Below are 446,065 nucleotides of genomic sequence, written 5' to 3'. Positions count from 1 at the left end.
GTCCGGCAGGAAGATGATGACGGAGGTATCGAACATGCCGGCCAGGCGTTGGGTGGCGACGGTCACGATCTGCTCGGTCGACAGCGCGGCCGACAGGGCGCGCGACAGTTCGGCCTGCTGCATCGAGCGGTGCTCGCGCGTGGTGGCGGTGACCGCCTCGAACTTGAGACGGGCGGCGAGCTGGCCAATCACCAGGGCGACGATCAGCATCAGGGCGAAGGTGAAGAAGTACTGGGTGTCGTTGACGGTGAAGGTCAGGCGCGGCGGCACGAAGAAGAAGTCGAAGGCGGCGACCGCCAGGCAGGCGGCCAGCGCGCCGGGACCACGGCCGAACTTCAGGGCGACCCCCAGCACCGCGAGCAGGAACACCATCACCACGTTGGCCAGGTCGAACACCGACAGCAGCAGACCGGCCAGCACGGTGGTGAGCGCGCAGGCCGCCACCGCCCACACGTAGCCGGCCCATTGCAGGGGCAGGCGGCGCGAGGGGGGCGGCGGCGCGGGGGGCGCGGCGAGCCCCACCACCACCAGTTCCAGCTCGTGTTCGTGCGCGGCCAGACGGTCCAGCAGGGAGGGGTGGAGCAGGCGCTGCCAGGCATTGCGTCGCGCCCGCCCGAGCAGCAGCTTGCCGGCGTTGCGGTTGACCGCGAAGCGCAGGATGGCCTCGGCCGCGTCCGCCGCCGACAGGGTGCACACCTCGGCACCCAGCGAGGCGGCGAGCTTGAGGGCACGCTGACACGGCTCGCGCAGCTCGGCGCTGGCGCCCGCCATGTCCGGTGTTTCCACCGCCAGCGCGATCCACTCCGCCTGCAGGTGCGAGGCCATGCGCGCGGCATGGCGCACCAGGGTGTCGCTGCCGGGGCCGGGACCGACGCACACGATCAGCCGGTTGCGCGTCTGCCACACGTGCTGGATCGCGCGCTCGGCGCGCCAGGCGCGCATCTGCGCATCGACGCGATCGGCGGTGCGGCGCAGGGCCAGCTCGCGCAGGGCGATCAGGTTGCCGGTGCGGAAGAAGTTGTCGGCGGCGCGTGCGGCGGCTTCGCCGAGATAGACCTTGCCGGCCTTGAGGCGCGCCTGCAGCTCTTCGGGCGGCAGGTCGATCAGCGCCACTTCGTCGGCCTGCTCGAACACGCGGTCCGGCACCGTCTCGGCGACGCGGATGCCGGTGATGCCGCCCACCACGTCGTTGAGGCTCTCCAGGTGCTGCACGTTGAGCGCGGTCCACACCTCGATGCCGGCCGCCAGCAATTCCTCCACGTCCTGCCAGCGCTTGCGGTGGCGACTGCCCTCGACGTTGGTGTGGGCCAGCTCATCGACGACGATCAGCGCGGGGCGGCGCGCCAACGCCGCGTCGAGATCGAATTCCGTCAGCGTGCGGCCGCGATAGGCGATCTCGCGCCGCGCCAGTTGGGGCAGGCCGTCGAGCAGTTCGGCAGTGTCCTCGCGGCCGTGCGTCTCGACCACGCCGATCAGCACGTCGTTGCCCTCCTGCAGGCGCTGGCGGGCGGCGCTGAGCATGGCGTAGGTCTTGCCGACGCCGGCGCAGGCGCCGAAGAAGATCTTCAGGCGGCCACGGGCGGCACGTGCTTCCTCGCGTTCCAGCGCGGCGAGCAGGCGGTCGGGGTCGGGGCGCGTGTCCGGGTCCATGCGGGTTCAGCTAGACAGGCGGCGCTGCCAGAAGGCCCGCCAGTACTGGCGCAGGCGGGCCGCGGGGCGGAGCGGTGGGCGCAGGCTGCTGCGCTGCTCCACCAGGCGCTGCAGCACCACCCACAGCAGCCAGGCCAGCAGGGCCATGCCCAGCAGCACGCCGCCGTAGGACAGGCGCCAGTCGAGGCCGCTGGTCCACGCACTGAACTCGGACATGCCACCGATGCTGGCGAGCAGGTTCAGCGGCAGGAAGATCACGCTGATCAGGGTCAGCTTCTTGAGCAGGGTGTTGACGTTGTTGTTGATGATGGTGCCGCGGGCGTCCATGAGGCCCGACAGCACGCTGCTGTAGATGCCCGCCTGGCGTGCGCACTGCTGGGTGTCGAGGCTGATGTCGTGCAGCGCCTCCACCTGCTCGGGCGACAGGCCGAGGCGCTGGCAGGCACTGCGCAGCTTGCTCAGCACGGCCATGTTGCCCTCGATGCCGTCGACGTAATAGATCAGGCTTTCGGACAGGGCCAGCATCTGCAGGTAGTAGCGGTTTTCCATCGAGCCGCTGAGCTTGTTGCCCAGTTCGCTGGTGAGCTGCTTGATGACGCGCAGGTGCCCCAGGTAGTGATGCACCGTGTGCAGTTGCAGGCGCAGCAGCAGGTCGCGCACATCGACCATGGCGCGGAACTCGCGCTCGTCGAAGGGCAGGTGGGCGTCGCCGGTGACCATGACCAGGGTGTCGCCGCGCAGGAAGACCGCGGCCGAAGCGACCTCGAAGCGCAGTTGCTCGGTCACCGAGACGTTGCAGGGGCGTTTCCAGATCAGGGTGGTGATGTCGTGGCTGATCTCCAGGCGCGGCACTTCGTCCGGGTCGAGCGCGGCGTTCAGGTCGTAGGCGTCGAGGCCGAGGAAGGCCATCAGCTCCTCGCGCTCGATGGCGCTGGGCGCGGCATAGACGCGCACCGGGGCAGTCGCGGCGGTGCAGGCCCGCAGTTCGCCCTCCACGAAGTCATAGCTCGCTTTCACCCTCGCCCTCGCTGACAGTCAGGAACGTCGGCAGTGTGCCCCAGAACGCGCCGCCGGAGTGGCCCTGGCCGGGCGGCACCGGCGGCGCGACGCTCAGCGTGTGGCATCCAGCGCCAGGTTGACCGCCAGCACGTTGACGCGCGCTTCGCCCAGCAGGCCCAGGCTGGGGGCCTCGGTGTGCGCCGCGATCAGCTCTTGCACGCGGGCCAGCGGCAGGCCGCGTGCGTCGGCGATGCGTTGCGCCTGCCACTGCGCGGCGGCGGGCGAGATGTGCGGGTCCAGGCCGGAGGCCGAGGCGGTGACCAGGTCCTGCGGCACCGCGCCGGTCTGCCCCGGGTGGGCGGCGCGCAAGGCCTCGATGCGGCCCTTCACCGCCTCACTCAGTGCCGGGTTCAGCGGGCCCAGGTTGGAGCCGCTGGAGGCCAGCGCGTTGTAGGGCATCGGTCCGGTGGCGGAGGGGCGGCCCCACAGGTATTTCGCGTCGCTGAAGGGCTGGCCGATCAGGCTGGAGCCGACCGGCTGGCCTTCGCGCAGGACCAGGCTGCCGTTGGCCTGGTGCGGGAACAGACCTTGCGCGAGGCCGCTGAGCAGCAGCGGGTAGGCGATGCCGGTCAGCAGGGTGAGGAACAGGAAGACCTGCAGGGCCGGACGCAGCTCGGCGAGCAGGGTGCGCCAGGTGGAGGTGGGTTGAATGGCGGTGTTCATCAGGCAACTCCCATTGATGTCAGAAGCATGTCGATCAGCTTGATGCAGGGGAAGGGCAGCAGCACGCCACCCAGGCCGTAGATCAGCAGGTTACGGCGCAGCAGGATGGCGGCGCCGAGCGGGCGGTAGCGCACGCCGCGCAGGGCCAGCGGGATCAGCACCACGATGATCAGGGCATTGAAGATCACCGCCGACAGGATGGCCGAGATGGGGCTGCCCAACTGCATCAGGTTCAGCGCGCCGAGCTGCGGATAAGTCGCCACGAACACTGCCGGCAGGATGGCAAAATACTTGGCCACGTCGTTGGCGACCGAGAAGGTGGTCAGCGCGCCGCGCGTCATCAGCATCTGCTTGCCGGTCTCGACGATCTCGATCAGCTTGGTCGGGTTGGAATCGAGGTCGACCATGTTGCCGGCCTCCTTGGCGGCCTGCGTGCCGGAGTTCATCGCCACCGCGACGTTGGCCTGGGCCAGCGCCGGGGCGTCGTTGGTGCCGTCGCCGGTCATCGCGACCAGATGGCCGCGGGCCTGGTAGTCGCGGATCAGCTTGAGCTTGTCCTCGGGTCGTGCCTCGGCGAGGTAGTCGTCGACGCCGGCCTCGGCCGCGATGGCGGCTGCGGTGAGCTTGTTGTCGCCGGTGATCATGACGGTCTTGATGCCCATGCGGCGCAGCGCGGCGAAGCGCTCGCGGATGCCACCCTTGACGATGTCCTTGAGCTCGACCACGCCCACGACTTCGATGCCATCGGCGACGACCAGCGGGGTGCTACCGCGCTTGGCGACATCTTCCACGGCGCGCGCCACTGCGTCGGGGAAGCGCCCGCCCTGTTCTTCCACCCATGCGCGCACCGACTCCGCGGCGCCCTTGCGGATGTGGCGCTTGCCGTGTTGCTGGGCATCGCTGCCCGTGATGTCCACGCCGCTCATGCGCGTCTGGGCCGTGAAGGGCACGAAGACGGCGTCATTCAACTCGCGGCCGCGCAGGTTGAACTTGTCCTTCGCCAGTACCACGATGCTGCGTCCCTCGGGGGTCTCGTCGGCCAGCGAAGCCAGTTGCGCCGCATCGGCCAGCGTGCGTTCGGTGAGGCCCGGTGCCGGGATGAAGGCGCTGGCCTGGCGGTTGCCCAGGGTGATGGTGCCGGTCTTGTCGAGCAGCAGCACGTCCACGTCGCCGGCGGCCTCCACCGCGCGTCCCGAGGTGGCGATGACATTGGCCTGCATCATGCGGCTCATGCCGGCCACGCCGATGGCCGACAGCAGGCCGGCGATGGTGGTGGGGATCAGGCACACCAGCAGGGCCACCAGCGCGGTGAGGGCAATCGGTGCCCCCTGGCCGGTCGCTGCAACGCTGTAGAGCGAGAAGGGCAGCAGGCTCACGCAGGCGAACAGGAAGACCAGGGTCATCGCCACCAGCAGGATGGTCAGGGCGATCTCGTTGGGCGTGCGGCCGCGCTTGGCGGATTCCACCATGGCGATCATGCGGTCGAGGAAGGCGTCCCCCGGATTGCTACCGATGCGGATCACCAGCCAGTCCGATAGCACGCGGGTACCGCCCGTCACCGAGCAGAAATCGCCGCCCGCCTCGCGGATCACCGGCGCCGACTCGCCGGTGATGGCGGACTCATCCACCGAGGCCACGCCCTCGATCACCTCGCCGTCGCCGGGGATGGTGTCGCCGGCAATCGCCAGCACCACGTCGCCGGCGCGCAGCTCGTTCGACTCGCGCGGCAGCCATTGCGCGCCATGCTTCGGTTCCTTCAGAACCTTGGCCCAGGTGCTGCGGCGCAGGCCGCGCAGGGCTTCCGCCTGGGCCTTGCCGCGCCCTTCGGCCAGCGCCTCGGCGAAGTTGGCGAACAGCACGGTGAACCACAGCCACAGGCTGACGGCCCACACGAAGCCGGCCGAGCCTTCGCTGGCGGGCACTTTGCCGAGGGTGACGCCGATCGCCAGCAGCAGGGTCAGCAGGCTGCCCAGCCACACGACGAACATCACCGGGTTACGCCACTGCGCACGCGGCGACAGCTTGCGCAGGGATTCGACCAGGGCCGGCTTGACCAGCCTGGGGTCGAACAGTGGCAGTATGTTTGGATTGCTCATGTCATATACCTTTCGATTCAGCCATCTGACTCGTCATTCCCGCGCAAGCGGGAATCCACTTTCCCAGCGATCGGCACGTAGAAGTGGATCCCCGCGTTCGCGGGGATGACGATGAGTGAGTCAGGTGTTCATGTCGCGCTCAGTGGAACAGTTGCAGGTGCTCGACGATCGGGCCGAGCGCCAGGGCAGGCAGGTAGGTCAGGGCACCGACCAGCAGCACGGTGCCGACCAGCAGCACGACGAACAGCGGGCCGTGCGTGGGGAAGGTGCCGGCCGATTCGATCAGGCGCGGCTTGGCCGCCAAGTGGCCGGCGATGGCCAGTACCGGCACGATCACGGTGAAGCGGCCGAACCACATGGCCAGACCCAGCATGCTGTTGAAGAAGGGGGTGTTGGCCGACAGCCCGGCGAAGGCCGAACCGTTGTTGTTGGCCGCCGAGGAGAAGGCGTACAGCACTTCCGAGAAGCCGTGCGCAGCCGGATTCGCCATGCTCGCGACGGCCGCCGGCGTGACCACGGCGATCGCCGTGCCGCCGAGGATCAGCAGCGGGGTGGCGAGGATGGCGAGGGACACCATCTTCATCTCATACGACTCGATCTTCTTGCCCAGGTACTCCGGCGTGCGGCCGATCATCAGGCCGGCCAGGAACACCGCTTCGATAGCGAACAGCAGCATGCCGTAGAGACCCGCGCCGACGCCGCCGAACACCACTTCGCCGAGCTGGATCAGCCACATCGGAACCAGTCCACCCAGCGGCATGAAGCTGTCATGCATGGCGTTGACCGCGCCACAGGAGGCGGCCGTGGTGATGACCGCGAACAGCGCCGATTGCAGGCTGCCGAAGCGAACTTCCTTGCCTTCCAGGTTGCCACCCGCGCCTTCCATGCCCAGCGCGGTCAGCAGCGGGTTGGCCTGGCCTTCGGCCCATACCGTCACCGCCACCATGGCGAGGAAGATCACCGTCATCGCGGCCAGCACCGCCACGCCCTGGCGGATATCGCCCACCATGTGACCGAAGGCGAAGCACAGCGCGGCTGGGATCAGGAAGATGGCGAGCATCTGTACCAGATTGGAGAGCGGCGTCGGGTTCTCATAGGGATGCGCCGAATTGGCGTTGAAGAAGCCGCCACCGTTGGTGCCCAGCATCTTGATCGCCTCCTGCGAGGCGACCGGCCCCATGGGCAGGGATTGCGTGGTGGCGCTGAGCGTCTCGGTCACGACCTGACCGTTGGCATCCACCAGTGGCTTGCCGTCTTCGCCCAGCTTCGGCTGGCTGTACTCCACCGGCTGCAGCAGCGTGACTTCCTGCGGGGCGGCGAAGTTCTGCACCACGCCCTGGCTGACCAGGAACAGCGCAATCACGGTCGACAGCGGCAGCAGTACGCCCAGCGTGGCGCGCGTGAGGTCCACCCAGGCGTGACCGATGCCGGCCACCGAGCGGCGTGCGAAGCCACGGATCAGCGCCACTGCCACGGCGATGCCGGTGGCGGCGGAGAGGAAGTTCTGCACCGCCAGGCCCAGCATCTGGGTCAGATGGCTCATCGTCGCTTCACCGCTGTAGCCCTGCCAGTTGGTGTTGGTGACGAAGCTCACCGCGGTGTTGAAAGCCGAGCCCGGCTCCACTGCTGCCATGCCTGCCGGGTTGAGCGGCAGCACGGCCTGCAGGCGCTGCAAGGCGTACAGGAAGACGAGGCCGATGATGTTGAACACCAGCAGCGCGACGGCGTAGCGCCACCACGGCATGTCGGCGTCCGGGCGCACGCCCAGCAGGCGATAGAGCCGGCCTGCAGCGGCGGCCAGGCGTGGCCGGCGCAGTGCGAGGCTGCCATCGAACAGCGCGGCAAGGTAACGCCCCAGCGGCCAGGCCATGGCGAACAGGATCAGCAGGTAGAGACCCACCTGCAGGATGGCGGAGTGGTTCACGACATGTCCTCCGCGTTGAACAGCGCACTCAGGAGGTAAGCGAAGACAAGCACGGCGACGAGCGCCGCGCCCCAGTAGAGCAGGCTCATTTGCGGGCCTCCAGGCGGCGACAGCCGGCCACGAGCAGGACGGCGCTGACGATCAGCATCGCCAGCAGCGTCAGGACCAGGGTTTCGGACATGGTGAGTTCTCCAGCAGGGGAGAGCGGACGTGCTCTCCTGCTTCGAACTCTAGGAGGGGGGCCGTAAAGTCGACGTCAAGACGCCGGGGGTCGGCGTAAGGATTGCGTAAAGACGCGCATCAGGTGCGCCGGCCCTCACTTGGGCCGGCGGCGGTCAGGGGGCTTACTTGGCGTGCGAGCGGATCCACGCGATGAGGTTGTCGATCTCCGCCTTGTTCTTGGTCTTGAGCGCCTTGTGCTCTTCCTCGGTGCCGTCCTCAAACTTGACCTTGGGGCTGGTGGTGAGCTGCTCCAGTATCTTGGCGTCGGCATCGGCCTTGCCCTTGTACTTGGTCGCGATCTCCTGGAAGGACTTGGCCTCCTTCTTCTTGTCGATGGCGTGGCACTTGAGGCAGCCCTCTTTCTTGGCCAGGGCTTCGGCGGCGGCCGCGTCGGCGGCGTGGCCGGGCGCGCTGGCGAGCAGGCCGGTGAGGCCCAGGAGGGAGGTGATGAGGCGCAGGGGCGTGGTGGGCTTGGACATGGCGTTCTCCGGGGTGGGGACTGGAAAGCTCAGTGTTCGTGCCAGCCGGTGATCATGGTTTTGTAGAGGCTGCTCACGCGCAGGCCCATGCTACCGAGGTAGATGTGGGCGATGGCGAAGAGCAGGATCACGACGGCCGACAGGTAGTGCAGCAGGGCGACCGGGAGCAGGCCGTCGAGGCCGAACAGCTTGTCTGGCGCGAGCTGCGGATAGAGGTAGACGAGGCCGCTGAGAATGACCAGCGGCATCACGATGTACATGATCAGCCAGTAGATCAGCGCCTGCAGCGCGTTGAAGTTGACCTCGCGCGTGACCGGGAAGGGCTCCGGCTCGCCCTTGAACACGCCCCAGCAGTAGTAGCGCGTCTGCGCCCAGCAGCGCGCCAGGATGCCGGGTGGCTTGGGTACGTACTGCCACCAGTTGCCGCTCACCGCGTTGGCGATCACGAAGAAGGTATAGAGGCAGGCGAGCAGCACGCCGGCCACGTTGTGGATGCGCACCGCCAGCGAGAACTCGATCAGCGCGCCTTCGGGGCGGGCGAAGTGCAGGCTCAGGCCGGTGGCCCCCAGGGTCAGGATCAGCAGGGCATTGCTCCAGTGCCACAGGCGGATCCACAGCGGCAGCAGGTAGATGCGCTCACTCATGGCGATTCCTCCGTCGCAGGCGCCAGGCCACGAAGCGCAGCAGGCCGTGCCCCAGCACGCCGAGCAGGGTCAGTGCGCCGAGCACGATCAGGATGTTGTCCAGCACCACGTTGCGCGTCGCGCCGACCACGTAGGACTTGCCGAGGATCACGCTGTTGAGGAAGCCGAAGCGGTTCTGCTCCTCGCTGGCGAGATGGCGGTACAGGCGCAGGTTCAAGGCGCTGTCGGCCGAGTGGCAGGTGGTGCATTTGCGTTCCGCCTTGTCCTTGTCGAGGATCTCGTGCGACAGCATGTCCTGGCTGAGCGGCGTATGGCACTCGACGCAGCGCACCGCCTGCCAGTGCAGACGCGTATTGGGCAGCCAGGCATGGATCTCGTCGATCAGTGGGCGTGTCTTCTTCTCCGGGGCGAAACGGGCGAAGGTCTGGTCGGAGTCGTGGCAGCCCAGGCATACCCGGTTGTCCTGCGCCACGATCTTGCCGGGATCGCCCAGCTTGGCGGCCACGCGCATCAGGTGCGGGTCGTGGCAGGTGGTGCAGGTGAAGGTGTCGGCCATGTTCTTGGCATGCACCGATTTGTCGAACTGGGCCTGGATCAGGTCGGCCTTGCGCGCATGGCAGTCGCTGCAGGTGCTGGTCATGTCGCGCGCGTCGGCGGCGTGCGGGTGCTCGTCGTAGCCCTCGTTGTGGCACTTGGTGCAGGCCAGCCGGCCGTGGTCCGAGGCCAGGAAGCTGGCGCGCTCGCGCACCGTCTCGCGCAGCTTCTTGAGGTCCAGGCCCTCCACCGGCGGATGCTTGACGCCTTCTTCCGAATGGCAGGCGAAGCACTTCTCGTTGGCGAGCCGCGCCTTCTCGATGGCTTCCGGGCTGGGGCCGGTCTGCGCGTTCGCCGCACTGGCCAGCACGGCCAAGGCCCCGGCGGTGATCAGGTGCAACAGGCGGGTCATCGTCGGGGCGGGCATGAATCGTGGCGCGGGCTCACTGGAACTTGTAGATGTAGCGCAGGCCAATGAAGGTGGAGATCTGCTTGTCCTTGGCCGTCACCGTGGTGCCGTCCACCACCCCGGTATAGCCCGCGCCAGTACAGCCGGTACAGGCCTGGGTGCCGGAGTAGTAGGAGAAGGGCGCGCCGTTGGCCAGTTCCCAGGTCCAGTCGTCGGTGTGCCAGCGCTCGAACACGAGGTCGAAGCGCAGGTCGGACGACTTGCTCATGGCATAGGTGGTGTCGAACTTGAAGCGCAGCAGGTTGGTGTTGATGTCAGCCAGCGGCCCGCCCGTGTTGTTGGGATAAGTGTTGCCGGCGCCACTCAGCGCGAAGTCCTGCGCGTAGGAAGTGCCGGTGCGATACCAGTCGATGCCCAGGCTGCCGCTGATGCGCGGGGTGACCTGCGCGCGCAGCGACATGCCCACCGAGTCGCCGGCGTCGCGCGTCTGACTGTCGATGACGGCGTTGGCCGAGCCCGTGCTGGCCTGTCGGAAGCTCGTCTGGCGGGTCTTGTTGATGTCGCGTGCATACCAGGCGGCGAGCACCCAGTCTTCGCTGAACGCATAGCTGGCGTCCAGCGCATAGACCTGGGCTGTGCCGTCCCTGGGGCCGTAGGGGCGGCCGTTGTCCGGGTAGGTGTCACGCGCATGGTCGAAGCGGAACTGCAGCGCCAGGTGCTCCATCGCCTCCCAGTCGAATTGCAGGCGCCACTTGTCGCGGTTGCGGTCGGCCACGTGGATCGGATTGACCTGATTCGAGTACGGGTTGGTGCCGTCGGCCGCCGTGAGGCCACCACCGCCGCGCTTGCTGTGGAAGTAGGCCACGCTGCCGTTGAGGCTCTCGCCCATCGAGCGGCGCACCTGGGCGCGGTAGGTCAGCTCGTCCATCTGCTGCCGGTAGGGAACATAGACCGTGCCAGCGGTGGGGGCCGAGCGGTTCTGCGCCGAGTAATCGACGCCACCGGTGAGGTTGAAGTGCTGCGGCAGGCGGTAGGTTGCCTCCAGCTTGCCGGAGTTGGTGGTGTAGGACTGCGGCGTGTTGTAGACCGTCGCCACGCGCGTGGTGTTGTTGCCGACGAAGCCGGCCAGCGGTGTGCGGTCGTCCAGGTCGTAGTAGCGCAGGTTGGCCACCACGTTGAGCTTGGGCAGGGGGCGTGAGCTGAGGCCCAGTTGCAGCAGGGTGGTGCGCACCTCGCCGTCCAGCTTGGCCGGGGCGCCCACGAAGGGCGCGTTGGCGCCGGTGAGGGTGGAGGAGGGCAGGTTCTCGTCCTGCCTGGCCAGTGTGTAGGCGGCCTTGAAGGTGCCGCGGGTGTTCTGGTTGAAGCTGTAGCCACCATCGGTGAAGAGCTGGTGGGCGGTGTTGCTGAGCGGCTGCGATAGCGGCGTGACCGCGTTGAAGCTCGCGTTGGTGCCGCCCGTGACGCCGAACAGGCGCTGCAGGACCTGCGGGTTGTTGTTGTCGTAACGGCTGCCCGAGTAGCCGCCGGCGACCTGGAAACGCTCGCCGCTGTAGTCGAGGATCGCGTCGAGCTGCTGGGTGGTGCTGTCGATCGGCTCCACCGAGAACAGCGCGGCGCTGCCCCAGCCGGTCTGGCGGGTGCCGGTCTTCTCTTCATTCTTGAAGTCCAGCTTCAGGTTCAGGCCCGGCATCAGGTTGGTGTGGCCGCCCAGGCGGAACATCTCGCGTACCGTGCCCAGTTCCACCTCCTGCAGCGGCGCGGCGCCCAGATTGGTGCCGGTCACCAGGTTGGTACTGCCGATGCCTTGCAGCCGTGTGTTGATGGTGTAGGGGTTGTCGCGCGGCGTCTTGCTGTATTCGAAGAAGGCGCCAAAGCGCCCCTGGCGCAGGTACTCGCCGCGCAGCTCGCGGGTGTCGAGCCCGATGTTGGTACCGGTGAAGTTGAGCCAGGTGCCGGTTTCGTCGTCGCGCGTGCGGATGTCGGCATCGAGCAGGCCGTAGAAGCCCTTGTCGCCCATGCCGTCGTAGATGCCTTGTTGCGGCCGCCCGGCCGACCAGTTGCCGCCGCCCACGGAGACCCAGCTTTCCGGTTTGGTGAGCGCGGCGACCTCGGCGTCTTCGGCACTGGCCGTACCCAGCGCGGTCAGCAGCGCGGCGGAGAGCGCCGTGCGGCGCAAGGGGCGATGATGTCTGCGATCCACGGTGTCATCCCTCCTCTCAGCGACGGAAGCGGCCGGAAGTGGCGCTGTTCACGGTGCTGTTGCCGCCGTGGATGTTGGTGTGGCAGTTCAGGCAACCGCGCGCCACCGTGCCCAGCAGGGCGGTGGAGTTGCTCGGCGCGTTGGGTAGGCTGGCCGCCTGACCCGGGTGACTGTCATGCGAGTGGCACTCCTGGCACAGGAAGGGTACGCGCGCCTTGAGCAGGCCGGCGGTGGTCGTGCCGTGCGGCTGGTGGCAGATGCCGCAGTCTTCGGTCACCGGTTGGTGGTTGTGCACGAAGGGGCCGCGCTTCTCCATGTGGCAGGTGAAACAGGTGTCGTTGGTGCTCGCCTTGACCAGTTGCTTGGGGTTGTCGCCATGCACGTTGTGGCAGGAGGAGCAGCTCATCTTGCCTTCCACGATGGGGTGGTGCGAGGGCTTGCTGACCTGGCTGCGCTGCTCCTTGTGACAGGTGAAGCAGACCTCGGCCTGTGTCTGGCGCTCACGCACCTTGTCCTGCTTGGCGTGCACGCGGTGGCAGGAGGCGCAGCCCACGTCCTGCGCGCTGTGCGCGCTCATATGCCAGCCGATGCGGTTGCCCCCCTTGTGGCAGCCGAGGCAGGACTGGTCGCGCGTCTCGACCGGGGTGTTGGTCTTCTGGCTGAACCAGATGTCGGGCTTGGGCGGGTCTCCGCTGCCGCGATAGCGCCGGTGGGCGTCGCTCTCGCCATGGCACTGGGTGCAGTTCGGGGTACGGGCATCGGCGCGGGTGCCGTGGCGGGTCTTGCCTATTGCCAGCACCGAGGGGTGGCGATCCAGCATGGTCGGCTTGGCGTCATCCGCCTCGTCGTGGCAGCCGGTGCATTTCTCGTCGTCATTGAGCACCAGCCCGGCCGGCTTGGCGTCGGCCGCCATGGCCTGGGCCATGCCCAGCGCGAGGCCCGCGATCATCAGGTACCGCCCAAGAACACGCCATGCCTGCTGCATTCCGGTCTCCCTGCCGTTGGCTGGGCGAACCGCCACTTAGTCGGAGCGGTGTCGTCCTGGCTGCGCGTCCGCATCTTGTTGTGATTCACCGGCGGGCGCGTGGCGAGCCGGCGCTACGTTGCGCCGGCCCGTGCTTTTGATACTAGGAAGGCAATAACCGGAGCGCAAGGAGGGTCAAAGCTCTGGCTGGTTTGCCAGGCATCCTCTTGTCATTGTGAGGAGGTGTTTGCCGGGCGGTGCGGGCTTGCCGGCGATCCTTGCCGGCAAGCGCTGCCGGAGCGGGGTGAGGCGGGCGCCGTGCCTGGCCGGCGGGCGGGTATGGTTTTTGCCATCCAAGGCCATACCACTGCGGAGGATCGGGTCATGAAACTCAATGCACTCACCATGCGGGACCTCGAAGCGAGCACTGTTTCCGGGCGGGCTGTGGCGGGCGCGCCGTCGTTCCAGGCCGAGCTGGCGCGTGCGCAACAGGGTATGCGGGGCACTGCGGCGTCGGAAGAGCGCGTGAGCAAGGCCGAGGCGGCCCACACGCCCTCGGTCTATGAACAGGTCCTGGCTGAGTTTCGCGAGACCATCCGTAAATCGCCCATCGAGCGTCTGCGGGAACAGATACTGAAGGAGATGGGGCTCACCGAGGAATCATTGGCGAGCTTGCCGGGGGAAGAGCGCGAGGCGGTCGAAGCCGCCATCGCGCAGGAGATCAAGGAGCGTTTGCAGGCACAGAACGGCCTGCCGCATCAGGTGCCGGCCGGCATGCAGCCGGCGTCGTCGATGTGGGTGGCGCTCAGTGGTAGTAGCGGCGACGGAACTGCCACACCAGATACAGCACGATGATGGTGATCACCGCCAGCAGGCTCCACTGCGGCAGGTAGAGCCCGAGGATCAGGGGCTGGTTCTCGGCGCAATCCGAGCCGCCGAGCAGGCCGGAGCGGAAGAACTTTTCGTAGGCGCCGATCTTCCAGTAATAACCCAGACCGGCGCCGCAAGTGCCGTCGGCGGCTGCCGGGTTGATCAGCAGGTAGCTCTGACGGGCCGAGCTGGCCAGGGCGGACAGCAGGCCCAGCGCACCCAGGCGCTGGGTAACCACGGCGCCACGCGGCCAGGCCGCGGCGAGCAGGAAACCGGTGCCGGCGAACAGGAAGGACAGGCGCTGGTACCAGCACATCGCGCAGACCTCCATGTCGAACAGCCAGCCGAGCAGGACGGCGCTGCCGACTGCGCCGTAGCACAGCAGGCCGAAGGCCAGCAGGGCAAGACGCGGCCGCTGGCAGAAGAACGAGAACAGTCTGGAAATCATGGTGTGGAGGATAGGTATGTTCGGAGAGTAGTCCGGGCTGCAGGCGCATTCTGCTACGACTCGCGCGGCCTGTGGCGTCGGCTGCGGCTTGGAGCGGCAGCGAGGTGTGAGGTTCCGCGCGCTTGGCGTGGAAATGCGCCGGGTATCAGGTCGCGCGGACGCGTGCTTCCGGTCGCGGCCTGCCCGCCCGGCGTGCCGGGATGGCGGCTGAATGGCGACGAGCTTCTGCATGGCAGGCTGGGCCGACGACTGGCGCGTGCCGACGCGTGAGCAAAGGCAACACTGCGCACATCGAAGCGCATGCCTCTGGAGAACGTGATGTCGCCCCGCCACCCGCTTTCACTTATTGCCCTCCTTTCCTTGAGCCTCGTCGCCTGTGGTGGCGGTGGCGATACCTCCGGAAGCCCCACGCCAGCGGGCGCATCGTCGGGGGCGACGCCGGGCAGCGGCAGTTCGTCGAGCTCATCGTCCAGCTCTTCCACCTCATCCTCCTCCTCTTCCGGCTCGTCGTCCGGTGGGGCGGGCGCGTCGTCATCCAGTTCATCCGGCTCGTCGAGTTCGTCGGGCTCCTCCAGCTCTTCCTCCTCGGGCGGTACCGCGGGGTGCGACTCTCTGGCGCAGCGCCTGCGGACCACCAGCCTCAGCGTGAGCGGCAACGCGGCGGTGAATGATGAATACACGCCGGCCATCATCGCGCCACGCAGTGATGGGAGCAGCGTGCTGGCCTGGACCGACAGCAGTGCGAAGAGCATCCGTCTCGCCACGCTGGATGCCAGCGACAAGCTGACGGCGGGCTGGCCGGACCTGGGCGGGCTGGAGGTGCATGCCGCCCTGGCCACCGGCAACACGCTGGCGCTGGCCGTGGTGGCGGATGACCCCGACATCTATTCCGCGAAGTACTGCAAGGGGGCCAGCACACCCAACAACAACGTCTGCGGCAAGATGGACCTGGTGCGTCTGGATGCCAATGGCAACCCCCTGACGCGGACCACGCTGACCAAGAAAGGCAATGTGGATAGCGCAGGCGCCCAGTTCATCTGGTGGTATGGCCATACCGCCAGACTCGCTACCGATGGCAGCCGCATCGGCGTGTACTACCGCTCGGCGATGTCCACCGAACGCCCCAACGTGGCCGGTGAGGTCGACATCCACGCGGGCGACACCTTCAAGTTCGTCGATGCCGCCAATGGCAGTCTTCTCTCCGGTGGCTGGGACTGGGGCTGCAGCCACAGTTGGTCGGTGCGTGTGGCTTACAACGGCACGCGCTGGGGCGCGGCCTGCCATGGTGATGCCTACCCGAATGCGATGCGACTGGCACGGCTGGCCTCACCCACCGGCGCGGTAAGCACGCTGCAGTGGCTGGACGGCAGCGATCCGGCGCAGCGCGCGCTGGGCGGCCTGGTGCCCACTTTGGGTGGGTTCTGGATGAGCTACATCCAGTCCAGTGGCGGCAGCCTCAACCTGCAACTGGCACGCCTGCCCGATACCGGCAGCGCCTTCACACAACAGATCGCCATCACACAAGCCACTGGCCTGGATAGCGGTTATCCCTTCCGTCCCCATCTGGCGGCTTACGGCAGCAACAAGCTGCTGCTGGGCTGGAAGTCGGGTGGCAAACTCAGCCTGGCGGTGGCGGACGCGAGCACCGGTGCCGTGCTGGAAGGACCGGTGGCGACCAATCTTGCCATCGACAACTTCCAGGACATGAGCACCACCCCGGCGGGGGATGTGGTGTGGGCCTACAGTCGGGGCGGTACGCGCATCGACGTCAACCGCGTGGCAGCCTGTCGGCTGTAAGGCCGCACCGCGCCGATCGCCCTGACGTGGGATGATCGGCGCGGTGCGGACGAGGGCGGCTCAGTGCTTGTGCTCGTGGGCCTGAGTGCTCGGCGCGGCGACAGCGCCCATGGCTTCGACCTTGACGTCGACGGTCACTTCACCGGCCTTCTCGAACTTGAGCTTGAGCGGGAACTGCTCGCCTTCCTTCAGCGGGGCCTTGAGACCGATGAACATGACGTGCAGGCCGCCCGGCTTGAGTTCGACCGTCTTGCCGGCGGGCAGCTCGATGCCCTTGCCGAGCTTGCGCATCTGCATGACGTTTCCTTCCATGCTCATGCTGTGCAGTTCGACGGACTGCGCCACCTCGGCGCTGGCCGAGACCAGGCGGTCGGCCTCGCCGCCGTTCTCCAGCTTCAGGAAACCGCCGGCCGCCGGCGCGCCCGGTGCGGTCGCACGCGACCAGGGGTGGCCGATCTTGATCTTGCCGAGGGTGTAGTCGTGAGCCTGGGCACTGGTGGCGATCACGCACAGCGCAAGACTGGTCAGCAGGCGGGAAATGAAATGGGTGGGCATTTTGAGCTCCTGTTGGTTGATCAATGGTGAGAGTGTTGGGGGGCGGCGGGCTGGATATCCAGCGCGGCGGGCGGGAAGGCAGGGCGAGGCTGGCCTTCGACGGGCACTTCGGCCCAGTCGTTCTGGCCCTTCTCACAGTGCTGCAGCACGCGGATCCAGCGCTTGCCCGGGGTGGCGGGCAGGCTGCCGCGCAGTACGAACTCGTCGTACTCGCCGTCGAGCAGGCGGCCGCCACGCCAGCTCACGCTGGCGACGCGCTCGGTGATCGACTTGCCGTGCGATTCGTACGGCTGAGCCAGCTTCTCGGTCTTCACCTCCAGTTGCCAGCCCGCCTTGGGCATCGGTTTGAAACCGACGAAACCCTCCGGCAGGAAGACGGTGAGGGCGGTGGTGGGCGAGCCCGCGCAACCGTGGCCGACGCGGAGGACCGCCTTGTAGGTGCTGCCGGCGGTGGCGCTCTGTTGTTCCAGCGTGACGTGGGCCTGGACGGCCGTGGTGGACAGGACGGCCAGCGCCATCCCGCTCAGGATCTGTTTCATGTCTGTGCGCTCTGTTCATCGTCGCCCTCGCATGGCGGACATGCGACGGCAGGCCGCGCCTATTCAGCTTGCGGCGCGGTGTGGCTTATGGACGGACGATCAGAGGGCGCGCGGCGGCGCGCGGGAGGAGAAGTGGATGCCGCTGGGGGTGCCTTGCGGGTCGGCGATGCCGATGGCCGTCAGGACATGACGCAGGGTCTCGGCGGGGGTGAACCCGAGCGACGGCACTTCGGCCAGCGCGTAGTGGGCACCGGCCAGGCACAACGGGCACTTGACCGGCTGCATGACCGGCGGATCGCCGATCTCGCCCTCGCCGGCCGGGATGAAGATCAGCCGGTTGTTGCCGTCCGGCGAGCACAGCGTCGTCATCACGCCGGCCGGCGCCTGCGCCGCATGGGCGTAGGGCAGCAGGGCATGCAGCAGGACCGCGAGGATCGCGATCCAGGTGACGAAGGGGCGCTGGGTGTGGCGTGTCATGGCAGGGGCGTGCCGGGGGTGCCGCGCATTATGCAGCAGAACCGGGTGCGTCGCGTCGTCGCTCTTCAGACGCGGCCGAGCGCACGCGCCGCGGCAGCTGCGGCGGCCGTGCGTGTTTCCACGCCCAGCTTCTCGAAGATGTGTTCCAGGTGCTTGTTCACCGTGCGCGGGCTCATGCCGAGGATTTCGGCGATGTCCCGGTTGGTCTTGCCGCGGGCGACCCACAGCAGGACCTCGCTCTCGCGTGCGGTGAGCTGCGGGGGGCTCCACCCGGGCGTACTGCTGCTCACCTGGCTGAGGGCGAACACGGTGACGGGCTGCGCCGCATCGGTGGCGCGGCGCGCCTGCAGTGCGCCGCCAGCGAGGCGGATCTGCGCCGGTTCTGGGCTGCTGTCATGCGTGACCAGTGCTTGCAGGTCGGGGGGGAGGGGGTGGTTCTCCAGCAGTGCGAGGGACGGGGCCAGTGTCGCGACCAGCCTACGCACGGCCTCATTGCGCCACAGAAGAATGCCTTTGTCATCAATCGCAAGCATGGCGGTGCCAGTGGCATTGACCGCCTCGCGCGTGGCGCGCACCAGGCGCGCGGTGCGGGTGTGCGCCTGCAGGCGGGCGACCACCTCGGGCGGCGAAACGGGCTTGGTGACGTAGTCGTTGCCGCCCACCTCGAAGCCGCGCACGATGTGCTCGGTCTCGCCCAGTCCCGTCATGAAGATGACAGGTACATCCTCGCTGATATCGCGGATGCGGCGGCAGGTCTCGAAGCCATCCAGCCCGGGCATCATCACGTCGAGCAGGATGGCGCCTGGAAGATGCCCGTCGAGATGGGCCAGTGCCTGCTCGCCCGACTCCGCCGCATGGATGTGCAAGCCCGCATGGCCCAGCTCAGAGGCCAGCAGGTTCAGGGCGTCGCTGTTGTCGTCGACGAGCAGCACGTCGCAGGGGGTATCAGGTGAGCACATCGTCTTGTAAGTCCTGGCTGAGGCGGTGGGTCAGGGCATCGTCGTCACGTCCGATCAAGGGCAGGCAACGGTTGATCCAGGGGAGCAGGTCGGGGCTGTCCTCTGCCAACTCGTCCAGCCGTGCGCGCAAGGCGCGCGGGTAGCCGCCGGCGGCCAGGGCCAGCAGCTCGCGTAACACGTCCGGACCGGGCGGGATGATGCGCGCGGTGGGTGGCCGGTCGGCGTAGTGCCATTCGAGGCCCAGCGCCTGGCGTACCTGTTCCAGCAAGTCGTGTTCGGTGACCGGCTTGGCGACGAAGCCGTTGCAGCCGCTGTGGCCGCGTCGCTGTTCGGTGTTCTCATGCGCGTTGGCCGACACCATCACGATGGCCAGGTCCGTGTGGCCGCCGGCGCGTAACTGCTGGCAGACCTTCCAGCCGGTGGTGTCGCGCAGGCTGATGTCCAGCAGTACCAGGTCCGGCGCTTGCCTGGCGACCTGGGCGAGGCAGGCCTCGCCGCTGGCGGCTTCGTCGATCTCGAAGCCGAGCGGTTGCAGCATGGCACGCAGCACGCCGCGGTGCGCCGCCTCGTCATCCACGATCAGGATGCGCTGGCGTGGTCCGAGGTAGCCCGCCACCGGTGCGCTGAGCGCGCTGGTGGGCACGTCGGCCAGGGTCGGCAGGTAGAGGCGCACGACGAAGCGGCTGCCTTCGCCGCGCCGGCTGTGGATCTGGATGTCGCCGCCCATGAGGTCGACCAGCATGCGGGTGATGGTGAGCCCGAGGCCGGTGCCCTCGGCACCGACGCGTCCGGGGCCGCGCTCGAAGGGCTGGAAGATGCGCTCGTGGTCTTCCGCGTCGATGCCCACGCCAGTGTCGATCACCTCGATGTGGGCGATCTCGCGGCGGTAGCGCACGCGCAGACAGACCTGCCCGCGCTCGGTGAACTTGATTGCGTTGCCCAGCAGGTTGATCAGGATCTGGCGCAGCCGCTTGGGGTCGGCATGCACATGGCGTGGCAGGTGACCGCTGACCTCGTAGTGGAATGACAGCCCGGTCGCTTCGGCGAGGGGGCGGAACATGCGCACGATCTCGGTGAAGAAGTCTTCGAGATGCAGTGCTTCCTGTTCCAGGCGCAGTTTGCCGGCCTCGATACGCGACAGTTCCAGCAGCCCGTCGACCAGGCTGGCCAGGTGCTCGCCGCTGCGGTGGATGGTGCCGACCGCGTCGCGCAGGCTGCCGCTCAGTGACTGCTGGCGCAGCAGGACCTGCGAGTAGCCCAGGATGCTGTTGAGCGGTGCGCGCATCTCATGGCTCATGCCGGTCACGAAACGGCTCTTGGCGAGGTTGGCGCTCTCGGCCAGCTCTTTGGCCTTCTGCAGCTCGGCGTCGGTCTGCCGGTGGGCGTCGATCTCGCGCTGCAGGAGCTGGTTCTGCCGGTCCGACTCCTGCTGTGCCACGACCCGGCTCTCGCTCGCCAGCACCAGCCACCAGGCCGCCACGGCCGTGAGCAGCAGCAAGCCGGCGAAGACCTTCCAGAACAGGGCGGCCAGATCGGGCGAGACCGGGCCCCCGGCATGTAGCAGTTCCTGCGCGTAGAGCAGCCATAGCATGGCGCCGAACACGCACACCATGCCGGTGAGCACCATGGCGTACTGGCCGACGCGGCGCGCCATGGAGAGCGAGATACGATGGGGCAGCATGCCGGCCAGCAGGTCGGCGAGCTGCTCGTGAGCGCGCGCGCCGGTCTTGCAGCGGTCGCCACAGCGTGCGTCCAGGGTGCAGCACAGCGAGCAGATCGCCCCGCCGTAGGCCGGGCAGTGCGCCATGTCCTCCGCCTCGAACTTGTTGCGGCAGATCGCGCAGCGCATGACGCGATGACGCGGGCCGAAGTCCACCGGCGTGCGTGCGATGGTGTAGCGCAGGCGTGTGGCCCAGGCAATGGCGGGGGCCGCCAGCAAGGAGACGAGCAGTGCGATGCCCGCCGAGGCGGGGCGCAAGGCTTCGCCGAACAGTCCGCCATAGGTCGCCACCGACAGCAGGGATGCCAGCAGCATGGCACCGAAGCCGGATGGATTGATGTCGTAGAGATAGGCGCGACGGAACTCGATCTGCCTGGGCGATAGACCCAGTGGCTTGCTGATCACCAGATCGGCCACCACCGCGCCGACCCAGGCCACGGCCAGGTGCGCGTACAGCCCCAGCACCTGCTCGATGGCCTCGAACACGCCCATCACCATCAGCAGGATGGCGATCAGCACGTTGAAGGCCAGCCACACCACGCGCCCAGGGTGGCTGTGGGTGAGCCGGGCGAAGAAGTTGGACCAGGCGAGCGAGCCGGCATAGGCGTTGGTGATGTTGATCTTCACCTGCGACACGATCACGAACAGGCCGGTCAGGAAGATCGCCCAGGCGTTGTTGCCCACCACCTCGCGGAAGCCGGCGAGGTACATCTGCGTCGGCTCCAGCGCGCGCGACAGCGGCAGTTCGTACTGCAGGACCAGGAAGGCCAGGAAGGCGCCGCCCACCATCTTGAGCCCGCCCAGCACGATCCAGCCCGGGCCGGCGACGATCACCGCCAGCCACCAGCGCGCCTTGCGACCCGGTTCGGGCTCTGGCATGAAACGCAGGAAGTCGACCTGCTCGCCGATCTGCGCGATCAGCGAGGCGGCTACCGTGGCCGCTGCGCCAAAGGCGGCCCAGGAGAACTCGTCGCCGCCACTGGCATGGCCATTGAGCGAGGCGAAGGCGACGAAGGCCTGCGGGTCTTTGATCGCCACCGCGATGAAGGGCAGCGCCAGCAACAGCAACCACAAGGGCTGCGTCCACAACTGCAGGCGCGAGATGAGGGTGATGCCATGGGTGACCAGCGGGATCACGATCAGCGCGGAGAGCAGGTAGCCCAGCGAGCGCGGCATGTCGAACCACAGCTCGAAGGCCTGCGCCATGATGGCCGCCTCCAGCGCGAAGAAGATGAAGGTGAAGCTGGCGTAGATCAGCGAGGTGATGGTCGAGCCGAGATAGCCGAAGCCCGCGCCGCGTGCCAGCAGGTCCATGTCCAGCCCGTGGCGAGCGGCGCGGTAGGCGATCGGCAGCCCGGTCAGGAAGATGACCACGCACACCACGGCGATGGCCCACATCGCGTTGGTGAAGCCGTAGGAGAGGGTGATCGCTGCACCAATGGCTTCCAGCGCGAGGAAGGACACTGCACCAAAAGCGGTATTGGCGACGCGGAACGGGCTCCACTTGCGGAAGCTGCGTGGCGTGAAGCGCAACGCGTAGTCCTCCAGCGTCTCGTCCGACACCCAGCGGTTGTAGTCGCGCCGCACCTTGATGATGCGCTGGACGGGCTGTGTCCGTGCAACGGCCTGATCCATCCGAACCTCTGCTCTGTGATCCCCTCGGCAACGCCAAACGCACGCAAGCGGCATGCCGGCTTGCGTGCAGTGTGTGGCAGGGATTCTGCGCAGCGGGCGGCGTACCCGCAGTACGTCAAACAACGTATTCCGGCTACGCAGGCCGGCCACCCAAGATGACTCCAACAACGCAGCCGGCGGCGCCGTGCCGAGGCGGGCGTTGCACGACACCCGCGTTCACCTGGAGAGACCATCATGAGTGACCACGACCAGAACGATCCCGCCATCGATCCGGTATCCCTGCATCGCCGCCGCCTGCTGCAAGGCCTGGGCGCCCTGCCCCTGATGGGCCTGCCCAGCCTGAGCTTCGGCGCCACCCTGCCGACCGCGCAGGTCAACACCACCAAGCTGGCAGTGACCGACACCGAGGTCGTCGTCGGCCAGTTGCACTCGGCCACCGGCACTATGGCGATCTCCGAGACCGGCTCGATCCAGGCCGAGCAGCTCGCCATCGACCAGATCAACGCGATGGGTGGCGTGCTGGGCCGCAAGATCCGCGTGATCAAGGAAGACGGCGCCTCCGACTGGCCCACTTTCGCCGAGAAGTCGAAGAAGCTGCTGATCAACGACCGCGTTGCGGCGGTGTTCGGCTGCTGGACTTCCGCCTCGCGCAAGGCGGTGCTGCCGGTGTTCGAGAAAGAGAACGGGATGCTCTACTACCCCACCTTCTACGAGGGCCTGGAGCAGTCCAAGAACGTCATCTACACCGGCCAGGAGGCGACCCAGCAGATCCTGTGGGGCCTCGACTGGGCCAACAAGGAGAAGAAAGCCAAGAGCTTCTTCCTCATCGGTTCCGACTACATCTGGCCGCGCACCTCCAACAAGATCGCGCGCAAGCACATCGAGAACGTGCTCAAGGGCAAGGTGGTGGGCGAGGAGTACTACCCGCTGGGCCACACCAACTTCAACTCGCTGATCAACAAGATCAAGGTCGCCAAGCCGGACTGCATCTATGCCGTCGTCGTGGGCGGCTCCAACGTGTCCTTCTACAAGCAGCTCAAGGCGGCCGGCATCACGGCGGACAAGCAGTTCCTGCTGACCATTTCGGTCACCGAGGACGAGCTGCTGGGCATCGGCGGCGAGAACTGCAACGGCTTCTACGCCTGCATGAAGTATTTCCAGTCGCTGGACAATCCCAACAACAAGAAATTCGTCGAGGCCTTCAAGGCCAAGTACGGACCCAAGGCGGTGATCGGTGACGTGACGCAGGCCGCCTACCTCGGCCCCTGGCTGTGGAAGGCCACGGTCGAGAAGGCGGGCAGCTTCGACATCGACAAGGTCGCCGCCGCTTCGCCGGGCATCGAGTTCAAGGAAGCGCCCGAGGGCTACGTGAAGATCCACGCCAACCACCACCTGTGGAGCAAGGCGCGCATCGGCCAGATGACCGCCGACGGCCAGTTCAAGATGATCGCGGAGTCGCCCAACCTGATCGAGCCCAACCCCTTCCCCAAGGGCTACCAATAGTTCGCTTGTCCGTGAGTCGGACCGCGCGGCGGGTGTGCGACGTTTGCCGCCGCGCGGACTTTTTCCCCTTCAGGACAGGAGGTCCGTCATGTCGCTCACCGATATGCTCAACATCGGGCTGATGCAGGGCTTTGCCGGCCTCAGCCTGTTCGCCGTGCTGCTGCTCATGGGGCTGGGGCTGGCGATCATCTTCGGCCAGATGGGCGTGATCAACATGGCCCACGGCGAGTTCATGGCCATCGGGGCCTACACGGTCTACCTCTTCTCGTGGACCACCGAGAACTACCTGCCCAAGTTCGCGCAGGGCTACTTCCTGGTCGCCATCCTGGCGGCATTCGCCATCGCCTTCCTTGCCGGCTGGCTGGTGGAATGGGGGCTGATCCGCCACCTTTACAAACGTCCGCTGGATACCCTGCTGGCCACCTGGGGCCTGTCGCTGGGTCTGCAGCAGGTGTTCCGCTCCTCCTTCGGTCCGAAGGAAGTGAGCCCCACCCTGCCGGACTGGCTGATGGGCTCCTGGGCACCCAAGGAAGGGTTGGACATCCCGATCAACGGGCTCTTCGTGCTGGGCCTCACGACACTGGTCACCTGCAGCGTGCTGCTTGCCCTGTACAGGTCGCGCTGGGGCCTGCGGGTCCGTGCCACGGTGGCCAATCGTGTCATGGCCAATGCCACCGGCATCAACACGAAGAAGACGGACCGCCTCACCTTCGCCATCGGCTGCGGCATCGCGGGGGTGGCCGGGGCCGCCTTCACCACCATTGGGTCCACCGGGCCTACCAGCGGCTCGCTGTACATCGTGGATGCCTTCCTGGTGGTCACCTTCGGTGGTGCGGCCAGCCTGCTCGGCACCGTGGCCTCGGCCTTTGGCATCGCCCAGATGCAGTCGATCAGCGAGTTCTTCATGACCGGCTCGATGGCCAAGGTGCTCACCCTGCTGATGATCGTGAGCATTCTGATGATCCGGCCGCAGGGGCTGTTTGCCTCCAAGGTCCGCCGCTGACACCCCGAACGCCCCCGGAGAAGCAAACATGAATGCAATCAAGAACTGGATCGACCAACGCGGACTCGGCAGCCTGCTGCTGCTCGCTCTCGTCCTGCTGGTGGTGATGCCTGTCACCCTGGACCTGTTCCGCCTCAACCTCGTCGGCAAGTACCTGACCTATGGCTTCGTCGCCATCGGCCTGGTGATGCTGTGGGGATACGGCGGCGTGCTGAGCCTGGGACAGGGCGTGTTCTTCGGCCTCGGCGGCTATGCCATGGCCATGTTCCTGAAGCTGGAGGCGTCCGACCCGGAAAGCACCAAGATCCAGTCGACGCCGGGCATCCCCGACTTCATGGACTGGAACCAGCTCACCGCGCTGCCCGTCTGGTGGCAGCCCTTCCACAGCTTCAGCTTCACGCTGCTGGCGGTGATCCTGGTGCCCACGCTGCTCGCCTTCATCATCAGCTACGCCATGTTCAAGCGGCGCGTGGGCGGGGTGTACTTCGCCATCATCACGCAGGCGGTGGCGCTGATCCTGTCGGTGCTGATCATCGGCCAGCAGGGCTACACCGGGGGCGTCAACGGCATCACCGACCTCAAGACCCTGATGGGTTGGGACATCCGCACGGACAGTGCCAAGTACATCCTGTACTTCCTCAATGCCGGCCTGCTGCTGGCCTGCATCTGGGGCTGCATGTGGGTGCAGAAGAGCAAGCTCGGCACCCTGCTGCTGGCGATGCGCGACAAGGAAGACCGGGTGCGCTTCTCCGGCTATGACGTGTCGATGTTCAAGGTATTCGCCTTCTGCCTCGGCGCGGCGCTGTCGGCCATCGGTGGGGCGATGTTCACGCTGCAGGTCGGCTTCATGTCGCCCAGCTTCGTCGGCATCGTGCCCTCGATCGAAATGGTCATCTTTGCCGCAGTGGGCGGGCGCATGAGCCTGGTGGGCGCGGTCTACGGCACTTTGCTGGTGAACTTCGGCAAGACCTACTTCTCCGAGAGTTTCCCCGACCTCTGGCTGTTCCTGATGGCGGGCCTGTTCATCGGCGTGGTGATGGCCTTCCCCAACGGCCTGGCCGGCCTCTACGAGAGCCATGTGAAGCCCTGGCTGGCACGGCGCCGGCAGGCCCGTACGCGCAAGCCCGATCTGCCCGGCAATGCCACGCCCGGCGAGTCGCACGGCCCGCTCGCCAGCGCCGATGCGGCCAAGCCTGAAGGCGGACTGCTCCGCCGCGCGGTCGCGCCCGCCAGCCCCAAGTTGCCGGGCAGCGTGCAGGGCCAGTCCGCCTGATCGCCCCATCCAGAACGGGAGAACACGATGAGCAATACCGATTTCGTACTGGCGGTCGAAGACTTGACGGTGTCATTCGACGGTTTCAAGGCCATCGACGCACTGACGCTGTACGTCGACCGTGGCGAGCTGCGCGTGATCATCGGCCCGAACGGTGCCGGCAAGACCACGCTGCTCGACCTGATCTGCGGCAAGACCAAGGCCAGCGGCGGCAGCATCAAGTTCAAGAACGAGGAGATGACGCGCCTGCCCGAGCACAAGATCGTGCGCAGCGGCATCGGGCGCAAGTTCCAGACGCCCTCGATCTACGAGAACCTCAGTGTGTTCCAGAACCTGGAGGTCTCCTTCCCGCGCGGCCGCAGCGTGTTCGGTGCGCTGGGCTTCAAGTGCACCGACGAGGTGCGCGGCCGGGTCGAGGCCGTGGCCGAGGAGATCGGCCTGGCCGACATGCTGCAGACCGAGGCGGGCCTGCTCTCGCACGGCCAGAAGCAGTGGCTGGAGATCGGCATGCTGCTGATGCAGGAGCCGGAGCTGCTGATGCTGGACGAACCCATCGCCGGCATGAGCGTGCGCGAGCGCGAGCTGACTGCCGAGCTGCTCAAGCGCATCTGCCAGAACCGCTCGATGATCGTGATCGAACACGACATGGAGTTCGTGAAGCAGATCGCCCACAAGGTCACCGTGATGCACCAGGGAAAGATCCTCGCCGAGGGCTCGATGGAGAAGGTGCAGAGCGATCCCAAGGTCATCGACGTGTATCTGGGGCACTAGGCCTCGCTGCCCTCGCCCGCAGGCGGGAGAGGGGCTGGGGGAGCACGCCTCCCCGTCCAACCGGAGAGAAGCAATGCTGAACGTATCCGACCTGTTCGTGAGCTATGGCCAGAGCGAGGCACTGCACGGTGTCTCCTTCGCCGCCAACAAGAACGAGACCGTGGCCATCATGGGCCGCAACGGCATGGGCAAGACCACGCTGTTCAAGTCGCTGATGGGGGTGCTGCCGACCAAGGCGGGCAAGATCGAAGTGGCAGGGCAGGACGTGACGCGCGACGAGAGCTTCCGTCGCGTGGCCAAGGGTATTGCCTACGTGCCGCAGGGTCGCATGATCTTCCCCACCCTCACGGTGGAAGAGAACATCCAGACCGGCCTGGAGAACGCCCGCGTCAAGAAGGTGCCGGATGAGATCTACGCGCTCTTCCCGGTGCTGTGGGAGATGCGCCGCCGCAAGGGCGGCAACCTCTCGGGCGGACAGCAGCAACAGCTCGCCATCGCGCGCGCGCTGGTCACCGACCCCAAGGTGCTGCTGCTCGACGAGCCCACCGAGGGCATCCAGCCCTCGATCATCAAAGACATCGCGAAGGCGCTCAACGAGATCCGCAAACTGCGCGAGATCACCATCGTCGTCTCCGAGCAGGTGCTGTCCTTCGCCATGGACGTGGCTGACCGCCTGTTCGTCATCGAAGGCGGTCGCCTCGTGCATGAGAGTCCGCGCGCGTCTACCGACGTCGCGCGCATCAAGCAGTTCCTGTCGGTCTAGAGCCGACGCAATCCATCAGACAAACCTGCAAGCAAGGAGAGGTGTGCCATGCCTGAAACGCTCATCAAGGTCGACCTTCAACAATCCCCGTACGACAATGAACTGGTGCACAACCGCTGGCACCCGGACATCCCGATGGCATGCTGGGTCAATCCGGGTGACGACTTCGTGCTGGAGACCTACGACTGGACCGGCGGTTACATCAAGAACAACGACAGCGCGGACGACGTGCGCGATGTTGATCTGACCACGGTGCACTTCCTGTCCGGCCCCGTCGGGGTGAAGGGTGCCGAGCCGGGCGATCTGCTGGTGGTCGAGCTGCTCGACATCGGCGCCAAGCAGGACAGCCTGTGGGGCTTCAACGGCTTCTTCTCGAAGAAGAATGGTGGCGGCTTCCTGACCGAACACTTCCCGCTGGCGCAAAAGTCGATCTGGGATTTCGAGGGCATGTTCACCAAGAGCCGCCACGTGCCCGGCGTCCGCTATGCCGGCCTGATCCACCCCGGCCTGATCGGCTGCCTGCCCGACCAGAAGATGCTGGACACGTGGAACGAACGCGAGGTCGACTTCATCGCCACCAATCCGACACGTGTGCCGCCGCTGGCCAATGCGCCCTTCGCCAAGACGGCGCATGCCGGCAAGGCCACGGGCGACGTGCAGGCGAAGATCGCGGCCGAGGGCGCACGCACCGTGCCGCCGCGCGAACATGGCGGCAACTGCGACATCAAGGATCTGTCGCGCGGCTCGAAGATCTTCTTCCCGGTCTATGTGGATGGCGCCGGCCTGTCGGTGGGCGACCTGCACTTCTCGCAGGGTGATGGCGAGATCACCTTCTGCGGCGCCATCGAAATGGCCGGCTGGGTACACATGAAGGTGTCGCTGATCAAGGGCGGCATGGCCAAGTACGGCATCAAGAACCCGATCTTCAAGCCCAGCCCGATCACGCCCAAGTATGACGACTACCTGATCTTCGAAGGCATCTCGGTCGACGAGCAGGGCAAGCAGCACTACCTGGATGTGCACGTGGCCTATCGTCAGGCCTGCCTGAACGCCATCGAATACCTGACCAAGTTCGGCTACTCCAAGGCGCAGGCTTACTCGATCCTCGGTACGGCGCCGGTTCAGGGTCATATCAGCGGCGTGGTGGATATTCCGAATGCCTGCGCCACGCTGTGGCTGCCGACCGACATCTTCGAGTTCGACGTGAATCCGACGGCAGCCGGGCCGGTGAAGCATCTCGATGGCTCGATCCAGATGCCGATCTCGCCGGACCTGTAGCCCCACGCGCCCAGTCCGTCCTCTCCTCCCCTCTCCCGCCTGTGGGAGAGGGTGGCGCACCGCGCCGGGAGAGGGCACACGCCCCACCACACCGCCAGGAGCCTCCCATGCCTCTCTACGATTTTGAATGCCCCCACTGTGGCAGCTTCGAAGTCATGCGCAGCATCGCGCGTCGTGATGAACCGGCGCATTGCCCGGACTGCGGCACCCAGGCCTCGCGACTGGTCAGCCTGCCCTCCTATGCGCTGATGGACAGCGGTGTCCGCCAGGCCCACGCAACCAACGAACGCGCCCGGCACGAACCCAAGCTGGCCTCGCAGCATGTGCACGGCCCCAACTGTGGCTGCGGCAAACCCAGCAAGAGCACGGTCAAGGCTGCGGATGGCAGCAAGACCTTCCCTACCAAGCGCCCGTGGATGATCAGTCACTGAGCCTGCAGCACCGCATTGCGGGAAGTGCGGCTATGCGCTGATAACCGACATCGCAAGAATCGGGTGGCGCCGGTTCAGGCAGGGCGAGACAATGCAATCCCGTTTGCATCTGTGCCCGCCCCGGCCGCGCCATGTCCCGTAGCAATCTCTCTCAGCTCATCCTGCTCGCCGCCATTTGGGGCGCCTCCTTCCTGTTCATGCGCATCGGCGTGCCGGTGTTCGGTCCGGGCAAGCTGATCGTGCTGCGCGTGGGCCTGGCCGCGCTGTTCCTGCTTGGCGTGGCACTGTGGTTCAAGCGCGGGCTGGCGCTGCGCGGCAATGTGCGGCATTACTTCTTCATGGGCGTGTTCAACTCGGGCCTGCCCTTCCTGCTCTACGCCTACGCGGCGCAGACGCTCAATGCGTCCCTGCTGTCCATCATCAATGCCGCCACGCCGATCTTCGGCGCACTCGTTGCCGCGCTGTGGCTGCGCACGCCGCTCAAGCCGATGGCCATGCTGGGTCTCGCGCTCGGTTTCGCAGGTGTGCTGCTGATCGTGGGCGGCAATGCCGGCGTGCATGGCGAGCAGGGCTGGGTCGCTACCCTGGCCGCGCTGTGTGCGCCGCTGTGCTACGCCCTGGCCACCAGCTATGCGAAGAAGTACGCCAGCGGCATCAGCGCTTTTGCACAAGCTCACGGCAGCATGTGGACGGCCGCGCTGACCGTGCTGCCGCTGGCCCTGCTGATCCCCGCGCGCGCCACGCCGGCCACGGGCGACTGGCTGGCCGTGCTCGCGCTGGCCGTGCTGTGCACCGGCTGGGCCTACCTGATCTATTTCAAGCTGGTGGCCGAGATCGGCCCGGCACGCACGCTCACCGTCACCTTCCTGATCCCGGTGTTCGGCGTGTTGTGGGGTCACCTGTTCCTGGCCGAACCCATCACGCTCAGCATGCTGCTCGGTGGCGCCATCGTGCTGTTCGGCACCGCGCTGGCCAACGGCCTGATCGGATCACGCCAGTCATGAACGACCAGTACGCCACGGTGGCCGCAGCGATCCGTTATCTGCAGGCGCACCGCCAGCAGCAGCCGGAGCTGGACGAACTCGCGGCGCATCTGGGGCTCAGCCCCTTCCATCTTCAGCGGGTGTTCGCCGACTGGGCCGGCGTGTCGCCCAAGCGTTTCCTGCAATACCTGACCAAGCAGCACGCACGCGCACTGCTGCGCGCTAATGCCGACGTGCTGAGCGCGGCGCTGGACAGTGGCCTGTCCGGCAGTGGCCGGCTACACGACCTGATGGTGAATTGCGAGGCGCTGTCGCCCGGCGAAGTGCGCGCCCAGGGTGGCGGGGTGAAGATTCATTACGGCTGCGCCGATTCGGCTTTCGGCCGCTTCATCGTAGGCAACACCGAACGCGGCATCTGCCATCTGGCCTTCCATGCGGATGACATGGACGATACGGCGGCCGTGGCCCTGCTGCGCGCCGAATGGCCAGCCGCAAACCTGCAGCACGACCCTCGCGTCGCAGAAAAGATCGCACCGCAACTTGCCCTGCTCGCCAGTGGCCGCAGCCCGCTACGCCTGCTGCTGCGCGGCACCAACTTCCAGCTCAAGGTCTGGGAGGCGCTGCTGCGCGTACCCGCCGGCAGCGTGGTGTGTTACGCCGACCTCGCCCGCGCCATCGGCCAACCCAAGGCTGCCCGCGCCGTCGGCTCGGCAGTCGCCGCCAACCGCATCGCGCTGCTGATCCCCTGTCATCGGGTGATCCGCGAGAGTGGCGAGAGCGGTGAGTACCGCTGGCAGGCTGAGCGCAAGCTGGCTTTGATCGGCCATGAGCAGGCTCAAGCCTTGCCGTGAAACGAAAAAGCCCCCGCCATCCCTGGCGAGGGCTTCCGGCTACGCCGCGCCTGCGATCAGGCGGCCTGGCGCTCCAGCAGTTGCGGGCTGGCATCACCACCGATCAGGATCTTGCGCGGCTTCTGCGCCTCGGGCACTTCGCGCACCAGCTCGATGTTGAGCAGACCATTCTCCAGCGACGCGGCGACCACCTTCACATGGTCGGCGAGCTGGAAGCGTTGTTCGAAGTCGCGCGCCGCGATGCCACGATGCAGCCAGGTGCGCGGCTCAGTCTCGTTCGCCTTGCGCCCGGTCACCTTGAGGGTGTCCTTCTCGAACTCGATGTCCAGTTCCTCGCGAGTGAAACCGGCCACCGCCATGCTGATGCGGTACTTGTCTTCGGCGACGAGTTCGATGTTGTACGGTGGGTAGCTCGGCTGATCGTTACGCAGTGCGGCTTCGGCCAGTTGGGCCAGGCGATCGAAACCGATGGCGGAGCGATAGAGCGGAGTGAAGTCGAAAGTACGCATGGTCTGTATCCTCATGAAAGCAAGCGATAAGAAAAGGGGCAGGCCTCACATTCGAGCACCTGCCCCCCGTATCTGGGATCGCTGCTGCACGCTTTCAAGTCCTTGAAATCATGCGCCTTCGTCCCTATCTAGTTTTGCTCAATCGCGATCATGGCCGCGCTCGCGCGGGTAGTCGCGACGATGGTCGTCGTGGTCGTGACGCGCATGTCCGTGGTGTGGTGGTGGCGCCCGATGTGTGTGATGCGGCACGTAGACGTCGCGGTACCAGTTGTCCTGCACGAAGTAGACGGGACGTCCGCAGTAGCCATAGTGCCCACAGTGGCGACGCCAGTCGCGCGCATGATGCGGCGGGACGTGCAGATAGACCGGTTCGTAGACAACGCGCGGTGGCGGGCGGTGGATGATCACCGGCTCGGCATACACCACGCGCGGCGGCGGATAGTCACCGATGTCGATGCGGCCGTAGAAGCCGGGTTGTCCGACGCTGATGGATACGCCGACGTCAGCCGCGATGGCCGGCGCCGCAAGGCACAGCGAAAGGACGAACAGGGCTGGTCTCATATTGGGCATTGCTCCTCGTGATGCGATGCTGCGAACAACGCAGCGCGTGCGCACCTGGAGGACAGCAACCCAAAGTGACCGACGAAGGGCGTCGGTCAGGGTGGAGGCAACACCCAGGCCAGTGCCAGCGGCAGCACGACTACCGCGAACAGGTTGCCGATCAGCACGATGGCTGCGACGCGGCCGGGCTCCTGCCGATAGCGTTCGGCCATGATGAAGTTCATGACGGCCGAGGGCATCGCACCGAACAGGATCATCAACGCCGACCAGGTGTGATCCAGCCCCAGCAGGTGCGCCACGACCCAGCCGCTGAGCATGCCGATTACTGGGCGCGCGAGGCCACCCAGCACGCCGTCACGCCAGCCGCCGAACTCCATGTCGGCCAGGCGTACGCCCAGAGCCAGGATGTTGAGCGGGATGGCGATTTGCCCCAGCATGCTGAAGGCCGTCACCGCAGGCGGCCATACTGGCAGTTGCAAGATGGACACGAGCAGGCCGGCCAGCATCGCGAACACGATGGGTACGCGCCACAGGCCGCCCAGTCGCACCTGACGGTCAAGCATCAGCGTGCCGATCGAGAAGTGCAGCACGCTGGAGATCATGAACAGCACGATGGCCGCCGGCAGCACCGCTTCGCCAAACGCCAGCACGCTGATCGACAAGCCCAGGTTGCCGGAGTTGCCGAAGCTCATCGGTGGCACCCAAGTCTGCGGTGCCTGGCGCAGCGCACGTGCCAGAGCCCATGCCATTGCCATGCAGGCTATGGTGGCGAGCAGCATGCCCAGTACCAGCGGCCAGTAGCGCACGATGTGAAAGTCTTTGCCGGCCAGTGCGCCGAACACCAGGGCGGGGGTGAACACATCCATGGTCAGGCGGTTCAGGGCGCCGAAATCCGGCCGAGAGCGCCGCGCGACCCACCAACCCAATGCGGTCAGGAAGAAGACCGGGAAAACGACTTCCAGAATGCGGATCAGCATGCCTCAGTGCAGCGTCAGGGCCAGGGCCAGCGGCAGGAACAGCACCGACAGCAGGTTGCCGAGCAGCACGATGGAGGCCACCTTGTGCGGCTCCTGGTGATAGCGCTCGGCGAAGATGTAGTTCAGCACGGCCGGCGGCATCGCGCCGTAGAGGATAAGCAGTGCAGCATCAAGCCCGCTGAGACCGAACGCCCATACCGCCAGCCAGGACAAAAGCATACCTAATGCCGGGCGGGCGATGCCACCGATCAGGCCGATGCGCCAGGCCGAGAAGTCCACGTCGGTCAGGCGCACGCCCAACGAGAACAGCATCAGCGGGATGGCGATGTCGCCCAGCATGCGGATGCCGATGTGCAGCGGCTGCCACAGTTGCCAGCCCATCAGGGAAAACAGGATGCCGGCGAGGCAGGCCAGCACCGTCGGTACGCGCCAGATCTGGGCCACCTGCAGTTTGTGGTCGAGCAACCAGGCGCCGAAGGAGAAGTGCACTAGCGATGAGACCATGAACAGCACGATGGCGACCTGCAGCGATTCCTGGCCGAAAGCTAGTAATGCCACCGGGATGCCGAGGTTGGCCGAGTTGCCGAACATCATCGGCGGCACCAGGGTACGCGCTTCACTGCGCGTGGCGCGTGCCAGCGCCCAGCCGAGCAGACCGATCGCCACGGTGACGGCCAGCATGGCCCAGGCCGCTGGCAGGTGCGCGCCAACCTGGTACTCCTTGCCGGACAGGGCGCCGAACACCAAGGCGGGCATGAAGACGTCCATGGTCAGCCGGTTGGCATGCGACATGTCCGGCCGCGCACGGCGCGCGACAAACCATCCGACCGCCGTGATGGCGAAGACCGGGAACAACACAGAGATGATCCGTTCCAGCACGGCGGGATGATCCGGAGGAGTGAGACTGACATTCTAGTCAGTGCAGTCCGCGTGACGCGAACTTGTCGGACAAGCCCGGGATTCGTCAGCCCTCGCTGCGGGCGAGGTGGGCGTGAAATTGGTCGAGGGCGCGATGATAGGCCATGTCGAATACCTCCTCGCTCTCGATGAAGTAGTCGAAGTAACCGCGCGAGCCGACGTACTGGAAGGGTTCCACCTGGATCGGGCTGCAGTCCTCGCCGCGCAGTTTGCCCTCGCGTAGCAGCCGGTTGATCAGGGTGATGCGCGCGACCTGCATGCTGTAGGAGCTGTTCATGCCGATCTCGGTCTCCATGTCGCGCTGCTCGAAGTAGTTGGTCGGCATGTCGCCGATCCAGCGCGAGTTCTGCGGCCGCACCACCCACAGCACCTCGGGCCGGGCGGCCGGCGCGAGGTCGCACAATTCGTTGAGGATGAACTGCCGGTGGTAGGCGCCATCGACCAGATTGAGGCCGAAGTAGGTGCGCTCGTAGCCATAGCTGTAAAGATGCAGCGCCGCCTCCACCCCTTCGGCGGTGATTGGCAGATAGCGCAGGGTGGGGGTCTGGGTGTCCCAGTCGACCGCGAGGTGTTCGCAGGCCGCCGGGTTGATGAACAGGATTTCCTGTCCGCTGGGCGGGCAGAAGGCGTTGAGCAAGACCGGGATGTCCGCCGCAGCCAGGGTTTGCGCGATCCACTCGAAGAAGTCAGGCGAGCGTGTCGGGACCCAGGTTTGTGCGGGCAGCAGCAGATCGGCCCATTGCTTGGGAGCCGCGAGAGGCGACAGACCGGCCCAGCGCTCCCAGTACTCCGACGTCGCCGGACGGAACACGCCGGGCAGGCCCTTGGCCAGCATCCATTGGTTGGAGAAGGGCAGGGCACCGTCGGGCGCCTTGGGCATCTGCGCCAGATGCTCGCGCAGGGTTTCACGCAATTCGTGGCCGGCCAGATAGTGGGCCGCCCACACGATCATCCCCGAGGTGCAACTGATCGCACTGGGGCGGATGTCCAGTTGGCGGGCCGCCGCCAGGAAGCCGGCACCGAAGGCGTTGCCACCGGCCAGCCCGCCGAGGGCGAAGGCCGCCTTGCCCTTGCCGCTCGTCTTGCGCGCGCCCCGCAGAGACTCCAGATAAGCCGGAATACCCATTGCTGCCACCTCATGCTGCATGATGCTGCGATGCAATATATCGGCATCTGGGGTTTACCTTTACATACTTGGCGCCAAAGGGTCAAGCCGAGATGATGAGCGATGCTGCAGTGCAAAAAAGTGTGTCGCAGGCATGACAAGGGCAAGTCAAAAGCAAGCGGCCCCCATCTGTCGATGGAGGCCGCTGGATTGTCCACTCACGCCCTCACTGCCTAAGCGAGGGGCCGTGAACAAGGGTTGGCAGTAATCGGTGCAGATCGAACAATGTCCGTTGTCATCCGCACCACGGCGGCCGATGCCGCCGATGCACTTTCCCGTTACCGGGGTGGCGCTTGCCACGTTTTCATTGTGGCAGGCGCAGGCCCGAGTTCAAGGTCGGAATCGGGTCGTCGCGGCAAACCTCACAAAATGTAGCGCGCCAGATCCTCGCTGCCCGCCAGCACGGCCAGGCGTTCGTCTACGTAGGCGGCATCCACGCTGACTTGGCTCAGTCCCGGCTGTCCGGCGGTAAAGGCCACCTGCTCCAGCAGCTTCTCCATCACGGTGTAGAGACGGCGCGCCCCGATGTTCTCGGTCTTTTCGTTGACCTGGAAGGCGATTTCCGCGAGACGGCGGATGCCATCCGGCTGGAAGTGCACGGTCACCCCATCGGTTGCCAGCAGGGCTTCGTACTGGCGTGTGAGGCAGGCATCGGTGCTGGTCAGGATGCGCTCGAAGTCCTGCACCGAGAGCGACTCCAGTTCCACGCGGATGGGGAAGCGCCCCTGCAACTCCGGAATCAGGTCGCTGGGTTTGGACAGGTGGAAGGCGCCGCTGGCGATGAACAGGATGTGGTCGGTCTTGATCATGCCGAACTTGGTCGACACCGTCGTGCCCTCGACCAGCGGCAGCAGGTCGCGCTGCACGCCCTGGCGCGACACATCGGCTCCGCCCACTTCCGATCTTGTCGCTATCTTGTCTATTTCGTCCAGGAATACGATGCCGTTCTGCTCCACGGCGGCGACAGCCTGGGCTTTCACTTCCTCGTCATTGACGAGCCTGCCTGCCTCCTCGTCGGCGAGCAGCTTCAGCGCTTCCGCAATGCGCAGCTTGCGGGTGTGGCGGCGGCCTTGGTGCAGGTTCTGGAACATGCCCTGCAACTGGCTCGACAGCTCTTCCATGCCGGGCGGCGCGAAAATTTCCATCGAAGAGGGCGATTGAGACACTTCGATCTCGATCTCCTTGTCATCGAGTTCGCCCTCACGCAGCTTCTTGCGGAATTTCTGGCGCGTCCCGTTATCGTCCGTCGTCGCGGGCGTCGGCTCGAAGCCGACCGGGCGGGCTGCAGGCAGCAACACGTCCAGCACGCGTTCCTCGGCAGCGTCCTGCGCGCGGTCGCGTACGCGGCGCATCGCGACCTGGCGGCCTTCCTTGATCGCGATGTCGACCAGATCGCGGATGATCGTATCCACATCTCGCCCCACATAGCCCACTTCGGTGAACTTGGTGGCTTCGATCTTGATGAAGGGCGCGTTGGCCAGGCGCGCCAGGCGACGCGCAATCTCGGTCTTGCCGACACCGGTCGGGCCGATCATCAGGATGTTCTTGGGGGTGATCTCGTGACGCAGCGGCTCGGCCACCTGGGCGCGTCGCCAGCGGTTGCGCAGGGCTACGGCCACGGCGCGCTTGGCGCGGTCCTGGCCGACGATGTGCTTGTCCAGTTCCGAGACGATCTCGGGCGGAGTCATGTTCATGCGATTGATCCTTACTGCGGGCGAGGCGCTCAGTCCAGCGTCTCGATGGTGTGCGAGTGGTTGGTGTAGATGCACAGGTCGCCGGCGATGCCGAGCGCCCTCTTGACGATGTCGGCCGGCGCCAGCTCGGTGTTCTCCAGCAGCGCACGCGCGGCGGCCTGGGCATAGGCGCCACCACTGCCGATGGCGACGATGCCCTGTTCGGGCTCCAGCACGTCGCCGTTGCCGGTGATGATCAGCGAGTGTTCGCGGTCCGCCACGGCCAGCATCGCCTCCAGGCGGCGCAGCATGCGGTCGGTGCGCCAGTCCTTGGCCAGCTCGACGGCGCTGCGCAGCAGGTTGCCCTGGTGCTTCTCCAGCTTGGACTCGAAGCGTTCGAACAGTGTGAATGCGTCTGCCGTACCCCCCGCGAAGCCAGCCAGGATATTGCCCTGATACAACCGGCGCACCTTCCGCGCCGAGGCCTTGACCACGATATTGCCCAGCGTAACCTGCCCATCCCCGCCCAGCGCCACGCTGTTGCCGCGCCGCACCGACAGGATGGTGGTGCCGTGATATTGCTCCATGAGGACTCCTCGAAAGTACTCAGCAGAACATGCGGCCGGAGCAGGAAAAGACAAGGCCCGAGATTCGGCCGAAGGGGAAATTGCCGTGGCAAGTGTAGCGAGCGGCGTGAGCTTGTGACGAGGAGTGGAAGCGTACGGACGTACGCTGAGCACCGGAACCGCAAGATCAGGTCGAGCAGTAGCTTGACGCGGATACTTGTCGAGATCGGGCCGCGCAGCAGCCCAACGCGTCAACTTTTGCGGCGCTCGATCTGAGCGATCTGATCGATGCCCATGACCTTCAGCAGGGCCTCGACCAGCGCGTTCGGGCCATGGATCACTGCCAGCTTGCCCTGGGCCTGGAACTGCGCCACCAGGTTGAACAGCGAACCGGCCGCGACGAACTCCATACGACGCAGCTTGTGGGCGTCGATGTCGACGATCTGGCGCTGCGAGGCATAGGCGGCCAGCTTGCGGAATTCTTCAGGCTGGCTGCCCGCGACGACCCCGTCGAAGACGAAGCGATCGGTCGGCGGCATCAGGCTGGGCTTGCTCTCGGTCAGCCCGGCGGTATCGGTGAGGTTCACCGGTTCGGGAGGTTCCCAGGAAGGCGGCGATTCCTCGAAGGTGATCGCGAAGTCCACCGCGACCTGCTCGAAGCGGTCCTGGTCGCCCATGTGCTGCAGCAACTCCAGGGCCAGGGCCCAGCATGGACGGTTTTCCTTCTCGCCCACCTTGAGGCGGGCTTCCAGCAGGCCGTAGGCATGCGCGCCGCCCACCAGGGCCAGCTTCACCTTGCTCTTCTTGAGGCCGGCGAAGGTGTCGGCCAGCAGGGTCACGCCTTCTTCGTCGATGCCGCGCAGGCGCGAGAAGTCGACGCGCAGCTTGCCCGTCTTGGCGCCGATGCGTACCAGTTGCTCGAACTGGGTACGGGCGCCGCCGGAGAGGTTGCCCGACAGATTGACGGCCGGCGCGGCCTCGCGTTTTTCGGTGGTCGCCACCGCCTCGTCCTGGTCCCACATCGGCGGCGAGATCTCGAACTGGCGGGCAAACACTTCGGAGCGGGCGTCGAAGGCGGCCTTATCGCCCATCAGGCGCAGCAGATCCAGCAGCATGCGCCACAGGAAGTCGCCGGCCTTGCCGTCAGCACTGTCGATGGTGGCTTCCAGGATGGCGCGCGCACCGTCGTCGCTGGCGTTCGCATACAGGATCGCGGCCTCCTCGACGGCCGCGTTGTCTTCGTGCTGGGCTTCGGAAACCTGGATCTTGCCGGCCGCCGCCGCCAGGCCACGACCCACGTCTCCCAGTTGGGTGAAGCCCAGGGTGGTGGTCATGTCGCTCTTGTCGCCCTTGTCCGGGCGCGCGGCATCCCCGGCATTGGCGCCGTTGCCTTGCTTCTTCCCGAAAAAGGACATGACCATAAAGCTTGCCTGTCGGCTGGGGGTAGGGATGAAAACTCCGGGCGCTTGTCGCGCTGGCTGACCGGCATCCTCCGGTCAGCCTGGGCGGATGCTCAGTCCGCGTACATCTTCTGCATGCGTTCGCGGCGTGCCTGTGCTTCGACCGACAGCGTCGCCGTGGGGCGGGCCAGCAGGCGCGCCAGGCCGATCGGTTCGCCGGTCTCCTCACAGTAGCCGTAGGACTCATCGGCGATGCGCTGCAGCGCCTGGTCGATCTTCTTGAGCAGCTTGCGTTCGCGGTCGCGCGTGCGCAGTTCGAGCGCATGCTCCTCTTCCACTGTGGCCCGGTCGGCCGGATCGGCCACCGCTTCCTGTTCGCGCATGTGCTCGACGGTCTCATCAACCTTGCGCTGCAATTCATCTCGCATGGACAGCAGGCGTTCGCGGAAGAAAGCGAGCTGCGCCGCGTTCATGTACTCCGATTCGGGCATCGCCAGCAGCTTGGCTTCGGTCAGCGCCATGGGCATTCCTCATCAGTGACGTTTACGACAGAGGCCGGCATTCTGCCGCAGTCTGTGGCGCTTGGACAGTGCCAGGCGCCCATACGTCGGCAAGCCTCTGTGGCCTTCTTGAAGCTTATCGGCGCCATCCGGCGCCCGGTTGAGCTTCCGTACGGGGAAGCCCCGATAAGCCGGGCGCCCCGCGTTACAATCCACACATGTCAGACAGCCTTCCCGACACGATAGCGCATCGCTGGCCGGTCCGCGTGTATTACGAGGATACCGATGCGGCAGGTGTCGTGTATTACGCCAACTACCTGCGCTTCTGCGAGCGCGCCCGCACCGAATGGCTGCGCAGCCTGGGCCTGGACCAGCGTGAGCTGATGGCGCGCGAGCGCATCGCGTTCGTGGTGACCCGCGTCGAGGCCGATTACCTGCGCGGTGCGGAACTCGATGACGAGCTGACTGTCTTGTCTCGCATAAAAAGCACGGGACGTGCCAGCATAATCTTCGAACAGCAGATCCTGCGTGAAGAAATTGTCATGTTGTCGGCCGTCGTCACGGTCGCCTGCGTTGACTGGTCTGTCCGCCGCCCGACGCGCCTGCCCGAATGTCTCCGCACTCAACTGAAAGTCGCTTCCTGAAAGCCTTTGCATGAACATCACCGAAGACCTGTCAATCATCAGTCTCATCGCCAACGCGAGCCTTGTGGTCAAGTTCATCATGGCCTTGCTGGTGGGCGTCTCCCTCATGTCCTGGTACTGGATCTTCCGCAAGGGGTTCGCCATCCGCGATGCCCGCAGCAAGACCGCGGAGTTCGAGCACCTTTTCTGGAGCGGCGGCGATCTGGCCAACCTGCACCGCCTGGCGGCACAGAATCGCGAGACGTCCGGGCCGCTGGCGCGCATCTTCGAAGCCGGCTATCGCGAATTCTCCAAGCTGCGCGTGCAGCCCAACCTGGAAGCCTCCGACATGATTGACGGTGCGCGACGCGCCATGCGCGCCACCTACCAGCGTGAGATCGACGATCTGGAGGCCCATCTGGCCTTTCTCGCCTCGGTGGGCTCGGTCAGCCCGTATGTGGGTCTGTTCGGCACGGTGTGGGGAATCATGAACGCGTTCCGCGGTCTATCGAACGTCAGCTCGGCCACTCTCGCGCACGTCGCCCCGGGTATCGCCGAGGCCCTGGTGGCCACCGCCATTGGCCTGTTTGCCGCCATTCCGGCCGTCGTGGCCTACAACCGTTATGCGCACGACATTGATCGCCTGTCGATCCGCTACGAGAGCTTCATGGAAGAGTTCTCCAACATCCTGCAGCGCCAGTTGAGATAAGCCATGCGTCAACGCCGCCTCATGAACCAGATCAACGTCGTGCCCTACATCGACGTGATGCTGGTGTTGCTGGTCATCTTCATGGTCACCGCGCCGATGATTCCCAGCGGTACGGTGGATCTGCCCAGCGTGGCCAAGACCTCGCAGTCCAAGACTGATCCGCTGGAAGTCATCGTGCGTTCGGGCGACGGCCTGGCCTTCCGTGACCGCAGCAAAGGGGGCGATCCGCAGAGCGTCAGCAAAGACGATCTGGTGGCGCGCATCAAGGCCGCGCAGGAACGTAATCCCGAGCAGGCGGTGGTGATCGCCGCCGACAAGAACGTGCGTTACGACTCCGTCATGCAGGTCATGGACCTGCTGCAACGCAATCAGGTCGCCCGCGTGGGCCTGTTGGTCCAGCCGGCGGCGAAGTGAGGTTGTGGTGAATCCGGCGCTTCCCCCGCCTGAGTCAGGTAAATGGCTGTCCGCCGGGCTGGCTCTGGCCATGCACCTGCTGCTGGCGCTCGTGTTGTTCTATGGCGTGCAATGGCAGCGACGTGCGCCAGCGCCGGTGATGGTGGATCTGGTTGGCAGCCTGCCGCCGATGGCTGCGCCGCAGCCGCGTGAAGAGCCGAGCCCCCAGCCCAGGCCTGAGCCTCGGATCGAGCCGCCCAAGCCGGAGGAAAAGCCCCCGGTGAAGCCGGATATCGCGCTCAAGGAGCCCAAGCCCGAGAAGAAACCGCCGCCCAAGGTTGAGCCGAAACCTGAGCCGAAGCCACTAGAGAAGCCGCCGCAGGCCGCCTCCGCCCCGGCGGCCAAGGCGCCGCCGTCGGACCGCATGAGCCAGTTGCTCAATCAGGCCTCCGCCGATGCGCGCATGGAGGCATTGGCCAAGGCCGATGCGGCGCGTGCCGCGACCCAGGGTGGTGGCGGATCGCCCAATGCGGTGCGCGCCTGGGAGGCGCAGATCCAGAACGCGATCCGCGCCAACATCGTGCGCCCAGGTGGCGTGAGCGGGCGTCCCAAGCCAGAGTTCGCGATCCAGTTGCTGCCCTCGGGCGAGATACTGGAGCCGATCCGGCTGGTCACCAGCTCCGGCGTGCAAGCCGTGGACGAAGCGGTGGAGCGGGCCATCCGCAAGACGGCACGCCTGCCGCTGCCGGCTGATCCGCGCGTCTTCCAACGCCAGTTGCGGCTCGTCTTCGACCCCTACGATCCGGCGTATTGAACCAATCCGCCGAAAACCGATCCAGATCATCCCTTTGCTGGAATCTCCAACATATAATTGCCCGCCATGCATTTTCGACGCTTCCTGCTCCTGTGTGCCGCCCTGGCCACACTTCTGCCCGCGACCGTCCCGGCGCAGTTGACCATCGAGATTGCCGGTTCCGGCAGCAATCTCATTCCCGTCGCCATCGCCTCCTTCGAAGGCGAGTCGGTGCTGGAGCGTTCGCTGACTGACATCGTGCGCGCCGATCTCGAACGCAGCGGTCTGTTCCGCCGCATCGAGACCGGGCCGCTGCCGATCTCCGACAAGGCCAGCGTGGACTTCGCCAACTGGCGCACGCGCGGTGCCGACGCCCTGCTCACCGGCAGCGTCACGCGCAACCCCAATGGCCGTATCGAGGCAGCCTTCCGCCTGTGGGACGTGGCCAAACAGGCCAGCCTGGCGGGTTTCGTGTTCTCCTTCCCGCCTAGCGACTACCGCGCCGCCGCGCATCGCATCGCCGATGAAGTGTATGAGCGCCTGACCGGCGAGAAGGGGGTGTTCTTCACCCGCATCGCCTATGTCGAGAAGACCGGCTCGCAGTACGCCCTGGTCATCGCCGACTCCGATGGGCTGAACCGCATTACCACCGTGCGCTCCAACGAACCCCTGATCTCGCCGACCTGGTCGCCGGACGGTTCGCGCATCGCCTATGTCGGCTTCCAGCTCAAGAAGCCGGTGCTGTACATCCTGCATCTGGCGACTGGCCGGGTGCAGGTGCTGGCCAACTACCGCGGCTCCAATTCGGCGCCGGCCTGGGCACCCGACGGCAACCAGCTTGCCATCGTGCTGACCAAGGACGGCTTGTCGCAGATCTACCTCATCAATGCGGATGGCAGCGGTCTGCGCCGCCTGACCGAATCCTCTACCAGCATCAACACCGAGCCGGTGTTCTCGCCTGACGGCCAGTACATCTACTTCACATCGGACCGTGGCAGCAGCCCGCAGACCTATCGCATCCCGGCGCAGGGCGGCGAGGCGCAACGTGTCACGTTCAGCGGGTCCTACAATGTGAGCCCGCATATCTCGCCCAACGGCAAGATGCTCAGTTATGTGACGCGCGGCGATCTCGGATTCCAGGTCGCCGTGATGGATCTTGCCACCCAGCAGACCCAGGTGCTGACCGACACGGCACTCGACGAATCCCCGCATTTCGCGCCGAACGGGCGCTATATTCTTTACGCAACGGAAGTAGGCGGCCGGGGCGTATTGTCGGTAGTATCCACCGACGGCAGGACGAAGTACCGCCTTTCCCAGCCGGCCAGCGACGTGCGCGAACCGGCCTGGGGACCGTATCTCAAATAAAAGTCTCAAACGCTCAGGAGCTCACCATGAAACTTGCACTGCCTCTCGCCGCCCTGTCTCTCGCTCTGCTGTCTGCCTGCAGCACCACGCCGACCCAGGAGGCCGCTCCGGCTGCTCCGGCCGCCGCTGCGCCGGCCGCTGCCGCCGCCAAGCCGGCCCCTGCGCCCGCGCCCAAGGCTGATCCCTTCGCCGGTCTGAAGGACCCCAAGAACATCCTGTCCAAGCGCAGCGTGTACTTCGACTATGACAAGTACGAAGTGAAGCTGGACGACATCTCGGTGGTGGAAGCCCATGCCAAGCTGCTGAAGGCCCAGAAGGCTGACGCTCGCGCCAAGGTCCTGATCCAGGGCAACACCGACGAGCGTGGCTCGCGTGAGTACAACCTGGCCCTGGGTCAGAAGCGTGCCGACGCGGTCAAGCAAGTCATGACCACGCTGGGTGCCGGTGCCGACCAGATCGAGACCGTCAGCCTGGGTGAAGAAAAGCCGAAGGCTGCGGGCAAGGACGAAGACTCCTACGCTCAAAACCGTCGTGCCGACATCCTGTACAAGGGCGAATACTGATCGCCTGCTGGTCGCGCTGACCAGTCAGTAAGCACCTGACGCAAGGGGCGGGCCGTCCGGTCCGCCCCGGCGTGGGTTCTCCCGAAGAGAGTCCCCCATGAAGTCTTCCCGCCTGTTCGCTCCTCTCCTGTTGCTTTCTCTCGTCGCGCCGGCCCATGCCGCACTGTTTGACGATGAGGAGGCCCGTCGCCGCATCGAAGCATTGCGCAACGATGTGGATGTGCGCCTCAAGGAGTTCGATGCCAAGGTTGAGTCGCTGCCGCGCAACCTGGTGCTGACCAACGAGAAGATCGAGCAGTTGCGCGTGGAGCTGGCAAAGCTGCGTGGCCAGGTCGAAGTGCTGGTCAACGACATGGAGCAGACGCAGAAACGCCAGAAGGATTTTTACGTCGACCTCGACAATCGCCTGCGCAAGCTGGAGGGCGAGGGCCAGAAGGCGGTCGAGGCCGCGCCGCCGGTGGATGCCGCGGCCGAGGCCCGCGAGTACGAGGCGGCGATCAACGCGCTGCGTGCCAACCGCCCGATTGATGCGGCTTTCGGCTTCCGCAGCTTCATCAAGGCGCATCCGAAGAGCAGTTTTTTGCCCGGTGCCCATTTCTGGGCCGGCATGGCACACCTGAAGGCGCGTGACCCCGCCACGGCCAAGGATTTCTTCACCAAGATGTTCACCGACTGGCCGACCGATCCGATGGCGCCGGATGCCATGCTGGGGCTGGCCGATGCGCAGGAGGCCCTGAAGGAAGTGAAGGGCGCGCGCAGCACGCTGGAACAACTGGTCGCCACCTATCCCACCAGCGAAGCCGCCAAGAGCGCCAAGCCGCGACTCGGCAAGAAGTGAGTACCGCTGTTGCCGCGCAGGACCGGCGCCTGCGCATCACCGAAGTCTTCTTTTCCGTGCAGGGTGAGTCTAGCCGTGTGGGCCTGCCCACCGTGTTCGTGCGCCTGACCGGTTGCCCCCTGCGCTGCTCCTGGTGCGACACCACCTATTCCTTCACTGGCGGCGAGTGGCGTGATTTCGACGCCCTGCTGGTCGAGATCGCCGGCCATGGCACGCCTTACGTCTGTGTCACCGGTGGCGAGCCGCTGGCACAGAAGGCCTGCCTCGCGTTCTTGCGCGAGCTGTGCGAGGCCGGCTACTCGGTGTCGCTGGAGACCAGCGGTGCGCTGGACGTATCGGACGTCGACCCGCGCGTGTCGAAGATCATGGACCTGAAGGCGCCCGGCTCGGCCGAGGTGGCGCGCAACCTGTGGTCCAACCTCGCGCACCTGACACCGCATGACGAGCTGAAGCTGGTGCTGGCCGACGAGGCCGACTACCAGTGGGCACGCGAACAATTGCAGGCGCATCGCCTGGCCGAGCGCTGCCCGGTGCTGTTTTCCCCGGTACAGGGCAGCCTTGCGCCGCAGGTGCTGGCCGAATGGATCCTGCGCGACCGCCTGCCGGTGCGCATGCAGGTGCAACTGCACAAAGTCATCTGGGGCAATCGCCCCGGGGTGTAGGCCGAATACGCCTCATCCGTCGCCCGCCCGTGCAGGCGCGCGATAATTCCGCATCTTCTCGCAAGGAATGAACATGACCCAGCCGCGTGCCGTCGTCCTGCTCTCGGGCGGCCTCGATTCCGCTACTTGTCTTGCCATCGCCCGCGACCAGGGTTTCGAGACCTATGCCTTGTCCGTTGCATATGGTCAGCGCCACGCAGCCGAGCTGGCTGCGGCGGAGCGAGTCGCGCGAGCTCTGGGCGCGCGCGAGCATCGCCTGGCGCATGTCGACCTTGGCCAGTTCGGTGGCTCGGCGCTGACCGATGCGAACCTGGCCGTGCCCACCGACGGGCTGCAGTCCGGCATTCCGATCACCTATGTCCCGGCGCGCAATACCGTGATGCTGTCGCTGGCCCTGGGCTGGGCCGAGGTCCTGCAGGCCAATGCCATCTTCGTCGGCGTCAACGCGGTGGATTACTCGGGCTACCCGGATTGCCGGCCCGAGTTTGTCGAGGCCTTCGAGCGCATGGCGAACCTCGCCACTAAGACCGGCGTGGAAGGCTTGAAGCTCAGCATCCATGCCCCGCTGATCCAGCTCTCCAAGGCGCAGATCGTGCAACGCGGGACGGCGCTGGGCGTGGACTACGCGATGACGGTGTCCTGCTACCAGGCAGACGACGCCGGCCGCGCCTGCGGCCAGTGCGACGCCTGTCGCCTGCGCCGGGCCGGCTTCGAGGCTGCCGGCCTGGCCGATCCGACGCGTTACGTGTGAGCGAGCCGGCGCAGCACGCCGGCCACGCCCAGCGCAGCCAACAGGCTCAACAGGCCCAGGCTGCCCCCGCCGCCCCCGCTGGAGGAACTGGTGGAGCTGCTGCTCCCGCCAGAAGAAGAGCTGCTGCTCGCCGCGCTCTGCTGGTCGGCCCACACGGTAATGGCCTGCAGGGTGCTGTCGCTGCGGCCGTTGCTGTCGGTGACCGTCAGCGTCAGATAGACCGTGCCGGTGGACTGCAGCGCCAGGCTGGCCGTGGGGGCACTGGCATTGGACAGGGTGGCGTTGACGCCTGATACCGACCATTGGTAAGTGCTGATGCTGGCGCCGCCGACTGCGCTTGAGGCGCTGCCGCTGAGGCTCAGTGTGAAGCCCACCGCGTTGGTGCCACTGTAGCTCAGGCTGGCCACCGGCCGCAGCGCCTGGGTGACCGCCCCAGGTGCGTCCAGCAGGCCGGCGCCGCAGGTAGTGGTGGTGCAATTGCATTGGCCGCCCGCATTGGTCGCCGGGCAGGTGGGCAGACCCGTTTCCGTGGGGAAGGCCCGCGCCGAGGTTTTGATGCGCTCGATCAGCTTGGCCGGCGTCAGCGCTGGATTGACGGCCAGCATCAAGGCGGCCACGCCAGCGGCTTGCGGCGCGGCGAAGCTGGTGCCGAGGGGCACATTCGGGTAGATGTTGGTCGTATAACCGTTGGCGGCCGGTACCGTGGTGCCAAGGTTGACGGCCGAGGTGATGGGGTAGATGCATGGCTGGCCATCCGCGACGACGACGCAGTTGCCGGCCGGCGCGGCGATGTCGGCCTCGGGGCCGAAGCTGCTGTAACCGACCTTGGTGCCGGTATGCCGCACACCGGCCACGGCCAGCACGCCAGGGCAGTTGGCGGGCTGGTCGACCGCATTGGGTTCGTTGCCGGCGGCGGCGACGATCAGCGCGCCTGTCGCAATGACCTCGGTGATGGCGCTCTGGTAGGTGGCGGAGCAAGTGTCGTCGCCGCCCAGGCTCATATTGATGACCCGGGCCGGGTTCGGGTTGTCAGGCGCGCCCGGTACGTTGAGGCCGACGGCCCAGCGCATTGCCGCGGCGATGTCGGAAATGTATCCACCCTCCACGCCAAGAGCGCGCAGCGGCAGGATGCGGCTGGCCCAGGCGACACCCGCGATGCCGGCAGCATTGTTGGTGTTGGCGGCGATCAAGCTGGACACGCGGGTGCCATGCCAAGAACTGGGCTCCAGCACCTGTTGGTTCTGGTTGTTTGTGTAGTAGTACCAATCGCCGGGGTCCGATGGGTCGGCGTCGCGCCCATCGCCATCGTTGGCGGTGGCGCAGGAAGTGGCCGTGTCGCAGCTCACGAAGTCGTAGCCCGGCAGCAGCTTGCCGCCAGCGAGTTCCTCATGGTCGCCGCGCACCCCGGTGTCGATCACTGCCACCACCACGCTGGCCACGCCGGTGGTCTGATCCCACGCGCTCTGGGCATTGATCGCGGCCGGCTGTGTGCCTTGCAGGTACCACTGGTCCGGGGTGAACTTCGGGTCATTGGGCAGCGCGCGGATGCGCATCTTCTGGTCCACCTCGACCGACGCGACATTGGGAAGCGCCGCCAGCCGCTGTGCCAGCTCGGCCGAGCTGAGACCGGCGGCAGTCACCACCTGCGTGTCCTCGGCGATATGGGCACGACCGACCAGGCCGAGGCCAGCGCCGCGCGAGAGTACCTGCATGCGGTCCGAGGCGCTGGCGATGCGCGCCTGGGCGGTGTCGGCCTTGAAGCGCACGATCACGCGCCCTTCGAGGCTGCTGCTGGAAACGGTTTGGGTATGGGCTGCCAGCGCGGGCAAGGCGCAGGCGGCGGCAAGGGCGCTGCGCAGGAACAGACGGTGCATCAAGGAAGCTTCTCCTGGCGATCGGGTGATACGGTGACCTGCTGGTCGAACTCGGCGTGGGCCACGCCAGCGTGGCGTGACAGGCGCGCCAGCGCGTCCGCGCATTGTGGATCGGCTGTGTTGCAGTGGAGCAGGTAGGCCGCCGAACGGGTCGAGATGGCATTGCCATATTCGACGCGCGCGCCGCTGGCCTGGGCCAGCTCGGCCAGGGTGCGGGCAGCCGCCAGTTGGCGCGCCTGGCTGAATTCGACGATCACCCGGCGCGGCGGGCCCTCGCGGGCGGGCGCCGGCTGGCTGCAGGCGGCCAAGACCAGCGTTGAGGCGAGAAGCGGCAGGATCTGGAGGGCGCGAGGCATGCCGGGGTGTAAGGCAGACGGTGCTTCGATCTTAGCAGTCCCGTTCGGGTGAACAAGGGCGGACAGCCAGGTTTTGCAGTGCTTTACCTGTCATTGGGGCAGCGGACGCGGCACAATGGCGGCCCTCTCGCTTTTGCCCTGTCCGCCGCCATGTCCGCACACCAGACCGACGACGCTTCGCCCGCCGAGCCGACCCCGGCCCCCCGCCTGTCGCGCCAGCCCATCCGCAGCTTCGTGCTGCGCCAGGGGCGCATGTCCGACGGGCAGAAACGGGCCATTGACGAGCTGCTGCCACGCTATGGCATCCCCTATGTGGCGGGCGCGCTGGACTATGCCGCCTGTTTCGGCCGTCGTGCTCCGGTGGTGCTGGAGATCGGCTGCGGCATGGGCATCACCACGGCACAGATCGCGGCGGCGCGGCCCGATACCGACTTCATCGGCATCGAGGTGCACGGGCCCGGCGTGGGCAATCTGTGCAAGCTGATCGAGGAGCAGGGGCTGAGCAATCTGCGCGTGATGCAGCACGACGCCACCGAGGTGGTGCGCGACATGATCGCACCCGACTCGCTGGCCGGTATCCACGTCTATTTCCCCGATCCCTGGCCCAAGAAGCGGCATCACAAGCGGCGCATCCTGCAGCCGGCCTTCGTTGCACAACTGGCCAGCCGCCTGGCACCCGGCGGCTACCTGCATTGCGCCACCGACTGGGAGGACTACGCCCAGCACATGTTGGAAGTGCTGAGTGCCGAGCCGCTGCTGGAGAACACGGCGGCCGACTACGCGCCGCGTCCGGCCTGGCGGCCCGAGACCAAGTTTGAGGCGCGCGGGCTGCGCCTGGGGCATGGCGTGTGGGACTTGCTGTTCCGTCGGAAGTAAGGCGCGGCTCAGCGACGTGGGCGATTCGCCAGCAGCACGCCGCCGATCACCATCAAGCCACCCGCCACGCCCGATAGGGCCAGCGATTCCCCCAGCAACAGCACGCTCAGCAGCACGCCGAACACTGGCACGAGGTTGGTGAATTGGGTGGCGCGGGCGGCGCCGATGACGCCCACCGCGCGGTTGTACCAGACGAAGGCCAGGGTGGTGCCGAACAGGCCGAGATAAGCCAGCGCAGCCCACTGCCCGGGCGAAGGCCAGCGCACCAAGCCGGCCGCCAGTTCGCCAAGGGCGGGCAGGGCCAGCAGCAGTGCCCCCCAGGCCGCCGCGCCCAAGGTCATCGTCAGTGCTGGCACACCCTGCAGGAAATAGCGGATCACCAGGGTGTAGGCCACCCAGGCCACCACGGCACCGAAGAAATACAGTTCGCCCAGCCCCAGCGCGCCGTGCAGCAGGCTTGCCGGCTCGCCATGCGAGACGATCAACAACACGCCGACGAAAGACAGGGCCACCCCGCCGGCAAGCCGGGCCGACCAGCGTCCGCGTTCGATCACTTGCACGGCGATCAAGGTGAGGATCGGACTGGCCGCCACCATCAGGGACACGCGACTCGCCGGGATCAGGCCCAGGCTGGCGAAGAAGCCGGCGTTGTAGGCGAAGATGCCGGTCGCGCCCAGCGCGAAGATGGCCAGGTGCTGGCGCCGGGTCAGCGTGATCCGGGTGGTGGGGCCGGACAGGCGCTGGAACACCAGCAGGCCCAGCAGGGCGAACAGGAAGCGCAGGGTGGCCGCGCTGAAATGCGGCATGTCCTGCGCCAGGTAACGTCCCGCGATGAAGGTGCCGCCCCAGAAGGCGGTGGTCAGCACCAGGCGCAGATAGATACCGCCGAGCGCCGGCGCAGGAGAAGCAGATGTCATGCGCCGATCATAGCGGCAGGCCGCGCGGCTTGCGCTGCGCGTGCGCAAAAAGGCGGTCGTACAGGGCGTTGGGCAGCAGCCCAAGCAGGCGTGCCACCACACCCATCTGCCACGGGATCGTGGCCTGCGAGCAGCCCGCCGCGATGCTGCGTGCAAAGCGGCGTGCGGCCTCGTCGGCCGGCAGGATGAAGGGCATCGGGTAGGGATTGACGGAAGTCATCGGGGTGGCGATGTAGCCGGGGCGGATGTCGACCACGCGCACGCCGCTGCCGCGCAACTCCACCCGCAAGCTCTCCAGGTAACGGCTCGCCGCCGCCTTGGAGGCGCTGTAGGCACCGGCACCCGGCAGGCCACGTACGCCGGCTACCGAGGAGATGCCGACTAGGGTGCCCTTGCCACGGACCCGCATGGCCTGCACGAAGGGCTGGAAGGTTCGCACCATGCCCAGCACATTGGTCTGCAGCACGGCTTCAAAGGCGGCCAGGTCATCCAGCTCCTCGGTCAGCGTGCCGACGGAAATGCCGGCATTGGCGATCACGATATCGGGGGCGCCGAAGCGGGTGAGGAAATGCTGGGCGGCTGCCTGCAGCGCGGGGGCATCGGTCACGCTGGCGGGCAGGGCCAAGTGTCGCGCCGCGCCGCCCGGCAGCGTGGCGATCAGCGCCGCCAGCGATTCGCCGCGGCGCGCGACCAAGCCCAGCTCTGCGCCCTGGTCCGCGTAGTGGCGAGCCAGGGCGGCGCCGATGCCACTGGAGGCACCGGTCAGGAAGACGCGCGTGGGCGCGCCGCTCACTTCTTGGCCTTGGCCTTGTCCTTGCGGACCTGTGCGATCAGCGCATCCGTGTTGCGCAGCAAGGCCGGGAAGCCTTCGTTGCCGCCAGCGAAATAACGGCCGTCGATGGCCAAGGCTGGTACGCCGGCCACCTTGAAGGCCTCCGACTGCTGTTCGGCACGCTTGGCCTGCGACTCCACGCCGAAGGACTTCCAGGTGTTGTTGAACTTAGCCACGTCCACACCCTGCTTGGCTAGCCACTCGTTGCGCTTGGCCTCGTCGTGCAGCGCGACGCGCTGGTTGTGGATGGCCTCGAACACCGCCGGGTCGAGCTTGTCGGCCAGGCCCAGCGCGGCCAGCGTGAGGTACAGGCGGCCCAGGGCGGCCCACTGCGGGCGGCCGAAGCTCACCGGCACGCGGCGGAATACCACGTCGGCGGGCAGAGTCTTGCGCCAGTTGGTCAGCAGCGGATCAAACTCATGGCAGTGCGGGCAGCCATAGGAGAAGAACTCCAGCACCTCGATCTGGCCATTCACGCCACCGGGTTGTGGCGGCGAGACCAGGGTGAAATCACGTCCGGCCTCAAGCGCGGCGAGCGAGGCGAGCGGTGTACCGGCGAGTGCGAGGCCGGCGGCGAGGTACTTGAGGCTGGTGCGACGATCCATTGAAAGTCTCCGGAAATCAGTTATTCGGGGCCGCTGCCTGCGGCTTGTTGCGAACGACGGTGGATTCGATGCCCTCCTGCGCCAGGCGGGCGCGGGTCGCGTCGGCTTCTTGCTGGGAGGCGAAAGGGCCTGCGCGCACACGGTGAAAGACACCCTTGCCAGCAATATCGACCTTCTGTACGCCGGCCTCGATACCCATCAAGGACAGGCGGGCCTTGAGGTTGTCGGCGTCAGCGGGGTCCTGGAAGGCGCCGGCCTGCAGATAGACCTTGTTGGCGGCCGGCGGTTCCGCAGGTGCGGGTTGGGGTGCGGGCGCCGAATCGCCACCGGGCAGGATCTGATAGAACTCGTACTGCTGCTGTGGCTTGTCCAGCGGCTTGTCGCCGGGTTTGCCGGGCAAGGCCACCGGGGCGCTGGCGCTGGGCGCCGAGCTGGCGGGTGCCGGCGTACCTTCGCCCTTGACGAAGGGTTTGGGGCCGAAATTGATGTACAGCGCCACACCGACGGCGATGACCACGCCGATCAGCAAGCCCAGCATGACGCCAGCCAGCGTGCTGCCGCCTTGCCGGGCATGGCCGGCCGAAGTCCCACGCATGGAGATTCCTCGCTCAATAAAAGTGCGCGCCAGTATAACCGCGGGCGTGACTGCCGTTGTGGCGTGGCCGACGGGGCGCGTGGAGCAGCGGGAGCAAAGGGGCGCGGCCTTTGAGGGAGGGCCGCGTGGTGCCGTAGCCGGACCCGGCACGGGAGGCGCTGCGCGGGCGCGCAGCGCCGTGGGGCTTACATGGTCGGGCCGATCAGCCCGATGCGCAGCAACTCTTCTTCCTTCGCGCGATCCAGTTCGCGGCGCGACAGGATCAGGGTCTGTGGCCCGTGCTCGCCATGCGAGGCGTTGCGTACCTCTTCCAGCAGGCCCGCCGACTCGAGCCCTGCGTCATCGACGTAAGGCACGTGCTCGACAGGGGGCTTGCGGGAAGCCTGTCCGAAGTTGAGATTTCTGCCCATGATTCACCTCCGTGTGTTCCGGTCAGGCGAAGCAATCGCCCGTCCTGATTTCAGGATATGGCGTGGATCGGGGTACAGGCATTGGGGTTTTCCACGTTCGGAATAACGTGGTTGATTTTGCAAGTTTATGATTTTTATTGATAAATCTCGCCGTGTATTCTCGCGAGTGCAAGATGGCTGTGTGCTGCAACAAAAACACAACTCGAAATGATGCGATTGTCGCGCCGTGTTCAGGCGTTCCCGGAAAGGGCGCCGGGGAGGGGACTCCCCGGCCGGGATGGAACACCTTCGCGGCGGCAGCCGCGCTGACAAATCATCAGCGGGACCCGATCTGGGCAAGCAGGAACTGGTTGCTGTCCACATCCAGCGCGTGGTTCATGTCGGCGCTGGCGGTGAAGGTTTCCACCGACACGCCGGTCATCGCGGACAGGTAGCAGGCACGTTCCAGGTCGGAGGTGCTGAGGTAGGCGCGACGGCTGGCACCAAAGTCGAACAGATCAAAGGACGGGGTCATGATGGCCTCTCAATATTCAGGTTCAGGGGATCGTTTTGCGTCTAGGCGCACTTGAATCCTATTGAACCGATTGAATGCAGGCCAATTGCAGTGTTTGATGAGGCCATAAATGCTGCTACGCACAACACAAGAAATGTGCGCATTCAATGTCCGGCGAGGGTTGTGTCGCAGCCTGTTTATTTTTATTAATCAGCCGCTTACGACATGATTTTGGCGTATTGGCGAGGCAGGTTGCATAGGGAAGGTGGCTCGTGCTGGCCGAGGGGGCGCTAATTAGAATGTTTTTATCGCCAGATAAACCGGCAATTAAAACGCTCTTGTTTCAATCCCTTAGTGTCAATCCCTGACCGGCTGGATGCCAGCCAGCTTGCTGTCGCGGATGGCCAGGCGCAGCAGGTCGATCACCCGGGTGCGCGGATAGGTGACCCGCCAGGCCAGGGCGACGCGGCGGTAGGGTTCGGGGGTGGCGAAGCGCCGTACCTTGACCAGGTCCTGGCTGGTGGCCAGGGGGTCCGCGGCGGTGCTGGGCAGCACGGTGACGCCCAGGCCGGTGGCGACCATGTGGCGGATGGTTTCGAGCGAGCTGCCTTCCAGGGTCTTTTGAAGGCCGGTGCCATGGGCGCAGCGCGGGCAGGCCTCCAGCACCTGGTCGCGGAAGCAGTTGCCGGCGCCCAGCAGCAGCAGGGGTTCTTCCTGCAGACGCTCGGCGGTGATGGGGCGCTCGTCCTTGTTCCAGGCATGGGCGGCGGGCAGCAGCACGCGGAAAGGCTCGTCGTAGATGGCTTGGGTCACGATGCCCGGCTCATTGAAGGGCAGGGCCAGGATGGCCACGTCGATCTCGCCCTTCTTGAGCGAGTCGGCCAGTCGCGCGGTGTAGTTTTCCTGGATCATCAGCGGCATGCGCGGCGCGCGCTCGGTGATGATGGGAATCAGGGCCGGCAGCAGGTAAGGGGCGATGGTGTAGATCACGCCCAGGCGCAGCGGACCGGAGAAGGGGTCCTTGCCGGCCTCGGCGATGTCGCGGATCTGCGAGGCCTCGCGCAGCACGCGTTCGGCCTGCTCGACGATCAGGCGGCCGATCTCGGTGACCTTGACGTCGGCGGCGCTGCGCTCGAACAGCATCACGCCCAGTTGTTCTTCCAGCTTCTTGACGGCCACCGATAGCGTGGGCTGGCTGACATGGCACTTCTCGGCGGCATGCCCGAAGTGGCGTTCCTGCGCCAGGGCAACGATGTATCGCAGATCGGTGAGAGTCATGGCGGGCATCCTGTCGGCAGGATTCTGGAGCAATTGATTGTATGGCGCTATCGACAAGCATGTTTGATTTAGGTCGAATTGATGTTTCATGCCACACGGTGGCGTATGGCGTGGCCCTCTTGAAGCGTCGGCAGCCGGCCGCACATTGTTGTAAGTGATTGTTAGGTCGTGGAACAGCGCCGGGCAGGCGATGGTCTGTGCCTACACCGATTTCGCCCTATCTCAGCCAGTTTGCTGGCGTAACCCAACCTGGAGGTCATTTATGTTCGGGTCTCTCGCAAGAACGGCCCTGGTCGCCAGCGTGGCGGCTGTTGCATTCACCGGCTGCCTCAAGGAAAGCGGCATGGCCGAGTCCCATGCCGCGTCGGCGCCGCTGGCGCAGGCACCGGCGGTGGCGCCTGCCCCCGCGCCGGCTGCGACGGGCGCGGCCCTGCGTGCCGGGCTGCCGGATTTCAGCGCGCTGGTCGAGCAGGTCGGCCCGGCCGTGGTGAACATCGCCGTCACCAGCGTGGAGAAGGTGCAGTTCAACGAGAACGATCCCTTCTATGAGTTCTTCCGCCGCTTCGGCATGCCGGGCGTGCCCGGCGGCGCGCCGGGGCGCAGCCAGGAGCGCATTCAGCAGGGCGTGGGCAGCGGCTTCATCGTGAGTCCCGATGGCTACGTGCTGACCAATGCGCACGTGGTGAAGGACGCCAAGGATGTGACCGTGCGCCTGACCGACAAGCGGGAGTTCAAGGCCAAGGTCATCGGTACCGACACACGTACCGACGTGGCGCTGATCAAGATCGACGCCAACAACCTGCCGACGCTGCGCATCGGCGACGCCGAGCGCGCCAAGGTGGGCGAATGGGTGGTCGCGGTGGGCTCGCCCTTCGGCTTCGACAGCACGGTGACGGCCGGCATCATCTCGGCCAAGGCGCGTCGTCTGCCGGACGAGACCTTCGTGCCCTTCATCCAGACCGATGTGGCGATCAATCCCGGCAACTCGGGCGGCCCGCTGTTCAACCTGAATGGCGAGGTGATCGGCATCAACTCGCAGATCTACTCGCGCTCCGGCGGCTTCATGGGCATCTCCTTCGCCATCCCGATCGACGTGGCGATGAAGGTCAAGGACCAGTTGCAGAAGTTCGGCAAGGTCTCGCGCGGCAAGCTGGGTGTGGTGATCCAGGGCATGGACAAGGACCTGGCGCAGAGCTTCGGCCTCGACAAGCCGGCCGGCGCGCTGGTCAGCTCGGTCGAGCCGGGCGGCCCGGCAGACAAGGCCGGTCTGCAGCCGGGTGACGTGATCCAGCAGGTGGATGGAAGCAAGGTCGACGAGTCGGGCGATCTGCCGCGCATCATCGGCGAGCGTCGCCCTGGCGAGACGGTCAAGCTGCGCATCTGGCGCGACAAGGCGGCCAAGGACGTCAGCGTGAAGCTGGGTGAGCAGGCCAGTGAGCGGGCCGAGGCCGGTAGTGCCGAGCCCGAGGGCAAGGCCGCCGGCAAGCTGGGTCTGGTGGCGCGTCCGCTGAGCCCGCAGGAGGCACGCCGTGCGGGCGTGTCCACCGGCCTGGTGGTGGAAGAGGTCAGCGGCGTGGCCGCACGTGCCGGCCTGCAGCCGGGCGACCTGATCCTGGCCATCAACAACCAGCGCATCACCTCGGTCGAGCAATTCCGCAGTCAGGTCGAGGCAGCCGGCAATCGCGTACCGCTGCTGGTGCAACGTGGCGACCAGCGCCAGTTCATCGTGTTGCGGGTGAATTGACCTGGCGGGTGCGACGGAACTTTTCCGCCGCGCCCGTATCGAAGCATGCGTGTGACATCTCTCTCTCCTTAGCGCAAGCAAAGGGCCGCATATGCGGCCCTCTTTTTTTGCCCATGCCGGGGAGAGACGCGGCCTCAGCGCAACAGCTTCTCCACTGCCGAGGTGTAGCCGTCCAGCAACTCTGTGCCGCCTGCCACGCTCATCTCCAGGTCACTCAGGATGCCGTCCGACAGACCGTAGATCCAGCCATGCACGCGCACTTCCTGGCCGCGCTCCCAGGCGTCCTGCAGTACCGTGGTCTCGCACACGTTGAGCACCTGCTCCACCACGTTCAACTCGCACAGCTTGTTGCCGCGCGCGGCCGCGTCGTCAATGCCGGCGAGGGTCCGCCGATAGCGGTCGCGCACGTCCTTCACATGGCGCAGCCAGTTGTCCGCGAGGCCTACGCGTACGTCATTGAGCGCGGCGTTGACGCCGCCGCAACCATAGTGGCCAACGACCAGGATGTCGCGCACCTTCAGCACATCGACGGCGTACTGCAGCACCGACAGGCAGTTCAGGTCGGTATGCACGACCACGTTGGCCACGTTGCGATGCACGAACACCTCGCCCGGCGCGAGTCCCAGGATCTCGTTGGCGGGCACGCGGCTGTCGGCGCAGCCGATCCACATGTACTGCGGCACCTGCTGCGCGGCGAGGCGCTGGAAGAAATCCGGGTCGGTGGCGCGTACGCCCTCGGACCAGGCGCGGTTGCGCTCCAGCAGGGTGGTGAGGGGCTGATTCATAAGGGAAAACCTCTAGATCGACGACGCCGCGATTCTACCCGAGGCCACTGGCAGCGCTTGTATGCTTCGCCACACTCCGCTTCCAAGGGGGCATTCCATGGCTTACCTGCTGGCTCTTGACCAGGGCACCACCAGTTCGCGCGCCATCGTGTTCGACGCAGCCGGCAACAGCCTGGCCCAGGCGCAGCGCGAACTGGCGCAGCATTACCCGCAGCCCGGCTGGGTCGAGCACGATCCCGAAGAGATCTGGCGCAGCCAGCTCGACACCGCGCGCGAAGCCCTGGCCCGGGCCGGCATCGCGGCGGGCGACCTGGCCGCGCTGGGCCTCGCCAACCAGCGCGAAACCACGCTGCTGTGGGAGCGCAGCAGTGGTCGCCCGCTGCACCGCGCGATCGTGTGGCAGGACCGGCGCACGGCCGAGCTGTGCGCGCAGCTGCGCGCCGATGGCTTGGAGCCCTTGTTCCGCCAGCGCACCGGCCTGTTGTTGGACCCTTATTTCTCGGGCACCAAGCTGCGCTGGCTGCTCGACCATGTGGAGGGCGCGCGTGCCCGTGCCGAGGCCGGCGAGCTGGCCTTCGGCACGGTGGATAGCTGGCTGGTGTGGCAGCTCACCGGCGGCGCGCTGCACGTCACCGACCCCAGCAATGCGGCGCGCACGCTGCTGTTCGACATCCATCGCGGCGAGTGGGACGACGAGTTGCTGCAGGTGCTGGGCATCCCGCGCGCGGTGCTGCCGCGGGTCGTGCCGTCCAGCGGCATCCTGGGCCTGGCGCGGGCCGACTGGCTGGGCGCCGAGGTGCCTATCGGCGGGCTGGCCGGCGATCAGCAGGCGGCGCTGTTCGGCCAGGCTTGTCATCGCCCCGGTCTGGCCAAGAACACCTACGGCACAGGCTGCTTCGCCCTCGTGCACACCGGCAGTTCCGCCTGTGCCAGCGCGCACGGCCTGCTCACCACGCCGGCCGCACAACTGGCGGGGGCCCCGGCCTATGCCCTGGAAGGCTCGGTCTTCGTGGCCGGCGCCCTGGTGCAGTGGCTGCGCGATGGCCTCAGCCTCATCCGCCAGGCTGCCGACATCGAGGCACTCGCAGCGAGCGTGCCAGACAGCGGTGGCGTGCACGTCGTGCCGGCCTTCACCGGGCTGGGCGCGCCGTACTGGAATGCCGAGGCGCGCGGCGCCATCCTAGGCCTGACGCGCGGCAGCCATGCCGCGCACATTGCACGCGCAGCGCTGGAGGCGATTGCCTTGCAGACAGCCGAACTGTTCGTCGCGATGCAGTCCGACAGCGCCCAGGCGCTGAGCGAGTTGCGCGTGGATGGCGGCGCCTCGACCAACGACCTGCTGATGCAGATGCAGGCCGATCTGCTGGGGGTGCCGGTGGTGCGCCCGCGCGTCAGCGAGACCACCGCGCTGGGTGCGGCCTGTCTGGCGGGGCTGGCAGCAGGCGTATGGCCGGACCTGGCGACGCTGGGCGCGATCTGGCAGCGTGCCAGGGTGTTCGAACCGCAGATGGGGCGTGACGAGGCGCAGGCACGCCTGGCCACCTGGCGGCGCGCAGTGCAGCGCGTGCTGTAGACGTGACAAAGGCGGCCGCGGCCGCCTTTTTTTACACCATGGGCGCGGCTTACTTGGCCGGCGCCGCCGGCTCCTTGAAGCTGGCGCCGGCCTGGTTGGCCAGGAAGACCACGGCGCGGGCAAGCTCGATGTCCTGCGCGTCGGACGCGCCACCCTTGGGCGGCATCGCGCCCTTGCCATTGACGACCGACTTCAGCAGCGCGTCGTAGCCGGTCGCGATGCGCGCGCCCCAGGCGCCCTTGTCACCGGTCTTGGGGGCACCGGCGGCGCCCGTGTTGTGACAGGCCCCACATACGGCCTGCACCACCTGTTCGCCGCTGCGCGGCTCGGCGCTGCCGGCCGGTGCGGCGCCGGCCAGCTCGATCTTGGCCACCGGCTGGATCAGGCGGGCGGTTTCCTCTTCCGGCACCGGGTCCTTCTTGCTGCAGGCCGCGAGCAGGCTGGCGGCGAGGAGGGCTGCGATCGGCAGGGCAATGGTGCGGGCGGGCTTGGCCATGGAATCCTCGTTGAACTCTTGGGGGGCGTTGGGAAGCGGCGATTATAGCCAGAGGCAAGGCTTCCGCGCGACCCGCGCCATGGACGCTGCTGCTGCCATGCAGTAACATGGCGGCCTTCCTGCGCCGGCCTTCGCCCGGCGCCCACCGCGCACCCGTAGCTCAATGGATAGAGTACTGCCCTCCGAAGGCAGGGGTTGCTGGTTCGATCCCAGCCGGGTGCGCCATCTGCGTCATTCCCCTCGTGTGCAAGCCGCTGCCGGTAGACTGCGCCCATGGCGCTCAACCTGATCTGGCTGTCCTTCTTCGTCGTGGCTTTCGTGGCCTGCCTCATCCAGTGGCTGGTGCTGGGTGACCCGACGGTGTTCGGCAAGGTGGTGCAGGAGAGCTTCACGTCGGCGAAGACGGCTTTCGAGATCGGACTGGGCCTGACCGGGGTGCTCACGTTCTGGCTCGGCATCATGAAGCTGGGCGAGAAGGCGGGGGCGGTCGACTGGCTGGCACGCCTGGTGGCGCCGCTGTTCCGCCGCCTGTTCCCGGAGGTGCCGGCGGGGCATCCGGCGGCCGGCGCGATGCTGATGAACATCAGCGCCAACATGCTGGGCCTGGATAACGCGGCGACGCCGATGGGCCTCAAGGCGATGCAGGAACTGCAGGCGCTGAATCCCGACAAAGCGCGTGCCTCGGACGCGCAGGTCCTGTTCATCACGCTGAATGCCAGCGGGCTCACGCTGATCCCCGTCAGCATCATGACTTACCGCGCGCAGCTCGGCGCGGCCAACCCGGCCGATGTGTTTCTGCCCATCCTGCTCGCTACCTTCTGCAGCACGCTGGCGGGACTGCTCGCGGTGAGCTGCTTCCAGCGCGTCAATCTGCGCCACCCGGTCGTCATTGCCTGGCTGGCCGGGCTCAGCACCGCCGTGCTGGGCACGCTGTGGTTCTTCGCGCGCCTGAGTGCCGAGCAGATGGGCCTTGCAAGTGCGCTGGTCAGTGGCCTGGTGCTGCTGGGTCTGGTGGTCACTTTCATGTTGTGGGCCACCTGGCGTCGGCTGCCGGCTTTCGAGGTTTTCATCGAAGGCGCCAAGGAGGGTTTTGGTACCGCGGTGATGGTGGTGCCCTACCTGGTAGCCATCCTGGTCGGCATCGCGGTATTCCGCGCCAGTGGCGCGATGGACTTGCTGATGCAGGGCGTGGCGGCAGGGCTCAGTGCGCTGGGTCTGGCGACCGACGTGGTGCCGGCCCTGCCGACTGCGTTGATGAAGCCGCTGTCGGGCAGCGGGGCACGCGCCATGATGATCGACGCCATGCAGACCCTGGGGCCCGACAGTTTTGCCGGGCGGCTCGCCTGCATGTTCCAGGGCGCGGCCGACACGACCTTCTACATCATCGCCGTCTACTTCGGTTCGGTGGCGGTGCGCAATACGCGCCACACACTGGTGTGTTGCCTGCTCGCCGATCTCGCGGGCGTGCTGGCGGCGATCTTCATCGCATACCTATTTTTCCCTCCACCGTAGCCGCGGTGGCGTCGAGCGCGGCCGACACCGCCTCGATGAAGACGCGCGTGCCGCTGGGCAGCAGGCGGCGTCCTGGGGTGACAGCCCAGACCGTCATCGGTGGCAGGCTCCAGTCCGGCAGCACCGCGACCAGGGCGCCGCTCTGGATCATCTGGCAGGCGTAGGTGCGCGACAGGGCGACGATGCCCTGGCCCTCGGTGGCGAGCTGGCGCAGCAGTTCCACCGAGTTGGCGCCCAGCGGGCCGGGCGGCAGGCCTTCCCAGCGCTCCTCACCGCGTGTCAGCACCCATGGCAGGGCGGTGCCGGCCGAGCCGATCAGGTGCAGCGCGCGGTAGTTCATGAGGTCTGCCGGGTGCAGCGGCGGGCCGCGATGGGCCAGGTAGTCTGGGCTGGCGAACAGGCTGTTGCTGAGCGTGGCCATGCGGCGCGCGACCAGGGTGGCGTCGTCCGGCAACTGGTTGGCGATGCGGATCGCCAGGTCGTAGTTCTCCGCCACCAGGTCGACGCGGCGCGGCGACATGTCGATCTCCAGCCGCAGGTCCGGGTAGCGCTGCATGAACTCACGCAGCATCGGGCTCAGCGCCAGCTCGGCCAGGCCGGCCGGCATCGACACGCGCAACCGGCCGCGCGGCGTGCTCTGGCGGAACTCGGCGAAGGCCGCTGCGGCTTCGCATTCCTCGGCCAAGCGACGGGCATGTTCCAGCAGGCCCTGGCCGAAGTCGGTCAGTGACAGTTTGCGCGTGCTGCGCGCGAACAGGCGCTCGCCCAATTGCGTCTCCAGCTCGGCGATACGGCGCGACACGGTGGACTTGGGCAGCTCGCTGCGCTCGGCGGCACGCGAAAAACTGCCCAGTTCGGCCACGCGGGCGAAGAGGGCGAGGCTGTTGGCATCGAGGTCCATGGCGGGGCTCCGGATTTCAAGTGGGAATATTGTTCCACAGGCGAAACAATGATGTGCGCCCATTTGGCTTCTGGTGCGAAGCCGGCACAACTAGAGTGTCATCACTGCTTCCCCACCCGACACGGAGAACCCACATGAACATCCTTCAAGTCAATGCCAGCGCCCGCAGCGAAGGCTCCATCTCGACCCAGCTCGCCAACGACATCGTCAGCCGCCTGCTCGACGCGCACCCCGATGCGACGCATACGCTGCGCGACCTGGCCCGCCACCCGCTGCCGGTGATCGACGAGGCCGCCCTGGGCGCCCTGTTCACCGCCGAATCCGAGCGCAGCGACGCGCAAGCAGCGATCGTGGCGCAGCACGATGCGGCCATTGCCGAGATCCAGGCTGCCGACGTGGTGGTGATCGGCGCACCGATGTACAACTTCGGCGTGACCGTGCAACTGAAGTCGTGGATCGACGCCATCGCCCGTGCCCGCGTGACTTTCCGCTATACCGAGAATGGTCCCGAAGGCCTGTTGAAGGGCAAGAAGGTGTACGTGGCGTTGTCGCGCGGCGGCCTCTTCAAGGGCAGCCCGAATGACACCCAGGTGCCCTATCTGCGCGCCGTGCTGGGCTTCCTGGGCCTGACCGACGTGGAGTTCATCTACGCCGAGGGGCTGGGCATGGGCGAAGAAGCTGTCGCCAAGGCGGTTGCCCAGGCCAAGCAGGACATCGAGGCGCTGGCCGTCTGAGCCAGCCGCCCTGGACCGGTCGCGGGCACGCAAGCCCGCGACCTGTTTTCCGACAGAAAGGAACATGACATGAGTACGCCCATCCTCCGCGACCCCGCCATCGTGACGCGTTCGCGCACCGTGGAGCGCCTGGTGCAAGGGCGTGCCACTTCCGACGGCGCCGGCGTCAAGCTGACCCGCGTGCTGACGCAGAACCTGCAGCGCCGGCTCGACCCCTTCCTGATGCTCGATGCCTTCCGCAACGAGAATCCGGACGATTACATCGGTGGCTTCCCCGACCACCCGCATCGTGGCTTCGAAACCATGACCTACATGCTGGCCGGCCGCATGCGCCATCACGACAGCGCCGGCAACAGCGGCTTGCTCGGGCCGGGCGGAGTGCAGTGGATGACCGCGGGCAGCGGCCTGATCCACTCCGAATTGCCGGAGCAGGAGGAAGGCCTGATGGAAGGCTTCCAGTTGTGGATCAACCTGCCGGCCAAGAACAAGATGATCGCGCCGAGCTACAGCGATATCCCGAGCGAGCGCGTCCCCGAATTCGCGCTGGCCGACGGCACCACGGTGCGTGTGCTGGTGGGCGAGAGCCATGGCGTGCTGGGCGCGGTGCAGCGCCCCGACACCGAACCGGTGTACCTGGACGTGCATGTGCCGGCTGGGCGCCGCGTGGCGATTCCGCTGCCTCCCGGGCACAACGCCTTCACCTACACCTATCGCGGCGAGGTGAATGTCGCCGGCACGCCGGTGCCGGATCGGCACATGGCCGTACTGCACAACAACGCCGATGCCGATGGCATCGTGGTGGAAGCGGCCATCGACGCGCGCTTGATCGTGGTCGCCGGCAAGCCGCTCGACGAACCGATTGCGCAGTACGGTCCCTTCGTGATGAATAGCGAACGCGACATCATGCAGACCCTGCAGGACTATCGCGACGGCAAGTTCGAAGCGGCCGTGGTGCAGGCCTTGTAGCGATCGCTCCGGGTGCGTCCTCCGCAAAGGACGCATTCGTACAAGCGGCATACACGAGGAGGCGTATCATCCCCTTCCGATCTTCCATACAAGAAAGAAGGAGACATCGTGCGCCATCACGCATCCTTGGCCATCCTGGTCGCAGCCCTGCTGGCGGCCTGCGCCAGCCAACCCGCTGTCCAGCCCCTGCCCAAGGCGCAGCCGGGCAAGACCTACCAAGCCATTCCGCTCGACCTGTTCTCGGATGGCATCAAGCACTGGCAGGACCGCCACGGCAAGGACTACCCGCGCTATCGGCCCGACCAGGTCGTAGAGATCGCCAACAATGTGTTGCTGTACCAGCGCGACAACGGTGGCTGGATCGAGAACCGTGATCCGGCGCGCATCCTCGGCGAGGCCGACGTGGCTGCGGCGCAGACTGAGAAGGCGACGGCCAAGGGCAGCTTCGACAACCGCAACGTCTACTCGCAGGTCGAGTACCTGTTCGCCGCCTACGACCAGACCGGCGAGCAGGTCTACCGCGAGGCCGCGCTGAAGGGCCTGCGCTACACGCTCACCATGCAGCACAAGAAGTGCGGCGGCTGGCCGCATACGGTGCCGGGCGACCAGCCTTATCACCCCTACATCACGATGGCCGACGAGGTGACCTCGGGCGTGCTGCGCATGCTGCGCAAGGTGGAGCAGGCGGACGCCCCCTTCAAGAGCGTGGATGCGGCCGACCGCGCCGCCGCCGCCGAGGCGCGCAAGAAGGGCGACGCCTGCGTGCTGGCCCTGCAGATCCGGCAGGGTGGCAAGCTTGCTGGCTGGGCCGGCCAGTACGATCCGGACTCCCTGCAACCCGCGCAGGGCCGCAGCTTCGAGCTGCCCGCCATGGTGTCGCAGGAGTCGGTGGAGATGGCGCGCTACCTCATGGGCATCCCGAATCCTTCGCCCGAGGTGATCGCCGCCATCGAGGGCGTGATGGACTGGTTCGAGCGCTCGAAGCTGGTGGGCTGGAAGATCGAGACGATCAAGCTCGATCAGCCGGTGAAGTACGAGTTCCACACCGCCACCACCGATCGCCGCCTGGTGCAGGACGCGAGCGCGCCGCCGCTGTGGGGCCGCTTCTACGATGTGAAGGACAACAGCATCGTGCTGGCCAACCGCGATGGCATCCGCGTCAAGGACTACAGCCAGATCCACCACGAGCGGCGCACCGGTTACGCCTGGTACGGCGTGTGGCCCAACAAGGTGCTGTACGAGGAGTACCCGGCGTGGAAGAAGCGCATGGGGCGTTGAGGCAAACGCGGGCAAGCACTCCGCAAGGGGCGACCGAGAGGTCGCCCTTTTTGTTAAACATCATGTCATTGGCAAGTCGGCGGTCGCACATGGCGGGTTTGTACAAGAGACGGGGGCGCCCCTTTCCCATACTCGCGGCTCGACTCACCGTCGTACAAGGAGCTGTAATGCGACACCTGGTCTTACCTTTCTTGCTGTCCCCGCTGTTCATCCTGGGCTGTGCCAATCAGCCTGCCACGCAGGCCGCCAAGCCGGCTGCCTACACGGCGATCCCGCTGGACGGTTTCGACGACGCCATCAACCACTGGCGCAACCGGCACGGTGCTAATTACGCGAAGTACACGCCAGAACAGATCGTGCAGATCGCCGATAACGTGCTGCTGTACCAGCGCGTCAGCGGGGCCTGGATCGAGAACCGTGACCCAACGCGCATCCTCAACGCCGAGGAGATCGCACAGGTCACGAAGGAGAAATCCGATCCCAAGGGCAGCTTCGACAACCGCAACGTCTACTCGCAGGTCGAGTATCTGTTCGCGGTCTATGACCAGACACAGGACGCGCGCTACCGCGCCGCTGCCATGAAGGGCTACGACTACACGCTGTCGATGCAGCACAAGAAGTGTGGTGGCTGGCCGCATACGGTGCCGGGCAGCGAGCCCTACCACCCCTACATTACGATGGCCGACGAGGTGACCTCGGGCGTGCTGCGCATGCTGCGCAAGATGGAGAACGGCACCCCGCCCTTCGCTTCGCTGAGCGCGGCTGACCGCGCTCGCGCCAAGGCCGCGCGCGAAAAGGGCGACGCCTGCGTGCTGCAGTTGCAGATCGTGCAGAACGGCCAGCCGCTGGGGTGGGCCGGCCAATACCATCCGGATACGCTGCAGCCCGCACAGGGCCGCACTTTCGAGTTGCCTTCGATGATCGTGTGGGAGTCGGTTGAGGTGTCGCGCTACCTGATGAGCATCCCGAATCCATCGCCGGAGGTGATCCGCTCCATCGACGGCGTGATGGCGTGGTTTGAACGGTCCAAGCTCACCGGCTGGAAGGTCGAGACCTTCCCTATCGCGCAGCCGATCAAGTACGAGTACCACACCGCCACGACGGATCGTCGCCTGGTGCAGGACCCGAGTGCGCCGCCGCTATGGGGCCGCTTCTACGACCTCAAGGACAACAGCATCGTGCTGGCCAACCGTGACGGCAAGCGGGCGGCGACCTACGCCGATGTGCACCATGAGCGGCGCACTGGCTACCACTGGTATGGCACCTGGGCCAATGATGTGCTGTACAAGGAATACCCGGCGTGGAAGAAGCGTATGGGGCGCTCCTGAATCACGCCTCCTGAAATGAAAAACGGGCAGCCCAGGCTGCCCGTTTTTCTCTGCGGTGTTCAGCGTGATCAGCTACGCAGCGTCATGATGTTGAACATCAGGCTGGACGCGTCCTGGTTCTTCAGCACCGGGTCGTACACCGACTTCATGCGCGACACGAAACCGGTAGAGTTCTTCAGCTCGTAGAACTTCACGCCTTCCTTCTCTAGCTTGGCCTTCAGTGCGACGCGCTTGGTTTCCCAGGTTTCACGCTGGAACTTGGCCGACTCGCGGGCTGCGCTCACGAACATCTGGCGTTCGGCCGGCGACAGCTTGGCCCACAGCTGGGCGGACACGGCCAGCGCCTCGGGTTGCACCGAGTGATTGCTGAAGAAGTAGTGCTTGGCCTGCTTGTAATGGCCTTCCAGCTCGTAGGAGATGATGTCGTTCTCGGCCGCGTCGATGGCGCCGCTCTCCAGCGCGCCGACCACTTGCTCGTAGGGCAGGGGCACGGCTTCCGCGCTGAGCGCCGACACCATGCTCTTGACGTAGCCGTTGACCGCTGCGACACGCACCTTCATGCCCTGGAAGTCGCTGGGGAAACGCGCCGGCTTGGTCTTGGTGTAGAAGTTACGCGCGCCGCCGTCGTACCAGGCCAGCACGATCACGCCCTTGGCGGCGAGGCTCTTCTCGATGCCCTTGCCGATCTCGCCGTCCAGGGTCTGCAGCATGTGCGCCGAGTCGCGGAACATGAAGGGCAGGGACAACACCTCGACCTCCGGCACGGCCTGCATCAGCGAGGCGTTGGACAGCACGGCCACGTCCAGCTCGCCCTTCTTGTAAGCCTCGAAGCCGGCCTTCTGCGAATTGATCTTGTCCGCGCCCAGTACCGTGCCACCATCGAACTTGCCGTTGCTGGCGGTCTTGACCTGGTTGAAGAAGAGCTTCAGACCCTGGTGGTTGGGATAGGCGTCGGACTGGCGTACCCAGCCCTTCAGCTCGGCCGCATGGGCGGACCCGAGGCCCAGGGTGAGGGCGAGGAGAATGTGGAACAGCTTGTTCATGGTCGGACTCCGGAATGTCGTGGGATGCGCGACCAGGTGAAGCAGGCAAATTGCGCTTCACGGCCGCCGGTGGAACGAATGCTGCCATGGAGGCCTAGGGTTAACCCTATATGCCTTGCTAATGAGTCCATCAATGCACTGGATGGAGCCGTGAAGACCCCTTGGCTGTCGCGGTTTATGGCGAAGTCATGCCTGCAGGGCTGAAAGCCCGTCGACACAAAGCTTTGCAATCCTCCTGCGGTAAAGCGTTTTATGCGGATGTCGTGGTGGGCGTAAGGGGAGCGAGTCTGGGGGGCGACTGGATGCAGTTTGGCCTTGACCCTGCCATCATGGAAGGGTTCACGCTGCAGTCATCGATTGTTCCTGGAGCCGCCAACATGATTGCCGCCCTGTATACCCACACCACTCGCCCCTTGCACCTGCCAGTCACGGGCATGACCTGCGCCTCCTGCTCCAGCCGCCTGGAGCGCATGCTGCGCACCGTGCCCGGGGTGCGGGCGGCGAGCGTCAGTCTCGCCACCGAGCGCGCCAGCCTGAGCCTTGCACCAGAGGCTTCGGTGGCTGCCGTGGTGCAAGCGGTGGAGCGGGCCGGTTTCGCGGTGCCGGTCAGCGAGTGGGATCTCGCCATCGGCGGCATGACCTGCGCCAGTTGCGTGGCGCGCGTCGAGCGCGCGCTGGCGGCCGTGCCGGGCGTGCAGTCGGTGGCGGTGAACCTGGCCACCGAGAAAGCACACATCACGAGCGTGGTGGACGACCTGCCTGCGCTGATCCTCGCCGTGCAGAAGACCGGCTTCGAGGCGAGCGAGATCCTGCCCGACGCGGCGGCGCCGGTTGAGCCGCGCGTGTCGCGTGAGCAAGCCATGCTGATCTTCGCCGGCGTGCTCACTTTGCCGTTGGTGCTGCCCATGTTGGGCGAGCTGTGGGGCAGTGGCTGGATGCTGCCGGCCTGGTTGCAACTCCTGCTTGCCACGCCGGTGCAGTTCCTTGCCGGCGCGCGTTTCTACCGCGCTGGCTGGAAGGCTGTGCGTGCCGGCAGCGGCAACATGGACCTGTTGGTCGCGCTCGGGACCAGCGCTGCCTACGGTCTCTCCGTGTGGCAGATGGGGGCAGGCCACGCCCATCATCTCTATTTCGAAGCCTCGGCCGCCGTCATCACCCTGGTGCTGTTGGGCAAATGGCTGGAGTCGCGCGCCAAGCGCCAGACTGCCGCTGCGATTCGCGCGCTGCAGGCGCTGCGGCCGGCTACCGCCAGCGTGCTGCGCGACGGACAGGAAATCGAGATCGCCATCAGCAGTGTGCGCGTGGATGAGCTGGTGCGCATCCGCCCGGGCGAACACATTCCGGTGGACGGACGCATCGTCGAGGGGGCAAGCCAGGTCGATGAGTCGCTGATCACCGGCGAAAGCCTGCCGGTGGCGCGCGGCGTGGATGACGCAGTCATCGGTGGCGCGGTCAATGGCGAGGGCTTGCTGACCGTGCGGGTCACCGCGGTCGGCGCGCAATCACAACTGGCGCGCATCATCGCCATGGTCGAGCACGCGCAGGCGGCCAAGGCGCCGATCCAGCGCCTCGTCGACCGCGTGGCCGCCGTGTTCGTGCCGGTGGTGCTGGGCATCGCGTTGCTCACGCTGTTGGGCTGGGGTTTCGCTGTGGGCGACTGGTCCCAGGCCATCATCCACGCGGTGGCCGTGCTGGTGATCGCCTGTCCCTGTGCGCTGGGCCTGGCCACCCCTACCGCCATCATGGCCGGCACCGGGGTTGCCGCCCGCCAGGGCATCCTGATCCGCGACGCGGAGGCGCTGGAAGTGGCGCACGGCCTGCGTGCCGTGGCCTTCGACAAGACCGGCACGCTGACGCGTGGCAAGCCGGAGCTGGCGGCCATCGTAGCGGCCGGCCCGGCGGGCGACACGCGCGCGCTGCTGGCGCTGAGTGCTGCGATCCAGGCCGGCAGCGAGCATCCGCTGGCCACCGCCGTGGTCGCCGCCGCGCAGGCGCAGCAACTGGCGCTGCCCGAGGTCAGTGATACCCGCGCCGAAGCCGGGCGCGGCATCCGCGCGCACGTCGATGGGCGCGAGATCGTGATTGGCAGCGCACGCTGGATGGATGAGTTGGGCGTCGCGCTGAACGAGTTGCAGCCGCATGCTGATGCGCATCGCGACGCGGGCCGCACCGTGTCGTGGATCGCCGAGACCACGCCGGTGCCGCGTCTGCTGGGCCTGCTGGCCTTCGGTGATGTCATACGGCCCGAGGCGGCCGAGGCCATCGCCGGCCTGCATGCGCTGGGCATCCATACCGTCATGCTGACCGGCGACCACGCCGCCAGCGCGCGTGGCATCGCACGGACGGTGGGCATCGACACGGTGGAGGCCGAGGTCCTGCCCGGTGACAAGGCCGCGCACATCGAGGCGCTGCGTCGTGCGCATGGCGCGGTGGCAATGGTCGGCGATGGCATCAACGACGCGCCGGCGCTGGCTGCCGCCGACGTGGGCATCGCCATGGGGAGTGGCAGCGACGTGGCCATGCACACCGCCGGCATCACCCTGATGCGCAGCGATCCACGCCTGGTGGCGGATGCCATCGACATTTCTCGTCGCACCTGGACGAAGATTCGCCAGAACCTGTTCTGGGCCTTCATCTACAACGTGATCGGCATCCCTTTGGCGGCGGCCGGCTACCTGAGCCCGGTCATCGCCGGCGCGGCGATGGCCTTGTCCAGTGTCAGCGTGGTGAGCAACGCGCTGTTGCTACGGCGCTGGAAAGGAAAGGCCAGATAGGGCGGAACGCGCAGCGGTTCCGCCACGCGCCCTGCGGACCGCGGATTGCCGCCCAGCGGGCGGCTGGCGGAACCTCCTGCGGAGTTCCGCCCTACTATCATTGCTGCCATGTCACAGATTGCCCCTGACCTTCCCGGCTGGATCAGTATCCCCGCTCATTGCCTGCAGGAGGCCGGCGTGCTGCGTCTGCGCGAATCGCCGGACGCGGACCGCCGCCGTCTCGCGCACCAGCTCGCCGACGGCATCTACCCGCGGCCCTACATCCTCGACGATGGCAGGACGCGGCGTCTCTACTTCAACGCCAAGCTGATCCAGAGCGAGATGGAGATCGCGCGGCCCGACGTGCTGAGCGCTGTCTACACCCAGCGCATGATGGGTTTCCTGCTGTTCAACGCGCTGCCCAAGCATGTGCTGATCGTCGGCCTGGGCGGCGGCTCGTTGGCCAAGTACTGCTATCGCCAGCTTGGCCGCACGCGCATCACGGCACTGGAGCTTGATGCCTTTGTCATCGCCAGCCGAGACTGGTTCTGCATCCCGCCCGACGATGCGCGCCTGCGCGTGCTGCAGGCTGACGCAGCCGACTATTTCGCGCAGCCAGGCGAGGGTGCGGACGCCATCCTGCTCGACGCCTACGATGAAGACGGCCTCGCGCCGCAACTGTGCAGCGAGACCTTCTACGCCAATCTGCGCGGGCACCTCAAGCCGAATGGCGTGCTGGTGGCCAACATCTCGGGGCACGGCCCAACGGCCGAGACACACCTGGCGCTGATCGCCGAGGTGTTCCACGCGCGCTGCGTGGTGCTGGAAGTCATGAGCGAAGGCAACCGAATCGTCTATGCCTTCAACAATCCGGCCCATCCGCCGGCCTGGGGCACGCTGGTGCGCGGCGCCAAACAGCTCGACGAGCGCTTGGATCTCGACTTCGCCGGCATGTTGCGCGATATGGAGCGCAGCGCGCAGCGGCAGAAGCGCCGGGGGCGCCGGTGAACTACGCCGTCATGCCTGCGAAGGCAGACATCCAGTGTCTTTCGGCCCGTGTGCGGGCATTGCACGATATTCAAAGTCTCTGGATTCCCGCCTTCGCGGGAATGACGGGACAAACCGGGTGCGCACACCGCGCGACCTTGATTTGAAAGGAGCCTGCCAATGCAGCATCTGCAATCCGTAGAGCACCATGAAGCCCTCCAGGCGGGCCTCGTCGACATCGGCGCTGCGGCGGCGGCCAGCGGCGTGTCGGTCAAGATGGTGCGGCATTACGAGTCCCTTGGCCTACTGGGCGAGGTGCCGCGTACGGCGGCCAACTATCGCGTCTATGCGCCGGCCCACATCCATACGCTGCGGTTCATCCGACGCGCGCGCAACCTGGGTTTCTCGATGCAGGAGATTGCCGAGCTGCTGGCGCTGTGGCAGGACCGCAGCCGTTCCAGTGCGGCCGTGAAACGCATCGCGGCGGAGCATGTGCATGCCTTGCAGGAAAAGATTACTCAGTTGCAAGGCATGGTCGATACGCTGCAACACCTGACGCACTGCTGCGCGGGCGACAGCCGGCCCGACTGCCCGATCCTAGACGACCTGGCGGGCGAGGAGGCGATGCCGTGAGCTGGCGCCTGCGCTTGCGTCTATGGCGGCAGGCTTTCGCGCGCTGGTGCGCAGCCAACCGCAGGGCGCATGCCCGCGACCAGCGCACGGCGTGTTGCGCCCACCCGGAGCGGCTGTTGGCGCGCCGCCGCCGCTGACGCCATGCGCCCCGTGCTCAGGGGGTGGGCGACAGGAAGGCGATCAGCTTGCCCATGTTGGCGACATAGTGTGCGGTGCTGATGCCCAGGGGCCGTTCGCGCGGCACATAGGGCGCGATGGCGGGCGGATCGGCCGGGTCGTAGGGCGAGGTGTCGTGAATGTCGCCGACATGCTTGCTCATGCAGGCCTTGCCAGCGTAGGGCGTCGTCGGGCCGGCACCACGGAACGGGTTGGTCACCGCATTGAGCGGGCTCAGCCAATGGTTCTTGCTGCCCAGGTCCACCACCAGGGCCGCTGCTGCCGCTTCGTCGATCACCGGTGTGGGCATCGTCGCGCCGGCGAACAAGTCGCCGAAGTCGACCTCGCGAATCGAGAAGTACCGGGGGAGCGGCAGCGCGCCCGCGTGCCGTAGCGGAGAGGCGGCAACGCGTTCGCGCAGTTCGGTCTCGCTCATTCCCATCAGGCTGTCATAAGTGCGTTGCAGGCGCTCGATGTCGATGCGGCGTCCGGCCGAGTAGTGGCTCAGTGTGTCGCGATGATCATGGTCGACGTAGTAGGCACCATTGCGGATGTTGGAGCCGTAGCGGTGCACGAAGCGCGGCCTGTTCGTGCCCAGCTCGACGAAGGTGGGATGGGTGCGGCCCCTCAGCAAGGGGTTCTCCGCAACCATCTGCGGGCTGAGCGTGCAGCTCTTGAGCCAGGCGATCGCTTCCGGCACGCGGGCGAGGTATTTGCGGTCGCCGGTCAGGCGGAAGTAGTTGAACAACTGCTCAACGTTGGTCTGTGTGGTGTGGGTGGCGAGCGCACGCGGCTCGTAGCTGCGCGCGGCGGCCGGGGCGCCGGCGGGGCGCCCGTCGCGAGCCTGGGCCAGATGCTGCAGTCCCCAGCCGGCTTGTGGCGCGGGCTGCTGCATCACGCGCATGCATTCCATGGCGGCGTGCACGTTGTCGATCAGGCGCGTCTCGCCCAGGCTGGCGATGCACATCAGCAGGAACTTGATGTTCTCGCCCGCGACATCGTCATTGAAAGTCACCATGCTGGTGTAGTCGCCGTCCTCCATGCCGGCGCTGGCGCCCGGGGGCAGCCCCGGGGGTGTTGCCATGCGGCTCACCGCGCCGGCATGGGCCGGGTAGCGCTGCGGCCAGCCGCCGCGCGCGATGCCGCTCTTGAACTGCGCGCCGACCACGAAGTCGATGGCCTTGTTGAGCGGCGCCAGGAAGCGCGGGTCGCGCTTCTCCAGGTACATGCGCAGCAGGAACTGGGAGGACACGGCCGTGCCGGCGTCGTCGAATGTGGCATTGCCGTAGTAGTGCTGGAACTCTTCCAGTCGCCAGCCGTTGGCGCCGATCGTCTCGTACCAGTGCCGGAGTGAGTCCTCGCCGGCGAAGTCGTGGATGTAGTTCCAGCCCCCGCTGGGATGCTGCGCCTCGATCAGCGCGAGCCCGCTGCGTTCGGCCGCGCGATAGAACTGCTCGTCGCCGGTGGCGTGGTAGGCGTCGAGGAAGGCGTGCGCCACCGTCGGCGTGCCGGGCGGCTGGATCCAGCACATGCTGCGCTTGGCTTCCATCTCGCCCCAGGTGAGGCTCAGGTCTGGCAGGTAGGCCCACACGTAGCCGCCACGGAAGGAGACCTGCTCGTCCATGTGGGCGGCGGCGCGCTTCATGGCGTCCAGCACGCTGGCACGCAGGGTCTGCGGAGCCGCGGGGGCGTTCGCCTGGGCGGCTTGCTGGGCCTGGCCGGGGAGGGCCGCGAGGGCGGCCGGCGACAGGAGGGAGAGCATGAAGGTCCGACGTTGCATGTGTCTTGCCTCGTATGGGTGAAGACCGTCGGGGTACTGCAGATGTTGTTGTTATCGCTGCGGGCCACGATAGCACTGGCCTCCTGCTTCAGGAAGGCCGGCCGGGCAAGATGCGCATTCCAATCAAGTGGCCGCGATCAGGGCTCGCCGCGCAGCGAGTCGTCCCGCAAGGAGTCATCCAACTGCACGCGCAGGAAGGCCAGCGCGTCGCGCAGCATGCCCGGCGTGATGGTGTGGCCGGCCGGGTATTCCTTGGCACCGAGCTTGACGCAGCGCTCGGCGAAGAAGCCGACGGCCGTCGCCGATTCGAGCAGCGGTACGACATCGTCATCGGTGCCGTGCTGGATGAACAGGCTCATGTTGCGCATCGCTTCGCGTGAGGTGGCGAGCGGCAGCAGGCTGGGCAGCAGGCGGCCGGCAATCGACACCGCCGCGCGCAGGTGTTGCGGGGCGCTGAAGGCCATGGCCAGCGCCATCGCGCCGCCCTGGCTGAAGCCGAACAGATAGGTCTGACGCGGATCGGTGCTCAGTGCCATGTGCGCATCGTTGATCGCCTGGGTCAGGAATACGCGGCTGGCTTCCACTTCGTCCACGTCGAAGATCGAGTTGCCTTGCGCGTCCTCGGTGCGTTCGTACCAGCGGTAGTAACCCGGCGCCATCTCGTGCGGTGCGCGGATGCTGAGGATCATGAAGCGCGCATCGAAATGCGGGGCCAGGGCGAACAGGTCGTCTTCGTTGGCGCCCTTGCCGTGCAGCAGCACGAGCAGCGGCGGCTTGTGCGTGACCGGCAGGGTCGGGCGGCGGAGCTGATAATGGAAATTCATTGGGGGCGTGAGGAGCAAGGGGCGTCACATCCTCGCACGGATTCGCGCGCCCTGGCGGTGGCCTGCCCTCAGGTCAACAACTGCACGCCCCACAGCGTCAGCATGCCGGCCGCGATGGTAGCCAGCACATTGCGGGACAGCAGCGCGACGAGGATCGCGGCCAGTGCCGCCCACAGGCGCGGATTGTCCGCGTTGATGGCCAGTTCGCCGCTGCGCATGAGCACCTCCGGCGCGATCAGCGCCGCCAGCACGGCCGGCGGCACGTAGCGCAGCAGGGCCTGGAAGCGCGGTCCGCTGGGCAGCCAGCGCCCGCCCGCGATGAAGGACAGGCGGATCAGGAAAGTGACCAGGCCGCAGGCGGCCATGCTCAGCAGCAGGGTCGTGGTGCTCATGCGGCCTCCCGCTTGTCGAAGCGGCGCAGCAGCACACCGGCACCCATGCCACAGGCGGCGGCAAGCAGGATCCACAGCTTGTGCGGCAGGCCGAAGGCCAACAAGGCCACACCGGCAGCGACCAGGGCGCCCAGCAGTTCGCTGCGGCGCTGGATGGACAGTACCAGCAAGGCGATGAAGGTCAGGGCGATCGAGAAATCCAGGCCCCAGCCGGTCGGGATGGCCGCGCCCAGCACTACCCCGCCCAGCGTGGAGAGCTGCCAGCCCGCCCACAGCGTGAATCCGGTGCCGAACAGGAACCAGTGGCGCTGCGGCGTCGCCGGGCCGTCGCGGAAGCGCGGCATGGCCGCCACGAAGGCCTCGTCGGTCAGCAGATAGGCCAGCAGCAGCTTCCAGCGCCAGGGCAGGGCCTTGAGGTAGCCCGCGATGGTCGCGCTGTAAAGCGCATGGCGCAGGTTCACCACGCCTACCGTGGTGGTGATCACGGCTGGCGGCGTGGTTGCGCCCCACAGTTGCGCGAACACCACCTGCGAGGAGCCGCCGAAGATCAGCGAGGAACTGAGTACCACGGCCCAGCCTGGCAGGCCGGCTGCCAGGCCCAGCACCCCGAAGATGAGTCCGAAGGGGATGACCCCCAGCAGCAAGGGCGCTTCGGCGCGTGCGCCGGCGAGGAATTCGGCCCGGGCGTCGGGGCCGGTGGTCAAGGTCGTCATGAATAAGAGGTCAGGCGGAGCAGCGCAGCATTCTGCCGGGAGCGGGAAGCAGGATTATCTGGTTTTGTGGATAGTCCGGATGCCAGTTTGCAGTTGTTGTAAGTCAAGGTCGCTGATCCTGCTTGAATTAGTCTGACAGCCCGCGCGCGCTTGTACGCGCCTCCTCCTGGTTCCCCGGCCCGCCTCCGGGCTGTTTCGATGCCCCTGCCGCTCCTGTCCCCCGATATCGCGCTTGCCATGGTGGCCCAGGCGACCTGCGGCATTCTGCTGTGCGACCGGCAGCAAGTGGTCTATGCCAACGCCGCGGCCTGCGAACTCCTGGGTTTGACGACCCACCCCGACGGTGCGCCGCTGGCCCTGGATAGCATCATGACCGTGGGCTCGTTGCAGCATTTCGAGGCGCAGCGCCAGCGCGTGCAGGCTGGCGAGGCACGCGCACTGTCCGCCTGTTTGGTGGCAGTCCACGCCGAAGGCTGCGTCGTCGAACTGGATGCGCAACTGAGCTGCGTAGACGTGGGCGGGGTGGCGCACCTGATGGTCGTGCTGCGCAGCGTGGCCAACCAGGCCGGGGCGAGCCAGGCGCTGAACCGGCTTGCCTTCCACGACAGCCTCACCGGCCTGCCCAACCGCGCGCTGTTCCTCGACCGCCTCAATCAGGCGCTGCGCTGGAGCAAGCGCCACCGCAGCACCTTCGCACTGCTGTGCGTGGATCTCGACGGTTTCAAGGACATCAACGACAGCTTCGGCCACGACCTGGGCGACGCCACGCTGCGCGAAGTCGCCGACCTGCTGCGCAACATTGTGCGCGAGACTGACACCGTGGCCCGCCTCGGCGGCGACGAGTTCGCCCTCATCCTGCACGAGGTCGATGGCTGCAACACTGGCCTGGTGGTGGCCGAACACATCCACCAGGCGCTCAGCGGCGGCCTGCGCGTGGGTGATGCACGGCTGGCGCTGGGCGCCAGCATCGGCATCGCGGCTTGGCCCGAGCACGGCAGCGACATGCATGCCCTGATGGTGGCCGCCGATGCCGCCATGTACGACGCCAAGCGGCAACGCAAGGGCACCTCGCGCTACACGCGCGAGATCGCCAGCGTGTCCTCGGGCCTGTCGCCCCTGATGCTGAACTGGACGCGTGACCTCGAATGCGGCGTGGCCGCCATCGACGCCGAGCACCGCGGCCTGCTCGACGGCATCAACCGTATGGTCGCCGCCTTCTCGTCGGCGGAAGACATCGCCACCATCCAGGCCTTGCTGGACCATTTCATCCAACTCGCCGGCACGCATTTCCGCAACGAGGAGGCCAGCATGCATGTGCTGGCCAAAGAGGCGCGCGAACACCACCTGCGCGACCACCATGACGCTCTTTCCGAGCTCAAGCGTCTGTACGCCGCGATCGAGGTCTCGGGCGTGTCGCAGACCCTGCAGTTCGTGACCGACTGGCTGCACGACCACATCCGCCACAACGACCGCCAACTGTGCAACGCCTTGCTGCAGGCAGGGGTGGCCTGAAGCGGGCTTGGCAAAGCTGGTAGGTCAGACTAAAATCCATGCCTCACGCGTGGGGGGGTAGCTCAGCTGGGAGAGCGTCGCGTTCGCAATGCGAAGGTCGGGAGTTCGATCCTCCTCCTCTCCACCACCCGTTTCCAAACCCAAGCCTGCGCGCTTGGGTTTTTTGTTTTCAGCGCCAGTCGCGTGTGCTGGCGGCACGGCCAGGCAATAATTCCTGTGACAAGTCACTGTTTCGCCTAGGATTTATTGCTGCAAGCCCTTATTGTTCGTCCTTTGTCGCAAGTCCGAGTCTTTCCATGCCCAGCATTGCCACCACTTTTCCCGAACGCTTCGACGTCATCGTCGTCGGCGGCGGTCATGCCGGCACCGAAGCGGCGCTGGCGGCGGCGCGTACCGGCGTGAAGACACTGCTGCTCACCCACAACATCGAGACCCTGGGGCAGATGAGCTGTAACCCCTCGATCGGCGGCATCGGCAAGGGGCACCTGGTCAAGGAAGTGGATGCACTGGGTGGCGCCATGGCGGAGGCCACCGATGAAGGCGGCATCCAGTTCCGTACGCTGAACTCCAGCAAGGGCCCCGCGGTGCGTGCGACGCGCGCGCAGGCGGACCGCATTCTGTACAAGGCGGCAATCCGTCGTCGTCTGGAGAACCAGCCGAACCTGACGCTGTTCCAGCAGGCGGTCGACGACATCCTTCTCGAAGGCGAGCGCGTGGCGGGCGTGGTCACGCAGACCGGCATCTGCTTCCGCGGCCAGACCGTGGTGCTGACGGCCGGCACCTTCCTCAATGGCCTGGTGCACATCGGCCTGCAGAACCACTCGGCCGGCCGCGCGGGTGACCCCCCGGCGATCACGCTGTCGCAGCGTCTGCGCGAGATGAACCTCCCGGTCGGTCGTCTCAAAACCGGCACGCCGCCGCGAATAGACGGAAAAACGATTGACTTCTCGGTGATGCAGGAGCAGCCCGGCGACGATCCCGAGCCGGTGTTCAGCTTCCTCGGCTCGCGCGACCAGCATCCGAAGCAACTGCCCTGCTGGATCACCCATACCAACACCCGGACGCACGACATCATCCGCGCCAACCTCGACCGCTCGCCGATGTACTGCGGCGTCATCGAAGGCGTGGGCCCGCGCTACTGCCCGTCGATCGAAGACAAGATCCACCGCTTCGCCGACAAGGACAGCCACAACATCTTCCTCGAACCGGAAGGGCTGACCACGCACGAGTTCTACCCGAACGGCATTTCGACCTCGTTGCCCTTTGATGTACAGCTGGCCATCGTGCATTCGATCCGCGGCATGGAGAACGCGCACATCCTGCGCCCCGGCTACGCCATCGAGTACGACTACTTCGACCCGCGCAACCTGAAGAGCTCGCTGGAGACCAAGACCATCGCCGGCCTGTTCTTTGCCGGGCAGATCAACGGCACCACCGGCTATGAAGAAGCCGCCGCGCAAGGCCTGCTGGCCGGCGCGAATGCCGCGCTTCAGGCACAGGGCAAGGACGCCTGGTGTCCGCGCCGCGACGAGGCCTATCTGGGCGTGCTGGTCGACGACCTCATCACGCGTGGTGTGTCCGAGCCCTATCGCATGTTCACCTCGCGTGCCGAATACCGTCTGCAGCTGCGCGAGGACAATGCTGATCTGCGCCTGACCGAGCATGGCCGTCGCCTGGGTCTGGTCGACGACCGCCGCTGGGACGCCTTCTGCCGCAAGCGGGACGCCATCGAGCGCGAGGTTGAGCGCCTCAAGACCGTGTGGGCGCGCCCGCAACAGCTCACGGGTGAGGAGATGCAGCGCGTCTTCGGCCAGACGCTGGAGCGCGAATACAACTACTTCAACCTGCTGCGCCGGCCCAACGTGGGCTATGCCGATCTCATGTCGCTGACCGGTGCGCCGGAAGATGCGCTGAGCGATCCCCAGGTCGTCGAACAGGTCGAGATCTCGTCCAAGTACCAGGGCTACATCGACCGCCAGCAGGACGAAGTGGCGCGCGCCGCCACGCAGGAGAACACCCGCCTGCCGGCCGACTTCGACTACACCGAGATCCGTGGCCTGTCGAAGGAAGTGCAGCAGAAGCTCAACCTGCACAAACCCGAAACCATCGGCCAGGCCTCGCGCATCCAGGGCCTGACGCCGGCCGCCATCGGCATTCTGTTGATCTGGTTGAAGCGGCGTGAGCTGCTGGCCAAGGCAGACAACCAGGCGGCATGAGCACGCCCTTCAGCCTGCGGCTGATGCGGGTGGGGGATCATCCGCGCCTGCTCGCGCTGATGCAGGCCACGCCGGGCGTGGTCGTGCGCGATGCGGATGGGCTTGAGGCCACGACACGTTACCTCGTGCGTAATCCCGGCCTGAGCTTCGTGGCCGAGGTGGCCGGTGAAATCGTGGGCTGTCTGATGGCCGGCCATGATGGCCGCCGCGGCTACCTGCAACATCTGCTGGTGCTACCCGCGCAGCGCGGCCGGGGCATTGCGCGTGCGCTGGTCGAGGCCTGTCTCGCGGCGCTGGCGCGCGAAGGCATCGCCAAGTCGCACTGCGACGTGCTGGTGACGAATGCCGATGCGCAAGCCTTCTGGGCCCACCTGGGCTGGCAGGCACGTACCGACATCCAGCGTTTCTCGGTCGTCTTCGCCGGGGGAGAGAACGCATGAGCTACACGGTCTACGGCGACATCCAGTCCGGCAACTGTTTCAAGATCCGCCTCGTGCTGGACCAGTTGAGCCTGGCCTACCGCTGGCAGCACGTCGACATCCTGAAGCAGGAAACCCACACGCCAGACTTCCTGCGCAAGAACCCCAACGGCAAGATCCCGGTGCTGGAACTGCCGGACGGGACGTGTCTGTTCGAGTCCGGCGCGATCCTGCATTACTTGGCTGAAGGCTCGCCGCTGCTGCCCACGGATCGCCTGCTGCGCGCGCAGGTGCTGCAGTGGATGTTCTTCGAGCAGTACAGTCACGAGCCCTTTATCGCTACTGCGCGCTACATCGTGCGCTACCTCGGTCGTCCGCCCGAAAAAGCGCAGGCTTTGCAGGACAGGATGCCGGGTGGGTATCGCGCGCTGGACGTGATGGAGCAGCACTTGGTCACGCGCGCCTTCTTCGTCGGCGAGACCTATTCCATCGCGGATATCGCGCTGTACGCCTACACCCACGTGGCGCACCAGGGCGACTTCGATCTCGCGCCCTACCCGGCGATCCAGGCCTGGCTGTCGCGGGTGGCGGCGCAGCCGGGCTATCGCGGCATGGATGAAGCGGGCTGAGCCGGTAAAATGCCGCTCCTTGCCGACCGTGAGCCTGGAAACCGATCTTGAACGCCGCCCAACGCCTCGACACCCATCTTGCTGCCCTGGGCCTCGCCCTGGATGCGGAGACGCGCGCGCGCCTGCTGGCCTATGTCGGGCTCATCCTCAAGTGGAACAAGGTCTACAACTTGACGGCCATCCGCGACGAGGCGCAGGCCATCGACCTGCACATTGCGGATTCGCTGACCCTGTTGCCCCATGTGACCGTGGATCGTCTGGCCGACATCGGCGCCGGTGCCGGGCTGCCCGGCATCGTGCTGGCGATCTGCCGGCCTGAGCTGGAGGTGCATCTGGTCGATACGGTCGACAAGAAGTGCGTGTTCATGCGTCAGGCTGCCGGCTCATTGGGGCTGAAGAACGTGACCGTGCACCATGCGCGGGTCGAGAAACTGGACCTGCCGCCGTTCCCGGCGATCAGCTCGCGGGCCTTCGCCGAACTTGCCGATTTCGTGAACTGGACCGGGCATCTGCTGGCTGACGGGGGTCACTGGCTGGCCATGAAAGGCGTGTATCCTTCCGACGAGATCGCGCGGCTGCCCGCCGGGGTAAGGGTGGCCGAATCCATCCCGCTGGCTGTGCCGGGGCTGGACGCCGAGCGACATCTGATCATTCTCCAGAAAACTGACGCCTAGAGGCTGAGATGGCCCGCATATTCGCCGTTGCCAACCAGAAAGGTGGGGTTGGCAAGACCACCACCACCGTCAATCTCGCTGCCGCGCTGGCCGCCCACGGCCAACGCGTGCTGCTCGTCGACCTCGACCCGCAGGGCAATGCCACCATGGGCTCGGGGGTGGACAAGCGCACCGTGCCCTCCACCGTCTACCAGGTGCTGGTGGGGCTGAAGCCGCTGAAGGAGTCGCGTGCGCGTGCCGAGGAGGCCGGCTACGACGTGCTGGCCGCCAATCGCGAGCTGGCCGGGGCCGAGGTGGAACTGGTCGAGATCGAGAACCGCGAGAAGCGCCTCAAGGACGAACTGGCCACGGTGGATGCCGAGTACGACTTCGTGCTGATCGACTGCCCACCCTCGCTGTCGATGCTCACGCTCAACGGTCTGTGCTCGGCGCATGGTGTGATCATCCCGATGCAGTGCGAATACTTCGCGCTGGAAGGCTTGTCCGACCTGGTGAACACCATCAAGCAGGTGCACGCCAAGCTCAACCGCGACCTCAAGATCATCGGCCTGCTGCGGGTCATGTTCGACACCCGCAGCACGCTGAGCCAGCAGGTCTCGGCGCAGCTCGAACAGCACTTCGGCGACAAGGTGTTCAAGGCGGTCATCCCGCGTAACGTGCGCCTCGCCGAGGCGCCCAGCCACGGCTTGCCCGGCGTGGTGTTCGACAAGGCCGCCAAGGGCTCCCAGGCTTACCTGCAATTCGCCGCCGAGATGATCGAGCGGATCAAGACGATTTAAGCACCATGAACCCACCCAAGATCAAGAAAGGCCTCGGTCGTGGCCTCGAAGCCCTGCTGGGCGGCGACACCCTGCCGTCGGACAACGCCGGCAACCTGACGACGCTGCCGGTCGGTGAGCTGCAGCCCGGCAAGTACCAGCCGCGTACGCGCATGGATGCCGGTTCGCTGGAGGAACTGGCGGCCTCGATCAAGGCGCAGGGCCTGATGCAGCCGATCACGGTGCGGCCCATCGGTGGCGGACGCCACGAGATCATCGCGGGCGAGCGCCGCTGGCGCGCGGCGCAGATCGCCGAGCTGACCGAGGTGCCGGTGATCATCCGGGAGATTCCGGACGAAGCTGCGCTGGCCATGTCGCTGATCGAGAACATCCAGCGCGAGGATCTGAATCCACTGGAAGAGGCGCTGGGCATCCAGCGCCTGATTGACGAATTCGGCATGACGCACCAGCAGGCGGCCGATGCGCTGGGCCGCTCGCGCCCGGCCACCTCCAACCTGCTGCGCCTGCTGCAACTGCAGGATTCGGTGCGCGAGATGCTGATGGTCGGCGACATCGAGATGGGTCATGCCCGTGCCTTGCTGGCGCTGGCGCCGGCCGAGCAGATCCTGGTGGCCAACCAGGTGGTCGCCAAGCGCCTGTCTGTGCGCGACACTGAAAAGCTGGTCAACAGCCGCCTGAACCCCAAGGATGCAAAGACGGCCAAGCGTGCCGAGGCCAGCACCGACCTGCTGCGCCTGGAAGAAGACCTGTCCGACAAGCTCGGCGCGACCGTGAAGATCAAGGCCAACAAGAAGGGGGCCGGCGCCATCACCATCGACTTCGCCAGCCTCGACCAGCTCGACGGCCTGCTTGCCCGCCTCAAGTAGGGCGGAACGCGCAGCGGTTCCGCCGCATGACGCCTGAGCTCTTCAACCTCCTCGCCACTCTGCCCACGCCCGGCGAGGAGGAACACTTCCAGATCCTGTTCGAATCGCCGGCGCTGCGCATTGAGCGCATCGTCTCCGACGGGCATTCAAGTCCGCTCGACTTCTGGTACGACCAGCCGCATGACGAATGGGTCATGCTGGTGCAGGGTGGAGCCGTGCTGGGTTTCGAGGACGGCGAACAGACCCTGGCACCGGGCGACAGCCTGTTGATCCCGGCGCATTGCCGTCACCGCGTGGCAGGCACGGCGCCACGCACCGTGTGGCTGACCGTGCATGTCCTGTCGTCTACAGGAAAGGCTTGAGCGTTTCCCAACTCAGCTTGATCAGCAAGGTCACGGCGAGCAGCAGGAATAGGCGGCGAATCCACTGGTTGCCGCCCCTCATCGCCAGGTGTGAGCCGAGGATCGAGCCGCAGATCGCGGCGATGCCCAGCGGCACCGCAAGGCGGTAATCCACCAGGCCAGCGGGAATCAGGAACACCAGCGTGGCGGCATTGGTCCCGGTGTTCACCACCTTGGCGCAGGCGGTGGCGCGCAGGAAGTCGAAGTGGAAGAAGCGCACGAACAGGAACAGCAGGAAGCTCCCCGTTCCCGGCCCGATGAAACCGTCATAGAAGCCCAGGGCCATGCCCAGCGCGGCGCCCTTGTAGAGATCGGCGCGCGTCGGTTGGCGGCTGGTGTCCTGGGCGCCGAACTGCGGCTTGAACCAGGTGTAGATCAGCATGATCGTGATGACCACGATGATCACCGGGCGCATCCACTGCGTGGGCATCAGCTCCAGCATGCGCACGCCGGTGTAGGAGCCGGCGAAAGCAGTCAGCGCGGTAGGCAGGATCAGACGCCAGGGCAGATCCATCTTGGCCGCGTACTGGCGCACCGACATCATGTGCCCCATGACCGAGGAGAACTTGTCCACGCCCATGATCTGCGCCGGCGAGAAGCTGGTCAGCGTGCTGTACAGCGCGGGGATGCCGATGAGGCCGCCGCCGCCGACCGCCGCGTTGATCGCGCCAGCGATGAAGGAGATCGGGAGAAGGACCAGCAGTTCGTGGGACATGCGACTTGTACGATGAAAGAGGCTTTGTTGTCAGACGTTTACGGCTTCGTCTGAACGGTTTGTCAAGCTACCATACGAGCACGCCTCGCGGCATGCGTCGAGGCGGAATCGCCACCAGGTTTCATCTTTTCACGCTTGCATCGCGGGCGCGGCCCTTGGCATACTCGCCGCATGTCTTCGCTCGCCATCCTGTTCTCCGGTCGCCTCCTGTCCCTGCGCCGACGCCGCCTTGCATTGGCCGCGCCGTCGTGTCACGGGTGATCGAAACCGCAGCGAATTTGACTGAAGGATTCCGAGTACCAAGGCCGCGGCAAACCCGTGGCCTTTTTGTTTTTTCCCGCCGTTTTCATTACCGCAACACCTCGCTTCCAGGAGCCCTGCAATGAACAACCCGCTTGCCGACAGCCAATCGCTGATGTGGATCACCCCTCGGCCCGAACTCGTCTTCGCCTCCGGCGAAGGTTCGTGGCTGACCGACCACAATGGCAAGCGATACCTGGACTTCGTGCAGGGCTGGGCAGTGAACTGCCTGGGCCACTGCCCGCCGCAGATCAGCCGCGCGCTGGCCGAGCAGTCGGCCAAGCTGCTGAACCCCAGCCCGGCCTTCTACAACGCACCGGCGATGAAGCTCGCGCGCATGCTGACGGACCACTCCGATTTCGATCGCGTGTTCTTCGCCAACTCCGGCGCCGAAGCCAACGAGGGCGCCATCAAGCTCGCGCGCAAATGGGGCAAGAAGAACAAGAACGGCGCCTACGAGATCATCACCATGGTCAACAGCTTCCATGGCCGCACGCTGGCCACCATGTCGGCCTCCGGCAAGCCGGGTTGGGACACGATCTACGCCCCGCAGGTGCCGGGCTTCCCCAAGGCCACGATCAACGATCTCGACTCGGTCGCCGCCCTGATCACCGACAAGACGGTGGCGGTGATGTTGGAGCCGGTGCAGGGCGAGGGTGGCGTGATCCCGGCCAGCGTGGAATTCATGCAGGGCCTGCGCAAGCTGACGCAGGACAAGGGCATCCTGCTGATCGTCGACGAGGTGCAGACCGGCTATGGCCGCACCGGCAAGCTCTTCGGCTACCAGCATAGCGGCGTCAAGCCGGACATCATGACCTTGGGCAAGGGCATCGGTGGCGGCGTGCCGTTGTCAGCGCTGCTGGCGCGCGAAGAGATCTGCGTGTTCGAAGCCGGCGACCAGGGCGGCACCTACAACGGCAATCCGCTGATGACGGCGGTCGGTATCGCGGTGCTGGAGACCTTGCTGGCCGAGGGCTTCATGGCCGAGGTGGCGGCCAAGGGCGAGTACCTGTCGCACAAGCTGCTGGCGCTGTCGGAAGAGTTCAAGCTCGGCGGCGAGCGCGGTGTGGGCATGCTGCGCGCGCTGGTGCTGGCGGACGAGCGCGGTCCGGCCATCGTCGATGCCGGTCGCGACCTGAACCCGGTGGGTGTGCTGCTCAACTCGCCGCGCCCCAACCTGCTGCGCTTCATGCCCGCGCTGACCACCACGCGTGAAGAGATCGACCAGATGATCGAGATGCTCAAGGGTCTGCTGCGCAAGTAAGCCTGGTTTGCCAGAGAGACGAGGGGGCCGCTTGCGGCCCCCTCGTCGTTTCAATCAGCGCATCACGCCGATGATCACGCTGCCGGCGATACCCCACAGCACCAGTCCGGTCGCGCGCTCGATGCGACCGGCATGGCGCAGCAGGCGCTGCGTGAGCCAGGGCTGACGGCACAGCGCGGCGACGCCGAGGTCCCACAGCAGCACCACGCCGAACATCCAGGCGCCATAGAAGGCCTGCAGTGCGGGCGGGGGCGAGGACTTGCCGAGCAGGGCGTACAGGCTGGCGTAGAACAGCGAATTCTTCGGGTTCAGGATGCCGCACAGGAAGCCGGTCAGCAGGGCGCGCCCGCGGGCGGCGGGCAGGGCCGCTGGTGCCTCCGCGTCAGGTGGTGTCGCCTGGCCACTGTGCCGCAGGCACAACCAGCCGAGCCAGGCCAGATACAGTGCGCCGGCGACACTGATCCAGCGGAACAGGTCGGCGTTCTGTTGCAAGAGCCCGACACCGGTGATGGCGAGCAGGATGTAGGCGCCATTGGCCAGGGCGATGCCCAGGCAGACCGCGGCGGCGAGGCGGAAACCGCGTAGCAGTGCGCTACGCAGGATCAGGAAGAAATCCGGCCCGGGGCTCAGCAGGGCAAGGAAGTGGGCCAGGGCGACGAGGGCGAACTGGGCGGGATCGAAGGGCATGCGCGGCTCCGTGAAGCTGGGAGCGCAGCATCCCGCGGGTGGTGGCGGCCTGTATTGAACAAAAGTGCGCCGCGCCCTCGTTCAGCGGCGGCCCAGGTACTCCAGCGGCGTGGCCGCCACGCGTTGCTTGAAGACGCGCTGGAAATGGCTCTGGTCGGCGAAGCCGAGCCGCAGGGCCACCTCGGCCAGCGGCAGGCCGGCCCGCAGCAAGGGCTTGGCGTGGTGGACGCGGCGATCGAGCTGCCAGGCGTGCGGCGTCATGCCCATGGCATCGCGGAAGGCGCGCAGCAGATGGGCCCGGCTGAGCCCGGCGACTTGCGCGATGGTGGCCAGCGGGAGTGTTTCGTGACAGTGCGCATCCAGCAGTTCGAGCGCACGTTTCAAGGCTGTGCCCTGCAGGCGTGGCCAGGCGGATGGGGAGGGCGGCGGCTGCGCGTGGTCCGCGACATGCAGCAGGCTGTCGATCAGCCTCGCCTCGGCGCCGGCCACATCCTCGCCTCGGCGCAAGGCGTCATCGGCCTCGCGCAGCCGCAGGAAGCAATCGGCCGCATCCGTCACCCACGGTGCCGCTAGGGCATTGTCCGCGCGTCCGCTTTCGGCCAGCACCGTCCTCACCCAGGTGGGGTCAAGGTAGAGCATGCGGTAGGACCAGTGCCCGTCAGGCAGCGGATTGCAGGCATGCACCATGCCCGCCGGGATGCTGATGACATGACCTCGGTGGAGCGCCTGGCTGCGGCCTTCCAGACGGGAGACGCTGTGGCCGCCGTCGATCAGGCCCAGCGACAGCGCATCGTGAGTGTGATCGGCGTAGCAGGCCTGGCTGTCACGCGCGCGGCGGCTCTCGACGAAGGGCAAGGCCGGGTGGCGCCAGAAGTCGGGGCGGGCGTGAGGGAGGGAGTGGGCGGCAGGGTGACGCATGAATCCCGTTATCATCCGCCCATGTCCGAGCAGAATCCACCCTCCGGCTGGGCCGCGCGCCTCGCCAACCCCTACCTGCTGCTGACCCTGACCGTATTGTTCTGGTCCGGCAACTGGGTCGTCGGGCGCGGCTTCCGTGGCGATGTGCCGCCGGTGGCGCTGGCCTTCTGGCGCTGGGTCATCGCGTTTGCCTGCGTGCTGCCCTTCGCCTGGCCGCATCGCGCGCAATGTCTGCCGGCGCTGCGCGCGCACTGGCGCATCCTCGTGCTGCTCGGGCTGCTGGGCATCACCGGCTACAACACCCTGGCCTACCTCGGGCTGCAGTTCACCACGGCCACCAACGGGGTGCTGCTCAATTCCTTCATCCCTATTGTGATCATCGGCCTGTCGGTGGCCTTCTTCGGCAAGCGCCTGACGGGGCATGAGCTGCTGGGCGTGGGCGTGTCGCTGGCCGGCGTCGTGGTGATCGTGGCGCATGGCGAACTGGCGCGGCTGGCGGCGCTGAGCTTCAACCCGGGCGACCTGTGGATCATGGTGTCGGTGTTCGTGTGGGCCGGGTACACGGTGTTGCTGCGTTTCCGCCCGGCGGGCCTGCATCCCATGGCCCTGCTGTTGCTGCTCACCGGCATCGGCATCCTGGGTCTGACGCCCTTCTATGTCTGGGAGCTGGCGCAAGGGCGGGTCATCCACGCCAGCCCGGCGGCCCTGGCGGGCATTGCCTACACCGGCATCTTCCCGGCCTTCCTCGGCTACGTGTTCTGGAACCGTGCGGTGGCGCAGGTCGGCGGCGCGGTCTCGGGCCTGTTCATCCACCTGATGCCGGTGGCTACCCCCTTGCTGTCGGCGCTGTTCCTGGGCGAGGCGCCGCAGGCCTATCACTTCCTGGGCATGGCCTTGATCATTGGCGGCATCTTTACCGCCTCGCGCAGCGCGGGCTGAGGCGACACCAGGTTTTACGTTTGCACGGGCATGTCCTGACTCGATTCTGCTGCGCCCCTGCCGCTATCCAAGGCAAAACAAGCCAGGGGGCGCCGGGACATGCGGGAGTTTCATCGGCTCAAGCCAGAGCAGATTCAGCTCGGCGAAGCCTTGCGCTGGGACGTTTTCGATCGTGCCGGCAACCTGCTGCTGCGCAAAGGTTACGTGGTACGCGACCCGGACCAGGCGGAGGAGTTGCTGGAGCGCGGCATGTATGTCGACGCGGCCGAGTTCCGTGCCAGCCAGGAAGGGCGTCCGCCGCCTTACGACCCGTTCTACATCATGGAGTCGGTGCAGGCGCACCTGGCCTACCTGCTTGAAGCCTTGCCGCAGGACGGCAGCCTGCAACAGGACATGACGACGCAGGCGCGTGCTGTGATGCTGCTCGCTGCGCGCAGCCCCGACATGGCGCTGGCCGCGATGCAACTGGTCGAGCAGCGCAACTACCCGATCGCGCACAGCTTCTTCACCGCCGTGCTGGCCGATATGGTGGCGCGTCGTGCCGGCTGGGACGAAGCGCGGCGCCTGAGTCTCGTGTGCGCCGGGCTGAGCATGAACGTAGGCATGCTCAAGCTGCAACTGGCCCTGCGCAACCAGCGTGATCCCTTGAGCCAGGTGCAGCGCAAGACCATCGACGAGCATCCGATGGCGGGCGCCAAGCTGCTGATCGGTTGCGGCGTGCAGGATGACGAATGGCTGCGCGCGGTACTGGAGCATCACGAGAAGCCGGACGGCTCGGGTTACCCGCGCAAGGTGAAGAACCCCAGCGAGGTGGCGCTGCTGCTGCATGCCTGCGATGTGTTCACGGCCAAGCTGAGCCCGCGCACCTACCGCCGCCCGGTGGCCGGCAGCGAGGCCACGCGCCAGGTCTTTGTGGGCATGAACGGCGACAAGGGCAATCCCTTTGGCGCATTGCTGGTCAAGGAGGTCGGCATCTATCCGCCGGGCACCATCGTCAAGCTCGCCAACGGTGAGATCGGTACCGTGTTCAAGCGTGGCGCCAGTGCCAAGACCCCCGTGGTCATGAGCCTCATCAATGCCAAGGGGCAGCCCTGCGTGGAGCCGATCCGGCGCAGCACGGACGACCCGCAGTGGCAGATCGTGAGCGTGATCGCGCAGGACAAGGCCCTGGTAGGCCTGAACTTCGAGCGCCTGTGGCGCCACGACGAGCGTCCGTGAGGGGCGCCGGCTAGACTGAGAACAGCGCGCCCCGCGCGAGGAAGGAAAGGCGGACCTCATGCGCGAGTTCCATAAACTGCAAGCGAGCCAGATCGCCCTCGGCGAAGCCCTGAGGTGGGATGTGTTCGATCGCGGCGGCACGCTGCTGCTGCGCAAGGGCTATGTGGTGGCGCTGGACGACCAGGTGGAGCAACTGGTCGAGCGCGGCATGTACGTCGATTCCATCGAGTACCAGGCCTCACTGGAAGGCCGCGAGCCGCCCTACGATCCCTTCCACATCATCGCCTCGGTGCAGGCCAACCTCGCCCTGCTGCTCGACGAGTTGCCGGTCGATGGCAGCCTGGAGGGGCTGCTGGGCGAGCAGGCCGAGCGTATCTCCTGGCTCGCCGAGCGCAGCCCCGACACCGCGCTGGCCGCCATGCAGTTGAGCGAGCAACGCAACTACCCGGCGGCGCATGCCTTCTTTACTGCGGTGATGGCCGACATCATTGCCCAGCAGGCAGGGTGGGACGAGGACCGTCGCTTCAGCCTGCTGTGCGCAGCGCTGAGCATGAACGTGGGCATGCACGAGTTGCAGCAGCAATTGCGCAACCACCGTGGTGGCATGAGCCCCGAGCAACGCAGCCTCATTGATGATCATCCTGTCGCGGGTGCGCGCATGTTGATGGAATGCGGAGTGACGGACCGTGAATGGCTGCGCGCGGTGCTGGAGCACCATGAACGCAGCGACGGTACCGGCTACCCGCGCAAGGTGTCGGCACTGGGCGAACTGTCGCAACTGATCCAGGTCTGCGACATGTTCACCGCCATGCTCGCCCCGCGTGGCTACCGCCCGCAGCTCAACGGCAGCGAGGCGGCGCGCCAGGTCTTCGTGGCCAGCGGCGGGGGCAAGAGCAACCCCTTCGGTGCGCTGCTGGTCAAGGAGACGGGTCTCTACCCACCGGGCACCCAGGTCAAGCTCGCCAATGGCGATGTGGGCGTCGTCTTCCAGCGTGGCGCGGGCGCCAAGACGCCGATCGCGATGACGCTCATCAACGCCAAGGGCCTGCGCTGCGCCGACCCGATCCGGCGCGATACGGCCGACCCGGCCTACCAGATCGTGGGCGTGATCCCGGCCGAGAAGTCCATGGTCAGCGTGCAACTGGAGAAGATCTGGCGCTATCGTGCCTGAGGCGATTCAGCGCGCGGCGGTGACCGCGATCTCCACCCGCCAGCCCGGCCGGGCGAGGCCGGCGACCTTCACGCAGGCGCGCGCCGGCGCTGTGCCGGGCGGCAGCCAGGCGTCCCACACCGCGTTCATCGCGGCGTAGTCATTCATGTCCGTGAGGTAGATCGTGGCCATCAGAAGGCGCGCCTTGCTGCTACCCGCACGCGCCAGCGTGGCCTCCAGCAGCGCCAGCAGGCTGGTGGTCTGGTGGGTGATGTCGCCGTCCTCGCTGGCGGGGACTTCGACCGCGAAGACCTGGCCGTTGTGGATGACCGCGTCGCTGTAGCGCGCGCTCACGCCCAGGCGCTGGATGTCGTCGTGCAGGCTGTCGTTCATGGCAGGGCCCGGTCGAGTTGGCGCAGGAAGCGTTCGCCGTCCTGGAAGCCGATCACCCGCAGGGCGCGCTGCTCGGCTCCCTGGGGCGTGAAGAAGAGGATGCCGGGCGGGCCATAGAGCCCGAAGCGGCGCAGCAGCTCGCGGTCTTCCGGCGTGTTGGCGGTCACGTCGGCCTGCAGCAGGGTGAAGCGCTGCAGGCGTGCGACGACGGCCGGATCGCGGAAGGTGCTGTGTTCCATCTCGCGGCAGGAGACACACCAGTCGGCATAGAAGTCGAGGATCACCGGCTTGCTGCTGGCTGCGATGCGCGCGTCCAGCTCGGCGCTGCTGCGGATGCGCTCGAAGCGCGCCGGCTCGCCCGCCACCGCGCCGGTGAAGGGGGCCAGCGGGCGCAGCGGGTCATGGCCGCCGGCCAGCCCGCCGGCCAGCACGGCTGCGCCGGCGAGCAGGCACAGCACGCCCAGCGCCTTGCCCAGGCGTTGATGACGGTGGGCGCGCGGCGGCAGCGCATCGAGCGCGCGCAGCATCACCCCGCTGGCCACCAGCAGTGCGGCCCAGGCCAGCATGCCGGCGAGCGGCGGCAGCACCGGCGCCACCAGCCAGATCGCGGTACCTAGCAGAATCACCCCGAAGCTGCGCTTGACGCCCTCCATCCACGGGCCCGGCTTGGGCAGCCAGTGGCGCGAGGCCACCCCCACCAGCAGCACCGGCACGCCCATGCCCAGCGCCATGCTGAACAGGGCCAGTCCGCCGATCGCCGCATCGCCGCTCTGCGCGATGTAGAGCAGCGCACCGGCCAGCGGTGCTGCCATGCAGGGGCCCACGATCAGCGCCGACAGCGCACCCATCAGGGCCAGGCGCCACAGCGAACCGCCGGGGCGGGTGACCAGGGTAGACAGGCGCGACTGCAGCGCGCTGGGCAGTTGCAACTCGAAGGCGCCGAACATGGCCAGGGCCAGGATCACGAAGACCAGGGCGAAGGCGCCCAGCACCCACACGTTCTGCAGCGCGGTCGACAACAGCGTGCCGGACAGGCCGGCGCCCACGCCCGCCGCAGTGTAGGTGACGGCCATGCCCATGACATAGGCGGTGCACAGGGCCGCGGCGCGGCCGCGCGAGATGCCTTCGCCATGCCCGACGATGATGCCGGAGAGGATGGGCAGCATCGGCAGCACGCAGGGCGTGAAGCTCATCAGCAGGCCCAGGCCGAGGAAGGACAGGGCGATCCAGGCGAGGTTGCCGTCGCGCAGCAGGCCGGCGAACTGGCTGCCGTCGCTGGCGTTGTCCTCGGCGCGCCCGGCGTCCTCGGCCGGGCGATCCATCTGCGGGCTCGCGTCCTGGCCCGGCGTGCTGCTGGCCGGGCGCTTGCCCAGCAGGCCGGCGAGCAGTCCGCCGCCGCCGGTGGTGTCGCCCACCGTGGCGCCGACGGCGACACTCAGCACCTGCTCGTCGGGCGGGTAGCACACCCCCAGGTCGGCACAGCCCTGCGAGCTGACGGCCAGGCTCAGCGCATCGGCCGGCGCGGCGCTGAGTGGCAGATGGATCTCGATCTCGTCGCGGAAGACGGTCTGCTTGCCGAAGAACGCATCCTCATGCGCTTCGCCAGTCGGGAAGGCGGGCTGGCCCAGGCTGACGCCAGGCGTGTCGCTGCGGAAGGCGAACTTGGCCTGGTACAGGTAGTAGCCCGGCGCGATGCGGTAGCGCACCACCAGGGTCTGTGCGTCGGGGCGGCTGAGGGAGAGGCGGAAGGCCTCGCGCGGCGGCAGGGGCTCGTTGGCCAGCGTGGGCAGGGGGGCGAGCAGGCTGCACAGCAGGAGCAGCGGCGCCAGCATTTGGCGCAGCCAGGGCAGGTTGAGTGTCGATGGCATGCAGTTGGAGGCACCCGACAGGCGCCAGTTCAATCCTTGTTGTTGACTTCCTGTTCGACCCAGCCGAGGTAGGCGGGCAGGCCATGGCTGACCGGCAGCGCGATGATCTCCGGCACTTCGTACGGGTGCAGGCTGCGGATTGCCTCTTCCAGCATGCCGTAGCGCGCGGCGGTGGTCTTGATCAGCAGGGGCACCTCGGTGGCGTCTTCCACGCCGCCCTCCCAGCCGTAGATCGACTGGCAGGGGGCGAGGATGTTGACACAGGCGGCGAGCCGATGTTCCACCACCTGGCGTGCGAGCTTGCGCGCCACCTCCAGGTCGGGGGTGTTGGTGAGGACCAGCAGGACGGTTTCAGGGCGCATCGGGGCTCTCCACGGATGACTGCCCGCATTGTGCCGGCGCGGCGCCGCGCCGGACAAGCCGCGCCCACGTCGTGGGGCGGCGGTCAGGGTGCGTCGGGCGCGTGGCGCGGCAGGTTCAGGGTGAAGCAGGTGCCCTGGCCCGGCTCGGAGCTGACCTGGATGCGCCCGCCCAGCAGCTTGGTGACGATGCCATACACGATGTTGAGGCCCAGGCCGGAGCCGCCATGGCCCAGGCGGGTGGTGAAGAAGGGGTCGAAGATGTGGCCGATGTGCTCGGGGGGGATGCCACGCCCATCGTCGTGCACGCTGATCTCGACCTGCTCTCCCGCCTGCGGGCGCACCGTCACCCGTACGCAGCCGGGCTGGTCTTCGCTGAGGCCATGGAAGAAGGCATTCTGGATCAGGTTGGTGAGCACCTGGCCGAGCGGGCCGGGGTAGCTGTCGAGCGCGATCTCCTCGCCCAACTCCAGCTCCAGTTGCCAGCGTGGGTTGCGCAGGCTGGGGCGCAGGGTGTCGCAGACGTCGCGCACCAGTTCGTTGAGACCACAGGGGCGGCGTCGTTCCGAGGTCTGGTCGATGGCCACCTGCTTGAAGCTGCGGATCAGTTCGCGCGCGCGCCACAGCGAATTTTCGAGCAGGCTGCCGGCCTGGCCGGTGTCATCGAGGAATTCCTCCAGCGTCGAGCGGCGCAGGCGATCGGCCTGCACCTCGGCGCGCAGGCCACGCAGCTTGTCGTTGAGGGTGGAGGTGATCAGCACTGCGTTGCCGATCGGCGTGTTCAACTCGTGTGCCACGCCGGCCACCAGTGAGCCCAGCGAGGCCAGCTTCTCGGCATGCACCAGTTCCTCCTGCGCGCGCTGCAGGGTGGCGACCGTCTCCGACAGGCGCTGGCTGCGCTCCTGCACGTGCACCTCCATGCGCGCGTTGAGCTCGCGCAGCTCGGCTTCGATGCGCAGGCGCTCGGTGATGTCGACGAAGGCCGCGATGATGCAGGGGCGGTTGTCATACTCGACGAGCTGGGCGTCGATCAGGTAGGAGCGGATCTCGCCGCTGCGCATGCGGAAGCGCGCCTGGAAGTCGGGCAGGTGCTTCTGGCGGGCCAGTGCCTCGACCCAGTGCGCGCGTTCGGCTTCGCTGATCCATACGCCCAGGGCGGTGGAGGTCTGGCCCAGGGCCTCGCTGCGCGAGTAGCCAGTGGCCTTCTCCCAGGCTGGGTTGACGTCGTAGTAGCTGCCATCCTCCAGCAGGGTCACGCTGATCGCGACCGGGTTCAGCGTAAACAGCGTGGAGAATTTCAGTTGCGAACGCTGCAACTCGCTGACCTGTTGTGCCAGCCGGGCGTTGAGGCGGCGGACCTCGGCCTCGGCGCGCAGGCGCTCGGTGAGGTCGACATTGGCGCTCAGCAGGCACTCCTGGCCAGCATGCTGGATCGTCAGCGCGCTGATCATCATGTCGTGCAGGCCACCTGCGGCGTCGCGCAGGCGGACCATGCTGCTGACGACCGCGCCGTGTCCGGCTGCAATAGTATCGGCCCAGGCCTGGCGCGCGACGGGGTCCGGCCACAAGCCAATCTCCACCCCGGTGAGGCCGATCACCTGATCGCGCTGCAGGCGGAAAGTCTGCAACCACGCATCGTTAACCGTCAGGTGGCGGCCCTCGCTCTGGGTCGCGATGGCAAGCGGCACCGGCACGAGCTGGAACATGCGGGCGAACATGTCATGTGATTGCTGCAGCTCGGCCAGCTTGTCGGCCAGAGCTGCATTGGCCTGGCGCGTGCGCTCCACCTGGCCCAGCAGGGCGCGCCCGATCAGCAGGGCGGCGCTGGTGCTGAGCGGAATGGCGAACAGGTAGGCCATCAGGAAGCCGGTCGGCGTGCTGCGCGTCACGGGCGCGGCATACAGTTGCTGGTGCAGGGTCGCCAGCACGCACAGCCAGAGCAGGCTTAGTGCGGCCATCACGATGACCTGGCGGCGCGGCAGGACGAAGCAGCCCACCACCAGCAGCGCGGGGATCACGACCCCGGCGGCGGAGTGCACGCCGGCGGCCCAGCTGCACTGGATCAGCACGCTCAGCAGCAGGCCCCACAGCACCACGGTCACCGCGCGCTGCTGATGGTGTCGCAGGTAATACAGGCCCAGCGCGCTGTAGCACAGTTCGCAGAAGAACAAGGGGGTGCGCCACAGGAAGGCCGGGTTGCCGCTGAGGAAGGCGGCCAGCATGGTCAGGGTGAGTGCCAGCGCGATCGTGAACAGCAGCGTGATGCGCACCAGGCCTTGCCCGCGGTCGTCGAGCAACCAGGCAATCGGGTCCTGCGGCGACGTGGCGGTTGGCTGGGTCATTCCCGGACGGCGAAGGCTATGTCTTTAGTGTTATCGGCGCCGGCCGGTGCCGGCTGAAGCGCAGCGCTCGGGTTCAGCGCAGCAGGCGTCGGCGCATCAGGGCGCGGGCGAGCACCAGGCCGGCGGCGGCATAGCCCAGCAACACGCCCACGTGCAGCAGAAAGCCGGGCACCGGGCCGCCCAGCAGCGTGGGGCGCAGCAACTCGACCGCATGCACCAGCGGCAGCCAGGCGGTGGCCTGGCGCACGATCTCGGGCAATTGTTCGGTGGGGAAGAACACGCCGCCGAGCATGGCCATGGGGCTCACGAACAGGGTGAAGTAGTACATGAAGAAGTCGTAGCCGGGCGCCAGTGCGGTGGCGATCATGGCCAGGCAGGCGAAAGCGAAGCCGATCAGCAGGATCAACGGGATCGCCAGCAGCGCCTGCGGCAGGCTGGTCAGGCCGAAGGCGGTGATCACCAGCACGATGGCGGTGCCCGAGAAACAGGACTTGGTGGCGGCCCAGGCCAGCTCGCCCAGCATCACGTCGTCCAGCGACACCGGTGCATTCATGATCGCCTCCCAGGTCTTCTGCTGGTGCATGCGCGCGAAGCCAGAGTACAGCGTCTCGAAGGTGGCGCCGTTCATGGTCGAGAAGGCCACCGTGCCGGTGGCAAGGAAGGCCACGTAGGGCACGCCGGCAACCTCACCCAGCAAGGCGCCCAGACCCAGGCCCAGGCCGGCGAGGTAGATCAGCGGATCGGCCAGGTTGCCCAGCAGCGAGGGCACGGCCAGGCGGCTCCACACCTTGAGGTTGCGTCGCCACACGGCGAGCGCGCGGCGCGGGGCGAGGTCAAAGGGGACGAACCATTCCATGGCGGCGCTCAGGCAGGGCGAAGCTGCCATGATGACGCAGCCGGCGGCGCAGTCAATCGAGGGCACTCCGGATCAGGCGCCAGGCGATGCTGACCGGGCGGGGCAGCAGGATGTCCGCACTGTCCGCGCGCAGGGCCTGTTTCGACACCCAGCGCGCCTCCTCGATCTCGTCCGGTTGCAGCACGATCTCGCCGCCCGCGTAGTCGGCGTGGAAGGCCAGCATCAGCGAGTGCGGGAAGGGCCAGCTCTGGCTGCTGAACCAGCGCAGGTTCGTCACCCGCAGGCCGACCTCTTCCATGACTTCGCGGTGCACGCAGTCCTCGGCGCTCTCGCCGGCATCCACGAAGCCAGCCAGCGCGCTGAAAACGCCGGACTTGAAGTGAGGCGAGCGCGCCAGCAGCACTTCATCGCCGCGGTGGATCAGCACCATGATGGCCGGCGACAGGCGCGGGAAGCTCAGCAGACCGCAGGCCGGGCAGCGTCGCGCCGGTTCGTGCGCCTGCATCTCGGTGGGGCTGCCGCAGGCGCCGCAGAAGCGGTGCTGGCGGTCCCAGGTGTGGAGCAGCTTGGCGCGGGTCGCGAGTCGATAGAGCGGCTCCGGCAGGGTGTCGTGCGCCAGGCGCAGGCTGAGGGCTGACAGGTCTTCCGGCAGCGGCGTGCCGGCTGGCCATTGACGGGTGAGGCAGGCCTGCCCCTCCCATTCCGCGATGTGCAGGGTCGTGGTCCCGGGTAGGCCCGCCAGGGCCGTTGCGGGTGGCAGCTTGCCGGCTTGGTCCACGATCAGGTCTTCGTCGATGAAGCCGAGGCACAGGCCAGTGGCGTCGAGGGCGGCGGGAGCGAACAGCAGTTTCATGCGGACATCCAGGTGTGGAGCGCGGCCACGATTTCGTCGACCACCGGCGCCCAGTCGCCGGGCGTGGTCTGGCGGAAGTGACGCAGGGTCGGGTACCAGGGGTTGGCGCCATCCTGCAGGCGCCAGCGCCAGTCGGCGGCGACGGGCAGCAGCACCCAGGTCGGACGGCCCAGCGCACCGGCCAGATGCGCGACGGCGGTATCCACGGTGATGATCAGATCGAGCGTGTGCATGACGGCGGCCGTTTCGCCGAAGTCCGTCAGCAGATCGAGCAGCGGCACCATGCCACGCTGGCATTGGGCGGCCAGTTCCTGCATGCCCGGTTCTCCGAGTTGCAGCGAGACGGCCAGCGAGGCGGGGCGGCGGGCCAGCAGGTCGAGCAACTGAGCGATGGGCAGCGAGCGCAGGATGTTGATGGCATTGCCGGCGCTGCCGGCCCACGCGAAACCGATACGGCGCTTGCCGCCGGCCCAGGCGTCGAGCTGGCCGGCCCAGTGCGCGATGCGTGCCGGATCGGCCTGCAGGTAGGGCAGGGCGGGGGGCGGCGGTACGCCGGCGCTGCCCAACAAAAGCGGGAGCGACAGCAGCGGCGTCCACAGGTCGTAGTCGGTCGCGTGGGGTTCCTGCGTGACGACACGGTTGACGCCGGGGGCGCCTGCGGCCAGCGTGGCCAGCGTGCTCGGCGCCCACAGGACGACTTCGCCGGCGCCGTGCGTCTTCAGCTCGGCGGCATAGCGGATGAACTGGATCAGGTCGCCGAAGCCCTGTTCGCGCACCAGCAGCAGGCGGCGCCCGGCCAGCGGCTCGCCGCGCCATTGGCGCTCGCCCGGCAGGGTGAAGCGCACCTGGTCGTGGGCCACGAGGCGCGGGTCGTAGCGGGTTTCATACAGTGGCCAGGCCTCGGCGAAACGCCCCTGGCCAAGCAGTGCGAGCGCCAGGTTGGCCTCGCTGCGCGGCTCGCCGGGGGCGAGGCGCAAGGCCTCGCGGTAGCAGGCCTCGGCGGCCTCGGGCCGGCCCAGCCACAGCTCCGCGTTGCCGCGGTATTGCCAGGCCATCACGGCGCCAGGCTCGGCGGCGCACCAGGCGCGGGCGGTGGCCAGTGCCTCGTCGATGCGCGCGCTGCCGAACAGCGCATTCAACTGGGTGGAATACTGGGTGGCACTCATGCGCCAAGGATACGGCATGCCGCCCTGGCGCGTGCTGCTGCGCGGCGCGTCACCCCGGTTCGGTGACCGCGCTTTCCTGATTGGCGGGCGTCGCCGCGCGTGCCGGTGCCGTGTCGTGACTCTCGCGGAGCGGCTGCGTCTTCTTGTCCGCCTTCTTCTCGGCGGGTTTGTGCTCCACCAGCCCCAGCCTGTGCTGCAACCAGTCGAACGAGAGATACAGCGACGGCGTGATGTACAGCGTGATGAGCTGCGACAGGATCAGGCCGCCGACGATGGCCACCCCCATCGGTTGACGCAGTTCGGCGCCCGCGCCCAGGCCCAGCGCGATCGGCAGCGCCCCCATGATGGCCGCCAGGGTGGTCATCATGATCGGGCGGAAGCGCAGGCGGGCGGCGGCCTGGATCGCCGCGTGCGGCGCTAGGTGTTCCTTGCGCTGCGCCTCCAGGGCGAAGTCGATCATCATGATCGCGTTCTTCTTCACGATGCCGATCAGCAGCAGGATGCCCACCATCGCAATGAAGGTCAGCTCCAGCCCCACGATCTGCAGCGACAGCAGCGCCCCCACGGCGGCCGAGGGAATGCCGGCGAGGATGGTGATCGGGTGCACCCAACTCTCGTACAGCACGCCCAGCACCACATAGATGACCGCGATGGCGAGCAGGATCAGCCACAACTGGCTGGTCTGCGACTCCTGGTACACCGCGGCGTCGCCGATGAACTCGCCGAACACGTTGGAGGGCATGTCGAGTCCGCTGCGGATGCGCCGCACCTCCTCGATGGCCTGCGACAGGGTCACGCCCGGCGCGAGGTTGAAGGACAGGGTGACCGCACCGGCCTGCCCCTGGTGATTGACCGAGTTGTTGACGGCGGCGCGCTCGATGCGCGCGAAGGCGGTGACCGGCACCAACTGGCCGTTCTTGGAGCGCACGCGCAGGAACTCCAGGCCGCTCTCGTCGGCGCGGTACGCGTCGGCCCATTGCAGGATCACCGGGAAGTTGTCCTGCGCTGCGTAGATGGTGGCCACCTGGCGTTCGCCGAAGGAGGCGTTGAGCACGTTGCGCAGACTCTGCATGTCCACGCCCAGGGCCAGGGCCTGGTCGCGGTCGATGATCAGCTTGGCCTGCACCGCGCGCCGCTCGGCGTTGGAGTTGATGTCCTTGAGCAGGGGTGACTCGCGCAGAGCGCGCTGCATGCGCTCGGCCTGCTGCGCGGCCAGATCGTAGTCGACAGATTGCAGCGAATATTGGTAGCGCGCATTCGCATTGACCCCGCCGATACGCAGGTTCTGGATTGCCGAGAAGGAAATCTGCCCACCAGCGATGTCGCCGGTGTCGCGGCGCAGACTTTCCAGCACCTGCTTCATGTCGCCACGCTCACCCTTGGGCTTGAGTGTGATGAAGATGAAGCCGCGGTTGCCGGTGCTGTTCATGTTGGCAACCACGTCCTGCACGGCCGGGTTGCGCCGGATGCGATCCTCGTACTTCAGCACCAGCTCGCGCGTGGCCTGCCAGGACATGTCCTGTGCCGGCGTCACCGGCGCGCGCACCTGGCTGATGTCTTCGTCGGGGAAGAAGCCCTTGGGCATGGCCAGGTACAGCCACACGGTCCCGACACAGGTGGCCAGGGCCAGCAGCAACATCAGGGCACGGCGGTGAAGGGTCCACGCGAGGCTGTGGGTGTAGATGTTCAGCACGGCGTCGAAGCCGCGTTCGAACAAGGCGCCCAGGAAACCCGGTTTGTGCTGGGCGTGATGTGGATCGTGCTTGATGAAACGGGCCGACAGCATCGGGATGATGGTCAGCGCAGCTACGGCGGAGACGGCGATGGACAGCGAGACGACAACGGCGAACTCGTGGAACATCAGACCGATGACACCCGGCATGAAGAAGATCGGGATGAACACCGCGATCAGCGAGACCGAGATCGAGATCACCGTGAAGCCCACTTCGCGCACGCCGCGTACCGCGGCGGGAAAGGGTTTCACCCCTGCTTCGATATGCCGGACGATGTTCTCCAGCACCACGATGGCATCGTCCACCACCAGGCCGATGGCGATGGTCAGCCCCATCAGCGAGATGTTGTTGAGGCTGTAGCCGGCCCACAGCATGATGCCGAAGGTGCCCAGCAGCGAGGCCGGCAGCGACACCGAGGGAATCAGCGTGGCGGACAGCCGGCGCAGGAACATCAGGATCACCAGCAGCACCAGGCCCACGGTCAGCAGCATGGTGAGGTTCACATCATGGATCGACTCGCGGATCGACAGCGAACGGTCGTTGAGGATGTTGATGTCGACCGAGGCCGGCAGTTGCGCCTTGAGCCTGGGGATGGCCGCGCGCACCGCGTCGACCACCGCCACCGTGTTGGCATTGGGCTGGCGCAGCACCTGCAGGTTGATGCCGCGCTTGCCGTTGACCCAGCTCGCGCTCTTGATGTTCTCCACGCTGTCGATGACTTCGGCCACTTCATTCAGGCGCACCGGCTGGCCGTTCTTGATCGCCACGATGAGGCGGGCAAAGTCCGCCGCGTCGTTGAGCTGGTCGTTGGCGGTGATCATCAGGGTCTGGCGCTGGCCTTCCAGCGTGCCCATCGGCGTGTTGGCGTTGGCCGCGCCGAGTGCGGTGGACAGCTCGCCGATCGAGATGTCGCGTGCCGCCAGCTTGGCCGGGTCGACCGTGATGCGAACGGCATAGCGCTTCTGGCCGTTGATGGTGACCTGGGCTACGCCGTCCAGTGTCGACAGCGTGGGCGAGATCAGGTTGTCGGCGTAGTCGTTGAGCTGGTCCAGCGACAGCGAGGGCGAGTCCAGCGTGATGAACAGGATCGGGTCGTCCGCCGGGTTGACCTTGCGGTAGCTCGGTGGATTCGTCATGTCTTCCGGCAGTTGGCGCTGCGCGCGCATGATGGCTGCCTGCACGTCCACCGAGGCGGCGTCGATGTCGCGCGAGGGCAGGAACTCCAGCGTCAGGTTGGTGCTGCCCTGGGTGGATGACGAAGTCATCATCTTGAGGCCGGAGATCGTCGAGAACTGACGTTCCAGCACGGTGGCCACCGAGGAGGCCATGGTCTCGGGGCTGGCCCCGGCCAGGTTGGCGCTGACCTGGATGATGGGCTGATTGAAGGACGGCAGCGCGGAGATGGGGAGTTTGAACCAGGCAGCGACGCCGCCGATCATCACGGCCAGCCACAACAAGGTGGTGGCGACCGGGCGGTGGATGCTCAGTTCGGCGATCTTCATTGCGCGGCCGCCTGGGTCTTCTTGTCCTGGGCGCCGCCGTCGCGCTTGCGTCCGCCCGCCGGTTTGTCGGCGGCCTCCGCCACCTTGGCCCCAGGGCGCAGGTTCTGGCCGCCTTCCAGCACCACCTTGAGCCCGGGCTCGATGCCCTTGAGCACCGCCTTCTGGTCGACGATGCGCAGCAGCTCGACCGGCCGGGCCTCGACCGTGGCATCGTCCTTCACGATGTAGACCAGACGGCCGTCAGGACCGTTGATGACGGCTTGCGCCGGCAGCACCGTCGCCTTGTCGATGACGCCTGCCGCGACTTTGACCGTGACGTACTGACCCGGCCACACCAGGCGCGCGCTGTTGTCCATGCGCGCCTTGAGCAGGATGGTGCCGGAGTTGCGGTCCACGCTGCTGTCGATGAAGCTCACTTCGCCCTGGATCTCGCGCTGCTCGTCGAGTGTGGCGGTCACTTTCACCGGGCCCTTGCGCTGCGCCGCCAGCAGCGCCTGCAGATTGTTCTCGGGCAGCGTGAAGGTCACCCCGATCGGGTGCATGCGGGTGATGCGCACCAGCGCAGTCTGCGTCGAGCTGGCGTTGACCAGGGCGCCAGGGCGCACATCCACACGCCCGGCGCGACCGTCGAAGGGCGCCGAAATGCGGCTGTAGGACAGGCTTACCTTGGCCTGGTCCAGTGCCGCCTTGGCCTGCACCAACTGCGCCTCGGCCACTTCCACCTTGTTCTTCTGGGTATCCAGCGCGGAGGAGGAGACGAAGCTCTGGTTGGAAAGCTCCTGGGTGCGATTCAGGTCGCGCCGCGCCACCGACAGGGCGGCTTCCGCGCCGGCTACCGCGGCGGCGGCCTTTTCCACGTTGGCCACGTCTTCGCGGTCGTCCAGCGTGAACAGCAGTTGCCCGCGGCGCACTTCGCTGCCTTCGCGCACCAGCACCTCGCGGATCGTGCCGTTCTTCTGTGGCCGCAGGTCCACCTCGTCCAGCGACAGCACGCTGCCCTGGGCCTCTAGCATCAGCGGCACCGTCTCGCTGCGGGTTTGCGTGGTGGTGACGTTCTGTGGCCGCCCGCTGCGGGTGTCACCGGTCCGGGGTGCAGCCGGGGCAGTTCCCTCCGCCTTGTTCGTGAGAGGCAGCGTGTCTTCTTGGGGTTTGCAGGCAAGCAAAGCAAACCCTGCACACAGCAGGGCCGCGAGGGGGCGGTAGTGCATGTATCCCGCGAGGGCGTTGTCCGCGCTCGCGCCTTGGCCAGGGAGGTTTGAACGGCAGTTGGATGCCGGGCCCGCATCATGGTTCATCGCTTTACCGCTGCCAAGCGCAAAATTGTTCTCAGTTGCAAACACATGCGCGAATCGGCGAACAGGTTTGCTCACGGGCATTGCGATTGATACTGTATATTTACTCAGTCATCGACGGCCGGGATAAAACAAATCGGCTGTTGCACTGCGCAAGGCACGGCGCTCCGGATGCTTTCCGTTGCAAGCTCTGTGCCATAATTCCCACGACCATTTTGCGAGGTTTTTCATGGACGACAACAAGGCCAAGGCGCTTGCTGCAGCGCTTTCGCAGATCGAGAAACAGTTCGGCAAGGGCTCCATCATGCGGATGGGCGACGGCAAGCTGGAGGAGAACATCCAGGCCGTATCGACCGGCTCCCTGGGGCTGGATATCGCGCTGGGCATCGGCGGCCTGCCGCGCGGCCGCGTCGTCGAGATCTACGGACCGGAGTCCTCCGGCAAGACCACGCTGACCCTGCAAGTCATCGCCGAGATGCAGAAGATCGGGGGCACGGCCGCTTTTATCGACGCTGAGCATGCACTGGACGTGAGCTACGCCGGCAAGCTGGGCGTCAAGGTCGAGGATCTGCTGATCTCCCAGCCGGACACCGGCGAGCAGGCGCTGGAGATCGCCGACATGCTGGTGCGCTCCGGCGGCGTCGACATCCTGGTGATCGACTCGGTTGCCGCACTGACGCCCAAGGCCGAAATCGAAGGCGAGATGGGCGACCAGTTGCCCGGCCTGCAGGCCCGCCTGATGAGCCAGGCGCTGCGCAAGCTCACCGCCAACATCAAGCGCACCAATACGCTGGTCATCTTCATCAACCAGATCCGCATGAAGATCGGCGTGATGTTCGGCAATCCCGAAACCACGACGGGCGGCAACGCGCTGAAGTTCTACGCCTCGGTGCGCCTGGACATCCGCCGCACTGGCACGATCAAGAAGGGCGAGGAAGTCATTGGCTCCGAGACCAAGGTCAAGGTCGTCAAGAACAAGGTCGCGCCGCCGTTCAAGGAAGCCCACTTCGACATCCTCTACGGCGAAGGCATTTCGCGCGAAGGTGAGATCGTCGACATGGGCGTCGATCACAAGTTCGTCGACAAGTCGGGGGCCTGGTATGCCTACCAGGGTGAGAAGATCGGCCAGGGCAAGGACAATGCGCGCGAATTCCTGCGCGAACACCCCGAGACTGCGCGCGAGATCGAGAACAAGATTCGCGAAGCCGTGGGTGTGGCCGCCATGGGAGTCGTGGCGGCCGAATAAGCCGTGATGAAGAAAGCGCCGGCCGCTTCGCTCAAATCGCAGGCCCTGCGAATGCTTGCCACGCGCGAGCATTCGCAGCATGAGCTGCGACGCAAGCTCAAGGCGAAGGCGGCGGAAGGCGAGGATGTGGAGGCGGTCGTGCAGCGCATGGTGGAAACCGGGCTGCAGTCGGATGAGCGTTTTGCCGAGAGCTTCGTGCGTGCGCGTGGCGAGCGTTTCGGCAGCGGACGCATCCGGCGCGAGCTGGCCGAGCGTGGCGTCAGCGCCGAGCTGGCCGGCGAGGCGCTGGCCGGTCTGGCAGGAGATGAATTGAGTCGTGCGCGTGGCGTGTGGGCGAAAAAGTTCACGCAGGCGCCGCAGGACGCGAAAGAATGGGCGAAGCAGGCACGCTTCCTGCAGTCGCGTGGTTTTTCGTCGGAAGTGATACGCAGGATTTTGAAAGAACCGTTCGATGAGTCTGCTTAGGGTGTCCGGCCTGCGCAAACGCTACAAAGCGCGCACGGTGGTCAAGGATGTGTCGTTCCAGGTCGGCAGCGGCGAGGTGGTCGGCCTGCTGGGGCCCAATGGCGCCGGCAAGACCACCTGCTTCTACATGATCGTCGGCCTGGTCCGCGCCGATGGCGGCAGCGTGCAACTGGACGCCACCGAGCTTGGGCACCTGCCGATCCACAAGCGTGCGCGCATGGGCTTGTCCTACCTGCCGCAAGAGAACTCGGTGTTCCGCAAGCTCACCGTGGCGGAGAACATCCTGGCCGTGCTGGAGCTGCAGAAGCTGCCCAAGGCGGTGATGCAGGAGCGCCTGGACGAGCTGCTCGATGAGCTGAACATCGGCCACCTGCGCGACACCCAGGCGATTGCGCTGTCGGGCGGCGAGCGTCGCCGCTGCGAGATCGCCCGTGCGCTCGCCACCCAACCCAAGCTGATCCTGCTCGATGAGCCCTTTGCCGGCGTCGACCCGATTGCCGTGCTGGAAATCCAGAAGATCATCAACTTCCTCAAACAGCGCGGTATCGGCGTGCTGATCACCGATCACAACGTGCGCGAGACGCTCGGCATCTGCGACCATGCCTTCATCATCAATGCCGGTGAGGTGCTGGCCGGTGGCAAGCCGAACGAGATTGTGCACAATGACCAGGTACGCCAGATCTACCTGGGCGAACATTTCCGTCTCTGAGCGCGCCTGGCTGCAACCCTGTCCATGAAGCCTTCCCTCCAGCTCCGCCTCTCGCAACAACTCGCGCTGACCCCTCAGCTGCAACAGTCCATCAAGCTGTTGCAGCTCTCCACGCTGGAGCTGAACCAGGAAATCGAGCGCATGCTGCTCGACAACCCGATGCTGGAGCGTGATGGGGCGGAGGATGAGGCGGGCGAAGTCGTGGCCGCCCCCGAGGTGACGACGACGGCGGAAGCCACCGAGGCGGACTACGCCTCGGCCGAACGCAAGGCCAACGGGGAGGAGGATTTTGAGCCGCCCTCCACGGTCGAGATGCCGGACACCATCAACGAGGCCTACGACTCGGCCTCCGACGACGACCTGGGCGAAGCCGCCGAATGGCGCAGCGAGGCCGGCAGCGGGCGTGGCAACGATGACGACGACGAGTCGGATTTCCAGGAATTCCAGGCCGCCACCACCAGCCTGCATGATCACCTCAGTGCGCAAGTCTCCCTGATGCCCTTGTCGGACCGTGATCGCGCCCTGGTGCGCTTCATGGTCGAAGCACTGGAGGACGATGGCTACCTGCAGCAGAGCTTCGAAGACCTGCTGCCCCTCATTCCCGAGGAGTGGGAGGTGGAGGTGGAAGAGCTGGGGATCGCCCTGCATCACGTGCAGAACCTGGACCCGGCCGGTGTCGGCGCGCGCAACCTGCAGGAATGTCTGACCCTTCAGCTACGCAATCTACCCGTCACGCCCAGCCGCGAGCTGGCGCTGGGCATCGTCGATGGACTCCTTGAGCAACTGGCCGCGCGCGACTTTCAGAAGATCAAGCGCCGCCTGGGCTGCAGCGACGACGCGCTGCGTGCCGCCCAGGAGCTCATCTGCAGTCTCAATCCGCGCCCAGGGGCCCAGTTCGCGGCGCTCGATGCACGCTACATCGTGCCCGACGTGATCGTGAAGAAGTATCGCGGCAACTGGACGGCCAGCCTCAATCCGGAGGCGATGCCGAAGCTCAGGATTCACCGTGTCTATGCCGATATACTCCATAACAACCGTGGTGCCAGTGCTTCGCTGTCCGCGCAGTTGCAGGAGGCGAAGTGGCTGATCAAGAACGTGCAGCAGCGTTTCGACACGATTCTGCGGGTCTCGCAAGCCATCGTCGATCGCCAACGCCAGTTCTTCGACTACGGTGAAGTCGCCATGCGACCACTGACCCTGAGGGAAATCGCGGAAGAACTCGAACTGCACGAATCCACCGTCTCACGCGTGACCACGCAGAAGTACATGGCGACGGCACGCGGCATTTTTGAACTGAAGTACTTCTTCGGCAGTCACGTATCCACCGATACAGGCGGTGCCTGCTCAGCCACGGCGATTCGCGCGCTGATTCGCCAGATGGTGGGCGGGGAGGATCCAAGGAAACCCTTGTCCGACGCCCGTATTGCCGAAGTGTTGGGCCAGCAGGGTATCGTGGTGGCGCGACGGACGATCGCCAAGTACCGTGAGTCGCTGAATATCCCGCCGGTCAGTCAGCGCAAGTCGATCTAACCAGAGGAGTACGGTATGAACCTCAACATCACGGGCCATCATGTCGAAGTGACCGCCGCCTTGCGCGAATACGTCACCAGCAAGCTCGATCGCGTGATCCGCCACTTCGATCACGTCACGGCGACGCATGTCATCCTCTCGGTGGAAAAGCTTCGGCAGAAGGCCGAAGTGACCCTGCATGTGCGGGGCAAGGACATCCATGTCGAATGCGACAATGACGACCTCTACGCGGCTATCGACGCCATGGTGGACAAGCTCGACCGCCAAGTCCTCAAGCACAAGGAAAAGACTGCTGACCATGGCCACGCCGGCATCAAGCAACAGGCGATCGGCTCGTAACACACTGCACACGGCGGTGCTGCACTCGGACATATAATCCTGTCGAACTGCAGCCGGATCTGCCGCCCCGAGGGCGGCAGATCCGCGCCGGCGAATTTCCAGTCGTGGCGGGCGCAGTCGGCCCGATGCCTACCCCAGCATGAACCTGATCTCTCGCATCCTGCCCTCCGCCAACATCCTGGTTGCCTGCACTGCTGGCGACAAGGCGGGTGTATTCCAGCAGGCCGGCGCCTTGTTCGAGGCCAGCCACAGCCTGTCGCGCAAGGTCGTGTTCGACGCCCTCATGCAACGCGAGAAGCTGGGCTCCACCGGGCTGGGCCAGGGCATCGCGATCCCGCACGGCCGCATCAAGGGGCTCAAGGAGGCCGTGGGGGCCTTCGTCCAACTGGCGCTGCCGATCGAATTCGACGCGCCGGACAATAAACCGGTCGATCTCGTGTTCATCATGTTGGTGCCGGAACAGGCCAACGAAAGCCATCTGCAGCTCTTGTCCGAACTGGCGCAGATGTTCAGTGACCGTGCGTTCCGCGAGAGTCTGGCAGACGCGCAGGATGTGGCGACGGTCGCCACTCTCTTCGCCGGATGGGATCCCCATGCGACGCACGAGCATCGCCCAGCTGTTTGAGGCCAACCGGACGGCCCTGCGCCTGCGCCACATCGCAGGCCGGCTCGACAGCTATCTCACCGTCACCGACAACAAGGTGTGGCCGGCTGACCTGGTGGGCCACCTCAACCTGATCCACCCCAATCGCCTGCAAGTCATGGGCGAGGCGGAGTTCGCGTGGGCACGCCGCCAGGCGCGTGACAAGCTGGAGCATCACCTGCTGGGCATCCTTGCGTCATCGCCGCCGGGCGTGATCGTGGCCGACGATTGCGAAGTGCCCGACATCATCCGGCGCAACTGTGAGGACGTGGGCGTGCCCTTGCTGGCCTCGCCACTGGAATCCGCCCGCGTCATCGACGTGCTGCGCGCCTACCTGTCGCGCAAGCTGGCGGAGCGCGTTTCCCTGCATGGCGTGTTCATGGACGTGCTGGGCGTCGGGGTGCTGATCACCGGTGATTCCGGTGCCGGCAAGTCCGAATTAGCGCTGGAACTGATCTCGCGTGGCCATGGCCTGGTGGCAGACGACGTGGTGGAGATCTCGCGCGTCGCTTCCGGCGTGCTGGAGGGGCGCTGCCCCGAAATGCTCAAGGACTTTCTTGAGGTGCGCGGGCTGGGCATTCTCAACATCCGCACTATCTTTGGCGAGACGGCCTGTCGCCGCAAGATGAAGCTCAAGCTGATCGTCCACCTGCAGCGGCGCGGTGCGCGCGACGACGAGCCCTTGCGCCTGCCGCTGGACGACGAGGACCAGGACATCCTGGGCGTGCCGGTGCGCCGCACGGTGCTGCCGGTGGCGGCCGGGCGCAACCTGGCGGTGCTGCTGGAGGCTGCGGTGCGCAACACCATCCTGCAGTTGCGCGGCATCGACTCCACGCAGGAGTTTGTGGAGCGGCAGCGCCTGGCCCTGGATCAGGAAGACCCCTTCGAACACTGAGGACCAGGCACAGCGACAAACAACGAAGCCGCGGAGTACGCGGCTTTGTTGTTTGTCGTCTGAAGTATCGCTTCTCTTACTTGTTCCCGATGTCGAACAGTGCGGCCTCGACGCCGATCTCTTGTGGTGAGTAACCGAAGCCGATGCGCCCGCGTTCGGGCAGCTGACATTCGCTGCGCTTGAGGATCACCTCCAGCCCATGATCGTCGACCAGGTAGGTGCCATTGGTGCTGGTGTCGATCAGCATGTAGGTGCCATTGCGGAACTCGATGCGGGCATGGTGACGCGACGCACGCCGGTCGGCGATGACCAGGTCGTTGCCTTCCTCGCGCCCGGCCAGCATGACCGGGTGGGTCTGCGACACGATGTAACTGGCGCTCTGGTGGCGCAGCATCAGGCGGGTACGCGGGGCGCTGGAGATCGGCGCGACGGAGGGCGGGCCGGCATCGGCCGCGACAACCACATCGCTGAAGTTGGTCTGCGAGCGGCTGAAGAAGGGCGTGTTGTGCTGGCTGGCACGCATGCCCGACACATCTTCGCGTAGCTCATACACGGCCTTGCTGTCCACTGACAGTGCCTGCTGTGTCGTGATCTGGTTGCGGATCGCTTCCGACAGTTGCTCGGCGGCCTCGCTGCTGATCAGGATCTGGTCGCGCCCGGCTGCGGCCAGCAACTGGCCGGCGTAGCCCGTGGTGCTGTCGGCGTCGGTCGGGCCGGCATGCACGCCGATGCGCAGGGCCAGCGAGATGCCGGATACCGGGGGCAACTGGCTGACGCGTTCGCGCATGTCGTTGGCGGCCAGCACGGCGTTGTCGCAACGCGAGAAGCCGACCACCAGGCGCTGGCCTTCGGTGACCAGGGTGTGGCCGGCATAGGCTTCGACCGCGCGTGCGGCGCGTGCGCGGCCACGCTCGATGGCGCGTTCCGCCTCGCGTACGCCCAGCTTCTGGGTTAAGGCCTCGGCGCCGGTCAGTTCGGCGACCAGCACGCAGGTGGCGGCCGGGGGACTCATGGTGTTCAAAGCGGCTCCGACTCAATCAGTACATTGTCTTTATCCCGGCTCATCCAGTGCACCGCGGCGGCCGGTTCGGGTGAAGCACATACCTCTGCTTCATCGAACACAATGTCCCCTTCCTTTAGGGTGGCCTCGCGGGTCAGCCCCTTGTAGTCGAACAGATTGCCATCCGCGAGGTGGCTGGGCACTACGTTCTGAAGGGCAGTGAAGATCGAGCGCAGGCGCTCCGGGTGCGTTGCATCCCACGTCTGCAGCATGGCCTTGATCTGTTTGCGCTGGGCATTCTCCTGCGAGCCGCACAGATTGCAGGGGATGATCGGGTAGGCCATGGCACGCGCGAACTTTTCCAGATCCTTCTCGGCGCAATAAGCCAGCGGGCGGATCACCATGTGCTGGCCGTCGTCGCTGAGCAGCTTCGGGGGCATGCCCTTGAGCTTGCCGCCGAAGAACATGTTCAGGAACATGGTTTCGATGATGTCTTCGCGGTGGTGGCCCAGGGCGATCTTGGTGGCGCCCAGCTCACGCGCGCAGCGGTAGATGATGCCGCGACGCAGGCGCGAGCACAGCGAGCAGGTTGTCTTGCCCTCGGGAATCTTCTCCTTGACGATGGAGTAGGTGTCCTGGGTCTCGATATGGAAGTCGACGCCGATGGATTCGAAGTAGCGTGGCAGCACGTCTTCCGGGAAACCCGGCTGGCGCTGGTCGAGATTCATCGCGATGAGCTTGAAGTCGATCGGCGCGCGGCGCTTCAGTTCGAGCAACAGGCTCAACAGGGAGTAGGAGTCCTTGCCGCCGGAACAGCACACCATGACCACGTCGCCATCCTCGATCATGGAATAGTCGACGATGGCCTGGCCGACCATGCGCAGGAGGTGTTTCTGCAGGCGCTGGGCGTGGCCCGAGAGTTCGGGGCGGGAGAGGCGGGTCGTGTCCACGAGGTGTATGTCCGGTGCGAAGCTGGCGATAGGATTATAGGGCTTGATGCGGCGCACAATCGTGCCCGCCGTCACGCCTGCAAGGTGGCACCTGCAGGGACTCTACGCCGCAGGCGGGCAGCCGCCGCCCGCCAACCGACGCATGGAGTCTCCGCCGCCAGTGGGCGGCGCATGATGCCGTGGATCCGTACGAGTGAGCGTAGAAATCTGTGACGGGTCAGCGCTCGGCCAGGGCCGGCAGTTGCTTGAGCTGCTGGTGCAGGGCGATGCCGTACTTCTCCGACAGACCCAGGCGCAGGCGCAGCGGGAAGCCATCCTCCTTGCGCACCCACAGCTCGAAGCTGCCGCCGTCGGTACTGGGCCGGCGCGTCCAGTGGGTGGCCGCGATCTTGCGCCCGCCGACTTCCACCTGGTCGTCGCGCGGATCCATGACCAGCAGGCGGGTGGACAGTCCGTCGGTGGCGGCGATCGTGACGCTGCCACGCGCGGGCGGTTGGCGGAAGAACACGTAGGCCAGCGAGGCCGCATCGGCTAGGCGATACTGCAATTGCTCGACCTTGCGTTGCTCCTTGCCGCGCCAATAGGTGGCAGTGCGTGCCCGGTAGTCGATCTGGACCGTGACAGGCTCCTTGCTGCCGCGCTTTTCGATGAAACGGCTGGAAGCCGGATAGCCACCGCCGAAGCGACCTTCGCTGCTGCGGCTCAGGCTGGCGCTGGGGACGAGTGTGCGCAGGGCAGTGGAGGCGTTGCCCTGCGCGGTGATCTTGTAGCGCTCGCCGTCGATCGACACTTCGTCCGTGAGCTTGCCGGCTTCTACACTGCCACCAAGCATCGACAGGCTGCCCCTCAGGGCTTTGGTCGTGAGGGAGGCCTGTGCCGGCTCCTGCTTGCTCGTGGTGACCGACAGGCTGTATTCGGCGGTGAAGCGGAGCGCGGCAGCTGAATTGCCGGCTGCGACTGCGCAAGCCGTGGCGCAAACCAAGGCATGCAGACGTAGACGACTGATCATGGCGTGTCGCCGCGGCGTCCCAGGGCGATACCCAGTTGCTTGAGCTTGCGATAGAGGTGGGTGCGTTCGAGGCCGGTCTTGTCGGCCAGGCGCGTGATGTTGCCGTCCTCGAGCTGCAGGTGGTGCTCGAAGTAGATGCGTTCAAAGGTTTCGCGCGCCTCGCGCAGCGGCAGATCCAGTGGCAGGGCGTCGGCCAGATGGTTGCTCTGGCGGGTGAGGGCGGTCACTGCGTCGGCGTCGATTTCCTCATCGAGGGCACTCAGCGCCAGCGAACGGATGGTGGCCTTCAGCTCGGCGATGCCGCCCTGCCAAGTGGTGTTGCGCAGGGCGTTGAGGGCGCCGGTGCTGAGGCTGCGCGGCGGGATGTCACCGCTGTCGGCCAGGTGCAGCACGATCTGTGTGGCCAGCTCCGGGATGTCGTCGCGGATGTCGTTGAGCGAAGGCGGCACCAGTGCGACCTCGAACAGGCGGCGCAGCACGCTGGCGTCCCAGCCCTCGGCCAGCAACTGGTCGGGTAGCACGTCGCAGGCGCACACCAGATGCAGATCGTAGCGTTCGAGGCGCTCCAGGGCGAAGGCCAGATTCTTTTGCTGGGGGCGGGTCAGCGCGCGCAGGTTGTCGGCGTACAGGATGCCGCCCCGTGCAGTCTCCAGCGATTGCAGTTCGAGCGGCACGGTCATGGCACCGAGGTCCAGCCAATGCCCTTCGGCGCGTTGCAGGCTGCGCGCGCACAGTTCGGCGATGGACCCGCGGTTGACGCGCAGCAGCAGGGTACGGCTGCGGCTCATGATCTGGTCGAGGCGCTTCTTGAGGTCGCGCAGCGCGGGTGAGCGGGTGAAGGTGGCGAGCGTGAGGTGGGCGCGGCTCTTGGGTTGCTGCTTGGAGAGGCCGCGCTTGACCGTGGCGAGCAGCTTCTGCAGGGCGATCGGTTTTTCCAGGAAGTCGAGCGCGCCGAAGCGGATGGCTTCCACCGCAGTGTCGATGGTGCCATGGCCGGACATCATGATCACCGGCATGCTCAGCTGGCCGTTGGCGGCCCATTCCTTGAGCAGGGTGACGCCGTCGGTGTCGGGCATCCAGATGTCGAGCAGGACGAGGTCGGGCCGTGCCGCCTGGCGCGCCGCGCGGGCGCTCGCTGCGTTCTCGGCGAGCTGCACGGTGTGGCCCTCGTCGCTGAGGATTTCCGACAACAGCTCGCGAATACCCATTTCGTCGTCAACAACCAGGATCTTCGCCATGGCCGCGAGACTAGCAGACTGTTGGAAAAATGCTAAGGATGTTGCGCCGGATACACATCATCCAGCGTGGGTGATCGCCGGTGGCAGGCGCAGGCGGATCTCGGCGCCGCCGCCAGCGAGGTTGGCGAGGAGGATCTCCCCGCGGTGTTCTTCCACGATCTTCTTCACGATGGCGAGTCCGAGGCCCGAGCCGCGCGTCTTGGTGGTGACATAGGGCTCGAAGGCGCGGTTGAGCATGCCAGGGGGGAAGCCCGGGCCGTTGTCGCGCACTGCCAGTTCGATGCGGCGGCCGTCATGGTGGGTGGTGAGGCTGATATGGGCCGGATCCTGCTCGGCAACCGCGTCCTGCGCGTTCTGCAGCAGGTTATGGATGACCTGGCGCAACTGGCTGGAATCGGCCAGCACCGGCGGCAGGCCCGCGCCCAACTCGGCGTTGATGGTGGCGCGACTGCTCTCGTACAGCACCAGCACTTCGCGGATCAGGGCATTGAGATCGACCGGGCTGAGCGTGGGCGGTGGCAGGCGGGCGTAGTCGCGGAAACTGTTGACCAGGGTCTTCATCGCCTCGACCTGGTTGACGATGGTGTGGATCGAGCGCGACAGCATGGCGCGCTCGCTCTCACCGAGTTGGCTGGCGAGCTTGTGTTCGAGGCGCTCGGCGGCGAGCTGGATCGGTGTCAGCGGGTTCTTGATCTCGTGCGCCAGGCGTCGCGCGACCTCGGCCCAGGCTGCGTTGCGCTGCGCCGAGATGAGCGCCGAGATGTCGTCGAACACCACCACGTAGCCGCCGCCGCCCTGCTCCGGCAGGCGCGCGCCGTGGAGCAGCAGGGTCTGCACGCTGTCGTCCGGGTGGTGGATCTCGATCTGCTCGTGCCAGTCGCCCTCATGCTGCTCAAAGCCGCGCAGTACGGCGTCGCGGAAGACCGTGTGGGCAGGCCATTCGGCCAGGGTGGTCTGCTCGTAGCCCTTGAGTTCGTCGCGCAGGCCGGTCATCGCGCCGCGGTTGGCCGCGCGCAGGTGGCCGTCGGCCGAGAAGGCCAGCACGCCGGCCGACAGATTGGTCAGCACGCCTTCCAGATAGGTCCGTGCCGCATCCACCGCCGCGCGGCTGCGCTCGGCCTGGGCCCGCGCTTCCTGCAACTGGTGGGTCATGCGGTTGAAGCTCTGCGTCAGCACGCCCAGCTCGTCGCGTGCGGGCAGCGCCTGGCGTGGGGTGAAGTCCCCCGCGGCCACGGCCTGGGTGCCCTCGGCCAGGATCAGCAGCGGTGCGGTCAGCGAGCGGGCGAGCAGGAAAGCGAAGGCCATGGCGGCGAACATCGCCAGCAGCAAGGCCAGGGTCAGGGTGACGATGGTGATCCGCTTGAGCCCCTGACGCGCCAGCAGCAGCTCCTGATAGGTGCTGTGCAGCTCCTGAATGGCTTCGGCACTGCGTGCCAGTTCGTCCGGCACCAGTGAGGTCACTTGCAGCAGCAGGGGGTCGGCGCTCAACTGGCGTGTCGGCAGTGGCACCACCACACGCATTACCAGGCGGTTTGCACCATCGCTTTCCACCGCCTTGCTGCCACGCGCCTGGCGGGCTTGGCGCAACTGGCCCGAGGAGGGCACGTCGGGCATCAGGCCGTGGCTCATCTCACCACTGGAGAGCAACACACGGCCCGTGACCGAGAGCAGGGTGATCGAATCCGCCGAGAGCTGCTCGCGGGCCCGTGAGAGTGCGCGCAGGCTGGGCAGTTCGCCGCCCTCGCTGAGCTCCAGCGCCACGTTGTGGCTGCGCTCGGCAAGTTGGTCGAGCAGGGTGTCGAGCGCGGCGCGGCCAAGGCTGAGACCTTCCTGCAGCGCGCTATCGACGCGGTCGTTGTGCCAGGGTTCGATGGACCGCACGGCGAACTGGACCGACACCAGGTAGATGATGCTGCCCGGCACGATGGCCAGGATCAGGAACACGCCCATCAGCTTGAGCTTGAGGCGGGAGCCGAACTGGCGCTGGCGGTACTCGCGCCACAGGCTGCGCAACTGGATTGCGACCAGCACCAGCAGGGCCAGCGCGATGGCGCCGTTGAGCCCCATCAGCAGGCGGTAGTTCTGGGCGAACAAGGTGTTCTGGGTGCCCGCCGAGGCGAGCAGGAACAGCAGGATGGCGCCGAAAGCCGAGATGATCAGGATCAGGCGGCGCATGGCGACAGCCTCAATCGGCGGCGGCGAGGAAGGTCCACTTCACCCAGCCGGTGTTGATGTCGAAGTCGCGGTTGCCGATGCTGGCGACCTGGAAGGGTTTGGGGAGCTGGGCGACGTCCAGTCGCATGCGCAGTGCTGCGCCATAGGATTCACCACGGCGCAGGCGGGCGAGGTCGCTGACCGTCCAGTTGCGCACCGAGAAGATGGCAGCCAGGGCATCTTCGTAGTTGGGGAAGCTGCGGTGCAGGGAGCCCACCGTCACCCGGTACTGGCGTGTCAGGGCGTGGAAGGACAGGCGCATGTCCAGGCTGCGCTGCACCATCACTTCATCCGTCCAATACCAGCGTGGGCGCGTCAGCACGAACTCGATGACGAAGGGGATGCTGACGCCGGCCTCGATCAGGTCTTCCAGGCGCTGGTTGCCCTTCAGGCGGGCACTGGCGTTGACCAGGTACTGGCTGTCGGTCGCGACGATCTCGAAGTACTGCAGCTCGATTGCGCTCTCCTCGGCTCGCGCCGGCGTCTGCCAGCCCAGCCACAGCAGGCAGCACAGGGCGAGCAGGCGGCGCCAGTCAGGCAGGCCGCTTGCGAAGGAGCGCGAAGTAGAAGCCGTCATGCTCGGCATTGGGGAAGAGCTGCTGTTCGAGCTGGCCGTCGGGCAAGGGAAGGCGCTCGCATTCAGCGTGGGCGGCGACAAAGCGCGCGATCTGCAAGCTGTTTTCCTCGGCAAAGACCGAACAAGTGAGATAAAGCATTTTCCCGCCCGGCGCCAGTAGTGGCCATAGGCGGTCCAGGATTTCGCGCTGGGTGCTTGCGAAACTTGCAACATCGCCAGCCTGGCGCAGCCACTTGATGTCCGGGTGGCGGCGCGCGACACCCGATGCCGAACAGGGTACATCGGCCAGGATGCGGTCGAAGGGGCGGTCGTCCCACCATCCGGCCGGCTGGCGGCAATCGGCCGCGCGCACTTCGGCGTGCAGGCCCAGGCGGGCGAGCTGGCCCTCGACGCGGGCGGCACGCTGCGGGTCCAGATCCAGCGCAAGCAGATCCAGGCGTGCGCATTCCAACATATGGGTGGTCTTGCCGCCGGGCGCCGCGCAGGCATCCAGCACGCGCTGGCCGTCCTGCAGATCGAGGAGTGCTGCCGCTTGTTGTGCCCCCCAGTCCTGCACCGACAGCAGGCCTTCGGCGTAGCCAGGCAGGCTGGCGACGGACACCGGCTTTTCCAATTGAAGAGCTGTTGGCCCCAGTGCGTGCGTGGCGATGCCGGCGGCGGTCAGCGCTGCCTGGGCCTGGGCCAGCGAGCTGCGGCGCGGGTTGATGCGCAGGCTCATCGGCGGATGGGTGTTGCCCGCCGCCAGAATCGCCTGCCAGTCCTGCGGGCGCTGCTGGCGCAGCGCCGCGATCCACCAGGCAGGGTGGCGCCACTGTGCCTGCTCGTCACGCGCACAGGCGGCCAGCAGGCTGTCCCATTGGCGCAGGGCATTGCGCAGCACGCCGTTGACGAGCCCCTTGAGGCCGCCGCGGGCGATGCGCGCAGCCGCTTCGACCGCCTGGTCGACCACCGTGTGGGCGGTGTCTGGCCGGTGTTCCAGACGATGCAGGGCGACCCGCAGCAGGCCGTCGATAGTGGGTTCGGTCAGCGGCTGCTGGAGCAATCGGCCCAGCAGACAGTCGGCGCGGCCGTAGTCACGCAGCGTGCCGTACACCATGTCCTGCACCGCGCCGCGGCCGCCGCTGTCCAGTTCGGGATAACGCGCCCACAGGCTGGCCAGGCCGTCATTCAGGGCGCTGCCGGAGCGGACCCAAGCGATGGCCTGGGCGGCGGCTGTGAGCGCCAGGGCTAGCGAATCGGGGGGGAGGGGCGGCAGGGACCGGGCGGCATCGGGGGAGCGGCGGGGGGGGGCCGAGCGGCGCGCTTGATTCATGAACTTCCGTAAGGTGTAGGCGTACAGCGGGGAAAGGCCTTGTACACCTTTGACGAGGGGCACGCAATGCGTTCCCTGCCGGGACAAGGGGGTTGGGCGACAGTATTGTCCATTGTTCTAATACAAAGTGTCCTGAATCTATGCACTGAGCAAGGGCGTTTAAAGGCGAAGCAGGGCGTTTCGGCCCGTTTGAAAAGGCCTGCGCGCAAGGTGTTCTGTGCGTAAGTCGGGGGAGCGGGGGTGGTTTATCGGGCAGGAAAGTTGTCGGCATATTTTACAGATCGCGTTTCAAACAGTGATCAATGACACGGTTTTTCGCTTGTTTTCAGGCTTGGTTCGCAATTTGCTCACGGAAGCCTCGCGCCATTCGACGCGCAGCAGTACCTGCGGAGCCGGCCTACCGGGCCGATGGGCGCGCAGTACAAAAACGAAGTGGAGGAGACACAGATGTTCAAGCAAGCACAGTGGTTCGCGTTCCTGTTCGGGGCGCTCCTTTCCCAGGCCTTGCTGGCCGCCCCCCTGAGCAATGCGGTCGTGACTGGCGGCTATGCCGTGTCCGGCCTGCAATCCGGGCAGAGTGCCGTGATGGTTGGCGGTGATGTCAGCGAGAACAGCAGCCTGATCACCAGTTCACCCGCGGGCCTGATCACCGCGGTGACCGAATCCGACGGCAGTTTCTCCGTGTTGCCGGATGGCTCGCCTTACCAGCTCTACTGGATCCTGGTCGATGAGACGGGCCTGGTGCAGGTCTCCAACCTGGTTGATCCCCTGGCGCCCATGGTGGCCGGCTCGCAGGCGGTGAGCCTGAGCTTCGCCGGCCTGGGCGCGTCCATCGCGAGCTTCAGCTCCAGCGACCTGGGCGGCATCCTGAGCGTGATCGACGCCCAGACTGTCAGCTTGGACCTCAGCGGCATCGCTTGGTCTGGCCTCTACTCGACATTCACCGCCCAGATCGGCTTCGCCCAGGTAGGCACGGTGCCCGAGCCGGCGGCCCTGTCGCTGCTGGCGCTGGCCCTGCTGGGCCTGCAACTGGCCCGTCGCGGCCGCGCCTGATCCCTGATCCCCTTCCTGCGCAGTGTGCCGGCCCTCTCGTGTGGGCCGGCGCTGCGCGTCACTTGCTGGAGGAGTGAGAATGAACAAGCGAGTCCTGAAAGGTCTTCTGCTGGTGGCGGCCCCCGTGGCGGCCTGGCTGGCGGTGGCACAGACCGCAGCGCCCGACGCCTCGTTCGAGGTGGCCCCGACCGATGGTTGGGCCGGCCAGAACGGCGGCACCGTGGGCGGCGCCAATGCCGCCACGGCGAACATCTACAACGTGTCCAACCGCACGCAGTTGCTTGCCGCGATTGCCGAGGCCGGCACGCTGCCGAAGATCATCCGCGTGCTTGGCAGCATCGACATGAGCGAGGGCACGCCCTACGCCGACTTCAATGACCAGAAGGCGCGCGCGCTGATCCGCCTGACCGCCAACACGACCCTGGTCGGCGTCGGCAACAACGCGCAGATCATCAATGGCTACGTGATGGTCAGCAACATCCAGCAGGTCATCATCCGCAACCTGAAGATCGTCAATCCCTGCGATGTGCGGCCTGTGTGGGACCCGAGCGATGGCCCCACCGGTGCCTGGAACTCCGAATTCGACGGCGTGACCGTGCAGGGCACCAAGAACGTGTGGATCGACCACGTTCATTTCACCGACTCCCCGGTCACCAATGACACCTTGCCGATCGAAAACGGCAAGGTGCGCGAATGCCACGACGGTTCGCTGGACATCAAGAACGGCTCGGATTTCGTGACCGTCTCGAACAGCATCTTCGAGCTGCACGACAAGAACAACCTGATCGGCTCCTCGGACAGCTCGACCATCGACGAGGGTCACCTGACCATCACCTTCCGCGACAACCTGTGGAGCAACATCACACAGCGCGCGCCGCGCGTGCGCTTCGGTCAGATTCACCTGTTCAACAACCTGTACGTGGGCAGCAAGTCGCACCCGGTCTACCCGCACCTCTACAGCGTGGGGGTGGGCAAGGCGGCGAAGATCCTGTCGCAGAACAACCTGTTCACGATCGACGGTGCGGCAAGCTGCAACGACGTGGTCGTCAACATGAACACGCCGGCCGCCGGCAACTTCAAGGACAGCGGCTCCTTGCTCAATGGCAAGGCGCTGGGCGCGTGCGCCGGCATCCCGGATGTCGTGACCTGGACTGTGCCCTACACCTACAAGCTGAAGCCGGCGCTGCTGGTGAAGACCAGCGTGCTGGCCAATGCGGGCGTGGGCAAGATCCGCGTGCTGTCGGATGGTGGCAAGGTGCCGGGCAGCTCGTCGAGCTCCTCGTCCTCCAGCAGTTCCTCCAGTTCGTCCGGCTCTTCCACCTCGTCCAGCTCTTCGGGCGGGGCGGCCTCCAGCAGCTCCGGCTCGGGCGGGACGAATCTGTCCATCGGCGCAGGGGCCGACGGGACCAGCAAGGGTACGGGCGCGTCCTATGCCAACGTGATCGACGGCAATCTGGTGACCACCTGGACGCCGGCCACGGCCAATGCCAATGAGCGCATCTGCGTGAAGTGGAGTTCGGGTGCCAAGACCCTGGGCAAGGTGATCCTGCGCGAGCAGGGCGACGTGCTCACCGCGTGGAGCCTGGAGGACTGGAACGGTGGTAGTTCCAAGGGCGTGCTGGCGATCGGCAACAAGATCGGCAGCGAAGCCACGATCATCCTGCCTGGCGCGGTCACGACCAACAAGATCTGTCTGGTGGTGCTGGGCGCCTCGGCGCCGGTTGCGATCCAGGAGTTCGAGACCTATGCGTACGAGGGCGGCAGCAGCTCGTCCTCTTCCAGCTCTTCGTCCGGCGGTTCCAGCAGTTCCTCGACCAGCTCCGGCGGCGGCACGACCAGCTCGTCCTCGTCGTCCTCCAGCTCGGGTGGGAGCAGTTCCTCGTCGAGTTCAAGTGGTGGCGTCGTCATTCAGCGCCCCATTCTGACGGCGGCAGAGGCGGCGGCCTACACCCCGCTCAACATGCTGTCCAAGGCTGGTCCGATCGAGGCCTTGGTGACCGACAACTGGAACCCGCTGGCCAATGGCATCGGTGATGTGTCGAGCTTCGTGCCGAGCTACGTGATCGCGGCGGATGGCAGCGGCACCCACACCACGGTGCAGGCCGCGGTGAGCGCGGCCATTGCTGCGGGCGGCACGGCGCGTGTGTATATGCAGATCAAGCCGGGCATCTATCGCGAGCAGGTGTGCATCAAGAATGCGCCGCCGATCACGTTGTATGGCCTGAGCAGCGATGCCTCCTCCGTTGTCATCGTCAACAACAAGGCCAACGGGACGGCCAAGGTGGCGAGTGACGTGCTCAATGCTTGCGAGGGGCGTAGTGGCGCGACGACCTACGGCACCAGCGGCAGCTCGACCTTCCTCGCCTATGCCAACGGCTTCCAGGCCAAGAACCTGACGATCGCCAACGACTTCGACGAGAGCACGGCCACCAGCGGCCTGCAGGCGGTCGCGCTGACGACCACCGGCGACCAGGTGATCCTCGACAATGTGCGTCTGCTGGGCCACCAGGACACCTTCCAGCCGAAGTCGACGAGTACCGGCACGATGGCCCGGGTCTACGTGGTCAACAGCTACATCGAAGGTGATGTCGATTTCATCTTCGGCCGCGCGGTGCTGGTGCTGGACCGCTCGGTCGTGAAGTCGCTGACCGCGCGCACTAGCAGTGGCTATGTCTTCGCGCCTTCGCATCCGCAGGTCTATCCCTACGGCTTCCTGGCGATCAACACGCTCTTCACGACCGACAACCCGGCGCTGGTCGACGTAAGCACGCTGCGCCTGGGGCGTGCCTGGGATGACAGCAGTGGCGGCTACACGCTGCTTGCGGGCGGGGTGTCGGTCCCCAACGGTTCCTTGGTGGTGCGGGATTCGACGCTGGGCCCGTTCTTCAACTCTGTCGCGCCATGGGGGCCGGCGGCCACGACCAACCGGCCCTTCAATCCGACCGATTCGCAGACCGTGACCTGGAGTGGCGCGGCCACAGTGTTCCCGCCGAACCGGCTGTTTGAATACAACACCACGACGGGTACGTCGTCGTCGAGCAGTTCGAGTTCGTCCAGCAGCTCCTCGTCGAGCAGCTCTTCGTCTAGCTCCAGCAGCGGGGGCGTGAGCAGCTCTAGCAGCTCATCGTCCAGCGGCTCTTCCTCGGGCAGTTCGTCGAGCAGCTCCTCGGGTGGGGCGGTTGCCGGCATTGATGCGAAGACGCTGACCAACACAACTGCCTCACCGCTCAATGGCTGGACCGGCTTTGCCACCATGGGCGTGCGTTCCTATCGCGCGGCAAACGACCCCATCAACACAGCGGGTCATGTGAGTGTTGCGACACCTGCGCCGGGCACGCCCACGGCCTACCCGGTCATCGCCAGCGATCCGAGTGGTGGTGTGCTGACGTTTGAGCGCGAGCACGCGCCGGTGAACGGCTGGCACAGCTACTACCGTGGCAACGGTGTCGTTGGCAATCATGTCCCCCTGGTCGTGACGGGCGGGGCGTCGGCCGCGGCCAACCGCATCTACACCTGCGGCACCAAGAAGTGCATCTTCGATGCGCTCAAGGAAGCGAAGAACGAACCCAAGATCATCCGCGTGTACGGCAACATCGACATGCGCGTGGATGACGATGGCGTGTTCCGCGAGTGGACGAGCTGGGACGACCAGAAGGGCTCTTCCATCGTCATCCCGTCCAACACCACCTTCGTCGGCATCAATGCGCCGGATGGTTCGCCCGCCCGCCTGATCTCTGCGCAGATCGAGATCGGCAAGGAGGTCGAAGGCGCCTGCGGTGAGGCCGACTACAAGTGCTGGATCAACGGTGGCGGCAGCCAGGAGAGCTATCCCGGCTGGACGCGCAACGTGATCATGCGCAACCTGTGGATCCAGACCAACTGGGATGTGCAGCCGGAAGGCAGCGCGGATGCCTACTATGACGGCGTCGTGCTGGCGATGGCGCAGAACGTGTGGATCGATCACGTCACGGTCACCGACGGTCAGTACAACGAGGTAGTGGTCAAGAACAACGGTGGCGGCACGCGTCATGACGGCGCGCTCGATATCGTGCGCGGCTCCGACTACGTGACGGTGAGCAACTCGCAGTTCCGCGACCACGCCAAGACGACGCTGATCTCCAACAGCGACTCGGGTCGTCAATGGAGTGACGAAAACCGCTTTCATGTGACCCTGCGTGACAACTTCTACAAGGACACCGGTGCGCGCATCCCGCGGGTGCGTTGGGGTCAGGTGCACATCCTCAACACCTATGTCGAGGCGGACCGTGAGGCCACCACGGTGCAGAAGTTCGAATCCGGCGTGGGCATGGGCTACAAGGGCGACGTCCTGATGGAGAGTACCCTGTGGAACGTGGAGCCCACCAAGGAGACGGAGGCCTGCAACAAGATCACCTCCGATCACGGCAGCAGCGTCGCCTTCCGCCAGAGCAACACCTGGCTCAAGAGTGTGAAATACCTGCCGGCCGGGCAGGACGTGTCGGCCACGATGGCGGCCTGCGGCTATGCCAGCACGGCCAACTGGACGCCGCCTTACGGCTATGTGGCTGAGGCTGCGCCGCTCAATCTCCAGTGCAGCATTCCGCAGACGGCGGGGGCAGGCAAGCTGGGCGCGTCGGCGAGCGGCTGCAGCAGCGGTTCGTCGAGCGGTGGCTCGTCCTCGTCCAGCTCTTCGTCGGGTGGCGGTTCCAGCAGTTCGAGCAGCTCTTCGGGCGGCTCGTCGAGCTCCTCCTCGGGGGGCTCATCGAGCAGTTCGTCGGGGGGCGGGAGTTCCTCGGGTGGCTTGACGGCCAGCTACAGCGACAACTTCGACAGCGCGAGCACCAGCACGCTCTTCACCGCCGCTTACGCCAGCCTGCCGGGTACCAGCACGGCGATGTATGTGAAGGCCGGCGGCAGCCCGACTGTCACCAACGGCGTGGTCACGCTGGCCGGTGCGCGCTTTACGATCGGCGCGCTGGCGACGACTGCGACGACCGCATCGACGTCGCCGGGCGGGATCTTCGACATCGTGGGCAAGGCGTGCACGCTGGCCATCACCTTCGACAGCGCGGGCACGGGCACGGGCAAGTTCCAGGTGACGGTCGACAACAACACCACCGGCGGTGCGAACTCGCCGCATGGCACGCTGTCGCGCGTGGTCGACGTGGTGGCCAGCAGTATCGTCGCGGGCCAGGCGAGCTACCCGATCAACCTGAGCACGGCGGGTTTCAGCGGCGGGTCTTTCCTGATGTTCCGCACCGAGTCCTCGGCCACGGTCAACATCAGCGCCTACAGCCTGAGCTGCAACTAGCCCGGTACGCTTCAAAGAATAACGGCGGCCTGTATGGCCGCCGTTTTTTTGCGCCGCCGCCGCTCAGGCGTTGCGCAGTTCGCGGATCACCGGCGCGGTGTCCGGGCGGATGCCGCGCCACAGGCAGAAGCATTCCGCGCCTTGCTCCACCACCATGCCCAGGCCGTCCGCCGCGAGGCTCACGCCGGCTGCGCGCGCCGCGAGCACGAAGGCGGTCGGCTCTTTCTTGTAGGCCATGTCGTAGGCCAGGCTGTCGCCATCCCACACGCCCACCGGCAGCGGGGGGACTTCGCCGGTCATGCTGGAGGCAGAGCCGTTGATGATGAGGTCGAAGCGGCCGCTGATGTCAGCGAAACCGCCTGCAGCCAGCTTGCAGCCCTTGGCGTAGCTGCCGAACTGCTGCGCCAGTTCCACCGCCTTGCTGGCCGTGCGGTTGGCGATGAAGATCTCGGCCGGCTGCTCGGCCAGGAAGGGCAGCAGCGCGCCGCGCACGGCCCCGCCGGCGCCCAGCACCAGCACCCGCTTGCCGCCGAAGCTGCGCCCCAGGTTGTGGGTGATGTCGCGGGTGATGCCAAAACCGTCGGTGTTGTCGCCGAGGATCGTGCCGTCGGCACGCAGCGTGAACATGTTGATGGCGCCGGCCGCGCGGCCGCGCTCGGTCAATTCGTCGGCCAGCGCGAAAGCCTCCAGCTTGAAGGGCATGGTGATGTTCATGCCTTTCCCGCCCTCGCGCTGGAACTGACGCACCGCGTCCTTGAAGCCATCGAGCTCACCGAGGATGGCGCCGTACTCCATGTCCTGCCCGGTCTGGCGCGCAAAGGCCATCTGCAGGGCAGGGGACTTGGCCTGGGCGATGGGGTTGCCGATGATGGCGTAGCGGTCGGTCATGCGATGGACTCCTGGAGTGCGGCGCACGCGTCTGAGCGTTCAGGCGGTGCGCGGGAACGGGCGCGTATTGTAGGACGTCTTCGTCATGCGCCGTGTGCGGGCCGCATTTCTTCCGCGCGGCACGAAACGCTTAGATTGGGGTAGATTGCCGGTTCGTCGCAGGCCGCTCGATGCCAGGGTCTGCCCGTTGCCACGGCGCCCTCTCCGGCGCGGCGAAAGTGGATACGCACTGACCCTCGGAGTGCACGATGTTCAACAGCACCGTCCTCGAAGTCGCCATCGGCATGAGCTTCTGCTTTGCCTCCGTGTCCTTGCTGGCGAGCGCCATCAACGAGGCGATCGCTTCGCTGCTGCGCTTGCGCGCCCACGCCCTGCTCGACGGCATCAAGCAGTTGCTCAACGATCCGGCTTTCGATGGGCTGGCGCGCGAGCTCTACAACCATGCCCTGGTCAATCCGCGCGACAGCGGTCAGGCGCGCAGCGAAGGTGAGTTGCGCCATCTGCCGTCCTACATCCCCTCGCGTGGCTTTGCCCTGGCCCTGATCGAAACCCTGCAAGGCGCCTCGGGCGAGGCAGCCGCCTTGCGCGCACGCCTCGACACGGTCAGCGACCCGCAGCTCAAGCGCCTGTTGCTGGGCATGTACCAGCGTGCCGCTGGCGACATCTCCGGCCTGCAGCAGGCGATTGCCGACTGGTTCGATGCCGGCATGGAGCGCGTGTCCGGCGCCTACAAGCGGCGCACCCAGGCGATCAGCTTCGGCGTGGCCCTGCTGGTCGCCGCCCTGTTCAACATCGACGCCCTGCAGTTGTTCCGCAGCCTGTGGGTCCATCCTGCCCTGGTGGCGGCCTTGCCGCTGGCCGACACCCCGAGCCGGATGAGCGATGTGATCGTGGCCTTGAACCAGTTGCCGGTCGGCTGGCAGGGCGTGCCCGACACGCTGGCGGCGTGGGCGTTGATGATCTGCGGCTGGCTCGTGACTGCCAGCTCGGCCCTGTTCGGTGCGCCATTCTGGTTCGACCTGCTGCAGCGTCTGACGCGCTTGCGTGGCACGGGGCGGGCGCAGGAGGGGGCCGCGACTGCGGCGGGTGGGGCGGCTGCAAGATGATGCGGCGCAATGTGCGGGCTTTATTCGCGCAGCATCTGCAGGGCGGGTGCACGATATCGCGCAGGCTGCGCTACCATCCGATGGATTGATACAAATTCAGTGCAGGCTTGGGCCCAGCAGGGCACTTGTTAAAAGAGCATGATCGAGGAGAAGGCTATGGAATTGAAGGTTGTGACCGTGTCACTGATGGCTGCCGGCGTCCTGCTGGCGGGATGTGCCGGGAGCGGCGACAGCAAGTCGCCCGCTGCGGGCTCGGAACTTGGTCGGCAGGTGCTGGCGGCCAATGATGGCTGGGGTGCTGTGGGCGGCGGTGTCGATGGCGGCGCCAAGGCAGCGGCGGCCAACATCTATACCGTCAGCAATCGTGCCGAACTGGTCAAGGCGCTGAGCGTCGGCAATGTGCCCAAGATCATCTACGTCAAGGGCACGATCAATCTGTCCGTCGACGACAACAACAAGGAACTCTTCGAGAAGGACTACGCCGAGCCCGGCTACAACTTCGACGCCTATGTGAAGGCCTATGCACCAGCCACCTGGAATCAGAAGCTGGACAAGGGTCGCCCGGTACGCAAGCTGACCGGCCCGCTGGAAGAGGCGCGCGATCGCTCTGCTGAAAAGCAGAAGAAGCGCATTGTCATCAACGTCAGCTCCAACACCTCGATCATCGGCGTGGGCAAGGATGCCAAGATCGTCAAGGGCAACCTCATGATCGGTGCCGGCACCGAGAACGTAATCATCCGCAACATCGAGTTCCAGGATGCCTTCGACTATTTCCCGGCCTGGGATCCGGGCGATTCCTGGCGCGTCGACAGCAGCTACCCGGGCTGCCAGGAAGCCTATGTGGACGCCACCAAGGGCCCGCAACTGTGCCCCGGCGGCCGCTGGAATTCCGAGTACGACAACATCTCGGTCAACGGCGGCAAGCGTGTGTGGATCGACCATTGCACCTTCAACGATGGTGACCGTCCGGACAGCAAGTTCCCGCCGGTCTATCCCTTCCCGCACAACCAGGTCGAGCAGAAGGTGCAGCATCACGATGGTCTGGTCGACATCACCAATGGCGGCGACTTCGTGACCCTGAGCTACAACGTGTTCAAGGATCACGACAAGACCTCGCTCATCGGGGGCAGCGACAGCCTGACTTCCGATGCCGGCAAGCTCAACGCCACCTATCGCCACAACTGGTTCGAGAACAGCGGCCAGCGTCTGCCGCGCGTGCGCTACGGCAAGATCAGCAGCTACAACAACGTGTTCATCGGCGATGCCGCAGGAAACAGCGATCCCAAGCTGAACGGCTACGAGAACCACCAGGCTATCCTCAAGCTCGCGCCCAAGCACAACATCTTCCGTGGTGCGCTGGCGGTGGGCAGGGAAGGCTCGATCTTCTCGGAGAACAACGTCTTCGAGATCAAGAACGGTGGCGCCGAGTTCGCTTTCATCCAGCAGGGCGGGACCAAGTTCACCGACAAGGGCAGCATGGTGAACGGCAAGCCGGCTGACCTGGTGGCGGCGCGCAAGGCGGCCGACCCCAAGGCCAAGATCGAGGACGCCGGCTTCACGCCGACCTACCCGAAGGCCCCGCTGCCGGCGGCCGAGGTGAAGGCCCATGTGCAGGCCAATGCAGGGGCTGGCAAGCTCTGAGTCGATCTGCCTGGCAGTGAAAGATGAGCCGTCCGGCCCGCAGGGTCGGGCGGCTTTTTTCTTGTTGAAGGCTGAGCGGTCTCTGGCTGCGCTAAGCTCAGCAGGTAGTCCACAAAAAACTCAATTACTGGATGAGGGGTGATTTATGCGCAGACTTCCATTCTTCCTGTCGGCTCTCGTGCTGGGGCTGGGCCTGACGGGCCAGGCTGCGGCGCAGTACGTCTACCCGGCCAAGGGCCAGTCGGCCGAACAGCAGAAGCAGGACGATTACGAATGCCACAACTGGGCGGTTGGCCAGACCGGCGTCGACCCGGCCAAGCCGGTGGCGGCCGCCCCGGCGCCGGCCCCTGCGCCAGCCCCTGCCCCTAGCGGGGGGCGCGTGCGCGGTGCGGCTGCGGGGGCGGTGGTGGCCGGCATTGCCGACGAGGATGTGGGCAAGGGCGCGGCAGTCGGCATGGTGGCCGGCGGCGCAGCCCAGCGCTCGCAGCGTCGGCAGCAGGCACGCGCGCAGGAGCAGCAGGCGGCGCAACAGCAACAGGCCGTCAGCACGCAACAGCAGCAAGGCAATGCGGCCTACCAGAAAGCCAAGGCGGCCTGCCTGGAAGGGCGTGGCTATACCGTGAAGTAAGCCCGTCCTAGTTGCAGCGGTAACCCATGCCGTAGACCGCCTGGATCAGGTTGGCCTGCGGGTCGATGGCGTCGATCTTGCGGCGGATCTTCTTGATGTGGCTGTCCACCGTGCGCTCGCAGACCACGCGGTGGTCGGCATACATGCCGGCGATCAACTGGCTGCGCGTGAACAACTGGCCACGTCGCGCGGCCAGTTGGCGCAGCAACTGGTACTCCACCACGGTGAGCCCGAGATCCCGTCCGTCGAGGCTCGCGCGGTAGGCCGCGTCGTCCAGATGCAGGGGGCTGGGCGTAGCGGGGGTGGGGCGACAGCGGCGCAGCACGCCCTTGACGCGTGACACCACTTCGCGTGGGCTGAAGGGCTTGCAGACGTAGTCGTCGGCCCCCAGTTCCAGGCCGATCAGCCGGTCCACCTCATCGGCGCGCCCGCTCAGCATGATGATCGGCAGATCGGAGGACTGGCGCACCTGCTTGCACACCTCCAGCCCGTTGCGCCCGGGTAGTACCACGTCGAGCAGCATCAGGGCCGCCGTGTGGCGGCCCAGCCAGTCCAGCGCGGTGTCGCCGCGCGCCTGCCACACCCAGGGGTAGCCTTCGGCGCTCAGGTACGCGCCCAGCAGTTCCGCCAGCCGGGGCTCGTCCTCCACGATCAGGATCGGTTCTCCCGTCATGAAGCCAGGCCCTCCGGCAGGCGGATCTCGACGCACAGGCCGCCATGCTCGCCACGCGAGAAATGCAGCGTCCCCCCATGTGCCGCGACGATGTCGTGCGCGATTGCCAGCCCGCGCCCGCTTCCCGGCCGCTCCGGGTGGGCGCGGAAGCCGCGCTGGCCGAGCCTCGGCAGCGCGCCGTCCGCCACGCCGGGGCCGGAATCCTCCCAGCGCACGAGCAGGCTGCCGCCGATGCGGCGCACACGCACCTGCAGGACATTGCCGGGACCGGCATGGCGAAGGGTGTTGCTCATGAGGTTGCCGAACAGTTGGGCCAGGGCAACGGGGTCGGCGTGCAGCCGGCAGTCGGTATCGTAGGCGAGCTGCCAGCCCAGGCGCTGCTGCGCCATGGTGTGCCGGAAACGTTCGGCCACCTGGCGGATGCAGTCCTGCAACTCGATGGGCACGCGTCGGCCGGGCTGGCCGAAGGCGCGCGCGGCATCGTCACGGGCGAGGCCGCGCGTCAACTGGTCGAGCAGATGGATGTCGTTCTGCAGGCGTGGCAGGAAGTCTGTGTTGACGCGTTGCAGGCCATCTTGTGCGGCGGCGAGTTCGCCTTGCATGAGTGCCAGTACGGCGCGCATCTCGTGTGCCAGGTCGGCCAGCCTGTCCCGCCGCCGATGGGCGTGGCGCAGGCACAGTCCGACGCAGGCCGTCAGCCACGCGGCAGGCAGGGCTGCGAGCGCCCAGCGCCCGATCAGTCCGTCGGGGGCAGGCGTGACGGCATGCCATTCGATGGCCTCGTGGTGGAGGCCGGCCGTCACGATGAAGAGGATGGCGAGGCAGACGGTGCTTCTCATGCTTTCCCAGGCTGGCGAAGGGCGCGGTCCGGTCCGGCGCAGCGACTGCACAGTGTGCAAGGACGATGCACGCAAGAGGGAACTTGCCGTGCCGGGCTCCGCCCCGGCACACATTGCGTCGTAATTGCGGTCAGATGTCTTCGAGCATCTGAGCGTCGCCCCGGATGCTAGCAACTGCGGGGTGGGTGTCGAGCATTGGGGGGCGTTATGTTTTCTGGCGGTTGTGTAAATTCATGTTCTGGGTCCGCCGCCCGCGTGATTCCGATGGCATTCATCGTGCTGGGGCTGGCGGGCTGCTCCCTGGTCGGCCCCCGCATTTCGGTGCGCGAGGCGGCCGACGTGATCATCTCGGCCAGCATGGAGGCCTCGGCCCTGGCCGATCGGCAAGCACCGCAGTCCCTGCCGCGCCTGGCGGTCAAGAACGTATGCGTCGAACTCAACGTGCAGGTCACCGTGGCCGAGTTCCTGCCCGCGGTGCAGAGCGGTCTGCTGCGACGCGGCGTGGCCTCCCGTGTCTATGCTCCGGGTACCGCGCCCTATGGTTGCGATGCGGTACTCAACTACGAGGCCACGCGCGACTGGGACACCCGCCTGGCCAGCGTCGAGGCCCTGCCTTACATGAGCTTCGCGCGCCTCACCTTGCGTCGCGATGGCCAGTTGCTGGCGGCGGCGACTTACGGCGTGCGCGGCCTGGGCTTCGACAAGTGGGCCAGTACCTCGGCCAAGATCGAGCCGATGCTCGACACCTTGCTGGCCGGCGGGCAATAGCGGCGCGCGCGCAGTGGGTTGGCCGGCTCAGATATCCATCACGGACTGGAACAGCCTGCCCAGCCAGTTGAGCGTGCCAGGGTCGGTGACTGCGCCCTCGCCGATGCGCTCGATGCGCGCGTCGGCCACCTTCTTGGAAGACACTACATTGCCCTGGCGGATGTCGCGGCGATTGACCAGGCCCGAGAAGCGTAGCGTGGTCTGCGAGCCGCCGCTGCGGATGCGCTTCTCGCCCGCCACCGTGAGCATGCCGCTGGGGCGCGCGTCGATCACCGAGACGGTGATGTTGCCGTTGAGGGACTGGCTGGTGGTGATCTCGTCCTTGCTGTTCGCCTTGCTCGTCGTGGTGTTGCTCAGGTCCAGGTTGAACAGGGTCTTGAGCAGACTGCTCATGTCGTCGGTGGCGCCAGTGCCGGTCGACTTCATGCTGCTTTCACTGGAGGACTTGATGTCCTGCTTGGAGCTGCTGCTCATGGACTCGGCGATCTCCACCGTCAGCACGTCGCCCACGCGGTAGGCGGAGAGGTCCTCGAACAGCAGCATGGATGAGCCGGCGCGGAAGATCGAGCCATTGCCCTCCACCGTGGCGAAGGGGCTGGGCTGGGGAACCGGCGGCTTGGTCGGCAGGGTCAGACTGGCGGGGGCGCAAGCGCCGAGCGCACACGACAGCAGGGCGAGGGGGAGGCGGGCAAAGTGGGGCATGGCGGGCTCCGGGCAGGCACCGACCACAGGGCCGGCAACGGAGCCCCACTATTCCGGCCCACTTTGCAGCCAGCATGGAGGCCGCGTGCAAGGATTGAGGAGAATTGTGCAAACGTGCGGTGGCGCGCCGTCCGGCCGCCCCGTGGCAAATGTGGTTCAATCCCTCCCCATGCTTGAAATCGACCAACTTGCCTGCCAGCGCGGCGAACGCCTGCTGTTCCGCCGCCTGGGCTTCGCCCTCGTCGCCGGCGAGTTGCTGCGGGTGCAGGGTGCCAATGGCACGGGCAAGACCAGTCTGCTGAGGCAACTGGCCGGGCTGGCGGCGGTCGAGGTGGGGCACATCCGTTGGCGCGGCGAATCCATCCGCGCCCAGCGCGAGGCCTATCACGCCGAGTTGCTGTACCTGGGTCATGCGCCGGCCCTCAATGACCTGCTTGATCCCGTCGAGAACCTGCGCTTTGCCTGTGCGGCAGCGGGCCGGACAGTCGCGCGCGACGAGGCGGTCAGTGCTCTGCGTCGGATCGGCCTGGCGCGCCAGCTCGACCTACCCTGCAAACTCCTGTCGCAGGGGCAACGGCGGCGTGTGCTGCTGGCCCGCCTGTTCCTGCGCGAAGCGCCCGTGCTTTGGCTGCTCGACGAACCCTTCACCGCGCTTGACGTGGCGGCGGTCGGCGAGCTGGCCGAGTGCCTGGCGGCGCATGCCGAGCGCGGCGGCCTGGCCATCTTCACCACCCACCAGGACGTCACCCTGCGCCGCCCGACGCGGGTGCTGGACCTAGCGGAGTATGTAGGATGAGCGCCGCATGAAGACCTTCCTGGCCGTTCTGCGGCGCGACCTGCTGCTGGCCTGGCGCTCGCGTGCCGACCTGCTGGTGGCCCTGTCTTTCTTCGTGATCGTGGCCAGTCTGTTTCCCTTTGGCGTCGGTGCTGACCCCAACCAGTTGCGCGCGATCGGCCCCGGCGTGGTGTGGGTGGCCGCCCTGCTGGCCACCCTGCTGGCGTTGCCGCGCATGTTCAGCCAAGACTTCGATACTGGCGTGCTGGAGCAACTGCTGCTGTCACCCGAGCCCGCCGTGGTCTGGGTGTCGGCCAAGATACTCGCCCACTGGCTGGCCACCGGCCTGCCACTGGTGATCGTGTCGCCGGTGCTGGCCCTGATGTACGGGCTGGAGCCCGGTGCCATGGCGGTGCTGGCCCTGGCCCTGCTGCTGGGCACGCCGGTGCTGTCGCTGATCGGTGCGATCGGCGCGGCGCTGACCCTGGGCCTGCGCGGCGCCGGCTCACTGCTGGCCCTGCTGGTGCTGCCCTTGATGGTGCCGGTGCTGGTATTCGGCGCCGGCAGCGTGGATGCCTGGACCGCCCAGCTCGGGCTCAAGGCCCACCTGCTGCTGATGGGGGCCGGTCTGCTGGCGGCGCTGGCGCTTTCACCCTTCGCCTGCGCCGCCGCTCTGCGCCTGGCCAGCGAGTGACGCGCGTTTTTTCTTGAAGCGCGTCAAGGTGATGGGGCGAAGGACATTGCGTATCATCCGGGACCGGCTCGTTTTCTGGCTCATCTGCTCCCCGCTCCCGCTCCAGGCATGAACCTCTTCCATTTCTCCTCGCCGCAGACCTTCTACCCGCTGGCCGGGCGGCTCGCCCCGTGGTTTGCCGCCGGCGCGGCCGTGCTGGCGCTCGCCGGGCTCTACACCGGCTTCTTCGTGGCGCCGACCGACGCCACCCAGGGCGAGGTGTATCGCGTCATCTTCATCCATGTGCCGGCGGCCTGGATGAGCATGTTCATCTACCTCGTGATGGCCTTCTGGGCCGCCATCGGCCTCGGGCTGGGTACGCGCCTGTCCTTCTACATGATGCGGGCGCTGGCACCGACCGGCGCCATCATGTGCTTCATCGCGCTGTGGACCGGTGCGCTGTGGGGGCGCCCGACCTGGGGCACCTACTGGGTATGGGATGCACGGCTCACCTCGCAACTGCTGTTGCAGTTCCTGTACTTCGGCTTCATCGCGCTGACCCACGCCATCGAAGACCCGCGCCGGGCCGACCGCGCGGGCGCCATCATCGCCCTGGTCGGCGCGGTCAACGTGCCGATCATCTATTTCTCGGTGAAGTGGTGGAACACCCTGCACCAGGGCTCCTCGGTGAGCCTGACCAAGGCGCCCAGCATGGCCATGACCATGTTCGCCGGCATGTTGCTGATGGCCTTGGCGGCCTGGGCCTACAGCATCGCCGTGGCCCTGTGGCGCGCCCGTGCGCTGATGCTGGAGCGCGAGCGCCATACTGACTGGGCGCGCGCCGTGATCGCGGAGGGGCAATGATGCAATGGCACTCGATGGCCGATTTCCTCGCCATGGGCGGGCGCGGCTTCTTCGTCTGGGGCTCCTATGGCGTGAGCTTCGCACTGCTGGCGCTGGAACTCGTGCTGCTGTCGCGGCGTCGTAAGCAGACCCTGGCGCGCCTGCGTCGCCTGCAACAACTCGAAGACGAACGATGAAAGCCCGCCACAAACGCTTCCTCTGGATCGGTTCCGCCGTGCTGCTGCTGGCCGCCGCGGTTGGCCTGGTCCTCAATGCCTTCCAGGAAAATCTGGTCTTCTTCCATACGCCCAGCGAGGTGGCCGAGGGCAAGGTGCCGCAGGGGCGGCACTTCCGCATCGGTGGCATGGTGGTGGCGGACTCGATCAAGCGCGAGGCCGACGGCCTGACCGTGCGCTTCCAGATCACCGACACCGCCAAGGTCATCCCGGTCGTCTACAAGGGGCCGCTGCCCGACCTCTTCAAGGAGGGCAAGGGGGCGGTCTGCCAGGGGCATATCGCCGCCGACGGCAGCTTCGTCGCCACCGAGGTGCTGGCCAAGCACGACGAGAACTACATGCCGCCCGAAGCCCAGGATGCCATCGACAAGGCACACAGCACGGCGCGCTCGCTCAAGGAATAGAGGCTTCCATGACCCCCGAACTCGGCCACTTCGCCCTCATCCTGTCCTTCCTCGTCGCGCTGCTGCTGGGCGTGCTGCCCATGGTCGGCGCCCAGCGCGGGCAGGCCGCCCTGGTGGCGCTGGCACGGCCGGCCGCGCGCCTGTTGTTCGGGCTGGTGCTGTTGTCCTTCCTGTGTCTGACGCAGAGCTTCATCGACAATGATTTCTCGGTGCTCTACGTCGCCTCGCACTCCAACACCGCGACACCGCTGATCTACCGTATCACGGCGGTGTGGGGCAGTCATGAAGGCTCCTTGCTGCTGTGGGGGCTGATGCTCACCTTGTGGACTGCGGCCGTGTCGCTCGCGCGCAATCTGCCGGAAGTCTTCGTGGCTCGCGTGCTGGCCGTGCTGGGCCTGGTCACCGTGGGCTTCCTCGCCTTCATGCTGCTGACATCCAACCCCTTCGAGCGCCTGCTGCCGGCGGCCGTCGAGGGGCAGGACCTGAACCCGCTGCTGCAGGACCCCGGCATGATCATCCACCCGCCGCTGCTGTACATGGGTTACGTGGGCTTCTCGGTGGCTTTCGCCTTTGCCATCGCGGCGCTGATCTCGGGCCGGCTCGATGCGGCCTGGGCGCGCTGGTCGCGGCCCTGGACGCTGGCCGCCTGGGTGTTCCTGACCGCCGGCATCGCGCTCGGTTCGGGTTGGGCCTACTACGAGCTGGGCTGGGGTGGCTGGTGGTTCTGGGACCCGGTGGAGAACGCGAGCTTCATGCCCTGGCTGGTCGGTACCGCGCTGGTCCATTCGCTGTCGGTCACCGAGAAGCGGGGCGCTTTCAAGAGCTGGACCGTGCTGCTGGCGATCGCCGCTTTCTCGCTCTCGCTGCTCGGCACCTTCCTCGTGCGCTCTGGCGTGCTGACCAGTGTGCACGCCTTCGCCAGCGACCCCCGGCGCGGCGTGTTCATCCTCGCGCTGCTGGTGCTGGTGATCGGCGGCTCGCTGCTGCTGTACGCGTGGCGCGCGCCCAAGCTGCTTGGTGGCGGCCAGTTCGAGGCGGTGTCGCGCGACACCCTGCTGCTCATCAACAACGTGCTGCTGGCCGTGGTATGCGCCACCGTGCTGCTGGGTACGCTGTACCCGCTGCTGCTCGACGCCTTGAACCTGGGCAAGCTGTCGGTCGGCCCGCCTTACTTCGAAGCGGTGTTCTTCCCGCTGATGACGCCGGTCGTGTTGCTGATGGTGGCCGCCCCCTTCCTGCGCTGGAAGGGCCACGCGCTGCCACCGCTGCTGCGCCGCCTGCTGCCCGTGCTGGGGCTGGCGGTGGTGATCGGCGTGGGCGTCTGCTTGGCGCTGGGGGTGCATAGCTGGCGCAGCATGCTGGGCCTCACGCTGGCCGCCTGGGTGCTGCTCGGCAGCGCGCTACAACTGCGTGACCGTCTTGTCGGCAGCCGCTTCGCGGCGATCCCCGGCGCCTGGTGGGGCATGTGGCTGGCGCACCTCGGGATCGGCGTGTTCATCATTGGCGTGACCATGGTCAAGAGCCTGGAACAGAACGTGGACGTGCCGCTGCAGTTCGGCCAGAGCACCCAACTGGCCGGCTACGACTTCACCCTGCGCGGCGTGACCGAGCGCCAGGGGCCCAACTTCAACGCCGCGCGTGGCGACATCCAGCTCGCCCGAAATGGCGTTGTCATCGGCAACCTGCATCCCGAGAAGCGCATCTACACCGCGCGCCAGATGCCGATGACCGAGGCCGATCTCGACAACGGCCTGTTCCGCGACGTCTACGTGTCGTTGGGCGAGCCGACCGGGCCCGACACCTGGATCGTGCGGCTCTACTACAAGCCCTTCATCAGTTGGATCTGGCTGGGCTGCATCCTGATGGCCCTGGGCGGCATCTGCGCTGCGCTGGATGCGCGCTACCGCCGCCAGGCGGTGCGTGAAGCACAAGCGCCGGCCGGCGCGCAGCAGGCGTGAGGACAGGATGAAAGCCAAAGCCCTGATCCCTCTCGCGCTGTTCCTGCTGCTGGTGGTCTTCCTCGCCATCGGCCTGACGCGTGACCCACGCGAGATTCCCTCGCCGCTGATCGACAAGCCGGCGCCTGACTTTACCCTGCCGGTGCTCGCCACACCCGACAAGCAGTTGAAGCTGGCCGACATGCAGGGCCAGGTGTGGCTGCTCAATGTGTGGGCCTCGTGGTGCGTGGCCTGCCGCGAGGAACACCCGGCGCTGGTCAAGTTCGCCCAGCGCAAGGTCGTGCCCCTGATCGGGCTCAACTACAAGGACAAGGGCCCCGACGCCCAGGCCTGGCTGCGCGACTGGGGTGACCCGTACGCGTTGTCCATCGTCGACGCAGATGGTCGCGTGGGCATCGACTACGGCGTGTACGGCGTACCCGAGACCTTCCTCATCGACGGCAGCGGGCGCATTCGCTACAAGCACATCGGCCCGGTTACCGACCAGGTGCTGGACGAGGTGTTCATGCCGCGCATCCGCGAGCTGAAAGGCGCTTCATGATGACGCATGCATCCCTGCGTGGCGGCCTGCTGGCGCTGCTGCTGGTGGCCTGTCTTGGTGGCACGGCTGCTGCCCAGCAAGACCCGCTGCTGGAGAAGCGTTTCGCCAGCCTGACTGAGCACCTGCGCTGCCTCGTGTGCCAGAACCAGTCGATCGCCGAATCGCAGGCCGAGTTGGCGGTGGACCTCAAGCGCCAGGTGCGCGAGATGTTGCTGGCGGGGCGCAGCGACAGCGAGATCAGCGACTACATGGTGCAGCGCTACGGCGACTTCGTGCTCTACGAGCCACCCTTCAAGGCCAGCACCCTGCTGCTGTGGGCCGGCCCCGCGACCCTGCTGCTAGCGGGCCTGGGCGCCTTCGCCTGGACCCTGCGGCGGCGTACCCAGGCCGCGCAGATGGGCCTGGACGAGGCGCAGCGCGCCGCCGCGCGTGCGCTGCTGGATGGCGAGAGCGCCGACAACCAAGAGAACAAGGCATGAACGGATTCCTGATCGCAGCCATCCTGTTGCTGGTGGTGGTGACCGCCGTCCTGCTGTGGCCCTTGCTGCGCAAGCCGCGCGCCCTGGGCGCCGAGAGCGACAGCCCGGCCCTGCGCATCCTGCGCGAGCAGCGCGCCGAGGCGAGCGCCGAGCACGCCGCCGGCCGCCTGGACGACGCGGCCTATGCGCAGACCCTCGCCGAGCTGGAGCAGCGCGCGCTGGCCGAACACGCTGCGCCGGACAGCCTGCGCCCGCCCGCACCGGCCTATGGCTGGGCCGTGGGCCTGGCGGTCGTGCTGCCGGTGGCCAGCCTGGTGCTGTACCTGATGCTGGGCAACCCGCTCGCGCTGGACCCGGCGCAGCGCGAGGCGCAGGCGCCGCAGGCGGGCATGGCCCAGATCGAGCAGATGGTCGCCTCGCTGGCGGCCAAGGTCGAGGCCGATCCCGACAACGTCGAGGGGGCGCGCATGCTGGCGCGTTCCTACATGGTGCTGGAGCGCCACGCCGAGGCCGTCAAACTGCTCGAAAAACTCGCCAAGAAGCTGCCGGACGACGCCCAGCTCTATGCCGACTGGGCTGACGCGCTGGCGTCGGCCACCGACCGCAAGCTGGCCGGTGAGCCCGAGAAGCTGATTCAGAAGGCCTTGCAGCTCGACCCCGACAACGCCAAGGCGCTGGCCCTGCACGGCACCCTGCAGTTCGAACGCGGCCAGTACGCTCAAGCGGCCGCCACCTGGCAGCGCATCCTGGCGCATGCCGAGCCGGGCAGCGAGTTCGCCCAGCAGGTGCAGGCCATGGTGGGCGAGGCGCGCGAGCGCGCTGGCCTGGCGCCGGCCGTGCAGCCGACCGTGGCGACGGCCGACAGCGGTTTGCGCATCCGTCTCGCCTTGTCGCTGGATGGCGCATTGGCCGCCAAGGCGGCACCGACCGACCCGGTGTTCGTGTTCGTGCGCCCGGCAGCTGGCGGGGCGCCGCTGGCGGCGATCCGCCTCAGCGTGAAGGACCTGCCGGTCGAGCTGGACCTGGCCCAGGCCGTGCGCATGAATCCGGCGCCGCTGCCCGAGCAGGTGGTGATCGGCGCGCGGGTGTCCAAGTCCGGCCAGCCGACCGCCGCCAAGGGCGACCTGGAAGGTTTGTCGGCCGCCGTGTCGCCCACCGCCGGCAGCCTGAAACTCACGATCGACCGCGAACTGCCCTGAATCCCGCAGGCGCGGGATTCCAGTGGAATAAGCGGCCACCGGTCGGGTGTTTTTCCGATGGCCGGCCCCGCCTTCCATGTCAGAAAACCGACCGTGAAGTGGTCGGAATCTGCCGCCTGTCTCTGCTAGGCTGCCTGTAGGGGCAGGCCGCCCTTTCGGTCCGTGTTGCAGATTTGTGTATCTCCTAGCATGTCAGTGTCAGTCCGACAGGGGAGTGCCATGTTCGATGTCGAAACCTTCAGCAAGACCGCCAAGGGGCGCGAGGAAATGCTCACCCGCGCCCATGGCTTGCCGTTGCGTTTGCGCACCGCGCTGATCCTGATTGACGGCAAGACGCCGTGGTCCAGCCTGCAGCCTATGCTGGCGCGCATCGGGGATCCGGAAATCCTGATCCAGGCCCTGCGCGACGAAGGCATGGTCGAGTCGGATCTGGACCTGCCGCCCTTGCCGGTGTTTCCCACCCTCACCGAGTCACCGATCTTCCAGCCGCCCAAGTAGGCGTTTGTCAGACGGGCTGCTGCGCCTGCCACTCGATCAGATGGTGGCGCGTCGGCGTCAGCGCCCACACCATGTAGCGACCCGCCTGCCCGCTCAGGGCAAAGGTCTGGTGGTCGTGCAGTTCCAGCTCTCCGCCATCCCAGAAGTACGCCAGAACGGCCTCCAGGCTGTCGGTGGGTGCCGCCGCGCAGGCTTGCTGGCGTGCCGGCGCGCGAGACGTGGAGATCACGTCGTGGTAGCTGGCCCAGTGGTGATGGGCGAGGGCGCTCGGCAGTGCCGCGCGCCAGCCGGCCGGCGCGAATTCCAGCAACTGTCCGATCACATTGCAGAACAGGATGCTCGCCTGCGGAAAAGCGGCGGCCAGACGGGCTGGTCCCTGCGCGTCGGCGAAGCAGTCCAGTTCGGCGAACTCGAAGTCCAGCGCGCGAAAACGGCTGCGCAGCATCCAGCGCGCCAGCGGATCGGGTTCGATCACCATGATGCGCCCGAATGCCCGCAGGAAGCTGGCAGGCAGGCTGTAGCCACCGCTCGGGCCGACCAGCACGAGTTGCTCGCGCGGCGCCGGCCAGGCGGCCAGCCAGCCGGCCACCGCTTCGCGGAAGGGGCGCCATAGCTCGCCGCGGTACTGGTTGGCGCGCAGGTGGTAGACGAGGCCGCCGCTGCGCGAGACGAGTCCGGCCTCGCGCATCGCGGCTAGTCCGGCGTGATGCCCAGCTCGTTGCACACCCGGGTGAGCAGGGCGCGCTGCGCGGCCAGCTCGGCACGCAACTGGATCACCTCCTCGCGCAGCACGGCCAGCTCGCTGCCGCCGCCGCTGCTCTCGCGTGCCGATGCCAGCGGAATCTGCGGCTCGCCACACAGCAGGTGGGCCCAGCGTGCCTCGCGCGCGCCTGGTGCGCGCGGCAGCAGCACGACCAGGGCACCTGCGGCGCGCGCTGCGAGCTCCTCCAGGAAGGCTTCGACCGAGGACACGTCGGCGAACTTGTACAGGCGCTCGCTGTTGCTGCGCAGCTCGGCCGCGGTCTGCGGTCCGCGCAGCATCAGGGTGGCGAGCAGGGCCACCGATTGCGGTGGCAGTTGCAGCACGCGCTCCATGTTGTGGGCATAGCGCGCGACGCGGCTGCCCGAGCTTTCGATCACGAAGCTGCGGCCGCGCAGCTCGTCCAGCGCGGCCAGGGCCTCGGCTTCCGGGATGTCCATCACCGGTTCTCGGCTGGTCTTCTGGTTGCAGCCGGTGACCAGTGCGTTGAGTGACAGCGGGTAGCTGTCGGGAACGGTGTGTTGTTTTTCGACCAGCACGCCCAGCAGGCGCGCCTCGATGGGGGTGAGCAGAGTCGTCATTGATCGCGCAGTTCGCGTCCGGTGAGTTTGAGGAAGACGTCTTCGAGGTTGGCCGGGCGGTGCAGATAGCGCAGGCCGTTCTGTTGTTCCAGGTGAGCCAGCAGGGCGTGTGCATCCTGCAGATAGCAGAAGGCCGTCTCGCCGCTGATCTCGAAGCGGCTGGCATATTGGCCGGCATGTGCCTGGGCCCAGGCCGCTGCACCGCCGCCTGCCGCCAGCCATTCGCCGAAGACTTCGACGACATGTGGCTCGATGTGTTCCGCGATGACTTCGCGTGGGGTGCCCAGGGCTATGATGCGGCCACCGTCGAGGATCGCGATGCGGTGCGCCAGGCGCTCGGCCTCGTCCATGAAGTGGGTGGTCAGCAGCACCGTCTTGCCCTGTGCGATGAGACCCTTGAGGCGGTCCCAGATGAGGTGGCGCGCCTGCGGGTCCAGCCCGGTGGTGGGCTCGTCCATGATCAGCAGCTCGGGGTCGGCGACCAGCGCGCGCGCCATGGTCAGGCGCCGTTTCATGCCGCCGGACAGGGCAGTGACCTTGGCGTCTGCCTTGGCTTCCAGGCCGGCGAAGGCGAGCAGCTCCGGCACGCGGGCGCGGGCGGCCGCGTCACTCATGCCGAAGTAACGGCCGAACACGATCAGGTTCTCGCTGACCGTGAAGTCCGGGTCCAGGCTGTCCGCCTGTGGCACCACGCCGACGCGGGTGCGCGCATGGCGGGCGCGGTCCGGTACCGGCTCACCGCACAGGGTGATGCTGCCGGCATCGGGCGCGGTGTGCCCCAGTACGCAGCGCAGCGTGGTGGTCTTGCCGGCGCCGTTGGGGCCCAGCAGGGCGAAGCATTCACCCGGCTGCAGCGTGAAGCTCACGCCGCGTACCACCTCCAGGTTGCCGTAGGACTTGTGCAGGTCGACGACGCGGAGAGGCATCGCTACTTGGCCTCGGGCGCGGCGGTCGGCGGGGCGATCATCTTGTCCAGCTCGATCGCGGCGCGGATGCGGCGCTGCAGCTCCGGCGCCAGGGACTGTGCCCAGTCACGCCCGCTTTGCACACCCTCTGCCGTGAGTGCGGGCAGGTTGTAGGCCAGTTTTTTGCCTATCGGGGTGTGGTAGAACGCGAGGATCTCGCGGATTTCCGCGTGACTGAAATGACGATGGTAAATCTCGGTCTGTCGTTCGATCAGGCCTCCGGGGCCATCGAAGCGTTCGCGGAAGAGCTGGCGGATCTCGCGTTCGGCGATCTGCGCGGTGCGTTCGGTGCAGTCCTTGCAGTTACGCAGCATTGGTCCGAGTTGCTGCATGGTCGAGGCGAGGATCTGGTCGGCCATGCGTGCCACGCCGGTCAGTTCGAACAAGGTGCGGATGTCGGCCGCTTTCTGTGCACTGAGGTCCTCGCTGCGTGCTGGCGCGGCCAGCAGGCTGGCCGTCAGGGCGAGCAGAACGAAGTGGAGTGGGCGAGGGATGCGCATGGCATCACAGGACCGGCACGGTCTGCTGGAAACTGGGGCGGGCGGCCAGACGCTCGACCAGTCCGGCCAGCCGCGGTCGGCCGCTACGCCACTGCGGGTCGATCTGGCGGAAGTCGATCCAGGCCAGGCCGCACACCGTGGCGATGTCGGCGATGCTGAGCGCCTCGCCGTGGAAGTAGTTGCGGCCATCCAGGCCGGTCTCCAGCGCATCCAGACCGCGCGCGAGCTTGCCGCGCTGACGCGCAATCCAGCCCTCGTCCTGCTTCTCCGGTGCGCGCCGGCTCTCCAACAACAAAGCCACGGCGGCATCGGTGACACCGTCTGCCAGGGCGGCGGTCTGGCGCACCGCGATGGCCGCGCGCGGGTCGGCTGGCAGCAGCGCGGGCGCGGCGCCCAGGGTCTCGACATAGGCCACCAGCACGTTGGAGTCGAACAGCACTTCACCCGCGTCGGTCACCATCGCCGGCACCTTGCCCAGCGGGTTGTAGTCGTTGACGTGATTGCCCGCCTCCCACGGCGAGTCGATCACGAACTCGAAGGGCAGTTTCTTTTCGAGCAGGGCAACGCGCAGCTTGCGTACGTAGGGGCTGGTGGTCGAACCGATGAGCTTCATGCCTTGGCTTCCTTTACGAGCACTCGCAGGACGAGCGGTTGATGATGTCGCGCAGGCAGTGCAGGCGACCGTGGAAGAAGTGGTCCGCGCCCGGCACCACCACCACCGGCACGTCCAGCGGCTCGGCCCAGGCGAACACGTTGGCCAGCGGCACGGTCTCGTCCTTGGAGCCGTGGATGACCAAGGTGTCGGGGCCGACGGCCTCGGTGTCGTACTGGCGCGCGCCCTCGATGAAGCCGGCAGCGGTGCCGACCAGAATGATGCGCTTGGCCGGCGTGCCGCGCTCGGCCAGGTGGCGCGCCACGCGCGTCTGGACGAAGGCGCCGAAGGAGAAGCCGGCGAGGATGGTCGGCCGGTACTGATCCAGGTTCCAGTGCTGGTGCGCCCAGTCGAGCACCGCCAGCATGTCCTCGGTCTCGCCCTGGCCGTGGTCGTGCTTGCCCTCGCTCTTGCCGACGCCGCGGAAGTTGGGGCGCAGCGCGCAGTAGCCCAGGTCGCGCAGGGTGCGGGCCAGGGTGTGCGCGACCTTGTTGGTGTTGGCGCCACCGAACAGCGGGTGCGGATGGGTGACGAGGGCGATGCCGCGCGGATTGTCCGCCGAGTCGACGACCAGCTCGATGTTGCCGGCCGGGCCGGGGATCAGGAAGGATTCGCTGGCCGGGGCTCTCATAGCTTCAGGCGCTCCACGATGCGGCCGTGCTGCAGATGCTCGCGGATGATCTCGTCGATGTCGGATTCATCGACGAAGGTGTACCACACGCCTTCCGGGTAGACGACCAGCACCGGGCCGTCGTCGCAGCGGTCCAGGCAGCCGGCCTTGTTGATGCGCACCTTGCCGCGGCCCTTGAGCCCGAGCTGGGCGATGCGGTCCTTGGCATAGGCCTGCAGGCGGGAGGCGCCGTGATCGTTGCAGCAGGTATCGGGGGCTTCGCGCTGGTTGCAGCAGAAGAAGACGTGGTGTTTGAAGTAGGGTTCCATGGCGGGGCGGCTCTGCGGAGAGGAAGCCCTGATTATAGGGAAGCCCCGCAGCGGGAGCGCGATAAGCGCATGCTAGACTGCCTGACCCCTTGATCCACGCGGAGCGAAGCCATGCGCATACTGCTCGCCGAGGATGACGAACTGATCGCCGACGCCCTGGTGCGCGCGCTCAAGCGTGCCGGTTACGCGGTGGACCACGCGGCCACCGGCAACGCGGCGGATGCCGCCCTGGCCTCCCAAACCTATGACCTGGTGGTGCTCGACCTTGGTTTGCCGAAGCTCTCCGGCATCGAGGTGTTGCAACGCCTGCGCGCGCGCAAGGCCACCTGCCCGGTGCTGATCCTGACCGCGCGCGACGGCGTCGAAGACCGTGTTCGCGGGCTGGACGCCGGCGCCGACGATTACCTGACCAAACCTTTCGCCCTGCCCGAGCTGGAGGCGCGCGTGCGCGCACTGACCCGGCGCGGCACCGGCCAGGGGCGCAGCATCACGCTGGGGCCGCTGAGCTACGACCAGGTCGACCACTCGGTGACCATCAACGGCCAACTGGTGGAGCTGTCGGCGCGCGAGATCGGCGTGCTGGAGGTGCTGCTGCTGCGCGCCGGCCGCCTGGTCAGCAAGGAGAACATGCTGGACCACCTGTGCGGCTGGGGCGAGGAAGTCTCGCTCAACGCGATCGAGGTCTACGTGCATCGCCTGCGCAAGAAGATCGAGGCCAGCGGCCTGCGCATCACCACCGTGCGCGGCCTCGGTTACTGCCTGGAGAAGCCGGGCATGCCCACGGATGCGCCTGCGTAGGCCGCGCGCCCGGCCACCCGCGCCGCCGTCTCCCGCCAGGCCGCGCCGGCGCCGGGGCACCTATTCGCTATTCGGCGAAATCCTCGACTGGATGCTAGCGCCGCTGCTGTTCCTGTGGCCCATCTCCATCGTGCTGACCTACGACGTGGCTTCGCGCATCGCCAACCTGCCGTATGACAAGGCACTGGCCGACCAGGTCAAGGCTCTGTCGCGCCAGGTGCGCGTCAGCCAGGGTCAGATGACGGTGGACCTGCCGCCCTCGGCCAGTCGCGTGCTGCGTTCAGACACCGAGGACACGGTGTACTTCCAGATCGTCTCACCGGACGGCGACCTGCTCGCCGGTGATCTGGAGATTCCCGGGCTGGCGCAGGGCACGCCGCTGCGTTCGCGTGAGGTGCAGTTCCGCGATGCCGAGATCCAGGGTGATGACATCCGCGTGGCCTACCTGCCGGTGGTGCTGGACGAGGGGCAGCCGCAGCGTTATGGCGTGGTGCAGGTGGCGGAGACGCGCCACAAGCGCAGCAGCCTGTCGACGCGCATCGTGTCCGGCGTGCTGCTGCCGCAGTTCCTGATCATCCCGATCGCGGTGGTGCTGGTGTGGTTCGGCCTGTCGCGTGGTATCGCGCCGCTGCGCCGCCTGCAGGACACGATCCGCGAGCGCCGTCCGGGCGACCTCGCACCGATTCCGCCGGACAGTGCACCGGAGGAGGTGCGGCCGCTGATCATCGCCTTCAACGACATGATGGTGCGCCTGGAGGACAACCTGCAGGCGCAGCAGCGCTTCATTGCCGATGCTGCACACCAGATGCGCACTCCGCTGGCGGGGCTCAAGATGCAGGCCGAGCTGGCGCTGCACGAGCCGGACCCGGAGCAGATGCGCGCGGCCATGCGGCGGGTGCATGCCGGGGCTGAGCGCGCGGTGCGCCTGACCAACCAGTTGCTGGCGCTGGCGCGTGCCGAGGCCAGCTCGGAGAAGCTCTATGTGTTCGAGCGCCTGGACCTGCGCGAACTGGTGCGCGAGGTGCTGGCCGACCATGTGCCGGTGGCCCTGGCCAAGGGTCTGGACCTGGGCGTGGAGGGCGGGACGGAACCGGTGTGGCTGGATGGCGCGGCGGTGCTGCTCGACGAGTTGCTGACCAACCTGGTCGACAACGCGGTGAAGTACACCCCGGCCGGTGGGCGCGTCACGGTCGGTGTGTACGCCGACGACAACGATCCGGAATGGGTCGTGCTGATGGTGCGCGACAACGGGCCAGGGGTACCGCTGGAGGCGCGCGAGCAGGTGTTCGAGCGCTTCTTCCGTGTGCTGGGTAGCGGCGCCGAGGGCAGCGGCCTGGGCCTGGCCATCGTGCGCGAGGTGGCCGAGCTGCACGGCGGCAGCGTGCGCCTGGACGAAGGCGAGGGTGGGCGCGGCGTGTGCGTCACGGTGCGTCTGCGGCGCGCGCCAGTGGCGTCCGACGAAGCCGAGGCTATGCCGGGTTCAGGGGCAGGCTGAGGCGCGCTTCACAGCCGCCGCCGGGGCGTGGCAGCAGGTCCAGCCGGCCGCCGTGCAGGTTCGCCACGCGCTCCGCGATGGCCAGGCCGAGGCCGGCGCCAGGGGGGCCGTGGCGTGCCGCGTCGCCGCGCGTGAAGGCCTGCTTGAGGCGCGCCGGGTCGCCCTCGCCCAGGCCGGGGCCGCGGTCACATACGCTCAGATGCAGGCAGTCCTGCTCGGCGCGCTGGGCGATCTCGTAGGGCGCGGCGCCGTGGCGCAGCGCGTTCTCCACCAGGTTGGCAAGCAGTCGCTGCATGGCCAGCGGGCGCAGCGATTGCGGTGCCAGGGGCGCCAGGTCGAGGGTGAACTGCGCGCTGGCGCCCAGCGTTTCCAGCGTGGCGCGCACCAGCCCGGCAAGGTTGCAGGCAGCGACGGGTTCGGTTTCGTCGGCGCGCGCGAAGGCGAGAAACTGGCCGATGATCGCGTCCATGTGCTCGATGTTGCGCACCATGCCGGCCTGTAGCGCCGGGTCGCCACCCTCGATGATTTCCACCGCCAGGCGCAGCTTGGCCAGCGGCGAGCGCAGGTCGTGCGACACCCCGGCCAGCATCACCGCGCGCTCGCGCTCGGTGCTGTCCAGGCGCTGCATCATGCGGTTGAAGCTGCGGCTCACCGCGGCGATCTCGTCCGGCCCGTCCTCCGCCAGGGCCGGCGGCTGGGGTGGGCCCTGGCCCAGGCGCTCGCTGGTGCGGATCAGCTCCTGCAAGGGGCGGTTGATGCGCCGCTGGATCAGCCAGGCGCCCAGCAGGGCGAGCGCGCTGCAGGCGGCGCTGAGCCACACCCACAAGCCGGGCAGGCCGCTGCCATCGAGGCGTGGCAGTGCGATGCCCACCCAGTAGTGCTGGCCGTCGCGCAGGGCGAGGCGGGCCCACAGGCGGAAGTCTTCCTCGGCGCGCCATTCGACGCGCGCCTCCTGGTCCGGCAATAGTGCGTCGAGACGGCTCAGATAGGTGCGTAGCAGCGGGCGTGGCGGCCTCGCCGCCGCCGCCGGGGGCTCGGCGCCGGCAGCGATGCGCAGGCTGCCCAGCGCGTTGAGGCGGCTCACCAGGGCCGGGCGGTGGTCGCGCGGCAGTGCCTCCAGTGCGCTGTGCAGCGCGGCCAGCGTGGTGGCACTGACCTGGGCGGCCTGCTCGATGCGCGGCACGATCACCAGTTGCCGCAAGAGCAGCGCCGAGACGAGCTGGCTCAGCGCCAGCAGGCCGACGATCAGCAGCAGGTTACGCCCGAACAGGCTGCGCGGCAGCAGCCTCATGGGGTGGCCTGGCCGGCCGGCACGAAGACGTAGCCCACGCCCCATACCGTCTGGATGTAGCGTGGCTGCGCCGGATCGTCCTCGATGAGGCGGCGCAGGCGCAGGATCTGCACGTCCACCGCGCGGTCGCTGGCCGCGTAGTCGCGGCCGAAGGCCAGGGCGCGCAGGCGGTCACGGCCGAGCGGCCGGTTGGGGTGCTGCGCCAATGCCGTGAGCATAGCCAGTTCCCCCGAGCTGATGGCGATGTCGGCACCGTCGCGGCGCAGACGGCGCTGGGTTGGCAGCAACTCGAAGGGGCCGAAGCGCAGCCTCTGCCCGTCCTGCGTCGCTGCCGCCGGGGTGGCGCCGAGCATGGCCTGGCGGCGAGCGATGGCCTGGATGCGGGCTACCAGTTCGCGTGGCGTGAAGGGCTTGGGCAGGTAGTCATCGGCGCCCATCTCCAGGCCCAGGATGCGGTCGACCGGGTCGCCGCGCGCGGTCAGCATGATGATCGGCACCTGCTCTCCCTGGGCGCGCAGGCGGCGGCACAGTGACAGGCCGTCTTCGCCGGGCAGCATGAGGTCCAGCACCAGCACGTCGAAACGCTCACGGGCGAGCAGGCGCTCCAGTTGCGCGGCGTCGTCGACGGTGCGCACCTCCAGGCCCTGGGCCGTGAGGTAACGCTGCAGCAGGGCGCGCAGCTCGGGGTCGTCGTCGAGGGCGAGGACGCGGATGGCGGACATCGGTGCCGGGGTGGGCGGAAAGTAGATGGGCGCAGTGTAGCCCCGCGTCGTCCCTGGTCGCCGCCTGCCGCCGGCAAAGTGATTGCAAACGGTTACAGGAGGCGTGGGCTGCAATGTCTGCATACCAATCTGCCCACGTCTTGAAACCCATGGTGCATGGCGCCTGCCTAGAGTGGGTGCATGCCTTCGCAGCGGGCGGGGGCAGACCACTTATTTGCGAGGAGTTGCACATGGACATCCCTTCCCCTTCACTGATCCGGGCCTCGTCCCTGAGTCTTGGACTGGCCCTGTTTGCCTTGCTGGCGGCAACGCCCGCCTTGTCGGCCGGCGCCCTGTATGGGCGCCAGGTCGCACGCGACGCCACGGGCGGCGGGCAGGCCGCGCGGGTGGCTGCACTGCGCGGGCCGAATGGCGGCGAGTACGCCCGCGGCCGTGCGCTGAGCGGTGATGGCGTCGGCAATGCGAGCCTCAAGAGCGGCGGGGCCTATCGTGGGCCACAGGGCGCCACGGCGGCGCGCGCAGGCCAGACCCTGCTTGCCGCCGATGGCAGCGCGAGCCATGCCAGCGGCTTTCGCAGCAGTGGCGCGCGCGGCACCCTGGCGAGCGAGGGCACGGCAACGCGCAGCGCCGACGGTACGGTCGATCAGTCGCGCGTGAGCACCGCCACCAGTGCCAGCAGCGGCAACACGCTGACCCATACCCAGGCCTACAACAGCGAGACCGGCCTGACCCGCAGCACGAGCTGCGCCGACAGCGCGGGCAATGCGATCGCCTGCCCCAGCCGTTGAACGCGAGGAGAAGCCCATGAGCATGCAGAACCTACTGCGCGTGATCGTTGCGACGACCTGTCTGACGCTGGCACTGCCGGGCCTGGCCGCGCCTTCGGCCGAGCGGCTGCAGAAGCTGGACGATGCGCTGGCCAAGCGTTTCGCGGCGGCCGACACGGACGGCAACGGCCAGCTCACGCGGGCCGAGGCCAAAGCCGGCATGCCGCGTGTGCATGAGCAGTTCGACGCCATCGACACGGCCGGCCAGGGCTATGTGACGCGCGAACAGGTGCGCAGCTTCACCGCCAAGGCACTGGCCGAGCGCCGCCAGGCCAAGTGATGGTGCCCGGCGGGGCCGCCGGAAGCCCCGCCGTCGCTGCTGCGCTGCACAGGAAACTGCGTAAGCTCAGTGTAAGTCTCCGCTCCTAAGGTCAGCCTGCCCGCAGAGCCACAAGGTGATGTCGGGCTTCCCAGCAACGGAGGAGAGACAATCATGGCGGATGGCATCACGGCGCCGGGTTCAGCCCCGCGCACTACAGGCATCACGGCCGAAGAGAAGAAGGTGATCTTTGCATCCTCTCTCGGCACGGTCTTCGAGTGGTACGACTTCTATCTGTTCGGTTCGCTGGCGGCCTTCATCGCCAAGCACTTCCTGTCGGGGGTCAACGAGACCACGGGCTTCATCCTGGCCCTGCTGTTCTTCGCCGCCGGTTTTGCGGTGCGTCCCTTCGGCGCGGTCGTGTTCGGCCGTCTCGGTGACCTGATCGGTCGCAAGTACACCTTCCTGGTGACCATCCTGATCATGGGCGTGTCGACGGCGGCGGTGGGCTTCCTGCCCGGCTATGCCACCATCGGCATCGCGGCGCCGATCATCCTCGTGGTCCTGCGCATGCTGCAGGGCCTGGCACTCGGCGGCGAGTACGGCGGGGCCGCCACCTACGTGGCCGAGCATGCGCCCAAGGGCAAGGTCGGTGCGTTCACCGCGTGGATCCAGACCACCGCCACGCTGGGCCTGTTCCTGTCGCTGCTGGTGATCCTGGGTTGTCGCACCGCGATGACGCCGGAGGCCTTCGATGCCTGGGGCTGGCGTATCCCCTTCCTGCTGTCGGTGCTGTTGCTGGCCATCTCGGTCTACATCCGTATGCAGTTGAACGAATCGCCGGTGTTCCAGAAGATGAAGGCGGAAGGCAAGTCCTCCAAGGCGCCACTGACCGAATCCTTCGCCCGTTGGGACAACCTCAAGATCGTGATCCTGGCCCTGCTGGGCGCCACCGCCGGCCAGGCCGTCGTGTGGTACACGGGGCAGTTCTACGCGCTGTTCTTCCTGACCCAGACCCTGAAGATCGACGCCACCACGGCGAACCTGCTGATCGCTGCTTCGCTGGCCGCGGCGACGCCTTTCTTCATCGTGTTCGGTTCGCTGTCGGACAAGATCGGTCGCAAGCCCATCATCATGGCCGGTTGCATCATTGCCGCACTGACCTACTTCCCGATCTTCAAGGCGCTCACCGTTGCCGGCAACCCCGACCTGGCCAAGGCCCTGGCGACCAGCCCGGTGACTGTGGTGGCCGATCCGGCAACCTGCTCCTTCCAGTTCGACCCGGTCGGCAAGGCCAAATTCGTGAGCTCCTGCGACATCGCCAAGAGCGCGCTGGCCAAGCGTTCGGTGAGCTACTCCACGGTGGCGGGTGCACCCGGTGCGGTCACCCAGATCAAGATCGGCGACAAGGTGGTCGAGTCGTATGAAGGGGCCGGCCTGGCCGCGGCCGATGCCAAGAGCAAGAGCGACGCCTTCAACAAGGCACTGGGTGACGGCCTCAAGGACGCCGGCTACCCGGCCAAGGCCGACCCGGCCAAGGTCGACAAGCTGATGGTGTGGTTGCTGCTGACCATCCTGGTGATCTACGTGACCATGGTGTACGGCCCGATCGCTGCCTGGCTGGTCGAGTTGTTCCCGGCACGCATCCGCTACACCTCGATGTCGCTGCCCTACCACATCGGCAACGGCTGGTTCGGCGGCTTCCTGCCGGCGACCGCTTTCGCCATGGTGGCGGCGACCGGTGATGTGTACTACGGTCTGTGGTACCCGATCACCATCGCGGTGGTGACGGCGGTCATCGGCACGCTGTTCCTGCCCGAGACCAAGAACCGCGACATCCACGCCTGACCCGGTTCCCGCTCCGCTGCCCCCGGCGGAGCGGATTCCGGCAGCGCGCTGCCCACGCGGCGCGCTGCCAGAATCCCCCACCCATAACGGAGACAAACCATCATGCGCAACCTCAAGACATCCCTCGCGTTCGTGCTGGGCACCGCGTCCCAACTGGCCCTGGCCTCCGGTGATTCCGGCACCGGCGCGGTGGGCGAGATGAACCTCAGCGGCGGCCAGTTCTTCCTCCTTGTCGGCGGGGTCGTGGTCGTCGGCCTCGCGCTGTGGCTGGTGAGCAAGTTCATCAGCAAGTAAAGTGCTGACCGGGCGGCGCAACCTGCGCCGCCTGCCACTTCGAGCCACTTGTTGCAGGCTCGCGGCTTCAACCAGACGGGTCCTGGACCTTGAAGCTTGCGCTGATCGCCGATATCCACAGCAACATCGAAGCCCTCGACGCGGTGCTGGCCCATGCCGGGCAGCAGGGCGCGCAGCGCATCATCCTGCTCGGCGATCTGGTGGGCTATGGCCCTGATCCCGAGGCGGTGATCGAGCGCTGCCGCAGCCTGGTGGCCGACGGGGCGGTGGCCGTGCTCGGCAACCACGATGCCTCGGCCTGCGGGCGTGACCCTTCCAGCATGAACGACGAGGCCGAGGCGGCCATCCTGTGGACGCGCGCGCGCCTCAAGCCCGACCAGATGGACTGGCTGGCCGGCCTGCCGCACGTGGTGCGCGAAGGCGAGGTGACCTGGGTCCATGCTTCTGCCGCGCGCCCGCAGGACTGGCTCTATGTCAGCGACGGCAAGGCTGCGCGGGCGAGCCTGGAGGCCGCCGGCACCACCTGGGTGTTCGGTGGCCATGTGCACGACCCGACCCTGTACTACTCCGGGCGTGATGGGCGCCTGCTGCCCTTCCACCCGACCGAGGCGATCCCGATCCCGGTGCCGCGCCATCGGCGCTGGCTGGCCATCGTCGGTTCCTGTGGCCAGCCGCGTGATCGCACGGTGGGCGCGCGCTACGCCCTGTTCGACCAGACGCGGGCGACCCTGTGCTTTCATCGCGTGGCCTACGACCACGCCGCCACCGCTGCCAAGATCCGCGCAGCCGGGCTGTCGGAACGCTTCGCACGGCATGTCGAGGGGCTCGAATGAGCGCAGCCGAGCTGAGTCCGGGTCAGCAGATCGACGGCTTCACCATCACCGCGCGCATCCATGCCGGCGGCATGGCGGTGATCTACTCCGTGAGTCACCCCGACATTCCCGGCCCCCTGGTCATGAAAGTGCCGCGCCTGGGCCACGGTGAAAGCGGCGCCACGGTGGTCGGCTACGAGGTCGAGCAGATGGTCATGGCCGCGCTGGACGGTCGTGGTCCGGTGCCGCGCCTGCATGCCAGCGGCGACCTCGCGCAGCAACCGTACCTGGTGATGGACCACATCGAAGGGCAGCCGCTGTCCACGCGCGTCGAGCGCGGGCCGTGGCCGATCGAGGAGGTGTACCGGGTCGGCGCGGCCATCGCCGAAGCAGTGTTCGCGCTGCACGCCTGCGAGGTCACCCACCTCGACCTCAAGCCCTCCAACATCATCGAGCGGCCCGACGGCAGCATGGTGCTGATCGACCTCGGCCTGGCGCATCACGCCCACCTGCCGGACCTGCTGGCCGAGGAGTTCCGCCGCCCCATGGGCTCGGCGCCCTACATCGCGCCGGAGCAGGTGCTGGGCGTGCGCTCCGATCCACGCAGCGACATCTTCGCCCTCGGCGTGATGCTCTACGAGTTCGCCACCGGGCGCCTGCCCTATGGTGCACCGCAGTCTCCCAACGGGATGCGCCGCCGCCTGCGGGTGACGCCGCATCCGCCGCGCGCGCAGCGGCCCGACATTCCCGAAGCGCTGCAGGAGATCATCCTGCACTGCCTCGAAGTCGACCCCAACCGGCGCTACAGCTCGGCCCACCAGCTCGCTTTCGAGCTGCAGCATTTGCCCGACGTGGTGATCACCAGTCGCGGCCGGCGCATGCAGCGGCCCGGCTTGTGGACGCGCTTCCGCCGCTGGCTGTTCGGCATCGGCTACGAGCCCCTGCATGTCAGTGCACCCAGCCAGACCTTTCACGAAGCGCCCATCATCATGGTCGCGGTGGCGTTGTCGCATACCAACGAGCGCGAGCAGGTGGCACTGCGCCGCGAGGCGGAACGGCAGGCGCGGGCCGAGCCTTCGGCGCGGCTGGCCTTCGTCTCGGTGGCACGGCCACAGCCGGTGATGGGGCAGGCGGAAGAGGAGCGCAGCGCGCCGCGCGAACACATGCGCATGCTGGTGGAATTGCGCCACTGGGCGGCCGGGCTGGCGATGGAGGCGAGCCGTGCCACCTTCCAGGTGCTGGAGGGCAACGATGCGGCGGAGGCGATCGTCGACTACGCGCGCAATAACCGCGTCGACCACATCCTGATCGGCGCGCCGCCGCCTGACCTGATCGCGCGCAAGCTGTTGCCGACGGTGTCGGAGCGCATCGCGGTCGAGGCGCCTTGTTCGGTGACCATCGTGCGGGCAGCCTGAACCAAACGCGGAGGAGGGGGCATGCAGATCGAAAAGGACATGCGCTACTGGCAACTGGCCGAGCGCAAGAAGCGCATCGTTGCGCTGCTGCTGGCGCTTGCCCTGGGGGGCTTTGCCGTCCTTGCGGTGCTGGTCAGTTGGGCGCCGGCCTGGCTGGCCCAGGCGCTGCCCCTTGGGCTGAACCTGGGCCTCGCCCTGGTGCTGCTGGTGTTCCTGCTGTGCGGCCTGGTGGCCTATCTGTACGGACGGGTGGCGGAGAACGACTTCGACTGCGTCGCGGCCGAACTGCAACAGGATGTCTGGCGCATGGAAGGGAGGCGCTGACATGGCGCGCCCGCTCCTCATTCCGCTGCGCGTGTTGCTGCCAGCCCTGCCTGTCGCGGCGCAGGCCCAGGAGACGCAGGCGCGCGTGTTGGCGCTGGAGGTGACCGCCGTCTTCCTGTTGCTGACCCTGGCGATCATCTGGTTCGCCGCGCGGCGTCTGCGCGCGGTGGCCGAGTTCTACACCGCCGGCCACGCGATATCGGCGCACCAGAACGGTTGGGCGATTGCCGGCGACTACCTGTCGGCCGCCTCCTTCCTGGGCGTGGTGGGCCTGATCGCCGCTTACGGCTTCGATGGCCTGCTGTACTCGGTGGGTTTCCTGGCGGCCTATGTGGTGGTCTTGCTGCTGGTGGCCGAGCCCTGTCGCAACCTGGGGCAGTACACGCTGGCCGACATCCTCGCGGTGCGCCATCCCTCGCGCGCGGTGCGCAGCGCGACCGCCCTGTCCGCCCTGGTGGTGACGCTGTTGTACCTGTCGGCCCAGATGCTCGGCGGCAGCCTGGTGCTCCACCTGCTGACCGGCCTGTCGCACGAGGCTTGTGCCTGGCTGATCGGCGGCCTCACGGTGGGCTATGTGCTGCTCGCCGGGACCGCCACGATCACCTATGTGCAAGTGGTCAAGGCTGTCATGCTGGTCGGGGTGACCCTGGTGCTGGCGGTGCTGGCGCTGTGGCCGCTGGGCTTCTCACTGCCGGCGCTGCTCGACCAGGTGCGCGCCAGCGCCGACGTGGCCGCCCATGTCACGGTGTTGCGCGGCGGCAGCGAGGCGACGGCCTTCCTTCAGCCCGGCCTGTATTTCCCGCTGGCGCTCGACCGCTTCTCGCTGTGCCTGGCGCTGGTGCTGGGCACCGCCGGGTTGCCGCACATCCTGATGCGCTTCTTCGCCGTGCCCACGCCGGGCGAGGCGCGGCAGTCCGTAACCTATGCCATGAGCATCATCATGCTGTTCTACCTGCTGACCATCGTGCTGGGGCTGGCCGCCGCCGCCTACCTGGGGCCGGCGACGGTGCTGGCCTTCGACCCCGGGGCCAACCTGGCCGTACCCTTGCTGGCGCAGCACTTGGGCGGCGGCCCACATACCACCAGCGGGCAATTGTTGCTGGCGCTGACCGCAGCGGTGGCGCTGACCACCATTGTTGCGGTGGTGTCGGGCCTGTTGTTGTCGGCGGCTGATGCGGTGGCGCACGACGCCTACGCCTGGGGCGTGCACGGCGGGGCCGGCAGCGGACGCGGCGAGCGTCGGGTACATCGCGTGGTGGTGGTGGTGGCGGGCGTGGTGGCGGTGCTCTTGTCGCTGGGCGGGCGTCATCACAACGTGGCGCACTGGGTCGGGCTGGCCTTTGCGGTGGCAGCCTCCAGCAATCTGCCGGCGTTGTTGCTGTCGCTGTACTGGCGGCGCTGCAGCACGGCCGGGGTGGTGGCCGGCATGGTGGTGGGTACCGGCAGCGCCGGCCTGCTGATCCTGCTGTCGCCCAACATGGGCTGGCAGGCGCCGCCTTTCCCTCTGATGAACCCCGGGCTGGTGTCTATCCCGCTCGGTTTCCTGGCGGTGTGGCTGGTGTCCCTGTGGCGGCCCGACACGCACACCCAGGCGAGCTGGGAGCGCTTCCGCCTGCGCCGCGTGACGGGCATCCGCAGCGAGGGCTGAACTCAGCCGCTTGCCCGTGTCTGCCAGAGCGTCAGCGCGCGGTTCAAGGCTTCCAGCGAGACCGGTTTGGTGAGGTAGTCGTCCATGCCGGTGGCCAGCGCACTGCTGCGGTCGTCCAGCGAGGCATCGGCGCTGACCCCGATGATGTAGGTCTTGATGCCTTGCTCGCGCAGGCGGCGCGTGGCGACGAGGCCATCCATCTCCGGCATGCGGGTATCCATGAGAATGAGGTCGAAGCTGCCACCTTCGTGCGCCTGCAGGGCTTCGATGCCGGTGTGCGCGGTGCTGGGCGTGCTGACTCCCAGCTTGGACAGCAGGCGCGTGATGACCATCAGGTTGACCGGGTTGTCCTCCACCACCAGCACCCGCGTCTGCGGCGCCAGGCTGACCGTCGGTGTGGCGGACTGGGCTGGCGTGGCCTGGCTGTCCTGGCACATGCGCAGCGGAATGCTGAACCAGAACTCGGAGCCTTTCCCGGCACTGCTGTCGACGCCGATCTCGCCGCCCATCCGCTCGGTGAGCATGCGGCAGATGGACAGCCCCAGGCCGGTGCCGCCGAAGCGCCGCGTGGTCGACATGTCGGCCTGCTCGAAGGGGGTGAAGATGTGTTCCAGCTTGTCGGCCGGGATGCCGATGCCGCTGTCGCGCACGCCGAAGCGCAGCCGCACCCGGTCTTCCTCACGGCCGAGTTCGCGCACCGTGATCTCGATGCTGCCGCGCTCGGTGAATTTGATCGCGTTGCCGACCAGGTTGACCAGGATCTGGCGCAGGCGCACCGGGTCGCCCATCAGCTCCGCCGGTACGCTGCTGCCGATCAGGCAGTCGTAGCCGAGCCCCTGTTCGCGCGTGCGCACCCTGAACAACTTGCCGATGTCATCCAGCATGGCGGGCAGACTGAAGCTCACGCATTCGAGTTCGAGCTTGCGCGCCTCGATCTTCGAGTAATCGAGGATGTCGTTGATGATGCCCAGCAAGGCTTCGCAGGAGGAGCGCATGGTGCGCACATAGTCGGCCTGCTCCGGGTTCAGCGGCGTGTCGCCCAGCAGTTCCGCGACGCCCAGGATGCCGTTCATGGGGGTGCGTATCTCGTGCGACATCATGGCGAGAAAATCGCCCTTGGCACGGCTGGCCGCAGTGGCGGCGTCGCGTGCGGCAATCATCGCCTGTTCGGCGGCGTGGCGTTCGGTCACGTCGGTGAAGGAGAACACGCGGCCGATGACTTGTTCGGCATGGCGGGCCGGGCGCGACTTGCACTCGAACACGCGCCCGTCGGCGAGGTAGAGGGTGTCGAAGTTTTCGCTCTCGCTGTCGGAGGCTATCCGCGACAAGTGTTCGGCAAAGGGATCATCTGGCGCGAGGCGGGAGATCAGGAACTGCTTGAGCAGACGATCCTCGTGTTCGACCAGGATATCCTGCGGCACCCGCCACAGTTCGGCAAAGCGCCGGTTCATGTTGGCGATGCGGCCGTGCCGGTCGAGCAGCAGGATGCCATCCACCGTGGCCTCGAGCGTCGCGCGCAGTTGCGAGGTCATGTGCGCCAGCTCTTCCTCGGCGCGTTTCTCGCCTTCGATGCCGTGTGCGCTCACCACCAGCCAGCCGGCCCCTTCGTCGATCCGGCGTACCCGCTTGCTGACCGCCAGCGTGCTGCCGTCCGCGCGCTGGTACAGGCCCTCGATCCAGTCGACCTTGGGGTTGCCGCCCTGGCGCACGTCCTCCCAGAAGAACACATCGGACAGGGCGCATTCGATGTCGGTGATCGGCCGTCCCAGCAGCGCGTCCTGGGTGTAGCCCAGCTCCGCCAGCGCGGCCGGGCTGGCCGCGCGGATCTCCAGGCTGGTGGCGTCGACCAGCAGCAGGATCTCGCTGGCCTGACCCAGCAGCAGCGACTCGGGACTGCTCACGGCTGCCCCCCGCGCGCGTCGGCATCGAAGTAGTAGGTCACCCGCTTGCGCGGGCTGAGATATTCATAGACTGCTGCTGGCAGCAGGTTGGGGCGGATCGCCTTGGCGATGTGCAGTTCCGGTTCCTGTTCCAGGTCGACCATCAGCGCCTCTTCCTTCGGGATGGCCTCGTCGTACACCACCACCCAGGGCCGCAAGGGTTTTTCCGGGTTGACCGACTGCACCACCGCCAGCGCCTCGTTCGACAGCTTCACGATGCTGCCCGGCGGATACACACCCAGCGAGCGGATCATCAACTGCAGCGCCTGGCCGTCGAACTTGTCGCGCATCTTGGCAAACATCAGCGACAGCGCTTCGTGCGGCGTCAGCGCCTTGCTCACGTCCACCGGATTGCACAGGTTGTCGTAGTGATTGACCAGCCCCACGATGCGCGCCAACTGATGGATCGCACTGCCCTTGAGCCCGCGCGGATAACCACTGCCGTCGACCAGCTCATGGTGCTGGTAGATCACGAACTGCGCGGCTTCGGGCAGGCCCACCTTCTTGGCGATGCGCAGCCCGTACTCGCAGTGCATCTTGCGCAGTTCGATCTCGGCATGCGTGAAGTCGCCCGTCTTCTTCAACACCTTGTCCGGAATGTCCATCAGACCGATGTCGTGGAACAAGGCGCCCAGGCCCAACAGGCGGCAGTCCTCGCGGGCCATGCCCAGGCCCTTGGCCAGCATCATCGACAGCACCGAACAGTTGAGCCCATGGAAGTAGGCGTCCTCGCCGCCCGCCTTCTCGCCCATCACATGCAGCGTGACCTCCGGTGCGTCGAGGAAGGCGCTGGTCATCTGGTGCACCAGTTCGCTCACCTCGGCGATGCAGTCAGCCGGCCGCGACACCAGGTTGCGGTTGATGTTGCGCATGATCGCGGCGGCCTTGGCGAAGGCCTTTTCCACGTGACCGATGCGCTCCTGGCGCGCCCGCAGGTGGCGCGCCCGGGCCTGTGCCGCCGCTGCCTGCGGATCCTGCGGGGTGGGCGCCGCCGGCACCGGCTCGGCCTGAGCCTCGACTTCACCGCCTCCGCTGCTCCCCAGGGCCTGCGCCGGCAGATCGCTGCGTGCCGGGTCGTAGCGGAAGCGTTTGACGCCCAGCCCGCGCAGCGTCGCGATCTGATCGGCCGACTTGATCTTGAACTGGTTGAAACTGAAGGGGTGACTGAACCAGGGCAGGTCGATGAAGATGTACAGACCGATGCAAAGCTGCTCCGGCAGGACGAAATGGTCAGTGCTTTCCGGGTTCATGAAGGGGCTCAGGCGGCAGGCGCGGGGCTGCGCCATCAGTGGTTTACGGCCGCCCGCGCCGTGATTTGAGGGGTGCCGGACCTAACGACAGAAGCGGGTTTGGCTAACCCTGAAAGTCTCTGCTATAATGCTGGTCTTTCCCGGCCTGGTAGCTCAGTTGGTAGAGCAGCGGATTGAAAATCCGCGTGTCGGTGGTTCGATTCCGCCCCAGGCCACCACAGGATTCCAAGACAGAAGGCCCATCCGCAAGGATGGGCCTTCTTCTTTTCGCTGACCGGCTGCCTGTCTCATTTTCTGGCGGTTTGGTCGCCTCGCATGCCTGGCCTCTCGGCCCGACTCCACCCGTCACCGGTTTCAGTTGTCCAGCGATTGCTGTCGCGTCCGAGACGGGCTTCCCCCGTCAGAGCGCGCCGTCGGATGCTTCCGCTGCTCGATGAGACTCCCCGCAATGGCCAGCACAGCACGCCATTCACTTCAGCAAGGAAGAGCACATGAATCACACTATCCAGCGCACCGAACTCAAGACCTTCTACTACACGCCGGTGCATTGCCCTTTTTGCGGCACGCGCGTCATGGGCGCTGACCCCGATGACGAGACGCGCATCACGGCGTGTGCCCACACTTTGTTCATCGCGCATGACAGCGCCTTCGAATTCCGCACCGAACGCCTGGACCGCAACCTCGACATCGCGGGCCTGAGTGAGCAGGAGGTCGAACAGCGCTGGCTGGGCGCAGGTGGCGTCGATGGGTTTACCGACAAGGTGACGCTGGCGGATGCAATCAAGATTGCCGCCTATGCACCTGCGCCCTCGGCATACGGCTCGTACTACGGCTTCGCCCCTACGCCCGAGGCTTGATGCAGGTGCCGGGTCGCGCGCTGACAGGAGGCTGATGCCGTCCTCGTGACGGCCCGCTGCCAGCACTGCAGCCTGTGCTGCCTTGATCCGCGGGCCATTCATCCCCCGCGCAACTGGCGGGGGTGCTGTGATGAACTACGCCTATTGCATCAGCAGGCGTTCGGCGCTCAGTTCGGCATGGTGATGGGCAGGGTGGTGATGCTGCTCTGCCAGTCGCTCCCGTCATTGCCACGCGCCAGCACGTAGAACACGTACGCGGTGCCGGGGCTGAAGCCGCCGAACAGGAAGAGGGCGGTACCTGTGCTGCTGGCGGCGCAGACGTTGCCGTTCTGCACATCGGCCAGGCTGGGGGCGGGGGCCGTGGCCAGCCGGTAGGTGCAGTTGACCTGCGCATCCTTGCTGACATTCACCGTCAGGGCGACCACGTTGCTGCCCTGCGCCGAAACCTGCGCGTGGGTGACTACGAGCGGAAGCTTGACGGTGACCGTGAGCTGGCCCCAGGCCTTGTTGCCGCTGGCGTCCTGGATTTCGTAGCTGACGCTGGCCGTGCCGGTGAAGCCGGTGGTGGGCGTGAAGTCAATCTTCCCGGCGTTGGCGATGAAGCTGCCATTGCTCGGATTGCTGAGCTGGCCGGTCAGGCTGGGCGTGAGCCCGGAGTCGTCGCTGTCGTTGGCGACGACGTCGATGCCGGTGAGCGCTGCCTGGTAGCTGGTGGCGCTGTCAGGCGTAGCCACCGGGGCGGTGCTGTCCGGTGCGACGGCGGTGATGTTCACCGTCACCGGCGCGCTGCTCAGGCTGCCATCGCTGACGATCAACTGGGCGACATAGGTGCCGGCTAGATCGGCGGTGAAAACGGGTTTGGCAACCTGGGTGCTGGACAGACTGGCGTTGCTGTTCAGCGGCCTGTTGAGCAGGGACCAGGTGTAGCTGAGCGTGTCGCCATTGGCATCAGAGCTGGCGCTGCCGTCCAGGGTGACGCTGCTGCCGACCAGAACGCCCTGGATGCTGCCGGCATTCGCCACCGGGGCCACGTTGGTCTGCGGGCTGACGACGGTGATGGTGACGGTTGCACTGCTGCTCAGGCGGCCGTCGCTGACGATGAGCATGTAGACGTAGCTGCCGGGCAGGTCGGCCACGAAGCTGGGGCGGAGTGCGGTGCTGCTGGACAGGGTGGCGGTGCTGCCAGCCGGCTTGCTGACCGTGGTCCACAGGTACTGCAGGGCGTCGCCGTTGGCGTCGGCGCTGGCGCTGGCGTCGAGCGTGACGGTGCCGCCGTTGACGGCATTCTGGGGCTGGCCGGCATTGGCCACGGGTGCCAGGTTGCTGCTGCTCGGGGTATTGCTGGGGCTGCTGCTGCCATCGCCGCCTCCACCACCGCCTCCGCAGGAGAACAGGGCCAGGCAAAGAATCCACAGAGCCGCACGGCCTTTCCGGAAGGCGTTCATCGCGCTTCTCCTATATGCACAGTTCATAGCGATTCGAGGCTACGCGCTCCGTGTGCATATTGCTGCGCAATGAATCACGGATTGGTGAATTTATTGAATTCGGTGATTTGGCGCGTGTTGCTGCCATCCGTCCGCGCGGCGGTCTTCCATGCCGATTTCGGGCAAGAGACCGTAGCTGAAGGCCGGGCGTCCGGATCAATCGTCCTCGTCCTCGTCATCCCCCTGATTGCGGCGCGGGACTTTCTTGGGATCGCAGATGATGGCGCGGTAGATCTCGATACGGTCGCCGGGCTTGAGCGGGGCGTCGAGCTTGACCACCTTGCCGAAGATGCCGACCTTCTGCTTTTCGAGTTGGATTTCGGGGCAGGTGGTGAGAATGCCGGACTGTTCGAGACCCTGGGCGACGGTGCAGTCGTCCGGCACTTCGAGTTTGAGCCAGTATTTCTTGAAGCTGTTGGCGTAGGCGACGGCGATCTGCATGGCGCGCCCTCCTTCAGTGGGCGTGGGCGCCGCTGGCCGGCGCGGGGGCGGGGACGGCTTCGAACCAGGCCTGGATACGGCGGCGGGCGGCGATCAGCAGGCCGACGGTGAGGAAGCCGCCGGGGGGCAGGATCATGAACAGCGTGCTCGCGGTCTCCGGCAGGATGCGCATTTCCAGGAAGGCGAAGTGCTCGCCCAGCAGCAGGTGGGCGTTGGCGAACAGGGTGCCGGCACCGAGAATCTCGCGGATGCCGCCCATGATGACCAGGGCGACGGTGAAGCCCAGGCCCATGGCAATGCCGTCCAGCGTGGAGGAGAGCACCGGATTGCGCGAGGCGAAGGCTTCGGCGCGGCCGAGCACCGCGCAGTTCACCACGATCAGCGCGATGAAGATGCCCAGCACCTTGTAGAGATCGTGCATCCAGGCGTTGAGGCACATGTCCACCAGGGTGACCAGCCCGGCGATCAGGGCGATGAAGATGGGGATGCGCACGGTCGGGCTGACCCAGTTGCGCAGGCTGGAGATCAGCGCGTTGGACAAGGCCAGCACGACCAGGGTGGCCAGGCCCATGCCCAGGCCATTGGTGGCAGAACTGGTGACCGCCATGGTGGGGCACATGCCCAGCATCTGGCCCAGCACGACATTGTTGTCCCACAGGCCGTCGCGCATGATGGCGCGCGCGTCGGGGCTGGTGACGGTGGGGGTGTCCTTGCTCATTGCGGGGCTCCTTCAGTGCTGCTGTCCAGCAGGGCTTGGCGGTTGTGGGCAAAGAAATCCAGGCCCTGCTTCACCGCGCCGACGACGGCGCGCGGGGTGATGGTGGCGCCGGCGAACTGGTCGAATACGCCACCATCCTTCTTGACGGCCCAGCCCTTGGTGTCGGGTTGCTGGGCAGACTTGCCTCGGAACGAATCGATCCAGGGGCTCTTGGCGGCCTCGATCTTGTCGCCCAGCCCTGGGGTTTCGGCATGCTGGGTGACGCGCACGCCCTGGATCACGCCTTGCGCATCCACCGCCATGATCAGCTTGATGTTGCCGGCATAGCCCTTGCCGACCTGCTCGAACAGCACTGCGCGCACCACCCCGGCCTTGCGGGCGCGATAGACGGTGACGGGCTGGCCCTTGGCATCTGGAATCTGGAGCGTGTCCTTGAGCAGGTTGTTGTCGGCGAAGCCTGGCGGCAGCACTTGTTCCAAGGTCTGGCGGGTATCCGCCTCGATGGCGGCGTTGATGTTCTCGCGGGTGCTCTGATAGGCCAGCGCCAGCGCGGCGGTGATCGTCACGCCCACCACGCCGAGCGAGACGCCCTGGTACCAGATGGCATCGAGCTTGATGACCTGGCTCATTTGAGGGCCTCCTCGACACGTTGGGCGGGCAGCGACTTGCCGCTGAGACTGCGACCGAAGATGCGCGGGCGGGTCCACATGTCCAGCAAGGGGGTGGTGGCATTCATGATCAGTACGGCAAAGCCGACGCCCTCCGGATAGCCGCCCCAGGTGCGGATCAGCCAGCTCAGCACGCCGCAGCCGAGGGCGAACAGCCACTGCCCGGCCGGTGAGCTGGGCGAGGTGACGTAGTCGGTCGCGATGAAGAAGGCGCCCAGCATGACGCCGCCCGACAGCAGGTGAGTGGTGGCGGGCAGAAAACTCTGCGGTGCGGCGTGATGCGCGATCACGGCCGGCACCGCCACGCCCAACAGGAAGCCCAGCGGAATGCGCAGGCCGATGATGCGTTTGGCGACCAGGAACAGGCCGCCAAGCAGGATCAGCAGCGACGAGGTTTCGCCCAGGCTACCGGCGCGCGCGCCGAGCAGGGCATCGTCATTGGCGAAGGGGCTGAGGGCGCTCAGCAATTCGACGCCGCGCCCCACTTCGGTCTTCACATGCCCCAACAGCGAGGCACTGCTCACTGCGTCGGGAATCGTTGCCTGCCCAAGGCTTATGGCCAGGCCCTGGGCGAAGGTCATGCCGTGCTGCAGGTGTTCCGGCGCGACCCATTGCGTCATCTGCACCGGGAAGGAGACCAGCAGGATCGTGCGCCCGACCATTGCCGGGTTGAACAGGTTACAGCCCAGCCCGCCGAACACCTGCTTGGCCAGCACGATGGCGAGCATGCTGCCGGCGATGCCCAGCCAGACCGGCAGGAAGGGTGGCAGCGACATGGCGAGCAGGGTGGCGGTGAGCAAGGCGGAGCCATCCCACAGCACCGGCAGCACGCGCTTGCCGGCCCAGTGCAGGCACAGCGCTTCGCAGACCAGGCAGGTGAGGGCGCAACTGGCCCACAGCAGGAAGGCCGGCCAGCCGAACTGCCAGAAGCCGGCCAGCACGGCCGGGGCCAGGGCCAGCAGCACGAGGCCCATGATCTGGCTGGTGCTGCGGTTCGTAACCGCATGCGGCGACGCGTGAATCATGCCGTTCATGCTTCTGCCTCCTGCTTGCCAGCTTCGGCACTCGTCGCCTTGGCTGCCGCCTCCGTCGCCTGGGCGCGTTCGCGCTCGGCCTTGCGGCGGGCGTGCATCTCGGCCTTCTCGCGCGCCTCGCGTTCGTGGCGCGCGGCCTTGGCCTCGGTCAGTTCCTTGATGTTGTCGAGGCGCTTCTTCTCGCGTTCGCGCAAGCTCAGCTCGCCCTTGGCATGCTGGAAGTACTGCACCAGCGGAATGCGCGAGGGGCAGATGAAGCCGCAGGCGCCGCAGGTCAGGCAGTCGCCCAGCCCGATCGCTTCCGCCTCGCCCAGTGCATTGGCATGGATGCGCGCAGCCATCTCCAGCGGCATCAGGCCGACCGGGCACACGCTCACGCAACTGCCGCAGCGGATGCAGGCGCTTTCCTCGCGTTCACCGACCTCGGCGGCCGACAGCGCCAGCACGCCGCTGGTGCCCTTGACCACCGGGGTCTCCAGGTCCTGCACGCCGATCCCCATCATCGGGCCGCCAGCGACGACACGCGCCGGCGGCTGCTTGAGCCCGCTGCAGCGTTCGAACAGGTAGGACATCGGCGTACCGAGTCGTACCCGCAGGTTGCGCGGCTTGGCGACGGCGCCGCCGGCCACGGTGACGACGCGCTCGGTCAGCGGCTCGCCGTAACGCAGCGCGCGATAGACCGCGTAGGCCGTGCCCACGTTGTGCACCACCACGCCCACGTCGGCCGCGCGGCCGTCGGCGGGCGCCTCGATGCCGGTGAGCATCTTGATCAGTTGCCGATCCGCTCCCATCGGGTAACGGCTCGGAATCTTGATGACGTGCACCTCGGGGAAGGACTTGGCCGCGAGCTTCATCGCCAGGATGGCCTCGGGCTTGTTGTCCTCGATGCCCACCAGCACGCGCGTCGCGCCGGTGGCCTTGAGGATCAGGCGCGCGCCCTGCACGATGTCCGGCGCGCACTCCTGCATCAGGCGGTCGTCGCAGGAGAGGTAGGGCTCGCACTCGCTGCCGTTGAGGATCAGCGTCGTCACCTTGTTGCGATGGCCCAGCGCAAGCTTCACGGCAGAGGGGAAACTCGCCCCGCCCATGCCCACGATGCCGGCGTCTTCCACCCGCTCGGCGATGACGCGGGCATCCAGGTTGATGGGGTACAGCTCGGGCTTCAGTGTCACCCACTCGTCCAGGCCATCGGGCTGAAGGTGGATCGCCATGTCGCCCAGGCCGGAGGGGTGCGGGATCACCGCTTCGCCGATGGCGACGATGGTGCCCGAGGTCGGCGCATGCAGCGGGGCCGAGATCTTGCCGCCGGTCTCGGCGATCAACTGGCCGCGCAGCACGCGCTCGCCGACCTCCACGATCACCTTGGCCGGTGCGCCGACGTGCTGCGCTAGCGGCAGGCGTAGCAGCGGTGGCAGGCCGGCGTCCTCGATGTCGAGGCTGGCGGCAGGGTACTTGTGGCTGTCGGGGTGCACGCCCCAGCGTTGGAGCAGGCGGCGCAGGGGCGGGATGACGATGGTGGGCATGACGGCTTCCTCAGGACATGCGGCCGGGTTGCGGCATCACCCAGTTATGGATGTTCTGCGCGACCGGCAGCATCTGGATCGCCTCGGTCGGGCATTTCTCGGCGCACTGGTTGCAGCCGGTGCAGGCCTCGTCCATGACCGCGTGCAGTTGCTTGGTGGAGCCGATGATCGCGTCGGAGGGGCACAGCTTCATGCACTTGGTGCAGCCAATGCACAGGTGCTCCTGGATGCGCGCGATGATCGGCACGCTCTCCTCGCCGGCTTCGAGCGTGATTCCCAGGTGATCGGCGATGGCCTGGGCGACCACCTTGCCACCGGGCGGGCAGCAGGTGGGCGAGGCCTCGCCGGCGACGATGGCCTCGGCGGCACCGTTGCAGCCGGGGAAACCACATTGGCCGCAATTGGCCGCGGGCAGCATGGCTTCCACCTCGGCCACCAGGCTGTTGCCCTCGACGTGGAACTTGCGCGAGGCGAAGCCCAGCGCGATGCCCAGGCCGGAACTGATGGCGGCAAGACTGATGACGGCGGTGAGCATGGGGTTCTCTCCTTGAATCTGAATCAATGCGCGCCCGCCGGCACGAGACCGGCGAAGCCCATGAAGGCCAGCGCCAGCAGGCTGGCGGTGATGTAGGCGATCGGCGTGCCGCTGAAGGTGGCCGGCACGCGGGACAGGGTCAGGCGCTCGCGCATGCCGGCGAACAAGACCATCACCATCACGAAGCCCAGGCCCGAGGCGAAGCCGCTCAGCACGCTCATGACCAGGCCTGCATTGCCCTGGGCATTGAGCAGGGGGATGCCCAGCACCGCGCAGTTGGTGGTGATCAGCGGCAGGTAGATGCCCAGCACGCGGTGCAGGTCCGGCGCCGTCTTCTTGATGACCATCTCGACAAACTGCACCACGGCGGCGATCACCACGATGTAGGTGAGGATGCGCAGATAGGCGAGGTCGAAGGCGAGCAGCAGCCAGTGTTCGATGGCCCACGCCGCAGCCGATGACAGAGTCATGACGAAAGTGGTGGCCAGCCCCATGCCCACCGCGCTGTCGACCTTGGTCGACACGCCCATGAAGGGACACAGGCCCAGGAACTTCACCAGCACCACGTTATTGACGAGCACGATGGCGATGATGGTCAGCAAGATCTCACGCATGGCTACCTCCGTTTGAGGGGCAAAATGCATGTCGCGTGCCAGACCTGTTTTTGCTTTTTTATTCAATCGGATAGCGCCAATTCTGCAGGGCCGTGCGAGGGCCGTTTGTCGCGCTTGTCGGAGCTGTTCTGGCGTTGTTTCGGCGCGGATGGCGCGGTGCGACATGTACACGCGCGCGGGCGATGAGCCGTCAGGAAATCTGCCGGGGTGGACATGGGGCTGGTGTGTGCTGCCCCGCGTCAGCAAGCCGACAAATGCGACAGGGGCTGTCGCAAGCCCTGCGTCAAACCCTGACACGTGGGTGCTATCTGCCTGATTTAAAAATGATTTGCGAGCTGGAACGCAAGTTGCTGTAGCTCTCCTGCCCCCAATTGCTTCGCCTGCAGGAGAGACAGCATGACCCCGCGCCCCATCTACCTGGATTACTCCGCCACCACCCCGGTGGACCCGCGTGTCGTGGCGAAGATGATGCCCTGGCTCTACGACAACTTCGGCAATCCGGCCAGCCGCTCGCATGCTTACGGCTGGGCCGCGGAAGAGGTGGTGGAGATCGCGCGTGAGCAAGTGGCTGCGCTGATCGGCGCCGACCCGCGCGAGATCGTGTGGACCTCGGGTGCGACCGAATCGAACAATCTCGCCATCAAGGGGGTGGCCAAGTTCCACGCCGCGCGTGGCAAGCACATCGTCACCGTCAAGACCGAACACAAGGCGGTGCTCGACACCTGCCGCGAGCTGGAGCGCGAGGGTTTCGAGGTCACCTACCTCGACGTGCAGGACAACGGCTTGCTCGACTTCGACGCCTTCGCCGCCGCCTTGCGCCCCGACACCATCCTCGCCTCGGTCATGTTCGTGAACAACGAGATCGGCGTGATCCAGGACGTCGCCAAGCTCGGCGCGCTGTGCCGCGACAAGGGCGTGATCTTCCATGTCGATGCGGCGCAGGCTACCGGCAAGGTCGACATCGACCTCGACAACCTGCCGATCGACCTGATGTCGCTGTCCGCCCACAAGACCTACGGGCCCAAGGGCGTTGGCGCGCTGTACGTGTGCCGCAAGCCGCGCGTGCGCATCGAGGCGCAGATCCACGGCGGTGGCCACGAGCGTGGCATGCGCTCCGGCACGCTGCCGACGCACCAGATCGTCGGCATGGGTGAGGCCTACTGGCTGGCCCGCGAGAGCATGGGCACCGAAAACGAGCGCATCCGCTGGCTGCGTGACCGGCTGGCCGCCGGCCTGCTGGCGCTGGACCAGGTGTTCATCAACGGCGACATGGAACAACGTGTGCCGCACAACCTGAACGTGAGCTTCAACTTCGTCGAAGGCGAGTCGCTGCTCATGGGCATCAAGGACATCGCGGTGTCCTCGGGTTCGGCCTGTACCTCGGCCAGCCTGGAACCCTCCTACGTATTGCGCGCACTGGGCCGTCCCGACGAACTGGCGCACAGCTCGATCCGCTTCTCGATCGGCCGCTTCACCACGCAGGACGAGGTGGACGCGGTGATCGCCAAGGTCGGTGCCGCCGTCGGCAAGCTGCGCGAGCTGTCGCCGCTGTGGGACATGCATTGCGCCGGCATCGACCTCTCCACCATCCAATGGGCCGCCCACTGAAGGCAGCCCCCGCCCCCTGACAGAACCCGGAGAACCACCATGGCATACAGCGACAAGGTCCTCGACCACTACGACAACCCGCGCAACGTCGGCTCGATGTCGACCACCGACGAAGATGTCGGCACCGGCATGGTCGGCGCACCGGCCTGCGGCGACGTGATGAAACTGCAGATCAAGGTCGGCGCGGATGGCGTGATCGAGGACGCCAAGTTCAAGACCTACGGCTGCGGTTCGGCCATCGCGTCGAGCTCGCTGGTGACCGAGTGGGTCAAGGGCAAGACCCTGGACGAGGCGCTCGCCATAAAGAACACCGAGATCGCCGAAGAACTGGCGCTGCCGCCGGTCAAGATCCACTGCTCCATCCTGGCCGAGGACGCCATCAAGGCCGCGGTGGCGGACTACCGCGCCAAGCAGACGGGCGATGTCGCCTGCCCCGAAGTCATCGTCGACAAGGCCGCCTGAGCCTGCGCTGAAAGGACATCATCATGAACGCACCTGTTGAAATCCCGTCGCCCGTCAACTTCACCGACTCCGCCGCCTCCAAGGTGGCCGAGTTGATCGCCGACGAAGGCAACCCCGCGCTGAAGCTGCGCGTCTATGTCAGCGGCGGCGGCTGCTCCGGCTTCCAGTACGGCTTCGCCTTCGAGGCTGAAGACAAGGAAGACGACATGACCATCGAGAAGGGCGGCGTGAAGATGGTCGTCGACGCGATGAGCCTGCAGTACCTGATGGGCGCCGAGATCGACTTCGAGGACGGCCTGGAAGGCTCGCGCTTCGTGATCCGCAATCCGAACGCGACCTCGACCTGCGGTTGCGGCAGCTCCTTCTCCGTGTGAGGTAGAGATCATGATCACCGTCAGCGAACGCGCCGCACGCCATGTGCAAAAGAGCCTCATCAAGCGCGGCGGGGGCGTCGGCCTGCGCCTTGCGGTCAAGACCAGCGGCTGCTCCGGTCTGGCCTATGCGCTGGAGTTCGTCGATGCGCCCAACGCCGAGGACCAGTTGTTCGAGAGCCATGGCGTGACCATCGTCATCGACCCGAAGAGCCACGTGATCCTCGACGGCACGGAGCTGGACTTCGTGCGCGAAGGCCTCAACGAAGGCTTCAAGTTCAACAACCCGAATGCCAAGGCTGCTTGCGGCTGCGGGGAGAGCTTCGCGGTGTGACGTCGTTCCCGCGCAGGCGGGCATGACGAAGCGGTGTAGGTGTAGGGTGGGTTCGGCGCGCAGCGACAACCCACCGTCCTTCGTGCCGTAACAGGTGGTGGGTTGCCCTCCGGGCGAACCCACCCTACGGAGGCATGACAAGCTAGTTCAGGAGTTGAGCATGGCCCTCTTGCAGATCGCCGAACCGGGACTGAGCGCCGCGCCGCACCAGCATCGCCTCGCTGTCGGCATCGACCTGGGTACCACCAATTCCCTGGTGGCCACGGTGGCGAGCGGGATGACGAAGGTGCTGCCGGACGAGCAGGGCAATCTGCTGCTGCCCTCGGTGGTGCGCTACCACGAGGAGGCGGTGATCGTCGGTCATGCGGCGCAGGCCGAACAGATCGCCGACCCGCGCAATACCATCGTGTCGGTCAAGCGCTTCATGGGGCGCCGCCTGGCCGACATCGCCGAGCCCGGCGCCACGCCCTACGAGCTGCTCGACACGCCGGGCATGGTCAGCCTCAACACGCGGGCCGGTGCCAAGTCGCCGGTCGAGGTCTCGGCCGAGATACTGAGGAGCCTGCGCGAGCGCGCCGAAGCCTCCCTGGGCGGCGAGCTGGTCGGCGCGGTGATCACCGTGCCTGCCTACTTCGACGACGCACAGCGCCAGGCCACCAAGGACGCCGCACGCCTGGCCGGCCTCAACGTACTGCGCCTGCTCAACGAACCCACTGCCGCGGCCATCGCTTACGGCCTGGACAACGCTTCCGAAGGCACCTTCGCCATCTACGACCTGGGCGGGGGCACCTTCGACATCTCCATCCTGCGTCTCTCACGCGGTGTGTTCGAAGTCCTCGCGACTTCGGGCGACGCCGCGCTGGGTGGCGACGATTTCGACCACCGCATCGCCGACTGGCTGCGGCAGAACCTTGCGCTCGCAGCGCCCTCCCCCAACGACACGCGCATGATGCTGGCGCAGGCACGAGCCGCCAAGGAGGCGCTGTCGAGCGCACCTGCGACCGTGCTTGCCGGGCAGACTGCCGATGGGCGCGCTTTCAGCTTCGAATTGAGCCGCGAGGCTTTCGAAGCAATGACCAAAGACCTCGTGTCACGCAGCCTGGCGCCGGTGCGCAAGGCTTTGCGCGATGCCGGCATCTCGCCGCAAGAGGTCGCGGGCGTGGTCATGGTCGGGGGCTCTACGCGCATGCCCCAGGTGCGTGAAGCCGTCGGCAAGCTGTTCGGCCGCGAACCGCTGACCAACCTGAACCCGGACGAAGTGGTGGCCCTCGGCGCCGCCATGCAGGCCAACATCCTGGCCGGCAATCGCGGCACCGGCGAGGGTGACGACTGGCTGCTGCTCGACGTGTGCCCGCTGTCGCTGGGCCTGGAAACCATGGGCGGCCTGGTGGAGAAGGTGATCCCGCGCAACTCCACGATTCCCACGGCGCGCGCGCAGGAGTTCACCACCTTCAAGGATGGCCAGACCGCGATGGCGATCCATGTGCTGCAGGGTGAGCGCGAGCTGGTCAGCGACTGTCGCTCGCTGGCGCGTTTCGAGCTGCGCGGCATTCCGCCGATGGTGGCCGGCGCGGCGCGCATCCGCGTGACATTCCAGATCGACGCCGATGGTCTGCTGTCGGTAGCCGCGCGCGAGATGACCTCGGGCGTCGAGGCACAGATCCAGGTCAAGCCCTCCTATGGGCTGGACGACGAGCAGGTCGCCAACATGCTGCTCGATGCCTATGGCAAGGCCGACTCCGACATGGCCGCACGCATGCTGCGCGAGGCCCAGGTCGATGCGCGCCGCCTGCTCGACGCGACCGAGGTGGCCTTGCAGGAAGACGGCCACGAGCTGTTGAGCCATGACGAGTACACCCTTGTGCAGCAGGCCATGTATGCCTTGTCCGAAGAGCTGGAGAGCGGCAGCGACCCGGCCCGCCTGAAGGCGGTGACCGATGCGCTCAACAAGGCCACCACCACCTTTGCCGAGCGGCGCATGGATGCGAGCATCCGGCGCGCCCTGTCGGGCCAGAAGCTGACGGAGCTGTCGGCATGAGCACCATTCTCGTCGCCCCTCATCCCGACCTGTGCCCGACCGGCGCCCGCATCGAGGCCAGCGCTGGCACGACCCTGTGCGACGCGCTGCTGTCGGCGGGCATCGAGATCGAGCATGCCTGCGAGAAGGTCGCCGCCTGCTCGACCTGCCACGTCTATGTACGCAAAGGCGGTGCCTCGCTGAGTGCGGCCGAGGACGAGGAGGAAGATCAGCTCGACAACGCCTGGGGCCTGGATGCGACTTCACGCCTGGCCTGCTGCGCGCGCCTGGGCGAGGCCGATGTGAGCATCGAGCTGCCCCTGCACACCCGCAACCACGCGCGCGAGTAGCCGATACGTTTTTTCGCCCGCGCGGTTTTCCTCACATCACCCGCCCTCAGCGGGTCCGCATCATGAAGACATCCCTCGACTGGTCTGCCTACGACAGCTACGGCGCGGGCGACGCCTATGCCCAGATCCCGGCATCCGGCGGCGGTTTCGGCAAGGCGGCTGCGGTATGCATCGGCAATCGCCAATGCCAGCGCGATGAGAAAGGGGTGATGTGCCCCAGCTACCGCGTCACCCGCGACGAGAGGCACTCCACGCGCCACCGCGCCGCCACGCTGCGTGCCGCACTCGATGGCGAATATGGCGCGCAGCCCTTCGTCGGGCCCGAGCTGACCGAGGCCATGGCGCTGTGCGTGGCCTGCAAGGGCTGCAAGCGCGAGTGCCCCAATGGCACTGACATGTCCGCCTTGCGCAGCGAGACCCTGGCGCAGCGCTGGCTGGCGCTGGGCCGTATCCCGTGGCGCGAGCGCCTGCTGGCCAGCGTGCCGGAATGGATCGGCCGTCTGCGTGCGGCGCGCGGGCTGCTACGCCTGCGCAATGGGCAGCCCTGGCTGGCACGGTTGATGCAGCGGGTGACTGGCATCGCGGCGCGGCGCTCGCTGCCGGTGGTGGCCGCGCGTAGCTTCCTCGCCGACCGGCCGGCGGTGCTGGGGGCGGAGCAGGGGCGCGAGGTGGCCCTCTTCGTCGACACCTTCAACAACCAGATCGATACCGCCAACGCGGAGGCCGCCCTGAAGCTCCTGCTCGCTGGCGGCTACCGTGTGCATCTGCTGGGGGCGGCCTCTGCACAGCCCCTGTGCTGTGGCCGGAGCTGGTATTCCGCCGGCATGATCGAGCGGGCGCGCGCGGAGGCGGCGCGCCTGCTTGCCGCCGCCGCGCCGCTGGCCCGGCGCGGCATGCCCATCATCGGCCTGGAACCCTCCTGCCTGCTGATGCTGCGCGACGAGTACCACGCGCTGGGCCTGGGCGAAGAAGTGGCTGTCGTCGCCAAGTCGGCCTTGCTACTGGAGGAGTTCCTCGCGCGTGAGCACGACGCCAAGCGCCTGAACCTGGCATTTCGCGATGTGGGTGGCCAGTCGGTGTGGGTACATGGCCATTGCCACCAGAAGGCCTTCGGTGCGATGAAGTCGGTGCGCAAGGTCCTGGGCCTGGTGCCGGGCCTGCAGGTTGAGTTCATCGAATCGAGCTGCTGCGGCATGGCCGGCGGTTTCGGCTACGCCGCCGAGCACTACGACATCTCGCTGCGAATGGGCGAGCTGGCCTTGTTCCCGGCGCTGCGCGCGGTGCCGGCGGAAAGCCAGGTCGTCGCCAATGGCAGCAGTTGCCGTCACCAGATTCGCGATGGCGTGGCGCGCGACAGTCGTCACCTTGCCTGTCTGCTGGCCGACTGCCTGGTGGGGAGCTGAATTCAGGAATGGCCGCAGCCGCCGGGAAGGTTCAGTGTCAAGCTCAGGCGGCTGCGTTGCCGCTCGGTCAGGCGTCGCATCACGATCATCCCTGCCATGAAGCCTGCTGCTGCCCCAATCAGGGCGGCAGCATCACCCTGCGTGGCGCCGACGAGCAGACCCGTGAGCAGGCCGGCCAAGGGCGGAAGATAGGCGATGGCGGCGGCACGCAGCGCGACGCCTTCCTGGGCGGCCAGTTCAGCGCTGTGCATGCCGCGCAGGCGTGCGGCGAGCTCGGGTGGTACCGCCACTTCCTGCGTACTGCCGGTGCCGCAGCTTGCCTGGCTGCGACAGCCGCCGCAGGCCGCCGTATCGGTGGAGATCAGCACGCTGCGCTCGCGTACCGCGATGATGCGGACCTGTTGTGTGTTCATTGGCGTGCCTCCTGCGTCTGTCTTCCATCCATTGCAAGGGGCGTGCCAGGTGCGATCTGTCACGTTGGTGGCGGCAGGCGGGTGCGCTGTGGCTTGTGCGCGGTGAACTCTGTCGTGAATTGTCGGATTCATGACGTCGCCGCGCGGTCATGCCGGTCTGCGCCGGCAACGTGCAAGAGCGGGGTCGATCTGCCCCGAAGGCGTGCCTTCCGGGGCTGCCAGCGGACCCCCTGGCCGGGCGGAGAGACGCACCAGCATTGGGTTTTGGAGGAGCATGCCGGTCACGCGGTGAATGGTATGCGGTTTGCTTCAGGTCACCCCGTAGGCTGTGTTACTTCGCCATCCCGGTCCCCCCGCCGGCTGCATGGCAGGCCTGACGGTGAGTGGGATTTGCGGAGGGTTCCGTCATGGCCCCGGCAGGAATCGATTTGAACGCACGTGCGAATGTCGAGCTGGTCACCGTTTACGAGATCAGCAAAATCCTGAGTGCCTCCCTCGACCTGGGCAAGACCCTGAGAGAGTCGCTCAATGTCCTCCAACACCACCTGGACTTCCGCCGCGCGATGATCGCGCTGGTGGATGCCGAGGGCGACGGCCTGGAGCTGGCAGCCTCGGTCGGGCTGACGCGCGACGAGCACCAGCGCGCGCGCTACCAGGCCGGCGAGGGCATCATCGGGCGCATCTACTCGGGCGGCTCACCGGTGGTCGTGCCCGACATCTCGGCCGAGCCGCTGTATCTGAACCGCGCCGACTCGCGTTCGCAGCAGGAGGCCGAGACCATCGCCTTCGTCGGCGTGCCGCTCAAGAGCGGCAGCGACACCCTGGGCGTGCTGGCCATCGACCGCCCCGCGCGTGCCGGCGGCTTCGCCCATGATGTGCGCTTGCTGACCATGGTGGCCAACCTGGTGTCGCAGACCGTGGTGCTGCGCAGCCTGGTCACCGAGGAGCGCGAGCGTCTGATGACGCAGACCAAGCGCATCCGCCGGGAGCCCACGCGCAGCCGTTTCAAGCTCGACAAGGTGGTCGGCACCTCGCGCCGCATGCAGGAAGTGTTCGCCGAGGTGCACCAGGTCGCGCCGGCGCGCTCCACCGTGCTGTTGCGCGGCGAGAGCGGCACCGGCAAGGAAGTGATTGCGCGCGCCATCCATGAGCTGTCGCCACGCAAGGGCAAGCCCTTCGTCAAGGTCAACTGTGCCGCGCTGTCCGAATCCCTGCTGGAGTCGGAGCTGTTCGGCCACGAGAAGGGCGCCTTCACCGGCGCGGCCGGCGAGCGCAAGGGACGCTTCGAACTGGCCGACGGCGGCACCCTGTTCCTCGACGAGATCGGCGACGTGTCGGCGGCCTTCCAGACCAAGCTGCTGCGCGTGCTGCAGGAGCGCGAGTTTGAGCGGGTCGGGGGCACGCGCTCCATCAAGGTCGACGTGCGCCTGGTGTGCGCGACCAACCGCAACCTGGAGAAGATGGTCGCGGCCGGAACCTTCCGCGCCGATCTCTACTTCCGCATCAATGTCGTGAGCATCTTCCTGCCCGCGCTGCGCGAGCGGCGCGACGACATCCCGGCACTGGCGGCCCACTTCCTGAGTCGCTTCAACAGCGAGAACGACCGCCGCATCGAGCTGACCGAGCAGGCGCAGGACGTGATGCAGCATTGCTACTGGCCGGGCAATGTGCGCGAGCTGGAGAACTGCATCGAGCGCGTGGCGACCATGGCGCACAGTGACCACATCGAGGCGGCCGACTTCCCCTGTGCGCACAACCGTTGCCTGACCCAGGTGCTGCACTTCGTGGAGAAGGACGATGCGGTGGCGCCGGTCGCCGTGCCGGTGGCGCCGCCGGCGACGGTGAGCCCAGCGTCGCGTGAGCCGGCGTCCGAGCCAGCCAGCAGCGATGTGGCGGTGGCCGCGCCGCCACGGGTGAGCAGCGAGAAGCCGAGCGGCGAACGCGAGCGCCTGATCTGGGCCATGGAGCAATGCGGCTGGGTGCAGGCCAAGGCGGCACGCCTGCTCAACATCACGGCGCGCCAGATGGGCTACGCGCTGCAGAAGTACAACATCGAAGTGCGGCGGTTCTGAGGACGGCCATGGGTTCACCATCGGGCTCACCACTGGGCGTCACCGGTCGCCTGCTCACCGATCGTTGCGTGCTGCGCAAGCCGCTGCCGCAGGATGTGCCGGTGATCCATCGCGAGTTGTCGGGCGATCCGCTGGTCACCCGCTACCTGGGCTGGAAGACCCATACCAGCGAACGCGAGACGCGCGACCAGATCAGCTATGACATCCATCGCTGGATCCGTGGCGCCGGCTGGACCTGGGTGGTCGAGTACGAACTGGCCCCGGTCGGCTTGATCCAGGTGCTGCCGCAGGGCCACCAGGCGCGCCTGGGTTTCCTGATGGCCCGCCGCGTGTGGGGCCGCGGGCTCGCCAGCGAGGCCCTGGAAACGGTCGCCGTCAGCGTGATCGACATGCCGGCGATCCATCGCCTGGAGGCGGTGTGCGATCTCGACAACGCGGCCTCCGCGCATGTGCTGGAAAAGATCGGCATGCAGCGCGAAGGGCGCCTGCTGCGTTACTGTGTGCACCCCAACGTATCGGAGCTGCCACGCGACGTATGGATGTACGCACGCATCAAACCATGAGCGGCGCCACGCCGGCCGACAAACCCCACGCGCCTTCCTGTGAACGCAACCGCGAGGTGATCCTCGCCGTGCTGGCCGCGCATTTTGCCGACTGCCGCCAGGTGCTGGAGATCGGCAGCGGCACCGGCCAGCACGCCATCCATTTCGCCGCCGCCCTGCCGCAGTTGCGCTGGCAGTGCTCCGACCGCGCCGAGAACCTGGCGGGCATCCAGGCCTGGCTGGACGAGGCCGCCCTGCCCAACACCCCACCGCCACTGGAGCTCGATGTTGCCGGGGCCTGGCCGTGCGCCAGGTATGACGGCCTGTTCTCCGCCAATACCCTGCACATCATGGGCTGGGCCGAGGTGGAGGCCTTCTTCGCCGCCCTGCCGGCGGTGCTGGAGGAGGCGGCGCGCGTCGTCATCTACGGCCCGTTCAACTACGGCGGGCGTTACACCAGCCCGAGCAATGCCGAGTTCGACCAGTGGCTCAAGGCACGCGGCGCGCAGCAGGGCATCCGTGATTTCGAGGCCGTCGACGCGCTGGCGAGTGCGGCCGGTCTGCACTTGCTGGAAGACCGTGAGATGCCTGCCAACAACCGTTGCCTGGTGTGGCAAATGCGGGCCTGAGCGCGCGCGCGGCGCAGGAATGGAAACTGCATCACGCTCCGGCGGGCCGGATTCCGTCGCCAATCCCGACATCCAGCGGGGCGGGCTGTCGGCAATCCGACACGTGGTGTCGGCAGTCTCCGCGACAGGGGGCGCCGGCGCCGGATCGTGCCTGGCCGACGCAGCCCCCGGCTTGGCTGGGCGTGTCATGCAACCCCAAGCGAGAGGCCTATACCATGAGCATCAAGACCGTAAACTTCACCGCCGCCGGCGGCAACTATGTGTGTGACCAGCCGGAGGATCTGTCCGGCAGCTACGTCAGCGCGACGCAGGTCGAGGAGATCCTCGGCTCCCTCAACAAGCTGGTGTGGGCGGTGCACTACGGCAGTGGCCTGTCGGCTAGCAATGCCGCCACCGAGGCGCGCATGCTGATCGACAAGCTGGCCGCCTGAACGAGGCTTTGCCCCGGCAGCAGCCCGCCGTCAGGCGGGCTTTTTGTTGGGATCGGGCGAGCAGCCTCTATCGAGGCTGAACCCCATTCCCACCCGCCCCGTTGCGCGGGGAGGCTGCTCGATGTGGCGCGACTGCCTTGCGCCTCCCCTTCTGAAGGGGAGGTCGGGAGGGGTTCTTCGGCCCCCCCGCGAGGCTCAAGCCTGGGTCTGCTTGGCCACCTCGGCATGCACCTGGGCCATGTCCAGGTCGCGCACCTGCTGGATCAACTGTTCGAAGGCGCCCGCCGGCAGCGCGCCGGACTCGCGATAGACCAGCACCTTCTCGCGCAGCACCATCAGCGTGGGCACCGAGCGGATGCCAAAGGCCTGCGCGAGACCCATCTGCTCGTCGGTGTCGATCACGCCGAAGGTGATGTCCGTGTGCTTCTCGGCGGCGGCCGCGAAGATCGGCGCGAAGCTCTTGCAGGGGCCGCACCAGGCGGCCTTGAAGTCGAGGATCAGGATGTCGCTGGTATCGACGGTGGATTGGAAGTTCTCTTCCGTGAGGGTGATCGTGCTCATGGGGCGTCTCGGTTGGGTGGGTGGCGGCTGCCTACCATTCGTTCTTCATGCCCCAGGGATGCGAGCCGGGCACCAGCTCGGCGCTGATGCCTTTCTTCGCGATGTCCTCCAGGCTGCGGTAGAACGTGGCTTCATGCATCAGCGTACCACTGGGCGTGGACAAGGCCACGTACTTTGCCACCAGATCGACCTCCACCACGAAGCCGCCACCGGCGTCCGTCGTGCTGCGGGCCTGGCCATTCCAGTCGATGAAGAAACCTGTCGGGATTGTCATGTCGCGCTCTCCTGTCATGTCGGGTTGTCGTCTCTGTTGGGCGGATCGGGCCGCTGAGCCTGCTGGAGCAGGAGCCATTCCAGCGGAGCGGAACTTGCTAGTAAGCAGACAAGCCAAGCCTCCAGGAGAGCGACATGACCAAGATCACCAGCGTGCAGGCGGTGGAAGACGCCGCGGGCGTGCACCTGTTCGGCTTCGACGCTGCGGAAGAATGCGTGCAGGCCCAGGGGCCGCTGCGCGACGCGCCGCCGGCCAGCCTGCGCGGCCTCATGCAAGCCATGCTGGCCGAGGAGCTGGCCGTGCCCGCCGCCAACGGCGAGCACTCTCCGGCCGCCTGCTACGCGCGGGTCACGGATGTCGACGTGGAGTGGGGCATCATCGCCGAGTGGGACGCCGAGGGTTACCGCTGCTACGAGGAAGAGACCGGCCGCAGCGGCCGCCGCCTCGCCGGCGTGGGTTACGTGCTGGGCTACTTCCACCAGAAGCCGGAAGGCGTCTGGTTCGAGCACGCCGGTGAAGGCAGCATCTGGCAATACACCTGGAACAGCCCGATCAGCGCCGAGAGCGTGCTGGAAGAAACCGGACTGGACTGCGAGATCCACTCCATCGCCCATCTGATCGAGCAGGGGTGTCGGTTGGAGGGGATGTAGGCGGCGCAGCCCGTGACGCAGCGGGGCAGCCTCAAAGTCACTGGATTTCCCGCCTGCGCGGGAATGACGAGAGGCTGTCCGTAGGATGGGTGGAGCGTAGCGATACCCATCTTCATGTGATCCCCGCATGGGTACCGGCCTGCGGCCTCCATCCATCCTACGGATTTGTCCCTCATGCCTACGCAGGCAGGCAGCCCGCGACCCGAAACCCGAAACCGCGTGGCTAGGCCACGTCGATTCAACGATACTCGTCAAACTGCGCGCCTTTCAGCTCGTTGTATGCTCCCGGCCTGTCGGATTCTGGCAACAAGACACGGGTTTGCAGGTCTTCCGTCTCTGCCCCTGGTCTTCGAACAAGTATCCATAACAAACATCGTCGCCTCGCACGACGAACACACGGCTCGGGAGGAGCGCATGTATTCAGGCCGTACCATCAAGATCGCAGGCACTGCGATCCTTGTGTTCCTGTTGTCCGGTTGCGGCGGTGGGGATTCAGGGAGTTCCGACTCTTCCACGTCGAGCAGCTCCGGCTCGGGCGGTACGGTGCATACCGCCGCCAATTGCATCGATCCGTCCTACTTTGCCCATGGCGATTCGTACAAGCGGGACTACGTCATATATCGCGCAGGCGGCGTGAAGGACGGTGCCGGTACCGCCACAACGGTGGTGTCCAGGAACGTGAGTTTTGCGGGCGCGCTGGTGGATGAGCACGCTATGACGGACACCTACATCTCCATCGGTTACGCCGCTTATACGGCTCTCAGCAAGTCCTACATTGCTTTTGACGGCCTGGACAGACTGGGCTTTGGCTTCACGACGACATTCTCGGACACGACGCCTTACTCGGAGACGCTGAAGTACTCACCCTCACCGCTCAGATCGAAGATGCTTTCCTTGTCCGTCGGACAGAAGGAGACGCTGACTTACTCCGTCTCGACGCTGTCGTCGAAGACGGGCAAGGAGACCGTCAAAGCCTTTCAGGACGAGATCACCTTCCTGGGTGAAGAGAGCGTTGTCGTGCCCGCAGGTGAGCTTCCTGCCTGCAAATGGGAGTACGTCTCCAACGGCAATCGGATTGTGATCTGGTATCACCGGGGGTCGGGGATCGTCCTGAAAGTCACGGGTGATTCATTCGCACAAGAGGTGAGCAGCGTCTCGGTCAACGGCAAACCGCTCTGATCACTCCGCCGTATGCCGCAGCAGCCTGAGGCATTCCACCGTCGCGCATAGATCCACCGCGCGCGCATCGTCGAAGTTGCGCAGCAGCGGATCGGCGCCGAGTTCCAGCAGCAGCGCCAGCATCTCGTGCTTGCCGCTGGAGGCGCAGTACATCAGCGTGGTGGCGCCGGTGTCGTTGCGGTTGTCGAGCGCGATGCCGGCTTGCGCGAGGGCGCGCACGCAGTCCGCGCTGTGCGCCACGCAGGCGAGCCAGAGCGCGTTGTTGCCATCGGCATTGCGGCGGTTCACGTCGGCACCCAGGGCGATGAGTTCCTGCAGCAGGGCGAGTTCGCCACGCCACGCGGCGCGCATCAGCGGGGTGAGGCCGTGCTCGCCGGCGGCGTCGAGCTCGTCGTCCGGGTAGGCATTCGCTGCCAGGAAGGCATGCAGCCCCGCGCTCAGCGTGGCGCGTGGCTGGCCGGCACCCTGCAGGCGTGCCAGTGCGGCGGCAAGGGCATCGTGTCCGCCATCCACGCTGTAGACCTCGCTGTAGCGGAAGTCGGCGAACATGCCGGCCCAGGTCTGGCTGGCGTTGCCGCGAAAGCAGTAGAGCACAACGGGTGTGCTGCGTGGCAGGGTGGCCATGGTGGCGCCGAAGCCGGCGTCGCTGAGGAACTGGGCACCCTCGATGTGGCCGCGCTCAAAGCTCATGCGGTCGCGCGTGTCGAAGAGGGCCAGCGGCTGGCCCTCGCGGCGCAGGCGCTGGATCAGCGTGGCGGCCTCATCGGCCGGCACACGGCGCCAGGTTTGCGGGGTGGGGCTGTTCATGGGGCGATCTCCTGTGGCAACGCGGCCTGTCTCTCGGCATACGCGGCCAGGTGTTCGATGCGCGCGTCTTCGCGCGGCTTGCCGACGGTGAAGTGATAGAGGGTCTGGCAGGCGCTGTCTTCCAGGCCCAGCAGTTCGTGCACGGCGTCATCGAAGAAGCAGCCGATGCCAGTGCCACGCAGGCCTTGGGCCTCCGCTTCGAGATACAGCACCTGGCCCAGCAGGCCGGCCTGGCGATGCAGGTCGCGGTAGGCCGCCGGCGTGGTGGCCAGCGCGGCGTCGAATTCCGCCACCATGCCCAGCGCGAAGCACGCATGCGCGGCGATGTCCTGGTGGCAATGCAGGCTGCGCGCCAGGCGTTGCAGCGCCGGCGGTTCGAGCTGCGCCACGCAGCGCAGGTCGAGGCCGGGCGGCAGGTCCGTCACGGCTGGCAGGGTGTGCTGCCGCGCCAGGCGTCTGAGCAGTGGGCTGGTGGCGCCACTGCGTGCGAGCAGGTAGACGCCGGGGGCGAGCGCGTCGACGCGGTGGATGAACAGCACGAGGTCCAGCGCCCAGGGACTGGGCATCACGTCCCAGGGCAGGGTGGGGCCGGGCAGCAGGCGGCCCAGCAGGTGCAGGAAGGCGTCGCGTGACATGCGATGCGCCGGGTCGAAGTGTTGCGCGCTGCGCCGCGTCAGCGCGAGCTGGCGGAAGGCCGGTGAGCCGCTGTCGGGCGCCAAGGCGGGCGGCAGGTCCAGCCCGATCTGGCGATGCGGTGCCTGCGCATGGGCGTCGCTGCGGGTGAGCTGGGCGATTTCGCCGATCACCGGCCAGCGATACATCGGGTGCGGGTCGATCGCGCTGGCCGTGCCCATCCACACCGCGCTGGCGGCTGCGCCACGCAGCGCGCGCAGATCGGGCGGGGTGGGCGCGAGGCCGTCGCAACCCAGGCTCAGCAGCAGCTCGGCCTCTTCCAGTTCGGTCTCGCGCTGGCGCCGCGCCGGAAAGTCCTGCAGGCGGTCCAGGCCGGTCAGCCAGGCCAGCGTGGCGGTGTCGACCTGGGTCTGGGCGGTGAGCGTCCATCCAAGCATGCCTGCGGCATAGCGTAGCGTGCCCAGGGCATGGCCGGTGTCGAGCTGGCAGTAGCGGAAGGCGCGCTCGCCGTACTTCCAGGCCTCGCGCCACATCACCGACGCGAGCGCGATATGCAGCCCGGGTGCCAGGCCAGGCGTGAGGAAACGCGCACGGCACTCCAGCGCATGGGCCTCGGGCTCGTAGTGATACACCCCGTCTGGCAGATCGGGCAGGCCGCAGGCGATCAGGTAGGCCTCGCTCGGATGCAGGTTGCCGCTGGAGGGGTTGGCGCGCACCGCCCAGCGGTCGGGGCCGTAGCGCTTCCACGCGGTGATGCCCAGCGCGAGGTGGAGCAGGGCGCCCAGCGCCGGCAGGCCGGGCGGGACGGCCGGGTGACGCGCGCCGAGGGTGGCGAAGGGGCGGGCCAGGGCTGCGCCCAGGGGGCCGGACTGCTGCGGATCGGCCAGCGGCAGCAGGATGCGCGGCGCGCCCTCGAAATGACGGAAGGGTGCGGGCTGCGCGTCCCAGTCCAGGGTCTCGGGGCCGGCCGCATAGCGCTCGAAGCGGTGCTTGGTGCGCTGGTGGTAGGCGCGCACCTGGTCGGCGGGGGGCGGGCCGTGCTGCGGATGTTCGCTGGGCAAGGTTTCCTGCATGGTGGTCCTGGTGCGGGGTTCAGGCGGTTTCGGGTGCTTCCAGCACGGCGACCGCCTTGACGCTGACGTTGTTCTTCGTGGCGTCGGTGTAGGGGCAGACCTTGAGCGCGCGCTCCACCAGCGAGTCGGCCGTGCCTTGGTCGATGCCGTGCAGGATGGCGGCGAAGGAGAGCGAGAAACGGTAGGCCTCTTCGAAATTCTTGTACAGCGAGACCTCGGCCTCGACCATGCAGCCCTTCACCGGCAGGCGGTCGGCGCGGATGATGTGGCGCAGCGAGTTCTCGAAGCAGGCCGCGTAGGCCGCCGCGAACAACTGTTCCGGATTGACCCCCGGCTTCTGGCCACCCATCTCGGCCGGCTGGGCGAGCTGCAGCTTGAGCAGCCCATCCTCGCTCTGCACGCGGCCGTTGCGGCCACCCTGGCTGAACACACGGGTCTTGTAGATGAGGTCCATGACGGGCTCCTGTCTCGGTGGGATTGGGGGTGAGGCCAGGAGGCTCTAGCAAGACTTGTACGCGGCGCGCCCAAGCCGTGGCTGCTGGCGTCGCGCGTGGCGTGCCGCGTGCGTGGGAACCGCTGTGCGCGCTGTGCGGAATGCGACAAACCAGACGCATGGACGAAGTCGCTTACGGTGTGTGGGATGCACCAAGCCTGCTGGCAAGCGGCGTGGCACCAAGCTTGCAAGTGCCGCCACGATCCCTCTTGCAAGGAGCACTCCCATGCTCGATACCCTGATCGTTGGCGGTGGCGTGTGCGGCCTCAGCCTCGCCAGCAAGTTGCAGTTCGCCGGCCACGAGTGGCTGCTGGTCGAGGCACGCGCCCGCCTGGGCGGCCGTGTGCAGACGGTGCCCGCCACGCCGGACTTGCCGGCCGTCGATCTGGGCCCGACCTGGTTCTGGCCGAGTACCCAGCCGCGCATGGCGCGTCTGGTGGAAGACCTCGGGCTGACGAGTTTTGACCAGTATGACATTGGCACGGTGCTGCACCTGTCAAAGGGCGACGGCAGCCCGGAGCCCCTGCCACAGACTGGTGTGCACAACGGCGCGCGGCGCGTGGCCGGAGGCATGGGGGCCTTGGTGGAGGCTCTCCAGCAGCGCCTGGCGGTCGAGCGCATCCGCCTGGGCTACGAGCTGACGCGCCTGTGTGACCGCGGCGACCATGTCGAGGCGCATTGCTGGACCGGCGCCGAGACGGTGGTGATCCTGGCCCGGCGCGTGGTGCTGGCCCTGCCGCCGCGTCTGGTGAGCGAGCGCGTTGCCTGCGAGCCGGCGCTGGAGGCCGGTGTGCGTGCGCTGCTCGATGGCACCCCGACCTGGATGGCGGCCCAGTGCAAGGCCTTGTCGCGTTTCCCGCAGGCCTTCTGGCGTGCTGACGGCCTGGCCGGCAATGCCTTCGTCACCCATGCGCAGGCGGTGCTGGGTGAAGTCTTCGATGCTTCCGAGGACGGCGTGCCGGGCGCCGCGCTGGGAGGGTTCTCGGCCTTGCCGCCTTCCGTTCGTAGCGCCTTCCGCGCCGCCCACGAAATGATGGTGCACAGCCAGCTCGCCCAGCTATATGGTCCGCCTGCCTCAGAGGGTGAGTTACACCTCATGGATTGGGCGCAGGAGCGCTTTACCTGCGCGGCGCGTGACGCGGCAGACCCCGGCGCACACCCGGAAGAAGGCGTGGTCGCGCTGGCACAGCCGCTGTGGGAAGGGCGCCTGCTGTTCGGCGGCAGCGAGACGGCCATGCAGGGAAGTGGTTACCTGGAAGGGGCGCTGGACGCGGCGGCCCGCCTGTGGCGCACGATTTCAAACGACACGGCCGGCGCCGCGCGCACCGGCGAGGATCAGAGCATGAGCAACCCGATCAACCAGTCCAGCCTGCAGGCTTTCACCGATCTGGTCGGTCGCCTGCGCGCGGCGGCCCTGCCGCAGTATGTGAATAGCATCACCCGCGCACTGTCGGCACAGCACAGCGAGGGCATGACGCAGCGCGTGGTGGTGGAGGTGGTCGGCACTGTCTACGCGCAATCGCTGCACTACCTGCAGGAGCTGCGCTTCGACCTCAGCCAGGCACGCGTGGAGCAGGGGCGTTGCTCGCTGACGCCAGCCGTGCTGTCGGCCTTCCTCGGCTTTTCCGACACCTTCCTGAGCGCGGTGCAGAAGCACAACGCTACCTCCTGCGCGATCTCCAACTTCCCCGACGAGCACCGCCCCGATCCAGCCTACCTGCAGGCCATCCGGCGCGAGTTGGCCGGGCTGTGGCGCGAGTTCGCGCTGACCGCCAACGAGATCCTGCTCGACCGCATGGCCGAGACGGCCTGAGCCTCAGCGCGCCGCCCGGCGCGCATCGTCCCTGCGAAGCCCCGCGACCTGGATCAGGTGCGGGGCTTCGTGTATCTGGCCGCTCAAGTGTCTTTCGTTCAAGCACCCGTCCGACCGATCCGACTCCCGACTCCCCTTCGCCCTGTCCCGTTTGTCGCAAGCGTCGTTTTCCGTCCATCGTGTGTGCTGCCGCACAAACGCTACAAGTCTTTGTATTTTAAAGACAAAACGCCTTGGCATGGAACTGGCTATTTCTCCCTGCCAGCCCCACGGAGTGCCTCCTCCAAAGAAGACCAAGGAGTACGTCATGCAAAGCGCAGCGAGCTACATCAATATCGCCGATCTCAAATCCAGTGGCCATGCCGTGGCCGCGGCCGACCTGCCGGCAAGCGGCGGTGGTTGTGGCACGCATGGCGGCGAGGGCAAGGCCAGTTGTGGCTCGTCCGGCGGTCCCGACGACATGCCGGGACACATCTGGGACAAGGTGAAGAACCACCCCTGTTACTCCGAAGAGGCGCATCACCACTATGCGCGCATGCACGTTGCGGTCGCCCCCGCCTGCAACATCCAGTGCAACTACTGCAATCGCAAGTACGACTGCTCCAATGAATCGCGCCCCGGCGTGGTGAGCCAGAAGCTCACGCCCGAGCAGGCCGTCAAGAAAGTGCTGGCGGTGGCCAGCGAGATCCCGCAGATGACGGTGCTGGGCATCGCCGGCCCGGGTGACTCGCTCGCCAACCCCAAGAAGACCTTCGATACCTTCCGCATGCTCGCGGAGCAGGCACCGGACATCAAGCTGTGCATGTCCACCAATGGCCTCGCCCTGCCCGAGCTGGTGGACGAAATCTGCAAGTACAACATCGACCACGTGACCATCACCATCAACATGGTCGACCCCGAGATCGGCGCCAAGATCTATCCGTGGATCTTCTGGAACCACAAGCGCGTCACCGGCGTGGAAGCCGCCCGCATCCTGCACGAGCAGCAGATGAAGGGGCTCGAGATGCTGACCGCGCGTGGCGTGCTCACCAAGATCAACTCGGTGCTGATCCCGGGCATCAATGACGAACACATGATCGAGGTGAACAAGGCGGTGAAGGCCCGTGGCGCCTTCCTGCACAACATCATGCCGCTGATCTCCGAACCCGAGCACGGCACCTACTTCGGCCTCAACGGCCAGCGCGGACCGACCGCACAGGAACTCAAGGCCGTGCAGGACGCCTGCATGGGCGGGGCCAACCTGATGCGCCACTGCCGCCAGTGCCGCGCCGATGCGGTGGGCTTGCTGGGTGAAGACCGCAGCGCCGAATTCACGCTCGACAAGATCGAAGAGATGGAAGTGGTCTATGACCTGGATCGCCGCCGTGGCTACCAGGACAAGGTCGAGGCCGAGCGCCAGGCGCAGCATGCCGCCAAGCTCGAAGCCCTGGCCGCCAGCGGCGGTGCCGAAGTCGACGACGGCATGAAGGTGCTGGTCGCTGTCGCCACCAAGGGTGGTGGCCGGGTCAACGAACACTTCGGTCATGTCACCGAGTTCCAGATCTTCGAGGTGTCGAGCCAGGAAGCGCTGTTCGTCGGTCATCGCCGGGTCGACCAGTACTGCCAGGGCGGCTTCGGCGACGACGAGCAACTGCCTTCGGTGGTGCGCGCGATCAACGATTGCCACGCGGTGCTGGTGGCCAAGATCGGCGCCTGCCCCAAGGACGAGCTGAAGTCCGCGGGCATCGAGCCGGTGGATGGCTACGTCGATGAGTTCATCGAGAAGGCTGCGCTGTCCTGGTTTGCCGACTACCGCGCGCGCATCGCCAAGGGCGAGATCGTGCATGCCGACCGCGGTGACGCCTCGATCCGCCAGGGTGCCTACACCGCCGCCGCCTGATGTGCGTATGGCATAGATGAAGTGAAGTGTGTTTGACCGCCGCCGCGTCGCCCCCACGCGGCGGCCTTTCAGAAGCAAAGGAGAGCCCCATGTCTCTGAAAATCGTAGCCAACCAGTGCACTGGCTGTTCAGCCTGCGAACCTGAGTGCCCCAATGACGCGATCAGCGAAGTGAAGAATCTCTTCGTGATCGACCCCGACAAATGCACCGAATGCGAAGGGCATTACGACACGCCGCAATGCGTGGCCGTGTGTCCCATCGACGACTGCATCCTTCCCCTGGAAACCGCCTGAGGCCATCATGACCAACGTCACCCTGACCCCCGCCGCCAACAAGTTCATCTCGCGCATGGTCCGATTCTCGGGCCAGCCCGCCGGTGCAGGCTTCCGCCTGCTGGTGAGCGCGGGTGGCTGTTCCGGCTTCAACTCCGAGTTCTCCGTCGAAGCCGCGCCGCTGTCTGGCGATGCGGTGGTCGACGTGGCGGGCGTCCGGCTGTTCCTGCCCGCTGAATCGCGCCTGCTGCTGGAAGGCGTGACGATCGACTTCGCCGACACCCCGACCAAGAGCGGGCTGACCTTCATCAACCCGAACCAGGCGCCCTGCGCGTGCAGCAGCAGCGGCCCGGCCGATCACCACGGGCATGCCCATGCCCACGGGAGCGCGCCGGCCCTGGCGACGGTGTCGCTCGACGCGATCCGTCGTTCCTGAGGCGGCAGAGGCGAGCGGAAAGGGCATGTCATGCACGGCGACCCGGCAAGCGGCAGCGAGAAGATGGTCGAGTCCTTCGGCATGGACGATGCCGTGCTCGGCGCCGGCCTGCCGGCGGAGGCCGAACGCCTGATCGCCCAGGCGGGTGCGATCCGCCATCGGGTGCATGAGGCCGAAGGCATGCTGGAGGCGGCACACGACATGGCGCCGCGCCACCCGGCCACGCTGATCGCGCTGTACCGCTTCCACTTCTACGGCAACCGCTTGCGCGAAGCGCGCGACATCGCGCTGCGTGCGCTCGACATGGCCAGCGTTGCCTTGCACCTGCCGGCGGATTGGCGCGAGGCGGTGGCGGATGCGCGCTTCACCGCGCTGGAGCCGCTGCCGCGCTTCTACCTCTTCACCCTCAAGGGCTATGCCTACCTGTCCTTGCGCCTGGGCGAGATCGAACTCGGTCAGGCGGTGGTTGCCAAGCTCGACGAGCTGGACCCCGCCAACCAGGTGGGCCATCGCGTGCTGCGCGACGTGATCGCGCGCATCGGCCGCGAGGACGCCGACTACGAAGACGAACCCAAGGCGGAGGTGACGGCATGAGCGTGGCCTGGCATGCGGACGAATCCGACATCCCGCCGGTCGACTGGCAAGGCGGTCCGCTCGATTGCGGCCCCTGTCCGGTGCGCACCTCGGGCGCCCGTTGCTCGCGTGGCCATTCATGCGTGCATGACCGCTATGCCAAGCGCATCGACCGCTTCTTCAAGTGGAACCCCGCACTGGGCAACAACTACCTGGAACACCCGTATTTCGAAGTGCGTGCCATCGCATGTCGGCACGCCGATGTCTTCCGCCTGCAGCCCCTGATCGAGGACGAGGACGAGACGGTGCGCCTGTCGGTCGCCGTGCGTCTGCCGCTGAACCAGGCGGTGCGCCTGCGCCGCGATCCGCATCGCGAAGTGCGCATCCGCGTCGCGATGCGGCTGGAGGGCACCGAGCTGCTCGCCATGGCCGAGGACGAGGACTACTACGTGCGCAAGCTGGTGGCGCGTCGCCTGCCCGAGGCCTTGCTGCCGCGCATGCTGCTCGACCGGGAGTGGGAGGTGCGGCTGGAGGCGGCGCGCCGCCTGGGCATGCCGGCCCTGCTGCGCCTGTGCGACGACCCCGAGGTGCTGGTGCGGCGCGAGGTGGTGCAGCACCTGCCCGAAGCGCAGCTCGAACGCATGGCGCGCGACCCTGCCTGGGAGGTGCGCTGGGAAGTGACGCAACGCGCCCCGCGCGCGCTCCTGCAGCGCATGGCGCAGGAAGACGAGGAGAGCGAGGTGCGTGAAGCCGCTCAGACGCGTCTGCGCATCCTCGACGAAGCACAGGATCGGGACGGCGTGCGTCCGTTCGCACGCCCGCATTCAACGCAGCAGCAGGGAGCCAGCCATGGGTGACATCAGCCGCGACAGCGATACCGTCGAACTCACCGCACCGCCGATCTTCAACTACGGCGAGCGCGTGGTCTCGCGCTACACCATCCGCAATGACGGCACGTACTGCGGCAAGGACATCGGTGAAGTCCTCGCCCGCAAGGGTGACGTGGGTTTCATCCAGAGCATCAACACCTTTCTGCAGCAGTACTACATCTACGCCGTCGAGTTCATCGACACCGGCAACCGAGTCGGCATGCGCGGGCGTGAGCTGCTGTCGCTCGACAACCTGCCCGATCACGTGAAGGAGGCGCTGGGCGCCGACAAGATCGCGGCGCTCAAGGACATCCGCCCCGGCGACGGGAGCGGCACCAGCGGCCGCGTGGCCACGCAACAAGAAGGAAGCGAACATGTTTGATCTCCGCGAACCCAAGTTTCAGTGGGGACAGCGCGTGACCGCGCTGATCGACCTGTTCAACGATGGCAGTTACCCCGAGGTGCCGCAGGATGCTTTGCTGGTGGCCGAGGGCACGGCCGGCGAGATCGTCCAGATCGGTCATCACGAAGAGGCCAACCTGCCGGTCTACATGGTCGAGTTCGGCGTTCTCAACGGCGAGGTGGTGCCGGGGGCCCGCCCTTGCGTGGTGGGCGTCATGGAAGAGGAGATCGCGCCGCTGTGAGGCGCGGAGCACGCCATGTCAGCCGTCCGTCGTCATGGAACCAGGATCACGCCCTTCCCCGCCGTGGTGGGGGAGCGCGAACTGACGCGCCGGCGCGTGATGCGCGCACTCGATGAGCGCAAGCGCTACCGCTATGTGCGCCCCGAGGTGACCACCACCGAAGACGGTTGGCTGATCACCAGCCCCTGCTGCTCACGCAACGTGGACCCCAGCGGTGGCGTGATCGACATTGCGCGGCTGACGCGTGCCAACGGCAAGTGGCAGCTCTATGTGCGCGACGAGTCGCGCGAGCAGTGGCTGCTGCGCCTGGAGAGTGCGCGCTTCGACGATGCCATGGCCATGCTGTGCGCGGACGACGAGAGGGAGTTCTGGCCATGATCTACCTCGACAACAACGCCACCACCCGCCCCTTGCCCGAGGTCGTCGCGGCGATGAGCGCGGCGATGCAGGACTGCTGGGGCAACCCGTCGTCCAAGCACGCCTTGGGGCAGGAGGCCAAGCGCCTGCTGGCCGCGGCACGTGCTGACGTGTCAGCCCTGGTCGGTGCGCAGCAGGTGGAGCTGGTGTTCACCAGCGGGGCGACCGAATCCAATCACCATGTGTTGCACGGTGCGCTGCATCGGCCGGCGATGCCTCGCCGCATCATCCTCTCCGCCATCGAGCATGCAGGCTATCTCAAGTCCGCCTTGCGCCTGCGCCAGGAGGGCGTCGAGGTGGTGCTGCTGGAGGTGGACGGCGAGGGTCGTGTGCGCCTGGAAGCGCTCGACGCAGCCCTGCAGCAGGATGCTGCCCTGGTGTCGGTGATGGCGGCCAACAACGAGACCGGCGTGCTGCAGCCGATTGCCGAGATCGGCGAACGGGTGCGTGCGCGCGGCATCCCCTTCCATGTCGATGCGACCCAGATCGCCGGCAAGCTCAAGGTGGACTTTGCCGCCTGGGGCGCCGACCTGCTGTCGCTCTCCGCGCATAAGTTCCATGGTCCCAAGGGCGTGGGGGCCCTGGTGATCCGCAAGGGACTGACCTGGCCCACGCTGCTCGCCGGCCAGCAGGAGCGCGCGCGGCGCGGCGGCACCGAGAACCTGCCCGGCATCGTCGGCTTCGCTGCGGCCGCGCGCCATGCGATGGCCACGCTGGAGGCCGAGGCACTGCGCGAGACCACGCTGCGTGAGCGCCTGGAGCAGTCCTTGCTGGGTCTGCCCGGTTGCCGCATCCACGGTGCGGGCGCAGCGCGCCTGCCGAACACCGTGTGTCTCACGCTGCAGGGCTTGTCGGCCGACAAGATTCTCGACCGCCTGGAGCGCGCCGGCATCTGCGCCTCCTCCGGCGCGGCCTGCTCTTCGGGTGGGTCCGATCCGTCTCACGTGCTGCTGGCGATGGGGGTGGATGCCGCCCTGGCGCTGGGCGCGATCCGACTCTCGCTGGGCTGTGACACCACGGCCGAGCATCTTTCCAGACTTGTCGACGTGCTGCGCGCACTGGTCTCGCCTGCGGACCAGCCGGCGGCAGCCGTCGGCTGACGCATCAACCAACGGGGAGCCAGCCCACCATGAAAGTCATGATCCGCAAGAACGCCAAGGGCGAGTTATCGCTGTACGTGCCTAAGAAGGACCTGGAAGAGCCCATCGTCTCGATGCAGCGCCCCGAGATGTGGGGCGGCATGGTCACGCTCGGCAATGGCTGGGAGATGGCGCTGCCCGAGATGGCGGCCGATACCAAGCTGCCGATCACGGTCGAGGCCAAACGCGTAGGAGGAGCCGAGTGATGGGCATCAACGCCGAACAACTGACCCAGGTGGCACGCATCACGCTGTCCGCCGTCACCTTGCGCGAGGCGGTCAGCGCCGTGCGCCAGCTCATTCCCGACATGCGCGTGTCGGTGGTCGATGCCTTCGACATGCGCGGCGAGGAGCCGGCGCTGCGCATCGGTGACCGCGACCTTTTCCTGATGGAGAGCGACGGCCATTGCTGGTCGGTCACACGCAATCCGCAGTTCGCGCGCGGCATCGTGCTGACGCAGCACATGTGAGGGTGGCGTGATGGCCTCTTCTTGCCCTCTCCCCCAACCCCTCTCCCGCTTGCGGGAGAGGGGAGCTGTTGGTGCTTCTGCCCTGCGTCTGGGAGAGGGGTGCCGTGCTTCCCCTCGCCCGCTTGCGGGAGAGGGTGGTGCGAAGCACCGGGAGAGGGCGCGTACGGGCCTACGCATTGCCTCTGCGCCACAACCCCTAGGAGCCTGCCATGGATAGCGACTGGATCCCTCTTTCGATGGCCGACACCGGCGAGCGTGAGCAACAGCTCATCGCGCACGCGCTGGAGTCGGGTCGTCTCTCCAACGGTCCGCTGGTCGAGGCCTTCGAGGCGGTGTTCGCCGACTTCCACGAGCGCAAGTACGCGGTGGCGGTATCCAGCGGCATGGCCGGCGCCTGGCTTGCTTTGCGCGCGCTGGGTATCGGCCCCGGCGACGAGGTCATCGCCAGCGCCTACAGTTGGCATCACCTCGCGCATGCCATTGCGCACGTGGGAGCCACGCCGGTCTTGGCCGACATCGACTACTGGAGTGGCGCGCTGTCGGCCGAGTCGGCCGAGAAGGCGATCACGCCGCGCACGCGCGCCATCCTGGTCAACAACTGCAACGGCCATCCGGCCGACTGGCGCGCGTTCCGCGCCTTGGCCGATCAGCACAAACTGGCCTTGATCGAAGACTCCTCGGAAGCCATCGCTTCGCGCTACTACGACGACCTCGTGGGCAGCTTCGGCGACATGGCGATCTTCGACCTGTCGCAGCCGCTCGCCGTCAGTTGCGGCGAGGGCGGCATGGTGCTGACCGATGATGCACAGCTCGCCTCCGAACTGCGTTACCTGCGCGCCCATTCGCTCAGCGACCGTCAGTCCGTGTCGGTCGGCAGCCGCGTGCCGATGGCCGCCAACATGGGCGACGTGGCGGCGGCCATCGGCATCGCCCAGATGGAGCGCATCTACGAAATCCTGGCGCGGCGCAAGCAGGTCGAGACCTGGTACCACGAACAGATGCAGACCTTCGAGGGCATCAAGCCGCCCTACATCGCCGACGGCGTGAACGAGGTGCACTGGATGCTCTACGTGGTGCACCTCGGCAAGCGCTTCACGGCGAGTGCACGCGCCAAGCTGATCGAAGATCTCGACGACGAGGCGGTCGAGGCGGCGGCCTACTCGCGCCCGCTCTACCAGCACTTCCACTACATGAGCAGCTATGGCTATGGCATGGGGCAGCTCAAGAACACCGAACGCATCGCCGACCGCTCGCTGGCCCTGCCGCTGCACAGCTTCATCGAGCCGGACCAGGTGCGCTTCGTCATCAGCACCCTCAAGGATGCCGCCACCAACATCGGTGCCGGCGTGCCGATCTACTGATCGCCATGAACATGCTTCGCCATTCAACCCCCCCATCCCCCCTTGTCAGGGGGGCGCACACGCTGTGCGTGCCGGGCTGCTCCTCCCCTGACAAGGGGAGGTTGGGAGGGGTTGGTATTCCCCGTTCAGGCACGGACTTCGAAACCAACAAGGAATTGCCATGACCCTCCCCGCCCAACTCGAAGACAGCCTGCGCGCAGGCACCCTCGTGCCCTATCTCGGGCCGGGCGTGCTGTCGCTGGCGCCCGACTACGCCGTGCCCGCCTCGCCGGAGGCTCTGGTGGCGCTGCTGACAGCCAAGATCACGGTGCCGCACAAGATCCGCAACAAGCTGACGCAGGCTGCGCAGTTCATCGAGAACTTCAAGCACCGCAAGACCCTGGTCGACCAGATGAACGCCGCCTTCCTGGCCCCGCCGCAGCCCTCGGCCTTCCACCTGTGGCTGGCCCAGCAAGGCCTGCCGCTGATCGTCGACTCCTGGTATGACGAAGCCATGGCGGCCGCGCTGCAGGCGGCCGGCATCAAGTGGGGCGAGGTGCAGGGCCTGTCGCAGAGCGAACATTTCGGCACCTGGACCGGCTGGTACGACGGCCATGGCAATGCCGTGCCCGACCGCGCGCCGGAGTGGAAGACCCTGCTCTACAAGCCCATCGGCAGCAGCAGCCCGGCAGCCAACTACCTGGTGTCGGACTCCGACTACGTCGAGGTGCTGACCGAGATCGACATCCAGACGCCGATCCCCGCCGAGGTGCAGGCGCTGCGCAGCGGGCGCAACTTCCTGTTCCTTGGCTGCCGCTTCAACGACCAGCTCACGCGTAGCTTCGCGCGCCAGATCATGAAGCGCTCCTCCGGCTTGCATTGGGCCGTGCTGCCCGATGAGCCGACGCGCATGGAGAAGCTGTTCCTGTCGGAGCAGAAGGTCACCCGCATCGACATGCCGCTGGCCGACTTCACCGATCGCCTCATCGCGCTTTCGACCGAATCCCAACCTGCCTAAACCATACGGAGTTCATCATGCCCAAGCTCACCATCCTGCCCGCCGGCACCACCATCGAGGCCGCGCCGGGTACCACTCTGCTGGCCGCCATCGTGGCGGCGGGCGGCAGCCTCGGCTGCACCTGCGGCGGACAAGGTGGCTGCGAAACCAGCCACGTGTTCGTGCAGGAAGGCCGCAAGAGCCTGTCCAAGACCCAGCGCGGCGAGCACGAGAAGCTCGACGGCATCGTCGGCGTTGGCTCCAAGTCGCGCCTGGCCTGCCAGGCCCAACTTGGCGAAGAGGACGTGACAGTCGAAATCCTGAGTTTCGTCTGAACACGGCACGACGATCGACAAAGACAACCCAAAGGGTGCGACGTCCTGGCTGCGCCGAGAGCAGCGCGGACGCTCGACACCCGCTACCGCCCCCGCGACTCCCCCCCAGACAGAGAGATCCAATATGAGTTACGACGCAATCAAGGCCGACCGCCAGTTGTGCACCGGCTATCGCAAGGGCGGCCAGGCCGCCAAGTGCAACGGCCAGCTTTTCCGCTGCACCGCATGTGGCGCCACCGGCTGCCGCCAGACCTATCTCGACAGTTGCTCCGAGCAACTGTTCGACGTGAACTGGAAGTGCCAGAAGTGCAGCGTCGTCGGCAAGCAGGAAGGTCCGCTCAACTTCGTCAATCGCATTGGCGCCTGAGTGACGCAAGCGGGGCGGCAGCGCCGTCGCCCCGCCCGCCACGCGGCCAGAGAGAGGAACGGTTTGGAATCCAAGTATCAAACGCTGTTCAGCGCGGCGACGCTGGCCAACATTGAGGAGGCCGGCGGGGCCATCCTCGTCCTGTGCGATGGCCTGGAGAAAGAGGAGTTCCTGCGCTCTCGCCTGACCCGTAGCGAAGTGACGCGCCTGTTGAACCTGCTGGCCGACAGCCTCAACCAGTTGCCCGATGGCCTGCATGACGCCATGCCCGAACTGGGCTGGGACAACTGGCGCGCGGTGTCGCACCAGTTGCCCAAGGGCGGTACGGAAGGTGACGAGGCCATCTGGTTCGCGGTGTTGTCGCTGGTACCGGCCACCCTGATGTGGCTGCGCACCTATCGCCACAACCAGCCGGAGCTGTTTGCCTTCGCGGCGCCGTGAGCCTGGTGGCTATGCGTGGGCATACGAACCCTTCCCCGGCCCTCTCCTTGTCAGGGGAGGGGGCAGGACGCGCCGCCCCACTGATGTGCAGTTCCCCTTCGTAAGGGGAGGCTGGGAGGGGTTTGGGTTTGCGTCGATGTGTGGCCCGGCGTGGCCGGCATTGAGCTGGATCGAATCCTGCTACGTTGCGGTTTGCCTGCAGGCGAAGCGCTGCCTAGCATGAAGTCGTGCCCTGTTTTACATCCTGGGCACGACGTGTTTCACCCGTTCTTTAACACAGAGGAGAAAGCAGAAATGGTACGAGAGTTCTTCTACGGCGGTGACCGCTTCCGCGCCACCCTGCATGGTCATGCAGGCAAGGAAGAGGTCTTCATCGTGCAGATGCTCGAAGACGACGAGGAAGGTCCGGAGATTTCGCTGGACCGCTTCGAGGACCCGGCCAACAACCCGAACGCGCCCATCGAAAGCGTGCTCGTGATGCTGGTCGACCGCATGCGCAGCGAGCAATCGCTGACTGCCAGCGAGCCGGGCAAGGCCTTTGCCTGGTCCGAGGGCCGCGTGCTGGCTCGTGTGCACAACGGCGTGCAACACGCCTGAGCCGTACCGGCGTCGCGCCACGCTACGCCATAGTCATACCACTACGGTCCCGGGGCATACGAAGACCCACATCCCGGACCTGTTGCTTTCCCCTGTGTCAATCCTCGTGTCTGTACAAGTTAGGCGCTGACGTCCGTGTCGCCTGCCTAGCGGGTTTCGCGGTGCAATCGGTAGTCAGTCGGGCTGAGACCGGTGACGCGCTTGAACATGCCCGAGAAATGCGCGTGCGACGAGAAGCCGAGGCTGGTGGCGATCTCGGTGATGCTCTCGCGGTCCATGCGCAGGCGTCGCTTGGCGTGCTCGATGCGGCGCAAGAGCACGTACTGATGCGGCGTCTGCTCGAATGCATCGCGAAAAGCCTGGATGAAATGCGAGCGAGAGAGCCCCGCCACTGCAGCGAGATCCGAAATGCTCAGCGCATCTTCCAGGTGGGCCTCGATATAGTCCGACACGCGCCGCAGACGCGCATCGACCAGGGCATCGCAATGCGTGATACCGGGGCCGCCCAGGCGCTCGGCCATCTTGGCGAACGCGCCCAGCGCCAGTGATTCGCAATACATCAGGTTGCGATAGGGGCGCTCCAGCTCTTCCGCCAACAACACGCTGAGGCGGCTGATCGCCGCATCTGAACCAGGCAGACCGGGCCGTAACAGATCGGGCTGGATGCGGTGCGCGTCCGCCACCTCCTCCCACAGGGCTACGGGAAGGTGCAGGGAGAGCGTATTGCTGGGCCCCGTCCAGCGATTGCGGCTGGGGACATGTGCCGGGAGCACGCTCATGTCGCCGAAGCGGAGTTGTCCGGTATAGCGCCGATCCGTCTCCAGCTCGAAGCGGGCCCCGCGCTCCGCCAGGCAGACGGCGATCAGGTGATGGTTCAGGCCCGGGTTGCTGTGCCCCTCGGGATTGCTGCCCATGCACCAGCGTCCGACCATGAAGTGGTCCGCCCCGAGGATCTGGGTGCGTTGGTGAGGCTTTACGAAGCTGGGGACGGGTCCGATGTCGAACTCGAACTTTTCCCCGGGGCGGAATTTCATTGGGGGTACCTCGTCATGCATCCTGCATTTTGTCAGGCAGGCAGACGATTATGTACATCTCCAGCGGATTGTGGAAGCGCCCGCGTGGCTTGCCCTGAGATAGTCGGCGTGACGCAAGGCCATCCTGCCTGCGTATGGACTATTGCTGCGGGTAGATGACATGACGTTGACGAGATGGGGCGCGGCCCTTGTGTGTGTGGCATCGCTTCTGGCCGGGCCGGCCACGGCGGCCGGTCTGCTGGACAAGGTTAGTGGTGCCCTGCGTTCCGGGGCGGACACCGCCACCCGGAAGGCGGAATCGGTGGGCGCCGAAGCCCCCGATCCTTCCGCCTCTGCCAAAGCGCAGATGGCGGGCGCCGAGCTGGTGATCACCAAGGTGAAACCGTCCTCGCTGGCGGACGCACGGGCCAACCGTGTCACTACGGTCAAGGATGGTGAGCCCGTCTACCTCTACCTCAAGCTGCCCAAGGCCGTGGAGCAGTACGTCTTCACCTGGAACCTCACGGGCACCCACCAGTTCGCCAACCGCAAGGCGCTGGGCATCCAGATCACCCCCGTCGATCACCCTGACGATGTGCCGGCCACGCTGGAGGAGAACTTCCTGCCCACGGATGTGGAGCTGAAGGCCACCGAGATCGTGATCGAAATGGCGCCGGGCGAACTGCGCCCGCTGTCGGTGGATGGTTGGCTGCGCCTGGTCGGCGGCGGACGCGCCGGCACCTGGCCTAACGAGTTCCGCATCTACACGCGCGACATGAACAACTTCACCACCACCATCCTCGCGCGCGCACCGCTGACTGCCGCAGTTGAGGGCGGTGTGAGCAAGTACAAGGCGCAGCTCGATGCCTTCAAGGCGCGTCAGGCGGCGGGCGACCCCTCGTTCAACACCATTCCCTCTCGTGGCGCGCTGATCGACGTCGCCGCCGAGAAGAAAGCGGCCGACTCCGCCACCAAGGTCTCGGGCCAGAAGTACGACAAGTTCTTCCTGACCGGCGACCTGTGGTGGGAGAACCGCAACGCGCTGGGGCAGCTGGAGAAGCACAACACCTCGGCGCTGGGGCTCTACAAGGCGGGTGCCAAGTGCATGGCGGCCATCGTCAATGTCAATCGCTGGGCGGGCAACCAGTCGATCACCAGCGAAATCGCGAAGACCTTCGAGATCAGTTGCGACAAGTTGGCGGCCGCGCGCTGAACCAGACCATTTTCTTGCGGGGCCTGTCGGACCCGCCAAACATCGAACCAGGAGTCACGGATGTACAAGAGAAAGACAATGCTGTGGGCATCAGCCCTGATCATGAGCATCGGGCTGATGGCCTGTGGCGGGAGTGGAAATGACGACGAAACAGCCCCCACGACATCGAGCTCCAGCAGCAGCTCATCCTCCGGAGGCCAGGCTTCCAGTAGCAGTTCCTCCTCCAGCGGAGGCGCTGCATCGAGCAGCGGTTCATCGTCTGGCGGCGCGTCGTCCAGCAGCTCGTCGTCGGGCGGGGGCTCTTCATCCAGCAGTTCATCATCAGGCGGCAGTTCTTCATCCAGCAGTTCCTCGGGTGGCCTGACGGAGACCTTCGCGGTGACCACGCTGCCCGCATGGAAGCAGTATGTCGATGCCGCAGGCTTGGCCCTGGATGCCAGCGGGAACCTCTACGCTGCAGACTTCGGAGGGAACACCATTCGGAAGATCGCGACCGATGGCACGGTGAGTGCCGTGGCCGGAGGGAACCCAACCAACGGTTTGGCGGATGGGACCGGTAGCGCTGCGTTGTTCGACATGCCCTGGGGTATCGCGCTGAATCCGCTGACTGGAAATTTCGCTGTGGGCGACTTCGGCAACAAGCGCTTGCGTATCGTGACACCTGCAGGCGTGGTCACCACGCTGCCGGGGGCTAACGCCCAGCCGAGAGCCGTGGCTTACGATGCCTCGGGCAACCTTTTCTATTACAACTTCAGCACGACGGCCATCGATAAGGTGACGCCATCTGGCGTGGTTTCTCAGTTCGTTCAACTGGCATTCGAGGCCTATGGGATCGCAATCGACCCGGCGGGCAACCTCTATCTGGCCGATAACATATCCAAAATCCTGAAAGTGACCCCTGCGGGTGTGATGACGACGCTGGCCGGCTCGGCGACGAGTGGGGCGGCGGACGGAAAGGGCACGGCGGCCTCTTTCAAGGAGCCCGAGGCCATTACCTATGGGGCGAACGGATTCCTGTACGTCTATGACAAGGGCAACAAGCGTATCCGCGAGGTGGCGCTGGACGGAACGGTGAAGACGCTGGCCATGACGACGAACCCGATATCCACCATTCAATTCAGCGTCAGCCTGGCGTTCGATGCCAGCCGGAAGACGTTCTATCTGTCTGTGCCCGGTGATAACACGATCTACAAGATTGCACCCGTCACCCCGTGATGCTGGCGGCGTGGCGCCTCTGCGTGGGCGCCACGCCAGGTTTCCAGCAAGTGATTGAGTACGTGGTCGATGAACACCGCGCAGCCAGACGCACCGGCCTGGCCATGCGATCGCGCTGGATCAGAGCGCTCTTCTTGCCCCAGGAGAAATGACGTGAACACTCTCATGACCGGCTCTTGTCTGTGTGGCGCGGTGAAATACCACGCCGCCGCCGAACCTGTGATCACCGGAAATTGCCACTGCCGGGATTGCCAACGCAGCTCGGGGAGTGCTTATGCCCCGGTCTTCTTCGTTCCCGTTGCCGCGCTCTACATCGAGGGGAGCGTCCGCTATTACGAGAGCATCGGTGGCAGCGGGGCCAAGGTGCGGAGAGGTTTCTGCCCCACCTGTGGATCACAGCTTTTCGCCGTTGCCGAATCCATGCCGGGGCTGATCTCGGTGCGGGCTGGCACCCTGGATGACACGAGCCACTATGTTCCCAGCGCCGATGTCTTCGTCAGTCAGGCCGCAGCGTGGGACCACATTCCAGACACTGCCCTGCAATTCGCGACCCTGCCGCCGGCGCCGCCGACAAGGCAGGCGTGACGCGTTCATCCAACCCGTATCGGAGCGATGACATGACGCCTGAGAGAGTGAGTTTTGTCAGCGGCGGTAATCTGCTGCAGGGGTTGCTCTACCACCCTGCCCGGCCGGCGCCGAGCCCAGGAGTCGTGGTCACCGGGTCGTGGACCAGCGTGAAGGAGCAGATGCCTGCTACCTACGCGCAGGCATTGGCCCGGCGTGGTTACGCGGCCTTGTGCTTCGACTTCCGTGGGTGGGGCGAGTCGCCCGGTACGCCGCGCTATCTGGAAGACCCGACGCGCAAGACGGCGGACATCGTGGCGGCTTTCGATTTCCTGGTGGGTCACGAGGCGGTCGACGCGCAGCGCATCGCGGGCCTGGGCATCTGCGCCTCGGCGGGCTACATGAGCCATGCGGCGGCGGCCAGCCCGGTGCCACGGGCGGTGTGCCTGGTGGCGCCCTGGTTGCATGACGCCGGAATCGTGGATGAGGTGTACGGTGGCGCGCAAGGCGTGGCCGCGTTGATCGCCAAGTCGCGCACAGCCGAGAACGGGGGCGAGACGGTGATCGAGGCGGCCAGCATGACCAACCCTGCAGCCTTGATGTACCAGGCTCCGTACTACACCGAACCGGCGCGCGGGCTCATTCCGCAGTATGACAATCAGTTTGACCTTCGCTCGTGGGAGCCTTGGTTGAGCTTCGACGGCATCGCGGCGGCGGATCGCTTGAGCGTGCCTACCTGCATCGTGCACTCGCGCACCGCGGCGATCCCGCACGGTGCGGAGCGCTTCGCCGAGCGACTCGGATCGCGTGCCAGTCTGGTCTGGCTGGAGGGATTCAGCCAGTTCGATTTCTACGATCGCGCCGACGCGGTCGGGTCGGCTCTGCGTCATGTCGAGGCTCACCTGCGCGCCTCTTTCGAGTCATCAGGAGATCTTGCGTGAGTCAGTCAGAAAATTCTGCGTCCCGGCGGGACATCGCGGCGCTGAAGGCCGCCGTCCGCAACTTTGGTGCCTTTGCCGATGCCAGCCTGTTCACGCATCTGGAGGCCTTGTTCGCGCCGCGCGTGTACGTGGATTACCAGTCCCTCTCCGGTCAGCCGCCTGAGAGCAAGGACGCGGCCACCTTGATGCGCGAGTGGGCGGGGGTGCTGCCCGGCTTCGACCTCACCTTCCATGACATCGACGAGGTCGGTGTCGACCTGCGCGGCGAGACCGCCGCCGTCGGCGCGCGCGTCAGTGCCGATCACTTCGTGGCCGGGCTGTTCTGGCAGGTGCGCGGCCAGTACGAATTCGTGTTCCGGCGTGTCGATGGGCGGTGGAAGATCGAGGCCCTGCGCTTCCTGCTGCGTGAGGAGGAGGGAACGCGCGAAGTGTTTGGCCCGGCGATCGAGGCGGTGCGGCTGCGTACCGTGAACGGGGACTTCCTGCGGCGATGAACGCGTCGCCCGGCGTTGGCGCTGGGTGTTGGTTCAGCGCCGCGCCATCACCCGCACCGGCACCTCGCGATAGATCACGAAGCCCAGGCGCTCGTACAGGCCACGCGCGCCGGCGTTGTCGTGCATCACGTGCAGGAAGGGTTGTTCCCCGCGTTGCACCTGGCGTTGCAGCAGCTTCAGCATGAGGCGTCGTGCCAGGCCGCGCCCTTGGGCTGCCGGGTGGGTGCATACCCCGCTGATCTCGCGGAAGTCGCCCGCCTGCATGCGCTCGCCGGCCATCGCGATGAGCTGGCCGTCCTCGAAGTAGCCGAAGTAGTCCCCCAGCTCCAGGGTGCGCAGGCCGAAGGGCCCGGGCTTGGTGAGCAGCGCGAGTTCGAGTGCCTGCGCGGCATGCTCGGCGCCCAGCGGTTGCGCGTCCGGCGCGGCATCGCCCTCTGGCAGGGTGCCCGCCCACACCATGCGGAACATGCTGGACTCGGCTTCGACCTGCCAGTCCGCCGGCACGGCGCCCAGCCATTCGGCGCAGTAGAAATGCTCGTCCAGCTCGCAATGCGGCGTCAGTGCCGCGAAGTCAGGCGCCAGCGGATCGGCGAAACCGAGGATGGGCGAGAAGCCGCGCGCATAGCGACGCGCCGTGTCGCCGCCCGTGGCGAACTGTGCCTGGCGGCCGCTGAGTGCATGCCAGATGACGTTGTCGAGCAGGGACATGAGGGCTCCGGTGGCAGGGTGTTGAGACTGCAAGAGCAAGTGGGCGCGGAGGGGTGGGTGTTACCTGCGCGCAGCGCTATCAGTCTATGCCTGGGCTTTGCTGGCAGGCGTCCAGCGCCAGGTAGAACGACGCGACGTGCAAGGACTGGGAGAACTCGGACTTCGCGATCATCTCCCTGATCTGCGCAACCGAGGCGAACGATACGGCAATGTCCTCCGAGGCATCGAGCTTCTGGTCGCCCTGGCGGGTCAAGCCGAGGGCGAGAAAGACATGCAGGCGATTTGTCTGCCTGGCCGGATTGGCGAACAGCGTGGCGACCGGTCGCCACGCCTGCGCCACATAGCCCGTCTCTTCCAGCAACTCGCGCTGAGCGGCCACGAGCGCGGCTTCGCCCGCGTCGACGACCCCGCCGGGCAGCTCTACGCAGACGGTATCCGCGGCGTAGCGGTACTGCCGGATGACCAGGACCTGGCCGTGTTCGTCCTGGGCGAAGACGTGGACCCAGTCGTTCTCCTCGACCACGTAGTAGGGATCGAGGACGACACCATTCGGCAGCTCGCAACGGTCCGCGCGAACGGCCAGCCAGCGGTCACGGACGAGGTCTTCAGAGTGGAGGCGACGCCAGGCTTTCATGGTTTGTCTTGTGGTTTGACTGGTGGGGCCCCGATGTTGCCATGTCCGGGCCGTGACGGCTGCACGGCTAGATCTGGGTGGGTTTCACCTTTCCGGCTGCCAGCTTCGCCCGGCTGCGCGCCTCGTCGATGTCGTCCGCGCAGGCCACGGCCACGCCCATGCGGCGCTTGACGAAGCTCTCCGGCTTGCCGAACAGGCGCAGCTCGGATTCGGGCACGGCCAGCGCGTCGGCCACGCCCTCGTAGGCGATGCCGATGGCATCGACGCCGCCGTAGATCACGGCCGAGGCGCCGGGGCGGCGCTGGGTGGTGTCGACGGGCAGGCCCAGGATGGCGCGCGCATGCAGCTCGAATTCGGACAGGCGCTGGGTCGCCAGGGTGACCAGGCCGGTGTCGTGCGGGCGCGGGCTGACCTCGGAGAACCAGACTTCGTCGCCCTTCACGAACAGCTCGACGCCAAACACCCCGCGTCCGCCCAGCGCCTCGGTGACGCGCAGCGCGATGTCGCGCGCGCGCTGGCGGGCCAGGGGGGACATGGGCTGCGGCTGCCAGGATTCGACGTAGTCGCCCTTCACTTGCACATGGCCGATGGGTTCGCACAGATGGGTGTGCAGCGCGCCGTCGGCGGCGGGCGCACGCACCGCGAGCTGGGTGATCTCGTAGTCGAAGTCGATCAGCGACTCGACGATCACGCGCGTGTCGCGCACGCGGCCGGCGGCCAGTGCGTGTTCCCACGCGGGCGCCACGTCCTGTGGGCCTCGCAGCAGAGATTGCCCTTTGCCGGAGGAGGACATCACCGGCTTCACGAAGCAGGGGTAGCCGATGCCGGCGTCGATGGCGGCCTGCAGTTCCGCCTGCGAGGAGGCGAAGGCATAGGCCGAGGTGGGCAGGCCCAGCTCTTCGGCGGCAAGGCGACGGATGCCTTCGCGGTTCATGGTGAGCTGGATCGCACGCGCGTTGGGAATCACTTCGGCCAGCCCCGCGTGCTCGACCTCGGCCAGCACGCTGGTGGCGAGTGCTTCGATCTCCGGCACGATAAGTTGCGGACGCTCGGCTTCGATCAGCGCGCGCAGTGCGTGCGCGTCGGTCATGTCGATCACATGCGCGCGATGCGCCACTTGCATGCCGGGGGCGTTCGCGTAGCGGTCGACCGCAATGACTTCGACGCCCAGGCGCTGCAGCGCGATGATGACTTCCTTGCCGAGTTCGCCGGCGCCCAGCAGCATGACGCGGGCGGCGGAGGGGCTCAGCGGGGTGCCGATGCGGGTGGGGAGAGAGGCGGCCATGGTGTGCTCTTCAAGGTGCAAATGCGGAAGGTACACATGCTAGCGCGCGGGTGCCGCGGCGGCCGGAGCGAGATCAAGCCCAGGCTGGCCGGGCGGCGTCTGCCGCGCGGCCACTGACATGAGCCTGATTGGCGGTGCGACTGCTCCCCTAGGACACCACGCTCACGCTGGCCGAGCCTGCGGGCACGCTCAGCGTCACGTTGCGCGCAATGCGTGCTGACGTGGGCGCTGCGCTGCCGACCAGGCGGTTGAGCTGGCGGAAGGTGCAGGTGAGGGCCGTCTTGCTCAGGCTCACGACCGCGTAGCCCTGTGCATCGGTGCTGATGTACTTGATCCAGGGGTTGCTCGCGAGCCCGGCCAACTGGGTCGCCAGCCCGAGCAGGGTTTGCGAGAAGGCCGTGTCTGCCTTGAGCCCGGCGAGCACGGCGTTGGTGGTGGTGTCCAGGTTGGCTTCCGGCAGGCCCAGCGCGGCAAGCCCGCCGCGCACGCGCACGCGTGCCTGCTCCGCCAGCTCATCGAGGCTTGGGGCTTGGCGGGCGAGGGTGAAGTCGAACAGGTTGAACTGGATGTCGAGCGTGCCCAGGCCACTCACTGGAATGCTGAGCGGGTAGAACACCAGGGTCGAGAGGGCAGAACCCTGGGTGGCTTCGGCGAAGTAGCTGAAAAATGAGTCGGAGCTGATGCCGGCGGTGACGAGATCCACCATCACCGGGCTGCCCTGGCCGCTGGCGTCGTAGTCGTCATGCACTGTGCCGGCGTGGAAGGAGTGCAGGTCGCCGGTGAGCGCCACCACGTTGCGGATGCCCTGGGTCTTGAGGTGGCCGAGCAGATCCTTGCGCTCGGCGTTGTAGCCATCCCACTGGTCGCAGTTGAGCAGGAACTTGCTGAAGTAGGGCGCCAGCGCGGTGGCCTGGCCGCTGGCCTGGACGAAGCTGGAGGCCGCACCCTTGGCCTGGATGTCGGGCTTGATATAGCCAAACGCGATGGTCTGGGCGGCGGCTGCCGTCTGCGCAGTGGCGCCAGCTACGGCTGTGGCGGCGTTGAAGGCGGCAACCGCGATGCCGGCCTGGGGCGCGCTGAGGCCTGCACCCGTAGCGGCGGACAACAAGTTGCCGTTGCTTGCGCTGGCCGTCGCGATGGCCGTGCCCGCGGCGGCAGCGGTGCTGTTGCTGGCGCCGGCCGTGACCGCAGCGACGATCGCACCGGCGACCGGGATGTTTCCACCCGTGCTGCCTGCCGTGCCGCCGATGCTGGTGGCCAGGCTGCTCACCGCGTTGAGGGCCAGCAGCGTGGCAATGGCGTCCGTGCCGTTGAGCCCCATGCGCAGCAGGGAGACCTCGTTGCACCACAGCTTCCAGGTCGAGGTCGAGGACTTGAGGGTGTCCTTCCACCATTGGCGCTGGGTGTCGCCCAGTATCGAGACGGGGCTCAGCGGATTGGCGTCGCGCGCCTGGGCGGCGAGCATCTTCTGGGCTTCGATGCTGTCGCGCGCGCTTTGTGGCACGAAGTAGCGCGAGCCGGTCGAGGCGCCGACCGCCGCTTCCGGGATGATGTGATCGGCACGGTACAGGCGTTCGTCCGTCACCACGAAGTGGGCGAGCCGGCCGAACTTCAGGTCGCGGTACAGGCGCACCGTGTCGAAGCCGCTCACGCTGTCGTCGAAGCGCACATCGGCCGGCATGAACTCGAACCAGGCCTGGTTGGCGCCGCGCCGGCGCGGCGTCTGGTGGGCGTTGTCGCCGGCACCGCTGAGCGCATCGTAGCTGCCGTTGCTGTAGGTCTCGCAGTCCTGCCAGCAGTCGTCGGAGAACTCGTGATCGTCCCAGATCGCAATGAAGGCGAAGCGCTCATGCACGGCCTGCAGGCGCGGGTCGCTGCGGTAGCGCTTGTAAAGGTAGCGGTAGTCCGCCAGTTCGCTCGCGTAGCGGGCCCCGCTGTTGCCGGACTTGTACTGCCCTACCGGGAATACAAGCTGGCCGTGACGCAATTCCACCGCGCCGCTCTGGAAGCTCTCGCCCACGGTTTCGTAGATGTAGTCGCCAAGGTGCACGATCAGGTCGAGCGATTCGTTCTGCGCGATCTCCTCGAAACCGGCCCAGTGATTCACGGTCCAGTCCTGGCAGGTGATGAAGGCAAAGCGCAGGGAGTCGACGTCCGCATCGACGGCGGGTGCCGTGCGGAAACGCCCGACACGCGACCGCTGCTCGCCGGCGATGAACTGGTAGTAGTACGTGGTGGCGGGCAGCAGCCCGGTTACCTTGTTGCGCACGGTGTGGTCCCAACGCGCCAGCACCGGGATGCGCGCATCCACTGCGAGGGGGCCGCCCAGGCTCTGGTTGCTGCCCAGCAGCGCTGCGTTGTCGCTGGCGCTCACGACCAGCCGGATGCTGAAGTCGCCAGCCTCGCTGGCGGTAAGCACATCGTCGGCCGTGCTGGGCACGACCCGCGTCCACAGCACCACGCCATCTGCCGTCGGGTCGCCCGCGGCAAGGCTCTGCGGGAATTTCCAGGCCGCTCCGGTGGCCAGCGGCGGCAGGGTGTCGGGTGCGCTTGTTTCGCTGCTCGCGCCATCGCCGCCGCAGCCGGTCAGGCCGCCCAAGGCGACGGACAGGGTCAGAAAGCCGGAGCGATGCAGGAACTGTCTTCTATCCATGGTGAGGCCTCGTCGAATGCATGCCGCCCACTGAAGGGGCGAGCCGATGAGCCTCACTCTAGGGGCACGCTGTTACCCCAGGATTTCAGGCATGACAATGGAGTGAGCGGGACGCTAGCCGAGGTAGAAGTACAGGCCGGGCAGCGGTTGGTCCTGGTCGTAGCGGATCGGTGCGCGTGCCATGCGTTCCACCGTGAAGCCGTGCGCGTCGGCGAGGCGGCGGATGTACGACTCCGCGTGCGCATAGCGCAGGCTGGGCAGCAGTTGCCATTCCACCGCCTCGGTCGGTTCCTCGACGGTGAAGGCGAAGCAGCCGCCGGGGGCGAGCAGGCGGCGCACCTCGCGGAACACCGCGTCCAGTTCGCCCACGTAGATGAACACATCGGCGGCGAGCACCAGGTCCGGGTGGCCATCCGCCGTGGCGAGGTACTCGGCGATGTCGGCGTGGATCAGCTCGCGGTAGATGCCCAGTTGGCGTGCCTGGGCGAGCATGGCCTGCGAGATGTCGACGCCGTCGAGTACCTCGACCAGGGGCTGCAACTGCGGCCCGCACAGGCCGGTGCCACAGCCCAGGTCGAGCGCATGCCGGAAACGGCGCTGCCCGAGCAGCAGGGGTTGCAGCAGGAACTTGTAGCCCTGGTAGCGCAACTGGTCCACGACATGCGACTGGAATTCCTCGGCGTATTCGTCGAACAGGGCTTCGACATAGCTGCGCGGCGGATGCGGCGTGGCGCTGCCGCGCACCGAGGCGAGGTAGTAGCGGCTCAGCTCGGGGTCGGCGCCGCAGGCCAGGGCCTGCTCGAAGCAGGCGGCGGCGGCTTCGAACTGCAGCGCTTCGCGCAACAGGTTGCCGCGCAGGGTCCAGGCATGGGCGTGTTGCGGGTCGATCTTGATGGCGCGCTCGAAGGCCTGCATGGCCTCGGGCGCCTGGCCCAAACGCAGCAGGCATTGGCCCAGGCGGACCTGCAGCTCGGCCTGGTTTGGCGACAGCGCGCTGGCCCGGCGTAGCGCGTCGGCGGCCTCCTGCCAGCGGGCCAGCTCGGTCAGCGCCAGGCCCAGGCAGGTCCAGGCATCGGCGTAGTCGGGATCTGCCACGGTAGCCTGCTGCAGCAAGGGCAGGGCGTCCTCGGGGCGGCCCAGGCGGTAGAGCGTGATGCCCAGGTTGCCCAGCACCGAAGGGCGGCCCGGTGCATGGGTTAGGGCCGCGGAGAAGGCCTCACGCGCTGCGTCCAGTTCGCCGGCTTCGAAACGGGCGACGCCCTGCAAGAAGAGTTCGCGGGCTTTTTCGAGATCGGTCGTCATGGCTGGCGTGGCGGTGTGTGCGGCGGTCGGTCGGGCATTGTGCTTGAGCGGGGCGGCGGGCGCCAAGCGGGGGTGCCGTCTGCGGCCAGTGGGCAGCGGCACTGGATATGCTTATCCTGCGGGTTCAGGCATGTGGGCGAAGTGGGTGGGGCGGATGAAATACCTGAGACTGGTCATATTCGGTGTGTTGTTGGGCAGTGCCCTGGCCTTCAGCCTGAGCCTGGCGCGGGCGCTCGACGAGCGTGGCGAGTTGCGCGGCCGTGGCTGGTATGCGCTGCCGCGCCATTCGGCCGGGATCGCGCCGGACCCGCAGCAGACGAAGGACGTCGCCATCGTGCAAGTGTACGCGGCGCCGACCTACGGCTGGCGTGGCGTGGTGGCGGTGCATAGCTGGCTGATCTTCAAACGCGCGGGCGAGGTGGCCTACACCCGCTACGACGTGATCGGCTGGGGCGGCAGCCGGGTGGTGCGGCAGGACTACGCCGTGCCTGACGGCTTGTGGTTCGGCGCACAGCCGCGCCTGCTGGTGGATCATCGCGGTGCGGCCGCGGCGGCCATGATCCCCGCCATCGAGACGGCGGTGTCCGGCTACCCCTATGCCGACACCTACCGCGCCTGGCCGGGGCCCAACAGCAATACCTTCATCGCCCACATCGGGCGCGAGGTGCCAGCACTGGGCCTGGACCTGCCAGCCAATGCCATCGGCAAGGACTACCGCTCGTGGTCCAGCCCGCTGGGGCTGTCGTCCACCGGGCGTGGCCTGCACTTCTCGCTGGGTGGCCTGCTGGGGCTCTCGGTGGGCGTGGAGGAGGGCGTCGAACTCAACCTGCTGGGCCTGCACCTGGGGGTGGATCTGAACCGGCCGGCCCTGCGCCTGCCCTTCGTCGGTCGTCTGGGTATGGATGACAGGGCCGAGGGCGAGGATGAAGCGGTGCCGCCGGACGCGGGCGGCTGAGCCCGCTCAGCCGTGGGCCTGGGTGCCAGCCTTGAGGGCCTCGCGCACACAGGCTTCGGCTTCCATCTCCGCCAGGAAGGCGCTGGTCCAGCGTGTGACGCGCGGCAGACAGGATTGCTGTGCCGCGCGCTGTTCCGGAATGTCGAAGTACTCCGGGTCATGCAGGTAGGGCTCACGCATCGCGCCCACATCGGCCGCGTCGTGGCTGAGGTCGACGATGCGGCCGCCGATGCGGTTGTACTGGTGCTGATAGTGGCCCTCGATCTCACCGCCGAACAATTGCTGCATGAACAGCGAGCCGTACTTGCAGGCCCCGGACAGGTCGACCGGCGCCCCTGCGTGGCGCTCCAGCGCGAAGTCGCACCACATGCGGAAGGCGAAGTCCTTGGCCAGGGCGAAACGCGCGTAGCTGTAGCGCAGATGGGCGGTGGGCGGGGTCATCGATAGCCTTCCTCGCGCAGCACGCGTTGCACCACCGGGCGCTCGCGCATCAGCGCGTAGTGCGCAGCCAGCCGTGCGGGCAGGGTGAGGCCCAGCTTGTCGGCCCAGAAGCAGAGGTAGAACAGGGCCGGGTCGGCGATGCTGAAGCCGCCAATGGCGTAGCCCTCCGGGTCGAGCTGGGCGGCAAGCAGGGCCAGCGCTTCGCCGACGATCTCGTGCCCGCGTGCTTGCACGGCATCGTTTGGCAAACCGGGAGCGACATAGGCCTCGGGCGTGAAGATGCGGGTGTAGCCCTGGCCGTGACAGTGGCCCACGGCATAGGCCAGCAGGCCGATGGTGCGCGCCGCCTGCAGCGGGTCTTCCGGCAGCAGCTTGCGCCGCGGGTGGCGCCAGGCCAGCCAGCACGAGATCGCCAGGTAGTCGGTCAGCACCTGGCCGTCATCCAGCGCCAGCGTGGGGATCGTGCCCTTGGGGTTGAGCGCCAGATACTCGGCTTTGCGGTGATCGCCCGCCGGCATGTTCACGATCCAGGCCTCGAAGGGCAGCTCCAGCTCTTCCAGCAGGATGTGGATGCCGGTGCTGCACGAGCCGGGCGCCATGTAGAAGCGCATCGCCATCTCAGGCCAGCTCCAGCACTTGTGGATCGTCGTCGCCGATCTGGATGGTGGCGCGCATGAGCCGGCCGTCGTCGGCGTACACATAGTCGTGCGTCATCTCGATCTCGCCATACACGCGCTTCTCGATGCGGCACAGGCGCGCGCGCAGGTCGTACTCGGCAACGAACCAGGTGTTGCGGTTGCGCAGGGCGCCTTCCTCCAACTCTTCCATCAGTTGCAGGGGCAGCTTCACGCCGCTGTAGGAGAGGAAGTAACGCCGCGTCAGCGTGGTATCCATGTTGCTTGTGTCCGCTTGTACAGGGAGCGATTGAAGGGAGAGCTGCGATGACTGTGGAACAACTGCTTGCCGTCCTGCGCGATGCACCACGCGATGCCACGGTATTGATCGAAGGCGACGACGGTTACTCGCCGCTGGGCAGTGTGAGCGTCGACCACCTGCAGGCCGGAATGCCGCCGGAGCTGATCCTGCATCCCGACATGACGCCGGACTGATCACGGCGCGGCGGGCGGCGCGCAAGGCGTGGCCGGGTGGGCACAACCCTCGCGGGGTGGGCGCGCCGTACTGCGCCGACCGAGTTGCGCATCGAGCATGGCTTCGTCGAAGCCGACCAGGCGGCTGCCATCCTCCAGCTCCATCAGCGGGCGGCGGATCAGCAGGGGCTCCTCCAGCAGCAAGGCCAGCGCGGCGTCGGCATCCAGCCGCTCGGGCACGATCTCGCTGCTGCGCAGCTTGCGGGCGGCACGGTTGAACCAGTCGGGCACCGGCAGCGGGGCCAGGAAGGCAAGCAGGCTTTCGCGCGTCCACGGCCAGGTGCCCAGGTCGCGCACCTCCAGGGCGTGGCCGTTGGCCTCCAGCCAGGCGCGCTGCTTGGCGTTGCCGCCACAGCCGGGTTTCTCGTAGAACACGATGCGTGCCATCAGCGGCGCCCTCCGATATTGCTGTGTAGCGACAGGAGTTGTCGCGTTTGTATCTCGATGCGGTGGCGCACGTCGGGGTCGATGCGACGGATCCACTGGCGCGGGAAGGCGCGCGTGCCGAAGCGTGCGCCAGCCAGCATGCCGGCCAGTGCGCCGGTGGTATCGGCATCGTCGCCGCGATTGACCACCGCGATCAGGCAGCTCTCGAAATCTTCATGACTGAAGAAGTGGTGCAACACGGTCTGCACGGTGTCGACGACGTAGCCGGTGGCACGCCCGCGGTAGCGGCTGATCGAGAACTTGGGCTCGGCCTCGAACAGCTCGTCGGCGATGGCGCGCACCGTGCTCATCGGCTCGCCGCGCAGCAGCGCTGACGTCATGCGTGCGAGTGCCACGTTGGCGAGGTCCGACAGCGGGTGGGCATGGGTGATGCGGCCCTGTGCCAGGCTGTGCGCCACGAGCGCCTGCTCATCATCGAGGAAGCCCAGCACCACTGGCAGGTTGCGCATGACCGCGCCGTTGCCAGCATCGCCCTCGTTGAACTGCGCCTCCAGCGAACCGTCCATCATGTAGCGACGGATGCCGCGCCGGCAGGTGTGGCCGCAATCGACCGGCATGCCGCGCATCCAGCCGACGTACCGCTCGGCCACCTCGCGCAGGTCCCAGCCGCGCGTCTTGACGATGGCATCTCCCAGCGCGAGCGCCATGGTGGTGTCGTCGGTCACCTGCCCGGGCTTGAGCTTGAGCCAGCCCCCGCCGATCACCTGGCGGTGGGTGCCGTAAGTGGCCATGATCTCGCGTGGCGTCATGAACTCCACCGTCGCCCCCAGTGCATCGCCTATGGCGAGCCCAAGATACGCCCCCAGCGCGCGGTCGAGCAGCGACAGCGGCGGGTTGCCGTCAGTGGGTGAGGCGGGGCGGTCGAGCAGTGCAGCGGACATGTGCCATTCCCTCGGCTCATCGTCGTTCCCGCGAAGGCGGGAACCCAGTGACTTTGAAAGACGCTGGATTCCTGCCTTCGCAGGAATGACGGCGTTCCATGTTTGGAAGCTGTTCATGATTCTGTATGGCGCTCGAACCCCTCCCCAACCCTCCCCTTGTCAGGGGAGGGCGTTGTGCTCGCCCGGTTTGGGTGGCTCCTCCCCTGACAAGGGGAGGTCGGGAGGGGTTTGGTCCCAGTGCCGAATCGCGCCGCGAGTTGTTCATCGACAACGAACAGATCTTGAACAGGCGCTTACACAGGGCGGTTTTCGTAGGGATTACGCACCGGACCCATGGTGGCGACGAGTTCCTCGTAGGTACTCTTGATGTACTTGTTGTCGCCCTTGAACTTGAGACCCGCGCTGACCACCGCGTCCGTCTTGCCGCCGGTGTCGAGCTTCTTCAGGTCGGTCTTGTCCAGATAGAAGATCTCCAGCAGCTCGTTGTACACGGTGGCTTCGTCGATCGGCAGGATGTAGAAGGTCGCACCCGCGTAGTCGATGACGAACTTCTTCGACAGGTCGATGTTGTCGCAGTACAGGATCAGCTTGGTGTTGGGTCCGATGCTCTCGCCCAGGGTCTCGGCGAGCAGCTTGATGTAGCCGAAGGACAGCAGGAAGCCGGCGAAGAAGCTGAAGTGCGGTTCGCCCTCGTTGGCCGCGGCGATGACCTGCTCGCAGCACTTCTCGGGCGGACGCTTCTCGTCGGCCATCTGCTGCTGGAACTCGATGGCGATGTCGCCGCGGAAACCGATGCGGCCGGCGGTGGGGGTGGCGCCCTTGAACACCGCGTTGAGCAGGCGTCCTTCGGCTTCAAGGGGGGCAAAGACAGTGTTAGCGATGGTGCTCATGGTGATGATCCTTGTCGTTGCGAATGAAATCCGCGGTTTTGAAGAAGGCTTGCTCCAGTTGGGATTTGAGGGTCGCGTCCGGCACGACCTCTTCTAATGCCATGCGCATGCACAGCATCCAGGCATCGCGCTCGGCCGCCCCGATGGGGAAAGGCAGGTGCTTGCGCCGCAGGCGGGGGTGCCCACGCTCCACCGAGTAGGCCTGCGGACCGCCCATCCACTCGGTGAGGAAATTGACCAGGATGCGTTGCACCGGCCCGAGGTCGGCCGGATGCATCGCGCGGATGCCGGCCGCCTCGGGCTGCGTGCTCATGTGGTGATAGAAGCGCTCGACCAGCCGCGTGATCGCCTCGACTCCGCCGATGCGTTCGAAATGCGGGTTGCGCGACGCGGTGGCTGAAGCCACCGAGGGCGCAAGGTTCTGGCTGGCGTCCATTTCTTGCGTGCTCTCCTGCGGGTTCTCTCTGTCTTTAGGGCGGGGGCTTGCCACGGCCTCCCCAACGTGTGGGGAGGGGTGGCGCGCGTTTTCCCTGCTCGAAGCGGCCGAGGGTTCCCGGCCTGCTTCACACCCTGAACAGCAAGTGTCGTACCCGCCCCGCGCGATTGCGCGCGGAGCCCCGCCAATAGAGGGTTTGGCGTGTTTGTCGCAGGGCCGTGGGCGGACTGTCGGAGTAGTGCCGTATGGGACAGGTGGCGGATGCGATTGTCGGGATTGTCGGACGCGGACTATCGCCCCGATAGTTTCGTCCGCTTTTCCTGAAACCGCCTTCTGGCAAGGCTTTCCGGAATATCCGCCGGGTGTGGCACGCCAGTTGCTGAATGTGGCCTGCACCGACCATGTCTCGCCGACGAGTCGCTAACTTCGAAGAGCTACAAAAGCACGAGGGGCTGCATCCGGGGCACGGTAAATCGCGATTTTGGTCGCTGGCTCCCCAACACCAGCGTTCGCGGCAACTTAACTGCTCATTGATTCAGGAGATTCACATGTCAGACCTTCGTCAGATCGCCTTCTACGGCAAGGGTGGTATCGGCAAGTCCACCACCTCCCAAAACACCCTGGCCGCGCTGGCCGAATTGGGTCAGAAGATCCTCATCGTCGGCTGCGACCCCAAGGCCGACTCCACCCGCCTGATCCTGCACGCCAAGGCACAGGACACCATCCTGTCGCTGGCCGCTGAAGCCGGCTCGGTGGAAGACCTGGAAATCGAAGACGTCATGAAGGTCGGTTTCCGCGACATCCGCTGCGTGGAATCCGGTGGCCCGGAACCCGGCGTCGGCTGCGCCGGTCGTGGCGTGATCACTTCCATCAACTTCCTGGAAGAGAACGGCGCCTACGAAGGTGTCGACTACGTCTCCTACGACGTGCTGGGTGACGTGGTGTGCGGTGGCTTCGCCATGCCGATCCGCGAGAACAAGGCGCAGGAAATCTACATCGTCATGTCTGGCGAAATGATGGCCATGTACGCCGCCAACAACATCTCCAAGGGCATTCTGAAGTACGCCAACTCCGGTGGCGTGCGTCTGGGTGGCCTGGTCTGCAACGAGCGCAAGACCGACAAGGAATACGAACTGGCCGAGTCGCTGGCGAAGAAGCTGGGTACGCAACTGATCCACTTCGTGCCGCGCGACAACATCGTGCAACACGCTGAGCTGCGCCGCATGACGGTCATCGAGTACGCCCCGGATTCGGCCCAGGCCGGTCAGTACCGCACGCTCGCAGAGAAGGTCCACGCCAACAAGGGTAACGGTGTCATCCCGACGCCGATCACCATGGACGAGCTGGAAGACCTGCTGATGGAGCACGGCATCATGCAGCAGATCGACGAATCTCAAGTCGGCAAGGCCGCCGCAGCCGCTTAAGACGCGAGAGTCGAGGGTCGAGAGCCGGAGCACTGGCTCTCGCCTCACCAGCCAGCCGGCTCTCCTCCCTCCGCTCTCGAAAACGCAAGGAGTACTCCAACATGAGCATGACAATCGACGACAAGAAGGCCCAGAACGCAGCACTCATCGATGAGGTGCTGAAGGCCTACCCGGAAAAGACCGCCAAGAAGCGCGCCAAGCACCTCAACGTGCATGAAGAAGGCAAGCCCGATTGTGGCGTCAAGTCCAACATCAAGTCGCTGCCCGGTGTGATGACGATCCGTGGCTGCGCCTACGCCGGTTCCAAGGGCGTGGTGTGGGGTCCGATCAAGGACATGATCCACATCTCGCACGGTCCGGTCGGCTGTGGTCAGTACTCCTGGGCGGCACGCCGCAACTACTACATCGGTGTGACCGGTGTGGATACCTTCGTGACGATGCAATTCACCTCCGACTTCCAGGAGAAGGACATCGTCTTCGGCGGCGACAAGAAGCTGGAAGCCATCATGGACGAAATCCAGCAGCTCTTCCCCCTGAACAAGGGCATCACGGTGCAGTCGGAATGCCCGATCGGCCTGATCGGTGACGACATCGAGGCCGTGTCGAAGAAGAAGAGCAAGGAATACAACGGTCACACCATCGTGCCGGTGCGCTGTGAAGGCTTCCGTGGCGTGTCCCAGTCGCTGGGCCACCACATCGCCAACGACGCCGTGCGTGACTGGGTGTTCGACAAGACCGACCCGAACAAGCGTCCGGACTTCGTCTCCACCCCGTATGACGTGGCCATCATCGGCGACTACAACATCGGTGGCGACGCCTGGTCCAGCCGTATCCTGCTCGAAGAGATGGGCCTGCGCGTGATCGCCCAGTGGTCCGGCGACGGCACCATCGCCGAGCTGGAGAACACCCCGAAGGCCAAGCTCAACGTGCTGCACTGTTACCGCTCGATGAACTACATCAGCCGGCACATGGAAGAGAAGTACGGCATTCCCTGGGTCGAGTACAACTTCTTCGGCCCGTCCAAGATCGAAGCGTCCCTGCGCGAGATCGCCGCGCACTTCGACGACACCATCAAGGCCAATGCCGAGAAGGTCATCGCCAAGTACAAGCCGCTGATGCAGGCCGTCATCGACAAGTACCGTCCGCGTCTGGAAGGCAAGAAGGTCATGCTGTTCGTGGGCGGTCTGCGTCCGCGCCACGTGATCGGTGCCTATGAAGACCTGGGCATGGAAGTGGTCGGCACTGGCTACGAGTTCGGCCACAACGACGACTACCAGCGCACCACGCACTACGTGAAGGACGGCACGCTGATCTACGACGACGTGACCGGTTACGAGTTCGAGAAGTTCGTCGAGAAGATCAAGCCTGATCTGGTCGGTTCCGGCATCAAGGAAAAGTACGTGTTCCAGAAGATGGGCGTGCCCTTCCGTCAGATGCACAGCTGGGATTACTCCGGCCCGTACCACGGCTACGACGGCTTCGCCATCTTCGCGCGCGACATGGACATGGCCATCAACGCGCCGATCTGGGGTCTGTCGAAGGCCCCCTGGAAAAAGTAACCAGGTCCGGAGTGGGGGGCTGAGTCACGCCAGCCCTCACTCCTCACTCCTTACCCACCTAGCATTCAGGAGAATCACCATGCCCCAATCAGCCGACAAGGTCATTGACCACGAAATGCTCTTCCGCGAGCCTGAGTACCAGGAAATGCTCGCGAACAAGAAGAAGGAATTCGAGTTCAATCACCCCGATGCCAAGATCCAGGAAATCGTCCAATGGACGAAGACCGAGGATTACAAGGAAAAGAACTTCGCCCGCGAGAACCTCACGGTCAACCCGGCGAAGGCCTGCCAGCCGCTGGGTGCCGTGTTCGTCGCCAACGGCTTCCACAAGACCCTGTCGTTCGTTCATGGCTCGCAAGGCTGTGTGGCGTACTACCGCTCGCACTTCTCGCGCCACTTCAAGGAGCCGACCTCCTGCGTCAGCTCCTCGATGACCGAAGACGCAGCCGTGTTCGGTGGCCTGAACAACATGATCGACGGCCTGGCCAACAGCTACAACCTGTACAAGCCCGAGATGATCGCCGTCTCCACCACCTGCATGGCCGAGGTGATCGGTGACGACTTGAACGCCTTCATCAAGACCGCCAAGGAAAAGGGCAGTGTGCCGGCCGAGTACGACGTGCCTTTCGCCCACACCCCGGCCTTCGTCGGCAGCCACATCACCGGCTACGACAACGCGCTGCTGGGCGTGCTGCGCCACTTCTGGGATGGCAAGGCCGACACCGCGCCGAAGCTCACACGCGTGCCGGGTGAAGCCATCAACTTCATCGGTGGCTTCGACGGTTTCGTCGTCGGCAACATGAAAGAGATCAAGCGCATCATGGATCTCTTCGGTGTCGAGTACAACATCATCTGCGACCCGTCCGAAACCTGGGCCACGCCCACCGACGGCGAGTTCCGCATGTATGAAGGCGGCACCACCAAGGAAACCGTCGAGAAGGCGCTGAATGCCAAGGCGACCATCATCTTCCAGGAATACTCGTGCGAGAAGACCGCCAAGTTCATCGCCGAGCATGGTCAGGAAGTCGTGGTGTTGAACAGCCCGATCGGCGTGGCCGGTACCGACCGTTTCCTGATGGAAATCTCGCGCCTCACCGGCAAGCCGATCCCGGCAACGCTGGAGCGTGAGCGCGGTCTGCTGGTCGACGCCATGGCCGACTCCCAGGCCCACCTGCACGGCAAGCGCTTCGCCCTCTACGGCGACCCCGACTTCCTGCTGGGCCTGACCGAGTTCCTGCTGGAGCTGGGTGCCGAGCCGGCGCACGTGCTGGCCACCAACGGCGAGAAGGAATGGGCTGCCAAGGTTCAGCAGGTCTTCGACGCCTCGCAATTCGGCAAGAACTGCAAGGTCTACCCGAAGCGCGACCTGTGGCACATGCGTTCGCTGCTCTACACAGAGCCGGTCGACTTCCTGGTCGGCAACACCTACGGCAAGTACCTGGAGCGCGATACCGGCACCCCTCTGATCCGCCTGGTGTTCCCGATCTTCGATCGTCACCACTACCACCTGCGCCCCATCTGGGGTTATGAAGGCGGCATGCGTGTGCTGGTCGACCTGCTGGATGAGTTCTTCGAGTCTCTCGACGTCAACACCATCATCCCGGGTAAGACCGATTACTCCTACGACATCATCCGATAAGGCATTCGCCTACTGCGCGGCCCGATCTCGATCCTCCGGTGCTCGCTGTACTCCAGTACAGCTCCGCTCCTCAGATCGACCTCGGGCCGCTCGCTACGGCGACTGCCTTATCGGAGCGTTTGTGTAGGTTAAAAGAAGGCTTGTTGGAACCCCCGCCGGCAGGGGGGAGAGGGTGGCAGCAGACCGGGAGAGGGTAAGTCTCCAGTCTGGCTAGCCTTGACCACGGGCCGCTCGCGACGGCGACTGCCTTATCGGAGGGTTGGATGAGTGAAAGACGCAGTACGTAAATTGTTGTGGCTGCGTGGTCAGATTTCGAAGTTCCGGTGCGCTCTGACCTCCCGGTACAGCTCCGCTCCTCGCTTCGACCTCGTGTCGCTCGCAACGGCGACTGCTTATCGGGGCGTTTGTGCGGGTGAAAGTAGGCTTGATTGAACCCCTCTCCCGCAGGCGGGAGAGGGTGGCCGAAGGCCGGGAGAGGGTAAGTCCCCGGTCCGGTAAAGAGCGCTCGTTACGGCCTGGATTGCTGAGATCACGGCCGCGGGTACTTGCCGTCATTCCCGCGAAAGCGGGAATCCAGTGACGTTGAAAATCGTTGCGCAGTGGTGATGAATGCGTGCCCGTGAGCGATGGATTCTCCAGTCCCCTGCGCCGGCATGGGCAAACAGGTGTGATTCCGAGGCAGGAGGTGAGCCATGCTGATCAGTCACGACATTCTTGGTCCCAAGAGCTTCGCTTCCGTCATGCAGGACGCAGGCCTGGCGCTGGAAGAGCTTCCCATGGTGAGCTGGCCGCTGGGGGTGAAGGGGCGCAGCAGCGTGCAGCACTATTGCTACGTCTCCCCCAAGAGCGGGCAGACGGTGCACGTGTTGTCGTACTGCGAACCGCTGCTATCGAACGGGGCGCACCATGAAGTGTGGCAGTTCGACGCGCCGTTCAGCGAAGCGGAGGCGATTGCTTCGCTCGACAAGTACAGTTTCCACAACCGACACATGGGCTGAGCGGGATCGGCCGTCGCCCAGGACCCAGCTCAGGGAAGAATGCCGTATGGATGAACCGGCACGCCGCGACACCCTGCACTTCTTCAAGGATCGCTACGCTGCATTTTCTGCGACCTTGCAGCGAGACCTGTCCAGCGGACGTCTGTCCGAAACCCTGTTCGACCACGCCGATTCACAGTTTGAGGCGCGCGTCGCTGCCACCTGCCACGGTGCCGCACCGCTGGCCTGTCACAAAGGCTGCGCCACTTGTTGCAGCCTGCGTGTCACTGCCACCGCGCCCGAAGTGTTGCGCGTCGCCCGCCACTTGCGCGAGCGCGAGTCCCCCGACGTATGCGTGCGCCTCGTCCGGCGTTTGCTCGAAGCCGATGGCCTGACGCGTGATCTCGATGAGGGCGAGCGCGTGGCCTTGCGTCACCGCTGCCCCTTCATCGAGCGCGGCGCCTGTGTCATCTACCCGGTGCGCCCATTGGCCTGTCGTGGACATGCCTCCCACTCCAGGCGCGCCTGCGTGCAGGCAGCAGCCGGCCGCGCTGACAGCGTGCCCTACTCGGTGGCCCATCGCGACGCACGCAGCCTGGTGCAGAACGCCTTGCAGTCCGCTTTGCGCGACGCGGGGCTTGGCTGGGCCAACTACGAGCTCAACCACAGCCTGCGCATCGCGCTCTCCGAGCCCGAGGCCGAAGCCCGCTACCTGGGCGGGGAAGATCTCTTCGCGGCGGCGAGCGTGCACGAGCTGAGTCCAGCCGAGATGGCGGAGGGCTTCGAGCAGATCAAGCGCCTGACCGCGCACTCTCCCGCTTTCGGCTGAGGCCGGTCTGTCGGGTGGGTTCGGCGACACCCCATCGCTTCTCGTACCCGGCATGGTGCTGGGCGGGGAGCCCGGCGAAGCACCTTGGCCAAGAGACCAAATTAAACACGTCCTTCATGCCCGGACGGCTATCATGCCGCTCCCCCTGGAAGTGATCCCCCATGATTTCCGTCCGTAATGTCACCTTGCGCCGTGGCGTCAAGGTCGTGCTCGACCGCGCATCCGTCACCTTCACCCCGGGCGAGAAGATTGGCCTGGTGGGTCGCAATGGCGCTGGCAAGTCCTCCTTCTTCGGTCTCCTGAACGGCACGCTGCATGAGGACAGCGGCGAATTCTCCATTCCTGCCGCCTGGCGCATGGGGCAGGTCGCGCAAGACATGCCGGAGACCGAGCAGAGCGCGACCGATTTCGTGATCGAGGGCGATACCGTGCTGATGGCGGCGCGGGCCGAGGTGGCGGCTGCCGAGGCCAGCGACGATGGCATGCGCATGGCACATGCCTACATGGACCTGCACGACGTGGGTGAGCATGACGCGGCGTCGCGCGCGCAGGCGTTGATTCTGGGGCTGGGCTTTTCGAGCGCCCAGCTCGCCGAGCCGGTCAACAGTTTCTCGGGCGGCTGGCGCATGCGCCTGCAACTGGCGCGCGCACTGATGTGCCCGTCCGATCTGCTCCTGCTCGACGAGCCCACCAACCACCTGGACCTCGACGCACTGGTCTGGCTGGAAGCCTGGCTCAAGCGCTACCCCGGCACCCTGGTGGTGATCAGCCACGACCGCGAGTTCCTCGACGCGGTGACCCAGGTGACGGTGCACGTCGACAACGCCAAGCTCGTGCGCTACGGCGGCAACTACAGCAAGTTCGAAGACATGCGCGCCGAGCAGCTCGTGCTGCAGCAGGCCGCCATGGCCAAGCAGGCCGACAAGATCGCCCACCTGCAGAAGTTCATCGACCGTTTCAAAGCCAAGGCCTCCAAGGCCAAGCAGGCGCAGAGCCGGGTCAAGGCGCTGGAGCGCATGGAGAAGATCGCCCCGGTGCTGGCCGACGCGGAGTTCAACTTCGAATTCAAGGAGCCGCTCAATGTCCCGAACCCGATGCTCTCGATGCTGGATGCGAGCTTCGGCTACCCGCCGCCGGCCGACGCGCCGGAGGGCACGCCGCCCACGGTGATCGTGCGCGGCATCAACCGCTCGGTGCTGGCAGGGCAGCGGATCGGCATCCTCGGCGCCAACGGCCAGGGCAAGTCCACGCTGGTCAAGACCGTGGCGCATGCGCTGGCGCCCATCGCCGGTGAAGTCAGTGAAGGCAAGGGCCTCAACATCGGCTACTTCGCGCAGCAAGAACTGGACGTGCTCGACCCGGCGGCGTCACCGCTGCTGCACATGACTCGCCTGGCCAAGGACACTCCGTACCACCTGCGCGCACCGGGCCAGAGCGGCACCGAGCAATCTCTGCGCACCTTCCTCGGCACCTTCAACTTCAGCGGCGACATGGTGCACCAGGCCGTCGGCACCATGAGTGGCGGCGAGAAGGCACGCCTGGTGCTGTGCATGATCGTGTGGCAACGCCCCAACCTGCTGCTGCTCGACGAACCCACCAACCACCTCGACCTCGCCACCCGCGAAGCACTGGGCGTGGCGCTCAACGAGTTCGAAGGCACGGTGATGCTGGTCAGCCACGACCGCGCCCTGCTGCGCGCCGTGTGCGACGAGTTCTGGCTGGTCACCCGCGGCAGCGTCGAGCCCTACGACGGCGACCTGGACGACTACCAGAAATTCCTGCTCGAAGAAGCTCGTCGCATGCGGGAACAGGCGGCGGCTTGAGGCGGCGCGAGGCTTGGCTGGCAGTCATTCTTTGGGTGGGCACGGTGTGCCCACGCGTACCGTGTACGAAACGCTGATCTTTTAACTTACCGCGGTTGTTGTGTTAAAAATAGGCGTTTTCTTTAACACGACAAGTCGCTCATGTTAAAACCGAGCTATGTCATACCGGACCTGCCACCCTCCGGCATCGACTTCGATGCGCCGCCGCTGCTGAAGGCACTCGCGCTGGCACATCGGCACCTAGCGGAGCTGAAGGGGTGTGCCAAGAGCATCCCGAATCAGGGGATTCTGGTGAGCACCTTGTCGCTGCAGGAGGCCAAGGCCAGCTCGGAGATCGAGAGCTTTGTCACCACGCAGGACGAACTGTTCCAGGCGGACTCGCAACTGGTCGCGCCATGGGTGTCGCCGGCGGCCAAGGAGGTATCGCGTTATCGCGAAGCCCTGATGTATGGCTATGAACAGATGCGCAAGCAGCAGGGTTTGCTGACCAATAGCCTGTTGATCGGTCTGTTCCAGATGCTGAAAAACAGTGCGGAAACGTTTCGTCAGGCACCCGGTACCGTGCTCAAGAACGACAGAACGGGGCAGACCGTATTCGTGCCCCCTCAAGAAACGGCCAGCATCCTGCAGCACATGGATGCGCTGGAGCGCTTCATCAACACCGAGGACGATGGACTGGATGCTCTGCTGAAGATGGCGCTGATCCATCACCAGTTCGAAAGCATCCATCCCTTCAGCGATGGCAACGGCCGGATTGGGCGGATCGTGTGCGTGCTCTACCTGAGCAAGGCGGGCTTGTTGGAAGCGCCGGTGCTGTACCTGTCGCGCTTCATCAATAAGCACAAGACGGACTATTACCGTCTGCTGCAGGCCGTGCGTGACGAGGGACGCTGGCAGGAGTGGCTGATGTTCATGCTGCAGGCGGTGGCAGAAACGGCGCAGGCCACGGTGGTACTGGTGGAGGGCATGCGGGAACTGATGGCCAGCACCAAGCAGCGTTTCCGGCAACAGTTGCCGAAGCTGTACTCGCAGGATCTATTGAACAACCTGTTCCGCCATCCCTATACGCGCATCGAATTCGTGCAGCACGATCTGGGCGTGACGCGCCAGACGGCGGCCAAGTATCTGAAGCAACTTGCGGCGGAAGGTATCGTGCAGGAGTTCGCGCAGGGCAAGCACATCTATTTCATCAACACCCCGCTGGTGCGTCTGCTGACGCAAGGCGAAGAGTGATGGCGCTGCAGTCGCCGGCAGTCATGGAGCAAGCACGGCTGGTTCAACTACTGCTGGTTGCGGCTTGAGGCTGAGCGAGGCTCGGCTGTTATACGTAGGGTAATGGGCACGGTGTGCCCACGCGGAATGTGATCGGGCGTGTTTCTAAGCGCGTGGGCTCGCCGAGCCCACCCTACCGGACTTCTGAGCTCCCTACTGTTCGTCCTCACTGTCCAGCGCGTAGGGCGGAACGCAAAGCGGTTCCGCTGGCCACCGTCAGGTGGCATCTTGCCTTCGTTGAAGGCCCATGGCGGAACCTCCTGCGGATTTCCGCCCTACGTCTCGTCCAGCTCCACCTCCAGCATCTCCCCATTCACCCGGATTGGGTACTCGGCAAGCTCGCAGCCGGTCGGGGAAAGCCCTTCCCCAGTATGCCCATCGAATACCCAGCCGTGCGCCGCGCAGATCAGGGTGTTGCCGTTAAAGATACCTTTGTTGAGCGACACATCCTCGTGCGGGCAGCGTGCGTCGAAGGCGCGTGGGCGGCCGCCCTCTGGCCACAGGATGATGATCTCCTGCCCGTCGGCGCGACAGGGCACGGCCTCGCCGGGGGAGAGCAGGGATTTCTTGCAGAGGGTGGTCCAGGTCATGGTGGTGGGTGACGGCCGGCGGGGCCGACCGTCACGATACTGATGTGACTTAGAAGCCGTAACAAAATGGAGTGAAGCGTAGCGAAACGGTTCTGGCTAGGCGCGCCGACGCAGACAGTACAGGTAGTACGGCAAGGAGGCGCAACAACGTCAGAACCATTTTGTTACGGCTTCTTAGGCGGGGTCCAGCACCAGGCCGAACTCTGGCGCAATCAGCTTGAGCCAGCCGTCCAGGCGTTCGGCGTTCTGGTCAGGCTGGGTGTCGTTGTCCAGCGCCAGGCCGACGAACTTGCCGTCGATGACGGCTTGCGACACGTCGAAGCTGTAGCCGTCGGTGGGCCAGGCGCCAACGATCTTGGCGCCGGCGCCCTTGAAGAAGTCGTAGAGGTGGATCATGCCGTCGACGAATTCATGGGCGTAGGTTTCCTGGTCGCCGAGGCCGAAGATGGCCACCGTCTTGCCGGCGAAGCTCGCGCCCTTGAACTTCTCGATCGCCTCGGCCCAGCTCTCTTCGTCGCACTCGGCTTCGATGCCAGGCAGCAGGCCGTCGCCCAGGGTGGGGGTGCCGACGATCAGGTAGTCGTACTTGAGCAGGTCTTCCACCGTGGCCTTGTTGATGTTGACCGGGTCGGCCATGGTGTCGTCGTCGAAGCGCTTCTTGATCTGCTTGGCGATCTTGCGCGTGCTGCCGCTGTTGGTGCCGAAGAAGATGCCGATGCGGGCCATGATGTGTTCTCCTGAAGTTGGGCGGCCTTAGGCCGCGAGGGGTTCTGAAAGTCCGGCCGCGTCCTGGTCGAGGCCGCGGAAGATGGCGCAGCGCCGGAACACCTCCAGCGTGGGTGCGCAGTGTTTGTGTTGGCAGTACTTGGCGACGAGCTTGGCCAGCCCCTTGATGTCGCGCCCGCTGGACTGCGGGAACAGCGTGGCCAGGGTGGCGAGCAGGCTGTCGTCCAGCGCCAGGCCGAACTGGTCGGCCATCACGCGCCAGATGCGCGCGCGCGCGGCTTCGTCCGGCGGCACGTATTTGATGAGTGCGATGCAGCGCGACACGATGGCCTCGTCGATGTCGTCGACGCGGTTGGTGGTCAGGAACAGCAGGCCGTTGAAGTACTCCAGCACGCGCAGGAAGACGCCGACCACCGCGTTCATGGTCATGTCGTCATCGCGCCGCTTGATGTACACGTCGGCCTCGTCGATCAGCATCACCGCGCCCCAGCGCTGCGCGCGGGTCAGCACATCCTTCAACGCGCCTTCCATCGCGGCCACGTTGAGCCCGAGCTGACCCGAGTGCACGCGGTACAAGGGGCGGCGGATGATCTCGGAGTACACCTCGGCGGTGAGGGTCTTGCCCACGCCGGGTGGCCCGGCACACAGCACCGTGGTGCCGCCCGACTTGCCGGCCACGATGTCGTCCATCAGCACGTCCATCTCGGCGGTGAGGATGTCGATCAGGTCAGTCTGCTCGGGGGGCAGCACCAGCTTCTGCTTCAGGTCGGGCTGGTAGGCATAGGGCTCAATGTCCTCGACGTGCACCCACAGGTAGTGGTGCAGATCGAGGTGGAACATCAGCACGAAGGGGTGGATCGGCAGTTGCGAGAACAGGCCGGCGGGCAGCGCCGCCTGTTCGGCCGCGACCTCGTCTTCGTTTTCGTAGCGGTTGCTCTTGGCGGCCCGGCGCAGGTAGGGGCCGAGGATGTCGCCCGGGGCGTCCAGCGTCAGCGTGCGCGAGCTGAGAATGCCTTCGTCATTGACCAGACGGGCCTTTCCGCCGCTGGCGGAGAGCACGATCTGGTCCTTGCGCGACCAGTCGGTGTCGCGGTGCGAGGCGTTGGGGTCTTCGGCGTAGAAGCCGATGCCCTGACCGGAGAACTGTTCGCCGTAGCGACCGCGCCACTCGTAGTAGCGCTCGACCATGCGGTCATACTCGGCGATCAGCGCAGGCGTTTCCTTCAGGAAGCCCTTGGCGAGAAACAGCTCGCCCACCGTCTTGCCGGCGGCGTCACTCGCGTAGATGCGGATCACCTGGGTCGCCAGCGTGGCCTTGGCATTGGCCTTGAGTTCGATGAAGACCTTGCCGGTTTCGTCGTTCGAGGGCGGGGTGTAGTCCAGGCGGGTGACGACATAGGGCAGGGGGCGCGTGGTCTGGTTGGCCGAGAACAGCCAGCCGCGCAGTGCGTCGCGTGCGAGGTAGCGGGCTATGGCGGGGACCACAGCCTCCAGCTCGCCGGCGGCAAAGCGCGGGCCTTCGTCGGCCAGCGCCGCGCGCAAGGTGGCCAGGTGGGTGGCGCGCGCCTGCAGGGCCGGGCCGCCCTCGCTGTAGAGCTGCCCGAGGGCACCCAGGGCTTCGCCCGAAAGCTGCTGGACGCCGATCTCCACCCGCTCCGAAAAACGCAGTTGCTCGGCCAGGGGCTGCAGGTCGGGGAAGCGCGCGATCAGCGCCTCGGCGTACTTGCGTTCGATCATCAGCTTCATCGTGTGCGCCCTCAGTTCAGTACGCGCTCTTCCGCGTCTTCATCGTCACTGGCCTGCGGCAAGCTGCTGGTCGGGCTGGCCTGGTGGTGGACCATCAGCCAGCGCGCACCGACGCGACGGAACAGGTTGGTGGCGATCAGTGCGCCCTCGCCGAAGACCTCGTAGCAGATGACGAAGGCGGCGTCGCCCATCATCACGCAGCGCAGGCCGCGCACTTCGGTCGGCGGGTGGTTTTCCGGGTTGGCGAAGATGCGCGCCCAGGTCTGCATGATCTCGCCGCGTTCATGCAGCGCCGGCCAGCCGGGGTGGATGCAGGCCACCGAACCTTCGCCAAGCCACACCGCGTCCATGGCCGCCAGGTCGCGGTCGGCAAAGGCGCGGTAGAAGGCTTCATTGGCGAACAGCACGGCTTCACGGCTCATCAGCGCACGACCACCGGAATGGCGAGCGAGGCGCGGCGGCCCAGTTGGGTGTCGACCTTGCGGCGCACGTTCTCCAGCTTCAGTGGCCGCAGCAGGGTGCTGTTGGCGCCCAGCGCCAAGGCCTCTTTCACCACCGGTTCGTCGGCGTCGAAGCAGACGATCAGGATGCGCAGCTCCGGCAGCGCTTCACGCAGGCGCGTCACCACGCCGGCCCCTTCCGCTTCCAGCACGCTGGCGCCCAGCAGGGCCAGCTCGGGCGGCCAGCCGGCCGCCTTGGCAATGGCTTCATCGGGGGTGGCGAAGACATGCGTCTCCATCTCGTCGGCCAGCATGAACTGCAGGCCCGCGCTGACCACATCGTCGTTGTCGATGACGAACACGCGCCGGTTCTCGACCGCGCGCTGGCTATCCACACCAATCTGCATGGGGCACCTCTCTGTCTGCGAGACGCCTTGGGGGCAGGCGCTCGTCTTTGCCAGAGGCGTTCAGCAAGCTTCGTTCCGCTTCGCGGGAAGCCGCATGGCTGCGAGGTGGGTGCGTCATCGCTCCGTCGTCTTTGTTGGAGGCGTGTCGCGTTTGTCGCGCTGCGGCGAATGCGCGTGTGCGCAGCGGGCCCGCCTTGTCGCCGCGCATGGGCGGCTGGGCGAGGCGTCGCAGCCGAGCGGCACGCTAGCTGCTAGGTGCTGTTCGTTCCGTCCTCAGCCCCCCAGGAGAACGATATGGCTACGACATTCATCAAGAGCACCCAGGATGGCCGCCGCGTGGAAGTGATCGACGGCGCGATCTGTCTGGACGGCCGCTTCGAAGCGAAGGAATTGATCCAGGTGGCGGAGCACCCGAACCGTCAGGCGATTCTGCAGGCGCTGCCCGGCGCCACCCACATGGCTGGCCGCCTGCCGCTGACCGCGGAAGAGGCGACCAAGGCGCAGGACGCGATGTTCGCCGAGAAGCGCGCCATCGACCTCTCACCGCAGGCCATCGACCGTCGCTTGCGCGAGGCGATGTTCTATCGCGCCAAGATGGAAGGCATCGAGTAGGAAGCGCTAGAAAAATGGTTCTGGCGTTGTTGCGCCTCCTTGCCGTACCACTTGTACTGTCTTCGTCGGCGCGCCTAGCCAGAACCGTTTCGCTTCGCTCCACTCCATTTTTCTAGCGCTTCCTCACGTCGGGTTGAGCCCCTCCAATCCCGACAAACCCGCCCCGACAAAGCTGCCACGGGGTGTCGTGAGCAAACCCGGAAACCAAGCCGCCATGCGGCATCGCAGCGAGTGGCACCAATCCTGCTGATGCAGGGTGCCAGCGCGACAGAGAGGATGGTGAATCATGGATGCGCGAGTTTCCGCCAAGATCCAGGACGTGTTCGAAGAACCGGCCTGCGAGCACAACCAGAACAAATCCGCCAAGGAAAAGAAGAAGGGCTGCACCAAGCAGCTCTCGCCCGGTGCGGCCGCGGGTGGTTGCGCGTTCGACGGCGCCAAGATCGCGCTGCAGCCCATCGTCGATGTGGCGCACCTCGTGCATGGGCCCATCGCCTGCGAGGGCAACTCCTGGGACAACCGCACCTCCTTCTCCAGCGGTGCCACGCTGTACCGCACGGGCTTCACCACCGACATTAACGAACTCGACGTCATCTACGGCGGCGAGAAGCGTCTGTTCAAGTCGGTCAAGGAAATCGTGGAGAAGTACAACCCGCCGGCCGTCTTCGTCTACCAGACCTGCGTGACCGCGCTGATCGGCGACGACATCGAGGCGGTGTGCAAGAAGGCCACCGAGAAGTTCGGCACGCCGGTGATCCCGGTGAACTCGCCCGGCTTCGTCGGCCCCAAGAATCTCGGCAACAAGCTCGGCGCCGAAGCGCTGCTCGATTACGTGATCGGCACCGAAGAGCCGGAGTACACCACGCCCTACGACATCAACATCATCGGCGAGTACAACCTGTCCGGTGAGCTGTGGCAGATCAAGCCGCTGCTCGATGCCTTGGGGGTGCGCATCCTATCGTGCATCTCGGGCGACGGGCGCTACAAGGAGGTGGCCTACAGCCATCGCGCCAAGGCTTCGATGATGGTGTGCTCGAAGTCGATGATCAACATCGCGCGCAAGATGGAAGAGCGCTACGACATCCCCTTCTTCGAGGGCAGCTTCTACGGCATCGGCGACATGAGCGAGACCCTGCGCGAGATCGCCCGCCTGCTGATCCAGAAGGGCGCGCCGGAAGATCTGCGTGAGCGCACCGAGGCGCTGATCGCCATCGAGGAGAAGCGCGCCTGGGAGCGGATTGCGAGCTACCGCCCGCGCCTCGAAGGCAAGAAGGTGCTGCTCATTACCGGCGGGGTGAAGAGCTGGTCGGTGGTCGCCGCGCTGCAGGAAGCCGGGCTCGAAGTGGTCGGCACCAGCGTCAAGAAGTCGACCAAGGAAGACAAGGAAAAGATCATGGAGTTGATGGGTCAGGACGCCCACATGATCGACGACATGACCCCGCGCGAGATGTACAAGATGCTCAAGGACGCGCAGGCAGACATCATGCTCTCTGGCGGGCGCAGCCAGTTCATCGCGCTCAAGGCCAAGATGCCCTGGCTCGACATCAACCAGGAGCGGCACCACGCCTATGCCGGTTACGAAGGCATGGTGAAGCTGGTCGAAGAGATCGACAAGGCGCTCTACAACCCGATCTGGGAACAGGTACGGCGGCCGGCGCCGTGGGAAGTGGCGGTCGCGCCTGCGATCGAGCAGGCGGCGTGAGGGAGGCGGTGATGGATACCGATATTGGTTTCGCTTTTGCCATTGGCTATTGCCTCGCGGTGGCCAGTTTGGGTTTTCTGTACCTGCGCGCAGCTCAGGAGCTGTTCCTCTTGTGTCGCAGCAGAGCAACCCCCCCGACCCCCCTTGTCAGGGGGGCGTACGGTGGCGCGTCTTGGTGTGCTCCTCCCCTGACAAGGGGAGGGTGGGAGGGGTTTCACGCAGGCAGGGGAGGCCGCCGTGGCTAGCGTCCTCGAATCCAAGAAAGCCTGCGCGGTCAATCCGCTCAAGATGAGCCAGCCGCTGGGGGCCTGCTACGCCTTCATGGGCCTGGACAACTGCATGCCCATGATGCACGGATCGCAGGGCTGCACCTCCTTCGGCCTGGTGCTGCTGGTGCGCCACTTCAAGGAGGCGATCCCGCTGCAGACCACTGCGATGAACGAGGTCAGCACCATCCTCGGTGGCTTCGAGAACATCGAGCAGGCGGTACTCAACATCAAGAAGCGGGCGAACCCCTCTGTCATTGCGATTGCCTCGACCGGGCTCACCGAGACCAAGGGCGACGATGTTGATGGTTATTTGAAGCGCATCCGCGCCAAGCACGACGAGACGCTGGAAGGCACGCAGATCGTCTACGTGTCGACGCCGGACTACGTGGGCGCGCTGGAAGATGGCTGGGGGCGTGCGGTGCTGGCGCTGGTCGAGGCCTTCGCCCAGCCCTCGGCACTCAAGGAGACCAAGCAGGTCAATCTGCTGCCGGGCAGTCATCTGACCCCGGCGGACATCGACGAGCTGCGCGAGATCATCGCCTCCTTCGGCCTCAAGGCCATCGTGCTGCCGGACATCTCCGGCTCGCTCGACGGCCACATCCCTGAGAACTTCACGCCGACCACGCTGGGCGGTACCACGCTGGCCGAGCTCAAGAGCATGGGCGCCTCGATCGCCACGATTGCGGTCGGTACCCAGATGACGGCCGCGGCTACCGCACTGGAAGACAAGGCCGGCGTGCCATTCCGCGTGTTCGACCGGCTCACTGGTCTGGGTGCGGTGGACGAGCTCATGGCTTATCTCACCGAAGTGTCCGGCCAGCCCGTCGCCACCAAGTACCGTCGCCAGCGCGGCCAGTTACAGGACGCCATGCTCGACGCCCACTTCTGGGTTGGCGGCAAGAAGTTCGCCATCGGCGCCGAGCCCGATCTGCTGTATGCGCTTGGAATGACGGCCTACGAGATGGGCGCCCAGGTCACGGCTGCCGTGACCACCACGCAATCCGCCGTACTGGCGGGCATGCCGTGTGAAGAGGTGCTGATCGGCGACCTGGAAGACCTGGAGACGCGCGCCAAGGCCACGGGTGCCGAGGTCTTCGTGACCCATTCGCACGGCCGTCAGGGTGCGGCGCGCCTGGGCATCCCGCTGCTGCGCACCGGCCTGCCGATGTTCGACCGCCTGGGGGCCTCGCATGTCTGCCTGGTGGGTTATCGCGGCACGCGCGAGCTGATCACCCTGTGGGCCAACACCTTCCTCGAAGCCGAACATGTCGCCATTCCGCAGGACTGGCCGCTGCCGGCCGAAAGCCTGGCTGCCGCCAAGGGCGAGAGCGGCTGTGGAACCGGATGCGGTTGTGGCGGCAGCGCCCCGACCGAACAGTCGGAAATTCAATTTTCCTAGGAGCAGATCATGAAGATCGCCTTTGCCACACAGGACAAGCAGCGGGTCGACGCCCACTTCGGCTGGGCCAAGCACATCGCGGTGTATGACGTCAGCAAGGACGGCTACAGCTATCTCGAAACCTTCGACTTCGGCGGCAAGCTCGATGAAGACGGTGACGAGGACAAGCTGGCCCCCAAGCTGGAGGCGATCGCCGACGTAGCCATCGTGTATGTCGCGGCCATCGGTGGTTCGGCCGCGGCGCGCGTGGTCGCCAGCAAGATTCACCCGATCAAGGTAAGCCAGCCCGAGCCCATCCTGGACATCCTGGAGAAGCTGCAGGAGGTGCTCAAAGGTACACCGCCCCCCTGGTTGCGCAAGGCCCTGACCAAGGACGAGGCGCGCGAGCTGGATTTCGAAGACGAAGTTTGAGAGAGCAGAAGAGAGCACACATGAACAAGGAGCGGAATCGTGGCTGAAACACTGGAACTGACGGCCGAAGATGCGGCCGCGCTGGACACGCCCTTCATGAAAGAGCTGGTCAAGCAATGGCGTGCGCAGGACACGCACGGCACCTGGGACCGCAAGAGCGATGCCCAGTTGCTGGAGCCCTACATCCTGACCGCCGAGGCGCGCCGCGCGCTGCCCATCATGGGCGACCCCGACCCCGAGACGCTGTGGCGCATCGAGATCTTCTTCAGCGCGGTGGGCCTCGCCATCGAGCGTGCCACCAAGGTCATGGTGACCCCGATGATGAAGATGTCGCACGAGGGCTTCGGCCGCCAGGTACTGATCGCCGGCCGCCTGATCGCGGTGAACAAGCAGTTGCGTGACGCCCACCGCTTCGGCTTCCCCACCCTCGCCAAGCTGGCCGAGGCCGGCGGCAAGTACGTCGATGAAGGTGTCGGCATGGTCGAGAAGTACCGGGAAGTCGCGACTTACGGCTAATCGGCGGAGCCACTGTATTCCCCTCTCCCGCATGCGGGAGAGGGTGGCCCGCAGGGCTGGGAGAGGGAGAGGCGACGCGTGAGATTTCCGGTCGCCCTCTCCCCCAGCCCCTCCCCCGTTCTCGGGGGAGGGGAGTTGTAGGGTGGGCACGGTGTGCCCACGCGTCAGTCGCGTATCCGCGCAGGCGGATGCAAGCTTAGATGGAGAAGAGAAGTGGAAGACCTCGACACCCTCAAGACGAAAGTGAAGAAGCTCAACGCCCAGGCCACGCAGGCCAAGATGGATCTGCATGACTTGTCCGAGGAGTTGCCGACCAACTGGGAAAAGATCCTGGAGGTGGCGCAGATTGCCTATGACGCGCACAAGTCGCTGATGGCGGCGCGCAAGGAACTCGCCGCCGCGACCGCCTGAGTGCGACACGGTCCCGTTTTTCGACCGCGGCGGCCTCCCCCTCCTCATTGGGTCGCCGTGGTCACCTGCTTGTCGTAGTACCGCCAGCGCCGGGTCCTTCCGGGGCCGGCCGGATTCCGGAACGCCAGCACCGGAGTCCGGCCGGATGCCGGGACATTGCCCCCATGCCGGTGTGGCGTTTTTCGTGGAGTCACAACAATGAGTGTCTATTCCATCACCCTGCCCAGCGGCCAAGTCTGGACCCCACACTTCGTGGCCGAGCTGGATCAGGAGAAATGCATCGGCTGCGCGCGCTGCGTCAAGGTGTGCGCCAACGACGTGCTGGCGCTGGCAGGCATGACCGAAGACGGTGAGCTGATCACCGTCGATCCCGAAGGGGATGACGACGATGAGTACGAGAAGAAGGTCATGACCATTGCGCGCCACGACAACTGCATCGGCTGCCAGGCCTGCTCCAAGGTCTGCCCCAAGAAGTGCTACACGCACGCCCCGGCAAACGTGTAGCGGTTTGAGGCCACGGGTGGTGCTCAGCGTCGGCGGGAACGCTTGATGCTTGAGTGCACCCATGCCGCAACTACGGGAGACAGCCATGGCGACACCTGCACATGCCTATTCCCTGAGCGAGGCCCTGCCCGGCCCGCTCTCCTTCGAGCGCCTGCCCGGCCGTTCCGCGCCCCCCTCGGTCGAGGCCTTGCGCGATGCACTGATGGGGCGGGCGGCCCGTCCGGCCTACGGCGTCAGCATCGCGTTGGCCGGCGTGCTGGCGGGTAGCTGGGCGCGCCGTGGGTTTGGCTACCTGCCCTTGTTCGGGCTGGAGGCGGGGGCGGTCCGGCGCCTGCTGGCCACTCACTTTCCCGGTGCGGAACTGCACCTGCCCTGTGCATGGGACACCCTGAGCAACCCCGCTGGCTTCGAGGAAGCCCTGGAGTTGTCGGATCTCGTCGACATGCTTGTCGAACACCGGACAGTGGAAGACGAGGACAGCACCTGGCTGGCCCATGCCATCGCCACCGCCTGCCTCGGAGAGGACCACCTGTGGCAGGACATGAACCTGCCTTCGCGTCAGGTCCTGTCCGATCTCTTCTACGGTTTCTTCAACGGTATCGCGGTGCGCAACCGGCAGGACATGAAGTGGAAGAAGTTCCTCTACAAGCAGCTCTGCGAACGCGCCGAAATCCGCATCTGCAAAGCGCCCAGTTGCGGCGTATGCGCTGACTACAAACTGTGCTTCGGGTCGGAGGTGTGAAAAATCCTGGTGCGGAGGACTGAGGACGCGCTGGCCTTTCCACCCGTCCTGCTTCACAGTGCGCGGCATGGCGCACCCTCTGTTCGCTTCCCTGATACCCGCAGTTCGTCCCTGGCAGCGCAGCCGCGCGTGGCTGGCGCTGCTCGTCTTCGTGCCGCCCCTGCTGTGGCTGTGCGGGCACGGGGCCTCGTCCGCTGCAGCCTTGTTTGGTCTGGGCGTGTTCATCGCCTTGCTCATGGACACCGGACGGAATCGCTGGCATCGCCTGGAGCACATGCTCCTCGGCGTGCTGACCGTCACCCTGGGCGCGGTCGCCGGCTATGCTGCCAGCGCGGTCTCGCCCCTGCTGTGGTGGGCTGGTTTGTTGCTGGGTTTCAGCGCGCTGGGGGCGGCGTTCAACGCCGGCATCGTGCTGGAGATCAAGCTGCGCAATCTGGGCCTGGGCTACCTGGTTGGCAAGCTGCCGATGCTGTTGCCCATGTCCCTGTTGCCCTATGCCCTGGCTGGCGCGGCGTGGGCCATGCTGCTGAGCCTGCTGTTGGCGCCCGCCCTGCACAATCCCTTTCCCGTGGCGCAGGCGCCGTCCTGGCGGGCCGACTGGCGCGCTGGTCGCGGCGGGCGCTTCATCGGCCTGGGTTTTGGTCTGCTGCTGGCGGGCGCGGTGGCAACCAGCATGGCGCTGGCCCTGCAACTGGCGCTGCTGAGCCCGGCGGTGGCGGGCACTGCCACACTGTTCGTGCTGCGGCCAGACCATGGGCGCACCCTGGTCCTGTTGTGGCAGCGCCTGTGCGGCGTGCTGGCGGCGGCCCTGCTGGCCTATCTGCTGTTCCTCGTGGCGGGCTCTCCGGCGGTGTATGGCGGGGTGGCCAGCCTGTGTCTTGCGGCGCTGCCCCTGGCACTGGTCAGTGGCATGCCCTGGCTGGTCTTCAACAACACCCTGCTGCTGTTCATGCTGCTGGGTTTGCTGGGTCTCACGGGGAGCGGCGCCGTGTTCTCGATCGAGTTCCGCGTACTCGACACGCTGCTGGGCTGCGCGGTCGCAGGCCTGGCCGGCGCCCTGTGGCAGCGCATCGCCTCGCGCGAGGCTTGAAGCTGTTCAGGTGCTGAGAATCTTCTTGCGCTCGCCGGCCGAGAAATTGCTGAAGTGGCCTTCCTTCGCGGCGGCGGCGCGGGCGCGGCGGATGATCTCCTTGCTCTTGCCGGGCGCGGCCGGCAAGGACACCAGTTTTTCGAGCTTGCTGCTGCCGCAGGCCGGGCAGGTCGGCGTGTCGCTCGCGCGAACCAGCAGTTCGGTGGTCTTGTCACAATCCTGACAATGGAAGTCGAACAAAGGCATCGTCTGTCCTCCTGGACGCGGGTCTTGCCAGTGTCACTGCAAGATGGATGCCTGCTTGGTAGTGGAGGGCGGGGATGAGGCGTGTACTGGCGTGGATCGGCGCTTGTGCCGGCGGGCTTGGCGTGGCCGCGCTGGCCGGGACCACTAGGGCCGAGGAGTCACGGGCCGGGGAGGTCGCTGCCCATGCCTACAGCAGCGAGGCGGTGATGAGTACGATCACGCGCCGTCAACTCGCGGTGGAGACCCTGCTGCCCGTGGTGGGCGCGCGGCCCCCGGGCGGCGCGCGCATCACGCAGCTCGTCTATCGCTGGGACTATGGCGCGCCGGGTGTCGCGCTGCGGGTGCAGTTGTGCCAACTCGGTGGGCGCTGCCTCGATGTCTCCGGCGCGCGTGAAGGTCGTACCGATTTCTTCGCTGGCGCGGCGGCCGCGCAGGCTTTTTACTTTCGTGCCGTGGCACCGGGCAAGGGTGCGCTGACGCCCCTGCCCGGGCGCCTGGCGCGGGTGATCGTGAGCTGGGGCGGCACGGCGCCATAGCCCGCCGCATCGGCCTGACTGCTCTGCGTGATTCAGGTCGCGCGCAGCGGGCTGTGCGCAATGACCTCGCAGAACAGCGGAAACAGCTCGGGGTCATGCTTGCTGCCCAGCTCCTGGGTCAGCACCTGCATGATCTCGTCATGGCTGCGCTGTCGATGGTAGGCGCGGGTCACCGCCATGGCGTCGTAGCTGTCGGTCAGGCTGATGATGCGTGACGCCAGCGGAATCGCTTCGCCAGCCAGTCGGTCGGGGTAACCGCTGCCGTCGAAATGCTCATGATGGTGGCGGATCGCGCGCGCCGCCTCGGCCGAGCCGTCGATGCCGGTGGCGAGGATGATGTCCTCACCGATCTCGGAGTGGCGGTTCATCTCGCGCCGCTCGGCTTCGCTGAACGGGCCTGGCTTGGAGAGAATCGCGTCGCGGATGCCGATCTTGCCCACGTCGTGCAGCGAGGCGCAGATGTGCAGGATGCCCAGTTCGTGCGCTGACAGGCCGCAGCGCTCACCGAGCGCCATCGACAGCGCGCTCACGCGCTCGGAGTGCAGGCGGGTCTCATGGTCACGATGCCCCAGTGCGACCGAGATGGCCTGGGTGTAGCGATACAGCGTGTCGACCAGTCCATCTTGCATACCCATGCAGCCATCCTCTTGCACCCATGTCGTCGAGCGACGATTGCTTGCAGTGTAGGCAGATTCCGAAGTGGCCGGCTATCGCTGCGTGTTGCAGCTTGTGACGGCGCCTACAAGCGCGGGATTTCGCGCGCATGCACCAGCTCGAAACCGCGGTCGTGGTCCTTGCGATTGCAGTGCCCGGGCGTCCCCATGCGCTGCAGGCGGCGCAGCCACATGCCGTCGGCACAACGCCAGGCCTCCAGCGATTCGGCCTCGATCTGGCGCAGGTAGGTCTCGTCCTCGGCGTCGATGCGTTCATCCCACAGCGTGTAGGTGTGGTGGTAGTAACACAATTGCCCCTGCACGTCATAGCCGCGCCATTTCGATGCGGGTACGCTGTCGTCATGAAAGGATTCGATGTGGCTCGGCGCGACCACCATGTCCAGCAGCTCCACCGGCAGTCGCGTGCGCCAGCTTTCGACAAAACGTTCCATGTTGTGTGGCCTTTGTGTGATTTCGCTATAAAGTCAGATATACATCGACATCAGCAAGAACGATGCCCGCCTGGAGAGTCATGAATCCCTACCGCTTGCCCGATCCCGATATTGAAGCCCTGTTGCAGGCCGACGCCCCCTGCGGTGACGCCACTACCCAGGCCTTGGGCATTCCCGGCATGGCGGGACGCATGGAATTCCGCGCGCGTTATGCCATGTGCCTGTGCGGTAGCGAGGAGGCGGCGCGCATGGGCGAGCTGCGCGGCCTGCACCAGGTCGGCGAACTGCGCCCCTCGGGCAGCCACCTGCAGGCGGGCGAGTTGATCCTCACGCTGGCGGGCGAGGCGGGTGCCTTGCACCGTGTGTGGAAGACCGCGCAGACCCTGATGGAATACCTGTCCGGCATCGCCAGCGCGGTGGTCGAGATGCGCGAGGCGGCGGCGCGTGGCAACCCCGCCACGCGACTGGTGTGCACCCGCAAGCACTTCCCCGGTACCAAGACGGCGGCCGTCAAGGCTGTGTTGTGCGCTGGTGCCACGCCGCATCGCCTGAGCCTGTCGGAGACCGTGCTGGTGTTCCGCGAGCATCGTGCCTTTTTGCCCGAGTACACGCCGGCCGAGATGGTGCAGCGCCTGCGTGCCGCCTGGCCCGAGCGGCCGGTGGCGGTGGAGGTGGATGGTGAAACCGAAGCGCTGGCCTGGATTGAAGCAGGGGCCGATGTGTTGCAACTCGAGAAGCTCACGCCCGAGATCCTTGCACGCCTGCGCGCACGCGTGCCGGTCGGCGGCCATCCGCTGCTCGCCGTGGCTGGCGGGGTGAACGTGGACAACGCCGAGGCCTGGGCTCGTGCAGGTGCCGACATCCTGGTCAGCAGCGCGGCGTATTTCGCCAAACCACGCGATGTGGCGGTGAGTCTGGTGCCTGCAGCTTGATGCGGATGGCCGGGCCGGTCGCATGGGCGGCGGGCTCACTGCTTGCGTTCGGCGCCTTCCAGCAGGGCCGCGATGACTTCGCCGCCCAGGCCGTGATCGGGGTCCAGCTCACCGAGCTTGGTGATCAGCTCGCGCGCTGCCTCGCTGCGTCGTGAGCGCAGGTAGATGAATGCCAGGGCCTTGAGGCTGAACAGCCAGAAGCGCGCCGGGCCGGTCGCCGCGAAGTCGGCATGGCCGGCGCCCACCTCGCGCCAGTCCGCGGGCAGCCCGGCCAGCCGCGCGGCGGCCGCGATGCCGCGCGTGGCCGCCTTCTCCGCCTGGTCGAACTGGCGCTTGCTGGCGTGGAACTTGTACAGCAGGTAGTAGACCGGCAGGCAGTCTGGCGCGCTGGCATGTGCTGTCCACAGCAAGGCCTCCATCTCGTTCGGCTGGGTGCCGCGCGCTTCGTCGAGCAGGCGGCGTACCAGCGGCGGCACCTCGCCGCCGAAAAACTCGTCGGAGGATTCGCCGGTGAACAGGTTCACCAGAGACTCTCCGGCGCCTTGAGGCGCGCCACCGGCTCGCCGCCCAGCAGGTGCGAGTCGAAGATCTCGACCACGTCGGCTGCGGTGACGCCGTTGTAGAGCACGCTGTCCGGATAGACCAGCACATTGGTGCCGTTGTCACAGGGCCCCAGACAGCCGGAGTAGGTGATCGCCACCTTGTCCCAGCAATTGCGTTTCTGCAGTTCGGCCCAGAAGGCTTGCAGCACTTCGCTGCCGCCCTTTTGCTGGCAGGAGCCGCGTGGATGACCCGGCGGGCGGGCCTGGGAGCAGACGAAGACGTGTTTGAGGGGCTTGGGCATGATGCTTCTCCGGGGGGAAGGGAAGTCAGGGTGCCGGCGCGCGCTGCGGTGAGTGATCGGCTGAGCGCTTGGCCGGCTATGTTCGTGTCATTCAGTGCGTGAGGCGGACCACCCAGGCCTCCATGGCGGCGATGTGGGCGGCGCGTTCGCGCGCGAAGCTGGCGGCCATCTGGCGCAGCGTGGTATCGGGGGCGGCCGCGGCCACGCCGGCGTAGTAGGCGTGACTGCGCCGTACCAGGCTCAGCGCGCAGGACATCGCACAATGCACGCCCAGCAGGCGGGCCGTGCCGGCGCGCACCGCGTTCTTTGGCATCGCCAGCAGGCAGTCGCCGATCGGTGGCACGCTGAGGGTCGCGTCGCTGCGCATCACGCCGTCGGCGCGGGCTTCCTGCGCGTCCAGGCGTGAAGTCTCGGCCAGGCTCTGGAAGAAGCCTTCCAGCTCGTCGTCGCCGGCGTCGAGCGCGACCTGCGCCAGGCGCGTGTAGTGCTTGGCTGCCTCTTCCTCCAACACGATCACGTTGGCGAGAAAACGGTCGCTCTCGTCCATCGTGCCGCGCCGTGCTTACGCGGCCGAGGGCAGGCTGGAACGCAGGCTGTCCAGGGTCACCGTCTTCTTGCCGTCGGCTTCCTGGAAGACCTTGAAGACGCGCTCCTGGGCCGGCGTGGACTTCACGAAGTCCTCGTAGGCTTCCACCAGCAACTGGCGGTAACGCGCGTACAGCGCGCCGTCGGCCAGGCGGGTGATCTCCTCGTCGCGCCGCAGGTACTGATAGAAGCGCTTGAGGATGTGCAGGCGGCTCACATTCACCACACCCTGGTCGAAGGGGATGGCGAAGAAGTTCAGGAAGTCCTCGGCCGACGACAACTGGGCGAGGCGCTGGGTCAGTTCATCCATGGTGTGCTCCTTTGGCAGCCTGTGTGCTGCCGTCGAAAGTGGGCTGCGAGCAGGTGTCGTCGCAGTCGTGACAGGCCCCGGGAGCCGGCGCGCGCTCGCCACGCAGGCTGAGGACTTCCTTCTCCAGGTCGGCGATGCGTTCCAGCAGGCAACTGATGGCCTTGCCCACCGGGTCGGGCATCTGGTGGTGGTCGAGGTCGATGCCGCTGCTGGTGATGCGGCGCTTGCTCTTGGGCAGCACCATGCGGCCGGGGATGCCGACGACGGTCATGCCGGGCGTCACGTCCTCGATGACAACGGAATTGGCGGCCACGCGGGCCCGGTCGCCCACGGTGATCGCGCCGAGGATCTTGGCGCCGGCACCGACGACCACGCCGTGGCCCAGGGTGGGGTGGCGCTTGCCGGGGTTCCAGGTCGTGCCACCCAGGGTGACGCCGTGGTACAGCGTCACGTCGTCGCCGATCTCGGCGGTCTCGCCGATGACGACACCGGCGCCGTGGTCGATGAAAAAGCGGCGGCCGATGGTGGCGCCCGGATGGATGTCCACGTTGGTGATCAGCCGGCCGAAGAAGGAAATCAGGCGCGGCAGGTAGCGCCAGCCGCGCTGCCACAGGGTGTGCGCGAGCCGATGCAACACCAGGGCCTGGATGCCGGGGTAGATGGTCAGCAGCTCCAGCGTGCTGCGCGCGGCGGGATCGCGCTGGAATACGCAGGCCACATCCTCGCGCAGCATGCGCAAGAGGCCGCGCGGTGCGGGCGGCACATCGCGGGTCAGCTCCTCGATGATGGCTTGTTCGGCTTTCATGCCGCCTCCATGCTGTGGCGCGAGGCTTCGAGGTAGAAGCGGGTCAGCACGGCGGCGTCCGGCTCGCGCTTGGTCTGCATCGCGTAGTCGCGGATGCGCTCGATGATCTGTGCCGTCTGCAGCGGTCCGGGATGCAGGCCGAGGCGGGCATAGGCAGCAAGCACCGCGTGCGAGCCGGAATGCTTGCCGAGCACCAGTTGATGGCTGCGCCCGAGTTCTGCCGGATCGAAGCCCTGGTAGTTGCGCTGGTCCTTCATGAGGCCATCCACGTGTATGCCGGATTCATGGGTGAACACCGCCTCGCCGACGATGCTCTTGTTGGCCGCCACCGGCCGGCCCGAGGCCATGGCCACGAGGCGCGAGGTCGGCAGCAGGAGTTGCGAGTCGATGCCGCATTCCACGCCATGGACGTGGCGCATCGCCATCACCACTTCTTCCAGCGGCGCGTTGCCGGCGCGCTCGCCCAGCCCGTTGACCGTGGTGTTGGCATGCGTCGCGCCGGCACGGAAGGCGGCCAGCGTGTTGGCAGTGGCTAGCCCGAGATCGTTGTGGGCGTGGATCTCGATCTCGATGTCCACCGCGCGGCGCAGCGTCGCGATCGCGGTGTGCGTGGCGAAGGGGTCGAGAATGCCCAGGGTGTCGGCGTAGCGCACGCGGCGTGCGCCAGCAGTCTGCGCGGCCTCGGCCACACGGCACAGGAAGTCGGCGTCGGCGCGCGAGGCGTCTTCCATGCCGACGCTGACATCCAGGCCGGCATCGCGCGCCATCGCCACATGCGGGCCGATCTGTGCCAGCACCCAACTGCGGTCGCGCCGCAGCTTCGCCTCGAGATGAATGTCGGAGACGGGGATCGACAGGTGCGCGATGTCGGCATGACAGCGCAGCGCGGCGCGCACGTCGCGCTCCACCATGCGACCCCACACCATCAGGCGGCTCGGCAGGCCCAGCGCGGCGATCGCGTTGATGACCTCGATCTCGCCCTCGCCCATCGCGGGGATGCCCACTTCCATCTCGACCACGCCGGCATTGGCCAGCGCCTGGGCAATGGCGCACTTCTCCGCCGTGGTGAACGCCACCCCGGCGGTCTGTTCGCCGTCGCGCAAGGTCGTGTCGTTGATGATGAAAGCCGTGTTCATGCGGAACCCCCTCAGGAGGAGGTAAGCAAGCCGCGTGCCATGTTGAAGATCCTTGCTGTGGCGCGCTTTCGGCGTGGCGGAGGGTTCCGCGTGTGCGGACTGTATCGTGCTGTGTGCGGCGGAATGTGTGCTTTCCGACAGAGTCGGGTCGGGCAAGAACAGCTCATCGGGTAAGCAAAATCGACGTCTTCCCGCCGTGCCGATCCTCGGTCGGAAAGTGCACACCGGGGTCGCGCATGCTGTGCATGTGCAACATGCCGGCGCGCCCAGGCCCGCACGCGAGCGACAAGTTAAACGATTGCCTTTCTTGTGCGGCGCACGCAGTCCATTCGTCGAGTCACCGGATAAAAAGCTTTGTATTCAAGAGGGTAATCGTTTACTTTGAAATGGCTCCCCTGCATGCGACTACGGCAATGCCAGGCCGCTTCGCGCGGCAGTCTGAATGACCGGGGAGTGGGCGCTCGGCGCCGATCACAAAGACATGAGATCAAAGGAGGAACAGGTGAATACACAACACAAGCGGGTTTCCGCATCGGCGGCGTTGGCTGCCGTCCTGTGGCTGGGTGCGGCGCAGGCGGGGGTGCATCCCTCGCTGCCAGACTGGAGCGCAGCGGGTTACAAGGGAGGCCAGGCCTTGCCGACTGGCGGCACAGTGTTGGCCATGACGTCCTACGGCGTCACCGCCAATGATGGGATCGACGACACGGCGGCGATCCAGGCGGTGATCGACCAGATCCGCGCCGGCACGCTCACGGTCAATGGGGCGGTGGTGAGCGAGAGCAACCGCGCGATCCTCAGCTTTCCGGCCGGGGTCATCAACATCAACAAGCAGATCCGCGTGGATGCGAGCTGGATCACCCTGCGCGGCGCCGGCAACTCGGCGACCACGGGCACGCGCTTCGTCTTCAAGCCGGCCGCGACCTATGCCAATGACAACGGCCTGCCGGTCATCGACGGCAAGTTGTGGCCTGGTTACGCGGCCTTCCGCGTGGAGGAACGCAACAAGCACGCCAACGACCAGACCTACGAGGGCAGCATCAACTTCCACTGGCTGTCTGGCGTCAAGGTGGCCTCGGGTGGCGGCGGGGTGAGGGGCGGCAACACGGTCACCGTGGAGTCCGGCAAGGGCAGCGGCTTCGCCGTGGGCGACACGGTGTATGTCGGGGCGACCACCACGGTGGCCTTCTACGACCAGATGCAGGCGCCGCAGGCCTATCGCTACAACACCCACATGCAGTCGCAGATGTTCCGCGTGACGGCGCGCAGCGGTGACGTGCTGACGCTGGACAAGCCGCTGGAGTTCGACATCCCCTACAGCAACGGCGGCCAGTTGCCTTCCGACCAAGGGGGGACATCCAACACCACCTATTACAGCAAGGTGATGAAGGTGGCGGCGGTGAAGGGCGTCGGCTTCGAGGACTTCTACTTCACGCAGGAGCTCTCGCACACGCCCTACGCGAGCACCGTGAACGCCAATGACTACGACGCCACGACCAATCCCAACGGCGTCGGCCTCAAGTACAAGAACATGGCGCCGGAGTACGCGTTGCACGGCATCCTGTTCAAGTGGGCGCAGGACGGCTGGGTCAAGGGTGTGCGCACCTACATGACCGGTTCGCACCCCATCGTGACCGAGTTTGCGCGCCACATGGAGTTCAGCAACAACGTGATCTTCGGCGCCTGGAACAAGGGCAAGGGCGGTCATGGCTACTTCCGTGGCTCCAAGCTGTATGACAGCAAGATCATCGGCAACACGATCGACCGCGTGCGTCACCTGACCCTGCAGTGGTCCGCCACCAACAACGTAGTCGATAGCAACACGCTGTCGGTGGACATGAACCTGCACGGTGGCTGGGAGCGGCGCAACCTGATCCAGCGCAACACCATCGCCATCCCCTTCGAACACAGCAGTTGGGGGGAGGGCGAAGGCGGGCAGGACATGCTGGAGGGCACCTGGTTCCCGATCTGGTGGGGGGCGGGACCGCATGCCTCCAAGTGGTCCGGTGCGACCGGCCCGCAGAACGTGCTGTTCAACAACATGCTGTCCAAGCAGAAGACCAAGGGCGGCCTGTACATGAGCTACACGCCCTACGCGACCGCCACCACCATCTACCAGATGGGCTGGGACGGCAGCGCCTGGACGCACCTGCAGAAGCCGACCGGAACCTTCATCTCCACCTGGGGCAGCAACGAGGAGGTGTACTTCAACCTGTCGCCGAACAAGGGCGTGGATAGCTGCCTGAGCTTCAGTGGCACGTCGCTGCTGGGCAGCGGCTCGGCGACCAGCAGTTGCGGCGGCTCGTCCTCGTCGAGCAGTTCGTCCAGTTCGTCGTCTTCGTCAAGCTCCTCCTCGTCTAGCAGCTCATCGAGCAGCTCCAGCAGCAGCTCGTCATCCGGTGGATCGAGTTCCAGCTCCAGTTCGAGCAGCTCTTCGTCGAGCAGTAGCTCCAGCAGCTCGTCTTCCAGCAGCTCGGGGGGTGGCACGGTGACGCTGACGGCCAGCGAAGACGCCTATGTGCACGAGAGCAATGCCGGCACGAACTACGGCAACGACACCAGCCTGGTGCTGAAGACCGATGCGGGCAAGAACCGCTATGCCTTCGTCAAGTTCTCGCTGGCCGGCGCGCCGAGCATCACCACCGCCAAGCTGCGCGTGTATGGCAGCGCCAGCGCTGCCACCACGCTCAATGCCTACCAGGTGGCCGATGCTTGGGCCCAGGGCTCCTTGAACTGGAGCAACCGGCCGGCGCCGGGCAGCCTGATCGCGGGTGTGGCGATGAATACCACCGCCAAGTACTACGAGATCGACGTCACGGCTTACGTCAAGGCCCAGGCCGACGGCGTGGCTTCCTTCGTGCTGCAGGAGAGCGCGGGCAAGTACACCACCCTCAATAGTCGTGAGAATGGCAGCAACAAGCCGCAACTGATCCTCAACTGAGGCCGGTCGGCGTGAAACGAAAGAGCGCCCCGCGGGGCGCTCTTTTACTTACGGGCAGGCGGGTCAGGGCACGATCTTGCCTGCACCGGCGCCCTGGCTCACGATGCCGGGGATGCTGGTCGCCGGATCGAGCACGTAGTCGTAGTAGCTGCGCGGGTTGAAGGCGGTGCCGGTCTGCACGATGGGGTCATCCACCTCCACCGCGTAGTTGGTGGCATCCCAGGTGAACACGCTGCCGCCGAAGCCCTTGCCGACCACGTTCACATAGTCGATGTAGTTGCCATCGGCATGGATGTCACACTCGTCACCGAGGCCCACGATGTAGCTCTGCACCTGGTTGGCGTAGTTGTTGTAAACGTGGGCCTGGCCGAAGCGCACCCGTGGGTGGCGCGAGATACTGCGTTCCAGCCAGTTGTGGTGGTAGGTCACGTGCAGCTTGCCGCGGTCCTGCAGCGCGTTGTCGTCGCTGTGGCCCAGCAGCATGCTCTTGTCGGTGCCCACGAAACGGTTCCACGAGATCGTCACCCAGTCCGAGCCGCGCTTCACGTCGGCCGCACCATCCGTCCCGGAGAGGAAGGTGTTGTGGTCAATCCACACGTGGTGCGAGTAGCAGGAAACCTGCACGCCATCGTCCGCATAGTTGTCGAATGTCAGGTTGCGGATGATTACGTTGGACACGTGGGTGAAGTTGCTGGCCTTGTCCGGCGTGCACTCCGTGTTGCCGTTGGCGGCGCGCACGGCGGGCGTCCACCCGCTCACGTCCAGCCCGAAGCCGACCAGGCGGGCCGTCGTGCCCACGCCCAGGATGGACTTGTTGGATCCCACGTTGAGCATCTTCACGCCAGCTTCCGCATTGATCGTGCCGGACACGTAGACGACGCGCGGGGCATGGTCGGCGATGGCATCGCGCAAGGCGGTGAAACTGCTCACCGTGACCGTGCTGCCGCCGGCGCCGCCATTGGTACCGGCACGGCCGTCGCGGTTAAGCGAGGCGAAGCCGTTGACGCCCGGCGCATTGCCGCCCGAGGAGCTCGACGAGGAGCCGCCCGATGACGAAGAGCTGGAAGAAGAACTGCTGGAGGACGAGGAGCTCGAAGAGGAGCTGGACGAACTCGACGAACTACTGGACGAGCTGCTCGACGAAGAGCTGCTGGAGGAGCTGGACGATGAGCTCGACGACGAACTCGAAGACGAACTCGATGAGGACGAGCTGGACGAGGAGCTGCCGCCGGGCACCGAGCATTCATTGACGCCGCCGGCGATCTTGCTGCCGGCGCCGAAGGTGGCCTCCGAACAGACGAAGCTGCCGGACAGAACTTTGTAGGTGAATTTGTCGGCGCGACCGAAGGCCACGTTGGTGCTGGTGCTGACCGAGCAGGTCTTGTTCTCGGTGCAGATGGTGACGTAGCCGGCTGGCCGGTTGGCGGCCTGCGCGCCTGTGCTGAGGGCGAGGCCGAGTACACCCAGGGCGATGCTGAAGCGATTCATGATGTCTCCTGGCGAGAGGCGGGGCGCGGGCGCCGCATGGCGCATCGTCCCCGTGAGGGGTGGAGGTCGGGGCGCGGCCGGCTTGACCCAGCCGCGCCCGCCGGCGATCAGGGCACGATCTTGCCGGCCCCTGCGCCCTGGCCGACCACGACCGGGATGCTGGCTGCGGCGTCCGGCGTGTAGCTGTAGTAGCCACGCGGATCGAAGCCCTTGCCGTTGGCGACGGCCTGGTCGCTGGGCCCGACGTTGACGACGATGTTGTCGGCCGTCCAGGTCAGGTCGCTGCCACCGTAGTCGTCGGTCACCGCGTCGGCGCCATCCACGTAGTTGGCATCGGCGTAGATCGAGCAGCCGACGCCCTTGCCGATCATGTAGTCGCCGGTGTTCAGCACGTAGTTGTTGTAGACGTGGGCTTGGCCGAAGCGCACGCGCGGGTTGCGCTGGTCGGTCGCGTTCATGAAGTTGTGGTGGTAGGTCACGTGCAGCTTGCCCGTGTCCTGCGCGCCGTTGCTGTCGTCATGGCCCAGCAGCATGGTCTTCACCGTGCCGTCGAAGCGGTTCCACGATACCGTCACCCAGTCCGAGCCGCGCTTGATGTCGACCGAGCCGTCGCTGCCCTTGGTGAAGGTGTTGTGGTCCACCCACACGTGGTGCGAGTAGCAGGAGACCTGCACGCCATCGTCCGTCGGTGCCTGGAAGGTCAGGTTGCGGATGATCACGTTGGATACCGGCGTGAAGTTGCCGGCCTTGTCCGGTGTGCATTCGCCGCCGCCATTTGCCGCACGAACTGCCGGCGTCCAGCCACTCACATCGAGGCCGAAGCCGACCAGCTTCGCCGTGCTGCCCAGGCCCAGGATGGACTTGTTGGAACCCACGCTGAGCATCTTCACGCCACCCTCGGCCGTGATCGAACCCGATACGTAGACGATGCGCGGCGTGTTGTCGGCGATCGCATCGCGCAGCGCGGCGAACGTACTCACCGTGACCGTGCTGCCGCCAGTGCCACCGTTGGTGCCGTTGCGGCCGTTCCGATCGAGTGAGGCGAAGCCGCTGACGCCGGGCGCGTTGCCGCCGATGGGGGGCGCATCCTTGACGAAGCAGCGGAACTGTTCACGGTAGCCGTTGTTTGAAAATTCGGGGAAGTTCAACTCGTTGCACACGACTCCGTTGCTAAAGGGGCGAGGGGTGCTGCCGAAGTTGAACGTGGTGTACAGGGAGCTGCTGCCTACGCGGATCAGGCCGCCCGCCACCACTTCCCGGCTGCCGGTGAAGGAGCAGGTTCCGCCCCAGCGCGCACATTCGGTGTACCCCGTCAGCCCGTAGGGTGGGCCCATGTAGGAATAGCCGCCACTGCTCGACGATGAGGAGCTGGAAGAAGAGCTGGAGGACGAGCTGCTCGACGAGGAGCTCGATGACGAGGAGCTGGACGACGAGCTCGACGACGAACCGCTGCCCGAGGGTGCCGAGCATTCGTTGACTCCGCCGGCGATTTTGCTGCCAGCGCCGAAGGTGGCTTCCGAGCAGACGAAGCTGCCGGACAGCACTTTGTAGGTGAACTTGTCGGCGCGACCGAAGGCCACGTTGGTGTTGGCGACGACCGAGCAGGTCTTGTTCTCGGTGCAGAGGGTGACGTAACCGGCCGGGCGGTTGGCGGCCTGGGACGCCGCGGAGGCGAACAAGGCCAGCACGCCGAAGGCGAGACTGTAGTAACGCATGCTTTACTCCTGGATGACGCCGGCGCAGCGCTTCATGGCGAAGGCCAGCGCCGGCGATGCAAGGGAAGGGAGGGGCGCCGCGGCGGGCGCCCCCGATTCAGGCAACTACAGTGCTCAGGGCACGATCTTGCCGGCCCCGGCCCCTTGCTGGAGGATGGTCGGGATGCTGGCCGCCGGGTCCAGCGTGTAGTTGTAGAAGCTGCGCGGGTTGAAGGCGTTGCCGGTGACGAACTCCACGCCCTTGCCCAGCACGATCAGGTTGCTGGCGTCCCAGGTCAGCTTGGCCAGCGGACCGGCGTCGCCCATGTCCTGGGTGGTCTCGCCGCCGCAGTTGACGTAGTTGCCATCGGCATAGATGTTGGCCGACATGCCGACCCCGATCATGTAGTTGTTGCTGCTGGTCGGGTTGTCACACCAGTTGTTGTAGAAGTGGGCCTGACCGAAGCGCACGCGCGGGATACGCTGGCGCGAGCCGCTGAACCAGTTGTGGTGATAGCTCACGTGCAGCTTGCCGGTGTCCTGCTGTTGCGCATCGTTGTCGTGCGACAGCAGCATGGTCTTGTCGGTGTCGATGAACTTGTTCCACGACACGGTAATCCAGTCCGAACCGCGCTTGATGTCGACCGAACCGTCACCCGGCTTGTGGAAGGTGTTGTGATCGATCCACACATGGTGCGACCAGCACTGCACATTGATGTTGTCGTCGCCCGCGTTGACGAAGGTGAGGTTGCGGATGATCACGTTCGAGGAGTACGGGAACTTGCCTTCATAGGCCACCTCGCATTGCTGGTCCTTGAACTGTGCGACATGCTCGGCGCGCCAGCCGCTCACGTTGAGGCCGAAGCCGGACAGCGTGGCATTGCTGCCCAGGCCCACAATGGTCTTGTTCGAGCCAACCGGCACCATCTCGGTCGTGCCGCCATTGGTGATCGTGCCGGACACCTGCACGATGCGCGGGCTGTGGTCGGCCACCGCCGCCACGAAGTCGGCGTAGGTCGACACCACCACGCTCGGCCCGCCGGCACCGCCGGTGGTGGTGCTCAGCCCATTGGCTGCGACCGCCGCGAAGCCCACCAGACCCGGCGTTGCCCCGCCCGAGGAACTGGACGAACTGCCGCCTGAAGAAGAGCTGGAAGAAGAGCTGGAAGAGGAACTGGAGGAGGAGCTGGACGAGCTGCTCGACGACGAGCTGCTGGACGAGGATGAGCTCGAAGACGACGAACTTGACGACGAGCTGCTGGAGGAAGAGCTCGATGAGGACGAGCTGGACGAGGAGGAACTGGATGAGCTGCTCGAACTGCCGCTCGGCACCGAGCATTCATTGACCCCGCCGGAGACCTTGCTGCCGGCGCCGAAGGTGGCTTCCGAGCAGACGAAGCTGCCGACCAGGGTCTTGAAGGTGAACTTGTCGGCGCGGCCAAAGGCGACGCTGGTGGAGCTAGCGACCGAGCAGGTCTTGTTCTCGGTACAGATGGTGACGTAGCCGGCCGGCCGGTTGGCCGCCGAGGCGGCGGACGAAGCCAGGCCCGCCATGAGCGCGATGAGCGCCAGGGATTTTTGATTCACGACAGTCTCCAAGAGTGTTTTTGGCGTGCGGCACGGGCGTGCCGCCGGGCGAGCCTCGGTATCTGTTGCGTACCGATTGCTGCGTGCTCGCCCGATCAATCTGGCTCACGCCTCCCCGCAGCGTCAAGCTTTGTCCATGTGGTATGGCACATCCCCGACGATCGGCAGGACGCTGGACACGCGCTACACTCGCGCCTTTCATTGCCGGCAATGGAGTCGCTCTGCATGGCAACAGTCAATCGTCTGGTCGCCGTGCTGGCCGGCCTGCTGCTGGCCGCCCCGGCCAGCGCGCAGACCAGTCCGCAGCAGACCACGCAGGACTTTCTCACGCTGCGTCTGCAGGATGCGTCGACCGGCGCGCCCTCGGGCGCCGAGCTGCTGCACCTGTCGCCCTACCTCAGCCCCGACCTGGTGTGCCTGCTGGGCGCCGCGCAGCGCTACCGCGATCAGCATGCCCAGGCCTTGCCTGAGCAGAAGCCGCCCTTCGTCGAGGGCGACCTCTATTCCAGCCACTTCGAGATTCCCACCCGCTTCAGCCTGGGCACGCCCCGGCAGCAGGGCGACACCGCCAGCGTGGAGATTGCCTTCGAGTACAGCGATGCGAGTGGCGTGACGCAGAGCTGGCGCGACGAGTACAAGCTTCGCCACATCAACAAGCGGCGCTGGCAGATCGAGGACATCGCCTATCAAGGAAATTTTTCTTTCGGTAGCCACGGCAGTCTGCGGGCCAATCTGCTTGCCACGCTGAGCAATCCAGCGGCGGGCTCGGGCTGGGACCCGCGTGAGCTGAGTGCGTGCGAACTGCCGGCCAAGAAGGCACCCGTCAAGAAATCCACGCCGAAGAAGGCGCCGGCCAAAAAGCCAGCCAGCACCAAGAAACCCGCCTCCTGAGACCGTGCGCGACGGTATGCTTGCGGCTTTGCCGCAGCCCCGGAGCCCGCATGTTCCACTCCCTTCTCGCCATCAGCGCCGGCGCCTCGCTGGGGGCCATCCTGCGCTGGCTGCTGGGGACTTCGCTCAACGCGCTGTTTCCCGCCATCCCGCCGGGCACGGTGGCGGCCAACCTGATCGGCGGTTACCTCATCGGGCTGGCCATCGCCTTCTTCTCACAGCACGCGGGCCTGGCGCCGGAGTGGCGCCTGTTCGTGATCACCGGCTTCCTCGGCGGGCTGACGACCTTCTCCACCTTTTCCGCCGAGGTCACCACCCTGCTGCAGCAGGGGCGCCTGGTGGTGGCCGGCGGCGCCATCGCGCTGCACGTGCTGGGCTCGCTGGCCATGACCCTGCTGGGGCTGGCCAGCTATGCTTGGATCAGGGGGTGAGCATGCAAGGCTTCCAGTTGAGCTTCTTCACTGAGCAGGACCGCCGGCTGCACGGCGAACCGCTGGCCGAGTGGCTGCTGCAGGAGGCCCGCCGCCTGGGCCTCGGGGGCGGCACCCTGATCGCCGCCAGCGAGGGTTTCGGCCGCCACGGCAAGCTGCATGCGGCGCGGTTCTTCGAGTTGGCCGACCAGCCGGTGGAGATCACCTTCGCGGTGACGGCGGAGGAGGCCGAGCGCCTGCTGCAGCACCTGCGCCAGGCCCAGGTGAAGCTCTTCTATATCAAGACGCCGGTCGAGTTCGGCAGCACCCTGTAGCCTCGCCAATCTGAGCTGCGCCGCTGCAGCTCCAAGCGAGGGCTGCATCCTTTTTCACCCTGCTGCGTCTTCCCTGCATGAACGGACGTGCAGTGAGGGCAATCATGCAAATGGCAGGTGGACGGATCGCTGCGGCAAGCTGGCGGTGGTCATGGGGGCTGGGGGCAGCGGCCCTGCTGTGGTGGGCTGGCTACGCACAACTGGAGACGGCCGCGCGCTGGGCGGTCGGTCTGCTGGGTCTGGCCCCCACGACGGGGGCCGGCGCGGCGCTGCAGTTTTTCCTCTACGACACGCCCAAGGTCCTGTTGCTGCTGGTGGCCGTCGTCTTCGTCATGGGTATGGTGCAGAGCTATTTTGCGCCGGAGCGCACGCGGGCGCTGCTGGCTGGCCGCCGGGCCGGCGTGGGCAATGTGCTGGCGGCCCTCCTCGGCATCGTGACGCCTTTCTGCTCCTGCTCCGCCGTGCCGCTCTTCATCGGCTTCCTGTCGGCGGGCGTGCCGCTTGGGGTGACCTTCTCCTTTCTCATCTCGGCGCCAATGGTTAACGAGGTGGCGCTGGCCCTGCTGTTCGGTCTGTTTGGCTGGCAGGTTGCGGCGCTGTACCTCGTGCTGGGCCTGGCGGTGGCCATCGCGTCCGGCTTTGTGATCGGGCAGTTGCGCATGGAGGCGCATCTCGAAGACTGGGTGCAGCAGATTGCACGTGGCGAGGCGCGAGCGCCTGAACAGGATCTGCGCTGGGATGAACGCTGCGTGCTGGGCTGGCGCCATGTGCGCGAGATTGTCGGCAAGGTCTGGCCTTACGTGCTGGTGGGCATTGCGCTGGGCGCTGGCATCCATGGTTACGTGCCGCAGGACTTCATGGCCGCGCTGATGGGACGTGAGGCCTGGTGGTCGGTTCCGCTGGCGGTGCTGATCGGTGTGCCGCTCTACACCAATGCCGCTGGCATCATCCCGGTGGTGCAGGCGCTGCTGGCCAAGGGCGCTGCGCTGGGCACGGTGCTCGCCTTCATGATGAGCGTGATCGCGCTCTCTGCCCCCGAAATGATCATCCTGCGCCGCGCCCTCAAACCGCGCCTGATAGCCACCTTTGCGGGCGTGGTGGCGAGCGGGATCCTGTTGGTGGGTTACGTCTTCAATCTTGTCTTGTGAGGAGAGTGATGATGAAAGTGACGGTCTATGGTCCCGGTTGCGCACGTTGCCAACAGACGGCGGAAGTCGTGCAGCGGGTGCTGACGGCACGTGGCGTGCCGGTCGAGCTGGAGAAGGTCAGCGACTACGCGGCGATTGCCGCTGCTGGCGTGATGAGTACGCCAGGCGTGGCCCTGGATGGGCGACTGGTATCCACCGGCAAGCTGCCCACGGTGGCGGAGGTGGAAGCCTGGCTGGTCTGAAGGGGTGACGTGGGGGCTCATGCCAGCCCGGTTTGGCATGAGCGCAGGGTCTTGTCGTGTCGAAGTGGAGATATCGCAATGTTTCAATCCATTGGATTTGTGGGGGCCGGACGGGTGACCCGCATCATGTTGAATGCCTGGCAGCGAAGTGGTGCCAGCTTGCCACCGGTTGTGGTATTCGATGAGTCGGCGGAGGCTGTTGCGAGCCTGCGGGCGATCTTTCCCGCTGTGCAATCTGCGTCGCTGAGTGATGTGCTGGGGCAGGATCTGGTCTTCCTGGGGTTGCATCCTCCTGTCATGGCCGAGATGCTGCCGCAGATGGTTCCGCATCTGAAGGCGCAATCGGTGTGGGTATCGCTGGCACCTAGGTTGCGCTTGCCGACCCTGCAGCAGAAGCTGGGTGGGTTTGCCCGTCTCGCACGGCTTAACCCGAATGCCCCGGCCTGGATTGGGAAAGGTTTCAACCCGATTGCCTTTGGCCCGGGCCTGCCAGAAGACGCACGCCATGCACTGCTGACACTGCTTGCCCCGCTGGGTGAGGTGCCCGTGGTGACCGATGAGTTGATCGAAGCCTGTGCCGTGGTGAGCGCCATGGGGCCCACGTATTTCTGGTTCCAGTTCGAGGCCTTACGGCGTCTGGCAGAGGGTTTCGGCATGTCACCGGAGCTGGCGCGTCAGGCGCTGCGCAGCATGCTGCATGGCGCGGTGGACGTGCTGTTCGACAGCGATCTGTCGCCTGCGCAGGTGATGGATCTGGTGCCAGTGCGTCCCATGGCCGCAGACGAGGATGGCTTCCGCGCCACCTTGCAGCAGCGGGTGGGCGGCATGCATCTGAAGCTGACGACCTGACTCAGCGTTTGTGGCCCGGCTCACTCGAATCAGATGGTGGGCGTGGCACGAAGCAGCATACGCGGCCAGCCTTGTCATAGCGCACCTGGCAGGCGGCCGCGAGCTGCGCCTTGAGGCGCTGGCGCGCGCGTTGCACGCGCGATTTGGCGCCTGGCAGACTGATGCCCAGCAGGCGCGCGTACTCCGCTTGGCTCAGGCCCTCCAGGTCGCAGCGCTGGATGGCGTCGCGGTCTTCCGGCGAGAGTTCCGCCAGCACGCGTGGCAGGCATTGCGCCAGTCCGTCGACAGGGGGCGGCGCGTCGTCCTCCGCATACAGCTCGTCGGGCAGGGCCACGCTGTCGCGCTGGCGACGCAGCTGATCGGTGAGCGTGTTGCGTGCCACCTCGAAGAGCCAGGCGCGCGCGTTGTCCAGCGCACAGAAGCGTGGCCCTTGTCGCATGGCCTTGAGGAAAACGTCCTGCAGCAGATCCTCTGCCTGGGCGCGGTCATGCAACTGATGGATCAGCCAACCACGCAGCGCCCGCTCGTGCGCGTCCCAGGCCTTGAGCAGGCAGGGGACGGCAGCGGTGGCGGTATCGGCAGCGGGCATGGTGGCGGTCCGGACTCTCCGGCTCAGTATGTATCCGCCATCAGTTGTGCGCCGGACGGCATTCGTACCAGCCTTTGCTGGCGTTGACCACGCGTACTACCAGCAGCATCACCGGCACTTCGATCAGCACGCCGACCACGGTGGCGAGTGCGGCGCCGGACTCGAAGCCGAACAGGCTGATCGCTGCCGCCACCGCCAGCTCGAAGAAATTGCTCGCGCCGATCAAGGCCGAGGGGCAGGCCACGTTGTGCGCTTCGCCCAGCTTGCGGTTGAGCCAGTAGGCCAACGCCGAGTTGAAGAACACCTGGATCAGGATGGGCACGGCCAGCAGGGCGATGACCAGCGGTTGGCTGAGGATCGCATCGCCCTGGAAGGCGAACAGCAACACCAGGGTGGCCAGCAGCGCGCTGATCGACCACGGGCCGATCTTCGCCAGCGCCGCGTCGAAGGCGGCCTGTCCCTTGGCGAGCAGGCGGCGTCGCCACAGTTGCGCCAGGATCACCGGGATCACGATGTACAGCACGACCGAGGTGAGCAGCGTGTCCCACGGTACGCTGATGCTCGCCACGCCCAGCAGCAAGGCCACCAGCGGCGCGAAGGCGAACACCATGATGCTGTCGTTGAGCGCGACCTGACTCAGCGTGAACAACGGATCGCCGTTGGTGAGCCGGCTCCACACGAAAACCATCGCGGTACAGGGCGCGGCGGCGAGCAGGATCAGGCCGGCGATGTAGCTGTCGATCTGATCCGCCGGAAGCCAGGGGGCAAACAGCTCGCGGATGAACAACCAGCCGAGGAAGGCCATCGAGAAGGGCTTGACCAGCCAGTTGACGAACAGGGTCACGCCAATGCCTTTGGCATGCTTGCGCACTTCATGCAAAGCGCCGAAGTCGACCTTGATCAGCATCGGGATGATCATCACCCAGATCAAGAGGCCCACCGGCAGGTTGACCTTGGCCAGCTCCAGCTTGCCGATGGCCTGAAAGAACGGCGGGAAGGCCTGGCCCAGCAGCACGCCGGCGACGATGCACAGGAAGACCCAGACGGTCAGGTAGCGCTCGAAGACGCTCATGGATTGCGTGTCGGTGCTCATGGCGTCAGGACCGGGCAATGTCGTTCAGCGCCGCCTGCAGCTCGGCGTTGCTCATGGCGTCGAGCGGCAGAGCCAGCAACTGCAGCATGCGATAGCCGATGGCCTGACGCGTCAGCTCGAAGGCGCGGCGCTTGCCGTCTTCACCGCCCTCGGCATTCGACGGATCGGGGTAGCCCCAGTGCATCTTGACCGGGCTGCCGGGCCAGATCGGGCACACCTCGTTGGCCGCGTTGTCGCACACGGTGATGACGATGCGCATCTGCGGCGCATCCGGCCGCGTGAATTCATCCCAGCTCTTGCTGCGATAGGCCGAGGTGTCGACGCCGGCGTTCTGCAGGGCCTCGATGGCGAAGGGATTGATGCGGCCACTCGGCGCGCTGCCGGCGCTGTGCGCGCGCACATCCTTGCCGAGCTTCTGCGCGAGGTGGTTGAGCATGCCTTCGGACAGCACGCTGCGGGCGGAGTTGTGGGTGCACAGGATGAGGACGTGGGTGGTCATGGAGGTGGGGGTCAGGGTTGTTGTCCGATGTTCTTTACTTCGCGCTGGATCGCCAGGCGGTCCAGCTTGGCCAGCGGCAGGGAGGTCAGCAGTTCGATGCGACGTCGCAAGACGAGCGCAGTGTCGGTGAAGGCACGCATCTTCTCTTCGTCGGAACCTTCGACCACAGCCGGATCGGGCACGCCCCAATGCGCCGTCATCGGCTGGCCTGGCCACACCGGGCACACCTCGCCAGCCGCGTTGTCGCAGACGGTCAGCACGAAGTCCATGAGCGGCGCATCGGGGTGGGCGAACTCATCCCAGTTCTTGCTGCGATAACCCTCGGTGGGCAGGCGATAGTGCGCCAGCACGGCCAGGGCATGCGGGTTCACACGGCCCGCTGGATGACTGCCCGCCGAGTACGCCTGAAAGCGCCCCTTGCCCAAGTGGTTCATGAGCCCCTCGGCGAGGATCGAGCGCGCCGAGTTGCCGGTGCACAGAAACAGCACGTTGTAGATCTTGTCCTGCATGGCGGTCTCCTGACTCAGCAACAGCCGCTGCCGGGCGCGCAACTGTTCTTCGGGGTGAGCTTGAGGCTCACCGGCTGTACCTTCGGACTGCAACAGGCGCTGGCCTCGGCCACGCCTTCGCCGCGATTGAAGGTCGGGATGGTGGCCAGCGTGTGATAGGCCTCCCAGGCGATGCCGGCGGGGTCGCGCGCCCAGTGCTTGTCGGACTCTGCATAGCAGCAGGCCGTACCGGGTTCGCTGACCGCCGCCGCGTCGGCGGCCTGGAACTGCGCCTGCAGCGCGGCCAGTTCCTCCGCGCTGTCGACCTGGATGCCCAGGTGGTCGACGCCCACCGCAGCGCCACGCTGAGATATCGCGAAGTTGATGCGCGGGTCGTCCAGCATCCACTTGGCGTAGTCCGGCTTCACCACGGCGGGCTCGGTGCCGAACAGAGCGGAATAGAAGCGCAGGCTGTGCGCGAGGTCGTCGACAGCGACGTGGACGTGGAAGCGTTTCATGGGGCGTTCTCCGGGCAGCAGGGGGCGGGACTGACGCCGCAGGGCTCGCCGGCGCAGCAGTTCTCGGTGAGGTAGGCGAGCAGATCGTTCATGCGCGCGAAATTCGCCGAGTGGTAGATGAAGCGGCCGTCCTGGCGGGCTTCGACCAGGCCGGCCTGGGTCAGGCCCTTGAGGTGGAAGGACAAGGTGGCCGGCGGGATGCCCAACTGTTCCCCGATGCGGCCGACGGCCAGCCCGGCCGGCCCCTGCTGCACCAGCAGGCGGAAGATGGCGAGGCGGGAGTCCTGGGCGAGGGCGCCCAGCAGGGCGACGGCGTCTTTTGTTTCCATGTTTCTAGAATCATGGAAATGAAGTGCGATGTCAAGCCCACCCGGCGTGCGAGGGCGTCATGACGCTGTGCGACAATCGCCGCCTTGCCTGTCGTCCCGAAGCGCATCCCATGCTGATCCATCCGCAGTTCGACGCCGTCGCCATCCACCTCGGGCCGCTGGCCGTGCGCTGGTATGGCCTGATGTACCTGATCGCCTTCGCCCTGTTCCTGCTGCTTGGCCGCTACCGCGCCAAGACGCGGCCGGACCTCGGCTGGAGCTACAAGGACCTCGACGACCTCTTGTTCTGGGGCGTGCTGGGCGTGGTGCTGGGCGGGCGCCTGGGCTATGTGATCTTCTACAAGCCGATGTACTACCTGCTGCACCCGCTAGAGATCCTGCAGGTGTGGCAGGGTGGCATGAGCTTTCACGGCGGCTTCCTGGGCGTGCTCATTGCGCTGTGGCTATTCGGTCGCAAGAGCGGGCGCAGCTTCCTGCAGGTGGGTGACTTCGTCGGCCCGCTGGTGCCCACCGGCTTGGCCGCCGGGCGCATCGGCAACTTCATCAATGGCGAGCTGTGGGGCCGTGTGACCAGCCCCGAGGCCTGGTGGGCCATGCTCTTCCCACAGGCGCGCGAGGTCGACATCGCGCAGGCCGCGGGCAACCCGGAACTGATGCAGATGATCGCGCAGTACGGCGGCCTGCCGCGCCATGCCTCGCAGCTCTACCAGTTCGCGCTGGAGGGCTTGAGCCTGTTCCTGATCCTGTGGCTGTTCTCGCGCAAACCGCGTCCGGTCGGCGCGGTGTCCGCGCTGTTCCTGATCGGCTATGGCGCCTTCCGCTTCATCGCCGAATTCGGCCGCGAGCCGGATTCTTTCCTGGGCCTGCTGGCCTTCAACTTCTCGATGGGGCAGTGGCTGTCGCTGCCCATGGTGCTGGCGGGGGTGGCGATGATGATCTGGGCATATCGCGCCCCAGGCCGGAAAACGGCTGCATGAGCGAAGCCCTGCGCGAAGCGCTGTGGGGCTTGATGGGCGAGCTGCCCGCGCGCGACCGCCCGCTCGCGGTCGAATGCCTCGGCACCGAGCAGCGCGAAGGCTACCGCCTGGAGCATCTGCGCCTGGACATCAACGGGCTGGAGCCGGTCAGTGCGCGCTTCGTCGCACCGCGGGACGCGGCCGGCCCGCTGCCCACGGTGCTGTACCACCACACGCATGGCGGCCACTACGCCCAGGGCTGCGACGAGCTGACCGAGGGGCATCGCCACACCGAGGTAGCGGAGAGCTGGGCGCACAGCCTCACCCGCGCCGGCTTCGCCGCGCTGTGCATCGACGCCTGGTGCTTCGGCGCGCGCAGCCACACCAGCGAGCACGACATGGTGAAGGCCTGCCTGTGGCAGGGCCGCACGCTGTGGGGGCTGATGCTGTACGACGCGCTGCGCGCGGTGGATTACCTCGCCACGCGCCCGGACGTGGATGCCACGCGCCTCGCCAGCGTGGGCATGAGCATGGGCAGCAGCATGGCCTGGTGGCTGGCCGCGATGGATCCGCGCATCAAGCTCTGTGCCGAGCAGTGCGGGCTCACCGACTACGCTGCGCTGCTGGCGCAGAAGAAGCTCTCCGAGCACAACTTCTACTACTACGTGCCGGGCCTGCTGCGCCTGTGCAACTCCACCGACATCCTGGCCTTGATCGCACCGCGCCCGCACCTGGCCTGCGTCGGCAGCGAAGATCCCAAGACGCCGGGCTATGCGCACATCGACGCGCAACTGCGCGCGCAGTACACCGCTGCGGGCGCACCGCAGGCCTGGCGCCTGCATGTGGAGCCGGTGGGCCACCGCGAGACGCAGGGCATGCGCGACGAGGTTTTGCGTTTTCTGGCAGAGCACCTCTAGCGCGGGTTTTTGCGCACCGCGCGGTCGCGCGAACCCCTCCCGACCTCCCCTTGTCAGGGGAGGAGCAAATCCATTGGGCGAGTACGACTCCCTCCCCTGACAAGGGGAGGGCCGGGGAGGGGGTGTGGTGCCGCGCACACTACGCCGCAGCAGGCGCACCGCAGGCCTGGCGCCTGCATGTGGAGCCGGTGGGCCATTGCGAGACGCCGGGCATGCGCGACGAGGTTTTGCGATTCCTCGTGGCGCAGCTCTGAGCAAATCAGTTAGACTGCGCGCCGTCATTGGGGAGTAGCCTCCTGCGTACGCAGGCGCCGCATCAACAGACTTGCTCCACGACCTCATCGGTCGGGAACATGGTGCGGCGGATCCGGAAGCCCGTTCCGGTTTGGCGAGACCTTTGGCTGTGCCAGCATCGACGCGGGTCGATGGGCTGGTGCAGTCATCGGTTCATCTGCCATCGGCCCGCCACTGCCCTTTTCATGGAAGCTTTTCTCGTCTCGACCGGTATCGTTGCCCTCGCTGAAATGGGTGACAAGACGCAGCTGCTCTCGCTCGTCCTCGCCGCCCGTTTCCGTCAGCCTTGGGCCATCTGCGCCGGCATCCTGGTGGCCACCTTGCTCAATCACGCCGGTGCGGCGGCGGTGGGTGAGTGGATCACCACCTTGCTGGGCCCCGATGTGCTGCGCTGGATTCTCGGCGCCTCCTTCATCGCGATGGCGATCTGGATTCTGATTCCGGACAAGCTCGACGATGACGAGCAGCCGGGCGCTCACCGCTTCGGCGTCTTCGGCGCCACGCTGGTGGCCTTCTTCCTCGCCGAGATGGGCGACAAGACGCAGATCGCCACCGTCGCGCTGGCCGCCAAGTACCAGGCACTGAGCTGGGTGGTCATCGGCACCACGCTGGGCATGATGCTGGCGAACGTGCCGGTGGTCTTCCTCGGCGATGCGATCACGCGGCGTGTGCCGATCCGCAAGGTGCACATGGTGTGCGCGGCGGTGTTCGCGGTGCTGGGCGTGGCCGTGCTGCTCTGAGTGACCGACCCTCGCCATGCAAAAAGGCCGGCGCAAGCGCCGGCCTTTTTGCTGAGACGAGGCCTGGATCAGCCGTCGATGCGCACTTGCACGCCCGTCGCGGTGTAGATCGGCGTGACCCGGTAGCCTTCCAGCGTCACGCTGGAGAAGCTGCCGGACTGGCTGCCGCTGACGATCAGGTCCAGGGTGCTGCCGATGGCGGGCTTGTAGCCGTTGGCCAGCTTGAGGTTCAGCCGGCCCCCCAGCGTGGCGAGCCCGCTCACATTCAGGCGGCCTTGCGTGCCGTTGCCGATCACCAGCTCCAGCGTGCCGGCGGCGAGCTGGGTGTAGCGGCTGGCAATGGTGAGCGAGGAACTCGCAGCGACCCGCAGCGTACCGCCGCTGACATACACGTCGCCCTTGCCAAATGCCGTGGCGGATTGCCCGGCCAGCGTGCCCGCCTCGACCAGGGTGCCGCCGCTCCAGGTGTTGGCGCCGCTCAGATTCAGCGTGCCCGAGCCCTGCTTCACCAGGCGGCCGGCGCCGCCGATGTCGTTGCGGAAGCTGTCTTCGGCGTGGAAGCCGCCCTGGCTGCCGTCCATGGCGATCGTCACGTCGCCGTTGAAGGCGCCATAGCCGTCGGCCGCGGCGAACAGGTTCAGGCGACCCCAGCCCTCCTCATCGTTGGCCAGCGGATTGCCGGAGTCGATCTGGGTGGTCTTCAGCACCACGCGACGTTGTGCTGCGGTGAGGTAGGGCTGACGGGTTTCCAGCAGCACCTCGGCACCCTTGGGCACGTTCGGTGCGCGGCCGGCGTGGGCGGCAATCTGCGGCAGCTTGTAGCTCAGGCGCTGGGTGAAGTAGAGCTTGTTCGCGGCGTAGTCGCCGAAGCGGTCGTAATTGACGTTGCTCGTATCGGTCGTCACCGGCGTGCGTGCCTTGGCGAGCAGGGCATTGAAATCGCCCGTGCCGGTCTGCGCCATCAGGTAGTCCTGCACCTGCTTGTAGGTGGCGGCCTTGTCCATGGTGGTCTTGTTGAGGCTGTAGGCGACCACGGCGGTGGCCTGGATGCGCCCGCCCATCACGTCCAGCGGCGAGTGCATGCCAGCCAGGATGCGGCTCTCGCCCATCTCCATCGCGCGGGTGATCAGCTCCTGGTAGCGCTGCGGGAACAGGTAGGCCATGGGCAGCGCGTCGCGCCAGGCCTCGGCCGTGTGGCCCGAGGGGAAGCCGCCATCGGTGGCCGGCGTGCTGCTCTTGGCCGATTCCAGCGAGGGCACGACGATGACGTCGGTGCTCCAGCGATAGGGGCGGGCGTACTTGTAGAAGCGCTTGGCCGGCTCGGTGGAACCATCGACGATGTTGCCGCTGTCGATGAAGGTGACGGCCTGGGCCAGTGCTGAGTTGGTCTTGTCGCCGAGATTGTTGCCACTGTCATTGACGGCGGGGCTCACGGCGGCATTCGGGTCGGCCGGCGCCACGATGCTGCTGGTCTGGCCGGTGCCACTGCGCCAGATGCTGGTGAGCGGGCCCATGCCATCGCTGACCGAGAAGCCCTTGGCGCGCCGGTCGTCCATGTAGGCCGCCAGGGCTTGAGCCGTCGTGCGGCTCTGGGTCACGTTCTTCACATAGTCGATGTTGGCCTGATGCAGCGCGCTGCTGGTGACCGTGCCATCCGGCGCGGTGCCCGGCACGCCGGACCAGGTGGAGGCGGTGACTGCCGCGCAGCCATTGGCGGCGGCCAGGGTGACACCGGCATCGACCTTGCGGGTCAGTGGCTCCCACACGTCGAGGAAGCCCTTCAGCACGCGCACGCCGGCATTGGTGTCCAGCGTGACCTGGCAGGGATTGTTGCGCTGGTTGCTCGCGCCGGTGTCGACGTAGGCGAGCACGCCGGCCGGCGGCTCCGCGCTGTCGACGAAGCCCAGGGCGGCTGGCGGGGTGGGCGCGCTGGTCGTGGCGGCGGTGTCGTTGCTGTCGCTGCCGCTGCCGCAGGCGCCGAGCAGGAAGGCGGAGAAAAGGGCGGCGGCGAGGGCGGTGGGTCGATGCTGCATAGGGTGTTGCATGGTGAAGCAGGCTCCTGATGAGGCGAACAAAGACGCCGACTCTAGGCCGCCCCTGCTTCAGGTCTTTGAACGCCAGACTAAGCTTTTGCGGCAGTTTCATGACAAACGACTCAGGCTTGACGCGTCGCATCGCGACCCGGCCGGAACCCATGGCAGGGGCGTAGACTCTCAAGCGGAGGAAGGTCTGGCCGCCGTGCGTCCGACTCTTGCTTCTCCCCGTGCACCGCCCCAGCCACCCGACAAAACAGACAGCCCCCGACATGGATGCCCCCATTCCCCCTCTGCAGCGCGACGCCCTGCGTACCGGCCACGCGCTCGAAAGCCTGCCCTTCGACAACCACTTCGCGCGTCTGCCGCCGGCTTTCTATACCCGGCTCAACCCCACGCCGCTGCCCCAGGTGCACACCATCGCCATCAGCGCGGATGCCGCCGCCCTGATCGGGCTGGACCCGGCCGAGCTGCAGCGTCCCGAACTGGCCGAATACCTGGCCGGCAATCGCCTGCTGCCGGGCAGCGAGCCGCTGGCCGCGGTGTACTCCGGCCACCAGTTCGGCGTGTGGGCGGGCCAGTTGGGCGATGGCCGCGCGCACCTGCTGGGCGCCGTCGCCGGGCCGCAGGGCGTGTGGGAGCTGCAGCTCAAGGGCGCCGGGCAGACTCCGTATTCGCGCTTCGCCGATGGCCGCGCCGTGCTGCGCTCCTCGATCCGCGAATTCCTCTGCAGCGAAGCCATGGCCGCGCTGGGCATCCCCACCACGCGCGCCCTGGCCCTCATCGGCTCGCCCGCGCCGGTGCAGCGCGAGACCGTCGAGACCGCCGCCGTGGTGACGCGCATGGCCGAGAGCTTCGTGCGCTTCGGCTCCTTCGAGCACTGGAACTCGCTGGACCGCGAGACCGAGCTGCAGCAACTGGCCGACTACGTGATCGACCGCTTCCGCCCCGCCCTGCGCGACGAAGCCAAGCCCTACGAGGCCCTGCTCGCCGACGTGGCCCGCCGCACCGGCGAGCTGATGGCGCAGTGGCAGGCGGTCGGTTTCATGCACGGCGTGATGAACACCGACAACATGTCCATCCTCGGCCTCACGCTCGACTACGGCCCCTTCGGCTTCATGGAAGCCTTCGACGCCAGCCACATCTGCAACCACTCCGACCACGGCGGGCGCTACGCCTTCCGCATGCAGCCACGCATCGGCATGTGGAACCTGCTCGCCCTGGGCGACGCGCTGCGCCCGCTGATCGGTCATCCGGATGCCGTGCGCGACATCGTCGAACAGGCCTACATCCCCGCCTTCGAGCAGCGCTTTGCCGGCCTCGTGCGCGCCAAGCTGGGCCTGGCCGAAGCCCGCGACAACGACGAAGACTTCATCGGCGAAGCCTACGTGCTGCTGCAGGCACAGCGCCTGGACCACACCCTGTTCTTCCGCAACCTGAGCCGCCTGCCCGGCACCTACGCCGGCCCCGAGGCCGACGCCCCGCTGCGCGACCATTTCGTCGACCGCGAGGCGGGCGATGCCTTCCTGCGCAAATGGCGCGCCCGGCTGGCCGCCGAAGGCCGCTACGACGCCGAACGCCAGGCCGCCATGCGCGCCTGCAACCCCGCCTACGTGCTGCGCAACTGGATGGCCGAAGGCGCCATCCGCGCCGCCCGCCAAGGCGACTTCAGCGAAATCGCCCGCGTGCTCGACTGCCTGCGCCGCCCCTTCGACGAGCGCCCCGAATGCGCTCACTACGCCGCCCTGCCGCCCGACTGGGCCAGCGGCCTCGAAGTCAGCTGCTCCAGCTGAGGGAAAACATTGTCCGGGAATTGATGTAAACCTTTAGGCCCATTGCTGCGTTGAACAACAGTCGGCCATGTCGGCCGCTGTCAAATAGGAGATTGATGATGCCGCGTATTCAAAACGTTCTGCTTGCCGCCCTGATCGCCACCGCCGTTGCCGCCTGTAGCAAGACCGAGGAACCCGCTCCCGCCCCGGCCGCTCCGGCTGCCGCCCCGGAAGCCAGCGCTCCCGAAGCTGCCCCGGCCCCCGCCGCCAGCGAAGCCATGCCGGCCCCCGAAGCCAGCGCCGCTGCCAGCGAACCGGCCGCGAAGTAAGCCAAGTCAGTCGTTTCCGGCAAGAAAAAGGGCGGCCTTGGCCGCCCTTTGCTTTTGTGCGTGAAGGGCCTACTGCTCCGCGCGCAACTGCTCGCCCGAGAAGGTCCAGGTCCGGGTGACGACCAGCACGTCGGTGTCGCGCCGGATGTCCTTGGGGAAGGGGGCGAAGGGCGAGGCGAGCTGGATGATGCGGCGCGCGGTGTCGTCGATCTTCTTGTTGCCCGATGAGCGCGGGATGTCCACGCTGCTGACGCTGCCGTCGGCTTTGATCTCGATGGAGACCAGCAGGGAGTAGGGGCGGTTGAGCGCTTCTTTGGGGTAGTGCAGGGTGCCGACCTTTTCCATGCGCTGGCGCCATTCGTCGACGTAGATGGCGAAGCGGTATTCCTTGGTCGTGGGGCCGATGAACTGCTTGCGCGGGCGTTGCGCGTATTCCTGCAGTTTCTTTTCGACGATGGCCTGCTGGCGTGCGATGGCGCGCTGCTGCTCGGTCATCTCGCTGCCGTTGCTGGCTTCCGGGTGTTCCTGCTGGTCGGGTCGGCTGCGCGCCAGTTCGACGGCGGCATTGCTGCGGGCCTGGGTCATCAGCTCGCGCTGCAGGGCTTCGAGCTGCTGCACCTGCTTCTGCTTGGCTTCGAGCAGGGCGTCGCCGCTCTGTTCGCGGCTCTCGGGCGGCAGCGGCGAGGTGGGGAGGTTCTTTTCCTCGGTGGTGCCGCCGCCGGCGAGGTTGGTCTGGGCCAGCAGCTTGGCGTCTTTGGGCGGCAGGGCGTGCTTGGCGTTGACCAGCACCACGCGCAGGCCTTCGTCGTCGCGCTTGCGCGGCTCGGGCGGCGGGGTGATGAAACCCAGGCTGGCGAGCAGGCCGTGCGACCAGATGGAGACGCCCACGCCGATGCCCAGCGCGTGCACGAAGACCCAGCGCCCGGCGCGGGTGCGTGCGACGGGCGGCAGGGCGGCGGACTTGCTGGCGTGGCGGGGGCGGGCGGGGGCGCTGCGGGCGTTCATGTCGGCTGGGATTTTACGCGGCGGGCGGGCTGCCTTCGGCGCCGTCCGTCCCGCCGCTGGCTCCATTCTCCGCTCCGTTCAGGCTGTCCTCCAAGCCCTCGTCCAGCTCGCTGTCGGCCTCGCTCTCGGCGTTGGCCAGCGGCGGCAGGGTGGCCAGGTACTTGGCGCGCAGCTCGACTTCGAGCAGGTCGCTGTGGTCGATGGTCAGCTCGACGCGTTCGCCGTTGTTCAGCTTGGGCAGGGAATGCAGCTTGAACACGAAGGGGACGTCTTCGAGACGCACGATGTTCTCGCGCAGCACGCGGGCGGAGACGGTCTTGCGGCCTTCCTGGCGCAGCCAGCGCAGGCACCAGTAGCGCTCCATGCCGCGCTGGAAGTCGGCGTAGGCGTTGTAGGTCTGGTCGAAGTCGTTCATGGCCGCGGCCAGGGCGGCGGAGCCAGGCGGGAAGGGGGCCGCTTCGCCCGTGAGGTGGGCGATGAGCTGCCACTGGTTGGCGAGGTCGACGTAGCGGCGCAGCGGGCTGGAGGACCAGGCGTAGCAGTCGACGCCCAGGCCGTCGTGCGGTGCGGCGGCGGTGGTCATGCGCACCCGGCCACCGGTCTGGGCACGGTAGATGGCAGGAATGCCGGCTTCGTGCAGCAGCTTGCCCCAGGTGGAGTTGGCCAGGATCATCAGTTCGGCGACCAGCTTGTCGAGCGGCGAGCCGCGCTTGCGGCGCTCGATGCGGATGCGGCCGGGGCCGTCGGCGGTCTGCTCGTCCCAATCCACGTAGTAGTTGAAGTCGAGCATGTTCTGGTTGGCCGAGGGTTTGCCGCGGCCGGCTTCCAGCACGGTGGCGAATTCCCACAGGGTGACCAGCTCGCGCTTGTAGGCGAAGTCGGGCGTGCCGGCAAAAGCGTTGGCCAGGGTTTCCTCGTTGAACACCGGCTCGATGTCGTGGTGGCGCAGGTTGGCCACCACCGGCACGCGCTCGATGGTGGAGCGATGACCGGCGATGCTGTAGTCGGCATTGACCTCGACGTACAGCGACAGCGCGGGGCGGGCCTGGCCGGCGCCCAGCGTGAAGGCTTCCACCAGTGCGTCGGGCAGCATGGTGATCTTGTTGCCGGGCATGTAGACCGTCGACAGGCGCTCGCGGGCGATGGTGTCGAGCGCGTCGCCGGGGCGGATGCCCAGGCCCGGCGCGGCGATGTGGATGCCCACGGTCCACCCGCCGCCGGTGCGCGGCGTCAGCGACAGGGCGTCGTCGATCTCGGTGGTGGTGGCGTCGTCGATGGAGAAGGCCTCGACGGCGGCCAGCGGCAGATCGTCCGGCGCGCTCGGGATGGTCGGTTCGCCGAAGCCGGTGCCCTGCGGGAAGTACTCGAAGAGGAAACGGCCGAGGTGGAAATCGTGCGTGGAGGCGATGGCGCCGGCCTTGAGCATGAGCTTGGCGACCGACAGGCCGGAGGCTTCGCAGGCCGCTTCCAGTGCCTTGGTCTCCAGGCGGTTGCGGTCCGGCCGGTACATCAGTTGCGGCAGGATGGGGGCGAACTCGGCCGGCAGCGTGCCGCCCAGCAGCTCGTCTTTCATACGCGCGATGGCCTCCTGCTGCAGGCGCTTCTTTTCCTGTGCGGCCAGCGCGGCGGCCAGGATGTCTGGCGGCGCCTTGCGGAAACGGCCACGACCCTTGCGGTGGAAGTGGATCGGCGAGCCGAACAGTTTGACCAGCAGGGCGGTGGACTCGATGGCCGAAGGGGTGTGACCGTAGTAATCGGCGGCGAATTCGGCGAAACCGAACTCGTCATCACCACACATTTCCCACAGGAAGTCGATTTCCAGCGCGGCGGCCTCGGCCTCGGCGCGCGGCAGCAGTTCGCCGGCGGCCGGGCTGGGGAAGCGCAGCAAGATGTTGGCGGATTTGAGCTTGACGCGCTTGCCGGTGGAAGTCTCGACTTGCAGCGAGCTGTCGTTATCAGCGAGGATCGAACCGGTCTTGAAAGACCCGTCCTCTTCGAACAGCACATTCATGATCTTGGGGGAGGCTGGCGCGGAAAACGCCGGATTATACCGGCTCACCCCCGCGCTCCCCGGGAGGGAAACCATGTTTCATCCACGCCGTCTGCTGCTGTGGTGCGTCGCCTTGGGCGGCGCGCTGGGTTTTGCCTGGGCCCGCCCGCCGACCGCATTGCTTGCGCGCGCCGACTGGCTGCAAGCCATGCTTTACGCCGACCATCACCCGTGGGCCGCGCAGGCCCCCGAAGAGCTGGCGACCAAGATGGACAAGATGCGGGCGGACCGGACCGCCTTCACCTTCCTGCGCGGTACCGCACCGCTGTTCTACCGTGACATGGCAAGGCTGCCGCCTGCCGTCACCTTCAATCAGCGCGTGCAGCTCAACGGCGACGCGCACCTGGCCAACTTCGGCTGCTTTGCCGATGGCGGTGGCCGTGTGATCTTCGCCCTCAGTGATTTCGACGAGGCTGCAGAAGGTCCGGCCGCGTGGGACCTGCGCCGCCTGGCGACCAGCCTGGTGCTGGTGGGGCGCGGGGCCAAACTGGATGAGGCGGACATCGCGGCGGCGCTGGACGCATTGGTCGAGGCCTATCTGACGCGTCTGGTCGCCTTTACCAGGGGCGAATCGGTGCGGGCCTTCCATCTCGACGAGGCGGTGGCGCAGGGCGAAGTGCGGGCGTGCCTTGACGAGGCGGCCAGCCAGTCGCGCGCCAAGTGGCTGAACAAGACGAGCCGGGTCAAGGATGGGCAGCGCCGTTTCCGCGACGACGAACTCCTGCGCGAGCTGGCTCCGGCGCGGGAGGCTGCGCTGCGCAAGGCCGTGGCGGACTATGCCAAAGGGATGGCGCGGCCTGCAGCGTTCTTCCGCGTGAAGGACGTGCGCCAGAAGCTGGGCTCGGGCGTCGGTAGCCTGGGCCGGCTGCGCTACTGGGTGCTGGTGGAGGGTGGCACGCTGGGGCCGGATGATGATGTGATCCTGGAGCTCAAGCAGGCTGCCGCCCCGGCCTCGCGCCTGGCCCAAGCCGGTGCTGTCGCGCCGGCGGGCGAGGCGGCCCGGGTGGTGGCCGCGCTGCGCGCCCAGTTGAGCCAGCCCGACCCCCTGGCCGGCGTGTTGCGACTGGAGGGCGTGGATTACGTGCTGCGCGAGCGGCCGGTGCTGCAGGAGGATTTCGATGTCGATGAGCTGGACACGCCCAAGAAGCTGACCCAGGTAGCCGCCCAGGCGGGCGCAGCGTTGGCGCATGCCCATGCGCTGCCAAAGCCTGCCACGCTCAGTGCCTTCGCGCGTCAGGACCTGCGCCAGAGCCAGACCGAGCTGCGCCGCTTCGCCTTCGACTACGCGGATCAGGTGACGCAGGACTGGCGTGACTTCAAGGATATGAAGCCCGCGCGCTTGTACTGATTGGGGAGTCGGGAGTCGGGAGTCGGGAGTCGGGAGTCCGACGCGCCGCGTCCGTCATTCCTGCGAAGGCAGGAATCCAGTGTCTTTCAGGGGTGGCTGGCCGGGGGAAGCAAAGTCGCTGGGTCCCTGCCCCCGATCAGGTCGAGGGCAGGCTCTGCGCAGGGACGACGGGGAGGGGGGCGCCCGGTCGTGCCTAAGCCTTCATCTCGGCGCGCGTGCTGCGCAGCAAATCCCAGGAGAACACCGCCAGCGCGGTCCAGATCAGGCCGAAGCTCAGCAACTGGCTGGCGCCGAAGGGCTCGTGGAAGACCCACACCGCGATCAGGAACTGCAGCGTCGGCGCGAGGTACTGCACCAGGCCCAGCAGCGACAGCGGCAGACGGCGTGCCCCCTCGGTGAACAGCCACAGCGGGATCGTGGTGATGAGTCCGGCCGCCGGCAGCAGCAGGAACATCCAGGCGCCGCCGTGCAGGGCGCGCAGCTCGTCGCGCGACAGCTCCCAACCCAGGTAGGCCAGGGCGATGGGCAGGGCGACCAGCGTCTCGACGCATAGACCGTTGAGCGAGTCGACCGGCGCGCGTTTGCGCAGCAGGCCGTACACCGCGAAGGTCACGGCCAGTGCAAGGGCCACCCAGGGCAGGTGGCCGATAGCCCAGATGCGCGTGGCGACCCCGAGTGCGGCCAGCCCCACGGCCAGCTTCTGCATCGGGCGCAGGCGTTCGTGCAGGAAGATCGCGCCCAGAGCCACGTTGACCAGTGGGTTGATGAAGTAGCCCAGGCTTGCCTCCACCGTGCGCCCGGCCATGATGGCCCACACGTAGATCAGCCAGTTGCTGCCTGCCAGCAGCATGGTGACGACCAGCAGGCCGGCCAGGCGTGCGTCGCCAAACGCCCGGCGGATTTGGCCGAAGCCCTGGGTGAGCCCGATCAAGGGCAGCAGCAGGACCACCGACCACAGCACGCGGTGCGCCACCACCTCGAAGGCGCCAAGCGAGGCCAGCGCCTTGAAGAACAGCGGCGACAGTCCCCAGATGCAGAAGGCGCCCAGTGCGCTGAGCAGGCCGCGACGGTCGGGTGCGCTCATCGCCAGCGCTCAGTGCTCATGCCGGCGCAGGCCGGCGAAGCGCACCACGTCCGGCAGGTAGTCGGCCCAGCGCGTGAAGCTGTGGTCGCCGCCCTTGAGGATGGTCTGGTGTGCGCCGAGGTATTTCTCGACGGCGTGGCGGTAGTTCAGCACCTCGTCGCCGGTCTCCACCAGCAGCCAGTAGTGGCGGGGCTCGGCGATGTGCGGCACTTCCAGCGCGCGTAGTTCGTCCAGATGCTGGGTGGTCAACTCGAAGCTCTCGCCGGTGTAGAGCTGGGTCTGTGTCCCCAGCCAGGGTTCCAAGGTCAGATGCGACACCACGCTGGGATTCACCACGACGGCCTTGAGCCCGTAACGCTCGGCCAGGTGCGTGGCATAGAAACCGCCCAGCGAACTGCCGACCAGGGTGGGGCGCGCGCCGCGTGCGAGCGTGGCCTCGATGATCTGCGAGACCTGCGCTATCGCGGCCTGCGGCCCCCAGGCGAGCTGTTCGCACCAGAAGTGATCGGCCAGACCCAACTGCGCCATGTGCGCCTGGAGTTGGCGCGCCTTGAAGGATTGTGGGCCGGAGCGAAAGCCGTGGAGGTAGAGGATCATGCTGCGCGGGTACGACGGGTGGGCAAGAAGCAGGCCGTCATTGTGCCCGCAAAGCGAGCCCAGGATGACGCGCTGCGTCAAAGAGGCGTATGCGGATTCCGCAAAGAAAAAGGGCGCGGCCGAGGCCGCGCCCTTTGCTGAACGACTGCCGGCTGGATGCTCAGTAGCCGGTCGTCACACCCAGGCCGCTGGGCAGCTTGCCTACGATCTGCGAGGGCATGTAAGCGCCTTGCGTGGTCCAGGCCATCCAGTCCAGGTCGCTGATCAGGCTTTGCGGGCGGTTGTCGCCGAACTGCACGTAGTCCTGGCCGGTGACGTAGGTGCGCTGCATGTTGGCGGTCGTGAGCGGGCCGAGGATCGGGGTGTCGTTGCCATCGGCATACACCGTGACCGTGCCCGCGTAGGGGCTGGTCATGGCGACCGCGACCTGGAAGATGTGCGGCTGGCTCATGTCCAATTGCTTGGAGTGATCGCCGCCGGTTTGCTCCAGCGAGCTGATGCGCACGTTGCCGCTGTTGGCGTCACCCCGCAGGGAGAGCGTGACGCGGCTATCGGCGAAGGCGAGTTCGAGATCGGCCAGGCGCGTGTTGCTGTCGTAGGTGACACCGGCCACGGGGGCGACGCGCATCAGGTAGGTCATGTAGCGCGGATAGCTCGGCGTGGTGTTGAGGAAGTTGTTGTCGCGGATCAGCGTACGGTTCAGCGCGACGGCGCTGGAGTCCATGCGCAGCAGGCCGGTGCCGGTCGGGCTCAGGTAATCCATGAAGTAGATCGTGCCGTTCCCACTGGGGTCGGGGATGTTGCCGCCGATCTGGGCGAATGTCCCGGTGGAGCCGGACGACAGCGTGAGAGCGCCAGTGGCGTTGGGTTCGAGGTTGCCGTTGTAGCTGTTCCAGGCAGGCGTGGTGGCCAGTGCCGGTGCGGCGCCGACGACGAACTTCACCGCCACGTCACGTGAGGACAGGATGGTGTTGCTGGCATTGAGCAGGGCGACGTTGACGGTGGTGCAGTAGGTGCCGGGCACCAGCGCTGAGCCGTCGCCGCTGACCGTGGCGTAGCCGCCGGCAAGATTGCTCACGATCTTGAGCCAGCTCACCGTCTGCTGGATGAGGATGGTTGTGGCGGCCGGGTTGCTCACGCTCATCGTGACGGTCTGGCTCGGGTTGGTGGCCACGCCTGCCGCGCCGTTCACCGTCAGGTTCACGGTCGACAGGGAGAAGTCGGCGGTGCTGGCACTCGGGCTGGGATTGCCGCAGGTCGTGGGCTGCGTCGTTGTGGTCGTTGTCGTGGTGCTGCTATCGCCACCACCGCCACCACCGCCGCAGGCACTCAACAGGCCAGCCAGGAGCAGGGCGCCAAAGGAAACAGGTTTGAAGTGCATGTGAGAGATCCCCGGGTATGAATGTTATGGTTGTGCAAAAACTTGTAAATTCGCGGCGCGGAGTATGCCAGAAGGGTTGCGCTGTCACCCGCGCATTGCAGCAAGCGAGCGGGCGTATTTGACATTGGGCAAGCGACATCCGCCGCAGCGCAGGGCGAGGGGAGGGGGCATGCGGAACACAGGGTTCGGTGTGGTGCTGGTGGTGGGTTTGGCCTGTTCGGCAGGGGCTGGCGCGGCTGCGGAGGATCGGCCGGCAGCGCCTTTCGTGAACTCCCTGGGCATGCCCTTCGTGTTGATTTCCGCCGGCAGTTTCGAGATGGGGGGCGGGGAGACGGCGACGGGGTTTGCGCGTGACTTTCCGGGCTATCCCAGCGAGCGCCTGGCCGGGCTGGCGGATGAGCAACCGCGGCATCGCGTGCGCATCACGCAGCCTTTCTATCTGGCGCGACATGAAGTCACGGTCGGCGAGTTCCGGCGCTTCCTGGCTGCCTCCGGCCATGTGCCGGAGTCCATCGCGGACGGCACGGGTGGCTATGGCTTCAATCGCGCCTACGATCCGGCGCAGAGTGCGCGCGGCGACGCTTTCGAGGGGCGCGATCCGAAGTACTCATGGCTGAACCCGGGGTTTGCGCAGGGCGAGGATCATCCGGTGGTGAACGTCACCTGGCACGATGCCCAGGCCCTGGCGGCGTGGCTGAGCCGGCAGGAGGGGCGGCGCTACCGCCTGCCGAGCGAGGCCGAATGGGAGTACGCCTGCCGCGCCGGCGCCACAACGCGCTACCAGAACGGCGACGACCCGGCCGGGCTGGCCGCGGTGGGCAATGTGTTCGACCTGCGCACCGCGCTGGAGTGGCCCAAGTGGACGGGCTTTGCGCTGCAGACCGACGACGGCCACCTCTTCACCGCGCCGGTCGAACAGTTCCAGCCCAATGCCTGGGGCCTGTACGACATGCATGGCAATGTGTGGGAATGGACTGCCGACTGGTACGGCGAGGACTACTACGCGCAGTCGCCACTCGATGATCCGCGCGGGCCGGTGGACGGCAATGCGCGGGTGCGGCGTGGCGGCTCGTGGCACACCTGGCCGCTCTACGCACGCTGCGGCTTCCGCAACTGGAATACGCCACAGACGCGCTACACCTTGGTGGGTATCCGCCTGCTGCTGGAAGCGGAGCCGGTGCCTAGAAGCCGTAACACAATGGAGTGAAGCGAAGCGTGACGGTTCTGAGTAGGCGTACACGTGGTACGGCAAGGAGGCGCAACAACGTCAGAACCATTTTGTTACGGCTTCTTAGTGCTCCACCCACTGCACCCAGCCCATCTGCCAGGTGAGCAGCACGATCAGGCCGAAGGCGATGCGATACCAGGCGAAGACCTTGAAGCTGTGGGTGGAGACGAAGCGGATCAGCCAGCGCACGCAGACGAAGGCCGAGATGAAGGAAGCCAGCATGCCGACCACCCACATGCCGAGGTCATCGACCGAGAGCAGCGCGCGCTCTTTGTAGAGCGAGTATACCGAGGCCAGGCCCAGCGTGGGAATGGCGAGGAAGAAGGTGAATTCGGTGGCGGCCTTGCGTGACAGGCCGAACAGCATGCCGCCGATGATCGTGGCGCCGCTGCGCGAGGTGCCCGGAATCAGCGCGAAGGCCTGGGCGATGCCGACCTTCAGCGCGTCCAGCCAGCTCATGTCATCCACCGTGGCGACGCGCTCGTGGTGGTTCTTGCGCTCGGCCCACAGGATGATCACCCCGCCCAGGATGAAGGCCGCCGCCACCACCGGCGCGTTGAACAGGTGGGCCTTGAGCCACTTGCCGAAGATCAGGCCCAGCACCGCCAGCGGCAGGAAGGCGATGGCCACGTTCACCAGCAGGCGGCGCGAAGCTTCCTCACGTGTGGCGCTGAGCACCGCGTGGCCCAGGCGCTGCCGGTATTCCCACACCACCGCCATGATCGCGGCGGACTGGATCACGATCTCGAACAGCTTGGCCTTGTCGCCGGTGAAGTCGAGCAAGGCGCCCGCAAGAATCAGGTGGCCGGTGGAAGAGATCGGCAGGAATTCGGTGAGGCCTTCGACGACGCCAAGGATGGCGGCTTTGAGGAGCAGGGCGAGATCCATGGGGCAGGGCGGGCGGATGGGGAAAACCCGATTATCCCTGAAAGCGTATGGGTGCTTGCGTCACTCAGGCGCAATTTGTTGCGCTGCGGGATCGGCGGCAGTCACGCGCTCCACATAGCCCAGCCAGCGCAAGGCCTGCTCGCGCGTATCGCCACACATCTCCTCCGAAGGCTGCAGGCCGCCGCAGACGGCCGGCCGCTCGGGCGAGCCGAAGATCTTGCAGCGCAGGTCTGCATCGAGCTGGACGCAGGGCACTCCGGCCGGCTTGCCCTTGGGCATGCCAGGGATGGGCGATGAGATGGACGGCGCGATGCAGCAGGCGGCGCAGCGGGGGCGGCAGTTCATAACAAGCAGGACTGAGTGCTGAGGGCTGGGGACTGAGTGTACTGCCCTTGGCCGCCCATGCCTGCGCGGGGCCTGTGGGTGATTTGTTGTGCGCAAAGCGAACCCCTCCCCATCCCTCCCCTTACGAAGGGGAGGGCGTCCGGTCGCGCCTGGGCGGGGGCTTCGCTCTCTCGTGGGGCGGCAGGGCTGTGTGGGCGAAATGTGGCTGGCTTGCGCACGGGAGACGCCTCCCCTTCGTAAGGGGAGGTCGGGAGGGGTTCGACGAGCAGTGGGTGCGGCGATTCAGGCCTGTCCGGCGTCTGAACGACCAGGCCACAGGCCGCGCAGCAAGGCAGGGCGCCAGGCCAGGGTCAGCGCCACCGCCAGCGCGCTGGCGGCAAGCAGCATGAACCAGACGAGGATCGCCATCGAGGGGCGGTCGGCCAGCAGGCTGGCGGCGGCTGCGAGGGCCAGGGCACAGGCGCCCGCACCGCGCAGCAGGCGGCGTGGGCGTCTAGCCGCCGGGCGCGGCATGACCTGCTCCCAGTGCACCGTCATGGCCAGGGCCAGCCAGGCCATGCCGGCCAGGCTCAGCAGGGCGGCGAGGATGAGCCAGAGCGCGTCAGGCATGGGCCACCTCCGTGTCGGCTTCGCCGCGGGCGGCGGGGCTGGCGCGGCGCGCACGCCGGGCGAGCTGGCGTGCGGCCAAGGCGGCGAGGCCCGCGCAGGCCAGCAGGCTGAGGTCCACGCCGGCGACGGCCCAGTAGGGTTCAAAGATGATCGTCTTCAGCAGATGGTCGCCGGTGGTGAGCGCATTGAGCACTACGGCGGCCAGGGCCAGCGCGGTGATGGCCCAGCATTGCTCGCGCCAGGCCGGGTTGATGCCCCCGCGCGCCACCGGCGCGCCGCGCAGCGCGGCGTGCACGAAGGCGAGCGCCCACAGGCCCCAGAAGACCTGCTGCTCCCACTCGCCCTTGCCCGCCAGGTCTGCCGGTAGCAGGCGGTTGGCGACCAGGATGCCGAGGGTAGCGATCACCATGCCGGTCACGCAGCCGACGGCCAGCGCGTCGACCACGCGGCTGCCCGCGCTGCCGGCCTGGGCGTGTTGTTGCTTGCGCTTCTCGACGAAGAACAGGAAGCCGGTGGCGATGCAGGCGCAGCCCAGCAGGCCGCCCAGCACGTAGAGCCAACGCAGGGTCCAGTGCTCGAAGTGCTGCAGGTGCAGGCCGGTCAGGAACTCGTTGAGCCCTTGCACCGGGTTGCGCGGCGGGTCTTCGCGCAGCACTTCGCCGGTGCTGGCCTTGAAGTGGATGGCTTCGCCCACCAGGGCCACACGATCGCTGCCGGCGCGGTAGATGCTCACATAGCCATTCGCGTCGCCGAAGTGATGCAGTTGCAGGAAGCCCACTTCGCCGGCCATGTCGCGCGCGGCCCAGCGGCGCTTGGCCTCGATCATCATCGCGTCGACCGAGGCCAGCGGCGCGGCGATGCCGGCGCGTGCGTGCGGCAGGCCGGTCTCGCGTGCCTCGATGACTTCGTGCTGGTCGTGCAGCGGCTTGAGCTGGAACTGCGACACCGGGAAGTAGTAGAAGCCAGCGAAGATCAGGAGGCCGGTGAAGGCGAAAAAGAAGTGGAAGGGCAGCGCGACGACGCCGGTGAGGTTGTGCAGGTCGAGCAGGCTGCGCTGGGTCTGTTTCTGCGGGCGGAAGGTGAAGAACTCGCGGAAGAACTTGCGATGCATGATCACGCCGGTGACCAGAGCGACGAGCATCACCAGGCCGGCGAGCCCCACAGTGAAGATGCCCATGTTCTTCCACTGCCAGTTCAGGCTGTAGTGCATCGGGTAGAACCACTGGCTGCCGATCTTGAGCTGGTCGGCACGCACCGCTGCGCCGGTGCGCGGGTCGAGGGTGGCGTTGCCGTGGATGTGGTTGTGCCCGGCTTCGTCCTTGGGCAGCGGCACGCGGAAGCCCGCGCCGATGGCCAGCACCGGGTCGCGGTGGGTGGTGTAGGCCCAGTACTCGTCGGCCGGCAACGCCAGGCGCGGGGTCTGCGGGCCCTTGGCCGGGTCGTGCAGCACCGGCATGTTGGCGGCATAGTCGGCGGGGTCCGCTTCGAGGCGCTGGAAGGCCGGCAGCAGGATCTTGTCGAAGGACGGCATGGGCTGCGGCGCGAAGCGCGTGTCGGGCAGCGCCCAGCGGTCGATCTCGCGGTCGAACACCGACAGTGCGCCGAAGAAGAAACAGGCCATCAGCACATAGCCCAGCGCAAGGCCGAACCAGGTGTGCAGCCAGGCCATGGATTGGCGGAAACTCGGGTACATGGCGGGACTCCTCAGGACAGGATCGCGCGCTGCAGCAGGAATGCCGCTGCGTTGAACAGCACCGCGCCGCCGAGCAGCACGACGCCCACGCGCAGCACGCTGCGGGTGGTGAAGGACCACAGGAAGAGGCCCAGGAAGACCAGCAGGCCCAGCATCAGCAGGGCCGTCTCGGCGTCATGGAACTCGACGCCCAGGCCCACCAGGGCGGTGGTGCCGAAGGCAACGAAGCCCCACGAGAACCCCCAGCCGCCTAGGACGACGAGGAGGATGCGCAGGGCGAGACTCAGTCTCTGGAATGGGGGGCGGGAAAGAATGGCGGTCATGTCGTTTGGCTATCTCGTGGGGCGGGGTGTTCGGTAGGGGGCGCAGGGCTGCGTCGTGTGGCCGACTCCGTCGTCCCTGCGCAGGCAGGGACCCAGTGACTTGGCTTGTTCTGTCGGTCGGGTCGGGGTCGGCACAAGACGCTGGATGCCTGCCCCCGATCGGGTCGAGGGCGGGCTCTTCGCAGGAATGACGGGCGGGTGAGTCGGGTGGATGGCCCCTCTCCCCCCGCCCCTCTCCCCGCTGGGGCGAGGGGAGTTCGCACGCGCCCGACTCGGTCGTCCCTGCTTGCGCAGGAATGACGCTGGCGTGTTCGACTCCCCACTCCCGTACTCAGCCTTTGGTCCTCAAAGCTTGTACTCCAGCGTGAGGTAGGCGCTGCGCGGCTCACCGTAGACGGCGCCGTAGGCGAGGCCGGTCACGTATTTCTGGTCGAACAGGTTGACCAGGTTCAGGCGGGCCGACAGGTCCTTGGTGATCTGGTAGCTGGCGAAGGCGTCGGCGACGAAGAAGGCGTCCTGGCGGGCGCCGCCCTCCTTATGCACATCCGATTGCCAGCGCGTGGCGACCCCCAGGCGCAGGCCGGGCAGGATCGGCACGCGGCTGTCCACGCGCAGCTTGGCCAGGGTGCGCGGCACCCATTCGTAGATGTCCTTGCCGTCCGGGCCGGTCAGCTTCAGGCGGGTGAAGCCGAGCGCCAGGTTGGTGTCGGCGCTGAGCTTGCCTTGCACCTCGAACTCGAAGCCGGTGGACTCCACGTCCTTCGGCACGTAGGCGTACTGGCCGCCGCTGGTCATGCCGTCGTAGGTGGCGAGCCCTTCCTGCTTGGCGCTGAACACGGCGAAGGTGGTCAGCAGACGTTTGCTCAGCCAGTCGGCCTTGACGCCCAGCTCGTTGTTGACGCCCTTCATGGGGTCCAGGTAGGCGCCGTTGTAGTCGGTCTGATCCTGGTTCTGGAAGATCTCCGAGTAGGACGCGTAGCCCAGCACATTGGGCGTGAAGGCGTAGGTGAGGCCGAAGTAGGGGCTGGACTCGCGGGTGTCAGGGTAGTTCGTGGTCGTGGTGGCGGCGCCGTAGCGCGAGCTGCCCTCGCGCGACAACTTGACCGCGTTGAGGCCCACGATGGCGCGCAGCTCGTCGGTGAGCGCCAGGCGCGAGGCGGCGTAGAGGCGGGTCAGGGACTGCTTGCCGCCGTCGTTCGGGGTGCGCGGGCCCCAGTCCGGTTCCGGGTAGACGTTGCCGCCATAGGGGAAGGCCGGCAGCGGCAGCAGCATGTAGGACGAGCTGAAGTTGTAGACGTCGGTCTCGGTCTCCTCGACCGAATGGCTCAGCCCGGTGATCAGCTCGTGCTTGCGGCCGAACAGGTTGAACGAGCCGCTGAGGTTGGCGTCGAGGAGGTCGCTCTCGGTGGTGGTGAAGCTGCCATAAGGCCAGCCGACCAGGCCGGTGTTGTCGTCATTGAGGCCGCCCGTCAGCGAGTAGGCGTAGAGCAGGCGGGTCTGTTCCTCGGCATGACGCTTGTTGTAGGTGAACTTGGCTTCCCAGTTGTCATTCAGGTAGTGGGTGTACTCGGCGAAGGCGGTGGTGGCCTTGGTGTCCCAGTAGGTCCAGTCCTGCGAGGTGGAGGACGAGGTGTCGAACTCGGCCTGGCCGCCGCTCAGGTAGTTGAGGGTCAGCGAGCCCCACATCGGCGACTTCTGCTGGTTGTCCTGGTGGGTGAGGCCCAGGGTCAGCACACCGCTGTTGCCGATCTGGCTGTCGATCACGCCGTAGAGCGAGGTGTTGCGGTCCTTGAGGTCGCGGATCCACGAGTCGGTGTCCTGGTGCACCACCACGAAACGACCGGCCACCGAGCCGTCTTCGGTGAACACCTTGTTGTAGTCGAGCGCGGCGCGCTTCATGTCGTGCGCGCCCAGCTTCAGTTCGACCGTGCCTTCATCCTTGTTGGTCGGGCGCTTGCGCACGTAGTTGATGGTGCCGGAGGAGTTGCCCACCCCGGTCAGCAAACCGTTGGCGCCACGGATCACCTCGATCTTCTCGAACAGGAAGGTGTCCTGCTGGCCGACCACGGTGCCCCAGCTATTGGTCATGCCCAGGCCGTCGACCTGGGTGAGCTGGATCTCGAAGCCGCGCGAGTTGAAGGTGGCGCGATTGGTCTCGTACTGCTCGACGTTGATGCCGGTGACCATCTGCAGCGCCTTGTTGCTGCCCGTCACGCCGTAGTCGCGCAGCTCCTCGGCCTGCAGCGTGGTGATGCTCTGCGGCGTTTCCTTGATCGCCATCGGCAGGCCGGTCGCGCCCTTGGAGACGCGGTTGTCGCGCAGGCCGGTCACTACCACCGCAGGCAGCATCTGCTCCTCGGTCGCGGCGCGTGGCGCAGCCTTCTTCACCAGCACCGCGCTGCCCTCCAGGCTGGCTTCCAGCTCGCTGCCGGCGAGCAGGCGGTCGAGCGCCTGGCGCGCGGTGAGCTGGCCGCTCACGGCCGGTGCCGTCTTGCCGGCCACCAACTCGGCCGGGAAGCTCAGTTGCAGATTGGCCTGGCGCGCCAGTTCGTTGAGTGCGGGGCCGAGACCCTGGGCCGGGATGTTGATCGACACGGCGGCCGGCGTGGCCGTCTGGGCATGGGCCGGGGCGACCTGGCCGGCGGCCAGGGCGACACTGAGGGCGGCCGCCAGGGCCAGGGGAGTAGGGGTGAAACGCTTCTTATGCTGCGCGGTGCGCATGGGTGAAACTCCTGCATCGGTGGGTTGACTGCCGGGCTCCGGCGCCACGCCGCAAGCCCTCCTGCCGATGAAGACGGATCAGCCCCGCTGAATCCTCATATCGCAAATGAGAATTTTTACTATTTAGTTTTCGGCCTCCCGCGCGACCACCTCGGTCAGGCCGTCGTGCCGCACCAGACGTACCGGCAGCATGTGCGGCAGGGCCTGGGCGAACTGCCGGTGTTGCTGCAGGGAATAGCTGCCGCCCACCGGCATCGCAGCCACCGCCGGGTCGCGCACCACCAGGCCGGTCGGGCCGTAGCGCTCGAACTCGGCGATCGCGTCCGCCAACGGTGTTTGGTCGAAGCTCACCCGGCCGCTGCGCCAGGGCGCCACGGCAGCCGGCGACAGCGTGGCAATGGCGCCCAGTCCGCCGCGTCCGTCGGCCGCCACGCGCTGGCCGGCCACGAGCTCCACGGTCGCCTGCCCCGGCTGGGCCGGCGCTACGCGCACCCGGCCTTCTTCCACCTCCACCACGGTCTGCCCGGCACCCTGCCCGCGCGCGCTGTGGCGCACCGAGAAGCGGGTGCCCACCACGGTGATGCGCAGCCCGCCGGCCCACACATGGAAGGGGCGGCTCGCGTCCGGGTGCACCACGAACATTGCCTGGCCTTCGCTCAGGCGCACTTCGCGGCGGTCGCGGTAGAGGCTCACCTCGGCCCGGCTGGCAGTGTCGAGCTGCAGGGTGCTGCCCTGCTGCGGCGCATCCGGCAGGACGACGTTCAACTGCTGGCCGCGCGCGCTCGCGTAGGCCTGGGCGAAGACCGGCTGCTGTTGCCAGTGCTGCCAGCCCAGCCAGACCGTGCCACACAGCACGCACACCGTGGCGGCCAGGGCAGCCTGCGGCAGCCAGTTCAGTTGCAGCCCTTGCCACCAGCGTACGAGTGAGCGGGGCGCCTGGCGCACGCTCTCGGCCGGGCGCGGCGGCGCGGCCAGGCCGGCTTTCAGCGAGGCGATCTGGTCGTCCGGCACCTGCTGCAGTTCGTCCAGGTCGCGTGCCATGTCCTCCAGCGCCTCGCCATGCCGGGGATCGGCGCGCAGCCAGTCCGCCAGTTCCGCCTCGCCAACCGCGTCCAGACCATTGCGCCGGCGCAGCGCCCAGGTGGCCGCGGCGAGGTCCAGCGGGTCCTGGGTCTGGGCGAAGGCCTCGAAGTCGCGGGCTTCGTCGTCGATGTCCGGGGCAGAGGCGGATGGGCGCAGGTTCATGAGGGGATGGCAGGCGTGCTCTTGTGGGGTAGACGCACGAGGGCGCAGGCATCCTCACCTGTCGTCCGGCAGTCCTTGGGAGAGCGGATCATGGCGGGGCGTCGGTGGGCCCGTCAGCGGCCAGACTGCGCCGGCACTGCTTGCAGGCCAGCATGCCGCGTACCACGTGTTTCTCCACCATGCTGACCGAGATGCCCATGCGCTGCGCGACCTGGGCCTGGCTCAACTCGTCGAAGACGTGCAGCACGAAGGCCTCGCGGCAGCGCGGTGGCAGCGCCTCGATGGCGGCCACGTAGGCTCGGATGACCTGCTGTGCGGCCAGTGCTTCCTCCGGTTGCAGATGACTGGGCGCCGGGGGGTGTTGTGCTTCCGGCACCGCATCCAGGGCCTCGTGCTGGCGCACTGCGTCGCGCCGGTACTGGTCGACGACGAGGTTGCGCGCGGTGCGGTAGAGCAGGGCGCGCAGGTCGAGGATCGCCTGCCCGCTGCCCTGTGCGCTGAGCACGCGCAGGAAGCTCTCCTGGGTGAGGTCGGCCGCCAGCTCGCGGTCATTGACCTGGCGGCTCAGGAAGCTCAGCAACTCGCGGTGATAACGCTCCAGCACGGGACATCCATTCGGCAGACGGAAAGAGGGGGGAGCCCTACAACTTTAGCAATAAGAATGGTTCGCATTTAAACATACGAAGGCCTGCTTGTGTCGCCGGGGCGCTTGGGCGGCGGGCCGCACGCATCAGATGCGGTGCGCGGCGGCGCTCAGGCGGCCCCTTGCGCTTGATCTGACGCAGGCTCCGCTTTGGTGCGGCCATGTCATTTGCGTAACTTGATTCGAATCAAGGCCGGCGAAGGGGTCTGGAAAGTCCAATCCCATGACGAGCACAGGGTTGGTGCATGGATAGGCTGGCTGTCCTTTATTGGGGCGGGCCTGGCGTCTAAGCTTGACCAACATGGTGCACAAAAAGGAGGGGGCATGAAGGTCACCAGTCTGCTGGTCCGCATCAAGCCGGAGGAGCGTGAGATCGTCAGCCGAACGCTGGCGGCGATTCCTGGCGTCGAGTTGCATGGCGCGACCGAGGACGGCGGCCGCCTGATCCTCACGATCGAAGACGGCGAGGGCTATGCCGTCAGCGATTCCATCCTGGCCGTGTCCACCGCCCCCAAGGTGCTGGGCGTCACCCTGGCCTACGAATACACCGACGAAGAGACGACCGCGCCCGAACTGGCCGCGGCCTTCAGTCGTTCACGCCGCGAGGAGAGCAGAGCATGAGCATGTCACGACGCGACTTCATCAAGAGCCAGGCCGTAGCGGCCGCCGTCGCCACCGCCAGTGGCGCGCCGGTCGTGGCGCTCGCCGCCGACAAGCCAGCCGGCGCAGCGGCGGGCAATCCGAACGAGGTGCGCTGGGACAAGGCGCCCTGCCGCTTCTGCGGCACCGGCTGCTCGGTGCTGGTCGGGGTGCAGAACGGCCGCGTGGTGGCCACCCAGGGCGACCCGGATGCGCCGGTCAATCGCGGGCTCAACTGCATCAAGGGCTACTTCCTGTCGAAGATCATGTACGGCGCTGACCGCCTCACGCAGCCGCTGCTGCGCATGAAGAACGGCCAGTACGACAAGAACGGCGAGTTCGCGCCGATCTCCTGGGACAAGGCCTTCGACATCATGGCCGAGAAGTGGAAGGCGGCGCTCAAGGAGAGCGGCCCCAACTCACTGGCCATGTTCGGTTCGGGTCAATGGACCATCTGGGAAGGCTATGCCGCGGCCAAGCTGTACAAGGCCGGCTTTCGCACCAACAACCTCGACCCCAACGCACGTCACTGCATGGCTTCGGCCGTGGCCGGCTTCATGCGCACTTTCGGCATCGACGAGCCGATGGGCTGCTACGACGACATCGAGGCGACCGATGCCTTCGTGCTGTGGGGCTCCAACATGGCCGAGATGCACCCGGTGCTGTGGAGCCGCGTGACCGACCGCCGCCTGTCGCACCCGGGATGCCAGGTGCATGTGTTGTCGACCTTCGAGCATCGCAGCTTCGACCTTGCCGACAACGGCATGGTGTTCGTGCCGAACACCGACCTGGCGATCCTGAACTACATCTGCAATCACATCATCCAGAGTGGCAAGGTCAACAAGGACTTCGTCGCCAAGCATGTGAACTTCAAGAAGGGCGAGACCGACATCGGCTTCGGCCTGCGCCCCACGCATGACCTGGAGAAGAACGCCAGCAACAACGGCTATCCGGGCGCCGACGGCAAGCCCAAGGGCGACACCGGCAAGTCCACGCCGATGAGCTTCGAGGAGTTCGCCAAGTACGTCTCCGAGTACACGCTGGAAAAAACCGCCAAGCTCTCTGGCGTCCCTGCCGAGCGCCTGAAGAAGATGGCCGAGCTGTATGCCGACCCGAAGAAGAAGGTCGTCTCCTTCTGGACCATGGGTTTCAACCAGCACACGCGCGGCACCTGGGTGAACAACATGATCTACAACGTTCACCTCTTGACCGGCAAGATCAGCGAACCTGGCAACAGCCCCTTCTCGCTGACCGGTCAGCCCAGCGCCTGTGGCACCGCGCGCGAAGTGGGCACCTTCGCCCACCGCCTGCCGGCCGACATGGTCGTGACCAATCCCGAACATCGCAAGCACACCGAGGAAATCTGGCAACTGCCCGAGGGCACGCTGCCGGCCAACATCGGTCTGCACGCGGTGGCGCAGAGCCGCGCGCTGAAGGATGGCAAGGTCAAGTGCTACTGGACCAGCACCACCAACAACATGCAGGCCGGGCCCAACGTGAACGGCGAGATTTACCCGGGCTGGCGCAACCCGGCCGCCTTCGTGGTGGTGTCGGATGTCTACCCCACGGTGTCGGCGCTGGCCGCCGACCTGATCCTGCCTTCCGCGATGTGGACCGAGAAGGAAGGGGCCTTCGGCAATGCCGAGCGGCGCACCCAGTTCTGGCGCCAGCAGGTCAAGGCACCGGGCGATGCGCGTTCGGACCTGTGGCAGTACGTCGAGTTCTCCAAGCGTTTCAAGATGGAAGAAGTGTGGCCGGCCGAACTGCTGGCCAAGAAGCCGGAGTACAAGGGCAAGACGCTGTACGACGTGCTGTACGCCAACAAGGTGGTCAACAAGTACCCGCTGGCCGATGTTGCCAAGGTCAATGCGCACGCCATCGACGGCTACATGAACGACGAGTCGAAGGCCTTTGGCTTCTACCTGCAGAAGGGGCTGTTCGAGGAGTACGCGATCTTCGGCCGCGGCCACGGCCACGACCTGGCGGCCTTCGAGGTCTATCACAAGGCGCGCGGACTGCGCTGGCCGGTGGTGGATGGCAAGGAGACGCTGTGGCGCTTCCGCGAAGGCTACGACCCCTACGTCAAGAAGGGCGAAGGGGTGAAGTTCTATGGGCACAAGGACGGCAAGGCGGTCATCTTCGCGCTGCCCTACCAGGACCCGCCCGAGATGCCGGACAAGGAGTACGACCTGTGGCTGTGCACCGGTCGCGTGCTGGAGCACTGGCATACCGGCAGCATGACGCGGCGCGTGGCCGAGTTGCACAAGTCGGTGCCGGAGGCGGTGGTATTCATGCATCCGGACGACGCCAAGAAGCGCCACCTGCAGCGCGGCATGCTGATCAAGGTCGCCTCGCGGCGCGGCGAGATCACCGCGCGCGTCGAAACGCGCGGCCGCAACAAGCCGCCGGTGGGCCTGATCTTCGTGCCCTTCTTCGACGAGGGGCGCCTGGTCAACAAGCTCACGCTGGACGCGACCTGTCCGATCTCCAAGGAGACCGACTTCAAGAAGTGCGCGGTCAAGGTTCTGAAGGCGTGACAGGAGAAGGGGGAAGGGTGGTGCCGCAGCCTGGTGCCTGAGTGCCTGCCCCCGCAGAGCTCGCCATGAGCGAACGCGCACCCAGTCCGTCCAGACGCAACTTCCTCGCCAACAGTGCGGCCGCCCTCGGTGGCGCCTGCGCGGTGGCGGGGGGCGTCGGGCTTTACGCCGAGTCGGCCAAGGCGCGGCCGGCGCAGGCCATCCGCCCGCCCGGTGCGCTGGCGGAAGACGCCTTCCTCGGCGCCTGCGTGCGCTGCGGCCTGTGCGTGCGCGACTGTCCCTGGGACACCCTCAAGCTGGGCGTGCTGGGCAGCGGCGTGGTGGCCGGCACGCCTTACTTCGAGGCGCGTGAAGTGCCCTGCGAGATGTGCGAGGACATTCCGTGCGTGAAGGCCTGCCCCACCGGCGCGCTGGACCATGGGCTGACCGACATCACCGAATCGCGCATGGGGCTCGCGGTGCTGATCGACCAGGAGCACTGCCTCAACTTCCTCGGACTGCGCTGCGATGTGTGCTATCGCGTGTGTCCGGTCATCGACAAGGCCATCACGCTGGAATTCTTCCGCAATCCGCGCGAAGAGAGCGGGCCGAGCGGGCGGGCAGAGGGGGCCGAGCTGGCGCCGGGCCAGATCACCACGCGGCACGCCTTGCTACTGCCCACCGTGCACTCGGACGCCTGCACCGGCTGCGGCAAATGCGAGAAATCCTGTGTGCTGCCCGAGCCGGCGATCAAGGTGTTGCCGCGCAAGCTCGCCCAGGGCGCGCCAGCCGAGCACTACCGCAAGGGCTGGGAAGAGAAGGACAAGGCTGGCGGTTCGCTGATCGGCGAGCAGATCAAGCTGCCGGTGCGCGGGCTGGATGAAATGTCGGCGCCGGAGGCGCAGCCATGATGAGGGGGCTTCCCCTGGTCACTCACCGTGTCGTCCCTGCGCAGGCAGGGACCCAGTGTCTTTTGCACGAACCGGCAGGCACGACCGAAAAAGCAAAGTCGCTGGGTCCCTGCCTGAGCAGGGACGACGGAGAGAGAGGGGGCGGCCATGGCTGAGTCTTTGCGCCCCGGTCACGAAGCCATCCTCGCCAAGGGCTGGCTGGCCGCGCACAAGTGGCTGCTGTTGCGACGCCTGTCCCAGGTCGCCGTGATGATGCTGTTCCTGCTTGGCCCCTGGTTCGGCTGGTGGTTCGCCAAGGGCAATCTGGCCTCCAGCAAGTTGTTCGGAATCGTGCCGCTGACCGACCCCTTCGTGCTGGCGCAATCGCTCGCGGCGCGCCAGTGGCCGGTGGCCGAGGCCTTCATCGGCGTGGCGCTGGTGCTGGCCTTCTACCTGCTCGTCGGTGGGCGCGTGTTCTGTAGCTGGGTCTGCCCGGTGAACGTGGTCACGGATGCGGCCGCCTGGCTGCGTCGGCGCCTCGGCCTCAAGGGCGGGCGGGCGCCACACGAGGCGACGCGGCGCTGGTTGTTGCTGGGTGTTTTGCTGGCCGCCGCGCTGACCGGCAGCCTGGTGTGGGAATGGGTCAATCCGGTCTCGCTGCTGCAGCGCGGCCTGATCTTCGGGTTGGGCGCGGGCTGGGTCGTGATCGCGGCGATCTTCGTCTACGACCTGCTGGTGGCGCAGCGCGGCTGGTGTGGCCATCTCTGCCCGATGGGGGCGTTCTATGCGCAGCTTGGCCGTGTCGGCCTGCTGCGCGTGGCGGCGCCCAAGCGCGCGGCCTGCAACGACTGCATGGACTGTTTTGCCGTGTGCCCGGAGCCGCAGGTGATCCGCCCCGCCTTGAAGGGCGTGGGCCAGTCCCACGCGGTGATCCTGGATGGCGCCTGTACCAACTGCGGGCGCTGTATCGACGTATGCAGCAAGCATGTATTTGAAGCGGGAACCCGATTCGACAGGAGCGAAAAATGAAAAGACTGATGCTGATTCTCACCACCTGCCTGATGCTGGCACCCGCTTTCGCGCAGTCCGCCGCCGACAAGGCGCCGGACCCGACCGCCGGGATCAAGTCCTACGCGCTGCGTGGCGTACCGATCCAGGGGCCGGAGGCCGAATCGGACAACTTCCGCAACGAGCGCGACCAGCCGCCGCTGCCGCGCGACTTCGTCCAGCAACCGCCGCTGATCCCGCACACGATCAAGGGCTACAACATCACCGCCAACTTCAACAAGTGCATGGACTGCCACGCCTGGAGCCGCACCCGCGAGACCGGTGCGACCAAGGTCAGCGTGACCCACTTCCGCACCCGTGAGAACTCCGAGCTCTCCAACATCTCGCCGCGGCGCTACTTCTGTACTCAGTGCCATGTGTCGCAGACCGATGCTAAGCCGCTGGTGGAGAACAACTTCCAGCCCGCCCGCGGCATGCGTTGAACTGCCGCCTGCCGACAACAACAAGGAGAACGACATGAGCGACAGCAAACCGGGCATCAAGGGCTGCATCCAGGGCCTGTTGAAGCGCCAGTGGCAGGTGGGGCTGGGCGTGCTGAGCGTGGCCTTCATCGGCGGCATCCTGTTCTGGGGCGCCTTCAACACCGCGATGGAGTGGACCAACCGCGAGGCCTTCTGCATCTCCTGCCACGAGATGGAGGAGAACGTGTTCCGCGAGTACCAGACCACGGTGCACTACACCAACCGCACCGGGGTGCGCGCGACCTGCCCCGACTGTCATGTGCCCAAGGAGTGGGTGCCCAAGATCATCCGCAAGATCCAGGCCTCCAACGAGTTGCTGCACAAGGCACTGGGCTCCATCGACACGCCCGAGAAGTTCAATGCCAAGCGCCTGCAACTGGCCGAACACGAGTGGGCGCGCATGAAGGCGAACAACTCGCAGGAGTGCCGCAACTGCCATAACTACGACTACTTCGATTATTCGGAGCAGAACCGTCGATCCTCGGCCATGCACCAGCAGGGTTTCTCCAGCGGCATGACCTGCATCGACTGCCACAAGGGCATCGCCCACGCACTGCCGCCGGTGATGCAGTCGATTGGCACGCGTGAGGAAGGGGTGGCGCCGGAAATCATGCATCCGTCGACGCCGCAGAAATAGGCGCTGCCACATAAGCGCAACAAAGCCTGCACACACTCTCTCCGCGTCGCCGGCGTCAGACCGGCGCGCGAGGGAGTGGCATGTACCACAACAAGGACAAGCTGGTCGTCTTCGACGCCGACGGCACCATCATCGACGCCTTTGCCGCGATCGAGCGTACCTTTGCCAGCCATGGCATGGACATCGGCGATCTTGATCGCTTCCAGAAGCGTCGCCGTCTGTTCAAGTATTTCGGCGGGCTGCGCGAACTGCCGGGCAACCTGCGGCGACAGTTCGGCAAGCAGAGCCGGGCCGAGCTGCTGGCGACACTGACGCGCATCTACCGCGAGGAGGCCGCCTTGTACCCCGGGGTGGCCGAGCTGATCCGCGAACTGCTGGTGGTGCCGGGCATTCGCCTCGCGCTGGTCACACGGAACGTCTCCAACGAACCCGATGCGACGATGCGGCAGCTCTTCGCGCGCCACGACATCGACCTCGACGCCTTCGCCTACTTTGCCTGCCTGCCGCTGGGCGAGGCCAAGACCGAGCATTTCCGTCTGGCGCGCGCCAGCCTGGGCATCAACCCGGCGCGTGCCTTCGCCTGCGGCGACGAGCACAAGGATTACGCCGCCGCGCTGGGCGCAGGGCTTCATCCGCTGATTGTGTCTTACGGTTTCGAGGGGCACGAGCGCTTGACCGGCAAGTTCGGCATTCCGGAGGAGATCATCTCCAGCACACCCGAGGAACTGTGCGCGCGGCTGCGCCATGCCCTTGCCTGATCCGTGTGAAAAGCTATGACTTAAGGCTAGTCGGTGCTTGCCGACAGGTATGCTGTACTCCCCTCGGAGTGACTGCGTGGAGCCAAGCATGAACCAAGCGCAAAAGGCGGCCCAAGAGGCACCGGAGTGTGCCCATATCCTGGTGGTGGATGATCAGGCGACGACCCGGGCCATCCACAAGGCCATCCTGGAGAAGCGGTACTCCGTGGAGACGGCGGCCTCCGGTGACGAGGCGCTGAGCCTGTGCATGGGACGGCGGCCCGACCTGGTGCTGCTGGATGTGTCGATGCCTGGCCTCAACGGGTTCGACACCTGCCGTCGTCTGCTGGCGCATTTCGATCTGCCCATCATTTTCGTGACCGCGCACGACGAGATGGAGGAGCACCTCAAGGCCTACGATGCGGGCGGCACGGACATCATCGTCAAACCCGTGTCGGCCGAGATCCTGCTGCGCAAGGCCGCGCTGGCCATCGGCCAGCATCGCGAGCGCCTGCGCCTCCAGGCGGAGGAGGCCTCGCTGCGCGATGCGGCGAAGCATTCCCAGCAGTCCATCGGAGCAAGCGGCGTCCTGCTGGATTTCACCCGCGCAGCCCTGGCCAGCCGTAGCTACGAGGTGCTGGGGCAGAAGTTCATCGAGGCAGCCCGACGGCTGGGGGCTGACGTCTGCGTCGCACTGCGCCATGAGGAAGGGGCCACCATGCTCAGCGCACATGGTGAGGCGACTGGTCTGGAGCGCGCGGTACTGGAACAGTCCCGCGCCATGGGCGACGTGTTCCAGTTCAAGCAGCGCCTGGCGCTGAACTTCGACAAGGTATCGGTGGTCGTGTCCAACATGCCGGAGGACGCGCTCCAGGGCGAGCGTATGCGCAACAACATGGTGATGCTGTGCGAGACCACCGAGGCCCTGGTCGAGAACGTGTCGATGCGGCGCGAGTCGGCGGCGCGCGCGGACCAGATGCAGGTGGCGCTCGGGCAGGCGCTGATCAGCATGGAGCAGGTGCGCGGTGAGTACCAGCGCATGGTGGCCAAGGTCAGACTGACCCTGCACATGCTCACTGAGGACGTCGAGGACACCTATTCCTGGCTGGCGACTGACCGGTCGACCGAGGCCAGGATCGCCGACACCCTGCATGCGCACGTGGAGAGCATTCTTGCGACCCTCATGAATGGCGCGCGCGTTGATGACGGGCTGGAAAGCATCGCTGCCGTGTTGCGTGGCCGCAGCGGCGGCGAGGATGTCGAACTGTTCTGACTCAGCGCGCGAGGGACAGCACCAGCCCGGCCAGCGCGCAGCCCGCGATCACCCAGATCACGTTCGCCTTGAAGCGGAACAGGGCCAGTGCGGCGGCCGCCGAGAGGCCCATGGCCAGCCAGTCCGGCTGGCCCCATTGCTCCTGCGGCCACAGCACATGCCACACGAAGAACAGGGCGAGGTTCAGGATCACCCCGACCACCGCTGCGGTGATCGCGGTCAGCGGCGCGGTGAAGCGCAGCTCCCCGTGGGTGGATTCCACCAGCGGCCCGCCGGCCAGGATGAAGATGAAGGAGGGCAGGAAGGTGAACCAGGTCGCCACACACGCCCCCATGAGCGCCATGAACAGGATGCCGGGGCCGGACAGGAAGGCGCCGCTGGCGGCCTGCGTGGCTTCGTTCCAGCCGCCGACGAAGCCGACGAATGACACGATCATGATCAGCGGGCCGGGCGTGGTCTCGCCCAGAGCCAGGCCGTCCATCATCTGCGTCGCCCCCAGCCAGCCGTAGTGGCCCACCGCGCCCTGGTAGACATAGGGCAACACGGCATAGGCCCCGCCGAAGGTCAGCAGGGCTGCCTTGCTGAAGAACCAGCCCATCTGGGTCAGCGTATGCGCCCAGCCCAGGACCAGCGTCATCAGGCCCATGGGCAGCAGCCACAGGGCGGCACCGCTGGCCAGCACGGTGGCGAGGCGGCGACGGTTGAATCGCGCATGCGGCGGAGGCGGGGTGGCGTCGTCGATCAGGGCGGGGGCGGATTCCTTGTGAACTGAGCCATGAGCGTTGCCGGCGGCGAAATACTTTGGCGCGAGCCGCCCGCCAATGGCGCCGATCAGGGCTGCGCCGGCCACGATGGCGGGGAAGGGCAGGTGCAGCGCGAAGATCGCCACGAAGGCGGCGGCCGCGATCGCCCACAGTACGCCATTCTTGAGCGTGCGCGAACCGATGCGCCAGGCCGCGTGCAGTACGATCGCCACCACCGCCGGCTTGATGCCGTAGAACAGGCCGGCCACTAGGGTGGTGTGGCCGAAGGCCATGTACAGCCAGGACAGGGCGATCAGGATCAGCAGCGAGGGCAGCACGAACAGCGCGCCGGCAACGATGCCGCCCCAGGTCCGGTGCATCAGCCAGCCGAGGTAGGTGGCGAGCTGCTGCGCCTCGGGGCCGGGCAGCAACATGCAGTAGTTCAGGGCATGCAGGAAGCGCTGCTCCGAGATCCAGCGCCGGCGCGTCACCAGCTCGTCGTGCATCAGCGCGATCTGCCCCGCCGGCCCGCCGAAGCTGATGAAGCCCAGCTTGAGCCAGAAGGCGAAGGTCTCGCGGCGGGGGATGGTGGGCTCTGACATGGTGGCGGCGCGCGGGCGAAGGCGGGATGCCGATCCTAGCAGCCGGCGCATGACAAGCGCGCGGATCGTCCGGGGTGCCTGGGGAAAAAAACGGCTCGTCCGGGAGGTTGGTCGGACGAGCCGTGAAGGAGGAGAGCCCGGCGTGGCTCTCCATGCGCTCGCTACAGGATGCGGCCTGCTTGCCTGTCGTCCCGCGTGAGGCCGCTCAGGGCCTGGTGCAGGGCGACGCCGGCACCGACCAGGGCGGCCTGGGCGCCGGTGACGACGAAACTGGGGATGGTGCTGAGATAGGCCGAGAAGCGGCCCTTCTGCTCGAAGCGCGCGCGGAAGGGCGAGCGTGCGAAGTAGTCGCCCAGGCGCGGCACGATGCCACCGCCGATGTAGATGCCGCCGCGCGCCCCCAGGGTCAGCGCCAGGTTGGCGGCCTGGGTGCCGAGCAGCGCGCAGAACATGTCCAGGGCGTCGGTGCATAGGCGGTCACCACCAGTCAGAGCCTGTCGCGTGATGTGCTCGGCGCTGACGGCTTCTGCCGGCCAATCGCGCACTGCCGCGAGCGCGCCGTGCAGGCTGACGAGTCCCGGCCCGGATAACACGCGTTCGGCTGAAACGTGGGGAAACTCGGCAGCCAGGCGTGCGATGACGGCCCATTCCTCCGCTGTCTGCGCAGCCAGCGTGACGTGCCCACCCTCGCCAGCCAGCACCTGGTAGCGCCCTGACTCCCACAACAGGCCGGACACCCCGAGGCCGGTGCCAGGCCCGATCACCCCGATGGCGCTGCCCGCCATTGCCGTGCCGCCTCCGATCTGCCGGCGCTCCGTCTCGCCCAGGCGCGGCAAGGCCAGCGCGAGTGCGCTGAAGTCGTTGATGACCAGCAGGCGGCTCAGGCCAAGTCGCTCCTGCACGCTCCTGATCGAGAAGCGCCAGTGGTTGTTGGTCATGCCGATTGCATCGCCGGTGATCGGCGTGGCAACGCCCAGGGCGGCTGCACGTGGTGGGCCGCCTGGGCTGCGCGCGATGTAGTCGCGCAGCGCGGCTTCGGGGCCCGCGTAGTCGGCACAGCGCAGGGTCGTCGCGTGGTGCACCTGACCGTGGACGTCGAGCCGTGCGAAGCGTGCGTGGGTGCCGCCGATGTCGCCGACGAGGGCGTCTTCCAGCAGCGGTGGGAGGACGGGAAGAGGCGGATGACTGTGGTCCATGGTGGGAAGGGTCAGCGGCAGCCGACGGTGTTGCCGTTGTCGAAGTGGCGGGTGCCAGCCGGGCAGTTGAAGGGCTTGACCGGAGCGAGATGACAAGTGAATCGCCCGCCTGCCATCGAGCCGGGCACCAGGAACCAGCCCGGCGGGCAGGTCTCTGCTGTGCTGGTGGGACGGGTCTCCAGGGTCACGGTGGGCAGGGCTGCAGCGGCGGCCTGGGCGTTGACCGGCACGGGCTGCGGCGTGCTGGGGCGCTCGCTCGCCGGACGCACGTTCAGTGTGCCCTTGATGCTGCCCTCGCATGGGCTGCGGGTGCTCGCGCCGCGCAGGCTGATGGTGTACTCGCCCGTTGCCGCGTAGCGGTGGCGGACTTCTGATTGCACGCGGCCGTCTTCTCCCAGGCGCAGTGCCTGCGGGGGCGTGCGGTCGCCGAAGTCGATCACGGCGTCGCACATGGGGGTGGAGATGCCGGCCGAGCCCATGGCCTTGAGGCGGATCACCAGCGGCACCTCGACGCCACCGGCGTCCAGATAGACCGTTTCCTCCAGTGGGTAGACGGCGCGCAGCTCGAAGATGTTGGCCATCGCGGGGTTCGTGATTGCCATCAGGCCAAGCGCCGGAACGAGAAATCTCTTTGTCATTGTGGGGCCCTGTCTGGGCGGGTGGGCGACAGGCGTGCCATCTGCCGCCCACCCGGTACAACACTTACAAACGGAGGTTTACCACCAGGCCTCGGCCTGGATGCCGATGCTGGAGCCACTCTTCGCGTTGCCGAAGACCTGCTGGGTCTGCGGCTCGGCGTTGAGCGCCACGCGCGCGGCTTCGTTCCACCAGGCGTGGGTGTAGAACAGGCGGATGGTCGGGCGCGAGCCGGCATCCGGGCCGCCCGAGATGGCGGTGGCCAGCGTCAGCTTGGTCATGGTGCGCTTCTCGCCGTTGGAGGGCTTCACCTGGTCGTAGCCCGCCTCGACCAGGAAGCGGAACGGGCCCGAAATATGGGTGTCGGTGCGGGCGCCGATGGAGGCCCACTTCTCGTCGTAGCCGGCGTTGAAGAAGTCGCGCACGCGGTACTCGGCAATCGCGTCCCAGTAGGTCTTCATGCTCTGCACGGCACCGGTCTGCTGCACCACGATACGGGTGTTCTTCTGGCCGATGCCGCCGCGTGCGACTTCGTTCTTGTCGTAGCGGAAACCCACGGTGGTGCTGCCGCCCAGGGTGCCCTGGGTGGTGTGGTACAGGCCCAGCGCGTTGCCGTTGGGTTGATCGACCGGGTCGGTCTGGGTGACCTGGTCGTGGGATTTCGACTGGCGTTCGAAGTTGGTGTAGATCGCCAGCTCGTTGCCCTCGCCGAAGGTGCGGATATTGGTCAGGCGGAAGGGGAAGGCGTAGCGGTTGTCATTGGTGTCCTGCACGCGCGGATTCATCATGAAGGCGAGGCTCAGCTTGCCGAAGCCCAGGTTCATGTTCTCCAGGCCGGCGCCGTCACCATCGTTGTTCTCCAGGAACTGGTCGTTGATGCCCAGTTGCAGGCGGTTGTAGAAGCGGCGGCCGGCCCACACGGTACCGCCGGCCAGTTGCGGGATGTTGCTGCCGTAGGCATAGACCTGGCCGTAGCGTGTCATCAGCTCATCGGTGCCGTTTTCCTGCGTGCCCCAGGCGCGGTAGACCGAGGGCATGAAGTGCACATGCCACTCCGATTTGTCCGCCAGCGTGGCCAGCGTCGCGTTGAAGTTGGGCTCGATCACGTAGTCGCATTCGTTGCCGAGGCGCCACTTGGTGTCGGCACCGGGCAGCTTGAAGCAGGTCATCGTGCCACCACTGGTGTTGATGCCGGTGCCGGCGCGGAAGTAGCCGGAAAAGTCGACAGTGGCGGCGTGGCTGGCGCCGCTCGTGCCGGCCAGCGTCAGCGCAATCAACAAGGTGCTTCTCTTCATCTCAGTCTCCTCTGTGGGTGTGAGTCAGGTCGTCGCGTGGGCGAGTCCTGGGAACAGCAGTGATTGGGGCGTCGGCGTGCTCAGTGGCTGGGGGCTGCCGACAGGGCCTGGCCACCCGCATCGAACAGCAGCGTGCGGCCGGTTTTTGGGATGATTCCAATGTCATTGCCGGAGACGAGCTCGGTACGTTCGCCTGGCAGGCGGATGGTCAGTGGCTGGTTGGAGCCCTGCAGGCGGGCGTAAAGAATCACTGCGTCGCCCAGGTGCTCGATCAGGTCGACGCGCGCGGCCAGGCCCTCGCCGGCAGGGGCGACCGTGATGTGCTCGGGACGCACGCCGAGGGTCAGCGGCCCGCTGGCGGTGTCGAGGCTGACGCCCGGCACCTGGATCGCGCCGGCATGGTCGAAGCCGAGCTTGAGACCGGCGTCTTCGCGGCGGATGTCTTCGCAGCGCAGGAAGTTCATGCGCGGCGAGCCGAGGAAGCCGGCGACGAACTGGTTGCCCGGGGTGTCGTAGAGGTCCAGCGGGCGGCCGAACTGTTCCACGTAACCGTTGTGGAAGACCGCGATGCGGTCGCCCATGGTCATCGCTTCGACCTGGTCGTGGGTCACGTAGATCATCGTGGTGCCCAGCTCGCGGTGCAGCTTGGTCAGCTCGATGCGCATCTGCACGCGCAGCGCGGCGTCGAGGTTGGACAGCGGCTCATCGAACAGGAACACGCGCGGCTTGCGCACGATGGCGCGGCCGATCGCCACGCGCTGCCGCTGCCCGCCGGACAAGGCCTTGGGCTTGCGTTCCAGCAGGTGGGTGATCTGCAGGATCTCGGCGGCGCGGCCCACGGCCGTCTTGACCTTGGCCTTGTCCTCGCCGGCCAGCTTGAGGGCGAAGCCCATGTTCTCGGCCACCGTCATGTGCGGGTACAGCGCGTAGCTCTGGAACACCATGGCCACGCCACGCTGGGCGGGTGGGATGTCATTGATGCGCGTGTCGCCGATCAGGATGTCGCCCGAGCTGATGTCCTCCAGCCCGGCGATCATGCGCAGCAGCGTGGACTTGCCGCAGCCTGATGGGCCGACGAAGACGGCGAACTCGCCGCGCGCGATCTGCAGGTCGATGCCGTGCAGGACTTCGGTGCCATCCGGATAGGTCTTGCGGACCTGGCGCAGGGTCAGGGTGGTCATGCGGTGCGCTCCTTGGATTGACCGGCCTGTTGCCGGATGAACTCGCGGTACCAGAGCGCGCTGTCCTTGAGGGTGCGGACTTGCGTGGCGTAGTCGACATGCACGATGCCGAAACGCTTGGCGTAGCCCCATTCCCACTCGAAGTTGTCGAACAGGCTCCAGTAGAAGTAGCCGCGCACATCGACGCCGGCGGCGCGGGCGCGCTCGACGGCCGCGAGATGGCCTTGCAGGTAGGCGATGCGCTCGGCATCCGCCACCCGCCCGCCCTGTAGCCTGTCGGCGCAAGCCATGCCGTTCTCGGTGATGAAGATCGGCGGCAGCGTGTAGTCGCGCTTGAGCCCCAGCAGCAGTTCGGTGAGGCCTTCGGGATAGGTCTCCCAGCCCATGTCGTTGAAACCCTGAGGGCCCGGCGCGGGCACCGGCGGCTGGGCTGCGGAGGCCCAGATGCGCGTGTAGTAATTGATGCCGAGGAAATCGAGGGGCTGGCCTATCGTCATGAAATCGTTTTCATGAATGCGCGGCAAACGGGTGTAGTGGGTCTTGTCGGGATAGCGGCCGAGGAAGATGGGGTCGGCGTACCAGCGCACGAAGTCGCCATAGGCACGTTCTGCGGCCGCGACATCCTCCGGTGAGGAGCTGGCCGGATGGGCGGGCGACTGGTTCAGCACGATGCCCAGCGGTGTCTTGCAGCCGGCCGCGCGCATGGCCTGCAGCGCCATGCCGTGCGATAGCAGCAGGTGGTGCGCCACCTGCAGCGCGGTGGCCTCGTCGCGGATGCCGGGGGCGAACTCGCCCAGCAGGTTACCCTTGATGGCCGTGCACCAGGGTTCGTTGTGGGTGGCGATACTGGCGACGCGGTCGCCCAGGCGCCGCGCGATGAATTCGGCATAGTCGGCAAAGCGTGCGCAGGTGTCGCGCGCGGCCCAGCCGCCCTGGTCCTGCAGTGCTTGTGGCAAGTCCCAGTGGTACAGCGTGAGGTGGGGCGCGATGCCCAGCTCCAGCAGGCGGTCAACCAGGCGTTCGTAAAATGCCAGGCCTTGTTCGTTCCACGCGCCGGCGCCATTTGGTTGCACGCGCGGCCAGGCCACCGAGAAGCGGTAGGCGTTGACGCCCAGGCCGGCGATCAGGTCGAGGTCTTCGCGCCAGCGGTGGTAGTGGTCGCAGGCCACGTCGCCGGTGTCGCCGTTGAACACCTTGCCGGGCGTGTGCGAGAAAGTGTCCCAGATGGAGAGGCCACGGCCGTCTTCGCGCGCGGCGCCCTCGATCTGGAAGGCACTGGTGGCGACACCCCAGGTGAAGTCGGAAGGGAAGTTGAGACTGTTCATTGTGCGTGTTGTTGATGTCATATTCTGGAGGAGGGTCAGGATTTCACGGCGCCCGCGGTGAGCCCTTCGATCAGGCGGCGCGAGGCGACGACGAACATCAGCATCAGGGGCAGCACAGAGATGGCCGATCCCGCGCAGATGGCACCCCAGGGCGTCTGCCCGGTGCCCTGCATGGAGCGCAGGGCGAGCGGTACGGTGAAGTGCGCCATGTCGTTCATCACCACCAGCGGACCCATGAAGTTGTTCCACGAGGTGATGAAGGTCACCAGGCCCAACGTGCCCATCGCCGGGCCGATCAAGGGCAGCACGATGCGCAGGTAGATGCCGAACTCGCCGCAGCCGTCGATGCGCGCGGCGTCGATCAGTTCGCGCGGGATGGCCGAGCCGATGTACTGCCGCATCATGAACACGCCTAGCGCACCGCAGGCAGCCGGCACAAACAGTGCGCGCGGCTCGTTCATCCAGCCCAGGGTGCTCATGATCAGCACGGTGGGGATCATGTTGATGAAGGCCGGCAGCAGCAGCGTGGCCATGACCACCGCGAACAGCTTCTCCTTATAGCGGAACTCGTACATGGCGAAGGCATAACCCGCCAACGAGCATAAGAAGAGGTTCAGCAGCGTGGTGGCCAGCGCGATGTACACGCTCCAGCCGATGTTGTGCCAGAAGTAGGGCACGCGCTGCAGCAGGATGCCCAGGTTGTCGAGAAAGGCCGTGCCCGGCAACAGGGGAGGTGGCACCGACAGGATTTCGCGATCCGTGTGGGTGGCGAAGATGAACATGAAGTAGAAGGGGATCAGCATGACCAGCGCGCCGAAGCCAACCGTGGCGTAGGCGGCAGCGTTGGAGAGCGGGGCGCGGGCGTACAGGCTGTGAGTGGCGTGACTCATGAGGGCCTCAGTCCTTCTTGCCGAACAGGCGGTTGTTGGCCCAGGTGATGAGCGCGATGAGGATGAACAGCAACCAGGCCACGGCCGAGGCGGTGCCGAAGTCGCTCTCGCCGAAGGCGGTGGTGAAGACATGCATGGCTGCCGTCTTGCCCGCCTGGTCGATACCGCCCGAGCCGGACATACGCCCGTCGCCCGCCGAAGCGGCGGTCAGCACGAAGGGCTCCTCGAAGAGTTGCAGGTTGCCGATGATGGTCAGCGTGACCGCGAAGTAGATCATCGGCTTGAGCATCGGCAGCGTGATGTGGCGGAACTGTTGCCAGCGCGTCGCGCCGTCCATGGTGGCGGCTTCGTACAGATCCTTCGGGATGGTCTGCATGGCCGACAGGTACAGCACCGTGTTGAAGCCCACGTAGCGCCACCACACGACGAAGGAGATCATCGTTTTGGAATACTGGGGTTGCGCCCAGTCGATGTTCTCGGCGGGGAACAGAGCACCCAGCAGGGGCACCTGAGAGGCAGCATGCAGGATGCTGTTGATGACGCCGAACTCGCGCGAGAACAGGGCGGTGAACACCAGCGAGATCGCCACCGTCGAGGTGATGAAGGGCAGGAAGTAGATGCCCACGAAGGTGTTGCGGAGGCGCCCGAAGGCCGTCTGCAGGAAGAAGGCCAGCGGCAGCGCCACCAGGTGCTGCGGCAGACCGGAGGCAATCGCGATCCAGCCGGTGTTGTAGAGAGACTTGTGGAACCAGTCGTCCTTCGTGATCAGGTAGAGGTAGTTCTCCAGACCGATCCACTTCATGCCGGCCAGGCCCGAGGTCGGGTCCCATTGGTGGAAGGACACGAAGATCGAGAACAGCAAGGGGAACAGCCCGAACACCAGGAACAGGATGAAGAAGGGGCTGATGAACAGGTAGGGCGCCCAGTCGCGCATGCGGAAGTAGCGGCGCCAGCTCTGGCTGCTCACGCGCGCCGGGATGACATCCTGTTCGGTAGCCATGTGTTGGATCGAGGACACGGTTCGTTTTCCTTGCACGGACGCCTCCTTCGGCATGCATCAGGCATGCGTACGGGTACTTGGACGATGCTTGCCTTGTACCGGAAGCCGGGCGTCCCGTGTGGGCCGGTACCGCCATGAGGCGGGGCGGTACCGGCCGCAGGTCAGGGGGAGGGTTTCAGCTCGCCATCAACGACGGGCGCGACGCTCAATCTGGGCCTTGGCATCCGCCAGGGCCTGCTTGATGTCCTTGTTCTTCATCAGGACGTTGTCGAGCTCGGAATCGACGATCTCCTTGGCCACCACGTCGTACTTGTCGACGTCGATGGCGGCGATCTTGTCGGCGGCGTCCTTCCACAGACGACGTGCCTTCTGGTCACCCAGGTAGGCCACCGGTTCGTCCAGGAAGGCGTCGTTCTGCGCGGCGATCAGCGAGGGGAAGGCATCCAGTTTGCGGAAGGCCTCAAGCTGCATGTCCTTGTTGAGGGTGAGGAACTTGATGAACTCCCAGGCCGCCGCCTTGTTCTGCGCCTTGGCCGGGATGGCGTAGAAGGAGCCGCCCCAGGAGGCGTAGGCGCCGCCCGGCAACTGGGCCGCCCGCCACTTGCCCTTGCCTTCCGGATTCAGCCAGTTGTTCAGGTGGCCGGCGAACCAGGCGCCGAAGGCCTGGGTGGCGAACTTGTCGCGCTTGTAGGCCTCGCTCCACTCGTTGCTCCAGGCGTTGATGTTGCCGTCCAGGCCGTTGCTGCGCACCGCCTTGGCCAGCTCGAAGGCACGCTGGAAGCGCGCGCTGTCCACCTGCGGCTTGCCCTGCTTGTCGAAGTAGATGCCTTCGCCGTCCTTGAGCCCGCTGCGGATGACGATGTCCTTGATGTCGACGGCGCTCGGGATCAGGTAGGCGCCGGTCGCCGCCTTGATCTTCTTGCCCGACTCGATGTAGCTCTCCCAGCTCTTGACCAGATCGCTCTCCGACACACCGGCCTTGTCCAGCATGTCCTTGCGGTAGAACAGCGTGCCGGGGCCGATGTCGGTGGGCATCGCGGCGAGTCCGCCCGCCGCGTTCTGCGCCTGCGGGAAGCTGAAGCGTGCGATCTGGGCGCGGTACTGGGCTGCGTTGTAGGGCGCCTTGCTGAGGTCTTCCAGGCCGCCGGATTCGGCGAACTTGCCGATGAAGCCGAAGTCGACCGCCATCACGTCCGGCAGGTTGGCGCCGGTGGCCAGCGCCGTCGTCATGGCCGTGTGGTGGTCGCCGTAGGCCAGGCTCACCAGCTTGATCTCGACGTTGGGATGCAGCTTCTTGTAGAGCGGGATCGCTGCCTTGGCGGCGCGATCCAGGTCGGGGAAGGAGGCGACCGTCACGGTCGTCGTCTGGGCGAAGGCAGTGGCCGACAGGGCCAGGCCCAGGGCGCAGATGATGGGGCGCAGCGCGCGTTGCATGATTCCTTATCTCCTCGTTTTTGTGAAAACGTTATCACGTTTGGAGACGGTCACGCGCCCAGGGGCACGCGCAGCCGAGTCCAAGCGGACAGTCCGACGCCGGTTGCCGCCCGCCGTCCCTCGCCTCTGGCGGGGATTGCTTGCGGCGCTGCTTGAGCGCGAGGAGCCTGGGTCGAGACGCGACCTGCGAACATGTCCGCAGCCATGGCTGCGTGGGGTGGGTCTCTACTGCTGGGCTCTTTGTGTGAAATCGTTTTCACATTTTGGCGTGATCACGACTTCGTTTTATTGAGCGCATTTCAGTCTGCACTAGCGGGCTTGTCAACGAGGATTGTGTCTTGTTCGGGAAAGTCCCTATGGGGGTCTGTCGGGCGGAGTGGCGCGCGTCTATGTAAAAAATGTATTTTTATCATGCGCTTAACTTCTGTTCTTCTGGTGATGAGCTGTGTCGGCGAGCCCAGGCTCCCGCTAAGTGTGTCATCGGTGGAGGCATGTCGTTGGCATCGACAAGGCCTCTTGCGGTTTCCTGCTGTGCCGCTTAGACTGCGGAAAAGATTGAAAACGTTTTCAATCAAAAAGGCACAGACAGGCTGTGCCGAACCCACCACAGAGGAGATGACGATGAAAAGCATTTCAGCGCGGGGCCTGCTGGTTCTGGCCTGTCTCGCCGGGTTGTCCGCCCCGGCTTACGCCCAGGTCGTCGACGAGCATCGCAGCGCGTGCGAGGCCGAAGCGAATGCACGTCGTTTGAAAGGGGCGGAGTTCGACAAGTACCTGTCCGATTGCCTGGACAAGCGTGTCGACGCCCGCATGACCCTGGCGTCGGTGCCAGGTGAGAAGCTGGAAGGCTGCAAGCGGGCGGCCAGCGCGCTGCGCCTGCAAGGCGACAAGCGCCGCGATTTCGTCGTGAAATGCGCGTCCCGTCAGCCCGATTCGGCGGGCACCTCGGTCGTGCCCAACGAGAAGATGCAGGCCTGCAAGCGTGAAGCCAACGCGCGCCGCTACAAGGGCAAGGCCATGGACGACTATGTGGCGGGCTGTACCGCACCGCTCGAGTTGTGAAGCCGGGGGCGTCGTGTCAGGCAGGGCGCTGACCAGGCACGACGGCCTGAGCACCAGGGTGCTCAAGTATCATCGGGCCTTCCCAAACGCACTGAAATGAACGATATGCATGCCGCAGGGGATGCCGAGCAGGCCGTCGGCCAGGCTGACGACGCCCAGGCCGCGCCGGAAGATGCGCAGAACGTGACCGTGCTGGATGTGGCGCGCCTGGCCAAGGTGTCGGTCAGCACGGTGTCGCGCATCCTCAATGGCTCGGCCCGCGTCTCGGCCGAGAAGCGCGACGCGGTCGAGGCCGCCATTCGCGCACTGGACTTCAAGCCGAACCTTTTTGCGCGCAGCCTCAAGATGGGCACCACCATGACGGTCGGGGTGGTGACGCAGGACATCGAAAGCCCGTTCTTCACCCGCGTCATGCGCGGCGTGGAAGATGCATTGAGCGGCTCAGGCTATGCACCCATCATCGTCAGCGGGCACTGGAACGCGGTCGAGGAAGAGGAGCGCATCCGCCTGCTGATGGCGCGTCGCGTCGACGGCATCGTCATCATCACCGGCCGCCTGGAGGACGCTACGGTGCGCGAGTTGGCCCAGCGCCAGCCGATCGTGATGGCCGGCCGCGAAGTGCAGGCGCACAACGTGCGCTCGGTCTACTTCGACCAGGAATACGGTGGCTACCTCGCCACGCGCCACCTGCTGAGCATGGGACATCGGCGCATCGCCTACATCTCCGGCGCGCGCGACCAGCTCGATGCGCAGCGGCGTTTCGCCGGCTACTGCCGCGCCTTGCAGGAGGCCGGGGTCGACTACGACGAGGTGCTGGTGCAGCCGGGCGACTTCACCGAGAACGGCGGGGTGCTCGCGATGACGCGATTGCTCGATTCGCAGCAGGCCTTCACCGCGGTGTTTGCCGCCAACGACCAGACGGCCATCGGTGCGCGCATGGTGCTGCATCGGCGCGGCATCCGCGTGCCGGACGACATCTCGCTGGTGGGCTTCGACGACCTGCCGGTGTCGGCCTACCTCACGCCACCGCTCACCACGGTGCGCCAGCCGCTGTTCGAGATGGGCTTCTACTGCGGCGCCACGCTGCTGCGCATGCTGGGCCATGCCACACCGGAACGCGACTTGCCCGGGCTGGAACTGATCGTGCGCGACACCGTGCGGCGGGCCTGAAGAGCTTGGGCGGCGTCACCGGGGGCGTAGCCCAGTTCCGGTGACGTGCTGAGGGTGCCAGTCCTTCAGTGCGCGATCTCCTCGTGCCAGCACAGGCCGTCACGCGCCAGCAGTGCACTGGCGGCGGCCGGCCCCCAGGTGCCGGCGTTGTAGGTGCGCGGTGCTTCGCTGGCGTTGGCCCAGGCATCCATGACCGGCTCCACCCAGCGCCACGCGGCCTCCTGCTCGTCGCGTCGCACGAACAGCGTCAGATTGCCGCGCAAGGCATCCATCAGCAGGCGGGCATAGGCTTCCAGGCGTTGGCTGCGGAAGGCCTCGCGGAAATCCAGGTCCAGCTTCACCGGCTCCAGGCGCATCACATCGCCGGGCTGCTTGGCCATCATGTGCAGCAGCACCGTTTCATTCGGCTGCATCTGGATCACCAGGCGGTTGGCGAAGCGTCCCATCGCACCTCGGCCGAAGATGGAGTGCGGCATCTGACGGAAGTTGATGACGATCTCCGCCAGCTTGTCCTGCATGCGCTTTCCGGTGCGCAGGTAGAAGGGCACGCCGGCCCAGCGCCAGGAGTCGATTTCGGCCTTGATCGCGACGAAGGTCTCGGTGTGGCTGTCGGCAGGAATGCCCGGCTCGTCCAGGTAGCCCGGCACCGGCAGGCCGTCCACCGCGCCGGCGCGATACTGGCCGCGCACCGTGTGGGTGGCGATGCGCTCGCCGACGATGGGGCGTAGCGAGCGCAGCACCTTGAGCTTCTCGTCGCGCACTGCATCGGGTGAGATGGAGGCCGGCGGCTCCATCGCCACGATGCACAGCAGTTGCAGGATGTGGTTCTGGATCATGTCGCGCAGCGCGCCGGTGCTGTTGTAGAACTCGCCGCGCGAGCCCACGCCGATGGTTTCGGCCACCGTGATCTGCACGTCACTGACCCACTCGCGGCGCCATAGCGGTTCGAACAGGCTGTTGCCGAAGCGCAGGGCCAGCAGGTTCTGCACCGGTTCCTTGCCCAGGTAGTGGTCGATGCGAAAGATCTGGTCTTCGCGGAAACAGGCGCCGATCTCGTCGTTGATCGCCTGCGAGGAGGCGAGGTCGTGGCCCAGCGGTTTTTCCACGATCACCCGGCTGTCGTCGAGGATCAGCCCGCTGCTCTTGAGGTTGGCGCAGATCGGCGAGAACAGGGCCGGCGTGGTCGACAGGTAGAACAGGCGCGCGCCCCCGCCCAGCAGCTTGGCGCCCAGTGCGCTGAAGCTCGCTGCGTCACGCACATCGCAGCCGACGTAGTCGAGGCGTTGCAGGAAGTCTTGCCATTCGCTTGCGGCGTGCCCGTCGTGCAGGAAGGGCTCGGCCTTGTCGGCGACCAGGCGGCGGAATTCATCGCGCCCCAGGGCTTCGCGGGCGACGCCCAGGATGCGGCTGCCGGTGTCGAGCAGGGCGCTGCTGTGGAGGTGGAACAGCGCCGGGATCAGCTTGCGCATGACCAGGTCGCCAGTGCCGCCGAACAGGATGATGTCGGGGGCGGATCGGGTGTGCATTGTAGGTGTCTCCGCGAGGGGGTCGGCAAACCCAAGAGCATATTTGAAAGCGCTTGATTTGGCGCTACATACACTCCCTGATCCTCGCTGCTGGAGAGCATGACGTCGCTTCCTCCGGTGGGTCTTTTCCTTGCCCGGCAGGGTGATTCGCCGGGGACTTGAAATCCGTTTCGCCTGCCCATATTTCGCTGCGCGAGCGCGTCGATTGTCTGCGTTGGCTGGCGGGAACCCGCCCGCGCGGCGCCGGTCGAAACGCGCCGAAGCGCATTGCAGCCTGGGTGCGCTTCGACATTCCGTGACCGACGGGTCGGCGGCATGCGCGAACGACCCGTCGCTCACCCGACAAGACAAGTGAGGCGACGACAATGACTGCAATGATTCAGGTGCACAACCTGACGCGCCGCTATGGCGATCTGCTCGCGGTGGAGGACGTGTCCTTCCGCATCGGGCGCGGTGAGGTCGTGGGTCTGCTGGGCCACAACGGCGCCGGCAAGACCACGGTGATGAAGATGATCACGGGCTTCCTGGAGCCCACGGCCGGCGAGGTGCGCATCGACGGCCTGCTGCTCGGTCGCGACACGCGCCGCACGGTGCAGGCGCGCATCGGCTACCTGCCGGAGAACTGCCCGGTGTGGCCCGAGATGAACGTGATCGACTATCTCGATTACCAGGCGGCGCTGCATCAGGTGCCGCTGGCGCAGCGCGACGCCGCCATCGCCCGTGCCATTGCGCGGGCGCGTCTGGTGGAGAAGGCGCGTGCGCCGATCAGCACCTTGTCGCGCGGCTACCGGCAGCGCGTGGGAGTGGCGCAGGCGATCCTGCATCGGCCGGCCATCGTGATCCTGGATGAACCCACCAACGGCCTGGACCCGCAGCAGATCCGCGACATGCGGGGGCTGATCCGTGAGCTGGCCAGCGAGTCCACGGTGATCGTGTCCTCGCACATCCTGCAGGAGGTGCAGGCCGTGTGCGAGCGTGTGCTGATCATGAATCGAGGCCGGCTCGTGCTCGATTCCCGTCTCGATGCGCTGCAGGCCGGTGGCCGTCTGCTGCTCAGCGTGGCAGGCGATGCGCGCGCCGCATTGGCCGGCGTGGCGGGCGTGCGGGCGGTGAGCCTGCTGTCCGAGCGTGATGGCCTGAGTCAGTTCGCCGTCGAGGCCGACCCCGCGCTCGCGCCTGCGCTGGCCGCGGCAGTGCAGCGCGCGGGCCTGCCGCTGCATGGCCTGCAGACCGAGCGGCGCGACCTGGAAACCGTGTTCGCGGAAGTCACCGCGCACACGCCGGCTGCATCGGCCGCTGGTGGCGATGCCGACCGGCCAGATACGGAGGTGACCAAGCCCGCTGTGGCAGAGCAGGAGGTGGCCCATGCGTGAGACCCCGCATCAGGCCGTGACCGTCGCACGCAAGGAGCTGGGCGGCTTCTTCGCCTCGCCTGCCGCCTTCCTGTTCCTGGGCGCGTTCCTGCTGGTCACGCTGTTCGTCTTCTTCTGGTTCGAGACCTTCTTCGCCCGCAACATCGCGGACGTGCGCCCGCTGTTCAAGTGGCTGCCGCTGCTGCTGATCTTCCTGGTCGGTGCGATCACCATGCGCAGTTGGTCGGAGGAGCGTCGTGCCGGCACCCTGGAGAGCCTGCTCACCGCGCCGGTCAGCACGTTGGCGCTGGTGCTGGGCAAGTTCTTCGCCGGTCTCGCCCTGGTCGCCATCGCACTGGCGCTGACCGTGCCCCTGCCGATCACGGTCGCCTTCCTCGGCCCATTGGACTGGGGGCCGGTCATCGGGGGCTACATCGCCACCCTGTTCCTCGCCGCGGCCTATCTGGCCATCGGCCAGACCATGAGTGCCCGCACCGACAATGCGGTGGTCGCGCTGATCCTGAGCTGCGTGGTGTGTGGCGTGTTCTACCTGCTGGGCTCGGAGGCGGCCACCCGGCTGGTCGGGACGCGCGCGGCCGAATGGCTGTCGCTGATCGGCACCGGCTCGCGCTTCGAGTCGATCACGCGCGGCGTGCTGGACTTGCGCGACCTGTACTACTACGTCTCGCTGGTCGGTCTGTTCCTGAGTCTCAGCCTGTTCACGCTGGAGCGCATCCGCTGGGCCGGCAATCCGGGCAATGCACAGCATCGCGCCTATGGCTGGATCTTCGGGCTGGCCGCCGCCAACTTCCTCGCCGCCAACTTGTGGCTGGCGCCGGTTGGCTGGGCGCGCGCCGACATCACGTATGACCATCGCTATTCCCTGTCGCAAGCGACCCGCGATGCGCTGGGCCGGGCGCGCGAGCCGCTGGTGATCCGCGGCTATTTCTCGGCCCAGACCCATCCGCTGCTTGCCCCGCTGGTGCCGCAACTGCGCGACCTGCTGGAGGAATACGCGGTGGCCGGCGGCGGGCAGGTCAAGGTCGAGTTCGTCAATCCGCAGGAGGACAAGGCCAAGGAAGAGGAGGCCGCCGCCAAGTACGGCGTGCAGCCGGTGCCCTTCCAGGTGGCGAGCAAGTACCAGGCGAGCGTGGTGAGCAGCTACTTCGATCTGGTGGTGTCCTACGGCGACCAGTTCGAGCGCCTGGGCTTCCGTGATCTCATCGAGGTCAAGGGGCGTGGCGACACCGAGTTCGACGTGGCCCTGCGCGACCCCGAGTACGCCATCACGCGGGCGGTGCGCAAGGTGATCGCCGGCTACCAGTCGGGTGCTTCACCCTTTGCGGCGATCGGCGACACGGTCACCTTCAAGGGCTACCTGTCGCCTGATGAGCGCCTGCCACAGCCGCTGCAGAGCCTGCGCGCCGACCTCGATGCGGTGCTGGCGGAGTTGCGGCAGGAGTCGGGCGGCAAGCTCAAGACAGCCTTCGTCGATCCGGATGCCGAGGGCGGCCAGGTCGGGCGCGAGCTGACGCAGCGCCACGGCTTCCGGCCGCAGATCGCCAGCCTGACCGACCCGCGTCCCTTCTGGTTCTATCTCACCCTCGAAGGCAAGGGCGGCATGCAGCCGGTGGCCCTGCCCGCCGAGCCGGGGCGCGACAAGCTGCGCGCCGCCATCGTCGCCGGTCTGCAACGCATGGGCAGTGGTGCGCTCAAGACGGTGGCCGTGGTCGGCGCCGAGGGCGAGGGCTACGCCAACCTGCGCAAGGTGCTGGGCGAGAACCTGCGCCTCGTCGACACCGACCTGGCCAATGGCAAGGTGCCGGCCGAGGCCGACCTGCTGATGCTGCTCTCGCCCACCGCGCTTAAGGAGCGCCAGGTCTTCGCGGTGGACCAGTTCCTGATGCAGGGCGGCAGCGTGGTGATGCTCAGCTCGCCGTTCAACACCCAGGTCACCGATTCCATCGCGGCGCTGGAGCAGCGCTCCAACCTGGAGGACTGGCTCAAGCACTATGGCCTGTCGATGGATCAGAAGCTCGTCATGGACCCGCAGAACGCCGCCTTCCCGGTGCCCGTGATGCGCTATGTCGGTGGCATTCCGATCCGCGAGATGCGCATGCTGGCCTATCCGCCCTTCGTCGACGTGCGCGCGGGTGAGGGCTTGTCGGCCGATTCGCCGATCACCGCCAACCTGCAGCAGCTCACCTTCGCCTGGCCTTCGCCGATCCGCGTCGAGCAGGACAAGCAGACCGGCCGCAGGCTCACCATCCTGGCGCGCAGCAGCGAGCAGGCCTGGCTGGCTGACGGCCGGGCGGTGATGCCGGACTTCGAGCGTCATCCGCGGAGTGGCTTCGCGCCCGGCGACAAGCCGGAATCGGCCACCCTGGCGGTGGCGCTGGAGGGGAGTTTCGAGTCCTTCTTCAAGGGCAGGAATGCGCCGGCCGCCGACGCCAGCGCACCGGCTGCCCAGGCGGGGACGGGCGACACCGGCGTGATCGAGCGCTCGCCCGAGAATGCGCGGCTGGTGCTGATCGGCGCCAACAACTTCGCCAGCGACATGACCCTGGGCATCCTGTCCAGCGGCATGGGCACGTTCTATGGCGCGCCGCTGTCCTTCCTACAGAACGTGGTCGACTGGTCGCTGGAAGACCCCTCGCTGCTCGCGCTGCGCGGCCGCACCCAGTTCGCACGCACACTGGAACCGCTGGAGGCCGAGCAGCAGCAGTTCTGGGAGGGGCTCAACTACATGCTGGCGCTGGGCGGGCTGGCCCTGGTCTGGCTGGCGCGTCGCGGCCTGCGCGTGGCGCGCGAGAAACGCTATGAACTGATCCTCAAGGAGGCACACGCATGAACCGTCGCATCATCTTCGTCCTCGCCGTGCTGCTCGGGGCCCAGGTGCTGCTGGGCGCGGCCCTGCACTTCTGGCCGCAGGGCGGAGGAGGGGGCGCACGCCCCGAGTTGCCTGTCGCTGACGCCGGGCTGGACCGTATCGAGATCGCCACCGCAGACAGCACGCTCAAGCTCGTCCGCCAGGACGGTCAATGGCGCCTGCCGGACTACTTCGGCATGCCTGCTTCGGCCGATGGCGTGAAGCTGCTGCTGGAGCGTCTGGGCAAGCTGGAGGGCGGCACGCCGGTCGCCACCAGCCAGGAGGCGCGGCAGCGCTTCAAGGTCGAAGACGGGCGCTTCGAGCGGCGGGTGCGTCTCTACCGCGGCGATACCGTGCTGGCCACCGTCTACATCGGGACCCCGGGCAGCCGTAACCGCAGCCATCTGCGCGTGGAGGGACAGGACGCCATCTTCGAGGAGGCCTTCGCCTCCTATGACTTGCGGGCCGACGCCGTGGGCTGGGTGGACAAGGGCTTACTGAAGCTGACGCGGGACGACATCGCGAGCATCCAGAGCGGCGGGCTCACCCTCAAGGCGCAGCCGCCGGCCCCCGCAACCGAGGCCTCCGCTCCGGCCCAGGCGGCGACCTGGCAGGCCGAGGGGCTGGCACCAGGCCAGTCCCTCAAGCCGGCGGGGGCGGATCGCCTGGCCGAGCAGCTCGTCAATCTCTCCTTCGATGCTGTGCTGGGCAGCGAGGCGCAGCCCGACTTCAACCTGAGCGCCCCGGTGTTGAGCCTCAGCGTGGCGCGCAAGTCGGGCGCGGCGCGGGAGTACCGCCTGAGCAAGCTCGTCAAGGAAGACGCCTACGCGTTGCAGGTGTCGGATCGCAAGGAGGTCTTCAAGCTCCTGCCCTACCAGGCCCAGCCGCTGATCGACGCGGCGCGGCCGGAGCAACTGCACGGCTGATCGGTCGCGCAGGCGGCGTCCGGCACTTCCCCTCTTGCCGGACGCCGCAAATTTTTCTAGTTTTCCGTTTCGATGCCCTGCTTTTCCGAGGTCTCGATGAGCATCTTCGACACGGTCGCCACCCAGATCCGCCACATGGGCCTGCCCTTGTTCGCGGTGAGCCTCAGCGCCATCCCCTGCGCCGACACACCCCTGCTGCTGATGCTGCACTGGCATGGCTTCCGCCCCGCCGGACCACGCCGTGCATCCGGCCCGCCGCGCGAACCGGTGCCGGTGCCCGCCTCGGCCCTGCAACTGGCCGAGCGCTGGCACGACCTGGCCACGGTCGAGCGCGCGGTGCTCGATGCCGCATGGCAACTCGGCGCCTGGAACCTGGAGCGCGACGAGAAGCGTGCCTGCAACACCATAGGCGCCAGCCAGCGCGAGGCACTGGAATGCCGCCAGGCCTTCGGTGATTTTCCGCCGCTGCATGACGCCGAAGCCTTGATCGAGGAGGCGCCTGACCGCCGCGACCTGATGCACCTTGCGGCCGAGCGCGGCTATGTGTGCTGGCAGTTCCGCCCGGTCTCGGGCGGTGTGTGGGAGGCGCGCGAGGGCGACGACACGCTGGACGGAGAGGGGCGCCGCGCGCCTCCCTGCCCGGTGGTGCCGCTCGCTTGCAAGGGCGGCAAGGCGACACGCACGGTGTATCGGTTGGGGCGGGTCAATCGACTGATCTACTAGGCCGACGCGCGGGCGGCCCGGCCGATGGCGGCAATCGCCGCCGACTGCGCGGCGCGGTCGCTGCGCGCGGCGGTCAGGAAGACGCACAGCACGATCGGCTCGCCCGTAGGCGTCCAGTAGATGCCTACGTCATTGGCGGTGCCGTTGTCTCCGGTGCCGGTCTTGTCGGCCAGCTTCCAGCCCTCGTTCAGCCCGGCGCGCAGGCGCGCGCCACTGGTGCGGGTGGCGAGCATCCAGTCCTTCAACTGCTGACGCGAGGCGGAGCTGAGTCCGTCGCCCAGCAACAGGCGACGCAGGTTCGCCCCCATCGCCCGTGGCGTGCTGGTGTCGCGTGGGTCGCCCGGGCGGGCCTCGTTGAGCATCGGCTCCGGGCGGTCGAGGCGGGTCACCTGGTCGCCCTGGGCGCGCAGGAAGGCATTGAACGCGGGCAGCCCGCCCAGTGCATCGAGCAGCAGGTTGGCTGCGGTGTTGTCACTGTCGGCCACGGCGCCTTCGCACAACTGGGCGAGGCTCATGCCGGGGCCGTCGGCATGGGCTTCGGTTGCCGGGGAGTAGTCCAGCAAGTCCTGGCGGCTGAAGCGCAGCTTGCGCTCCAGGCTGTCCTGCCCGGCCTCCACCCGGCGCAGCACGGCGGCGGCCAGCAGCCATTTGAAGACACTGCACATGGGAAAGCGTTCTTCCCCGCGGTTAAGGAATTCTTGCTCATGTGTCGCACCTGCGCGCCCGTCATGCAGATAGACGCCGAGGCGCCCCCCGCTTTCGCGCTCCAGCTCGCGGCAGATGGCGTGCAGCCGGTGCGGCTGCGCGGCGTGTGCCAGGATTGGCCCAAGTGCCAGGCTGAGGCTGTTGATGATCAGGAAGTGGCGGCGGTTCATGGAAGTGGCTCCGTCAGGCTGGGACGGCGGCATCCTAAGGCGGCGTGAGGCCGGGTTTCAAACGATGATTTCGAGCGTTTGCCATAAGAAAATCTATTTCTTGTGGCGGATAATGCGCACATGAACATTCCCCTCAACGCCTTGCGCGCCTTCGAGGCCTCGGCACGCCATCTGAGCTTCACCCTGGCGGCGCAGGAACTCAAGGTGACGCAGGCCGCGGTGAGCCAGCAGGTCAAGAACCTGGAGGCGCGACTGGGCATGAAGCTGTTCCGGCGCCTGCCGCGCGGGCTGGTGCTGACCGATGAGGGGCAGGCCTTGCTGCCGGCCCTGAGCGATGCGTTCGGGCGCCTCGCCTCGGTGGTGCAGCAGTTCGAGGGCGGGCGCGTGCGTGAGGTGCTCAATCTGGCTGTGGTCGGCACCTTTGCCGTCGGCTGGCTGATGCCGCGCCTGGCGGCGTTCCGCCAGGCCCATCCCTTCATCGACCTGCGCGTCTTCACCCACAACAATCGCGTCGATCTCACGGCGGAAGGGCTGGATTTCGCCATCCGCTTCGGCGATGGCGCATGGCGTGGCATGGGGGCGGAGAAACTGGTGGCGGCGGACATGGCACCGCTGTGCGCGCCACGTCTGGCGGCAGCCCTGGCTACGCCTGCCGACCTGCTCGGCTGCGAACTGCTGCGTTCCTATCGCGCAGACGAGTGGGCGCGCTGGTTTGCGTCGGCCGGGCTGCCCGATCCCTTGATCCATGGCCCGGTGTTCGACTCCTCGCTGGCCATGGCCGAGGTGGCGATGCAGGGCCTGGGCGTGGCCTTGCTGCCGGTCTCGATGTTCGAGCGCCCCTTGCGCGAAGGGCTGCTGGTGCAGCCCTTTGCCATCACTGTGTCGACCGGTCAGTACTGGCTGACCTGGCTGAAGTCCCGTCCGCATACGCGCGCGATGCGTGACCTGCACGACTGGTTGCTGACGCAGGCCCGCGTGGCCTGAATTCCGCTTTTGCGCAGGTGCGGCGGGCTGCTTGCGTGAGGGCTTCCGGGAGGCCGCTGGTGCCCTCTTGAAATCCACCAGACCCGTCCCTATCTCGTCCTCCGTCAGTCAGCAGGACTGACGAGACCGTGCAGCCTGCGGCCTCGCAGGCACGGTCTCCATCCGTTTCCGTTCATCTGAATCGCACAGGAGATCGATATGCATATTCGTCCTCTGCACGACCGGATCATCGTCAAGCGGGTCGAGAAGGCACGCCAGACCGCATCCGGAATCTTCATCCCCGATACGGCCTCCGAGAAGCCCGAACAGGGCGAGGTGCTCGCCGTTGGGCCGGGCAAGCGCCTCAACGATGGCAGCCTGGCGGCGCCCCAGCTCAAGGTGGGCGACATGGTGCTGTTCGGCAAGTACGGCGGCCAGACCGTCAAGCTCGACGACCAGGAGTACCTGGTGCTGCGCGAGGATGACGTGCTGGGCGTCATCGAAGGCGCGAGCGACGCCCGCCTCAAGGCCGCGTAATCCCCTCCCCATTGAACCCGAAGTACAGGAGTCAGAAACATGGCTGCCAAGGAAGTACGCTTTCACGACAACGCCCGTGAACGCATCGTCACCGGCGTGAACATCCTCGCCAACGCGGTGAAGGTCACCCTCGGCCCGAAGGGGCGCAACGTGGTGCTCGCCCGCAGCTTCGGCGCCCCCCACATCACCAAGGACGGGGTGTCGGTCGCCAAGGAGATCGAGCTGAAGGACAAGTTCGAGAACATGGGCGCGCAGATGGTCAAGGAGGTCGCCTCCAAGACCGCCGACGTGGCCGGTGACGGCACCACCACCGCTACCGTGCTGGCCCAGGCCATCGTGCAGGAAGGCATGAAGTACGTGGCTGCCGGCATGAATCCGATGGACCTGAAGCGCGGCATCGACAAGGCGGTGAGCGCGGTGGTCAAGGAGCTGCAGGCGCTCTCCAAGCCGATCAAGAACAGCAAGGAGACCGCGCAGGTCGCCGCGTTGTCGGCCAACTCCGACGAATCCATCGGCAAGATCATCGCGGATGCGATGGACAAGGTCGGCAAGGAAGGCGTGATCACCGTCGAGGACGGCAAGAGCCTGGACAACGAGCTGGAAGTCGTCGAGGGCATGCAGTTCGACCGCGGTTACGTCAGCCCCTATTTCATCAACAACCCCGACAAGCAGACGGCCGTGCTGGACGATCCGCTGATCCTCATCCATGACAAGAAGATCAGCAACATCCGCGATCTGTTGCCGGTGCTGGAAAGCGTTGCCAAGGCCGGCAAGCCCTTGCTGATCATCGCCGAAGACATTGAGGGCGAGGCGCTGGCGACGCTGGTGGTCAACAGCATGCGCGGCATCCTCAAGGTGGCCGCCGTCAAGGCACCGGGCTTTGGCGATCGACGCAAGGCCATGCTGGAAGACATCGCCATCCTTACCGGTGGCACCGTCATCTCGGAAGAGACCGGCAAGCAACTGGAGAAGGCCACGCTGGAAGACCTGGGCCGCGCCAAGCGCGTCGAGATCGAGAAGGAGAACACCACGATCATCGACGGCGCCGGCGAGAAGGCCAAGATCGATGCACGCGTGAAGAACATCCGTGCGCAGGTCGAGACCAGCACCAGCGACTACGACCGCGAGAAGCTGCAGGAGCGCGTCGCCAAGCTGGCCGGCGGGGTGGCCGTGATCAAAGTGGGTGCCGCCACCGAGGTCGAGATGAAGGAGAAGAAGGACCGCGTCGACGACGCCCTGCATGCCACGCGTGCGGCGGTGGAAGAGGGCATCGTGCCTGGCGGCGGCGTGGCCCTGCTGCGTGCGCGTGCCTCCATCGGCTCGCTCAAGGGCGACAACCCGGACCAGGACGCCGGCATCAAGATCGTGCTGCGCGCGCTGGAAGAGCCGCTGCGTGCCATCGCGGCGAACGCCGGCGACGAACCCTCGGTGGTCGTCAGCAAGGTGCTCGAAGGCAAGGGCAACCACGGCTACAACGCCGCGACCGGCCAGTACGGCGATCTGGTCGAGATGGGCGTGATCGACCCGACCAAGGTGACGCGCTTCGCGCTGCAGAACGCCGCCTCGGTAGCCAGCCTGATCCTCACCACCGACGCCACCGTGGCCGAAGCGCCGCAGGAGACCAAGGCCGCAGCCCCCGCGCATGCGGACATGGACTACTGATCAAGCGCTGCACGCGTTCAGGCAAAAAAGAAGCCGGCTGATGCCGGCTTCTTTTTTTGCGCAGGCCCAGGCTTCAGCCGTGCAGCTTCGCCAGTTGCTTGGCGATCACGTCATGCGACAGCCACAGCACCGGGCCGGACGGGTTGCCGGCCTCGTTGAACATCAGCGGGCCGGTGGCCTCGATCACCAGGGCGGACAGGTGATCGGTGATCAGTGCCTTGTGATCCTTGTGCTGGCTGGTGACCGACTCCGAGGTGCCGATCATGCGGTCGGCCAGCTCGGTGGTGTTGTCCATGGGCCAGGCCGCGAAATCGCGGAAGCGCACCATCACCGGATCCTGGTTGTAGGTGTCCAGTTGTTCGAGGATGGCGGCCAGCGAGCTGCCCTCCTGCAGCAAGGCCTGGCAGGCGGCCCACTGCGCCTCGCCCCAGGCACCGCAGCCTTCGCGCTTCAATGCATTCAGCAGCGGCACCAGCGACAGCTCCACGCCGACGAAGATGTCGGAGGAGTTGGTACGGATCTCGGGGCAGTTGAACACCGTCGCCTTGACCCCCTTGGCCCAGGCGGCCGTGGCGATGTCTTCCAGGCGCTTCTTGGCGTAGCCCTGGGTGTAATTGGTGTAGGTCTGCCAGTGGTACTCGCCACCGATCAGGATCTCGGTGCCGTGGTAGCCGTAGGCGGTGTAGCGCACCTGTCCGCCGGCCGCTTCGACGCGCGAGCGGATCGCCGTCGAGCCCTCGATCAGGTAGCCGAAGGTGTTGGCCGTGACCTCGTCGAAGTTCATCAGGTTGAGCTTGCCGAGGTCCGAATCCAGCAGTGCGCGCGAGGACATGAAGCGCTCGCCACGGCCCTTGTAGATGCGGTTCGCGATAGCCAGGAAGACCTTGGCCTTGACCAGGCCGCCGGCCATGGTGTGGGCGAAGAACACATTGGCGCCAGCCGGGATCAGCGCGTCGAGCTGGCCCATGGCCTCGGCGACGGCGGACTTGAAGCGCGCCACGCCCAGCTCGCGGCAGACGTTCACATGCGCCCAGTCCAGCTTGTCTTCCTGCCAGGTCTTCAGGCCCATCTCGTTGACCAGCGCGGTCACGGTGGGCGTGCCGGCCGGCGCGTCCATGTCGAAGCCCGCCATCATCGGCACGTTGATGATCTTGCCGCCCAGGTTGGCTTCGGCAGCGGCCAGCTCCTCGTCATTCAGCTTGCGCAGCGTGCCATCGGCCTCGCGGCGGCCCACGGTCATGCCCACGATCTGCATGCCGGCGGCGCGTGCTTCATTGACCAGGCCATTGGCGTAGCCACGGCCGAACAGCTCGCCGAACAGGACGAACACGTCGCCCTGGCGGAACACGGTCTGTTCGCTGAGGTTTCTCAGGGGAGTCAGTTCACTCACGATGTGATCCTTGCTTGATTCCGAACTCGGTGGGCGCGAATGCTAGCCCGAATAGAGGTTTACCGCGAGTGGCGCCGCTCCACGGCGCCACTTCGGTGTTCCGGAATTGACCAGGATCGTATTGATGCAGCGTTGTGGTCTTGCGCCCGAAAACCTTGCTTTTTATCTGGCGCAAGATGATATGCAGAGGCGCTGCTGCGCCTGGGATCAAGCGTGTTGTCGCTGCCGCAGCGCGCTCAGGTCCGCTGTGCCCTTGAGTGCCCAGCGAGCGAGCAGGGCGCCGCCCAGCAACAGGATCATGCCCATCCCCCAGGCGATCCAGATCAGCGGGCCGATCCAGGCGTCGAGGGCGCCCAGTGCCGGCAGGCCGTCGTGCAGCCAGCCGGCCAGAGCCAACATGCTGTTCTGCAGGGCGACCACGGCGTCTACGCCGATCCAGGGGGTGAGCCATTGTGCTGCGGGGGATTCGGCCGCGCGGGCCGCCAGATCACCCAGTGAGCTGCTCGCCACCGCCTGTAGCGCCCATTCACTGAGCGCGTGTGCAGCGAGTGTCAGCAGCGTCCACAGCGTGGACAGGAGGGCAAAACCGATCCAGATGAGGCGTTGCATGATGCGATCTCCAGGGGACAGTGCAGGCTTTGACTCACTGTCTCGCCGGGTGTTCCGCGCTGTTTGTGTGAAGCGAGAATGGGCAATCGGTGCGGGCGTCTTCGCCGCGCGGGGGCTCCGCGGCTAGCCAATTAGTAAGGTGCAGGTATGACTCTGGGGCGCCTGTACATGCCGAGACTGATCCGGAAAAGGTTGTTCTGATCCGCGGATACTGTGTGAGTTTCTATGACGGGATCCCATCCAGCAGCACACAGTGCTTTACCGTGAGGATCGGGAACAGCGGACATCTGGATTGTCCCGGGTTTAACAAAGAAGGCGGCGCTTTCCTCTGGATCAAACCGTGCGACGAACTGGCCCGCAAGAGCAAGCCCGACATAACAACCGCTGCCAAGCAAACCCGCATCCCGGGTGACTGTGACCTTGATCAGACCATCGCCGGGCGCATCCAGTGCAAAGATGCGTTCCTTGGGAACGGGTTTGGCAGCGGTGCTCGATATCGGTGAGGTGGTGCACCCAGTTGTTATTCCCAGAAGCAGGGCGATGACAGCAGCCGCGTTTCTCTTCATGACGCCTCCGTGAGTGGGCGGGTGTTAGGTATTCCTGTGCTCTGACGCGTGTAGCTTTCCATGGCAGGAGTGCGCATATTCATCCGCTTATCCTTGCGCTAACTGTCCGCTTGCTTGCCCACTGGCGCAGGGCCTGAGCCTGCTCGGCCATCAGCACGGAGAGTGGCCGGGTGCGGCCGATCCCGGTCAGCAGCAGAGTGTCAGGTAAACCCCATGGATTGTTGAACGATACCGTTCGGCACAGCGCACTTCGTAAATTGCGTACCTTCTACCATGTGGTGCAAGACAAACCGCCGGATATCGTTTGCGAACAGTCTGTAGTTGTCGACCGATTTAGGGAGCGAGCACTGTTTGCTGCTTCATTGGCAGCACGCTGTGCTCGTTGGGCGCGTGTGTATCCCATCTGAGTGAGAGCTTGGCAGTCTACTACTGACACCTCTTTAGCTTCCATGCGTTTTGCCGCCTCTTTAGATGCTAAGAGATATGTTTCGGCATCACTTTTGTACTGGGAAACTCCGATCTGCTGGCATATATCTACGGCGCTCATTGCGGCGATTTCCTGAGCGGTCGGGGGCGCAAATGCTGCGCACCCGAAAATACCGAATGTAGCGGTGCAACTGGTGATTAGCGTGGTTTGGCGAATGGATACGATGAATGTCATATGATTTTCCTTTCGATACTAATGCTTTAAGAATTCTAGCGACTCCTTAGAGAAATCGTGCTTTTAGATTTGGCATGTGTGACAAGGAAGGGCTGTGTCTTCTCTATCTGAGATCGCAAGTAATAAATTGGCTTACTCCTCACGCCATCACAGCCCGCTCGCCAGCCCACTGCCGTAGGGCCTGCACCTGCTCGGCCATCAGCACGGAGAGTGGCCGGGTGCGGCCGATCTCGGTGAGCAGCAGGGTGTCGTCCAGCGCTTGCTTCTTGGCGTGCGCTTCGAAGCTGGCGGCGATGACGGCCTGTTCGATCTCGGCGCCGGTGAAGCCCTGGCTGGCGCTGGCCAGACGGGCGAGGTCGAAGGCCAGGGGATTCTGCTGGCGGCGACTGAGGTGGATGCGGAAGATGTCTTGTCGCGTGGCCTCGTCGGGCAGGTCGACGAAGAAGATCTCGTCGAAGCGGCCCTTGCGCAGCAGTTCGGCGGGGAGCGCCCGCACGTCGTTGGCGGTGGCGGCGATGAAGACGCGGCTGGCACGCTCGGCCATCCAGGTGAGCAGGGTGCCCAGCACGCGGCGACCGACCCCGCCGTCGGATTCGGCCGAGCCCTGGGCCATGGCCTTCTCGATCTCGTCGATCCACAGCACACAGGGTGATAGCGCTTCGGCGGCGGCGAGCGCGGCACGCAGGTTGCGCTCGGTCTCGCCGTGGTACTTGTCGTAGAGGCTGCCGACGTCCAGCCGGGCCAGTGGCACTTTCCAGCTTGCCGCGATGGTGCGTGCGGCGAGCGATTTGCCGCCGCCCTGCACGCCCAGCAGCAGCACGCCACGCGGCGTCGGCAGGCCGTCGGCCTCGCCAGCGAAGGAGGCGGCGCGCAACTGCAGCCAGTGTTTCAGGTTGGGCATGCCGCCGACATGCGCCATGTCGCCTTCGACGTACTCGATCGCCAGCGCGCTCTGCGCTTGCATGCTGCGCTTGGCATCCATGACGCGGCGCAGGTCGCGCTCGGTGATCATCGCGTCGTCGCGGATCGACAGACGCAGCAGGCGCCGCACGTCTTCTTCGCACAGCCCGGCGAGCTGCTGCACCAGGCGATTCGCGATGGCCTGCTCGCCGCCGACCTTGCGCCCCTCGCGCGAGGTGGCGAAGAGTTCCAGTTCCTCCTGGAAGATTTTCTTGATGCGTGCGACATCCGGCAGCGCGAGTTCATGGAACAGGGCATGGCGTGCGATCTCGGAGGGCAGCTCCAGGCGCGGACCGATCAGCACCAGGGTGCGCGCACGGTCGTGGTGGGCAAAGGCCACCTCGCGCAGCAGGCGCTGCACCGCAGCCTGCTCCAGGAAGGGGTGCGGGTCGAACAGCAGGTACAAACCGGGCGGTCCTTCCTTGTCGATGAAGTGCAGGGCCTCCTGCAGCTCGATCGTGTCCTCGACTTCGCGCCTGCGCGATTCAGCCTGGGGCACATGCTGCGGCTTCCAGCCCTCGACTGTCTGGAAGCTGTCGCTGGCGCGGGCGCCGCTGTAGCGGAAGTTCTGCTGGATCAGCCCGTCGGCCACGCTCCAGGTGTAGAGCGGCAGATCGCCCTCCTGCGCGAGCTTCTCCAGCAAGGCAGCGGCGCGCGGCTCTTCATGTGTTTCGATGCAGATCAGCGGGAAGCGCGCCTGCAGCGCGCTGCGCAGCGCGTCGAGATCGGGGATGGTGGGCGTGGCGGTCATGGCCGGGCGGGCTCCGATGAAGGTGTCGGCGCAGTCTGCTATGGCCTGCCCGGGGCTGGCAAGCCGACGTGGTGACAGTGGCAGACCCTAGACCAGCAGCGACAGCGTGAGCCCCAGACCGCACAGATAGGTGCCCAGCGCGCCGGCGAAGCGCAGCGGGTTGGGGCGCTTGAGCCCACGCAGCAAAGCCAGGCCCGCCACCAGCAACACCCGGCTCGCGGTGGCGCCGATCATCAGCGCGAGCTGCCAGGTCGTGGGCGCCTGCTGGCCGATCAGGATGAACAGGAGGGCAAGGAAGGGGGCGAATTCCACCGTATTGCCATGGGCGCGCACCAGGCAGGTCAGCGGGTGGTCTGGGGCCTCCGGGCTGCCGCAGCTCACGCGGTAGCGGAAGCGGGCAATCGAGACGCCCAGGCCGAGGCCGAAGACCAGCAGGCCAAGAATGACGGTGCAGTAAAGGGCAACAGGGTGCATGGTGTGGGGCTCCGGTCGGAGGAGGAGACGTAGGCTACTCCAAGGATTCTGCTTGGCGGGAGTCGGGAAGCACAGGCGGGTGGTCGTGTTTTTAGACCACAGGGCGCGTGCCGGTATCGCTGCGTGCCGGCAGGATGCGTTGTCCCCGCGTGTGGGAGATGACAAATGGTGGGCCGGGGAACGAGAGAGGCCGGCGTCTCAGCCGCGCCATCATTTGCCGTGAGGGCGGTGGTGCGGCGGTTTCCAGCCTGCAGAAAGGTGTCGCGCTGGCGGGGCTGCCGACGCCATGGATCTTGGTGCCGCAGTGAGATAGCGGTCTCGTTCGTGGCGGCCCCGCCGTGCCAGGCCTGCGATTACTTGGCAAAGATCAGGCTTAGGGCGTCGTCTCCCGTGGCATGGCGCACCTGTGCGTTGTCGAAGGCGGCGAAGCCGAAGTCATAGCGTCCCGCCAGATTCTCGAACTGCACATCGAAACGGCTGCCGGTGACGAGTTTGCGGCTGATCACCGAAGTCGACATGCCGTTGCTCCAGCTGTAGTTGACGCGGATGTCCCCGCGGTCCGAGACCAGTGGGAAGATCCGGTACGACGCCACCTCGTCGCCGGCCTTGAAGCGGCTGTCGTCAAAAGCCACTTCATCTCCTGCCTTGATGTAGTAAGTGCCGCCCGCATTCGCTGGCTTGCCGTCGCGGTTCATGAACTTCGGTTTGCCGTTCTCGAGCGGGAAGTTCGCATATTCCGGCGTACCGGGATCGCTCTTGCGCCCCGCGCTCGGGCTGCTCTTTGCGTCGTAACGGGTGTGATCGGTGTACTGATCGTCAACGAAACCCAAAGGCGCGGTACGGCCTCCCTTCATGTGCCACATGTCCGCCACTTCGCCTTCGTTGCGCGTGTACTTGTTGCCGAATGGCTTGCCCTGGCCTTCATGACACATGACTGTGCAGCCGCTGCGCTCGAAGCCCTTCACCGAGTTGTTGATGGGCCAGAGCATGGCCCACTTGTCTTCGTAGTAGATGTTCTCATCGCCGCCCTTGTCGGCCGGATCGGTGAGCTTCTTCCACGAGCCGTCGGCCTGCTTTTGGTACGGTCCGCGGCGCCTGGAGTCGGTCGGGTCCTTGTACTGAACCAGCATGTACAGGGTGTCGCCATAGTAGGCGGCCTTCAGCGTGGCCGTGGTCTCGCCCGTGCCACCGAAGTTCGCGCCACCGTTGAGCGGGACCGAGAGTGGTCGGGCCTGGTTCCACACCGGATCAGCCGCGCCGGCCTTCAGGTCGGGGGCTACGCTGGCCTTGATGGCAACCAGGGTATTGGGCTGCACGGGGTCGGGTGCGGTTGAGCAGGCCGCCAGAGTTGCAGCGGTGATGGTCAGCAGTTGTGCGTTCAGTTTTACCGACATGTTCGTCTCCCAGTGGAACTCCGCTTACCGGCAAATGCGCTGTAAATATAGGTAAGGGCTGGCTGGCTGCCCGGCAGGTGTGCCTCGGACGGGAACATGAGTTCCGGGTTTCTGACTTGGCGCAAGAAATGGCAAGCCGGCCCCGTCCTGCGGGTGGCTCGCATGCGGGATTACCTCGATGCGTCGCCGCGAATGGGCGTCACTGCGCCGCACGCTCCCTGAGGCGGCGCCACAGCGTGGTGCGGCTGATGCCCAGTGCTTCGGCGGCGCGCTGCATGTTGCCGTCGGCCTCTTTCAAGGCGGTTTCCATGCGGCTGCGTTCGGCCTGGTGCACGGTGTCGCGCAGCTTGCTGGCGGAGGCCGGGCGTGCCGCTTGGGTGCCGAGCTCCGGGAACAGCAACTCGACCAGGGCAGCGTCTTCGCTGTCAGCCGCGCCCACCGCCATCAGGCGCTCGACCATGTTCTCCAGCTCGCGCACATTGCCGGGCCAGGAGTAATGCCGCGCGGCGGCAAGGAATCGCGTGAGCAGCACGGGTGGGGGCGGTGGCAGGCCGCTCTTGTGACTGCGCCGCGCGACGATGGCCTCGATCAGGCCGGGCAGGTCCGCGCTGCGTTCGCGCAGCGCGGGCACCGACAGGCGCAGGCCGTTGAGGCGGTAGTAGAGGTCCTGGCGGAAGCTGCCTGCGGCGACACAGGCCTGCAGGTCGCGGTGGGTGGCGGCGATGATGCGCACGTCGATGGGGGTCGGCTCGCGGCCGCCGACGCGCAGCACTTCGCGTTCCTGCAGCACGCGCAGCAGCCTGACCTGCAATGTCGATGGCATGTCGCCGACTTCGTCGAGGAATACCGTGCCGCGATGCGCCGTCTCCAGCAGGCCGGCCTTGCCGCCCTTGATGGCGCCGGTGAAGGCGCCTTCCTCGTAACCGAAGAGTTCGGACTCCAGCAGGTTCTCCGGCATGGCGGCGCAGTTGATGGCGACGAAGGCCTCGCGATTGCGCGGGCTGGCGCTGTGAATGCCCTGCGCGATGAGTTCCTTGCCGGTGCCGGATTCGCCGAAGATCAGCAATGAGAGGTCGATGGCGGCGAAGCGCAGCGCCAGGGTGCGCAGCGCCTGCATGGCGGCGGAGCCGCCGACCAGGTCGTCCAGCGTGTGGCGCGCGCGCGGGCTGTGGCTGCTGCGCGCGGCATGCATGCGCAGATCGCGCCCGGCGCGCTCGACGGCGCTGGCATCCTGCACCGTGAGAACGGCCATGCCGCGCATATCGCCGTCGTCGATGGGGGCGATGTTGGCGATCAGGCGGCGGGGGCCGACGAAGAACACCTTGCCGGTCATCGCGCCGCCGCCGGGCGCGAACACCGGCGCCAGGTCCAGCTCGGGCAGCAGGCTTGCCAGCGGCTGGCCTTGCAGGCTGGCAGCGGGGCTCTCCAGCAGCTCGCCCATGGCGGGGTTGGCGAACCACACCTGGCCATTGCGCTCGACCGCCAGCACGCCTTCGCGCAGCTTGCCCAGCACGGCGGCGAGTTGTTGCCGGCGGGTGCGTTCCACCGCACGCACGCGAGCCACCTCGATGGCTTCGTCCAGCGCGCGGCGGGCGGACTCCGGCGAGTACAGGAACACCGCCTCCATGCCGCAACGCTCGGCCGTCTCGACCACAAGGCTGGGGCCGATCACCACTTCCACGCCACGCGCATGCAGGTCGACGACCTGCTCCTCCACATCGTGTTCGTTGGTATAGCGGCGCAGTTGAAGTTCGATCGTGAGCAGTTCCGACAGCTCGCTCAGCTCCGCACTGACGGCCTCGTAGGTGATCAAGCCAATGCGTGAGCCCAGGCGTGCGGCCTGCACCAGCGCGCCCATGATGTCGAAGCCGCTGGTGCCCAGCAGCACCACGGGGTAGTCGAGCTGGCGGCGCAGCAGTGCGCCGTTGGCGCCAGCGCTGATGAAGACGTCCACGTCGCCGCGCTCGATCAATGCCTGCGCCTGGGCCACCGCGTCGCCGAAGCGGCGGTTCTCGACCACCAGCTCGATGCGTGCGGCGTAATCGGCCGCCACCGACTCCACCAGCCGCGACAGGCGGGAGAAGCTCAGCACGCAGATGCGGGGTTTGCGCGCTACCGAGGTGGTGTGGGTGGATGCATTCATGTTTCAGGATTGAAACAAGTGTTGCTGACATGAAACTTGCGCCGCGACGCGAGTGCAGGACGCGAGCGCCTGGCGAGGACTGTGCGGGAGGGCTGAACAGCCTTTGACAGCGCGGGATTCCGGCGAGTGGGCCGAGGCGGGGTCGGGGCCAGGGCTAGGTCTTACCCTGAGTACAGGAATGGGTGGCACATGGCTTGCGCTTGCAGTGCATCGGCCGAATGCAGCCTGGCCGACGCCCCTGACCCCACGCTGCGTCCCTTCTAAGAAAGGGCAAGCGCGACAGACGAGGATGTGCCATGACCACTCCCAGCCCCGGCCAGAAGTTCAGAGAAGCGCTGGCCGCAGAGAAGCCCCTGCAGGTGCCCGGTGCGATCAACGCTAACCATGCCCTGCTCGCACGTAACGCCGGCTACAAGGCGATCTATCTGTCCGGTGGCGGGGTCGCGGCAGGCTCGCTGGGCCTGCCCGACCTCGGCATCACCGGGCTGGAGGACGTGCTGATCGACGTGCGCCGCATCACCGATGTGTGCGAGCTGCCGCTGCTGGTCGATGTGGACACCGGCTTTGGTGCCTCGGCCTTCAATGTGGCGCGCACCACCAGGTCGCTGATCAAGGCCGGCGCCGCGGCGATGCATATCGAGGACCAGGTCGGCGCCAAGCGCTGCGGGCATCGCCCCAACAAGGAGATCGTCAGCAAGCAGGAGATGGTCGACCGCATCAAGGCGGCCGTCGATGCGCGCACCGATCCGGGCTTCTTCATCATGGCGCGCACCGATGCGCTGGCCGTGGAGGGCATGGAGGCCGCCATCGAGCGTGCCGTGGCCTGCGTCGAGGCCGGTGCCGACGGCATCTTTCCCGAAGCCATGACCGAGCTGTCGCAATACGCGCGCTTCGTCGATGCGGTGAAGGTGCCGGTGCTGGCCAACATCACCGAGTTCGGTGCCACGCCGCTGTACACCCGCGAAGAGCTGGGCAGCGTGGGCGTGGCCATCGCGCTGTATCCCTTGTCAGCCTTCCGCGCCATGAACAAGGCCGCGCAGAACGTCTACCAGACGCTGCGCCGCGAGGGCACGCAGAAGAACGTGGTCGACAGCATGCAGACACGCAAGGAGCTGTACGACGCCATCGGCTACTGGGACTACGAGGCGCGGCTCGACGCGCTGTTCCAGCAGGGCAAGGCATGAACACCCACGACGCCGTCATCCCCGCGAAAGCGGGGATCCACTGCATCGACCCGAGTGGCATCGAGGCACAGTGGATTCCCGTTTTGCGAGCTTTCGGCATTCGCCGAAATGCCTGCTTACCCCACTACGCGGGAATGACGGGGCCTTTACCGCGAGTGTCACCGCAACGAGTCAGTTCCGCGTAATTCCGCCGGCGTAAAACAGAACGACGGCATCCCCGACCCAGATTCCCGTGAGAGGAGACAGAGAGATGAGTGCAGAAGCAGCCAGCGCCAGCGAAACCGTATCCGCCGTGAAACCCAAGAAGTCCGTCGCGCTGTCCGGCGTGGCCGCCGGCAATACCGCGCTGTGCACGGTCGGCCGCAGTGGCAACGACCTGCATTACCGCGGCTACGACATTCTCGACGTGGCCGAGGCCACCGAGTTCGAGGAGATCGCCTTCCTGCTCATCCACGGCAAGCTGCCGACCACCGCGGAGCTGGCCGCCTACAAGAACAAGCTGATGATGCTGCGGGGGCTGCCTTCGGCAATCCGCACGGTGCTGGAGCAGTTGCCGGCCTCGACGCATCCGATGGACGTGATGCGTACCGGGGTGTCGACCCTGGGCTGCCTGCTGCCCGAGAAGGACGACCACCACGCCGCCGGCGCACGCGACATCGCCGACCGCCTGATCGCCTGCCTGGGTTCGATGCTGCTGTACTGGTACCACTTCAGCCATGCCGGCCGCCGCATCGACACCGAAACCGAGGACGACACCATCGCCGGCCACTTCCTGCGCCTGCTGCATGGCCGCGAGCCGAGCGGACTGTGGAAGCGCTCGATGCACACCTCGCTGAACCTGTATGCCGAGCATGAGTTCAACGCCTCCACCTTTGCCGCGCGCGTGATCGCCGGCACGGGCTCCGACATGTACTCCGCCGTGGCCGGTGCCATCGGTGCCTTGCGCGGCCCCAAGCACGGCGGCGCCAACGAGGTCGCTTTCGAGATCCAGAAGCGCTTCGACACGCCGGACGAAGCTGAGGCCGAGATCCGCCGTCGCATCGAGAACAAGGAAGTGGTGATCGGCTTCGGCCACCCGGTCTACACGATTGCCGATCCGCGCAACAAGGTCATCAAGGAAGTGGCGCGCCGCCTCTCCATCGCGGCGCACGACATGAAGATGTTCGGCATCGCCGAGCGCATCGAATCGACCATGTGGGATGCCAAGCGCATGTTCCCGAACCTCGACTGGTTCAGCGCGGTGAGCTACCACATGATGGGTGTGCCGACCGCGATGTTCACGCCGCTGTTCGTGATCGCGCGCACCACCGGCTGGGCTGCGCATGTGATCGAGCAGCGCATCGACAACAAGATCATCCGCCCTAGCGCCAACTACGTCGGGCCGGAGAACCTGAAGTTCGTGCCCATCGAAGAGCGTCGCTGAAAATCCGGGGAGTCGGGAGTGGGGAGTCGAATAACCCGCCCCGCTCACGACTCCCGACTCCGACTCCCGATTTCAGAGGAAACCATGTCCGACTCGCAGATCGCCGCCCTCGTCGTCACCTTGTTGCTCGCGTTGAGTGTCAATACCTGGTCGACCCTGCGCTTGAAGAAGGTGGCCAGGAAGCGCACTTGAGCGCTTGCCGAGCCGGGGGCCGATCCCGCCGCCGACCTGACTCTCCACTCCCCACTCCCGAATCCAGAGGAACCCATGTCCGCCCACATCTCCAACGTCCGCCCCGAACCCGATCAAGTGCTGGTCGACATCGTCGACTACGTGATGAACTACCAGATCAGCAGCGCGCTGGCCTATGAGACCGCGCGCAACTGCCTGATCGACACGCTGGGCTGTGGCCTGGAGGCGCTGGAGTATCCCGCCTGCACCAAGCTGATGGGGCCGGTGGTGCCCGGTACCGTGGTGCCCAATGGCGCCAAGGTGCCCGGTACGCAGTTCCAGCTCGACCCGATCCAGGCCGCGTTCAACATCGGCACGATGATCCGCTGGCTGGATTTCAATGACACGTGGCTCGCGGCCGAGTGGGGCCACCCCTCGGACAACCTTGGCGGCATCCTCGCCACGGCCGACTGGCTGTCGCGTAACGCCATCGCCGCCGGCAAGAAGCCACTGACGATGCGCGAGGTGCTGACCGGCATGATCAAGGCGCACGAGATCCAGGGCTGCATCGCGCTGGAGAACAGCTTCAACAAGGTGGGCCTGGACCACGTGGTGCTGGTGAAGGTGGCCTCCACCGCCGTGGTGGCGCAGATGCTAGGCCTGAATCGCGAGGAAATCATCAACGCGGTGTCGCTGGCCTGGGTCGACGGGCAAAGCCTGCGCACCTATCGCCACACCCCCAATACCGGCTCGCGCAAGAGCTGGGCCGCGGGCGATGCGACCAGCCGTGCGGTGCGCCTGGCGCTGATCGCCAAGACCGGTGAGATGGGCTACCCGTCCGTGCTGAGCGCCAAGACCTGGGGCTTCTACGACGTATTGTTCAAGGGCCAGCCCTTCAAGTTCCAGCGCCCCTACGGCAGCTATGTGATGGAGAACGTGCTGTTCAAGATCAGCTTCCCGGCCGAGTTCCACAGCCAGACCGCGGTGGAGTGCGCGATGACGATCAACGCGCGCCTCAAGGCGGCCAACAAGAGTGCCTCGGACATCAAGAAGATCACCATCCGCACGCATGAGGCCTGCATCCGCATCATCGACAAGAAGGGGCCGCTGAACAATCCGGCCGACCGCGACCACTGCGTGCAGTACATGGTGGCCGTGCCCATCCTGTTCGGCCGCCTCACCGCGGGTGACTACGAGGACAGCGTGGCGCACGACCCGCGCATCGACGAGCTGCGCGAGAAGATCGTCTGTGTCGAAGACCCGCAATTCACCGCCGACTACCACGACCCCGAGAAGCGCAGCATCGCCAATGCGCTGACGGTCGAGTTCTATGACGGCAGCAAGTTCGAGGAAGTCGTATGTGAGTACCCCATTGGCCACAAGCGCCGCCGCACCGATGGCATCCCGCTGCTGGAGGCCAAGTTCCGCACCAACCTCGCACGCCGCTTCCCGAAGAAGCAGCAGGACGCGATCCTCGCCGTCTCGCTGGATCAGGCCAAGCTGGAGGCGATGGCGGTAAACGAGTACGTCGACATGTACGTGATCTAAGCGTCGTTCCCGCAACAGCGGGAACCCACTTTCGCGAGACGAACCCACCTATGAGGCACGTGGATTCCCGCTTGCGCGGGAATGACGGGCGTCCTACGCCCCGACAGAGAGGAGACAAGACCATGAAACTGAGCGAGTTTCACCAGTGGTCCATCACGGACCGCGAAGGTTTCTGGGGCGAGCAGGCGAGCCTCATCCACTGGCACAAGCCTTTCACCAAGGTGCTCGACTACAGCAAGCCGCCGTTCGCGCGCTGGTTCGTCGGCGGTGAGACCAATCTCTGCTACAACGCGATCGATCGTCACCTGGAGAAGCAGGCCGACAAGCCGGCACTGATCTACGTCTCCACCGAGACGAACGTGGAGAAGACCTACAGCTTCCGCGAGCTGCACAAGGAAGTCATGCGCATGGCGGCGATCTTCCAGCGCCTGGGCGTGGATCGTGGTGACCGTGTGGTCATCTACATGCCGATGATTCCCGAGGCGGTGTTCGCGATGTATGCCTGTGCGCGCATCGGCGCCATCCACTCAGTGGTGTTCGGCGGCTTTGCCGCGCACAGCCTTGCTTCACGCATCGACGATGCGGCGCCCAAGCTGGTGGTGTCGGCCGACGGTGGCTCGCGCGGCGGCAAGGTCGTGCCCTACAAGCCGGCACTGGACGAAGCCATCGAGATCGCCGAGCACAAGCCGAACCATGTGCTGCTGGTCGACCGCAAGCTGGCCGAGATGAGCCGCGTGCCGGGGCGTGACGTGGACTATGCGCCGCTGCGCCTGCAGCACATCAATGCCGAGGTGCCGGTGACCTGGCTGGAATCCAACGAGGTGAGCTACACGCTCTACACCTCGGGCACCACCGGCAAGCCGAAGGGCGTGCAGCGCGATGTTGGTGGCTATGCCGTCGCGCTGGCGGCCTCGATGAAATACATCTACTGCGGCAAGCCCGGCGAGACCTATTTCTCCAGCAGCGACATCGGCTGGGTGGTGGGCCACAGCTACATCATCTACGGCCCGCTGCTGGCCGGCATGGCGACCCTGCTGTACGAGGGCACGCCGGTGTGTCCGGATGCCGGCATCCTGTGGCGCCTGGTCGAGCAGTACAAGGTGACGGTGATGTTCTCGGCGCCGACGGCGATCCGCGTGCTCAAGAAGCATGACAGCGCCTTCCTGACCAAGTACGACACCTCCTCGCTGCGCACCCTGTTCCTGGCCGGCGAGCCGCTGGACGAGCCGACCGCCAAGTGGATCTCGGAAGGGCTCGGCAAACCCATCGTCGACAACTACTGGCAGACCGAGACGGGCTGGCCGATCCTGACCGTGGCGCACGGCGTGGAGAAGACGCCCACCAAGTTCGGCAGCCCCGGCATGCCGATGTACGGGTATGACGTGCGACTGCTCAACACCGAGACGGGCGAGGAAGTCGGCCCCAACGAGAAGGGCGTGGTCGCCATCGTGCCGCCGCTGCCGCCGGGCTGCATGCAGACGGTGTGGCGCGACGATGCGCGCTTCGTGAACACCTATTTCAACTCGGTGCCCAACAAGATGTTGTATTCCACCTTCGACTGGGGCATCCGCGATGACGATGGCTATACCTTCATCCTCGGCCGCACCGACGACGTGATCAACGTGGCGGGCCATCGCCTGGGCACACGCGAGATCGAGGAGTCGGTGTCCAGTCACAAGGCGGTCGCCGAGGTGGCGGTGGTGGGCGTGGCCGACCAGTTGAAGGGCCAGGTGGCGGTGGCCTTCGCGGTGCTCAAGGACACGGCGGCAGGCGACACGGCCGACAAGCGCGCCGCGCTGGAGAAGGAGATCATGGCCCTGGTCGACAAGCAGCTCGGCGCGGTGGCGCGGCCGGCCCGGGTGCATATCGTCACCGCCCTGCCCAAGACGCGCAGCGGCAAGGTCTTGCGCCGCTCGATCCAGGCCTTGTGCGAGGGCCGCGATCCGGGCGACCTGACCACCATCGACGACCCCAACACGCTGCGGCAGATCGAATCGGCGATGCGCGCCTGATCGCGCAGCGCTTCTGGCTCCCTTGCGCGCGTTCTCCTCGCGCGACCTCCTGGACCGGCCCTGCGGGGCCGGTTTTTTTTGAGGCGAGCGGTGTGGTCACCTGTTGTCCGGCCGCAGCACGAGGGGGAGAGGCCTCCTGTAGCATACGCATCCGGAATGGCCGCCGCCGAGGGCCGCCACCGAACTCCGGACATCCCACACCATGCGCATCATCAAGCGTCTGTATCCCGTTCTCGCCGCCACGCTCGCGGTCTCTCTCTCTGGCTGCATGGGCTTTCTGGCCGACCAGAAGGCGAGCGAGGCCCTGACGGGCACCTCCTGGACTCTTCACGCCATCCGCTCCTCGTCGACCAAGCTGGTCGACCCAGGCAAGTTCACCCTCACCCTCGGGCCGGAAGGCAAGGCCACGCTGCGCCTGGACTGCAACCGTGGCAGCGCCAAGTGGCAGGCGAGTGCTGACAGTCCTAACTCGGGCCTGCTGATGTTCGGGCCGGTCGCGGGTACGCGGGCACTGTGCCCGCCGCCCGCAATGGACGATCAGGTCACGATGAGCCTCACGTTGGTGCGCGGTTACACCCTCGCCGAGGGCAAGCTGCAGATGAGCCTCATGTCGGACGGCACTGTCATGGAGTGGCTTCCGTTCAAGGAGTGACCGGCAAACGGACGCATCGCAGCCCGCAGGGCCTTGCCTGACCGGCCTGCGTCCCCTGCGGGTCGGGGCGGCGGTTCAGGCACCGTCCGGACCGACCGAGAGCGGCGGCTTGTCTTCGGTCTTGTCGGCCGGAATGCCCAGGGTGCCGTAGAACTCGACGCCGGGCGGGCGTTTCTTCTCGCCATAGCGCAAGCCTTCGGGGTGACTTTCCGTGCTGAAAGCGTCGTCCTGGCCGAAGTCGCCGATCACCTGCGGCGCCTCGACCGCGTAACGCGAATCATCGGGCTGGGGAATCTCGGTGGCGGGGTGGGGGATCTTCATGTGCGGCTCCTTGCTGCTGCCGGCGGGGCCGTGCCACCGCCTGTTTGAAGCATAGGCGTCGCGTCGCCCATGCGCTTGGGGCGGCAATCGCCGTGGGGGCGAGCTATACCGATGGAGTCTTCTGGTGGGCGTCGCGGGAACTTGGCGACGGCCCGGCAGGTCTGTTTGCGATCCGTGCAGTTCCCTTCGCGTGCCCACCGTGGAGAGTGACTCATGCCATCCGCCCCCTTGCCCGCATCCTCCGAGCCGCGCATCGCGTCGGGTCCGCGCGCCGTGCTGGAACTGCCGGTCGCCATCGCCATCATCGTCGGCATCGTCATCGGCGCCGGCATCTTCAAGGCGCCAGCCCTGGTTGCCGGCATGAGTGGCAGCCCTGGCTGGATGTTTGCGGCCTGGCTGCTGGGCGGTGCGATCTCGCTGGTGGGGGCCTTGTGCTACGCTGAACTGGCCACCGCCTACCCCCACGCCGGTGGCGACTATCACTTCCTGGGGCGGGCCTTCGGCCGTCCCTTGGCCCTGGTGTTTGCCTGGGCCCGCTTCTCCGTCATCACCACCGGCTCCATCGCGCTGCTGGCTTTTGTGTGTGGTGACTACCTGGCCGCCGTGCTGCCGCTCCCCCTGCCGGGCGCCTGGTCCTCCGCCGTCTATGCCGCCCTGGCCGTGCTGCTGCTGAACTGGGCCAATCTGCGCGGCATCCGCAGCAGTGGGCGTGCCCAGTTGCTGCTCACGCTGCTGGAGATCGGCGGACTTCTGCTGATCGTGCTGGCCGCCGTCTACCTGCCGGGCCCAGCCAGCGCGCCGGCGGCGGCCACTGGCGCGCCGGACGCATCGGCCTTCGGGCTGGCCATGGTGTTCGTGCTGCTGACTTATGGCGGCTGGAACGAGGCCGCCTACATCAGCGCCGAGATCAAGCCGCCACGCCACAACATGCTGCGTGCGCTGGTGTGCTCCATTCTCCTCATCACCGCGCTCTATCTACTGGTGAACTGGGCCTACTGGCACGGTCTAGGGCTGGCCGGCATGGCGGCCAGTCAGGCCATCGCGGCCGACCTGCTGGGGGCGGCTTTTGGCGAAACCGGCGCGACCCTGATCGCCCTGCTGGTGGCGCTGGCCGCGCTGACCTCGATCAACGCCACCATGATCGTGGGCGCCCGTACCGGCTACGCGGCGGGGCTGGACTGGCCGCAACTGGGGGGCCTGGGCAAGTGGGACGAGGTACGCGGGGCGCCGGCCAATGCGCTGCGCGTGCAATGTCTGGCGGCGCTCGCGCTGATCCTCGTCGGTGCGGCCAGCGGTAGCGGCTTCCGCGCCATGGTCGAGTTCACCTCGCCGGTGTTCTGGCTGTTCTTCCTGCTCAGCGGTCTGTCGCTGTTCGTGTTGCGGCGGCGTGAGCCGGAGACGCCGCGCCCCTTCCGCGTGCCGCTCTATCCCGTGATGCCGGCGGCATTCTGCGCGGTGTGCGCTTACATGCTGTGGTCCAGCCTGTCCTTCGTCTACAGCCAGCGCCTGGGTGGATTCAATGCGGCCTGGATCGGCGTCGGCGTGCTGGCCATCGGCTGCATTTTGCTGTTCTTCATGCGACCCGCTCCCGCGCGGGCCGTCCCCTGAGCCCACCCGACGACAAGGAGAGCACCATGCGTGAACCGACGAAGCACCTGCCAGCGCTTGCACCGCAGCCCGGCCGACGTCATTTTCTGGAGGCGACCGGCGCCTCCTTGCTGGCGCTGGGCTGTGGGCCTGCCCTGGCCCAGTTCGGGCCCAATAACAACCTGGACGTGCCCTACGTGCCGACCCCTCGCGAGGTGGTGGGTGCCATGCTGGACATGGTGGCGGTGAGCAAGGGTGAGATGCTCTATGACCTGGGCTGTGGCGACGGGCGCATCGTGATCGCTGCGGCGGCCGAGCGCGGCGCGCGCGGCGTGGGGATCGACCTCGATCCGGAGCGCATCCGCGAGGCCAACCAGAACGCCAAGGAGGCCGGGGTCAGCGAGCGTGTGAAGTTCATCCAGGGCGACATCTTCAAGGCCAACTTCCGCGATGCCGATGCGGTGACGCTATACCTGCTCGACGAGGTGAACCTGCGCTTGCGGCCGCAGTTGTGGAGCCAGTTGCGCGTCGGCGCACGCGTCGTGTCGCACTCTTTTGCCATGGGCGACTGGCCGCCGCAGCGCAGCGAACGCATCGGCAACGCCACCGTCCATCTGTGGACGATTACCGAGGCCAACAAGCGCGGCGCGCTGGCCTGAGCGGGCGGTACGTTTCCGCGCATCGTTCCCGATGCGGCGCTTCCGCACTCGTCGACAACGGTGCGGCATGGGGTATTCAGGCGACGCGCCCGGCTGCGCGTCCGCCGCAGCGGGAATCGTGCTTGCCAAGCCTGCGTCATGGGCTCACCATGCCAGGGTTCCCGTCGACGCTTGTCGACTGGCCACACATACTCACCGGCCTGCCGCGTCATTCTTCCGACGCGCAGTAGCGTGTCCGCCGTCGCCCCCGCCGGGTGCCTCCGCGCCCCGCCAAGCCACTCCATTCCACGCCTTCTTGGCCCGTGTTCCACGCGGGCCCCAAGGGATCCACCATGCAAGCAGCACGTTACCCCTACAAAGGGTTTTCCATTGAAGCGCTCGTCTACCTCGTGCGTCCCGCCGAGGGGCGCGCCCGCCAGGCGCCCCTGGACAAGCGCTACCAGGCCTCGGTCCAGCTCACCCATGTCGACAGCCAGCAAAAGCGCGTCGTCGCCCTGCCCAGTTGGAACAACTTCGATAGCGTCGGCGATGCGCGCCGGGCTGCCGAGAACTATGGCCGCGAGCTTATCGATGCGCCAGAGCCGATCATGGATGGCCTCGCCGCTAAATGATCGAAACCCTGCTGCTGACCGCGGCGCGCGTCTGCAGCTTTGCCCAGTCGCGTGCCCTGACGAATGCCAGTGGATTCTTCTTCGCGCGTGGCGAGCGCCTGTTCCTCGTCACCAGCCGGCACGTGCTCTTCGACGAGCCGAGTCGCCACTTCCCCGACCGTATCGAGATCGAACTGCACAATGACGCGGCCAACATGGCGCGTTCCACCGGCTTCTCCATTCCGCTCTATCGGCAGGGGCGCGCGTTGTGGCGACAGGGCCAGGATCGGGCCGGTGATATTGACGTCGCGGTGCTGGAGATCGAACGCGCAGCACTGCCGCGCACGGCCGTGCTGTATGCCTTTGGGCCAGACGACCTGCCCGCGGCGGCCAGCCAGGTGGAAGTCGGCAGTTCGCTACTGGTGGTGGGCTTCCCGCTGGGCTTCCATGATTCGCTGCACCATATGCCGGTGGTGCGACAGGCCGTGCTGGCCTCGTCCTTCGGCCTGCGTTTCGAGGGGCAGGGCTATTTCCTGACCGATGCGCGTACGCACCGTGGCACCAGTGGTGCCGCCGTGGTGATGCGGCGGCCCGGAGGTGACGCCTTGCCGTGGACCCTGCTGGGCATCCACTCGGCACGCCTGGACGTGGCGCGTGACCATGTGCTGGACGAGGCCCTGGGGCTCAACTGCGCCTGGTATGCCGACATCCTGCTGACGCTGACGGCCGCGTGACCGCGGCCGCGGCGCCGACCCGGCTCAGGCCGCGCTGACGCGACCCTCGACATCGTCGTTCTCGGGCAGGCGCGAGGCCAGCACCTTGTCGATGGTCTTGCCGTCCATGTCGACGATCTCGAAGCGCCAATCCTCCCACTCCACCGTATCGGCGGTGCGCGGCAGGCGTCCGGTCAGCAGCATCAGCATGCCGCTGAGGGTGTGGTAGCGGCCGCGCTCTTCCTCCGGCACGCTGTCCAGGCCCAGGTGGTCCTTCAGCTCGGGCACCGGAATGTGGCCGTCGAGCAGCCAACTGCCGTCGGCGCGCTGCACCGCCCATGAAGACTCTGGGTCGCGCGGCTTGAACTCGCCGGTGATCGCTTCAATCAGGTCCTGCAGGGTCACGATGCCCAGCACCTCGCCGTATTCGTCGATCACGAAGGCCATGTGCACGTCCGAGGAACGGAAGCTGTCGAGCAGTTCCATGCCGGTCAGCGTCTCCGGCACGAACAGCGGCGCCTGCAGATCGAGCGTGAGGTCTGGTTCGCCGCCACGTGCCATGCGCGCCAGCAGCTTGCGCACCATCAACACCCCCTCGATCTGGTCCAGGCTGCCGCGGGCGACCGGGAAGCGCGGGAAGTCGGAGGATTCGATGCGCTGCAGGTTCTCCTCGAAGCTCTGGTTCAGGTCGAGGTACACCACGTCGCTGCGCGGCACCATCAGCGAGCCGATCTGGCGGTCATCGAGACGGAACACGTTGCGCACCATCGCATGCTCGTGCGATTCGATCACGCCCGCGCTGGTGCCTTCGGCCAGCACCGCATGGATTTCTTCTTCGGTGACGTTGAAGGCGCTGTGCTCCTTGACCCCCATCAGGCGCAGCAGCGCGTTGGTGGAGCCGGACAGCAGACGCACAAAGGGACGGGTGGCCGAGGCCAGCAGGGTGATCGGCCGCGCCACGATGCGCGCCACCAGCTCGGGTTGGCTCTGGCCCAGGCGCTTGGGTACCAGTTCGCCCAGTACGATGGAGAAATAGGTGACCAGTAAGACCACCAGGGCGGTGGCGCTGTAGGACGCATAGGGGTCGATTAGGCCCAGGTGGATCAGGTGCTGGGCCAGCGGTTCGGCCAGCGCGGCCTCGCCGACGATACCGTTGAGGATGCTGATCGAGGTGATGCCGATCTGGATGGTCGACATGAAGCGCGTCGGGTCCTCGCCCAGCTTCACGGCGGCGGCGGCGGCGCTGTCTCCATCATCGATGAACTTCTGTAGCCGCGCCTTGCGCGCGGTGACCAGCGCGATCTCCGACATCGCGAACAGGCCATTGAGGAGGATCAGCGCCAGCAGTAAAGCTATTTCCATGGTGTTGCGCCGGGCCGTTTGTCGCGGGCGGCGCAGAGTTGCGGGGCATCCATTCTACCCGAGGGGTGTATTTGGCCCAAATGCGAGACGGCGAGGCCCTGCGGCCTTCAGCCCTGCCGCCAGCGGTCGATGACGCGACGGTCGCGCTTGGTCGGGCGGCCGTGGATGTCGTCGCTGGGTTCGCGGGCGAAACGGCGCAGGTCAGCCTGGGCCTGCCGCTTCGCCTGGCTCTCCGGGGTTTCCTCGTAGAGCGTGCGTGCCACGCTGGCCGGGCCGCGTTTGTCGGCCAGGCCGGTCACCCTGAGCACCCATTCGCCATCGTGGTGTGACAGCACGACCTCGTCGCCAGGCTTCACCTCCTTGGCCGGCTTTGCGCGCAAGCCATTGATCTGCACCTTGCCGCCGTCCACCGCGTCGGAGGCCAGGGTGCGCGTCTTGAAGAAACGCGCGGCCCACAGCCACTTGTCGATGCGTACTGCACTGAGTGAGTTGTCCTGCTTCATGTGTTCAGAGTGTCACGTAGCTGAAATGGATTCGTCATGGCGCTGACCTGCGGGCGACCGAATATCGCGCTTCCTGTCCGACCCCGGTTTGCATGGCAATGAACACCAAGGCGCTGATCGACAACGCAGTCATCAATTCCACCACCACCGGGCGCAAAGGCCTGGCCGACCGCTTGTTCGCGCACTGGTTCAACCGCCTGGTCTATGCCCAGATCTGGGAAGACCCGGTGGCCGATCTCGCTGCGCTGCAGCTCAAGCCGGGTGCGCACATTCTGACCATCTCGTCCGGTGGCTGCAATGCGCTGGCCTACCTCGCCGCACAGCCTGGCGCGGTGCATGCGGTGGACCTCAACGCGGCGCACCTGGCCACCCTCAAGCTCAAGGCTGCGGCCCTGCGCCACCTGCCGTCCTACGAGGAGGTGCTGGCCTTCCTGGGCGATGCGGCGCAGGCCGACAACCCACTGCGCTACCAGCGCCATCTCGCGCCGCATCTCGACGTGGAGACGCGTGCCTACTGGGACGGACGGGCGCTCAACGGACGCCCGCGTCATCATTACTTCGCGCGTCATTTCTACCGCCATGGTCTGTTGGGCGACTTCATCGCCATGGGCCATGTGCTGGTACGCCTGTTCGGCGGCAATCTCGCTCGCATGGCCGAGGCGCAGACGCTGGAGGAGCAGCGCGCGCTGTACGAGCGCCACGTCGCGCCTGCGCTCAACAATGCTTTCCTGCGCTGGCTGGCGAACCGGCCGATGGCGCTGTACAGCCTGGGCATTCCGCCGGCCCAGTTCGAGGCGCTCAAGCGCGATGCGGCAGACGGCATGCATGCGCTGCTGGTCGAGCGCATGCGGCGCCTCGCCTGTGACTACCCGATCCGCGACAACTGTTTCGCCGGCCAGGCCTTCGCGCGGCGCTATGACACCTCGCGCCAGGAGGCGCTGCCGATGTACCTGCAGGCGCAGCACTACGAGGCCATCCGCAGCGGGCTGGATCAACTGCATGCGCATCACATGACGCTGACCGAGTTCCTGCGCGACCAGCCGCGCGAATCGCTCGACGCCTACCTGTTCCTCGACGCACAGGACTGGATGGACGCGCAGCAGATCACCGAGCTGTGGCGCGAGGTTACGCGCACCGCCGCGCATGGCGCCCGCGTGGTGTTCCGCAGCGGCGGCAGCGCCTCGCCGCTGGAACTGCTGCTGCCGCAGGACATCCTGGGCCAGTGGCGCACCGATCCGGCGCGCAACGCCGAGCTGTACGCCTTGGATCGCTCGGCGATCTACGGCGGCATGCACTGCTATACCAAGGTGTGAGCGGCCGGGGATACCCCGCGGCCGCGTGCTGGAGGACAGGCTGGCGCCATGAACGCCCCCACCCATCCTGATGCCCGCATCGCCGACGGCGTATGGCTCAATGACGCGCTGCGCCTGGGGGGCGCGCACTGGGTGGGCAATGCGCGCTGTCGCATCGAGGTGGTGGAGCTGGGTGGTGCCGCGTTGCCGGTCAGCCTGCTGGAGGGCAGTGCGGGCGACGAGAGCTATGTCGCCAGCCCGCGCTCGGCCTGGCACCGCTATGCGGTGGGTGAGGCGAGGCGGCGCCTGCCGCCGCGCTGGCAGGGCCTGGGCGGGCTCGGCCTGGGGTTTGCAGCGTCGCCGCTGGCGGCGCTGATCGCGGTGGCCGGCCTGGACCGCGCGGCCATTGTCAATAACTGGCTGATCTCGACCAACCTCCACCCGCAGCAGGACGCGCCGGCCTGGCGCAGCCTGACGGAGAACCTGGTGCTGGCGCATCCGGCGCGGCCGCTGATGCTGCGCAATGTGTGCGAGGCAGTGAATCCGGGTCTCCCCGCGACCCTGCAGGACCTTGGCTACCTGCTCCTGCCTGCCCGCCTGGTGTATCTCGCCGACCCCTCGCAGCCGGCGCTGTGGCGCCACAACCACGTCAAGAAAGATCAGCGCCTGCTGGCCAGCGCCGGCGTGGAACTGCTGAATCCCGGCCAGGTGAGCACGCAGGATCTCGACGACCTGCGCCGCTGCTTCCGCAGCCTGTTCATCGACAAGCACTCGGTGCTGAATCCGGACTTCACGCCGGCGTTCTTTGCCTTGTGCCACGAGGCGCGCTTCCTCAACCTGTTCGCCCTGCGCCACGCCGGGCGCATCGCTGGCGTGCTGGGCGTGTACGCGCGTCAGGGCTGGCTCACCACGCCGCTGATCGGCTACGACACCACGCTGCCGGCGGAGCTGGGGCTGTATCGCCGTCTCATGGCCTTGCTCTTGCACGAGGCGCGTGAGAAGAAATGCCGCTTGCATTACAGCTCCGGCGCCGGCAGCTTCAAGCGGGTGCGCGGCGGCGAGCCGCATCTGGAGTACTGCGCGGTGTACGCACGCCACCTGCCGGATGTGCGCCGTGCCGCCCTGGCGGCTCTTGCCGCGCTGTTGAATCGCTTTGCGCCGCCTGCCTTGCTGCGCGCGGGCTGAGTTCACTGAAACCGGCGGGTCAGGCCCCGGCAAGCTGGCGGTAATGTCCGCCGAAGTAGATCAGTGGCTCGCGCTTGTGCCAGCCGAAGCGCTCGACTTCGCCGATGAAGACCAGGTGGTCGCCGCCCGGCACGCGGGTGGTGTTGCGTACCTCGAAGTGGGCGCAGCAGCCTTCCAGCAAGGGAGCGCCGCCCAGGCCCTCGTGCCAGTCCAGGTCCTTGAAACGGTCATGCACCTTGCTGGCGAAATGGTTGGACAGCGCCTGCTGATCGTCGGCCAGGATGTTGACCGCGTAATGGCTGCAGCTCTCGAAGATGGCGAAGGCCGAGTTGCTGCGGGCCAGGCTCCACAGTACCAGGGGCGGCTCCAGCGAGACCGAGTTGAAGGAATTGACGGTCAGGCCCACTGGCTTGCCCTCGGGGCCGACGGTCGTGACCACCGCGATACCGGTGGCGAACATGCCCAGCGCGCGGCGCAGGGCGGCAGGGTCGATGAGTTGATCGTTTTTTTTCATTCGGGGGCTTTCAGCGCCATAAAGGCGCGCGGTTGCGCATTATCCCTTTTGCGGCAGGTGCCTGGCGAGACTTGATCGGCCCGCCGTGCGGCGGGGTGGCTTCGGTACACTGCGCGCCATGACGACACGCCCCCCCGAGCCGGCCCGCAGCGGCCAAGACAGCTTTGCCCATCGCCTGATTGCCTGGCAACGCCAGCACGGCCGCCATACGCTGCCCTGGCAGGCTTCGCGCGAGCCTTATCGCGCCTGGCTGGCCGAGATCATGCTGCAGCAGACGCAGGTGGACACGGTGATCCCGTACTACCGGCGCTTCCTCGAACGCTTTCCGGATGTACGTGCTTTGGCCGAGGCGCCGCTGGACGAAGTGCTGGCCCTGTGGGCCGGGCTGGGCTACTACGCCCGGGCGCGCAACCTGCACCGCGCGGCGCAGACGGTGATGGCGCAACATGGCGGCGCCTTTCCACGCAGCGCGGCGGGGCTGGTCACGCTGCCCGGCATCGGGCGCTCTTCGGCGGCCAGCATTGCGGCCTTCTGCTTCGGCGAGCGTGGCGCGATCCTGGATGGAAACGTCAAGCGCGTGCTGGCGCGCCATCGCGGCATCGAGGGCCATCCCAGCGAGAAGAAGGTGGAGAATTGCTTGTGGGAGGTGGCGGAGAGCCTGCTGCCGGACCTCGGCATTGATGTCTACACCCAGGGCATGATGGACTTGGGCGCCATGGTCTGTACGCGCAGCAAGCCGCGCTGTGGCGACTGCCCGGTGGCGGCGGACTGCGTGGCGCGGCAGGAGGGCCGCACAGCGGAACTGCCCACGCCGCGCCCGCGCAAGGCGGCACCACTACGCCGCGTGCGGGTGCTGGTGCTGCGCCATGGCGGCGCGATCCTGCTGCAGCAGCGCCCGGCCAGCGGGATTTGGGGCGGGCTCTTCAGCCTGCCGGAGCTGGACGAGACCGAGTCGGTCGCGCAAGGCTTGGCGCGCCTGGGCTTCGACCCGGCGACGGCGACGACGGCCCTGCCGGCCTTGCGCCACGTGTTTACCCATTTCACGCTGGATATCGAGCCGCTGCGGTGCGAGCTGCCAGGCCTACCCACCTTGGCGCAGGAGACGGGCTGGCGCTGGGCGGATGCCGCCGAGCGCGCGGGTCTTGGCCTACCGGCGCCGATCAAGCGCTTGCTGGCCTCGCTCGACTGAGCCCGCGCCTCAGGGCGCAGGTGGCGGGGGCGGGGGTAGTGCGTCGCTGGGGGCGGGCGGGGGCGGCAGCGCCGTGTCGCTCGCGGCCGGTTGTGCGTTCGGTTCGCTGGCGCGCTGCGCCTTCTTCTGCTCGACCTCGCGCATCCGCGCGTCGTAGCGGGCGGCATCCTCGCGCGCCTTGGCGGCGCGCTCGGCCGCCTCGCGCTCGCGTTCCTGCTGGCGTGCCTGGCGTGCCGCCTCCTCGGCGGCGCGTTCGGTCGCCGGGCTGCCGGTGGGCTTGGGTTGCACCACGGGGAGCGGCGGCGCCAGGGGCTCGGCCGTGGGGCGCGGCTGGCGCAGCTCTGGCGTGGCCGCCGGCCCGCTGCCACTGGCTGGCGGGACCGGCGTGCCGCTCAGCTCGGCATTGCGGATCACCAGCAACTGGCGCTTGGCCTCGCTGTCGAGGCGATGTGCATCGGCCTCCATCGTGCGGGCGCGGCTCACCTGCTCCAAGTAGTTGTCGCGCGCGCCGTCCATGCAGCGGTAGTAAAGGATGCGTCCGTTGCAGGCGTATTCCTCATGCTCGCGGCGCAGGCCGGCGGCGTCGCGAATGCGCGAGGCCTCCTCGCGCAGCGTGGCCGCCTGGCGTTGCTGCGCCTCCCAGGGCGCGCGCAACTGGTCGGCCACCGAGCGGGTTTGAGCGCAGGCAAGAGCGGGCAGGAGCAGCGACAGCAGGAGAAGACGCATGGCAGAAGGGTGCGGGCTGGTCCGGGGCGGCTAGAATGGCGCGCCTGCCCCGAGCGTTTGTATCGGACCCGTATTCTCCCAGCTTCCGACCCCCGTGATCCAGTTCCGTTCGCTTTCCCTCTCGCGCGGTGCCCGCGTCCTCATTGATGGCCTCTCCCTGCAACTGCATCCCGGCTGGCGCGTCGGCGTGGTCGGTGCCAACGGCAGTGGCAAGTCCAGTCTGTTCGCCTTGCTGCGCGGCGAGCTGCACCAGGACCAGGGCGACCTGGAGATTCCCCCGGCCTGGGTGATCGCCCATGTGGCGCAGGAGACGCCAGCGTTGGCCCGTTCCGCGCTGGATTACGTGCTCGACGGCGATGCCGAACTGCGCCGCGTGCAGGACGAGCTGGCGGCGGCCGAGACGGCGCACGATGGCCACCGCGTCGGTGAGCTGCATGCGCGCCTGCAGGAGATCGACGGCTATGCGGCCAATGCGCGCGCTGCCACCTTGCTGCACGGTCTGGGCTTCGGCGACGCCGACTTCACGCGGCCGGTGTCGGATTTCTCGGGCGGCTGGCGCATGCGCCTGAACCTCGCGCAGGCGCTGATGTGCCGCTCCGACCTGCTGTTGCTTGATGAACCGACCAACCACCTGGATCTCGATGCGGTCGTGTGGCTGGAGAAGTGGCTCACCGGCTATCGCGGCACGCTGTTGCTGATCTCGCACGACCGCGACTTCCTCGATGCCTGCGTCACCCACATCGCGCACATCGACCGCCAGAAGCTCACGTTCTACACCGGCAACTACTCCGGCTTCGAAGACCAGCATGCGGCGCAACTGGCGCAGCAACAGGCCATGTTCGAGAAGCAGCAGCGCGAGGCGGCGCACCTGCAGAAATACATCGACCGCTTCCGCGCCCAGGCCACCAAGGCGCGCCAGGCACAGAGCCGGATCAAGGCGCTGGCGCGCATGGAGCGCATCGCGGCGGCGCACGTCGACACCCCTTTCGACTTCGCCTTCCTCGACCCCGAGCGCGCCTCCGACCCGATGGTGACGATCCGCGAGCTGGCCCTGGGCTATGGCGAGCGCAACATCCTGTCCGGCGTGAAGCTGGAGCTGCGCCCCGGTGCGCGCCTGGGGCTGCTGGGCCCCAACGGCGCCGGCAAGTCCACGCTCATCAAGCTGCTGGCTGGTGAGCTGACGCCGCAGGCGGGCACTTTCCTGACCGGCAAGGGGCTGGCCATCGGTTACTTCGCGCAGCACCAACTGGAACAACTGCGGCCGGATGAGTCGCCCTTGCAGCATCTGGTGCGCCAGGAACCGCAGACGCGCGAGCAGGACCTGCGCGACTACCTGGGCGGCTTCGACTTCCGCGGTGCCATGGCGGATGCCGCCATCGGCCCTTTCTCCGGTGGCGAGAAGTCGCGCCTCGCGCTGGCCCTGCTGATCCGCCGCCGGCCCAACCTGCTGCTGCTCGACGAGCCGACCAACCACCTCGACCTGGATATGCGCCAGGCGCTGACCAAGGCGCTGGCCGAGTTCGAGGGCAGCATGGTGCTGGTGAGCCACGACCGCGCCTTGCTGCGCACCGTGTGCGACGACTTCCTGCTGGTGGCGGATGGACAGGCCCAGCCCTTCGATGGTGACCTGGACGATTACCTCGTATGGCTGGACGGCCGGCGCGCCCAGGCGGCGGCGCAGGCGGCCAGCACCGATGCCGGGCAGGACAAGGCGGCACGCATCCAGGCGCGTGCTGATGCGGCGGCCGAGCGGCAGGCCAAGCTGGCGCGTCGTCGCCCCTTGCTCAAGGAAGTCGAGCAGATCGACAAGAAGCTCGCCGCCTGGCAAGGCGAGAAGAAGCTGCTCGACCAGCGCCTGGCCGACCCTGCCTTGTACCAAGGTGGCGACAGTGCGCAATTGCAGGCTTTTCTCAAGCGCCAGGCCGAGCTGGCTGGCTGGATCGAGGAGGCCGAGCTGCGCTGGCTGGACGTGCAGGCCGAGTTGGAAGAGATCGGCGAGGTTTAATGCTGCACTGCGATCAGGGAAAACCGGCATTGCGCGTTTGATCTTGCGCAGGCTTCGCTGCAGCAATTCGCCTGGCGAAGCCGAAAACGCTCTACCACAATGGTCATAGGCCGCCCTCAAGACGGCCCTGCAGACAAGCACTGGAGAGCGAGATGGCAAATTCCGCGGCACGCACCGCATCCCCCGGCATCCTGATGCTGGCCCTGTTGCTCACGGCAACCTCGGCACCTGCTGCCAAACGGGTGGCGCCTGCTGGTTCCGAAGCACACCCACAGCCGACGAAGCACGGGCAGGACGCACGCGAAACCGTCGATCCCAAGCTGCGCTGCGCCTGATTTTGCGCCCAGGCCGGCGCGCGCGCCGGCAAGTCTGCTGACACCACGCTGTCAGCAGCCCCCTCGTATCGTGACGGCTCCTTCAACCCGCAGGAGACAGTCATGAATGCGATCAACTGGTTCGAGATTCCCACCACCGACCTGGCCCGCGCCACGCGCTTCTACGAGCAGGTCCTGGCCTGCGCGCTGCACCAGGAAACCAGCTTCCCCGACATGCCGATGGCCATGTTCCCCTACTCGCAGGGCGAAGGCGTCGGCGGCTGCCTGTGTCAGCACCCGGAATGCCGGCCGCATGCCGATGGTGTGCGCATCTACCTGAATCCGGGCGACGACCTGGCTCCGGCCTTGGCGCGCGTGCCGGCGGCCGGTGGGCAGGTGGTGGTGCCGAAGACGCTGATCCGCGAGGACATCGGCTACTTCGCGCTGTTCAGCGACTTGGATGGCAATATCATCGGCCTCCACTCCCTGCACTGAGACGCGGCAACAGAAGCCAGAACCGCGTCGCAGCGCCCCCATTTTGTTACAGCCCCAGAGCCGCCATGCATCCTGCCAAGGTCGACCGTAGCCGTCTCGACAAGCTGACTGACCTGCCCAACGTCGGCCCGGCCATGGCGGCCGATCTGCGCCTGATGGGCTATCAGCGGCCGGCCGACCTGGCGGGCGTCAGTCCGCTGGACCTGTTCCAGCGGCTGGAGCGGCTGACCGGGCAGCGCCAGGATCCCTGCGTGCTCGATACCTTCGTCTCGATCACCCGCTTTCTGGCCGGCGAGCCGGCTCAACCCTGGTGGGTGTTCAGCGCCGAGCGCAAGCGCGCGCAGGGCGGGTGCTGAGATGCGGCGTGCCGACCGGCTGTTCCGTCTCGTCGAGTTGCTGCGCAGCCGGCACCTGTCCACCGGTGCCTGGCTGGCGGAGCAGTTGCAGGTGTCGTTGCGCACGCTGTACCGCGACATCAGCGATCTCACGCTGTCCGGCGTGCCGATCGAGGGCGAGGCTGGCGTGGGCTACCGGCTGCGGCACAAGATGGACTTGCCGCCGCTGCTGTTCGACAGCAACGAGATCGAGGCCTTGATGATCGGTTCGCGCATGGTCAAGGCCTGGGCCGACCCGGAACTGGCGCGCGCCGCTACGGCTGCGATGGCGAAGATCCACAACGTGCTGCCGACCCTGTTGAAGCGCGAGGCGGAGCTGGCGCGGCTATTCATCCCGCCACGCCGCGAAGAGGCGCCGGCCTGGCTGGGCGAGTTCCGCCATGCAGTGCGCCGTCGCAACATCGTGCGCATCGCCTACACGCGCGAGGACGGCACGCCCTCCGAGCGCGAACTGTGGCCGCTGGGGTTGTTCTTCTGGGGGTATGTGTGGACCTTGGCCGGCTGGTGTTGCCTGCGGAATGACTTCCGCCACTTCCGCGTCGACCGGGTGCGCGAGCTGGAAGTGCTGCCAGAGCGTTTTCCGGATCAGCCGGGGCGACGTCTCAACGATTACTACGACCAGGTCGAGCGCGAGCACGACATCAAGATCGAGCGCGACTGACGCGTCTCGATGAGGAGAAAGACATGGGAGAAGTCGGTCCGGCCGGCCTGCACGCCGTCCTGCGCAAGGGGCTGCGTGCCCGCCTGGCCTGGGTGCTTGAACTGTCGGGGCGGTGCGACTGGGCTGATGCGAGTCAGGCCGGCATCGTGCTCGGCGAACTGGAAATCCTGCTGGCTCACCTGGAGGCGCATCTGTGCTGCGAGGACCAGGTCTTGCACGATGCCGCCATCGAGGGTGATGGCGTCCAGCGTGCGGTGATGGCGGACCACGCACAGCAGCGCGAGGCCTGCCTCATGCTGGCGGGTGATCTGGCCAGGCTGCGTATCGCACCGACGACGACGCGCGAAGCGTCGGCCCTGCGCCTGCAGCGCCGCCTGGCCGTCTTCCTGGCCGACTACATCGAACATATGCTGTGCGAGGACATCGAGTTGGCGCCGCTGCTGCGTGTGCACCTCGGACATGAAGGCTGGCTCCGACGAGAGATGCAAAGCCTGGCCGGTCTGCCGCCCAGCGTGCGCGCACAGTTGTTGGCCTGGGCCCTGCCGGCCGCGAATCCACGGGAATGGCGAGCGCTCGAAGGTGGTTTGGAAGAGGGACTTGCGGTGGGCCGGGTTGGCGACCGGGAGGCGGGGCCGGACGGGCGCCAGGTGTTCCGGCCTCCCTCTGGCGCGGGCTGGATAGCAGAAAGCCCGGCAGGGCCGGGCTCTCAGGGTGGGTGTAGGAATGTGTCTTACACGCCAAATTGTTCGTGGTAGATGAATATCGCGAGAGCCGCGATGGCGTACGGTGCGAGTGCGGTGGCGAGCGCCAGCGCGGTCTCGACGAGGTGGTTCTTGAGGCTTGTGCTGTGGTCGGCGAAGCCGGCATGCAGGGCGGTTTTCATACTGTTCTCCTTGTGCCAGACACCAGGCAAAGCAGCTGCTTTGACCGTGTGACGGGCAATTGATCTGTGGTGTCGTACTGCCGCCCGCAAGCGGGGCGGCCGAGGTGCGTCAGAAGCGAGCGGGCGATGGCTCGGGATGCATCACGTCGCCGTCCGGCATGGCCGGGAGGCGGGACGACAGGGGCATCAACGCAAGGAGAGTGGAATCAACCAGGCGCCTTGCGTTTGCCCCGCTGAAAGTGCGGCTGGACATGGGGTCACCTGTAAGTGGCTGTTTAGGCAATCGAAGTGTAGTCCGCCCACTGCTCGGATGCGGCTAAATGATTGTTCGGATATATTGAACAAACTACGCTGAGCGCACAGGGAGTGGGGCTGATGGAACATTTCGTCGAGCTGAAAACCTTTCTGCTGGTGGCGGAGCTGGGCTCCTTCGCGGCCGCGGCCAAGCGCCTGGGGCTGGCGCGTTCGACCGTCACGACCCAGGTGCAGGCCTTGGAGAAAGCCCTGGGGGTGGCCTTGCTGACGCGCACCACGCGTCACGTGTCGCTGACGGCCGACGGCGAGCGCCTGGTCAAGCGCGCCTCGGTGCTGGTCAGCGGCCTGCAGGAGCTGAGCGAGGAATTCACCCGTCGCGCCGGCCGGGTGGCGGGGCATCTGCATGTGCAGATGACGGAGTCGCTGGCCAATACGCTGGTGCTGCCGCGCCTGCCGGAATTCCTGCGCGCCTACCCCGATCTCTCGATGCGCCTGTCGATGTCGGAGCGCAACCCGGATCTCGCCGAGGAAGGCATCGACGTGGCCGTGCGCCTGTCGCGCGATAAGGATTCGGCCTACCGCTACCGTCGTTTCGGCCAGGTTAACTTCGTGATGGCGGCCAGCCCGGCCTATCTGGCGCGCAACGGCACGCCGCGCCATCCCAACGACTTGCGTCGCCATCGCACCATCGACTTCTTCGATGCGGATGCCGGCAAACCGATCGACTACGTGCTGGGCAAGGGGCGTGAGCAGATCACCGTGCCGGCCGATGGCGACCTGGCGGTCGACAACGCGCGTGCCGGGCTGACCTGCGCGCTGGCCGGGCTGGGCATCTACGAGGACTTCGACTTCCTGCTGCGACCGCAGATCGAGGAGGGCAAGCTGATCCGCGTACTGCCCGACTGGAAACGCCCCGGCCCGATGGTGATCGCGCTGTATCCCGGTGGGCGCCAGCAGTCGGCGCCGCTACGCGCCTTCCTGAAGTTTCTCGATGCCGTGCTCAAGCCTGCGCTTACTGCGCGGCCTGCGCCTTGAACTGCTCGTTGATCGCCTTCTGGCGCTGTTCCATTTCCTGGCGCAACTGGCGGCGCACCTTGGCGGCGGCGCAGCGGCGCTGTTCGTCCGGCGTGCTGGGCGCGAGCGGCGGCACCTGCACCGGCTTGAACGCGTCATCCACCGCCACCATGGTGAAGAAGCAACTGTTGGCGTGGCGCACGATCTTGCTGCGGATGTCTTCGGTGACGACCTTGATGCCGATCTCCATCGAGGTGTTGCCGGTGTAGTTCACCGAAGCGAGGAAGGTGACCAGCTCGCCGACGTGGATCGGTTGGCGGAACATGACCTGGTCCACCGACAGGGTGACGACGTAGCTGCCGGCGTAGCGGCTCGCGCAGGCATAGGCCACCTGGTCTAGCAGCTTGAGCACGGCGCCGCCGTGGACGTTGCCGGAGAAGTTGGCCATGTCGGGCGTCATCAGCACGGTCATGGAGAGCTGGTGGCTGGGAAGGTCGATGTTCATGCGGATGTCCTAGCGGTTGAGCAGTGCCGGCGTGGCCGGTAACCAGTTGCGTAGCGGTTGGGCCACGAAGTCGCGCATGTCGCGACCGACGTGGAACTGAGGTTCGGAAGGGGGAGCAAGTTCCATGCGCTTCTCGCGTTCGGCGACCTGGCGGCGTGCCCGTGCAAAGCTCTGCTGCAGGCTCTCCTCGGGGTTGAAGCCATAGCGCAACAACTCGTCGACGAAGAAGGTGTTGTTGTCGTCCGTGCCGCAGCCGAACGATGAGCGGTCGGCCGCGGCGGCAGTCAGGATCACGCGCTTGTCGGCCCGCAGGGCGGGAATCAGGGAGCCTGAATAGCAGGCCGAGAGGATCAGCACTGTCGGCGTGTCGCGCAGCGGTCGCAGCAGGCGGGCCAGGGCGCGGGCGGAGAGGGGAGGCAGTTCCTTGCCCTCGGCCTGTACGGCGAGGAGCCGGTCGGTGCCGTGTGTGCTGATCAGAACGACGACCAGGTCTTGGGGGCGGACCACCTCACCGATGCTGGCGAGTGCGCGCTGCACGCTCTCGCTGGTGGCGAGCGGGGCGACCAGCGCCTTGTCGGCGGGCGGATTGGCCAGTTGCAGGATGACCGGCGCGGCGACGAGTTCGCGCAGGCGCTGCGCGGCCAGCGCGGTGTCACCCATGAAGGCGGGCGAGGCGTCATGGGCCGCGACGCCCAGAAAGTACAGACGCGGGTTGTCGGCGGCAGGGACGAGGCGGGCGAGTTCGCCCTGCAGCAGGCTTTCGCTCAGGGCGTTCAGGGCGGGCGTGACGGCAGACTGGGCGATGGCGGCAGGGCTGCCGAGCAGGCCGAGCGCGCAGGCCAGCAGAGCGGCATGGCGCGACAGTGCCGAGAACACGGCAGAGAGCAGGGGGCGGGCGGGGCGCATGTCGCCAGTGTAGGGGTGGATGCGGGTGCGTAAAAGCCTGCGGCCATGCCGCCACCGGAGGGTGACGGACATGGCCGCAGGGACCGAGCCAAGCGTGTCCGGCGAGATGAGGCCGGTGTCGTCGCTGGAGTCTTTATTCGCCGAGGTAGGCGGCGCGCACTTCCGGGTTCTTCAGCAGTTCCTCACCGCTGCCGGTCAGGGTGATCCGGCCGCCGTCCATGACGTAGCCGCGCTGGGCGAATTCGAGCGCCAGGTTGGCGTTCTGTTCCACCAGTAGCACGGTGACGCCTTGCGCGGCGACCGATTTCACGACCTCGAAGATCTTCTCCACCACCAGCGGGGCGAGACCCATGGAGGGCTCGTCGAGCAGCAGCAGCTTGGGGCGCGACAGCAGTGCGCGGCCGATGGCCACCATCTGCTGCTCACCGCCCGACAGCGTGCCGGCCACCTGGTGCAGGCGTTCCTTCACCCGCGGCAGCATCTGGTAGACGCGTTCCAGATCGGCCTCGATCTCGGCCTTGTCGTTACGGATGTAGGCGCCCATGTGCAGGTTCTCTTCCACCGTCAGACGGGTGAAGATGCCGCGACCCTCCGGCACCAGGGCCAAGCCCTTGCGCAGGCGCAGGTGGGAGGGCAGGTCGTTGATGCGTTCGCCGTTGTAGACGAGGTCGCCTCCGCTGACCTTGAGTGAACCGGCGATGGTGTTGAGCGTGGTGGTCTTGCCGGCGCCGTTGGCACCGATCAGGCATACCAGCTCGCCCGGCATGAGCTGCAGGTCGATGCCCTTGACCGCCTTGATCTGGCCGTAGGCGACTTCGAGCCCCTTCAGTTGCAGGATGGGATCAGCCATGGTGGGCGCCTCCCAGATAGGCTTCGATCACGGCCTGGTTCTTCTGCACCACGGCAGGCACGTCCTCGGCGATCTTCTTGCCGAAATCCAGCACGGCGACACGGTCGCACAGACCCATCACCAGTTTCACGTCGTGTTCGATCAACAGCACGGTCACACCGTCAGTCCGGATGGTTTCGATGAGGGTCCGCAGTTGCGCGGTCTCGGTTGCGTTCATGCCTGCCGCCGGTTCGTCCAGGGCGAGCAGTTGCGGCTCGGTGGCCAGGGCGCGGGCGATCTCCAGGCGGCGTTGGTCGCCGTAGGAGAGATTCTTCGACACGGTGTTGGCGAAACGCTCGATGCCGACGTACTTGAGCAGTTCGTAGGCGCGCTCGGTGACCAGCTTCTCCTCTTCCTTCGCATGCTTGGTCTGGAACAGGATGTCGATCAGGTTGGCGTGGGTGCGGATGTGATGGCCGGCCATCACGTTCTCCAGCGCCGTCAGCTCGCGGAACAGGCGGATGTTCTGGAAGGTGCGCGCGATGCCGCGCTCCACCACCAGATGCGGCGCACCCTTGGGCAGTTCCGAGCCGGCGAAGACGAACTCGCCGTCTTCCGGGATGTAGGCACCCGTCAACACGTTGAAGAAGGTGGTCTTGCCGGCGCCGTTGGGGCCGATCAGGCCGTAGATCTCACCCTTGCGGATGGTCAGCGAGACATCGGTGAGCGCCTGCAGGCCGCCGAAGCGCTTGCCGACGCCGCGGGCTTCGAGAAGGGTGATGCTCATTGCGCGCCCTCCTTGCCCAGCACCAGCTCCGGCCTGGAGTAGCGCGAGTGGGCCGGCAGCAGGCCGGCGGGACGCAGCAGCATCATCAGGATCATGGCCAGCGAGAGGAGCAGCATGCGCAGCACCTCGGGGTCCAGCAGCACCTTGCCGAAGAGGCTTTGCTGCAGCGGGATGGCGACGTCGCGCAGCACCTCGGGCAGGAAGGACAGGGCCAGCGCGCCGACGATCACGCCACCCAGGTTGCCCATGCCGCCAAACACGATCATGGTCAGGATGGCGATGGACTCCATCAGCGAGAAGGACTCGGGCGAGACGAAGCCCTGGAACGCGCCGAACAGGCCACCGGCCACGCCGCCGAAGGTGGCGCCCATGGCGAAGGCGAGCAGCTTGAGGTTGCGCAGGTTGATGCCGATGGCCTTGGCGGCCAGGTCGTCGTCGCGGATGGCGGCCCAGGCACGGCCGATGCGCGAGACCTGCAGGCGTTGCACCAGGATCACCGAGCCGATCACGAACAGCAGGAACATGTAGTAGTACAGCACCAGGCTATGCACCGACACCGTCTCGGTGATCTGGATGTTGCGCGAGATGTCCCAGCCGAACACGCTCAGCGAGTCCAGCATGTTGATGCCCTGGGGCCCGTTCGTGATGTTGATCGGGTGGTTCAGGTTGTTCATGAAGATGCGCACGATCTCCCCGAAGCCCAGGGTCACGATGGCGAGGTAGTCGCCCCGCAGCCGTAGCACCGGTGCACCGAGGATCAAGCCCGCCAGTGCAGCAAAGGCGGCGCCCAGCGGGAGCACGACGTAGAAAGGCAGGTGCAGGCCGAAGTGTGGGCTGGCCAGGAAGGCCCAGGTGTAGGCGCCGACTGCGTAGAAGGCGATGTAGCCCAGGTCCAGCAGGCCGGCGAAGCCGACCACCAGGTTGAGGCCGATCGCCAGCATGATGTAGAGCAGGGCGAAGTCGAGGATGCGGATCCATGAGCGGCCGAACATGCCGGCCACCAGGGGCGCGGCGATGATGATGGCGATCAGGATCCATTGCGCGACACGTGGATTGCGCGTGCCGAAGAAGGGAATGGCTTGAGCGAGTTCTTTCATGATGCGGATGTCCTCAAGCGCGGTCCGCCACGCGTTCGCCGAGCAGGCCGGTGGGGCGGAAGATCAGCACGACGCCGAGGATGATGAAGGCGAAGATGTCCTGGTAGCTGGAATTGAGGAAGCCAAAGGAGATGTCCTCGATGTAACCGGCGCCGATGGATTCCACCAGGCCCAGCACGATGCCACCGACCATGGCGCCACCGAGGTTGCCGATGCCACCCAGCACCGCAGCGGTGAAGGCCTTGAGGCCCGGCATGAAGCCCATCGCGTAGTGCGCGATGCCGTAGTTGGACGAGAACATGACACCGGCTATCGCGGCCAGGGCCGAACCGATGATGAAGGTGGTCGCAATGATCTTGTTGGTATCCACGCCCATCAGGCCAGCCACGCGGTGATTCTCCGCCGTGGCGCGCATGGCGCGGCCGAGCTTGGTCTTGTTGACCAGCAGGATCAGACCGACCATCAGCAGAGCCGACATGACCAGGATGATGACCTGGGCCGGCGTGATGAACACGCCTTCGATGGGTTGCAGCGGCGCGGTCGAAATCAGTTGCGGGTAGCTGTGGTAATTGCGCCCCCAGATGATCATGGCCAGGGTCTGCAGCAGGAAGGACACACCGATCGCGGTGATCAGCGGGGCCAGGCGTGGCGCATTGCGCAGGCGGCGGTAGGCAGTGCGCTCGATGGTGTAGCCGAGCAAGGCACACACCGGCACGGAGACGCCGAGGCCGATCAGCAGGGTCAGCAGCGGGCCCAGTTCAGGCCAGGTCTTCTGCACGAAGAGGATGGTCTGCAGCGCAACCAGTGCGCCGACCATGAGCACGTCGCCGTGGGCGAAGTTGATCAGTCCCAGGATGCCGTAGACCATCGTGTAGCCCAGGGCGACAAGGGCATAGACGCTGCCAACGACGAGACCGTTTACGATCTGTTGGAGCAAGGTTTCCATATTTGACGATTCGCGGTAGCTATCAAAAAGCGTTCGGCCGATTGTCCTTTAGCCTTGTGAGCGTGAGGATTGGGCCAAATCAAGATTTACATAAATCTGCAAAAAATCAGGGCGCCCGTACTGCTGCGCCCTGATTTCCAGAGTGTGCTCTCAAGCGATTACTTGAGGGCTTCCCACTTGCCGCCCTTGAACTGGTACATGGTGATGGCGCCGAACTTGGTGTCGCCCTTGTCGTCAAAGGCGACCGTGCCAGTCACGCCCTTGAAGTTGACCTTCTTGAGCGCGGGCAGGTACTTGGACGGCTCCACCGAGCCAGCAGCCTTCATCGCTTCGATGATGGCGGCGGCGGCATCGTAGGCGTACGGCGCATAGATCTGCACTTCGGCGCCGAAGCGCTTCTTGAAGCGCTCGCCGAAGGTCTTGTCGGCGATCTGGTCCAGCGGCAGGCCGGCTTGGGTGCAGTAGGCCTTGTCGCTGACGGCGTCGCCGGCCAGCTTGATCAGCTCGGGCGTGCAGCCGCCGTCGCCGGTCACGAACTTGGCGTCGATACCCAGTTGCTTGATCTGCTTGAGCATCGGGCCGCCCTGGGCGTCCATGCCGGTGTAGGCGATCACGTCGGGCTTCTGCGCCTTGATCTTGGTGAGGATGGCGTTGAAGTCGGTGGCCTGGTTGTTGGTGAATTCGCGCGAGGTCACGGTGCCGCCATTGGCCTTGACGCCCTTGTCGACCTCATCTGCCAGACCCTGGCCGTAGGCGGTGCGGTCGTCGATGATGGCGACCTTCTTGCCCAGCTTGGTGGCGGCGTACTTGCCGATCACCGAGCCTTGCTGGACGTCGTTCGCCATGGTGCGGAACACGGTGGCGAAGCCTTGCTGGGTCAGCGTCGGGTTGGTGGCGGACGGCGAGATCATCGGGATGCCGGCCTGGTTGTAGATGCGCGAGGCGGGGATGGTGGTGCCCGAGTTCAGGTGACCCACCACGCCCTTGACGCCGGCGTCGACCAGGCGTTGCGCCACGATGTTGCCGGTCTTGGGGTCGGCCTGGTCGTCTTCACCGACCAGTTCGAACTTCACCTTCTTGCCGCCGATGGTCACGCCCTTGGCGTTGTAGTCCTCGATGGCCAGGCGTGCGCCGTTCTCGTTGTCCTTGCCGAGGTGGGCGATGTTGCCGGTCAGCGGACCGACGTGACCGATCTTCACGACCACTTCCTGGGCACTGACGCTGCCGATGCCGGCCACGATAAGAGCGAGTGCGATCACGGACTTGTTCATCAACTTCCTCCGAATGAATGGGATGGGGCCAAAGGATTCGGCCCGCCGGGCACGCTAAGCGAAATTCAGGCCGAATATTGACCTGACTAGCGAAGCGGATGTTACAGAAGAAAGTAGATTGCGCGGCATCAATTCCGCGGCGGTTCCGTATTCGTAAACCTGTATGTTCGGCTTGCGAAAATCACTCAGAGTTTTCCCGCCTCACCCTCCAGTTTTCGCACGTCGGTAATGAAGTAATTCGTCTCGCCGAAGCAGTCGGTGGGCAGGCCCATATGCTGGGCGTATTGCAGCGAGACCCGCTGTCCCATCAACAGATTGATCTTGTCCACCACGGCCTCGTCGCGCACCGAGAAATGGAACTTCTCGGCCTGCTGGCCGGGCAGCGTGATCAGCGAGAGTTCGCCCTCCCAGGTCTTGCACAGCCAGCCCTTGTGCGAAAGCTTTTGCACATAGCCGGCGCGCTCGCCGGTGGAGTAGGACCAGCTCAGCATCAGCCATAGATAAAGCAGGAACAGCAGGGCCACGACGGCCAGGCCGATCAGGGCAATCTTCAGTGCCGCGCCACGCTGCATTGTGGTGCGCATTCGGGCGACGGCGTTCGGGCTTGGTGCGTGCATGCTTCTCTCCGGTTCGTTTTCTAGGGCGGGTGCGGCGGTCGCGCAAGCTTAACCGTGCTTCATGCCCGCTGTGTGTCGGGCAGGCCCCGTCGGTACTGGATGGCCTCCGCGACATGGGCGTTGGCGATATCGGCACTGCCCGCCAGGTCGGCGATGCTGCGCGCCACTTTCAATGTGCGGTGGTAGGCGCGGGCCGACAGGCCCAGGCGCTCGATGAACTGGCGTAGCAGCGCGCGCGCAGCGTCGGCGCATGCCCCATGGCGGTCGATGCCGGCGGCATCGAGATGTGCATTGGGCATGCCCTGGCGCGCCATCTGCAACTGGCGTGCCCGGATCACGCGCTGGCGGACCTGGGCGCTGGTCTCGCCCGCCGGGCTGTCGTCGAAGCTGGCGAGGTCGGGCACGCCGACCTCCAGTGCGAGGTCGATGCGGTCTAGGAAGGGGCCCGACAGCTTGGCGCGGTAGCGCGCCACCTGGTCCGGCGTGCAGCGGCAGGGGCGGGTCGGGTGGCCCAGCAGGCCGCAGGGGCAGGGGTTCATCGCGGCGACGAGCTGGAAGCGGGCCGGGAAGTCGACCCGCCGCGCCGCGCGAGAGACGGTGATGACGCCCGTTTCCAGCGGTTCGCGCAGGGCCTCCAGCACGCGGCGGTCGAACTCCGGCAACTCGTCGAGAAACAGCACGCCCTGGTGGGCCAGGCTGATTTCGCCGGGACGCGGGTCGGTGCCGCCTGTAGGAAATAAAATTATTCTTAACTGACGGCGGTTTTTCGATAGAAATAAACTTAAATGCCTTGCGGCACAAGGCTTTCGGCGACAGGCGTAGAGTGGTCGGCACGATCGCATTTCCTTGATCATCCGCATCTGTTTGGGCAGTTTTTCCGGCGGAGAAGCCTAGAACGCATACCATTTAAGTTTAATTTTATTGACCGGGTGACCGCCGTGTCAGTGCGACCAATCCCCATCAGCACCCGGAGCATCACGGGCCAGCACGCCTTCCAGGCTGCCGGCTTTGAGTCGGCCCTTGAGCGCGACTTCGTCACTGTATGCGCATTCGATCCAGACGTGGATACCGTGGTGTCCCAGCCGGTCTGCGTGTCGTATGTCGGGTGGCGAGGCAGGACCTTTCCCTACACCCCGGATTACCTGGTCACTTACCGTATTGGTGCATCCGGGGCGCCCGTTGCACCAACTCGGCTCTGTGAGGTCAAGTACGAGACGGAGCTGCAAGAGAAGCGCGAGGAGTTCAAAGCCAAGTTCGCTGCGGCGGCCAACTACGCCCAGGAGCGGGGGTGGGACTTCGAGGTCGTCACCGATGTGACCATCCGCACGCCGCGGCTGGAGAGTGCCAAGTTTCTGCTCGGCTTCCGCGGCCGCGACATCGATCCTGACCTAGAGATCAGGATCGGCACCTACGTGGCGGACCACGAGGGTTGCACCGTGGCCAACGTATTGGATGCATTGGCGCCTGCACCGGCGGAGCGGTTGGTCTGCCTGCCTGCAATCTGGACGATGGTCAGCGAGTTCCGACTCCGGACGTCCCTTGATCGCCCCTTGACCAACAAGGCAGCCCTCTCCATTGGTCCAGCATTCGGGGCGAGAGATGATCGCTGAACGTTTCCTGTTCCCCGGCAAGATCGTCTTTGCTGAAGGGAAGCGCTGGGTGATCGTCAAACCGGTATCCGCGGACACGCTGCTTCTCCGGCTCCTAGATGGAAACCGGCTGGCAACCATCCACGCCTCAGAGGTCTCAACTCTGCCCCCTCCGCAGGCGAACGAGCGAGCGCGTAGCCGCGTCGACCTTGCGGTGGTCCCGGAAGGTGCTTGGGCTCGCGCAAAAGAGCGCCTAGCGTTGATCAAGCCACTCCTGGAGCTCGGGGCCAAGCGAACGTCGAAAGACGTCCTGGAGGTGGCCCAGCAGGCCGGCAAGTCGACTGTGACGCTGTATGCCTGGATCAGGGCATACCAGCGGAGCGGCGGAGAACTGCTGTCCCTCGTGCGTGCCGGTCGCAGTGACAAGGGGCGAACTCGGCTGCATCCCGAAGTCGAGCAGATCGTGCAGGAAGCAATCAAGACGGAGTACCTGGTCCAGGAGCGTCCAGATCTGGCCGCCCTGGTGGGGTGGATTCAGACGGTGTGTGCAAAGAAGGGGCTTCGCCCCCCCGACCCTCTGACGGTAAAGGCGCGGATCAACGCTTTGCCGCCGAGGGAGGTCGTGGCAAAAAGGTACGGACACAAGGTGGCGCGAGAGACCTACATGCCGCTGTTCGGAAGTTTCCCGGGGGCAGACTACCCGCTTGCGGTAGTGCAGATCGACCACTCTCCGTTGGACATCATCTTCGTTGACGAAGTTGATCGCAAACCCATCGGACGCGGCTACATCACGCTGGCGATCGACGTGTTCAGTCGGATGGTTCTGGGGTTCTACATCTCACTAGATCCACCTGGAGCGTTTTCGACTGGAGCGTGCCTGTCGCACGCAATGCTCCCTAAGGAAGAGTGGTTGGCCCAGTTCGGGATCACTGACTCATGGCCGTGCTGGGGCATTCCGCGGATGATCCATGCAGACAATGCCAAGGAGTTTCGAGGCTCCATGCTGCAGCGTGCCTGCGAGCAGTACGGCATCACGCTGCAGAATCGCCCAAAGGGCCAGCCGCACTATGGCGGACACGTTGAGCGCTACTTCCGGAACGTCATGAGGTGGGTGCAGCTTCATCGTGGGACGGTCTTCTCAAGCGTGGCCAAGAAGTTCGACTATGACTCCGAGAAGCGCGCGGTCATGACGATGAGGGAGTTTGAAGAAGCCTTCACGATTTTCGTCGTCAAGATGTATCACCAGAAGTTGCATCACGGCATCCGCACGACTCCGATCCAGAAGTACCAAGAGGGCTTGCTTGGTGGAGATGACGCACCAGGCATTGGCCTGCCTGCGCCGATCCGCGACCCGGAGCGCCTGCGACTGGATTTCTTGCCGTTCGAGGAAAGAAGTATCCAGCAGAACGGAGTGGTGATCGACTACGTCGAGTACTACCACGATGCACTGCGGCGATGGGTGAAGGCGCCCGACCCAAAGAACCCCAAGAAGGGCAGGCAGTTCATCTTCCGCGTCGACTATCGAGACATCAGCGAGATCTACTTTCTCGATCCGGAACTTAACGATTACTTTGTCATACCATATCGGGACCTCACGCTTCCGCGGGTCAGTAGGTGGGAAGCGCGTGCGGCCAGGGAGCGCCTGCAGGAAAAAGGACTGTCGAGCATCAATCAGCAGCTCATCTTCGAGGGGATCGCAGAGACGCGCGAGATCCATGAGCGAGCGACTGAAAAGACCAAGAAAGCGCGGCGCCAGCAGCAGCGACGTACAGAAAACGAGCGGGCGAGAAAGAAAAAAGTGACGGAGACAAAACCCCCCAAGGCTGTTGTGACTCCAGACCAGCCGCAAGACTCCGGCGCCGACGACGTTCAGCCGTTTGATGACATTTGGGTGGATTCATGAGCGCACTGAGTCATCTCCATGAGAGCGCCGCCGAGGTGGTGCTGGATCAAAGCAAGGATCGCCTTGAGTTCTTGGCGAAGGATCGATGGATCCCGTATCCCGCCGCCATGGAAATCCTTGAGAAGCTTAAGTCATGGATAGGTCGGCCGCGCTCGATGCGCCCGCCATGTATGTTGGTTGTGGCGAGCAGCAACAACGGCAAATCCAGCCTCGTGAACGAGTTCGTGCGGAGGTATCCGTCGGACCCCAATGTAGAGGGAGAGGTCGCGTACGTACCGGTTCTTCTGGTGCCGCAGCTCACACGTCCCGACGAGGCCGGCCTGTACGAGAACATCCTGGACAAGCTGATGGTGCCTTTCAATCCTCGCACCAAAACGTCTGAGAAGCAGCGGCAGGTCATCGAGGTCCTTAAGCGTGTTCAGCCACAGGTTCTGGCCATCGACGAGATCAACAACCTCCTTGCCGGCGCGGTAACGGCACAGAAGCAGGTGCTCAACGCGATCCGAGTGATCTCCAACGAGGCGAAACTTCCGATAGTCGCGCTAGGAACAAAAGACGCGCTGAGTGTCCTTCAGAGTGATCCACAGCTGAAGAACCGATTCGAGCCGCAGTACCTCCCTCGTTGGGAGGCAAACGAAGGCTTCAGGCGCCTCCTCGCCTCGTTCGAGAGGGTACTCCCGCTCGCGGAGCCATCAAACTTGCAGGACAGGCTTTTTGCGGCGGAGATTCACAGCAAGTGCGAGGGGCTGATTGGCGAGCTGAGCCTGCTGCTGACAGCTGCGGCCACGTGGTCGATTAAGAATGGGAAGGAGTGCATCGATCGAGAGTCGATCGCGAAGTCGGGGTATGTGCCTTCCAGCAAGCGGCATACGGCAATTCCGAACTTGTAGACTGGATAAAGTTGATGTTGCTCGCCGTACATCGTTTGCGTGTTGGCGAACCAAGGCTCTCGGGTCAGAACCCGCTCCCGAAGCGCTTGGTGCGCGGGCTTGGTCATGAGGCGCATTGCCACATACGCTTAGCCCAGAATGGGGCACTAATAACAGGTGAAGAGTAAGTGGCGAAGAACCGGGACGATTTCACGGAGGGCACCAGGCGCCAGATCGGACAGCGCGCAGGATGGTTATGTAGCTTCCCTGGTTGCCGCACACCAACTGAGGGCTCTACTGCGGATGATGTAGGACGCATAAGTGTGGGCACTGCTGCCCATATCTGTGCCGCCGCACCCGGCGGTCCGCGCTACGACGCAACGATGTCTCAGGAAGAACGGCGCTCGGTAACCAATGGAATTTGGATGTGCCGAACCCATGGGACAGTGATCGACTCATCCGATCCAACGTTCACGACTGAACTCCTCCGTACCTGGAAGAAGGAGGCAGAAAGGGAGTCTCGACAGCGCGTTTTTTCAAGCTCTGCTTTATCTGAGTCCAGAATAAGTCACGATGTCGTAAATCTTCGAGCCGCAGCGGCTGCCGACATGGAGGTTTTTCGCCGAACGGCGCGATGGCCAGCCTCGTCAGTTGAGCTCGCACTAATCATTGAGGGGGACGACGAGTCGATAACGACAAGGTCTTTGGCGAAAGTTGTTGTTTCGCATGACGACCTGGTATTGGTCGCACCTCCAGGCATGGGGAAGACGACGGTGCTGCTTCAGGTTGCGGAGGGAATGCTTACAGAAGGAGCAGGAGTGCCAATGTTCATCCCGCTTGGGGATTGGGCAACGGACGGAAAGGACTTGCTGGCATCTATTCTGCACCGACCGTCTTTTCGCGGGGTATCAGAAGATATTCTGCGCAAAGCAGCAGCAAGGCCCGGCGTGGTTCTCTTGTTGGATGGCTGGAATGAACTTGATGCGGCTGCACGCCAACGAGCCCGTGTCCAGTTAGTGTCCTTAAAGGCTGAGCTCCCTAATCTAGGCTTAATCATCTCGACGCGCCGACAGTCGCTTGATGTTCCCATCGAGGCTCTGCGTGCCGATCTTCTTCCTCTCAACTCTCGACAGCAGGAAGCAATAGCGCGCGAGATGAATGGGGAGGCAGCCGTTCGTGTTGTGGATGAAGCGTGGCGTACACCAGGCGTTCGCGAACTGGTCTCGACTCCCCTTTATCTGACGGTGCTCTTGTCACTTCCCCGCGGTTCTGCATTTCCGGCAACGAAGGAAGAGCTCCTACGCCGCTTCGTGGAGGCAAATGAGACTGTGCCTGAGCACGCCGAAGTATTACATGCTGCGTTGGCCGGCATGCATCATCGCTACCTGTGCGATTTGGCTGTCAGAGCAACGTCCGTATCTGCGGTTGCACTTTCTGAGGCGGATGCGCGTCGATCAGTCGTTGAGACGGGACGGATGCTGTTAGCAGAAGGGCAAGTGACGGAACCGCCCCAGCCGCACAGTGCGCTTGAGACACTGGTTAGCAATCACGTTTTATTACGAGCAGGGGACACTCCGGGCTACTCGTTCCAGCATCAGCAATTTCAGGAGTGGTATGCGTCACATGTGGTCCAGGACCGTATCCGAAGGGCGTACGACGATCCAACTGAATTGAATGTCCTGCAAGCGGAGATTTTTAATATACCTGCTTGGGAAGAGGCGATCCTGTTTGCGATTGAGCGGACTGCGAGCAGCTCGGATAGCGTGCTTGCATTGGCCTGTGGACGGTCTGTCCTGGCCGCGCTCGAAGTTGACCCGATGCTCGCAGCCGAAATGGTCTATCGGCTTCCAGAGGAAACCTGGGCTTTTGTTGCGAACGATGTACAGCGCTTCGTTAGAGCGTGGCACTCCCCTGGCATGATCGACCGCGCGTTGCGGTTCATGCTCACGTCTGGTCGACCGGAGTTCCTTGACTTGATCTGGCCGCTTGTAACGCATGCGGATGAGCAAACAAGTCTTGGGGCCCTACGCAACTGTCGGCGGCTTCGGCCGTCAGTATTCGGACAGGACGCGGAGAGTTTGATCAGTGCACTTCCGGACGAGCCGCGAAAAATACTGCTGTGTGAGATGGCTTCGCACGGAGACGTTGATGGACTCCAACTCGCGACGACCCTTGCACAGGTGGACCCCAAGCCCGATGTACAGATGTCCGTAATCAGTATCCTTTCGTTTCGGCGTGCGGATCATCATGTTGCCCAAATGCTAAGGACCGCCCCGGGCAGTATGCTTGATCGAATCGTGCAGCGACGACTTCTCGATGACGAAGACATTGCGGACCCTCAGTGTCGTGAACTCCTTATCCAGGCCCGGCTGCGAATAGCTGAAAAGGAAACAAACAGCGACAAACTCCACCGCATCGCTCGTGCTGTGCATGATGAAGCGCTAGAGCGACCAGTGTTCGATTTGTTATCTACGATCGAGATCGGGTCCGATGAACGAGAAGTTGGGTCGCTCGTCGACGAGCTTTGGGTGCAATATCCCTCCGTTGTAGTCAGCGCCCTCATAGAGCGTGTTCTCAAAGGGCGATCACTCTTCCATCACACAGCGCAGCTCGTGTCCAGTGCAGGTTTAGTGATTGATGATGAACTGCTTCTGGAGATCGCACAGGAGAATGCTGGAAAGTACTGCGAGCGTGCGTCTATTGCCGCGTCGGTACTTGGACCGCATTCGGCAGCGGTCCTTCTGGACAAACTTTTTGACCTTGCACCAAGACGTAAGGTTGGGGAGGTGTGGAATGAGGAGGTTAACAATCTATTCCATGGCTTAAAAGGAAGGTTGGCACTTGCACCTGCCCTCAGTGTCCTTGAGGCCATCAAGGCACGGTCCTCGCAGGCATTGGTTTCTGAGATGGCGCTGATGGCGCGGGTGTTAGTGCAATGTCGTGGACACCAGTCATCGACTCATGATCGGCCCTTCAACGATGGCGTACGCGATGCCGTTGTCGATCTAGTTGAACAATGGGCATCGCGAATGCTGGCCTCCGGTGATGCAACCCGAGAGCAAACGGCGAGCTTGGCACTTCTCGCTGCCTGCGCTCCGTCTGGCCGACTATTGCCGGTGCTTCGGACATTGCTCGATGATGAGCTTCAACGCTTTAGAGCGTTCCGAATGGAGGCGGAGGCTAAGAGATGGAGTCCCGGCGATGCAACAGATGAGGCGAGAACGCTTCATACGCATGAGTACGCACGCGCCTTTCGCGCCTTAGAGCCATCGATCACGCGGTCTGTCCTGTATGACTATCTTGCCGATCAGCACTTTGGGGAAGAGGCCGTCGGTGTATTGGTCGAATGGTGGAGGCTCGCAAACGAGCCACAACCTATCGAGCCTCGCTTATTCGGCCGATCTGGGTTCGCAGGCGTGGCTATGCGACGGGCAATGCTCCTTGCCAAACCAAATGAAACGTGTGAGGAGGCCGACGCTGTTTTTGCGGTAGTTGTGAGGTTGCTCGAAGAGGCCGGCGAAGATGAGCAGCGGCTTGCCGTTGCTCTTGGCTCAATAGCTGTTCGGCTGCCTCATGGTGGCTGGCGCGATGTGGTTACACAACTTCTTGCACTCGCGCCACGACGTGATCGCTACACATTGCTGATGAACCTTTGTCTCTCTGGCGAGACTATCTCGCTCGATGAGGTTACTCGCGGCATCACTGAAACGCAGGAGGCAGCGGGTGCGCAATCGCCGGCTTTCATTCTGGACGACGGATCCGAACTTAGACGTTGGCTCCAACTCTTGCCTTTCACGGAGAAGCCGCTGCTGGGCTTAGAGTTGCTGACCACACTGCCCGACCCATTCAAGCATCGACGTATATGGGACGATGTTCTGCTGGCATGCGAGGCCTTAAGCAGCAAAGAGGGGGGGCTCTGTCTGTTGAGATTGGCAGAGCTGGCCCCAGAGTTTTATGGTTATCACGGCTGGCACCGTGTAGTCTTTCGGCAAGCATTAGACTCTCTGGATATTGCCCATCAATTGATCTGCCTTGCTGCGCGAGGTGTTTTTTCTAGGACAGAGTCCGACCGTCGGCTTCTCGCACGCGAACTGTCTAGGCTATTAGAGGCGCACGCAGAAGTTCGCACACAGGTCTATGCGCTGCTGGCAGATGGTCCTGTAACACCGGGTTTGGCGCTTCTTGCAGAAGCGGTATCCGAGTGTCCCGACGTACCGGGGCTCCTGCTGCTGGTACAAGCCGAGCTGATTGCACACCAAGGTTTCGCGAATTCTCGCGTTGTCGAGCATGTTGTGACTAAGCGTGTCCCATCGAGAGATTGGGCGGGGGCCTTCGAGGTTTTGCCTTCGCCCGTCGTTGAACTGCGGCGAAGTCTCCTGGCGATGTGCTCCGACGGGGGGCCTTCTGACGTTGCAGCGCGATGCCTTCGCAGGATTGATGCGATCAGAGATTTGCACGGGTTGCCCGAGGGCGAGCCGCGTCATCCGGACTTCGCTTCTGGCGCGCGATGGCCGATCCTGAACGTATCGACGGTGGAAGAGGATCTGTACTGACAGGTAATGTTGTTCAGTCTTAACTCGGAGTCGTACCGCAGCTGAGTGGCTGATGCGCATACTAAGCCGATGGGTCGTTCGTGGAGGCATGAAGACGGAGACTGCACTGCTATGGACGATTCACCTGCGTCCCAAGCCGGACGAGTTGCTGAGCTCGTGGCTGTATCGATTGGCGCATGCACATGGTCTGAGAGTGCATTCATTCTCCGAAGCCGCGCTGGGTAAGAAAACTCAGATATGGAATCGCGACATTGATCGGTGTGCACCAACAACGCTCTTGAATCGACTTGCGTCATCGACGGGGCTGAGTGAAGCAAAGGTCTATGCGACAACACTAAAGTCGTACGAAGGCCTGCTGTTCGAGCATCACAACGAAAAGGGAAACAACAAGTGGATACTTCCACTTGGCATCTACCATCGAACGCGACGTGGATACGGACAGCAGTTCTGCCCACTCTGTCTTTTCTTCGATGCCGAGCCCTACTACAGACGACTCTGGCGGCTTTCCTTGGCGACTATATGCCCTGACCACGGTTGCCTGTTGCATGATCGATGTCACGCGTGCGGGGCTCCAGTGGTGTTCTTCCGGAGCGACATAGGTAGAGGACGGCCGTTGCTTCATGAAGGAGCCGTTCACTGTTGGTGCTGCAGCGCTGATCTGCGGAGGGCGCCGGCAATCCAGCCAGATTGCTTTGAGTGGAAGCCAATAGTTTCCCTTCGCTCGCTGCTAACGTTTGCGAACGATGGAGTGGCGGTGGCCGTGGATCAGCTCCACTCTTACGGACACCTCTTCCTGGACGTCCTGTATGAGGTTGCTGAGCTACTGGTGCATGGGCATCGAAGCGTCGTTCGGTCGAGGCTCCTAGCCGAGATCCGGAAAGAGATTCCGTTGCCCCCGCCGAGTGAAGCGCATCTCATAGACGCGCTGGACGTCAAAGCCAGGCACTCCATGCTGTTGGCATCGATATGGTTGCTGTCTGAGTGGCCAGATAGATTCGTACGGCTGTGCGCGACAGCGAAGGTCAAGCGGACGCAACTGCTACGAGACTTTGACGAAGCACCCTACTGGTTCCATGAGGTGCTGGAAACACAACTGAACGGAAAGTGGACGAGTCGTTCTGCTGCTGAAGTTGCTCATGCGGCTGACTACCTGGTCGCACGAGGTGAGCAACCCTCCGTGAAGACGCTGAACCGACTGATGGGGGCCTACACAGACAGGCAGGCCAGTGATGCTTGGCGACGTGCAGGCGCGCGACCGATGGAGGCACCCGAGGTTCGGCAACTGCTGGAGGCGCTGACGGTGAAGATCAGATCTTTGGAGAAGGGATCGATGCGGCGATTGATCTTGGAGAGAGACCGAGTGATGTTTGAGTTGCTTGCGATCACGGGTTGGTCTGTTGATCGAGTGGTGGGGCTGACAACCTCGGAGGCAGTGCAGTCTGCGAAGGACGTGAAGGCGGATGGGCCGAACGACAGGCGTCGTCGTTGGTTGCTGTTGTCGTACATGCGCGATGTGCGACCCGGCCTTCTGGGGAAGCGTGCTGAGAAGACCAACGCATTCTTTCTGGGAGTGTTTGGAGAAGGGATTGATCGCCCGGCATGGGTTGCTCGTTTTCGGCGAGCTTTGGACTTGGCAGGTCTACCTCGAAAGGGGCTCACGCTGGTGAGTCTGGAGGCCTATGGAATTGGTCATGCGAACGTTGCTTAAGACACTGGCCGTGTGGATGCTTGCGACCTGGGGTTGGCTCGCTTTTGCCGAGACGTATACCGGCAAGGTTGTCGGGATTGCCGACGGAGACACGATCACGGTTCTTGATCACGCAAACGTGCGGCACCGCGTGAGGCTCGCGGGCATCGACGCGCCGGAGAAAGGACAGGCGTTCGGTGCCGCGTCCAAACAGAGTCTCTCCCAGCTCGTGTTCCAGAAGTCGGTTGTCGTGGAGACGTACAAGACGGATCGATATCGTCGGGAAGTGGGCAAAGTGCTGGTCGATGGGGAGGATGCAAACCTGATGCAGGTGCGTGCAGGACTCGCTTGGCACTACAAGCAGTATGCGCATGAGCAGGTATCAGATGATCGGCAAACATATGCTCGCGCAGAGATGCAGGCGCGTGAGTCTAGGCGTGGTCTATGGGCGAATCCAGCGCAGACTCCTCCCTGGGAGTTCAGACGTCAGCGGTGATGACGCTACTATTTGTAGCGGACAGCGTTGACCACCTTGCTGGCTGTGGTGTCACCCAAATGCCACTGTCAAGCGATAGGCCCGGAGTACGGAAAGGGAGAGGACCCTAAGGCGATGACAATCGGAACATTTAAGACCGAAGCCCAAGTGCACTTCCTGGCTATTCGCAAGGCGCTTGCCAATCGCAATGCAGCCGTGATGGTGGGAGCGGGCTTCAGCCGAAATGCTGAAGGCGGGCATAACCTTGCTACTTGGCGTCAGCTGTCAGAGGCATTGGCTACCGAGCTCGATCCAGAACGGCCACCTGAGGGATTTACCCCGGCCGCGGCGTCGCAATTGGCTGAGCAGTATGCAAGCGTCTTTTCCCCGATACATCTGGAACAGCTTATTAAGCGGTGCGTTCCTGATGACCAAGTGACTCCCGGGCGGCTGCACACCTTGCTGCTGGAGCTCCCATGGTCGGAGGTTTTCACCACCAACTACGACACATTGTTGGAGCGGGCCGCAGAGCGTCTGTTTGATGCGTCGTACTTCACCGTGTGTGCCCGCGAGGACATCCCGCAGTCGAAGGTGTTGGGACGCCGGCGAATCGTGAAGCTACACGGCTCGTTTCCGTCACACCGCCCCTTTATCCTGACTGAAGAGGAGTATCGAACCTATCCCGAACGCTTCGCGCCCTTCGTAAACCTGGTACGTCAATCCTTGTTGGAGAACATTTTCTGCCTCATTGGCTTCTCCGGTGATGATCCAAATTTTCTGCATTGGCTCGGCTGGGTTCGTGACATGCTCGATAAGCACGCACTGCCGGTCTACTTATTCCTCGCACAAGAACCGACGCTTGGTGAGCGTAAGCTCTACGAGGCGCGTGGCGTAGTGCCTGTAGTTTTGCCGACCCCTGATGGCGTGGAGGTAAGCGACTATCAAGCACGCTACCATGCGCTTTTCTCCGAGTTGGCCAGACCGCTGGCCGATTCGCCTCTGGACTGGGGAGATTATTCGCTCCCCCAACAGGCGCACTGGCAGCAAGGTGCCGACAGCGAGCATCAGTTCGCCAGTTTCATGAAGCACCTGCCGTTGATCAGTGCATATCGTCAGTCGTACCCAGGCTGGCTTGTGGCGCCACACAAGATAAGGGTCAGATTCTCTAGAACCGCCGAATGGCTAGATGGCTGGCTGCACAACAAGACCCTCCTCGGCGTGCTTGCACAGCGGCCGTCATCCGTAATTCTGTCAGTTGTGGAGCTTTACGGCTGGGCGCAGAACGTGATGCTGAAGCCATGGAGCGATGACGTCGCAGAACTAGGTCGTGCGGCGTTTTTGGCTTATAGCGTAGAAGCTCCTGTCCAGATGACTCCGGACGAAGAAGTGTTTCTGTCCTCCGCAGTAGGCGCCGCCGGTTCAACGACAGTGCCAAGCACACTGATTGGCGCAGGACTCGCACTGCTGACCTGGGCTCGGCAGGGGCATCGCACGCCAGCCTATGAGGAAATTCGGGCGCGACTACAATCTCTTGCGAAGGATGACATTGTCGTTCAAGACCGTTTGGTCTACGAGCACATTCTGCGGCTCCTGCAAAGCTGTGACCAACCAAGCGCGCTTCAACAGATCTCGGCCTGGCGCCCAAAAGGGTCGGATGCGTATGTTCAAGTACTTCGAGGATCTTTGCTGGCGGAGATCGGTGAGACAGTCGGCGCCTTGCAAGTACTCGAACAGGCTATCCAGGTGCTTCGTCGACAACAGCGTTCGCGCCCCGAAGATCCTGCATTAATTTCAAAGGAGGCTTGGGCTTGCCTCATAGCGCGTAACGTCCAGCGTGCGTTGGAGTTCGAATCCCGTTATTCCAGGCTGTTCCCGCCGACACAACCAGAAGCCGGAGAAGACAAGGAATGCGGTGAAGACTTTGAGCTCCGGCTGAATGTGCTGGGCGCCCGGGGATACTCAGCGGATCAAGAGCTTGAGGCACTCAAGGCTGAGCTAAATGCGGAAGCCCTGCCCCTGCAACCGGACGACAGCCAATTGAACGGCTTCGATCTAGGAGCCAACTCATCGCGCTTCCGTCTGGCGCTGCCGCGTGAGCTGCAAGACAAGATCGCGGCCAGTCTGTCGTGGCTTGAACTGGTTGAGCGCACGGGACTTCTTCCGCAGACAAGGAATGTTTTGTTTTTTGTTGAGCAGATGTTGCAGGCAGCTTGGTGGTCGCGGTTTGCTGACACGCCAGAACGATCCATCGGTTTGTTGCTTCGCGTACATCGTGAAAAAGCACTAGAACCAAGAGACCGTTCCTTGCCGCCGCATCGCTCCGGCTGGCTTGCGCGTCATGAGATTGCCTACTTTAACGCAGAGTCGGCAACAGAACTGTGTGCGGAATTTGTGAGGCAAATCTGTGCTGAGTTCGACGGAGCGAGAGTTCCCACTCGTCCACTGTCACGTATTCCTTTTTTGCTAAAAGTTCTAAGCCGCTTGGTGATTCGCGTAGAAAGCGAGGATGTTCTTGAGCGGTGGGGTGCGCAGCTGCTTGAGTTGCACCGCACCACCGCCGTGCGCGCGGAGTCAGCGTTGTGGGCACCGCTGACTATGGCCCTAGGGCGCATACTGGAGGCATTACCAGGACAGGCCCAATCAGCCTTGATGCTTCAGGCGGTTAGCTTGACGTTACCGCCTGTCACTTATGCTTCCCAAGCGGGAGAGCACAAAGTTTCCCAATGGTTGAATCTGAAAAGCCTCATGGAGCACTGGGATCCAGACTCTGGTCAGCAATCGAGTGCCGAGTGGCGCCAAATCACTCAACGATTGATTCAGCAACTGCGTGGGCAGCCCAATGCAAAGGACTCCCAGCAAATTTGGCGACATCTCATGGATCTTTGCGATAAGGGCATCCTTGATGACGCCGACCAGTCTGAGGTTGGCGAGTTGCTCTGGGAAAATATGGAGCCTCGCCAGTGGCCTACCATCCCCGGGTACTATCCTTCGGCAACGCTTTCTTGGCCCTGCCCAAAACTCAACGCGTCATCATTGATGCTGGACCGAATACTGGCGCGGCCCTTGCGTCCCTTGAACTCTGGGGGCTACATGAGCTTGACGTTGGGGACAGGACGTAGCTATGACATTGGTGGCTTGGAAACCACACTGGGTGCGATCAGATACGCGATCACCAAAGCGAACCCGACCCTGCTTCAGATCGGAAAACTTCTCAACGTGGTAAACGAGTGGCTTGATGCGCAGTTGGAGGATTTGGTTCTCGATCTGGCGGACCCGCAAGTGCACGACGAAGTATTCAAATCCATCCGGTATCTCGACGACATACTCGTGGAATGTGTCAATCTGCTCGCAGAACGACCGCGCTCTGCGCGCGTTAGGGTGCTTCTAAGCAAGATCGAGATGCTAAATAACCGGATTCTGGCTTTCAGAATTCCACGTTATCACCTGGGCCTGGTGCTAATTCGCAATGACCTGCGTTCTGCGCAGGCTCTTGAGGGTGATCTGAAGTCGCTCATTGGGGGACTTGTAGAGGGTAATGAGAAAACACGTTGGCGGGCTGCGCATGCAAGTTACCGCTTGCTCACCGAAGAGGATTCTCGGTTCCATGCGGCCGCAAAGATGTTGTTTGACACGCTTGTGGCTTGCGTGTTCGCTCAAAGTCCGACGTGCATGGATCAAGCAATGGATGTGTTGTCGCATCTGCCATCTTCCGTATGGCGCCGCCACTTTGACCAAACATCTCTAACCCTGCTGAACATTGCGATGGAGACTCTAATAAGCAGGCTTGCCTACGATAGGCAGCGGTCTGCGGACGCTATGCCTGATGAGGTGCTACCCAACCTTAGATTCAAGATGTTCCAGTTGGCTTACACCATGATTTGCGCCACAAAGGCCGATGTTCCAGGGGCGCAACGTTGGCTGGATGCTGCTGATGCCGACCCTTTGCCTGAGGTGCGTCTTGGGCGTTTCAAGCGTGCGGCTGATGAAGCCGAGAGTCGATAGAAGTCACGGTTAGTGGGATACGCAGTTAATGGCTGCAGCTCTCCTCGCCGTAGATGACTCTCGTTTCAGAGGCAATTTCTTGAGCGGGGACATTGGTAGTGCCAGCTTTACGACTCGTCCGTATCGTAACTTGCAATCAACTTCTCGCGTTCCACACAGTTCTGCAATGAGTCAGCTGCGGCGAGCGCTGCTTTCAGCTTGCTGATAACGTCGTCCGCCGGCGTGACAAATGCATGGTAAGCGTAGTCGTCGGCCACAATCCGCTTGAGCGTCAAATCGAAGGGTTCGTCTCGCTTTCTGGCGGTAGACCGGATGATTCCTCTGGTGGACTTGAGCCTGATAAACACGACCACCCTACGATCGATCCAAGTGGCAATCCCGATTGTCTGCGAGACCTTCTCATCTTTCATCTTAAGCCAGGTGACGTGGGCGGCATTCCCCTCAGCCGCGAGGCTTTCTATGAGTGCGGTGCGAATGTACTGAAGCCGGAAGGCGGGTGGGTTTGGGCGAGACTCACCTGTCTCAATTTCTACATGGGTGGGACCGGATGAGACTCCTTCGCCCTCTTCGCCTACGCTCCGTGCCGTTTCAGTGGGTTTGCCGTGGAGCACGTCTTCTTTCACCGCTACAGTTCGTTCACCAACGTAATCCGTCTGCTTGTCTGCAAGGTCTGGGAAGCGCTGACGATCAATGGCGGCGACTGCGCTAGGCCAGGCTCGCTTCCGTGGCTCCTCGGTTACGAACTCCTTGCTGGTGTTCTTGCGTATCATGCGCTTGGCGTCCTTCCCCTTTTGTCCGGGCGATTCGTCGGTGGTTGCCTCTTGCTTCAAGGGGCGCGAGGTTTGCACTCTTAAGGCCTTAAACGGGAAAGGGTGTGAGCAGCTATGGATTTGGTGGACGAGCAATCTTCTCTGCCCATTCGCGGTGATCCACTCGCCTGAGACTTGAAGGGTGGTTTGACCTTCGAACGGGAATGACATGAGGATGTATGGCTTTTCGCCCTTCACACTCTGTGCGACCAGGTGTTTTGCAACTCCGTAGGCCGCTCGCGCTGCGATGGGGTCGAATGCAATTCGGGCTACGTCCGCACCTGATGCCTTGGCTAGGCCTGGTGCGAGTCGAACAAAGGATGCGCCATCGTCACCAACGCCTCGGCTCACGTAGAACTTGTCTTCCTTCGCACCGGCTACGACTCGGCTCAGTAGGCTCGATGAAGATCCAAAGTACGTGCGAAACAGCTCTACGCAAGGTATGACAATGTCACTACTGTCGTCGGTGCTGCGAACAACGGCGCAGTAGGCTCCTGTGTGGCCGCGATGTTTGTCGAATGCGTCGAATGGCAGGAGATGGCCCGATTGCGGATCTTCGGGGGGTGCTGGACTGCCGGCCTTCAGTAGCTTGCACGACTCGGGTGAAACATCGATCGTGATGCTCACCACTTCTGAGGTGGTGGTGCCGAGCAGTTTTCCGTCTGACCAGATGGATCCGAGAGGGAGCTGGCCGAGAAAGCCTATGGGAATCAAGCGGACCATTCGGCGTCGTGGCGAGCTGTCTCCTTCAGGCGTTATAGACTCAAACAGCAACTCAATCGATGGCTGGCTGTACCGATGATCTCGGTTTGGGTAAGTAATGTGCCCGTGCCAGCACACCGCCCATTGCCCACTGGGGAGGATTGGCGAGGTCAGGTGCAGAGGTGATTGTTTCAGCTGGAGCCATGAAGTCATGTTGATGTGTAAGACGAACGGAATCCAACCAATCTGTTCAGGAATGACGTTGCCAAACCGTTGTGATCTGACTACACCAGTTCGGCACACATTCACCTTCTCCCAGAGTGTGCTAACAGTCGCTAGTGGCAGGTGTCGGTCACATCAAGGAATGCGTTGGACTGTACTGCGAGTGCTTCGCTAGGCGTCTGCTAAATGTACGTGCTCGGTTTCCTAGATCCCTGATATGGGTTTGGACTGCCTCCGAAGGGGCGACACTTTCGGCGAGGGAGCGCGAGATGGAATGTGACCTCAGTTGCGACGGACGTTACTGAGCCGCCAGTCGTTCACGTTGAAGATGCTGAATTCTCCGCATCTGCCTTCCGATATCGTCATCCGCGGCTTTCACCCTGCACACTGCGTTGCCCGCATGGGCAGCTGTTGCCGCCAACCCGAAGCTTTCCGTTGATTCGGCGGCAGCTAAAAATGCGGAGCGCAACAGTCGAGGAGTGAAGGGTTCCGCGATCCCGTTCTTCTTCTGCCATGCTTTCACCATTGACCAAATCGACCACGGGCGAACTGCTGAATTCGCGTCCAGGTGGCTAAGAAGCGGTGAATCCTTGCCGACACTCCTTCCGCTAATTTCCTTCCGAAAGTTCTGATACTGAAGCCATAGTTGCAGTACATGAGGAGGTAGGTGGACTTCGCGCGCATCGAGTTGCAATCTCAGCCTTGACTTCCTTGAGGCCAGCACGTGCTTTGCCTTTAGAGTCGAGAGGCTCGCAACGTCCAGCGCGCCCCAGTATGCGAGATTGATTGCGATCAATGCGCGAGCATCCTCCAGAGATGAAGGCTGCTGGACCCCTGATAGAGCACGGCGAAGTGCCAGAGGCATATCGCCCAAACCAGTTTTTTTATCCGTTGCCTTAGTCTTGGCCGGCGCGACAATCCTAGGTGGCCACCAGTCTATGTGCCCGTGTTCCGCACACCAGATAAGGAAGTGGCGGCAGATCCGCATTGCCTGTACGGCGCTGGAGTTTGCGAGAACGCTCCGGCGCCGTGTGTTTATCAACTTACGCGGACGTCGGATGGCGACGATATAGCTCTCCCAGTGGTCTGAGCACAGAGATTCCGTGGTGAGAAGTTCGAACTTGGCGGCCATGTACTGAGCAAAGCGGTCAACTTCGCCTCGATAGCTCGTGCGAGTCGCGGGGGCCAAGTGAGGTTGCGAGTCTATCCACGCAACACAGACGTCAGTAAGGGTTGTCATTATCAAAAATTATTTACATAATCTTTGGTAAGACTATAATTGGAAGTGAAGGAATTTGCAAAGCGGCGTAACAAGGGATAGAAAGGTGCAAGATGACCATGCCAATTCTGCGCTGGGCGGGCAGCAAGAAGAAGCTTCTTCCAACGCTCGTGGCGGCGACCCCGGTTGGCTATGACAGGTACGTCGAGCCCTTTGCCGGCTCGGCCGTCTTGTATCTGCGCTTGGCCGATACGCCGGCACTGCTGGGTGACATCAATCCGGATCTCATTGAAACTTACGAGACGGTCAAAAGGCATCCGAAGCGGGTTTGGGCCAAGGTGGCGGCGATGAGCGTGGCGCCCGACTACTACTATGAGCTGCGCGCCCTGGACTCGTCCCGCATGGGCAAGCTCGATCGGGCTGCTCGGTTTGTGTACCTCAATCGATTTTGCTTCAATGGTGTTTACCGCACAAACAGGCAGGGCCAGTTCAATGTTGCAAGAGGGAAAGGCCATCTCTTTGTGCCGGACCTTGAAGTCTTCTTTGCGTTCTCGGAGAAGCTAGCCAACGCAGCACTGTTCTGCGGGGACTTCGAATCCGTTGTTTCCCAGGCTGGCGCTGGGGATTTCCTGTACCTCGATCCGCCGTACAGCTTGGATGGAAAGCGAGATCGAGGTGAGTACGGCATGGGTACGTTCAGAGAAAACGATGAAGACCGGTTGGTTGATGCTGTCATTGCTGCCTCGGACCGTGGAGCAAAGGTGCTGCTTTCCTACTCGCCATCGCGCCGCATGGTGCAACGGCTCTCCGGGTGGCGTGTTAAAAAACTGAACGTAGCCCGCAACGTTGCTGGTTTCACGTCCGCGCGGCGCAGTGCCAAAGAAATACTCGTTTCGAATTATGATTGGGTCTTCGACAGACCAGATCAGTAATTCGATGCCGATCGACGGGGCCGTTCCTTCATCACAAAAAAGTGTGCTTCGGATTGCTGTCATTGGAGATCCGCACTTTGTACAGGTCAACCATGATCTGGCCAAAATCTCGCACCTGAAATTTGATGCGGAGGGAAAATTTGTCCCGCCGCATGCGCAACAGCACCCTTGGGCGTCACTAAAGGAGTTGGTCTCCGCCGGCGGGGATCTGAAGGCGGATCTAGTCATTTGCGTCGGAGATCTCAGCTCTGGAGGGGACCTGCCTGCCCTAGATATCGGCTGGAGATACCTCAACGAGTTGGCGCAGTTGATGGGGGCGGAAGTGCTTGCATGCACAACGGGTAACCATGATGTGAGGTCTCGTAGCCAAGCTAGGGAGGTCATGGAAAATGTGGTCCGGTCTTTGGGCAACTCTCGCGGGCTGAACGAGAACCTGAAAAACCTGGAGCCGCCCTATCCGTTGGTGGATCAAGCCGGCGTGACGGGTTTGAAGGCCGACGACCTGCGAACAAAATACTTTGGAAGCGGCGTAGTTCTGATCTCCACTCCGAAGTATCGCCTTGTCATCCTAGACAGCTGTTGTGAGCACACACAAGACAGCTGTGACTACGAGAAGGGGGCTTTCCCTCAGTCCGTAAAGAGGGCCCTGAGTGGCGCCCTAAAGGAGTCTGGCGAGCCTAGGCTCAACATGCTGGTATGCCACCATCCTCCGAGCTCACATGGCTACTTCAACCAGAACAATTACGATTTCATCTCCGGAGGCGGAGAAATGCTGGGGGTGCTTGAAGAGCACGGAGCTTGGCTAGTTCTTCACGGCCATAAGCATCACGGACATGTGGCTTATGCCTTGGGAGGGGGGCGCTCACCGGTAATTTTTTCCGCCGCTAGCCTCGGCGCCACGCTTACGGAGACAGGTAGTGGGTTCAGGAACCAGTTTTACATAGTAGAGCTGGAGTCCATGGGGGAGGACTTGCGGGGTCAAGTCCGGGCGTGGGACTGGTTCAGCGGTAGCGGTTACCAGCCAGCCGACCGAAAGGACGGTGGAATTTTCGATGGCTGTGGGTTCGGATACCGGCGATCGCCTGGAGAGATCGCTGCAGAGATCGCAACCTTGACCGCTAACAGACTGCCAATTCGGTGGGATGACTTGAAGGATGATATGCCTGATCTCAGGTACATCATTCCTTCCGACTATCCTCTCATCGAGGCATCACTTCGGCGCAACCACGGAATCGTCGTGGAGCCCGATCCCAGGAAGAAGAACTGGCTGCTTCTCGCGAAGGGCGCATTGTGAGTACGAATTTTTTAGATCCCTTCAATGCAAAAGCCATGACCTTCCGGGAAGTGGCGTCAACCTTCGTCCCGTCCAACAAGTTTGCGCTACTTGCCGGAAAGTGGAATGCACTGCTCATCGGTCCCCGCGGGAGTGGCAAAACAACGCTGATGAAGATGCTGACTGTTGAGGCGCTCAGAGCATGGGATGGGCCGGAGGCCAGTGATTACCGAAAGGGCATTTCATACACCGGCATCTATGTGCCGTCCGATATTGCATGGGGCGAAATGGTAAGGTCGTTGTCGACCTCGTTTGATGAAGGCACGACGAATCTAATTTCCGCATCAGCCTTCGTGACCAACGTCTTGCAATCAACTGTCATGGCTATGCAAGGGCGTTTGAATACTTCCTCCATACAAGGAGGCGAGCCAAATTTTCGCCTAGCTCAGTGTCCGGCGGAGAAGTTCGAGCGCGCAATTCAGGAAATCGCTGAACTATGGAAGCTGACGACGCGATCACTTTCCCTGCAGGGGTTGGCCAATGCCTTAGGCCTCCGACTTCTCGACATAAAGCAGCAGGCCAATTTGATTGCAGCCACGCCTGGGGTGAAGCCGACCGAAATTTCTTCTCGGATGCCCTATATTGGCCTTCCGCTGGTCGAATCGGTTAGTGCGGCCGTCTCGCTCTTTAACACCGTCATCGGTGAGGAGGAAGGCCTGTGGGGATTGTTGCTTGATGAGTTTGAAGTTGCACCAGTACATCTTCAAGTGGAGGTGCTAACTGCGTTACGTGCATCTCCAGGAAAAGTGCTCTTCAAGGTTGCGCTAGCTCCGTGCGGCCCTCATACCCTGCTCGACCTCAATGAAGCAACAAGCCCCACTCACTATAACGACTACAAACAGGTAGAACTGTGGTATCTGAAAAAGACGGAGTCTCAAGAGTTCTGCAATCAGATTTTTGCATCCCGTAAGTCGACATGGGAAAACATTCCAGCCGACGCTTCGCCAGAAGATGTATTTGGTATTACTGGCTATGCGATTGTAGATGAAATGGGAGAGGGCTCTGCCGTCCCGTCCTCGTATGGACGGGGCGCGCTTTGGGAGAAAGAGTTCTTGCAACTGGCTGATAAAGATGAGACGTTCGCGTACTTTCTCAGAAAGAAAGAAATTGACCCCAGGAGCCTCGATCCATCACCTGCGGCTCCTAACGGAAACACGATTCGTAAGATCGCTCCGGTAGTAGCGTTTAGAAATGCCTACAAGGGATGGAAGCCGGGAAAGAAAAGAGGTCGCAAGCCCTTCAAATCAGGGTATAGCGGATGGGCCGCCATTTGCGCAATAAGCGAAGGCAATCCACGCTGGTTAATTGGGATCATCAATGCCATCACTGCGAATTTGCCCTCTGACCGCGCAGCGCATGACCGGGTAAAGCTTCCCGTATCGGTTGTCACTCAGCAAGAACAACTCTCAGGGCTGTCCCAAGCGTTCGCAGAAATCTTGCGTGCATCTGCGACGGGGCAGTTCCGTGGTTTAGGGGCTTCGCTCCCAGTGTTCGATACCCTCGAAAAGATTGGCACGTACTTCCACAATCGATTGGTGCTCGACACCTTCGTTGAGGATCCACCTTTGTCTTTTGTGGTGGACGCGGATATCGAAGAAGACGTAGAGAATGCCCTGAGGCTCGCAATCAATCACGGTGCCGTAGTTTGCTACGAGAAGCCCGACGGTTTAGGTGGATACTCTTCGCTCCGGAAGAAGCGCTTTCGGCTTGCATACCTTCTTGCCCCCGAGTTCAAACTTCCTCTGAAAATGTCAAAGGAAGTTAGTTTGAGAACCGTATTGTCCAAGGCCGCTCCGATTTCCGAACAGGAAGCTGCTCCTGCGCAGGGGACACTGTCATGGGACTAGTGGTTTCCGAATTTTCTCAAACTCTTATTTCAGCCACTCCCACCCTAAGCGATCTAGGAGGGGTGCCTGATATTGCGGTACTGAGCTCAGGAAAAAAGCGACGCCATCGCTATTTCTTGCGGTCCTTGGGGGAGGACAACAACATAACAGAGCTGCGATGGCCTCCTCTGGAAAGTGGTGTGGCCGTACAGAAGCCGACAGGAGCCATGTTTGATGAACTGACGACTGCTGCACTGGGAGCTGGGAAATGCCATGGTGATCGCATCAAAGTCCTGATTGACGTCTCATGTTTATCGAGGACGACAATCGCCGAAGCCTTTGCGGCGATAAGTAAAATCGCACAAACGTTACCAGTGGAGTTACGCATCGCATACAGCCTCGCGACCTACGCCGCTTCACCTGCGGTTTGGGCTACGCCTAATCGAACCATCTGCCCGGTTCATCCTGCCTTTTCCGGCTGGACGTCCGAAGGGGCAAGCGCCCCTCTAGATGTGGTGGTGGGATTGGGCTATGAAAAAGGCAAGGCCCTAGGCGCAGTTGAGTACCTAGAGCCTCGATATAGCTGGATATATGTCCCGCGATCGCCTGAGTCGGCGTACTTAGATGAGGTGATCAAACACAACAAGCATCTGATTGATACCAGAAAGGGGCGGGTCGCATATTACGAAGTATTGTCTCCCCTAGAGACATATTTCTCGCTTCATTCGTTAGTGGAAGGAATCGCGCGTGAAGCCAGACCCGTGTTATTGCCGCTCGGGCCAAAAATCTTCTTTGCAGTGAATCTTCTTGTGGCAATGACAATCGAAGGTGCGGCCGTGTGGCATGTCAGCGGCGAAAGCGAAGATTATGGAGAGCGAAATCCGTCTCGTTACTCTGCAGTCATGGGGTGTGTAGTGAGCGGAATTGGCGGAATGTAATCTTTTGGGGTAAGGTTATTTGAACGGCGCAGCCGCCAAACGCTGGCAGGCCAAATCAATCGTCGGCGCACAAAGCTCAATGATGTGGTCGTCGACGCCACACTCCTTCATAGCTTTATCGAGGAGGCCAAGCGGATCTGCAAAATTCCGCAGCTCACGGGCAACCTGACACTTGTCGCCCTCGTTGATCTTCAACCCCTCTAGAATCACGTTCCAGTCTGCCAACTCCCGCTCACCGGGCCGCTGCCACTTGCAGCTCCGGACGATCATCTCCTGATCGAGATACATCGGCGCAAAGTCGAATAGCGGCGTGAGTTGTACGCAACCATCTGGCAGGCGTTGCACGGCTGTGTTCCGTGCATGGTTGTCAGTGTTCTTCATGACAAGATTCAGGATGTCCCGTTTGATGAACTCGGCCACCTCCTCGGCTGGGTTGGTCATGTAGGGGTAGCAGGCCTCCACCAACTCGAACAGCGAGGGGTTGATGCCGAAGCCTCGGATACCCGCGAGTGAGGACAGGCTTTCCTGATGGAGTCGCTCCAGACCTTGTGGGCCCACCTGGCGATCGAAGCGCGGCACGAACAACATGTCATCGATGAACATCGGCTCGCCGGCTGTGCGTAGGCCGCAGCGTGCTGCCACGCGTAGGTAGGCCGCTTCGTTCCGTAGCACCGCGAGGTCAGTCTCATGCTTTCCGCGCGGAAGCTTCACCAGCCAGTGCTTGGAGGCGCGTTCATCTGGGAGGGCGGCGTCTGGGAACCAGCGTCCTTCGTGATCCTGGGTGAGCAGGAATTTTGGAGCGGCGCCTTGCACGCCCGTGATGCCCGCCTGCAGCCAAAACGCATCCAGGAAATCGTGTCGGCGCGCTAGCACCTCCTTGAGTTCGAACCCCTCTGTCGGTACGTTTCCCGCTGCAGCGGGACGCTCGCGCTCATAGAAAGCCACTGCCGTGTCGATGCGCAGATTGCCGATCGGATTGAAGGCGCCGTGTTGCGCGAGGATCAGTTCCTTGGGGGCTTCACGGGGCAACTGCAAATGTCGCAGGAGCCGCATGTTTCCGACGCCCTGGGGGACCAGGTCCAGCAGGAAGGCGGGGCACAGCGGCGCTTCGCCCTCTTCATCCAGCCCCAGGCGTTCCGTGGACACCGGCAGTGCGAGTGAAAGCGGGACGGGATCGTCGCTGAAGACGTAGTCCAGTCGATATTCGAAGGTCGAGCGGAATGGGGCGGAGTTCAGCGGCGTGAACTCAGCGGCAGGAATCCACTGACCATGGCGGAAGATTTCGATGGTCGATCGCATGGGAATGAGCCCTAGCCGGAGGCGGGTGCGCAATGCTCAATACGACAGCATACGTGAGCGGCGAGCGCCTCGACACTGAACAAGGTCAGAGTGCGCTATCCGTCAAGAACGAGCGGTTCTCCGTGGTACTGCCTGGCCCTTTCCATCGTCGCAGTTTTTGGACGACACTTCGGCTGAGATCAGACCAACACTCGAAACCGAACCAGGATGATGAGCCCTGCAACGCATCCGGAGATTTCCACACCTCACGAGCTACGCGGAATCGAGTGGTTTCGCGTTCAGCACCCTGAGCTGGCTTGGTCGAACAGGCGAGCCGGCGAAACAGTGTTGATCGGACTCGCCTTGAGCTCGGCACGCTTTCAGGTGATTCTCGATGCGGTCCTGGCCTTCGGGTACGACAAGGTGCGTGACGCATGGACTGCGCTGAGGGAGGACCCGTCGATGCCTCCGAGGGTCATCGCGCGGACTGACAGAATCCTTCGCAACGTTCAGCGAGGAATCATGCAAGCCATGGAAGAACGTTGTGGCGAAGAGGTGACGAGTTTCGGGCGTGACGACTAGAAGCCCATGCGCCGCAGGACATGACGACCGTGGGCGGCAAAGGACGTCTCCGGCACGCCCAACTCGTACACGTTGCCCGAAAAGGTTTGAACACGCTGGCTGTTCGGATCTACCGCTGCGACGCGGCTGGTCTTGCCATCCCAGGTTCGTATCACCCCGGTCAGGATTCGCTCGGGATCCAGGATCGCCTTGGGTGAGTCCTGTTCGGCCAGCCACCATTCCTTGAGGCGTCCCTTGAGAGGCAAGGATGCAAGTGGTGCGTTCAACGGCTCGTTGGCTGACTTGGCTGCTGCGGCTTGGTCCGTCGGAGGAAGCAGTGGAGTGTCGCGGTCAGACGCGATCGCAGCCAGCAGATCCGAGAGATCGCCGGTGAAGTTGGTTCCAATCAAAAATCCATTGCTACTGTTGTTTGCCACTGTTCGCCGCCGCACGATGAGGCCAGAGATCGACCTTTGACTTCGAAGATCGCATGCGAAAGGGTAAACCAGCATTGAGCTAAGCCAAGGTTTAGCGCACCGAGGGTTAGCGGTTTGTGGTGAGATGCCCAGGACAGCGGGGCTATGTGCAATGTTCGATTGGCGGCAGATATTCGGCCGAAGCGGACCCTCGATGACTCACACCAAAGGTCTGCATCGACGCAAATCCGGACGTCGCGCCTTGTCCGCTGTTGGCGGCAGTAAACTATTGAGAAGCCGCCACTCGGCAGCGTGCGGAAATTGTAGGGGTCCGGCCGAAGCGGCCAGTCGTTGCATGAAATGACGGATGCCTCCGACCCGAAGGCCACGGTCCCGTGTTTTAGAAGCGGCCCCATAGGCATGGGGCGTCAAGCAGAATTGCCACCGTTGTTTGGGGCCGAAGTATTACAAACAAGATTCGGCCTTTGACGGGTACAACCATGAAAAAGCCGCCCCTGGGGCGGCTTGTACTAAAGGGGCTTGAAGATCGATGTGCTGGAATCCTTGAGGCGGCTGTAAAACTCCACCGCGTATCGATCCGTCATTCCCGCCACAAAATCGCAGATTAATCTTTTCTTATCCACGTCGTCTTTCGCTCGAAGATACATCTTCCGATAGTCTTCGGGGAGCAATAAGTGCCCGCTCTCATCGTCCAACGCGCGAAAGATGGTTGAAACCAGCTCATATCCTCGATACTCTACCACTTTGAGTCGCGGTGACATGATCATCAGCTCGTAGTTAAGGTGTTTCAATGCCTCGATTGCTAACCGCGTATCTTCTGACAGTCCAACCTTTGCGAATCGGATTTCTTGGCCAGGAGTCATCGAGGTGTCAAGCGTAAGTCCTGCCAGCGCTCTCCCAACAAGGTCCGAAGTAAATCCAGATCTAAAATAACCTTGGCTCGCGAACATGGTTGATACGTTGAATGCTTCAACTGCTGTCGGGGAAGGCGTTACATCCGACCAAATATCAAATATTCCTTGGAGGGCATGGAACACATCCTGCTCGGTGGTATTGGGAATGGCGTCGACAACTTTCCCGTGAACTCGTTCTATTAATTCTTGGTCAGCCAAGTTGCATAGCAACGCCAGAGGATGGGAGAACCCGCCTTTCATCGCATCCTCAAGGTCGTAGGTTGAATATGCGATGTCGTCAGCCAAGTCCATTATCTGGCATTCGATAGTCTTAAAGCCACCGCTCGAATTTTCTGGAGTGCCTACATTCTTCTTGATAGCAGCAACAAGCTCTGCCTCGGCGGAGTAATACCCTTTAGCAAGTGGCGCGTTTGCCTCTCTGAAGGCGGGAATTTCTTTATCGTACTTCAGAACTGAGGCTAATGACCTGAAGGTCAAGTTCAGCCCGAGACGACGATCTTCACCGCGAGACGTAAAGCCGCATTCTGCTGAATCGTCGTCGTCGTCAACCTTTCTAAAAACTTTCTTTTCTACACGGGCGAGTAGGTGGAGGGTTTGTGCGTTTCCTTCAAATCCTCCATATGCTTTCATGCACTCGTCAAGAGCTTTTTCTCCATTGTGACCAAAAGGGGGGTGGCCCAAGTCGTGAGCCAGTGCCGCCAACTCGACGAGGTCAGTATCTATTGGACAAGCATGAAAGCAATCGTGGTCAGCATTCAGTTGTAGAGCAATCCCTTTGGCAACTTGAGCTACTTCGAGGGAGTGAGTTAGTCGATTCCGAAAGAAGTCGGATTCATGCCCGGGAAAGAGCTGAGTTTTGCCTTGAAGGCGCCTAAAAGACGGGCTGTGTAGCAATCGACCATAATCGCGACGAAACTCAGAGCGCCCCTTTCCGCTTTGTGTTTCAGGCTGCACTCTTTCCTTGTCCGCTTGGTTGTATAGCACGCATCCCTCGGCCTGAAGCGATTAAGGCCACCTTTCGGTGGCCTTAATATGTCACGAGAAGTATCACTTTTGTTTGGGTTTGGCAGCTTTGGCTGCGTTACTGGCTGAACTGCCTGTGGATGAGGAAGAACCGGTTCCCATCATCGACCGGTAGTAATCAAGTCGTTTACTAGCAGCGGCGCGTGCAGCAACTACGGATGGGAATGTAGCTGTTTTCATCTGAGGTTCTCCTAATTGCAGCGAACGGAGCAGGAAATGGCGCTTCCGCTGAGCAGTGGCTGCCATTCTTCACTCTGGCCACAAGCCCTTGAGCCTGCAACCGGCTCCTTAGGTTAGCTGATAAGCAGTGCTTTTTCAAGGAGGCTGGCGCTGTATGAAGGCTTGTCACTCACCTTAAGAGTAGCCTTCTTTCGCCACGAGTCTTCGTTGGTTCAGTGTTGTAGGCCGGTAATTAGCGAAAGGATTGCGCAGCATGAAAGCACGCAGTAGTCAACGCATCCGGTGCTAAGAGCGCCTGCTTGAGGTTTGCAGGATTGGCCGTCCGCTCCTGGCCGACAACAGTCGTCGCGCCGCAAGCCATCAACCGTCGGGCTCTGCCGACATGCTTCCATAGCGGGCCATCTAGTCTTCCTGCATGCGTCTTGGGTTGCTTTGGGCACAACCACTGATATGGAACCTCACAGGGCATGTTCAGGACAGCGGACTTGATACCAGCCCCCTGCGACCAAAAATTTCCCCGGTCTGCCACATTCCTCACAGATGGAGAGCGAGCGCCCGGCGATCTCATCGATCAATGCAAACTGGGCATCGGTGGCGCTCCGTACGTAAAACTCTAGGCTACCGAATTTCTCCTTGACCTGAACGGCTACAACTTGTGGCGCGCCCTCATGGTCGGTCATGTGCTGCAAGCGCGCGCATAGCTCATCGATCAGCGCGAACCAACCGTCCCCACAGTCAAACCCCCAAGCCATGCATGTCGTCTCCATCGAAGCGTGCCGGTCCGCAAAGATCCAGGGGTAGCGCTGGCAGAGCAGCTCGTCGAGATTGCGACTCATGATGCATTTCCTCCGTTCCGATGCGAACAGCGGCGTGTGGCCGCGATAGCCGGCCCGTTGACCGGGCACAGTACTGGTCTGGGCTGAAATTCAGCCGACGCTTCGGGTTATTCGCAGGGAGGTTCGCTTGGAATGAGCGAACGCGCGGCAGCTGAACCAGACCAGGGAGGTCGGTTTCGTGCAGGGACTGCAACGGTTGGCCGCGTTGGAGAACATGAGGTGTGTGAGTGTCGCGTGGTGCTGCTTACTCGAACGGGAACGTCTTCGAGAGTGGATAGGTTGGCCTAGGTTGGTCAGAGAATCAAGTCGTGAATCGGGGGCTGAACGGGTGCATCCGTTCTGCTCGTGATGTCCGGGTTTGTGCGCGCGAGAGCTGGGTGCTTTGCCGTGCAGCGCGGCCATCCTTTGCGGGGTAGTTGTTTGCGCATCGGCGATCACGTCGCGCAGAATTGGCGTGTTCCACCGAGCGCCGAGCATCCGCCATTTTTTTAGCCATGACAATCACGTAGCGAACGCATGTTGATCTTCCTCGATACCGAGTTCACCGACCTCATTAACTGCGAGTTGATCAGTATCGGCATGGTGTCCGAGGACGGCCAGCACCTCTTCTACGCAGAGCGTAGTGATTACCGGCGTGATTGGGAGAGCGAGTTCGTGAAGGGCACGGTGCTGCCGTATTTAGGCAAGCATCCGGGAGCCATCTGCACCCGAGATGAACTGCAGGCTCGGCTGTGGGCTTGGTTCGCTACGTTGCCGTCCTACGTCCAGGTCGCGAGCGACTCGCGCCATGACAAGGACTTGCTTTGGGATGCATTCGGCAAAGGGTTGCCGCCGAACTTGTCTCTTAGGCGTTACGAACTGGTGCACTTGCTCCACTCGAAGTCTTTCCAGACGGCAGCCCGTGACTTTCAGGCCACGCAAGGTGGCTGGCACCATGCCTTGTGCGACGCGCAGGCGAATCGTGCCGGTTGGCTTGCGTGGAAGGAAGCGAACACAAGAAGAGAGATCTGAAGGTGTTTTTCGCCATTTGCGGCTTTTCCCATCACGAGAAGGCTGCGCGACACGGAGCCTGAAGGTGGTCGGTATAACTTGGCCGAGCTCCCCCCGATCAGGGAACAAGACAATTGGGCTCCTTACCGCGAGGCCTCAAGCTCTTTCACCTTCTCTGGAAAGAGGAAGTTCGCATGTTTCCAATGCTCCTCCGGCGACATCACGTAAAACAGCATGGGAGGACATTCTTGGTCGGTCTTCTCGATTAGGGCCTTCATCAGACCGAGGCTTCTCTGTTGTTCCGAAGTAAGGCTTGCCCTAAAAAGGCCGAGCTCTTGCTGGCTGCATTTCTCGATGAAATCGAAGTAACGTGCATACAGCCCCATCAGCGCGTCCGATATCTGGATAAGCGGGGTGGAGGAAGACTTCACGAAGCGCCATGAGGTCTTTGGCAAGGCGCCCATGTTGGAAGCTTGCCGGAGGTCTGCTTCAACTTGGTACTCGTCATCAAAAATGTGCAATGAGTCCTGAAGAAAGCCAGCTCGGTGGTGGTAGAACGTCGAAAACCCGTCGATCAGTACATTTGGGTGGTGTTCTTCCGTCAGCAGCATCCTGCGTATGTCAGTGCTGCACTCAAGGAGTGCGCACAAACTGCCGGCGGATTGAATTTCAATAAGCGACGACTTCGCCGGCTGGCCAATAAGTTGTTCCAGGTAATTACCTGCTAATACTCGTAGCGCGGAGACAAACGAAGCCTCTTTCCCTTCGAGCGACGGGTAAGAGTGACGTTTAGCGATGGCCAAGAACTCGGCTTTCCTGGTGCGTATTAACCGGTGCAGGGCGTCTTTGTAATAGTCGGATTGTGCTCTGGGATTCTCATTCAAAAATCCGAACAAACCCTTCCCGATGCAGTGTGTGATGCAGTCGTCGATGATATCGACGAACGACCAGTACTGCAGATTCAGATTGAAGTAGTGAAGGTAAAGATCACTTTCGAGTAACCATGTCAGCAGCGGCTCAATACGAGGGGATTTCAGTACCTTGTCAAAGGAGCCCCTGCCGATTTGATTAAACTTAAGCTCCGGTGCTGAAGGCGGGAGTCGTAAGCACGACCACAGCGCCTGTAGGTCAGAGCTAGAAGCATCCCCTCGGTGAGCAACACCGCCGAGAATGAAATTTGCAGGCGCCGTCTTGCTTTCATCGTTATCGACGTTGTAGCTATCTTCGTGCGCGTTAATCGAAAGTTTGCGCGCATTGTTGGATTCGTCGTAATAGAACGTATAGGTGAGTGGTCCAGACTCGAAAGCGGTACTGCTCATGCGATCCTCCTGCTCGCTAGGACACCACGAGCTTGATGCGTGACCTCGATGCTACAACCTACTGATGCTGAGGGATGCACGACAAACCAAGCGCCGTGCAGGCCGCATACCAGAATGGGTCTGTGCTAAAAACCGAATCGCGCTTATTCACTGCGACGCCGGGACGACATGAATATGCGTGGCCCAACCTTGCTCCGAGGGCACCTTGGCGTCCGAGCAGCGTCCGTCCGCTCCATAAGCGCACCGAACACACCTCCCCATGTGACGACGTGCAGCACGCCGTGCTGGTTATTCCAACTATTGCACGTCACACGAGGGCCTAAGTTCAAAGGACCTCGTGCCAAGACAGCTGCGCGAGCTGCTCAAAGTGCCCCACTTAACACGTCAAGCATGACGCAGAGGTGGTGTTCAATCTGTAGCACTTTGTTAGTTGCAAGTCCTGGGTAGTGCCTATCCGCGACCAGTTTGGCATATGCGTCAATCGCGAAGTTCTGCCCAAATTCCTTTGGTCTGCTTGCACTGGCGGTAACGAATTTCTGTGCTGCCTGCAGGAACTTGCTTTCGATGCTGAGCGCTCCGCTGTCTGAGGTGAAATGCTCAATCCATATGTCTTTGGAGCGATCCTTGTAACCTGCGTGTATGGCCACTACCGCCGGCGTTGTTCCGCCCGAGGAAAACGCCGATCCGAGGCATACGAAGTCTCCCAGGCCCTTCCAGGTAGGAGAGTATGTGCGATGGCGATTTGTGAAGAATTCGGAGCCAGAGTAATCGGAGTTGCGTGCTTGCTTGTTGAAATGGTCGTGGATGTCCACACGCTTGGCCGCGGGAAGCACAGCAATGGCCTCGTCCGACATACTGGAGTTCAGGACTATATGGAACTCAACTGAAGGCGTCTTGCTCAGAGCTTTCAGCTCGGTGCCGGAGAGCTTGGGGCTTGAATACGCGACGGCGACGCGATTCGCTTTATAGCGCTTGATGAAGCTCTCCACTTGGGCATGGGTCGAGGTGGATGAGCAGCAGAAAACAGGAATGACGCACTCGGCGTGTTTAGCGGCAAGGGCATCGAATTCTCTTCGCCAGGCGGTAGCATCGCCTGCCTGTTTTAACTGATGCCGATGTGGATTAGCCACAACGGCCAGCCGCTGCCCGGCGTTGCTGAATGCTTCCACGCAAGTCTTTAAAGGAGCAATGCTGCGGTTCACTGGCTCAATGACCGGCAGCAGCCGATCGATGGGGCGATGGTCATGCAGCATCGCCCGCAGAGCCAGGAATTCAGAACGGCGCCCGTATAGGTACGGAAAATACATATGTTCCCCCTGTAGTTTTTTTGTGCAGGGAGAATCTAGGCGTCACGACAATGGCATTGCAAGTGCAGAGATCAAGCGTGCCCTTTTGGGCGTAGACAAAGGTGTTGCGTAGCCGACTGCCCGGAGGCTCTTGGGAAGTGCTCTAAGGAACTCCGCACTTTTCTTATCCGTTGTCCGCGCCCTCATGGCATTGACCAAAGTCTCATGCACCTGGTGGCTGGACAGCTGCAGAAAGAGTTCTCGGTGATGGTCGCTCACGAGGCCGTTGGGCAGGTCGGGTTGAGGGCCAAAGTATTTTTCAACAGCGGCCATGTACTCAGCTCGGCGCAGCATCTGGAAAACGGTAGCCGGGCAGACGCAAGCGGAGTCCGTCACTGGACGGCGTACTTCGGTTAGCGAGTTACGTTCGCTCAATGCAAGTATGCCAACACGTTCGTCAATGAATCGCTCATACCTGCTCACGAGTGACGGATGGGTGACGACATAGACTCGCGCAAATGCCTTCAGGTAGTCGAGTGTTTGCGAGGTCAACCTGCGTGGGGTGTCGTATTCCGTCTTGATCTCGTAAGCGGTCGACGTCCCATTGAAAACAGCTGCATCAACAATCGAGTTAGCGATTCTCAGCTCTATGGCGAGACTGGAAGTACGGGGACTGTGACGACCAAAGACGATGCGATCAGTGATGGCTGCCTTGTACACATATTCGCATCGGTATCCGGCCTGAAGCACCTTCAGCGACTGATCGAATAGGTCTCCGACTGTTGCTCCCTCGCGCGTGGTTACCACCCCCAGCCGCTCAAGAGCGCGTGCTTGACGCAGTGCTGAGCTGCGGCTGGCGACATCCTGAAGCGTCGGTGGTGAGAAGATTTTCGAGATAAGGCGGCAGCGTTCGAGTTCGTCCATGATGCGTTCCGCGAAATCGGGCCTTCAGTCCTTGATGCGTCCGCTCCCGGCGGAAGAAGGGGCGCAGTGTAGGCCCCCCGGAGCCGAAGACCAAGTGGCACCTCAGATTCAGTTAAGAATAATTCTCTGTAGTTAAGTTTAATTTTATCTAGTTAAGAATAATCTTATTTCTAACACCGCCGCCAACCAGGGCCGGTGCCGATGCGCTGTGGTGAGGGCTGCGGAAGGCGCGGCGATAGAAGTGCTCGGGGCGGAAGCTGCCGTCCAGCGACTGGATGGCGGCGGCCTGCAGCGCTTCGTTTTCGTCCATCGGCGGGAGTAGGCCGGGCAGGCGGCTGGCCAGCATCGACTTGCCGGTGCCGGGCGGGCCGTACATCAAGAGCGAGTGTGCGCCGGCGGCGGCGATCTCCAGCATGCGCTTGGCCTGGGCCTGGCCGCGTACTTCGGCGAGGTCGGGGTAATGTCCTTCGCTGGGCACCGCTTCGGTGCGCGGGGCGAGGGGAAGCTGGGCGTGTCCGTTGAGGTGGGCCACCACCTCCAGCAGGCTGCGTGCGGGCAGGATGGTGGCGTCGCGGGCCAGTGCGGCCTCCGCCGCATTGGCGGCAGGCAGGATCAGGCTGCGCCCCGCGGCGGCGGCCTGACAGGCCATGGCGAGCGCGCCGCGGATCGGGCGTAGTTCGCCCGATAGCGACAGTTCGCCGGCGAACTCGTAGTGCGCCAGCTCTTGGCTTTTGACCTGACCGCTGGCAGCGACGATGCCAATTGCAATGGGCAGGTCGAAGCGGCCGCTCTCCTTGGGCAGGTCGGCCGGCGCGAGGTTGACGGTGATCCGTTTCTGGGGAAATTCGAACTGGCTCGTCGCCAGTGCGGCACGCACGCGGTCGCGTGCTTCCTTGACCTCGGTATCGGGCAGGCCGACGACGGAGATGGCAGGCAGGCCGTTGCCGAGGTGGACCTCCACCGTGACCGGCGGGGCCTGCATGCCGTTCTGGGCACGGCTGTGGACGAGAGCGAGAGACATGCGGCGCAGTGTAGCGAGGCCGCCTGTACCCGCTCCATGCCCTGCCCGCTTGGCGGTAGGGGCGGCCTCAGCCGCGTGGTTTGGCGCCGGCTTCCAGCTCGGCGACGCGCGCCTCCAGTTGATCCAGGCGCTCGCGGGTACGGGCCAGCAGTTCGCGCTGCAGCTCAAACTCTTCGCGCGTCACCAGATCAAGGCGCGCCAGCGCGCTGCCAAAAAAGGCCTTGGCGTTCTTCTCGATATCGCGCGCGGGGCTGTTGGCCAGCAGCTCGGAGAACTTGGAGGCCACTTCGTCGAAGAGCTTGGGATTGGGCAGCATGCTTGTTCCTTGGGCATAAGAAGGCTTGAAACGAGTCTAGCACAGGGGTTTGCGGCCATTTGGGCAGGTCCGGGCGTGGCTTCTGCACGCGCTTGGTGCAGGCGGGCCGGTGAAGAGGGGGGTGGGATGCACCATTGTTGAGCGCCGTCATCTGGCGAACATGTAAAAGAGAGGGGAGTCCATGGCTTTGAAAAGCTGGCACGGAATCCGCTTTAAGGGTCCTGCGTTTTTCCAACCATGCTCTCTGGAGTCACTTTCATGCGCAAAACCCTCCTGGCCCTGTCCCTGTCCGTCCTGGGTGTGTCCTCCGTGATGGCCGCCGAGCCTGCCTCACCGCATACCTTCACCGGCAACATCACGCTCGCCTCGGAATACATCTACCGCGGCATCGCCCAGACCAACCGCAAGCCGGCCCTGCAGGGCGGCGCGGACTACGCCCATGCCAGCGGCTTCTACGTGGGAACCTGGGGCTCCAATGTCTCCTGGCTGTCGGATGGCGGCGCCGGTACGGTCAGCAATTCGCTGGAGTGGGATTTCTACGGCGGCTACAAGTTCTCGGCCGGCCCGGTGAACTTCGACCTCGGCGCGCTGTACTACTACTACCCGGGCACCTACCCCGATGGCTGGACCAGCCCCAACACGACCGAGCTGTACGGTTCCGTCGGCTGGCAATGGTTCACCTTCAAGTACTCCTACTCGCTGTCCAACCTGTTCGGCGCCAAGAACCCGGACGGTGAAGAGACCAAGGGCAGCGCCTACTACGACCTGAGCGCCGCCTTCCCGGTGGTCGAGGGCGTGAACATCGTGGCCCACTTCGGCCGCCAGTCGGTCAAGGACTTCAGCGCCGCCTCGTACAACGACTGGAAGCTGGGCGTCACCGCCGACTACGCTGGCGTGACCTGGGGCCTGGCCTACATCGACACGACCGCCAAGGGCGAGCCGGGTGACTTCTATCACAACGCTTACGGCAAGAACCTCGGCAAGGCTGCCGTGGTGCTGACCGTCGGCAAGACTTTCTAACCGCAGAAGCCGGCGCGGCGAAAGCCGCGCCATCACAAGGAGCCAACATGAAATTCGTGACTGCGATCATCAAGCCGTTCAAGCTCGACGAAGTCCGTGAAGCACTGTCTGCCATCGGCGTGCAGGGCGTCACCGTGACCGAGGTCAAGGGCTTCGGCCGCCAGAAGGGCCACACCGAGCTGTACCGTGGCGCGGAATACGTTGTCGATTTCCTGCCCAAGGTGAAGATCGAGGTGGCGGTGGCCGACGAGCTGCTCGACCAGGTGATCGAGGCGATCGAGAAGGCCGCCAACACTGGCAAGATCGGCGACGGCAAGATCTTCGTGTTCGATCTGCTGCAGGCCATCCGTATCCGCACCGGTGAAACCGGTTCCGACGCACTCTAAGAGGAAAAGGGAGTCTCCAAAATGAAAAAGTTTCTCGCCATCGTGCTGACGGCTTTTGCCGTCACGCTGTCTGGCGGTGCCTTCGCCCAGGATGCCAGCGCGCCCGTCGCTGAAGCCGTGGCGTCGGCTCCCGCAGCCGCTGAGGCTGCGCCTGCTGCGGCTGCCGAAGCCGCCGCACCTGCCGAAGCTGCCCCGGCCGCTGCGCCGACGCCCAGCAAGGCGGACAACGCCTGGATCATCGTCGCCACCGCCTTCGTCATCCTGATGACGGTGCCGGGCCTGGCCCTGTTCTACGGTGGCCTGGTGCGCACCAAGAACGCCCTGTCCGTGCTGATCCAGTGCTTCGCCGTGTTCTCGCTGATCACGGTGCTGTGGGTCGTGTACGGCTACTCCCTGGCCTTCACCGAAGGTGGTGCCTTTATTGGCAGCTTCAGCAAGCTGTTCCTGAAGGGTGTGACCATCGAGTCGGTAGCTGCCACCTGGAGCAAGTCGGTGTACCTCAGTGAGTTCATCTACGTGGCCTTCCAGGGCGCTTTCGCCGCGATCACCGTGGCGCTGATCCTGGGTGCCTTTGCCGAGCGCATCAAGTTCTCGGCCGTGTTGCTGTTCTCCATCCTGTGGTTCACCTTCAGCTACCTGCCGATCTGCCACATGGTCTGGTACTGGGCCGGTCCCGATGCCTACACCAGTGCTGAAGCGGGTGCGGCTGCCGGTGCCACCGCAGGCTGGCTGTTCCAGATGGGTGCGCTGGACTTCGCCGGCGGCACCGTGGTGCACATCAACGCCGCCATGGCCGGCCTGATCGGCGCCTTCCTGATCGGCAAGCGCATCGGCTTCGGCAAGGAATCGATGGCTCCGCACAGCCTGACGCTGACCATGATCGGTGCCTCCCTGCTGTGGTTCGGCTGGTTCGGCTTCAACGCCGGCTCCGCGCTGGAAGCCAACGGTATCGCCGCCCTGGCCTTCGTCAATACCTGGGCCGCCACCGCTGCCGCCACGCTGTCCTGGCTGTTCGCCGAGTGGATGGTCAAGGGCAAGCCCTCCATGCTGGGTGCTGCCTCGGGTGCCGTCGCCGGCCTCGTCGCGATCACCCCGGCCGCCGGTTTCGTCGGCGTGGGCGGCGCGCTGATCATCGGCCTGCTGGCTGGCGTGATCTGCCTGTGGGGCGTCAATGGCCTCAAGCGCATGCTGGGTGCGGACGACGCGCTGGACGTGTTCGGTGTGCACGGTGTGGGCGGTATCCTCGGTGCCATCCTGACCGGCGTGTTCGCCGATCCGGCGCTGGGTGGCCAGGGCGTGTGGGACTACGTGACCAACGCCGTCGTGCCCGACTACTCGATCGCCGCGCAAGTGTGGATCCAGATCAAGGCCGTCGTGACGACCATCATCTGGTCCGGCGTGGTTGCCTTCATCTCCTACAAGCTGGTCGACATGTTCGTCGGTCTGCGGGTGGCGGAAGAGGAAGAGCGCGAAGGTCTGGACGTCACCAGCCACGGCGAATCCGCCTACCACTACTGATCGTGATCAGGGTCCGCTTCGCGGATTCTTTGAGGGGCGCCCATTGGGCGCCCCTTTTTTGTGCCGGCAGCTATCCTTGCTGACCGGAGGACATGAAGCATGGATGGATATCAATGGCGTCAGGCCACGCTGGCCGATGCCGAAGCGGTGGCCCAACTGCATGTTGCAAGCTGGCGCGCTACCTACCGCCCGGTGATGACGGCGGCCTACCTGGGCGGGCCGATCGAAGCCGAGCGACTGGCCGTGTGGCGTGAGCGACTGGCGCTCCCCGATCCGCGGCGGACAGTCTGGCTGCTTGAACAGGACGGCAGCCTGTGTGGCTTTGCCTGCGTGGAGCTGGATGCTGACCCGCAATGCGGCGTGCTGCTGGACAACCTGCATGCAGCCCCGCACCTGCATGGACAAGGGCTCGGCCGCGCCCTGATGCGACGCGCTGCCCAATGGGCATGTGAGCAGCGGCCGGAGAGTGGGATGTTTCTGTGGGTCTATGCGGCCAACCCCAAGGCCCGCGCGTTCTATGAATACCTCGGCGGGCGCTGCGTGGAAGAGACGATAAAGGACACGCCCGACGGTGGTGCCGCTGCCACCCTTCGCATGGCGTGGACGCCGCAGGCCTTGCAGGCGCTTGCTGCAGGCGACTGAGGATCGGATACTGCAGGGCCGCACCCCGTTGTATCCGCCATGAACGCCGCTTCCACCGACTATCTCGAACGCATCCTGAATGCCCAGGTGTATGACGTAGCCATCGAGTCTCCGCTCGATTTCGCCAGCAATCTCTCGCGGCGCACCGGCAACCGCATCCACCTCAAGCGCGAAGACCTGCAGCCGGTGTTCTCGTTCAAGCTGCGCGGCGCCTACAACAAGATGGCCCGGCTCGCGCCGGAGCAGCTCGCGCGTGGCGTGATCTGCGCTTCGGCCGGCAACCATGCCCAGGGCGTGGCCCTGGCGGCGCAGAAGATGGGCGTGCGGGCAGTCATCGTGATGCCGCAGACCACGCCGGCGATCAAGATCGAGGCGGTGCGTGCGCGCGACGCCGAGGTGGTGCTGGCCGGTGAATCCTTCGACGAGGCCTACGCCCATGCGCGGCAACTGGAGGCCGAGCAAGGTCTGACCTTCGTCCATCCCTACGACGACCCGGATGTCATTGCCGGCCAGGGCACCATCGGGATGGAGATCCTGCGGCAGCATCCGCGCCCGCTCGACGTGGTGTTCTGCTGCGTCGGCGGGGGTGGCCTGATTGCCGGTGTGGCGGCCTACATCAAGCGCCTGCGGCCGGCGACACGCATCGTCGGCGTCGAAGCCGTGGATGCCGACGCCATGGCGCAATCGCTGGCGAAGGGCGCGCGCGTCAGGCTGGAACATGTGGGCCTGTTCGCCGATGGCGCGGCAGTCAAGCTGGTGGGCGAGGAGACTTTCCGTCTGTGCCAGCAGTACGTCGACGAGATCATTCGCGTCGACAACGACGCGATCTGTGCCGCGATCAAGGATGTGTTCGAGGACACGCGCTCCATCCTGGAGCCGGCCGGAGCGCTCGCGGTGGCTGGCACCAAGGCCTGGCTGGCGCGCGAGCAGGCCGCGGGGCTCAGCGTGGTGGCAGTGGCCAGCGGTGCCAACATGAACTTCGACCGCCTGCGCTTCGTCGCCGAGCGCGCCGAAGTGGGCGAGCAGCGCGAGGCCATCCTGGCGGTCAGCATTCCGGAGCGGCCGGGCAGCTTCCGCGCCTTCTGCAGCCTGCTCGACGGACGCAGCGTGACCGAGTTCAACTATCGCCTGGCCGACGGCGCGCAGGCGCATGTATTCGTCGGCGTGGCGATCCGTGATCGCAGTGAGGTCGCCACCCTGATGGCGCGTCTGGCCGAGCAGGGCTTGCCGGCGCTGGACCTGACCGACGACGAGATGGCCAAGAGTCACCTGCGTCACATGGTCGGCGGCCACGCGCCGATGGCCGACAACGAGCTGCTCTACCGCTTCATCTTCCCCGAGCGCCCGGGTGCGTTGCTGCGCTTTCTGAACAACCTGCGCTCGGGCTGGAACATCAGCCTGTTCCACTACCGCAACCATGGTGCCGACCATGGCCGTGTGCTGGTCGGCATGCAGGTGCCGCAGGCCGAGCGCGACGCCTTCCAGGCCTTTCTTGACGGGCTGGGCTACGACAGCATCGAAGAGACACACAACCCGGCCTACAAGTTGTTTCTCGGCTGAGCTGCGCGCAGCCACCCCTCGTCGGCCGCCACCCCGCGCGGGACGGCGGGCTTGCGGTGAATCAAGGCTTGCGATTGGGCGGAGCGGACAATGGTCGGTCCTGTCATTGTCGTTTGCTATCGAGCCCAGCATGATCCAGCACGCCCTGCCCAATCTCGTCCTGCGCGGACGCACTCTTCTGCCCGTGGTCCAGGGGGGCATGGGGGTCGGCATTTCGGCCCATCGCCTGGCGGGCACCATGGCCTCGCTGGGCGGCATCGGCACCATCGCCAGCGTCGATCTGCGCCGCCTGCACGCCGACCTGATGGAGCGCACCGCCGGCAAGGCGCGCGAGCTGATCGAGCAGGCCAACCTGGAGGCGCTGGATCGCGAGATCAAGGCCGCGCTGGACATGGCCAAGGGCGCCGGCATTGTGGCCGTCAACGTCATGCGCGCAGTGACGCAGTACACCGACTATGTGCGCCAGGCCTGCAAGTCCGGCGCCAACGCCATCGTGATGGGCGCCGGCCTGCCGCTGGACCTGCCGGAGCTGGTGGCGGAGTTCAAGGAGGTGGCACTGATCCCCATCCTGTCGGACGCGCGCGGCGTAGCCCTGGTGGTCAAGCGCTGGATGCGCCGCGGCATCCTGCCCGACGCCATCGTGCTGGAGCATCCGGGCTGGGCCGGCGGCCACCTTGGCGCACCGCGCATCGACGAGATCGGCAACCAGCGCTTCGACATGGAGCGGGTGCTGCCTGAGTGCCTCAAGGCCTTGGAGGACCTGGGCCTCCGTCGCGGCGAAGTACCCTTGATCCCGGCTGGCGGCATCGACAGCCATGCGCGCATCAACGAACTGATCGGCATGGGCGCCTCCGGGGTGCAACTGGGCACCGCGTTTGCCGTGACCGAAGAGAGCGATGCTTCGCCCGAATTCAAGCGGGTGCTGGCCGAGGCCGGCCCGGCCGACGTGGTGGATTTCATGAGCGTGGCCGGCTTGCCGGCGCGCGCGGTACGCACCCCCTGGCTGGCCCGCTACCTGGCGCGCGAAGGCAAGCTGCAGCAGGCCGCCGCCTGCAACACCGCGCAACGCAACTGCTCGCAGAACTTCGACTGCCTGATCCAGTGCGGCCTGCGCGATGCCCAGCCCAAGGCCGGTCAGTTCTGCATCGACAAGCATCTGGCCGCGGCCCAGTCGGGCGACCTGGCCAACGGCCTGTTCTTCCGGGGCAAGGGACGCCTGCCCTTCGGCAACGAAATCCGCTCGGTGCGCGAGTTGCTGGAGCACTTGCTGCGCGGCCCGCAAGGAGCGACGGTTTGATTGTCGTACCAATTCATCTGCAAGTCTTTGTTAAATAAGCGAGTCTGCCGCGCTGCAGCAGAACGAAAGTCGTAGCGCACGCCCTTCATTTCGGCGACTTGCCGGTCGTTAGTCTGGCCATAAGGGCGACAAGCCCGTTCGCGGGAGACCCCGTATGGCTGAACTGCATCGACTGCGCCCCAACCAGTTGCAGGTCAACGAGCCGCTGCCCTGGAACGTCGTGGACCGCAGCGGCCAACTGCTGCTGCGCAAGGGCTATGTAATCCAGCGCGATACCCAGATCGACCAGTTGCTCGAACGCGGCATGTATGTCGATGCCGAGGAGTACCGCGCCCACCTGGAGTTCGAGAGCAGCGCGGCGCGCCGGGCCTATGATCCGCTGTCGGTGTGGAAGGGCATCCAGGGCCACCTGGGCTTCCTGTTCTCCGAGCCGCCCAAGGAGGGGGGCTTTGCCCTGCAGGTGCAGGAACTGGCCAGGCAGGTCATGGACCTGTGCAGCAAGCGCCCTGATTTCGCGCTGGCCGCGATCATGCTGCTCGACTATCGGCGCTATCCGCTGGCCCACAGCCTGCACGTCGCCGTGCTGTGCGAGCTGATCGCGCGGCGCGGCGAGTTCGACGAGGCCACCCGCCTGAGCCTGTGCTGTGCCGCGCTGACCGAGAACATCGGCATGGTCGACTTGCAGCAGTTGCTGGCGCACCAGAAGACCCCGCTCACCGTCGACCAGCGGGCGCAGATCAACCAGCACCCCATGGCCGGTGCCCGCCTGCTGCAAAGCTATGGCGTGGCGGACCAGGAGTGGCTGCGCGCCGTGCTGGAACACCACGAGGCGCCGGGCGGCGGCGGCTATCCGCGGCAAGCGCCCCAGCCCAGCGTGCTGGCCTTGCTGATCCACACCTGCGACGTGTTTTCCGCCCATGTCAGCCCGCGCGCCTACCGCAAGCCATTGTCTGCGCCGGATGCCGCCAAGAAGCTTTATGTGGAGCGCGGGCAGGGCGCGGATAACCCCTTCCCGGGGCTGCTCATCAAGGAAGTGGGCATGTACCCGCCAGGTACCTTCGTCAAGCTGGCCAACGGCGAGACCGGTGTTGTCTGGTCGCGTAACGCCGAGTCGGTGAACCTGCCGGTGGTGGCTGTGCTGATCAGCGCCAAGGGGCTGCGCCATATGGAACCAGTGCGGCGCGATGCCGCCGCCGATGCCGGCTACAAGGTGGTGGCCGTGCTGCCGCGTGACAACGCCTTGCTCAATGTGAACTTCGAGGCGCTATGGTGCCGGGAGAGCGCGCGCTGAGCGTGTCCAGCCCAGCCTGCAGCCCACGTACGCACAGGTACAGCACGCCCGCGTTGCACAGATGCCAGCCGAAATGCGTACCCAGCGGCCAGACATCGCACAGGCGCTGGTCGATCGCGCGCAGCGTGAAGGACAGCGCAAACAGCGCCGCCGCGCCGAACAGACGGGAGCTCGCCGCCAGCATCCGCATACGGCTCCAAAGCGCGAAACCGATCAGTACCGCCCACGGCAGCAGGTAAGGTTCGGAGCCGTTGAGGCCTAGCGAGCCAACGCGCGCCCACAGGCGGTCGGCCACCAGGAAGACGAACACGGCGAGGCCGCCCCAGCGCCAGCCTGCGCCTGCCAGGCAGGCCACGAAACGGTGGATGAAGACGAGGATGAAGAGCGCGATGAAGCCCACGTCCAGCCAACTGCCCCAGACCGTGCCGAACGTGTGGAACAGGCCGCTGCCGAGGCCGATCAGCCCCAGCAGCGTGGCCAGCAGACGCACCTCGCGGCGCGTCTGACCGTGACCCGGCGTGCGCCACAGCAGCCACGCGGCGAGCAGGAAGCCGAGGTTGGTCAGCGCATTGACAGGTTCCGACCAGAAGGCCGGGTCAGTGCGTTCGCAGTAGAGGTCGATCGAGCTGAGCGGGTCCATGCCGCGGATTATGCCGCGCCGGATGTGTCAGCCGTTTGGCTGGACCTGCATGCGCACCTGGCTCATGCCGGCGCCGCGATGCTCGCTGGGGCGGCGCTCGAAGCCGAAACGCTCGTAGAAGCTCTCATGCCCTTGCGAAGACATCAGCACGATGTAGGCACGCTCCAGCCCCAGCTCGTCGATGCGCTCCAGCAGGCGCTGTACGATGCGGCTGCCGATGCCCTGACCACGGTGCTCCTGCAGCACCACGATCTCTTGCAGCAGGAAGACGTAACCGGCGTCACCGATCACCCGGCCCATGCCCACCAACTCCTTGCCGACATACACGCTGACACAGAACAGCGAATGGTCGAGCGCGGTCGCGGCATGGCGGATCGGCAGGATGGGGCCCCAGCCGACCGTCTCGCGCATCTGGTTGAACTCCGCCGGCGTGGGCGGCTTATCGCTGAACCTCGGGCCGCGATTCGGCATGGAACACTCCCTTCTCGGTGACGATCCAGTCCAGGGGCTGGTCATGCGCTTCGGCCGGCAAGGCATCCAGGCGCGCCAGCTCGAAGCCCACACCCACGCTGCCCAGTTGCGGGCGCGCAGCGGCCAGACTGCGGTCGAAGTATCCGCCGCCATAGCCAAGGCGGAAACCACGCGCGTCGAAGCCATTGACCGGGATCAGCAGCAGTTCTGGCTGCAGCCATTCGCCGCTCGTGGGCGTGGGGATGCCGTAGCGGTCAGGCGCCAGCGGCACATCTGGCGTCCAGGCGCGGAACCGCAAGGGGGCTTGCGCGGTCTCCACCACTGGCAGGGCGGCGCGGCGCGTGGCGTCGGCGGCCAGCCAGGTGCGCAACAGGGGCAGCAGGTCCGCCTCGGCGCGCCAGGGCCAGCAGAAGCCGATGCAGGCCGGCGCCAGGCGCGTCAGCAAGTCCGCCAGATGCGCGCGTACGGCCGCGCTCAGCCGCGCATGCTCGTGCGGCGACAGGGCTTCGCGACGCCCGATCAGGGCGCGACGCAAGGCGGCGCGGTCGGCTGGGTTGTCCGGATGCACGTGATATGCTTTTCGACGATTTGTGGCGAGGATGGTACGTGATGCGTTTGGGCTTGTGCGCGGCGGTGGCGGCGCTTCTTGGGCTGCTGGCTGGGCAAGTCTCCCCGGTGTATGCGCAGGGGGCGGACGAGCGCATCCTGAGCGCGCGCGAGGCCGCTTCGCGCGCCGACATTCCGCGCCTGGGCGCGATGGCTGCGCTGCCCACCGATCACGTGCTGGAACCCTACGTCGCCTACTGGTGGCTCGCCGCGCGCGTGGTCCGCATCACCGAACCTCTGCCGCCTGAGGATGTGCGCGGCTACCTGATGGCACAGGATGGCACCTGGCTGGCCGAGAAGCTGCGCGGCGAATGGCTCAAGCGCCTGGCACGCGAAAGCCAATGGCCCCTGTTCGCCGAGGAATACCCGCGCCTGCTGCAGCCTGACCAGGAACTGCAATGTCACTACATGGCGGCGCGCAGCCTGACCGATGTGAACCTGCTGGCTGCCCTGCAGGCGCAATGGCTGACCCTGCTGGACGTGCCCGAGCCCTGCCAGCCGATTCTCGAAGCTCTGGTCGTCGGTGGGCGGGTGAGTCAGGAGGACGTGGTATGGCGGGTGCGTCGCCTCATCGAGAACCGTCGCCTGAGCGCCGCGCGCATGGCCGCAGGCTGGGCCCGCCAGTCGCTCGATTCACCTGCGCTGGCCGCCGCCTTCGACAATCCGAGTCGTTTCCTCGCCAGCCCCGCCGGCCGCAACACCGCCACGGCGGCCAGTCGCGAAGCCATCGTGACCGCGCTGACCCGCCTCGCGCGCAGCGATCTGGCTGCCGCCCAGGCACGTTGGCGCGTGCTCGACGAACACTTCCCCAGCCTGGACCGGGCCTATGTCGCGGGCCAGTTCGGCTGGCTTGCCGCGCAGTCCCAACAAGGTGATGCCCTGGGCTGGTTCCGCCAAGCCGGAGGCATCCCGATGGGCGAGGAACAGCGTGCCTGGCAGGCCCGCGCCGCGCTGCGCGCCGGCGATTGGGGCGCACTGCGCGAGGCCATCGAGGCCATGGGCGAGGCCCAGCGTAATCAGCCGGACTGGGTCTACTGGCAGGGGCGTGCGCTTGCCGCACAGGGGCGCAAGGACGAGGCTGCCGCGCAGTACCAGCGCATCGCCGGAGAAGCACATTTCTACGGCATGCTCGCCACCGAGGCACTGGGACGCCGTTTCAGCTTCCCGCGTGGGGGGGCGCCGGTCAGCGCTGCAGAACTGGCCGCGGTGCGGGAGCTGCCGGGTCTGCGGCGCACGGTCGCCTTGCTGCAACTGGATCTGCGCACCGAGGCCCTGCGTGAATGGAGCTGGTTGTTGCGGGCGGCGGACGATCGCAGCCTGCTGGCACTGGCGGAGACCATGCGCCAGCAAGGCTTCTACGACCGGGCCATCGCGGCGGCGGACCGCACCCGCCAGCAACATGACTACGGCCTGCGCTATCTCGCCCCGTTCTACGACAATTTCGCGCCGCAGGCGCGCGCCAACGGCCTTGACCTCGCCTGGGTATATGGCCTGGTGCGGCAGGAGAGCCGCTTCGTGCCGGCGATCCGCTCCTCGGCGGGCGCGCAGGGCCTGATGCAGGTGATGCCGGCCACCGGCAAGTACGTGGCCAGGAAGATCGACATGGATGACTACAGTGCCGCCGCCCTGTCGCAGGTGACGACCAATGTGAAGATCGGCACCGCTTACCTGCGCATGGTGTACGAGTCGCTCGGCAACAGCCAGGTGGTGGCCTCCGCCGCCTATAACGCGGGGCCCGGGCGAGCCCGGCGCTGGCGCGACGCACGGCCGATGGAGGGCGCCATCTATGCTGAGACGATTCCCTTCACCGAGACGCGCGACTATGTGAAGAAGGTGATGGCCAATGCTGTCGCCTATGCCACCTTGTTCGATGGCAAAGCGCCTTCGCTGACCAGCCGTCTGGGCACCATCCAGCCCGGTGGTGCCGAACAGGTGGCGGAAAACCTGCCCTGAACTTCGTTTCAGTCCATAGGAGTGTTGCCATGAACCGAGTCCTCTTGATCGGCGGCAGCGGCTTTCTCGGCCGCCATGTCGCGGCGCGTCTGGTGGCCGCAGGGTATGCCGTGCGCGTTCCCACGCGGCGCCGCGAGCGCGCCCGCCATCTGCTGCTCCTGCCGCTGGCCGAGGTAGTGGAGGCCGACGTCAATGATGCCGGCTGTCTGCCGGGCCTGCTGCAGGGCGTGGACGTGGTGGTCAACCTCATCGGCGTGCTGCACTCGCGGCGTGGTGAGCCCTGGGGGCCAGCCTTCGAGGCCGCGCATGTGCGCCTGCCACGCGAGCTGGTGGCGGCCTGTGATGCGCTGGGCATCCCGCGCCTCATCCACGTCAGCGCACTCGGTGCGGCGCCCGATGCCCCGTCGGAGTATCTGCGCTCCAAGGCGGCGGGCGAGGCCGTCGTGCGCGCCGCGCAGACGCCCTGGACCATCCTGCGACCGTCGGTCGTGTTCGGGCGGGAGGACCGGTTCCTCAACCTGTTTGCCGATCTGCTCGGGGTCTTTCCCGTCCTGCCCCTGGGCGGGGCGGAAGCGCGCATGCAGCCGGTGTTCGTCGGCGACGTGGCGCAAGCCGTGCTCGACTGTGTGACGCATCGCGAAGCCGCGGGGCAGACCTATGCGCTGGCGGGCTCCAAGGTCTATACCTTGCGCGAACTGGTGCAGTATGTCGCCCAGGTGCGGCGTCGTTGTCGCGGCGTGATCGCCCTGCCACCGTCGCTGGCCGGCCTGCAGGCGGCCGTGCTGGAGCGTCTGCCGGGGCCATTGATGAGCCGCGACAACCTGCTCTCGCTGCAGGTGCCCAATGTCACTGAGGGGGCGCCGCTGCCCTTCGGCCGCACGCCTACGCCGCTGGAGGCGGTGGCGCCGGGCTGGCTGGCACCGCGCTATTGATCCTTTTCCCGTGGAGGGCTGCGCCATGCGCCTGGTGGTGGGCAATTACAACTATTCGTCCTGGTCACTGCGCGCCTGGCTGGCCGCGCTGAGCGTAGAGCCGGCCTGCGAGGTCGTGCGCGTGCCGCTGTACCGGCCGGACAGCAAGGCGCAACTGCAGCAGCACAGCCCTTCAGGGCGCGTGCCCTGCCTGCATGACGCTGGCCTGATCGTGTGGGACTCGCTGGCCATCTGCGAGTACCTGGCCGAGAAGCAGCCGGCGCTGTGGCCGGTCGAGCGCAGCGCGCGGGCGGTGGCACGCAGCGTCAGCGCCGAGATGCACAGCGGTTTCCGCGAGCTGCGCATCAACATGCCGATGAACATCCGCAAGGACTACGCGGGCAAGGGCCGCACGCCCGAAGTGCTCGAAGACATCGCCCGTCTCACCGCGATCTGGAACGACTGCCGTGCCCGATTCGGTTCGGATGGGCCCTGGCTGTTCGGTCAATGGTCCATTGCCGACTGCATGTTCGGCCCGGTGGCCTTCCGGTTCGCCACCTACGCGGTGCAGCCCGAAGGCGCGGCGGGCGCCTATCTGCAGGCCCTCCTGGCGCACCCGCTGATGCAGCAATGGCGCGCGCTGGCGCTGGCCGAGAGCGAGCACGTCGCGAGCGAGGATCGCTACGACTGAAGTGGTATTGAAGTGGCGCAACGTTCGTCGTGTCCGCCGCGCCGCGGCCGCGGCGCGGGCGTATAGTGCCGCCACCTGATCGGACCGCATTTGCATGAAACCACTGATCCTCGACGACGTTCCGCTGTACGACCTCAACACCCTGCACCTGCCGGCCAAGGCGCGCCAGTACGTCGAAGTCGGCTCGGTGGGCCTGCTGCTGCGCCTGGTGCGCGATGACTACCTCAAGGACAAGCGGGTCGTGGTGCTGGGGGGCGGCTCCAACGTGGTGTTGCGCGGGGATGTCGAGGGCATGGTGCTCCATATGCGCATCAAGGGGCGCGAACTGGTGGGCGAGGACGACAGCCACTATGTCGTGCGCGCCGGCGCCGGCGAGAACTGGCACGACTTCGTGCGCTGGACGCTGGAGCACGGCTGGGGCGGGCTGGAGAACCTGTCGCTGATCCCCGGTACGGTGGGGGCTGCGCCGATCCAGAATATCGGCGCCTATGGCGTGGAACTGGCCAGCCTGTTCCTGGGCCTGGAAGCGGTGGACCTGATCTCCGGTCGCGTCATCAGTTTCGACAACGCAGGCTGCCACTTCGGCTACCGCGACAGCGTGTTCAAGCACGAGGCGGCGGGGCGCTTCATCATCACCGCAGTGAGCTTCAAACTGCCCAAACACTGGCAGCCGAACACCGGTTACGGCGATGTGCAGAAGGAGCTGGCCGAGCAAGGCCTTACCGCGCCCACGCCGCTGCAGGTGTCGGACGCGGTGGTGGCGATCCGCCGCCGCAAGCTGCCTGACCCGGACAAGATCGGCAATGCCGGCAGCTTCTTCAAGAACCCGGTGCTGACCGTCGAGCAGTACACCGCGCTGCACACGCGTTTCCCCGAACTGCCGCACTATCCGCAGGATGACGGAAGCATGAAGGTGGCGGCGGGCTGGCTGATCGAGCAGGCCGGTTGGAAGGGGCGCGCGCTGGGGCCGGTCGCGATGTACGAGCGACAGGCGTTGGTGCTGGTCAATCGCGGTGGCGCCACCGGTGGCGACGTGCTGCGTCTGGCCGAGGCCGTACGCGAGTCGGTACGCGAGAAGTTCGGCGTGGTGCTGGAGCAGGAGCCGGTGGTCGTTTAAGCGCCGCGGTGCACGCGGTAACGGCTCTGTACCAGCCCATTAGCAAAGCTCCGCGTCTCCTGGTGAATCAAATGCCGATCCATCGGCAGGCTGCCGAACAACGGAATGCCTTGACCCAACAGCACGGGCACGCGCGTCAGGGTGAGCTCGTCGATCGCGTCCTCGCGCAGGAAAGCCTGGATCGTCTGTCCGCCATCCACATAGGCCTTGGCATGACCGCGCTGGCTCAGCATGTCCAGCAGGGCCGGCACGGGGCCGGGGTGGACCTCCACATGCTGCCGTAGCCCAGCGGGAATGTCTTCGTCATGCAGGCTGGTGCTGAGCACGACCACGGGTGTGTTGCCGTAGGGCCAGTCCTGCGGCCACTGTGCGCCGAAGCCGAGCACGGTCTGGAAGCTCTTGCGCCCCATCACCAGCACGTTGATGCCGGCCATGAAAGCGGCATAGCCGAAGTCTTCGTCAGGATGCTGCGGGTCGCCGGTCGGCAGCCAGTCGATCGCACCATCCGTGCGTGCGATGAAACCATCCAGGCTGGTCGCGATGAAGACTGCGCCGCGCGTACTCATGCGGCCCACACGCCTTGCGCCAGCAACTGCTTGGTTGCCGCTTCGGACCAGCCGCGGTTGGCCGCCGGGCTGGCCGGGCTGGGGTGCAGCACGCGGCCGAATTTCGTCGGTAGGCCAGCGCAGGCCTGGCGTGAGCGATCCTCGGCCCAGGCGCCGATGCCGATCACCCATTCCGGCTGCATCACCTCCACCATCTTGCGCAGATGCGCATCGCAGACGGCCAGCAAGGGGGCCTGCTCCGCCACCGGCAGCTTGTCCGGCGTCGCGTTGCGGCCTTCCTCGAAGAAGGCCAGCGGACAGTAGTTGGCCACGAAGTGTTCGGCGAAGAAGGCATCCGCCGTGCCGAAGCGCTCCGCGAACAGACCCCACAGGCGGCGCCCGCTGACCTCGGAGCGGGCGCAGGCAAAGCCCTCGATGGGGCGCTTGGGGTTTTGCACGGGCGGCACCTTCACTTCATCCGTGATGCCCATCCAGTCGCGCACTGCGGCGACCTCACCGAAGGGCACGCCGACCTGCACCATGCCGAAGGGGCCGGGATTCATGCCGACGAAGATCACCCGCTTGCGGCTGTTGCCGAAACGGCGCAGGTAGTGCTCGTGCGGCGCCCAGGCGTAATCCAGCGGGTTGTAGACATGCGAGATGGGGGCGCCGAAGCGCATCGCGTCGACCTGCTGGGAGAGCAGGCGCGCAGCGTCGATCAGGCTCTGGGCGATGGTGGAACTGGGCATCAATCGGCGTCCGGTTGGGGGGCCGTGGGCTGGATCAGGGCGCGGATGCTGTGACGCATCCACCACACCATCGCCACGCCGGGCACGGCCAGCAGGATGGAGAGAACGAAGAACAGGGGCCAGCCCAGGCTCTCGGACAACACGCCGGCGAGCGGGCTCACATAGATGCGGCCGACGGCAGCGAAGGCCGACAGCAGGGCGTAGTGGGTGGCGGTGAAGCGGCTGTTGCACAGGGCCATCAGCAGGCCCACGAAGGCCACCGTGCCCATGCCGCCGCTGATGTTCTCGCCGGCGATCACGGCCAGCAGCAGCCAGTCCAGCGAGGCGGCTTCCTTCAGCGCCACGATGTGCCAGTCGAAGGGCGGCACCATGATTGCCCCCCAGGCCCCTTTGCCGAGGCTGGCCAGTGCGTAGAAACCGAGGTTGGACACCAGTTGCAGCACGCCGAACAGCAACAGGGCGCGATAGAGCTTCAGGCGCAACATCAGCAGGCCGCCGACGAAGGCGCCGAAGATGGTCAGCCAGATGCCGATGATCTTGTTGGCGATGCCGACCTCGGCCTGGGTGAAGCCCATGCCCTTGATCAGGAAGGGGGTGGTGAGGCTGCCGGCGAAGGCGTCACCAAGCTTGTAGAGCACGATCAGCAGCAGGAAGGCGGCGGCGCCCGGCAACACGAAGTAGCTCGTCAGCGACTGGTTGAAGGTCTCGAAGCGCGCCACGCGCGCGGCCCAGGCGGCCAGCGGCAGGGCCACGCCGATCTCGGCCAGTACGAACAACAGCTCCACCCATTTGTTCTTGTCGGCCGGATCGAAGCCCAGCATTTGCAGTGCGCCGCGGGCGATCCAGTAACCGACGAAGACCGCCGCGAGCATGGCGACGAAGCCGCGCAGATCCTGCCCCGCCTGCGTCGCCACCGGCTTGAGTTCGGCCGCCACGCGCGGGGTGAGCAACGCGCCGAGCACGGCGATGCCCAGCATGATGGCGGCCATGCTGCGATAGACCGTGGGCCAGTCCCACTGGTCGGCCCAGATCAGCGCGATGCCGCCCGACAGGATCATCGCCAGGCGATAGCCGAACACATGCACCGAGGCGCCCAGGCCATGCTCGCTGCGGTCGCTCAGCACGTCGGTGCGGTAGGCGTCGACCACCACATCCTGCGAGGCCGACAGGAAGGCCACCAGCACTGCGCTGGCGGCGAACAGGCCCGGTGTGGCGTGCGGGCTGAGGCCGGCCATGAAGAACAACAGGGCCGCCAGCCCCAGTTGGGTGAGCAGCAGCCAGCCGCGCCGCCGCCCCAGCCAGGGCGGCTCGAAGCGGTCCATCAAGGGCGCCCACAGGAATTTGAAGGTGTAGGGCAGACCCACCAGGCCGAGGAAACCGATGGTCACGATGTCCACCCCGTCCACGGTGAGCCAGGCCTGCATGGCCTGACCCGTCAGCGCCAGGGGCAGGCCGGAGGCGAAACCCAGCAGAAGGATGGCGGCGAGGCGGTGGTGGCGTGCCAGGCGGGCCGGCAGCGCCGACGCCGCAAAGGGAAATGTCATGTGATGCGTCGCCCGGACAGTGGTCGGCGCATTCTACAGGGGGGCGGGAGCGATGCCGTGCGGGCGGGCGCTTCAAACCCCTCCTCATTCCTCCCCTTGTCAGGGGAGGGCGTCTGCGCACGCCCGATCGAACGCCTCCCCTGACAAGGGGAGGTTGGGAGGGGTAAGGGCCTGTTCACATTCACCCCGCCGGTTGCGTTGGGGGTGACTTCCCGCCGGCTCAGTTATGCGTGCCGGTACCTGGCGAGCGGCCGTAGCGGCGGCTGCCCAGCCACACCACTTCGGCGTCGCGCTGGCGCGGTGCGGGCTTGCCGCCCTCGCGGCGGGCGGCGAGGAACAGGCGGCCCAGCATGATGTGTCGCCAGTCCTCTCCACCGAACAGGCGGTAGAAGCGGCAGCGTGCGAGATCGGCCTGCTCCAGCAGGCGCATGGCTTCGCGCGGTGGGCGCGAGACCAGGGTGGCCAGGGTCAGGCGGTTCAGCACCACGGTGTCCAGCGCTTCGTAGAAGGCTTCGGTCTGCTCGCTGCTCAGCGACTGGTAATGGTGGTACCAGGTGGGCTGCGCGTTGAGCATGTGGTCGGTGCCCGGCTGGGTCAGCCAGTAGAGGTTCCAGGCCTGCGTGTCGCCTTGCTGCTGCATGAGGCGGAAGATGCAGTGCTGCGTGCCGGGGATGGCGTAATGCGCCGGCGGCAGCGGGGCGTACATGGCGACTCCGTTCCAAACTTGCATGATGCGGTGCTCTCGTCAGGTGGGCGCGACGGACTCCCCGCGCCCTTGACCGGGGTAACGGTTTCCCGGGGGCTTCGCTTGAGTGGAGGAGAGGCTCAGCGCGCTGTAGGACGAATGCCTACAGCGCATTGCTGCGTTGCGTCAGGCAAGGCTTGTTTGCCCTAGCGGATATGCAGTTCGATCTTGCGCGTACTGACTTCGCCGCTGCTGCCACAACTGCGGCAACTGCTACAACCGCTGTTGCAGTCGGCCTTGGCGGCGGCGGGTGACGACTTGTTGCTGAAGCGCTGCCACAGCCCCGGGGCGAAGCGTCGCAGGCATGCGATGCAGCATGCGGCGAGCACCAGGGCCAGGATCAGCGGTTCGAGCAGGGCGTACAGGCTCATAGCAGGGCGCTCGCGACACGATAAGTCACAAAGGCGGCCAGCCAGGCCAGCACGGCCAGGTAGACGAAGGAGATCGCGGTCATCTTCCAGGAGTTGGTCTCGCGCTTGACGATGGCTAGCGTGGAGATGCATTGCGGCGCGAAGATGTACCAGGCGAGCAGGGCGAAACCGGTGGCCGCCGACCATTGCGCGGCCAGCACCGGGATCAGCGCGTCGCCCGCTTCGTCGCCGCCGGCCACTGCATAGACCGTGGCCAGGCCACTGACCGCGACTTCGCGGGCGGCCATGCCGGGGATCAGTGCGACGCAGATCTGCCAGGTGAATCCCACTGGCTCGAACACCACGGCCAGCGCATGGCCGATACGGCCGGCGAAGCTGTAGTCGATGGCGGGGCCGGTCCAGTCGGCCGGCGGCGTCGGGTAGGTCGACAGGAACCACAGTAGGACGGTCAGCACCAGGATGATGCCGCCCACGCGGCGCATGAAGATGCCGGCGCGCTCCCACAGGCCCAGCGCGATGTCGCGCGGGTTGGGCAGGCGGTAGGAGGGCAGCTCCAGCAGCAGGGAGTGATGTGCCTGCACCTTGGCGAAGCGCTTGATCACATAGGCCACCACCAGCGCACTGACGACCCCGGCGGCATACAGCACGAACAGCGCGATGCCGCGCAGGTCGAGGAAACCGGCCACCGTCTGTTCCGGCACGAAGGCGCCGATCAGCAGTGCATAGACCGGCAGGCGTGCCGAGCAGGTCATCAGCGGCGCGACCATGATGGTGGCCAGGCGGTCGCGCGGGTCCTGGATGCTGCGCGTGGCCATGATGCCGGGCACGGCGCAGGCGAAGCTCGACAATAGCGGAATGAAGCTGCGCCCGGACAAGCCGGCACCGACCATGAAGCGGTCGAGCAGGAAGGCTGCGCGCGGCAGGTAGCCGGATTCCTCCAGCATCAGGATGAACAGGAACAGCAGCAGGATCTGCGGCAGGAACACCACCACGCCACCGATGCCAGCAATCACGCCGTCGACCAGCAGACTTTGCAGCGGGCCTTCGGGCAGCGCGCCGCCCACCGTCTCACCGAGCCAGCCCATGCCGGCTTCGATCGCGTCCTGGAACGGCGCGGCCCAGGCGAACACGGCCTGGAACACGAGGAACAGGGTCAGCGCCAGGATCACCAGGCCGAACACCGGGTGCAGGGCCCAGCGGTCCAGCTTGTCGTCGATGGCCGAGGTCGGGCGCGGCATGGTCACCGCCGCGGCCAGGATGTCGCGCACCGCCAGATGCAGGTCGGCCTCGGCAGCCGGCGCCTCGGGTGCGGCAGGCAGCACGCCATCCAGTTGGGCGACCAGTTCGCCAGCGCCGTCGCGGCGCACCGCGACCGTCTCGACGACCGGGATGCCCAGCGCAGCGGAGAGCTTGGCGCGGTCGATCACGATGCCACGGCGGCGCGCCGCATCGACCACGTTGAGGGCCAGCACCATGGGCAGGCCCAGGCGTTTGAGTTCGAGCACGAAGCGCAGGTGCAGGCGCAGGTTGGTGGCGTCGGCCACGCACAGCAGCAGGTCGGGGCGGGCCTCGCCGTCCAGCCTGCCCATGCACACGTCGCGCGTGATCGCCTCGTCCGGGCTGGTGGCATCCAGGCTGTAGGCGCCGGGCAGGTCCAGCAATTGCAGCGTGCGGCCGGAGGGCAGCACGCAGCGGCCCTCCTTGCGTTCGACGGTGACGCCGGCGTAGTTGGCGACCTTCTGCTTGCTGCCGGTCAGCAGGTTGAACAGCGCGGTCTTGCCGCAGTTGGGATTGCCGACCAGGGCAATGCGCAGGGTGGAGCTGGCTTCCATCTTGTGCTCAGGCTCCCTGTGGCGCCGGTTGCACCAGCATCACGCGCGCCGCTTCGGCGCGGCGCAGGGCGAAGCGCGTGAAACCGATCTGCACCACCATCGGCTCGCCCCCCAGGGGGCCATGCGCCACCACCGAGACGGGCTCGCCCGCGACGAAGCCGAGGTCGCGCAGACGACGTGCGATCAGATCTTGCGGGCCGTGATCATGAACGGCCGCGATGACGGCCTGGATGCCCTTCCCGAGGGTGCTGAGTTGCATGGCAAACACCTGCTGTGCAAATGAGAATGGTTTTCATTGTACGCCCGGAAGTGTTTTTGTGGGCGAATGCACCGTGGCAGGGTGTGTCGTCTTGATGTGACGCAAACCGGGCGCCCTGTGGTGCCAGCGTGAACGGGCCTGGCAGCGGCAGGGGCGGGCCGTGGCGGGTCCGCCCTGCGGTGGGGCCGCCCTCAGAGGCGGAAGCGCTCCACCGTGCCCAGCATGTGGCGGGCGATGTCGTCCAGGGTCTGTGCTGCCTGCGCCGTGTTGCCGGTGCTGGCGTTTATCTCCTCGGCATGCACCGCGATCTGCTCGATCTTGTTGGCGACGTCGGTGGAGGCGGTGGACTGCTCGCGCAGGCCGTCGGCGATATGGCTGACCAGCTCGGCCACCTGGCGCGCCACGTTGCGGATGTCTTCCACGGTGGAGCCGGCTGATTGCGCGAGTTCCACGCCGCGGTCGACCGAGGACACACCGGCCTGGATGCCCGCCACGGCTTCGCGCGTGGAGTGCTGGATGGTGTCGATCATCTGCGTGATCTCGGCGGTGGAATGCGCGGTGCGTTCCGACAGCTTGCGCACCTCGTCGGCCACCACCGCGAAGCCGCGCCCCTGCTCACCGGCACGTGCCGCCTCGATGGCCGCGTTGAGCGCCAGCAGATTGGTCTGGTCGGCGATGTCCTTGATCGTGACCACGATGCTCGAGATCTTGGCCGACTCCTGCTCCAGCAGGCCGATGCGCTCGGCCGCCGCGCTCACCACGCCGGCCAGGCGATGGATCTCCTGCACCACATGCTCGATGGTGCCGACACCGGCGGCCGCATGCTCGTCGGCGTTGTGGGCCAGCTTGCTGGCGTCGTTGGTGTTGTCCGAGACGTGGTTGATCGACACCGTCAGCTCCTCCACGCTGGCCGCGATGGCCGAGGAGGCGCGGCTCTGCGTGTCGCTGCTGGTGGCCATCTGCGCCACGCTGTCCTTCAACTGGCGGGCCGCGTCGGCGAGCTGGGAGGCCTGCTGCTTGGTGTCGCCCACCGAGCCACGCAGGGCGTCGCGCATGAGGCGCATGGCCTGCAGCAACTGGCCCAGCTCGTCGGTGCTGGCCGGCGGCACCTCGGTGCGCAGGTCGCCCTCGGCGATGCGACGCGTGGCCTCGGCGGCGCGGCTGAGACGGCGTGACTGGCCCTGGGCGAACCACCACGAGAAGCACAGCGCGATCACGCTGGCCAGCACCAGGCCGACGTAGGCGCTGGTGCGCGCGGTCTGGCCGAGGGCACCGGCGCGTCCGGCGCGTGCCTGGGCCACTTCGCTCTTGTGCTTCTCCAGCGCATCGGTGGCATCGCGGGTCTTGTTGGCGCGCTCCACCCATACGCTCTTCTGCAGGCGCTTTGCCTCTTCGAGATTGCCCGCCTTGGCGGCCGCAACGGCTTGCTCCACGGCTTCGCGGTAGGCCGCCGAAGTGCTCACCACGGCCTCGACCAGGCCTTGGTCCTGGGCGTCATCGATCAGCTTGCGCTGGGTATCGATCTCGGCCGCCAGGCGCTTGTCGAGGTCGGCCAGCGAGTCGGCCAGCTTGGCGCGCTCGCCGTCGCTCTCGGCCAGCATGTATTCGAGGCTGCGCACGCGATAGCGCAGACGGTACTGCGAGATCTTGGAGGCCGACTCCAGCGAGGGCACGGAGTTGTCGACCAGGCGCTCGACTTCATTGTCGATGGCGCCGATCTTGTAGACGCACAGCAGCAGGGCGACCAGCAGACTGCCGCTGCAGACCGCGAAGTTGATGCCGAGCTTGGTGCGGAAACTGAGGCTGTCGAACCACATGCTGCTCTCCTCCTGAAGGCGGGACTGCAGCTTCAGTATCGGCCGGGGCGGCGGGAAACTGAATCGTGTCCATCCCTGCCCCTCGGTATGCCGTGCGGGATTCCGTCATGCCAGCCGCTTATACTGCACGGCAGGTGCGGCGAGGCCTGCGCGGGCGATAACTCATGACAGGGGGCGATATGTTCAAGTCCGGATTCCGGCGGGCGCTGCTGGCGGCCTGGATGGGCCTGGGATTCAACCTGCCGGCGCAGGCCGACCTCGACCTGGGCTCCCTCAGCGTGTTCACCACGCCGGCCGACGATTCGCCGGTGCCGGCCGGGCTGGTGCTGGGGGCGGTCGCCATCGGCGGCGACGCGCGTTACCAGGCGCAGGACTCCTCCGCTTACCTGATCCCCGGTGCGGTGTATTTCGGCCAGCAGTTCATCTACCTGGGCGACCGTGCGCGCTACTACTTCTACAAGGAAGGCAACTTCTCCAGCTTCCTGTTCGGTCGCTACCGCTTCGGCAACCTGGACCCGGACGACCCGGCCGAGTTGGCCGGCATGAAGAAGCGCGGCGGCGAGTTCGAGGCCGGCCTCGGCGCCAGCTACATCACCCCCTACGCCCTGTTCACCACCCGCCTGGTGACTGATGTCACCGGTACCAGCCAGGGGCAGGAGGCCATGCTGTGGGCCGATTTCCCGGTGGTGCGCGGGCGTCTGCTGGTGATGCCCGGGGTGGGCGTCTACTGGCGCTCCAGCAAGCTGGCCAACTACTACTTCGGCGGGGTAGGCAGCGACGAGACGGCGCCTGGCCGCCCCGCGCACGAGGTTGGCAATGCCACCTCGCTCGGCGCCTCGCTGATCACCTCCTACCGCTTCAACCGCCACTGGCTGGCCACCCTGTCGGCCAGCTACGAGTACTACGACCGCAGCATTGCCAACAGCCCCATCGTGGGTCACGACGGCGAGCTGTACCTGCTGGCCGGCGTCGGCTACGTCTGGTAAGCGCCCGGACGCGCCCCGCACGATAAGTGTGGGGTGACAAAGGCGGATCGGCCTGCAATACTGACTGACCGGTCAGTCAGTATTGAATGGAGGCATGATGGTCGATCCCGATGGCGTGCGGCGGCGGCGCAAGGCCGAGCGACCCGCCGAGTTGCTCGATGCGGCGCTCAGCGTGTTCGTCGAACGCGGCTATGCGGCGGCAAGGCTGGAGGAGATCGCGGCGCGCGCCGGCGTTTCCAAGGGCACCCTGTACCTCTACTACGAGGGCAAGGAAGCCCTTTTCAAGGCGGTCATCGAGGAATCCATCCTGCCTCTCATTGACGAGGGCGAGGCGCTGGTGGCCAGTTGCGACTGCCGGGCGGACGAAGTCCTGCGCGACCTCATGGTGGGCTGGTGGCGCACGGTGGGGGGCACGCGCCTGGCGGGCATCCCGAAGCTGATGATCGCCGAGGCACGCAATTTCCCGGTGATTGCCCAGTTCTATTTCGATCAGGTGGTGGTGCGCGGTCGTCAGTTGTTCATCCGCGTGCTGGAGCGTGGCATGTCGCAGGGTGTGTTCCGCCCTGTCGATCCCGAACTGATGTGCCAGGTCTTGCTGGCGCCGCTGATCATGGGCGGCATCTGGCGCCAATCCTTCTCGCCCTGCGAACCGCAGGGCATCGACTGGGAGGCCTATGTGGCCACCCATGTCGACCTCGCGCTGAACGGCCTGCGGCCCGCCGCGTCCCCCGATGGAGAACATGCATGAACAAGACAATCCTGTGGAGCCTGTGCGCCCTGAGCGTGGTCGCCTGTGGCAAGTCCGAGACGGTCTCGGAAGGGCCGCGCCCGGCCGTGGTGGTGACGGTGCAGGAGGGCGTGGAGGCGGGCTTGCGCGCCTACTCCGGCGAAGTGCGGGCGCGCCATGAGGTGGACCTGGGCTTCCGCATCGGCGGCAAGATCGTCGAGCGCCCGGTCGCGCTGGGGCAGCGCGTGAGCAAGGGGCAGGTGCTGGCGCGTCTCGATCCGCAGGACGTGCGCCTGTCGGCGGATGCGGCGGCGGCGCAGGTGGCCGCTGCCGAGGCCGACCTCAAGCTGGCCCAGGCCGAGCTCGAGCGCGCGCAGCGCATGGTGGAGCAGAAGTTCATCAGCGCCAGCGTGCTGGACAGCCGGCGCACCCAGTTCGAGGCCGCGCGTTCGCGTCTGGAGCAGGCGCGTGCGCAGCAGGGGGTGAGCCGCAACCAGCTCGACTACGCGCAGCTCAACGCCAGCATGGATGGGGTGATCACGGCGACCCCTGCGGATGCGGGGCAGGTGGTCGGCGCCGGGCAGGCGGTGGTGCGCCTGGCTGACCCGCGCGAGATCGAGGTGCTGATCTGGGTGCCGGAGAGTCGCGTGAGCGAGGTGCAGGTCGGCATGCCGGCCTTCGTGCGGCCCTGGAGCGCACAGGACAAGACCTTGCCCGGCAAGGTGCGCGAAGTGGCCGCCAGTGCCGACAGCACCACCCGCACCTATGCCGTGCGGGTCGCCGTGGCGCAGCCCGAGGGCGCGCTGAGTCTGGGTGCGACCGCCGGCGTGGCCTTCCCTCAGACCGCCGGCAATGCTGGCGTCACCCTGCCGCTGCCGGCCGTGGTGCGCAAGCAGGATGCCGCCTATGTGTGGGTGGTCGGCGCGGACGGTGCGGCCACCCAGCGTGCGGTGGAGCTGGCCGGCTGGCGCGACCAGACGGTCACCATCCGCAGCGGCCTGAAGGCCGGCGACAAGGTGGTCACGGTCGGTGCCCATACGGTGGTGCCGGGCATGAAGCTGCGCCCCGTCGAGCAGGCCGCGCCGGTGGCGCTGGACGTCAGCCGCTAGGCCCGGAGGCACGATGAGCGCACCACAGCAGTCCACCGCCTTCAACCTTTCCGCCTGGGGGCTTCGTCACCCGCAGCTCGTGCTGTTCGCGATGCTGGTGCTGACCCTGATCGGCCTGGGGGCTTACACCAAGCTGGGGCAGAGCGAGGACCCGCCCTTCACCTTCAAGGTCATGGTGGTGAACACCAAGTGGCCGGGCGCCTCGGCGCGAGAGGTGGAGGAGCAGGTCACCGACAAGATTGAGAAGAAGCTGCGCGAGATGAACGAGATCGAGACGCTGCGCAGCTTCTCGCGCCCCGGCGACTCCACCGTGATCGTGCTGGCGCGCGACTCGCTCAACTCCTCGCGCATGCCGGAAATCTGGTACCAGGTGCGCAAGAAGATCGGCGACATTCGCGGCAGCCTGCCGCAAGGGGTGAATGGCCCTTATTTCAACGACGAGTTCGGCGACACCTTCGGCAACATCTTCGCGCTGACCGGCGAGGGCATGAGCTACACCGACCTCAAGCGCTATGCCGAGGCGATCCGCGGCGAGCTGCTCAACGTGCCGGACGTCGCCAAGGTGCAGTTCTTCGGCGAGCAGGAACAGCGCATCTACGTCGAGTTCTCGCCGGTGCGCATGGCCAACCTGGGCATCGATCCGCGCACCCTGGCCGCCGCGATCGCCGAGCAGAACAGCAAGGGGGCGGCCGGTTACTTCGAGCTGCATGACGAACGCATCTACGTGCGGCCCGGCGGTGAGTTCCACGATCTCGACGCGATCCGCGCGCTGGCCATCCGCGCCGGTGGCCGCACCCTGCGCCTGGGCGACGTGGCCGAGGTCAAGCGTGGCTACGTCGACCCGCCGGCCGACTCGATGCGCTTCATGGGCCGCGAGGCCCTGGGCATCGGCGTGTCGATGCGCGAGGGGGGCGACATCATCGCGTTGGGGCGCCATCTGGACACGGCGATCCACAAGATCGAGCAGCAACTGCCGGTCGGCGTGAAGCTGGCGCGCGTGGCCGACCAGCCAAGGGCGGTGGCCGAATCGGTGCAGGACTTCGTGCGTTCGCTGAGCGAGGCGGTGATCATCGTGCTGGCGGTGAGCCTGCTCTCGCTGGGCCTGCGCACCGGCATCGTGGTGGCGATCTCCATTCCGGTGGTGCTGGCAATCACCTTCCTGTTCATGTTCGAGTTCAACATCGGCCTGCACAAGATCTCGCTCGGTGCGCTGATCCTCGCCCTGGGTCTGCTGGTGGATGACGCCATCATCGCGGTCGAGATGATGGCGACCAAGATGGAGCAGGGCTGGGAGCGCGCGCGCGCCGCCAGCTTCGCCTACACCTCGACGGCGATGCCCATGCTCTCCGGCACCCTGGTCACGGCGGCCGGGTTCCTGCCCATCGCCACCGCGATGTCGTCCACCGGCGAGTACACCCGCTCGATCTTCCAGGTCACGGTGATCGCGCTGCTGGTGTCGTGGGTGGCGGCGGTGCTGTTCGTGCCTTACCTCGGCTACTACCTGTTGCCCGATCTGTCGAAGCATGCGGCCAAGCCTTCGCTGCTGGCCCGGCTGATCAAACGCAAGGGCGCGGTGGAAGAGGATGCGCCCGCCGTGCACAGTGAGCACGCCATCTACCACACCGGTTTCTATCGCCGTTTCCGCGTGCTGGTGGCGTGGTGCGTACGGCGCCGCTGGCTGGTGATCGGTGCCACCCTGCTGGCTTTCGGCGTGTCGATCTGGGGTTTCCGCTTCGTGCCGCAGCAGTTCTTTCCTGACTCGGTGCGGCCCGAACTGTTGATCGACCTGCGTCTGCAGCAGGGCGCCAGCTATGAGGCGGTGGACCGCAGCATCAAGCGCATCGAGGACTTCCTGGCCAAGGAGGAGGGCATTGAGAACTACGTGGCCTACATCGGCACCGGCAGTCCGCGCTTCTACCTGCCGCTGGACCAGCAGTTGCCGCAGGCCAACTTCGGCCAGTTCGTGATCCTGACCAAGGGCCAGGCGGAGCGCGAGGTCTTGCGCAGCAAACTGATTGCGCTGTTCCAGAACGACTTCCCCGAGTTGCGTGCCTCGCTGAACCGCTTGGAGAACGGCCCGCCGGTAGGCTTTCCGGTGCAGTACCGGGTGAGCGGGCCGGATCATGAGCAGATCCAGCGCATCGCCGACCGCGTGGCCGAGGTGATGCGCGGCAGTCCGCAGCTCTCCAATGTGCAGAAGGACTGGGACGAGCAGTCCAAGGTCGTGCGGGTGCATGTCGATACCGAGAAGGCACGCATCAACGGCCTGTCGCGGCAGGACGTGCAGACCTATCTCGCCACCGCGCTCAACGGTGCCTCGGCGACCCAGTTCCGCGAGGGCATCGAGACCATCGAGGTCCACCTGCGCGCGGCGCGGCGCGAGTCCTCGCTGTCCTGGTTCAGCGAGATCATGATCCCGACCGGCACCGGCCGCGGCGTGCCGCTGACCCAGATCGCCACCATCGAATCCACCTTCGAGCCCGGCCTGGTGTGGCGACGCAACCGGGTGCCCACGGTCACCGTGCGCGCCAACCTCTACGGCACGATGCAACCGGCACAGGTGGTGGCCCAACTGGCGCCGCAGATCGCCGAGGTCGAGGCGAGCCTGCCGCTGGGCTATCACCTGGCCATCGGTGGTGCGGTGGAGGAGAGCGCCAAGGGCGGCAAGTCGGTCGCGGCGGGGGTGCCCCTGTTCCTGCTGGTGGTGCTGACGGTGCTGATGCTGCAGTTGCAGAACTTCTCGCGGGTGAGCATGGTTCTGCTGACCGCGCCGCTGGGCATGGTCGGGGTCACCCTGGCGCTGCTGGCCTTCAACAAGCCTTTCGGCTTCGTCGCCATGCTGGGCACCATCGCGCTGTCAGGCATGATCATGCGCAACTCGGTGATTCTGATCGACCAGATCGATCAGGACGAACGCGCCGGGCTGCCGCGTGCGCAGGCCATCGTGGAGGCCACGGTGCGGCGCTTCCGGCCGATCATGCTGACGGCGGCGGCGGCCATCCTGGCGATGATCCCGCTGGCGCGCTCGGCCTTCTTCGGCCCGATGGCGGTGGCCATCATGGGTGGGCTGGCGGTGGCGACCTTGTTGACCCTGCTGTTCCTGCCTGCGCTGTATGCGGCCTGGTATCGCGTACAGACGGAAGGGCTTAGCAGGTAGAATCGCGCGATTGAATTGACGCCCCCCGCGAGAGGATTCCGAGATGGATTTCGATAAAGCCCGCTTCAACATGGTCGAACAGCAGATCCGGCCATGGAACGTACTCGACACCGAGGTGCTCGACACCCTGATGCTGGTCCGGCGCGAGCAGTTCGTCGCCGCAGCCCAGCAGGACCTGGCTTTCGCCGATGTCGAGCTGCCCATTGGCCAGGGCCAGTGCATGCTGTCGCCCAAGGTCGAGGCGCGTGTACTGCAGGCGTTGGCGCTGCGCAACGGCGAGAGCGTGCTGGAAGTGGGTGCCGGCTCCGGCTACATGGCGGCGCTGATGGCGGCGCGTGCCGAATGGGTGCGGTCGGTCGAGATCGAGCCCGCCCTGGCGCGCCTGGCCGCCGACAACCTGGCCGCCGCCGGGGTCGACAACGCTATCGTGCAGGAGGGCGACGGCCTGCTGGGTCTGCCCGAGCGCGCACCCTTCGACGCCATCGTGCTGTCCGGTGCGGTGGACGAGGTGCCTGCCGCCCTGTTGGCGCAATTGAAGGTCGGTGGCCGCCTGTTCGCCTTCGTCGGCCAGGCGCCGGTGATGCAGGCGCGCCTGGTGCGCTGTGTGGGCGAGGGGCAGTACGCCGCCACAGACTTGTTCGAGACCGTGGTGCCGGCGTTGCGTGCGATGCGAAAACCCAGCTTCGCCTTCTGACGCGCGGATCATGATCAAGACGGTTTCCGCCCCGGAACTTGCCGCCTGGCTCGCCGATCAGAGTCGGCCCCAGCCCGTGTTGCTGGACGTGCGCGAGGCCTGGGAGTTCGAGCATTGCGCGATCACAGGCGCCACCCACATGCCGATGGGCATGGTGCCGGCGCGCAGCAGCGAACTGGACCCGGACCAACCGGTGGTGTGCATCTGTCACCACGGCATGCGCAGCATGCAGGTGGCGGGGTTCCTGGCGCAGCGCGGCTTCAGCCAGGTCCATAACCTCACTGGCGGTGTCGATGCCTGGTCGCTACAGGTTGATCCGAAACTGCCGAGATATTGAACAGGTTTCACACAGGCTTGCGCCGAAGTTTTTGCCAAAGGAACGAACCATAAAATGAAGAGGCAATTGGCAGTCATCATCGGTAGTCTGTTCAGCCTGGCCGCGCAGGGCGCGAGCCTGATGGACGTCTATCTCGACGCGCAGCGCAACGACTCGCAGTTCGCCGCGGCGCGCGCCCAGCTCGCCGCCGGGCAGGAGAAATACCCGCAGGCGCGTGCCGGCCTGCTGCCCAATGTGAACTTCACCGGGGCGACGACCTACAACCAGGCCGAGATCGAGCAGCCCCTGCAGCGCGAGCCGAACTACAACACCAACAACTGGCAACTGCAGCTGACCCAGCCCTTGTTCCGCTGGCAGAACTGGGTGTCGGCGCAGCAGGGCAGCCTGCAGGTGGGCATCGCGGAGGCCCAGTTCGAGGCAGCCAAGTCCGACCTCATCGTGCGCACCGCGCAGGCCTATTTCGACGTCTTGCTGGCCGAGGATTCGCTGGGCGCGGTGCGGGCGCTCAAGGTGGCGACCGAGGAACAACTGCAACTGGCCAAGAAGAGCTTTGAAGTGGGCACCGTGACGGTGACCGACGTGAACGAGGCGCAGTCCCGCTACGACCTGGTGGTGGCACAGGAGATCGCCGCCGACAGCGACCTCGCAGTCAAGCGCCATGCGCTGCGCATCCTCATCGGCAAGGAGCCCGAAACCCTGGCCCGTCTGCGCGAGGGCGTCAACGTGATGGGGCCGCAACCGGCCGACATGAACGAGTGGGTGCGCGCGTCCGAGCAGAACAATCCGCTGGTGCAGGCGCAGCGCCTCACCACCGAACTGGCGCAGAAGGAAGTGGAGCGCGCGCGTGCCGGCCACCTGCCGACGCTGGACATGGTGGCCAGCTATGGCCACAACTACTCGGGCAGCAGCGGGACCGCCGGCACGGTGTCCGACTCCAACGCCAAGGCCATCGGCCTGCAACTGACGGTGCCGGTGTTCCAGGGCGGGGCCACCCAGTCGCGGGTGCGCGAGGCGCTGGCCTTGTCGGACAAGGCCAAGTCCGATCTGGAGACGGCCACCCGCAACGCCGCGCAAGCTTCGCGCCAGGCCTACCTGGGGGTGACCAATGGCCTGGCCCAGGTGCGCGGCTACGAGGCGGCGATGGTGTCGGGGCGCAGCTCGCTGGAATCGAACAAGCTGGGTTATGAAGTGGGCGTGCGTATCAACATCGACGTGCTGAACGCGCAGACCCAACTGGCCGACACTTACCAGAAGCTCGCCAAGGCGCGCTACGACGCGATCCTGGCGCAGTTCCGCCTGAAGTCGGCGGCCGGCGCGCTGTCGATCGAGGATGTGCGCTCGGTCAACGAACTGCTGCAGCGCTGAGGCGGCGCGGCGGCCGGGAAGAAGAAGGGGCCCCGCGGGGCCCCTTCGTTTTTCAAAGGCTCAGCAAACCGTGGTCCGTGGGCGGCACGACCGTGCTCTCGTCCACTGGTAGCAGTACTTCCAGCTCGGCCATGGTGCGCGCGGTGGCGCCGCGATGGGTGGTGGCGAACTGGCGCGCAGCCTGGCCCATGCGGCTGCGCAGCGCCTCATCGGCGAGCAGCATGATGGCCTCGCGCAAGGCTTCATCCGCATTCTGGCAGCGCAGGGCCGCGCCGGCGGCGATGGCCTTGTCGCTGGCTTCGGCGAAGTTGAAGGTGTGCGGGCCGACGATCACCGGCGCGCCGACCGCGCAGGCCTCGATCAGGTTGTGCCCCCCGAGTGGCTGCCAACTGCCGCCGATGATGGCGACGTCGGCCATGGCGTAGTAGGCGAACAGCTCGCCCATGCTGTCGCCCAGCCAGACCTGGGTGTCGGCGGAGATCGGCAGGCCCTGGCTGCGGCAGGCGATGCGCAGGCCCAGGCGGCGCACCATGTCTTCCACGTCCTCGAAACGCTGCGGATGGCGCGGCACCAGCACCAGCAGCACGGCCGGGCCGGCCTGGCGCGCGAAGGCCTGCAGGAAGGCCTCCTCCTCGCCCTCGCGCGAACAGCCGAAGACGATCACCGGCCGTCCCGCGCAGCCGTCGCGGAACTGCAGGCCCAGGTTCAGCATGGACTCGGGTACCGCCATGTCGAACTTGAGGTTGCCGGTCACCGTTACGTAGCGGGCGCCGAGTTGGCGCAGCCGTGCAGCATCCGGCTCGGTCTGTGCGCCGACCATGGCGAAGCCGGCCACGGCGTCGCTGGCCAGGCGGCCGAGGCGGCGGTAGCCACGCGCCGAGCGCTCCGACAGGCGTGCGTTGGTCAGCGCAATGGGGACGCGGCGCCGAGCGCAGGCGGCGAGCAGATTGGGCCAGATCTCGGTTTCCATGACGATGCCCATCTCGGGCCGTGCGCGGCGCAGGAAGCGGGCGATCGCCCAGGGCAGCTCGTAGGGCAGATAGCTCTGGTGGACGCGCAGTTCCTTGGCGAAGAGTTCCTGCCCGGTGGCGCGGCCGGTGGGCGTCATGTGGGTCAGCAGGATGTCGTGGTGCGGGTAGCGGTCCAGCAGGGCACGGATCAGCGGCTGCGCGGCGCGCGTCTCGCCCACCGAGACGGCGTGTACCCAGATGTAGGGGGAGTGCAGGGGGCGCGGTGCGGCGCCGAAGCGTTCGCCCACATGGCGCAGGTAGTCGGGTTGTTTGCGCGCTCGCCACAGGAGGCGCAGAAGCACCAGCGGCAGGATCAGGTGCCACAGCAGGGTGTAGAGCGTGCGCCTCATGCGAACAGGCGCTCCGCCAGGGCCAGCACATCGGCCGGGCGCGGTGCGGCGCCCGGTCCGCCGAGGTTCTTCGCCCGCGTATCGCCGTACACGCCGGTCAGACCGGGTTCGGTGGCCACGAAGAGGGCGATCACCGGCCGCTCCAGCGCGGCGGCGAGGTGGGTGAGCCCGGTGTCCACGCCGATCACGCCGCGTGCCACCTGCATGGCGCCGGCCAGCTCGGCCAGGCGGGCCGGCGGGGCGAGCGTGGCGGCGGGAATCTGTGCCGCGATGCGTTCGGCGCGTGCGCGTTCCACCATGCTGCCGGCGGGCAGCAGGGCGCGCAGGCCGCGGGCATGCAGGGCCTGGCCCAGGGCGACCCAGTCTGCTTCGGGCCACAGCTTGTCGTCGCGGCTGGTGGCGGTGAGCAGGGTCACGAAATCGCCGGGTGGCGCCCAGTCCGGCCGTGCCAGGTCCTGGCGCAGGCCATAGCGCAGGGGCAGGTCCGGTGCGTAGTCGGCGGCGGCGGCGGCCAGCCAGCGGTTGCGCTCCACCGCGTGGGCGTTGCGCGGAATGAGGTAGTGGCAGTGGTAGGCCAGGGCCGCCAGCGGTTCGCGCGCGACCTCGCGGGCGTAGCCGCAGCGCAGACCGTCGGCCAGCCAGGTGAGGGCGGCACTCTTGACCAGGCCCTGGGTGTCGATCACCAGGTCGTAGCAGGTGGCCTGCAGGCGGTGGCGGAAGGCTGCCATCTCACGCCAGGTGGCGCGCTGCCCGAGGCTGCGGCGCCAGCGCCGGATGGCGACGGGTAACACGTCGCGTACCCCTGGGTGCAGGGCGGGCAGTTCGGCGAAACCCTCTTCCACCACCCAGTCGATGGCCAGCTTGGGCCAGTGACGGCGCAGGTCGCTGACGACCGGCAGATTGTGGATCACGTCCCCCATCGAGGAGGTCTTGACCAGCAGGATTGAGCGCATCGCGGGCGGGAAAAGGTGCGCAGGACCGGCCAGATCGGCCTGCTCGCGTAAAATGGTGGCCGATTATAGCCATCCTGCCGGCCTTCACCCGTCGGCCACACCATGTCCACCCAGACTTCAGCGCATCGCCAGCCGGTCTCCGCCGTGCTGATCACCCTCAACTGTGCCGGCAGCCTGCCCGCGACCCTGGCCTCGCTGTCTTTCTGCGACGAGATCGTGGTGGTGGATTCGGGCAGCACGGATGGTACGCAGGAGGTGGCTGCCGCTGTCGGCGCACGGGTGATCCACGAGCCCTGGCGCGGCTTCGGCCCGCAGAAGCAGTTCGCGGTGGACCAGGCCACCCACGACTGGGTGCTGTGCGTGGATTCCGACGAGATCGTGTCCGAGCGCCTGCGTGGCAGCATCCTTGCGGCGCTGGCGGCGCCCGCCTTCGGGGCCTACCAGTTCGCGCGCTGCAACCGTTTCCTGGGGCGCTACCTACGTCATGGCGAGGGCTATCCGGACCTGTCGCTGCGCCTGTTCGACCGCCGTCGTGCGCGGTGGACCGACGAGGTGGTGCACGAGAAGGTGATCACGCTCGACGCAGTGGGCATGCTGGCCGGCGATCTGCTGCACCACTCGGAAGAAACCATCGAGGCCTACCTCGCCAAGCAGAACCGTTACACCACCCTGGCCGCCGAGGCGCTGGTGGCAGAGGGCGCGAGTATCGGGGCGACCAAGCTGCTGTTGAGCCCGCTGTTCCGCTTCATCAAGTTTTACGTATTGCGCGGCGGCTGCCTGGACGGTTTACCCGGCCTGATCCATATCCTGATTGGCTGTTTCAACAGTTTTTCCAAATACGCCAAGGTGCTGGAGTTGCAAGCCCGGCGGCGTGCCCACCCGGGCGCCTGAGGCGGGGCCGTGCTCCTGTAAGATTGCGCCCGCAGCATTCCAATCCTTTGCGACTTTCCACGGCCCCAACAGCATGAAGATCCTCGTCACCGGCGCTGCCGGCTTCATTGGCAGCCATGCCAGCCTGCGCCTGCTCGCCCGCGGCGACACGGTCGTCGGCATCGACAACCTCAATGACTACTACGACCCGCAACTCAAGCGCGACCGCCTGGCGCGGCTGACGCCGCAGGCCGGTTTTCGCTTCGTGCAACTGGACGTGGCCGACCGCGCGGGCATGGAGCGTCTGTTCGCCGACGAGAAATTCGACCGCGTCATCCACCTCGCGGCCCAGGCCGGGGTGCGCTACTCGCTGCAGAACCCGCATGCCTATGTCGACAGCAATCTGGTCGGCTTCATGAACATCCTGGAAGGCTGCCGCCACAACAAGGTGCAGCACCTGGTCTATGCCTCCAGCTCCAGCGTCTATGGCGGCAACACCAAGATGCCTTTCTCCGAGCGCGACCCGGTGGATCATCCGATCAGCCTGTACGCTGCGACCAAGAAGGCCAATGAGCTGATGGCGCACACCTACAGCCATCTCTACGGCCTGCCCACCACCGGCCTGCGCTTCTTCACGGTCTACGGGCCCTGGGGTCGGCCGGACATGGCCTTGTTCCTGTTCACCAAGGCGGCGCTGGAAGGCAAGCCCATCGACGTGTTCAACCATGGCAAGATGCGGCGCGATTTCACCTACATCGACGACATCGTGGAAGGCGTGATCCGCACCATGGATCGCGTCGCCGAGCCCGACCCGGCGTTCGATTCGGACAAACCCGACCCGGGCCACAGCAAGGCGCCGTTCCGCGTCTTCAACATTGGCAACAACAACCCGGTCGAGCTGATGAACTTCATCTCCGCCATCGAGCGCAGCCTGGGGCAGGAGATCAAGAAGAACTTCCTGCCGATCCAGGACGGCGACGTGCCGGCGACCTTCGCCGACACTGACGAGCTCAATGCGTGGACCGGCTTCGTACCGGCTACCAGCGTCGAAGATGGTGTGGCGCGCTTCGTCGCCTGGTATCGCGACTACTACAAAGTCTGAGCGGAGCCGCCATGAGCCAGAGGCTGATCCATCTGATCGCGGGCGCCCGCCCGAACTTCATGAAGATCGCGCCCATCGTGCGTGCGCTGCAGGCCCGGGCTGATCGCTTCGCCTACCGCATCGTGCATACCGGCCAGCATTACGACCACGCGATGAGCGATGTCTTCTTCGAGGAGCTGGGCATCCCGGCGCCGGACCACCACCTCGAATGCGGCGGCGGCAGCCATGCCGAGCAGACCGCCAAGATCATGGTGGCCTACGAGAAGATCTGCCTCGCCGAGGGCGCCAAGCCCGACTGCGTGCTGGTGGTGGGTGACGTCAACTCGACGCTTGCCTGCTCCATCGTCGCCAAGAAGCTGCACATCCCGGTCGCCCACGTCGAGGCCGGCCTGCGCAGCGGCGACATGGCGATGCCTGAAGAAATCAACCGCCTGGTGACTGACAGCATCTCCGACTGGTTCTTCTGCACCGAACCCGCAGGCGTCGCCAACCTCCTGCACGAAGGCAAGCCTGAGTCCGTCGTCTTCAACGTCGGCCACGTCATGGTCGACAACCTGTTGTATCAGGCCGAGCAACTTTCCCGTGCCGACACCGGTGGTTACGAATCCGAAGCCATCAAGCGCCACCTCGGCCGTTACGGCGTGGTCACCCTTCATCGCCCCAGCAACGTCGATGAAGAGGCCACCCTGCGCGGCCTCGCCGGCGCGCTGACCACCATTGCTCAGGACCTACCCTTGGTCTTCCCGGTGCACCCGCGCACGCGGGGCAACTTGGCGAAGTTCGGCCTCGACCTGGGCCCGCACATCCACCTGACGCAACCGCTCTCCTACATGGAGTTCCTCAACCTGTGGAAGGATGCCGCGCTGATCTGCACTGACAGCGGCGGCCTGCAGGAAGAGACCACCGCGCTGGGCATCCCCTGCCTGACCCTGCGCGAGAACACCGAGCGCCCGGTGACCTGCGAGGAAGGTACCAACACCCTGGTGGGCACGGACCCGGAGGCCATCCTGCGCGAAGCGGGCAAGGTTATTGCGGGTCAAGGCAAGCAGGGACGGCGTCCAGCACTGTGGGACGGCCAGGCCGCGGTGCGCATCGTGGCCCAACTCGATCAACTTCTTCACTGAGACACGCACATGAGCATCCTCGTCACCGGCGGTGCCGGCTTCATCGGCAGCAACTTTGTTCTGGACTGGCTGCGCGAAAGCGATGAGCCGGTCATCAACCTCGACAAGCTGACCTATGCCGGTAACCTAGAGAACCTCAAGAGTCTGCAAGGTGACGCGCGCCATACCTTCGTGCAGGGCGACATCTGCGATCGTGCACTGATCGACCGCTTGCTCGCCGAGCACAAACCGCGCGCCATCGTGCACTTCGCTGCCGAATCGCATGTGGATCGCAGCATCCATGGCCCGGGCGAGTTCCTGCGCACCAACATCGACGGTACTTTCACCCTGCTGGAAGCCGCGCGCGGCTACTGGAGCGGCCTGGAAGGCGAGGCCAAGGCAGCGTTCCGCTTCCACCACGTCAGCACCGACGAGGTCTATGGCTCGCTCAAACCCAGCGACCCGCCCTTCACCGAGACCAACCCGTACGAGCCCAACAGCCCGTACTCGGCCAGCAAGGCGGCATCCGATCACCTCGTGCGTGCCTGGCACCACACCTACGGCCTGCCGGTCACCACCAGCAACTGCTCCAACAACTACGGCCCTTATCACTTCCCCGAGAAGCTGATCCCGCTGATGATCGCCAACGCGCTGGCCGGCAAGCCGCTACCCATCTATGGTGACGGCCAGCAGATCCGCGACTGGCTGTATGTGACCGATCACTGCAGCGCGATCCGCGCGATCCTTGCCAAAGGCAGAGTGGGCGAGGTCTATAACGTAGGGGGTTGGAACGAAAAGCCCAACATCGAGATCGTCAATACGCTGATCAAGCTGCTCGACGAACTCAAGCCCGATCCGGCTGGTAGCTACGCACGCTTGATCAAGTACGTCACAGATCGTCCTGGCCACGACCGCCGCTACGCGATTGATGCGCGCAAGATCGAACGCGAACTCGGCTGGCGCCCTGCCGAAACATTCGAAACCGGCATCCGCAAAACCGTCGAGTGGTACCTCGCCAACCAGGAATGGGTGGCCAACGTACAGAGTGGCGCCTATCGTGAGTGGTTGGACAAGAATTACGCTGAACGTGGAGCGGCCGCATGAAAATCTTGTTGCTCGGAAAGGGCGGTCAGGTTGGCTGGGAACTCCAACGTTCACTGGCTCCGCTCGGCGAACTCATCGCGCTCGACTTCGACAGCCAGGACTTCTGCGGCGACTTCACCAACCTGAACGGCCTGGCGCAGACCGTGCGTGCCGTGCAGCCGGACGTGATCGTCAATGCGGCAGCCCACACCGCCGTCGACAAGGCGGAGAGCGAACCCGAGCTGGCGCGCACCATCAATGCGCTCGCCCCCAACGTACTGGCCACCGAGGCACACAAGCTGGGCGCACTGCTGGTTCACTACTCCACCGATTACGTGTTTGATGGTTCTGGGGCGGATGCCCGCAGCGAGGACGCACCGACCGGGCCCCTGAGCGTCTACGGCCAGACGAAGCTGGACGGCGAAAAGCTCATTGCACTGACCGAGTGCAAGCACCTGATCTTCCGTACCAGTTGGGTTTACGCGGCACGTGGCGGTAACTTCGCCAAGACCATGCTCAAGCTGGCGAGCGAGCGCGAGACGCTCAACGTCATCAACGACCAGGTCGGCGCCCCGACCGGCGCGGAACTCCTTGCCGACGTGACCGCTCATGCCATCAAGCGCTATCTTGACAGCGCTGCGGGCCAGTCCTCGGCCCCCAACCCTGATTTCCCCTACGGCCTCTATCACCTTGTCGCCGCTGGCGAGACCAACTGGTTCGAATACGCCCGGTTTGTGTTCGAGTACGCCCGCAAGCGTGGCGTGGATCTCAAGCTACAGCAACTCAATCCGATCCCGACAAGCGCGTATCCCACGCCCGCAAAACGCCCCCAGAATTCCCGATTGAGCACTGCCAAACTGTGTGATCGGTTTGGATTGGTCATGCCGCCATGGCAGACCGGCGTCGCCAGGATGCTGGACGAAATCCTGCCCCCGCCAAAAGCTTGACCCCAGGCTTCGGCCTGGCCGCTGGCACCACTTCTCTTGCCCTTGTGGGCAGTCAAGAAACTTCCGCTGAGCGGCTGGGTCGCCACGTGTAAAATTTACCGACTTTTACTTTGGAATCCCAATGAAGAATCGTAAGGGCATCATCCTGGCCGGTGGCTCCGGCACTCGCCTGCACCCGATCACGCTGGCCGTCTCCAAGCAACTGGTACCTGTCTACGACAAACCCATGATTTATTACCCGCTCAGCGTTTTATTGCTGGCGGGCATCCGTGACATTCTGATCATCTCCACCCCGCAAGACACGCCACGATTCCAGCAGTTGCTGGGCGATGGCAAGGCCTGGGGTGTGAACTTTGAATACGCTGTTCAGCCCAGCCCGGACGGACTGGCCCAAGCGTTCATCATCGGCGCCGATTTCGTCGGGGATCATCCCTCGGCCTTGGTGCTTGGAGACAACATCTTCTACGGCCATGATCTGGCCGCTCGACTGAAGGCCGCAGATACGCGCACGGAAGGCGCCAGCGTATTTGCCTACCCGGTGTCAGACCCAGAACGTTACGGCGTGGTGGAGTTCGACAAAGGCGGACGGGCCATCAGCCTCGAAGAAAAACCCAAGGCCCCGAAGAGCCGATATGCCGTCACCGGTTTGTACTTTTACGACAATCAAGTCGTCGATTTCGCGAAAAACCTGAAGCCCTCCGCACGTGGCGAACTCGAAATCACCGACCTCAACCGGATCTATCTCGAAAAGAACCAGCTTGATGTTCAGATGCTGGGGCGAGGCGATGCGTGGCTCGACACAGGTACCCATGACAGCTTGATCGAGGCAGGACAGTTCATTCAAACGCTGGAAAAGCGTCAGGGGCTAAAGGTCTGCTGTCCAGAGGAGATTTGCTGGCGAAATGGCTGGATTGATGCTCAGCAACTCGAAGCTCTGGCGGGCCGACTAGGCAAGAGCGGCTATGGTCAATATCTCAAGTCCATTCTGGACTCCGCTGTGTTTTGAACGCTTAACCCGTTACACCTCTGAAATGTCGCTTATACCCGTGATCCTGTCCGGCGGCTCCGGCACGCGCCTGTGGCCCGCGTCGCGCGAGACCTACCCCAAGCAGTTGCTGCCGCTGACCAGCAACGAATCGCTGCTGCAGATCACCGCCTGCCGCCTCAACGGTTTTGCCGCCGCCGAAGTCGCCGCGCCCATCGTCGTGACCAACGAGGAATACCGCTTCATCGTGGCCGAGCAGATGCGCCAGGCCGGCAAGCCCAGTGAGCGCATCGTGCTCGAACCGGTGGGCCGCAACACCGCCCCCGCCATGCAACTGGCCGCCCTGGTCGCGGCCGCCAACGGCGCCGACCCCATCCTGCTGGTGATGCCGGCCGACCAGATCGTCACCCGCAGCGACGCCTTCCAGGCCGCCATCGCCGAAGGCCTGCAGCAAGCCCAGGCCGGTGCACTGGTCACCTTCGGCATCGTCCCCGACCGGCCCGAGACCGGTTACGGCTACATCCGCAAGGGTGACACCCTCAGTGGTAGCGCCTGCAAGGTGGCCGCCTTCGTCGAAAAGCCCGACGCCCCGCGCGCCGCCCAATACGTCGCCAGCGGCCAGTACCTGTGGAACGCCGGCATCTTCATGATGAAAGCCAGCGTCTGGCTCAAAGCCCTGCGCGCCCTCAAGCCCGCCATGGCCGAAGCCTGCGAAAAAGCGGTCGGCGCAGCCAAGCGCGACATCGACTTCGTGCGCGTCGACAAAGCCGCCTTCACCGCCTGCCCGGCCGACTCCATCGACTACGCCGTCATGGAGCCGCTCAACGAACACCCTGAACTCGGCCAAGGCGTCGTCGTCCCCATGGACGCCGGCTGGAGCGACGTCGGCGCCTGGGACGCCCTGTGGCAGGTCAGCCCCAAGGATGAAGCCGGCAACGCCACGCGAGGCGAAGTCATGCTCGAAGACACGCGTGACTCCATCGTCTTCGCTGAAAGCCGTCTGGTCGCCACTGTCGGCGTCAAGGATCTGGTTGTCGTCGAAACCCCCGACGCCATCATGGTTGCCGACAAGGCCCGCGCGCAGGACGTCAAGAAAATCGTCGCCCGCATCAAGGCCGAGGGCAAGACGCTCGCCCAGACCCACCGCAAGGTCTACCGTCCCTGGGGCTGGTACGACAGCATCGACGCCGGCCCGCGCTTCCAGGTCAAGCGCATCGTCGTCAATCCGGGCGCCAAGCTGAGCCTGCAGATGCACCACCACCGCGCTGAGCACTGGATCGTCGTGAGCGGCACGGCCGAAGTCACCAATGGCGACAAGGTGATGCTGCTCAGCGAGAACCAATCGACCTACATCCCGCTGGGCACCACCCACCGCCTGGCCAACCCGGGCAAGGTGCCGCTGGAGATCATCGAGGTCCAGTCCGGTTCCTACCTGGGGGAGGACGATATCGTGCGGTTTGAAGACAACTACGGCCGCTGCAAATGAGCCAGATGCTGCGTGCCTTGTGGGCCTACCGGGGCTTCATCCTTGGTAGCGTCAAGCGGGATTTTCAATCGAATTACCGCAATTCCATGCTCGGGGCGGCGTGGACCGTGCTGAACCCCCTGGCAATGATTCTGGTTTATACCGTGATCTTTGCCGAGGTAATGAAAGCCAAGCTGCCGGGTGTCGACAACACCTTCGGCTACAGCATTTACCTGTGTGCGGGAATTTTCACTTGGGGCTTCTTTGCCGAAGTTGTCAGCAGGGCGCTGAACGTATTCATCAACAACGCCAACATGCTCAAGAAACTAGCGTTTCCACGCATGTGCCTGCCAGTCATCATCGTATTGGGGGCTGGCATCAACTTCGGCATCATCTTCGCGCTGTTTCTTGCGTTTCTCGTGATCTCTGGCAGCTTCCCAGGCGTAGCTGTCCTGGCGGCGATCCCCCTCCTGTTGCTGCTTGCACTGTTTGCTATCGGCCTGGGTATCATTCTTGGCGTGCTGAACGTATTTTTTCGCGACGTTGGCCACTTCTTTGGCATCTTCCTTACCTTCTGGTTCTGGCTTACGCCTATCGTCTACGCCCCGGCCGGTGTGCCCGAGGAAATCAGATCTGTGCTGGAACTAAACCCCATGTATCCGCTGATGCAGGGTTTCCAGAAAATATTCGTTCACGGTGCTGTTCCCGACTGGGTTCGCCTCTGGCCGGTCTGTCTACTCGCCGTCCTGTCTTGTGTGCTCGGCTTATATCTGTTCCGCAGGCATGCGGGCGAAATGGTGGATGAGCTCTGATGGGTAGTATCGTCGTAAAAAATCTGGGCAAGGCTTATAAGCAATATCCCAGCCGCTGGGGGCGCTTGATCGAATGGCTGATCCCCGATCAGCAGAAGCCCCTGCACACCCTTAAATGGGTGCTGCAAGACGTTTCATTTGAAATTGCCCCCGGAGAGTCAGTAGGCATTGTCGGCGTCAACGGCGCCGGCAAGAGCACCCTGCTCAAAATGATCACCGGCACTACCCAGCCCACTACAGGGAGTGTCGACGTTTCAGGCCGCGTCGCGGCTTTGCTTGAGTTAGGCATGGGCTTTCACCCAGATTTCACCGGCCGGCAAAACGTCATCATGGCTGGCCAGCTTCAGGGTATGAGCATCGAGGAAATCCATACCCTGATGCCCGAGATTGAGGCGTTTTCAGGCATCGGTGATTACATCGATCAACCTGTGCGTGTTTATTCAAGCGGGATGCAAATTCGCCTTGCTTTTGCTGTGGCCACAGCGAAGCGCCCCGAGATTCTGATTGTTGACGAGGCCTTGTCGGTTGGTGATGCAGCGTTTCAGCGCAAGTGCTTTCAACGGATTGAGTCTTTCCGCTCCGAGGGCACAACCCTATTGTTTGTAAGTCACGATATTGAGACGGTCAAGAAGCTCTGTGATAGGGCGATTTTTTTAAAGAATGGCTCAATGGCCAGTGTTGGGGTCGCAAAAATAGTGTGTGATGAATACGAGCGCTACATTTTTGGGGCGCCTGCCGTGGCTCAACAAGATGATTCGATTGAGTCCAGGTTGTTGGCGGTAGATGCGCCCAGATTTGATCCATCAATTGTAGTTAGTTGTGAAAATGTTTATGGCAGCGGAAAGGCGAGGATTGAGGCCTGTAGTCTGACTGATTCAGCCGGTCGGCGAATTAATGTAATTGAATCTGGAAGTTCTTTTAAGTGGTGTTACCGCGTGCGTTTTGATGAGAATGTCCAGAGCCCGATTTTTGCAATGATGCTAAAAACGGTAGAGGGGGTCTCTGTTTATGGGGTGGACTCCACTCGGCTTGTTGCCGATACCGGCCATTTCAGTGCAGGCATGGCTGTTGAGGTGGAGTTTTCATTATCTAATTTCCTTGCGCCTGGAGTTTATTATCTTAATTGCGGGGTAAGGGCTAGTGGGGTTGAAGGGGTGGAGTTTCTTTCCCGGCGAGTCGACTCTGCAATCATCAAAGTTATTCCGGGTGCGACTTCGACAGCAGAGCTAGGTATTGTTGATTTATCTGCGCGCCTGACTTTTGGCTGAATGGTTATGATGAATAATGTAAATTCTGAGCCCGTATTTATCCATTCACTTTTTCGGTCGGGTAGTACTTATGTGTTCAGTGCTTTTCGAAGAAGTTCGGCGGGGTTTTGGTGTTACCAAGAGCCCCTGCACGAACTTGCGTACTACTGCCGTGAAAATCCCTTGGGGCTAGATGCAGATCATGGTGATGATAAGGTGGTGCTGCTGCGTCATCCGCCACTTGAAGGAGCCTATTTCAAAGAGTTGAAAGAGGTCTGGCCTGCCTGGAAAGACACCATTTCTGCCGGGATTATCTACAACGACTACTTTGCAGCGTGCGATGACAGCTTCAATAAAGCCTACTGGCAGTCCCTGATAGAAGCCGCCCCTCGTCGGCCCGTGTTTCAGGAGTGTCGCACTTCTGGCCGCATTGCTGCGATCAAAAGCGGTCTGGGCGGCACTCATCTCTATTTATGGCGAAACCCATGGGATCAATGGTGGTCCTACAAAGTTAATCCATATTTTGACCTGACTAGCAGCCTCATCGTTCAAGCCCATACCGCTCCCAAAGCGGCAAAGCTGTTGGCGGCGTCACTTGGCCTATCTAAATACGCTGGCCCGGAGGAGGATCTTGCGGCGGCGTTCGCCTTCTATGGCGAAAAGCCTCTGGGTACCGACCACAGCTATCAGTTGTTTTATCTGCTCTGGTGCCTTGCGCTGCAAGAGGGTCTGCAGCATGCAGAGCTGAAGCTGAATATTGATCAACTTAGCGACTCCGCTGCTTACCGTACTGAAACCCTGGCTGCTCTCCAGCGCCTAGGCATTTCGGGGGTGGATTTTTCCGATTGCGCTTCTCCGCAAGCCATGTATTCCGAAACTGAGCGTGCTTGGTTTGCCGCGCAAGAGGCCAAGGTGCACGCCTGCTTGCTCGAAGGCGGCTGGCGGCTGAGCGATCTAGAACGGATTCAGTCCGTCCGTGATCAGCACCAACCTTTGCTCTGGGAGTCCGATTTTTCCGGGGAGGCTTCCGGTCGCCTGGGTGAGCAGGGAAGCAGGGCGAGGGAGCTTGCCAAGCGTTTCGAAACCTCCGTTGCGGAGCGTTCGCGTCTGGCGCATCAGCGCCAGACGGCTATCGAGCAGGAACTCTGCGCTGCCCGGCATGCGCTACAACAGGCCGAACTGGAGGTCCAAAGGCATCGCGAGCAACTGCGTCAGATGGAAAGTGAGTTCACTCAAGCTGGCTCTGATGCCCGGGTGCTTCAGGCACGGCTTGAAGAGCGCGTGAGCGCTGCAAGTGCGCGCGCATCGCAAGCCGAGCAGCAGGCTGCCAGGGCCGAGGCCGGAATACTCGAGCTGACAAACTCGCTGGGGGCTGTCCGGGCCGAGCTGGTACAAGCGCAGACGACGGTGCAGATGCAGCAGGCCCACTTTGAAGAGCGTCTGGCTTCCGCTGCCGTGCGTCGGTCGCAAGCCGAGCAGCAGGCAGCCAGGGCCGAGGCAGGAATACTCGAGCTGACCAACTCGCTGGGGGCTGCTCGGGCCGAGATGTTGCAAGCTCAGGTGGCCATGCAAGCGCAGCAGGCGCGCTTTGACGGGCGCGAAGCCGAGCTGCAAACCCGGCTGACGGACCTTGAACAGCAATTGGCTGCAGCGCTCACCGACAACCACTACCAGAGGCAACTGGCGAGCGAGAGGGAGGAAGAGCTTGCGCGCGTATCAGGGCTTTACGATCAGGTCAGTCAGGCACTCCAGGTCAGTGAGGCGGTGCAGTCTAGCCTGGCTGCAGAGCGTGACCAGAAGTCCGGCGAAATCCACTACTGGCATCAGCGGGTGCTGGATCTGCACGCGAGTACCTCCTGGCAACTGACCAAGCCTTTGCGTGGAACAAAGCGATTTGTGCAAGCCCTGCGTATGGGCCTTTTTAACAAAGCTACTGAAGCTCCCAATTTAACAACAAAAAAAGTGCAATCTATTGGCTCTGGAATTTTTAATGAGGCAGTGGAATTCTTGAACACAAAGCCTGGGTTGAAGCGGTTGGCGCGGGGTCTACTGAAAAACTTTCCAGGCATGCATGCCCGGCTTAGGGAAAAGAGGGCGATATCTGTATATGCAAGGCAGTCTTCAGCGGATAGCGCTGGGGATGTCTCGGCTGCTGTTTTGGCCCGCCTTGGTACAGCTCCTGCATTTTCCGAGGGGGCGTCATTCGGGATTAATGCCGAACAACGGACGCCCCTGGAAGCGTATTTCAGTTCTCAGCCGAGGTCCCTGTGAAACGTATTCTCGCGCTGTGCTTTTTTCCGGCTTTTGTTCCCGCTTCAAATGGTGGCGTTTCCCGTCTGTATAACTTTTACCGGGAGCTCAGTCGTTGGCACCGCATTACGCTGCTTACATCGACGCATGTAGAGGTGGACGAGGAGGTGGTCGTACATGGGGTGAATTTTGTTGAGCGGCGCATCCCCAAGGATGAGCATTTCGTTCGGCAGTATATGGCGCTGGAGGAGTATTCCGGTGGTGGCGACTTGTCTGGGCCTGCCATCGCTGCCTGTGGAAAGCTGCCAACTCGATTGCATCAAGCTTATTTGGAAGAGTACGAGAGGGCAGAGGTCATTTTCTTCGACGACCCCTTTACGGCTGAGTGTGATTTGTTTTCCGGAACAGACGGGAAACCGCGCATTTACAACTCTTACAACTGTGAATCGGAGCTTTATGTTCAACTTCACCCTGGAGACAAAGGGCGTCCTATCTGGGATCTAGTCCGTCAAGCCGAACAGCGGGTGCTCGAATTCTCCGATCTGGTTCTTTACTGCAACTCAGGCGACCTTGCTTCGTTTCGAGACATAGCCCCGGGCGCACGTTTCGACGACCTTTACGCGCCGAACGGAATGACGCCTGTCGCCGCGACAAGGAGTGCTGTTTGTCCAGAAAAAGCGTTCCGCGCTGTTTTCATGGGCAGCGGGCATCCGCCAAATGTTGCGGCCGCGGATTTTATTGTTAACACGCTGGCGCCGGCTCTGCCGGAGGTTGTATTCGACATCATCGGCAGCTGTTTGCCGGACGGGCACTATGCACCCAATGTGCATCGACATGGCGTCGTTAACGACGATGCCAAGCTAAACCTTTTGAGTGGCGCCACGCTTGCGCTGAACCCAATGGCCGCGGGTAGTGGCTCCAACGTAAAGGTTCTGGAGTATTTCGCTCATGCCTTGCCGGTGATTTCTACCAGCTTCGGCATGCGTGGCATACAGGCGGAGGCGGGCCGGGATTATCTCGACGCACCTCTTGAGCAGTTTGAGCAACTATTGCGCCAATGCGCAAGCGCACCTGCCGGGTTGGCTGAGGTTGCACAGGCTGGCCAGAAGCTCGCACTTGAGCGCTATACCTGGTCGGCCATTGCAGAGCCCGTGGCTGAGCGTGTGGAAGCGTTGGTGAATGCTAGGAAAAACAGCGATCCTCGGCGATTTGTGCTGGCGCTAAACGACTACGATTCCTTCTCGGGTATTGGCGGCGGCGGTACGCGCACCCGTGGTCTCTACGATGCCGTGCGTGACTGGAGTCCCGTTGTATTTATCAGTTTTTCGGATGATGGGACGCTGAAGGCCAGGCGTTATGATGCCCGCATTACAGTCATCAATGTTCCCAAAACATCTGATCACATTGCCGACTTGGCGCGTGTGAATAGCCAGTTTCATGTGTCTGCTGATGACATCGTGGCGAGCCGACATTGCACCAAGAATCCTTGGCTTCATGTTGTCTATCGTGTCCTTCGGCAATCCGCGCGATGCATCGTGGCCGAGCACTGCTACATGGCCGGTTTGCCTTTGGCCTGGGGCGACCGTTTTGTTTACTCCTCGCAAAACAACGAATCCGAGCTTAAGCGAAAGCTATTGGAATGGCACCCGCTCAGAGCAGAACTACTTGCCGAGGTGGAAAGCATCGAAAGGCAAGCGGTTGAGTATTCCGCGGCAACCATCGCAGTGTCTTCTGAGGACGCAACGAGCTTGGTCAAGGGCAAGCGTGGGGCGGGCCCGGTAATCGTGGTGCGCAATGGCGCGGTCTTGCCGGCCGCGGGCGAGGCCGTCGATCAGGCCAGGAGGGAATTGGGTGACCAGATCGGGGGGCAGGCGGTCGTATTCCTTGGTTCCGCACACATGCCGAACGTAGAGGCTGCCCAGTTCATCGTTGATAGCCTGGCGCCTGCTTTGCCAGAAGTGCAATTTCATCTATTGGGCTCAGTGTGCAGTGGTATTCCGAAGGCACCGCGCAACGTTCGTGTTTGGGGGGTGGTGGACGAGGTAACCAAGAGCGCGGTGATGCAGTCTTGTAGGCTGGCGCTCAACCCCGTGCTGTCGGGCAGTGGGTCGAATGTGAAGCTAGCCGATTACCTGGGTAATGGCCTGTTTGTCGTCACAACCGAATTTGGACTGCGAGGTTACCCGGAAAGTGTACAACCGCATGTGCAGCTTGCGTCGCCAGAGAATTTTGTTGCAGCAGTGCGATCAGTATTGCGCCAGGAGCATTTGTATTCGGCTGCGGCCAGAGTGGTTCGGCGTGAACTGTTCGCCAGCGAACTGGCCATGCGCGGCATTGCCGAGCGTTTTGTTGAAACGCTTCAAGCTCTGGAAAAGAAGAGGAAGCGGGTTCTCTATGTAGCCTATCGCTACGTTTTTCCCGCGCTTGGTGGCGCAGAAACCAATATCGAAAAGTTCGTGAGCGCACTAGGGAACAGCGGCCAGTTCGATGTTGACGTGGTGGCCCCCGAAGTCAGCGGCATCCACAATCATCTGCGTTTCAGCGAAACCTACAGTTTCGATGCTGAATTGGCTGTGCCGGTAGATATCCCCAATGTGCGTTTCGCACGTTTTCCTGCGCAAGCCCCTGATCAAAGGACTACCGAAGATCAGTTGCGCAAGGTTTGGGCATCTCAGGTCGTATTTGAGCAATCGATTGATCAGCAACTGCGAGAGTGCTACGTCGCCAGTGGCCTTACCTGGGGCTGGGGCTACCCTGAGGGAGAAAGTATCGGAGCGGCACGATGGGCCTTTACAGAGTGTGCGGTCCATCTCAGCAAACCCGTCAGGATTGACATTAGTGGCTATGCCCATCACTCCGTGGTGGCGACCGCCTATAACGGAGATCGCGTCGTAGGCGGCCCCTGGCCACTGACGGAAGGATTCACACTATCGTTTCAGGCTGAGGCGGGCGAGTTGCGTTGGGTGACGTCGTGCCAACGAAGCTCTGCCGACCCGCGACCCTTGGGGTTCAGGCTTTCCAGCCTGAGCCTTGATGGGGAGGTGATGGACCTGACCCGGCCAACGCTGTTGCAGCAATATTTACCTACGCTGTCGGCAGAACGGAGTTTCCGCCTGCTGGACCGGGCAGCACAAATGTCGCGAGTACAACAGGACATTCGCCTCACGGATGGAAGAGGGCCATGGAGCCAGAGCATGGAGCAATACATTGCAGACCATGTGGCGGAGTACGACCTGGTGGTGACGCACAACAATGTATTTCGCCCTGCAGTGGTGGCGCTAGAAGAGGCGAAAAAGCACAACATCCCTTCCATCCTCATCCCCCACGCCCATCTGGATGACGACTTCTACCATTTCCCGGACTGGTTGGAGAGTGCGCGCAATGCCAGTCTCGTGCTGGCGGTACCAAAGGCTGCTTGTGACTTTCTGGCAGAAAAGGCGTGCAATGTGCGTTACCTGCCCGCTGGCTGCGATACAAACGAGCTCTTTACATCGCAGGACCAGGATGCATTCCGGGAAGTGCACCGCTCTCCCCGGCCCTTTGTTCTCGTCCTGGGCAGGAAGGCTGGGGCAAAAGGCTATCGGCAGATCATCGACGCCGTCGAACGACTCAATCTGCAAGGAGTGAGTCTGCAGACTGTACTGATCGGGCCAGATGATGATGGTGAACTGATCGACAGCCCCAATGCAGTTTATCTCGGCCGGCAGCCGCGCAATGTGGTCAGGGGGGCGCTGCTATCTTGTCTCGCACTTTGCAATATGAGCAGTAGCGAGAGTTTTGGCATTGTACTTCTGGAGGCGTGGCGGGCTGGAAAGCCTGTAATAGCCAACAGGGACTGCGCAGCATTCCACGATATGGCAGAACACGAAGTAAATTCGCTGTTGGTCACAGAATCGGGGCTTGCGGAGGCGATCAACCGAGTTTTAAACACCCCGGATCTATGTTTACGTCTGGCTGAAGAAGGACGGAAACTGGTAGATAACTTTGCATGGCAAACTGTGTGCGGGAATTTTGTTGATTATTGCGAGAGCACTTCCCTGATTAAAGGATCGTAAATTATGGTAAAGCACCAAAATTATGACTCTTTTACGCAGGAAATAATTAGTCTGAAAAAAAGAAATGTTCCGCATGAGGAAGATTTCAACTTTTTCAGTTGTTTTGCTGGAAAGGGCGCCAGGTTCGTTGATTGCGGTGCCAATTGGGGCAGTCAGTGCTTTCTTTTCTGATGGTATGCCCTGACGGGGTTGTGAATTCGTTTGAGTCAAATACCTTGTACGAAAGCTTGCTGACGGAAACCCAGAATGTGGTTGGAGTCGATCGGCTTAGATTCTCAATGATTGGACTATCAGACAAGGTCGAGAAGGTTGAGTTGTGAATTTCGTTCGTGTGCGGCCAGCCATTTTTCCAAGAAGCATCAATGGATTTGACGCAGTTCGACAAGCCTTGGGTAAAAGATAGATTGCGCTCTTATGGCGGTGAGCCGCGATTTGAATCTGTGACTTGCGAGTTTGTGCCTGGCGACGAATTGGAATTTGATGCTGATGTAGTAAAAATAGATGAGAAAGGCGCGGAGTCTTGCGTGGCATTGCTAATTCGATCCAGAAGACCCGGCCTGTGTTCCTAATCGAAAACAACGACTATATCTCTGTTACTGCCTATCTGGATGGATTTGGATACCGGCCTTACCAATGGACAAATTCACAATTGCATAATATGCAAGGTGCCTCGACGAATTGTATTTACTCGGCGCAATCGCATATCGACGAAATGAAAATCAGACCCTTATAGAACAGTTGTCAGCGGACTTCACCAGTTTTGATAATTTGAACAGGGTTCAATGGAATGACCTATACGGAGCAGGATGACTTCTCTGAGAAGGACGCTGTTATATCAGCAATGCTAGATCGCATTCGTCGCGCGGGACTACCGATAGATATTGCAGGCGCGTTGGTCCTTGAAATTGGTGGCGCGGGTGGTGTGCTCGGAGGATTGATATCAGGCTCTGCAAGGAAAACCATTGTCACCGATATAGTTGATGTGCAGGTGCAGTACGGTGGGCAGTTTCCCAAGCTCCTGAAGGAAAAATTTGAACGGAATGGGCGTTCGCTGGATTTGTCCCGCATTGAGTTTCATGCAAACGACGCCATGGACCTGCCGTATCGGGATGGTTTGTTCGACGTGGTGTTGTCAAACAATGCGTTTGAACATATTCCGGACCCTTTCCAGGCGCTGCGCGAAGTACTGCGAGTGCTCAAAACTGGAGGACTGGCTTATATCACATTTGATCCAGTCTGGACTGCGGATACCGGGAATCATTTCAGCCACTATGTCAAGGAACCTTGGGCGCATCTGTTGCAAGACACGGATGAATTCGTTGCCAACATGCGTAAGGCCGGCGCCGCCGAGTGGGAAGTCTCAGACTTCATATATGGGCTGAATCGGGTGCCCTGCAGTGAATACAAAAGGCGATTTGTCGAGGTATTGGAAATGGCCGGTGTAGCGAATTTTAAGATTGATTCATGGTCCGGATGTGTGAATGCTGCTGATGAGAAACATCTGAACCGAATGGCTGCCTCGTCAAAGCTTCGCTGCAAAGAAGAGGATCTTCTGGTACGAGGGTTCTATGTCGCAATTCAAAAGTGATAGATGCCAGTCATTTGTACGTTGAGAAATAATAGAGAAACAGATCATGAATAGTAACAATAGAGTGCTCTGGCCAATTTTCGGCGCCCTTTTGGTGATAGCGTACTTCTCGCCAATATTTTTGCTTGACAAGACGTTCGGCTCGGATGGGCAGTTTGCCGCCTACGGTCAGGGATTCTCGCTTTGGTCGGGTGACTGGGCGGCGGGCTGGCCAATTATCGCGGACGTGGTGTCGATGCCAATCTACCCGGTTCGTTTGATCATGCACGCAATCGGCGCCTCCTTCAGCCTGTTTGTGTTGTCCGCGTACCTAATAGGCTATGTAGGGGCGTATTTATTCCTGCTTCGCCGGCACCAATCAGGCGTAGCCTGTTTTGGGGCACTTGTTTTTGTCTTGGGCGGCTGGATGATGACGCACTTGGCACATACCTCGATGATCCACAGCGTCGTCTGGCTTCCGTGGCTTTTGTATGGAGTAGAGCTGTCTTTGTCAAGAGCGAGGGGCCCTGTACAACTTGGCTTGCTTTCAGTGGCTTTGGCGACGGCAATGGCGTTCCTCGCCGGCCATCTGCAGGTCGTACTGTATGCATTAATTCTTACTGTGACATATGGCATTTTCATTGCCATTGAACTGAAAAACCTCCGCGCCTTGGCTGCGGTTCTGGTTGCCCTGGCTTGTGGCATTGGAATGGCATTCCCCATGCTGCTGCCGATGTCCGAGTTGGTTTCTTACACTTTCAGAGAGACCATGGATGCAACCAAACTGTTTGAGTATTCACTTTCAATCAAAGAACTGCCGGGGTTGTTCTTGCCTCTGGTATTTGGGTCTACACCGCATGGTTGGTTTGCTCAGGAATATATCAAGCCTGTCTATGCCGGTGAAACACTGTTCTATATCCCTACAGCTGTCGTCCTTCTATCTTTTATAGCATCATTTGCCAAAGTTAAAGACTCGGCCCATATAAAATTCTGGTTGGTTGTTGTTGTTGTTGCAATCTGCTTTTCCTTTGGGGACGCAATACAGCCCTTCGGTTGGATTACACAAAGTACGCCTTTGTTAAACAAGTTCCGGGCACCATCCCGTCACTTGCTTGAGGTAAGTCTGGGCTTGAGTGTTCTATCTGCGTACGGCCTTCAGTCTGTACTAGACGGCAAAAATGCCACCTCTATAGTCAAGGGAATAGTCCTGTTTGTATTTCTTACACTTATCTCAATCGGTGTTGTTGTGTTTGCACCGAGCTCGCTGGTTCAACGCGAAGGTTTGGGTTTGCTCCACAAGCCAGTGGTCGTTGCAGTCATGTTTTCTTTGCTGGTTGTAATCTGTACCGTTTTTATAGCCCGGGTTAATGTTGGCGGACCGGTTAAGCTCTTGTTGGTTGCAGCATTGCTTCTACCTCAATGCGCCTTTGTCGGCTATCAATTTCCCTGGTTCATCTATGCTCCTGGAAATCAGGAAAAGCTTGTTGAGCCGGAATGGGCTCGCGACTTCAGTGGCCAGATTGGTAGAAATTTCCGTGTACTTGGCATGGATGGATGGCAGTCACACGTCTTTGAGCCAGACCAGAGCCGACAGTTCGGCTTGAGGGCATTAGGTTGGTATGGCCCTCTGATTAACAGACCCATGTCGGAATTGTCGGGCGTTACAAACGGGGGTTGGACAAGGAGAGAGCCGTTACAGTTAACGAGTCGAGGCTTTGACATTCTTTCAGTTAAATACATCAGCGTTAGAACAAACGAGCTAGAGAGCCTGAATCTTGATAAGACAAGATGGAGGTACGTCAAGGCGTATGGAGATGAAGTTGTATTCGAGAATTTATTTGTTCTACCTCGAGTGCGGGTAGTTTGCAATCTTTCCTTCTTAAAGGACGAAAACGCGCTACTGACAGCGATTCACTACAGGAATGCCAGCACAGTTTCTCTGGACGAGAGTGCGTTGCTAATTGGTGACAGCGGTGGCGCTGTTCTGGGCGATGACAAGTGCAAAGGGGTGGCGGTCATCGAAAGCGAATCGCCGAACTCAATGAAGGTTTTGACAAACTCATCGACAGAAGCGTTTCTTGTCGTGGCGGATACTTGGTATCCAGGATGGCGGGCATGGGTAAATCAGCGGTCGGCAGATGTACTTCGCGTTAATCACGCAATCCGCGCTGTACCCATTGGCAAGGGGCTGAGTACGGTAGAAATGAACTACGTACCCAATTCGTTCTTGACTGGAGTATTGGCTGCCGTGGTTTCACTGGTTATGTTAGTGGCGTTGATATGCCTTTTTCCAACCAGATGCGCAGTAATGGATGGTGAAGAGAACCACGCAATCAGTGATTGATGATTGAAGAATGTGAATGGGTATTTGTAGAACAAAACTGAGTAAGTGGTTATCGCATCCTGTTTTGTGGCGATAGCCCACGCTTAAGTATAGTCCGAGCAAAGAGAAGTCTTTGTTGTTTTAAGGAATAGGGATGAACGCGAATAACTCTGGGGTTGTTCTGGCAATTGTTGCTCCATGTTTTAATGAGCAGGATGTGTTAAAGACCTCCGCGTCAAAGCTCATCTCTTTGCTGGATGATCTCGCCGAGTCCGGAAAGTGCGATAAGCGAAGTTTCGTGCTATTTGTAGATGACGGATCATCTGACGATACTTGGAATATTATCCAGGCATCGGTTCAAGGAGGGTGCGGTTATATTCGAGGGTTGCGTCTCGCACGAAATGCAGGCCATCAGAATGCACTTTTGGCAGGGCTTGCATATGTAACTGGAAAGTGCGACGCCGCGATCAGTATTGATGCGGATCTACAAGATGATTTGTCTGCCATACCAAGAATGATTGATGATTTCAAGGAAGGTTCAGAGATTGTTTTAGGGGTCAAGAGAACGCGAGACTCTGATTCAGTATTCAAAAATGTGACAGCAAAAATTTTCTATAAGTCCATGCGCGCAATGGGCGTCGATTTGTTTGAAAATCATGCCGACTGTCGGCTGATGTCTTCTAAGGTTTTGCACAGCCTCTCGCTTTTTCCAGAAAAACTCGTGTTTTTGCGAGGACTTCAACCGTTGCTTCACAGTAAGATTTCGACGGTTTCCTACGATCTCAATCCGAGAATGGCTGGGAAGAGTAAATATACACTCCGCAAGATGTTTGCATTGGCTTGGAATGGCGTAACTTCATTTTCGATAGTTCCGTTAAGGATTATCACTTGGCTTGGCGCTGTGGTGTCAATTGCTTCATCGTTGTTAGCGCTCTACGCATTGGGTGTTGTGTGCTTGGGGAGAGCATTGCCCGGATGGGCGTCTGTTACCGTTCCGCTTTACTTGCTTGGCGGTGCGCTGATGCTATCAATAGGAATCGTCGGAGAGTATGTTGGTAAGATATATATGGAGGTAAAGTCAAGGCCCAGGTATCTGGTAGATAGCGTACTGACTCCAGATTGATTTTCTTCGCCAGTGTCTTTGTTGGTTGGCGTGGGGGTGTTATTAAAACTATTTCCCACGGAGTAGCGTCGGTGCCAACTTTTGCTGGCGCGGTGGATGTGTTTTCTATGTGGGCTAGACGCAGATGAGATTATTATTGTTTGTTTTGTATGTATTTGTGAGCTGCTGCGGGCTCTATCTAATTAAGGCTGCTGCTACGTGGAAATCGTATTCATTTTTGTTTGGCTTTTTTCTTTATGCATTTGGGGCGTTGCTATGGATGGTGGTGCTTAGGCTGATGCCGCTTTCTGTCGCTTTTCCTGTTGCCTCCGGCGCTATAATGGTGGGTAGTATTCTTGCAGGCTATTTTTTACTTTCAGAGCCAATTTCAGTTGTTCATATTGTTGGCGTGGTTTTGGTTCTTTCAGGTATCGTTTTGATAACTGTAGATAAATAGGTTTTTGTAAATGAATGATCTTATTGAGAAGCAGCGAGAGCATTTTAACGGAATTGCGGATGCTTATTACTCGGCCAGGAAAAACCCAAATCACCTTTTGCTTAAGCATCTGATATGGGAGTCGTTCGCCTCAAGAAATAGATCCGAATTTACAAATGCCACCAGTGTTCTCGAGCCTATGTGCGGCATGGCTGAAGGGCATGAAATAGTTTCCAAGTACTTTATCGCCGGATTGAAGTACTCTGGTTTTGACTACAGTGAAAATATGGTTGAAATCGCCCGGCGTGCGAATCCGGGTCTGGATATTCGTTGGGGCGATGTTACGGCATATAAGCCTGATGGCGATTTGTTTGATCTGGTTGTGTTGATTGGTGGGCTTCATCACGTCTACTCCCGGGCCGGTGAGGTTGTGAGAAATTTGAATTCTGCGATTTTACCCGGTGGATTGTTCTTGAGTTTTGAGCCGACCCATAATAATTTTATTTCTAGGTGGGTGCGGCGGAAAATTTACGCTAATAATTCTTTTTTTGATGACGACACCGAGCAGGGCTTTAACTACGAAGATTTGAATCGAATGTTCTCTGATGCCGGATTGGTTAAGGTTGATGAGGTATTTCCTGGTTTGTTGGCCTATGTTCTTTATTATAACCCTGATGCGTTTCCTGGTTTGAACAGGGGTGGGGCTTTTGTTGTGAGAACTCTGTTCTATTTTGACAGGTTGTTTTGGTCAAACTGGATCGGTAAAAAGCTTTCTTTCGCTACGATTAGCTTGTGGAAAAAATCATAGATTGCGTGGCATCATTGAATTGTGTGTTTGCGCCGAACTTTTTGATGAGAGCGAACTCGTGATCGCATATTGTTGTTTATGTGATGTATATATTATGTATCTTGGGAGGGGCGGGTTGTGAGAATCGCGGTTGTGACGGGGGTTACAGGCCAGGACGGCGCGTATTTGAGTGAACTATTGTTGGAGAAGGGTTATAGGGTTTATGGCACCTTCCGCCGCACAAGTTCAGTGAATTTCTGGCGAATGGAGGAGTTGGGCGTTCACAAGCACCCCAACCTTCATCTGGTCGAGTATGACCTGACTGATTTGTCTTCCAGTATTCGCTTGCTGCAAACGACGGGCGCAACCGAGGTTTACAACCTCGCCGCACAGAGCTTTGTTGGTGTCTCGTTCGAGCAGCCGATTACGACTGCCGAGATCACTGGTGTGGGCGCAGTGAATCTGCTGGAGGCGATTCGTATCGTCAATCCGAAGACCCGCTTCTACCAGGCATCCACGTCCGAGATGTTCGGCAAGGTACAGGCAATTCCGCAAGTTGAATCCACGCCTTTCTATCCGCGCAGCCCTTATGGGGTGGCGAAGCTATATGCACACTGGATGACGGTGAATTACCGGGAGTCCTACGATATCTTTGGCTGCTCGGGAATTCTGTTCAATCACGAGTCCCCGCTGCGCGGCCGCGAGTTCGTTACGCGTAAGATCACCGACTCGGTGGCCAAGATCAAGCTCGGTAAACTTGATCTGCTGGAACTGGGAAATATGGACGCCAAGCGCGACTGGGGTTTCGCCAAGGAATACGTCGATGGAATGTGGCGCATGCTGCAGGTGGATGAACCGGATACTTATGTGCTGGCCACCAATCGAACCGAGACGGTGCGAGATTTCGTGTCCATGGCATTCAAGGCAGTGGACGTTGAACTGGATTGGAGTGGCGCGGCGGAGAATGAGAAAGGCGTTTGCCGCAGGACGGGCAAGACGCTGGTGCGTGTGAATCCTAAGTTTTATCGCCCGGCCGAGGTTGATCTGCTGATTGGCAATCCGGCCAAGGCCAAGGAGAAGCTGGGCTGGGAGCCCAAAACGACTTTGGAAGAATTGTGCCTCATGATGGTTCAGGCCGATCTGCGCCGTAACGAAACTGGTTTCTCATTCTGAGCATGACACTGCAGCGTGCGTTGGTGACGGGCCTTGATGGTTTCACGGGGTATTACATGGCTCGTGAGCTGGAGGTGGCGGGATGGGAAGTCCACGGGTTTGGTGGCCGGCCTTCTAATTTTCCGCGGCACCGGGTGCTTGATCTGGATGACAGCCAGGGTTTGCGGGAAATGGTGGCGGAGGTTCAACCGCAGGCGGTCATCCACCTAGCAGGCGTGGCCTTTGTGGGGCATGGAAACGCCAAGGCGTTTTATGACGTGAACCTAGTGGGCACGCGCAATCTGCTTGAAGCGCTGGCGGCGGAGGCAAAGGCTCTGGATTGTGTGCTGTTGGCGAGTAGCGCCAACATCTATGGAAATTCAACCGCCGGGGTGATTTCCGAGACCGTGGCTCCATCTCCGGCTAATGATTATGCGGTCAGCAAGCTGGCAATGGAGTACATGGCGCGGTTGTGGACGGAGAAACTGCCCATCGTCATCGCGCGGCCTTTTAATTACACTGGAATAGGCCAAAGCGAGAGTTTCTTGATTCCCAAGATCATCTCGCATTTTCGCCGCGGCGCCCGGGAGATTGAGTTGGGGAGCCTGGATGTCTTTCGCGACTTCAACGACGTTCGCGCCGTGGTGAATGCATATCGTCGCCTCATTGAGGCGGCCCCAGTGGGTGAGGCATTCAATGTGTGTTCCGGGCGCCTGACTTCTCTGCGTGATTTGATCTCGTTGTCAGAAAATCTGGCTGGGTATCAGATTGCAGTCAGGACGAATCCCGCTTTCGTTCGCGCCAACGAGGTGCGTTCCCTGTGCGGCAACGCAGATAAGTTGCGTAGCGTCATCGGTGATTGGTCCGTACCTCCCTTGGAAGAGACATTGGCTTGGATGTACCACGCGCCTCGATGAAGTTGATCTTTGGGGCGGATGCGATTCGCCCGCCCCTGACGGGCATTGGTCGCTACGCATTCGAGTTGGCTCGGCGCTTCCGCCAGGCGGACGAGTTCAGCTCGGTGCGTTACTTGATGGGACATCGTTTGTATGCGGATCTGCCAGCCCTTGATTCACCGCCTGGTGGAGGCGGTTGCCCGCGCTCGCTGACGCCCCTCTTGCTGAAGAGCGACATGACGGTCGAAATTTATCGTGCTGTGTCGTCTCGCCTAAAGCGCCGTCTCCTTAAGAATCATGCTGACTATATCTTCCATGGGCCGAATTATTACGTGCCGCCTCATGCAGGACCCTGCGTGTCGACATTCCATGATTTGTCTATCTTCCGACATCCCGAGTGTCATCCGGCGGAGCGGGTGCGCTACATGCGCAAGGAGCTTCCCTTGGCCATTGAGCGTAGCAGCGTATTGATCTGCGATTCCGAGTATGTCCGGCAGGAGATCATTGCGGAATTTGGTTTGTCTGAGGCCCGGCTCCGAGTGGTGCCCTTGGCATGTGATCCAGTGTTTCGGCCTCGGGCCGTTTTGGAGATGCAGAACGTTCTCTCAGCGCATGGGCTTCGTCCGCGCGGCTATGCGCTCTTCGTCGGTACGGTTGAGCCCCGTAAGAATCTGATTTCCTTGTTGGATGCATACGAGCGAATTCCGCTGGGGTTGCGTGGAAATTATCCACTCGTGATCATCGGTTTCGACGGGTGGGGCGGCGCTGACCTACATGAACGTCTCGCGCGTGCCCGAGCTGCCGGATGGGCGCGATACTTGGGCTATGTTTCTTCTGGCGATCTGCCTGTCATATTCTCGGGCGCGCGGGTTTTCGCTTTCCCATCACTGTATGAGGGCTTCGGCCTGCCCGCGCTGGAGGCTATGGCGTCAGGGGTGCCTGTGGTGTGCTCCAACACGTCTTCACTTCCCGAGGTGGTCGGAGAGGTTGCTGCTATGCACCACCCTTTGGATGTGCCAGCATTGACCAATGCATTAGAGCGAGCCCTTGAGGATGATGATTGGTGCCGAGAGGCCGCGGCTGCAGGACCGGTACGTGCGGCACAGTTTTCCTGGGATCGGACAGCGTGTGAAACGATGGCGGTGTTTCGGTCGCTTTCATAACTTCAATCTTGAGATCCCCTTTTCGGGTTCCGCATATGGCGAATAGATCGTCTGATTCCGTGCTGACGGACCGTCCCTTGCGTGTACTGCAGGTCTACCGCACTTATTACCCCGAGACACAAGGGGGGTTGCAGGAGGCGATCCTGCAGCAGTCACGAGGGTTGTGGCGTGCTGGCGCGGAGTGTGACGTATTTGCCTTGGCGAAGCGCCCGCTGCCCGAGCGCATTCATACGTCAGAAGGGAGTATCTACCAGGCGAGAAGCATCCTGGAGATTGCTTCGTGCGACATGGCGTCTCCACGCACGCTGCTCTCGTTTAGACGTCTTGCTGATAATTATGACGTTATCAACTTCCACTATCCGTGGCCGTTTGGGGATTTGCTTGCGCTTACTGGTGCCGCTGGCAAACCCTATATCATTACTTATCATTCGGATATCGTTCGACAGAGGTCCATCGAGCTACTCTATGCGCCCTTGCGGCAGCGTTTCTTCTCGAAAGCCAAGGCGGTCGTGGCGACCTCCCAGGTCTACGCGCTTACCAGTCCGTTTCTGACCAAGCTTCGCAAGCCGATCGAAGTTATTCCTCTTGGCATAGATCCCGACGCCATTCCGCCTGGGGACGAGGTGCTCAAGGCGCGTTGGTCAAGGCGCTTCGCTATGCCATTCTTCCTTTTCGTTGGTGTGTTGCGGTACTACAAGGGGCTTGAGTTCCTGATTGCTGCGGCACGCATCAGTGGTACTCAAGTCGTGATCGCGGGGGATGGGCCGGAACGTGATAGGCTCAAACGTCTCGCTGAAGGGGCGCCGAACGTGCATTTCCTCGGTCACATCAGCAATGAGGATAAGTTTGCGTTGCTTTCCGTAGCTTGTGGGGTGGTATTTCCTTCGCATTTGCGGGCGGAGGCCTTCGGTGTGACGCTCCTAGAGGGGGCCATCTCTGGGCGACCCCTGATTTCTACCGAAATTGGCACAGGGACTTCGTTCGTCAATGTTCATCGTCAGACCGGGCTCGTTGTTCCGCCCGGCGATCCGGTTTCGCTAGCGAATGCCATGATGTTGTTAGTCGAACATCCGGAAGAGGCGAGAAAAATGGGGCTGGCCGCGCGCAAGCGGTGCCTGGAGTTCTTCCACGCGGATGATGTGGGCCGGCGCTATTTTGAGCTCTACTCAAGGGTCAGCGGACGTTCGGTGTCCGGCGACCCTCGTGCCGAGACTGCTGAGTCCTTGTCCGTGCGCCAGGCCGCCCTCGGCCCCTGACTTACCCAGACTGAGCCTTGGGTGCCCGGCGGCGGCGAATGCAGCATGCTCGGTGCGGGCGCATGTGTGGAGTCGAAGAGGGATGCGGTATAGTCCCGCCTGCCATCGAGACGGTGCCGTGTGCTTGGGTTAAGGAGCGCACGCACCCCCTCTTACTGATTGGGCGCTCCATTCAGGCTCAGGTTTCGATGCGCTCGGTAGATGCAATGAATCCACACAAGACACTCAGCATTCATCCGCGGGACCTCCTTCATTCGCTGGTCGCGCATCGGCGCCTGATTTTCGAACTCACTTTGCGTGAAGTTGTTGGGCGCTATCGCGGATCGTTCTTCGGCGTCGCCTGGGCAGTGCTGTACCCGCTGCTAATGTTGTCGGTTTATACCTTCGTGTTCGGTTTTGTCTTCAAGCCGCGCTGGGGAAGTGTAGGGGGCGAAATTTCGATGATTCAGTACTCGGTGCTGCTCTACACCGGGCTGCTGGTATTTAACATTTTTTCAGAGGCCGTTAACAAAGCACCTTTGTTGGTGGTGTCGCATGCCACCTACGTAAAGAAAGTGGTATTTCCCCTGCATATTCTTGCCCCTGTGTGTGTGGCGGGGGCTCTGGTCAATGCCGGCATTGGCTTCTGCTTGTTACTGGCGTTGCAGCTTGTGGTGAATCACTCGTTGCCGCTTACGGTGTTGCTGCTGCCCCTCGCCTTGCTGCCTCTTGTGGTAGCTGTACTTGGTTGCGTGTGGCTGTTGTCTTCAGTAGGCGTCTTTATCCGGGATTTAGGTCAGGTTGTTGGAGTGGCGTGTTCGATCCTGATGTTCATGTCACCGCTGTTCTACCCAGTATCCGCGCTACCGGCTGCTCTGCAGCCTCTCATGTTGCTCAATCCTCTTGGGTACGTCATCGAGGAGATTCGGGGCGTCCTGACTTACGGTTATGGACTACGTTGGCAGGCTTGGAGCATCAGCATGGTGGGGAGTCTGCTATTCGCTTGGTTGGGCTATGCCTGGTTCCAGCGCACCCGAAAGTGGTTTGCAAATGTCGTCTGAGAATACTTCGGTAGGCACCCAGGCCGCGATCGAGGTCAGGAATCTTGGCAAGTGTTATCACATCTTTCGCCGTCCCGCCGACATCATCCTGCATTGCCTGAGGGTATTACGTACTCGCTTGACTGGAAGGCCTTTGCGCAAGGCCTACTCGGAGTTCTGGGCGCTTCGATCCGTGACGTTTTCTATTGCCAAAGGGGAGACGGTCGGCATCATCGGCAAGAATGGGTCTGGCAAGTCCACCCTGTTGCAGATGATCTGCGGGACTTTGCATCCCGACGAGGGCGAAATTGCGATTCATGGCAAGGTGGCTGCGCTGCTTGAATTGGGCGCGGGCTTCAATCCAGAGTTCACTGGCCGCGAGAATGTCGCGTTGAGTGCGGCTATCTACGGGTTGTCGAAGACACAGATCGAAGAGCGTTTCGAGCGAATCGTGAAGTTCGCAGATATCGGCGAACATATCGATCAGCCTGTAAAAACATATTCCAGCGGTATGTACGTCCGCCTGGCCTTCGCTGTTATCGCCCACGTAGATGCAGACATCTTGGTTGTCGATGAGGCATTGGCTGTTGGTGACGCCTTCTTTGTGCAGAAGTGCATGCGGTTCTTGCGCGCTTTTATGAAGCACGGAACGGTGTTGTTTGTCAGTCATGACACTTCTGCAGTGCTTGGATTGTGCAGCCGCGCCATTTGGCTGGATCGTGGAGCGGTGCGGGGCATCGGGCCGGCGAAGGAGATTTCCGATGCTTACCTGACTGAGCAACTGGTTTCCATGAACAGTCTGGCCTCGGCAGATAGCGTGGAGCCGGGCGACAAGCCCGCAGGGCCACCGGACGCGAAGGTTGGCAATGTGCTTACGCAGCCATCGGGGCAAGCTTTGCGCAAACGCGACATGCGCCTGGACTTTCTCAATTACTCCAAGTATCGCAATGATATTGAGATTTTTGAGTTTGATCCGGACTCTCAGGCCACAGGACTGGAGGGGGCGTTGATCCGCAACGTCCAGATCGAGGATGAATGCGGGCTGCCGTTATCAGCCGCGGTGGGGGGCGAGACGGTGACGCTCGCTGTCGAATGCCTGGCAGTACAAAATATCGTGAGCCCTATCGTGGGCTTCTTGGTGCGGGATCGCTTAGGGCAGTACCTGTTCGGAGACAACACGTTTCTGTCGCATCTTTCCAGCAGGGTCGAATTTGCGGCGGGGAGCGATTTCAGCGCCTGCTTCGAATTTGTCATGCCGATTCTTCCCCCTGGTGACTACAGCATTACCGTGGCGATTGCTGAGGGCACTCAGGAAGATCACGTCCAGCATCACTGGGTGCACGATGCACTCGTATTCAAGTCGGTGTCGTCGTCCGTTTCTCACGGGCTCGTCGGTTTGCCGATGAACCGCGTCTTCTTTCGCTGAAGCACCTCACAGAGAGTAGTAGTCGTATGACAAACGATTCTAGCAGCTTGCCGTTCTCCACGCCCGCGGGTCTGTTGCTCAATGTGGAGCTGCCTGCGCAGCCGAGTGCTTGGTTTGGGCATGTCGCATTTGCAACCTGGCTGGTTGATGTGCTTCGGCCACAGCGCATCGTAGAGCTGGGGGCGCACTTTGGGCACTCGTACTTCGCCATGTGCGAGGCGGTCAAGGCTTTGGGGGTGGGGTCCAAATGCTTCGCGGTGGATACATGGGAGGGTGACGCGCATGCTGGCTCTTATGCCGAGCATGTGTATGAGTCAGTGCGCGCGCGCAACGAGCGAGACTACAGTGCATTTTCGACTCTCTTGCGTGAGACATTCGACGATGCGAGAAAGCGCTTCTCGGCCGGTGAGGTGGACCTTCTCCATATTGACGGTTTGCATACCTACGAGGCAGTGCGGCATGACTTCGAGACTTGGCTTCCTGTTTTGTCTGAGCGGGCGGTAGTCCTCTTTCATGACATCACGGTGCGCGCGGACGGCTTTGGTGTCTATCAGTTCTGGGAGGAATTGAAGGCCCGCTATCCCTGGTTCGAGTTTCCGCATTCCTCGGGCCTTGGGGTCGTCTTGGTCGGTACCGGTTTTCCTGAAGCGCTGCGCGCGCTTGTCGCAAGCTCCACGAAGCCCGAGGAGAGTGCAACTTGTCAGGCATTCTTTGAGCAGATTTCCTCGCGCTACCAATTGGCCTGGCGCATCACGCAATTCGAGCGCCATTGTGGTGAGCAGACCCAGACCATTGAAAAACAGGCCAAAGAGATCCGGGAGCTCGTGATAGAAAATCAGCATCTTCGTTCCCTTTGGCCATATCGGGCGTGGGTCCTGGTGCAATGCGTTCTGCGAAAGTTTGGCTTCCGCCGCGCTTGAGAATTAGTTTGGAAATGATATTGTGATCAGAAAATGTATTGATGCGCTCTACCGTGTACTTTGTTATTACGACCAGTATGGTGGTCGCGCAACGGGCGCATTGTTGTTCCGTAAGCTGACCGGACGGGGCGAGAGCCCAGGGCAGGACGCCGCGGTTAGAAAGGCCTCGAGTGTCCAGTCTGCAAGCGAACTGATCAACAATCGGTTTCCAGCGCTTGCACCATTGCGGGTGTTTCCAGACCCCGGTGAGGGGCGTCGCATCAACATCGTTACCGATAGTGTGGGGGCGAGCAGCCTGTTCGGAGGAGTCGGGACAGCGCTGATCCTGGGGGCGCTTCTTGCTCAGCGCACTCAGTCGTCGTTACGCATCGTCACACGCACCGACAGGGCCGATGCGAGCGCGGTGGGGGCACTTTTGCAAGCCAATGCAGTTAGGTTCGATGGCGCCATCGAATGCATCTTCGCGCCTTATTACGACAAGAGGTATCAACTG

At 65.1% G+C, this 446,065-nt stretch carries 434 protein-coding genes, 3 tRNA genes, 3 pseudogenes and 1 riboswitch (2 of these 441 only partly in view); of the genes and pseudogenes, 242 read left to right on the top strand and 198 right to left on the bottom strand.

All coding sequences use genetic code 11. The annotated features are described in order from the left end of the window. The 11 genes from NMB43_RS19150 to NMB43_RS19100 form a co-directional block, all read right to left on the bottom strand. On the bottom strand, nt 1-1,650 hold the 5' portion of the coding sequence (locus NMB43_RS19150; protein WP_494349769.1) for a DUF4118 domain-containing protein. The gene continues 1,029 nt to the left of window position 1, outside the view; 1,650 of the gene's 2,679 nt are visible here — the first part of the coding sequence; its start codon is at nt 1,648-1,650; the stop codon falls past the left edge of the window. 6 nt (nt 1,651-1,656) lie between these two features. Further along, the gene (locus NMB43_RS19145; protein WP_494349768.1) at nt 1,657-2,667 is read right to left on the bottom strand and encodes a magnesium transporter CorA family protein; all 1,011 of its coding nucleotides are present in this window, start codon (nt 2,665-2,667) and stop codon (nt 1,657-1,659) included. A gap of 93 nt (nt 2,668-2,760) precedes the next feature. Beyond that, complete coding sequence (gene kdpC, locus NMB43_RS19140) at nt 2,761-3,372, bottom strand: potassium-transporting ATPase subunit KdpC (RefSeq protein ID WP_494349767.1); 612 nt, start codon at nt 3,370-3,372, stop codon at nt 2,761-2,763. Continuing rightward, complete coding sequence (gene kdpB, locus NMB43_RS19135) at nt 3,372-5,468, bottom strand: potassium-transporting ATPase subunit KdpB (RefSeq protein WP_494349766.1); 2,097 nt, start codon at nt 5,466-5,468, stop codon at nt 3,372-3,374. Before kdpB ends, kdpC begins: the two co-directional genes overlap by 1 nt. Nucleotides 5,469-5,607: 139 nt before the next feature. After that, nucleotides 5,608-7,392 carry a potassium-transporting ATPase subunit KdpA gene (kdpA, locus tag NMB43_RS19130; RefSeq protein ID WP_494349765.1) on the bottom strand — a complete coding sequence of 595 codons (1,785 nt, stop codon included), beginning with the start codon at nt 7,390-7,392 and terminating at the stop codon, nt 5,608-5,610. Next, nucleotides 7,389-7,481 (bottom strand): potassium-transporting ATPase subunit F, encoded by a 93-nt coding sequence (locus tag NMB43_RS19125; RefSeq protein WP_494349764.1) that lies wholly within the window; start codon nt 7,479-7,481, stop codon nt 7,389-7,391. The genes kdpA and NMB43_RS19125 overlap by 4 nt, the downstream gene beginning before the upstream one ends. A gap of 255 nt (nt 7,482-7,736) precedes the next feature. Then, nucleotides 7,737-8,093: a c-type cytochrome gene (locus NMB43_RS19120; RefSeq protein ID WP_494349763.1), complete on the bottom strand. Its 357-nt coding sequence runs from the start codon at nt 8,091-8,093 to the stop codon at nt 7,737-7,739. A gap of 29 nt (nt 8,094-8,122) precedes the next feature. Continuing rightward, a complete protein-coding gene (locus NMB43_RS19115; protein ID WP_494349762.1) occupies nt 8,123-8,737 on the bottom strand; it encodes a cytochrome b/b6 domain-containing protein in 615 nt (204 codons plus the stop codon). Continuing rightward, entirely contained in the window at nt 8,730-9,698 is a 969-nt protein-coding gene (locus NMB43_RS19110) for a cytochrome c3 family protein (protein ID WP_494349761.1), read from the bottom strand. Before NMB43_RS19110 ends, NMB43_RS19115 begins: the two co-directional genes overlap by 8 nt. Nucleotides 9,699-9,714: 16 nt before the next feature. Then, complete coding sequence (locus NMB43_RS19105; RefSeq protein WP_494349760.1) at nt 9,715-11,880, bottom strand: MtrB/PioB family decaheme-associated outer membrane protein; 2,166 nt, start codon at nt 11,878-11,880, stop codon at nt 9,715-9,717. A gap of 16 nt (nt 11,881-11,896) precedes the next feature. After that, entirely contained in the window at nt 11,897-12,865 is a 969-nt protein-coding gene (locus NMB43_RS19100) for a DmsE family decaheme c-type cytochrome (protein WP_494349759.1), read from the bottom strand. A 363-nt stretch (nt 12,866-13,228) separates the two neighbouring features. Between NMB43_RS19100 and NMB43_RS19095 the strand changes: the two genes are divergently transcribed. Continuing rightward, a complete protein-coding gene (locus NMB43_RS19095) occupies nt 13,229-13,699 on the top strand; it encodes a hypothetical protein (RefSeq protein ID WP_494349758.1) in 471 nt (156 codons plus the stop codon). Here the strand turns inward: NMB43_RS19095 and NMB43_RS19090 are convergent. After that, nucleotides 13,650-14,162, bottom strand: coding sequence for a disulfide bond formation protein B (locus NMB43_RS19090; protein WP_494349757.1), 513 nt, complete (start codon nt 14,160-14,162; stop codon nt 13,650-13,652). The genes NMB43_RS19095 and NMB43_RS19090 overlap by 50 nt on opposite strands. Before the next feature lie 360 nt (nt 14,163-14,522). Between NMB43_RS19090 and NMB43_RS19085 the strand changes: the two genes are divergently transcribed. Further along, nucleotides 14,523-15,959: a hypothetical protein gene (locus NMB43_RS19085; RefSeq protein ID WP_494349756.1), complete on the top strand. Its 1,437-nt coding sequence runs from the start codon at nt 14,523-14,525 to the stop codon at nt 15,957-15,959. A 60-nt stretch (nt 15,960-16,019) separates the two neighbouring features. On the opposite strand, the gene NMB43_RS19080 is transcribed toward NMB43_RS19085, so the two are convergent. The 5 genes from NMB43_RS19080 to NMB43_RS19060 all read right to left on the bottom strand — a co-directional run bounded on the left by NMB43_RS19080 (nt 16,020) and on the right by NMB43_RS19060 (nt 21,844). Further along, the gene (locus NMB43_RS19080; protein ID WP_494349755.1) at nt 16,020-16,514 is read right to left on the bottom strand and encodes a copper chaperone PCu(A)C; all 495 of its coding nucleotides are present in this window, start codon (nt 16,512-16,514) and stop codon (nt 16,020-16,022) included. A 20-nt stretch (nt 16,515-16,534) separates the two neighbouring features. Beyond that, nucleotides 16,535-17,053 (bottom strand): YcnI family copper-binding membrane protein, encoded by a 519-nt coding sequence (locus tag NMB43_RS19075; RefSeq protein WP_494349754.1) that lies wholly within the window; start codon nt 17,051-17,053, stop codon nt 16,535-16,537. Between the two features lie 99 nt (nt 17,054-17,152). Continuing rightward, the gene (locus NMB43_RS19070; RefSeq protein WP_494349753.1) at nt 17,153-17,530 is read right to left on the bottom strand and encodes a DUF2946 family protein; all 378 of its coding nucleotides are present in this window, start codon (nt 17,528-17,530) and stop codon (nt 17,153-17,155) included. Nucleotides 17,531-17,595: 65 nt separating this feature from the next. Continuing rightward, on the bottom strand, nt 17,596-18,489 hold the full coding sequence (locus NMB43_RS19065) for a response regulator (protein ID WP_494349752.1): 894 nt from the start codon (nt 18,487-18,489) through the stop codon (nt 17,596-17,598). Continuing rightward, nucleotides 18,476-21,844, bottom strand: a complete 3,369-nt coding sequence (locus NMB43_RS19060; protein WP_494349751.1) for a hybrid sensor histidine kinase/response regulator — start codon at nt 21,842-21,844, stop codon at nt 18,476-18,478. The genes NMB43_RS19065 and NMB43_RS19060 overlap by 14 nt, the downstream gene beginning before the upstream one ends. Before the next feature lie 234 nt (nt 21,845-22,078). On the opposite strand from NMB43_RS19060, the gene urtA reads away from it, so the two are divergent. From urtA to NMB43_RS19015, 9 genes are all read left to right on the top strand, one after another. After that, on the top strand, nt 22,079-23,347 hold the full coding sequence (urtA, locus tag NMB43_RS19055) for an urea ABC transporter substrate-binding protein (protein WP_494349750.1): 1,269 nt from the start codon (nt 22,079-22,081) through the stop codon (nt 23,345-23,347). Between the two features lie 88 nt (nt 23,348-23,435). After that, the gene (gene urtB, locus NMB43_RS19050; RefSeq protein ID WP_494349749.1) at nt 23,436-24,350 is read left to right on the top strand and encodes an urea ABC transporter permease subunit UrtB; all 915 of its coding nucleotides are present in this window, start codon (nt 23,436-23,438) and stop codon (nt 24,348-24,350) included. A 28-nt stretch (nt 24,351-24,378) separates the two neighbouring features. Next, nucleotides 24,379-25,623, top strand: coding sequence for an urea ABC transporter permease subunit UrtC (gene urtC, locus NMB43_RS19045; RefSeq protein WP_494349748.1), 1,245 nt, complete (start codon nt 24,379-24,381; stop codon nt 25,621-25,623). 27 nt (nt 25,624-25,650) lie between these two features. Beyond that, nucleotides 25,651-26,394, top strand: a complete 744-nt coding sequence (gene urtD / locus NMB43_RS19040; protein WP_494349747.1) for an urea ABC transporter ATP-binding protein UrtD — start codon at nt 25,651-25,653, stop codon at nt 26,392-26,394. A gap of 73 nt (nt 26,395-26,467) precedes the next feature. Further along, on the top strand, nt 26,468-27,157 hold the full coding sequence (gene urtE, locus NMB43_RS19035) for an urea ABC transporter ATP-binding subunit UrtE (protein WP_494349746.1): 690 nt from the start codon (nt 26,468-26,470) through the stop codon (nt 27,155-27,157). 48 nt (nt 27,158-27,205) lie between these two features. Further along, nucleotides 27,206-28,435, top strand: a complete 1,230-nt coding sequence (gene fmdA / locus NMB43_RS19030) for a formamidase (protein WP_494349745.1) — start codon at nt 27,206-27,208, stop codon at nt 28,433-28,435. A gap of 107 nt (nt 28,436-28,542) precedes the next feature. After that, complete coding sequence (locus tag NMB43_RS19025) at nt 28,543-28,866, top strand: FmdB family zinc ribbon protein (protein ID WP_494349744.1); 324 nt, start codon at nt 28,543-28,545, stop codon at nt 28,864-28,866. A gap of 131 nt (nt 28,867-28,997) precedes the next feature. After that, nucleotides 28,998-29,870 carry a DMT family transporter gene (locus NMB43_RS19020; protein ID WP_494349743.1) on the top strand — a complete coding sequence of 291 codons (873 nt, stop codon included), beginning with the start codon at nt 28,998-29,000 and terminating at the stop codon, nt 29,868-29,870. Next, on the top strand, nt 29,867-30,700 hold the full coding sequence (locus NMB43_RS19015) for a bifunctional transcriptional activator/DNA repair enzyme AdaA (RefSeq protein WP_494349742.1): 834 nt from the start codon (nt 29,867-29,869) through the stop codon (nt 30,698-30,700). The genes NMB43_RS19020 and NMB43_RS19015 overlap by 4 nt, the downstream gene beginning before the upstream one ends. Before the next feature lie 56 nt (nt 30,701-30,756). On the opposite strand, the gene NMB43_RS19010 is transcribed toward NMB43_RS19015, so the two are convergent. The 9 genes from NMB43_RS19010 to dksA form a co-directional block, all read right to left on the bottom strand. Next, the gene (locus tag NMB43_RS19010; RefSeq protein ID WP_494349741.1) at nt 30,757-31,209 is read right to left on the bottom strand and encodes an Hsp20 family protein; all 453 of its coding nucleotides are present in this window, start codon (nt 31,207-31,209) and stop codon (nt 30,757-30,759) included. A 138-nt stretch (nt 31,210-31,347) separates the two neighbouring features. After that, the gene (locus NMB43_RS19005) at nt 31,348-31,770 is read right to left on the bottom strand and encodes a hypothetical protein (protein ID WP_494349740.1); all 423 of its coding nucleotides are present in this window, start codon (nt 31,768-31,770) and stop codon (nt 31,348-31,350) included. A gap of 95 nt (nt 31,771-31,865) precedes the next feature. After that, nucleotides 31,866-32,747, bottom strand: a complete 882-nt coding sequence (locus NMB43_RS19000) for an AEC family transporter (RefSeq protein ID WP_494349739.1) — start codon at nt 32,745-32,747, stop codon at nt 31,866-31,868. Nucleotides 32,748-32,750: 3 nt separating this feature from the next. Next, a complete protein-coding gene (locus tag NMB43_RS18995; protein ID WP_494349738.1) occupies nt 32,751-33,626 on the bottom strand; it encodes an AEC family transporter in 876 nt (291 codons plus the stop codon). 85 nt (nt 33,627-33,711) lie between these two features. After that, nucleotides 33,712-34,791 (bottom strand): hypothetical protein, encoded by a 1,080-nt coding sequence (locus NMB43_RS18990; protein ID WP_494349737.1) that lies wholly within the window; start codon nt 34,789-34,791, stop codon nt 33,712-33,714. Nucleotides 34,792-35,192: 401 nt separating this feature from the next. Next, nucleotides 35,193-36,524 carry an ATP-dependent protease ATPase subunit HslU gene (hslU, locus tag NMB43_RS18985; protein ID WP_494349736.1) on the bottom strand — a complete coding sequence of 444 codons (1,332 nt, stop codon included), beginning with the start codon at nt 36,522-36,524 and terminating at the stop codon, nt 35,193-35,195. A gap of 29 nt (nt 36,525-36,553) precedes the next feature. Next, on the bottom strand, nt 36,554-37,090 hold the full coding sequence (gene hslV / locus NMB43_RS18980) for an ATP-dependent protease subunit HslV (protein ID WP_494349735.1): 537 nt from the start codon (nt 37,088-37,090) through the stop codon (nt 36,554-36,556). A gap of 230 nt (nt 37,091-37,320) precedes the next feature. Then, entirely contained in the window at nt 37,321-38,490 is a 1,170-nt protein-coding gene (locus NMB43_RS18975) for an STAS domain-containing protein (protein ID WP_494349734.1), read from the bottom strand. 92 nt (nt 38,491-38,582) lie between these two features. Then, entirely contained in the window at nt 38,583-38,990 is a 408-nt protein-coding gene (gene dksA / locus NMB43_RS18970; RefSeq protein WP_494349733.1) for an RNA polymerase-binding protein DksA, read from the bottom strand. Nucleotides 38,991-39,187: 197 nt separating this feature from the next. Between dksA and ybgC the strand changes: the two genes are divergently transcribed. From ybgC to queC, 9 genes are all read left to right on the top strand, one after another. Continuing rightward, on the top strand, nt 39,188-39,613 hold the full coding sequence (gene ybgC / locus NMB43_RS18965) for a tol-pal system-associated acyl-CoA thioesterase (RefSeq protein ID WP_494349732.1): 426 nt from the start codon (nt 39,188-39,190) through the stop codon (nt 39,611-39,613). 10 nt (nt 39,614-39,623) lie between these two features. Beyond that, nucleotides 39,624-40,301 carry a protein TolQ gene (gene tolQ, locus NMB43_RS18960; protein WP_494349731.1) on the top strand — a complete coding sequence of 226 codons (678 nt, stop codon included), beginning with the start codon at nt 39,624-39,626 and terminating at the stop codon, nt 40,299-40,301. A gap of 3 nt (nt 40,302-40,304) precedes the next feature. Beyond that, nucleotides 40,305-40,715, top strand: a complete 411-nt coding sequence (tolR, locus tag NMB43_RS18955; protein ID WP_494349730.1) for a protein TolR — start codon at nt 40,305-40,307, stop codon at nt 40,713-40,715. A 70-nt stretch (nt 40,716-40,785) separates the two neighbouring features. Beyond that, complete coding sequence (locus tag NMB43_RS18950; RefSeq protein ID WP_494349729.1) at nt 40,786-41,508, top strand: energy transducer TonB; 723 nt, start codon at nt 40,786-40,788, stop codon at nt 41,506-41,508. A gap of 66 nt (nt 41,509-41,574) precedes the next feature. Beyond that, the gene (gene tolB / locus NMB43_RS18945; protein WP_494349728.1) at nt 41,575-42,852 is read left to right on the top strand and encodes a Tol-Pal system beta propeller repeat protein TolB; all 1,278 of its coding nucleotides are present in this window, start codon (nt 41,575-41,577) and stop codon (nt 42,850-42,852) included. A gap of 26 nt (nt 42,853-42,878) precedes the next feature. Continuing rightward, complete coding sequence (gene pal / locus NMB43_RS18940; protein WP_494349727.1) at nt 42,879-43,415, top strand: peptidoglycan-associated lipoprotein Pal; 537 nt, start codon at nt 42,879-42,881, stop codon at nt 43,413-43,415. 97 nt (nt 43,416-43,512) lie between these two features. Next, entirely contained in the window at nt 43,513-44,253 is a 741-nt protein-coding gene (gene ybgF, locus NMB43_RS18935; RefSeq protein ID WP_494349726.1) for a tol-pal system protein YbgF, read from the top strand. Beyond that, a complete protein-coding gene (gene queE / locus NMB43_RS18930; RefSeq protein ID WP_494349725.1) occupies nt 44,250-44,915 on the top strand; it encodes a 7-carboxy-7-deazaguanine synthase QueE in 666 nt (221 codons plus the stop codon). The genes ybgF and queE overlap by 4 nt, the downstream gene beginning before the upstream one ends. A gap of 73 nt (nt 44,916-44,988) precedes the next feature. Beyond that, nucleotides 44,989-45,666, top strand: coding sequence for a 7-cyano-7-deazaguanine synthase QueC (gene queC / locus NMB43_RS18925; protein WP_494349724.1), 678 nt, complete (start codon nt 44,989-44,991; stop codon nt 45,664-45,666). On the opposite strand, the gene NMB43_RS18920 is transcribed toward queC, so the two are convergent. Further along, the gene (locus NMB43_RS18920; protein WP_494349723.1) at nt 45,657-47,540 is read right to left on the bottom strand and encodes a S8 family serine peptidase; all 1,884 of its coding nucleotides are present in this window, start codon (nt 47,538-47,540) and stop codon (nt 45,657-45,659) included. The genes queC and NMB43_RS18920 overlap by 10 nt on opposite strands. Next, entirely contained in the window at nt 47,540-47,896 is a 357-nt protein-coding gene (locus NMB43_RS18915; protein WP_494349722.1) for a hypothetical protein, read from the bottom strand. Before NMB43_RS18915 ends, NMB43_RS18920 begins: the two co-directional genes overlap by 1 nt. A gap of 150 nt (nt 47,897-48,046) precedes the next feature. Between NMB43_RS18915 and trmB the strand changes: the two genes are divergently transcribed. Next, nucleotides 48,047-48,772 (top strand): tRNA (guanosine(46)-N7)-methyltransferase TrmB, encoded by a 726-nt coding sequence (gene trmB, locus NMB43_RS18910; protein WP_494349721.1) that lies wholly within the window; start codon nt 48,047-48,049, stop codon nt 48,770-48,772. An 8-nt stretch (nt 48,773-48,780) separates the two neighbouring features. Here the strand turns inward: trmB and NMB43_RS18905 are convergent, their stop codons facing one another. The 7 genes from NMB43_RS18905 to NMB43_RS18875 all read right to left on the bottom strand — a co-directional run bounded on the left by NMB43_RS18905 (nt 48,781) and on the right by NMB43_RS18875 (nt 53,902). Then, on the bottom strand, nt 48,781-49,689 hold the full coding sequence (locus tag NMB43_RS18905; protein WP_494349720.1) for a DMT family transporter: 909 nt from the start codon (nt 49,687-49,689) through the stop codon (nt 48,781-48,783). A gap of 7 nt (nt 49,690-49,696) precedes the next feature. Continuing rightward, the gene (locus NMB43_RS18900) at nt 49,697-50,482 is read right to left on the bottom strand and encodes an SDR family oxidoreductase (protein WP_494349719.1); all 786 of its coding nucleotides are present in this window, start codon (nt 50,480-50,482) and stop codon (nt 49,697-49,699) included. Next, complete coding sequence (locus tag NMB43_RS18895; RefSeq protein ID WP_494349718.1) at nt 50,479-51,126, bottom strand: thiol:disulfide interchange protein DsbA/DsbL; 648 nt, start codon at nt 51,124-51,126, stop codon at nt 50,479-50,481. Before NMB43_RS18895 ends, NMB43_RS18900 begins: the two co-directional genes overlap by 4 nt. A gap of 16 nt (nt 51,127-51,142) precedes the next feature. Further along, the gene (locus NMB43_RS18890; protein ID WP_494349717.1) at nt 51,143-51,721 is read right to left on the bottom strand and encodes an SPOR domain-containing protein; all 579 of its coding nucleotides are present in this window, start codon (nt 51,719-51,721) and stop codon (nt 51,143-51,145) included. 185 nt (nt 51,722-51,906) lie between these two features. After that, a complete protein-coding gene (locus NMB43_RS18885) occupies nt 51,907-52,131 on the bottom strand; it encodes a hypothetical protein (RefSeq protein ID WP_494349716.1) in 225 nt (74 codons plus the stop codon). 316 nt (nt 52,132-52,447) lie between these two features. Next, the gene (locus NMB43_RS18880; protein ID WP_494349715.1) at nt 52,448-52,645 is read right to left on the bottom strand and encodes a hypothetical protein; all 198 of its coding nucleotides are present in this window, start codon (nt 52,643-52,645) and stop codon (nt 52,448-52,450) included. Between the two features lie 336 nt (nt 52,646-52,981). Further along, nucleotides 52,982-53,902: a hydrogen peroxide-inducible genes activator gene (locus tag NMB43_RS18875; protein ID WP_494349714.1), complete on the bottom strand. Its 921-nt coding sequence runs from the start codon at nt 53,900-53,902 to the stop codon at nt 52,982-52,984. Between the two features lie 262 nt (nt 53,903-54,164). On the opposite strand from NMB43_RS18875, the gene NMB43_RS18870 reads away from it, so the two are divergent. Next, nucleotides 54,165-55,646, top strand: coding sequence for a DegQ family serine endoprotease (locus tag NMB43_RS18870; RefSeq protein ID WP_494349713.1), 1,482 nt, complete (start codon nt 54,165-54,167; stop codon nt 55,644-55,646). A 134-nt stretch (nt 55,647-55,780) separates the two neighbouring features. Here NMB43_RS18870 and can read toward each other — a convergent pair whose 3' ends face one another. Then, nucleotides 55,781-56,431 carry a carbonate dehydratase gene (gene can, locus NMB43_RS18865; RefSeq protein WP_494349712.1) on the bottom strand — a complete coding sequence of 217 codons (651 nt, stop codon included), beginning with the start codon at nt 56,429-56,431 and terminating at the stop codon, nt 55,781-55,783. Nucleotides 56,432-56,528: 97 nt separating this feature from the next. On the opposite strand from can, the gene glpK reads away from it, so the two are divergent. Continuing rightward, a complete protein-coding gene (glpK, locus tag NMB43_RS18860; protein WP_494349711.1) occupies nt 56,529-58,004 on the top strand; it encodes a glycerol kinase GlpK in 1,476 nt (491 codons plus the stop codon). 49 nt (nt 58,005-58,053) lie between these two features. Here the strand turns inward: glpK and NMB43_RS18855 are convergent, their stop codons facing one another. Next, complete coding sequence (locus tag NMB43_RS18855) at nt 58,054-58,500, bottom strand: c-type cytochrome (protein WP_494349710.1); 447 nt, start codon at nt 58,498-58,500, stop codon at nt 58,054-58,056. Nucleotides 58,501-58,649: 149 nt separating this feature from the next. On the opposite strand from NMB43_RS18855, the gene NMB43_RS18850 reads away from it, so the two are divergent. Next, nucleotides 58,650-58,725, top strand: a tRNA-Arg gene (locus NMB43_RS18850). A gap of 48 nt (nt 58,726-58,773) precedes the next feature. After that, nucleotides 58,774-60,012 (top strand): nucleoside recognition domain-containing protein, encoded by a 1,239-nt coding sequence (locus tag NMB43_RS18845; RefSeq protein ID WP_494349709.1) that lies wholly within the window; start codon nt 58,774-58,776, stop codon nt 60,010-60,012. On the opposite strand, the gene NMB43_RS18840 is transcribed toward NMB43_RS18845, so the two are convergent. Continuing rightward, entirely contained in the window at nt 59,981-60,913 is a 933-nt protein-coding gene (locus NMB43_RS18840; RefSeq protein WP_494349708.1) for a LysR family transcriptional regulator, read from the bottom strand. The genes NMB43_RS18845 and NMB43_RS18840 overlap by 32 nt on opposite strands. 134 nt (nt 60,914-61,047) lie before the next feature. Between NMB43_RS18840 and NMB43_RS18835 the strand changes: the two genes are divergently transcribed. The 4 genes from NMB43_RS18835 (at nt 61,048) to pelA (NMB43_RS18820) (ending at nt 65,219) form a co-directional block, all read left to right on the top strand. Continuing rightward, nucleotides 61,048-61,647: an FMN-dependent NADH-azoreductase gene (locus NMB43_RS18835; RefSeq protein ID WP_494349707.1), complete on the top strand. Its 600-nt coding sequence runs from the start codon at nt 61,048-61,050 to the stop codon at nt 61,645-61,647. A gap of 69 nt (nt 61,648-61,716) precedes the next feature. Further along, nucleotides 61,717-62,613 carry a pirin family protein gene (locus NMB43_RS18830; RefSeq protein ID WP_494349706.1) on the top strand — a complete coding sequence of 299 codons (897 nt, stop codon included), beginning with the start codon at nt 61,717-61,719 and terminating at the stop codon, nt 62,611-62,613. 108 nt (nt 62,614-62,721) lie between these two features. Beyond that, on the top strand, nt 62,722-63,891 hold the full coding sequence (gene pelA / locus NMB43_RS18825) for a pectate lyase (RefSeq protein WP_494349705.1): 1,170 nt from the start codon (nt 62,722-62,724) through the stop codon (nt 63,889-63,891). 167 nt (nt 63,892-64,058) lie between these two features. Next, on the top strand, nt 64,059-65,219 hold the full coding sequence (pelA, locus tag NMB43_RS18820) for a pectate lyase (protein WP_494349704.1): 1,161 nt from the start codon (nt 64,059-64,061) through the stop codon (nt 65,217-65,219). 68 nt (nt 65,220-65,287) lie between these two features. On the opposite strand, the gene dctP is transcribed toward pelA (NMB43_RS18820), so the two are convergent. Further along, complete coding sequence (gene dctP, locus NMB43_RS18815) at nt 65,288-66,262, bottom strand: TRAP transporter substrate-binding protein DctP (RefSeq protein ID WP_494349703.1); 975 nt, start codon at nt 66,260-66,262, stop codon at nt 65,288-65,290. Nucleotides 66,263-66,639: 377 nt separating this feature from the next. On the opposite strand from dctP, the gene NMB43_RS18810 reads away from it, so the two are divergent. The 3 genes from NMB43_RS18810 to cueR all read left to right on the top strand — a co-directional run bounded on the left by NMB43_RS18810 (nt 66,640) and on the right by cueR (nt 70,635). Then, the gene (locus tag NMB43_RS18810; protein WP_494349702.1) at nt 66,640-69,036 is read left to right on the top strand and encodes a heavy metal translocating P-type ATPase; all 2,397 of its coding nucleotides are present in this window, start codon (nt 66,640-66,642) and stop codon (nt 69,034-69,036) included. 108 nt (nt 69,037-69,144) lie between these two features. Next, nucleotides 69,145-70,023 carry a spermine/spermidine synthase domain-containing protein gene (locus NMB43_RS18805; RefSeq protein WP_494349701.1) on the top strand — a complete coding sequence of 293 codons (879 nt, stop codon included), beginning with the start codon at nt 69,145-69,147 and terminating at the stop codon, nt 70,021-70,023. 159 nt (nt 70,024-70,182) lie between these two features. Continuing rightward, nucleotides 70,183-70,635, top strand: a complete 453-nt coding sequence (gene cueR / locus NMB43_RS18800; protein ID WP_494349700.1) for a Cu(I)-responsive transcriptional regulator — start codon at nt 70,183-70,185, stop codon at nt 70,633-70,635. Nucleotides 70,636-70,789: 154 nt separating this feature from the next. On the opposite strand, the gene NMB43_RS18795 is transcribed toward cueR, so the two are convergent. From NMB43_RS18795 to NMB43_RS18780, 4 genes are all read right to left on the bottom strand, one after another. Continuing rightward, on the bottom strand, nt 70,790-72,571 hold the full coding sequence (locus NMB43_RS18795) for a pectate lyase (protein WP_494349699.1): 1,782 nt from the start codon (nt 72,569-72,571) through the stop codon (nt 70,790-70,792). A 137-nt stretch (nt 72,572-72,708) separates the two neighbouring features. Beyond that, the gene (locus tag NMB43_RS18790; protein ID WP_494349698.1) at nt 72,709-73,395 is read right to left on the bottom strand and encodes an alpha/beta hydrolase; all 687 of its coding nucleotides are present in this window, start codon (nt 73,393-73,395) and stop codon (nt 72,709-72,711) included. Nucleotides 73,396-73,463: 68 nt separating this feature from the next. Next, nucleotides 73,464-73,787 (bottom strand): AzlD domain-containing protein, encoded by a 324-nt coding sequence (locus NMB43_RS18785; protein ID WP_494349697.1) that lies wholly within the window; start codon nt 73,785-73,787, stop codon nt 73,464-73,466. Further along, nucleotides 73,784-74,500 carry an AzlC family ABC transporter permease gene (locus tag NMB43_RS18780; RefSeq protein ID WP_494349696.1) on the bottom strand — a complete coding sequence of 239 codons (717 nt, stop codon included), beginning with the start codon at nt 74,498-74,500 and terminating at the stop codon, nt 73,784-73,786. The genes NMB43_RS18785 and NMB43_RS18780 overlap by 4 nt, the downstream gene beginning before the upstream one ends. Nucleotides 74,501-74,698: 198 nt before the next feature. On the opposite strand from NMB43_RS18780, the gene NMB43_RS18775 reads away from it, so the two are divergent. The 9 genes from NMB43_RS18775 to NMB43_RS18735 all read left to right on the top strand — a co-directional run bounded on the left by NMB43_RS18775 (nt 74,699) and on the right by NMB43_RS18735 (nt 81,957). Next, nucleotides 74,699-76,012 (top strand): bacteriohemerythrin, encoded by a 1,314-nt coding sequence (locus tag NMB43_RS18775; protein ID WP_494349695.1) that lies wholly within the window; start codon nt 74,699-74,701, stop codon nt 76,010-76,012. 51 nt (nt 76,013-76,063) lie between these two features. After that, a tRNA-Ala gene (locus tag NMB43_RS18770) sits at nt 76,064-76,139 on the top strand. Between the two features lie 169 nt (nt 76,140-76,308). After that, nucleotides 76,309-78,228 carry a tRNA uridine-5-carboxymethylaminomethyl(34) synthesis enzyme MnmG gene (gene mnmG / locus NMB43_RS18765; RefSeq protein WP_494349694.1) on the top strand — a complete coding sequence of 640 codons (1,920 nt, stop codon included), beginning with the start codon at nt 76,309-76,311 and terminating at the stop codon, nt 78,226-78,228. After that, entirely contained in the window at nt 78,225-78,668 is a 444-nt protein-coding gene (locus tag NMB43_RS18760) for a GNAT family N-acetyltransferase (protein WP_494349693.1), read from the top strand. Before mnmG ends, NMB43_RS18760 begins: the two co-directional genes overlap by 4 nt. Beyond that, on the top strand, nt 78,665-79,276 hold the full coding sequence (locus NMB43_RS18755) for a glutathione S-transferase family protein (protein WP_494349692.1): 612 nt from the start codon (nt 78,665-78,667) through the stop codon (nt 79,274-79,276). Before NMB43_RS18760 ends, NMB43_RS18755 begins: the two co-directional genes overlap by 4 nt. A 47-nt stretch (nt 79,277-79,323) precedes the next feature. Beyond that, the gene (rsmG, locus tag NMB43_RS18750) at nt 79,324-79,950 is read left to right on the top strand and encodes a 16S rRNA (guanine(527)-N(7))-methyltransferase RsmG (RefSeq protein WP_494349691.1); all 627 of its coding nucleotides are present in this window, start codon (nt 79,324-79,326) and stop codon (nt 79,948-79,950) included. 8 nt (nt 79,951-79,958) lie between these two features. Then, nucleotides 79,959-80,729 carry a ParA family protein gene (locus NMB43_RS18745; RefSeq protein WP_494349690.1) on the top strand — a complete coding sequence of 257 codons (771 nt, stop codon included), beginning with the start codon at nt 79,959-79,961 and terminating at the stop codon, nt 80,727-80,729. A 5-nt stretch (nt 80,730-80,734) separates the two neighbouring features. Then, the gene (locus NMB43_RS18740; protein ID WP_494349689.1) at nt 80,735-81,595 is read left to right on the top strand and encodes a ParB/RepB/Spo0J family partition protein; all 861 of its coding nucleotides are present in this window, start codon (nt 80,735-80,737) and stop codon (nt 81,593-81,595) included. Between the two features lie 26 nt (nt 81,596-81,621). Next, entirely contained in the window at nt 81,622-81,957 is a 336-nt protein-coding gene (locus NMB43_RS18735) for a cupin domain-containing protein (protein ID WP_494349688.1), read from the top strand. Here NMB43_RS18735 and NMB43_RS18730 read toward each other — a convergent pair. Beyond that, nucleotides 81,941-82,711: a sulfite exporter TauE/SafE family protein gene (locus tag NMB43_RS18730; protein WP_494349687.1), complete on the bottom strand. Its 771-nt coding sequence runs from the start codon at nt 82,709-82,711 to the stop codon at nt 81,941-81,943. The genes NMB43_RS18735 and NMB43_RS18730 overlap by 17 nt on opposite strands. Nucleotides 82,712-83,093: 382 nt before the next feature. Here NMB43_RS18730 and NMB43_RS18725 point away from each other — a divergent pair, with 382 nt between their 5' ends. Then, nucleotides 83,094-84,275: an acetylornithine transaminase gene (locus NMB43_RS18725; RefSeq protein ID WP_494349686.1), complete on the top strand. Its 1,182-nt coding sequence runs from the start codon at nt 83,094-83,096 to the stop codon at nt 84,273-84,275. Nucleotides 84,276-84,329: 54 nt separating this feature from the next. Here the strand turns inward: NMB43_RS18725 and NMB43_RS18720 are convergent, their stop codons facing one another. Further along, on the bottom strand, nt 84,330-84,962 hold the full coding sequence (locus NMB43_RS18720; protein WP_494349685.1) for a LysE family translocator: 633 nt from the start codon (nt 84,960-84,962) through the stop codon (nt 84,330-84,332). Between the two features lie 81 nt (nt 84,963-85,043). Continuing rightward, nucleotides 85,044-85,880, bottom strand: a complete 837-nt coding sequence (locus NMB43_RS18715; protein WP_494349684.1) for a helix-turn-helix transcriptional regulator — start codon at nt 85,878-85,880, stop codon at nt 85,044-85,046. Between the two features lie 21 nt (nt 85,881-85,901). Here NMB43_RS18715 and NMB43_RS18710 point away from each other — a divergent pair, with 21 nt between their 5' ends. The 3 genes from NMB43_RS18710 (at nt 85,902) to NMB43_RS18700 (ending at nt 89,208) form a co-directional block, all read left to right on the top strand. Continuing rightward, a complete protein-coding gene (locus tag NMB43_RS18710) occupies nt 85,902-86,819 on the top strand; it encodes a DMT family transporter (protein WP_494349683.1) in 918 nt (305 codons plus the stop codon). Between the two features lie 99 nt (nt 86,820-86,918). Further along, complete coding sequence (locus NMB43_RS18705; RefSeq protein ID WP_494349682.1) at nt 86,919-88,037, top strand: HD-GYP domain-containing protein; 1,119 nt, start codon at nt 86,919-86,921, stop codon at nt 88,035-88,037. A gap of 58 nt (nt 88,038-88,095) precedes the next feature. Next, nucleotides 88,096-89,208 carry an HD-GYP domain-containing protein gene (locus NMB43_RS18700; RefSeq protein ID WP_494349681.1) on the top strand — a complete coding sequence of 371 codons (1,113 nt, stop codon included), beginning with the start codon at nt 88,096-88,098 and terminating at the stop codon, nt 89,206-89,208. Between the two features lie 6 nt (nt 89,209-89,214). On the opposite strand, the gene NMB43_RS18695 is transcribed toward NMB43_RS18700, so the two are convergent. From NMB43_RS18695 to NMB43_RS18655, 9 genes are all read right to left on the bottom strand, one after another. Continuing rightward, entirely contained in the window at nt 89,215-89,580 is a 366-nt protein-coding gene (locus tag NMB43_RS18695; RefSeq protein ID WP_494349680.1) for a RidA family protein, read from the bottom strand. Beyond that, complete coding sequence (dsbD, locus tag NMB43_RS18690) at nt 89,577-91,448, bottom strand: protein-disulfide reductase DsbD (RefSeq protein ID WP_494349679.1); 1,872 nt, start codon at nt 91,446-91,448, stop codon at nt 89,577-89,579. The genes NMB43_RS18695 and dsbD overlap by 4 nt, the downstream gene beginning before the upstream one ends. A 29-nt stretch (nt 91,449-91,477) precedes the next feature. Next, nucleotides 91,478-91,810, bottom strand: a complete 333-nt coding sequence (gene cutA / locus NMB43_RS18685) for a divalent-cation tolerance protein CutA (RefSeq protein WP_494349678.1) — start codon at nt 91,808-91,810, stop codon at nt 91,478-91,480. A gap of 83 nt (nt 91,811-91,893) precedes the next feature. Next, the gene (locus NMB43_RS18680) at nt 91,894-94,149 is read right to left on the bottom strand and encodes a PAS domain-containing sensor histidine kinase (RefSeq protein WP_494349677.1); all 2,256 of its coding nucleotides are present in this window, start codon (nt 94,147-94,149) and stop codon (nt 91,894-91,896) included. A gap of 73 nt (nt 94,150-94,222) precedes the next feature. Continuing rightward, entirely contained in the window at nt 94,223-95,005 is a 783-nt protein-coding gene (locus tag NMB43_RS18675; protein ID WP_494349676.1) for an ABC transporter permease, read from the bottom strand. A gap of 52 nt (nt 95,006-95,057) precedes the next feature. Beyond that, nucleotides 95,058-95,858: an NAD(+) diphosphatase gene (nudC, locus tag NMB43_RS18670; protein WP_494349675.1), complete on the bottom strand. Its 801-nt coding sequence runs from the start codon at nt 95,856-95,858 to the stop codon at nt 95,058-95,060. Then, nucleotides 95,855-97,024, bottom strand: coding sequence for a glycosyltransferase family 9 protein (locus NMB43_RS18665; protein ID WP_494349674.1), 1,170 nt, complete (start codon nt 97,022-97,024; stop codon nt 95,855-95,857). The genes nudC and NMB43_RS18665 overlap by 4 nt, the downstream gene beginning before the upstream one ends. A gap of 49 nt (nt 97,025-97,073) precedes the next feature. After that, the gene (locus tag NMB43_RS18660; RefSeq protein WP_494349673.1) at nt 97,074-100,259 is read right to left on the bottom strand and encodes an efflux RND transporter permease subunit; all 3,186 of its coding nucleotides are present in this window, start codon (nt 100,257-100,259) and stop codon (nt 97,074-97,076) included. Further along, nucleotides 100,256-101,467, bottom strand: coding sequence for an efflux RND transporter periplasmic adaptor subunit (locus NMB43_RS18655; protein ID WP_494349672.1), 1,212 nt, complete (start codon nt 101,465-101,467; stop codon nt 100,256-100,258). The genes NMB43_RS18660 and NMB43_RS18655 overlap by 4 nt, the downstream gene beginning before the upstream one ends. 313 nt (nt 101,468-101,780) lie before the next feature. Here NMB43_RS18655 and recA point away from each other — a divergent pair, with 313 nt between their 5' ends. The 7 genes from recA to hprK all read left to right on the top strand — a co-directional run bounded on the left by recA (nt 101,781) and on the right by hprK (nt 107,378). Beyond that, complete coding sequence (gene recA / locus NMB43_RS18650; RefSeq protein WP_494349671.1) at nt 101,781-102,797, top strand: recombinase RecA; 1,017 nt, start codon at nt 101,781-101,783, stop codon at nt 102,795-102,797. 6 nt (nt 102,798-102,803) lie between these two features. Continuing rightward, the gene (recX, locus tag NMB43_RS18645; RefSeq protein WP_494349670.1) at nt 102,804-103,262 is read left to right on the top strand and encodes a recombination regulator RecX; all 459 of its coding nucleotides are present in this window, start codon (nt 102,804-102,806) and stop codon (nt 103,260-103,262) included. Next, nucleotides 103,249-103,971 carry an LPS export ABC transporter ATP-binding protein gene (gene lptB / locus NMB43_RS18640; RefSeq protein WP_494349669.1) on the top strand — a complete coding sequence of 241 codons (723 nt, stop codon included), beginning with the start codon at nt 103,249-103,251 and terminating at the stop codon, nt 103,969-103,971. Before recX ends, lptB begins: the two co-directional genes overlap by 14 nt. Before the next feature lie 24 nt (nt 103,972-103,995). After that, entirely contained in the window at nt 103,996-105,501 is a 1,506-nt protein-coding gene (locus NMB43_RS18635) for an RNA polymerase factor sigma-54 (RefSeq protein WP_494349668.1), read from the top strand. Nucleotides 105,502-105,516: 15 nt separating this feature from the next. Continuing rightward, nucleotides 105,517-105,840 (top strand): ribosome hibernation-promoting factor, HPF/YfiA family, encoded by a 324-nt coding sequence (hpf, locus tag NMB43_RS18630; protein ID WP_494349667.1) that lies wholly within the window; start codon nt 105,517-105,519, stop codon nt 105,838-105,840. A 139-nt stretch (nt 105,841-105,979) separates the two neighbouring features. After that, nucleotides 105,980-106,465 carry a PTS IIA-like nitrogen regulatory protein PtsN gene (ptsN, locus tag NMB43_RS18625; RefSeq protein WP_494349666.1) on the top strand — a complete coding sequence of 162 codons (486 nt, stop codon included), beginning with the start codon at nt 105,980-105,982 and terminating at the stop codon, nt 106,463-106,465. After that, nucleotides 106,434-107,378 carry an HPr(Ser) kinase/phosphatase gene (gene hprK, locus NMB43_RS18620; protein ID WP_494349665.1) on the top strand — a complete coding sequence of 315 codons (945 nt, stop codon included), beginning with the start codon at nt 106,434-106,436 and terminating at the stop codon, nt 107,376-107,378. The genes ptsN and hprK overlap by 32 nt, the downstream gene beginning before the upstream one ends. 76 nt (nt 107,379-107,454) lie before the next feature. Here the strand turns inward: hprK and NMB43_RS18615 are convergent, their stop codons facing one another. From NMB43_RS18615 to rsmB, 7 genes are all read right to left on the bottom strand, one after another. Next, on the bottom strand, nt 107,455-108,390 hold the full coding sequence (locus tag NMB43_RS18615; protein WP_494349664.1) for an FHA domain-containing protein: 936 nt from the start codon (nt 108,388-108,390) through the stop codon (nt 107,455-107,457). A 5-nt stretch (nt 108,391-108,395) separates the two neighbouring features. After that, nucleotides 108,396-109,256 carry a tRNA 2-thiocytidine(32) synthetase TtcA gene (gene ttcA / locus NMB43_RS18610; protein ID WP_494352169.1) on the bottom strand — a complete coding sequence of 287 codons (861 nt, stop codon included), beginning with the start codon at nt 109,254-109,256 and terminating at the stop codon, nt 108,396-108,398. A 289-nt stretch (nt 109,257-109,545) separates the two neighbouring features. Continuing rightward, nucleotides 109,546-110,337, bottom strand: coding sequence for a hypothetical protein (locus NMB43_RS18605; RefSeq protein ID WP_494349663.1), 792 nt, complete (start codon nt 110,335-110,337; stop codon nt 109,546-109,548). Beyond that, on the bottom strand, nt 110,334-111,575 hold the full coding sequence (locus NMB43_RS18600) for a sigma-54-dependent transcriptional regulator (RefSeq protein WP_494349662.1): 1,242 nt from the start codon (nt 111,573-111,575) through the stop codon (nt 110,334-110,336). Before NMB43_RS18600 ends, NMB43_RS18605 begins: the two co-directional genes overlap by 4 nt. Nucleotides 111,576-111,632: 57 nt before the next feature. Continuing rightward, nucleotides 111,633-113,750 (bottom strand): sensor histidine kinase, encoded by a 2,118-nt coding sequence (locus NMB43_RS18595; protein ID WP_494349661.1) that lies wholly within the window; start codon nt 113,748-113,750, stop codon nt 111,633-111,635. Nucleotides 113,751-113,760: 10 nt separating this feature from the next. Then, nucleotides 113,761-114,366 carry a DUF4390 domain-containing protein gene (locus tag NMB43_RS18590; protein ID WP_494349660.1) on the bottom strand — a complete coding sequence of 202 codons (606 nt, stop codon included), beginning with the start codon at nt 114,364-114,366 and terminating at the stop codon, nt 113,761-113,763. Then, the gene (rsmB, locus tag NMB43_RS18585) at nt 114,323-115,678 is read right to left on the bottom strand and encodes a 16S rRNA (cytosine(967)-C(5))-methyltransferase RsmB (protein WP_494349659.1); all 1,356 of its coding nucleotides are present in this window, start codon (nt 115,676-115,678) and stop codon (nt 114,323-114,325) included. Before rsmB ends, NMB43_RS18590 begins: the two co-directional genes overlap by 44 nt. A gap of 447 nt (nt 115,679-116,125) precedes the next feature. Here rsmB and NMB43_RS18580 point away from each other — a divergent pair, with 447 nt between their 5' ends. Both NMB43_RS18580 and NMB43_RS18575 read left to right on the top strand, forming a co-directional pair. Further along, nucleotides 116,126-116,731 carry a PEP-CTERM sorting domain-containing protein gene (locus tag NMB43_RS18580; protein ID WP_494349658.1) on the top strand — a complete coding sequence of 202 codons (606 nt, stop codon included), beginning with the start codon at nt 116,126-116,128 and terminating at the stop codon, nt 116,729-116,731. A 79-nt stretch (nt 116,732-116,810) separates the two neighbouring features. Beyond that, nucleotides 116,811-122,021 carry a pectinesterase family protein gene (locus tag NMB43_RS18575; protein ID WP_494349657.1) on the top strand — a complete coding sequence of 1,737 codons (5,211 nt, stop codon included), beginning with the start codon at nt 116,811-116,813 and terminating at the stop codon, nt 122,019-122,021. 63 nt (nt 122,022-122,084) lie between these two features. Here the strand turns inward: NMB43_RS18575 and aroE are convergent, their stop codons facing one another. After that, nucleotides 122,085-122,909, bottom strand: coding sequence for a shikimate dehydrogenase (gene aroE, locus NMB43_RS18570; RefSeq protein ID WP_494349656.1), 825 nt, complete (start codon nt 122,907-122,909; stop codon nt 122,085-122,087). Between the two features lie 248 nt (nt 122,910-123,157). Here aroE and NMB43_RS18565 point away from each other — a divergent pair, with 248 nt between their 5' ends. The 3 genes from NMB43_RS18565 to NMB43_RS18555 all read left to right on the top strand — a co-directional run bounded on the left by NMB43_RS18565 (nt 123,158) and on the right by NMB43_RS18555 (nt 126,284). Beyond that, the gene (locus tag NMB43_RS18565) at nt 123,158-124,015 is read left to right on the top strand and encodes a hypothetical protein (protein WP_494349655.1); all 858 of its coding nucleotides are present in this window, start codon (nt 123,158-123,160) and stop codon (nt 124,013-124,015) included. Between the two features lie 156 nt (nt 124,016-124,171). Continuing rightward, nucleotides 124,172-125,656, top strand: a complete 1,485-nt coding sequence (locus tag NMB43_RS18560) for a pectate lyase family protein (RefSeq protein ID WP_494349654.1) — start codon at nt 124,172-124,174, stop codon at nt 125,654-125,656. Between the two features lie 145 nt (nt 125,657-125,801). Further along, entirely contained in the window at nt 125,802-126,284 is a 483-nt protein-coding gene (locus tag NMB43_RS18555; RefSeq protein ID WP_494349653.1) for a hypothetical protein, read from the top strand. Between the two features lie 7 nt (nt 126,285-126,291). Here NMB43_RS18555 and NMB43_RS18550 read toward each other — a convergent pair whose 3' ends face one another. Then, complete coding sequence (locus NMB43_RS18550) at nt 126,292-126,957, bottom strand: response regulator (RefSeq protein WP_494349652.1); 666 nt, start codon at nt 126,955-126,957, stop codon at nt 126,292-126,294. Beyond that, entirely contained in the window at nt 126,954-127,796 is an 843-nt protein-coding gene (locus tag NMB43_RS18545) for a sensor histidine kinase (protein ID WP_494349651.1), read from the bottom strand. The genes NMB43_RS18550 and NMB43_RS18545 overlap by 4 nt, the downstream gene beginning before the upstream one ends. 264 nt (nt 127,797-128,060) lie before the next feature. Here NMB43_RS18545 and NMB43_RS18540 point away from each other — a divergent pair, with 264 nt between their 5' ends. Beyond that, nucleotides 128,061-128,564 (top strand): hypothetical protein, encoded by a 504-nt coding sequence (locus NMB43_RS18540; RefSeq protein ID WP_494349650.1) that lies wholly within the window; start codon nt 128,061-128,063, stop codon nt 128,562-128,564. 27 nt (nt 128,565-128,591) lie between these two features. Here the strand turns inward: NMB43_RS18540 and NMB43_RS18535 are convergent, their stop codons facing one another. Beyond that, the gene (locus tag NMB43_RS18535; protein ID WP_494349649.1) at nt 128,592-129,266 is read right to left on the bottom strand and encodes a flagellar basal body L-ring protein FlgH; all 675 of its coding nucleotides are present in this window, start codon (nt 129,264-129,266) and stop codon (nt 128,592-128,594) included. A gap of 169 nt (nt 129,267-129,435) precedes the next feature. Between NMB43_RS18535 and ccmA the strand changes: the two genes are divergently transcribed. From ccmA to NMB43_RS18485, 10 genes are all read left to right on the top strand, one after another. Next, nucleotides 129,436-130,062, top strand: a complete 627-nt coding sequence (ccmA, locus tag NMB43_RS18530) for a cytochrome c biogenesis heme-transporting ATPase CcmA (RefSeq protein WP_494349648.1) — start codon at nt 129,436-129,438, stop codon at nt 130,060-130,062. Nucleotides 130,063-130,069: 7 nt separating this feature from the next. Then, complete coding sequence (gene ccmB / locus NMB43_RS18525) at nt 130,070-130,735, top strand: heme exporter protein CcmB (protein ID WP_494349647.1); 666 nt, start codon at nt 130,070-130,072, stop codon at nt 130,733-130,735. A 108-nt stretch (nt 130,736-130,843) separates the two neighbouring features. Then, complete coding sequence (gene ccmC / locus NMB43_RS18520) at nt 130,844-131,578, top strand: heme ABC transporter permease CcmC (RefSeq protein WP_494349646.1); 735 nt, start codon at nt 130,844-130,846, stop codon at nt 131,576-131,578. Beyond that, nucleotides 131,575-131,754 carry a heme exporter protein CcmD gene (gene ccmD, locus NMB43_RS18515; protein ID WP_494349645.1) on the top strand — a complete coding sequence of 60 codons (180 nt, stop codon included), beginning with the start codon at nt 131,575-131,577 and terminating at the stop codon, nt 131,752-131,754. Before ccmC ends, ccmD begins: the two co-directional genes overlap by 4 nt. Next, nucleotides 131,751-132,197, top strand: coding sequence for a cytochrome c maturation protein CcmE (gene ccmE, locus NMB43_RS18510; RefSeq protein WP_494349644.1), 447 nt, complete (start codon nt 131,751-131,753; stop codon nt 132,195-132,197). The genes ccmD and ccmE overlap by 4 nt, the downstream gene beginning before the upstream one ends. Nucleotides 132,198-132,205: 8 nt before the next feature. After that, nucleotides 132,206-134,155, top strand: a complete 1,950-nt coding sequence (locus NMB43_RS18505; RefSeq protein WP_494349643.1) for a heme lyase CcmF/NrfE family subunit — start codon at nt 132,206-132,208, stop codon at nt 134,153-134,155. Between the two features lie 7 nt (nt 134,156-134,162). Continuing rightward, nucleotides 134,163-134,696: a DsbE family thiol:disulfide interchange protein gene (locus NMB43_RS18500; protein ID WP_494349642.1), complete on the top strand. Its 534-nt coding sequence runs from the start codon at nt 134,163-134,165 to the stop codon at nt 134,694-134,696. Next, the gene (locus NMB43_RS18495) at nt 134,693-135,175 is read left to right on the top strand and encodes a cytochrome c-type biogenesis protein (protein ID WP_494349641.1); all 483 of its coding nucleotides are present in this window, start codon (nt 134,693-134,695) and stop codon (nt 135,173-135,175) included. The genes NMB43_RS18500 and NMB43_RS18495 overlap by 4 nt, the downstream gene beginning before the upstream one ends. After that, a complete protein-coding gene (gene ccmI / locus NMB43_RS18490; RefSeq protein WP_494349640.1) occupies nt 135,172-136,374 on the top strand; it encodes a c-type cytochrome biogenesis protein CcmI in 1,203 nt (400 codons plus the stop codon). The genes NMB43_RS18495 and ccmI overlap by 4 nt, the downstream gene beginning before the upstream one ends. 219 nt (nt 136,375-136,593) lie before the next feature. Further along, a complete protein-coding gene (locus tag NMB43_RS18485) occupies nt 136,594-136,872 on the top strand; it encodes a hypothetical protein (RefSeq protein ID WP_494349639.1) in 279 nt (92 codons plus the stop codon). 7 nt (nt 136,873-136,879) lie between these two features. Here the strand turns inward: NMB43_RS18485 and NMB43_RS18480 are convergent, their stop codons facing one another. From NMB43_RS18480 to NMB43_RS18450, 7 genes are read right to left on the bottom strand one after another with little or no spacing between them, the layout of a single operon-like run. Continuing rightward, a complete protein-coding gene (locus NMB43_RS18480; RefSeq protein WP_494349638.1) occupies nt 136,880-137,560 on the bottom strand; it encodes a hypothetical protein in 681 nt (226 codons plus the stop codon). Between the two features lie 5 nt (nt 137,561-137,565). Further along, complete coding sequence (locus NMB43_RS18475) at nt 137,566-138,213, bottom strand: YceH family protein (RefSeq protein ID WP_494349637.1); 648 nt, start codon at nt 138,211-138,213, stop codon at nt 137,566-137,568. Further along, entirely contained in the window at nt 138,210-139,139 is a 930-nt protein-coding gene (locus NMB43_RS18470) for an ATP-binding cassette domain-containing protein (protein ID WP_494349636.1), read from the bottom strand. Before NMB43_RS18470 ends, NMB43_RS18475 begins: the two co-directional genes overlap by 4 nt. Before the next feature lie 2 nt (nt 139,140-139,141). Next, nucleotides 139,142-139,678 (bottom strand): DUF2059 domain-containing protein, encoded by a 537-nt coding sequence (locus tag NMB43_RS18465; RefSeq protein ID WP_494349635.1) that lies wholly within the window; start codon nt 139,676-139,678, stop codon nt 139,142-139,144. A gap of 4 nt (nt 139,679-139,682) precedes the next feature. Further along, on the bottom strand, nt 139,683-140,291 hold the full coding sequence (locus NMB43_RS18460; protein ID WP_494349634.1) for a glutathione S-transferase: 609 nt from the start codon (nt 140,289-140,291) through the stop codon (nt 139,683-139,685). A gap of 13 nt (nt 140,292-140,304) precedes the next feature. Beyond that, entirely contained in the window at nt 140,305-140,961 is a 657-nt protein-coding gene (locus tag NMB43_RS18455; protein WP_494349633.1) for an alpha/beta hydrolase, read from the bottom strand. After that, on the bottom strand, nt 140,958-141,269 hold the full coding sequence (locus NMB43_RS18450) for a (2Fe-2S) ferredoxin domain-containing protein (protein WP_494349632.1): 312 nt from the start codon (nt 141,267-141,269) through the stop codon (nt 140,958-140,960). Before NMB43_RS18450 ends, NMB43_RS18455 begins: the two co-directional genes overlap by 4 nt. A 111-nt stretch (nt 141,270-141,380) precedes the next feature. Here NMB43_RS18450 and NMB43_RS18445 point away from each other — a divergent pair, with 111 nt between their 5' ends. Further along, nucleotides 141,381-142,067 (top strand): response regulator, encoded by a 687-nt coding sequence (locus NMB43_RS18445; protein WP_494349631.1) that lies wholly within the window; start codon nt 141,381-141,383, stop codon nt 142,065-142,067. A gap of 91 nt (nt 142,068-142,158) precedes the next feature. Continuing rightward, entirely contained in the window at nt 142,159-143,562 is a 1,404-nt protein-coding gene (locus NMB43_RS18440) for a sensor histidine kinase N-terminal domain-containing protein (RefSeq protein WP_494349630.1), read from the top strand. Here the strand turns inward: NMB43_RS18440 and NMB43_RS18435 are convergent. Together NMB43_RS18435 and ompR are read right to left on the bottom strand one after the other, a co-directional pair. Further along, nucleotides 143,537-144,853 (bottom strand): ATP-binding protein, encoded by a 1,317-nt coding sequence (locus NMB43_RS18435; RefSeq protein WP_494349629.1) that lies wholly within the window; start codon nt 144,851-144,853, stop codon nt 143,537-143,539. The genes NMB43_RS18440 and NMB43_RS18435 overlap by 26 nt on opposite strands. Then, on the bottom strand, nt 144,850-145,575 hold the full coding sequence (gene ompR / locus NMB43_RS18430; protein WP_494349628.1) for an osmolarity response regulator transcription factor OmpR: 726 nt from the start codon (nt 145,573-145,575) through the stop codon (nt 144,850-144,852). Before ompR ends, NMB43_RS18435 begins: the two co-directional genes overlap by 4 nt. A 230-nt stretch (nt 145,576-145,805) precedes the next feature. Between ompR and NMB43_RS18425 the strand changes: the two genes are divergently transcribed. From NMB43_RS18425 to NMB43_RS18390, 8 genes are all read left to right on the top strand, one after another. Next, nucleotides 145,806-146,363, top strand: a complete 558-nt coding sequence (locus tag NMB43_RS18425) for a hypothetical protein (RefSeq protein ID WP_494349627.1) — start codon at nt 145,806-145,808, stop codon at nt 146,361-146,363. 16 nt (nt 146,364-146,379) lie between these two features. Then, a complete protein-coding gene (locus tag NMB43_RS18420; protein ID WP_494349626.1) occupies nt 146,380-146,682 on the top strand; it encodes an EF-hand domain-containing protein in 303 nt (100 codons plus the stop codon). A 153-nt stretch (nt 146,683-146,835) separates the two neighbouring features. Next, nucleotides 146,836-148,509, top strand: coding sequence for an MFS transporter (locus tag NMB43_RS18415; RefSeq protein WP_494349625.1), 1,674 nt, complete (start codon nt 146,836-146,838; stop codon nt 148,507-148,509). 102 nt (nt 148,510-148,611) lie between these two features. Next, entirely contained in the window at nt 148,612-148,803 is a 192-nt protein-coding gene (locus NMB43_RS18410) for a hypothetical protein (RefSeq protein WP_494349624.1), read from the top strand. Nucleotides 148,804-148,892: 89 nt separating this feature from the next. Continuing rightward, nucleotides 148,893-149,636, top strand: coding sequence for a metallophosphoesterase family protein (locus tag NMB43_RS18405; protein WP_494349623.1), 744 nt, complete (start codon nt 148,893-148,895; stop codon nt 149,634-149,636). Then, nucleotides 149,633-151,030, top strand: coding sequence for a serine/threonine protein kinase (locus tag NMB43_RS18400; protein WP_494349622.1), 1,398 nt, complete (start codon nt 149,633-149,635; stop codon nt 151,028-151,030). The genes NMB43_RS18405 and NMB43_RS18400 overlap by 4 nt, the downstream gene beginning before the upstream one ends. A 21-nt stretch (nt 151,031-151,051) precedes the next feature. Then, entirely contained in the window at nt 151,052-151,354 is a 303-nt protein-coding gene (locus tag NMB43_RS18395; protein WP_494349621.1) for a DUF485 domain-containing protein, read from the top strand. A 1-nt stretch (nt 151,355) separates the two neighbouring features. Continuing rightward, complete coding sequence (locus NMB43_RS18390; protein ID WP_494349620.1) at nt 151,356-153,002, top strand: solute symporter family protein; 1,647 nt, start codon at nt 151,356-151,358, stop codon at nt 153,000-153,002. A gap of 2 nt (nt 153,003-153,004) precedes the next feature. On the opposite strand, the gene NMB43_RS18385 is transcribed toward NMB43_RS18390, so the two are convergent. Then, entirely contained in the window at nt 153,005-154,903 is a 1,899-nt protein-coding gene (locus tag NMB43_RS18385; protein WP_494349619.1) for an ATP-binding protein, read from the bottom strand. Beyond that, nucleotides 154,900-156,228: a cyclic di-GMP phosphodiesterase gene (locus tag NMB43_RS18380; protein WP_494349618.1), complete on the bottom strand. Its 1,329-nt coding sequence runs from the start codon at nt 156,226-156,228 to the stop codon at nt 154,900-154,902. Before NMB43_RS18380 ends, NMB43_RS18385 begins: the two co-directional genes overlap by 4 nt. Before the next feature lie 106 nt (nt 156,229-156,334). Between NMB43_RS18380 and NMB43_RS18375 the strand changes: the two genes are divergently transcribed. Next, a tRNA-Phe gene (locus tag NMB43_RS18375) sits at nt 156,335-156,410 on the top strand. Between the two features lie 273 nt (nt 156,411-156,683). Continuing rightward, a complete protein-coding gene (locus NMB43_RS18370) occupies nt 156,684-157,049 on the top strand; it encodes a hypothetical protein (RefSeq protein WP_494349617.1) in 366 nt (121 codons plus the stop codon). Nucleotides 157,050-157,216: 167 nt separating this feature from the next. Here NMB43_RS18370 and NMB43_RS18365 read toward each other — a convergent pair whose 3' ends face one another. From NMB43_RS18365 to rsxA, 8 genes are all read right to left on the bottom strand, one after another. After that, the gene (locus NMB43_RS18365; RefSeq protein ID WP_494349616.1) at nt 157,217-158,494 is read right to left on the bottom strand and encodes an Ig-like domain-containing protein; all 1,278 of its coding nucleotides are present in this window, start codon (nt 158,492-158,494) and stop codon (nt 157,217-157,219) included. A 195-nt stretch (nt 158,495-158,689) separates the two neighbouring features. Continuing rightward, nucleotides 158,690-158,974, bottom strand: coding sequence for an RnfH family protein (locus NMB43_RS18360; protein WP_494349615.1), 285 nt, complete (start codon nt 158,972-158,974; stop codon nt 158,690-158,692). A 13-nt stretch (nt 158,975-158,987) separates the two neighbouring features. Continuing rightward, nucleotides 158,988-159,692 (bottom strand): electron transport complex subunit E, encoded by a 705-nt coding sequence (locus NMB43_RS18355; RefSeq protein ID WP_494349614.1) that lies wholly within the window; start codon nt 159,690-159,692, stop codon nt 158,988-158,990. Next, complete coding sequence (gene rsxG, locus NMB43_RS18350) at nt 159,689-160,321, bottom strand: electron transport complex subunit RsxG (protein ID WP_494349613.1); 633 nt, start codon at nt 160,319-160,321, stop codon at nt 159,689-159,691. Before rsxG ends, NMB43_RS18355 begins: the two co-directional genes overlap by 4 nt. Continuing rightward, on the bottom strand, nt 160,318-161,394 hold the full coding sequence (locus tag NMB43_RS18345) for an RnfABCDGE type electron transport complex subunit D (RefSeq protein WP_494349612.1): 1,077 nt from the start codon (nt 161,392-161,394) through the stop codon (nt 160,318-160,320). The genes rsxG and NMB43_RS18345 overlap by 4 nt, the downstream gene beginning before the upstream one ends. Next, nucleotides 161,391-162,917, bottom strand: a complete 1,527-nt coding sequence (gene rsxC, locus NMB43_RS18340) for an electron transport complex subunit RsxC (protein ID WP_494349611.1) — start codon at nt 162,915-162,917, stop codon at nt 161,391-161,393. The genes NMB43_RS18345 and rsxC overlap by 4 nt, the downstream gene beginning before the upstream one ends. A 10-nt stretch (nt 162,918-162,927) precedes the next feature. Continuing rightward, the gene (locus NMB43_RS18335; protein ID WP_494349610.1) at nt 162,928-163,452 is read right to left on the bottom strand and encodes an RnfABCDGE type electron transport complex subunit B; all 525 of its coding nucleotides are present in this window, start codon (nt 163,450-163,452) and stop codon (nt 162,928-162,930) included. A gap of 23 nt (nt 163,453-163,475) precedes the next feature. After that, nucleotides 163,476-164,066, bottom strand: coding sequence for an electron transport complex subunit RsxA (gene rsxA / locus NMB43_RS18330; RefSeq protein ID WP_494349609.1), 591 nt, complete (start codon nt 164,064-164,066; stop codon nt 163,476-163,478). A 396-nt stretch (nt 164,067-164,462) separates the two neighbouring features. Between rsxA and NMB43_RS18325 the strand changes: the two genes are divergently transcribed. From NMB43_RS18325 to NMB43_RS18295, 7 genes are all read left to right on the top strand, one after another. Continuing rightward, nucleotides 164,463-165,674, top strand: a complete 1,212-nt coding sequence (locus NMB43_RS18325) for an IscS subfamily cysteine desulfurase (protein WP_494349608.1) — start codon at nt 164,463-164,465, stop codon at nt 165,672-165,674. A 39-nt stretch (nt 165,675-165,713) separates the two neighbouring features. Then, the gene (gene iscU / locus NMB43_RS18320; protein ID WP_494349607.1) at nt 165,714-166,136 is read left to right on the top strand and encodes a Fe-S cluster assembly scaffold IscU; all 423 of its coding nucleotides are present in this window, start codon (nt 165,714-165,716) and stop codon (nt 166,134-166,136) included. Nucleotides 166,137-166,159: 23 nt separating this feature from the next. Continuing rightward, nucleotides 166,160-166,510 (top strand): iron-sulfur cluster insertion protein ErpA, encoded by a 351-nt coding sequence (erpA, locus tag NMB43_RS18315; protein ID WP_494349606.1) that lies wholly within the window; start codon nt 166,160-166,162, stop codon nt 166,508-166,510. Between the two features lie 7 nt (nt 166,511-166,517). Beyond that, nucleotides 166,518-166,841 (top strand): iron-sulfur cluster assembly protein IscA, encoded by a 324-nt coding sequence (iscA, locus tag NMB43_RS18310; protein ID WP_494352168.1) that lies wholly within the window; start codon nt 166,518-166,520, stop codon nt 166,839-166,841. A gap of 160 nt (nt 166,842-167,001) precedes the next feature. Further along, nucleotides 167,002-168,879, top strand: a complete 1,878-nt coding sequence (gene hscA / locus NMB43_RS18305) for a Fe-S protein assembly chaperone HscA (RefSeq protein ID WP_494349605.1) — start codon at nt 167,002-167,004, stop codon at nt 168,877-168,879. Continuing rightward, nucleotides 168,876-169,208 carry an ISC system 2Fe-2S type ferredoxin gene (fdx, locus tag NMB43_RS18300; RefSeq protein ID WP_494349604.1) on the top strand — a complete coding sequence of 111 codons (333 nt, stop codon included), beginning with the start codon at nt 168,876-168,878 and terminating at the stop codon, nt 169,206-169,208. The genes hscA and fdx overlap by 4 nt, the downstream gene beginning before the upstream one ends. Before the next feature lie 62 nt (nt 169,209-169,270). After that, nucleotides 169,271-170,611 (top strand): (Fe-S)-binding protein, encoded by a 1,341-nt coding sequence (locus NMB43_RS18295; RefSeq protein ID WP_494349603.1) that lies wholly within the window; start codon nt 169,271-169,273, stop codon nt 170,609-170,611. Between the two features lie 2 nt (nt 170,612-170,613). On the opposite strand, the gene NMB43_RS18290 is transcribed toward NMB43_RS18295, so the two are convergent. Next, nucleotides 170,614-171,024 carry a SoxR reducing system RseC family protein gene (locus NMB43_RS18290; protein WP_494349602.1) on the bottom strand — a complete coding sequence of 137 codons (411 nt, stop codon included), beginning with the start codon at nt 171,022-171,024 and terminating at the stop codon, nt 170,614-170,616. Between the two features lie 428 nt (nt 171,025-171,452). Between NMB43_RS18290 and nifA the strand changes: the two genes are divergently transcribed. The 4 genes from nifA (at nt 171,453) to NMB43_RS18270 (ending at nt 174,698) form a co-directional block, all read left to right on the top strand. After that, nucleotides 171,453-173,096 carry a nif-specific transcriptional activator NifA gene (gene nifA / locus NMB43_RS18285; protein ID WP_494349601.1) on the top strand — a complete coding sequence of 548 codons (1,644 nt, stop codon included), beginning with the start codon at nt 171,453-171,455 and terminating at the stop codon, nt 173,094-173,096. A gap of 8 nt (nt 173,097-173,104) precedes the next feature. Next, nucleotides 173,105-173,659, top strand: a complete 555-nt coding sequence (locus tag NMB43_RS18280) for a GNAT family N-acetyltransferase (protein ID WP_494349600.1) — start codon at nt 173,105-173,107, stop codon at nt 173,657-173,659. Further along, entirely contained in the window at nt 173,656-174,267 is a 612-nt protein-coding gene (locus NMB43_RS18275; RefSeq protein WP_494349599.1) for a DUF938 domain-containing protein, read from the top strand. Before NMB43_RS18280 ends, NMB43_RS18275 begins: the two co-directional genes overlap by 4 nt. 215 nt (nt 174,268-174,482) lie before the next feature. Then, complete coding sequence (locus tag NMB43_RS18270; protein WP_494349598.1) at nt 174,483-174,698, top strand: hypothetical protein; 216 nt, start codon at nt 174,483-174,485, stop codon at nt 174,696-174,698. A gap of 195 nt (nt 174,699-174,893) precedes the next feature. On the opposite strand, the gene NMB43_RS18265 is transcribed toward NMB43_RS18270, so the two are convergent. Both NMB43_RS18265 and NMB43_RS18260 read right to left on the bottom strand, forming a co-directional pair. After that, nucleotides 174,894-175,259 carry a thioredoxin family protein gene (locus NMB43_RS18265; RefSeq protein WP_494349597.1) on the bottom strand — a complete coding sequence of 122 codons (366 nt, stop codon included), beginning with the start codon at nt 175,257-175,259 and terminating at the stop codon, nt 174,894-174,896. 31 nt (nt 175,260-175,290) lie between these two features. After that, complete coding sequence (locus NMB43_RS18260; protein ID WP_494349596.1) at nt 175,291-175,533, bottom strand: peptidase associated/transthyretin-like domain-containing protein; 243 nt, start codon at nt 175,531-175,533, stop codon at nt 175,291-175,293. A gap of 134 nt (nt 175,534-175,667) precedes the next feature. On the opposite strand from NMB43_RS18260, the gene NMB43_RS18255 reads away from it, so the two are divergent. Beyond that, a complete protein-coding gene (locus NMB43_RS18255) occupies nt 175,668-176,183 on the top strand; it encodes a hypothetical protein (protein WP_494349595.1) in 516 nt (171 codons plus the stop codon). A 414-nt stretch (nt 176,184-176,597) separates the two neighbouring features. Further along, nucleotides 176,598-177,362: a hypothetical protein gene (locus tag NMB43_RS18250; protein WP_494349594.1), complete on the top strand. Its 765-nt coding sequence runs from the start codon at nt 176,598-176,600 to the stop codon at nt 177,360-177,362. On the opposite strand, the gene NMB43_RS18245 is transcribed toward NMB43_RS18250, so the two are convergent. From NMB43_RS18245 to NMB43_RS18235, 3 genes are read right to left on the bottom strand one after another with little or no spacing between them, the layout of a single operon-like run. After that, nucleotides 177,363-178,169, bottom strand: a complete 807-nt coding sequence (locus NMB43_RS18245) for an ankyrin repeat domain-containing protein (protein ID WP_494349593.1) — start codon at nt 178,167-178,169, stop codon at nt 177,363-177,365. Beyond that, the gene (locus NMB43_RS18240; protein WP_494349592.1) at nt 178,166-179,875 is read right to left on the bottom strand and encodes a SagB/ThcOx family dehydrogenase; all 1,710 of its coding nucleotides are present in this window, start codon (nt 179,873-179,875) and stop codon (nt 178,166-178,168) included. The genes NMB43_RS18245 and NMB43_RS18240 overlap by 4 nt, the downstream gene beginning before the upstream one ends. A 19-nt stretch (nt 179,876-179,894) precedes the next feature. Next, nucleotides 179,895-180,329, bottom strand: coding sequence for an Ohr family peroxiredoxin (locus NMB43_RS18235; RefSeq protein ID WP_494349591.1), 435 nt, complete (start codon nt 180,327-180,329; stop codon nt 179,895-179,897). A 265-nt stretch (nt 180,330-180,594) separates the two neighbouring features. Between NMB43_RS18235 and NMB43_RS18230 the strand changes: the two genes are divergently transcribed. The 18 genes from NMB43_RS18230 to NMB43_RS18145 all read left to right on the top strand — a co-directional run bounded on the left by NMB43_RS18230 (nt 180,595) and on the right by NMB43_RS18145 (nt 192,956). After that, nucleotides 180,595-182,181: a flavin monoamine oxidase family protein gene (locus NMB43_RS18230; protein WP_494349590.1), complete on the top strand. Its 1,587-nt coding sequence runs from the start codon at nt 180,595-180,597 to the stop codon at nt 182,179-182,181. Nucleotides 182,182-182,488: 307 nt separating this feature from the next. After that, nucleotides 182,489-184,060 (top strand): nitrogenase cofactor biosynthesis protein NifB, encoded by a 1,572-nt coding sequence (gene nifB, locus NMB43_RS18225; protein ID WP_494349589.1) that lies wholly within the window; start codon nt 182,489-182,491, stop codon nt 184,058-184,060. A gap of 89 nt (nt 184,061-184,149) precedes the next feature. Further along, nucleotides 184,150-184,353, top strand: coding sequence for a YfhL family 4Fe-4S dicluster ferredoxin (locus NMB43_RS18220; protein WP_494349588.1), 204 nt, complete (start codon nt 184,150-184,152; stop codon nt 184,351-184,353). 7 nt (nt 184,354-184,360) lie between these two features. Continuing rightward, nucleotides 184,361-184,768: a HesB/IscA family protein gene (locus NMB43_RS18215; protein ID WP_494349587.1), complete on the top strand. Its 408-nt coding sequence runs from the start codon at nt 184,361-184,363 to the stop codon at nt 184,766-184,768. Between the two features lie 30 nt (nt 184,769-184,798). Further along, nucleotides 184,799-185,362, top strand: coding sequence for a hypothetical protein (locus NMB43_RS18210; RefSeq protein ID WP_494349586.1), 564 nt, complete (start codon nt 184,799-184,801; stop codon nt 185,360-185,362). Then, complete coding sequence (locus tag NMB43_RS18205) at nt 185,359-186,198, top strand: 4Fe4S-binding leucine-rich repeat protein (RefSeq protein ID WP_494349585.1); 840 nt, start codon at nt 185,359-185,361, stop codon at nt 186,196-186,198. The genes NMB43_RS18210 and NMB43_RS18205 overlap by 4 nt, the downstream gene beginning before the upstream one ends. Continuing rightward, entirely contained in the window at nt 186,191-186,592 is a 402-nt protein-coding gene (locus NMB43_RS18200; RefSeq protein ID WP_494349584.1) for a nitrogen fixation protein NifZ, read from the top strand. The genes NMB43_RS18205 and NMB43_RS18200 overlap by 8 nt, the downstream gene beginning before the upstream one ends. Beyond that, nucleotides 186,585-186,854: a nitrogen fixation protein NifZ gene (locus tag NMB43_RS18195; protein WP_494349583.1), complete on the top strand. Its 270-nt coding sequence runs from the start codon at nt 186,585-186,587 to the stop codon at nt 186,852-186,854. The genes NMB43_RS18200 and NMB43_RS18195 overlap by 8 nt, the downstream gene beginning before the upstream one ends. Nucleotides 186,855-186,869: 15 nt before the next feature. Further along, nucleotides 186,870-187,232 (top strand): DUF3024 domain-containing protein, encoded by a 363-nt coding sequence (locus NMB43_RS18190; RefSeq protein WP_494349582.1) that lies wholly within the window; start codon nt 186,870-186,872, stop codon nt 187,230-187,232. After that, entirely contained in the window at nt 187,229-188,371 is a 1,143-nt protein-coding gene (locus tag NMB43_RS18185) for a cysteine desulfurase family protein (RefSeq protein ID WP_494349581.1), read from the top strand. The genes NMB43_RS18190 and NMB43_RS18185 overlap by 4 nt, the downstream gene beginning before the upstream one ends. A 29-nt stretch (nt 188,372-188,400) precedes the next feature. Further along, on the top strand, nt 188,401-188,616 hold the full coding sequence (gene nifT / locus NMB43_RS18180) for a putative nitrogen fixation protein NifT (protein ID WP_494349580.1): 216 nt from the start codon (nt 188,401-188,403) through the stop codon (nt 188,614-188,616). Next, nucleotides 188,616-188,879, top strand: coding sequence for a DUF6129 family protein (locus tag NMB43_RS18175; protein ID WP_494349579.1), 264 nt, complete (start codon nt 188,616-188,618; stop codon nt 188,877-188,879). The genes nifT and NMB43_RS18175 overlap by 1 nt, the downstream gene beginning before the upstream one ends. Nucleotides 188,880-189,088: 209 nt before the next feature. Then, nucleotides 189,089-190,240, top strand: coding sequence for a DegT/DnrJ/EryC1/StrS family aminotransferase (locus tag NMB43_RS18170; RefSeq protein ID WP_494349578.1), 1,152 nt, complete (start codon nt 189,089-189,091; stop codon nt 190,238-190,240). A gap of 160 nt (nt 190,241-190,400) precedes the next feature. Next, nucleotides 190,401-191,237, top strand: a complete 837-nt coding sequence (locus tag NMB43_RS18165; protein WP_494349577.1) for an SIR2 family NAD-dependent protein deacylase — start codon at nt 190,401-190,403, stop codon at nt 191,235-191,237. Nucleotides 191,238-191,254: 17 nt separating this feature from the next. Next, nucleotides 191,255-191,551, top strand: coding sequence for a 2Fe-2S iron-sulfur cluster-binding protein (locus NMB43_RS18160; protein WP_494349576.1), 297 nt, complete (start codon nt 191,255-191,257; stop codon nt 191,549-191,551). Nucleotides 191,552-191,675: 124 nt separating this feature from the next. Next, nucleotides 191,676-191,918, top strand: a complete 243-nt coding sequence (locus NMB43_RS18155; RefSeq protein ID WP_494349575.1) for a hypothetical protein — start codon at nt 191,676-191,678, stop codon at nt 191,916-191,918. A gap of 63 nt (nt 191,919-191,981) precedes the next feature. Then, a complete protein-coding gene (locus NMB43_RS18150) occupies nt 191,982-192,359 on the top strand; it encodes a hypothetical protein (protein ID WP_494349574.1) in 378 nt (125 codons plus the stop codon). 294 nt (nt 192,360-192,653) lie between these two features. Continuing rightward, the gene (locus NMB43_RS18145; protein ID WP_494349573.1) at nt 192,654-192,956 is read left to right on the top strand and encodes a hypothetical protein; all 303 of its coding nucleotides are present in this window, start codon (nt 192,654-192,656) and stop codon (nt 192,954-192,956) included. Nucleotides 192,957-193,102: 146 nt separating this feature from the next. Here NMB43_RS18145 and NMB43_RS18140 read toward each other — a convergent pair whose 3' ends face one another. Beyond that, nucleotides 193,103-193,990 (bottom strand): helix-turn-helix domain-containing protein, encoded by an 888-nt coding sequence (locus NMB43_RS18140; RefSeq protein WP_494349572.1) that lies wholly within the window; start codon nt 193,988-193,990, stop codon nt 193,103-193,105. 196 nt (nt 193,991-194,186) lie between these two features. Between NMB43_RS18140 and NMB43_RS18135 the strand changes: the two genes are divergently transcribed. From NMB43_RS18135 to NMB43_RS18115, 5 genes are all read left to right on the top strand, one after another. After that, nucleotides 194,187-195,182 (top strand): hypothetical protein, encoded by a 996-nt coding sequence (locus NMB43_RS18135; RefSeq protein ID WP_494349571.1) that lies wholly within the window; start codon nt 194,187-194,189, stop codon nt 195,180-195,182. Between the two features lie 378 nt (nt 195,183-195,560). Next, nucleotides 195,561-196,397 (top strand): NHL repeat-containing protein, encoded by an 837-nt coding sequence (locus NMB43_RS18130; protein ID WP_494349570.1) that lies wholly within the window; start codon nt 195,561-195,563, stop codon nt 196,395-196,397. A gap of 153 nt (nt 196,398-196,550) precedes the next feature. Further along, a complete protein-coding gene (locus NMB43_RS18125; RefSeq protein ID WP_494349569.1) occupies nt 196,551-196,982 on the top strand; it encodes a GFA family protein in 432 nt (143 codons plus the stop codon). A 32-nt stretch (nt 196,983-197,014) separates the two neighbouring features. Then, nucleotides 197,015-197,902, top strand: a complete 888-nt coding sequence (locus tag NMB43_RS18120; RefSeq protein ID WP_494349568.1) for an alpha/beta hydrolase — start codon at nt 197,015-197,017, stop codon at nt 197,900-197,902. Continuing rightward, nucleotides 197,899-198,396 carry a nuclear transport factor 2 family protein gene (locus NMB43_RS18115; protein ID WP_494349567.1) on the top strand — a complete coding sequence of 166 codons (498 nt, stop codon included), beginning with the start codon at nt 197,899-197,901 and terminating at the stop codon, nt 198,394-198,396. The genes NMB43_RS18120 and NMB43_RS18115 overlap by 4 nt, the downstream gene beginning before the upstream one ends. Before the next feature lie 33 nt (nt 198,397-198,429). On the opposite strand, the gene NMB43_RS18110 is transcribed toward NMB43_RS18115, so the two are convergent. From NMB43_RS18110 to NMB43_RS18090, 5 genes are all read right to left on the bottom strand, one after another. Then, nucleotides 198,430-199,104: a GNAT family N-acetyltransferase gene (locus tag NMB43_RS18110; RefSeq protein WP_494349566.1), complete on the bottom strand. Its 675-nt coding sequence runs from the start codon at nt 199,102-199,104 to the stop codon at nt 198,430-198,432. Nucleotides 199,105-199,183: 79 nt separating this feature from the next. Next, nucleotides 199,184-199,738, bottom strand: coding sequence for an NUDIX hydrolase (locus NMB43_RS18105; protein WP_494349565.1), 555 nt, complete (start codon nt 199,736-199,738; stop codon nt 199,184-199,186). A gap of 67 nt (nt 199,739-199,805) precedes the next feature. Next, nucleotides 199,806-201,023 carry a formate-dependent phosphoribosylglycinamide formyltransferase gene (gene purT, locus NMB43_RS18100; protein ID WP_494349564.1) on the bottom strand — a complete coding sequence of 406 codons (1,218 nt, stop codon included), beginning with the start codon at nt 201,021-201,023 and terminating at the stop codon, nt 199,806-199,808. Nucleotides 201,024-201,171: 148 nt separating this feature from the next. Further along, a complete protein-coding gene (locus NMB43_RS18095; RefSeq protein ID WP_494349563.1) occupies nt 201,172-203,676 on the bottom strand; it encodes an alkaline phosphatase D family protein in 2,505 nt (834 codons plus the stop codon). A 114-nt stretch (nt 203,677-203,790) separates the two neighbouring features. After that, nucleotides 203,791-205,044 (bottom strand): tetratricopeptide repeat protein, encoded by a 1,254-nt coding sequence (locus NMB43_RS18090; protein ID WP_494349562.1) that lies wholly within the window; start codon nt 205,042-205,044, stop codon nt 203,791-203,793. Nucleotides 205,045-205,132: 88 nt separating this feature from the next. Here NMB43_RS18090 and NMB43_RS18085 point away from each other — a divergent pair, with 88 nt between their 5' ends. Then, nucleotides 205,133-205,933 carry a DUF3750 domain-containing protein gene (locus tag NMB43_RS18085; RefSeq protein ID WP_494349561.1) on the top strand — a complete coding sequence of 267 codons (801 nt, stop codon included), beginning with the start codon at nt 205,133-205,135 and terminating at the stop codon, nt 205,931-205,933. A 6-nt stretch (nt 205,934-205,939) separates the two neighbouring features. Here NMB43_RS18085 and NMB43_RS18080 read toward each other — a convergent pair whose 3' ends face one another. Genes NMB43_RS18080 through NMB43_RS18070 form a run of 3 tightly spaced genes read right to left on the bottom strand, consistent with a single transcriptional unit; the run spans nt 205,940 to nt 207,268 of the window. Then, nucleotides 205,940-206,374, bottom strand: coding sequence for a hypothetical protein (locus NMB43_RS18080; RefSeq protein WP_494349560.1), 435 nt, complete (start codon nt 206,372-206,374; stop codon nt 205,940-205,942). Continuing rightward, the gene (locus tag NMB43_RS18075; protein WP_494349559.1) at nt 206,371-206,991 is read right to left on the bottom strand and encodes a glutathione S-transferase family protein; all 621 of its coding nucleotides are present in this window, start codon (nt 206,989-206,991) and stop codon (nt 206,371-206,373) included. The genes NMB43_RS18080 and NMB43_RS18075 overlap by 4 nt, the downstream gene beginning before the upstream one ends. Nucleotide 206,992: 1 nt before the next feature. Continuing rightward, nucleotides 206,993-207,268, bottom strand: coding sequence for a DUF6156 family protein (locus NMB43_RS18070; protein ID WP_494349558.1), 276 nt, complete (start codon nt 207,266-207,268; stop codon nt 206,993-206,995). Nucleotides 207,269-207,315: 47 nt separating this feature from the next. On the opposite strand from NMB43_RS18070, the gene NMB43_RS18065 reads away from it, so the two are divergent. Next, nucleotides 207,316-207,483 carry a hypothetical protein gene (locus NMB43_RS18065; RefSeq protein WP_494349557.1) on the top strand — a complete coding sequence of 56 codons (168 nt, stop codon included), beginning with the start codon at nt 207,316-207,318 and terminating at the stop codon, nt 207,481-207,483. Here the strand turns inward: NMB43_RS18065 and NMB43_RS18060 are convergent, their stop codons facing one another. The 4 genes from NMB43_RS18060 to NMB43_RS18045 form a co-directional block, all read right to left on the bottom strand. Beyond that, nucleotides 207,484-207,909, bottom strand: a complete 426-nt coding sequence (locus NMB43_RS18060; RefSeq protein ID WP_494349556.1) for an ArsC/Spx/MgsR family protein — start codon at nt 207,907-207,909, stop codon at nt 207,484-207,486. It lies immediately after the preceding gene. Beyond that, nucleotides 207,909-208,850, bottom strand: coding sequence for an ADP-ribosyl-[dinitrogen reductase] hydrolase (gene draG / locus NMB43_RS18055; RefSeq protein WP_494349555.1), 942 nt, complete (start codon nt 208,848-208,850; stop codon nt 207,909-207,911). Before draG ends, NMB43_RS18060 begins: the two co-directional genes overlap by 1 nt. A 293-nt stretch (nt 208,851-209,143) precedes the next feature. Then, a complete protein-coding gene (locus NMB43_RS18050) occupies nt 209,144-209,740 on the bottom strand; it encodes a hypothetical protein (RefSeq protein ID WP_494349554.1) in 597 nt (198 codons plus the stop codon). Further along, the gene (locus NMB43_RS18045; RefSeq protein ID WP_494349553.1) at nt 209,724-210,176 is read right to left on the bottom strand and encodes a group II truncated hemoglobin; all 453 of its coding nucleotides are present in this window, start codon (nt 210,174-210,176) and stop codon (nt 209,724-209,726) included. The genes NMB43_RS18050 and NMB43_RS18045 overlap by 17 nt, the downstream gene beginning before the upstream one ends. Before the next feature lie 548 nt (nt 210,177-210,724). Between NMB43_RS18045 and nifH the strand changes: the two genes are divergently transcribed. From nifH to NMB43_RS18010, 7 genes are all read left to right on the top strand, one after another. After that, on the top strand, nt 210,725-211,600 hold the full coding sequence (nifH, locus tag NMB43_RS18040) for a nitrogenase iron protein (RefSeq protein WP_494349552.1): 876 nt from the start codon (nt 210,725-210,727) through the stop codon (nt 211,598-211,600). A 101-nt stretch (nt 211,601-211,701) separates the two neighbouring features. Continuing rightward, the gene (nifD, locus tag NMB43_RS18035; protein ID WP_494349551.1) at nt 211,702-213,159 is read left to right on the top strand and encodes a nitrogenase molybdenum-iron protein alpha chain; all 1,458 of its coding nucleotides are present in this window, start codon (nt 211,702-211,704) and stop codon (nt 213,157-213,159) included. A gap of 79 nt (nt 213,160-213,238) precedes the next feature. Beyond that, nucleotides 213,239-214,798 carry a nitrogenase molybdenum-iron protein subunit beta gene (nifK, locus tag NMB43_RS18030; protein ID WP_494349550.1) on the top strand — a complete coding sequence of 520 codons (1,560 nt, stop codon included), beginning with the start codon at nt 213,239-213,241 and terminating at the stop codon, nt 214,796-214,798. Nucleotides 214,799-215,490: 692 nt separating this feature from the next. Next, entirely contained in the window at nt 215,491-215,796 is a 306-nt protein-coding gene (locus NMB43_RS18025) for a hypothetical protein (protein ID WP_494349549.1), read from the top strand. 46 nt (nt 215,797-215,842) lie between these two features. Beyond that, the gene (locus NMB43_RS18020) at nt 215,843-216,604 is read left to right on the top strand and encodes a YkgJ family cysteine cluster protein (RefSeq protein WP_494349548.1); all 762 of its coding nucleotides are present in this window, start codon (nt 215,843-215,845) and stop codon (nt 216,602-216,604) included. A 161-nt stretch (nt 216,605-216,765) separates the two neighbouring features. Beyond that, nucleotides 216,766-218,427, top strand: coding sequence for an ABC-F family ATP-binding cassette domain-containing protein (locus NMB43_RS18015; RefSeq protein ID WP_494349547.1), 1,662 nt, complete (start codon nt 216,766-216,768; stop codon nt 218,425-218,427). A gap of 141 nt (nt 218,428-218,568) precedes the next feature. Next, nucleotides 218,569-219,660 carry a Fic family protein gene (locus NMB43_RS18010; RefSeq protein ID WP_494349546.1) on the top strand — a complete coding sequence of 364 codons (1,092 nt, stop codon included), beginning with the start codon at nt 218,569-218,571 and terminating at the stop codon, nt 219,658-219,660. A 314-nt stretch (nt 219,661-219,974) separates the two neighbouring features. Here NMB43_RS18010 and NMB43_RS18005 read toward each other — a convergent pair whose 3' ends face one another. The 5 genes from NMB43_RS18005 to NMB43_RS17985 all read right to left on the bottom strand — a co-directional run bounded on the left by NMB43_RS18005 (nt 219,975) and on the right by NMB43_RS17985 (nt 223,608). Next, nucleotides 219,975-220,289 (bottom strand): Rieske 2Fe-2S domain-containing protein, encoded by a 315-nt coding sequence (locus tag NMB43_RS18005; protein WP_494349545.1) that lies wholly within the window; start codon nt 220,287-220,289, stop codon nt 219,975-219,977. A gap of 174 nt (nt 220,290-220,463) precedes the next feature. Beyond that, on the bottom strand, nt 220,464-221,015 hold the full coding sequence (locus NMB43_RS18000; protein WP_494349544.1) for a flavodoxin: 552 nt from the start codon (nt 221,013-221,015) through the stop codon (nt 220,464-220,466). A gap of 27 nt (nt 221,016-221,042) precedes the next feature. Continuing rightward, nucleotides 221,043-222,761 (bottom strand): AAA family ATPase, encoded by a 1,719-nt coding sequence (locus NMB43_RS17995; protein WP_494349543.1) that lies wholly within the window; start codon nt 222,759-222,761, stop codon nt 221,043-221,045. Nucleotides 222,762-222,772: 11 nt separating this feature from the next. Then, a complete protein-coding gene (locus NMB43_RS17990; protein ID WP_494349542.1) occupies nt 222,773-223,183 on the bottom strand; it encodes a nuclear transport factor 2 family protein in 411 nt (136 codons plus the stop codon). Further along, nucleotides 223,183-223,608 (bottom strand): response regulator, encoded by a 426-nt coding sequence (locus NMB43_RS17985; protein ID WP_494349541.1) that lies wholly within the window; start codon nt 223,606-223,608, stop codon nt 223,183-223,185. The genes NMB43_RS17990 and NMB43_RS17985 overlap by 1 nt, the downstream gene beginning before the upstream one ends. Before the next feature lie 294 nt (nt 223,609-223,902). Here NMB43_RS17985 and NMB43_RS17980 point away from each other — a divergent pair, with 294 nt between their 5' ends. The 9 genes from NMB43_RS17980 to NMB43_RS17940 all read left to right on the top strand — a co-directional run bounded on the left by NMB43_RS17980 (nt 223,903) and on the right by NMB43_RS17940 (nt 231,264). Then, a complete protein-coding gene (locus NMB43_RS17980) occupies nt 223,903-224,220 on the top strand; it encodes a hypothetical protein (RefSeq protein WP_494349540.1) in 318 nt (105 codons plus the stop codon). Nucleotides 224,221-224,506: 286 nt separating this feature from the next. Beyond that, the gene (gene nifE / locus NMB43_RS17975; protein ID WP_494349539.1) at nt 224,507-225,922 is read left to right on the top strand and encodes a nitrogenase iron-molybdenum cofactor biosynthesis protein NifE; all 1,416 of its coding nucleotides are present in this window, start codon (nt 224,507-224,509) and stop codon (nt 225,920-225,922) included. A 237-nt stretch (nt 225,923-226,159) separates the two neighbouring features. Then, a complete protein-coding gene (nifN, locus tag NMB43_RS17970; RefSeq protein WP_494349538.1) occupies nt 226,160-227,590 on the top strand; it encodes a nitrogenase iron-molybdenum cofactor biosynthesis protein NifN in 1,431 nt (476 codons plus the stop codon). A 9-nt stretch (nt 227,591-227,599) separates the two neighbouring features. Beyond that, the gene (gene nifX / locus NMB43_RS17965) at nt 227,600-228,001 is read left to right on the top strand and encodes a nitrogen fixation protein NifX (protein ID WP_494349537.1); all 402 of its coding nucleotides are present in this window, start codon (nt 227,600-227,602) and stop codon (nt 227,999-228,001) included. 39 nt (nt 228,002-228,040) lie between these two features. Beyond that, nucleotides 228,041-228,517, top strand: coding sequence for a NifX-associated nitrogen fixation protein (locus tag NMB43_RS17960; RefSeq protein WP_494349536.1), 477 nt, complete (start codon nt 228,041-228,043; stop codon nt 228,515-228,517). A 213-nt stretch (nt 228,518-228,730) separates the two neighbouring features. After that, the gene (locus NMB43_RS17955; RefSeq protein WP_494349535.1) at nt 228,731-228,928 is read left to right on the top strand and encodes a CCE_0567 family metalloprotein; all 198 of its coding nucleotides are present in this window, start codon (nt 228,731-228,733) and stop codon (nt 228,926-228,928) included. Between the two features lie 198 nt (nt 228,929-229,126). Further along, nucleotides 229,127-229,432: a ferredoxin III, nif-specific gene (fdxB, locus tag NMB43_RS17950; RefSeq protein WP_494349534.1), complete on the top strand. Its 306-nt coding sequence runs from the start codon at nt 229,127-229,129 to the stop codon at nt 229,430-229,432. Nucleotides 229,433-229,517: 85 nt separating this feature from the next. Next, entirely contained in the window at nt 229,518-230,174 is a 657-nt protein-coding gene (locus NMB43_RS17945; protein WP_494349533.1) for a nitrogen fixation protein NifQ, read from the top strand. A 67-nt stretch (nt 230,175-230,241) separates the two neighbouring features. Continuing rightward, nucleotides 230,242-231,264, top strand: a complete 1,023-nt coding sequence (locus NMB43_RS17940) for an FUSC family protein (RefSeq protein WP_494349532.1) — start codon at nt 230,242-230,244, stop codon at nt 231,262-231,264. A 6-nt stretch (nt 231,265-231,270) separates the two neighbouring features. Here the strand turns inward: NMB43_RS17940 and NMB43_RS17935 are convergent, their stop codons facing one another. Next, complete coding sequence (locus tag NMB43_RS17935; protein ID WP_494349531.1) at nt 231,271-231,510, bottom strand: FmdB family zinc ribbon protein; 240 nt, start codon at nt 231,508-231,510, stop codon at nt 231,271-231,273. A 74-nt stretch (nt 231,511-231,584) separates the two neighbouring features. Here NMB43_RS17935 and NMB43_RS17930 point away from each other — a divergent pair, with 74 nt between their 5' ends. Next, a complete protein-coding gene (locus NMB43_RS17930) occupies nt 231,585-232,046 on the top strand; it encodes a flagellar protein FlhE (RefSeq protein WP_494349530.1) in 462 nt (153 codons plus the stop codon). Nucleotides 232,047-232,078: 32 nt separating this feature from the next. Here the strand turns inward: NMB43_RS17930 and NMB43_RS17925 are convergent, their stop codons facing one another. Both NMB43_RS17925 and NMB43_RS17920 read right to left on the bottom strand, forming a co-directional pair. Next, complete coding sequence (locus NMB43_RS17925; RefSeq protein WP_494349529.1) at nt 232,079-232,681, bottom strand: HD-GYP domain-containing protein; 603 nt, start codon at nt 232,679-232,681, stop codon at nt 232,079-232,081. Nucleotides 232,682-232,785: 104 nt separating this feature from the next. Next, the gene (locus tag NMB43_RS17920) at nt 232,786-233,151 is read right to left on the bottom strand and encodes a hypothetical protein (protein WP_494349528.1); all 366 of its coding nucleotides are present in this window, start codon (nt 233,149-233,151) and stop codon (nt 232,786-232,788) included. Between the two features lie 80 nt (nt 233,152-233,231). Between NMB43_RS17920 and modD the strand changes: the two genes are divergently transcribed. After that, a complete protein-coding gene (modD, locus tag NMB43_RS17915) occupies nt 233,232-234,083 on the top strand; it encodes a ModD protein (RefSeq protein ID WP_494349527.1) in 852 nt (283 codons plus the stop codon). Between the two features lie 35 nt (nt 234,084-234,118). Here the strand turns inward: modD and NMB43_RS17910 are convergent, their stop codons facing one another. The 6 genes from NMB43_RS17910 to nifV all read right to left on the bottom strand — a co-directional run bounded on the left by NMB43_RS17910 (nt 234,119) and on the right by nifV (nt 237,763). Then, nucleotides 234,119-234,607, bottom strand: a complete 489-nt coding sequence (locus NMB43_RS17910; RefSeq protein WP_494349526.1) for a hypothetical protein — start codon at nt 234,605-234,607, stop codon at nt 234,119-234,121. Beyond that, nucleotides 234,604-234,927: a (2Fe-2S) ferredoxin domain-containing protein gene (locus tag NMB43_RS17905; protein WP_494349525.1), complete on the bottom strand. Its 324-nt coding sequence runs from the start codon at nt 234,925-234,927 to the stop codon at nt 234,604-234,606. Before NMB43_RS17905 ends, NMB43_RS17910 begins: the two co-directional genes overlap by 4 nt. Nucleotides 234,928-235,018: 91 nt before the next feature. Next, entirely contained in the window at nt 235,019-235,474 is a 456-nt protein-coding gene (locus NMB43_RS17900; protein ID WP_494349524.1) for a hypothetical protein, read from the bottom strand. A gap of 15 nt (nt 235,475-235,489) precedes the next feature. Further along, complete coding sequence (nifW, locus tag NMB43_RS17895; RefSeq protein WP_494349523.1) at nt 235,490-235,822, bottom strand: nitrogenase stabilizing/protective protein NifW; 333 nt, start codon at nt 235,820-235,822, stop codon at nt 235,490-235,492. After that, a complete protein-coding gene (gene cysE / locus NMB43_RS17890; protein WP_494349522.1) occupies nt 235,815-236,627 on the bottom strand; it encodes a serine O-acetyltransferase in 813 nt (270 codons plus the stop codon). Before cysE ends, nifW begins: the two co-directional genes overlap by 8 nt. Next, complete coding sequence (gene nifV / locus NMB43_RS17885; RefSeq protein ID WP_494349521.1) at nt 236,624-237,763, bottom strand: homocitrate synthase; 1,140 nt, start codon at nt 237,761-237,763, stop codon at nt 236,624-236,626. The genes cysE and nifV overlap by 4 nt, the downstream gene beginning before the upstream one ends. A 502-nt stretch (nt 237,764-238,265) precedes the next feature. Here nifV and NMB43_RS17880 point away from each other — a divergent pair. Beyond that, nucleotides 238,266-240,701: a CBM96 family carbohydrate-binding protein gene (locus NMB43_RS17880; protein ID WP_494349520.1), complete on the top strand. Its 2,436-nt coding sequence runs from the start codon at nt 238,266-238,268 to the stop codon at nt 240,699-240,701. 63 nt (nt 240,702-240,764) lie between these two features. Here the strand turns inward: NMB43_RS17880 and NMB43_RS17875 are convergent, their stop codons facing one another. The 3 genes from NMB43_RS17875 to NMB43_RS17865 all read right to left on the bottom strand — a co-directional run bounded on the left by NMB43_RS17875 (nt 240,765) and on the right by NMB43_RS17865 (nt 245,470). Then, a complete protein-coding gene (locus tag NMB43_RS17875; RefSeq protein ID WP_494349519.1) occupies nt 240,765-242,189 on the bottom strand; it encodes a pectate lyase family protein in 1,425 nt (474 codons plus the stop codon). A gap of 107 nt (nt 242,190-242,296) precedes the next feature. Continuing rightward, complete coding sequence (locus NMB43_RS17870; protein WP_494349518.1) at nt 242,297-243,904, bottom strand: pectate lyase family protein; 1,608 nt, start codon at nt 243,902-243,904, stop codon at nt 242,297-242,299. 114 nt (nt 243,905-244,018) lie between these two features. Next, nucleotides 244,019-245,470 (bottom strand): pectate lyase family protein, encoded by a 1,452-nt coding sequence (locus NMB43_RS17865; protein WP_494349517.1) that lies wholly within the window; start codon nt 245,468-245,470, stop codon nt 244,019-244,021. 225 nt (nt 245,471-245,695) lie between these two features. Here NMB43_RS17865 and NMB43_RS17860 point away from each other — a divergent pair, with 225 nt between their 5' ends. The 6 genes from NMB43_RS17860 to NMB43_RS17835 all read left to right on the top strand — a co-directional run bounded on the left by NMB43_RS17860 (nt 245,696) and on the right by NMB43_RS17835 (nt 249,345). Beyond that, entirely contained in the window at nt 245,696-246,361 is a 666-nt protein-coding gene (locus NMB43_RS17860; RefSeq protein ID WP_494349516.1) for a YqhG/Tai3 family protein, read from the top strand. 50 nt (nt 246,362-246,411) lie between these two features. Beyond that, a complete protein-coding gene (gene crcB / locus NMB43_RS17855) occupies nt 246,412-246,792 on the top strand; it encodes a fluoride efflux transporter CrcB (RefSeq protein ID WP_494349515.1) in 381 nt (126 codons plus the stop codon). 2 nt (nt 246,793-246,794) lie between these two features. Next, nucleotides 246,795-247,106: a DUF190 domain-containing protein gene (locus NMB43_RS17850; RefSeq protein WP_494352167.1), complete on the top strand. Its 312-nt coding sequence runs from the start codon at nt 246,795-246,797 to the stop codon at nt 247,104-247,106. Between the two features lie 104 nt (nt 247,107-247,210). Next, nucleotides 247,211-248,254, top strand: a complete 1,044-nt coding sequence (locus tag NMB43_RS17845) for a permease (RefSeq protein ID WP_494349514.1) — start codon at nt 247,211-247,213, stop codon at nt 248,252-248,254. Nucleotides 248,255-248,262: 8 nt separating this feature from the next. Continuing rightward, nucleotides 248,263-248,496, top strand: a complete 234-nt coding sequence (locus NMB43_RS17840) for a thioredoxin family protein (protein ID WP_494349513.1) — start codon at nt 248,263-248,265, stop codon at nt 248,494-248,496. A 78-nt stretch (nt 248,497-248,574) separates the two neighbouring features. Then, entirely contained in the window at nt 248,575-249,345 is a 771-nt protein-coding gene (locus tag NMB43_RS17835) for a pyrroline-5-carboxylate reductase family protein (RefSeq protein WP_494349512.1), read from the top strand. 1 nt (nt 249,346) lies between these two features. Here the strand turns inward: NMB43_RS17835 and sigZ are convergent, their stop codons facing one another. Genes sigZ through NMB43_RS17805 form a run of 6 tightly spaced genes read right to left on the bottom strand, consistent with a single transcriptional unit; the run spans nt 249,347 to nt 252,861 of the window. Further along, nucleotides 249,347-249,934: an RNA polymerase sigma factor SigZ gene (gene sigZ, locus NMB43_RS17830; protein WP_494349511.1), complete on the bottom strand. Its 588-nt coding sequence runs from the start codon at nt 249,932-249,934 to the stop codon at nt 249,347-249,349. A gap of 40 nt (nt 249,935-249,974) precedes the next feature. Continuing rightward, nucleotides 249,975-251,027, bottom strand: a complete 1,053-nt coding sequence (arsB, locus tag NMB43_RS17825) for an ACR3 family arsenite efflux transporter (RefSeq protein WP_494349510.1) — start codon at nt 251,025-251,027, stop codon at nt 249,975-249,977. Between the two features lie 4 nt (nt 251,028-251,031). Beyond that, the gene (locus NMB43_RS17820) at nt 251,032-251,526 is read right to left on the bottom strand and encodes an arsenate reductase ArsC (RefSeq protein WP_494349509.1); all 495 of its coding nucleotides are present in this window, start codon (nt 251,524-251,526) and stop codon (nt 251,032-251,034) included. Between the two features lie 11 nt (nt 251,527-251,537). Then, a complete protein-coding gene (locus NMB43_RS17815) occupies nt 251,538-252,035 on the bottom strand; it encodes an arsenate reductase ArsC (RefSeq protein ID WP_494349508.1) in 498 nt (165 codons plus the stop codon). A 14-nt stretch (nt 252,036-252,049) separates the two neighbouring features. After that, nucleotides 252,050-252,532, bottom strand: a complete 483-nt coding sequence (locus NMB43_RS17810) for an ArsI/CadI family heavy metal resistance metalloenzyme (RefSeq protein WP_494349507.1) — start codon at nt 252,530-252,532, stop codon at nt 252,050-252,052. Further along, complete coding sequence (locus NMB43_RS17805) at nt 252,529-252,861, bottom strand: ArsR/SmtB family transcription factor (protein WP_494349506.1); 333 nt, start codon at nt 252,859-252,861, stop codon at nt 252,529-252,531. The genes NMB43_RS17810 and NMB43_RS17805 overlap by 4 nt, the downstream gene beginning before the upstream one ends. A gap of 110 nt (nt 252,862-252,971) precedes the next feature. On the opposite strand from NMB43_RS17805, the gene lgt reads away from it, so the two are divergent. The 3 genes from lgt (at nt 252,972) to NMB43_RS17790 (ending at nt 255,768) form a co-directional block, all read left to right on the top strand. Then, a complete protein-coding gene (lgt, locus tag NMB43_RS17800; RefSeq protein WP_494352166.1) occupies nt 252,972-253,838 on the top strand; it encodes a prolipoprotein diacylglyceryl transferase in 867 nt (288 codons plus the stop codon). Beyond that, nucleotides 253,835-254,734, top strand: coding sequence for an alpha/beta hydrolase (locus NMB43_RS17795; protein WP_494349505.1), 900 nt, complete (start codon nt 253,835-253,837; stop codon nt 254,732-254,734). The genes lgt and NMB43_RS17795 overlap by 4 nt, the downstream gene beginning before the upstream one ends. Before the next feature lie 271 nt (nt 254,735-255,005). Beyond that, a riboswitch (yybP-ykoY riboswitch) is annotated at nt 255,006-255,121 on the top strand. Between the two features lie 92 nt (nt 255,122-255,213). Next, on the top strand, nt 255,214-255,768 hold the full coding sequence (locus NMB43_RS17790) for a TMEM165/GDT1 family protein (protein ID WP_494349504.1): 555 nt from the start codon (nt 255,214-255,216) through the stop codon (nt 255,766-255,768). Nucleotides 255,769-255,836: 68 nt separating this feature from the next. Here the strand turns inward: NMB43_RS17790 and NMB43_RS17785 are convergent, their stop codons facing one another. Beyond that, a complete protein-coding gene (locus NMB43_RS17785) occupies nt 255,837-257,813 on the bottom strand; it encodes an acid phosphatase (RefSeq protein ID WP_494349503.1) in 1,977 nt (658 codons plus the stop codon). A 260-nt stretch (nt 257,814-258,073) separates the two neighbouring features. Here NMB43_RS17785 and NMB43_RS17780 point away from each other — a divergent pair, with 260 nt between their 5' ends. Further along, nucleotides 258,074-259,594 (top strand): protein adenylyltransferase SelO, encoded by a 1,521-nt coding sequence (locus tag NMB43_RS17780; protein ID WP_494349502.1) that lies wholly within the window; start codon nt 258,074-258,076, stop codon nt 259,592-259,594. 98 nt (nt 259,595-259,692) lie between these two features. Then, nucleotides 259,693-259,902 (top strand): hypothetical protein, encoded by a 210-nt coding sequence (locus NMB43_RS17775; RefSeq protein ID WP_494349501.1) that lies wholly within the window; start codon nt 259,693-259,695, stop codon nt 259,900-259,902. A gap of 69 nt (nt 259,903-259,971) precedes the next feature. On the opposite strand, the gene NMB43_RS17770 is transcribed toward NMB43_RS17775, so the two are convergent. Both NMB43_RS17770 and NMB43_RS17765 read right to left on the bottom strand, forming a co-directional pair. Continuing rightward, nucleotides 259,972-260,907: an energy transducer TonB family protein gene (locus tag NMB43_RS17770; protein ID WP_494349500.1), complete on the bottom strand. Its 936-nt coding sequence runs from the start codon at nt 260,905-260,907 to the stop codon at nt 259,972-259,974. A 13-nt stretch (nt 260,908-260,920) separates the two neighbouring features. Continuing rightward, nucleotides 260,921-262,918 (bottom strand): ribonuclease catalytic domain-containing protein, encoded by a 1,998-nt coding sequence (locus NMB43_RS17765; protein WP_494352165.1) that lies wholly within the window; start codon nt 262,916-262,918, stop codon nt 260,921-260,923. Between the two features lie 73 nt (nt 262,919-262,991). On the opposite strand from NMB43_RS17765, the gene NMB43_RS17760 reads away from it, so the two are divergent. After that, the gene (locus tag NMB43_RS17760; RefSeq protein WP_494349499.1) at nt 262,992-264,305 is read left to right on the top strand and encodes a DUF2252 family protein; all 1,314 of its coding nucleotides are present in this window, start codon (nt 262,992-262,994) and stop codon (nt 264,303-264,305) included. 193 nt (nt 264,306-264,498) lie between these two features. Here the strand turns inward: NMB43_RS17760 and rarD are convergent, their stop codons facing one another. The 3 genes from rarD to NMB43_RS17745 all read right to left on the bottom strand — a co-directional run bounded on the left by rarD (nt 264,499) and on the right by NMB43_RS17745 (nt 267,367). Then, nucleotides 264,499-265,389, bottom strand: a complete 891-nt coding sequence (gene rarD, locus NMB43_RS17755; RefSeq protein ID WP_494349498.1) for an EamA family transporter RarD — start codon at nt 265,387-265,389, stop codon at nt 264,499-264,501. Between the two features lie 9 nt (nt 265,390-265,398). Beyond that, complete coding sequence (locus NMB43_RS17750) at nt 265,399-265,986, bottom strand: YqiA/YcfP family alpha/beta fold hydrolase (RefSeq protein WP_494349497.1); 588 nt, start codon at nt 265,984-265,986, stop codon at nt 265,399-265,401. Nucleotides 265,987-266,146: 160 nt separating this feature from the next. Continuing rightward, a complete protein-coding gene (locus NMB43_RS17745; protein ID WP_494349496.1) occupies nt 266,147-267,367 on the bottom strand; it encodes a hypothetical protein in 1,221 nt (406 codons plus the stop codon). Between the two features lie 169 nt (nt 267,368-267,536). Here NMB43_RS17745 and NMB43_RS17740 point away from each other — a divergent pair, with 169 nt between their 5' ends. Next, nucleotides 267,537-268,574 (top strand): formylglycine-generating enzyme family protein, encoded by a 1,038-nt coding sequence (locus tag NMB43_RS17740; protein WP_494349495.1) that lies wholly within the window; start codon nt 267,537-267,539, stop codon nt 268,572-268,574. An 84-nt stretch (nt 268,575-268,658) separates the two neighbouring features. Here the strand turns inward: NMB43_RS17740 and NMB43_RS17735 are convergent, their stop codons facing one another. From NMB43_RS17735 to NMB43_RS17700, 8 genes are all read right to left on the bottom strand, one after another. Continuing rightward, a complete protein-coding gene (locus NMB43_RS17735) occupies nt 268,659-269,483 on the bottom strand; it encodes an undecaprenyl-diphosphate phosphatase (RefSeq protein ID WP_494349494.1) in 825 nt (274 codons plus the stop codon). Nucleotides 269,484-269,543: 60 nt separating this feature from the next. Then, nucleotides 269,544-269,828, bottom strand: a complete 285-nt coding sequence (locus NMB43_RS17730) for a YkgJ family cysteine cluster protein (RefSeq protein ID WP_494349493.1) — start codon at nt 269,826-269,828, stop codon at nt 269,544-269,546. Between the two features lie 282 nt (nt 269,829-270,110). Beyond that, on the bottom strand, nt 270,111-270,437 hold the full coding sequence (locus NMB43_RS17725) for a DUF3325 family protein (RefSeq protein WP_494349492.1): 327 nt from the start codon (nt 270,435-270,437) through the stop codon (nt 270,111-270,113). Further along, nucleotides 270,430-272,130, bottom strand: a complete 1,701-nt coding sequence (locus tag NMB43_RS17720) for a PepSY-associated TM helix domain-containing protein (protein ID WP_494349491.1) — start codon at nt 272,128-272,130, stop codon at nt 270,430-270,432. The genes NMB43_RS17725 and NMB43_RS17720 overlap by 8 nt, the downstream gene beginning before the upstream one ends. 11 nt (nt 272,131-272,141) lie before the next feature. Next, a complete protein-coding gene (locus NMB43_RS17715) occupies nt 272,142-272,453 on the bottom strand; it encodes a hypothetical protein (protein ID WP_494349490.1) in 312 nt (103 codons plus the stop codon). A 345-nt stretch (nt 272,454-272,798) separates the two neighbouring features. Then, nucleotides 272,799-275,174 (bottom strand): TonB-dependent siderophore receptor, encoded by a 2,376-nt coding sequence (locus tag NMB43_RS17710; RefSeq protein WP_494349489.1) that lies wholly within the window; start codon nt 275,172-275,174, stop codon nt 272,799-272,801. 123 nt (nt 275,175-275,297) lie between these two features. Continuing rightward, nucleotides 275,298-276,419, bottom strand: a complete 1,122-nt coding sequence (locus tag NMB43_RS17705) for a FecR family protein (protein ID WP_494349488.1) — start codon at nt 276,417-276,419, stop codon at nt 275,298-275,300. Nucleotides 276,420-276,507: 88 nt separating this feature from the next. Next, entirely contained in the window at nt 276,508-277,023 is a 516-nt protein-coding gene (locus tag NMB43_RS17700; protein ID WP_494349487.1) for an RNA polymerase sigma factor, read from the bottom strand. Between the two features lie 363 nt (nt 277,024-277,386). Here NMB43_RS17700 and NMB43_RS17695 point away from each other — a divergent pair, with 363 nt between their 5' ends. The 8 genes from NMB43_RS17695 (at nt 277,387) to NMB43_RS17660 (ending at nt 285,283) form a co-directional block, all read left to right on the top strand. Continuing rightward, nucleotides 277,387-277,683 (top strand): chaperone NapD, encoded by a 297-nt coding sequence (locus NMB43_RS17695; RefSeq protein WP_494349486.1) that lies wholly within the window; start codon nt 277,387-277,389, stop codon nt 277,681-277,683. Next, on the top strand, nt 277,680-280,238 hold the full coding sequence (napA, locus tag NMB43_RS17690; protein WP_494349485.1) for a nitrate reductase catalytic subunit NapA: 2,559 nt from the start codon (nt 277,680-277,682) through the stop codon (nt 280,236-280,238). The genes NMB43_RS17695 and napA overlap by 4 nt, the downstream gene beginning before the upstream one ends. Before the next feature lie 65 nt (nt 280,239-280,303). Then, nucleotides 280,304-281,128, top strand: coding sequence for a ferredoxin-type protein NapG (locus tag NMB43_RS17685; protein WP_494349484.1), 825 nt, complete (start codon nt 280,304-280,306; stop codon nt 281,126-281,128). A gap of 147 nt (nt 281,129-281,275) precedes the next feature. After that, entirely contained in the window at nt 281,276-282,136 is an 861-nt protein-coding gene (gene napH / locus NMB43_RS17680) for a quinol dehydrogenase ferredoxin subunit NapH (protein WP_494349483.1), read from the top strand. Continuing rightward, complete coding sequence (locus NMB43_RS17675; protein ID WP_494349482.1) at nt 282,133-282,597, top strand: nitrate reductase cytochrome c-type subunit; 465 nt, start codon at nt 282,133-282,135, stop codon at nt 282,595-282,597. Before napH ends, NMB43_RS17675 begins: the two co-directional genes overlap by 4 nt. Nucleotides 282,598-282,631: 34 nt before the next feature. Further along, complete coding sequence (locus NMB43_RS17670) at nt 282,632-283,273, top strand: NapC/NirT family cytochrome c (protein ID WP_494349481.1); 642 nt, start codon at nt 282,632-282,634, stop codon at nt 283,271-283,273. An 80-nt stretch (nt 283,274-283,353) separates the two neighbouring features. Then, nucleotides 283,354-284,031: an HAD family hydrolase gene (locus NMB43_RS17665; RefSeq protein ID WP_494349480.1), complete on the top strand. Its 678-nt coding sequence runs from the start codon at nt 283,354-283,356 to the stop codon at nt 284,029-284,031. 88 nt (nt 284,032-284,119) lie between these two features. Continuing rightward, nucleotides 284,120-285,283, top strand: a complete 1,164-nt coding sequence (locus NMB43_RS17660; RefSeq protein WP_494349479.1) for a response regulator — start codon at nt 284,120-284,122, stop codon at nt 285,281-285,283. 1 nt (nt 285,284) lies between these two features. Here NMB43_RS17660 and chrA read toward each other — a convergent pair whose 3' ends face one another. The 9 genes from chrA to NMB43_RS17615 form a co-directional block, all read right to left on the bottom strand. Further along, entirely contained in the window at nt 285,285-286,628 is a 1,344-nt protein-coding gene (gene chrA / locus NMB43_RS17655) for a chromate efflux transporter (protein WP_494349478.1), read from the bottom strand. Nucleotides 286,629-286,789: 161 nt separating this feature from the next. Beyond that, nucleotides 286,790-287,824 (bottom strand): glucokinase, encoded by a 1,035-nt coding sequence (locus tag NMB43_RS17650; RefSeq protein ID WP_494349477.1) that lies wholly within the window; start codon nt 287,822-287,824, stop codon nt 286,790-286,792. An 11-nt stretch (nt 287,825-287,835) separates the two neighbouring features. Further along, nucleotides 287,836-288,426: a hypothetical protein gene (locus NMB43_RS17645; protein ID WP_494349476.1), complete on the bottom strand. Its 591-nt coding sequence runs from the start codon at nt 288,424-288,426 to the stop codon at nt 287,836-287,838. 114 nt (nt 288,427-288,540) lie between these two features. After that, nucleotides 288,541-289,755: a carbohydrate porin gene (locus NMB43_RS17640; RefSeq protein WP_494349475.1), complete on the bottom strand. Its 1,215-nt coding sequence runs from the start codon at nt 289,753-289,755 to the stop codon at nt 288,541-288,543. Between the two features lie 80 nt (nt 289,756-289,835). Next, nucleotides 289,836-290,936, bottom strand: a complete 1,101-nt coding sequence (locus NMB43_RS17635; RefSeq protein WP_494349474.1) for an ABC transporter ATP-binding protein — start codon at nt 290,934-290,936, stop codon at nt 289,836-289,838. Beyond that, nucleotides 290,933-292,261, bottom strand: coding sequence for a GH1 family beta-glucosidase (locus tag NMB43_RS17630; protein WP_494349473.1), 1,329 nt, complete (start codon nt 292,259-292,261; stop codon nt 290,933-290,935). The genes NMB43_RS17635 and NMB43_RS17630 overlap by 4 nt, the downstream gene beginning before the upstream one ends. Before the next feature lie 35 nt (nt 292,262-292,296). Next, the gene (locus NMB43_RS17625; protein ID WP_494349472.1) at nt 292,297-293,151 is read right to left on the bottom strand and encodes a carbohydrate ABC transporter permease; all 855 of its coding nucleotides are present in this window, start codon (nt 293,149-293,151) and stop codon (nt 292,297-292,299) included. Between the two features lie 7 nt (nt 293,152-293,158). Then, nucleotides 293,159-294,151: a carbohydrate ABC transporter permease gene (locus NMB43_RS17620; RefSeq protein ID WP_494349471.1), complete on the bottom strand. Its 993-nt coding sequence runs from the start codon at nt 294,149-294,151 to the stop codon at nt 293,159-293,161. A gap of 186 nt (nt 294,152-294,337) precedes the next feature. Further along, nucleotides 294,338-295,585, bottom strand: a complete 1,248-nt coding sequence (locus NMB43_RS17615; RefSeq protein WP_494349470.1) for an ABC transporter substrate-binding protein — start codon at nt 295,583-295,585, stop codon at nt 294,338-294,340. A gap of 621 nt (nt 295,586-296,206) precedes the next feature. Here NMB43_RS17615 and NMB43_RS17610 point away from each other — a divergent pair. Both NMB43_RS17610 and NMB43_RS17605 read left to right on the top strand, forming a co-directional pair. Continuing rightward, on the top strand, nt 296,207-296,647 hold the full coding sequence (locus NMB43_RS17610) for a hypothetical protein (protein WP_494349469.1): 441 nt from the start codon (nt 296,207-296,209) through the stop codon (nt 296,645-296,647). A gap of 96 nt (nt 296,648-296,743) precedes the next feature. After that, a complete protein-coding gene (locus NMB43_RS17605) occupies nt 296,744-297,817 on the top strand; it encodes a LacI family DNA-binding transcriptional regulator (RefSeq protein ID WP_494349468.1) in 1,074 nt (357 codons plus the stop codon). A gap of 65 nt (nt 297,818-297,882) precedes the next feature. On the opposite strand, the gene zwf is transcribed toward NMB43_RS17605, so the two are convergent. Next, a complete protein-coding gene (zwf, locus tag NMB43_RS17600) occupies nt 297,883-299,343 on the bottom strand; it encodes a glucose-6-phosphate dehydrogenase (protein ID WP_494349467.1) in 1,461 nt (486 codons plus the stop codon). 365 nt (nt 299,344-299,708) lie between these two features. Here zwf and NMB43_RS17595 point away from each other — a divergent pair, with 365 nt between their 5' ends. The 4 genes from NMB43_RS17595 (at nt 299,709) to NMB43_RS17580 (ending at nt 305,213) form a co-directional block, all read left to right on the top strand. After that, entirely contained in the window at nt 299,709-300,716 is a 1,008-nt protein-coding gene (locus NMB43_RS17595; protein ID WP_494349466.1) for an ABC transporter ATP-binding protein, read from the top strand. After that, complete coding sequence (locus tag NMB43_RS17590) at nt 300,709-303,546, top strand: Gldg family protein (protein ID WP_494349465.1); 2,838 nt, start codon at nt 300,709-300,711, stop codon at nt 303,544-303,546. The genes NMB43_RS17595 and NMB43_RS17590 overlap by 8 nt, the downstream gene beginning before the upstream one ends. Next, nucleotides 303,543-304,490: a DUF4340 domain-containing protein gene (locus NMB43_RS17585; protein ID WP_494349464.1), complete on the top strand. Its 948-nt coding sequence runs from the start codon at nt 303,543-303,545 to the stop codon at nt 304,488-304,490. The genes NMB43_RS17590 and NMB43_RS17585 overlap by 4 nt, the downstream gene beginning before the upstream one ends. Nucleotides 304,491-304,586: 96 nt before the next feature. After that, nucleotides 304,587-305,213: a hypothetical protein gene (locus NMB43_RS17580; protein ID WP_494349463.1), complete on the top strand. Its 627-nt coding sequence runs from the start codon at nt 304,587-304,589 to the stop codon at nt 305,211-305,213. Here the strand turns inward: NMB43_RS17580 and bla are convergent. Next, on the bottom strand, nt 305,210-306,088 hold the full coding sequence (bla, locus tag NMB43_RS17575) for a class A beta-lactamase (protein ID WP_494349462.1): 879 nt from the start codon (nt 306,086-306,088) through the stop codon (nt 305,210-305,212). The genes NMB43_RS17580 and bla overlap by 4 nt on opposite strands. A 120-nt stretch (nt 306,089-306,208) precedes the next feature. Here bla and NMB43_RS17570 point away from each other — a divergent pair, with 120 nt between their 5' ends. The 3 genes from NMB43_RS17570 (at nt 306,209) to groL (ending at nt 309,250) form a co-directional block, all read left to right on the top strand. Further along, complete coding sequence (locus NMB43_RS17570; RefSeq protein WP_494349461.1) at nt 306,209-307,072, top strand: LysR family transcriptional regulator; 864 nt, start codon at nt 306,209-306,211, stop codon at nt 307,070-307,072. Between the two features lie 198 nt (nt 307,073-307,270). Then, complete coding sequence (locus tag NMB43_RS17565; protein WP_494349460.1) at nt 307,271-307,588, top strand: co-chaperone GroES; 318 nt, start codon at nt 307,271-307,273, stop codon at nt 307,586-307,588. A gap of 39 nt (nt 307,589-307,627) precedes the next feature. After that, nucleotides 307,628-309,250, top strand: a complete 1,623-nt coding sequence (gene groL, locus NMB43_RS17560) for a chaperonin GroEL (RefSeq protein ID WP_494349459.1) — start codon at nt 307,628-307,630, stop codon at nt 309,248-309,250. 73 nt (nt 309,251-309,323) lie between these two features. Here groL and NMB43_RS17555 read toward each other — a convergent pair whose 3' ends face one another. The 7 genes from NMB43_RS17555 to prpR all read right to left on the bottom strand — a co-directional run bounded on the left by NMB43_RS17555 (nt 309,324) and on the right by prpR (nt 318,198). Then, entirely contained in the window at nt 309,324-310,640 is a 1,317-nt protein-coding gene (locus tag NMB43_RS17555) for an enoyl ACP reductase FabMG family protein (RefSeq protein ID WP_494349458.1), read from the bottom strand. Between the two features lie 207 nt (nt 310,641-310,847). Next, nucleotides 310,848-311,249, bottom strand: coding sequence for a hypothetical protein (locus NMB43_RS17550; protein WP_494349457.1), 402 nt, complete (start codon nt 311,247-311,249; stop codon nt 310,848-310,850). 131 nt (nt 311,250-311,380) lie between these two features. Further along, entirely contained in the window at nt 311,381-311,815 is a 435-nt protein-coding gene (locus NMB43_RS17545; RefSeq protein ID WP_494349456.1) for a hypothetical protein, read from the bottom strand. Nucleotides 311,816-312,615: 800 nt separating this feature from the next. Then, nucleotides 312,616-314,187, bottom strand: coding sequence for an AAA family ATPase (locus NMB43_RS17540; protein WP_494349455.1), 1,572 nt, complete (start codon nt 314,185-314,187; stop codon nt 312,616-312,618). An 87-nt stretch (nt 314,188-314,274) separates the two neighbouring features. Further along, on the bottom strand, nt 314,275-314,661 hold the full coding sequence (locus tag NMB43_RS17535; RefSeq protein ID WP_494349454.1) for an MAPEG family protein: 387 nt from the start codon (nt 314,659-314,661) through the stop codon (nt 314,275-314,277). Nucleotides 314,662-315,014: 353 nt separating this feature from the next. Continuing rightward, nucleotides 315,015-316,055, bottom strand: a complete 1,041-nt coding sequence (locus NMB43_RS17530; RefSeq protein WP_494349453.1) for an ethylbenzene dehydrogenase-related protein — start codon at nt 316,053-316,055, stop codon at nt 315,015-315,017. A 199-nt stretch (nt 316,056-316,254) separates the two neighbouring features. After that, nucleotides 316,255-318,198, bottom strand: a complete 1,944-nt coding sequence (gene prpR / locus NMB43_RS17525; RefSeq protein WP_494349452.1) for a propionate catabolism operon regulatory protein PrpR — start codon at nt 318,196-318,198, stop codon at nt 316,255-316,257. A 296-nt stretch (nt 318,199-318,494) separates the two neighbouring features. Here prpR and prpB point away from each other — a divergent pair, with 296 nt between their 5' ends. The 5 genes from prpB (at nt 318,495) to NMB43_RS17500 (ending at nt 325,188) form a co-directional block, all read left to right on the top strand. Then, on the top strand, nt 318,495-319,382 hold the full coding sequence (prpB, locus tag NMB43_RS17520; RefSeq protein ID WP_494349451.1) for a methylisocitrate lyase: 888 nt from the start codon (nt 318,495-318,497) through the stop codon (nt 319,380-319,382). Between the two features lie 250 nt (nt 319,383-319,632). After that, nucleotides 319,633-320,805, top strand: a complete 1,173-nt coding sequence (prpC, locus tag NMB43_RS17515) for a bifunctional 2-methylcitrate synthase/citrate synthase (RefSeq protein WP_494349450.1) — start codon at nt 319,633-319,635, stop codon at nt 320,803-320,805. A 267-nt stretch (nt 320,806-321,072) separates the two neighbouring features. Continuing rightward, nucleotides 321,073-322,524, top strand: a complete 1,452-nt coding sequence (locus NMB43_RS17510) for a bifunctional 2-methylcitrate dehydratase/aconitate hydratase (RefSeq protein ID WP_494349449.1) — start codon at nt 321,073-321,075, stop codon at nt 322,522-322,524. A 122-nt stretch (nt 322,525-322,646) separates the two neighbouring features. Continuing rightward, the gene (locus tag NMB43_RS17505; protein WP_494349448.1) at nt 322,647-324,536 is read left to right on the top strand and encodes a propionate--CoA ligase; all 1,890 of its coding nucleotides are present in this window, start codon (nt 322,647-322,649) and stop codon (nt 324,534-324,536) included. Between the two features lie 202 nt (nt 324,537-324,738). Beyond that, nucleotides 324,739-325,188, top strand: a complete 450-nt coding sequence (locus NMB43_RS17500; protein ID WP_494349447.1) for an META domain-containing protein — start codon at nt 324,739-324,741, stop codon at nt 325,186-325,188. A 75-nt stretch (nt 325,189-325,263) separates the two neighbouring features. Here the strand turns inward: NMB43_RS17500 and NMB43_RS17495 are convergent, their stop codons facing one another. Continuing rightward, nucleotides 325,264-325,509 carry a hypothetical protein gene (locus tag NMB43_RS17495; protein ID WP_494349446.1) on the bottom strand — a complete coding sequence of 82 codons (246 nt, stop codon included), beginning with the start codon at nt 325,507-325,509 and terminating at the stop codon, nt 325,264-325,266. A gap of 213 nt (nt 325,510-325,722) precedes the next feature. Here NMB43_RS17495 and NMB43_RS17490 point away from each other — a divergent pair, with 213 nt between their 5' ends. The 4 genes from NMB43_RS17490 (at nt 325,723) to NMB43_RS17475 (ending at nt 329,079) form a co-directional block, all read left to right on the top strand. Beyond that, on the top strand, nt 325,723-327,117 hold the full coding sequence (locus tag NMB43_RS17490; protein ID WP_494349445.1) for an APC family permease: 1,395 nt from the start codon (nt 325,723-325,725) through the stop codon (nt 327,115-327,117). A gap of 26 nt (nt 327,118-327,143) precedes the next feature. Continuing rightward, complete coding sequence (locus NMB43_RS17485) at nt 327,144-327,755, top strand: class I SAM-dependent methyltransferase (protein WP_494349444.1); 612 nt, start codon at nt 327,144-327,146, stop codon at nt 327,753-327,755. A gap of 332 nt (nt 327,756-328,087) precedes the next feature. Next, nucleotides 328,088-328,366 (top strand): hypothetical protein, encoded by a 279-nt coding sequence (locus NMB43_RS17480; protein ID WP_494349443.1) that lies wholly within the window; start codon nt 328,088-328,090, stop codon nt 328,364-328,366. Next, nucleotides 328,363-329,079, top strand: a complete 717-nt coding sequence (locus NMB43_RS17475; RefSeq protein ID WP_494349442.1) for a trypsin-like peptidase domain-containing protein — start codon at nt 328,363-328,365, stop codon at nt 329,077-329,079. The genes NMB43_RS17480 and NMB43_RS17475 overlap by 4 nt, the downstream gene beginning before the upstream one ends. A 24-nt stretch (nt 329,080-329,103) precedes the next feature. On the opposite strand, the gene NMB43_RS17470 is transcribed toward NMB43_RS17475, so the two are convergent. Together NMB43_RS17470 and NMB43_RS17465 are read right to left on the bottom strand one after the other, a co-directional pair. Next, nucleotides 329,104-330,420: a hemolysin family protein gene (locus NMB43_RS17470; RefSeq protein ID WP_494349441.1), complete on the bottom strand. Its 1,317-nt coding sequence runs from the start codon at nt 330,418-330,420 to the stop codon at nt 329,104-329,106. A 107-nt stretch (nt 330,421-330,527) separates the two neighbouring features. Further along, complete coding sequence (locus tag NMB43_RS17465; RefSeq protein ID WP_494349440.1) at nt 330,528-330,923, bottom strand: RNA-binding S4 domain-containing protein; 396 nt, start codon at nt 330,921-330,923, stop codon at nt 330,528-330,530. A 92-nt stretch (nt 330,924-331,015) separates the two neighbouring features. Between NMB43_RS17465 and NMB43_RS17460 the strand changes: the two genes are divergently transcribed. Both NMB43_RS17460 and NMB43_RS17455 read left to right on the top strand, forming a co-directional pair. After that, a complete protein-coding gene (locus NMB43_RS17460) occupies nt 331,016-332,236 on the top strand; it encodes a BtaA family protein (protein ID WP_494349439.1) in 1,221 nt (406 codons plus the stop codon). Nucleotides 332,237-332,284: 48 nt separating this feature from the next. Beyond that, a complete protein-coding gene (locus NMB43_RS17455) occupies nt 332,285-333,400 on the top strand; it encodes a GNAT family N-acetyltransferase (protein WP_494349438.1) in 1,116 nt (371 codons plus the stop codon). A gap of 19 nt (nt 333,401-333,419) precedes the next feature. On the opposite strand, the gene NMB43_RS17450 is transcribed toward NMB43_RS17455, so the two are convergent. Further along, nucleotides 333,420-333,914, bottom strand: coding sequence for a flavin reductase family protein (locus NMB43_RS17450; RefSeq protein WP_494349437.1), 495 nt, complete (start codon nt 333,912-333,914; stop codon nt 333,420-333,422). A gap of 118 nt (nt 333,915-334,032) precedes the next feature. Here NMB43_RS17450 and mutY point away from each other — a divergent pair, with 118 nt between their 5' ends. Beyond that, on the top strand, nt 334,033-335,103 hold the full coding sequence (gene mutY, locus NMB43_RS17445; RefSeq protein WP_494349436.1) for an A/G-specific adenine glycosylase: 1,071 nt from the start codon (nt 334,033-334,035) through the stop codon (nt 335,101-335,103). Between the two features lie 9 nt (nt 335,104-335,112). Here mutY and NMB43_RS17440 read toward each other — a convergent pair whose 3' ends face one another. Continuing rightward, nucleotides 335,113-335,829: a hypothetical protein gene (locus tag NMB43_RS17440; protein WP_494349435.1), complete on the bottom strand. Its 717-nt coding sequence runs from the start codon at nt 335,827-335,829 to the stop codon at nt 335,113-335,115. A gap of 94 nt (nt 335,830-335,923) precedes the next feature. Between NMB43_RS17440 and NMB43_RS17435 the strand changes: the two genes are divergently transcribed. From NMB43_RS17435 to NMB43_RS17410, 6 genes are all read left to right on the top strand, one after another. Next, complete coding sequence (locus tag NMB43_RS17435) at nt 335,924-337,834, top strand: ATP-binding cassette domain-containing protein (RefSeq protein ID WP_494349434.1); 1,911 nt, start codon at nt 335,924-335,926, stop codon at nt 337,832-337,834. A 152-nt stretch (nt 337,835-337,986) separates the two neighbouring features. Next, nucleotides 337,987-338,169, top strand: coding sequence for a hypothetical protein (locus NMB43_RS17430; RefSeq protein ID WP_494349433.1), 183 nt, complete (start codon nt 337,987-337,989; stop codon nt 338,167-338,169). A gap of 102 nt (nt 338,170-338,271) precedes the next feature. Then, entirely contained in the window at nt 338,272-338,643 is a 372-nt protein-coding gene (locus NMB43_RS17425; RefSeq protein ID WP_494349432.1) for a VOC family protein, read from the top strand. A 65-nt stretch (nt 338,644-338,708) separates the two neighbouring features. Then, nucleotides 338,709-338,999, top strand: a complete 291-nt coding sequence (locus NMB43_RS17420) for a helix-hairpin-helix domain-containing protein (protein ID WP_494349431.1) — start codon at nt 338,709-338,711, stop codon at nt 338,997-338,999. 1 nt (nt 339,000) lies between these two features. Then, nucleotides 339,001-339,699 carry a helix-turn-helix transcriptional regulator gene (locus NMB43_RS17415; protein ID WP_494349430.1) on the top strand — a complete coding sequence of 233 codons (699 nt, stop codon included), beginning with the start codon at nt 339,001-339,003 and terminating at the stop codon, nt 339,697-339,699. A gap of 23 nt (nt 339,700-339,722) precedes the next feature. Further along, on the top strand, nt 339,723-340,454 hold the full coding sequence (locus NMB43_RS17410) for a hemerythrin domain-containing protein (RefSeq protein WP_494349429.1): 732 nt from the start codon (nt 339,723-339,725) through the stop codon (nt 340,452-340,454). On the opposite strand, the gene NMB43_RS17405 is transcribed toward NMB43_RS17410, so the two are convergent. Beyond that, nucleotides 340,430-340,582, bottom strand: a complete 153-nt coding sequence (locus NMB43_RS17405) for a hypothetical protein (protein ID WP_494349428.1) — start codon at nt 340,580-340,582, stop codon at nt 340,430-340,432. The genes NMB43_RS17410 and NMB43_RS17405 overlap by 25 nt on opposite strands. Nucleotides 340,583-340,957: 375 nt before the next feature. Here NMB43_RS17405 and NMB43_RS17400 point away from each other — a divergent pair, with 375 nt between their 5' ends. After that, a complete protein-coding gene (locus NMB43_RS17400; RefSeq protein ID WP_494349427.1) occupies nt 340,958-341,872 on the top strand; it encodes a LysR family transcriptional regulator in 915 nt (304 codons plus the stop codon). Here NMB43_RS17400 and NMB43_RS17395 read toward each other — a convergent pair. From NMB43_RS17395 to NMB43_RS17355, 9 genes are all read right to left on the bottom strand, one after another. Next, nucleotides 341,850-342,350 carry an acyl-CoA thioesterase gene (locus NMB43_RS17395; protein WP_494352164.1) on the bottom strand — a complete coding sequence of 167 codons (501 nt, stop codon included), beginning with the start codon at nt 342,348-342,350 and terminating at the stop codon, nt 341,850-341,852. The two genes, NMB43_RS17400 and NMB43_RS17395, sit on opposite strands and share 23 nt — an antisense overlap. Nucleotides 342,351-342,365: 15 nt before the next feature. Next, nucleotides 342,366-343,262, bottom strand: a complete 897-nt coding sequence (locus NMB43_RS17390) for a C13 family peptidase (protein ID WP_494349426.1) — start codon at nt 343,260-343,262, stop codon at nt 342,366-342,368. Between the two features lie 133 nt (nt 343,263-343,395). After that, nucleotides 343,396-344,112, bottom strand: a complete 717-nt coding sequence (locus NMB43_RS17385; RefSeq protein ID WP_494349425.1) for an ABC transporter ATP-binding protein — start codon at nt 344,110-344,112, stop codon at nt 343,396-343,398. Then, a complete protein-coding gene (locus NMB43_RS17380; RefSeq protein ID WP_494349424.1) occupies nt 344,105-344,878 on the bottom strand; it encodes an ABC transporter ATP-binding protein in 774 nt (257 codons plus the stop codon). The genes NMB43_RS17385 and NMB43_RS17380 overlap by 8 nt, the downstream gene beginning before the upstream one ends. Next, nucleotides 344,875-345,975 (bottom strand): ABC transporter permease subunit, encoded by a 1,101-nt coding sequence (locus tag NMB43_RS17375; RefSeq protein ID WP_494349423.1) that lies wholly within the window; start codon nt 345,973-345,975, stop codon nt 344,875-344,877. The genes NMB43_RS17380 and NMB43_RS17375 overlap by 4 nt, the downstream gene beginning before the upstream one ends. Before the next feature lie 13 nt (nt 345,976-345,988). Further along, nucleotides 345,989-346,921, bottom strand: a complete 933-nt coding sequence (locus tag NMB43_RS17370; RefSeq protein ID WP_494349422.1) for a branched-chain amino acid ABC transporter permease — start codon at nt 346,919-346,921, stop codon at nt 345,989-345,991. Between the two features lie 158 nt (nt 346,922-347,079). After that, entirely contained in the window at nt 347,080-348,192 is a 1,113-nt protein-coding gene (locus tag NMB43_RS17365) for a branched-chain amino acid ABC transporter substrate-binding protein (RefSeq protein WP_494349421.1), read from the bottom strand. A 185-nt stretch (nt 348,193-348,377) separates the two neighbouring features. Further along, entirely contained in the window at nt 348,378-348,809 is a 432-nt protein-coding gene (locus tag NMB43_RS17360) for a DUF8785 domain-containing protein (RefSeq protein WP_494349420.1), read from the bottom strand. Nucleotides 348,810-348,868: 59 nt separating this feature from the next. Beyond that, the gene (locus NMB43_RS17355; protein ID WP_494349419.1) at nt 348,869-349,489 is read right to left on the bottom strand and encodes an ATP-binding protein; all 621 of its coding nucleotides are present in this window, start codon (nt 349,487-349,489) and stop codon (nt 348,869-348,871) included. Nucleotides 349,490-349,870: 381 nt separating this feature from the next. Here NMB43_RS17355 and NMB43_RS17350 point away from each other — a divergent pair, with 381 nt between their 5' ends. The 8 genes and pseudogenes from NMB43_RS17350 (at nt 349,871) to NMB43_RS17315 (ending at nt 363,887) form a co-directional block, all read left to right on the top strand. Beyond that, complete coding sequence (locus NMB43_RS17350) at nt 349,871-350,419, top strand: Tn7 transposase TnsA N-terminal domain-containing protein (RefSeq protein WP_494349418.1); 549 nt, start codon at nt 349,871-349,873, stop codon at nt 350,417-350,419. Then, nucleotides 350,409-352,301 (top strand): transposase, encoded by a 1,893-nt coding sequence (locus tag NMB43_RS17345; protein WP_494349417.1) that lies wholly within the window; start codon nt 350,409-350,411, stop codon nt 352,299-352,301. Before NMB43_RS17350 ends, NMB43_RS17345 begins: the two co-directional genes overlap by 11 nt. After that, nucleotides 352,298-353,191 (top strand): TniB family NTP-binding protein, encoded by an 894-nt coding sequence (locus NMB43_RS17340; RefSeq protein ID WP_494349416.1) that lies wholly within the window; start codon nt 352,298-352,300, stop codon nt 353,189-353,191. Before NMB43_RS17345 ends, NMB43_RS17340 begins: the two co-directional genes overlap by 4 nt. Nucleotides 353,192-353,994: 803 nt before the next feature. Continuing rightward, complete coding sequence (locus NMB43_RS17335; RefSeq protein WP_494349415.1) at nt 353,995-357,723, top strand: NACHT domain-containing protein; 3,729 nt, start codon at nt 353,995-353,997, stop codon at nt 357,721-357,723. A 52-nt stretch (nt 357,724-357,775) separates the two neighbouring features. After that, a pseudogene (locus tag NMB43_RS17330) lies at nt 357,776-358,207 on the top strand (TniQ family protein); the annotation flags it as partial. Between the two features lie 276 nt (nt 358,208-358,483). After that, complete coding sequence (locus tag NMB43_RS17325) at nt 358,484-359,431, top strand: site-specific integrase (RefSeq protein WP_494352182.1); 948 nt, start codon at nt 358,484-358,486, stop codon at nt 359,429-359,431. Next, the gene (locus NMB43_RS17320; protein ID WP_494349414.1) at nt 359,415-359,906 is read left to right on the top strand and encodes a thermonuclease family protein; all 492 of its coding nucleotides are present in this window, start codon (nt 359,415-359,417) and stop codon (nt 359,904-359,906) included. Before NMB43_RS17325 ends, NMB43_RS17320 begins: the two co-directional genes overlap by 17 nt. A gap of 114 nt (nt 359,907-360,020) precedes the next feature. Then, nucleotides 360,021-363,887 carry an SIR2 family protein gene (locus tag NMB43_RS17315; protein ID WP_494349413.1) on the top strand — a complete coding sequence of 1,289 codons (3,867 nt, stop codon included), beginning with the start codon at nt 360,021-360,023 and terminating at the stop codon, nt 363,885-363,887. A 107-nt stretch (nt 363,888-363,994) separates the two neighbouring features. On the opposite strand, the gene NMB43_RS17310 is transcribed toward NMB43_RS17315, so the two are convergent. After that, nucleotides 363,995-365,419 carry a hypothetical protein gene (locus NMB43_RS17310; RefSeq protein WP_494349412.1) on the bottom strand — a complete coding sequence of 475 codons (1,425 nt, stop codon included), beginning with the start codon at nt 365,417-365,419 and terminating at the stop codon, nt 363,995-363,997. Nucleotides 365,420-365,918: 499 nt separating this feature from the next. Further along, a complete protein-coding gene (locus NMB43_RS17305) occupies nt 365,919-366,752 on the bottom strand; it encodes a site-specific integrase (RefSeq protein WP_494349411.1) in 834 nt (277 codons plus the stop codon). A gap of 206 nt (nt 366,753-366,958) precedes the next feature. On the opposite strand from NMB43_RS17305, the gene NMB43_RS17300 reads away from it, so the two are divergent. The 4 genes from NMB43_RS17300 to NMB43_RS17285 all read left to right on the top strand — a co-directional run bounded on the left by NMB43_RS17300 (nt 366,959) and on the right by NMB43_RS17285 (nt 371,868). Next, nucleotides 366,959-367,771 (top strand): DNA adenine methylase, encoded by an 813-nt coding sequence (locus NMB43_RS17300; RefSeq protein WP_494349410.1) that lies wholly within the window; start codon nt 366,959-366,961, stop codon nt 367,769-367,771. A gap of 4 nt (nt 367,772-367,775) precedes the next feature. Continuing rightward, nucleotides 367,776-369,065: a metallophosphoesterase family protein gene (locus NMB43_RS17295; RefSeq protein WP_494349409.1), complete on the top strand. Its 1,290-nt coding sequence runs from the start codon at nt 367,776-367,778 to the stop codon at nt 369,063-369,065. Continuing rightward, nucleotides 369,062-370,951 carry an ORC-CDC6 family AAA ATPase gene (locus NMB43_RS17290; protein WP_494349408.1) on the top strand — a complete coding sequence of 630 codons (1,890 nt, stop codon included), beginning with the start codon at nt 369,062-369,064 and terminating at the stop codon, nt 370,949-370,951. The genes NMB43_RS17295 and NMB43_RS17290 overlap by 4 nt, the downstream gene beginning before the upstream one ends. A 206-nt stretch (nt 370,952-371,157) precedes the next feature. Next, the gene (locus tag NMB43_RS17285) at nt 371,158-371,868 is read left to right on the top strand and encodes a hypothetical protein (RefSeq protein ID WP_494349407.1); all 711 of its coding nucleotides are present in this window, start codon (nt 371,158-371,160) and stop codon (nt 371,866-371,868) included. A gap of 15 nt (nt 371,869-371,883) precedes the next feature. On the opposite strand, the gene NMB43_RS17280 is transcribed toward NMB43_RS17285, so the two are convergent. From NMB43_RS17280 to NMB43_RS17265, 4 genes are all read right to left on the bottom strand, one after another. Continuing rightward, nucleotides 371,884-373,167, bottom strand: a complete 1,284-nt coding sequence (locus NMB43_RS17280; protein ID WP_494349406.1) for a type II toxin-antitoxin system HipA family toxin — start codon at nt 373,165-373,167, stop codon at nt 371,884-371,886. 557 nt (nt 373,168-373,724) lie between these two features. Then, nucleotides 373,725-374,144 (bottom strand): hypothetical protein, encoded by a 420-nt coding sequence (locus tag NMB43_RS17275; protein WP_494349405.1) that lies wholly within the window; start codon nt 374,142-374,144, stop codon nt 373,725-373,727. 509 nt (nt 374,145-374,653) lie between these two features. After that, nucleotides 374,654-376,042 carry a deoxyguanosinetriphosphate triphosphohydrolase family protein gene (locus tag NMB43_RS17270; protein WP_494349404.1) on the bottom strand — a complete coding sequence of 463 codons (1,389 nt, stop codon included), beginning with the start codon at nt 376,040-376,042 and terminating at the stop codon, nt 374,654-374,656. A gap of 677 nt (nt 376,043-376,719) precedes the next feature. Further along, complete coding sequence (locus NMB43_RS17265) at nt 376,720-377,097, bottom strand: hypothetical protein (RefSeq protein WP_494349403.1); 378 nt, start codon at nt 377,095-377,097, stop codon at nt 376,720-376,722. 516 nt (nt 377,098-377,613) lie between these two features. On the opposite strand from NMB43_RS17265, the gene NMB43_RS17260 reads away from it, so the two are divergent. Further along, nucleotides 377,614-378,108: a hypothetical protein gene (locus tag NMB43_RS17260; protein WP_494349402.1), complete on the top strand. Its 495-nt coding sequence runs from the start codon at nt 377,614-377,616 to the stop codon at nt 378,106-378,108. Between the two features lie 122 nt (nt 378,109-378,230). On the opposite strand, the gene NMB43_RS17255 is transcribed toward NMB43_RS17260, so the two are convergent. The 5 genes and pseudogenes from NMB43_RS17255 to NMB43_RS17235 form a co-directional block, all read right to left on the bottom strand. Further along, on the bottom strand, nt 378,231-379,406 hold the full coding sequence (locus NMB43_RS17255) for a hypothetical protein (RefSeq protein ID WP_494349401.1): 1,176 nt from the start codon (nt 379,404-379,406) through the stop codon (nt 378,231-378,233). Between the two features lie 362 nt (nt 379,407-379,768). After that, a complete protein-coding gene (locus tag NMB43_RS17250; protein WP_494349400.1) occupies nt 379,769-380,713 on the bottom strand; it encodes a sce7725 family protein in 945 nt (314 codons plus the stop codon). Between the two features lie 42 nt (nt 380,714-380,755). Next, nucleotides 380,756-381,616, bottom strand: a complete 861-nt coding sequence (locus tag NMB43_RS17245; RefSeq protein WP_494349399.1) for a sce7726 family protein — start codon at nt 381,614-381,616, stop codon at nt 380,756-380,758. Between the two features lie 175 nt (nt 381,617-381,791). Then, nucleotides 381,792-382,637: pseudogene (locus NMB43_RS17240) on the bottom strand (YifB family Mg chelatase-like AAA ATPase); the annotation flags it as partial. Between the two features lie 67 nt (nt 382,638-382,704). Further along, the gene (locus NMB43_RS17235; RefSeq protein ID WP_494349398.1) at nt 382,705-382,953 is read right to left on the bottom strand and encodes an accessory factor UbiK family protein; all 249 of its coding nucleotides are present in this window, start codon (nt 382,951-382,953) and stop codon (nt 382,705-382,707) included. Between the two features lie 258 nt (nt 382,954-383,211). Here NMB43_RS17235 and NMB43_RS17230 point away from each other — a divergent pair, with 258 nt between their 5' ends. The 7 genes from NMB43_RS17230 to NMB43_RS17200 all read left to right on the top strand — a co-directional run bounded on the left by NMB43_RS17230 (nt 383,212) and on the right by NMB43_RS17200 (nt 390,667). Continuing rightward, nucleotides 383,212-383,973 carry a TorF family putative porin gene (locus NMB43_RS17230; protein ID WP_494349397.1) on the top strand — a complete coding sequence of 254 codons (762 nt, stop codon included), beginning with the start codon at nt 383,212-383,214 and terminating at the stop codon, nt 383,971-383,973. A 47-nt stretch (nt 383,974-384,020) separates the two neighbouring features. Continuing rightward, nucleotides 384,021-384,359: a P-II family nitrogen regulator gene (gene glnK / locus NMB43_RS17225; protein WP_494349396.1), complete on the top strand. Its 339-nt coding sequence runs from the start codon at nt 384,021-384,023 to the stop codon at nt 384,357-384,359. A gap of 21 nt (nt 384,360-384,380) precedes the next feature. Next, nucleotides 384,381-385,877, top strand: coding sequence for an ammonium transporter (gene amt / locus NMB43_RS17220; RefSeq protein WP_494349395.1), 1,497 nt, complete (start codon nt 384,381-384,383; stop codon nt 385,875-385,877). 99 nt (nt 385,878-385,976) lie between these two features. Beyond that, nucleotides 385,977-386,519, top strand: a complete 543-nt coding sequence (locus NMB43_RS17215) for a GNAT family N-acetyltransferase (protein WP_494349394.1) — start codon at nt 385,977-385,979, stop codon at nt 386,517-386,519. A 39-nt stretch (nt 386,520-386,558) separates the two neighbouring features. Next, on the top strand, nt 386,559-388,079 hold the full coding sequence (gene ilvA / locus NMB43_RS17210; protein WP_494349393.1) for a threonine ammonia-lyase, biosynthetic: 1,521 nt from the start codon (nt 386,559-386,561) through the stop codon (nt 388,077-388,079). Nucleotides 388,080-388,209: 130 nt separating this feature from the next. Beyond that, on the top strand, nt 388,210-389,376 hold the full coding sequence (locus NMB43_RS17205) for an NAD(P)H-dependent flavin oxidoreductase (protein ID WP_494349392.1): 1,167 nt from the start codon (nt 388,210-388,212) through the stop codon (nt 389,374-389,376). A 154-nt stretch (nt 389,377-389,530) separates the two neighbouring features. Further along, nucleotides 389,531-390,667, top strand: coding sequence for an HD-GYP domain-containing protein (locus NMB43_RS17200; protein ID WP_494349391.1), 1,137 nt, complete (start codon nt 389,531-389,533; stop codon nt 390,665-390,667). On the opposite strand, the gene NMB43_RS17195 is transcribed toward NMB43_RS17200, so the two are convergent. From NMB43_RS17195 to NMB43_RS17185, 3 genes are read right to left on the bottom strand one after another with little or no spacing between them, the layout of a single operon-like run. Beyond that, nucleotides 390,621-391,307: a hypothetical protein gene (locus NMB43_RS17195; RefSeq protein WP_494349390.1), complete on the bottom strand. Its 687-nt coding sequence runs from the start codon at nt 391,305-391,307 to the stop codon at nt 390,621-390,623. The genes NMB43_RS17200 and NMB43_RS17195 overlap by 47 nt on opposite strands. A gap of 27 nt (nt 391,308-391,334) precedes the next feature. Further along, nucleotides 391,335-391,778 carry a GNAT family N-acetyltransferase gene (locus NMB43_RS17190; RefSeq protein ID WP_494349389.1) on the bottom strand — a complete coding sequence of 148 codons (444 nt, stop codon included), beginning with the start codon at nt 391,776-391,778 and terminating at the stop codon, nt 391,335-391,337. Then, a complete protein-coding gene (locus NMB43_RS17185; protein WP_494349388.1) occupies nt 391,747-392,346 on the bottom strand; it encodes a 5-formyltetrahydrofolate cyclo-ligase in 600 nt (199 codons plus the stop codon). The genes NMB43_RS17190 and NMB43_RS17185 overlap by 32 nt, the downstream gene beginning before the upstream one ends. Before the next feature lie 41 nt (nt 392,347-392,387). On the opposite strand from NMB43_RS17185, the gene NMB43_RS17180 reads away from it, so the two are divergent. From NMB43_RS17180 to murB, 4 genes are all read left to right on the top strand, one after another. Continuing rightward, complete coding sequence (locus NMB43_RS17180) at nt 392,388-394,337, top strand: lytic transglycosylase domain-containing protein (protein ID WP_494349387.1); 1,950 nt, start codon at nt 392,388-392,390, stop codon at nt 394,335-394,337. 29 nt (nt 394,338-394,366) lie between these two features. After that, nucleotides 394,367-395,269 carry a complex I NDUFA9 subunit family protein gene (locus NMB43_RS17175; RefSeq protein WP_494349386.1) on the top strand — a complete coding sequence of 301 codons (903 nt, stop codon included), beginning with the start codon at nt 394,367-394,369 and terminating at the stop codon, nt 395,267-395,269. Between the two features lie 25 nt (nt 395,270-395,294). Then, entirely contained in the window at nt 395,295-395,939 is a 645-nt protein-coding gene (locus tag NMB43_RS17170; RefSeq protein WP_494349385.1) for a glutathione S-transferase family protein, read from the top strand. 94 nt (nt 395,940-396,033) lie between these two features. Continuing rightward, a complete protein-coding gene (gene murB / locus NMB43_RS17165) occupies nt 396,034-397,056 on the top strand; it encodes a UDP-N-acetylmuramate dehydrogenase (protein WP_494349384.1) in 1,023 nt (340 codons plus the stop codon). Here the strand turns inward: murB and NMB43_RS17160 are convergent. The 8 genes from NMB43_RS17160 to NMB43_RS17125 form a co-directional block, all read right to left on the bottom strand. After that, complete coding sequence (locus tag NMB43_RS17160) at nt 397,053-397,622, bottom strand: dihydrofolate reductase family protein (RefSeq protein ID WP_494349383.1); 570 nt, start codon at nt 397,620-397,622, stop codon at nt 397,053-397,055. The two genes, murB and NMB43_RS17160, sit on opposite strands and share 4 nt — an antisense overlap. After that, a complete protein-coding gene (locus NMB43_RS17155) occupies nt 397,619-398,350 on the bottom strand; it encodes a uracil-DNA glycosylase family protein (protein ID WP_494349382.1) in 732 nt (243 codons plus the stop codon). The genes NMB43_RS17160 and NMB43_RS17155 overlap by 4 nt, the downstream gene beginning before the upstream one ends. Next, entirely contained in the window at nt 398,350-399,894 is a 1,545-nt protein-coding gene (locus NMB43_RS17150; RefSeq protein WP_494349381.1) for an AmpG family muropeptide MFS transporter, read from the bottom strand. The genes NMB43_RS17155 and NMB43_RS17150 overlap by 1 nt, the downstream gene beginning before the upstream one ends. A 220-nt stretch (nt 399,895-400,114) precedes the next feature. Continuing rightward, a complete protein-coding gene (locus tag NMB43_RS17145; protein ID WP_494349380.1) occupies nt 400,115-400,600 on the bottom strand; it encodes a hypothetical protein in 486 nt (161 codons plus the stop codon). A gap of 185 nt (nt 400,601-400,785) precedes the next feature. Next, complete coding sequence (locus NMB43_RS17140; RefSeq protein WP_494349379.1) at nt 400,786-401,010, bottom strand: hypothetical protein; 225 nt, start codon at nt 401,008-401,010, stop codon at nt 400,786-400,788. Then, entirely contained in the window at nt 401,007-402,842 is a 1,836-nt protein-coding gene (feoB, locus tag NMB43_RS17135) for a ferrous iron transport protein B (protein ID WP_494349378.1), read from the bottom strand. The genes NMB43_RS17140 and feoB overlap by 4 nt, the downstream gene beginning before the upstream one ends. A 7-nt stretch (nt 402,843-402,849) precedes the next feature. Continuing rightward, on the bottom strand, nt 402,850-403,101 hold the full coding sequence (locus NMB43_RS17130; RefSeq protein WP_494349377.1) for a FeoA family protein: 252 nt from the start codon (nt 403,099-403,101) through the stop codon (nt 402,850-402,852). 191 nt (nt 403,102-403,292) lie between these two features. Next, a complete protein-coding gene (locus NMB43_RS17125) occupies nt 403,293-404,918 on the bottom strand; it encodes a methyl-accepting chemotaxis protein (RefSeq protein WP_494349376.1) in 1,626 nt (541 codons plus the stop codon). Nucleotides 404,919-405,097: 179 nt separating this feature from the next. Here NMB43_RS17125 and NMB43_RS17120 point away from each other — a divergent pair, with 179 nt between their 5' ends. The 7 genes from NMB43_RS17120 to NMB43_RS17090 all read left to right on the top strand — a co-directional run bounded on the left by NMB43_RS17120 (nt 405,098) and on the right by NMB43_RS17090 (nt 413,293). Then, nucleotides 405,098-405,904, top strand: a complete 807-nt coding sequence (locus tag NMB43_RS17120) for a MipA/OmpV family protein (protein WP_494349375.1) — start codon at nt 405,098-405,100, stop codon at nt 405,902-405,904. 94 nt (nt 405,905-405,998) lie between these two features. Further along, entirely contained in the window at nt 405,999-406,652 is a 654-nt protein-coding gene (locus NMB43_RS17115; RefSeq protein ID WP_494349374.1) for a TetR/AcrR family transcriptional regulator, read from the top strand. Then, nucleotides 406,649-407,740: an efflux RND transporter periplasmic adaptor subunit gene (locus tag NMB43_RS17110; protein ID WP_494349373.1), complete on the top strand. Its 1,092-nt coding sequence runs from the start codon at nt 406,649-406,651 to the stop codon at nt 407,738-407,740. The genes NMB43_RS17115 and NMB43_RS17110 overlap by 4 nt, the downstream gene beginning before the upstream one ends. A 13-nt stretch (nt 407,741-407,753) precedes the next feature. Next, nucleotides 407,754-410,897, top strand: coding sequence for an efflux RND transporter permease subunit (locus NMB43_RS17105; RefSeq protein ID WP_494349372.1), 3,144 nt, complete (start codon nt 407,754-407,756; stop codon nt 410,895-410,897). A 43-nt stretch (nt 410,898-410,940) separates the two neighbouring features. Then, the gene (locus NMB43_RS17100) at nt 410,941-411,591 is read left to right on the top strand and encodes a protein-L-isoaspartate O-methyltransferase family protein (protein ID WP_494349371.1); all 651 of its coding nucleotides are present in this window, start codon (nt 410,941-410,943) and stop codon (nt 411,589-411,591) included. Between the two features lie 10 nt (nt 411,592-411,601). After that, a complete protein-coding gene (locus NMB43_RS17095) occupies nt 411,602-411,928 on the top strand; it encodes a rhodanese-like domain-containing protein (protein WP_494349370.1) in 327 nt (108 codons plus the stop codon). A gap of 54 nt (nt 411,929-411,982) precedes the next feature. Continuing rightward, the gene (locus tag NMB43_RS17090; RefSeq protein ID WP_494349369.1) at nt 411,983-413,293 is read left to right on the top strand and encodes a TolC family outer membrane protein; all 1,311 of its coding nucleotides are present in this window, start codon (nt 411,983-411,985) and stop codon (nt 413,291-413,293) included. A 52-nt stretch (nt 413,294-413,345) separates the two neighbouring features. Here NMB43_RS17090 and waaA read toward each other — a convergent pair whose 3' ends face one another. Together waaA and waaC are read right to left on the bottom strand one after the other, a co-directional pair. Beyond that, a complete protein-coding gene (gene waaA, locus NMB43_RS17085) occupies nt 413,346-414,653 on the bottom strand; it encodes a lipid IV(A) 3-deoxy-D-manno-octulosonic acid transferase (RefSeq protein WP_494349368.1) in 1,308 nt (435 codons plus the stop codon). After that, the gene (gene waaC / locus NMB43_RS17080; protein WP_494349367.1) at nt 414,650-415,606 is read right to left on the bottom strand and encodes a lipopolysaccharide heptosyltransferase I; all 957 of its coding nucleotides are present in this window, start codon (nt 415,604-415,606) and stop codon (nt 414,650-414,652) included. Before waaC ends, waaA begins: the two co-directional genes overlap by 4 nt. 102 nt (nt 415,607-415,708) lie before the next feature. Between waaC and NMB43_RS17075 the strand changes: the two genes are divergently transcribed. The 25 genes and pseudogenes from NMB43_RS17075 to NMB43_RS16955 form a co-directional block, all read left to right on the top strand. After that, nucleotides 415,709-416,497 carry a glycosyltransferase family 2 protein gene (locus NMB43_RS17075; protein ID WP_494349366.1) on the top strand — a complete coding sequence of 263 codons (789 nt, stop codon included), beginning with the start codon at nt 415,709-415,711 and terminating at the stop codon, nt 416,495-416,497. Nucleotides 416,498-416,570: 73 nt separating this feature from the next. Then, on the top strand, nt 416,571-417,578 hold the full coding sequence (locus NMB43_RS17070; protein ID WP_494349365.1) for an NAD-dependent epimerase: 1,008 nt from the start codon (nt 416,571-416,573) through the stop codon (nt 417,576-417,578). 11 nt (nt 417,579-417,589) lie between these two features. Beyond that, nucleotides 417,590-418,702, top strand: coding sequence for a non-hydrolyzing UDP-N-acetylglucosamine 2-epimerase (gene wecB / locus NMB43_RS17065; protein WP_494349364.1), 1,113 nt, complete (start codon nt 417,590-417,592; stop codon nt 418,700-418,702). 9 nt (nt 418,703-418,711) lie between these two features. Beyond that, nucleotides 418,712-419,785, top strand: coding sequence for a dTDP-glucose 4,6-dehydratase (rfbB, locus tag NMB43_RS17060; protein WP_494349363.1), 1,074 nt, complete (start codon nt 418,712-418,714; stop codon nt 419,783-419,785). Then, entirely contained in the window at nt 419,782-420,711 is a 930-nt protein-coding gene (rfbD, locus tag NMB43_RS17055) for a dTDP-4-dehydrorhamnose reductase (RefSeq protein ID WP_494349362.1), read from the top strand. Before rfbB ends, rfbD begins: the two co-directional genes overlap by 4 nt. Before the next feature lie 121 nt (nt 420,712-420,832). Then, nucleotides 420,833-421,717: a glucose-1-phosphate thymidylyltransferase RfbA gene (gene rfbA / locus NMB43_RS17050; RefSeq protein WP_494349361.1), complete on the top strand. Its 885-nt coding sequence runs from the start codon at nt 420,833-420,835 to the stop codon at nt 421,715-421,717. Between the two features lie 25 nt (nt 421,718-421,742). Beyond that, on the top strand, nt 421,743-423,182 hold the full coding sequence (locus tag NMB43_RS17045; RefSeq protein ID WP_494349360.1) for a mannose-1-phosphate guanylyltransferase/mannose-6-phosphate isomerase: 1,440 nt from the start codon (nt 421,743-421,745) through the stop codon (nt 423,180-423,182). After that, the gene (locus NMB43_RS17040; protein ID WP_494349359.1) at nt 423,179-423,973 is read left to right on the top strand and encodes an ABC transporter permease; all 795 of its coding nucleotides are present in this window, start codon (nt 423,179-423,181) and stop codon (nt 423,971-423,973) included. The genes NMB43_RS17045 and NMB43_RS17040 overlap by 4 nt, the downstream gene beginning before the upstream one ends. Next, the gene (locus NMB43_RS17035; RefSeq protein WP_494349358.1) at nt 423,973-425,241 is read left to right on the top strand and encodes an ABC transporter ATP-binding protein; all 1,269 of its coding nucleotides are present in this window, start codon (nt 423,973-423,975) and stop codon (nt 425,239-425,241) included. Before NMB43_RS17040 ends, NMB43_RS17035 begins: the two co-directional genes overlap by 1 nt. Before the next feature lie 6 nt (nt 425,242-425,247). Then, complete coding sequence (locus tag NMB43_RS17030) at nt 425,248-427,491, top strand: hypothetical protein (RefSeq protein ID WP_494349357.1); 2,244 nt, start codon at nt 425,248-425,250, stop codon at nt 427,489-427,491. After that, complete coding sequence (locus NMB43_RS17025; protein WP_494349356.1) at nt 427,488-431,525, top strand: glycosyltransferase; 4,038 nt, start codon at nt 427,488-427,490, stop codon at nt 431,523-431,525. The genes NMB43_RS17030 and NMB43_RS17025 overlap by 4 nt, the downstream gene beginning before the upstream one ends. A 787-nt stretch (nt 431,526-432,312) precedes the next feature. Continuing rightward, the gene (locus NMB43_RS17020) at nt 432,313-433,113 is read left to right on the top strand and encodes a class I SAM-dependent methyltransferase (protein ID WP_494349355.1); all 801 of its coding nucleotides are present in this window, start codon (nt 432,313-432,315) and stop codon (nt 433,111-433,113) included. Between the two features lie 46 nt (nt 433,114-433,159). Then, complete coding sequence (locus NMB43_RS17015; protein WP_494349354.1) at nt 433,160-435,436, top strand: hypothetical protein; 2,277 nt, start codon at nt 433,160-433,162, stop codon at nt 435,434-435,436. A gap of 133 nt (nt 435,437-435,569) precedes the next feature. Next, entirely contained in the window at nt 435,570-436,538 is a 969-nt protein-coding gene (locus tag NMB43_RS17010) for a glycosyltransferase family 2 protein (RefSeq protein WP_494349353.1), read from the top strand. Nucleotides 436,539-436,662: 124 nt separating this feature from the next. Next, nucleotides 436,663-436,974, top strand: coding sequence for a hypothetical protein (locus NMB43_RS17005; RefSeq protein WP_494349352.1), 312 nt, complete (start codon nt 436,663-436,665; stop codon nt 436,972-436,974). 10 nt (nt 436,975-436,984) lie between these two features. Further along, the gene (locus NMB43_RS17000; RefSeq protein WP_494349351.1) at nt 436,985-437,761 is read left to right on the top strand and encodes a class I SAM-dependent methyltransferase; all 777 of its coding nucleotides are present in this window, start codon (nt 436,985-436,987) and stop codon (nt 437,759-437,761) included. Between the two features lie 117 nt (nt 437,762-437,878). Continuing rightward, nucleotides 437,879-438,913 (top strand): GDP-mannose 4,6-dehydratase, encoded by a 1,035-nt coding sequence (gene gmd, locus NMB43_RS16995; RefSeq protein ID WP_494349350.1) that lies wholly within the window; start codon nt 437,879-437,881, stop codon nt 438,911-438,913. A 2-nt stretch (nt 438,914-438,915) separates the two neighbouring features. Continuing rightward, the gene (locus tag NMB43_RS16990; RefSeq protein WP_494349349.1) at nt 438,916-439,809 is read left to right on the top strand and encodes a GDP-mannose 4,6-dehydratase; all 894 of its coding nucleotides are present in this window, start codon (nt 438,916-438,918) and stop codon (nt 439,807-439,809) included. Continuing rightward, the gene (locus NMB43_RS16985; protein ID WP_494349348.1) at nt 439,806-440,951 is read left to right on the top strand and encodes a glycosyltransferase family 4 protein; all 1,146 of its coding nucleotides are present in this window, start codon (nt 439,806-439,808) and stop codon (nt 440,949-440,951) included. The genes NMB43_RS16990 and NMB43_RS16985 overlap by 4 nt, the downstream gene beginning before the upstream one ends. Before the next feature lie 77 nt (nt 440,952-441,028). After that, nucleotides 441,029-442,207, top strand: coding sequence for a glycosyltransferase (locus tag NMB43_RS16980; protein WP_494349347.1), 1,179 nt, complete (start codon nt 441,029-441,031; stop codon nt 442,205-442,207). A gap of 206 nt (nt 442,208-442,413) precedes the next feature. Next, on the top strand, nt 442,414-443,247 hold the full coding sequence (locus NMB43_RS16975; protein ID WP_494349346.1) for an ABC transporter permease: 834 nt from the start codon (nt 442,414-442,416) through the stop codon (nt 443,245-443,247). 193 nt (nt 443,248-443,440) lie between these two features. Further along, nucleotides 443,441-443,749, top strand: a pseudogene (locus tag NMB43_RS16970) (ABC transporter ATP-binding protein); the annotation flags it as partial. Then, nucleotides 443,738-444,652, top strand: coding sequence for a Wzt carbohydrate-binding domain-containing protein (locus tag NMB43_RS16965; RefSeq protein ID WP_494352163.1), 915 nt, complete (start codon nt 443,738-443,740; stop codon nt 444,650-444,652). The pseudogene NMB43_RS16970 and the gene NMB43_RS16965, both read left to right, overlap by 12 nt. 26 nt (nt 444,653-444,678) lie before the next feature. Next, nucleotides 444,679-445,572 carry a class I SAM-dependent methyltransferase gene (locus NMB43_RS16960; RefSeq protein WP_494349345.1) on the top strand — a complete coding sequence of 298 codons (894 nt, stop codon included), beginning with the start codon at nt 444,679-444,681 and terminating at the stop codon, nt 445,570-445,572. A gap of 22 nt (nt 445,573-445,594) precedes the next feature. After that, nucleotides 445,595-446,065, top strand: the beginning of a protein-coding gene (locus NMB43_RS16955) for a rhamnosyltransferase WsaF family glycosyltransferase (RefSeq protein ID WP_494349344.1). 846 nt of this gene lie beyond the right edge of the window; only the first 471 of its 1,317 coding nucleotides appear in the window; it begins with the start codon at nt 445,595-445,597; its stop codon lies off the right edge, out of view.

The sequence above is a fragment of the Uliginosibacterium sangjuense genome, from assembly GCF_059132465.1.
The sequence above is the reverse complement of the archived record's forward strand: the minus strand, read 5'-3'. Positions and strand labels throughout refer to the sequence as shown.

What these genes read in the sequence shown, in the direction of transcription:
- NMB43_RS17105 (WP_494349372.1), top strand. Translation starts at nt 407,754, where the DNA reads ATGAGCGCACCACAGCAGTCCACCGCCTTCAACCTTTCCGCCTGGGGG.
- NMB43_RS19015 (WP_494349742.1), top strand. Translation starts at nt 29,867, where the DNA reads ATGAACGACCAGTACGCCACGGTGGCCGCAGCGATCCGTTATCTGCAG.
- NMB43_RS17925 (WP_494349529.1), bottom strand. Translation starts at nt 232,681, where the DNA reads ATGGGTATGCAAGATGGACTGGTCGACACGCTGTATCGCTACACCCAG.
- NMB43_RS18260 (WP_494349596.1), bottom strand. Translation starts at nt 175,533, where the DNA reads ATGACAATCCCGACAGGTTTCTTCATCGACTGGAATGGCCAGGCCCGC.
- NMB43_RS17145 (WP_494349380.1), bottom strand. Translation starts at nt 400,600, where the DNA reads ATGTACGCCCCGCTGCCGCCGGCGCATTACGCCATCCCCGGCACGCAG.
- zwf (WP_494349467.1), bottom strand. Translation starts at nt 299,343, where the DNA reads ATGCACACCCGATCCGCCCCCGACATCATCCTGTTCGGCGGCACTGGC.
- NMB43_RS18455 (WP_494349633.1), bottom strand. Translation starts at nt 140,961, where the DNA reads ATGAGAGCCCCGGCCAGCGAATCCTTCCTGATCCCCGGCCCGGCCGGC.
- NMB43_RS17455 (WP_494349438.1), top strand. Translation starts at nt 332,285, where the DNA reads ATGAACGCCCCCACCCATCCTGATGCCCGCATCGCCGACGGCGTATGG.
- NMB43_RS18015 (WP_494349547.1), top strand. Translation starts at nt 216,766, where the DNA reads ATGATTTCCGTCCGTAATGTCACCTTGCGCCGTGGCGTCAAGGTCGTG.
- nifB (WP_494349589.1), top strand. Translation starts at nt 182,489, where the DNA reads ATGCAAAGCGCAGCGAGCTACATCAATATCGCCGATCTCAAATCCAGT.
- rsxG (WP_494349613.1), bottom strand. Translation starts at nt 160,321, where the DNA reads ATGAGCCAGGTCATCAAGCTCGATGCCATCTGGTACCAGGGCGTCTCG.
- NMB43_RS18805 (WP_494349701.1), top strand. Translation starts at nt 69,145, where the DNA reads ATGTCACAGATTGCCCCTGACCTTCCCGGCTGGATCAGTATCCCCGCT.
- NMB43_RS17725 (WP_494349492.1), bottom strand. Translation starts at nt 270,437, where the DNA reads ATGCCTGACGCGCTCTGGCTCATCCTCGCCGCCCTGCTGAGCCTGGCC.
- NMB43_RS18230 (WP_494349590.1), top strand. Translation starts at nt 180,595, where the DNA reads ATGCTCGATACCCTGATCGTTGGCGGTGGCGTGTGCGGCCTCAGCCTC.
- NMB43_RS18380 (WP_494349618.1), bottom strand. Translation starts at nt 156,228, where the DNA reads ATGGCGCAGCCCCGCGCCTGCCGCCTGAGCCCCTTCATGAACCCGGAA.
- NMB43_RS17615 (WP_494349470.1), bottom strand. Translation starts at nt 295,585, where the DNA reads ATGCAACGCGCGCTGCGCCCCATCATCTGCGCCCTGGGCCTGGCCCTG.
- NMB43_RS17255 (WP_494349401.1), bottom strand. Translation starts at nt 379,406, where the DNA reads ATGAGCAGTACCGCTTTCGAGTCTGGACCACTCACCTATACGTTCTAT.
- cysE (WP_494349522.1), bottom strand. Translation starts at nt 236,627, where the DNA reads ATGAAAGCCGAACAAGCCATCATCGAGGAGCTGACCCGCGATGTGCCG.
- NMB43_RS17315 (WP_494349413.1), top strand. Translation starts at nt 360,021, where the DNA reads ATGACAATCGGAACATTTAAGACCGAAGCCCAAGTGCACTTCCTGGCT.
- NMB43_RS18290 (WP_494349602.1), bottom strand. Translation starts at nt 171,024, where the DNA reads ATGAACACACAACAGGTCCGCATCATCGCGGTACGCGAGCGCAGCGTG.
- NMB43_RS18845 (WP_494349709.1), top strand. Translation starts at nt 58,774, where the DNA reads ATGGCGCTCAACCTGATCTGGCTGTCCTTCTTCGTCGTGGCTTTCGTG.
- NMB43_RS19090 (WP_494349757.1), bottom strand. Translation starts at nt 14,162, where the DNA reads ATGATTTCCAGACTGTTCTCGTTCTTCTGCCAGCGGCCGCGTCTTGCC.
- NMB43_RS17095 (WP_494349370.1), top strand. Translation starts at nt 411,602, where the DNA reads ATGATCAAGACGGTTTCCGCCCCGGAACTTGCCGCCTGGCTCGCCGAT.
- NMB43_RS17485 (WP_494349444.1), top strand. Translation starts at nt 327,144, where the DNA reads ATGCGTGAACCGACGAAGCACCTGCCAGCGCTTGCACCGCAGCCCGGC.
- NMB43_RS18885 (WP_494349716.1), bottom strand. Translation starts at nt 52,131, where the DNA reads ATGGGCAGAAATCTCAACTTCGGACAGGCTTCCCGCAAGCCCCCTGTC.
- rsmB (WP_494349659.1), bottom strand. Translation starts at nt 115,678, where the DNA reads ATGAATCAAGCGCGCCGCTCGGCCCCCCCCCGCCGCTCCCCCGATGCC.
- NMB43_RS18665 (WP_494349674.1), bottom strand. Translation starts at nt 97,024, where the DNA reads ATGAGTGCCACCCAGTATTCCACCCAGTTGAATGCGCTGTTCGGCAGC.
- NMB43_RS18695 (WP_494349680.1), bottom strand. Translation starts at nt 89,580, where the DNA reads ATGAACGACAGCCTGCACGACGACATCCAGCGCCTGGGCGTGAGCGCG.
- kdpC (WP_494349767.1), bottom strand. Translation starts at nt 3,372, where the DNA reads ATGAACACCGCCATTCAACCCACCTCCACCTGGCGCACCCTGCTCGCC.
- NMB43_RS18000 (WP_494349544.1), bottom strand. Translation starts at nt 221,015, where the DNA reads ATGGCCCGCATCGGCATCTTCTTCGGCACCAACAGCGGCAGCACGCGC.
- NMB43_RS18270 (WP_494349598.1), top strand. Translation starts at nt 174,483, where the DNA reads ATGAGCATCAAGACCGTAAACTTCACCGCCGCCGGCGGCAACTATGTG.
- NMB43_RS17905 (WP_494349525.1), bottom strand. Translation starts at nt 234,927, where the DNA reads ATGCCCAAGCCCCTCAAACACGTCTTCGTCTGCTCCCAGGCCCGCCCG.
- amt (WP_494349395.1), top strand. Translation starts at nt 384,381, where the DNA reads ATGAAAAAGTTTCTCGCCATCGTGCTGACGGCTTTTGCCGTCACGCTG.
- urtA (WP_494349750.1), top strand. Translation starts at nt 22,079, where the DNA reads ATGAGTGACCACGACCAGAACGATCCCGCCATCGATCCGGTATCCCTG.
- NMB43_RS18870 (WP_494349713.1), top strand. Translation starts at nt 54,165, where the DNA reads ATGTTCGGGTCTCTCGCAAGAACGGCCCTGGTCGCCAGCGTGGCGGCT.
- NMB43_RS17295 (WP_494349409.1), top strand. Translation starts at nt 367,776, where the DNA reads ATGCCGATCGACGGGGCCGTTCCTTCATCACAAAAAAGTGTGCTTCGG.
- trmB (WP_494349721.1), top strand. Translation starts at nt 48,047, where the DNA reads ATGTCCGCACACCAGACCGACGACGCTTCGCCCGCCGAGCCGACCCCG.
- NMB43_RS17990 (WP_494349542.1), bottom strand. Translation starts at nt 223,183, where the DNA reads ATGAGCCGTGAAGCCGTGCTGTTCGCCAATGAAGCCTTCTACCGCGCC.
- tolQ (WP_494349731.1), top strand. Translation starts at nt 39,624, where the DNA reads ATGAACATCACCGAAGACCTGTCAATCATCAGTCTCATCGCCAACGCG.
- NMB43_RS17115 (WP_494349374.1), top strand. Translation starts at nt 405,999, where the DNA reads ATGATGGTCGATCCCGATGGCGTGCGGCGGCGGCGCAAGGCCGAGCGA.
- NMB43_RS17110 (WP_494349373.1), top strand. Translation starts at nt 406,649, where the DNA reads ATGAACAAGACAATCCTGTGGAGCCTGTGCGCCCTGAGCGTGGTCGCC.
- NMB43_RS17200 (WP_494349391.1), top strand. Translation starts at nt 389,531, where the DNA reads ATGGCTGAACTGCATCGACTGCGCCCCAACCAGTTGCAGGTCAACGAG.
- NMB43_RS17070 (WP_494349365.1), top strand. Translation starts at nt 416,571, where the DNA reads ATGAAGATCCTCGTCACCGGCGCTGCCGGCTTCATTGGCAGCCATGCC.
- NMB43_RS16975 (WP_494349346.1), top strand. Translation starts at nt 442,414, where the DNA reads ATGAATCCACACAAGACACTCAGCATTCATCCGCGGGACCTCCTTCAT.
- NMB43_RS17595 (WP_494349466.1), top strand. Translation starts at nt 299,709, where the DNA reads ATGACTGCAATGATTCAGGTGCACAACCTGACGCGCCGCTATGGCGAT.
- NMB43_RS18295 (WP_494349603.1), top strand. Translation starts at nt 169,271, where the DNA reads ATGAAGACATCCCTCGACTGGTCTGCCTACGACAGCTACGGCGCGGGC.
- NMB43_RS17010 (WP_494349353.1), top strand. Translation starts at nt 435,570, where the DNA reads ATGAACGCGAATAACTCTGGGGTTGTTCTGGCAATTGTTGCTCCATGT.
- NMB43_RS18480 (WP_494349638.1), bottom strand. Translation starts at nt 137,560, where the DNA reads ATGCGCGAGGCCGGACTCGTCTCGCGCAGCGGCGGCCTCGTCTACCAC.
- NMB43_RS17415 (WP_494349430.1), top strand. Translation starts at nt 339,001, where the DNA reads ATGCGGCGTGCCGACCGGCTGTTCCGTCTCGTCGAGTTGCTGCGCAGC.
- NMB43_RS18065 (WP_494349557.1), top strand. Translation starts at nt 207,316, where the DNA reads ATGACTGTGGAACAACTGCTTGCCGTCCTGCGCGATGCACCACGCGAT.
- NMB43_RS18085 (WP_494349561.1), top strand. Translation starts at nt 205,133, where the DNA reads ATGAAATACCTGAGACTGGTCATATTCGGTGTGTTGTTGGGCAGTGCC.
- NMB43_RS17365 (WP_494349421.1), bottom strand. Translation starts at nt 348,192, where the DNA reads ATGAACAAGTCCGTGATCGCACTCGCTCTTATCGTGGCCGGCATCGGC.
- NMB43_RS18615 (WP_494349664.1), bottom strand. Translation starts at nt 108,390, where the DNA reads ATGAGTCCCCCGGCCGCCACCTGCGTGCTGGTCGCCGAACTGACCGGC.
- NMB43_RS18535 (WP_494349649.1), bottom strand. Translation starts at nt 129,266, where the DNA reads ATGCCCCACTTTGCCCGCCTCCCCCTCGCCCTGCTGTCGTGTGCGCTC.
- NMB43_RS17835 (WP_494349512.1), top strand. Translation starts at nt 248,575, where the DNA reads ATGTTTCAATCCATTGGATTTGTGGGGGCCGGACGGGTGACCCGCATC.
- NMB43_RS18400 (WP_494349622.1), top strand. Translation starts at nt 149,633, where the DNA reads ATGAGCGCAGCCGAGCTGAGTCCGGGTCAGCAGATCGACGGCTTCACC.
- NMB43_RS18470 (WP_494349636.1), bottom strand. Translation starts at nt 139,139, where the DNA reads ATGCCTCTCCGCGTCGTCGACCTGCACAAGTCCTACGGCAACCTGGAG.
- NMB43_RS17505 (WP_494349448.1), top strand. Translation starts at nt 322,647, where the DNA reads ATGAAACTGAGCGAGTTTCACCAGTGGTCCATCACGGACCGCGAAGGT.
- NMB43_RS18250 (WP_494349594.1), top strand. Translation starts at nt 176,598, where the DNA reads ATGTATTCAGGCCGTACCATCAAGATCGCAGGCACTGCGATCCTTGTG.
- sigZ (WP_494349511.1), bottom strand. Translation starts at nt 249,934, where the DNA reads ATGCCCGCTGCCGATACCGCCACCGCTGCCGTCCCCTGCCTGCTCAAG.
- NMB43_RS17310 (WP_494349412.1), bottom strand. Translation starts at nt 365,419, where the DNA reads ATGGTCCGCTTGATTCCCATAGGCTTTCTCGGCCAGCTCCCTCTCGGA.
- NMB43_RS17660 (WP_494349479.1), top strand. Translation starts at nt 284,120, where the DNA reads ATGAACCAAGCGCAAAAGGCGGCCCAAGAGGCACCGGAGTGTGCCCAT.
- NMB43_RS17260 (WP_494349402.1), top strand. Translation starts at nt 377,614, where the DNA reads ATGTTGATCTTCCTCGATACCGAGTTCACCGACCTCATTAACTGCGAG.
- recX (WP_494349670.1), top strand. Translation starts at nt 102,804, where the DNA reads ATGAAGAAAGCGCCGGCCGCTTCGCTCAAATCGCAGGCCCTGCGAATG.
- draG (WP_494349555.1), bottom strand. Translation starts at nt 208,850, where the DNA reads ATGTCCGCTGCACTGCTCGACCGCCCCGCCTCACCCACTGACGGCAAC.
- hslU (WP_494349736.1), bottom strand. Translation starts at nt 36,524, where the DNA reads ATGAACATGACTCCGCCCGAGATCGTCTCGGAACTGGACAAGCACATC.
- NMB43_RS17405 (WP_494349428.1), bottom strand. Translation starts at nt 340,582, where the DNA reads ATGAAAACCGCCCTGCATGCCGGCTTCGCCGACCACAGCACAAGCCTC.
- NMB43_RS18060 (WP_494349556.1), bottom strand. Translation starts at nt 207,909, where the DNA reads ATGGCACGCATCGTGTTCTACGAGAAACCCGGCTGTGGCGGCAACGCC.
- NMB43_RS18190 (WP_494349582.1), top strand. Translation starts at nt 186,870, where the DNA reads ATGTCAGCCGTCCGTCGTCATGGAACCAGGATCACGCCCTTCCCCGCC.
- NMB43_RS18590 (WP_494349660.1), bottom strand. Translation starts at nt 114,366, where the DNA reads ATGACGGCTTCTACTTCGCGCTCCTTCGCAAGCGGCCTGCCTGACTGG.
- NMB43_RS17745 (WP_494349496.1), bottom strand. Translation starts at nt 267,367, where the DNA reads ATGCACTTCAAACCTGTTTCCTTTGGCGCCCTGCTCCTGGCTGGCCTG.
- NMB43_RS17635 (WP_494349474.1), bottom strand. Translation starts at nt 290,936, where the DNA reads ATGACCACCCTGACCCTGCGCCAGGTCCGCAAGACCTATCCGGATGGC.
- NMB43_RS17450 (WP_494349437.1), bottom strand. Translation starts at nt 333,914, where the DNA reads ATGAAAAAAAACGATCAACTCATCGACCCTGCCGCCCTGCGCCGCGCG.
- NMB43_RS17770 (WP_494349500.1), bottom strand. Translation starts at nt 260,907, where the DNA reads ATGAACGCCCGCAGCGCCCCCGCCCGCCCCCGCCACGCCAGCAAGTCC.
- NMB43_RS17495 (WP_494349446.1), bottom strand. Translation starts at nt 325,509, where the DNA reads ATGAAGATCCCCCACCCCGCCACCGAGATTCCCCAGCCCGATGATTCG.
- waaC (WP_494349367.1), bottom strand. Translation starts at nt 415,606, where the DNA reads ATGCGCTCAATCCTGCTGGTCAAGACCTCCTCGATGGGGGACGTGATC.
- NMB43_RS17035 (WP_494349358.1), top strand. Translation starts at nt 423,973, where the DNA reads ATGGGTAGTATCGTCGTAAAAAATCTGGGCAAGGCTTATAAGCAATAT.
- nifD (WP_494349551.1), top strand. Translation starts at nt 211,702, where the DNA reads ATGAGCATGACAATCGACGACAAGAAGGCCCAGAACGCAGCACTCATC.
- NMB43_RS19060 (WP_494349751.1), bottom strand. Translation starts at nt 21,844, where the DNA reads ATGGATCAGGCCGTTGCACGGACACAGCCCGTCCAGCGCATCATCAAG.
- NMB43_RS17590 (WP_494349465.1), top strand. Translation starts at nt 300,709, where the DNA reads ATGCGTGAGACCCCGCATCAGGCCGTGACCGTCGCACGCAAGGAGCTG.
- NMB43_RS17935 (WP_494349531.1), bottom strand. Translation starts at nt 231,510, where the DNA reads ATGCCTTTGTTCGACTTCCATTGTCAGGATTGTGACAAGACCACCGAA.
- prpC (WP_494349450.1), top strand. Translation starts at nt 319,633, where the DNA reads ATGAGTGCAGAAGCAGCCAGCGCCAGCGAAACCGTATCCGCCGTGAAA.
- bla (WP_494349462.1), bottom strand. Translation starts at nt 306,088, where the DNA reads ATGAACCGCCGCCACTTCCTGATCATCAACAGCCTCAGCCTGGCACTT.
- NMB43_RS17305 (WP_494349411.1), bottom strand. Translation starts at nt 366,752, where the DNA reads ATGGCCGCCAAGTTCGAACTTCTCACCACGGAATCTCTGTGCTCAGAC.
- NMB43_RS17285 (WP_494349407.1), top strand. Translation starts at nt 371,158, where the DNA reads ATGTTTGATGAACTGACGACTGCTGCACTGGGAGCTGGGAAATGCCAT.
- NMB43_RS17760 (WP_494349499.1), top strand. Translation starts at nt 262,992, where the DNA reads ATGTTTCATCCACGCCGTCTGCTGCTGTGGTGCGTCGCCTTGGGCGGC.
- iscU (WP_494349607.1), top strand. Translation starts at nt 165,714, where the DNA reads ATGGCATACAGCGACAAGGTCCTCGACCACTACGACAACCCGCGCAAC.
- NMB43_RS18410 (WP_494349624.1), top strand. Translation starts at nt 148,612, where the DNA reads ATGCGCAACCTCAAGACATCCCTCGCGTTCGTGCTGGGCACCGCGTCC.
- NMB43_RS18155 (WP_494349575.1), top strand. Translation starts at nt 191,676, where the DNA reads ATGAGTTACGACGCAATCAAGGCCGACCGCCAGTTGTGCACCGGCTAT.
- NMB43_RS18905 (WP_494349720.1), bottom strand. Translation starts at nt 49,689, where the DNA reads ATGACATCTGCTTCTCCTGCGCCGGCGCTCGGCGGTATCTATCTGCGC.
- NMB43_RS18475 (WP_494349637.1), bottom strand. Translation starts at nt 138,213, where the DNA reads ATGACGACTCTGCTCACCCCCATCGAGGCGCGCCTGCTGGGCGTGCTG.
- NMB43_RS18440 (WP_494349630.1), top strand. Translation starts at nt 142,159, where the DNA reads ATGCTAGCGCCGCTGCTGTTCCTGTGGCCCATCTCCATCGTGCTGACC.
- fmdA (WP_494349745.1), top strand. Translation starts at nt 27,206, where the DNA reads ATGCCTGAAACGCTCATCAAGGTCGACCTTCAACAATCCCCGTACGAC.
- NMB43_RS18175 (WP_494349579.1), top strand. Translation starts at nt 188,616, where the DNA reads ATGGGCATCAACGCCGAACAACTGACCCAGGTGGCACGCATCACGCTG.
- NMB43_RS16965 (WP_494352163.1), top strand. Translation starts at nt 443,738, where the DNA reads ATGTACGTCCGCCTGGCCTTCGCTGTTATCGCCCACGTAGATGCAGAC.
- NMB43_RS18275 (WP_494349599.1), top strand. Translation starts at nt 173,656, where the DNA reads ATGAGCGGCGCCACGCCGGCCGACAAACCCCACGCGCCTTCCTGTGAA.
- NMB43_RS17120 (WP_494349375.1), top strand. Translation starts at nt 405,098, where the DNA reads ATGTTCAAGTCCGGATTCCGGCGGGCGCTGCTGGCGGCCTGGATGGGC.
- nifK (WP_494349550.1), top strand. Translation starts at nt 213,239, where the DNA reads ATGCCCCAATCAGCCGACAAGGTCATTGACCACGAAATGCTCTTCCGC.
- NMB43_RS17140 (WP_494349379.1), bottom strand. Translation starts at nt 401,010, where the DNA reads ATGAGCCTGTACGCCCTGCTCGAACCGCTGATCCTGGCCCTGGTGCTC.
- NMB43_RS18140 (WP_494349572.1), bottom strand. Translation starts at nt 193,990, where the DNA reads ATGAAATTCCGCCCCGGGGAAAAGTTCGAGTTCGACATCGGACCCGTC.
- NMB43_RS17810 (WP_494349507.1), bottom strand. Translation starts at nt 252,532, where the DNA reads ATGAAACGCTTCCACGTCCACGTCGCTGTCGACGACCTCGCGCACAGC.
- glpK (WP_494349711.1), top strand. Translation starts at nt 56,529, where the DNA reads ATGGCTTACCTGCTGGCTCTTGACCAGGGCACCACCAGTTCGCGCGCC.
- NMB43_RS19020 (WP_494349743.1), top strand. Translation starts at nt 28,998, where the DNA reads ATGTCCCGTAGCAATCTCTCTCAGCTCATCCTGCTCGCCGCCATTTGG.
- NMB43_RS18195 (WP_494349583.1), top strand. Translation starts at nt 186,585, where the DNA reads ATGTTTGATCTCCGCGAACCCAAGTTTCAGTGGGGACAGCGCGTGACC.
- NMB43_RS17940 (WP_494349532.1), top strand. Translation starts at nt 230,242, where the DNA reads ATGGCGCACCCTCTGTTCGCTTCCCTGATACCCGCAGTTCGTCCCTGG.
- NMB43_RS17540 (WP_494349455.1), bottom strand. Translation starts at nt 314,187, where the DNA reads ATGACCGCCACGCCCACCATCCCCGATCTCGACGCGCTGCGCAGCGCG.
- nifX (WP_494349537.1), top strand. Translation starts at nt 227,600, where the DNA reads ATGAAGATCGCCTTTGCCACACAGGACAAGCAGCGGGTCGACGCCCAC.
- NMB43_RS17410 (WP_494349429.1), top strand. Translation starts at nt 339,723, where the DNA reads ATGGGAGAAGTCGGTCCGGCCGGCCTGCACGCCGTCCTGCGCAAGGGG.
- NMB43_RS18775 (WP_494349695.1), top strand. Translation starts at nt 74,699, where the DNA reads ATGCCCCTGCCGCTCCTGTCCCCCGATATCGCGCTTGCCATGGTGGCC.
- NMB43_RS19120 (WP_494349763.1), bottom strand. Translation starts at nt 8,093, where the DNA reads ATGTCCAAGCCCACCACGCCCCTGCGCCTCATCACCTCCCTCCTGGGC.
- NMB43_RS18785 (WP_494349697.1), bottom strand. Translation starts at nt 73,787, where the DNA reads ATGAGCACCACGACCCTGCTGCTGAGCATGGCCGCCTGCGGCCTGGTC.
- NMB43_RS17280 (WP_494349406.1), bottom strand. Translation starts at nt 373,167, where the DNA reads ATGCGATCGACCATCGAAATCTTCCGCCATGGTCAGTGGATTCCTGCC.
- NMB43_RS17440 (WP_494349435.1), bottom strand. Translation starts at nt 335,829, where the DNA reads ATGCGTCTTCTCCTGCTGTCGCTGCTCCTGCCCGCTCTTGCCTGCGCT.
- NMB43_RS17930 (WP_494349530.1), top strand. Translation starts at nt 231,585, where the DNA reads ATGAGGCGTGTACTGGCGTGGATCGGCGCTTGTGCCGGCGGGCTTGGC.
- NMB43_RS17195 (WP_494349390.1), bottom strand. Translation starts at nt 391,307, where the DNA reads ATGGACCCGCTCAGCTCGATCGACCTCTACTGCGAACGCACTGACCCG.
- NMB43_RS18485 (WP_494349639.1), top strand. Translation starts at nt 136,594, where the DNA reads ATGTTCGATGTCGAAACCTTCAGCAAGACCGCCAAGGGGCGCGAGGAA.
- NMB43_RS17420 (WP_494349431.1), top strand. Translation starts at nt 338,709, where the DNA reads ATGCATCCTGCCAAGGTCGACCGTAGCCGTCTCGACAAGCTGACTGAC.
- NMB43_RS18370 (WP_494349617.1), top strand. Translation starts at nt 156,684, where the DNA reads ATGAATCACACTATCCAGCGCACCGAACTCAAGACCTTCTACTACACG.
- NMB43_RS18680 (WP_494349677.1), bottom strand. Translation starts at nt 94,149, where the DNA reads ATGACCCAGCCAACCGCCACGTCGCCGCAGGACCCGATTGCCTGGTTG.
- NMB43_RS17920 (WP_494349528.1), bottom strand. Translation starts at nt 233,151, where the DNA reads ATGGAACGTTTTGTCGAAAGCTGGCGCACGCGACTGCCGGTGGAGCTG.
- NMB43_RS18580 (WP_494349658.1), top strand. Translation starts at nt 116,126, where the DNA reads ATGTTCAAGCAAGCACAGTGGTTCGCGTTCCTGTTCGGGGCGCTCCTT.
- NMB43_RS17630 (WP_494349473.1), bottom strand. Translation starts at nt 292,261, where the DNA reads ATGAACAGTCTCAACTTCCCTTCCGACTTCACCTGGGGTGTCGCCACC.
- NMB43_RS18080 (WP_494349560.1), bottom strand. Translation starts at nt 206,374, where the DNA reads ATGACCCCGCCCACCGCCCATCTGCGCTACAGCTACGCGCGTTTCGCC.
- NMB43_RS17535 (WP_494349454.1), bottom strand. Translation starts at nt 314,661, where the DNA reads ATGCACCCTGTTGCCCTTTACTGCACCGTCATTCTTGGCCTGCTGGTC.
- NMB43_RS18165 (WP_494349577.1), top strand. Translation starts at nt 190,401, where the DNA reads ATGACCCTCCCCGCCCAACTCGAAGACAGCCTGCGCGCAGGCACCCTC.
- NMB43_RS19070 (WP_494349753.1), bottom strand. Translation starts at nt 17,530, where the DNA reads ATGACACGCCACACCCAGCGCCCCTTCGTCACCTGGATCGCGATCCTC.
- ccmD (WP_494349645.1), top strand. Translation starts at nt 131,575, where the DNA reads ATGATGCAATGGCACTCGATGGCCGATTTCCTCGCCATGGGCGGGCGC.
- NMB43_RS18160 (WP_494349576.1), top strand. Translation starts at nt 191,255, where the DNA reads ATGCCCAAGCTCACCATCCTGCCCGCCGGCACCACCATCGAGGCCGCG.
- NMB43_RS17780 (WP_494349502.1), top strand. Translation starts at nt 258,074, where the DNA reads ATGGATGCCCCCATTCCCCCTCTGCAGCGCGACGCCCTGCGTACCGGC.
- NMB43_RS18835 (WP_494349707.1), top strand. Translation starts at nt 61,048, where the DNA reads ATGAACATCCTTCAAGTCAATGCCAGCGCCCGCAGCGAAGGCTCCATC.
- NMB43_RS18045 (WP_494349553.1), bottom strand. Translation starts at nt 210,176, where the DNA reads ATGGACGCCAGCCAGAACCTTGCGCCCTCGGTGGCTTCAGCCACCGCG.
- NMB43_RS18010 (WP_494349546.1), top strand. Translation starts at nt 218,569, where the DNA reads ATGTTAAAACCGAGCTATGTCATACCGGACCTGCCACCCTCCGGCATC.
- NMB43_RS17675 (WP_494349482.1), top strand. Translation starts at nt 282,133, where the DNA reads ATGAAAAGACTGATGCTGATTCTCACCACCTGCCTGATGCTGGCACCC.
- urtB (WP_494349749.1), top strand. Translation starts at nt 23,436, where the DNA reads ATGTCGCTCACCGATATGCTCAACATCGGGCTGATGCAGGGCTTTGCC.
- NMB43_RS18110 (WP_494349566.1), bottom strand. Translation starts at nt 199,104, where the DNA reads ATGTCCCTGCTCGACAACGTCATCTGGCATGCACTCAGCGGCCGCCAG.
- glnK (WP_494349396.1), top strand. Translation starts at nt 384,021, where the DNA reads ATGAAATTCGTGACTGCGATCATCAAGCCGTTCAAGCTCGACGAAGTC.
- NMB43_RS18145 (WP_494349573.1), top strand. Translation starts at nt 192,654, where the DNA reads ATGGTACGAGAGTTCTTCTACGGCGGTGACCGCTTCCGCGCCACCCTG.
- NMB43_RS17425 (WP_494349432.1), top strand. Translation starts at nt 338,272, where the DNA reads ATGAATGCGATCAACTGGTTCGAGATTCCCACCACCGACCTGGCCCGC.
- NMB43_RS18600 (WP_494349662.1), bottom strand. Translation starts at nt 111,575, where the DNA reads ATGGCGAAGATCCTGGTTGTTGACGACGAAATGGGTATTCGCGAGCTG.
- NMB43_RS17790 (WP_494349504.1), top strand. Translation starts at nt 255,214, where the DNA reads ATGGAAGCTTTTCTCGTCTCGACCGGTATCGTTGCCCTCGCTGAAATG.
- urtC (WP_494349748.1), top strand. Translation starts at nt 24,379, where the DNA reads ATGAATGCAATCAAGAACTGGATCGACCAACGCGGACTCGGCAGCCTG.
- NMB43_RS17005 (WP_494349352.1), top strand. Translation starts at nt 436,663, where the DNA reads ATGAGATTATTATTGTTTGTTTTGTATGTATTTGTGAGCTGCTGCGGG.
- NMB43_RS18705 (WP_494349682.1), top strand. Translation starts at nt 86,919, where the DNA reads ATGCGGGAGTTTCATCGGCTCAAGCCAGAGCAGATTCAGCTCGGCGAA.
- NMB43_RS19095 (WP_494349758.1), top strand. Translation starts at nt 13,229, where the DNA reads ATGAAACTCAATGCACTCACCATGCGGGACCTCGAAGCGAGCACTGTT.
- can (WP_494349712.1), bottom strand. Translation starts at nt 56,431, where the DNA reads ATGAATCAGCCCCTCACCACCCTGCTGGAGCGCAACCGCGCCTGGTCC.
- NMB43_RS17715 (WP_494349490.1), bottom strand. Translation starts at nt 272,453, where the DNA reads ATGACCGCCATTCTTTCCCGCCCCCCATTCCAGAGACTGAGTCTCGCC.
- NMB43_RS18020 (WP_494349548.1), top strand. Translation starts at nt 215,843, where the DNA reads ATGGATGAACCGGCACGCCGCGACACCCTGCACTTCTTCAAGGATCGC.
- NMB43_RS18500 (WP_494349642.1), top strand. Translation starts at nt 134,163, where the DNA reads ATGAAAGCCAAAGCCCTGATCCCTCTCGCGCTGTTCCTGCTGCTGGTG.
- rsxA (WP_494349609.1), bottom strand. Translation starts at nt 164,066, where the DNA reads ATGCGTGAGATCTTGCTGACCATCATCGCCATCGTGCTCGTCAATAAC.
- NMB43_RS18240 (WP_494349592.1), bottom strand. Translation starts at nt 179,875, where the DNA reads ATGCAGGAAACCTTGCCCAGCGAACATCCGCAGCACGGCCCGCCCCCC.
- lgt (WP_494352166.1), top strand. Translation starts at nt 252,972, where the DNA reads ATGCTGATCCATCCGCAGTTCGACGCCGTCGCCATCCACCTCGGGCCG.
- NMB43_RS19005 (WP_494349740.1), bottom strand. Translation starts at nt 31,770, where the DNA reads ATGAGACCAGCCCTGTTCGTCCTTTCGCTGTGCCTTGCGGCGCCGGCC.
- NMB43_RS17650 (WP_494349477.1), bottom strand. Translation starts at nt 287,824, where the DNA reads ATGGACCACAGTCATCCGCCTCTTCCCGTCCTCCCACCGCTGCTGGAA.
- NMB43_RS17565 (WP_494349460.1), top strand. Translation starts at nt 307,271, where the DNA reads ATGCATATTCGTCCTCTGCACGACCGGATCATCGTCAAGCGGGTCGAG.
- NMB43_RS18120 (WP_494349568.1), top strand. Translation starts at nt 197,015, where the DNA reads ATGACGCCTGAGAGAGTGAGTTTTGTCAGCGGCGGTAATCTGCTGCAG.
- NMB43_RS17900 (WP_494349524.1), bottom strand. Translation starts at nt 235,474, where the DNA reads ATGGACGAGAGCGACCGTTTTCTCGCCAACGTGATCGTGTTGGAGGAA.
- NMB43_RS17130 (WP_494349377.1), bottom strand. Translation starts at nt 403,101, where the DNA reads ATGCAACTCAGCACCCTCGGGAAGGGCATCCAGGCCGTCATCGCGGCC.
- NMB43_RS19000 (WP_494349739.1), bottom strand. Translation starts at nt 32,747, where the DNA reads ATGCTGATCCGCATTCTGGAAGTCGTTTTCCCGGTCTTCTTCCTGACC.
- NMB43_RS17805 (WP_494349506.1), bottom strand. Translation starts at nt 252,861, where the DNA reads ATGGAAACAAAAGACGCCGTCGCCCTGCTGGGCGCCCTCGCCCAGGAC.
- NMB43_RS18460 (WP_494349634.1), bottom strand. Translation starts at nt 140,291, where the DNA reads ATGAAGCTCATCGGTTCGACCACCAGCCCCTACGTACGCAAGCTGCGC.
- hpf (WP_494349667.1), top strand. Translation starts at nt 105,517, where the DNA reads ATGAACCTCAACATCACGGGCCATCATGTCGAAGTGACCGCCGCCTTG.
- NMB43_RS17610 (WP_494349469.1), top strand. Translation starts at nt 296,207, where the DNA reads ATGAAAAGCATTTCAGCGCGGGGCCTGCTGGTTCTGGCCTGTCTCGCC.
- NMB43_RS18425 (WP_494349627.1), top strand. Translation starts at nt 145,806, where the DNA reads ATGGACATCCCTTCCCCTTCACTGATCCGGGCCTCGTCCCTGAGTCTT.
- NMB43_RS18790 (WP_494349698.1), bottom strand. Translation starts at nt 73,395, where the DNA reads ATGAATTTCCATTATCAGCTCCGCCGCCCGACCCTGCCGGTCACGCAC.
- NMB43_RS17475 (WP_494349442.1), top strand. Translation starts at nt 328,363, where the DNA reads ATGATCGAAACCCTGCTGCTGACCGCGGCGCGCGTCTGCAGCTTTGCC.
- NMB43_RS17750 (WP_494349497.1), bottom strand. Translation starts at nt 265,986, where the DNA reads ATGATCCTCTACCTCCACGGCTTTCGCTCCGGCCCACAATCCTTCAAG.
- pelA (WP_494349704.1), top strand. Translation starts at nt 64,059, where the DNA reads ATGCGACACCTGGTCTTACCTTTCTTGCTGTCCCCGCTGTTCATCCTG.
- NMB43_RS17075 (WP_494349366.1), top strand. Translation starts at nt 415,709, where the DNA reads ATGTCCACCCAGACTTCAGCGCATCGCCAGCCGGTCTCCGCCGTGCTG.
- mnmG (WP_494349694.1), top strand. Translation starts at nt 76,309, where the DNA reads ATGCCCAGCATTGCCACCACTTTTCCCGAACGCTTCGACGTCATCGTC.
- crcB (WP_494349515.1), top strand. Translation starts at nt 246,412, where the DNA reads ATGTTCCACTCCCTTCTCGCCATCAGCGCCGGCGCCTCGCTGGGGGCC.
- NMB43_RS17090 (WP_494349369.1), top strand. Translation starts at nt 411,983, where the DNA reads ATGAAGAGGCAATTGGCAGTCATCATCGGTAGTCTGTTCAGCCTGGCC.
- NMB43_RS18005 (WP_494349545.1), bottom strand. Translation starts at nt 220,289, where the DNA reads ATGACCTGGACCACCCTCTGCAAGAAATCCCTGCTCTCCCCCGGCGAG.
- NMB43_RS17640 (WP_494349475.1), bottom strand. Translation starts at nt 289,755, where the DNA reads ATGAAGAGAAGCACCTTGTTGATTGCGCTGACGCTGGCCGGCACGAGC.
- NMB43_RS18265 (WP_494349597.1), bottom strand. Translation starts at nt 175,259, where the DNA reads ATGAGCACGATCACCCTCACGGAAGAGAACTTCCAATCCACCGTCGAT.
- NMB43_RS17000 (WP_494349351.1), top strand. Translation starts at nt 436,985, where the DNA reads ATGAATGATCTTATTGAGAAGCAGCGAGAGCATTTTAACGGAATTGCG.
- NMB43_RS17995 (WP_494349543.1), bottom strand. Translation starts at nt 222,761, where the DNA reads ATGAAGCTGATGATCGAACGCAAGTACGCCGAGGCGCTGATCGCGCGC.
- NMB43_RS18730 (WP_494349687.1), bottom strand. Translation starts at nt 82,711, where the DNA reads ATGTCCCACGAACTGCTGGTCCTTCTCCCGATCTCCTTCATCGCTGGC.
- NMB43_RS17265 (WP_494349403.1), bottom strand. Translation starts at nt 377,097, where the DNA reads ATGAGTCGCAATCTCGACGAGCTGCTCTGCCAGCGCTACCCCTGGATC.
- NMB43_RS18715 (WP_494349684.1), bottom strand. Translation starts at nt 85,880, where the DNA reads ATGCGTCACCCTGCCGCCCACTCCCTCCCTCACGCCCGCCCCGACTTC.
- NMB43_RS17815 (WP_494349508.1), bottom strand. Translation starts at nt 252,035, where the DNA reads ATGCAGGACAAGATCTACAACGTGCTGTTTCTGTGCACCGGCAACTCG.
- NMB43_RS18595 (WP_494349661.1), bottom strand. Translation starts at nt 113,750, where the DNA reads ATGCGCCGCCTGATCCTGATCATCTCGGCTTTCGGCGCCATCCTGCTG.
- NMB43_RS17665 (WP_494349480.1), top strand. Translation starts at nt 283,354, where the DNA reads ATGTACCACAACAAGGACAAGCTGGTCGTCTTCGACGCCGACGGCACC.
- NMB43_RS17570 (WP_494349461.1), top strand. Translation starts at nt 306,209, where the DNA reads ATGAACATTCCCCTCAACGCCTTGCGCGCCTTCGAGGCCTCGGCACGC.
- NMB43_RS17180 (WP_494349387.1), top strand. Translation starts at nt 392,388, where the DNA reads ATGCGTTTGGGCTTGTGCGCGGCGGTGGCGGCGCTTCTTGGGCTGCTG.
- ccmC (WP_494349646.1), top strand. Translation starts at nt 130,844, where the DNA reads ATGAACCTCTTCCATTTCTCCTCGCCGCAGACCTTCTACCCGCTGGCC.
- NMB43_RS18235 (WP_494349591.1), bottom strand. Translation starts at nt 180,329, where the DNA reads ATGGACCTCATCTACAAGACCCGTGTGTTCAGCCAGGGTGGCCGCAAC.
- lptB (WP_494349669.1), top strand. Translation starts at nt 103,249, where the DNA reads ATGAGTCTGCTTAGGGTGTCCGGCCTGCGCAAACGCTACAAAGCGCGC.
- NMB43_RS17545 (WP_494349456.1), bottom strand. Translation starts at nt 311,815, where the DNA reads ATGAAGAGAAACGCGGCTGCTGTCATCGCCCTGCTTCTGGGAATAACA.
- aroE (WP_494349656.1), bottom strand. Translation starts at nt 122,909, where the DNA reads ATGACCGACCGCTACGCCATCATCGGCAACCCCATCGCCCAGGCCAAG.
- NMB43_RS18990 (WP_494349737.1), bottom strand. Translation starts at nt 34,791, where the DNA reads ATGGGTATTCCGGCTTATCTGGAGTCTCTGCGGGGCGCGCGCAAGACG.
- NMB43_RS17860 (WP_494349516.1), top strand. Translation starts at nt 245,696, where the DNA reads ATGGCAACAGTCAATCGTCTGGTCGCCGTGCTGGCCGGCCTGCTGCTG.
- NMB43_RS17465 (WP_494349440.1), bottom strand. Translation starts at nt 330,923, where the DNA reads ATGAAGCAGGACAACTCACTCAGTGCAGTACGCATCGACAAGTGGCTG.
- prpB (WP_494349451.1), top strand. Translation starts at nt 318,495, where the DNA reads ATGACCACTCCCAGCCCCGGCCAGAAGTTCAGAGAAGCGCTGGCCGCA.
- NMB43_RS18560 (WP_494349654.1), top strand. Translation starts at nt 124,172, where the DNA reads ATGGAATTGAAGGTTGTGACCGTGTCACTGATGGCTGCCGGCGTCCTG.
- NMB43_RS18450 (WP_494349632.1), bottom strand. Translation starts at nt 141,269, where the DNA reads ATGGAACCCTACTTCAAACACCACGTCTTCTTCTGCTGCAACCAGCGC.
- NMB43_RS17710 (WP_494349489.1), bottom strand. Translation starts at nt 275,174, where the DNA reads ATGCGCACCGCGCAGCATAAGAAGCGTTTCACCCCTACTCCCCTGGCC.
- NMB43_RS18755 (WP_494349692.1), top strand. Translation starts at nt 78,665, where the DNA reads ATGAGCTACACGGTCTACGGCGACATCCAGTCCGGCAACTGTTTCAAG.
- NMB43_RS17870 (WP_494349518.1), bottom strand. Translation starts at nt 243,904, where the DNA reads ATGCGTTACTACAGTCTCGCCTTCGGCGTGCTGGCCTTGTTCGCCTCC.
- ccmA (WP_494349648.1), top strand. Translation starts at nt 129,436, where the DNA reads ATGCTTGAAATCGACCAACTTGCCTGCCAGCGCGGCGAACGCCTGCTG.
- NMB43_RS18185 (WP_494349581.1), top strand. Translation starts at nt 187,229, where the DNA reads ATGATCTACCTCGACAACAACGCCACCACCCGCCCCTTGCCCGAGGTC.
- NMB43_RS18280 (WP_494349600.1), top strand. Translation starts at nt 173,105, where the DNA reads ATGGGTTCACCATCGGGCTCACCACTGGGCGTCACCGGTCGCCTGCTC.
- NMB43_RS17720 (WP_494349491.1), bottom strand. Translation starts at nt 272,130, where the DNA reads ATGTACCCGAGTTTCCGCCAATCCATGGCCTGGCTGCACACCTGGTTC.
- NMB43_RS18050 (WP_494349554.1), bottom strand. Translation starts at nt 209,740, where the DNA reads ATGAGCACCATCGCTAACACTGTCTTTGCCCCCCTTGAAGCCGAAGGA.
- NMB43_RS19110 (WP_494349761.1), bottom strand. Translation starts at nt 9,698, where the DNA reads ATGCCCGCCCCGACGATGACCCGCCTGTTGCACCTGATCACCGCCGGG.
- cutA (WP_494349678.1), bottom strand. Translation starts at nt 91,810, where the DNA reads ATGCGCCCTGAAACCGTCCTGCTGGTCCTCACCAACACCCCCGACCTG.
- NMB43_RS16990 (WP_494349349.1), top strand. Translation starts at nt 438,916, where the DNA reads ATGACACTGCAGCGTGCGTTGGTGACGGGCCTTGATGGTTTCACGGGG.
- murB (WP_494349384.1), top strand. Translation starts at nt 396,034, where the DNA reads ATGAAACCACTGATCCTCGACGACGTTCCGCTGTACGACCTCAACACC.
- NMB43_RS17040 (WP_494349359.1), top strand. Translation starts at nt 423,179, where the DNA reads ATGAGCCAGATGCTGCGTGCCTTGTGGGCCTACCGGGGCTTCATCCTT.
- NMB43_RS17850 (WP_494352167.1), top strand. Translation starts at nt 246,795, where the DNA reads ATGCAAGGCTTCCAGTTGAGCTTCTTCACTGAGCAGGACCGCCGGCTG.
- ybgC (WP_494349732.1), top strand. Translation starts at nt 39,188, where the DNA reads ATGTCAGACAGCCTTCCCGACACGATAGCGCATCGCTGGCCGGTCCGC.
- hscA (WP_494349605.1), top strand. Translation starts at nt 167,002, where the DNA reads ATGGCCCTCTTGCAGATCGCCGAACCGGGACTGAGCGCCGCGCCGCAC.
- NMB43_RS17980 (WP_494349540.1), top strand. Translation starts at nt 223,903, where the DNA reads ATGGCTACGACATTCATCAAGAGCACCCAGGATGGCCGCCGCGTGGAA.
- NMB43_RS18655 (WP_494349672.1), bottom strand. Translation starts at nt 101,467, where the DNA reads ATGCACTACCGCCCCCTCGCGGCCCTGCTGTGTGCAGGGTTTGCTTTG.
- NMB43_RS19125 (WP_494349764.1), bottom strand. Translation starts at nt 7,481, where the DNA reads ATGAGCCTGCTCTACTGGGGCGCGGCGCTCGTCGCCGTGCTTGTCTTC.
- modD (WP_494349527.1), top strand. Translation starts at nt 233,232, where the DNA reads ATGAATCCCTACCGCTTGCCCGATCCCGATATTGAAGCCCTGTTGCAG.
- NMB43_RS17735 (WP_494349494.1), bottom strand. Translation starts at nt 269,483, where the DNA reads ATGGATCTCGCCCTGCTCCTCAAAGCCGCCATCCTTGGCGTCGTCGAA.
- NMB43_RS18975 (WP_494349734.1), bottom strand. Translation starts at nt 38,490, where the DNA reads ATGGTCATGTCCTTTTTCGGGAAGAAGCAAGGCAACGGCGCCAATGCC.
- NMB43_RS18735 (WP_494349688.1), top strand. Translation starts at nt 81,622, where the DNA reads ATGACGCCTGAGCTCTTCAACCTCCTCGCCACTCTGCCCACGCCCGGC.
- NMB43_RS17375 (WP_494349423.1), bottom strand. Translation starts at nt 345,975, where the DNA reads ATGAAAGAACTCGCTCAAGCCATTCCCTTCTTCGGCACGCGCAATCCA.
- NMB43_RS18545 (WP_494349651.1), bottom strand. Translation starts at nt 127,796, where the DNA reads ATGAGAAGCACCGTCTGCCTCGCCATCCTCTTCATCGTGACGGCCGGC.
- NMB43_RS17390 (WP_494349426.1), bottom strand. Translation starts at nt 343,262, where the DNA reads ATGCGCCCCGCCCGCCCCCTGCTCTCTGCCGTGTTCTCGGCACTGTCG.
- NMB43_RS17400 (WP_494349427.1), top strand. Translation starts at nt 340,958, where the DNA reads ATGGAACATTTCGTCGAGCTGAAAACCTTTCTGCTGGTGGCGGAGCTG.
- NMB43_RS18415 (WP_494349625.1), top strand. Translation starts at nt 146,836, where the DNA reads ATGGCGGATGGCATCACGGCGCCGGGTTCAGCCCCGCGCACTACAGGC.
- ccmB (WP_494349647.1), top strand. Translation starts at nt 130,070, where the DNA reads ATGAAGACCTTCCTGGCCGTTCTGCGGCGCGACCTGCTGCTGGCCTGG.
- nudC (WP_494349675.1), bottom strand. Translation starts at nt 95,858, where the DNA reads ATGAAACTGCTGTTCGCTCCCGCCGCCCTCGACGCCACTGGCCTGTGC.
- NMB43_RS18215 (WP_494349587.1), top strand. Translation starts at nt 184,361, where the DNA reads ATGACCAACGTCACCCTGACCCCCGCCGCCAACAAGTTCATCTCGCGC.
- NMB43_RS17150 (WP_494349381.1), bottom strand. Translation starts at nt 399,894, where the DNA reads ATGACATTTCCCTTTGCGGCGTCGGCGCTGCCGGCCCGCCTGGCACGC.
- NMB43_RS17730 (WP_494349493.1), bottom strand. Translation starts at nt 269,828, where the DNA reads ATGAACTGCCGCCCCCGCTGCGCCGCCTGCTGCATCGCGCCGTCCATC.
- purT (WP_494349564.1), bottom strand. Translation starts at nt 201,023, where the DNA reads ATGGCCGCCTCTCTCCCCACCCGCATCGGCACCCCGCTGAGCCCCTCC.
- NMB43_RS18890 (WP_494349717.1), bottom strand. Translation starts at nt 51,721, where the DNA reads ATGCGTGGGACTTCGGCCGGCCATGCCCGGCAAGGCGGCAGCACGCTG.
- NMB43_RS18760 (WP_494349693.1), top strand. Translation starts at nt 78,225, where the DNA reads ATGAGCACGCCCTTCAGCCTGCGGCTGATGCGGGTGGGGGATCATCCG.
- NMB43_RS17845 (WP_494349514.1), top strand. Translation starts at nt 247,211, where the DNA reads ATGCAAATGGCAGGTGGACGGATCGCTGCGGCAAGCTGGCGGTGGTCA.
- NMB43_RS17245 (WP_494349399.1), bottom strand. Translation starts at nt 381,616, where the DNA reads ATGGACGAACTCGAACGCTGCCGCCTTATCTCGAAAATCTTCTCACCA.
- NMB43_RS17500 (WP_494349447.1), top strand. Translation starts at nt 324,739, where the DNA reads ATGCGCATCATCAAGCGTCTGTATCCCGTTCTCGCCGCCACGCTCGCG.
- NMB43_RS18325 (WP_494349608.1), top strand. Translation starts at nt 164,463, where the DNA reads ATGACCCCGCGCCCCATCTACCTGGATTACTCCGCCACCACCCCGGTG.
- prpR (WP_494349452.1), bottom strand. Translation starts at nt 318,198, where the DNA reads ATGAATGCATCCACCCACACCACCTCGGTAGCGCGCAAACCCCGCATC.
- NMB43_RS17125 (WP_494349376.1), bottom strand. Translation starts at nt 404,918, where the DNA reads ATGTGGTTCGACAGCCTCAGTTTCCGCACCAAGCTCGGCATCAACTTC.
- nifW (WP_494349523.1), bottom strand. Translation starts at nt 235,822, where the DNA reads ATGGATGAACTGACCCAGCGCCTCGCCCAGTTGTCGTCGGCCGAGGAC.
- NMB43_RS18210 (WP_494349586.1), top strand. Translation starts at nt 184,799, where the DNA reads ATGCACGGCGACCCGGCAAGCGGCAGCGAGAAGATGGTCGAGTCCTTC.
- NMB43_RS17550 (WP_494349457.1), bottom strand. Translation starts at nt 311,249, where the DNA reads ATGCAACGCCTCATCTGGATCGGTTTTGCCCTCCTGTCCACGCTGTGG.
- NMB43_RS19025 (WP_494349744.1), top strand. Translation starts at nt 28,543, where the DNA reads ATGCCTCTCTACGATTTTGAATGCCCCCACTGTGGCAGCTTCGAAGTC.
- mutY (WP_494349436.1), top strand. Translation starts at nt 334,033, where the DNA reads ATGACGACACGCCCCCCCGAGCCGGCCCGCAGCGGCCAAGACAGCTTT.
- NMB43_RS18795 (WP_494349699.1), bottom strand. Translation starts at nt 72,571, where the DNA reads ATGCAACGTCGGACCTTCATGCTCTCCCTCCTGTCGCCGGCCGCCCTC.
- NMB43_RS19010 (WP_494349741.1), bottom strand. Translation starts at nt 31,209, where the DNA reads ATGCGTACTTTCGACTTCACTCCGCTCTATCGCTCCGCCATCGGTTTC.
- NMB43_RS17170 (WP_494349385.1), top strand. Translation starts at nt 395,295, where the DNA reads ATGCGCCTGGTGGTGGGCAATTACAACTATTCGTCCTGGTCACTGCGC.
- NMB43_RS17175 (WP_494349386.1), top strand. Translation starts at nt 394,367, where the DNA reads ATGAACCGAGTCCTCTTGATCGGCGGCAGCGGCTTTCTCGGCCGCCAT.
- NMB43_RS17160 (WP_494349383.1), bottom strand. Translation starts at nt 397,622, where the DNA reads ATGAGTACGCGCGGCGCAGTCTTCATCGCGACCAGCCTGGATGGTTTC.
- NMB43_RS17230 (WP_494349397.1), top strand. Translation starts at nt 383,212, where the DNA reads ATGCGCAAAACCCTCCTGGCCCTGTCCCTGTCCGTCCTGGGTGTGTCC.
- NMB43_RS17215 (WP_494349394.1), top strand. Translation starts at nt 385,977, where the DNA reads ATGGATGGATATCAATGGCGTCAGGCCACGCTGGCCGATGCCGAAGCG.
- NMB43_RS19075 (WP_494349754.1), bottom strand. Translation starts at nt 17,053, where the DNA reads ATGAAACAGATCCTGAGCGGGATGGCGCTGGCCGTCCTGTCCACCACG.
- NMB43_RS17985 (WP_494349541.1), bottom strand. Translation starts at nt 223,608, where the DNA reads ATGCAGATTGGTGTGGATAGCCAGCGCGCGGTCGAGAACCGGCGCGTG.
- NMB43_RS18365 (WP_494349616.1), bottom strand. Translation starts at nt 158,494, where the DNA reads ATGAACGCCTTCCGGAAAGGCCGTGCGGCTCTGTGGATTCTTTGCCTG.
- tolR (WP_494349730.1), top strand. Translation starts at nt 40,305, where the DNA reads ATGCGTCAACGCCGCCTCATGAACCAGATCAACGTCGTGCCCTACATC.
- NMB43_RS17385 (WP_494349425.1), bottom strand. Translation starts at nt 344,112, where the DNA reads ATGGCTGATCCCATCCTGCAACTGAAGGGGCTCGAAGTCGCCTACGGC.
- NMB43_RS17020 (WP_494349355.1), top strand. Translation starts at nt 432,313, where the DNA reads ATGACCTATACGGAGCAGGATGACTTCTCTGAGAAGGACGCTGTTATA.
- NMB43_RS18245 (WP_494349593.1), bottom strand. Translation starts at nt 178,169, where the DNA reads ATGAACAGCCCCACCCCGCAAACCTGGCGCCGTGTGCCGGCCGATGAG.
- wecB (WP_494349364.1), top strand. Translation starts at nt 417,590, where the DNA reads ATGAGCCAGAGGCTGATCCATCTGATCGCGGGCGCCCGCCCGAACTTC.
- cueR (WP_494349700.1), top strand. Translation starts at nt 70,183, where the DNA reads ATGCAGCATCTGCAATCCGTAGAGCACCATGAAGCCCTCCAGGCGGGC.
- NMB43_RS17430 (WP_494349433.1), top strand. Translation starts at nt 337,987, where the DNA reads ATGGCAAATTCCGCGGCACGCACCGCATCCCCCGGCATCCTGATGCTG.
- rfbA (WP_494349361.1), top strand. Translation starts at nt 420,833, where the DNA reads ATGAAGAATCGTAAGGGCATCATCCTGGCCGGTGGCTCCGGCACTCGC.
- napH (WP_494349483.1), top strand. Translation starts at nt 281,276, where the DNA reads ATGGCTGAGTCTTTGCGCCCCGGTCACGAAGCCATCCTCGCCAAGGGC.
- NMB43_RS17190 (WP_494349389.1), bottom strand. Translation starts at nt 391,778, where the DNA reads ATGCCGAATCGCGGCCCGAGGTTCAGCGATAAGCCGCCCACGCCGGCG.
- NMB43_RS17370 (WP_494349422.1), bottom strand. Translation starts at nt 346,921, where the DNA reads ATGGAAACCTTGCTCCAACAGATCGTAAACGGTCTCGTCGTTGGCAGC.
- NMB43_RS17155 (WP_494349382.1), bottom strand. Translation starts at nt 398,350, where the DNA reads ATGCCCAGTTCCACCATCGCCCAGAGCCTGATCGACGCTGCGCGCCTG.
- NMB43_RS17620 (WP_494349471.1), bottom strand. Translation starts at nt 294,151, where the DNA reads ATGGCTACCGAACAGGATGTCATCCCGGCGCGCGTGAGCAGCCAGAGC.
- NMB43_RS17045 (WP_494349360.1), top strand. Translation starts at nt 421,743, where the DNA reads ATGTCGCTTATACCCGTGATCCTGTCCGGCGGCTCCGGCACGCGCCTG.
- NMB43_RS17335 (WP_494349415.1), top strand. Translation starts at nt 353,995, where the DNA reads ATGTTCATCCCGCTTGGGGATTGGGCAACGGACGGAAAGGACTTGCTG.
- NMB43_RS18915 (WP_494349722.1), bottom strand. Translation starts at nt 47,896, where the DNA reads ATGCCTCGCGCCCTCCAGATCCTGCCGCTTCTCGCCTCAACGCTGGTC.
- ccmI (WP_494349640.1), top strand. Translation starts at nt 135,172, where the DNA reads ATGAACGGATTCCTGATCGCAGCCATCCTGTTGCTGGTGGTGGTGACC.
- ptsN (WP_494349666.1), top strand. Translation starts at nt 105,980, where the DNA reads ATGAACCTGATCTCTCGCATCCTGCCCTCCGCCAACATCCTGGTTGCC.
- NMB43_RS17605 (WP_494349468.1), top strand. Translation starts at nt 296,744, where the DNA reads ATGAACGATATGCATGCCGCAGGGGATGCCGAGCAGGCCGTCGGCCAG.
- NMB43_RS17250 (WP_494349400.1), bottom strand. Translation starts at nt 380,713, where the DNA reads ATGTATTTTCCGTACCTATACGGGCGCCGTTCTGAATTCCTGGCTCTG.
- NMB43_RS18895 (WP_494349718.1), bottom strand. Translation starts at nt 51,126, where the DNA reads ATGGATCGTCGCACCAGCCTCAAGTACCTCGCCGCCGGCCTCGCACTC.
- recA (WP_494349671.1), top strand. Translation starts at nt 101,781, where the DNA reads ATGGACGACAACAAGGCCAAGGCGCTTGCTGCAGCGCTTTCGCAGATC.
- urtD (WP_494349747.1), top strand. Translation starts at nt 25,651, where the DNA reads ATGAGCAATACCGATTTCGTACTGGCGGTCGAAGACTTGACGGTGTCA.
- NMB43_RS17795 (WP_494349505.1), top strand. Translation starts at nt 253,835, where the DNA reads ATGAGCGAAGCCCTGCGCGAAGCGCTGTGGGGCTTGATGGGCGAGCTG.
- NMB43_RS18205 (WP_494349585.1), top strand. Translation starts at nt 185,359, where the DNA reads ATGAGCGTGGCCTGGCATGCGGACGAATCCGACATCCCGCCGGTCGAC.
- NMB43_RS17460 (WP_494349439.1), top strand. Translation starts at nt 331,016, where the DNA reads ATGGCAATGAACACCAAGGCGCTGATCGACAACGCAGTCATCAATTCC.
- fdx (WP_494349604.1), top strand. Translation starts at nt 168,876, where the DNA reads ATGAGCACCATTCTCGTCGCCCCTCATCCCGACCTGTGCCCGACCGGC.
- NMB43_RS17820 (WP_494349509.1), bottom strand. Translation starts at nt 251,526, where the DNA reads ATGACCACCCACGTCCTCATCCTGTGCACCCACAACTCCGCCCGCAGC.
- NMB43_RS18105 (WP_494349565.1), bottom strand. Translation starts at nt 199,738, where the DNA reads ATGAAAGCCTGGCGTCGCCTCCACTCTGAAGACCTCGTCCGTGACCGC.
- NMB43_RS18390 (WP_494349620.1), top strand. Translation starts at nt 151,356, where the DNA reads ATGGCGCGCCCGCTCCTCATTCCGCTGCGCGTGTTGCTGCCAGCCCTG.
- NMB43_RS18745 (WP_494349690.1), top strand. Translation starts at nt 79,959, where the DNA reads ATGGCCCGCATATTCGCCGTTGCCAACCAGAAAGGTGGGGTTGGCAAG.
- NMB43_RS19065 (WP_494349752.1), bottom strand. Translation starts at nt 18,489, where the DNA reads ATGTGCTCACCTGATACCCCCTGCGACGTGCTGCTCGTCGACGACAAC.
- NMB43_RS18635 (WP_494349668.1), top strand. Translation starts at nt 103,996, where the DNA reads ATGAAGCCTTCCCTCCAGCTCCGCCTCTCGCAACAACTCGCGCTGACC.
- NMB43_RS19115 (WP_494349762.1), bottom strand. Translation starts at nt 8,737, where the DNA reads ATGAGTGAGCGCATCTACCTGCTGCCGCTGTGGATCCGCCTGTGGCAC.
- nifE (WP_494349539.1), top strand. Translation starts at nt 224,507, where the DNA reads ATGGATGCGCGAGTTTCCGCCAAGATCCAGGACGTGTTCGAAGAACCG.
- NMB43_RS18220 (WP_494349588.1), top strand. Translation starts at nt 184,150, where the DNA reads ATGTCTCTGAAAATCGTAGCCAACCAGTGCACTGGCTGTTCAGCCTGC.
- NMB43_RS17530 (WP_494349453.1), bottom strand. Translation starts at nt 316,055, where the DNA reads ATGTCGGTAAAACTGAACGCACAACTGCTGACCATCACCGCTGCAACT.
- NMB43_RS17785 (WP_494349503.1), bottom strand. Translation starts at nt 257,813, where the DNA reads ATGCAACACCCTATGCAGCATCGACCCACCGCCCTCGCCGCCGCCCTT.
- pal (WP_494349727.1), top strand. Translation starts at nt 42,879, where the DNA reads ATGAAACTTGCACTGCCTCTCGCCGCCCTGTCTCTCGCTCTGCTGTCT.
- hprK (WP_494349665.1), top strand. Translation starts at nt 106,434, where the DNA reads ATGCGACGCACGAGCATCGCCCAGCTGTTTGAGGCCAACCGGACGGCC.
- fdxB (WP_494349534.1), top strand. Translation starts at nt 229,127, where the DNA reads ATGAGTGTCTATTCCATCACCCTGCCCAGCGGCCAAGTCTGGACCCCA.
- NMB43_RS17775 (WP_494349501.1), top strand. Translation starts at nt 259,693, where the DNA reads ATGCCGCGTATTCAAAACGTTCTGCTTGCCGCCCTGATCGCCACCGCC.
- rarD (WP_494349498.1), bottom strand. Translation starts at nt 265,389, where the DNA reads ATGAGCGCACCCGACCGTCGCGGCCTGCTCAGCGCACTGGGCGCCTTC.
- NMB43_RS17470 (WP_494349441.1), bottom strand. Translation starts at nt 330,420, where the DNA reads ATGGAAATAGCTTTACTGCTGGCGCTGATCCTCCTCAATGGCCTGTTC.
- NMB43_RS18950 (WP_494349729.1), top strand. Translation starts at nt 40,786, where the DNA reads ATGCACCTGCTGCTGGCGCTCGTGTTGTTCTATGGCGTGCAATGGCAG.
- NMB43_RS18435 (WP_494349629.1), bottom strand. Translation starts at nt 144,853, where the DNA reads ATGAGGCTGCTGCCGCGCAGCCTGTTCGGGCGTAACCTGCTGCTGATC.
- NMB43_RS18710 (WP_494349683.1), top strand. Translation starts at nt 85,902, where the DNA reads ATGTCCGAGCAGAATCCACCCTCCGGCTGGGCCGCGCGCCTCGCCAAC.
- NMB43_RS17580 (WP_494349463.1), top strand. Translation starts at nt 304,587, where the DNA reads ATGAGCATCTTCGACACGGTCGCCACCCAGATCCGCCACATGGGCCTG.
- NMB43_RS18095 (WP_494349563.1), bottom strand. Translation starts at nt 203,676, where the DNA reads ATGGATAGAAGACAGTTCCTGCATCGCTCCGGCTTTCTGACCCTGTCC.
- NMB43_RS18660 (WP_494349673.1), bottom strand. Translation starts at nt 100,259, where the DNA reads ATGAAGATCGCCGAACTGAGCATCCACCGCCCGGTCGCCACCACCTTG.
- nifT (WP_494349580.1), top strand. Translation starts at nt 188,401, where the DNA reads ATGAAAGTCATGATCCGCAAGAACGCCAAGGGCGAGTTATCGCTGTAC.
- NMB43_RS17625 (WP_494349472.1), bottom strand. Translation starts at nt 293,151, where the DNA reads ATGAGTCACGCCACTCACAGCCTGTACGCCCGCGCCCCGCTCTCCAAC.
- groL (WP_494349459.1), top strand. Translation starts at nt 307,628, where the DNA reads ATGGCTGCCAAGGAAGTACGCTTTCACGACAACGCCCGTGAACGCATC.
- NMB43_RS18395 (WP_494349621.1), top strand. Translation starts at nt 151,052, where the DNA reads ATGCAGATCGAAAAGGACATGCGCTACTGGCAACTGGCCGAGCGCAAG.
- NMB43_RS17645 (WP_494349476.1), bottom strand. Translation starts at nt 288,426, where the DNA reads ATGGCAATCACGAACCCCGCGATGGCCAACATCTTCGAGCTGCGCGCC.
- tolB (WP_494349728.1), top strand. Translation starts at nt 41,575, where the DNA reads ATGCATTTTCGACGCTTCCTGCTCCTGTGTGCCGCCCTGGCCACACTT.
- NMB43_RS18875 (WP_494349714.1), bottom strand. Translation starts at nt 53,902, where the DNA reads ATGACTCTCACCGATCTGCGATACATCGTTGCCCTGGCGCAGGAACGC.
- NMB43_RS18840 (WP_494349708.1), bottom strand. Translation starts at nt 60,913, where the DNA reads ATGGACCTCGATGCCAACAGCCTCGCCCTCTTCGCCCGCGTGGCCGAA.
- NMB43_RS17740 (WP_494349495.1), top strand. Translation starts at nt 267,537, where the DNA reads ATGCGGAACACAGGGTTCGGTGTGGTGCTGGTGGTGGGTTTGGCCTGT.
- NMB43_RS17875 (WP_494349519.1), bottom strand. Translation starts at nt 242,189, where the DNA reads ATGAATCGCTTCAGCATCGCCCTGGGTGTACTCGGCCTCGCCCTCAGC.
- NMB43_RS18170 (WP_494349578.1), top strand. Translation starts at nt 189,089, where the DNA reads ATGGATAGCGACTGGATCCCTCTTTCGATGGCCGACACCGGCGAGCGT.
- NMB43_RS17340 (WP_494349416.1), top strand. Translation starts at nt 352,298, where the DNA reads ATGAGCGCACTGAGTCATCTCCATGAGAGCGCCGCCGAGGTGGTGCTG.
- NMB43_RS18420 (WP_494349626.1), top strand. Translation starts at nt 146,380, where the DNA reads ATGAGCATGCAGAACCTACTGCGCGTGATCGTTGCGACGACCTGTCTG.
- arsB (WP_494349510.1), bottom strand. Translation starts at nt 251,027, where the DNA reads ATGAGCACCGACACGCAATCCATGAGCGTCTTCGAGCGCTACCTGACC.
- NMB43_RS18445 (WP_494349631.1), top strand. Translation starts at nt 141,381, where the DNA reads ATGCGCATACTGCTCGCCGAGGATGACGAACTGATCGCCGACGCCCTG.
- waaA (WP_494349368.1), bottom strand. Translation starts at nt 414,653, where the DNA reads ATGAGGCGCACGCTCTACACCCTGCTGTGGCACCTGATCCTGCCGCTG.
- NMB43_RS18335 (WP_494349610.1), bottom strand. Translation starts at nt 163,452, where the DNA reads ATGCTCACCGCCGTCATCAGTCTTGCCGCCATCAGTTCCGGCCTGGGC.
- NMB43_RS16960 (WP_494349345.1), top strand. Translation starts at nt 444,679, where the DNA reads ATGACAAACGATTCTAGCAGCTTGCCGTTCTCCACGCCCGCGGGTCTG.
- NMB43_RS18810 (WP_494349702.1), top strand. Translation starts at nt 66,640, where the DNA reads ATGATTGCCGCCCTGTATACCCACACCACTCGCCCCTTGCACCTGCCA.
- nifV (WP_494349521.1), bottom strand. Translation starts at nt 237,763, where the DNA reads ATGAACACGGCTTTCATCATCAACGACACGACCTTGCGCGACGGCGAA.
- NMB43_RS17320 (WP_494349414.1), top strand. Translation starts at nt 359,415, where the DNA reads ATGCGAACGTTGCTTAAGACACTGGCCGTGTGGATGCTTGCGACCTGG.
- NMB43_RS17030 (WP_494349357.1), top strand. Translation starts at nt 425,248, where the DNA reads ATGATGAATAATGTAAATTCTGAGCCCGTATTTATCCATTCACTTTTT.
- NMB43_RS17695 (WP_494349486.1), top strand. Translation starts at nt 277,387, where the DNA reads ATGAAGGTCACCAGTCTGCTGGTCCGCATCAAGCCGGAGGAGCGTGAG.
- NMB43_RS18200 (WP_494349584.1), top strand. Translation starts at nt 186,191, where the DNA reads ATGGGTGACATCAGCCGCGACAGCGATACCGTCGAACTCACCGCACCG.
- NMB43_RS18025 (WP_494349549.1), top strand. Translation starts at nt 215,491, where the DNA reads ATGCTGATCAGTCACGACATTCTTGGTCCCAAGAGCTTCGCTTCCGTC.
- napA (WP_494349485.1), top strand. Translation starts at nt 277,680, where the DNA reads ATGAGCATGTCACGACGCGACTTCATCAAGAGCCAGGCCGTAGCGGCC.
- NMB43_RS18675 (WP_494349676.1), bottom strand. Translation starts at nt 95,005, where the DNA reads ATGGAATGGTTCGTCCCCTTTGACCTCGCCCCGCGCCGCGCGCTCGCC.
- NMB43_RS17840 (WP_494349513.1), top strand. Translation starts at nt 248,263, where the DNA reads ATGATGAAAGTGACGGTCTATGGTCCCGGTTGCGCACGTTGCCAACAG.
- NMB43_RS17945 (WP_494349533.1), top strand. Translation starts at nt 229,518, where the DNA reads ATGGCGACACCTGCACATGCCTATTCCCTGAGCGAGGCCCTGCCCGGC.
- NMB43_RS18345 (WP_494349612.1), bottom strand. Translation starts at nt 161,394, where the DNA reads ATGAACGGCATGATTCACGCGTCGCCGCATGCGGTTACGAACCGCAGC.
- rfbB (WP_494349363.1), top strand. Translation starts at nt 418,712, where the DNA reads ATGAGCATCCTCGTCACCGGCGGTGCCGGCTTCATCGGCAGCAACTTT.
- NMB43_RS19080 (WP_494349755.1), bottom strand. Translation starts at nt 16,514, where the DNA reads ATGCCCACCCATTTCATTTCCCGCCTGCTGACCAGTCTTGCGCTGTGC.
- NMB43_RS18550 (WP_494349652.1), bottom strand. Translation starts at nt 126,957, where the DNA reads ATGACGGGAGAACCGATCCTGATCGTGGAGGACGAGCCCCGGCTGGCG.
- NMB43_RS18575 (WP_494349657.1), top strand. Translation starts at nt 116,811, where the DNA reads ATGAACAAGCGAGTCCTGAAAGGTCTTCTGCTGGTGGCGGCCCCCGTG.
- NMB43_RS18855 (WP_494349710.1), bottom strand. Translation starts at nt 58,500, where the DNA reads ATGGCCAAGCCCGCCCGCACCATTGCCCTGCCGATCGCAGCCCTCCTC.
- NMB43_RS17300 (WP_494349410.1), top strand. Translation starts at nt 366,959, where the DNA reads ATGCCAATTCTGCGCTGGGCGGGCAGCAAGAAGAAGCTTCTTCCAACG.
- nifH (WP_494349552.1), top strand. Translation starts at nt 210,725, where the DNA reads ATGTCAGACCTTCGTCAGATCGCCTTCTACGGCAAGGGTGGTATCGGC.
- NMB43_RS18700 (WP_494349681.1), top strand. Translation starts at nt 88,096, where the DNA reads ATGCGCGAGTTCCATAAACTGCAAGCGAGCCAGATCGCCCTCGGCGAA.
- NMB43_RS17480 (WP_494349443.1), top strand. Translation starts at nt 328,088, where the DNA reads ATGCAAGCAGCACGTTACCCCTACAAAGGGTTTTCCATTGAAGCGCTC.
- dctP (WP_494349703.1), bottom strand. Translation starts at nt 66,262, where the DNA reads ATGAACAAGCTGTTCCACATTCTCCTCGCCCTCACCCTGGGCCTCGGG.
- NMB43_RS17235 (WP_494349398.1), bottom strand. Translation starts at nt 382,953, where the DNA reads ATGCTGCCCAATCCCAAGCTCTTCGACGAAGTGGCCTCCAAGTTCTCC.
- dsbD (WP_494349679.1), bottom strand. Translation starts at nt 91,448, where the DNA reads ATGCCATCGACACTCAACCTGCCCTGGCTGCGCCAAATGCTGGCGCCG.
- NMB43_RS17345 (WP_494349417.1), top strand. Translation starts at nt 350,409, where the DNA reads ATGATCGCTGAACGTTTCCTGTTCCCCGGCAAGATCGTCTTTGCTGAA.
- ybgF (WP_494349726.1), top strand. Translation starts at nt 43,513, where the DNA reads ATGAAGTCTTCCCGCCTGTTCGCTCCTCTCCTGTTGCTTTCTCTCGTC.
- NMB43_RS18725 (WP_494349686.1), top strand. Translation starts at nt 83,094, where the DNA reads ATGAACAACCCGCTTGCCGACAGCCAATCGCTGATGTGGATCACCCCT.
- NMB43_RS17205 (WP_494349392.1), top strand. Translation starts at nt 388,210, where the DNA reads ATGATCCAGCACGCCCTGCCCAATCTCGTCCTGCGCGGACGCACTCTT.
- chrA (WP_494349478.1), bottom strand. Translation starts at nt 286,628, where the DNA reads ATGTCAGAGCCCACCATCCCCCGCCGCGAGACCTTCGCCTTCTGGCTC.
- kdpB (WP_494349766.1), bottom strand. Translation starts at nt 5,468, where the DNA reads ATGAGCAATCCAAACATACTGCCACTGTTCGACCCCAGGCTGGTCAAG.
- feoB (WP_494349378.1), bottom strand. Translation starts at nt 402,842, where the DNA reads ATGGAAGCCAGCTCCACCCTGCGCATTGCCCTGGTCGGCAATCCCAAC.
- hslV (WP_494349735.1), bottom strand. Translation starts at nt 37,090, where the DNA reads ATGGAGCAATATCACGGCACCACCATCCTGTCGGTGCGGCGCGGCAAC.
- NMB43_RS18555 (WP_494349653.1), top strand. Translation starts at nt 125,802, where the DNA reads ATGCGCAGACTTCCATTCTTCCTGTCGGCTCTCGTGCTGGGGCTGGGC.
- NMB43_RS16985 (WP_494349348.1), top strand. Translation starts at nt 439,806, where the DNA reads ATGAAGTTGATCTTTGGGGCGGATGCGATTCGCCCGCCCCTGACGGGC.
- NMB43_RS19100 (WP_494349759.1), bottom strand. Translation starts at nt 12,865, where the DNA reads ATGCAGCAGGCATGGCGTGTTCTTGGGCGGTACCTGATGATCGCGGGC.
- NMB43_RS17510 (WP_494349449.1), top strand. Translation starts at nt 321,073, where the DNA reads ATGTCCGCCCACATCTCCAACGTCCGCCCCGAACCCGATCAAGTGCTG.
- rfbD (WP_494349362.1), top strand. Translation starts at nt 419,782, where the DNA reads ATGAAAATCTTGTTGCTCGGAAAGGGCGGTCAGGTTGGCTGGGAACTC.
- NMB43_RS18495 (WP_494349641.1), top strand. Translation starts at nt 134,693, where the DNA reads ATGATGACGCATGCATCCCTGCGTGGCGGCCTGCTGGCGCTGCTGCTG.
- NMB43_RS17685 (WP_494349484.1), top strand. Translation starts at nt 280,304, where the DNA reads ATGAGCGAACGCGCACCCAGTCCGTCCAGACGCAACTTCCTCGCCAAC.
- NMB43_RS17100 (WP_494349371.1), top strand. Translation starts at nt 410,941, where the DNA reads ATGGATTTCGATAAAGCCCGCTTCAACATGGTCGAACAGCAGATCCGG.
- NMB43_RS18605 (WP_494349663.1), bottom strand. Translation starts at nt 110,337, where the DNA reads ATGATCAGTCGTCTACGTCTGCATGCCTTGGTTTGCGCCACGGCTTGC.
- NMB43_RS17360 (WP_494349420.1), bottom strand. Translation starts at nt 348,809, where the DNA reads ATGCACGCACCAAGCCCGAACGCCGTCGCCCGAATGCGCACCACAATG.
- NMB43_RS17670 (WP_494349481.1), top strand. Translation starts at nt 282,632, where the DNA reads ATGAGCGACAGCAAACCGGGCATCAAGGGCTGCATCCAGGGCCTGTTG.
- NMB43_RS18780 (WP_494349696.1), bottom strand. Translation starts at nt 74,500, where the DNA reads ATGACGACCTTGACCACCGGCCCCGACGCCCGGGCCGAATTCCTCGCC.
- dksA (WP_494349733.1), bottom strand. Translation starts at nt 38,990, where the DNA reads ATGGCGCTGACCGAAGCCAAGCTGCTGGCGATGCCCGAATCGGAGTAC.
- NMB43_RS18740 (WP_494349689.1), top strand. Translation starts at nt 80,735, where the DNA reads ATGAACCCACCCAAGATCAAGAAAGGCCTCGGTCGTGGCCTCGAAGCC.
- NMB43_RS18070 (WP_494349558.1), bottom strand. Translation starts at nt 207,268, where the DNA reads ATGGATACCACGCTGACGCGGCGTTACTTCCTCTCCTACAGCGGCGTG.
- ttcA (WP_494352169.1), bottom strand. Translation starts at nt 109,256, where the DNA reads ATGGTCGGCCAGGCCATCGTCGACTATTCCATGATCGAGGATGGCGAC.
- NMB43_RS18920 (WP_494349723.1), bottom strand. Translation starts at nt 47,540, where the DNA reads ATGCACCGTCTGTTCCTGCGCAGCGCCCTTGCCGCCGCCTGCGCCTTG.
- NMB43_RS18565 (WP_494349655.1), top strand. Translation starts at nt 123,158, where the DNA reads ATGTTCAACAGCACCGTCCTCGAAGTCGCCATCGGCATGAGCTTCTGC.
- NMB43_RS18880 (WP_494349715.1), bottom strand. Translation starts at nt 52,645, where the DNA reads ATGACCCCGTCCTTTGATCTGTTCGACTTTGGTGCCAGCCGTCGCGCC.
- NMB43_RS18355 (WP_494349614.1), bottom strand. Translation starts at nt 159,692, where the DNA reads ATGAGCAAGGACACCCCCACCGTCACCAGCCCCGACGCGCGCGCCATC.
- urtE (WP_494349746.1), top strand. Translation starts at nt 26,468, where the DNA reads ATGCTGAACGTATCCGACCTGTTCGTGAGCTATGGCCAGAGCGAGGCA.
- NMB43_RS18540 (WP_494349650.1), top strand. Translation starts at nt 128,061, where the DNA reads ATGGCATTCATCGTGCTGGGGCTGGCGGGCTGCTCCCTGGTCGGCCCC.
- NMB43_RS17490 (WP_494349445.1), top strand. Translation starts at nt 325,723, where the DNA reads ATGCCATCCGCCCCCTTGCCCGCATCCTCCGAGCCGCGCATCGCGTCG.
- NMB43_RS17585 (WP_494349464.1), top strand. Translation starts at nt 303,543, where the DNA reads ATGAACCGTCGCATCATCTTCGTCCTCGCCGTGCTGCTCGGGGCCCAG.
- NMB43_RS17705 (WP_494349488.1), bottom strand. Translation starts at nt 276,419, where the DNA reads ATGAACCTGCGCCCATCCGCCTCTGCCCCGGACATCGACGACGAAGCC.
- rsxC (WP_494349611.1), bottom strand. Translation starts at nt 162,917, where the DNA reads ATGCCCACCATCGTCATCCCGCCCCTGCGCCGCCTGCTCCAACGCTGG.
- NMB43_RS18830 (WP_494349706.1), top strand. Translation starts at nt 61,717, where the DNA reads ATGAGTACGCCCATCCTCCGCGACCCCGCCATCGTGACGCGTTCGCGC.
- NMB43_RS17765 (WP_494352165.1), bottom strand. Translation starts at nt 262,918, where the DNA reads ATGAATGTGCTGTTCGAAGAGGACGGGTCTTTCAAGACCGGTTCGATC.
- NMB43_RS18720 (WP_494349685.1), bottom strand. Translation starts at nt 84,962, where the DNA reads ATGCCCTTCGATCCCGCCCAGTTCGCCCTCGTCGCCCTGGCCCACTTC.
- ompR (WP_494349628.1), bottom strand. Translation starts at nt 145,575, where the DNA reads ATGTCCGCCATCCGCGTCCTCGCCCTCGACGACGACCCCGAGCTGCGC.
- queC (WP_494349724.1), top strand. Translation starts at nt 44,989, where the DNA reads ATGACCCAGCCGCGTGCCGTCGTCCTGCTCTCGGGCGGCCTCGATTCC.
- erpA (WP_494349606.1), top strand. Translation starts at nt 166,160, where the DNA reads ATGAACGCACCTGTTGAAATCCCGTCGCCCGTCAACTTCACCGACTCC.
- ilvA (WP_494349393.1), top strand. Translation starts at nt 386,559, where the DNA reads ATGAACGCCGCTTCCACCGACTATCTCGAACGCATCCTGAATGCCCAG.
- ccmE (WP_494349644.1), top strand. Translation starts at nt 131,751, where the DNA reads ATGAAAGCCCGCCACAAACGCTTCCTCTGGATCGGTTCCGCCGTGCTG.
- NMB43_RS18075 (WP_494349559.1), bottom strand. Translation starts at nt 206,991, where the DNA reads ATGGCGATGCGCTTCTACATGGCGCCCGGCTCGTGCAGCACCGGCATC.
- NMB43_RS18505 (WP_494349643.1), top strand. Translation starts at nt 132,206, where the DNA reads ATGACCCCCGAACTCGGCCACTTCGCCCTCATCCTGTCCTTCCTCGTC.
- NMB43_RS18255 (WP_494349595.1), top strand. Translation starts at nt 175,668, where the DNA reads ATGACCAAGATCACCAGCGTGCAGGCGGTGGAAGACGCCGCGGGCGTG.
- NMB43_RS17380 (WP_494349424.1), bottom strand. Translation starts at nt 344,878, where the DNA reads ATGAGCATCACCCTTCTCGAAGCCCGCGGCGTCGGCAAGCGCTTCGGC.
- NMB43_RS18360 (WP_494349615.1), bottom strand. Translation starts at nt 158,974, where the DNA reads ATGCAGATCGCCGTCGCCTACGCCAACAGCTTCAAGAAATACTGGCTC.
- NMB43_RS18465 (WP_494349635.1), bottom strand. Translation starts at nt 139,678, where the DNA reads ATGCGCATCCCTCGCCCACTCCACTTCGTTCTGCTCGCCCTGACGGCC.
- NMB43_RS17015 (WP_494349354.1), top strand. Translation starts at nt 433,160, where the DNA reads ATGAATAGTAACAATAGAGTGCTCTGGCCAATTTTCGGCGCCCTTTTG.